Source organism: Bacteroidales bacterium (assembly GCA_016709865.1).
Lineage (GTDB): Bacteria > Bacteroidota > Bacteroidia > Bacteroidales > VadinHA17 > LD21.
In genome coordinates this window covers 57672-519044 of the sequence record JADJLX010000003.1, presented here as the reverse complement: position 1 = coordinate 519044, position 461373 = coordinate 57672, and the positions used below count along the sequence as shown (strand labels likewise).

336 protein-coding genes, 3 tRNA genes, 2 pseudogenes and 1 riboswitch (2 of these 342 running past the window's edge) are annotated in these 461373 nt (G+C 40.4%); of the genes and pseudogenes, 172 read left to right on the top strand and 169 right to left on the bottom strand.

The features are described from left to right. The 18 genes from IPJ16_07720 to hpt all read right to left on the bottom strand — a co-directional run. Positions 1-6887: the 5' portion of a T9SS type A sorting domain-containing protein gene (locus IPJ16_07720; GenBank protein ID MBK7627079.1), read on the bottom strand. 1789 nt of this gene lie to the left of the window's left edge; 6887 of the gene's 8676 nt are visible here — the first part of the coding sequence; its start codon is at positions 6885-6887; the stop codon falls past the left edge of the window. Between the two features lie 49 nt (positions 6888-6936). After that, a complete protein-coding gene (locus IPJ16_07715) occupies positions 6937-8178 on the bottom strand; it encodes a hypothetical protein (protein MBK7627078.1) in 1242 nt (413 codons plus the stop codon). Positions 8179-8187: 9 nt separating this feature from the next. Then, entirely contained in the window at positions 8188-9261 is a 1074-nt protein-coding gene (locus IPJ16_07710; GenBank protein MBK7627077.1) for a hypothetical protein, read from the bottom strand. Between the two features lie 13 nt (positions 9262-9274). Then, positions 9275-12376: a High-affnity carbon uptake protein Hat/HatR gene (locus IPJ16_07705; protein ID MBK7627076.1), complete on the bottom strand. Its 3102-nt coding sequence runs from the start codon at positions 12374-12376 to the stop codon at positions 9275-9277. Positions 12377-12393: 17 nt separating this feature from the next. Then, a complete protein-coding gene (locus IPJ16_07700) occupies positions 12394-14373 on the bottom strand; it encodes a SpoIIE family protein phosphatase (protein ID MBK7627075.1) in 1980 nt (659 codons plus the stop codon). Between the two features lie 11 nt (positions 14374-14384). Then, positions 14385-17429: a hypothetical protein gene (locus IPJ16_07695; GenBank protein MBK7627074.1), complete on the bottom strand. Its 3045-nt coding sequence runs from the start codon at positions 17427-17429 to the stop codon at positions 14385-14387. A gap of 122 nt (positions 17430-17551) precedes the next feature. Beyond that, complete coding sequence (locus IPJ16_07690) at positions 17552-18046, bottom strand: shikimate kinase (GenBank protein MBK7627073.1); 495 nt, start codon at positions 18044-18046, stop codon at positions 17552-17554. A 35-nt stretch (positions 18047-18081) separates the two neighbouring features. Continuing rightward, a complete protein-coding gene (locus IPJ16_07685) occupies positions 18082-20703 on the bottom strand; it encodes a DNA gyrase/topoisomerase IV subunit A (protein MBK7627072.1) in 2622 nt (873 codons plus the stop codon). A gap of 18 nt (positions 20704-20721) precedes the next feature. Further along, on the bottom strand, positions 20722-22575 hold the full coding sequence (locus IPJ16_07680; GenBank protein ID MBK7627071.1) for a type IIA DNA topoisomerase subunit B: 1854 nt from the start codon (positions 22573-22575) through the stop codon (positions 20722-20724). A 401-nt stretch (positions 22576-22976) separates the two neighbouring features. Beyond that, positions 22977-25394 (bottom strand): TonB-dependent receptor, encoded by a 2418-nt coding sequence (locus IPJ16_07675; protein MBK7627070.1) that lies wholly within the window; start codon positions 25392-25394, stop codon positions 22977-22979. A 69-nt stretch (positions 25395-25463) separates the two neighbouring features. Continuing rightward, positions 25464-27263 (bottom strand): DNA mismatch repair protein MutS, encoded by a 1800-nt coding sequence (locus tag IPJ16_07670; protein MBK7627069.1) that lies wholly within the window; start codon positions 27261-27263, stop codon positions 25464-25466. Positions 27264-27274: 11 nt separating this feature from the next. Beyond that, positions 27275-28051, bottom strand: coding sequence for a hypothetical protein (locus tag IPJ16_07665; protein ID MBK7627068.1), 777 nt, complete (start codon positions 28049-28051; stop codon positions 27275-27277). A gap of 2 nt (positions 28052-28053) precedes the next feature. Next, the gene (locus IPJ16_07660; protein ID MBK7627067.1) at positions 28054-28794 is read right to left on the bottom strand and encodes a 1-acyl-sn-glycerol-3-phosphate acyltransferase; all 741 of its coding nucleotides are present in this window, start codon (positions 28792-28794) and stop codon (positions 28054-28056) included. Between the two features lie 117 nt (positions 28795-28911). Beyond that, the gene (locus tag IPJ16_07655) at positions 28912-29862 is read right to left on the bottom strand and encodes a lipoate--protein ligase (GenBank protein ID MBK7627066.1); all 951 of its coding nucleotides are present in this window, start codon (positions 29860-29862) and stop codon (positions 28912-28914) included. Between the two features lie 9 nt (positions 29863-29871). After that, positions 29872-30456: a phosphatase PAP2 family protein gene (locus IPJ16_07650; GenBank protein MBK7627065.1), complete on the bottom strand. Its 585-nt coding sequence runs from the start codon at positions 30454-30456 to the stop codon at positions 29872-29874. Between the two features lie 8 nt (positions 30457-30464). Next, a complete protein-coding gene (obgE, locus tag IPJ16_07645; GenBank protein MBK7627064.1) occupies positions 30465-31457 on the bottom strand; it encodes a GTPase ObgE in 993 nt (330 codons plus the stop codon). Between the two features lie 160 nt (positions 31458-31617). Further along, positions 31618-32193 (bottom strand): adenylate kinase, encoded by a 576-nt coding sequence (locus IPJ16_07640; protein MBK7627063.1) that lies wholly within the window; start codon positions 32191-32193, stop codon positions 31618-31620. 33 nt (positions 32194-32226) lie between these two features. After that, the gene (gene hpt / locus IPJ16_07635; protein ID MBK7627062.1) at positions 32227-32763 is read right to left on the bottom strand and encodes a hypoxanthine phosphoribosyltransferase; all 537 of its coding nucleotides are present in this window, start codon (positions 32761-32763) and stop codon (positions 32227-32229) included. Between the two features lie 93 nt (positions 32764-32856). Here hpt and purE point away from each other — a divergent pair, with 93 nt between their 5' ends. The 4 genes from purE to IPJ16_07615 all read left to right on the top strand — a co-directional run bounded on the left by purE (position 32857) and on the right by IPJ16_07615 (position 36914). Beyond that, positions 32857-33363, top strand: coding sequence for a 5-(carboxyamino)imidazole ribonucleotide mutase (gene purE / locus IPJ16_07630; GenBank protein ID MBK7627061.1), 507 nt, complete (start codon positions 32857-32859; stop codon positions 33361-33363). Positions 33364-33528: 165 nt separating this feature from the next. Next, entirely contained in the window at positions 33529-34356 is an 828-nt protein-coding gene (locus tag IPJ16_07625; GenBank protein MBK7627060.1) for a hypothetical protein, read from the top strand. 120 nt (positions 34357-34476) lie between these two features. Next, positions 34477-34848 (top strand): GxxExxY protein, encoded by a 372-nt coding sequence (locus tag IPJ16_07620; protein ID MBK7627059.1) that lies wholly within the window; start codon positions 34477-34479, stop codon positions 34846-34848. Between the two features lie 95 nt (positions 34849-34943). After that, positions 34944-36914: a hypothetical protein gene (locus tag IPJ16_07615; protein ID MBK7627058.1), complete on the top strand. Its 1971-nt coding sequence runs from the start codon at positions 34944-34946 to the stop codon at positions 36912-36914. A 147-nt stretch (positions 36915-37061) separates the two neighbouring features. Here IPJ16_07615 and recJ read toward each other — a convergent pair whose 3' ends face one another. The 4 genes from recJ to IPJ16_07595 form a co-directional block, all read right to left on the bottom strand. Continuing rightward, positions 37062-38783 (bottom strand): single-stranded-DNA-specific exonuclease RecJ, encoded by a 1722-nt coding sequence (recJ, locus tag IPJ16_07610; protein MBK7627057.1) that lies wholly within the window; start codon positions 38781-38783, stop codon positions 37062-37064. A 3-nt stretch (positions 38784-38786) separates the two neighbouring features. Then, entirely contained in the window at positions 38787-39497 is a 711-nt protein-coding gene (gene lipB, locus IPJ16_07605) for a lipoyl(octanoyl) transferase LipB (protein ID MBK7627056.1), read from the bottom strand. A 38-nt stretch (positions 39498-39535) separates the two neighbouring features. Further along, the gene (gene lipA / locus IPJ16_07600) at positions 39536-40390 is read right to left on the bottom strand and encodes a lipoyl synthase (protein MBK7627055.1); all 855 of its coding nucleotides are present in this window, start codon (positions 40388-40390) and stop codon (positions 39536-39538) included. Between the two features lie 86 nt (positions 40391-40476). Next, positions 40477-41559 carry a hypothetical protein gene (locus IPJ16_07595; protein MBK7627054.1) on the bottom strand — a complete coding sequence of 361 codons (1083 nt, stop codon included), beginning with the start codon at positions 41557-41559 and terminating at the stop codon, positions 40477-40479. A 232-nt stretch (positions 41560-41791) separates the two neighbouring features. Here IPJ16_07595 and IPJ16_07590 point away from each other — a divergent pair, with 232 nt between their 5' ends. The 5 genes from IPJ16_07590 to lysS all read left to right on the top strand — a co-directional run bounded on the left by IPJ16_07590 (position 41792) and on the right by lysS (position 48362). Next, on the top strand, positions 41792-43594 hold the full coding sequence (locus tag IPJ16_07590) for an L-fucose isomerase (GenBank protein ID MBK7627053.1): 1803 nt from the start codon (positions 41792-41794) through the stop codon (positions 43592-43594). 109 nt (positions 43595-43703) lie between these two features. After that, the gene (locus IPJ16_07585; protein MBK7627052.1) at positions 43704-44144 is read left to right on the top strand and encodes a hypothetical protein; all 441 of its coding nucleotides are present in this window, start codon (positions 43704-43706) and stop codon (positions 44142-44144) included. Between the two features lie 8 nt (positions 44145-44152). Beyond that, on the top strand, positions 44153-45604 hold the full coding sequence (gene fucK, locus IPJ16_07580; protein MBK7627051.1) for an L-fuculokinase: 1452 nt from the start codon (positions 44153-44155) through the stop codon (positions 45602-45604). Positions 45605-45714: 110 nt separating this feature from the next. After that, a complete protein-coding gene (locus tag IPJ16_07575) occupies positions 45715-46566 on the top strand; it encodes an aminotransferase class IV (GenBank protein MBK7627050.1) in 852 nt (283 codons plus the stop codon). A 59-nt stretch (positions 46567-46625) separates the two neighbouring features. Continuing rightward, entirely contained in the window at positions 46626-48362 is a 1737-nt protein-coding gene (gene lysS / locus IPJ16_07570) for a lysine--tRNA ligase (GenBank protein MBK7627049.1), read from the top strand. Positions 48363-48388: 26 nt separating this feature from the next. On the opposite strand, the gene IPJ16_07565 is transcribed toward lysS, so the two are convergent. After that, positions 48389-51469 (bottom strand): ATP-binding cassette domain-containing protein, encoded by a 3081-nt coding sequence (locus IPJ16_07565; protein ID MBK7627048.1) that lies wholly within the window; start codon positions 51467-51469, stop codon positions 48389-48391. Between the two features lie 203 nt (positions 51470-51672). Here IPJ16_07565 and IPJ16_07560 point away from each other — a divergent pair, with 203 nt between their 5' ends. The 7 genes from IPJ16_07560 (at position 51673) to IPJ16_07530 (ending at position 59345) form a co-directional block, all read left to right on the top strand. Further along, complete coding sequence (locus IPJ16_07560) at positions 51673-52077, top strand: DUF1987 domain-containing protein (protein MBK7627047.1); 405 nt, start codon at positions 51673-51675, stop codon at positions 52075-52077. A 47-nt stretch (positions 52078-52124) separates the two neighbouring features. After that, complete coding sequence (gene upp, locus IPJ16_07555; GenBank protein ID MBK7627046.1) at positions 52125-52745, top strand: uracil phosphoribosyltransferase; 621 nt, start codon at positions 52125-52127, stop codon at positions 52743-52745. Between the two features lie 99 nt (positions 52746-52844). After that, the gene (locus IPJ16_07550) at positions 52845-53606 is read left to right on the top strand and encodes an ABC transporter ATP-binding protein (protein ID MBK7627045.1); all 762 of its coding nucleotides are present in this window, start codon (positions 52845-52847) and stop codon (positions 53604-53606) included. Beyond that, positions 53563-54738 (top strand): ABC transporter permease, encoded by a 1176-nt coding sequence (locus IPJ16_07545; GenBank protein MBK7627044.1) that lies wholly within the window; start codon positions 53563-53565, stop codon positions 54736-54738. Before IPJ16_07550 ends, IPJ16_07545 begins: the two co-directional genes overlap by 44 nt. Before the next feature lie 80 nt (positions 54739-54818). Continuing rightward, a complete protein-coding gene (locus IPJ16_07540; protein MBK7627043.1) occupies positions 54819-55538 on the top strand; it encodes a DUF2807 domain-containing protein in 720 nt (239 codons plus the stop codon). Between the two features lie 131 nt (positions 55539-55669). Next, a complete protein-coding gene (locus tag IPJ16_07535; protein MBK7627042.1) occupies positions 55670-57010 on the top strand; it encodes a glucose-6-phosphate isomerase in 1341 nt (446 codons plus the stop codon). Between the two features lie 10 nt (positions 57011-57020). Continuing rightward, positions 57021-59345, top strand: coding sequence for a glycoside hydrolase family 3 C-terminal domain-containing protein (locus IPJ16_07530; protein ID MBK7627041.1), 2325 nt, complete (start codon positions 57021-57023; stop codon positions 59343-59345). A gap of 36 nt (positions 59346-59381) precedes the next feature. On the opposite strand, the gene IPJ16_07525 is transcribed toward IPJ16_07530, so the two are convergent. Continuing rightward, positions 59382-60734, bottom strand: a complete 1353-nt coding sequence (locus IPJ16_07525; protein ID MBK7627040.1) for a GTPase — start codon at positions 60732-60734, stop codon at positions 59382-59384. 253 nt (positions 60735-60987) lie between these two features. Here IPJ16_07525 and IPJ16_07520 point away from each other — a divergent pair, with 253 nt between their 5' ends. Next, on the top strand, positions 60988-61599 hold the full coding sequence (locus tag IPJ16_07520; protein MBK7627039.1) for a DUF479 domain-containing protein: 612 nt from the start codon (positions 60988-60990) through the stop codon (positions 61597-61599). Here IPJ16_07520 and IPJ16_07515 read toward each other — a convergent pair whose 3' ends face one another. The 6 genes from IPJ16_07515 to purH are packed head-to-tail and all read right to left on the bottom strand — an operon-like array spanning position 61600 to position 68766. Next, the gene (locus tag IPJ16_07515) at positions 61600-63024 is read right to left on the bottom strand and encodes a rod shape-determining protein RodA (protein ID MBK7627038.1); all 1425 of its coding nucleotides are present in this window, start codon (positions 63022-63024) and stop codon (positions 61600-61602) included. After that, positions 63008-64849, bottom strand: coding sequence for a penicillin-binding protein 2 (gene mrdA, locus IPJ16_07510; GenBank protein ID MBK7627037.1), 1842 nt, complete (start codon positions 64847-64849; stop codon positions 63008-63010). Before mrdA ends, IPJ16_07515 begins: the two co-directional genes overlap by 17 nt. A gap of 11 nt (positions 64850-64860) precedes the next feature. After that, positions 64861-65367, bottom strand: coding sequence for a rod shape-determining protein MreD (gene mreD / locus IPJ16_07505; protein MBK7627036.1), 507 nt, complete (start codon positions 65365-65367; stop codon positions 64861-64863). Then, positions 65364-66185, bottom strand: a complete 822-nt coding sequence (gene mreC, locus IPJ16_07500) for a rod shape-determining protein MreC (protein MBK7627035.1) — start codon at positions 66183-66185, stop codon at positions 65364-65366. The genes mreD and mreC overlap by 4 nt, the downstream gene beginning before the upstream one ends. A gap of 12 nt (positions 66186-66197) precedes the next feature. Continuing rightward, positions 66198-67220 carry a rod shape-determining protein gene (locus IPJ16_07495; protein MBK7627034.1) on the bottom strand — a complete coding sequence of 341 codons (1023 nt, stop codon included), beginning with the start codon at positions 67218-67220 and terminating at the stop codon, positions 66198-66200. 22 nt (positions 67221-67242) lie between these two features. Then, positions 67243-68766 carry a bifunctional phosphoribosylaminoimidazolecarboxamide formyltransferase/IMP cyclohydrolase gene (gene purH, locus IPJ16_07490; protein MBK7627033.1) on the bottom strand — a complete coding sequence of 508 codons (1524 nt, stop codon included), beginning with the start codon at positions 68764-68766 and terminating at the stop codon, positions 67243-67245. Between the two features lie 201 nt (positions 68767-68967). Here purH and IPJ16_07485 point away from each other — a divergent pair, with 201 nt between their 5' ends. Beyond that, the gene (locus IPJ16_07485; GenBank protein ID MBK7627032.1) at positions 68968-70215 is read left to right on the top strand and encodes an ABC transporter permease; all 1248 of its coding nucleotides are present in this window, start codon (positions 68968-68970) and stop codon (positions 70213-70215) included. Here IPJ16_07485 and rsmA read toward each other — a convergent pair. The 3 genes from rsmA to IPJ16_07470 form a co-directional block, all read right to left on the bottom strand. Then, complete coding sequence (rsmA, locus tag IPJ16_07480; protein ID MBK7627031.1) at positions 70207-70989, bottom strand: 16S rRNA (adenine(1518)-N(6)/adenine(1519)-N(6))-dimethyltransferase RsmA; 783 nt, start codon at positions 70987-70989, stop codon at positions 70207-70209. The genes IPJ16_07485 and rsmA overlap by 9 nt on opposite strands. Positions 70990-71116: 127 nt before the next feature. After that, on the bottom strand, positions 71117-74230 hold the full coding sequence (locus IPJ16_07475; GenBank protein ID MBK7627030.1) for an ATP-binding cassette domain-containing protein: 3114 nt from the start codon (positions 74228-74230) through the stop codon (positions 71117-71119). A 65-nt stretch (positions 74231-74295) separates the two neighbouring features. Next, a complete protein-coding gene (locus tag IPJ16_07470) occupies positions 74296-75117 on the bottom strand; it encodes a hypothetical protein (GenBank protein MBK7627029.1) in 822 nt (273 codons plus the stop codon). Between the two features lie 189 nt (positions 75118-75306). Between IPJ16_07470 and IPJ16_07465 the strand changes: the two genes are divergently transcribed. Further along, positions 75307-76482: a putative C-S lyase gene (locus IPJ16_07465; protein MBK7627028.1), complete on the top strand. Its 1176-nt coding sequence runs from the start codon at positions 75307-75309 to the stop codon at positions 76480-76482. 20 nt (positions 76483-76502) lie between these two features. Then, positions 76503-77582: a glutamine-hydrolyzing carbamoyl-phosphate synthase small subunit gene (carA, locus tag IPJ16_07460; GenBank protein MBK7627027.1), complete on the top strand. Its 1080-nt coding sequence runs from the start codon at positions 76503-76505 to the stop codon at positions 77580-77582. A 100-nt stretch (positions 77583-77682) separates the two neighbouring features. Here the strand turns inward: carA and argH are convergent, their stop codons facing one another. The 3 genes from argH to argR all read right to left on the bottom strand — a co-directional run bounded on the left by argH (position 77683) and on the right by argR (position 80960). Beyond that, positions 77683-79026, bottom strand: coding sequence for an argininosuccinate lyase (argH, locus tag IPJ16_07455; protein MBK7627026.1), 1344 nt, complete (start codon positions 79024-79026; stop codon positions 77683-77685). Positions 79027-79125: 99 nt separating this feature from the next. Then, complete coding sequence (locus tag IPJ16_07450) at positions 79126-80358, bottom strand: argininosuccinate synthase (protein MBK7627025.1); 1233 nt, start codon at positions 80356-80358, stop codon at positions 79126-79128. A 119-nt stretch (positions 80359-80477) separates the two neighbouring features. Continuing rightward, positions 80478-80960 carry an arginine repressor gene (argR, locus tag IPJ16_07445; protein ID MBK7627024.1) on the bottom strand — a complete coding sequence of 161 codons (483 nt, stop codon included), beginning with the start codon at positions 80958-80960 and terminating at the stop codon, positions 80478-80480. A gap of 93 nt (positions 80961-81053) precedes the next feature. Here argR and carB point away from each other — a divergent pair, with 93 nt between their 5' ends. The 3 genes from carB to IPJ16_07430 all read left to right on the top strand — a co-directional run bounded on the left by carB (position 81054) and on the right by IPJ16_07430 (position 85939). After that, complete coding sequence (carB, locus tag IPJ16_07440) at positions 81054-84275, top strand: carbamoyl-phosphate synthase (glutamine-hydrolyzing) large subunit (protein ID MBK7627023.1); 3222 nt, start codon at positions 81054-81056, stop codon at positions 84273-84275. Between the two features lie 92 nt (positions 84276-84367). Beyond that, the gene (locus tag IPJ16_07435) at positions 84368-84817 is read left to right on the top strand and encodes a GNAT family N-acetyltransferase (protein ID MBK7627022.1); all 450 of its coding nucleotides are present in this window, start codon (positions 84368-84370) and stop codon (positions 84815-84817) included. 3 nt (positions 84818-84820) lie between these two features. Continuing rightward, entirely contained in the window at positions 84821-85939 is a 1119-nt protein-coding gene (locus tag IPJ16_07430) for a glycosyltransferase (GenBank protein MBK7627021.1), read from the top strand. 396 nt (positions 85940-86335) lie between these two features. Here IPJ16_07430 and recQ read toward each other — a convergent pair whose 3' ends face one another. After that, the gene (recQ, locus tag IPJ16_07425; GenBank protein ID MBK7627020.1) at positions 86336-88516 is read right to left on the bottom strand and encodes a DNA helicase RecQ; all 2181 of its coding nucleotides are present in this window, start codon (positions 88514-88516) and stop codon (positions 86336-86338) included. A 354-nt stretch (positions 88517-88870) separates the two neighbouring features. On the opposite strand from recQ, the gene tatC reads away from it, so the two are divergent. From tatC to clpX, 6 genes are all read left to right on the top strand, one after another. Further along, on the top strand, positions 88871-89740 hold the full coding sequence (tatC, locus tag IPJ16_07420) for a twin-arginine translocase subunit TatC (GenBank protein ID MBK7627019.1): 870 nt from the start codon (positions 88871-88873) through the stop codon (positions 89738-89740). An 8-nt stretch (positions 89741-89748) separates the two neighbouring features. Continuing rightward, entirely contained in the window at positions 89749-90474 is a 726-nt protein-coding gene (gene lptB / locus IPJ16_07415; GenBank protein MBK7627018.1) for an LPS export ABC transporter ATP-binding protein, read from the top strand. 57 nt (positions 90475-90531) lie between these two features. Then, positions 90532-90614 (top strand) — tRNA-Leu (locus IPJ16_07410). A gap of 79 nt (positions 90615-90693) precedes the next feature. Continuing rightward, positions 90694-92043: a trigger factor gene (gene tig, locus IPJ16_07405; protein MBK7627017.1), complete on the top strand. Its 1350-nt coding sequence runs from the start codon at positions 90694-90696 to the stop codon at positions 92041-92043. A gap of 69 nt (positions 92044-92112) precedes the next feature. Continuing rightward, the gene (gene clpP, locus IPJ16_07400) at positions 92113-92790 is read left to right on the top strand and encodes an ATP-dependent Clp endopeptidase proteolytic subunit ClpP (GenBank protein MBK7627016.1); all 678 of its coding nucleotides are present in this window, start codon (positions 92113-92115) and stop codon (positions 92788-92790) included. 9 nt (positions 92791-92799) lie between these two features. After that, a complete protein-coding gene (clpX, locus tag IPJ16_07395; protein MBK7627015.1) occupies positions 92800-94014 on the top strand; it encodes an ATP-dependent Clp protease ATP-binding subunit ClpX in 1215 nt (404 codons plus the stop codon). A 47-nt stretch (positions 94015-94061) separates the two neighbouring features. Here the strand turns inward: clpX and IPJ16_07390 are convergent, their stop codons facing one another. The 5 genes from IPJ16_07390 to IPJ16_07370 form a co-directional block, all read right to left on the bottom strand. Then, positions 94062-94922 (bottom strand): hypothetical protein, encoded by an 861-nt coding sequence (locus tag IPJ16_07390; protein ID MBK7627014.1) that lies wholly within the window; start codon positions 94920-94922, stop codon positions 94062-94064. Positions 94923-95418: 496 nt separating this feature from the next. Further along, complete coding sequence (locus tag IPJ16_07385; GenBank protein MBK7627013.1) at positions 95419-95907, bottom strand: dihydrofolate reductase; 489 nt, start codon at positions 95905-95907, stop codon at positions 95419-95421. 10 nt (positions 95908-95917) lie between these two features. Then, positions 95918-96712 (bottom strand): thymidylate synthase, encoded by a 795-nt coding sequence (locus IPJ16_07380; protein ID MBK7627012.1) that lies wholly within the window; start codon positions 96710-96712, stop codon positions 95918-95920. Positions 96713-96726: 14 nt separating this feature from the next. Further along, entirely contained in the window at positions 96727-98676 is a 1950-nt protein-coding gene (locus IPJ16_07375) for a glycoside hydrolase family 97 protein (protein ID MBK7627011.1), read from the bottom strand. Between the two features lie 42 nt (positions 98677-98718). Continuing rightward, entirely contained in the window at positions 98719-99318 is a 600-nt protein-coding gene (locus tag IPJ16_07370) for a bifunctional nuclease family protein (protein MBK7627010.1), read from the bottom strand. A gap of 327 nt (positions 99319-99645) precedes the next feature. Here IPJ16_07370 and rplU point away from each other — a divergent pair, with 327 nt between their 5' ends. From rplU to ruvC, 6 genes are all read left to right on the top strand, one after another. Next, positions 99646-100155, top strand: a complete 510-nt coding sequence (gene rplU / locus IPJ16_07365; GenBank protein MBK7627009.1) for a 50S ribosomal protein L21 — start codon at positions 99646-99648, stop codon at positions 100153-100155. Between the two features lie 32 nt (positions 100156-100187). Further along, positions 100188-100448 (top strand): 50S ribosomal protein L27, encoded by a 261-nt coding sequence (rpmA, locus tag IPJ16_07360; GenBank protein MBK7627008.1) that lies wholly within the window; start codon positions 100188-100190, stop codon positions 100446-100448. 125 nt (positions 100449-100573) lie between these two features. Then, entirely contained in the window at positions 100574-101848 is a 1275-nt protein-coding gene (serS, locus tag IPJ16_07355; protein MBK7627007.1) for a serine--tRNA ligase, read from the top strand. A 124-nt stretch (positions 101849-101972) separates the two neighbouring features. Next, positions 101973-102860, top strand: a complete 888-nt coding sequence (locus IPJ16_07350; GenBank protein ID MBK7627006.1) for a DMT family transporter — start codon at positions 101973-101975, stop codon at positions 102858-102860. Between the two features lie 47 nt (positions 102861-102907). Further along, the gene (locus IPJ16_07345) at positions 102908-104218 is read left to right on the top strand and encodes a hypothetical protein (GenBank protein MBK7627005.1); all 1311 of its coding nucleotides are present in this window, start codon (positions 102908-102910) and stop codon (positions 104216-104218) included. A gap of 23 nt (positions 104219-104241) precedes the next feature. Next, on the top strand, positions 104242-104811 hold the full coding sequence (gene ruvC / locus IPJ16_07340) for a crossover junction endodeoxyribonuclease RuvC (protein MBK7627004.1): 570 nt from the start codon (positions 104242-104244) through the stop codon (positions 104809-104811). Between the two features lie 7 nt (positions 104812-104818). Here the strand turns inward: ruvC and IPJ16_07335 are convergent, their stop codons facing one another. The 4 genes from IPJ16_07335 to IPJ16_07320 all read right to left on the bottom strand — a co-directional run bounded on the left by IPJ16_07335 (position 104819) and on the right by IPJ16_07320 (position 106979). Then, positions 104819-105520, bottom strand: coding sequence for a ComF family protein (locus IPJ16_07335; protein MBK7627003.1), 702 nt, complete (start codon positions 105518-105520; stop codon positions 104819-104821). A 37-nt stretch (positions 105521-105557) separates the two neighbouring features. Then, positions 105558-105962, bottom strand: a complete 405-nt coding sequence (locus IPJ16_07330; protein ID MBK7627002.1) for an HIT family protein — start codon at positions 105960-105962, stop codon at positions 105558-105560. Between the two features lie 21 nt (positions 105963-105983). Next, on the bottom strand, positions 105984-106457 hold the full coding sequence (gene greA, locus IPJ16_07325; GenBank protein MBK7627001.1) for a transcription elongation factor GreA: 474 nt from the start codon (positions 106455-106457) through the stop codon (positions 105984-105986). Between the two features lie 144 nt (positions 106458-106601). Further along, the gene (locus tag IPJ16_07320; GenBank protein ID MBK7627000.1) at positions 106602-106979 is read right to left on the bottom strand and encodes a hypothetical protein; all 378 of its coding nucleotides are present in this window, start codon (positions 106977-106979) and stop codon (positions 106602-106604) included. Positions 106980-107114: 135 nt separating this feature from the next. On the opposite strand from IPJ16_07320, the gene IPJ16_07315 reads away from it, so the two are divergent. Further along, positions 107115-107561 carry a hypothetical protein gene (locus tag IPJ16_07315; GenBank protein MBK7626999.1) on the top strand — a complete coding sequence of 149 codons (447 nt, stop codon included), beginning with the start codon at positions 107115-107117 and terminating at the stop codon, positions 107559-107561. Positions 107562-107707: 146 nt separating this feature from the next. Here IPJ16_07315 and IPJ16_07310 read toward each other — a convergent pair whose 3' ends face one another. Then, on the bottom strand, positions 107708-109123 hold the full coding sequence (locus tag IPJ16_07310) for an adenosylhomocysteinase (GenBank protein ID MBK7626998.1): 1416 nt from the start codon (positions 109121-109123) through the stop codon (positions 107708-107710). A 43-nt stretch (positions 109124-109166) separates the two neighbouring features. Then, a complete protein-coding gene (locus IPJ16_07305) occupies positions 109167-110102 on the bottom strand; it encodes a bifunctional riboflavin kinase/FAD synthetase (GenBank protein MBK7626997.1) in 936 nt (311 codons plus the stop codon). 104 nt (positions 110103-110206) lie between these two features. Here IPJ16_07305 and IPJ16_07300 point away from each other — a divergent pair, with 104 nt between their 5' ends. After that, positions 110207-112234 carry an alpha amylase C-terminal domain-containing protein gene (locus IPJ16_07300; protein MBK7626996.1) on the top strand — a complete coding sequence of 676 codons (2028 nt, stop codon included), beginning with the start codon at positions 110207-110209 and terminating at the stop codon, positions 112232-112234. On the opposite strand, the gene glgP is transcribed toward IPJ16_07300, so the two are convergent. Genes glgP through IPJ16_07280 form a run of 4 tightly spaced genes read right to left on the bottom strand, consistent with a single transcriptional unit; the run spans position 112231 to position 121331 of the window. Next, a complete protein-coding gene (gene glgP, locus IPJ16_07295) occupies positions 112231-116454 on the bottom strand; it encodes an alpha-glucan family phosphorylase (protein ID MBK7626995.1) in 4224 nt (1407 codons plus the stop codon). The genes IPJ16_07300 and glgP overlap by 4 nt on opposite strands. A gap of 26 nt (positions 116455-116480) precedes the next feature. Beyond that, complete coding sequence (locus tag IPJ16_07290; GenBank protein ID MBK7626994.1) at positions 116481-118067, bottom strand: polysaccharide deacetylase family protein; 1587 nt, start codon at positions 118065-118067, stop codon at positions 116481-116483. Between the two features lie 3 nt (positions 118068-118070). Continuing rightward, positions 118071-119369: a glycosyltransferase gene (locus tag IPJ16_07285; protein MBK7626993.1), complete on the bottom strand. Its 1299-nt coding sequence runs from the start codon at positions 119367-119369 to the stop codon at positions 118071-118073. Between the two features lie 15 nt (positions 119370-119384). Next, positions 119385-121331: a glycogen debranching enzyme family protein gene (locus IPJ16_07280; protein MBK7626992.1), complete on the bottom strand. Its 1947-nt coding sequence runs from the start codon at positions 121329-121331 to the stop codon at positions 119385-119387. A 182-nt stretch (positions 121332-121513) separates the two neighbouring features. On the opposite strand from IPJ16_07280, the gene IPJ16_07275 reads away from it, so the two are divergent. From IPJ16_07275 to IPJ16_07265, 3 genes are read left to right on the top strand one after another with little or no spacing between them, the layout of a single operon-like run. After that, a complete protein-coding gene (locus IPJ16_07275; protein MBK7626991.1) occupies positions 121514-122680 on the top strand; it encodes an AhpC/TSA family protein in 1167 nt (388 codons plus the stop codon). Positions 122681-122713: 33 nt separating this feature from the next. After that, positions 122714-123871 (top strand): redoxin domain-containing protein, encoded by a 1158-nt coding sequence (locus tag IPJ16_07270; GenBank protein MBK7626990.1) that lies wholly within the window; start codon positions 122714-122716, stop codon positions 123869-123871. Positions 123872-123882: 11 nt separating this feature from the next. Beyond that, positions 123883-124629 carry a UDP-2,3-diacylglucosamine diphosphatase gene (locus tag IPJ16_07265; GenBank protein MBK7626989.1) on the top strand — a complete coding sequence of 249 codons (747 nt, stop codon included), beginning with the start codon at positions 123883-123885 and terminating at the stop codon, positions 124627-124629. Here IPJ16_07265 and IPJ16_07260 read toward each other — a convergent pair. The 16 genes from IPJ16_07260 to IPJ16_07185 form a co-directional block, all read right to left on the bottom strand. Then, the gene (locus tag IPJ16_07260; GenBank protein ID MBK7626988.1) at positions 124626-125711 is read right to left on the bottom strand and encodes a hypothetical protein; all 1086 of its coding nucleotides are present in this window, start codon (positions 125709-125711) and stop codon (positions 124626-124628) included. The two genes, IPJ16_07265 and IPJ16_07260, sit on opposite strands and share 4 nt — an antisense overlap. 97 nt (positions 125712-125808) lie before the next feature. Beyond that, the gene (locus IPJ16_07255; protein MBK7626987.1) at positions 125809-126351 is read right to left on the bottom strand and encodes an archaemetzincin family Zn-dependent metalloprotease; all 543 of its coding nucleotides are present in this window, start codon (positions 126349-126351) and stop codon (positions 125809-125811) included. Between the two features lie 26 nt (positions 126352-126377). Continuing rightward, positions 126378-127718, bottom strand: coding sequence for a sigma-54-dependent Fis family transcriptional regulator (locus tag IPJ16_07250; GenBank protein ID MBK7626986.1), 1341 nt, complete (start codon positions 127716-127718; stop codon positions 126378-126380). A 12-nt stretch (positions 127719-127730) separates the two neighbouring features. Further along, positions 127731-129401 carry a HAMP domain-containing protein gene (locus IPJ16_07245; protein ID MBK7626985.1) on the bottom strand — a complete coding sequence of 557 codons (1671 nt, stop codon included), beginning with the start codon at positions 129399-129401 and terminating at the stop codon, positions 127731-127733. A 34-nt stretch (positions 129402-129435) separates the two neighbouring features. Further along, the gene (locus IPJ16_07240) at positions 129436-130146 is read right to left on the bottom strand and encodes a hypothetical protein (GenBank protein MBK7626984.1); all 711 of its coding nucleotides are present in this window, start codon (positions 130144-130146) and stop codon (positions 129436-129438) included. A gap of 50 nt (positions 130147-130196) precedes the next feature. Beyond that, the gene (gene nrfD / locus IPJ16_07235) at positions 130197-131426 is read right to left on the bottom strand and encodes a polysulfide reductase NrfD (GenBank protein MBK7626983.1); all 1230 of its coding nucleotides are present in this window, start codon (positions 131424-131426) and stop codon (positions 130197-130199) included. Next, a complete protein-coding gene (locus IPJ16_07230; protein ID MBK7626982.1) occupies positions 131419-132282 on the bottom strand; it encodes a 4Fe-4S dicluster domain-containing protein in 864 nt (287 codons plus the stop codon). Before IPJ16_07230 ends, nrfD begins: the two co-directional genes overlap by 8 nt. A gap of 21 nt (positions 132283-132303) precedes the next feature. Then, positions 132304-134019 (bottom strand): hypothetical protein, encoded by a 1716-nt coding sequence (locus IPJ16_07225; GenBank protein ID MBK7626981.1) that lies wholly within the window; start codon positions 134017-134019, stop codon positions 132304-132306. A gap of 820 nt (positions 134020-134839) precedes the next feature. Next, the gene (locus IPJ16_07220) at positions 134840-135376 is read right to left on the bottom strand and encodes a hypothetical protein (GenBank protein MBK7626980.1); all 537 of its coding nucleotides are present in this window, start codon (positions 135374-135376) and stop codon (positions 134840-134842) included. Between the two features lie 115 nt (positions 135377-135491). Further along, entirely contained in the window at positions 135492-136688 is a 1197-nt protein-coding gene (locus IPJ16_07215) for a Gfo/Idh/MocA family oxidoreductase (protein ID MBK7626979.1), read from the bottom strand. 122 nt (positions 136689-136810) lie between these two features. After that, the gene (locus tag IPJ16_07210) at positions 136811-138349 is read right to left on the bottom strand and encodes a YifB family Mg chelatase-like AAA ATPase (GenBank protein MBK7626978.1); all 1539 of its coding nucleotides are present in this window, start codon (positions 138347-138349) and stop codon (positions 136811-136813) included. A 161-nt stretch (positions 138350-138510) separates the two neighbouring features. Next, entirely contained in the window at positions 138511-139761 is a 1251-nt protein-coding gene (locus IPJ16_07205; GenBank protein MBK7626977.1) for a DUF4249 domain-containing protein, read from the bottom strand. A gap of 85 nt (positions 139762-139846) precedes the next feature. Beyond that, on the bottom strand, positions 139847-140941 hold the full coding sequence (locus IPJ16_07200; GenBank protein ID MBK7626976.1) for a sugar phosphate isomerase/epimerase: 1095 nt from the start codon (positions 140939-140941) through the stop codon (positions 139847-139849). Positions 140942-140980: 39 nt separating this feature from the next. Further along, positions 140981-142525 carry a Gfo/Idh/MocA family oxidoreductase gene (locus tag IPJ16_07195; protein MBK7626975.1) on the bottom strand — a complete coding sequence of 515 codons (1545 nt, stop codon included), beginning with the start codon at positions 142523-142525 and terminating at the stop codon, positions 140981-140983. A 177-nt stretch (positions 142526-142702) separates the two neighbouring features. Continuing rightward, positions 142703-143047 carry a P-II family nitrogen regulator gene (locus IPJ16_07190; protein ID MBK7626974.1) on the bottom strand — a complete coding sequence of 115 codons (345 nt, stop codon included), beginning with the start codon at positions 143045-143047 and terminating at the stop codon, positions 142703-142705. A 26-nt stretch (positions 143048-143073) separates the two neighbouring features. Continuing rightward, entirely contained in the window at positions 143074-144405 is a 1332-nt protein-coding gene (locus tag IPJ16_07185) for an ammonium transporter (protein MBK7626973.1), read from the bottom strand. 289 nt (positions 144406-144694) lie between these two features. Between IPJ16_07185 and IPJ16_07180 the strand changes: the two genes are divergently transcribed. Then, positions 144695-146599, top strand: a complete 1905-nt coding sequence (locus IPJ16_07180) for a glycoside hydrolase family 97 N-terminal domain-containing protein (GenBank protein MBK7626972.1) — start codon at positions 144695-144697, stop codon at positions 146597-146599. Here IPJ16_07180 and IPJ16_07175 read toward each other — a convergent pair whose 3' ends face one another. The 6 genes from IPJ16_07175 to IPJ16_07150 form a co-directional block, all read right to left on the bottom strand. Beyond that, positions 146600-147313, bottom strand: a complete 714-nt coding sequence (locus IPJ16_07175; GenBank protein ID MBK7626971.1) for a response regulator transcription factor — start codon at positions 147311-147313, stop codon at positions 146600-146602. Next, positions 147313-148416, bottom strand: coding sequence for a histidine kinase (locus tag IPJ16_07170; GenBank protein ID MBK7626970.1), 1104 nt, complete (start codon positions 148414-148416; stop codon positions 147313-147315). Before IPJ16_07170 ends, IPJ16_07175 begins: the two co-directional genes overlap by 1 nt. A 95-nt stretch (positions 148417-148511) precedes the next feature. Further along, entirely contained in the window at positions 148512-149732 is a 1221-nt protein-coding gene (locus tag IPJ16_07165) for an ABC transporter permease (GenBank protein ID MBK7626969.1), read from the bottom strand. 11 nt (positions 149733-149743) lie between these two features. Then, positions 149744-150490 carry an ABC transporter ATP-binding protein gene (locus IPJ16_07160; protein MBK7626968.1) on the bottom strand — a complete coding sequence of 249 codons (747 nt, stop codon included), beginning with the start codon at positions 150488-150490 and terminating at the stop codon, positions 149744-149746. 45 nt (positions 150491-150535) lie between these two features. After that, positions 150536-151825, bottom strand: a complete 1290-nt coding sequence (locus IPJ16_07155) for an efflux RND transporter periplasmic adaptor subunit (GenBank protein ID MBK7626967.1) — start codon at positions 151823-151825, stop codon at positions 150536-150538. Between the two features lie 22 nt (positions 151826-151847). Next, positions 151848-153167 (bottom strand): TolC family protein, encoded by a 1320-nt coding sequence (locus IPJ16_07150; GenBank protein MBK7626966.1) that lies wholly within the window; start codon positions 153165-153167, stop codon positions 151848-151850. A gap of 345 nt (positions 153168-153512) precedes the next feature. Between IPJ16_07150 and IPJ16_07145 the strand changes: the two genes are divergently transcribed. The 7 genes from IPJ16_07145 to IPJ16_07115 all read left to right on the top strand — a co-directional run bounded on the left by IPJ16_07145 (position 153513) and on the right by IPJ16_07115 (position 160523). Further along, positions 153513-154124, top strand: a complete 612-nt coding sequence (locus IPJ16_07145) for a TetR/AcrR family transcriptional regulator (GenBank protein MBK7626965.1) — start codon at positions 153513-153515, stop codon at positions 154122-154124. A gap of 31 nt (positions 154125-154155) precedes the next feature. Beyond that, the gene (locus tag IPJ16_07140; GenBank protein ID MBK7626964.1) at positions 154156-155451 is read left to right on the top strand and encodes a TolC family protein; all 1296 of its coding nucleotides are present in this window, start codon (positions 154156-154158) and stop codon (positions 155449-155451) included. A gap of 67 nt (positions 155452-155518) precedes the next feature. Beyond that, on the top strand, positions 155519-156397 hold the full coding sequence (locus IPJ16_07135; protein MBK7626963.1) for an HlyD family efflux transporter periplasmic adaptor subunit: 879 nt from the start codon (positions 155519-155521) through the stop codon (positions 156395-156397). An 11-nt stretch (positions 156398-156408) separates the two neighbouring features. Then, positions 156409-157335 (top strand): ABC transporter ATP-binding protein, encoded by a 927-nt coding sequence (locus tag IPJ16_07130; protein ID MBK7626962.1) that lies wholly within the window; start codon positions 156409-156411, stop codon positions 157333-157335. A gap of 84 nt (positions 157336-157419) precedes the next feature. Beyond that, complete coding sequence (locus tag IPJ16_07125) at positions 157420-158178, top strand: ABC transporter ATP-binding protein (protein ID MBK7626961.1); 759 nt, start codon at positions 157420-157422, stop codon at positions 158176-158178. A 64-nt stretch (positions 158179-158242) separates the two neighbouring features. Next, the gene (locus tag IPJ16_07120; GenBank protein ID MBK7626960.1) at positions 158243-159352 is read left to right on the top strand and encodes an ABC transporter permease; all 1110 of its coding nucleotides are present in this window, start codon (positions 158243-158245) and stop codon (positions 159350-159352) included. 52 nt (positions 159353-159404) lie between these two features. Further along, positions 159405-160523 carry an ABC transporter permease gene (locus IPJ16_07115; GenBank protein ID MBK7626959.1) on the top strand — a complete coding sequence of 373 codons (1119 nt, stop codon included), beginning with the start codon at positions 159405-159407 and terminating at the stop codon, positions 160521-160523. On the opposite strand, the gene IPJ16_07110 is transcribed toward IPJ16_07115, so the two are convergent. From IPJ16_07110 to IPJ16_07100, 3 genes are all read right to left on the bottom strand, one after another. Then, positions 160520-163789, bottom strand: a complete 3270-nt coding sequence (locus tag IPJ16_07110) for a SpoIIE family protein phosphatase (protein MBK7626958.1) — start codon at positions 163787-163789, stop codon at positions 160520-160522. The genes IPJ16_07115 and IPJ16_07110 overlap by 4 nt on opposite strands. Before the next feature lie 87 nt (positions 163790-163876). Beyond that, positions 163877-164287 carry a GxxExxY protein gene (locus IPJ16_07105; protein MBK7626957.1) on the bottom strand — a complete coding sequence of 137 codons (411 nt, stop codon included), beginning with the start codon at positions 164285-164287 and terminating at the stop codon, positions 163877-163879. A gap of 89 nt (positions 164288-164376) precedes the next feature. Further along, positions 164377-166209, bottom strand: a complete 1833-nt coding sequence (locus IPJ16_07100; protein MBK7626956.1) for a caspase family protein — start codon at positions 166207-166209, stop codon at positions 164377-164379. 383 nt (positions 166210-166592) lie between these two features. Between IPJ16_07100 and IPJ16_07095 the strand changes: the two genes are divergently transcribed. The 8 genes from IPJ16_07095 to IPJ16_07060 all read left to right on the top strand — a co-directional run bounded on the left by IPJ16_07095 (position 166593) and on the right by IPJ16_07060 (position 197830). Next, positions 166593-172058 (top strand): hypothetical protein, encoded by a 5466-nt coding sequence (locus IPJ16_07095; GenBank protein ID MBK7626955.1) that lies wholly within the window; start codon positions 166593-166595, stop codon positions 172056-172058. Positions 172059-172107: 49 nt separating this feature from the next. Further along, positions 172108-176988 carry a VCBS repeat-containing protein gene (locus IPJ16_07090; protein MBK7626954.1) on the top strand — a complete coding sequence of 1627 codons (4881 nt, stop codon included), beginning with the start codon at positions 172108-172110 and terminating at the stop codon, positions 176986-176988. Positions 176989-177094: 106 nt separating this feature from the next. After that, positions 177095-185098 (top strand): VCBS repeat-containing protein, encoded by an 8004-nt coding sequence (locus tag IPJ16_07085; protein ID MBK7626953.1) that lies wholly within the window; start codon positions 177095-177097, stop codon positions 185096-185098. Positions 185099-185104: 6 nt separating this feature from the next. Next, positions 185105-187033 (top strand): outer membrane beta-barrel protein, encoded by a 1929-nt coding sequence (locus IPJ16_07080; GenBank protein MBK7626952.1) that lies wholly within the window; start codon positions 185105-185107, stop codon positions 187031-187033. 6 nt (positions 187034-187039) lie between these two features. Then, positions 187040-187687 carry a hypothetical protein gene (locus tag IPJ16_07075; GenBank protein MBK7626951.1) on the top strand — a complete coding sequence of 216 codons (648 nt, stop codon included), beginning with the start codon at positions 187040-187042 and terminating at the stop codon, positions 187685-187687. Next, complete coding sequence (locus tag IPJ16_07070; GenBank protein MBK7626950.1) at positions 187687-188544, top strand: hypothetical protein; 858 nt, start codon at positions 187687-187689, stop codon at positions 188542-188544. Before IPJ16_07075 ends, IPJ16_07070 begins: the two co-directional genes overlap by 1 nt. 228 nt (positions 188545-188772) lie before the next feature. Further along, positions 188773-195894 (top strand): VCBS repeat-containing protein, encoded by a 7122-nt coding sequence (locus IPJ16_07065; protein ID MBK7626949.1) that lies wholly within the window; start codon positions 188773-188775, stop codon positions 195892-195894. A 10-nt stretch (positions 195895-195904) separates the two neighbouring features. Then, positions 195905-197830 (top strand): hypothetical protein, encoded by a 1926-nt coding sequence (locus tag IPJ16_07060; GenBank protein MBK7626948.1) that lies wholly within the window; start codon positions 195905-195907, stop codon positions 197828-197830. A 15-nt stretch (positions 197831-197845) separates the two neighbouring features. Here IPJ16_07060 and IPJ16_07055 read toward each other — a convergent pair whose 3' ends face one another. Further along, positions 197846-198712, bottom strand: a complete 867-nt coding sequence (locus IPJ16_07055; protein MBK7626947.1) for an endonuclease/exonuclease/phosphatase family protein — start codon at positions 198710-198712, stop codon at positions 197846-197848. 182 nt (positions 198713-198894) lie between these two features. On the opposite strand from IPJ16_07055, the gene mutL reads away from it, so the two are divergent. The 4 genes from mutL to IPJ16_07035 all read left to right on the top strand — a co-directional run bounded on the left by mutL (position 198895) and on the right by IPJ16_07035 (position 203615). After that, positions 198895-200700 carry a DNA mismatch repair endonuclease MutL gene (gene mutL, locus IPJ16_07050; GenBank protein ID MBK7626946.1) on the top strand — a complete coding sequence of 602 codons (1806 nt, stop codon included), beginning with the start codon at positions 198895-198897 and terminating at the stop codon, positions 200698-200700. Positions 200701-200902: 202 nt separating this feature from the next. Continuing rightward, positions 200903-201646 (top strand): rhomboid family intramembrane serine protease, encoded by a 744-nt coding sequence (locus tag IPJ16_07045; protein MBK7626945.1) that lies wholly within the window; start codon positions 200903-200905, stop codon positions 201644-201646. Further along, positions 201646-202533, top strand: coding sequence for a rhomboid family intramembrane serine protease (locus IPJ16_07040; GenBank protein MBK7626944.1), 888 nt, complete (start codon positions 201646-201648; stop codon positions 202531-202533). Before IPJ16_07045 ends, IPJ16_07040 begins: the two co-directional genes overlap by 1 nt. Positions 202534-202535: 2 nt before the next feature. After that, positions 202536-203615 (top strand): endonuclease/exonuclease/phosphatase family protein, encoded by a 1080-nt coding sequence (locus IPJ16_07035; protein MBK7626943.1) that lies wholly within the window; start codon positions 202536-202538, stop codon positions 203613-203615. Here the strand turns inward: IPJ16_07035 and IPJ16_07030 are convergent. Next, a complete protein-coding gene (locus IPJ16_07030) occupies positions 203612-204556 on the bottom strand; it encodes a pyridoxal-phosphate dependent enzyme (GenBank protein MBK7626942.1) in 945 nt (314 codons plus the stop codon). The genes IPJ16_07035 and IPJ16_07030 overlap by 4 nt on opposite strands. A gap of 166 nt (positions 204557-204722) precedes the next feature. Between IPJ16_07030 and IPJ16_07025 the strand changes: the two genes are divergently transcribed. Beyond that, on the top strand, positions 204723-205334 hold the full coding sequence (locus tag IPJ16_07025) for a hypothetical protein (GenBank protein MBK7626941.1): 612 nt from the start codon (positions 204723-204725) through the stop codon (positions 205332-205334). A gap of 160 nt (positions 205335-205494) precedes the next feature. Here the strand turns inward: IPJ16_07025 and IPJ16_07020 are convergent, their stop codons facing one another. Beyond that, positions 205495-206727 (bottom strand): LL-diaminopimelate aminotransferase, encoded by a 1233-nt coding sequence (locus IPJ16_07020; protein ID MBK7626940.1) that lies wholly within the window; start codon positions 206725-206727, stop codon positions 205495-205497. Between the two features lie 51 nt (positions 206728-206778). Here IPJ16_07020 and lysA point away from each other — a divergent pair, with 51 nt between their 5' ends. The 8 genes from lysA (at position 206779) to IPJ16_06980 (ending at position 214763) form a co-directional block, all read left to right on the top strand. After that, positions 206779-208035, top strand: coding sequence for a diaminopimelate decarboxylase (lysA, locus tag IPJ16_07015; protein MBK7626939.1), 1257 nt, complete (start codon positions 206779-206781; stop codon positions 208033-208035). Positions 208036-208056: 21 nt separating this feature from the next. Beyond that, positions 208057-208929 carry a diaminopimelate epimerase gene (locus IPJ16_07010; protein ID MBK7626938.1) on the top strand — a complete coding sequence of 291 codons (873 nt, stop codon included), beginning with the start codon at positions 208057-208059 and terminating at the stop codon, positions 208927-208929. 151 nt (positions 208930-209080) lie between these two features. Next, positions 209081-209668 (top strand): TetR/AcrR family transcriptional regulator, encoded by a 588-nt coding sequence (locus IPJ16_07005; protein MBK7626937.1) that lies wholly within the window; start codon positions 209081-209083, stop codon positions 209666-209668. A gap of 166 nt (positions 209669-209834) precedes the next feature. Beyond that, entirely contained in the window at positions 209835-210812 is a 978-nt protein-coding gene (locus IPJ16_07000; GenBank protein MBK7626936.1) for a hypothetical protein, read from the top strand. A 10-nt stretch (positions 210813-210822) separates the two neighbouring features. After that, the gene (locus tag IPJ16_06995; protein ID MBK7626935.1) at positions 210823-211530 is read left to right on the top strand and encodes an ABC transporter ATP-binding protein; all 708 of its coding nucleotides are present in this window, start codon (positions 210823-210825) and stop codon (positions 211528-211530) included. Positions 211531-211534: 4 nt separating this feature from the next. Continuing rightward, complete coding sequence (locus tag IPJ16_06990; protein ID MBK7626934.1) at positions 211535-212701, top strand: ABC transporter permease; 1167 nt, start codon at positions 211535-211537, stop codon at positions 212699-212701. Further along, complete coding sequence (locus IPJ16_06985; protein MBK7626933.1) at positions 212698-213972, top strand: FtsX-like permease family protein; 1275 nt, start codon at positions 212698-212700, stop codon at positions 213970-213972. The genes IPJ16_06990 and IPJ16_06985 overlap by 4 nt, the downstream gene beginning before the upstream one ends. A gap of 56 nt (positions 213973-214028) precedes the next feature. Continuing rightward, positions 214029-214763 (top strand): outer membrane lipoprotein-sorting protein, encoded by a 735-nt coding sequence (locus IPJ16_06980; protein MBK7626932.1) that lies wholly within the window; start codon positions 214029-214031, stop codon positions 214761-214763. A gap of 26 nt (positions 214764-214789) precedes the next feature. Here the strand turns inward: IPJ16_06980 and nhaA are convergent, their stop codons facing one another. After that, entirely contained in the window at positions 214790-215941 is a 1152-nt protein-coding gene (nhaA, locus tag IPJ16_06975) for a Na+/H+ antiporter NhaA (protein MBK7626931.1), read from the bottom strand. A 155-nt stretch (positions 215942-216096) separates the two neighbouring features. Next, positions 216097-217470 carry an HAD-IB family phosphatase gene (locus IPJ16_06970; protein MBK7626930.1) on the bottom strand — a complete coding sequence of 458 codons (1374 nt, stop codon included), beginning with the start codon at positions 217468-217470 and terminating at the stop codon, positions 216097-216099. 429 nt (positions 217471-217899) lie between these two features. On the opposite strand from IPJ16_06970, the gene IPJ16_06965 reads away from it, so the two are divergent. Then, entirely contained in the window at positions 217900-218592 is a 693-nt protein-coding gene (locus IPJ16_06965) for a response regulator transcription factor (protein MBK7626929.1), read from the top strand. A gap of 2 nt (positions 218593-218594) precedes the next feature. Continuing rightward, a complete protein-coding gene (locus IPJ16_06960; protein ID MBK7626928.1) occupies positions 218595-219947 on the top strand; it encodes a HAMP domain-containing histidine kinase in 1353 nt (450 codons plus the stop codon). Between the two features lie 56 nt (positions 219948-220003). Here IPJ16_06960 and IPJ16_06955 read toward each other — a convergent pair whose 3' ends face one another. After that, on the bottom strand, positions 220004-222292 hold the full coding sequence (locus IPJ16_06955) for a sodium-translocating pyrophosphatase (protein MBK7626927.1): 2289 nt from the start codon (positions 222290-222292) through the stop codon (positions 220004-220006). 160 nt (positions 222293-222452) lie between these two features. Next, the gene (locus IPJ16_06950) at positions 222453-224867 is read right to left on the bottom strand and encodes a S9 family peptidase (protein ID MBK7626926.1); all 2415 of its coding nucleotides are present in this window, start codon (positions 224865-224867) and stop codon (positions 222453-222455) included. Between the two features lie 283 nt (positions 224868-225150). On the opposite strand from IPJ16_06950, the gene IPJ16_06945 reads away from it, so the two are divergent. Then, on the top strand, positions 225151-225915 hold the full coding sequence (locus IPJ16_06945) for a glycosyltransferase family 2 protein (protein ID MBK7626925.1): 765 nt from the start codon (positions 225151-225153) through the stop codon (positions 225913-225915). A gap of 10 nt (positions 225916-225925) precedes the next feature. Next, positions 225926-226495 carry a threonylcarbamoyl-AMP synthase gene (locus IPJ16_06940; GenBank protein ID MBK7626924.1) on the top strand — a complete coding sequence of 190 codons (570 nt, stop codon included), beginning with the start codon at positions 225926-225928 and terminating at the stop codon, positions 226493-226495. Between the two features lies 1 nt (position 226496). Here the strand turns inward: IPJ16_06940 and IPJ16_06935 are convergent, their stop codons facing one another. From IPJ16_06935 to IPJ16_06905, 7 genes are all read right to left on the bottom strand, one after another. Continuing rightward, positions 226497-227198, bottom strand: a complete 702-nt coding sequence (locus IPJ16_06935) for a DUF2807 domain-containing protein (protein MBK7626923.1) — start codon at positions 227196-227198, stop codon at positions 226497-226499. A gap of 84 nt (positions 227199-227282) precedes the next feature. Further along, complete coding sequence (gene rimM / locus IPJ16_06930) at positions 227283-227801, bottom strand: 16S rRNA processing protein RimM (protein ID MBK7626922.1); 519 nt, start codon at positions 227799-227801, stop codon at positions 227283-227285. Between the two features lie 28 nt (positions 227802-227829). Beyond that, on the bottom strand, positions 227830-228435 hold the full coding sequence (locus IPJ16_06925) for a 30S ribosomal protein S16 (protein ID MBK7626921.1): 606 nt from the start codon (positions 228433-228435) through the stop codon (positions 227830-227832). A gap of 140 nt (positions 228436-228575) precedes the next feature. Further along, on the bottom strand, positions 228576-229922 hold the full coding sequence (locus IPJ16_06920; protein ID MBK7626920.1) for a RagB/SusD family nutrient uptake outer membrane protein: 1347 nt from the start codon (positions 229920-229922) through the stop codon (positions 228576-228578). Between the two features lie 19 nt (positions 229923-229941). Beyond that, positions 229942-233037: a TonB-dependent receptor gene (locus IPJ16_06915; GenBank protein ID MBK7626919.1), complete on the bottom strand. Its 3096-nt coding sequence runs from the start codon at positions 233035-233037 to the stop codon at positions 229942-229944. Positions 233038-233267: 230 nt separating this feature from the next. Next, complete coding sequence (locus tag IPJ16_06910; GenBank protein MBK7626918.1) at positions 233268-234635, bottom strand: SusD/RagB family nutrient-binding outer membrane lipoprotein; 1368 nt, start codon at positions 234633-234635, stop codon at positions 233268-233270. 19 nt (positions 234636-234654) lie between these two features. Next, positions 234655-237879: a SusC/RagA family TonB-linked outer membrane protein gene (locus IPJ16_06905; protein MBK7626917.1), complete on the bottom strand. Its 3225-nt coding sequence runs from the start codon at positions 237877-237879 to the stop codon at positions 234655-234657. A gap of 266 nt (positions 237880-238145) precedes the next feature. Between IPJ16_06905 and dnaE the strand changes: the two genes are divergently transcribed. From dnaE to IPJ16_06890, 3 genes are all read left to right on the top strand, one after another. Then, the gene (gene dnaE, locus IPJ16_06900) at positions 238146-241631 is read left to right on the top strand and encodes a DNA polymerase III subunit alpha (GenBank protein MBK7626916.1); all 3486 of its coding nucleotides are present in this window, start codon (positions 238146-238148) and stop codon (positions 241629-241631) included. Between the two features lie 49 nt (positions 241632-241680). Further along, entirely contained in the window at positions 241681-241998 is a 318-nt protein-coding gene (trxA, locus tag IPJ16_06895) for a thioredoxin (GenBank protein ID MBK7626915.1), read from the top strand. Between the two features lie 62 nt (positions 241999-242060). Further along, a complete protein-coding gene (locus tag IPJ16_06890) occupies positions 242061-242636 on the top strand; it encodes a TIGR00730 family Rossman fold protein (protein MBK7626914.1) in 576 nt (191 codons plus the stop codon). A gap of 2 nt (positions 242637-242638) precedes the next feature. Here the strand turns inward: IPJ16_06890 and IPJ16_06885 are convergent, their stop codons facing one another. From IPJ16_06885 to ribD, 3 genes are read right to left on the bottom strand one after another with little or no spacing between them, the layout of a single operon-like run. Beyond that, on the bottom strand, positions 242639-245821 hold the full coding sequence (locus IPJ16_06885; protein ID MBK7626913.1) for a SpoIIE family protein phosphatase: 3183 nt from the start codon (positions 245819-245821) through the stop codon (positions 242639-242641). 7 nt (positions 245822-245828) lie between these two features. Continuing rightward, a complete protein-coding gene (locus tag IPJ16_06880) occupies positions 245829-248165 on the bottom strand; it encodes a caspase family protein (protein ID MBK7626912.1) in 2337 nt (778 codons plus the stop codon). 51 nt (positions 248166-248216) lie between these two features. Continuing rightward, a complete protein-coding gene (gene ribD, locus IPJ16_06875; protein MBK7626911.1) occupies positions 248217-249302 on the bottom strand; it encodes a bifunctional diaminohydroxyphosphoribosylaminopyrimidine deaminase/5-amino-6-(5-phosphoribosylamino)uracil reductase RibD in 1086 nt (361 codons plus the stop codon). Between the two features lie 26 nt (positions 249303-249328). Between ribD and prmC the strand changes: the two genes are divergently transcribed. Continuing rightward, on the top strand, positions 249329-250195 hold the full coding sequence (gene prmC / locus IPJ16_06870) for a peptide chain release factor N(5)-glutamine methyltransferase (GenBank protein MBK7626910.1): 867 nt from the start codon (positions 249329-249331) through the stop codon (positions 250193-250195). After that, complete coding sequence (locus tag IPJ16_06865; GenBank protein ID MBK7626909.1) at positions 250188-250655, top strand: RecX family transcriptional regulator; 468 nt, start codon at positions 250188-250190, stop codon at positions 250653-250655. The genes prmC and IPJ16_06865 overlap by 8 nt, the downstream gene beginning before the upstream one ends. A 163-nt stretch (positions 250656-250818) precedes the next feature. On the opposite strand, the gene IPJ16_06860 is transcribed toward IPJ16_06865, so the two are convergent. The 6 genes from IPJ16_06860 to prfB form a co-directional block, all read right to left on the bottom strand. Continuing rightward, positions 250819-251268, bottom strand: a complete 450-nt coding sequence (locus IPJ16_06860) for a DUF2752 domain-containing protein (protein ID MBK7626908.1) — start codon at positions 251266-251268, stop codon at positions 250819-250821. After that, positions 251252-251743, bottom strand: coding sequence for a hypothetical protein (locus IPJ16_06855; protein MBK7626907.1), 492 nt, complete (start codon positions 251741-251743; stop codon positions 251252-251254). The genes IPJ16_06860 and IPJ16_06855 overlap by 17 nt, the downstream gene beginning before the upstream one ends. 19 nt (positions 251744-251762) lie before the next feature. Continuing rightward, complete coding sequence (locus IPJ16_06850) at positions 251763-252317, bottom strand: thioredoxin family protein (GenBank protein MBK7626906.1); 555 nt, start codon at positions 252315-252317, stop codon at positions 251763-251765. A gap of 38 nt (positions 252318-252355) precedes the next feature. Next, on the bottom strand, positions 252356-254509 hold the full coding sequence (gene scpA / locus IPJ16_06845) for a methylmalonyl-CoA mutase (GenBank protein ID MBK7626905.1): 2154 nt from the start codon (positions 254507-254509) through the stop codon (positions 252356-252358). 2 nt (positions 254510-254511) lie between these two features. Then, positions 254512-256008, bottom strand: a complete 1497-nt coding sequence (locus tag IPJ16_06840; protein ID MBK7626904.1) for an acyl-CoA mutase large subunit family protein — start codon at positions 256006-256008, stop codon at positions 254512-254514. 66 nt (positions 256009-256074) lie between these two features. Continuing rightward, a protein-coding gene (gene prfB, locus IPJ16_06835; protein MBK7626903.1) for a peptide chain release factor 2 occupies positions 256075-257164 on the bottom strand; the annotation gives its coding sequence in 2 pieces (ribosomal slippage) (positions 256075-257100 and positions 257102-257164; 1089 coding nt in all). Between the two features lie 97 nt (positions 257165-257261). On the opposite strand from prfB, the gene vanZ reads away from it, so the two are divergent. After that, positions 257262-257669 carry a VanZ family protein gene (gene vanZ / locus IPJ16_06830; protein MBK7626902.1) on the top strand — a complete coding sequence of 136 codons (408 nt, stop codon included), beginning with the start codon at positions 257262-257264 and terminating at the stop codon, positions 257667-257669. Between the two features lie 190 nt (positions 257670-257859). Here vanZ and IPJ16_06825 read toward each other — a convergent pair whose 3' ends face one another. From IPJ16_06825 to IPJ16_06815, 3 genes are all read right to left on the bottom strand, one after another. Then, positions 257860-258297 (bottom strand): hypothetical protein, encoded by a 438-nt coding sequence (locus IPJ16_06825; protein MBK7626901.1) that lies wholly within the window; start codon positions 258295-258297, stop codon positions 257860-257862. A gap of 427 nt (positions 258298-258724) precedes the next feature. Then, on the bottom strand, positions 258725-259894 hold the full coding sequence (locus tag IPJ16_06820; GenBank protein MBK7626900.1) for a hypothetical protein: 1170 nt from the start codon (positions 259892-259894) through the stop codon (positions 258725-258727). 383 nt (positions 259895-260277) lie between these two features. Beyond that, positions 260278-260709, bottom strand: coding sequence for a T9SS type A sorting domain-containing protein (locus tag IPJ16_06815; GenBank protein ID MBK7626899.1), 432 nt, complete (start codon positions 260707-260709; stop codon positions 260278-260280). 252 nt (positions 260710-260961) lie between these two features. Here IPJ16_06815 and IPJ16_06810 point away from each other — a divergent pair, with 252 nt between their 5' ends. From IPJ16_06810 to IPJ16_06770, 9 genes are all read left to right on the top strand, one after another. Then, entirely contained in the window at positions 260962-261561 is a 600-nt protein-coding gene (locus IPJ16_06810) for a ribonuclease HII (protein MBK7626898.1), read from the top strand. Positions 261562-261630: 69 nt separating this feature from the next. Beyond that, entirely contained in the window at positions 261631-263781 is a 2151-nt protein-coding gene (locus IPJ16_06805; GenBank protein ID MBK7626897.1) for a S46 family peptidase, read from the top strand. 177 nt (positions 263782-263958) lie between these two features. Beyond that, the gene (locus IPJ16_06800; protein MBK7626896.1) at positions 263959-264543 is read left to right on the top strand and encodes a MarC family protein; all 585 of its coding nucleotides are present in this window, start codon (positions 263959-263961) and stop codon (positions 264541-264543) included. Next, positions 264533-265012: a ribonuclease HI gene (locus IPJ16_06795; protein MBK7626895.1), complete on the top strand. Its 480-nt coding sequence runs from the start codon at positions 264533-264535 to the stop codon at positions 265010-265012. Before IPJ16_06800 ends, IPJ16_06795 begins: the two co-directional genes overlap by 11 nt. Positions 265013-265082: 70 nt before the next feature. Next, entirely contained in the window at positions 265083-265487 is a 405-nt protein-coding gene (locus IPJ16_06790) for a DUF1987 domain-containing protein (GenBank protein MBK7626894.1), read from the top strand. An 11-nt stretch (positions 265488-265498) separates the two neighbouring features. After that, positions 265499-265993, top strand: a complete 495-nt coding sequence (locus tag IPJ16_06785; GenBank protein MBK7626893.1) for a prolyl-tRNA synthetase associated domain-containing protein — start codon at positions 265499-265501, stop codon at positions 265991-265993. 140 nt (positions 265994-266133) lie between these two features. Then, a complete protein-coding gene (locus IPJ16_06780; GenBank protein ID MBK7626892.1) occupies positions 266134-268770 on the top strand; it encodes a carbohydrate binding family 9 domain-containing protein in 2637 nt (878 codons plus the stop codon). Between the two features lie 209 nt (positions 268771-268979). Further along, positions 268980-269858, top strand: coding sequence for a ChaN family lipoprotein (locus IPJ16_06775; protein MBK7626891.1), 879 nt, complete (start codon positions 268980-268982; stop codon positions 269856-269858). 75 nt (positions 269859-269933) lie between these two features. Then, positions 269934-270401, top strand: coding sequence for a hypothetical protein (locus IPJ16_06770; protein MBK7626890.1), 468 nt, complete (start codon positions 269934-269936; stop codon positions 270399-270401). A gap of 9 nt (positions 270402-270410) precedes the next feature. Here the strand turns inward: IPJ16_06770 and IPJ16_06765 are convergent, their stop codons facing one another. Then, entirely contained in the window at positions 270411-271511 is a 1101-nt protein-coding gene (locus IPJ16_06765; protein ID MBK7626889.1) for a family 20 glycosylhydrolase, read from the bottom strand. Between the two features lie 196 nt (positions 271512-271707). On the opposite strand from IPJ16_06765, the gene IPJ16_06760 reads away from it, so the two are divergent. The 3 genes from IPJ16_06760 to IPJ16_06750 all read left to right on the top strand — a co-directional run bounded on the left by IPJ16_06760 (position 271708) and on the right by IPJ16_06750 (position 273163). Then, positions 271708-272124 (top strand): endonuclease domain-containing protein, encoded by a 417-nt coding sequence (locus IPJ16_06760; GenBank protein ID MBK7626888.1) that lies wholly within the window; start codon positions 271708-271710, stop codon positions 272122-272124. A 128-nt stretch (positions 272125-272252) separates the two neighbouring features. Continuing rightward, positions 272253-272323, top strand: a tRNA-Cys gene (locus IPJ16_06755). Between the two features lie 72 nt (positions 272324-272395). Further along, entirely contained in the window at positions 272396-273163 is a 768-nt protein-coding gene (locus IPJ16_06750; protein ID MBK7626887.1) for a sulfite exporter TauE/SafE family protein, read from the top strand. Positions 273164-273169: 6 nt separating this feature from the next. Here the strand turns inward: IPJ16_06750 and folB are convergent, their stop codons facing one another. Further along, positions 273170-273520 carry a dihydroneopterin aldolase gene (gene folB / locus IPJ16_06745; GenBank protein MBK7626886.1) on the bottom strand — a complete coding sequence of 117 codons (351 nt, stop codon included), beginning with the start codon at positions 273518-273520 and terminating at the stop codon, positions 273170-273172. Positions 273521-273624: 104 nt separating this feature from the next. On the opposite strand from folB, the gene IPJ16_06740 reads away from it, so the two are divergent. From IPJ16_06740 to IPJ16_06730, 3 genes are all read left to right on the top strand, one after another. Next, positions 273625-274212, top strand: a complete 588-nt coding sequence (locus IPJ16_06740) for a hypothetical protein (GenBank protein ID MBK7626885.1) — start codon at positions 273625-273627, stop codon at positions 274210-274212. Beyond that, the gene (locus IPJ16_06735) at positions 274199-274501 is read left to right on the top strand and encodes a transcriptional regulator (GenBank protein MBK7626884.1); all 303 of its coding nucleotides are present in this window, start codon (positions 274199-274201) and stop codon (positions 274499-274501) included. The genes IPJ16_06740 and IPJ16_06735 overlap by 14 nt, the downstream gene beginning before the upstream one ends. A gap of 215 nt (positions 274502-274716) precedes the next feature. After that, positions 274717-276420, top strand: a complete 1704-nt coding sequence (locus tag IPJ16_06730; GenBank protein MBK7626883.1) for a glutamine--tRNA ligase/YqeY domain fusion protein — start codon at positions 274717-274719, stop codon at positions 276418-276420. 54 nt (positions 276421-276474) lie between these two features. On the opposite strand, the gene IPJ16_06725 is transcribed toward IPJ16_06730, so the two are convergent. Beyond that, positions 276475-276840, bottom strand: a complete 366-nt coding sequence (locus IPJ16_06725; GenBank protein ID MBK7626882.1) for a four helix bundle protein — start codon at positions 276838-276840, stop codon at positions 276475-276477. A gap of 145 nt (positions 276841-276985) precedes the next feature. Here IPJ16_06725 and IPJ16_06720 point away from each other — a divergent pair. Together IPJ16_06720 and IPJ16_06715 are read left to right on the top strand one after the other, a co-directional pair. After that, positions 276986-277058 (top strand) — tRNA-Gln (locus IPJ16_06720). Positions 277059-277280: 222 nt separating this feature from the next. After that, complete coding sequence (locus tag IPJ16_06715; protein ID MBK7626881.1) at positions 277281-279812, top strand: glycoside hydrolase family 9 protein; 2532 nt, start codon at positions 277281-277283, stop codon at positions 279810-279812. Positions 279813-279835: 23 nt separating this feature from the next. On the opposite strand, the gene IPJ16_06710 is transcribed toward IPJ16_06715, so the two are convergent. After that, a complete protein-coding gene (locus IPJ16_06710) occupies positions 279836-280417 on the bottom strand; it encodes a hypothetical protein (GenBank protein MBK7626880.1) in 582 nt (193 codons plus the stop codon). 179 nt (positions 280418-280596) lie between these two features. On the opposite strand from IPJ16_06710, the gene IPJ16_06705 reads away from it, so the two are divergent. The 3 genes from IPJ16_06705 to IPJ16_06695 are packed head-to-tail and all read left to right on the top strand — an operon-like array spanning position 280597 to position 285266. Beyond that, positions 280597-281730, top strand: coding sequence for an esterase (locus IPJ16_06705; GenBank protein MBK7626879.1), 1134 nt, complete (start codon positions 280597-280599; stop codon positions 281728-281730). A 48-nt stretch (positions 281731-281778) separates the two neighbouring features. Next, a complete protein-coding gene (locus tag IPJ16_06700) occupies positions 281779-282924 on the top strand; it encodes an esterase (GenBank protein MBK7626878.1) in 1146 nt (381 codons plus the stop codon). Between the two features lie 44 nt (positions 282925-282968). Then, the gene (locus IPJ16_06695; GenBank protein ID MBK7626877.1) at positions 282969-285266 is read left to right on the top strand and encodes a glycoside hydrolase family 3 C-terminal domain-containing protein; all 2298 of its coding nucleotides are present in this window, start codon (positions 282969-282971) and stop codon (positions 285264-285266) included. A gap of 14 nt (positions 285267-285280) precedes the next feature. Here the strand turns inward: IPJ16_06695 and IPJ16_06690 are convergent, their stop codons facing one another. Together IPJ16_06690 and IPJ16_06685 are read right to left on the bottom strand one after the other, a co-directional pair. Next, positions 285281-286573, bottom strand: a complete 1293-nt coding sequence (locus IPJ16_06690; protein ID MBK7626876.1) for an acetylxylan esterase — start codon at positions 286571-286573, stop codon at positions 285281-285283. Between the two features lie 31 nt (positions 286574-286604). Then, positions 286605-289928, bottom strand: a complete 3324-nt coding sequence (locus IPJ16_06685; protein ID MBK7626875.1) for a glycoside hydrolase — start codon at positions 289926-289928, stop codon at positions 286605-286607. Between the two features lie 235 nt (positions 289929-290163). On the opposite strand from IPJ16_06685, the gene IPJ16_06680 reads away from it, so the two are divergent. The 3 genes from IPJ16_06680 to IPJ16_06670 all read left to right on the top strand — a co-directional run bounded on the left by IPJ16_06680 (position 290164) and on the right by IPJ16_06670 (position 292285). Then, complete coding sequence (locus IPJ16_06680; protein MBK7626874.1) at positions 290164-290346, top strand: hypothetical protein; 183 nt, start codon at positions 290164-290166, stop codon at positions 290344-290346. Between the two features lie 40 nt (positions 290347-290386). Continuing rightward, the gene (locus IPJ16_06675; protein ID MBK7626873.1) at positions 290387-290905 is read left to right on the top strand and encodes a nitroreductase family protein; all 519 of its coding nucleotides are present in this window, start codon (positions 290387-290389) and stop codon (positions 290903-290905) included. Positions 290906-291043: 138 nt separating this feature from the next. Next, positions 291044-292285 carry a hypothetical protein gene (locus IPJ16_06670; GenBank protein MBK7626872.1) on the top strand — a complete coding sequence of 414 codons (1242 nt, stop codon included), beginning with the start codon at positions 291044-291046 and terminating at the stop codon, positions 292283-292285. Between the two features lie 65 nt (positions 292286-292350). On the opposite strand, the gene IPJ16_06665 is transcribed toward IPJ16_06670, so the two are convergent. The 3 genes from IPJ16_06665 to IPJ16_06655 form a co-directional block, all read right to left on the bottom strand. Then, complete coding sequence (locus IPJ16_06665) at positions 292351-293034, bottom strand: hypothetical protein (protein MBK7626871.1); 684 nt, start codon at positions 293032-293034, stop codon at positions 292351-292353. A gap of 36 nt (positions 293035-293070) precedes the next feature. Then, complete coding sequence (locus IPJ16_06660; GenBank protein ID MBK7626870.1) at positions 293071-293769, bottom strand: hypothetical protein; 699 nt, start codon at positions 293767-293769, stop codon at positions 293071-293073. A gap of 180 nt (positions 293770-293949) precedes the next feature. Beyond that, positions 293950-295488, bottom strand: coding sequence for an OmpA family protein (locus IPJ16_06655; GenBank protein MBK7626869.1), 1539 nt, complete (start codon positions 295486-295488; stop codon positions 293950-293952). A 154-nt stretch (positions 295489-295642) separates the two neighbouring features. On the opposite strand from IPJ16_06655, the gene IPJ16_06650 reads away from it, so the two are divergent. Further along, positions 295643-296515, top strand: coding sequence for a sugar phosphate isomerase/epimerase (locus IPJ16_06650; GenBank protein ID MBK7626868.1), 873 nt, complete (start codon positions 295643-295645; stop codon positions 296513-296515). Positions 296516-296586: 71 nt separating this feature from the next. Here the strand turns inward: IPJ16_06650 and IPJ16_06645 are convergent, their stop codons facing one another. Further along, positions 296587-297981, bottom strand: coding sequence for a Gfo/Idh/MocA family oxidoreductase (locus IPJ16_06645; protein ID MBK7626867.1), 1395 nt, complete (start codon positions 297979-297981; stop codon positions 296587-296589). 153 nt (positions 297982-298134) lie between these two features. Between IPJ16_06645 and IPJ16_06640 the strand changes: the two genes are divergently transcribed. Beyond that, the gene (locus IPJ16_06640; protein ID MBK7626866.1) at positions 298135-300042 is read left to right on the top strand and encodes a hypothetical protein; all 1908 of its coding nucleotides are present in this window, start codon (positions 298135-298137) and stop codon (positions 300040-300042) included. Between the two features lie 65 nt (positions 300043-300107). After that, positions 300108-301667, top strand: a complete 1560-nt coding sequence (locus tag IPJ16_06635; protein MBK7626865.1) for a DoxX family membrane protein — start codon at positions 300108-300110, stop codon at positions 301665-301667. 39 nt (positions 301668-301706) lie between these two features. Here IPJ16_06635 and IPJ16_06630 read toward each other — a convergent pair whose 3' ends face one another. The 6 genes from IPJ16_06630 to IPJ16_06605 form a co-directional block, all read right to left on the bottom strand. Continuing rightward, entirely contained in the window at positions 301707-303803 is a 2097-nt protein-coding gene (locus IPJ16_06630) for a T9SS type A sorting domain-containing protein (GenBank protein MBK7626864.1), read from the bottom strand. A 10-nt stretch (positions 303804-303813) separates the two neighbouring features. Continuing rightward, on the bottom strand, positions 303814-304785 hold the full coding sequence (locus tag IPJ16_06625) for a fibrobacter succinogenes major paralogous domain-containing protein (protein MBK7626863.1): 972 nt from the start codon (positions 304783-304785) through the stop codon (positions 303814-303816). A 178-nt stretch (positions 304786-304963) separates the two neighbouring features. After that, entirely contained in the window at positions 304964-306865 is a 1902-nt protein-coding gene (locus IPJ16_06620) for a CocE/NonD family hydrolase (protein MBK7626862.1), read from the bottom strand. Between the two features lie 40 nt (positions 306866-306905). Further along, positions 306906-309311: a bifunctional SulP family inorganic anion transporter/carbonic anhydrase gene (locus IPJ16_06615; protein MBK7626861.1), complete on the bottom strand. Its 2406-nt coding sequence runs from the start codon at positions 309309-309311 to the stop codon at positions 306906-306908. 53 nt (positions 309312-309364) lie between these two features. Then, entirely contained in the window at positions 309365-310567 is a 1203-nt protein-coding gene (locus tag IPJ16_06610) for a hypothetical protein (GenBank protein ID MBK7626860.1), read from the bottom strand. A gap of 12 nt (positions 310568-310579) precedes the next feature. Beyond that, entirely contained in the window at positions 310580-311692 is a 1113-nt protein-coding gene (locus IPJ16_06605) for a family 16 glycosylhydrolase (protein ID MBK7626859.1), read from the bottom strand. A 189-nt stretch (positions 311693-311881) separates the two neighbouring features. Between IPJ16_06605 and IPJ16_06600 the strand changes: the two genes are divergently transcribed. After that, entirely contained in the window at positions 311882-313912 is a 2031-nt protein-coding gene (locus tag IPJ16_06600; protein MBK7626858.1) for a CotH kinase family protein, read from the top strand. A 27-nt stretch (positions 313913-313939) separates the two neighbouring features. Here the strand turns inward: IPJ16_06600 and IPJ16_06595 are convergent, their stop codons facing one another. Beyond that, a complete protein-coding gene (locus tag IPJ16_06595) occupies positions 313940-315190 on the bottom strand; it encodes a PQQ-binding-like beta-propeller repeat protein (GenBank protein ID MBK7626857.1) in 1251 nt (416 codons plus the stop codon). A gap of 177 nt (positions 315191-315367) precedes the next feature. Continuing rightward, positions 315368-316276 carry a sugar phosphate isomerase/epimerase gene (locus tag IPJ16_06590; GenBank protein MBK7626856.1) on the bottom strand — a complete coding sequence of 303 codons (909 nt, stop codon included), beginning with the start codon at positions 316274-316276 and terminating at the stop codon, positions 315368-315370. Between the two features lie 163 nt (positions 316277-316439). Here IPJ16_06590 and IPJ16_06585 point away from each other — a divergent pair, with 163 nt between their 5' ends. Next, the gene (locus IPJ16_06585) at positions 316440-317339 is read left to right on the top strand and encodes a DUF1080 domain-containing protein (protein ID MBK7626855.1); all 900 of its coding nucleotides are present in this window, start codon (positions 316440-316442) and stop codon (positions 317337-317339) included. A 157-nt stretch (positions 317340-317496) separates the two neighbouring features. Here the strand turns inward: IPJ16_06585 and IPJ16_06580 are convergent, their stop codons facing one another. The 13 genes from IPJ16_06580 to IPJ16_06520 all read right to left on the bottom strand — a co-directional run bounded on the left by IPJ16_06580 (position 317497) and on the right by IPJ16_06520 (position 333768). Continuing rightward, a complete protein-coding gene (locus IPJ16_06580; protein MBK7626854.1) occupies positions 317497-320379 on the bottom strand; it encodes a beta-glycosidase in 2883 nt (960 codons plus the stop codon). 21 nt (positions 320380-320400) lie between these two features. Further along, positions 320401-321162: a creatininase family protein gene (locus IPJ16_06575; GenBank protein ID MBK7626853.1), complete on the bottom strand. Its 762-nt coding sequence runs from the start codon at positions 321160-321162 to the stop codon at positions 320401-320403. 246 nt (positions 321163-321408) lie between these two features. Next, positions 321409-321720 (bottom strand): hypothetical protein, encoded by a 312-nt coding sequence (locus tag IPJ16_06570; protein MBK7626852.1) that lies wholly within the window; start codon positions 321718-321720, stop codon positions 321409-321411. A 1-nt stretch (position 321721) separates the two neighbouring features. Further along, positions 321722-322234 (bottom strand): OmpA family protein, encoded by a 513-nt coding sequence (locus tag IPJ16_06565; GenBank protein MBK7626851.1) that lies wholly within the window; start codon positions 322232-322234, stop codon positions 321722-321724. Positions 322235-322446: 212 nt separating this feature from the next. Next, the gene (locus IPJ16_06560) at positions 322447-323388 is read right to left on the bottom strand and encodes a hypothetical protein (GenBank protein ID MBK7626850.1); all 942 of its coding nucleotides are present in this window, start codon (positions 323386-323388) and stop codon (positions 322447-322449) included. 24 nt (positions 323389-323412) lie between these two features. Continuing rightward, entirely contained in the window at positions 323413-324846 is a 1434-nt protein-coding gene (locus IPJ16_06555; GenBank protein MBK7626849.1) for a hypothetical protein, read from the bottom strand. Further along, complete coding sequence (locus IPJ16_06550) at positions 324839-325183, bottom strand: helix-turn-helix transcriptional regulator (protein MBK7626848.1); 345 nt, start codon at positions 325181-325183, stop codon at positions 324839-324841. The genes IPJ16_06555 and IPJ16_06550 overlap by 8 nt, the downstream gene beginning before the upstream one ends. A gap of 241 nt (positions 325184-325424) precedes the next feature. Further along, entirely contained in the window at positions 325425-326993 is a 1569-nt protein-coding gene (locus tag IPJ16_06545; GenBank protein ID MBK7626847.1) for a M20/M25/M40 family metallo-hydrolase, read from the bottom strand. 139 nt (positions 326994-327132) lie between these two features. Further along, complete coding sequence (locus IPJ16_06540) at positions 327133-330174, bottom strand: efflux RND transporter permease subunit (protein ID MBK7626846.1); 3042 nt, start codon at positions 330172-330174, stop codon at positions 327133-327135. A 115-nt stretch (positions 330175-330289) separates the two neighbouring features. Further along, positions 330290-331321: an efflux RND transporter periplasmic adaptor subunit gene (locus tag IPJ16_06535; protein ID MBK7626845.1), complete on the bottom strand. Its 1032-nt coding sequence runs from the start codon at positions 331319-331321 to the stop codon at positions 330290-330292. Between the two features lie 12 nt (positions 331322-331333). Continuing rightward, positions 331334-332683: a TolC family protein gene (locus tag IPJ16_06530; protein MBK7626844.1), complete on the bottom strand. Its 1350-nt coding sequence runs from the start codon at positions 332681-332683 to the stop codon at positions 331334-331336. Between the two features lie 16 nt (positions 332684-332699). After that, positions 332700-333155 carry a MarR family transcriptional regulator gene (locus IPJ16_06525; GenBank protein MBK7626843.1) on the bottom strand — a complete coding sequence of 152 codons (456 nt, stop codon included), beginning with the start codon at positions 333153-333155 and terminating at the stop codon, positions 332700-332702. Positions 333156-333333: 178 nt separating this feature from the next. Continuing rightward, positions 333334-333768, bottom strand: a complete 435-nt coding sequence (locus IPJ16_06520) for a TerB family tellurite resistance protein (GenBank protein MBK7626842.1) — start codon at positions 333766-333768, stop codon at positions 333334-333336. Between the two features lie 197 nt (positions 333769-333965). Here IPJ16_06520 and IPJ16_06515 point away from each other — a divergent pair, with 197 nt between their 5' ends. Together IPJ16_06515 and IPJ16_06510 are read left to right on the top strand one after the other, a co-directional pair. Further along, positions 333966-334649, top strand: coding sequence for a class I SAM-dependent methyltransferase (locus tag IPJ16_06515; GenBank protein ID MBK7626841.1), 684 nt, complete (start codon positions 333966-333968; stop codon positions 334647-334649). Positions 334650-334658: 9 nt separating this feature from the next. Beyond that, positions 334659-336020, top strand: a complete 1362-nt coding sequence (locus IPJ16_06510; protein MBK7626840.1) for an amino acid permease — start codon at positions 334659-334661, stop codon at positions 336018-336020. On the opposite strand, the gene IPJ16_06505 is transcribed toward IPJ16_06510, so the two are convergent. The 3 genes from IPJ16_06505 to IPJ16_06495 form a co-directional block, all read right to left on the bottom strand. Then, the gene (locus IPJ16_06505; protein ID MBK7626839.1) at positions 336004-336732 is read right to left on the bottom strand and encodes a tRNA threonylcarbamoyladenosine dehydratase; all 729 of its coding nucleotides are present in this window, start codon (positions 336730-336732) and stop codon (positions 336004-336006) included. The two genes, IPJ16_06510 and IPJ16_06505, sit on opposite strands and share 17 nt — an antisense overlap. A gap of 101 nt (positions 336733-336833) precedes the next feature. After that, a complete protein-coding gene (locus IPJ16_06500) occupies positions 336834-337514 on the bottom strand; it encodes a TatD family hydrolase (protein MBK7626838.1) in 681 nt (226 codons plus the stop codon). 4 nt (positions 337515-337518) lie between these two features. Then, a complete protein-coding gene (locus tag IPJ16_06495) occupies positions 337519-339027 on the bottom strand; it encodes a glutamate--tRNA ligase (protein ID MBK7626837.1) in 1509 nt (502 codons plus the stop codon). A gap of 140 nt (positions 339028-339167) precedes the next feature. Here IPJ16_06495 and tdh point away from each other — a divergent pair, with 140 nt between their 5' ends. The 3 genes from tdh (at position 339168) to IPJ16_06480 (ending at position 342387) form a co-directional block, all read left to right on the top strand. Further along, positions 339168-340193, top strand: coding sequence for an L-threonine 3-dehydrogenase (gene tdh, locus IPJ16_06490; protein MBK7626836.1), 1026 nt, complete (start codon positions 339168-339170; stop codon positions 340191-340193). 113 nt (positions 340194-340306) lie between these two features. Further along, positions 340307-341497 (top strand): glycine C-acetyltransferase, encoded by a 1191-nt coding sequence (kbl, locus tag IPJ16_06485; protein MBK7626835.1) that lies wholly within the window; start codon positions 340307-340309, stop codon positions 341495-341497. Positions 341498-341499: 2 nt separating this feature from the next. After that, on the top strand, positions 341500-342387 hold the full coding sequence (locus IPJ16_06480; GenBank protein MBK7626834.1) for an FkbM family methyltransferase: 888 nt from the start codon (positions 341500-341502) through the stop codon (positions 342385-342387). A 32-nt stretch (positions 342388-342419) separates the two neighbouring features. Here the strand turns inward: IPJ16_06480 and IPJ16_06475 are convergent, their stop codons facing one another. The 3 genes from IPJ16_06475 to IPJ16_06465 all read right to left on the bottom strand — a co-directional run bounded on the left by IPJ16_06475 (position 342420) and on the right by IPJ16_06465 (position 350087). Continuing rightward, positions 342420-344957: an adenosylcobalamin-dependent ribonucleoside-diphosphate reductase gene (locus IPJ16_06475; GenBank protein MBK7626833.1), complete on the bottom strand. Its 2538-nt coding sequence runs from the start codon at positions 344955-344957 to the stop codon at positions 342420-342422. Positions 344958-345391: 434 nt separating this feature from the next. Continuing rightward, on the bottom strand, positions 345392-348679 hold the full coding sequence (locus IPJ16_06470) for a TonB-dependent receptor (protein ID MBK7626832.1): 3288 nt from the start codon (positions 348677-348679) through the stop codon (positions 345392-345394). Between the two features lie 157 nt (positions 348680-348836). Continuing rightward, positions 348837-350087 (bottom strand): 3-deoxy-D-manno-octulosonic acid transferase, encoded by a 1251-nt coding sequence (locus tag IPJ16_06465; protein ID MBK7626831.1) that lies wholly within the window; start codon positions 350085-350087, stop codon positions 348837-348839. Positions 350088-350282: 195 nt separating this feature from the next. Here IPJ16_06465 and IPJ16_06460 point away from each other — a divergent pair, with 195 nt between their 5' ends. The 5 genes from IPJ16_06460 to IPJ16_06440 all read left to right on the top strand — a co-directional run bounded on the left by IPJ16_06460 (position 350283) and on the right by IPJ16_06440 (position 353454). After that, positions 350283-351230 carry a sensor histidine kinase gene (locus tag IPJ16_06460; protein MBK7626830.1) on the top strand — a complete coding sequence of 316 codons (948 nt, stop codon included), beginning with the start codon at positions 350283-350285 and terminating at the stop codon, positions 351228-351230. A 25-nt stretch (positions 351231-351255) separates the two neighbouring features. Then, positions 351256-351897 carry a response regulator transcription factor gene (locus IPJ16_06455; protein MBK7626829.1) on the top strand — a complete coding sequence of 214 codons (642 nt, stop codon included), beginning with the start codon at positions 351256-351258 and terminating at the stop codon, positions 351895-351897. A 51-nt stretch (positions 351898-351948) separates the two neighbouring features. Continuing rightward, positions 351949-352314: a YraN family protein gene (locus IPJ16_06450; protein ID MBK7626828.1), complete on the top strand. Its 366-nt coding sequence runs from the start codon at positions 351949-351951 to the stop codon at positions 352312-352314. An 8-nt stretch (positions 352315-352322) separates the two neighbouring features. Beyond that, a complete protein-coding gene (locus tag IPJ16_06445; GenBank protein ID MBK7626827.1) occupies positions 352323-352643 on the top strand; it encodes an MmcQ/YjbR family DNA-binding protein in 321 nt (106 codons plus the stop codon). Positions 352644-352755: 112 nt separating this feature from the next. After that, positions 352756-353454 carry a TonB-dependent receptor plug domain-containing protein gene (locus IPJ16_06440; GenBank protein ID MBK7626826.1) on the top strand — a complete coding sequence of 233 codons (699 nt, stop codon included), beginning with the start codon at positions 352756-352758 and terminating at the stop codon, positions 353452-353454. A gap of 11 nt (positions 353455-353465) precedes the next feature. Here the strand turns inward: IPJ16_06440 and IPJ16_06435 are convergent, their stop codons facing one another. The 3 genes from IPJ16_06435 to IPJ16_06425 all read right to left on the bottom strand — a co-directional run bounded on the left by IPJ16_06435 (position 353466) and on the right by IPJ16_06425 (position 358901). After that, complete coding sequence (locus IPJ16_06435) at positions 353466-354179, bottom strand: DUF1080 domain-containing protein (protein ID MBK7626825.1); 714 nt, start codon at positions 354177-354179, stop codon at positions 353466-353468. A 270-nt stretch (positions 354180-354449) separates the two neighbouring features. After that, complete coding sequence (locus IPJ16_06430; GenBank protein ID MBK7626824.1) at positions 354450-355976, bottom strand: RagB/SusD family nutrient uptake outer membrane protein; 1527 nt, start codon at positions 355974-355976, stop codon at positions 354450-354452. An 18-nt stretch (positions 355977-355994) separates the two neighbouring features. Further along, positions 355995-358901 (bottom strand): TonB-dependent receptor, encoded by a 2907-nt coding sequence (locus IPJ16_06425; GenBank protein MBK7626823.1) that lies wholly within the window; start codon positions 358899-358901, stop codon positions 355995-355997. A 471-nt stretch (positions 358902-359372) separates the two neighbouring features. On the opposite strand from IPJ16_06425, the gene IPJ16_06420 reads away from it, so the two are divergent. Both IPJ16_06420 and IPJ16_06415 read left to right on the top strand, forming a co-directional pair. Further along, positions 359373-362690 carry a VCBS repeat-containing protein gene (locus IPJ16_06420; GenBank protein ID MBK7626822.1) on the top strand — a complete coding sequence of 1106 codons (3318 nt, stop codon included), beginning with the start codon at positions 359373-359375 and terminating at the stop codon, positions 362688-362690. Positions 362691-362824: 134 nt separating this feature from the next. After that, positions 362825-364024 (top strand): aminopeptidase, encoded by a 1200-nt coding sequence (locus IPJ16_06415; protein MBK7626821.1) that lies wholly within the window; start codon positions 362825-362827, stop codon positions 364022-364024. A 133-nt stretch (positions 364025-364157) separates the two neighbouring features. Here IPJ16_06415 and IPJ16_06410 read toward each other — a convergent pair whose 3' ends face one another. The 3 genes from IPJ16_06410 to IPJ16_06400 all read right to left on the bottom strand — a co-directional run bounded on the left by IPJ16_06410 (position 364158) and on the right by IPJ16_06400 (position 367124). Continuing rightward, positions 364158-365147, bottom strand: a complete 990-nt coding sequence (locus IPJ16_06410) for an acyl transferase (protein ID MBK7626820.1) — start codon at positions 365145-365147, stop codon at positions 364158-364160. Beyond that, complete coding sequence (locus tag IPJ16_06405) at positions 365144-365674, bottom strand: hypothetical protein (GenBank protein ID MBK7626819.1); 531 nt, start codon at positions 365672-365674, stop codon at positions 365144-365146. The genes IPJ16_06410 and IPJ16_06405 overlap by 4 nt, the downstream gene beginning before the upstream one ends. Positions 365675-365861: 187 nt before the next feature. Next, the gene (locus IPJ16_06400; protein MBK7626818.1) at positions 365862-367124 is read right to left on the bottom strand and encodes a phosphoglycerate kinase; all 1263 of its coding nucleotides are present in this window, start codon (positions 367122-367124) and stop codon (positions 365862-365864) included. Positions 367125-367438: 314 nt separating this feature from the next. Here IPJ16_06400 and tpx point away from each other — a divergent pair, with 314 nt between their 5' ends. The 12 genes from tpx to IPJ16_06340 all read left to right on the top strand — a co-directional run bounded on the left by tpx (position 367439) and on the right by IPJ16_06340 (position 379409). Beyond that, complete coding sequence (gene tpx, locus IPJ16_06395; GenBank protein ID MBK7626817.1) at positions 367439-367936, top strand: thiol peroxidase; 498 nt, start codon at positions 367439-367441, stop codon at positions 367934-367936. Positions 367937-367972: 36 nt separating this feature from the next. Continuing rightward, positions 367973-369100, top strand: a complete 1128-nt coding sequence (locus IPJ16_06390) for a DNA polymerase III subunit delta' (protein ID MBK7626816.1) — start codon at positions 367973-367975, stop codon at positions 369098-369100. Between the two features lie 120 nt (positions 369101-369220). Beyond that, positions 369221-370324: a hypothetical protein gene (locus IPJ16_06385; GenBank protein ID MBK7626815.1), complete on the top strand. Its 1104-nt coding sequence runs from the start codon at positions 369221-369223 to the stop codon at positions 370322-370324. Then, positions 370305-370787 (top strand): gliding motility lipoprotein GldH, encoded by a 483-nt coding sequence (locus IPJ16_06380; GenBank protein ID MBK7626814.1) that lies wholly within the window; start codon positions 370305-370307, stop codon positions 370785-370787. Before IPJ16_06385 ends, IPJ16_06380 begins: the two co-directional genes overlap by 20 nt. A gap of 8 nt (positions 370788-370795) precedes the next feature. Beyond that, on the top strand, positions 370796-371509 hold the full coding sequence (gene trmB / locus IPJ16_06375) for a tRNA (guanosine(46)-N7)-methyltransferase TrmB (GenBank protein ID MBK7626813.1): 714 nt from the start codon (positions 370796-370798) through the stop codon (positions 371507-371509). After that, positions 371481-371831, top strand: coding sequence for an MGMT family protein (locus IPJ16_06370; GenBank protein MBK7626812.1), 351 nt, complete (start codon positions 371481-371483; stop codon positions 371829-371831). The genes trmB and IPJ16_06370 overlap by 29 nt, the downstream gene beginning before the upstream one ends. Before the next feature lie 233 nt (positions 371832-372064). Then, the gene (locus tag IPJ16_06365; GenBank protein MBK7626811.1) at positions 372065-373168 is read left to right on the top strand and encodes an Mrp/NBP35 family ATP-binding protein; all 1104 of its coding nucleotides are present in this window, start codon (positions 372065-372067) and stop codon (positions 373166-373168) included. An 11-nt stretch (positions 373169-373179) separates the two neighbouring features. After that, positions 373180-373419 carry a NifU family protein gene (locus IPJ16_06360; GenBank protein MBK7626810.1) on the top strand — a complete coding sequence of 80 codons (240 nt, stop codon included), beginning with the start codon at positions 373180-373182 and terminating at the stop codon, positions 373417-373419. A gap of 80 nt (positions 373420-373499) precedes the next feature. Further along, on the top strand, positions 373500-376154 hold the full coding sequence (locus tag IPJ16_06355; GenBank protein ID MBK7626809.1) for a tetratricopeptide repeat protein: 2655 nt from the start codon (positions 373500-373502) through the stop codon (positions 376152-376154). Further along, positions 376151-377704 carry a PglZ domain-containing protein gene (locus IPJ16_06350; protein MBK7626808.1) on the top strand — a complete coding sequence of 518 codons (1554 nt, stop codon included), beginning with the start codon at positions 376151-376153 and terminating at the stop codon, positions 377702-377704. The genes IPJ16_06355 and IPJ16_06350 overlap by 4 nt, the downstream gene beginning before the upstream one ends. A gap of 6 nt (positions 377705-377710) precedes the next feature. Beyond that, positions 377711-378124 (top strand): tRNA (adenosine(37)-N6)-threonylcarbamoyltransferase complex ATPase subunit type 1 TsaE, encoded by a 414-nt coding sequence (gene tsaE / locus IPJ16_06345; protein ID MBK7626807.1) that lies wholly within the window; start codon positions 377711-377713, stop codon positions 378122-378124. Positions 378125-378188: 64 nt separating this feature from the next. After that, positions 378189-379409, top strand: a complete 1221-nt coding sequence (locus tag IPJ16_06340) for an alanine dehydrogenase (GenBank protein MBK7626806.1) — start codon at positions 378189-378191, stop codon at positions 379407-379409. Between the two features lie 2 nt (positions 379410-379411). Here IPJ16_06340 and IPJ16_06335 read toward each other — a convergent pair whose 3' ends face one another. Then, on the bottom strand, positions 379412-380326 hold the full coding sequence (locus IPJ16_06335; protein ID MBK7626805.1) for an LD-carboxypeptidase: 915 nt from the start codon (positions 380324-380326) through the stop codon (positions 379412-379414). A 119-nt stretch (positions 380327-380445) separates the two neighbouring features. On the opposite strand from IPJ16_06335, the gene metG reads away from it, so the two are divergent. After that, complete coding sequence (gene metG, locus IPJ16_06330) at positions 380446-382479, top strand: methionine--tRNA ligase (protein ID MBK7626804.1); 2034 nt, start codon at positions 380446-380448, stop codon at positions 382477-382479. 2 nt (positions 382480-382481) lie between these two features. Here the strand turns inward: metG and IPJ16_06325 are convergent, their stop codons facing one another. Then, positions 382482-383438: an SPOR domain-containing protein gene (locus tag IPJ16_06325; protein ID MBK7626803.1), complete on the bottom strand. Its 957-nt coding sequence runs from the start codon at positions 383436-383438 to the stop codon at positions 382482-382484. A gap of 198 nt (positions 383439-383636) precedes the next feature. On the opposite strand from IPJ16_06325, the gene IPJ16_06320 reads away from it, so the two are divergent. The 6 genes from IPJ16_06320 to rfbB are packed head-to-tail and all read left to right on the top strand — an operon-like array spanning position 383637 to position 389718. After that, the gene (locus IPJ16_06320) at positions 383637-384764 is read left to right on the top strand and encodes a DegT/DnrJ/EryC1/StrS family aminotransferase (protein MBK7626802.1); all 1128 of its coding nucleotides are present in this window, start codon (positions 383637-383639) and stop codon (positions 384762-384764) included. 8 nt (positions 384765-384772) lie between these two features. Then, positions 384773-385351, top strand: coding sequence for an N-acetyltransferase (locus IPJ16_06315; protein ID MBK7626801.1), 579 nt, complete (start codon positions 384773-384775; stop codon positions 385349-385351). Between the two features lie 30 nt (positions 385352-385381). Beyond that, entirely contained in the window at positions 385382-386338 is a 957-nt protein-coding gene (locus IPJ16_06310; protein ID MBK7626800.1) for a Gfo/Idh/MocA family oxidoreductase, read from the top strand. Between the two features lies 1 nt (position 386339). Further along, positions 386340-387629 (top strand): nucleotide sugar dehydrogenase, encoded by a 1290-nt coding sequence (locus tag IPJ16_06305; GenBank protein MBK7626799.1) that lies wholly within the window; start codon positions 386340-386342, stop codon positions 387627-387629. Beyond that, positions 387629-388657, top strand: coding sequence for a UDP-glucose 4-epimerase GalE (gene galE / locus IPJ16_06300; GenBank protein ID MBK7626798.1), 1029 nt, complete (start codon positions 387629-387631; stop codon positions 388655-388657). The genes IPJ16_06305 and galE overlap by 1 nt, the downstream gene beginning before the upstream one ends. 5 nt (positions 388658-388662) lie before the next feature. Beyond that, positions 388663-389718 carry a dTDP-glucose 4,6-dehydratase gene (gene rfbB, locus IPJ16_06295; protein ID MBK7626797.1) on the top strand — a complete coding sequence of 352 codons (1056 nt, stop codon included), beginning with the start codon at positions 388663-388665 and terminating at the stop codon, positions 389716-389718. A gap of 9 nt (positions 389719-389727) precedes the next feature. Here the strand turns inward: rfbB and IPJ16_06290 are convergent, their stop codons facing one another. The 4 genes from IPJ16_06290 to IPJ16_06275 are packed head-to-tail and all read right to left on the bottom strand — an operon-like array spanning position 389728 to position 395778. Beyond that, positions 389728-391725, bottom strand: a complete 1998-nt coding sequence (locus IPJ16_06290) for a DUF4954 family protein (protein ID MBK7626796.1) — start codon at positions 391723-391725, stop codon at positions 389728-389730. Between the two features lie 19 nt (positions 391726-391744). Next, a complete protein-coding gene (gene glmS, locus IPJ16_06285) occupies positions 391745-393580 on the bottom strand; it encodes a glutamine--fructose-6-phosphate transaminase (isomerizing) (GenBank protein ID MBK7626795.1) in 1836 nt (611 codons plus the stop codon). A gap of 55 nt (positions 393581-393635) precedes the next feature. After that, positions 393636-394991 carry a DUF4270 family protein gene (locus IPJ16_06280; protein MBK7626794.1) on the bottom strand — a complete coding sequence of 452 codons (1356 nt, stop codon included), beginning with the start codon at positions 394989-394991 and terminating at the stop codon, positions 393636-393638. Further along, positions 394975-395778, bottom strand: a complete 804-nt coding sequence (locus IPJ16_06275) for a glycogen/starch synthase (GenBank protein ID MBK7626793.1) — start codon at positions 395776-395778, stop codon at positions 394975-394977. The genes IPJ16_06280 and IPJ16_06275 overlap by 17 nt, the downstream gene beginning before the upstream one ends. 153 nt (positions 395779-395931) lie before the next feature. Here IPJ16_06275 and IPJ16_06270 point away from each other — a divergent pair, with 153 nt between their 5' ends. The 4 genes from IPJ16_06270 to radA all read left to right on the top strand — a co-directional run bounded on the left by IPJ16_06270 (position 395932) and on the right by radA (position 399842). After that, on the top strand, positions 395932-396789 hold the full coding sequence (locus IPJ16_06270; protein MBK7626792.1) for a pantoate--beta-alanine ligase: 858 nt from the start codon (positions 395932-395934) through the stop codon (positions 396787-396789). Positions 396790-396843: 54 nt separating this feature from the next. Then, positions 396844-397194 carry an aspartate 1-decarboxylase gene (locus tag IPJ16_06265; protein ID MBK7626791.1) on the top strand — a complete coding sequence of 117 codons (351 nt, stop codon included), beginning with the start codon at positions 396844-396846 and terminating at the stop codon, positions 397192-397194. A 2-nt stretch (positions 397195-397196) separates the two neighbouring features. Beyond that, on the top strand, positions 397197-398210 hold the full coding sequence (locus IPJ16_06260; GenBank protein MBK7626790.1) for a flippase-like domain-containing protein: 1014 nt from the start codon (positions 397197-397199) through the stop codon (positions 398208-398210). Between the two features lie 270 nt (positions 398211-398480). After that, positions 398481-399842, top strand: a complete 1362-nt coding sequence (gene radA, locus IPJ16_06255; GenBank protein MBK7626789.1) for a DNA repair protein RadA — start codon at positions 398481-398483, stop codon at positions 399840-399842. Between the two features lie 88 nt (positions 399843-399930). Here the strand turns inward: radA and IPJ16_06250 are convergent, their stop codons facing one another. Beyond that, positions 399931-402279 (bottom strand): transglycosylase domain-containing protein, encoded by a 2349-nt coding sequence (locus tag IPJ16_06250; GenBank protein ID MBK7626788.1) that lies wholly within the window; start codon positions 402277-402279, stop codon positions 399931-399933. Between the two features lie 119 nt (positions 402280-402398). On the opposite strand from IPJ16_06250, the gene topA reads away from it, so the two are divergent. The 7 genes from topA to gldN all read left to right on the top strand — a co-directional run bounded on the left by topA (position 402399) and on the right by gldN (position 411805). Continuing rightward, complete coding sequence (topA, locus tag IPJ16_06245; GenBank protein ID MBK7626787.1) at positions 402399-404702, top strand: type I DNA topoisomerase; 2304 nt, start codon at positions 402399-402401, stop codon at positions 404700-404702. Between the two features lie 6 nt (positions 404703-404708). Next, complete coding sequence (locus IPJ16_06240) at positions 404709-405878, top strand: arginase family protein (protein ID MBK7626786.1); 1170 nt, start codon at positions 404709-404711, stop codon at positions 405876-405878. Between the two features lie 186 nt (positions 405879-406064). Then, a complete protein-coding gene (locus IPJ16_06235; protein MBK7626785.1) occupies positions 406065-407009 on the top strand; it encodes a type IX secretion system membrane protein PorP/SprF in 945 nt (314 codons plus the stop codon). 47 nt (positions 407010-407056) lie between these two features. Next, positions 407057-408403, top strand: a complete 1347-nt coding sequence (locus IPJ16_06230; GenBank protein ID MBK7626784.1) for an SUMF1/EgtB/PvdO family nonheme iron enzyme — start codon at positions 407057-407059, stop codon at positions 408401-408403. A 32-nt stretch (positions 408404-408435) separates the two neighbouring features. After that, a complete protein-coding gene (gene gldL, locus IPJ16_06225) occupies positions 408436-409323 on the top strand; it encodes a gliding motility protein GldL (protein ID MBK7626783.1) in 888 nt (295 codons plus the stop codon). Between the two features lie 37 nt (positions 409324-409360). Next, complete coding sequence (gldM, locus tag IPJ16_06220; protein ID MBK7626782.1) at positions 409361-410959, top strand: gliding motility protein GldM; 1599 nt, start codon at positions 409361-409363, stop codon at positions 410957-410959. 21 nt (positions 410960-410980) lie between these two features. Continuing rightward, on the top strand, positions 410981-411805 hold the full coding sequence (gldN, locus tag IPJ16_06215) for a gliding motility protein GldN (GenBank protein MBK7626781.1): 825 nt from the start codon (positions 410981-410983) through the stop codon (positions 411803-411805). 144 nt (positions 411806-411949) lie between these two features. On the opposite strand, the gene IPJ16_06210 is transcribed toward gldN, so the two are convergent. Next, on the bottom strand, positions 411950-413035 hold the full coding sequence (locus IPJ16_06210) for an NTP transferase domain-containing protein (protein ID MBK7626780.1): 1086 nt from the start codon (positions 413033-413035) through the stop codon (positions 411950-411952). Positions 413036-413159: 124 nt separating this feature from the next. Here IPJ16_06210 and IPJ16_06205 point away from each other — a divergent pair, with 124 nt between their 5' ends. Beyond that, a complete protein-coding gene (locus tag IPJ16_06205; GenBank protein ID MBK7626779.1) occupies positions 413160-413903 on the top strand; it encodes an ABC transporter permease in 744 nt (247 codons plus the stop codon). Continuing rightward, positions 413900-414655, top strand: a complete 756-nt coding sequence (locus tag IPJ16_06200; protein MBK7626778.1) for an ATP-binding cassette domain-containing protein — start codon at positions 413900-413902, stop codon at positions 414653-414655. Before IPJ16_06205 ends, IPJ16_06200 begins: the two co-directional genes overlap by 4 nt. Before the next feature lie 2 nt (positions 414656-414657). Here IPJ16_06200 and IPJ16_06195 read toward each other — a convergent pair whose 3' ends face one another. Genes IPJ16_06195 through IPJ16_06180 form a run of 4 tightly spaced genes read right to left on the bottom strand, consistent with a single transcriptional unit; the run spans position 414658 to position 420212 of the window. Then, a complete protein-coding gene (locus tag IPJ16_06195) occupies positions 414658-414810 on the bottom strand; it encodes a hypothetical protein (protein MBK7626777.1) in 153 nt (50 codons plus the stop codon). A gap of 41 nt (positions 414811-414851) precedes the next feature. Continuing rightward, complete coding sequence (locus IPJ16_06190) at positions 414852-416339, bottom strand: hypothetical protein (GenBank protein ID MBK7626776.1); 1488 nt, start codon at positions 416337-416339, stop codon at positions 414852-414854. A gap of 20 nt (positions 416340-416359) precedes the next feature. Next, entirely contained in the window at positions 416360-417520 is a 1161-nt protein-coding gene (locus tag IPJ16_06185; protein ID MBK7626775.1) for a hypothetical protein, read from the bottom strand. A 7-nt stretch (positions 417521-417527) separates the two neighbouring features. Continuing rightward, positions 417528-420212 (bottom strand): WD40 repeat domain-containing protein, encoded by a 2685-nt coding sequence (locus tag IPJ16_06180; GenBank protein MBK7626774.1) that lies wholly within the window; start codon positions 420210-420212, stop codon positions 417528-417530. Positions 420213-420427: 215 nt separating this feature from the next. Between IPJ16_06180 and IPJ16_06175 the strand changes: the two genes are divergently transcribed. Further along, positions 420428-422839: a TonB-dependent receptor gene (locus IPJ16_06175; GenBank protein MBK7626773.1), complete on the top strand. Its 2412-nt coding sequence runs from the start codon at positions 420428-420430 to the stop codon at positions 422837-422839. A 206-nt stretch (positions 422840-423045) separates the two neighbouring features. On the opposite strand, the gene trpS is transcribed toward IPJ16_06175, so the two are convergent. After that, entirely contained in the window at positions 423046-424035 is a 990-nt protein-coding gene (trpS, locus tag IPJ16_06170; protein ID MBK7626772.1) for a tryptophan--tRNA ligase, read from the bottom strand. Positions 424036-424328: 293 nt separating this feature from the next. Between trpS and rbfA the strand changes: the two genes are divergently transcribed. From rbfA to IPJ16_06135, 7 genes are all read left to right on the top strand, one after another. After that, positions 424329-424667 (top strand): 30S ribosome-binding factor RbfA, encoded by a 339-nt coding sequence (gene rbfA / locus IPJ16_06165; protein ID MBK7626771.1) that lies wholly within the window; start codon positions 424329-424331, stop codon positions 424665-424667. A 7-nt stretch (positions 424668-424674) separates the two neighbouring features. After that, on the top strand, positions 424675-425484 hold the full coding sequence (locus IPJ16_06160) for a class I SAM-dependent methyltransferase (protein ID MBK7626770.1): 810 nt from the start codon (positions 424675-424677) through the stop codon (positions 425482-425484). A 5-nt stretch (positions 425485-425489) separates the two neighbouring features. Next, a complete protein-coding gene (locus IPJ16_06155) occupies positions 425490-426710 on the top strand; it encodes an ABC transporter permease (GenBank protein ID MBK7626769.1) in 1221 nt (406 codons plus the stop codon). A gap of 5 nt (positions 426711-426715) precedes the next feature. Continuing rightward, positions 426716-427489 (top strand): DUF4296 domain-containing protein, encoded by a 774-nt coding sequence (locus IPJ16_06150; protein ID MBK7626768.1) that lies wholly within the window; start codon positions 426716-426718, stop codon positions 427487-427489. Then, on the top strand, positions 427486-428661 hold the full coding sequence (locus tag IPJ16_06145; GenBank protein MBK7626767.1) for an amidohydrolase family protein: 1176 nt from the start codon (positions 427486-427488) through the stop codon (positions 428659-428661). The genes IPJ16_06150 and IPJ16_06145 overlap by 4 nt, the downstream gene beginning before the upstream one ends. Before the next feature lie 207 nt (positions 428662-428868). Further along, positions 428869-429651 (top strand): radical SAM protein, encoded by a 783-nt coding sequence (locus IPJ16_06140; GenBank protein MBK7626766.1) that lies wholly within the window; start codon positions 428869-428871, stop codon positions 429649-429651. 95 nt (positions 429652-429746) lie between these two features. After that, a complete protein-coding gene (locus IPJ16_06135) occupies positions 429747-430763 on the top strand; it encodes a hypothetical protein (GenBank protein ID MBK7626765.1) in 1017 nt (338 codons plus the stop codon). Here the strand turns inward: IPJ16_06135 and IPJ16_06130 are convergent. The 3 genes and pseudogenes from IPJ16_06130 to asnS all read right to left on the bottom strand — a co-directional run bounded on the left by IPJ16_06130 (position 430734) and on the right by asnS (position 434247). Beyond that, positions 430734-431369, bottom strand: a complete 636-nt coding sequence (locus IPJ16_06130) for a hypothetical protein (protein ID MBK7626764.1) — start codon at positions 431367-431369, stop codon at positions 430734-430736. The genes IPJ16_06135 and IPJ16_06130 overlap by 30 nt on opposite strands. Continuing rightward, positions 431369-432823, bottom strand: coding sequence for an RNA polymerase factor sigma-54 (rpoN, locus tag IPJ16_06125; protein MBK7626763.1), 1455 nt, complete (start codon positions 432821-432823; stop codon positions 431369-431371). Before rpoN ends, IPJ16_06130 begins: the two co-directional genes overlap by 1 nt. 36 nt (positions 432824-432859) lie before the next feature. Further along, positions 432860-434247 (bottom strand): annotated as a pseudogene (gene asnS, locus IPJ16_06120) (asparagine--tRNA ligase). Positions 434248-434457: 210 nt separating this feature from the next. Between asnS and IPJ16_06115 the strand changes: the two are divergent. The 5 genes from IPJ16_06115 (at position 434458) to IPJ16_06095 (ending at position 440198) form a co-directional block, all read left to right on the top strand. Further along, positions 434458-435306 carry a universal stress protein gene (locus IPJ16_06115; GenBank protein ID MBK7626762.1) on the top strand — a complete coding sequence of 283 codons (849 nt, stop codon included), beginning with the start codon at positions 434458-434460 and terminating at the stop codon, positions 435304-435306. Between the two features lie 284 nt (positions 435307-435590). After that, positions 435591-436025, top strand: coding sequence for an IS200/IS605 family transposase (gene tnpA, locus IPJ16_06110; protein ID MBK7626761.1), 435 nt, complete (start codon positions 435591-435593; stop codon positions 436023-436025). 667 nt (positions 436026-436692) lie between these two features. Further along, entirely contained in the window at positions 436693-437604 is a 912-nt protein-coding gene (gene gldA / locus IPJ16_06105; protein MBK7626760.1) for a gliding motility-associated ABC transporter ATP-binding subunit GldA, read from the top strand. Between the two features lie 215 nt (positions 437605-437819). Next, entirely contained in the window at positions 437820-439163 is a 1344-nt protein-coding gene (locus tag IPJ16_06100; protein MBK7626759.1) for a methionine adenosyltransferase, read from the top strand. A gap of 156 nt (positions 439164-439319) precedes the next feature. Then, on the top strand, positions 439320-440198 hold the full coding sequence (locus IPJ16_06095) for a homocysteine S-methyltransferase family protein (GenBank protein ID MBK7626758.1): 879 nt from the start codon (positions 439320-439322) through the stop codon (positions 440196-440198). A gap of 231 nt (positions 440199-440429) precedes the next feature. On the opposite strand, the gene metF is transcribed toward IPJ16_06095, so the two are convergent. The 4 genes and pseudogenes from metF to IPJ16_06075 all read right to left on the bottom strand — a co-directional run bounded on the left by metF (position 440430) and on the right by IPJ16_06075 (position 447559). Further along, entirely contained in the window at positions 440430-441383 is a 954-nt protein-coding gene (gene metF / locus IPJ16_06090; protein MBK7626757.1) for a methylenetetrahydrofolate reductase [NAD(P)H], read from the bottom strand. Positions 441384-441389: 6 nt separating this feature from the next. After that, positions 441390-445041, bottom strand: a pseudogene (metH, locus tag IPJ16_06085) (methionine synthase). Between the two features lies 1 nt (position 445042). Further along, a complete protein-coding gene (locus tag IPJ16_06080; GenBank protein ID MBK7626756.1) occupies positions 445043-446242 on the bottom strand; it encodes a homoserine dehydrogenase in 1200 nt (399 codons plus the stop codon). A 12-nt stretch (positions 446243-446254) separates the two neighbouring features. After that, positions 446255-447559: an O-acetylhomoserine aminocarboxypropyltransferase/cysteine synthase gene (locus IPJ16_06075; protein MBK7626755.1), complete on the bottom strand. Its 1305-nt coding sequence runs from the start codon at positions 447557-447559 to the stop codon at positions 446255-446257. 190 nt (positions 447560-447749) lie between these two features. After that, a riboswitch (SAM riboswitch) is annotated at positions 447750-447862 on the bottom strand. Positions 447863-448488: 626 nt separating this feature from the next. Here IPJ16_06075 and IPJ16_06070 point away from each other — a divergent pair. Further along, positions 448489-449955, top strand: coding sequence for a cysteine--tRNA ligase (locus IPJ16_06070; protein MBK7626754.1), 1467 nt, complete (start codon positions 448489-448491; stop codon positions 449953-449955). Then, positions 449933-451789: a (E)-4-hydroxy-3-methylbut-2-enyl-diphosphate synthase gene (gene ispG, locus IPJ16_06065; GenBank protein MBK7626753.1), complete on the top strand. Its 1857-nt coding sequence runs from the start codon at positions 449933-449935 to the stop codon at positions 451787-451789. The genes IPJ16_06070 and ispG overlap by 23 nt, the downstream gene beginning before the upstream one ends. Before the next feature lie 242 nt (positions 451790-452031). Here the strand turns inward: ispG and rnr are convergent, their stop codons facing one another. Next, positions 452032-454161 (bottom strand): ribonuclease R, encoded by a 2130-nt coding sequence (rnr, locus tag IPJ16_06060; GenBank protein ID MBK7626752.1) that lies wholly within the window; start codon positions 454159-454161, stop codon positions 452032-452034. Positions 454162-454230: 69 nt separating this feature from the next. Between rnr and IPJ16_06055 the strand changes: the two genes are divergently transcribed. From IPJ16_06055 to IPJ16_06030, 6 genes are all read left to right on the top strand, one after another. Next, a complete protein-coding gene (locus tag IPJ16_06055) occupies positions 454231-454515 on the top strand; it encodes a PqqD family protein (protein ID MBK7626751.1) in 285 nt (94 codons plus the stop codon). Positions 454516-454652: 137 nt separating this feature from the next. Beyond that, complete coding sequence (locus IPJ16_06050; GenBank protein MBK7626750.1) at positions 454653-455540, top strand: hypothetical protein; 888 nt, start codon at positions 454653-454655, stop codon at positions 455538-455540. Further along, the gene (locus IPJ16_06045) at positions 455533-455982 is read left to right on the top strand and encodes a S24/S26 family peptidase (GenBank protein MBK7626749.1); all 450 of its coding nucleotides are present in this window, start codon (positions 455533-455535) and stop codon (positions 455980-455982) included. The genes IPJ16_06050 and IPJ16_06045 overlap by 8 nt, the downstream gene beginning before the upstream one ends. A 97-nt stretch (positions 455983-456079) precedes the next feature. Next, entirely contained in the window at positions 456080-457867 is a 1788-nt protein-coding gene (locus tag IPJ16_06040) for an ABC transporter ATP-binding protein (protein MBK7626748.1), read from the top strand. Further along, positions 457864-459036 carry a nucleotidyltransferase family protein gene (locus tag IPJ16_06035; GenBank protein ID MBK7626747.1) on the top strand — a complete coding sequence of 391 codons (1173 nt, stop codon included), beginning with the start codon at positions 457864-457866 and terminating at the stop codon, positions 459034-459036. The genes IPJ16_06040 and IPJ16_06035 overlap by 4 nt, the downstream gene beginning before the upstream one ends. A gap of 695 nt (positions 459037-459731) precedes the next feature. Further along, on the top strand, positions 459732-459962 hold the full coding sequence (locus IPJ16_06030; GenBank protein MBK7626746.1) for a hypothetical protein: 231 nt from the start codon (positions 459732-459734) through the stop codon (positions 459960-459962). Positions 459963-460442: 480 nt separating this feature from the next. Here IPJ16_06030 and IPJ16_06025 read toward each other — a convergent pair whose 3' ends face one another. Both IPJ16_06025 and tnpA (IPJ16_06020) read right to left on the bottom strand, forming a co-directional pair. After that, entirely contained in the window at positions 460443-461039 is a 597-nt protein-coding gene (locus tag IPJ16_06025; protein MBK7626745.1) for a hypothetical protein, read from the bottom strand. Between the two features lie 279 nt (positions 461040-461318). Beyond that, a protein-coding gene (gene tnpA, locus IPJ16_06020) for an IS200/IS605 family transposase (protein ID MBK7626744.1) crosses the window boundary here: on the bottom strand, positions 461319-461373 show its 3' end. The gene runs 383 nt beyond the window's last position; the window shows 55 of its 438 coding nt (coding positions 384-438); its start codon lies beyond the right edge, outside the window — the gene reads right to left on this strand; the stop codon is at positions 461319-461321.

Here is a 461373-nt window from a genome sequence, read left to right as displayed (position 1 = left end):
GTTGCATCAGTAAGACTCAGTTTCGCATCTGCAGCAAAGCAATCATTTTTCCATGTGAAATCAGCTATTGGCCTTATTCCCAGGTCGACATTTGAAGTCTTTGTTACATTACAGCCACTCACAGTTCTTACATTCAGTGAAACCGCATGGATTCCTCCGGTTTTATAGAGGAATGCCGGCTCCTTCCTGTTAGATGGCGCTGCTCCCACCTCAGCAAATGTCCATGTCCATTCAAATACCGGATCGGAAGAAACTGTAGTGTTCAAAAAGTAAGTACTGTCTCTGTTAGATTCAATACATACATCCTTTGGCACGAATGCAACCTGTGGAGCAGGAATTATTGAGAATGGCACCGTTGTTGAAGTTGAACAACCTGTCCTGCTGTTTGTGTATTTGTATAAAACAGATGTTGCCCCGGTAGCCTTTGTCGGATCAAGGTAGTTACCTGCAACCGGACCAGTGAATACTCCGCCGGGCATAGATGTAAATAGTTCAAAAGGAGCTCTGTTATCACAAACCTTATCACCTGCAAACAAATTCTGTATCTGCACTACTCCAAGTGAATCGATATTGACAACTTTGGATATCCAGTAATCAACATTATCGAGTTTATATGAAAATGTAAGTGTATCAAGACCCTGGCCAGCCGCTTTGACGCTGTAATTTGCATCTGTGGCACCAACAATATGATCAATTGAATTTCTGGTGTTTACAAAGCTGTTGACAGTCATCCCGGCTGGCAATCCTGTAACTTTAACATTAAAAGTTGTATCTCTGTAACAAATGATTGCAGGAATGTCGGTGAATGTACCCTGGGCTGTTTTTACAGTAGTTTTAATATTCAGGTCATCGACACATCCTTTTGTATCAGTAATACGGTAATTTATGGTATGCTCACCGAGTCCGGCTATATCAGGATAAAGTTTATCACCTGAGACACCATTTCCGGAGAAAGTTCCCGGTGACTGTACCGGAACAAGAGTGGCAGCTCCTCCGTCAATATTATAGAAAGGAGCAATTGTAAATGACGGATCAGGCAATGGGTTAACAGTAACGCTTTTGTTTATTACAATACTCTTGCATCCGAGAGGAGAAGTGTACTGGTAACTCAGGGGATAGGTAGGACCGGCTGGTACAAGTGCAACATTAACAGAAGCAGATGTGGCAGCAAGATCTGAAAGCAGGCTGCTTGTCCATGCCCCTGTTCCTCCCGAAGGATAAGTACCTGTAACCGAAATATTTACCTTAGGTGTTTCTGCGCAATACTCATTACCAAGATTGATTATCTGAAGACCTGTACCCACTGAATCGACAACAAATGATTTGCTTATCTGATATACAATTCCTCTGGAATCTTTATATCTGAAATTCAAATAGTCTTTATTGTTTCCCGGCCTCATCTTACGTGGATCAACAGTAACAGTCCATGCAGTTGAACCAACAATAGCATCGGCATCTGTATGTGTAAAGCCCAGACTTGTTAATCCGGTAAGTAATCCAGTAATAACTATCTCATCAGGATCATCAGTCTGGCAATATACATCCTTGAAACTGCTGAATTCTGTTGTATTTGTCACAACATTTACGGCTTTCCATACAGACTGAGAGCAGGATGTGGAAGAATTTACAATATTGAGCAGATACTGAATTGAATATGGACTGCCGCCAATTCCAACTGTGCTGGGAGAGAATATTCCATTTGTAACACCCGGACCTGAGAAGATTCCTCCGGTTGGAGATGCAGTCAAAGGAACCGTGCTAACAGCAACGCTATAATCGGTTGGCACAAGCGGCATTTTTGCCATCGGATTGCTTGTAGCCGGTGTACCTGTTACAGGCACAACATTAGATGAAACCGGAGTTACCTCAAATGTAATGTCTTCATCATTATCGATGTCTGATGCAAGTAACGTATATTGTGTACCTGTTGCTGAAGGAATTACAACGCCGTCTTTGTACCACTTATAAGTTGAAGTGCCTTCGGGTTTGGAGTGGGTGTATCTGTACTTCCCTTTAAGTATGTTCCCTGCAGTTCTTACTCCTTCTATACATACCTGATCAGCAACGGGTATCTCTGACAGATTCTCGACAGGAATAGTTGGAGAGCTGACAACCGGGGTACCGGTATTTGGAAATCCTGCTGAAGTTTTAGGCGTCACTTCGAAAGTAATAGATTTGTTCTGATCGGCACCAGTAAGTAAATAGGTATTCAGTACTTCTCCGGAAATCTCGGTTCCGTCTCTGAACCATTTGAATGTGCTTATGCTTGAACCGCCACCACCGCCATCTGAATAGGAATATCCTCCTGTCAGAGTATTCCCTATTGCCGGAGTCCCTGAAATAGTTACACTGCTTACAGATGGAAGCGGATTTACGGTAACACTTGCGGGTGTCGGAGCTAATGCGGTGCAATTATTTGTGTTGGTATATTTTACGCTAACATTCTGTGTCCCGGTAGTATTCCATGATACTGTGACTGTATTACTACCCGATGTCCCACCTGCAGTAACTAAACCACCTGACGAAACAGACCAGATATAAGTGTTCATACCGGCCTCTGTAGAGTACAGGTTGCCGGTGGATGTGACTCGGGCAGTCAGAGGACCAGCCAGTCCCGGAAGCGGCAGCGGATTTACAGTTACTATTATACTGTATGGAGCACCTGTGCATGAACCTGTTATGGAAACGGGAGTAACCAGATACTCTACTGTTCCTGCAACAGTATTGCTTGGATTGGTGAGAACCTGGCTGATTGTGCTTCCTGATCCAGCAGATGAGCCACTTATGCTTCCTGTTACAGAGCCAACAGTCCATGAGAATGTGCTCTGAGTACTGGCAGTTAATAAAATATTCGGTGCTGTGCCGCTGCAGGTACTTTTAGTTGCTGCAGTGGTCACTACCGGAGTCGGATTAACAGTAACTACTATACTGTATGTATTCCCCACGCATGTTCCTGTGGTGGAGGTTGGTACAATAAGATATTGCAGGGTTCCGGCTGTTGAATTGCCAGGATTTGTAAGAACCTGGTTAATAGTATTGCCAAACCCGGCAGATGCACCGGTAATACCTCCGGAATTTGCACCTACTGTCCATGTAAAGCTACCCGGAACACTGGATGTAAGTGAAATATTTGGTCCTGTACCGCTACATATTGTTGCTGCGGCTGAATTTGTTACTACCGGTGAAGGGTAGACGGTAACAACAATACTATATGGACTGCCTGCGCAGGAACCAGTTGTTGATGTAGGTGTAACAAGATACTCCACTGTACCAGCTGCTGAATTGCTGGCATTGCCTAGAACCTGGTTTATTGTACTTCCCGATCCTGATGTAGCGCCGCTTATACTTCCTGAGATTGCTCCAACAGTCCAGGTAAAACTACTTGCCACACTGGCTGTCAATGCGATATTAGGACTGGTGCCACTGCAGGTACTGGCTGTATTTGCTGTTGTAACAACCGGCAACGGGTGAACAGTAACATTATAAACAGTAGATGAAGTTGCAGCACAACCGCTTGAGTTGGTATAATTAACTGTAATACTCCCTGGATCGGCAGTCCATGTTACAACTGCAACACTGCTGTTATCCCCACCCGAGGTTATTGTACCGCCTGTAATTTCCCAGTCATAGCCTGACATACCTGCCAGGGTTGAATAAACATTACCTGCAGAGTTTATACAGACTGATGCCGGACCACTTATAGCCGGTGTCGGAAGTGCGCTGACAACAGGACTTATTGTAGTAGCCGATGCTGCAGTACATCCACTGGAGTTGGTAAAATTTACGCTTATTGTTTTTGTACTTATAGATGTCCAGGTTACTGTAATAGTATTATCATTAATACCTCCACCGGAAGGTGTTTCACCTCCTGAGAATGTCCATACATAACTATTGGTATTCATCCCTGGTTGTGTCGTATAAACTTCAGTAGAATTTATACAGGGTGTTAGATCACCGGAAAGTGTAGGTATTGTAGCTGTATTGACAATCAGGAGAGTGCTTTGTGTAAAAGTAGCAGAACAGCCGGTATTTTCGTTTGTAATGCCGGTAACTGTAAATGTTTTTCCGTTATTAACAGCATCCAGGTTGTCTGTCTGGAAAGTTGCATTTCCTCCTGTAACGGTAATCCCGGTTTTTGTAACCGGAGTATTTGTACCTATCTGATATGTCACTGCTGAGCTCGTGCCTATTAATCCCGTTAAATTAATCGTTGCTTTTGCGCCAGAACAGATTTGGGATACCTGAGAAACACTTGATAATGTTAACTGAGGGTGAACAGTAATCGTCTGATGTGGAGTTGTTATGGGTCCGCATGAGCTGGTAATATCACACCAGAAATCTGTATTCGCAGTCAGATTACCAGGTGTATATGTAGAGTTAGTCCCAAGAACAGTGCTTCCGGTTGCACTGCTTTTCCATGCATATGAATAAGTTCCGTCTCCGCCGGTTGCTGATGCAGTAATTGCTATAGGAGCAGAATTATAGCAGATTGGGAGGGTTCCTGAATACGAAATACCTGATGTTAAAACATGATGAACATTAATCTTTATATCATTTGATCTGACAGCACTACAGGATCCACTTTTTATTACAGCCCTATACCACATATCTACAGTGTGTACTCCCAATGTAAGTGTAGCGGAAGTAACTCCTAACGAAACCGGAACAGAAAAGCCCTGATCAACAGAACTTTCCCAATCAATGACTGATCCTGTATAACCTGAAACTGTTATTGGCAGAGGTGTAGTGTTATGACAGATAGTCTGAGCAGAGGCAAGTGTTCCACCATCTGAGGCGGGATCAACAATGAATGCTCCGGAAATGGCACTGGTTACATCCGCACCACAACTACTGTGAATTATACAATAATAATAAAGAGTGCCTGCTACTGAAGCTTGAGGTGTATATGTGCTTGTTTGAGCTCCATTTGATGATCCAAGAGAGGTTCCTCCAGTGGTACTGGCACTAGAGTTCTTATACCATTGATATGTTATTGGAGCGGTGCCACTGGCTGTTACTGATATTGAACTAAAGGTTCCGCCTATACACTTTGTCTGAGTAGCTGTAGACTGACCTGATAAGGATGTAGCAGGATTGACTATAAATGCTCCGGATACTGAACTGGTTACATCGGTTCCACAACTACTGTGTACTATACAGTAATAATACAGAGTTCCTGCTACAGTAGTTTGAGGAGTATATGTATCTGTCTGTGCTCCATTGGATGAACCGAGTCCGGTTCCTCCTGTGTTGCTTGCTGTTGTATTAGAGTACCATTGATATGTTACTGGAGCAGTACCGCTGGCTGTTACAGATATTGCACTAAAAGTGCCTCCAATACACTGTGTTTGGGTACCTGTTGATTGACCAGATATTGAGGTACCCGGATTAACAATGAATGCACCGGATACTGTGCTCGTTACATCACTTCCACAATCACTATGAACTACACAATAATAATAAAGGGTGCCAACAGTTGATGCAGACGGAGTATAACTGGCTGAGGTTGCCGGTACAATTAGTGTTCCGCCTGAGTTACTGGATGTGGTATTAGAATACCATTTATAGGTTAGAGTAGCACCAGAGGCTGTAACTGAAATAGAACTAAAAGTTCCTCCGACACACTGTGTTTGTGTACCTGTTGATTGACTGTCTATTGAAGTTACCGGATTGACTATAAATGCACCTGACACCGAGCTTGTTACGTCGGCACCACAACTACTGTGTACTATACAGTAATAATAAAGTGTTCCTGCTGCAGAAGCCTGTGGAGTATATGTATCTGTCTGCGCTCCATTGGATGACCCGAGTCCGGTTCCTCCTGTGTTGCTTGCTGTTGTATTAGAGTACCATTGATATGTTACCGGAGCAGTACCGCTGGCTGTTACTGATATGGAACTAAAAGTGCCTCCTATACACTGTGTTTGCGTACCTGTTGATTGACCAGATATTGAGGTTGACGGATTGACAATAAATGCACCGGATACTGCGCTCGTTACATCACTTCCACAAATACTGTGAACAACACAGTAATAATATAGGGTGCCTGCTGCTGAGGCCTGAGGAGTATAACTGGATGTTTGTGCCCCATTTGAAGCATTGAGCGAAGTACCACCTGAGTTGCTGGCAGTGCTATTGGAATACCATTGATATGTTAAACCACTACCACTGGCAGTAACTGTTATCGGACTGAAGCTTCCTCCGACACACTGTGTTTGTGTACCTGTTGATTGACTGTCTATTGAAGTTACCGGATTTACAATGAATGCTCCGGATACCGCGCTGGTAACATCACTTCCGCAATCACTATGAACCACACAATAGTAATAAAGGGTGCCAGCTGTCGATGCAGATGGAGTATAGCTGGATGAAGTTGCCGGAGCAATTAGTGTTCCGCCTGAGTTACTGGATGTGGTATTAGAGTACCATTGATATGTTAGAGTTCCTGTACCAGAGGCTGTAACTGAAATAGAAGTAAAAGTTCCTCCTGTACACTGTGTTTGTGTGCCTGTTGATTGACCAGAAATTGAGGTAGCCGGATTGACAGTCACTGTTGCAACATTTGATGGGGTTGGTCCACAAGTTGAAGCTCCTGTACCGGTAGCTTCACAATAGTAGTAGTATATACCTGCAGTTGCTGTTGGCACTGAATATGTTGCATTTGTTTCCGTCGGTATCGATGTTCCACCAGTATTTGAAGCTGATGTATTTGAGAACCACTGATAGGTCATGGTAGTTCCTCCTGTAGCAGCAACCGTCAAATTTACTGATACTCCAACACAAACCTGTGTAGAGGTAGCAGGCTGAGTGGTGAAAGTACATTGACCCGCAGCTTTCCCAGCAATCAGCAACAGTGTAAATATTATTACTATCGATTTTGTTTTCATTTTCCTGGTTTTTCAGTTTATCCGCTTACATCACATACTTTCCGGTTTCTCAGAACCTGACCTTAAACAGACTTATCATGGAGTTATTCTCAAAACTGTTTTTGCCAACGACTACTATATCATTATTTTCATCCGTAACAACATCGTAGGCTATCTGAACGCCGGTGGCAGTTGTAATCATATCCTTACCGGCAACCTGATTGCCCTCGGCATCGGTAACAAAAATCAGCATCTTTGCAGAAGAGCCGGTACCCGCCTGTCCTGCCATAACGAACGAATCGGTACCATATTTATTAATTGCCCTCACAGCAAAAGAGGTGGCAGTTGAGGATGTGGTAGTAACTTTGAACTTTTTCGTATAAACAATCGGACTAAATATGTTAACAGGTATTTTGAGAAGGTAGACTGACTGATCTGATCCATCTGCACCAACCATCCCTGAAATCAGATATCCGTCATCTAAAATTTCAATGTCGGTAGCATACTCATCATCCGTGCTTCCTATAATTCTTGGGCCGTAACTGGGTTCACCATAAATATTTGTCTTTAGAACAAGTATGTTGTTCAGCTTCTGCTTCGGCCAGTTATTTTCCGTGGTCCCCAGGATTATATAACCTCCCTTATCATTTTTAACATCACTTCTGATAGCCACAGCAGCATCATTGCCGGGATATCCGAATGCTTTCGGAGCACCAATAAGCTCCAGGTTGTTATTAAGCCGCACCAGATAAAGATCCCGCTTTCCTGAAATGTTGCCGATGGAATCAGCTGTACCTGCACGTGCAACGTCAGTTGATCCGAGTACCATAAACCCTTCATCAGTCTGAATTAAATCAACACCGAACTGATTACCGGTTCCTCCAAAACTGTTTTGGGTGAAAGTCGATCCATCTGCCGATACCTTAACTACAAAAACATCTTTCAGGTTATTCGCAGTATTTTCGATATAACCTGTTGCTGCAAATGACCCGTCACTCAGGGTAATTACTTTTGAACCAACAGCAACTTTTTTGCCGCCAAAACTTTTCTTCCAGATAATCTTTCCATCCACATCTGTTCTGATAATTCCCAGCTTCTTACCTGAACTATCAACATTTATGCGGTTCCCCTCCCTTACTATTTCAGTAAACTGACCTCCAATGACATATCCATCATCTGTTTTTGAGACACTATACCCTATATTCTCCATTGCATCACCATATAATCTGAGAATAGAAGTATCCTCATCTGCATTAGGCTCGCAGGAAGAAAGGAACAAAAACAATAGCCATATTGAATATTTTCTGATCATATCCTGTAATTATCTTTTTGAAGGTTTGTAAAAGATCTGCGTATATCCTACCGTGAAATTCAATGTGTTCAGATGAAAATCATCATCGGTATAATGATATGTTAAACTCAACTCCTGATCTTCAGCTGATGATCCATCCCCGATTGCCTGATATATAAATCCAAAATTTGATCTGAGTTCTGTAAAAAGATATCCTCCGCGGGTCTTATACTTTACCCCGGCTCCTGTCTGGGTAAATACGTCAAGCGAAATCCTTGATGTCTTCCTGTTGATTTCAGGTCCGCTGACCGCATCATCAGATGTTGGTTTATAAATCGCTGTTGCTGATGATTTTAGAGTAATTGCAGGGCCAACTCCAAATCGCCCGTAGGGTGTGAACTTGCCAAAACGTTTAAAGTTATATGTTACACTTACCGGCATCTCAATCCTCTTCTGGCTCTCAGTGTATGTAGTTTCGCCTACTTTAATAACCTTATCATTCACGATATCATTATAATCATCTGAATTTGTAAAAGCAAGGTTAGAATAACCAGGCTCAAAATTTATCTCCAATTTCTTATTAAGCTCAAATTTTGTCTCAAAGGATGCAAAGAGGTTTATAATGTTCGAAGTATGTATACTTGCTCCGGGTACTCCTGATACATACCGATCGGTAATGAATGTAAGAAATGGAATATTTGTCCCGAAATGAAATGACACCTGAACAACAGGTTTGACCACAAAGTTTCCGAAAAGATGCACAAAACTGGAGTGGTCAGTCGGACTAAGCTCATATTCTGGATTTTTCTTCAGGAATTCAAGCATTGCCGAATCAGCCTTTTCCAGTTTATCTTCAAACAGATAAGACTGAATAAGAAGCTTGTAAGCATCAAGATACTCTTCACGCGAGAAACCCGATTTCATGCATTCGCTAAGCATCGAAGGGACCTGTTCTACCTGACCGCGGGCGAAAAGTGCCTGTGCATTTTTAAGATTTTCTGCACAGCTTCCTGCCTCCTGGGAATAGACCCTGAAAGGAATGACAAACATCAGGCCGGTTAGTATGACATGCAGGATAACCTTTACAGGGAATTGCATTTTCATTTGTATGATATCTTTATTTAATTGCATTTACCTTTATATTATAGTTCTTATCCGGACATGTCTTTTGCAGGTCAATGTCTTTACCTACATAAGTATTCCATTCATCCTGTGTCATGTTCCTTGAAACAATATTGCATATATCGTTCACAAAGCTGTCAACATGGGTTGGTCTGCTGATAAGGTTAGGTGTGCCGTCATATGCACCGGAAATAATAAGCTGACCATCAGAACTGAACTGAAGAACAAGCACAAATCCCAGATTTTCATGATCCTTAATCGTAATAGGCGGTTCGGTAAGGTCGGCCGGATCGGTGATATTGAATATTTTAAAAGAGTAATCGTTGCTCGCAGTCGCCATCTGCTTGAGCTTGGTATTAAACTTAATATCATTTATGGCAGCAGTATGAGCTTTTACAAATGAAACTCTGGTCTTCTTATTAATATCCCACAATTCAAGGGTACCATTTATATCGCCGAGGGCAATAAGATTGCTTTCAGGATTGAACTTCACTACCTTGATATTCTTTAAAGTTGTTGGAGGCTGAAAAGTATCTGAACTGTTCTGGGGATTCCAGACAAGTACACTTCCGTCGCTGCTTATTCCTGCGAGATAATTACCGTTGGAAGAAAGATCAATTGATATTATCGACATTGTACCATTCGTCACATTTGTATTGGTTCGTGCCGCAAGATCCCATTTAAGTACTCTTCCATCGAGCGAAGCAGAATAGAGATATTTTCCATCGTATGAGAAAATAAGCGACTTGATTTTCCCCTTGCTCCCGGTCAGTTCGTATCCTGGAATATTCGGTTTCAATGGTATCATTTTAATTGTTGAATTACTGCTGCCGCAGGCAAGCCATGAGGCATCCGGACTGACAGCAAGTACCTCAATTATATCGGTGCCGGAATAAACAATCTGAAGTGTCTGCTCTTTGGCATTAATATCCCATTTAAGGATCTGGCCGTCTTCACCTGAGGTATAGAATTCATTTTTACCGGGAACAAGAGCTACACTCTTTATACCTCCTTTATGACCGTTGTAGGTTTTATAATTTACACTGCCGTAAAGCTTGGAAACATTGTATAATCCGGCATATATATCAGCATCATTCTCAGCACCGCCATTATCCTTGTTAAATAAATACGCCTGATAGGCAAGAAGTGTCTGAAGATCCTGTTGCCCCGATGCCTGTAACGACTTAATTGACATTGCCTTACCAATGGAAAGCATTCTGCGTTTTGTAGCCAGGGCACTTGCAATTCTTGCTTCTTCTGCATTTTTATCTGCACGTTCCTTGGCTAAAGTTGCTGAATCTTTCTGCTCATTTGCATAAATTTCATTTTTCTTTGCTAGATTTTCATTAAGCACAGCTATCTGCCTTTGTCTCTCTGCATTTTCTTTTTCTATTCTGGCATTTTCTGCTTCCTGTTCGGCAAGTGTGGCATTAGCTACAGCCAATAACCGTTGCTTCGTAGCAATGTTTGTAGCAGTATTCGCCAGAACTTTCTGGCTATCAGCAATCGCTTTCTGTTCAATTGCAATCTGTGTCTGACGGTCTGCAGCAATTTTCTGAACGAAAGCAAAAAGCATGAATCCAACAGAGATGATGGCAGCCACACCGAGTATCCCTGCCACAATTTTCGTTCTCTTCATCTGCCTCTTCTGCAGCCTTATCTTATTCTCTTCCTCCTCAACATACGTTTTCTCACTGGTACGCAGATAAACCATCGCGCGTTCAAAGGCAGGATTATATCGCTGGGCCCAGGTGAGTGTCGGTTTATGCTGATCGCGCCAGTTGATAGCAAGCTGAAGGTCAGGCGGTCTCCAGAGACTGGTCTTGCCCTGCTGGTACATTGCAGAGGCATCAGAAAGTCTGGTATACATCTGAACAGATGATGCCTCATCGTCAACCCATTCCCGGAGCCTGTCCCATAATCTCATAAGGCTCTCATGCGAGAGATCAATAATTGATTCATCACTAAGCGGAACATTTTCTCTTGGTGTGATAAATGATCTGGCTGTGACTCTGAATTTCTCAACTACATCAAACAACTCCTCACTGGTACAGGCTGCTATTGATTTAATTGTCGGCACACTTGAGGGATGACGGATCCCCTTGTTATCGGAACCCTTTTCGGTAATAGTCTTGAACATCATCTCGCAGATCTCTTTACCGCGTAAACTCAGCTCTTCATATGCCTCATTGGCATGCAGCGACATAGCGTCGCTCATAGTACCAACAGAATCATAATCAACTTTACTGATAGGTTTATCGGGCTCATCAAGTTCGCGCCAGTGGTTCCAGGTCCTCATCATAGCATGCTGCAGAACCGGCAGCTGGTCGGTTCTGTCGCCGATATCACTCAGAAGAAGATCAACAAGTTTAGGATCAATCTTAGCACCTGCATATTTTACCGGTCCTTCTATTGCTTCCCTGTAGTTATCTGTTCCCATGTGGGGAACAAGGTAATTACTGTTATTTATAAGCTGTGTAAGTCCCTGATAATGTGCGCATTCTCCGATGAAGTCGGAACGCATTGTAACAATAGTGTAAACCTCAACATCCGATTGTGTAACGGCATCAACCATATAATCAACGAACCTTGCAGCCGGAGAAATAACTGCATCAGCTTTCCCAAGGGCACTATATCTGAATATCTCTTCAAACTGGTCAACAACTATAAGTACCTTCTCATTGGAAGTTATCATGAACTTCTTTACGGCAGCAGCAATACCCCCAGCATTATCACGTAGCTCGGTGAGGATTGTGTTTCTGTCGGCAGGCTTCAGTGAGTCTTCAGATATCTTTTCAGAAATTACATCAGCAAGATTTCCAAACGGATCATTCCCGGGCCGGAAAGAGATGATTCTCCATCCTGAGGTACTCTTTTCTTTATGGTTCCTCACTTTCGGTAAAACACCGCAATAAATGAGTGAGGATTTACCGCTTCCGGAAGCACCAATAACAGTTACGAACCTGTTCTTAATCAACTTGCCAACGACCTCTTCGCTCTCACCTTCCCGGCCGAAGAACAGATCGCTGTCTTCCGGGGCAAATGGCCTTAGTCCGGGAAAAGGATTGAATTTTTTGTTGTCTATATGAGCTGCCATAATTAAAATTTACCTTTCTAAACTCTTATTCCAATTACCAGTATATCATCAACCTGTTCATTTTCGCCCTTCCAGTCAGATAACCTTTTCTGTAACATCTCCTTCTGATCTGTCATTGAAAGGTTATTTATTTCCAACAGAAGGTCCTCAAAACGTTTTGACATAAATTTCTTGTTTTCAGGTCCGCCAAACTGATCAACATAACCATCAGATGAAATATAGATACAGTCCCCGTCAATAAGTTCTATTTCAGTATTTTTAAAAAGCTGCGGATTATCTCCTTCAAAGGCACCAATTGGGAAACGATCACCTTTAAACTTCACAATAGTATTATTTCTTACCATTACAAGCGGATTATTTGCTCCAGCAAATTCGACTTTTTTTGCTGCAAAGTCGAAAACACAAAGGGCCATATCCATTCCGTCTTTAATTGAACTATCACTCTTATTTTCATTAAGGGTTGTAACAACACCTTTATTCAGCTCATCAAGGATATTAGCGGCTGTGCGTGCCTTCTTAACATTGACAGCGAAGTTCAGCTGGTTATATCCGACTATTGACATGAATGCCCCGGGTACACCATGGCCTGTACAATCAACAGCCGAGACCATAAACAGTCCATCGGCTTCATGCATCCAGTAAAAATCGCCGCTGACTATGTCTTTTGGCATATATAGGACAAAATAGTTTTTAAGGTGTTTGTCAATCATGTTAAAAGATGGAAGGATTGCATTCTGAATACGTCTTGCATAATAAATGCTATCCATAATATGCTTCTTCTGCTCCTCAATCTCCTCTTTCTGCTTTTCTATTTTGATTGTCCTGTCTTTTACTTTCTGTTCAAGCTCATAATAATAACTTTCGAGCTGGGCGATCATCAGATTGAATTTCTCTGAAAGTCTTGTGATCTCATTATTCCCTATTACCTCTGCCCTTTCCCTGAGATCACCATTCATGATCCTGTCAACATTCTCCACAAGTTTTTTAATCGGAAGCGTAATAACCTTGGTTTTCCTGTATATTACCACACTGAGCACAATCATTGTAATCACAAAAACAAATATGAATCTGACAGCCTCTTTCCTGAAAAGATCCATCTGTTCTGTCCGGTCTGAGATAATCCTGATGACAGATCCCTGGTAAAAGCTTGCCCCCACAACTTCCTCAGCTGCGAACCTTTCCATATAGATGTAGTTGTAATGATACCATCTGTCCTCTACCCTGTTCATGAATTCTATTGTGTCCTTATCATGGAACACTTTAGGAAGAATAGTATCCTGATCAACGTTCATTACATTCTTGTTCATACTGAATGCAAAATCGGCCCACAGAAATAATTCGACATCAATGATCCCCTGGGTTTCGCTTTTCAGTTCCGACTTGGTAACTTCAATTGCTTCTACGATATCATCGACCTGCTTTGAGTAGGCCCCCAGCTCGATGATATATTTCTTGTCCTTTGTAGCCTGATAGGTATATTTTTTTGGTCTCTTTGTGGCATCCTCTATGGCAAATCGTTCACCAAAAAACTCTCCTGATTTTTGCATGTCCTGAAGATACTTCTTCATATTTTCTCCAAGACTGTAAAGATCAAATCCAAGGTCGCGTCTGAAAGTTGTATTTATTATTATTCCGTCTGATGAGATAATATAGATGGCCTCATTAATGGTATCCATGCCAATCTCATTTGCTATAGCGAAAAGATCAACTTTGTCAAGGTTTGAAGTATTTGCAAAATATTTATTTACAAGAAGTGAATTCAATTCTTTTAACCTGTTGTTCAACTGAACATCAATGAGATTAGTGGCGATATCCTGGAACTTCAGGATTTTTGTCACTTCATTTGCCAAAAGCTTGTTCTTCTCAGCAGTACCTGAGGATAATATTGATCTTGTTCTCTGGAAATTAATTGCAGAAAAAACCAACAGAGCCAGCAATGTAGGTAAGGCTATATTGAAAATAAGCTGCCTGAAGATTGTTGTTTTTCTAGAAGCCATTATAAAACAGGTTATACTTCGTTACTATCGATATATTTTAAAATTTCAAGTTCTTTCTCAGGGTAATGATCCTGATATTCCTCAACAGCTTCTAACAACAGACAGTAATAAGAATCTGTTTCCGGTAACTGGACAATTTCTTTTAAATTATTTTTTCCGGTATTAAAAGAGATGAATGGTTTTTTCAATTCCTCATTACCGGTTAATGTCCAAATGATACAACCCTCTTTAAGCATTGCTGTGGCGGCTTCTTTCTCCTTCAAATGCTTTACAGATACAGATAAAGGCAGAAGATCTTCTTCAGGAATTCCTTTAAAACAACCTGACAAAAATCTCACCTTTTCAAGTAACAGTTCTTTTTTATCCTTTTCTCCGTTTACAATATCGTCGAGCCGCCTTTTTGTTGACTGCGGTAACCGGGTGGAAACAGACCTGTAAAGCTCTTTACTAGACCTTGATATCAAAAGTGCTGATTCTTCCTGTAAGATTGTTTCCGGACTGAAAAGAAGTGCTGCTACCGTTTCAGCCATGTCATCGCCATCAATCTCCTTAAGACTTCTCAGAACAGATGCCTTGGTCCATAAGCTGAGCAGATTGTAATCGCGATTCAGAATATCCTCTACAAGTTTACTGTGACTCGGTACATCGCCAGGGAAGAAGTGATAGAGGTTTTTAAGTTTGTCTTCATCAGGAACAACATCGAGCAGCGAAATTAATTTTGGCTTAATAGACTCATCTATTACAATATCCATCATTTCAAGGGCATAATTGACGCTTTCAACCGTATCCCTCTCGAGGTTTTCCTTGATTTTAGCAATTGATCCCGGATCGTATGTGACTGAAAGAAGGTTAAACAGGAATGTTCTCCACCTGTCAATCTCTTTTTTTAGAATTTCAAGGAGGAATGTATCATTAGCTCTTACGAGGCAGGTCTTTGCGGAGAGGTTCCAGGTCATTAAACCCACAGTGTCGGATATTAATTGATGTAACCTGTCCCTGTCATCATTATTTGGTTTGAACTCACATTCAACAAGGCAACTGACTGCTACTTCCTTAAGCATTCTTGAATTTGACCAGAGCCGTGAAAAGAGAAATGACTGGCTCTCCTGTGTTGGCATTTTCCCAAGAAGAGTAAGGATTATCCTGCTGGTATTCATATTGCCTGAAGAAACAAGATAGAACCTTGTAAGCTCAGGAACAGCATCATTCCCGAATGAATTCAAAACATTAATTGCATCTGGTTCAAGGCCCGGGATACTGAGGCATTCGCATACCTCAGGAATAAGATCGGTAAGCCTGAACTTCCCGATAATATAAACTGCATGTCTTTTCAGTTCAATCGAATTGTCCCTTAGCAGACGCAATATTTCTGTTGTCTGTGGCTGCCTGATACCCGACAGCATTCTCTTCGCATTTGCAATCTTTTCCCCGTCAGCTTTTAATCCGCTTTCACCTTTCTCCAGTCTGCCGGCTGCTTCATTTGATAGTTTTCTGATATTTTCATCAACAGATGTATTGGCTGAGATCTTTCTGAGCAGGGGTACCAGGTTCAGGTCATTTAATGAGGAAGAATGATCGATTATTTTTTCAAGATACAATCTGTTACTATAAGTCTCGGGGCCAGGATCGTTTCCGGAAATAAGTCTGAAATAATCTCTTCTGAAAGTGCGGTGAACTGAAAAACTGCTTCTGAGAACTTCCTTGATTCCTGAAACGGACTCAGATAAGTCAGATGTGCCAACAGCCTCGAGTGCTTTCCTGATTGACTTCCGGTACTCAGCATACAGTCTGAAAGCAAACCATGTCCACAAGAGGATAATAAAAAGAAGAACCCATGAGAAGTGGATCAGCTTTATGAAACTCAGAACACCAAGTCCTGCTAGCAGAAGCCCCGATGAAAGGGCAGCAATCTCATTTACAGTGCCATCCATTCCAGACTGCACTTCATATCTGATCTTCTCATCAATTGTCTGATAAATAACCTTGAAAGAAGGTGATTCAATTGAGTCTTTAAGCGCTTTTGAGAATAGTCTGCTGAGGGCCAGTAATAGAAAGAATATAAGAAACCCGCTCATTGATTCCGGGGTATATCCCATGAACATTCCAATCAGTATTGCAAAAACTGTAAAACCCGCAACAAGAATAGGGGATAGAGCAAGACAGGTACGTAAGCCATAGTTGCGGATGAGATATGAGAATACAAACAGTTTTACAAGGAGCGTGAATATCATCATGCTGCCGGTGAAAATGCCGAGGAATCTGGCCATATCCTCTTCCGCCGGATATTGCTCCCTTGTAACAGCCATGAATGAATACTGGACAAAAAATGCTGTCATAACAGAAAGTGCAATGAAAATCCCCATTATCCTGGTATACTTATCTTCACGAAAAACAGACAATACAGATTTCTTTTCTTTCGATTTTTCACTTTTCTGCTCAGTGCTTCCGCTCACAAGCTTGAAACGGATCCCAATAACCATCTGGATAACTGTTGCTACCAATACTGAAAAAGCACTGACAAGCAATATATTATGAGATTCAAATTTGAATGACAGAAGTACCGGGATTGTATAACAGCTTATTATAACACCAATTATCAGTCCGGCATCAACCAACCCGAACAATCTTTTTCCCTGCCTGAGTGTAAAAAGCCTTCCGGTAGTTCCCCAAAACCCAAGCATTGCGAGTATGTTTAACGGCCCAAGCATTAAGAAAACAATAAATACCACTACTTTGGAAGAAAACAAAATCAGGGCCAGCCACAAAACGACAGTCAGAGATGTTACAGAGATAAGGTTCAGAATGGCAAAATTCTTAAATTTCATCCTGGCTTGTAACCATGTGTAAATTGAAGTAAGGATGATACCGGCTATACCGGATACAACATATCCCTTTGCCATCATTTTTTCATCGAATATCGACAGAAACAGAGAGTGAGCACTTATATCGAAGGCACCGAAGAAAATACCGAGAAAGACAGATTGCATCAGAAGCATAGATACCATTGATTCCTCCCCTGACTCAACACCCAGAAGAGCAAAAAGCTTGTCTCTCATAATTTTCCCCGTTACAAATTAAAACACACTAAATTAATAATTTAAAATTAATAGTAAAGTGCACTATTCATTTTTTTAGAATAGAATTTGACGGAATTCAGGAAATGCACGACGAAAGAGGCTTACTTTCGGTTACTGAAGGCAGTTTTAACTATTGAACTTAAGGTCTTTATATCTATGTCGATACCCTCAATAATTATTTCAGCCCTGTTATACCAGGGCTCACGGAAATTTAGTTTTTCTTCAATAAAAACCAGTAATTCTTCTCTGTTGAAATTCTTTATAAGTGGCCTTTCACCCTTCGACCCTGATAATCTGCTAAGAAGCTGAAGGGGATTAAGTTTGAGATAAACAGTCAGCCCTGTTTTTAGCATGAAATCCATATTATCAGAAAAGCAGGGAGTGCCGCCACCTGTCGATACTACTACATCTGTCTCATAATCAATTGTTTTCAGCGCTTCTGATTCAATCAGGCGGAAATAATTCTCTCCATCCTGTGAGAAGATATCAGGGATACTCTTCCCTGCTTTTTCTTCTATCTTTTTATCGAGATCGAAAAATGGCCAACCCATAACTGCCGCAAGCTTTTTACCTGCGGTAGTTTTTCCGCTACCCATAAAACCAATGATATATACTTTCCGTCCGCCGGGCATCACAGTTCCAGCTTCATTTGTGCGGGATCCTCATGAACAGGAGAATGCAGAGGCTCTTCAGGTGATTCCTGTTCAGGCTCTTCAACACGGGGCACTACTGCCTCTTTGATCACTTTAGGCTCTATCTCCTGAATGTTGTCAACTACATAACTTGTTAACCTTTTGCCTTTGGCCTTATAGCTTTTCACACCAATGAACTCAGCTACCTCAACTATCTCATTTTCTCTTTCCTTATGCTTGCCCCCAAAGCGGATCTCAAATCGCGGATATTCGACTTCAGTAAGACTAATCAGTTTTGAATCAGGATCTTCATTAATGAAACACTGAGGCTTCTCCGACTCCTCAACTGTGAACCGTTTCAAATAATAAAATTTCTGTTCTGCATCCCAGTAGATAACCGAATATACTTTACCGGGACGGAATTTTTCAATTATGAGTATATTATCTTCAAAATGATTCGAGAGGTCAAAGCCGGCAATCCTGAAAAACCCGTTTTTGGTTATTACCAGGATCTTATCGTCGGAACTGAATTCCCCCAGGAACGTACCTCTTCCGTCAACGTTAAGTCTGAATACAGCATCGTCAAACCAGATCTTCCTTCCTCCCAGTGTAGAGAGTCCCTTTTCCTTAAGTGTTACTTTATGAACAGCATTCTTGGTAAGTATGTTGCCCATAGAAGATTTACCCTTAATAGCCATCTGACCAAAGTCAAATTCAAATACAAGCTTCTTAAGGCGTGCTTTAGGTTTATGATGGACCTTAATAACCTCGGCTTCACCGTTTGGATTTACACTTAAATAGACAATTTTAGACCCCGGGGTTCCTCTTGTAAGGGAATACTCCTTATCGCGGGTAAGACCAGAAATAGCGCACCTTTTTGCAAGTAAAGGGCCGTCCTTACCATCCTGATAGACAATGTTATAGATGGTTCTCTCGTCGTTTTTGAGAAATACCTGGGCATATAAAATATCACTTCCAACAAAGACCTTATCAGAAACTTTTGTTATCTGGTAGACACCATCTCTACGGATAGCTATAACATCGTCGATATCAGAGCAGTCGCATATAAACTCATCCTTCTTAAGCCCTGTTCCGATAAAGCCCTCTTTGTAATTGACATACAATTTTGCATTGTTGGCTACCACTTTTGTAGCCTCTATCGTATCGAAACTCCTGATCTCAGTCCTTCTCTCCCTGCCCTTCCCGTATTTCTTTTTTATCTGCTTGAAATAATTTATGGCGAAAGGTATAATATTGTTCAGGTGATTCTTAACTTCCTCAAGTTCAGTCTCAATGCCTCTGATATGCTCATCTGCCTTCTTTACATCAAATTTCGAAATCCTTTTGATTTTTATTTCAGTAAGCGAAATGATATCTTCCCTGGTTACCTCTCTGAGTAACAGTTTTTTAAACGGCTTTAATCCCTTATCAATATCAGATATAACCGCCTCCCATGTCTCGCTCTCTTCAATATCCCTGTATATTTTCTCCTCAATAAAGATCTTTTCAAGCGACGACATGTGCCACTCTTCCTGAAGTTCCGCTTTTCTTATTTCCAGTTCAGACTTTAAAAGCTGAACTGTTCTGTCAGCAGAGTTTTTCAGAATTGAACTAACCCCCATAAAGGAGGGCTTATCATCAACAATTACACAGGTATTCGGTGATATTGAGTATTCACAATCTGTTAAAGCGTAAAGGGCATCAATTGTCTTGTCGGGCGAAACACCGGGGATAAGATGTACGACAATCTCCACATTTGCAGAGGTGTTATCATCGATCTTCCTGATCTTTATTTTGCCTTTTTCGTTGGCCTTTATGATTGAATCAATAAGTGTTGTTGTTGTTTTCCCGAAAGGGATCTCGGTTATTACGAGAGCTTTCTTGTCGATTTTCTCAATTTTTGCCCTGACTTTAATTGCTCCGCCTCTCTGACCGTCGTTATATTTTGAGATGTCCACCATTCCTCCAGTCGGGAAATCGGGATATAACACAAAATCCTTACCCATCAGGTAGTCAATAGAAGCATCGATAAGTTCGTTGAAGTTATGAGGAAGGATCTTTGATGCCAGACCAACAGCAATACCTTCAACACCCTGAGCCAGAAGAAGCGGAAACTTAACAGGCAGAGTGACAGGCTCCTTGTTACGGCCGTCGTAAGATAATTTCCATTCAGTTGTTTTATGGTTAAAGACAACCTCCAGGGCAAATTTAGAAAGGCGTGCTTCAATGTACCTCGGTGCAGCTGCGCCATCGCCTGTCAGAAGGTTACCCCAGTTTCCCTGGGCATCGATAAGAAGTTCTTTCTGACCGAGTTGAACGAGAGCATCGCCAATAGATGCATCACCATGAGGGTGAAACTGCATTGTATGACCGATAATGTTCGCAACTTTGTTGTAACGGCCATCATCCATCCTCTTCATAGAGTGCAGGATACGTCGCTGAACCGGTTTCAGTCCGTCGTGAAGATGGGGAACTGCCCTCTCGAGAATAACATATGAAGCATAGTCCAGAAACCAGTTCTGGTACATGCCCGACAAAGCTGTAACGGAATGAAGAGCTATCGGACCAGCCGGAGCCTCTTTCTTCCCTTCCTCTTTGCTTATATCAAGTTCTTCTTCCATATGAAATCCGGCACCTGGTTAATATGCCTTTTTTTCCTCATCAACAATATCTTCTTCGATCCTTAGGTTCTCAATAATAAAATCCTGCCTGTCAGGAGTATTCTTTCCCATATAGAATTCGAGGAATCCATTTATGGAGTCTGTCTTTGTCATCCTTACCGGTTCGAGCCTCATATCTTTTCCGATGAAGTGCTTGAATTCATCAGGGGATATCTCACCAAGACCTTTAAACCTTGTCATCTCAGGATTTGGTCCGAGTGCAGCTATGGCTTTTGCCTTTTCATCGGGGGAATAACAGTATCTTGTTTCTTTCTTATTTCTCACCCTGAATAACGGGGTCTGAAGAATATAAACATGTCCTTTCCTTACAAGATCAGGAAAGAACTGCAGAAAAAAGGTGAGAAGGAGTAACCGGATATGCATTCCATCGACATCAGCATCGGTAGCAACAACAACGTTATTATACCTGAGGTTTTCAATACCGTCTTCAATATTAAGTGCCGCCTGAAGCAGGTTGAACTCTTCGTTTTCATAAACGATCTTCTTGGTAAGACCATAAGAGTTTAATGGTTTTCCCCGGAGGCTGAATACTGCCTGAGTCTCGACATTTCTTGATTTTGTAATAGAACCGCTGGCAGAGTCTCCCTCGGTAATAAACAATGTCGAATCAAGCTTATTGGTATCATTTGAGTTATAATGCACCCTGCAATCGCGAAGCTTCTTATTATGCAGACTTACTTTCTTTGCCCTGTCACGTGCCAGCTTCTGAATTGAGGAAATTGCTTTTCGTTCTTTTTCGGAATCCTGTATCTTTTTCAGAATAATTCTTGCTGTTTCAGGATTCTTATGCAGATAATCATCTAACTGCTTCTTGATAAACTCGCTGATGAAATTCCTTACTGAAGGACCCTCTGGTCCCATATCTTTGGATCCCAGCTTCGTCTTGGTCTGCGATTCAAAAATCGGTTCCTCTACCTTTATGCTGATTGCCGCAATAATTGACGATCTGATATCGGCCGGATCAAAATCCTTCTTATAGAAATCACGGATTGTTTTCACGATCGCCTCACGGAAAGCCAGAAGATGTGTTCCGCCCTGAGTGGTATTCTGACCGTTTACAAAGCTGTAATAATCTTCTCCGTATGTATACCCATGAGTGAAGGCTATTTCAATGTCCTCACCGGTAAGGTGAATGATAGGATAAAGGCCCTCCTTGCTCATATTCTCATTCAACAGGTCAACAAGGCCGTTTTTTGAGAAGAACTTGTTACCATTGAAGTTAATTACAAGTCCGGAATTAAGATACACATAGTTTTTAAGCATGGTATCGACGTACTCCGAAATGAAGAAGTAATTGCCGAACATACCCTCATCGGGTTTGAAGATCACCTCAACACCGTTCTCTTCATTAGTTGAGACAACAGGATACTCTTTGATAGTTACTCCATGCTCAAACTCAGCAGCTTTAGCCTGACCTTCACGTATAGATCTGATTACAAAATTGCTCGATAATGCATTCACCGCCTTCACACCAACACCGTTAAGACCTACTGATTTCTTAAACGCTTTGGAATCGTACTTAGCCCCTGTGTTCATTTTGGAAACGACATCAAGAACCTTTCCGAGAGGTATACCACGGCCGAAATCACGTACTCTTACCTCTTTTCCATTTATTGAGACATCGATCTTCTTGCCATTGCCCATCATGAATTCGTCAATGGCGTTGTCCATAACCTCTTTAAGCAGGACGTACACACCATCATCCTGCGAAGAACCGTCGCCGAGCTTGCCAATGTACATACCCGGCCTCAGCCTGATATGCTCACGCCACTCAAGGGTTTTTATATGTTCTTCTGAATAGCCAACTGACATTTTGCAGAATTTTGCGCAAATATAAGCAATTAGGTGACCCTTTTTTTGTCAATTTTTCAACAATTAGTGTGAATTTTAACACTCTTTAAGGGCTAAAAAGTTGAGGGCTAAAATATTTAGCTGATTAATTGACAATTACAAATACATTGAAACTGTTGATAAATGTCACTTTCCCATTCCTGCTATGCGCCGGTATAAGAAAAGATTAGAAATTCCGGGCACTGCTCCGGCGCCATTTCACTGGAAAATTTCTTTGCTACCAATATGTCGCTGCTCTGCAGCTAAAATCACTTGAAAACTTTGCTTTGCTCAGTGCCCTTCATGCTGAGCGAAGCCGAAGCATGCCCTGTACTCTGCGCTTTATTCTTCGGTCTTCCGTCTTCTTTCCTTCCGTCTTCTTCCTAAAACTTATACTTAAACCCCACACTGAGAATCTGCGTTTCAAAATAATTCTCATAAACAGCTGTGAAACCTTCTCCTTTAATATCCTGTCTGATACCAAAGTCATTAAAAATATCACTAAATGAACAGGTGAGTTCTCCTTTGCCTTTAAGGATTTTCTGTTTTACACCAATATCAACAGATGATCTGGCGGCCTGCACTCCCTGTGGGATATTTTTGGGAGTATAGTAAAGTGCTGTTAACTGTAATTGAGTTTCTTTTAAAATTGTGAACTGATTATTAATCTTTATATCTGCAGAATTGTCACTTGTTAACTCAATGGCGAATGGTCTTTCATAAGGGAATAGCAGCATCCCGTTGTATGCGTGTATAATATTTGAATACCAGTTGATACTGCCGGTAAGTTTCCAGTATTTTGTAATGCTCTGATTTAAAATCAATTCCACGCCAGAATTTGTTGCGCTTCCTACATTACTGTAGATCTTATTTACAATATTGTAGGTAGTATTTGTTGTATCCACACTATAAATTCTGGTGAAAGGATCTGTAATCGACCGGTAATATCCGGCCAGTGATAAAGTGCCATTATTCCAGCGCAACTTATAAGCTAGCTCAACAGTGTTTGTAAACTGGGGACGAAGATATGGATTACCAACTTTCAGCAATTCAGGATCATCATACTTTGGAAAGACTCTGAGCTCAGGTTCCCCGGGCCTGTCCACTCTCTTGTTAAAATAGGCTGACAAGCTGTTGTTCTGATTAATTTTATAAGTTAACCTGATGTTAGGGTAGAAGTTAAAATAATCATACGAATCGTTTCTAGGATAGTAAATATTAGCTGGTGACAGATCGTAAAAAACTTTCGTGTACTCAGCCCTGAGGCCAGCTTCCACTTCTGTCTTTCTTGATTCGTATACCCAGTTCACATAGCCTGCATATGTATCTTCTCCCCAGTCGGATCTGTCTCCCAGTCCTGGATAAATAATCGACTGAGCTCCGTTTCTTACAGTATAAGTTACAGGTAATCGCCTGGCCTGCAATTTTGTACCTGCCTCGAGCCTTCCACTCTTCATGGGTTTCACATAATCAACGATAAGGTTTGTTGTATTTTCAATTGCCAGGATGTGTGTATAATCATCGGAGATCCTTATTGCGGAACTGTCATTAAGATGATATGCCTCATCCTCCCATCCTTTTGTATACTGAGCGCTTGCATTCAATTCATGGCCGGGTTCTTCAAATTTATGCTTATAGGCAAGCGAGTAATTCATGAATCCGGTGATTTCATATTCAAGCCATGTCCAATATCTGTATCTTACTGAATTTAAAGTATTTATATAAGGCACCTGGGCAGAATCGTGGTGACTTTCATAATCATAGATCATTGAAAAAGTCATGGAGTTTTTATCATCCATATTCAGATCGGCCCCGGCTTTTACAATATAATGTGTTTGCTTTCTGTTTTCAGGTACCTGTGAAGCTGTGATATCACCATTGCTGTATGTCCTGGTAGTAAATTCATTATTTGGAAGTCTTCTCTGATTCAATACTTCTGACTGCAGGAAAAGATTAAGTTTTCCTTTTCTGTAATTAAGATTTAAACTGGGAATAATCTTATGATTGAATGCATAACTTCCAAGGTCTGTCGGAAGGTCACTCTTTCTTCTGGAGAGAGCCCCCAGTCCAAGAGCCATACCGGCTTCGCCGTTCAATCCGGCTTTGTTCTCCTTCTTGTAAATTATATTAATAATACCTGCCATGCCTGCAGCATCATATTTTGCTGAAGGGTTATTTACAATTTCAATTTTATCGATGTTTGATGCAGGTATTGAGGAGAGTCCCTTCTGGTTTCCATATCCTGTGAGACTTGATTGCTTTCCATCAATCAGAATTGTTACTTTATCGCTGCCACGGAGCTCCATTTTCCCTTCCTGATCGACAGTTATTCCCGGAAGGTTACGCATAACATCAAGCACTGATCCTCCTGTTTGTGAAATGTTTCCGGCAATATCAAAACTTTTCTTATCGAGTCCAGCAGAAACAAGGTTTTTATTCTCCGAAATCACAACCTCAGCAAGTGCAGCGGCAGAAGTTTCCAGTTCTATTCTGCCAAGATCAAAGTTCTTATTTAACCGGCCAACCAGAACAGGAATCTGCTTTGGGGTGTAGCCTAAATATGAGCAATTTATGAAGTATTCTCCCTGTGGAATGGCTGCTATTGTAAAGTGGCCCGACTCATCGGTGATAGCACCTGTAAGAAGTTTCCCATCTGAGCTGTTTGTGATAGAGACAGAAGCAAAAGACAATGGCTCTGATGAATTTTTGTCTAATATTCTGCCCGAAATCACAGCATCTGACTGACTGAATAACTGAAAAGAAAATAGAAAGAATAAAACCAATATTGATAGTTTCTTCATGTCGTAAACAGATTATAGACACATGAAAGACAACATTGGCAGCCAAAATATTCCATTTTCAAATTATTCTCAGTCCAGTATTCCCATCTGCTTCATCAACAGGGCTGCATTCATCTTTGTAGTTATCCCTTTTTGTAGCTTGTACTCAAACCGGATTGATTCTCCTTCAATTTCAATCTCAAAGCACATGTTGAATACAGACTGTGGAAATTCCTTCTCCATTTCGCCTACTGAGGTATCGTGAGTTGCAATCAGGCCTGTTCCTCCAAGCTCAATCATCCTTTTCAGGAACATTTTTGAACCCAGACTCTTGTCAGCTGAATTTGTACCCTTCAATATTTCATCAAGAATAAAGAATACAGGTTCTTTGTTCTCAAACCTTGTTTTAAGACTTTTTATTCTTTTAAGTTCAGCGTAAAAGTATGATTCATTATCCGACAGCGAATCAGTTGTTCTCATACTTGTGAAAAGTTTGAAAGGAGTAAATTCCAGTTTTGATGCGCAAACAGGAGCTCCGGCCATCGCCAGGATGTAATTCACAGCAATTGTCCTGAGAAAAGTGCTCTTCCCGGCCATATTTGCCCCGGTTATAATGCAAACTGTTCCCTTATTTTCAAGAATAAAATCATTGCAAACCCTTATCTCTTCATCTATAAGCGGATGTCCGGCCATTGAGGCAGAGAAGACTATATTATTTTCTGAAATCACCGGATAGGTGAACTCCGGATTATTGCAGGCAAAATTCCCAAGCGAAATGAAAGCATCAACTTTGCCAATCATTTCGAGCCAGCCGGGGAAATAATTCTTATAATCTGATTTCCAGTTCTCGAGCTTATAAATACAATGATAATCCCATAGCAGCAATCCATTCATAAAGAGACCAACAAGCACATTCATCCTGCTGTCGAACGACTGAATCAGGCGACTCAGCTTCTTAACCGAGACAGCTGCAGACATTTTGCTGCCCGACTCATTCAGCTTTATTTCTTTCATCCCTGCAGATTCAAAATCCTCCTTTTCAAACATTTTAAGCAATGCCGTCATGGAGGAGAGATATGAATACTTCTTTGACAGAGAAGAATGGACCCTGTTTGTGCTTTTCAAGCCGATTGAGATCCAGAACAGATTGCCAAGAAAAAAGAGCATAAATATCGAATAATGGAGTAAGCCGGCAGCTACCAAAAGCAAAGACAATATAGCTGCCGCAGGAAGGATCCAAATCAGAATTTTTGCAACTAAAGAGGATCTTATTGCCGGTTTTTCATACATCCATCCCAGCAGCCCGGCAATCTGTGCTTTCTCAAGAGGAGTCTTCATTCCTGATGCCAGAAACTCCTGCCTCCATCTCTCCTTCCCTGCCAGTTCCTTTATCGTATCCTGCCGTAATACGAGTGTGTCAGAAATAGAATAGGGATCCTGAAGCCAATTTGCAAGTATGTCCCGTCCGTATCCGGTGACTGTACGGTTCAGATATTGAAATACTGATGATTTGCCAAAAAGATCAACGTCGAAAGAGAAATCATGATGTATATTAATGTACTCATTGCCTGCTTCAAAATGAGCATAATCACCTGATATTGCATCTGCTTCATCACGGTTTATTTTTGCCAGGTTTCCAAAAAATTCCTTTTTCAGCAGGTGCTCAGAATATAATTTCAACAAATAAAGAAAAATGATTACAACTAATGCAATTAGCAGATATCCAGCCGTTTTACTCTGCAGAAAAACAAACCATGTTAATGCCAGACCACCTGTAAATGAAAAAAATCTGGCAAGTGAAAGCCTTAAAAGAAGCTTCTCTTCTTTTGCCTCCTTTAGGCTAAAGTCTTTTGCTGCAGCCAGGTATTTTTCTTTTAAAGCATGTTTCATTCAGAACCTGTTCAAATTACTATTGCCAAAACTTTCATCACACTTGTGCTATTATAAAAATCGGTGCTTTTGGAGTCAAAATTCCAGGTCCATTCTTCCCTTAATATACTGTCGGGAATGTCTGAAACCATAGTCTGCACTGTATTTGAATTCCCAGACCGGTCGGTACTGATTTCAGCTACATCGGATATAAGCACTGACTGGTGTTTTTTAAGAAACTCTATATGTCTGTCTTGTATCTTTTTTCGGAACAAGAGGTACTCTTCTTCTTGCACATTTGACCTCTTTTTAAGAAAATCAACAGGCAAAGATTCAAGCTGGGTAAGAATATTTAGCGATATAACCATTCCCGGGTCAGATTCCGGGACATATTCAGGAACAGAGATATCTTCTAGCGTTTTCATCTTCTTAAGGAAAGAGTACTTTGATGTTTTAAGCCATACCTCACTTATTAGTCCGCCCGACACATCTGCCTCAACCAGTTCCACATTCTTTAGCTGCCCAGCCTGTGCGATTACTTCAGGAGGATGAACAATATCGATCAGAGTTACTCTAATATCTCTTTCAACAGTCTCTGCAAGAGGCAGTTCCATAAGCCATCCGCTGCCCAGAACACTTATTTTTGCAGGAGAATAATAGTCAAGAGCCTTCAGAATAAAAGTCCGGCAGCGTTCCATATGTTCATCCCAGCCGCCTTCCTGGTTCATATGCCGGTAAATCAAACCACTCTGGTAGTTATAATAACCCATCTTATGGAGGATCCTTCTGTATTCAGTTGTATGACTCATCTTTATTCAGATTCTTCTCTTATCTCTGATAACCATTTTTTCATCATATTACTGAATTTCAGTGCCAGCTCGTCAGGATTTGTCGTTCCAAATGATTCCGGCATTACCGGATCAAATACCCTGACCTTAATATGATGACCGGACCCGAAAATCAGTCCATGCTTTGGCAGAATTCCGCCTGTCCCATCAAGAACAATCGGAAGAATCGGAACTCCTGCCTGAATGGCAAGCTGGAATGCTCCTCTTTTGAAAAATCCGATCTCATTGTCAGCTGAGCGTGTTCCCTCGGGAAACAACATTATTGAAGTACCACCTTTAAGACAGGCTAATGAACGCTCAAGCATCTCAACCTTACTCTCCTCATTACCCCGGTTAACAGTAATATAATCAGCCATTTTCAGGTACCAGCCCAGAAAAGGAACTTTTTCATTTTCAATTTTTGAGATCCATTTATAATTATACCTGAGACTGTTGATTATTAAGATATCAAGCATCGACTGGTGATTTGAAATTAAAACATATGTGGTTCCCGGTATTGCTTTTTCTCTTCCCTGTGTTTTAATTCCCCATACTGGCATGATCCGGGTTAGGATAAAGCTCTGATTAACCAGAAGCCGGTGGACGATTACACGCTTTTTATCGAATGGCAGTACTAATAACCAGATCAGAAAGGTTAACGGGAAAAGTATCACCATGAAGCAAATACCTATAATCCAGACTAATATCGACTTAAATACATCCATAAATTAAACCTATTCTTCTCTGTGGATCTCTGTGGTTCTCAGTGTCTCTCTGTGTAATTTTTTTAAGAACTGTCACAGAGTTACACAGAGGAATCACAGAGATACACAGAGAAAAAATTAAAAAAAATTATATAATTCTTCCTTTGATAACATAATACTTTCTTCTTTAAAAACTTCAATAAGGTCTTCAACCATGTGTCTCCGACCTTTAAGCTTTTCTTCAATTTTTGCCAGAACTGAAGAACCCTCCAGTACAATGTCGCGGATAATACCTTCCCGCACATACAACCTGCATCTTACTTTATCACCTGAAAAATCGAACTCATTAAAAAACTGATATTCCGGGCCGTATGCCCAGTTCCACTCCCATGTTTTGTATTTTGTTCCGGCAATTTTTTCAGCTTCAAATATATCCTGTTCAGAAAGTTTGTATTCTATGGCCTCAGGCAGGTTCCCAATGAAATAATCCATCATACCCAGCCTGAACTCAAATATATCTTTAAATCGCGAAAGTCTTGCATTAAGATTTGTAACAGACGATGGATTTGATTCAACAGCCCTTGAGGTATAGTGTGAAGTATCTTTACGCAGTGTGTTCCTCAGGATATCTAGTGATGTGCTGAAAAGAAGTGTCCCGTGGTGAAGCACTCTGTTGTGATGTACATGTTCAGCATTGCCTGAAATCTTCAAACCATCTACTTTCAGGTCATTTTTTCCCTCAAACCTTGCTTCTACCCCCTCAGATGCCAGGAAATCAATTACCGGTTGAGTATACTTCCGGAAGTCAATCTGCTTGCCTGGTTCTGATTGTTTAATAAATGTGAAATTAAGATTACCGGCATCGTGATATACGGTTCCTCCTCCGGTAATCCTTCTGAGGAGAGGGATTTTATGATCTGTTATAAAACGTGTATTTATCTCTCTGTGAGGCGTCTGATGTTTCCCGATTATTACAGAAGAGCTGTTTATACCCAGAATGAGGTAATCCTCCTTTTTATTTCTAAGCAGATGTTCTTCAATTGCCAGATTAAAGTACGGGTCGTTTGATTCCAGGGTTATGCAGAACATAACGTTGGGTTACTTTGAGGTAGTTGGATTAAAGTACTTTCTGTGAACAAGTATTCTGTTATCAGTCAGAATATATAGTTTGTAATTTAACCATCCGATAGATGCTCCCAGTAATGAACCGCAAAGCACATCCCCCGGATAGTGAACTCCGAGATATATCCTTGTATATCCAATTACAGCAGCCCATATTACAATGGTAATTGTGTACCATCTTTTTCTTATGAAGAGAAGGCTTAATACAGCAACATTAAATGAGTTTGTGGCATGTGACGAAACGAATCCGAATGCCCCTCCGCACTCTCCGTTGAAGGTATGAACGAGTCCCTCAAGTAACGGCTCGTGACAAGGTCTGGGTCTTTCGACAGCATTTTTAATAAATACCGAGATCTGGTCAGCCATCGTAGCTGCCAGAATAATAAAAAGAAGAATTATCAGGAATTTTCTTTTGTATTTTATACCAAGATAAATAAGGATTGCAAGGTATAGTGGTACCCAAATTATTTTTCCTGTGAGTATGTGCATTATCTGATCCCAGAATGGAGAATTCAGCGAGTTCAGAAACAGGAAAAACTGCTGATCAAGTCTTTCTAGCATAATAAAAATCAGTCAAAGTTAAGTACTTTCCAAATCATGTCTTTCAGTGTGGTAATACCCAGTCCTGTGAGTGATGATATGAATACCCTCGGCAGGTCAGGCAGGTCTTTTCTGATCTCGTCCATCAGTTCCTTATCGAGCATATCGGACTTTGATATTGCCAGAACACGCTTTTTATCAAGCAGTTCCGGGTTATACATCTTCAGTTCATTAACAAGGATATCATATTCGCCTCTAATGTTTTTGCTATCAGCAGGTACAATGAAGAGCAGCATTGAGTTTCTTTCAATATGTCTCAGAAACCTGATACCCAGGCCTTTTCCTTCATGAGCTCCCTCAATTATCCCGGGAATATCAGCCATAACGAATGATTTATCATCCCTGTAACTTACTATTCCAAGGTTTGGAACAAGTGTTGTGAAGGCATAATCTGCAATTTTTGGTTTTGCTGCAGAAACAACAGAAAGGAGTGTCGATTTTCCTGCATTCGGGAATCCGACCAGACCAACATCGGCAAGTATCTTAAGTTCGAGAATGAACTCCTCTTCTACGCCGGGTTCCCCGGGTTGTGCAAATCGGGGAGTCTGGTGTGTAGCTGATTTAAAATGGACATTCCCCTGACCGCCTCTTCCTCCTTTTGCAAGGATCTTCTCTTCACCATTAACAGTTATCTCAAAGATCACTTCTCCGGTGGCTGCGTTTTTTGCAATTGTCCCAAGCGGAACCTGTACGATAATATCCTTCCCGTCGGCTCCCGTTGAAGTCTGTTTACTTCCTCCAACACCATTTTCTGCAAAAATATGACGCTGGTATTTCAGGTGAAGAAGAGTCCACATCTGATCGTTTCCTCTCAGAATGATATGTCCGCCCCTGCCTCCGTCACCGCCATCGGGGCCACCCTTGGGTTCGAATTTTTCTCTGCGGAAATGTGCAGAACCCGGGCCACCATTACCGGCACGGCAGTAAACTTTTATATAATCAACAAAATTTGATCCTGACATTTCCTGTTATTTAAAGAACTAAAAAATTAATTATCAAGCTAGTAATATCTGTGTTCTAAAATACGTCTTCAAAATCTCAGAGATCGTTCAGGGGTTTTCTCTGTGGAACTTGATGCCTCTGTAACTCCCTCTTAAAAAATTCGGGCACAGGGAGACTTGGCTAAACAAATTTCTTCATAAAACCATCGAGTCTTTTGAAGATATCATCAATTGACCCCATACCATTAACAGGCTGATATATACCCCTGTCGCTGCAGTATTTTATAATTGGTTCTGTTTTTTCCTTATAAACATCAATTCTGTTTTCGATTACAGCAGGATCTTTATCATCAGGTCTTCCTGATAATTCTGCCCTTGCAATTAATCTCTTCACCAGTTCATCATGATCTACATCAAGAACAAGCATCTGGTCAATCTTCATTCCCCTGTCGTTCAGCATCTTCTCCAGAGACACAGTCTGTGCAACAGTACGCGGAAAACCATCAAAAAGGAATCCGGCATTACCTTTACTGCCATCAATCTTATTGGCAATCATTTCAATAACAACCTCATCAGGAACCAGCTCGCCTTTCGACATGATAAGACTCATTTTCTTACCAAGTTCCGTTCCTGCTGCTATCTCAGCACGAAGCATATCGCCTGTTGAAAGATGTAATAAATTGAATTTTTCAGCCAACCTTACTGACTGTGTTCCCTTACCTGATCCGGGAGGTCCGAAAATTAAAAAATTAACCATATTATACCTGAATTACGAATTATGAATTATGAATTATTTAATTAACGTATAAACCGATGGAAGGTTTCGTCCGTAGCCATCATAGTCGAGACCATAACCAACTACAAAATTATTTGGAATCTCAAACCCTATGTAATGAAGAGGGATCTCCTTTTTATAGGCTTCTGGTTTGTAAAGCAATGCTGCAATTCTTATCTCTGCTGCCTTTCTGATAACAAGCTCATCTACAATTCTTTCCAGAGTATTTCCAGTGTCAACAATATCTTCAATTACTACAATGGTCTTATTATTAATATCTTCATTCCAACCTATCAGCTCTTTTATCAGCCCCTGTGAAGTTGTGCCCTGATAAGATGCAAGTTTGATAAACGAAATTCGTGCTTCAAGGTTAATTTGTCTGAAAAGATCTGCGGCAAAAAGAAATGCACCGTTAAGGATTCCCAGAAAGACAACATCTTTCCCGGCGAGTTCTGAATTAATCTGCATCGCGAGCTCTTTAACCCTATTATGGATCTGCTCTTCGGTAATGAATTCCCTGAATGTCTTGTCGAGTAGATTGATTTCTTTCATGACGGCAAAATTAGAGCTGTTAGCCGGTGCGAAAATATGAAAATAATACCTTATTTTTGTCCTTATCAGCAGGTTAAATTAAAAAAAAGTTAAATGGAACCGATTGTAAGCATCATAATGGGCAGCACATCTGACCTGCCTGTAATGGAAAAAACAGCAGATATTCTGAACAGTTTTCAGATCCCATTTGAGATGAATGCCCTATCAGCTCACCGGACCCCGGATGAGGTTGAAAAATTTGCAAAGAATGCAGAAGGAAGGGGGATTAAAGTCATCATAGCTGCAGCCGGTATGGCAGCCCATCTTCCCGGTGTAATTGCTGCAATGACTCCGCTTCCGGTTATCGGAGTGCCAATTAAAGCCTCACTTGAAGGTCTTGATTCTATTTTTTCAATACTTCAGATGCCTCCCGGAATTCCTGTAGCAACTGTCGGGGTTAATGCAGCACAGAATGCAGGTATACTCGCAGCACAAATTATAGCCACAGGCGACAAAAAAGTTATGAAAGAGGTTATAAAGTACAAGGAATCACTTAAAAAAAAGATCGTTCAGGCCAACGAAGAGCTGAAGGCTGTAAAATATCAGTACAAGACAAACTAGGATTTGCTCTGTGGATCTCTGTGGATCCTCAGTGTCTCTCTGTGTAACAAAAAAATGAAGAACTGACACAGAGTTACACAGAGAAGTCACAGAGGAACACAGAGTTATTGAAAATCATTATTTCTGTTTCCAGAATTGATTTTTTTTGTATCTTAGGGTACAATTTTGAAACAGTTGAGCTCGCTGCTGAAAATATCTGTTTCTCTCTGTTTTATTTTTCTCTCTTTAACCGCCTCAGGCGATGATCCTTATCGTCAGTATGCCGGAGCCGGTGAAGCAGGAATGGGATACTCATGTGTCATGAAAAGATCGTTCTGGTCCTCTTTTCACAACCAGGCTTCTCTTGCTTACAGTAAATCATTTTCGGCAGGATTCAATTATGAGAACAGGTTCGGGATCAGAGAACTCGGAACAAGCAGTGCCGGAATTATAGTACCGGCCGGGAAAGCTTCTATTGGAGCAATTTACTCTCATTTCGGATATACAGACTTTAAAAGGGACCTGGCAGGATTAGCCTGCGGATTGAAACTTGCAGACAAACTCTCAGCGGGAATCCAGGTTGACTATTTCTCTGAAAGAACTCCAGGAGAATACAGTAATAATCAGTTTTTAACATGTGAAGCCGGATTACTTCTGACGCCTTCTGATAATATAAGCATTGGCATTCATCTCTTTAATCCTGTCCCAAACTCAATTAGAAAAACTTCAGTGCCTTCAATACTCAGAACTGGCCTGGGAACAAACCTTAGTGAGACACTTTTTGCAGGTATTGAGGCCGAGATGAGTACCGGGAGAAATCTAATTATAAGGACAGGCCTTGACTATGAGGCTTCAAAAAACATATGGATCAGAGGCGGGTTCTGCACTGAAAACAACTCATTCAGTTTCGGATTGGGATACCTTACTAAAATCGTCATGATCGATCTTGGCTTCAGAACACATGATAAACTTGGAGTTACATCATCAGCTTCATTAATCTTCAAAATCCATTAAAATGAAATCCGTTAACCACAAAGAATGTATGGGAGATTTAAAAAAGGAAGAACTGACACAGAGAGACACAGAGGATTCACAGAGTTACACTGAGAAGAAATCTAAAAACAAAGTAAGTATATGGAAATAAATGAAATAACAAAAGAGGTAATAGGTTGTGCAATTGAAGTGCATAGAAACCTGGGACCCGGATTACTTGAATCTGCGTATGAAGAATGTCTTGCTTATGAGCTATCAAAGAAAGACTTAGTAATCAAAAGACAACAGCCTGCACCTGTTGTCTATAAAGAAATAAAACTAGAGTGTGGTTATCGTATAGATTTGCTTATTGAGAATTCAGTAGTTGTAGAGTTAAAAGCTGTTGATGCAATAAATCCGGTTCATGAAGCACAGATTCTTACCTATATGAAATTTGCAGGTAAATCAGTTGGATTACTAATAAATTTCAATGTGACTGTCCTAAGAAATGGAATCAGGAGATACCGAATCTAATCTCTGTGCAACTCTGTGTTAAACTGAGCTTGTCGAAGGCCTCTGTGTAACTCTGTGTAACAAAAAGAATCAATGAGTTAGGATCTAGTACAATAATGAAACGCTTTTTACTGATATTAAATCTTTTACTATTTTCTCATTACGGCTTCAGTCAGGAAGTAAATCTTTCGCAGATTATAACTTCTATTGCAGAGGAGCTTGCCGCCGATGAAAATGATCCTGAGGCTGTTGCAACATATGTCGAACGGCTACAGGAGCTTGCAGATGAACCGGTAAGGATTAATTCTTCAGGAGAAGAAGAGCTTTCCAGACTATTCTTCCTCTCTGATTTCCAGGTTAAAGCACTCGCCGATTATATCCATTCCTCAGGTAAGGTCCTCTCTTTGTTTGAGCTTGCCAATATCCCCGGGTTCGATAAAGAAACTGTTGAGCTCTTATCTTCTTTCATAATCCTCGACGACAAGCTTAAGATAAACTCCGACTCTGCCCGCTTCAGAAATACACTTATTACAAATATTTCTGATAAACCATCAGATAAAGACACAACATATCCCGGTTCATCTGTCAGAATACTAACCAAATACAAATTTATTTCAGGAAGAATAAGTGGTGGATTAACTTTAGAGAAAGATCCCGGAGAAAAACTATTATCAGGATCCCCTCCGCTCCCTGATTTCATGTCAGCCCATATTGCTTTTACCGGGAAAGGAATAATCCGGCGGATAATAATCGGTGACTTCTCTGCCAGCTTCGGACAGGGTACAAATATCAATACCGGCATAAGAAGAGGCCTCTCCCTCTCTGCCCCGGGGTATATGTCTGCCAGAAATGAGATAAGGCCCTATACCTCTGCCGATGAGAATAACTTTTTCAGGGGTACTGCTGCCGAATTAGCTTATAAAAATTTGTCATTCTCCGCCATCTGGTCAGGGAACCGCATCGATGCTTCATCTTATTCATCAAATGGGTCATCGGTTGACAGGATTGAGAACTTTTACACGTCAGGACTGCACACATCCAACTCTTCATTATTAAAGAAAGATGCCGTCACCGATCTGGCTTACGGAATAAATCTGACTTGTAATTTCTCTAATCTCAGGGTTGGGTTCTCCTGGTCAGAGGACAGGCTGTCATTACCGCTGATTCAAAAAGACAAGATCCCTGAAGATCTTTTTGATTACAGGGGAGACAGAAATTCACTGTATACAATTTATTATAACAGTCTCATTAAAAGAATACTGCTGTTTGGCGAAGTGTCTGTAAATGAGTCGTTTAAACATGCTGTTATTCAAGGCGTTACAATGAGACCTTCAGACAGGCTGAGTGTAAATTTCCTTTTCCGTGACTATCATTCCGGATTTACCAGTCTGCATGGGAAAGGTCCATCAGCCGGTTCAGCAAATGGCAGCGAACGCGGAATTACAGGAAATTTCACATTCGAAGCAGCAAAACATCTGTTCATTTCCGGAGGTGTCGATTTGCATAATATCGCCTGGCTGAAATACAGAACAAGCTCTCCGTCGCATGGTATAAAACAGGAGCTGAGAGTCAGATTCCTTCCAACCGAAAAGCTTACAATTGAGGGATTGTATAATTACAGATTAACAATAACAGATCTGAATGAGACCGGAGGGATCCCTCCGCAACAGGAAAACATTTCAAGATCTGTAAGAGGTTCAGTAAGATACACCCTTTATGATTATCTGACAACCGGGACGAGAATTGAGTATAAAATTGCTGATCCGTCGGGCAGCAGGGGAATGCTTTTAGCACAGGATATAATTTGCAGGTTTAAAAGAATCCCTCTCTCCCTTTGGCTGAGATACTGCATGTTTAAAACCGATACCTGGGACTCAAGAATCTATGCCTATGAGAATGATCTGCTATACAGCTTCAGTATTCCTGCGCTATCGGGTGAAGGCAGCCGGAGTTATATTATGATTAAATGGGATTTTAGCGATTCAGCAGAAATCAGGTTTAAATATGGGATTACCTCCCGGACCAACAGTGATTTAAAAAATGAAAATAAGGAGGAATTAAAATTTCAGATAAAAATCCTGTTCTAAGCTCTATTCTATACGCTATACGCTATACGCTTTTCACAATGCTCTGATCTCTATGCCCTGTGCATTTATTCTACCACGGAGACACAGAGAGCATGGAGTTTCACGGAGTTACCCTCCTCTCACACCTCACTCCTCTTACCTCACTCCTTACTTTTCACCTGGCGTCTTAATGTCCCTGACATTCAGCTGCAGATTCCTGTTCCCTCTGAACTCATTCATCTCCAGAGAATAACAAATATCAAACGGGTTTCCTCCCTTAATATATTCAAAGTGGTTAGCCTGTCCGAAAGCAATTGCAGAAAAACTTTTCTGTCCGGTTGATTCCTGGCAGAGATCAAGTTTAAGATGTTCGCCGCTCGATCCGACCATACGCCCCGAGCCTGTGTCAAAAACATTTCTCGAAATAAAAACTGGCGACATATTTTCCGGACCGAAAGGCTGGAACTGGCTCATAGTCTTGAAGAAATCTTCATTTATCTCCGAGAATGATAATTCAGTATCGATAAAGATCCTGGGAACAAGCTGTTCATCAAGGATTGTACTGTTTACATATTGTTCGAACCTCTCCATGAAAGGTCTGATATTTTCTTTTTTCAGCGTTAATCCTGCTGCAAACATATGTCCTCCGAAACTCTCAAGCAGATCGCTGCAGGCTTCAATTGCAGCATAGAGATCATACCCCTGCACAGATCTGGCTGAGCCGGTTGCAAAACCATTTGATTCGGTGAGGATTACGGTTGGCCGGTAATATGTTTCTATCAACCTTGATGCCACAATACCGATAACTCCTTTTTTCCAATGCGGATTATACAGAACAGTAGTTCTTGAATTAACAGTACGCTGGTCATCAGAAATCATCCGCATCGCTTCGGTTGTTATGCTTCTGTCGACAGTTCGCCTTTCGATATTGAAATTATTGATCTCTTTACTAATTCCTGTCGCCAGTCCGATGTCGCTTGAAACAAGAAGGTCAACAGCCTTACTGCCTGTTTCCATTCTACCGGCAGCATTTATACGCGGTCCGATTTTAAAGACAACATCCTCGATTGTAAGTGCTCTTGTAACTTCAGCCTCACGTATCAGCTCTTTGAGACCTGTCCGGGGCGATTCATTCAGCCTTTTCAGTCCAAAATAGGCCATCACCCTGTTTTCGCCTGTAATTGGTACTATATCAGATGCTATGCTTACAGCAACAAGATCGAGGTAATGAGCTATAGCACTGAATGGGATGCCATGCACTCTTGCGTATGCCTGAATAAGTTTGAATCCTACACCGCACCCTGACAATTCTTTATACGGATAATTGCATGATGGCTGTTTAGGGTCAAGTACAGCTAGTGCCTTGGGAATCTCATCTCCCGGCAGGTGATGATCGCAAATAATAACATCAAGTCCTTTAGTGCGTGCATATTTTACTTTTTCGACAGCTTTAATACCACAGTCAAGGGTGATTACAACCTTGCAGTTATTCTGATATGCAAAATCAAGACCCTGGAATGAGACGCCATAACCCTCTTTATATCTGTCCGGTATATAGTATTCAACATTGGAGTACTGGTCCTTCAGAAACGAATACATAAGAGCAACAGCTGTTGTTCCGTCTACGTCATAATCGCCATAAACCAGGATCCTCTCATTTTTCTTTATTGCAGTGGATATTCTGTCGACCGCAATATTCATATCCTTCATCTGGAAGGGATCGTGCAGGTAATCGAGGCTTGGATTAAAAAAAGCTTTTGCCTCGTCTGCAGAGGTGATACTTCTCTGAACCATAAGGTTAGCAAGAGAATCCGACACACCAAGGGCTCCGGCAAGCTGTTTTACAACTGCCGTCTCTCCTCTTTCCTTAACCACCCATCTCTTTTCCATCCTTTACTGATTCTCCCATTCAAGTTTAAAAACTTCCTGCAGGTTTTTCCTGACTATCTTTTTAATCAGATCAATATCCTGCTTTACTCCCAGCTCCTTTTCAAGTGAAGTGACCCCTTTATCTGTAAACCCGCATGGATTTATATTATTAAAGTACGTCAGATCTGTATTAACATTGAATGCGAAACCATGCATTGTAATATACCGGCTGGCTTTGACTCCTATTGCACATATTTTTCTTGCTTTTCCGGGTATATCCGGTTCAAGCCACACGCCTGTTCCCCCTTCAAGCCTCGATGCAATAATCCCAAGCTCGCCAACTGTTTTAATAATAGCCTCTTCGAGCCCGAAAATATACTCTTTCAATCCAACTTTTATGACTTCAAGATCAAAAATCGGGTAACCTACTATCTGACCGGGACCGTGATAAGTAATATCACCTCCCCTGTCAATCTTATAAAATGAAGCATCCTTTGCCCTGAGCTGAATATAGTCAAGAAGAAGGTTATTTTCAGAACCGCTTTTGCCAAGTGTATAAACATGAGGATGTTCGACGAATATTAAAGTCCCGGGCAATGACTTCCCCCCGGAATCTGATTCCCGGTTACCCTGTTTTTTGCTTTCGACCAGTCTGTTAAAGATTTCTGTCTGAAAATCCCAGGTTTCTTTATAATCCTTTAATCCAATATCCTTATATACAACGCTATAGCTCAATTCGAATTCTCCTGTTAAGTTGTGCTAATATAATCAATTTATCTGGCCTTTACATGATTTTCGGCATGAAAAGAAGACCTAACCAGTGGACTGCTTTCAACAAATTCGAATCCTGTCTTCAGGGCTTCAATCCGGTATTCTTCAAATTTTTCAGGAGCTATATATTCAACCACTTCCATATAATCCTTTCCTGGCTGAAGATATTGTCCGATAGTCAGGATCTTACATCCGGTATCATAAATATCTTTTATTGTACGAATTACCTCCTCTTCACTTTCACCCAGACCAAGCATAAAACCTGATTTGGCTACTTTCCCATTTTGGGAGATATATCTGAGAACACCAAGGCTTTTGTCGTATTTTGCCCTGGTACGGATAACCGGAGTTAATCGCTCTACTGTTTCGACATTATGGGATATTACATCAGGACCGGCGTCGATTATTTTCTGAATATTTTCAGCCTTCCCGTCAAAATCAGGTATGAGTGTCTCCATTGTAATATGAGGATTAACCTCTTTGACACGTCTTATTGTCTCAGCCCATACAGAAGCACCTCCATCGGGAAGATCGTCACGATCGACTGAGGTAATGACGCAATGTTTAAGTTTCATGCTTTTTATGGAACCGGCGAGTCTGTCGGGCTCATTAGGCTCTGGAGGAAGAGGTTTTCCGGTCTTTGTTGCGCAGAATTTGCATGCCCTTGTACAGATATCACCAAGTATCATGAATGTGGCTGTACCTGCATTCCAGCATTCGCCAATATTGGGGCAATTTCCGCTGGTGCAAATTGTATGCAAGTGATTCTCAATCACAATATGCTTCACCATTGAGTAGTTTTCTCCACTGGCTCTCTGCATCTTAAGCCACGACGGCAAGCGTCTTCCTTTCTGCATAAGATTTTTTTGATTTTACAGGCAGTAAAGGTATAAAAAAGGAGAGTGAAAAAAGTAAAATGAGGATTATTCACTTCCCGGTATTGCTAAAGCTCCTTACATGAACTTTTCAGGTAATCAATCAGGAACTCCAGACTCCTGTCATTCTCCAGCTGGGAATAGAATGAGTTAAGAAGACTGATAATATCCTTTTTTGCCCTGGGGCTTATATATGGGAAATCATTTACTGTCTTATACATTTCATTTTTCCTGGACAGAAAGAACTGAAGATCCTTTTTAAATACTTCGCGTGTCCGGCACATTCCCAGAAATATCCTGTCGCGGGAGGATCTTAAACCATATTCCTCAGGAAGAACCACATAATCGGGGCTGACTATGCCACTGAGGTCAAAATCATAAGGAACAACAATTCCGGAACCTGCACTTGCAACATAATAAGGTTTAAATACTGTAACATTCTGAAGATTAGGTATGTTCCAGTCCCAGTTTGAAACCATGTAATTGAAAATTGATACTTTATCCATTATGTCCGGCCTGATATACCTTTGAGTAAGATTCTTTACATCCACCTCATTTGCTTTTATCCTTTGCGAAAGAATATTATTTGGCTCAATAAATATCCCATATTGGGTTATTGGCTTTTTCTTGTTCTCTGTATCTATATATTTTATTCTGAGCAATCTTACATTATAACTGGTATCTGATATTATGTTATATAATTTATATACAAGGTATTCTCTCAGAACGTATTCATCGCTGGAGTTTCCTGCATCACAGTGAGGAACAAGCTTTACCTTCTTAACCCGGTCTGTGTCGGAATAAGCATGTAAGTGGTTTTTGAAACTGATCTCCATTGGAGGGAATCCACAATTATCAAAGCGGAATTTACCTCGGTATTTGACCCTGACATTCTTATTAAGAGAATCTTTATCGTTAAAATGAAAAGTAAGAACGGCATCCTGGCTTGGCTCTTTTGTGTTTTTCCTGATGTACTTTGTTATGTTAAGCCTCATTGTCACTTCAAGCAATTCATCACTCCCAAAAAGCAGAAAGTTTTTATTGAGTGAATCTGCTTTGCTTCTGGAAGTAGCTGTCGTGTCATTTTGCCCTACCGCAGGAATAACAGACATCATTAAGAAAAAATAGAGAAATATAGAAAGCCTTCTCATAAATTGATTTTTCATCTTTTTGTCCGGTGATTCTTCTTAGTAATTCATTATGATAAAGTTATGAAAACCATTATAAGTACCAAACAAAAATTAAGACCCATGGTTCAGTATACTCTTTAAAAAAAATCTATATTTGTTAACGTTCAATACCCTTGCAGAATGCAAAGCTTCCCGCTTAAGCGGGACGGGAAAGGGGGTATTTTACAATAAAATTTATTAAAATATTTCACATATGGCAAATACTGAGTTAAAGGTAAGTAATAACTATCAGACAGTTATAGGTGACTATCCTAAAGTAGGGATCCGTCCAACAATTGATGGCAGGATGATGGGTGTAAGGGAATCTCTTGAGGACCAGACAATGAATATGGCAAAGAGTGCCGCTAAACTTATCTCTTCTAACCTTAAGTATCCAAACGGAAAGCCGGTAGAATGTGTTATCTCCGACACTTGTATAGGAGGTGTGGCAGAGGCTGCCATGTGTGCTGAAAAATTCAGTAAAACTGGTGTCGGTGTCAGTCTTACTGTAACCCCATGCTGGTGTTATGGAAGTGAAACTATCGATATGAAAGCCGATATACCAAAAGCCATCTGGGGCTTCAACGGCACAGAACGCCCGGGGGCAGTCTATCTTGCAGCTGCACTGGCAGGACACACAATGAAGGGAATACCTGCATTTGGCATTTACGGACATGAAGTACAGGATTCAGGTGATCAGTCCATTCCGGACGATGTAAGCGAAAAGATATTAAGGTTTGTAAAAGCCGGACTGGCAACTGCATTCATGAAGGGAAAATCATATCTGTCAATGGGCTCTGTGTCAATGGGTATAGCAGGGTCAATTGTCCGTGAGGATTTCTTCCAGGAATATCTCGGAATGAGAAATGAATATATCGACATGAGCGAATTCAACAGGCGTCTGAACGAGGAGATATTCGACAAAGCTGAATATAAGAAAGCGCTTGAATGGACTAAGCAGCACTGCAAAGAGGGAAAAGATACCAATAAGACACCCAAATCGCGAAAACAAAAAGATCAGGAATGGGAGACAGTTGTAAAAATGACCATTATTGCCCGCGACCTGATGGTTGGAAATCCAAAGCTTAAAAAGCTCGGATTCGGAGAAGAGGCACTCGGACATAATGCTATACTCTCCGGTTTCCAGGGACAACGTCAGTGGACCGACCATATGCCAAACGGCGACTTCCTGGAAGCTATACTCTGTTCATCATTCGACTGGAATGGCATCAGACCTCCATATCTTGTTGCAACAGAGAATGATGCAATGAACGGTGTGCCGATGCTGTTCGGATATCTGCTTACTAATACGGCTCAGATGTTTTCTGATATCCGTACCTACTGGAGCCCGGAAGCAATAAAGAGAGTTACAAAGATTAAACCCGAAGGACTTGCTGCCAACGGAGTGATACATCTTATAAACTCAGGTGCCTCAGCACTCGATTTTTCCGGAAGACAAACTAAGAAAGGCGAATCGTGCATCAAACCATTCTGGGATATTACAGCAAAAGATGCTGAAGCCTGTCTGGCCGCAACAACCTGGGAACCTGCCGACATCGGGTATTTCAGAGGCGGAGGATTCTCCTCGCAATTCGATACAAAAGGCACAATGCCAATAACAATATCCAGAGTAAACCTTGTAAAAGGACTCGGTCCGGTTCTGCAGCTTGCTGAAGGATGGACAGTTGAGCTTCCCGACAAAATGAATAATATCCTTACAGCCAGAACTAATCCGACATGGCCGACAACATGGTTTGCTCCAAGGCTTACAGGCAAAGGACCATTCAAGGACGTATACTCAGTAATGGCTAACTGGGGTGCAAACCACAGTGCTTCCAGCTATGGTCACATAGGTGCCGATCTGATAACACTGGCTTCAATCCTAAGAATACCTGTATGCATGCACAATGTCGATGAGGAAAAAGTATTCCGTCCAAGTTCATGGAATGCTTTTGGCATGGATAAAGAAGGTTCCGATTACAGGGCCTGCCAGACTTACGGAGCAATATATAAGTAGCACGGAGCATAGGGCACGGAGCACGGAGCACTGAGCTCGGGGCTAAGTGCCATATTAACGATTGAATAATTAATATACTCACAGAACATAAAAATTTTAATGCTGATCTATGGAACAAAATACCGAAAACAAATCGATTGAGATCGGACAGGATACCCTTAAATATCTTGATACAACAAGAAAATGGACAATGTTCTTTGCAATTATTGGCTTTATATTCCTTGGATTAATACTGATATTCGGAATTCTGGCAGGAACATTCCTTTCTGTATTTAAATCGTCAGAAATGGGCTCAGGAATACCTCAGGTTCTGGTGTTTGTAATAATTATCTTAATGGCAGTGTTGTATTATTTTCCTGTCATGTTCCTTTTCAGGTTCTCCAAACATACTGCGAATGCAGTCCAGACATTAAGCAAGGAAGAGTTACACAAGGCATTCAGATACCTGAAATCCTATTTTGTTTATATCGGGATATTATTAATAGTGGTGCTGCTGATTTATTTCATCGGATTGGTTGTTGCCGGAGCATCTATGGCATTTCTGAAATAAATGGGATAATGAAAAATGGCGACATCGTAATTGTATTTGACTGCGGAGCAACAAACGTCAGGGTGATAGCTATTAACAGCAAGGGTGATATCCTTGCTTCTGAGTCGTTACCCAATAATACCCGGCCCGATCCGTCATATCCTAATTACAGAATTTGGGATGTAAAGGAGATCTGGGATAAAATGTGCCTTGCTTCAAAAAAAGTTATCAGCCGGATTAATGCTGACCGGATTGCCGGGGTAACTGTAACTACATTCGGTGTCGACGGTGCGCTGTTTGATAAAACCGGAAAAATGCTTTACCCTGTTATTTCCTGGCAGTGCGAGAGAACCAATCCAATAATGGCAGGTATTGACAAATATATCTCTCTCAGCGAGTTATATCGTGAGAGCGGAGTGCTGCCTTTTACTTTCAATACAATAAACAAACTCATCTGGCTTGTCGAACAAAAGCCTGAAATAGTCGAAAAAAGCCACAGGTTCTTATTCATGCCTTCTATTTTCTCCCTGTTTCTTACAGGTGAAATGATGAATGACACAACAATGGCAGGGACCTCAATGCTTACAAATATCAGAACCCGGGGATTTTCTGAAAACATACTTGGTAAAATAAATTTTCCTGTTGAAAAACTTGGAACAAATGCTGAACCGGGAAGTATTACAGGAAAGGTTAATGAAAAAGCTTCAAATGAAACATCTATTCCGAAGGGAACACCTGTTGTTGCCACAGGACATGATACTCAATTCGCAATCTTCGGCTCGGGGGCAGAAAAAAACCAGCCTGTTTTAAGTTCAGGAACATGGGAAATACTTATGGTAAGAGCTGAATCATCAAGGTCAGAGAAAGAGCAGCTTGAACTTGGAATAACAACCGAACTGGATTCCCGGCCAGGACTTTATAATATCGGAAACCAATGGATCGCATCAGGTATTCTGGAATGGGCTAAAAGAAATCTTTACGGCGACATAAAAGACGATGTTTATGAAGCCATGATATCCGGAGCTGAAAAAGTACCGGCAGGATCAAATGGTGTCAGGGTAATACCGAAATTCTATGAAGAACTCAAGGGCAAACCGGCCGGGCAGATCCTTGGACTTACAATGGAATCGACACGAGACGAAATTTATCGTGCAATGCTCGAAGCTCTCTCCGAAAGACTCCTGGAAGGCAAAAGGGCTCTTGAAAGTGCCGGCGGATTTAAAACAGAAAGTATTCTTTGCGTGGGTGGTGGTTCTAAAAACAGGCTTTGGAATCAGCTGAGAGCCAATTATACAGGTGTCCCGATAAAAATTATCGATCATAAAGAAACTACTGTCCTAGGTGCTTCACTCTTCGTACAGGCAGCATGCGGCAATGCCTCATCACCTGAAGATGCCAGGGAAGCAATAGAATATAAAACTGAGATAATAATGCCTGATTTTCGCCCCCCTGATTCCGGATTTTTGCCCCCCGCCCCCTAAAGGGGGAGTAACTATCACTCTGAATCAGATTCGAGATTATGCAAGAAATTAATTATCAAACAAATAGTAAATTAGCCCCCCTTCAGGGGGGGGGGCGTTAAAATAAAATTATGGAAACAGTATATTTCAATGGCAAATTTCTTCCAAAAGATGAAGTAAAAATCAGTCCCGACGACCGCGGATTCCTTCTTGCTGACGGGGTTTATGAAGTTGTAAGATGGTATGGAGGATTCTTCTACGACATGGAAAGCCATGTAACAAGGTTGAAAAGAAGTCTGGGAGAGCTGAGGATAAACTTCAAAGGATCAGATGGATTCCCTTCATTTGCAAATGAATTAATAAGGTTAAACAAACTTGAGAATGAACCGGCAATGGTCTACCTTCAGGTAACAAGGGGAGCTGCCAGGCGTACCCATTCTTTCCCTTCCCCTGAAGCTGAGCCTACAGTATACGCATATGCATGGGGATTTACACCTGATACTTTATCAAAAGAGAAGGGAATAAAGGCTATGCTCAAAGATGATATCAGATGGTCGAGATGCGATATCAAATCGGTCGCTCTTCTTGCCAACACAATCAGTTTCCAGGAAGCATACGAAAGCGGTTCGAAGGAGTGCATTTTTGTACGCAACGGATTAATCACGGAAGGATCAAGGTCGAACATTTTCTTTGTGCAGGATGGGACACTCATTACTCATCCGGAGTCAAACCACATTCTTTCAGGGGTAACCCGCAAAAATATTCTGAGAATTGCAAAGGAATCAGGTATAGGAATAAGGGAGGAAGCCCTGCCGGTTAACAGTATCGGATTCGTTCAGGAAGCTTTCATTGCAAATACGTCTGCAGAGGTAACACCAGTAATTGATCTCAGCGGCAACACAATAGGAAATGGTCTTCCCGGGCCGGTAACAAGACTTATCAGCGAAAAATTCGATGCTGAGATAAAAGCTAAAAAGGGTTGATATTCTTAATAATCCCTGAAACACGAATTTTTCTATCTTTGCACAAATTTTGAAATCAGATGAGTAATATGAATTTAAGTGAACAGGAGCAGATAAGAAGGGAATCTCTCGTTGAATTAAGAAAACTTGGTATCGATCCGTACCCTGCTGCTGAATATAAAACAAACACCTTTGCACACGACATCCTTACAAGCTACTCCCCTGAAAAAAATAATTTTCAGGAGGTATGTCTTGCCGGCCGCATCATGAGCAGGCGAATAATGGGCAATGCTTCATTTGCAGAGTTAATGGACTCTTCAGGAAGGATTCAGATCTATATCCGTCGCGATGATGTCTGCAAGGGAGAAGACAAGACCATGTATAATACCGTTTTTAAACACCTTCTCGATATCGGGGATATCATTGGCGTAAAAGGACATGTATTCGTTACACAGATGGGCGAAACAACAGTTCACGTGGATGAGTTTACCGTGCTCTGTAAATCTGTGCGTCCGCTTCCTGTTGTAAAAGAGAAAGATGGTATTCTGTTTGACGCTGTCACCGATCCGGAAATGCGCTATCGTCAGCGATATGTCGACCTTATTGTAAATCCGCAGGTACGGGATGTCTTCAGAAAAAGAACTCAGATAATACAATCGATGCGCGAGCTCTTCAACTCAAGGGGTTACCTCGAAGTTGAGACACCTATTCTTCAGCCAATCCCCGGGGGAGCAACAGCACGTCCATTCATTACACACCATAATGCACTCGATATTCCTCTCTATTTACGAATAGCTAACGAGCTGTATCTGAAGCGCTTAATTGTAGGAGGATTCGAAGGTGTTTATGAGTTCGCGAAAGACTTCCGTAATGAAGGAATGGACCGGACACATAATCCCGAATTCACTGTTATGGAGATCTACATAGCCTACAAGGATTATGAATGGATGATGAGTTTCACTGAAGAGATTATCCAGAAAGCTGCACTTGATCTTCATGGGAAAACTGATATAGTATTTGGTGACAAAACAATCAGTCTCAAGACTCCGTTTAAAAGAATTACAATGCTCGATTCAATAAAGGAGAATACAGGCATTGACATATCAGGAATGAATGAAGAGGAACTTGTAAAAGTATGTGACAAACTTGGCGTTGCCCATGATAAAACTATGGGTAAAGGAAAACTGATTGACGCTATTTTTGGTGAAAAATGTGAACACAGTCTTATCCAGCCTACATTCATAATTGACTATCCCACTGAAACTTCCCCGCTTACAAAGAAGCACAGAAGCAAGCCTGGAGTGACAGAACGATTCGAATTGTTTATCAATTCAAAAGAGATAGCAAATGCATATTCTGAGCTAAACGATCCAATCGATCAGATGGACAGGTTTCAGGATCAGCTCAAACTTTCAGAAAAAGGAGATGATGAAGCAATGTTTATCGACATGGATTTTGTAAGGGCTCTTGAGTACGGAATGCCTCCAACATCAGGAATGGGAATGGGAATCGACCGGCTTACTATGCTGCTTACAAACCAGTCATCTATACAGGATGTTCTGTTCTTCCCTCAGATGAAACCTGAGATCCAGAAGGTTAAAGCTGAAAGTCAGAAAGAAGAATATGCAGAACTTGGAATTCCCGAAGCGTGGATTGAACCTCTAAAAAAGCTGGGATTCACAACTGTTGCCAAGCTTATGGAAGTTGAAAAGCATACAAAGCTTCATCAGGATCTTTGCGGATACAACAAGAAGAATAAGCTCGGCTTGCAGAATCCGACCCAGGAAGAAGTAAAATCCTGGCTGGGAAAGGAATAGAGAAATTAAGCACCTCTTATTCAGTACTATTTTTTTAATCTGAGGTACTCAAAGAGTCCCAGTGCTTTCCGCATTCCATTAAAATAGAGTACAATATAGAGGAATAAAGTAGCAAACCAGAGAATAAAAATATTAAACCAGAAAGTATCTATTTTCAAATTCCCAATCATTTTATACGGCGCATAGAAATGAGTCCTGCCATATTTTGAATATGGTTTCATATAGGCAGGTTCAAATTTCTGAAATATTCGGTTGTCAGTTTCAAATGTTTTATCGAGTATTGTAGTACGGCCAAGAAGAAGGTCCTCCAGACTTGTATTAACATTATCTTCTTTGAGCTTAATAAACTCATCCTTACCTGTCTGCGCTACAATAGAGACTGAAACAGAATCCAGTTTAGCAAGATATTTTTTCCGGAGGGCTCTGAAATGAGCGGCTAAGCTGTCGAGGTAGATTGCAGTTTGCTTTGCCACTCCAGGATTAAAGTCATCTTTATTCAGAGAAGACTTCCATTCACCTGAAACTGCATTAAATCCTGCCAACAGGGTCAGTCTGTCAATATAAAAATTAAGCTTGCCAAAATTATTGTTTACCCGCTCCTGGTATCCGCTACTATCTTTTAAATGCTCACATTCCCAGAGGTCCTTTTTTAATGCAGGTATAAGGTAATTGGAATACCAGTCATTCTGACTCTTTTCAATATTGTTATCGATGAAATTCCTTTCATACTTATTGTTTTTAAACTGTTCAACGGCAAGTGCTTCAAATGCCCAGCGGGCAGCCATTACATCGCCGAGGACAGGCACAAATTCACTTTGTGTGAGGCTGCTCTGATGAAGCTTATCAAACTTAACCAGCACACCGCTGAACAACAACTGCGGAATAATGAAGAAAGGGATAAGAATATAGATTGTAACCACAGAATTGAATGCTGATGAGATGTTTAATCCCATCATATTTGCGAAACAGGATGTAGTGAAAAATATAAGCCAGTAAGAGAAATTCATTCCCTCTATTCCCAGAATATAATTGCCTATAATAACAAAGGAGATTGTCTGAATAGCCGATATCAAAAACATTATCATGATTTTGGAATTAAGATAACTGAACCAGCTAAGATTAAGGAATGACTCGCGTTTCAGTATTTTCCTGTCTCTGATAATCTCCTCAGCACTTATTATAAGTCCGAGAAACAGTGAAGTTATGACACTCATAAAAAGATAGGCAGGGAGATTCTCATTTTCGCTGAATAAGAATTCATCACTTGAAGCATATTTTGTAAAATAAGCCAGCAGGAAAGCCAGTAATGGTGAACCAAGGAGACTGATAAGGATATACTGCCTGTTAGCCAGCTTTGACAGAATGTCGCGGATAAAGTAAACTCCTGATTGCTTCAGCAAGCCGGGGATCCTGTTGCTCGTTTCAGGAAGAATCCGGTTTACCGGCACTCCGTGCAGTTCTTTTTTCAGACTCCTCTCATTAAATCTGTCAGCCCACTCCTGAGGAGTCACTTTCCTTATATTGGTATGCTTCCCGTTCTCGTTAACTACCTTTGCCTCAATAATCTTAAGCAGTTGGTCGGAGTCTATATTTCCACAGGTAATACATTGATCTTCACATGCATTGGCATGGCTCGATTTTATCTTAAAATAGACAACGGCTTCTGAAGGGTTTCCATAGAAAATCTTATACCCCCCTTTGTCGATGATCATAATCTTATCGAACATCTTATAAAGGTCAGAGCCCGGCTGATGAATATTTGTGATTACAAGCTTTCCGTTAAAAGCCTGTTCCTTTAGCAGAGTCATAACAGTATCTGAATCGACAGAAGATAGACCTGATGTAGGCTCATCAACAAAAAGTATGGTTGGTTCTCTTATCAGTTCAAGAGCAATATTCAACCTTTTCCTTTGTCCTCCGCTTATTACCTTATCAAGGCTGCTGCCAACACGCAGATTTCTTATTTCATTGAGATCCAGCTCTTTTAAGGTTTTATCCAATGTGTCGCGAAGCCCCTCTTCAGTAAGGTTATCCAGACACATTTTTGCACTGTAATAGAGGTTCTGATATACTGTCAGCTCTTCAATAAGAAGATCGTCCTGCGGTACAAATCCGACAATACCGTTAAGATGGCTTCTGTCTCTTTCCGAATAAAGATTATAACCATTAATAAGGACTTCTCCGCTGTTAGGCTTTGTGATCCCGCTCAGTACACTCATTAAAGTTGATTTGCCAACACCGCTTCCACCAAGGATTCCAACCAGGTTACCTGATTCTTCATGAAAATTAAACCTCTGGATTCCGTATTCACTGTTCCTGAACCTCAGGCACACGTCCTTCGCATCAAGAGAGACTTTAAGTTTTATTTTTTCACCACTGAAAATATTAGTTATATCATTATAGTAGATTGCCTCCATCCCTGAACCTCTGATAGTTGAACCATGATCGAAGGTATATGTCTGACCGGGAAAAATATTCTGACCGTTAAGAAATAGATCCACACTCCCTTTATATCTCAGGATATAGGTATTTGTTCCGGATAAATAAAGCAGATATAGTGAATCCTTTAAGTGCTTCTTGTTCAGATGCTTCACACCTTCCTCATCGGATTTGTCTCTATCGTCAATTACAAGCACCTTATTCTTCTCCGGCACTTCACTTGCATCCTTCAGAATAAAATTCCTGATATTTTTAAATTCAGAATCAGAAATATTAAGAGCCACAGATACAGTCTCGATGAACTCATTCTCGTTTTCGGTTATTTCGGCACCGAATAAGATGAAGTCAAGCAGCTGTACAATTACGTAGAGTTTCTGTTTAAGATCAAGCTCATCATTAATCTTTTCACATATGCCCAGGATTCTCACAGAAATAAGTGATGTTCGTTTCTTGTCCCTAAGGCTCCCCCTGTCGATCTGCTGCGAATAGTACTCAACAAGAAATGCATCGAACATTTCCATATACTTATCAACCAGGTCGCTGCTCAACTGACGCTGAAGAAACAATTTTACTATATCTCTCTCCTTGCTGGAAATTTCTGAAATTGAGCGTACATCGCTTATTAAAACAAAAAGTTTTATCAGCGCTTTCAAAATTGGTTCACTCATTCATCCTGAATTAATAAGTATTATAAATGAATTTATTATATCTTAGCCTGAAACCGTTATGAATTAAAGTTTTAGGAATATCTGTTTTTATTTCCGGGGAATGCTTAATTTTGAATAACTTTGAGCTTTTTGTATAAATAATTGTTATCAACTATAGACAATCCAGTATTATAAAATGTTCAAATCATTTCAATTTAAACTATATGATCAGTAAGCTTATAATTGATAAAACAAACACCACACCTGAGGTGGTACTTGATCCTGAAAAGAAAATCTACAGGATTTCAGGAGAATCGCGGCCTTCTGATGTAAGGGAATTTTATGACCAGATCATTTCATGGCTTATTGATTTCCGCTGGGAGTTCACTAACGCGAAAGATTATAAGGAACCTCTTAATTTCAGCTTTCATCTGGCATACTTTAATTCTTCATCTGCAAAACTTATTCTCGATATCTGCAAAATTTTGTCAAGTTTAAAGCTTAACGGATTCAATGTTACAATAAGCTGGTGCTATGATCCTGATGACACAGATATGCTTGAAGTTGGAAAAGAGATCTCAAATATTGTCAAGGTTCCTTTTGAATATATTGAGTCGGGGAACAGCTGATTTCCCGCTATATTTGTGGATCTTCCGATATATAAATCAGAAACCTGATGCTAAACTTACTTAAACATCCCCTGTTAACACATAAACTTACACTTCTTCGCCGTAAGGAGACTACAACAAAGGATTTTCGTGAGACTCTCGAAGAGATTGCCGGTCTGATGGCATACGAGATAACCCGCGATCTTCCGGTACGAAATATCACAATTGAGACTCCGCTTGGAAAATGCACCACCCAGGAACTTGCTATGGATGTTGTTCTTGTCCCGGTGCTGAGAGCAGGTCTTGGAATGGTCGATGGAATATCAAAGATGCTGCCAACAGCCAGAATAGGTCACATAGGCATGTACCGCGATCACGAAACGCTAAAGCCAATGACCTATTATTCTAAATTTCCCGATAACCTGCCAAATGCAGTTGTCATGGTACTCGATCCGATGCTGGCAACAGGAGGAAGTTCAACAGATGCAATTCAGGTACTTAAAGACCATGGTGCAAAAACAATAAAACTTGTTTGCGTGGTAGGTGCCCCCGAGGGAGTGGAAAGAATTAAAAAGGATCATCCTGATGTTCAGATCTACCTGGCCGGATTGGATGAGAAACTTAATGAAAACGGCTATATTGTCCCCGGTCTGGGAGACGCCGGCGACAGACTTTTCGGAACAAAATAGCTCCTATTCTGTTTAATGTATCAGATATTCTCTGAAATTTATTTGATTTCTTTGTGATCCTTTGTGTAACCCTTTGTGTCCTTTGTGGTAAAATTTTTCATGAATAATGAATTAGTCATAGAAGTTAGAGGTGTTTGGAAATCCTTTAAAACAGTCCAGGCGGTAAAAGGTATTAACCTTAAAATCCCGAAAGGGCAATTTGTGGGACTTCTCGGACCCAATGGTGCCGGCAAAACTACTCTTGTTGAGATGATTGAAGGTATTCAGAAACCCGACAAAGGTGAGATTACTATAATGGGCAGGGGATGGAAGGGAAATGAAGAGGAACTCAGGAATATAATCGGCCTTTCGCTCCAGGAAACAAGATTCATTGATAAGCTGAGAGTAACGGAAACATTACAGCTGTTTGCAAGTTTCTTTAATCTTGGAAAAGAAAGAATAAATGAGATAATAGACATAGTCGGACTGGAAGAGAAGAGAAAATCATATGTTGTTAACCTCTCAGGCGGTCAGAGGCAACGTCTTGCAATAGGAATTGCTCTCATTAATAAACCTGCAATTTTACTGCTTGATGAACCTACAACAGGACTTGATCCAAATGCCAGACGTGAAATATGGGAGATACTCAGGAGTCTGAAAGAGAAATCTGAAACATCGATGATCCTAACCACTCATTATATGGAGGAAGCAGAAAACCTCTGCGACTACATAGTAATAATGGATAACGGTGTAATATTAAAGGAGGGTACTTTGCAGCAACTGCTTGAATCAGTTACCATCGCACCTAAACCTCCTGAAGTTCCCCGCACAACGCTTGATGATCTTTTTGTCTCACTCACCGGGAGGAAAATCAATGAATAAGTTGCTTAAATTCAACCAGCTCTGGCAACTGATAATTGCATTGTTCCGTGAGATAATACGTGAACCGGGGGTGCTTTTCTGGGGAATACTCTTCCCTATTCTTATGTCGGCCGGTCTCGGACTGGCATTCACAAAAAAAGCTGATGTAACCAGGAAGATTGCAGTTATCTCCTCATCTGAAAAACCCGGATCTCTTTCTGAAAGCCAAATAGTTAATGATTTCCTGACTGGTTGTGAGAAAAATCCGGAAGCAAAATCAGGTGATTGGCTCTGGAAATATACAATCGCTGATAAAAAACTGGGAAATTCGATATTTCTTTTTTATAGTTTACCATGGGACGAAGCAATGATGTTGCTTAAGAGAGGGACTATCAATGTGCTTCTGTCGGGGAAAAATGATTCTGTTGAATACCATTTCGACCCTATGAACTCAGATGCTGAACTTACTTATCTCAAAATAAGCAGTAAAATCGGAAGAGGGAATATAGAAGAGATTAAGACTAATTCAGAGATCAGACCACTTACTGTTACCGGAACCAGGTATATTGATTTTCTTGTTCCGGGACTTATAACAATGGGTGTTATGATGTCGTGCATGTGGGGCATTAGTTATGGCATTATCGAAAAAAGGTCAAAAAAACTTCTTCGCCGGCTTGTAGCAACACCAATGAAAAAATCACATTTTCTTATTGCTCTTATAACAGTAAGAATAATAATGAATCTTATCGAATCAGCTGTGCTTCTGATATTTGCTCTTTTTGCTTTTAAGATGACAGTGCAGGGCGATCTAACAGCGCTTATACTGCTATATCTTGCAGGAAATATTGCATTTGCAGGATTGGCTGTACTTATATCATCGCATACCTCCAACACAGAAGTTGGTAACGGCCTCATCAATTTTGTTGTAATGCCTATGATGGTTTTATCCGGAATATTCTTCAGCTACCAGAATTTTCCCGACTGGAGTCTCGGGGTTATCAGAAACCTTCCGCTTACGATGCTTACTGATGGTGTCAGAAGCATTTTCAATGAGGGAGCAGGTTATCCTCAGGTTGCCTTGCCGATTGTAATCCTTACATCTATCGGTGTTATCTTTTTCGCCGTCGGTCTTAAAATTTTCAAGTGGCATTAATTTTTTCCTGATTAATGCATCAATTCACTTTTCTTCCTGTCTTTTATTCGGAAAGAGTTCAAATTAATAACAGAAGAAATATGAAAAGTCTGAGAGTTTTAACACTGACAATCGCAGCCCTTAGCATTGTAGCATGCAGCCAGGCACAAATGAGACCTAATGTACGCGGAAACGGGGATGTAGTTACAAAAGAAAGAAAAACTGAATCATTTACAGGAGTAAAAGTAAGTTCAGGAATAGATGTTTATCTGAAACAGGGAGATAATGAATCAATGTCCGTTGAAGCAGATGAAAATCTTCATGAGTATATTATTACTGAAGTGAGAGGCGGGGTATTAAATGTTTATACAGATGCCAATATTCGCGAAGCAGAGAGGAAAAGAGTCTATGTAACAATGAAAGAGGTGAATTCCCTCAGGACAACTAGTGCAGGTGATGTTGTAGGGCAGACTCCGGTTAAAACTGACAGGCTTGAGCTATCGGCCAGCAGTGCAGGAGATATTAAACTTGAGGTATATGCCAGAGAGATTGATGTCAATATCAGCAGTTCGGGAGATATAACCCTTACCGGGGAAGCTGAGAAACTTAGCGGTGATCTCAGCAGCGCGGGAGATCTGAATGCCTATGATCTGCTTGTAAAAGAGGCTGACCTGTCAGCATCCAGTGCAGGAAATGCCGACATCAATGTATCAGAGAGAATCAGGGCAAGAGCTTCAAGTGCAGGGGATATCAATTACTCGGGCAATCCAAAATATGTAGATGCCCACTCATCAAGTGCAGGCAGTATCAGAAAAAGATAATTTCTACTCTATATATATAATACTTTATAACAGGCCGCCGGTTTACTACCGACGGCTTTTTTTTTAACTTTGTATTTATATACTTTAACTGAACCAGGTTTAAATCTGAACCAAACAACAATTTTTTAACAATGGAAAATATAAACATCAATCTTAAGAACACCGCCAATTTTATCTCTATGGAAGAGATTGTTGCGCATGCACAACTGTCAGTAAGGCACCTCGATACACTTAATGCCGGTACTGGGCCAGGAAATGACTTCCTGGGATGGCTTACCCTTCCTGATGATATTGTACCGCAACTTGATAAAATAGAAAAAACTGTAAAACACCTCAAATCCGTTTCCGATACTACAATAGTTATCGGCATTGGCGGATCATACCTTGGTTCAAGGGCAGTAATCGAAGCTCTCTCACACAGCTTCGCTCCTCTTGTCAAATCAAAACATCATGATGTGATTTTTGCAGGGCAGAACATATGCGAGGATTATCTGTCAGACCTGCTTGAGATCCTTGACGGAAGAAATTACTCAATTGTAGTAATCTCAAAATCAGGTACCACAACAGAACCTGCAATAGCCTTCAGAATTCTCAAGGATCACCTCGAGAAGAAAATCGGAAAGCTGGAAGCATCACTCAGAATAATCGCAATAACTGATGCAAAGAAAGGTGCACTCAGATCACTTGCTGAAACAAACGGTTATGAGACTTTTGTAATTCCCGATAATATCGGCGGCAGGTATTCTGTTCTTACTCCTGTCGGACTTATTCCTATCGGGCTTGCCGGCTTTGATATCCGGAAACTGGTTGCCGGAGCTAAATCAATGGAGCAGATAACAAGAAACAATAAACATGCAGAATCTAATCCTGCACTGCTCTATGCGTCGGCAAGAAATCTTCTTCTTCAGACAGGTAAATCGATAGAGATAATGGTTGGATTTACACCAAAGCTTCATTTCATGTCGGAATGGTGGAAACAATTATATGGTGAGAGCGAAGGAAAAGACGGAAAAGGAATATTCCCTGCTTCAGTAGATCTGACTACCGACCTGCACTCTATGGGACAATACATTCAGGATGGCCAAAGGATACTTTTTGAAACAATATTATCTGTAAAAACTCCTTCTAAAAAATTGACAGTTCCACAGGAAAAAGATGACTCCGATCAGCTGAATTACCTTGCCGGGAAAAGGCTTTCTGAAGTTAACCACAATGCTGAAATCGGAACTACCATGGCACATAACGACGGAAATGTTCCGATAATCACAATCATTATTCCTGCCCTGAATGAACATTACCTGGGCCAGACAATGTATTTCTTTGAAATTGCCTGTGCGATAAGTGGTTATATTCTTGATGTCAATCCATTCGACCAGCCTGGCGTTGAAGCCTATAAATCAAATATGTTTGCTCTGCTCAATAAGCCGGGGTTCGAGGAAGCCGGAAAAAAACTAAAAGAAAGACTATCCTAAACAACCAAATATGAAAAACAAATTCTCTTTATTTCTTATTGCAACTCTTATTAGCATTTTTACATTAAGCAGTTGTAAAAAATGGAGTGAAACCGGTGCCGGATCACTCAGAATTGTAACCAACGAGGGAGGACAAACTCTTGGTTATGACACAACTTCCGGTGTTAAAATATTAACAGTAAGCGGTTTGGCTTTTAAAGACCTCAATAAGGACGGAAAGCTTGATATCTATGAAGACTGGCGTACGAGTGCCGATGACCGTGCAAAAGACTTAGCATCAAAACTGAGTATTGAACAGATCGCTGGCCTTATGCTTTACAGTGCCCACCAGGCAATTCCTGCGGGAGGCACACGATTCGGAGCCAGTACATATAATGGGAAACCATTTGCTGAGAGTGGTGCAAAACCTTCTGATCTCAGCGACCAGCAGAAAAAATTTCTTACTAATGATAATCTGCGGCATGTCCTTGTTACAACTTTTCAGAGTCCGGAGGTTGCAGCTACTTGGAATAATAATGTCCAGGCACTTTGTGAAGGTATAGGCTACGGCATACCGGCAAATAACAGTTCTGATCCCAGACATAGGTCAGTTTCAGATGCTGAATATAATATCGGATCAGCAGGGCAGATATCAATGTGGCCTGGTTCACTTGGTATGGCAGCCACATTCGATGCTTCAGTTGTAAAAAGGTTCGGACAGGTTGCCGCTATTGAATACCGTGCACTTGGGATCTCAACAGCACTCTCTCCTCAGATCGACCTGGCTACTGAACCAAGATGGAGCAGGGTGAGCGGTACTTTTGGTGAAAATCCGCAGCTTTCGGCTGATATGGCACGTGCATATGTTGACGGATTCCAGACTTCACTTAATGAGAAAGCAATATCAGGTGGATGGGGATATACAAGTGTTAATACAATGGTTAAGCACTGGCCGGGAGGCGGACCAGAAGAAGGCGGCAGAGACGCTCACTTCTCATATGGGAAATATGCTGTTTACCCTGGGAATAACCTGGCTGATCATCTGATTCCTTTTACAGAAGGTGCTTTTAAGCTTGAGGGAGAAACTAAAATGGCTTCAGCTGTAATGCCATACTATACAATTTCCACAGGGATTGATAATGTAAACAATGAGAATGTAGGAAACAGCTACAATAAATATATCATAAACGATCTTCTCAGAGGAAAGTACAACTTTGACGGAGTTGTATGTACTGATTGGGGTGTAACGAAAGATGTTACAGCAATCGACGGATTCGGAACCACTCCATGGGGTGCAGAATTGCTCAGTGTTGCAGAAAGACATTATAAGATCATAATGGCTGGTGTTGACCAGTTTGGCGGGAACAACGATGCCGGTCCTGTAATTGAGGCTTATCAGATGGGCGTTAAGGAGCATGGTGAACAGTTTATGAGAGCCCGCATGGAGCAATCAGCTGTTCGTCTGCTTAAGAATATCTTCAGGGTCGGACTTTTTGAAAATCCTTATCTCAATGTGGAGGAGACAAAAAAGATAGTTGGCAATCAGGATTTTATGAAGGATGGCTATGATGCTCAGATTAAATCTGTTGTGATGGTCAAAAACCAGAATAAAACACTCCCTGTAGCAAAACAGAAAACAGTTTATATTCCAAAGAGACTTACAGCCGCTAGCAGAAGCATGTTCGGGGAACCGACACCGGCTTCATTAGACTATCCGATCAACATCGAGATTGTTAAGAAGTATTATAATGTAACTGATAATCCGGCTGAAGCCGACTTCGCACTTGTTGTTATTAGAAGTCCTAATGCAGGTACCGGATATGATCCTGCTGATGTGAAGAAAGGCGGAACCGGTTATGTTCCTGTAAGCCTTCAGTATAAACCTTACAAAGCTAATGAAGCCCGAGATCCAAGTCTTGCCGGAGGTGATCCCCTCGAAAAATTCACAAACAGGACCTACAAAGGAAAGTCCGTTGTAACATCTAACGAAGCAGATCTTAACCTTGTTCTCGATGCAAAAAAAGCAATGAAGGGAAAACCTGTAGTTGTTTCTGTTGCAGTTTCAAAGCCAATGATCTTCAGTGAATTTGAAAAAGAGGCAAATGCTATTATTCTTTCATTTGAAGTACAGGATCAGGCTCTTCTTGATATCATTTCAGGTGTTGCTGAACCAAATGGTTTGCTTCCGTTACAGATGCCGGCCGATATGAAAACTGTGGAGCTTCAGAAAGAAGATGTTCCTTATGATATGACCTGCCACACCGACTCGGAAGGTAATGTATATGATTTCGCATTCGGACTGAACTGGAGCGGGGTTATAAAAGATGCCAGAACAGAAAAGTATAAAAGAAAATAGAAAATAAAAAAGGAGGCATTCACCTCCTTTTTTGTTTTATTTCTTACCGCCTTTCAGCTTATGCTTTTTGATGAACTCATCAAGTACCTCTGTTAGGTTTGGATCACCAATCTCCTGAAGATCATAATACACCCTGGTATTGGGTTTCTTGATTTTAATAATCCTGTTTAGGTCGATAGGTGTGGCAATTATTACACTGTCACAATCTGTATTGTTGATTGTAGTCTCAAGGTCTTTCAGCTGCTGTTTTCCATATCCCATAGCAGGAAGAAGAGTTCCGATATTCGGATATTGTGCGAATGTATCACTCAGTCTTCCGACTGTATAGGGACGGGGATCAACCATTTCGGCTGCACCGAATTTCCGGGCGGCTACAACACCTGCGCCTATTTTCATCTCGCCGTGAGTAAGTGTAGGACCATCTTCGACTACCAGAACCCGTTTGCCTCTTATTAAGGAAGGATCATCCACCTTGATTGGGGATGCTCCGTCGACAACGATTGCTTTTGGATTTACTTTTTCAATGCTTTCTCTTACAATCTGAATCGCTTCAGGCGAAGCACTGTCCATTTTGTTTATTACAACAACATCTGCGATTCGTAGGGTAACCTCGCCGGGATAATATTTTAATTCATGACCTGCACGATGTGGATCAGCAACTGTAATCATAAGATCAGGCTTATAGAATGGGAAATCGTTGTTTCCTCCATCCCACAACACCACATCACAACCTGAAGGATCTTTTTCAGCTGCACGCAGAATTGCTTCATAATCAACACCTGCATATATGACATTACCTCTTACAACATGAGGTTCATATTCCTCCATCTCCTCAACAGTACACTTGTGTTTCTCAAGATCTTTGACAACAGCAAAACGCTGAACTTTCTGAGCATTCAGATCGCCATATGGCATCGGGTGCCTTACCGCTACCACCTTCAATCCTTTTGCCATAAGGAGTTCAATAACTTTCCTCGATGTCTGACTTTTTCCGCATCCGGTTCTAACTGCACCAACAGCAATAACCGGTTTTGTACTTTTTACCATTGTATCAACTGGTCCGAGCAATACAAAATTCGCTCCTGCAGCATTAACAATTGCGCTCACTGACATCACTTTCTGATAAGTAACATCGGAGTATGAAAATACACAATCACTTACGTTATATTTTTTTATGAGATCAGGAAGATTTTCCTCTGCAAAAATAGGAATCCCCGCAGGGTATAATTTGCCTGCAAGTTCCTTCGGATATTTTCTTCCGTCAATATCAGGTATCTGAGCTGCTGTAAAAGCAACCACATTATAATACTCATTGTCCCTGTAGCAGGTATTAAAATTATGGAAATCGCGCCCTGCAGCACCAATTATAATGACATTTTTCCTCGTCATAAATCCTCCTTGTTTTTTAGAAATTTATCTGAATTGTTAGAATTTTCATTTCGTAATGACTCAACAAATTTATAATTTGCATACTGAAATTCCGAGCATTTCGTTTTATTTTTTAAAACGTCTATTTATTGCCTTAATTTCATGATTTACAGTAATTTAATACCTGTTTTGGCATGTGCAAAAAACATGTTAAAGAAAATGTTTTCTATATGGTTAGGTATATGGCAAATTCTTTGTACTATTATGTCATGTTATGAACGTGCTGGCGCACATATATCTTTCCGGTGATTCTGATAAAATAATCATTGGCAATTACATAGGTGATTATGTAAAAGGGAAGGACTATCTGAAGTATCCTGAGCCCATACGCAAAGGCATTATATTGCATCGTCATATTGACGGATTTACAGATAGGCATCCGGTTGTTCACCGCAGCAAGATATTTTTTACCAGGAAATATCATAAATATGCTGGTGTAATCACCGACATACTATATGATCATTTTCTGTGTAAGGAGTGGGATTTATATTCTAGAAGACCTTTGGAGAGTGTTACATATAACTTCTACAGGGCTCTTGTAAATAATTATGAAATAATGCCTGAAAACGTAAGGCAGATGATGCCTTTTTTTATAATTAATAACTGGATTGAATCCTATCAGACAACAAGTGGGATCCGCCATGTTTTGAATACACTCAGCAAGCGTTCCACTCTACCTAATGAAACATCCTTTGCAATGAGGGCGCTTAAGAAGAATTACTATTCTCTCCAGGATGACTTTATGGAGTTTTTTCCCCAGTTAATTGACTATGTTGAAAAGGATTTCGGGATAGAGATCTCCCACCGCATCACAATTCCATTCTGATTATACCAGATATTCCGTACGGCTGGCATCGAGCCTGAGAAAGATAAACAGGAGTATTGTAAAGCCCCACAGGGAACTGCCTCCGTAACTGAAGAAAGGTAGCGGGATTCCTATCACAGGGACGATTCCAATAGCCATTCCTATATTAATAAAGACATGTGTAAACAGAATTGATACAACACCATATCCGTAAATCCTCGAAAAAACACTTCGCTGCCTTTCAGCAAGAAAGATTAGCCGCAGAAAAAGAAAGAGATACAAACCAATAACGACAATTGATCCAACAAATCCCCACTCCTCACCGATTGTACAAAATATAAAATCAGAACTTTGCTTTGGTACAAATTTGAACTTGGTCTGTGTTCCCTGCAGAAATCCCTTGCCTCTGAATCCGCCCGATCCAATCGATATTATAGACTGATTTACATTGTAACCCGTACCATGCGGATCCGATTTAATTCCCAGCATAATGTTTATCCGGTCTTTCTGGTGTTCAGGTAAAACTTTATTAAATGTATAGTCGACAGAATTAATAAATAATACACTCCCGAGAAGAAACAGGTATATAACCAGTATCGCTCCCGCTTTTTTGTTATAGATATAATAAGCTATTGATAGTCCGGAAACTATAAGGGAGATAACAATAATCGTCTCATTACCAATGCTTTTAAACAGGTAATGATCAAGCAGATACAGGATTCCAGAAATAAAAACAAAAATTCCTGTTCCAGCTAAACAGATTTTCCACTTCCTGGTAGCGAACCACACCAGAAGAATAGCAATAATTATAAGGGCAATAGCCAGATATAGGTTATTCACCAATAATGTGAGAAAGAATAGAATTACCATAAGTAATCCGGATACAAAAATGTACGGACTCATCCCCTCTCTGAAGAGAACAAGAAAGAGTGAAAAATAGATTACCGTCGAACCCATATCAGGCTGTAGAGCTGTAAGGAGTGCCGGAAGTATAATTATTCCTGCCGCCGGAATCAGATCATTAAACTTTGTAAGATCCTGCCGCCTGGTATTTAGATAACTGGCAAGAGCCAGTGCCGTAGCAAACTTTGCAAACTCTGAGGGCTGAAGTGTAAGGCTTCCAAATTCAAACCACGAACGGGCACCGTTTATCTTTGCTCCGAATATGAGGACAGCAATAAGCAATATCATAACAACCCCATAGATGAACCACGAGAAAAAAAAGTAAAACCGGTTATCGATAATTACAACAAAGATTGCAATCACCAGTGCTGCAGCTATCCAGATAAACTGTTTGCCGTAACGCTGTGTCAGGTCAAGCATACCCGAACGCTCTTCATTATATACGGCAGCATAAATATTAAACCATCCCAGTATCACAAGAACCAGGAACAGAAGTATTGTGATCTTATCCAGACCATTCCAAAGATTAATGCTGCGCTTCACTTTTTAGTATTTTTTCTTCAAGGTTTAGTTCCAGCATCCGCTGCTCAAGCAGTTTATTTGTAATCTCACCTTTAATGTACTTCTCTATCATCAGGCTGGCTACCGGTGCAGCATATGTAGAGCCGAAGCCTGCATTTTCTACATATACAGCTATTGCAATTTTCGGATCATCCTTTGGGGCAAATGCCACAAATACAGAATGATCGTCACCATGAGGATTCTGAGCTGTTCCGGTTTTGCCACAAACTATAATGTCCTTAAGTACAGCCACTCCTGCCGTTGCTCCCGCACCTCCATTAACAGCTAATGCCATGCCGCGGACAATAGTCTCGAAATTAGCTGTGTCAATACTGATAATATGCTTTGTTGTGAATTTCTGATCAATTGTCTGGGCAGGCCCAACATATTTTACAATATGAGGAGTAAAATAATAACCCCTGTTTGCAATTGCTGCTGTCATGTTTGCCATTTGCAGAGGTGTTGTGCCAACCTCTCCCTGGCCAATAGCCATTGATATAACCGTAAGTGCTTTCCATCTGTTAACACCATGATATCTGTCATAGTAGGCAGGTGTTGGAATGAATCCTGAAAGCTCGTTTACAAAATCAGTCCCGAGTTTGCCGCCAAAGCCGAATTCCGTCAGATAGCTTTTCCATTTATTAAAGGCTTCTGAAATTGAACTATAACGATTGTTTTCAAGAACTCTTCTGAAAGTCTGGCAGAAATATGAATTGCATGAATTCATTACCGCTCCTTCAAGGTCGAGAGGAGAAGAATGAGAATGGCAGCCGACAAAGAGGTAACCGTTTTCACATCCGAAATGTGTATCCGGGGTAATAACACCTTCCTGCAGCCCAATTAAACCGTTAATGGGCTTAAATGTTGATCCCGGAGGATATGATGCCATTAATGCCCTGTTAAACAATGGCTTTACTAAAGTGTCGCCAAGAAGCTTTGCATAATTTTCAGAACGGACCCTCCCAACCAGTAGGGAAGGATCGTAATTTGGTGCGGATACAAGTGCCAGAACTTCTCCTGTTTTAGGTTCAATAGCAACTATACTCCCCCTCTTATTTTTCATCAGGAGTTCACCATATGCCTGCAGATCAATATCAATTGAAGATGTTATATCTGATCCCTGAACTGCCAGGGTATCAAGTTTCCCTTCTGCATACGATCCTTTTATCCTGCTGAAGACATCAACCAGGTAAATTTTCACCCCACGTCTTCCGCGCAGTTCCTTCTCATATGCCTCTTCAATTCCTGTTTTGCCGATATAATCACCAGGCTTATAATATGGTTCCCTTCTGATTATTCCGTCATCCACCTCACTTACATATCCAAGAACATGAGCTGCTACAGGCAATGAATATTTTCTTAATGTCCTGGGCTGTACATAAAAGCCCGGATACAGAAACATTTTTTCCTGAAACCTGGCGTAAGTTTCATCTGAGATCTGTTTAAGAAAAACCGAAGGTGCTTTTCTCGAGTAATTAACAGCGGTTCTCATTTGTCTGCGGAATAAATCATTTGAGATCCCCAGCAGACTGCAGAAACCTGTTGTGTCAATTATTTTAGATGTCTGGGCAGGAACAACCATAAGATCATATGCAGCCATATTGGTCACAATCTCCTTTCCGTTCCGGTCGTAGATCAATCCGCGGGCAGGATACTGTGTTACGTACCTGAGCACATTATTATCGGCTGATAACCTGTAGGAGTCTTTTACCACCTGAATGACAAACAACCTTATAATCAATGCAAGAGATGCCAGCACCATAAGTGCCATTATAACATATTTCCTGTTAATGAATGCATCTTTCATGATTCTGAAAATTACTTCCCTTTCCTGTAGAACTCAAACAGGAGTATGAAAGTTATAGAAAAAGCGGAACTTAAAAGTACTCTCCCTAATGTCCTGAAGAAATCAGTAAACCTGAATACCTCTAGGTAAAAAAGAGCTGTATGATGTACAAGAACAATAAATACTGTATAGATCAGGAACCATCTGAAACCGTAAATAATCATTGAGGGATCTGAGTTAGGTTCATATCCGTCACGGGGTGAAATAAGCCTCAGAACATATGGTCTGACAAATCCTGCAAGCACTGTTGCAGAGGAGTGCATCCCGGGCGAGCCTGAGAAGTAGTCAATTATTCCTCCTGTTATAAAAGACAGGAGAAGGAGCAGCCAGGCTGGTATCTCAACCGGCAGCAGCATGATAAACATCAGATAGATATACGGATTTACATACCCGCTGAACTGTATATTATTAAATAACAGAACCTGCAGCAGGATCAGCAGGATAAAGATCAATCCGAATCTGAAGATTGAGTTTATCATTGAAATGAATTTTGAAGTTCAATTTGCTCCGACTTCTTCATGTTGCCGATTATATCCACAAAATGTAATTTTTTAAAATCAGTTGCGAGAGTGATTGTTATCTTATAAAAGTCTCCTCCCATCTTTTCAAAATCACTTACTGTTCCTACCATGATACCTTCTGGAAAAATAGCCGAGTATCCTGTCGTCTCAACAGTATCGCCTACATTAACAGGCACATGCTGGGGAATCTCACTTAATACAGCCTTGCGGTAATTTACCCCGTCCCAGTTAAGTGATCCATAATAACCATTCGATTTAAGCCGTGCACTTAATCTGAAATCAAGATTCAGTACCGACATAGCCAGGGAGTAGTTATCCGAGCAGCCCACTATTACACCTGATACCCCGTCGCCAGATGTGACAGCCATATCAACAGCGACTCCCTGCTGCCTCCCTTTATTTACAGTAAAAAAGTTCTTCTGCTTGTTTATCGAATTATCAATTACAGTAGCTGAAGTGTGAATGTACTGCTGTTTATAAACTGAATCTGAAACTGAGAAGAATGGAGAGTTCTCGGCTTTCCTAAGCCGCTCAATACTATTTTTAAGTGCAATATTTTCTGCTGCAAGAGACTGGTTCACATCCCTGAGATTCAGGTATGCACGGGTATTGCTGACCTTCATCTCAACTGAATGAGTCAATCCCCTGATCCCGAACATAACACGTGTATTATGATAGCTGTTCCTTGTGGCAAGAAAATATACCGACAATCCTTCAAGAATCAGAAAGATGATCAGATTATTATATCTGGCCAGAAAATTCAGCAGATTCCTCATTCACCATGCAGATTATCTCATCAGGAACGGAAACTTATCGACATTCTTCAGTGCAACACCTGTTCCGCGTGCAACAGCATGCAAAGGATCTTCAACAACATTAAAGTTTATATTTATCTTATCGGCCAGTCTCTTATCAAGACCTCTCAGCAATGCTCCGCCTCCGGCCAGATAAATACCTTTGTTAACTATATCAGCATATAGCTCAGGCGGAGTCTGCTCAAGAACACTTAATAAGGCAGCCTCAACTTTGGATAATGATTTATCAAGACAGTATGCTATCTCCTGGTAAGAAATAGGAATTTCAATAGGAAGAGCAGTCATGATATTAGGACCACGGACTATAAAGTCAGCAGGCGGATTGTCAATATCAGGAAGTGCAGCACCTACACCTATTTTAATATCTTCAGCTGTTCTCTCTCCGATTTTGATATTATGCTGATGACGCATATATGCCTGAATATCAGCAGTAAATCCATCCCCTGCAATTCTTATAGATTTATTGCAGACAATACCTCCCAGGGCAATTACAGCTATCTCAGTTGTACCACCTCCGATATCTACAACCATGCAGCCTTCAGGGGCCTCTACATCGAGTCCTATACCTATTGCGGCAGCCATTGGTTCATAGATCATGTAAACATCGCGACCGCCGGCATGCTCTGAAGAATCACGTACAGCACGGATTTCAACCTCAGTACTTCCGGAGGGTATACAGACAACCATTTTCAGTGAGGGAGAAAAGAGCCTGGGGCCTTTATTGATCATTTTGATCATACCCCTTATCATCAGTTCAGCTGCATTAAAATCGGCTATCACTCCATCGCGTAATGGCCTGATTGTCTTGATGTTTTCGTGAGTCTTCCCATGCATCTGCCTTGCCTGTTCCCCGATCGCAATAAGTTTCCCTGTATTTTTATCAATTGCTACTATCGATGGTTCGTCCACAACAACTTTATCATTGTGAATAATGATTGTGTTTGCGGTACCAAGATCGATTGCAATCTCCTGTGTTAAAAATGAAAATAAGCCCATATATATAATAATTAAATATTTATCAGTGTTTAAAGTGTCTTACTCCTGTAACTACCATTGCCACTCCGTTGGCAGTACAATAATCAATTGACTCCTGATCCCTTACGGAACCGCCCGGCTGAACTATGGCTGTAATGCCCGCCTTGTGAGCAATTTCAACGCTGTCGGCAAACGGGAAATAGGCATCTGAGGCAAGTACAGAACCTTTAAGATCGAATCCAAATGTTTTAGCCTTTTCAATAGATTGTTTAAGAGCATCCACCCTCGAAGTCTGTCCTATTCCGCTGGCGCAAAGCTGCTTGTTCTTTGCCAGCACAATAGCATTCGACTTGCTGTGTTTACATATTATGTTAGCAAACACCAGATCATCAATCTCAGAAGGAAGTGGAATTCTTTTTGTAACAGGTTTCATCTGTTCCCCCGATTCAGTGCTGTTGTCTTTTTCCTGCCACAATACCCCGTTAAGCATAGACCTGAATCCATCCCTTTGTTTCTCTTTCTCCTTTCTGTGAAGTATTATCCGGTTTTTCTTCTGTTTGAGTATTTCCAGGGCTCCCTCAGTAAAGGCCGGAGCTATTATAATTTCGAAAAAGATCTTGTCGACCTCCGCTGCAGTCTTATCATCAATTGTAACATTTGTTACAATTACACCGCCATATGCAGATACCGGATCGCATGCCAGAGCATCTTTCCACGCCTCTGTAGCACTGCTGCGTGTGGCCACACCACAGGCATTGTTATGTTTTATTATTACGAAAGTCGTATCTCTGAACTCGTCAATCAGACCAAGAGCTGCCTCAAGGTCGAGAAGGTTGTTATATGAAAGCTCTTTACCATGAAGCTTATTGAAAAACTCATCCGGATCTCCGTAGAAGATTCCTTTCTGATGAGGATTCTCTCCATAACGTAATGGGTAAGACTTGTTTATGCTTTCCCTGAAAACAGGAATGGCAGCCTGTCTGTTGAAATATTTAAAGATTGCAGTATCATAATGCGAAGAGGTCATGAATGCTTTGGCTGCAAATAACCGTCTGTCCTCCAGCGATGTAGTTCCATCTTTGGAATCCAGAAGAGACTGAAGCTCAGGGTATTGTTCCCTTCCGGATACAATTACCACGTCATTATAGTTTTTTGCGGCAGCCCTTATGAGAGAGATTCCCCCAATATCAATCTTTTCAATAATATCTTCCTCAACATCCGTAGATCTTAAAGTCTCCTCAAACGGGTAAAGATCAACAATTACGAGGTCTATTTCAGGAATTTTATATTTAGCAAGCTGCGCCAGATCATCATTGTTTTCACGCCGGGCAAGAATACCTCCGAAAACCGAAGGATGCAGTGTTTTTACCCTTCCCCCGAGAATTGAAGGATAAGTAGTGAGATCCTCCACCTTTTCAGCAGGGATCCCAAGTTCATTAATAAAACTAAAAGTACCTCCTGTAGAATATAACTTTACGCCAAGTTTATGAAGCGTTCTGACTATTTCGTCCAATCCCTCCTTGTAAAAAACAGAGATAAGAGCACTTTTTATTCGTTTGTTACTCATTTGATGATAATTACGATCGACTTTGGATACCTTATTTGAGGTGTTTAAAAATAGATATTTTTTTATTATCCTCAACACATTATATAATATATGATTTCCCGTAATCATTTAATTAATAATATTTCAGGAATAGTCATTACTGCAGCAAGAAACATTTTTCGTATATTTGACCCTCAATTTATAAAATCTCATTACTGCAAGATGTTTCTCAGGTTATTCAAAGAAGGGGTTATTTTCGCGGTTAACTCTGTTATAGTAAACAAGTTAAGGACATTCCTGTCACTTTTCGGGATAACTATCGGGATCTTTTCTATCATTTCTGTATTTACAGTTCTTGACTGGATGGAGAAATCGATCAAAGACAGTATTTCTACTCTTGGCGATAACGTAATTTATGTTCAGAAATTCCCCTGGTCTTTCGATCCGAATCTCGCATGGTGGGACATAATTAAATGGCCATCAATCGATGAACGCGATTTTCAGGCGATACAGAAAAAATCAACCAAGACTGACGCTGCATGTCTGGCAGTATTTCAGCCTGAGAAAATCAAATACAAGAAAAACATAGCCAACGATGTAACTGTAGGTGCTGTAACAATGGAGTTTGAGGAAGTAAGGTCATTCGAGATGGCTAACGGAAGGTACTTCTCTCCTTTTGAAGCCTCAACGGGAAAAAATGTGGCGATCATCGGGGCTACTATTGCAGATCGTCTTTTTGAGAAAACTGATCCTGTCGGGAAAGAGATTACAATTGCGGGGTTCAGAACCACTGTTATTGGAGTATTCAAGAAGGAAGGAAAAGGCGGGATAAGCGACAGCGGAATGGATGAGTTAACAATCATACCTTTCAGCTTCGGAAAGACTTTCATAAATATGCGTAACAGGTTTATCGAGTCACAGCTTATGATTAAAGCTAAACCCGGGGTGCAGATCCAGGAACTTGATGACGAAACAACTATGATCCTCAGAGCTGCAAGACGTCTTCAGCCCGATGAGATTAATAATTTCTCTGTCAACAGGGCAAGCCTTTTATCGCAGGGCTTCGATGCGGTATTCGTCGGAATAAATATTGGCGGCTGGGTTATAGGTGGCTTCTCAATACTCGTTGGTGGTTTCGGAATAGCGAACATCATGTTTGTATCAGTCAGGGAAAGAACAAACATCATAGGTATTCAGAAAGCTCTGGGAGCTAAAAGGTTTTTCATCCTTCAGCAATTTCTTGTTGAGTCGGTACTTCTTTCTGTTATCGGAGGATTGCTGGGAGTCTTGATGATCTTCGTAAGTACCCTTGTTATCAACTATCTGTACGAATTGAACATGCACCTTACTATGGCCAACATGTTTCTTGCTATATTCATTTCCGGAATAATAGGCGTAGTTGCAGGATATGCCCCTGCTTATTCTGCTGCTAAAATGAATCCTGTGGAAGCTATTGGTTTCTCATTCTGATTTTACCCTGTTCTCATCAATCCATCTCGTAAGCTGAACGAATTGTTCAACAGACAACTGTTCCGGCCTTAAACCGAATTCATGGTAATCATCTCTTTTAAGTTCAAAAGCAGACCTTACAGAGTTTCTTAATGTCTTGCGCCGCTGATTAAAGCTTGCCTTGACAACTCTCAGAAACAAAGCTTCATCACAATCCAGTCCCCGGACATCATTTCTTATAAGCCTTATCACGCCTGATTTCACCTTTGGAGGCGGAGAGAAAACATGCTCCGACACAGTAAAAAGATACTCGGTTTTATAAAAAGCCTGAAGCAGGACACTTAAAATACCATAAGTTTTTGATCCCGGTCCGGCACAGATCCTTTCAGCTACTTCCTTCTGTAACATTCCGGCTATCTCAACAACCTTGTCCCGGTGTTTCAAAACCTTGAAAAATATCTGCGTTGAAATGTTGTATGGAAAATTTCCGATAATTGCCAGTTTATCAGGATAATAAGCATCTAAATCCATTGAAAGGAAATCACCTGTCAGTATAGTTTTAAGCGTAGGGAAGTTGGCATGCAGATAGTGAACTGATTCATTATCTATTTCGATTACCCTGAAATCGGGAAAGCCCCTTTCAATAAGATATCCGGTAAGTACACCCATACCCGGACCAATTTCCAGAACAGAACTATATCCCTCCCCTGTCAGAGAATCCGAAATTCTTCTGGCAATGGCAGTATCTTTCAAAAAATGCTGACCTAAATTCTTTTTTGGATAAACCCTATTCATCTCACCATTTTGTCTCTTAATCCAAATGCCTCACCCCAACCCCTCTCCCGGGGGAGAGGGGCTAAGATCCTGATTATGATGTCATTTCTTCCCTTCTCTTTCAGGAGAAGGGGTCGGGGGAAGAGGTCTAAAATTGCAACAACTCCCTGCCGAACTTTCTTAAGATAGGAAGCTTCAGCGACTCAAGGAATCTGATAAACTTCTTAAGAATATTATAATAAAGTGTGACAAACAGGAAGAAGACCATTAACCAGATTACAATCAAATCAAATATAAGAGTGGAGATCTTCAGGCTTCCGATCTGTTTATAGGGAGCAAAAAAATGAGCACGCCCCCACCTCGATCCGGGCTTCATCAATACAGGATCTGCCTTTTGTATCAGTTTGTCTTCTGAATCATATATTTTACTGGTGGAAAGCCTGTTAAGAACAACATTTGCCAGGTTTTCATTATAGTCTTTTTGCCTCATCGCAATGAACTTTTCCTCTCCCATCTTGCCCGATATTTGTTTATAGAGAGAATCCCTGGCATTTGATATAGCCCTGCTTTTTACCCTGAAGGCTGTCCTGAGACTGTCGAGAAAGTGTTTTGTCTCGTCACCAACATATTCATTAAATCCGTCATAATTCAGTTTATCAACCCACTTACCGGGTAGAATACCTGACAATGAAGAGAGTTCATTTACATGATATCTTATTTTGCCCAGATTTGCCTGAGAATATTCACTGTATTCAGGAGCCTTGCCGGCGACAAGGCATTCATTTATCTTTACTTTAAGAGTGGGGATCAGAAAAGAAGCATACCAGTCATTTTCACTAATCTCCATATCATACTTGAAGAAAGGCTTTTCAAATCCGTTGCTTTTATACTGCTCTACACATAATGCTTCATAAGCCCATCTGGTAACCATAATATCTCCCACAACTGGTACATAAATCTTTTTGCTCATAGATTTATGGAGTTCATCATATTTTATCATAGCCCCGCCAAGCAGTAACATTGGAACAAGAATAAGGGGAATCAGGATATAAATGCTTACTGCTGTTCGCATACCGGCGGAAATATTTAGCCCGAGCATGTTCCCGAAACATGCTGTTGAGAAGAGAATTATCCATTGTTGTAATAACATACCTCTCACTTCAAGTATAGAGTTCGCAACCAATACAAAAGACAAAGACTGAATTGCTGAAAGTGCAAAAAGGAAGTTTATCTTCGACAGAAAGTAACTCAGCCTGCTAAGGTTAAGAAACTTCTCCCTTTCAAGAATCTTTCTGTCTCTGAAGATCTCCTCGGCACTAACGGTGAGCCCTATAAACAGCGCAACAATAACTGCCATAAAAAGGAAAACCGGATAATTCTTATTGGCTGCAAAACTATATGCACCGTTTTCACTGTATTTTGAAATATAACCCAGAATAAAAGCAAGCAGGGGTGCTTCAACTAAATTAATAGTCATATACTGCCGGTCGGCAAGCTTTCTCGTTATATTCCTTCTGATAAATGTTTGTATCTGATCAATTTTTCGGGGAACTCTGAAATTACTGGGTGGAATAGCAGATTTCTCAGGCTTATCCCCAAGAACCGGCATCATCTTCTTCTTGTACTTCTCATTCCATTCTTTAGGACTAACCTGCCTCTCTTTTCCCGGATGTCCTGAATTATCAATCACTTTTACTTCAACAATATGTAAAATATTGTCAGTCTCAACGTTACCGCAATTCGGACATTCACTCTCGGCAGCATTTGCCTGTGAAGTTTCAGTTTTAAAATAAACAAGTGCCTCAACAGGGTCTCCATCGTAAATCATGTAACCGCCCTTGTCGAGCAGCCAGAGCCTGTCGAACATTTTTATTATGTCGGAAGAGGGCTGATGGATAATTGCAAAAACAAGCTTACCCTGAAGGGCCTGATTTCTCAGCAGGCTCATTACCTTCTCAGAATCAAAGGATGACAAGCCTGATGTTGGTTCATCAATAAATAAAACGACCGGTTCGCGCATCAGTTCAAGACCGATATTAAGACGCTTGCGCTGACCACCGCTGACCTTCTTATTCATCAGGTCTCCAACCTGAAGATCCTTTATCTCATAGAGGTCAAGATCCTGAAGGACCTTCTCGACGGTATTTTTTAATTGCTCTTCATTATAATCACCAAAGCATAGCCGGGCGTTGAAATAAAGGTTCTGATAAACGGTAAGTTCCTCAATAAGCATATCGTCCTGGGGAACAAATCCGATCAGACCCATCAGTTCTTCTGAGTCTGAGTTTATATCATACCCGTTTATATACAGGTTCCCGCAGGTAGGCCTCACCTTGCCATGAAGCAAATTCAGCAATGTTGTTTTACCAACACCGCTTCCTCCCATAATTCCGATAAGGTTTCCGGATTCTACTCTGAAATTCATCTTCTGTAGTCCGTTATCGGAGTTTTTGAACAGGAATTCAAGGTCATGCCCCTCAAAGACAATCTTTTCGGGGAATTTGCGGGAAACAAATTTCTTGTAGATTTTTGAATAATAGATAGGATCTATTCCCTGACCCTTTATATTTACACCCCTCTCCAGCAAGTATGGTCTGCAGGCAATTATATCACGTCCTTTAAAGTAGAGTACCTGTGGTCCGTCGTATGTGAACAGGAGCGTTCCGGTACTCTCAATATGCAGTACAACAAGATGTCCCTTAAAACCTTTTAACCTTATATGGCGCCATTTATTATAATTCTGGTACAATCCGGCTCCCGAATTATCAGGATTATCATTTTCTATTATCAGAAGGCAATCGGCTGATACTTCATCATACGACCGTCCGATCATAAATGCCGTAGCATTGTCATACTCCTTCTTGGAAATGTTAAATGTCCGGGAAACAATATCGATAATTGTTTTTTCCTGTTCGGAGATCATGCCATCCTCAAATGCAAACTCTATGAGCTGAAGAAAGACGATCATTCTTTCTTCCAGGAAAAGTCCTTTTTTTATCTGCCTGCAGATATTTGTTATCTGAAATGATATAAGTGACTCATCATCAGACAGTTCCGCTTTGTCTACACTTTTTAGCTCATTGGAATAGAACTCCAGATTATTCTCGAACAGGGCATAATACTCTTCTTCAAGTTCACGGTTAAGATATCGCCTCAGGTAACTGCGAAGGATCTTCTTGCCCCTGGAAGATATACCGGCCGGATTAATGGTCGAGACAATGGCAAAAATGTGAATTAACGCAAGAAGTACTGATTCCCTCATATCAACAACAAGTAAAAAAAAGACCGCAAAGTCAGCTACTTTGCGGCCCAGTATTTATATTAAAATTATTGTACTATTTTTTCCCTTACATCAGTAATGACTTTAGTAATGTCAACAATATTCTGTTCTGTAAGACTGGTGCCAAAACCTTCATATACCTTTTTAACCGGCTCAAGTACCTTCAGAAAGTCACCAACACTTGGGTCGCTGGCATATGGTTCAGTAATATCAAGAAACAGTTCGAATGACTTTTTCTGCTCTAGCAGGTTCTTTGAGATTCCGGCTACCTGATAAGCTGCTTCTGAAACGTGTGTGGTCAGATACATTCCTTCTACCCATGCACCTCCAACAACAAGAAGAGCAAGAGCCTGCTGATCATTTTCACTCAGATAAGTATAAGAATCGTTAAATGCACCGGTAAGTATCTTAACCAGTTCATCCCTGTTATCAAAGTTGGCTTTGATCTTATCATACAACTCCTCGTTGTAGATTTTTGACATGTTTAATTCATTCGAAAGTGACCTGATTGCATTCAGATAGTTAATTACCTCCTGCTGAATATTATAAAGAGTAGCATAACTGAGATCTGCTCCATAGACTCCTAGATTTATTGCACGGGTGGTGCTGCTGAAATATTTTTTTGTATTCTCAACCGGATTGGAAATGCCAATTATATAACCAACCTCAAGATCTGTGAGCATTTTAATAACCTCGGCAGAAGTTGGTAATGGATATACATTCGATTCAATTTCATTCTTAATTGTCTGAACCTGCTCAAGTTCTACTTTTTTCTGTTCCTTACCTGCTGCTTTGTCCTTGCATGAAGTAAGTCCGGTGAAACTCAGGATCAGCAATGGAAGTATAACACCTGCAAAAATCTTTTTCATCGTAAGTTTAGTTTAATATTAAAAGTCTATTCAAATTCCGCCCATAAAAGTAAACAAAAAAATTAAATATAATTCACCTCCGCATTCTAATTTGAATAATCATCAGATTTAATGCCTGTTGAAACAAAATCTCTCCTACATCTGCATTTTTTATATATCTTTAAGCCCCTGAATTTATATCATTTTTTAATGATCTGGAACTTTGATGAGCCTGTTGCAAGAGAGGGGACAAACTGCATAAAGTATGACCTCCGGGAAGATACTTTCGGTGAGAAGGATGTAATCCCGATGTGGGTTGCAGACATGGATTTCAAAACTCCTGACTTTATTATTTCTGCCCTCAGGAAAAGACTTGACCATGAAATTTGCGGATATTCCTACAGGCCTCCGGAATACTATACCTCAATTATTGACTGGATTAAACTCAGGCATAACTGGCCATTAGAAAAAGAGTGGATCTGTTTCAGTCCAGGAATAGTACCTGCGCTTAATCTGTGCACTCTGGCATATACACAGCCGGGAGACAAGATAATTGTTCAGCCTCCTGTTTATTTCCCTTTCTTTTCAGCTGTTGAGGCACACGGTCGCAAACTTGTGTATAATAAACTGAAAGAGTCTGACGGGAAATGGGAAATGGATTTTGATTCGCTTCTCGCTTCTATTGATGAAAAGACAAAGATGATTATCATCTCCAATCCTCATAATCCTGTTGGACGTGTATGGTCACCCGAGGAACTTTTACAACTGGCTGAAATATGCCTTGCCAAAAACATACTTGTCCTTTCAGACGAAATTCATTCAGACCTGGTTTTGCCTGGTTATAAGCATACTCCTTTTGCATTGCTTTCAGAAGAAATAGCAGCCATAACCATCACATTTATAGCCCCCAGCAAGACATTCAATCTTGCAGGTCTTTCAACTTCTTCCGTAATTATTTCGAATCCCGAATTAAGAAAATCTTTTACAAGGATTGTTGATAATCTGCATATAGGAAACGGAAATATATTCGGAACAATTGCCTCAATATCAGCCTATACATATGGACATCAATGGCTCGACAACCTTCTCGATTACATAGATCATAATATTGATTTTGTAGGAGATTACTGCAAAAAAATGATCCCCGAGATTATACCTGTTATGCCCGAAGCAACATACATGATCTGGCTCGATTGCCGTAAATTTGGCATGTCGGGAAAAGAACTTCAGAGCTTCTTTATAAAATCAGCCGGAATCGGTATGAACGAAGGGTCGACATTCGGACCAGGGGGTGAGGGATTCATGAGAATGAATGTTGCAACAACACACCAGACAGTTATGAAAGCTCTGGAACAGATAGAAAAGGCTGTTTCAGGGCTCCGATAAATATGTTATAAATTACAGGAATGAAAAACAGTATAAAAGTTAAACTTACTCTTGAAGACGGCACAATCTACCACGGTCGCTCCTTTGGATCACCGGTTGCAGCTGCAGGCGAGGTGGTATTCAATACGGCTATGACAGGTTATCCCGAAAGTCTTACAGATCCTTCATACCGCGGACAAATACTTTGTCTTACATACCCCCTCGTAGGTAACTACGGGGCCCCCGGAAAGACAGAAGAAAATGATCTGTACCGGTTCTATGAATCATCTTCAATTCATATCTCGGGATTAATAGTATCCGATTATTCTTTTGAATACAGTCACTGGAATGCAACTGAAAGCCTCGGTGATTGGTTAGGAAGAAATAAAGTCCCTGGGATTTACGGTATTGACACAAGAGCTCTTACAAAAAGAATCCGTGAAAAGGGGGCAATGCTAGGTAAAGTGGAACCTGAAGGTACAGAAATCGATTACTACGACCCTAATAAAGTAAATCTTGTTGCCGAAGTAAGCACACACGAGAAGAAAATATATGGAACGGGAAAATACAAAATCCTTCTTGTTGATTGCGGAGTAAAATATAACATTATACGGAATCTGCTTAAAAGGGACACTACAATAATCAGGGTACCATGGGATTATGATTTCCACAAAGAGGAATTTGACGGACTCTTCCTCTCAAACGGTCCGGGCGATCCGAAAATGTGCGTGGCAACGATAAATAATATTAAAAAATCTTTCTCCGGAAATAAGCCCATAATGGGAATTTGTCTGGGAAACCAGCTGATGGCACTTGCTGCTGATGCAGATACCTATAAACTTAAGTATGGCCACAGAAGTCATAACCAGCCTGTTCTCCAGGTTGGAACAGATAAGGCATATATAACATCGCAGAACCATGGTTTTGCAGTCGACAATAAAACACTTGGTAACGACTGGGACCCGCTTTTTATCAATATCAACGACCTGACTAACGAGGGAATGAAACATAAGAGCAAACCCTTCTTCTCTACCCAGTTCCATCCCGAAGCATCAGGAGGTCCGACTGATACGGATTACCTGTTTGATGTGTTTATTGAGAATATTGAGAAATCAAAATAAACTTGCCCCCCTGCCCCCCTAAAGGGGGGTTAATCTCAGCAATGTTGTAATTTGCTTATTAATACTGCATTAGCCCCCCTTTAGGGGGGTTGGGGGGCGTTTAATCAGTTACATATTTCATCATCTTCTCAGCAAACTCATCCGAGGTAGTGTTTTTAAATGATACCATCCTCTTCTCGAAAATTTCAGCAATCTCCTTATTGCAAAGGTTACCAATACTTCCCTCATGCACATAATCTGCAAGTGTTGTTTTTGAGAATGAGGAGTTCTTAACCATTTCTGATACTGCTTTGTATGCATCTCTGAACGGAATCCCCTGTTTAACCAGCCGGTTTACTTCTTCTGTACTGAATATATTATTATACAGCGGGTTATCTGTAATATTCTTCTTGACCTTAATATTATTAAGCATTAATAACATTATCTCAATACATTCCCTCAATTCCCTGAATGCATCAAATATCAGTTGCTTAAGCAGTTGCAGATCGCGATTATAACCCGATGGAAGATTGCTCGTCAGGATTGCGACCTGGTTCGGAAGAGTCTGAAGGACATTTGATCGCGCTCTTATCAGCTCAAAAACATCCGGATTTCTTTTCTGGGGCATTATGCTCGATCCTGTTATATACTCATCAGGGAAATCGATAAATCTGAATTCGGAAGTCATGAATAAACATACGTCCATTGAAAACCTTGAGAGTGACTGGGCTACAGATGCAAGGGCTGAAGCAATAGCCATCTCAATCTTACCCCTGCTAAGGCTGGCATAAGCTGAATTGTAAAGAAGGTCGTCAAATTCAAGAAGTTCAGATGTAAGCTTTCTGTTTATAGGAAGAGTAGTCCCATAGCCTGCTGCTGTTCCTAGCGGATTCTGGTTATTGAGAGCCCTGGCTCCTGACAAAAGCAGCACATCATCAGCCAGACATTCGGCATAAGCGCCGAACCATAGTCCGAATGAAGAAACCATGGCCGGCTGCATATGTGTATAACCAGGTAAAAGAACCCCTTTATACTGCTCACTCAATGACTGCAACCTCGTAAAAAGGCGGCGAATCAGAACTGATAGTTTATCAATTTCCTCTCTGGTGTACAGACGGATATCAACAAGAACCTGATCGTTACGAGACCTTCCGGTGTGAATTTTTTTACCGGTGGTCCCCAGAATTGATGACATCTCCTTTTCTATCTGAGAATGGATATCTTCCACATCTTTTTCTATAACCAGGCTTCCTTCCTCATCCCATACGAAGAGAGAATGGAGCGCCTTCAGCATTCCATTTTTCTCATCAGCTGAAATCAGACCTACATCCTCCAGCATTATTACATGCGCCATCGATCCGATAATATCCCATTTGGTAAGAGCCAGATCGGTTTTCCTGTCTTTACCGGCTGTGAATTCAATTATTGCAGGTTCGGGATTTATCCCTTTTTCCCAGAGTTTCATAATATCTATTTTTTCTTTGATGTTTTACCCCTTTCCCAACCTTCCCCAGGGGGGAAGGAGTGTACTTTTCCCCCCTGGGGGAAATAAGAAAGGGGGTTTTTATTTCTTCTGATTCGCTTCAATAATTGCTCTGTGAGCCATTAATCTGATTGCGTTAATCCTTATAAATCCCTTACTGTCAGTCTGATCAAATCCGCCTTCAATATCCATACTTGACAGTTTCTTGTCGTAAAGTGAGGATGGTGATTCACGTCCTTCAATAAGTACATTACCTTTATAAAGGCAGAGATGGACACTTCCATCTATAAGTTCCTGGCTCTTTTCAATTGCTGCCATCAGAAAGTCCATCTCCGGACTGAACCAGAATCCGTTGTAGATAATCTCAGCAAATTTTGGAGTAAGCATATTAACCAGCCTCATCACCTCTCTGTCCATTGCAATTCCTTCAATATCCTTATGAGCTATATGAAGCACAGTTGCTGCAGGAGTTTCATAAACTCCTCTTGACTTAATTCCTACAAACCTGTTCTCAACCATGTCGAGCAGACCGATACCATTTTTCCCTGCAAGTTCATTCAGGTAGACAAACATATCATATGTATCCTCTTTAATTGTTCCGTCTTCCTTATTAATAAGTTTCACAGGCAGACCGTTCTTAAAGTGAATAACAATACGTGTCTCCTTGTCGGGAGCATCCTGCGGCATAACCATTTTTTCGAGCATGCTCTTATGAAGAGTGTACATTGGATCTTCAAGAATGCCGGCTTCATGACTGATATGCATCAGGTTGTCATCCTCACTGTATGGTTTGGCAATACTTGCCTTCACCGGAATGTTTTTTTCTGAGGCGTATTTTAACAGGTCGGTCCTTCCTTTAAACTGAGCAAGAAACTCTTTATCCTTCCAAGGAGCTATTACTTTAACTCCCGGCATCAGTGCATAATAGCATAGTTCAAACCTCACCTGATCATTCCCTTTTCCTGTAGCTCCGTGAGCAACCGCTGTAGCACCTTCTGCCTTAGCAACTTCTATCTGTTTTTTCGCAATAAGAGGTCGGGCAAGAGCGGTACCAAGAAGATACCTGTCTTCATATATTGCATTAGCCATAATGGCCTTTAGGACGTAACTATCAATAAATTCCCTCTTCAGGTCAGCAATAATTACCTTTGATGCCCCAAGAAGAATAGCCTTTTCCCTGCAGGCCTCAAAATCTTCAGCCTGGCCGACATCTGCCACAAACGCTATTACTTCAAAATCCTTATCAATTAACCACTTCAGTATTACCGATGTATCCAGCCCGCCACTATATGCGAGAACTACTTTTTCTTTCATTAGTCTAATTATTATTTAATATTAAATCCATTTTACTACCAATATGTCGCCACTCTGTGGCTGAAAAAACCAGATTACCTGTACCGTCATTGCGAGGAGGCACGACGAAGCAATCTTTCCTACTTCCTGCTCTTCACCTGCTCATGTATCCCCGGAAGTATTATTTCGAGACATGTATGTACCGACTGAAGGGTTACCCCATCGCGCGGTATGACCAGAATTGTATCATCACCTGCTATTGTCCCGGCAATTTCATACCTGCCTGCTCCGTCGATGAAAAATGCAGTGTTGCTTGCATTTCCGGGTATTGTTCGTATCACCATTAATCCTTTTGCCTCGACAATGTCCTGGATAACAGGAACAATATTCAGTTTAAGGGGTGACGCTCCTGCAGGTCTGAGATTTTCAGACAGAGAATATCTGTACCCTCCCGATCCGTCAGGAAGTCTGCCGACTCCAAGCTGCCTTAAGTTGCGGGATAGTGTAGCCTGAGTACAACTTATCCCTTTCCCTTTCAGTTTCTTTAAAAGTTCCTCTTGTGTTGATATTGTCTCTTCTGAAATTATCTTTTCAATTGCCAGAAGTCTTTTTGTTTTTTGCATATTTATGCATTTATTTTGCAAATATATTCATTTTTTCAATAAAACCAATCTTAATTAAAAATTTGTGTTATTTTTGAGCCTCAAATTCAGACGATGAAAGATGTAGTTAAAAAAGTGATTATCCTGGGATCGGGAGCACTGAAAATAGGTGAAGCGGGTGAGTTTGATTACTCCGGCTCTCAGGCACTGAAGGCATTGAAAGAGGAAGATGTCAGCACTGTTTTGATAAACCCCAATATTGCAACGGTACAGACCTCTGAAGATCTGGCCGACAAGATCTATTTTCTTCCTGTAACTCCATATTTTGTTGAGAAAGTAATAGCCAGGGAAAAACCTGATGGTATACTTTTATCGTTCGGAGGACAGACAGCACTAAACTGCGGGACTGAATTATACAAATCAGGTATTTTTGAAAAATATAATGTAAGGGTTCTGGGCACACCTGTCAGGGCCATAATGGATACAGAAGACCGCGAACTATTTGTAAAAAAACTCGATGAAATAGATGTTAAGACGCCCAGCAGCATAGCTACACTAAGTGTTGAGGACTCAATAGCTGCAGCTGGAAAACTTGGATATCCGGTTATTATAAGAGCAGCATATACCCTCGGAGGTCAGGGAAGCGGATTCGCAGCTAACCCTGAAGAACTCAGAATACTTTCATCAAAAGCTTTCTCATACTCACCCCAGATTCTTGTTGAAGAATCATTAAAGGGATGGAAAGAGGTTGAATATGAGGTTGTAAGAGACAAATACGATAATTGCATCACTGTATGTAACATGGAGAATTTTGATCCGCTCGGCATACATACAGGAGAAAGCATAGTTGTAGCACCTTCACAGACTCTCACAAACAGTGAATACCATAAATTAAGGGAATTATCCATACGTATAATAAGGCATATCGGAATCGTAGGTGAGTGTAATGTTCAATATGCACTTTCACCCGATTCAGAAGATTACAGAGTTATTGAAGTCAACGCCCGTCTGTCGCGTTCAAGCGCACTTGCTTCTAAAGCCACAGGATACCCGCTTGCTTTTGTTGCGGCTAAACTGGGAATGGGATACGGTCTGCACGAACTTAAAAACTCTGTCACCAAAAACACCACTGCATGTTTTGAGCCTGCGCTTGACTATATAGTATGTAAGATCCCCAGATGGGACCTTAATAAATTCGAGGGGGTCTCACACCTCATCGGAAGCAGCATGAAAAGTGTTGGTGAGGTGATGGCAATAGGCCGGACATTTGAGGAGGTCATTCAGAAAGGATTAAGAATGATCGGACAGGGAATGCACGGATTTACAGGTAACCGTAATCTAGGTTTCGAAGATATCGAAATAGAACTCTCAGAACCAACTGACATGAGGATATTTTCGATAGCTGATGCACTTGAAGCAGGGATGTCAGTCGACAGGATATATGAGCTCACGAAAATAGACAAGTGGTTTCTTCATAAACTGAAAAATATAATCAGCATAAAGGATGAGCTTTGCAAATACAAGTCCCTTGAGTCTATACCTATCGATCTCCTCGCTCATTCCAAGATTAACGGTTTCAGCGATTTCCAGATAGCACGTCATGTCTTTAATTCAGGTCCTTCGGTAATAAACGATGATCTCATGAAAGTGAGAAGTCACCGTAAATCAGTAGGGATCGTACCATATATTAAACAGATCGACACCCTTGCTGCTGAATACCCTGCGGTAACTAATTACCTTTACCTCACATACAGTGGCTCCGAACACGACATAATTTGCGAAACAGATAAAAAATCAATTATTGTGCTTGGCTCCGGCGCTTACAGAATAGGCTCCAGTGTTGAATTTGACTGGTGTTCTGTAAATGCAATAACTACTATAAAGAAAGAAGGTTTCAGATCAATAATGATCAATTATAATCCTGAAACAGTCAGCACCGATTATGATATCTGCGACAGGCTTTACTTTGATGAACTGACATTTGAACGTGTACTCGATATAATAGATCTTGAAAATCCGGGCGGTGTCATTGTATCAGTGGGCGGACAGATCCCGAATAACCTCGCAATGAGGCTGTATAAAGAGAAGGTACCTGTCCTCGGCACTTCACCTGTATCAATTGACCGTGCAGAAAACAGGCATAAGTTTTCAGAAATGCTTGACAATCTAGATGTTGACCAGCCAGCCTGGAAGGAACTTTCCTCAATTGACGATATTAATGATTTTGTTGATCGTATCGGATTCCCGGTCCTTATCAGGCCCTCATATGTGCTTTCCGGAGCTGCCATGAACGTTGTTTCGAACAAGAGTGAGTTATCACATTATCTTGAACTAGCAGCACAGGTATCGAAGCAATATCCGGTTGTTGTTTCTGAATTTATCGAAAATGCCAAAGAGATCGAACTCGATGCAGTCGCCCGTGACGGAGAGATGCTGGCATATGCTATAAGTGAACATGTTGAATTCGCAGGAGTCCATTCAGGAGATGCAACAATGGTATTCCCTGCCCAGAAGATATATTTTGAAACAGCCAGAAGGATCAAACGCATATCAAAACAGATAGCAAAAGAACTGAATATTTCAGGCCCGTTTAATATACAATTCCTTGCTAAAGACAATGATATTAAGGTCATTGAGTGCAACCTAAGGGCCAGCCGCAGTATGCCTTTTGTTTCTAAGGTTCTTAAGTATAACCTTATCGAACTTGCCACAAAAGTGATGCTCGGGGTTCCTGCAGAAAAGCTTAATAAGGCTGTCTTTGACCTCGATTATGTTGGGGTAAAAGCTCCGCAGTTCAGCTTCTCACGACTGGCAAAAGCCGATCCTGTTCTGGGTGTAGACATGTCGTCTACAGGTGAAGTGGGATGTATTGGCGAAGGATTTTATGAGGCTATTCTGAAGGCTATGTTCTCAGTAGGATACAGGGTTCCAAAAAAGAGTATCCTGCTGTCTACCGGTCCGGCCCGGTCAAAGGTAGAGCTGCTCAACAGTGCCAGGGCCCTGCGCGAAAAAGGACATAAGCTTTATGCAACAAGGGGAACACAGCAGTTTCTTGAGAATGCAGGTGTAGAAGCACATGTAGCCTACTGGCCCGATGAGAACAAGTCGCCTAATACTATTGATCTTATCAAAACAAGAGAGGTCGACCTTGTGGTCAATATTCCCAAAGACCTGAGTGCTTCTGAACTTAACAACGACTATTCAATACGAAGAAGTGCAGTTGATTTTAATGTTCCTCTGATTACAAATGCCCGCCTTGCAAGCGCATTCATCCTTGCATACTGCAAGCTCAGCATCGATGATCTGGAGATTAAGAGCTGGGATGAGTACAAATAGTGAAACGGAGAAGAGGGGAAGGGGAGAAAGGGAGATTTTGAATTCCGGATACCGCATGCCGCATACCACATACCTTAAAAATAGATGACCTAATGATTAAAATCCGAAAAGCAACCCCCGAAGATGCATCTGTTATTATCGACTTCCAGCAGAAAATGGCATGGGAAACTGAACAGATGACCCTGAAGAATGAATTAGTAACAAATGGGGTGAATGCAGTTTTCGAAAATGATTCCCGCGGACAATACTGGGTTGCAGAGGATAATGGTCAGGTTGTGGCTTCCCTTCTCATTACTTATGAATGGAGCGACTGGAGAAATGCAAACGTCTGGTGGTTCCAGTCAGTATATGTCCTGCCCGACTGGAGAAGGACCGGCATCTTCAGATCGATGTACAATCACATTAAAGATGAGGCTGATAAGATTGGGATTGCAGGACTTCGTCTCTATGTGGAAACAAATAATAAAAGAGCTCAGAAAACTTATGAAGCTCTCGGTATGCAAAGTGAGCATTATACAATGTATGAATGGCTTAAGGAGTAACCGATGCAATGGCTTCCGGCTATATTGATCGTTCCCTATCTGATCCTTCTTCTCGGTATTTACAGAGGCCTCCGGAAAATTAATCCTTACAATATCTCATCTGAACCGCTTGAATTTGTCTCGGTGATTGTGGCTTGCCGGAATGAAGAGCTGCACTTGCCCGGGCTGCTTGGCAGTCTTTCAGATCAGGACTATCCCTCTCATCTTTATGAAGTTATTGTTGTAAATGATAATTCAACAGATAAGACATTTGAAACAGCCAGCTCATTCTCAGGAAAAAATAATATCAATACTATTAATAATACTGGTACTGGTAAGAAGAAAGCTATTGAGACCGGAATCAATGCTGCCTCCGGCAAACTTATCATAACCACTGATGCTGATTGCACACCCGGAAAAAACTGGATCAGGACAATTGCTTCCTTTTATGAGGACCATAAGCCTGATCTGATCATATGTCCCGTTCAGCTTAGTCCGATGCCGGGATTTTTCGGAAAGTTCCAGGAGCTTGAATTTCTTAGTTTACAGGGAATTACAGCCGGTACTGCAAGTAATGGCAAACCGGTCATTTGTAACGGTGCAAACCTGGCATTTACAAAGGAATCATATCTTAAGCACTCTGAAAATCTGCATCACGAGATTGCCTCAGGTGATGATGTCTTCCTGCTTCACAGCATTAAAAAAGCACCGCAATCGAAGATCTTATGGCTCGAATCGGCTAATGCACTTATTACTGCAGCCTCATCGCCAACTATAAAATCATTTATAAAACAGAGAAACCGGTGGATCTCAAAAAGTGGCTCAATTAAAGATTTTTACACTATCGTCCTGGGAATTGTAACATTTGTTACAATTTTGCTTCAGCCTGTTCTGCTAATTGCCGGAATTTTTGATCCGGTCTTTCTGATTGTGTTTCTTGTGGTATTTGCTTTAAAATCAATCCCGGATTTTCTTATACTTCAAAACACAACTAGACGGTACGGGAAGGAAAGTCTCATGAAATGGTTTCTGATATCACAGATTATTTATCCGTATTATGTATTGATTGTTGTTCTCAAAGCAATACATCCGGGAAAACCTGGAATTGACTCGAATGTACGTGCTTGTCAAAATTGGTTATAAGTATTGGAGATCCCTCGCAGGCGCTTTTCTGATTGGCAAAACATGTTATAATATTCCTGCTCATACCCGGGGATCCCTCGCTGGCGCTTCGGGATGACAGGACTTTACGGGATCAATGAGGGGAAAGAAGTGGCGATTCGTGCCGCTATTGCCACATGATGAATTTTTAACGAATCGCCACTTCTTTCCCCTCCACATACCAAGATTCTTCTGTCATCCCGAATTCCGAAAAACCGGAGCTTGCGGAGGTTTGAAGGAATGAGGGATCTCCTTCTCACAGCAGGAACTAAACAAAAAAGTTGTGCGTAAAGATTAGCTTTTAAAGGAGGGGAGGGCTCTCCTTATTTCCTTATGTTCAATACTAAGTTTAAGTTGACAATTATGGGGCTTCCGGCTTTAGTTCCCCATTTCAGAAAGGAACTTGATTCTTACCAGTCTTATCTCCTCCTCTTCAAACTCATTCCCGAGTTCTTTGATAGCTGCCTCAAGTGAATCTGATTCAGCTTCCTCCCTGAAATAGGAATAGATATCGTGCTGCCGTTCCTCGTCGATTGAATTATCGATATAATAATCGAGGTTTATTCTTGTGCCTGAGTTTACAATAGCCTCAATTTCCGAAATCAACTCACCCATCTCAAGTCCTTTTGCCTCAGCAATATCCTCGAGAGGCCTCTTCATATCGATGCTCTGTATGATGTAAACTTTTATACCGGATTTGTTGACAACAGATTTGACAACCATATCGAGAGGCCGGATTATCTCTTTCTCCTCGACATATTTTTTAATGATCTCCACAAATTCCCGACCATATCGCTGTGCTTTTCCGGCTCCAACACCCGAGATATTCTGAAGCTCATCCAGGTTTACCGGGTATTGAATTGCCATATCTTCGAGAGAAGGATCCTGAAAGATCACAAAGGGAGGTACATCTTTCTGCTTTGAGATCTTCTTTCTGAGATCTTTCAGAATGCTAAAGAGCTCCTCATCCACTGCTGCTGTCCTTGCTCCAAAGGCATTTTCCTCATCCGTTGTGTCGGCATAATCGTGATCCTCCGCCAGCATAAATGAAGTAGGGTTCTCAAGAAAATCCAAACCTTTCTGGGTTATCTTCAAAAGCCCATAGTTCTCAATATCTTTTGTAAGGAATTTGGCAATAAGGGCTTGTCTGATAACCATATTCCAGAATTTCTCATCCTTATCCTCTCCTATTCCGAAGAATTCAATCTTATGATGCTTGTAGGATTTAATTGCAGAGGTAACCTTCCCTGAGAGGATATTTGCAATATGATCGGCCTTAAACTTCTCTTTTACTGCAAGAATTGTCTCAAGAACGCTTACAACAGCCTCATTACCCTCAAATTGTGATTTAGGATGCAGACAATTATCACAGGCCTCACAGTTTTCTTTATGGTATTCTTCCCCGAAATAATGCAATAATAACTTCCTTCTGCAAACCGATGATTCTGCGTATGACACTGTTTCGAGAAGCAGCTGTTTACCAATCTCCTGTTCGGCTATCGGTTTTCCCTGCATAAATTTCTCGAGCTTAAGGATATCATTGTAGCTGTAGTATGCAATGCAATTGCCCTCTCCGCCATCGCGTCCTGCCCTCCCTGTTTCCTGATAATATCCTTCAAGACTCTTGGGAATATCGTAGTGGATGACAAATCTGACATCAGGTTTATCGATTCCCATCCCGAAAGCTATTGTTGCAACAATAACATCAGCCTCCTCCATCAGAAATTTGTCCTGGTTAAGAGTCCTTGTTGCAGAATCCATACCTGCATGATAAGGCAATGCCTTGATGCCATTTACCTTAAGCACCTCTGCCATCTCCTCAACTTTCTTGCGGCTCAGGCAGTAAATTATTCCTGATTTGCCTGTATTATTCTTTATATATTTAATAATCTCCTTGGTGACATCCTGTTTTGATTTCACCTCATAATAGAGATTAGGTCTGTTAAAAGATGATTTATAGACATCCGCTTCCAGGATACCCAGGTTCTTCTGTATATCATGCTGAACTTTCGGAGTCGCAGTTGCGGTGAGCGCAATAATAGGAGATCTGCCTATTGTATCAATGATTGGTCTTATTCTCCTGTATTCAGGCCTGAAATCGTGTCCCCACTCCGAAATACAATGAGCTTCATCAATCGCATAGAATGAGATCTCAATATTCTTGAGGAACTCTATATTTTCTTCTTTGGTAAGCGATTCAGGTGCAACATAGAGAAGTTTTGCCTTCCCCGACATTACATCTTTCTTTACGCGTGTAATCTCTGCTTTAGTGAGAGAAGAGTTCAGAAAATGAGCAACATCGTCGTCGGTACTGAAGTTCCTCATTGCATCAACCTGGTTTTTCATCAGAGCAATAAGAGGCGAGATAACTATTGCTGTACCTTTTTTCATAACAGCCGGCAGCTGATAACAAAGAGACTTGCCTCCTCCTGTAGGCATAAGCACAAAAGTATCCCTCCCAGCCAGAACATTCCTTATTATAGGTTCCTGATTGCCCTTAAAAGTATCAAATCCAAAATACTTTTTTAAGTAATCATGTATAGTTTCGTCATTCAACATATTCTTACCCCAGATGATAAAACGGTTAAAAACCCAAAAGGATTTTTTCCAGTTTATATAAAGTTAATAAATTTCTCAATTATACGGCAGGAAATTTTAATAATTAAAAAAGTTTCCCTTTGAATAATTAATGAAACATATCTAAAAGCACACTTGTATTTCCCTTCTCTAAGCTAATATACGAATTTCAAATATAACTTTCAATACACTATGCTGATTTTCACAATATTTAACATACAATTAACCAGCAATGATGAAATATGATAACAGAAAAATATTAATATTGTTTTGCAAAAGAAGATTTATCATCTTTACAGGCTCTATTTAAACGATTTTAATAAGGTGCTCATGGCAATGTTATGGAATAAAGGGAAGAAGGGTGAAAAGGAGATGTCATTTCTGGAACATCTTGAAGAATTAAGATGGCACATAATACGATCAGTACTGGCTGTAGTCATCTTAATGATCGTTGCATTCATTTTCAAAAATATAATTTTCGACAAGATTATACTTGCTCCGCAGAATTCTCAGTTTATAACAAACCGACTCTTCTGCCAGCTTGGAGAATACTTCGATACAGATGCTCTTTGTATAAATACCAAGCCCCTGAACCTGATAAACATAAAAATGTCGGGACAGCTTACAACACACATCACAGTTTCGCTTATTGCAGGATTGATACTTGCTTTCCCTGTAATTCTGTGGGAGTTCTGGCAGTTTTTCAAACCTGCCCTCAAGCCAAGCGAAGCAAGATATGCACAGGGAGCTGTTTTTGCAGCATCAATGCTGTTTTTTGTTGGTGTATGCTTCGGATTCTTCATACTTGCTCCATTATCAATACACTTCCTCAGTACATATGAAATCAGTGCTGATGTTGTTAACCAGATAAATGTCAGATCATATATTGGCACTCTTACATCACTCTGTCTTGCTACCGGATTGGTATTTGAACTTCCGATCATAGCTTTCTTCCTTACAAAAATCGGGATCGTAACACCTGCATTTATGCGAAAATACAGGAAGCATGCAATCGTCATTATTTTCATTCTTGCCGCAATCATTACTCCTCCGGATGTCTTTTCACAGACACTGGTGGCAATACCACTCCTTATATTATATGAGGTAAGTATTTTAATCTCTGGTAGAGTGATGAGGCAAAAAGAAAAAAGCAGGAGTGAATTCTTTAAGGATGACGAAGAAAAAACAGAAACTGCAAATTCATAATAACCTGAATGAAACTATATACTGAAAATCTGGTAAAGAAGTATCGCAGCAGAACAGTTGTAGATCATGTTTCGATTGAGGTTGAACAGGGAGAAATCGTTGGTCTTCTGGGACCTAACGGAGCAGGAAAAACTACATCTTTCTATATGATTGTAGGGCTCATAAGGCCAAGAGAAGGCAAGATTTTTCTTGATGAAGAGGAGATCACTTCCCTTCCTGTATACAAAAGAGCCAGAAGAGGAATAGGATATCTTGCCCAGGAAGCTTCAGTATTCAGGAACATGTCGGTTGAAGATAATATTAAGGCAGTACTTGAAATGTCAGGATTCCCAAAACAAGAACAGGAAGAGAGACTTGAAACATTGCTTACAGAATTCGGACTTCATAAGATAAGAAGAAGCAAAGGCATTCAACTCTCCGGCGGGGAAAGAAGACGGACCGAGATTGCCAGAGCACTGGCCCTAAAGCCTAAATTCATCTTGCTCGACGAACCATTTGCTGGTGTTGACCCTATCGCAGTTGAAGATATACAGGAAATTGTATCAAAACTAAGAGAGAAAAATATCGGTATTCTCATTACCGATCACAATGTCCATGAGACCCTTACCATTACCGACAGGGCTTACCTTCTTTTTGAAGGGAAAATTCTCAAATCAGGCACTTCTGTCCAACTTGCAGACGATGAGCTTGTAAGAAAAGTGTACCTCGGAAAGAACTTTGAATTGCGCCGGTAACAGAATCAATTTGTTTTCACAATAAATTATTATACTTTTGCGGGGAATTTTTTACACGCGGATGTGTCGTAATTGGTAGCCGAGCAAGACTTAGGATCTTGTGTCTTCGTGACGTGGGGGTTCGAGTCCCTTCATCCGCACAAAAGTAACAAACCGCCCGTAACCTCTTTAATAGTGCGTTTTGGCGGTTTTTTTAACTATGCAAAAACAATAATAAAAATGAATATCACCAGAGAAAACATTGATGAGCTGAATGCTGTTCTGAAAGTAAAGATCGAAAAAGCCGATTACGAAGAAAAAGTTGAGACTGTTTTAAAAGATTACAGGAAAAAAGCAAACATTAAAGGATTCCGTCCTGGTATGGTTCCGATCGGACTTGTAAAAAAGATGTACGGAAGAGCAGTTGAGATCGATGAAATAAACAAAATTGTTACAGAGAATATTCAGAAGTACCTCGTTGACGAAAAACTTGAGATCCTGGGCGATCCGCTTCCAAAAACTGATGAACAGGAGTCGATTGACTTCGATACACAGCAGGAATTCACCTTCTCATTCGAGGTTGGACTTTCACCGGTGATTGATTTGAAACTCTCGAAAAAAAATAAGATAACACAGTATGAGATCATCATCGATGATAAAATGAAGAATGATTATCTCGAAAACTATACTCGCCGTTACGGAGAACTCAGAAAAGCTGATTCCACAGAAGAAAAGGATGTTATCAAGGGAAAGATAGAGGCTGTTGATAAGAATGGCAACGTTATTGCTGAAGGCCCTTCCGTTGAGGAAACATCCCTTGGAATAGATATCATAAAAGACAAAAAAATAAAAAAACAGTTCATTGGCAAAGGACTTAACGATACTGTTGATTTTGACATTAAGAAGGCGTACCCTAATGATACAGAAATTGCTGGTATCCTGAGAATTAAGAAGGAAGAAGTTGAAGGTATCAATCCTGACTACCGGTTTACAATTACCGACATAAGCCGTTTCTTTCCTGCTGAACTGGGAACCGATCTGTACGACAGAATATATGGTGAAGGAGTTGTTAAAACGGAAGAAGAATTCAGAAGCAGACTCGAGACCGAAATCGCAGGAAACCTTAAAAAAGAAAGCGATTTCAAACTTATGATGGACATCAAAGCACTTGCACTCGAGAAATCAGATTTCGACCTCCCTGAAGCATTTCTTAAGAAATGGCTGCTCAGAGTCAATGAAAACACCACTGAAGAGCAGATTGAGAAAGAATTTGACAGCTTTAAAAAAGACCTCAAATGGCAGCTTCTAAGAAATAAGATCGCCAAGGATAATGAGGTGAAGATTACCGAAGAGGAGTTATTGCAGGAAGCTGCAAATATTACAAGATATCAGTTTCAGCAGTACGGACTGTTCTATGCAACTGACGATCAGATAAATAACTACGCAAAAGAGACTCTGAAAAGAGAGGAAGATGCAAAACGGATTGCCGATAAGGTACTTGAAGAGAAAGTAATACTTCTGATGAAAGAACTTGTAAAACTTGAAAACAAGAGTGTGGCTGTTGATGAGTTCAATAAGCTTTTCGAATAGTAATCAGCACATTGCAGCAGATATTTATTATTTTACTATCTTTGTTAGTTAATTATTAATCCTGATAAAATGAGCATTCTTGACGACTTTGGAAAATATGCAAAAAGCAAACGCGGGATAAGCAGTCTAAACCTGCACCGCTATACATCAGTATATGGTAGCTATATATCACCAACAATTATTGAAGAAAGACAGCTAAACGTGGCATCAATGGATGTCTTTTCCCGTCTGATGATGGACAGGATAATCTTCCTTGGTCTTCCAATCGATGATTATGTAGCTAATATTATACAGGCACAGTTACTTTATCTCGACTCTTCCGATCCGGGAAAAGATATTCAGATATATTTCAATACTCCCGGAGGATCAGTAAATGCAGGTCTTGGAATTTATGATACAATGCAGTATATATCAGCTGATATTGCTACAATCTGCACTGGTATGGCAGCTTCGATGGGAGCAGTTCTTTTAACTGCCGGTAAAAAAGGTAAAAGATCAGCCCTCAAACACTCCAGAATAATGATTCACCAGCCAATGGGCGGCGCTGAAGGACAAGCTTCCGATATAGAAATTACTGTTCGTGAAATTGTTAAGCTTAAGAGAGAACTTTACGAAATAATAGCTCTTCACTCAGGGAATACCGTTGAAAAAGTTGAAAAGGATTCAGACAGGGATTACTGGATGACATCACAGGAAGCAAAAGATTACGGTATGATTGACGAGATTCTTCAGAAAAACAATAAATAGAACTATCTGATGGATAAGTGTTCATTTTGCGGTAGATCCAAGAAAGAGGCCAATATGCTCATAGCCGGTCTTGAAGGTCACATCTGTGATACTTGCATTGAACAGGCTCACAGCATTATGAAGGAAGAACTTGGCAGCAAAAAGAATATAAAGCTCGATAATGTCAAACTTCTGAAACCACAGGAGATCAAAAATTTCCTCGACCAGTATGTTATCGGTCAGGATATGGCTAAAAAAGTAATATCAGTAGCCGTATACAATCATTATAAGAGGCTGATGCAAAAAGCTGATGCTGAAGATATTGAAATTGAGAAATCAAATATTATCCTTGTCGGAGAAACCGGAACAGGGAAAACACTTCTTGCAAGAACAGTTGCAAAAATGCTTCATGTTCCGTTTACTATAGTTGATGCAACAGTGCTAACTGAAGCTGGATATGTAGGTGAAGATATAGAGAGCCTGCTCACCCGATTGCTGCAAAACGCTGATTATGATGTAAAGGCAGCTGAAAAAGGTATTGTATTTATTGATGAGATTGATAAGATCGCAAGAAAAGGTGATAATCCTTCTATAACCCGTGATGTTTCAGGTGAGGGTGTTCAGCAGGGATTGCTTAAACTGCTTGAAGGCTCAATAGTTAACGTTCCGCCTCAGGGTGGACGTAAACATCCTGAACAAAAGATGATACCTGTCGATACTAAGAACATCCTTTTTATATGCGGCGGTGCATTTGATGGAATAGAGAAGAAGATCGCACAAAGACTGAATACCAAGATTGTAGGCTACGGCGCTTCCAAAAACAGGGATAGGGTTGATGCTAAGAACCTTCTGCAATATATTGCCCCTCAGGATCTTAGATCATTTGGACTTATTCCTGAGATAATAGGCAGACTGCCGGTTATTTCCCATCTGAACCCTCTCGACAGGGAAGCACTCAGAGCAATATTAACAGAACCTAAAAATGCACTTGTAAAACAGTATTTCAAACTGTTTAAAATGGATGGTATTGAACTCACTTTTGCTGACGGAGTTCTTGATTATATTGTAGACAAAGCAATTGAATTTAAACTTGGGGCACGTGGACTAAGATCAATCTGTGAGACAATTATGCTCGATGCAATGTTTGAAACACCATCGGTTGATACCAGCGAACTTGAAATAACAATCGATTACGCCGCACGAAAACTTGAAAGAATTGACCTTGCGGTACTTAAAGCATCATAAAAAAAGGGATCCAAATCAGGATCCCTTTTTAGTTTCAATTAATGGTATCAGGGATTCATATTCCTGTGTTTGTTTCTCAGAAGTATCTCTTTAGATTCTCCACCTCTCGATACAACAGCTTTTGCATCACACTCGCCAGTGCCGTAATTCAATTCAACCGGCTCTTTACCAGCTCTTTCCATCTTTATAACACCTGCAACAATAAAATAGCAGGCACGTTTCCACTGTAATGCAGTCATGATCGTATTTGTGTATGCCACACCGTTTATATTTTTTCCTGTCGCAGTACCGGTTACCAGACACTCATCATCCCAGATATTACGTGTCAGGAAGCCTGCAGTCCATTCTCTCTGATGCTGAAATGACCTTTCAATAGTTTTGCCGTCGGGCAGGGTAAGCTTACCCCCTGTCAGAGTTATTGAAACAAGCGGATTCTGACTGCTGCTGAATCCTTTGTTCTCAAGTACTTTAGTTCCTTCAACTTTAATGTCATTGAAGTAGTAGTTAACAAAAGTAACTGTCCGTTTTGCGCCAGCTGTGGCACGGGGAGCGGTCACTTCAATTACGATCTTACCCTTTCTGACATTATTGTTTAAGCCTTCACAACCTGTACCGAAATCGACAGTTACAGTTTTTGGCCATAGTCCATCGCCCGTACGGGTTACTGTTATCACCGGACATGTATCAGCAACAACAACTGATTTTGCATCATCTCCCTTTGCCATCTGATCAAGGATTATTGTTGCATTGTCTGCTGTGCTGAATACATCCTCAAAGATTGCATCTGTTACTGCCTCATCATCAGCCAGATCAACACTTGTCTGATCAATCAGTGTATTGTCTTTTTGACATGAAGTAAAAATTAACACGGCAAATGCTGCCATCATCAGAAAAAATTTTGTTTTCATAAGTTCTATCTTTTTAAATGAATAATTCCGATTAACAAACTTATAGATGGTAACAAAATGAAAAGGTTTAATGTTCTGAGAAAAAAAATGTAAAGATTATGGACTAAAGTCCATAATCTACTCAATATCAAGCAACCACGGACTTAAGTCCGTGATTACTTGATTAGGACCAAAAGGGTTTTAGCCCAAAAAGGCTCCTGCTAATTCCCTGGGATCCCTCGCTGACGCTTCGGGATGACATGTATGTAGATGATAAATAGAGGGAAAGAAGCGGCGAGCCGCAGTTAGATACATGATAAATGGAAGATTATTACGTTTGCGGCTCGCCACTTCTTTCCCTCTTATTTACCCAAGAGTCCTGTCATCCTGAGCGTTAGCGAAGGATCTCCAAACAATTTAACTAAGCATTATAAATGGACTTTTTCAGGTGCGTAGCACCAGAATATTTGTAGTAATTAGGATGGGTGATGTATAAAAGGTGCAGAGCACCGTAATATTAAACCTTCCTCTCGTATATTACATAGGTATACGGAATGGTAACAGTTTCGCTGGCAGGAAACTCTTCCTTTTCAACTACTTTCCAGATATTCATATCAATCTCAGGGAAATAAATATCTGCCGGGGCCTTTTTATGCACATGTGTAATATAAAGTCTGTCGGCAAGCGGCATAAACTGCCTGTAAACGCTTCCCCCGCCAATAATAAAAATCTCTTCATTCTTGTCGCATTTGCTCAGGGCATCTTCAATTGAATAGGCTGTTACAGAGCAATCAACACACTCATTAGGAACATCTGTCAGAACAATATTCTTTCTTCCCGGAAGTGGGCGTTTGGGTAATGACTCCCATGTTTTTTTGCCCATTATTATGGTATTGCCCATTGTCAGACGCTTAAACCTCTTCAGGTCTTCAGAAATATTCCACAAGAGCTCATTATTCTTGCCTATACCCCAATCGTCGGAAACAGCTACAATTATTGATATCATAATTTAAGTATTATACTGCAATTTCACCTTTAATATGCGGATGAGACACATAGTCTGTCAATTCAAAATCCTCAAAACGGAATTTGAAAATATCATTTACCGCCGGATTGATAACCATCTTTGGCAGTTTATAAGGCTCCCTGGTAAGCTGAAGTTTAACCTGATCAATATGATTAAGATATATATGTGCATCACCGAAAGTGTGAACAAAATCACCCGGTTTTAATCCGGTTACCTGCGCAACCATATGTGTTAATAGGGCATATGATGCTATGTTAAACGGGACACCAATAAATATATCGGCACTTCGCTGGTAAAGCTGACATGAAAGTTTTCCGTCAGCAACATAAAACTGAAAAAGTATATGACACGGAGGAAGTGCCATCCGGTCGAGGTCACCAACATTCCATGCACAAACAATATGACGGCGTGAGTCGGGTGATTTCTTAAGTGAGTTTATCACATTTGTAAGCTGGTCAATTTTCCTCCCGCCCTCTGCAGTCCACGACCTCCACTGGGATCCGTATATCGGACCAAGATTTCCGTCTTTATCGGCCCACTCATTCCAGATCTTTACTCCGTTTTCAGTAAGGTATTTTATGTTAGTATCACCTGCAATAAACCAGAGTAATTCATGAATTATTGATTTCAGATGAAGCTTTTTTGTTGTCAGAACCGGAAATCCTTCCTCAAGGTTAAATCTCATCTGGTAACCAAACACACTTCTCGTCCCGGTTCCTGTACGGTCGGACTTCTCATTGCCATTCTTTAAAACATGATCGAGTAGATCTAAATACTGCTTCATCCTCTCCTCTTCAATTATTTTACAGGAGTAATTCTTGCTGCCCATCCGCCACCGGGAGCAAGATGGATATTCATTTTATCGCCTGATTTTACACCTTTTTTCAAATGTTTATAATCACCGGCATATTTATCTGCGTTTATTCCATCCTGAAATACTTCCATCACATATTCTCCTGCCGGCAGAAATGACAGGTTGAGTTCCATATCACGGCTGGTCCAGTCAGTCAATGCTCCAACAAACCACTCTTTACCCGAGCGTCTGGCAAGCAGAAGATAATCCCCTACTTTACCGTCGAGTCCGATAATATCATCCCAGACAACAGGAATATTCACAATGAAATCAGTTGTTTCCTGTTCCTTCATGTAGTTCGAGGGGCTATCTGACAGCATCTGAAGAGGGCTTTCATAAATTACATATAATGCAACCTGGTGTGCCCTTGTTCCCTGGCTCTCAGGTCTTGTAAACTGAGGACTGAAGTTGGTTTTGTCCATGTTGATCATTGCTCCCGGAGTATAATCCATCGGACCGGCAACCATCCTGGTAAATGGTAATGTTACATCATGATCTGGGTTTATGTCCTTACTCCACTTGTTATTTTCCATTCCTTTTACACCTTCGCGGGTAAGGGCATTTGGCCATGTACGTCCCAGACCATCAGGCTTATATGCGCCGTGAAAATCTATCAAAAGATGATGCTCTGCTGTTTTCCTTGTTGCTTCAAGGTAAAAATTGACAATCTTCTGATCGTCCCGCTGCATAAAATCAACCTTTACACCCTTCACACCCCACTTTTCATAAAGTGCAATTGATTCATCAAGCTTATCCCAGAATGATTTCCATACAACCCACAGGATGATGCTGACATTTTTACTTTCAGCATACCTGCATAACTCAGCTACATCAATGCCCGGCACCTGCTCTGTAACATTACCCAACTTGTACCATCCCTCATCAAGAATTACATATTCAATCCCGTTTTTAGCAGCAAAATCAATATAGTACTTATAGGTGTCATTATTTATTCCTGCTACAAAATCAACTCCGAATATATTATTTGCGTTCCACCAGTCCCATGCAACCTGGCCTGGTTTTATCCATCCCGGATCTTTAATCTGATTCGGCTTTGCAAGTTTATAAACCAGGTCGCTCTCTATAAGGTTAACATCTGTTCGCGCAATTACGAATGCTCTCCAGGGGAATGTCCTTGTACCTTTTGTTTTTGCAATATAATCCTTACTCCCGGTGATATGAAGGTCCCGGTCTCTCGAAAGTCTTTCAGTATCAGGATATTTTGACCATGTACCTGTAATTTTTCCGGCTCCTTCGCCTGTAATCCACATCCCAGGGTAATCCTCAATATCAGATTCGGTAATAAGAACATTTATGTCATTTACTTTAAACAGGGTTGGCAGACTTGCCAGGTGTTTCTTCCCTATTGTGTCGAGCGAAGAGTAGAGGAATGTTCTCTCATTGTGCGACATGAAACTCTCCTCAAGAGGATACCATGAATGTGATCCTGCCGGGAAAGTATAATCAGAGATCTCATTTTTTACTGTAATCTCTTCTTTGAAGAAAGTCTCAAACCTATATGCAACTCCATCATCATAAGCTCTGAACTGAAGAGCGAATCCTGAATTAAAAGCTATTGTGAGTATATTACAGTGCTCTAAAATTTCCGATCTCTTGCTGGCAACAACCGGTTTGGAGGTTTCATTCTGAACAGTCACTTTTGCACTCTTCACCTTCTCAGCTTTGCCAAGTACCCGGCCATCGTCGAGCATCATTGCAACTTTTGTGGAATTGATTACTTCTTTTCCGTCAATTGATGCTGACCATTTTATCTCCTCCGTCACATTTACTGTAACAGCGATCTTTCCGTCGGGAGAATTTACTTTGTATTCCTTTGCTGAAAGGAAAGAACCGGAAAACAACAATAGAGAAACAAATAATAATGAATTTTTCATTTTAATAACTGATTAATTTTTGATTGCAGAAGGGAACGGTATCTATTTTTTCTTCTTCTTTTTCCTTTTTTCGATCTCATCCCTGATCGAGGCAGCCCGCTCATAATCTTCGGTCTTCACTGAATCGTCAATCATTTTATAAAGCTCTTCATCAGTGTATGAGGAATATTTACCGCTTTCAGTTGCAAATACATTATCGGGTTCAGCGGAAGGAGAAGTGTCAGATTCAGACTGACTAACTGTTATTCCGGCTTTTTCGAGGATCTCTTCGGTGATAAAGATCGGACAGTCGAAGCGAAGGGCAAGCGCAACTGCGTCAGATGTTCTGCTGTCGATAGAGTATTCCTTTACTCCATTATTGCAGACAAGTTTTGAGAAGAAGACACCCTCTTCCAGCTTGTAGATCATTACTTCAGAAACCGCAATACTGAATTCATCTGCGAATTTCTTGAACAGATCATGGGTTAGCGGCCTGGGAGGATCGAGATTTTCAAGCTTTATTACTATTGCCTGCGCTTCAAAACCTCCAATTATAATAGGTATTCTTCTGTCTCCATTTTCTTCATTAAGAATCAATGCATAAGCTCCCGATTGAGTCTGGCTGTAAGAAATGCCCGTAACCTTAAGCTTTACTCTCTTCATATCAATTAATTATGCATCAGATGAATAACAGGTTTTAGATTGTCTCTGACAAATATATGGATATTAGCAGTAACAGCTGGTTTAACATTAATCTTTTTTATCAACAGGTTCTTTACTATTAAAAGAAATATATAAACCACGGAGTTGCACAGAGTAACACGGAGTCATTCACGGAGTAAATATTAAAAAATACATGACAAAGGTTTGTAAATAACCTAATTTGTATATCTTTGCAGTCCGAATTTGAATAAATCCGACGGGGCAACTGAAAGTTATATAATCACATGATCATATACGCCTCACGGAGTAACGTAAAAAATTATTAAGATGTACGCAATCGTAGAAATTGCAGGCCAGCAGTTTAAAGTAGAGAATGGCAAGAAGATTTTTGTTCACCGTCTGGAAGCAGAGGAAGGTACTCAGGTTAGTTTCGACCAGGTTCTTTTAATTGAGGATGAAGGTAAAATTACAATCGGGGAACCTGTTATTAAAGATGCTGTTGTTGAAGGTGTTGTTGTTGACGACAAGGTCAGAGGCGACAAAGTAATTGTCTTCAAAAAGAAAAGAAAAAAAGGTTACAGGATTAAAAACGGTCACCGTCAGAACTTTTCTCAGGTTGAAATTGTAAGCATTAACGGTGTTGGCGCACCAAAGAAGGCAGCTCCGAAAAAAGAAGCAAAAAAAGTTGAAGAAGCTGAAGCTCCTGTAAAAGAGAAGAAAGCTCCCGCAAAAAAAACAGCCGCTAAAAAAGAAGAGGCCCCGGTGAAAAAAGCTGCAGCAAAAAAACCAGCTGAGAAGAAACCGGCAGCAAAAAAACCAGCAAAAGGAAAAGAATAATAAAAAGTTAAAGCAAATAAAAATATAAAGTTATGGCACATAAGAAAGGAGCAGGTAGTTCACGTAACGGTCGCGATTCAGAAAGCAAACGACTGGGTGTGAAACTCTTCGGAGGCCAGGTAGCCAAAGCAGGCAACATAATCGTTCGCCAGAGAGGAACTAAACACAATCCGGGTCTCAATGTAGGCCTTGGAAAAGACCACACTCTCTTTGCACTCAAAGACGGAGAGATTGAGTTCAAAAGAAAAAAAGATAATAAGACTTATGTATCGGTTAAACCGGTAACTGAATAGTCCATTATCCAAAAGATACTGACTCCCGAAATTCTTTTCATTTACCGGAAAGCATTATCGGGAGTTTTTAATATTTTTACGGCAGGCATTTTTAAGCCTGCTTTTTTATTTAATCAACAGACAGTATGCTAACATTAAACCTCATCCGCGAAAAGAAAGAATTCATTACCGAACGTCTGAAAGTCAAAAACTTTGACGCGGCTGCAATCATCGACAAAATAATCGCCCTTGATTCCTCGAGACGTGAAATACAGGTTAAAACAGATTCGATGCAGGCTGAAATGAACCTCATCTCAAAAGAGATCGGGAACATGATGAAAGACGGGAGAAAAGCAGAAGCAGAAGCCGCAAAGCAAAAGACATACTCTCTTAAAGAAGAAATCAAAACACTTACAGACAGACTGTTACCGATAGATACAGAACTAAAGAACGAAATTGTAAGGCTTCCGAACCTTCCCCATGAATCGGTGTCAACCGGACATGGTGCAGATGATAATGTAAAGGTAAGGGAAGGCGGCGCTATGCCAACGATAGCAGAAAATGCATTGCCTCACTGGGACCTTATTAAGAAATATGATATTATTGATTTCGATCTCGGAATCAAACTTACCGGTGCAGGATTCCCCGTTTATAAAGGAAAAGGTGCCAAACTCCAGAGAGCTCTTATTAACTTTTTCCTCGACGAGGGCGAAAAAGCCGGTTATAACGAGGTAATGCCGCCCATTATGGTAAATGAAGATTCCGGATTCGGTACGGGTCAGCTGCCAGATAAAGAGGGACAGATGTACCATGCTACCGCCGATAATTTTTATCTTATCCCTACAGCAGAAGTCCCGGTTACAAATATCTACAGGGATGTGATACTTAATGCCGAAGTTCTTCCTGTAAAAAATATTGCCTACACGCCATGCTTCCGCAGAGAAGCCGGATCGTGGGGAGCACATGTCAGAGGACTTAACCGTCTTCATCAGTTCGATAAAGTTGAGATAGTGCAGATAGCTCATCCCGACAATTCCTACAAATCTCTTGAAGAGATGGTAACCCATGTTGAGGGATTGGTTTCAAAGCTTGGACTTCCTTACCGGATCCTGAGACTTTGTGGCGGCGATATGTCTTTTACTTCAGCACTTACCTACGACTTTGAGGTCTGGTCTGCTGCACAGAAGAGATGGCTCGAGGTAAGTTCTGTCTCCAACTTCGAATCTTTCCAGGCCAACAGGCTGAAATGCAGATTCAAGGAGAAGGGAGACAAACAAACCCGCCTGGTTCATACCCTCAACGGAAGCGCTTTGGCTCTACCCAGAATCGTTGCTGCTCTTCTTGAGAATAATCAGACAGAGGCAGGAATCAAAATACCACCTGTTCTGATACCGTATACCGGATTTGAATTGATTAGCTAGCCCCCCTTCCCCCCTAAAGGGGGGTTAACTGTCGTAATGAACGTAATTATCTTAATGTGAAGAAATTAGCCCCCCTTTAGGGGGGTTGGGGGGCAAAATTTAAGGATTAAAAACAAACTCACCCATGGACCAGATCAAAAAATCATACCTGTATGCCTTATTGGCTATCCTATTCTGGTCAACGGTCCCGACTGCCTTTAAGATCAGCCTTGGAGAACTTGAGGTTCTTCCAATGCTTACAATCGCAACCTATACCTCAACACTGGTTCTTTTAATAGTCGTTCTGGCAGGGAATAAAACGGACCTGATAAAAAAAACATCTCCCCGCGAACTGGCGGGCTCTGCTATACTTGGGTTCATTAACCCTTTTATTTATTATCTCATTCTTCTTAAAGCCTACCAGCTGCTGCCCGCACAGGTTGCACAGCCTCTTAACATGATCTGGCCTATTATCCTGGTTTTCTTATCAGTTCCAATACTGGGACAAAAAATAGAGAAAAAGAGCTTTATAGCTCTCTTAATCAGTTTTGCCGGCGTGTATATAATTTCATCGCAGGGGAAGATTTTTAGTCCGGGACAGGCCAACCTGACCGGAGTATTGTTAGCAACAGGAAGTTCTGTTTTCTGGGCATTTTACTTTATACTAAATGTAAAAGATAAAAGGGATGAAGCAGTAAAACTATTTCTGAATTTTCTATTCGGATCTATCTATCTAACTGCTGCAATGTTCATTACAGGTAAATGGCAAACAGATTTCGGTATGAAGGGTATAGCTGCATCAGTTTATGTAGGCATATTTGAAATGGGCATAACATTTCTCTTCTGGCTTAAGGCCCTGCAGCTGGCCTCAACTACTGACAAGGTCAGCAATCTTGTATACCTGGCTCCATTTCTTTCCCTGGTATTTGTACACTTTATTCTTCACGAACCCGTTTATTATACAACTCCGGCCGGTTTGCTTCTGATCATCTCAGGAATATTGATCCAGAACCGTAAATCTGCCAGCGTTTAAATAATTATCTTTGAACACTTATTCTTTCAATTTTGTTAATGAATAATATGAAGAAGCTTATTTTCTTACCAATATTATTTCTTGCACTCTTTACATCATGCAAGAAAGATCCTGTACTGCCCGACAATACGCTGACTCCTGCCATGGCACGCGACAGTCTTTACGATATAATGAAAGATGTCTATTTCTGGTACAATATGCCGGAAGCAAGCAGTGTTACTACAGCTAATAAGGATAACTATAAAGATCCTTATGAACTTCTTGAGGCAATGCGCTACAGGAAGCTCGACAGATGGAGCTTTGTTGCCGATTATGATAAGTTCATGGCTGAATTGCAGGGGGAATTTGTAGGTCATGGTTTCAGGATAGGAGTTGACAATTCGGGAAAAGCCCGTATTGCCATGATCTATAAAAACTCAAATCTTTATACTAATGGTGTTCGAAGAGGATGGATAATAAAAACAATAAACGGAGTTGACCCGGCCCCTATTCTTATATCAGGAGATGGTGCAGCATACACTAATCTGATTGGCGCAAGCACTGCCGGGATTACAAACGTCTTTGTCTTTACTAAACCCGATGGGACTGATGTAACAATACCAACAACAAAATCCACTTTTAGTGTAAATACTGTTTTGTTATATGACACTATTCATCTAAAATCAGGAGTAGTTGCCGGGCATCTTGTATTCGAATCGTTCTATAACCCTGCTCCGCAAGAGCTAATAACTGCATTTTCATTTTTTCAGGCAAATGGCATCAAGGATTTAATACTCGATCTGAGGTATAATTCAGGTGGTGACCTGAATATTGCGCAAACACTTGCAAGCTATATTGCAGGAAATGCATATAAAGGAATAGTATTTGCCAAGCTTTCGCATAATGACAAGCTTCAGAACTATAACACATCCCTGGCTTTCAAAACAACAGATTATTCAGTAGCTCTCCCAAGACTAATGGTAATAACCTCACGTACAACTGCTTCTGCAAGCGAGGATGTTATGAATGGTCTCAAACCGATTGTAAATGTTGTCAGTTTTGGCGATACAACAAATGGAAAACCTACCGGCATGTATCCCTGGTATGTTGGTAAGAAATATGCAATGCTGCCTATCGCATTTAAAATAGTCAATTCACAAAACCTGGGTGAATTCTTTGATGGCATCTTCCCTGCGAAAATCGCGACCGACGATATTACCCGTGATTTCGACGACCGTAATGAAGCTTGTCTGAAAGAGGCAATTTATTATCTTGAAAACGGTACTGTTTCCGGAAAAGGTTCTCAGGAATTCAGCCGTTATCCACAGTTTTCAGAAAAACCGGCATGGATGAATAATGCCTTTGTAATGGATAAGTAGATTAGTCCTCATTAACAGATATCTTGAAAGCAAAACCAAAAGAACGAATAATTCTGGGTATCGACCCTGGCACCAGTATCACTGGATATGGAGTTATCAGAACCGTGGGCACAATTCCCGAGCTCATAACTATCGGACAGATCGACCTCTCAAAATTTGATGACCACTATGTTAAGCTGAAACATATTTTCGACCGTACAACAGGCATAATTGATGAGTATCATCCTGACGAACTGGCTATTGAAGCGCCGTTTTTCGGGAAGAACGTTCAGTCGATGCTTAAACTAGGAAGGGCTCAGGGTGCTGCAATAGCTGCGGCTCTTTCGAGATCGCTGCCTATTTTCGAGTATGCTCCCAGAAAAATTAAGATGTCGATAACCGGTCAGGGTGCAGCCTCAAAGGAGCAGGTGGCTGCGATGCTTATGAATATCCTGAAATTCAGCCTTACAGATATCAAACTTGATGCAACCGACGGTCTGGCAGCTGCATTGTGCCATTTCTATCAGACCAACAATCCCACACAGGAAAAAGCCTATAACAGCTGGAAAGATTTTATGAATAAAAATCCAAAAAGGGTTAAGACGAAAGAGTAAGGGATTGTTACATAACAGCATAGGCAAGTGCCACAACACTTACCTTAACACCTTCCACCTTCAGTAACTCGCTGGCACACGATTCGATTGTAGAGCCAGTTGTTATTACATCATCCACAAGCAGAATATGTTTCCCCGTCAGGGGTGCAGGATCAGTAAGGCAAAAGATGCCTTCCACATTAGTCCATCTTTCATAACGCGATCTTTTTGTCTGTGTTTCCGACCGGGTTGATCTGATCAGAGAATTGATGTCAACAGGAATGTCTGAAACAGCAGCTATTCCGTCACAGATTAATTCACTTTGATTAAATCCCCGCTTTCTCTGCTTAAACGGATGAAGAGGAACAGGAATAATCAGATCAACGTCATCAACAAAGCCTGAAGATTTGAGTGTTTTTCCGTATATGGAACCAAGTTCAGGTCCTATTTCCTTTATCCCTTTGTATTTAAGATTATGAATAAGTGTTCTGATCCTGCTGCCTTTATTATAATATGAGAATGCTGCGGCTTTCTCCAGGTGGCATCGTCCCCAGAAGAGCTGAGCCACAGGATTTTCAGGTATATTATGATAGTCTGTTCTTGGAATAACTACATAACACTCTGTGCAGATGAGGTATTCATTTCTCATCAGGTGGTTTCCGCAACCATAGCAAAGCCGCGGAAAGAGAAGACTTATAAAGTCATCCCACAGATCATACAGGTAATTCATGCAGCGGGCAGAATTATACCTGTAAGATACAAATTTTCTAAAATGGTAAAATGATTTTGCTGTTGATTCTGGCAGCTATCTCCTTAAATTCTTCAGGTGAGAACTTAAGCTTTGGATTTTTGAAGTTAACATCTTCCATGCTATCCATCGGAACAAGATGAATGTGTGCATGAGGTACTTCCAGCCCAAGAATTGCAACACCAATGCGGTTGCATGGATATGCTTCCTTGATGGCTGCAGCAACCTTTTTCGAAAAAAGAATTATCCCGGCGAGCTGATCATCACCCAGATCAAAAATATAATCAGTCTCTTTCTTCGGGACAACGAGCGTATGACCTGCTCTTAAAGGATTTATGTCGAGAAATGCAAAATAGTTTTCGTCCTCAGCTACCTTATAACAAGGAATTTCCCCATTAATGATTTTTGTAAAAATGGTTGCCATGATGAACTAAGAATAAAATTATTACATCGAAATAGAAATAATTTCAAAAGGAATTACTCCTGAAGGGACTTTTATATTCACAACATCTCCCACCTTCTTACCTATTAGTCCCTGTGCAATCGGAGAACTGACAGCTATCTTGCCCAGCTTGAAATTTGCTTCACTTTCCGGGACAAGCTGGTACTCCATAACTGAATTATTTGTCTTGTTCTTAATCTTTACTTTATTAAGTATCTGAACTGTAAATATATCGATTTTGGATTCGTCAATAATCCTGGCTCTGGCAACGAGATCCTCAAGCTTGTTTATTTTCATCTCAAGCATTCCCTGTGCCTCCTTGGCAGCAGCATATTCTGCATTTTCAGAAAGGTCACCCTTGTCTCTTGCCTCTGCTATCTGCCTTGATATAGAAGGACGCTCAACATTTCTAAGCTGTTCGAGCTCTTCTTTAAGTTTTTGCAAACCTTCCCCAGTTACATAAATAACCTCTGACATTTTTCTCTCTTGTATTTAAAAAATAAGAAGAATTCCGGGGTTGCCGGAACTCTTCAAAAACAAATATACAAATTTTTTAATAAATTACAAATTAAAAATCCTGTGAACAGGTGTTTTACAAGTATTTAAAGTAAAATTTTCATTCTAATTATATTTTTTTCCGGCTTTCTTGCTGCTTGTGCGGGTTTTCTTCTTTTTTGCTTTGTCCCTTAGCTCCATATTCTTTTGATTCTGTTTCATACGCTCCTGTACTTCAGGCGTTTGTATGTCAACAGTTCTCTTTTGCGATTTCTTAACATGTGCAGCATAATCCTTCTTGATCTTGTTCTCATTAGCCTCCTGCTTCTTTTTTGCTTTCAGTACGCTGCGGGGCTCCTTCACCTTGACTTGCTTTTTCTTACTGAGTGACTTACCAAACAATCCTTTCTCAGCACTCCGTGCTGCATTTCTATGAAAAAGCTGGGCATTCGCCGATCCGATAGCAAGTGTTGAAATAAATAGTAAAATATAAAGTTTCTTCATAGATATATTATTCATTTTCAGTCATTACAATAAAAATATCATCGTGACGTTAAATTCCCGGGGTTATACTAATTTTGCAGTACTAAAATATACCGGGTGACATCAGTTCCAAAAATAAGATTTTTTTTAATCACATTGATCTTTGCAGTAATCACAAGTTCCTGCAATAAGAAAAACGATGTGATACCTGATGTATATGTTGATTTCACACTCGATCTATTAGACCCTGAATTCGTTAATCTGAATTCAATATTCGGCTCTGATACAGTTGATTATCGCACCAATAACTGGGGAAGGAGATCAGCAGGATACAACAGCAACGGAATAATCGTAACAAGCGGGGTAAATGAGTTTTATGCTTACGACCGCACCTGTCCGCACGATTATGCAGTGAATAATCTGAACGTACAGGTGAGGATAGATAAAGTCAACTTCGCCAAAGCTGTCTGCCCCAAATGCGGAACTGTTTATGAACTTGCATCTTACGGTACACCCTCTCCCGGGGGCGTTGGCAGATATCCTCTCAAGAACTACAAGACCAGCTTCGACGGAAGATATGTAAGGGTATGGAATAACTATTGAGAATTTTCAATGTTATTTATAGAAATATTTTAACCACAAAGGGCACAAAGGTTTTTTCACGAAGGACACAAAGGATAAAGAATTAAGAATTAATTTTTCCCTTTGTGTGCTTTGAGTTTCCTTAGTGTCCTTCGTGGTTAATTGATTTAGTATCTGTAATGATCAGGTTTGTAAGGTCCTGATTGACTAACTCCAATATAATCTGATTGATCTTTAGTAAGGATAGTCAGTTTAGCACCCAGCTGACCAAGATGCAGACGGGCAACCTCTTCATCGAGATCTTTCGGAAGCCTGTAAACACCAACTTCGTATTTCTTGGTCCAGAGTTCAATCTGTGCAAGAGTCTGATTACTGAATGAGTTACTCATTACAAATGAAGGATGTCCGGTTGCACAACCTAGATTCACAAGTCTTCCCTCTGCCAGCATGAAAATTGAATGACCGTCAGGAAACACATATTTATCAACCTGAGGCTTGATATTTATCATTTTTACATCTTTCAATGCATTCAGTTTGTCAACCTGGATCTCATTATCAAAATGGCCGATATTACAAACTATTGACTGATCCTTCATCTTCTTCATATGTTCTACAGTAACAATATCTTTGTTTCCTGTTGCAGTAACATATATATTACCTTCATCCAGAGAATCTTCAATTGTCTTTACTTCAAAGCCTTCCATCAGAGCCTGAAGTGCGCATATAGGATCGATTTCGGTAACTATTACCCTAGCGCCGTACGACTTCATCGATTTTGCGCATCCCTTACCAACATCTCCGTATCCGCAAACTACAACAACTTTTCCTGCAAGCATCACATCTGTTGCCCTCTTGATACCATCGGCAAGCGATTCGCGGCAACCATAAAGATTGTCGAATTTTGATTTGGTAACAGAATCGTTAACATTGATAGCAGGAACAAGTAATTCACCTGCTTCCATCATCTGATAAAGCCTGTGAACGCCTGTTGTAGTCTCCTCTGAAATGCCCTTAAGATCTTTCACTGCACGTGTCCATTTACCCGGCTCTTTCACAAGCAGATCTTTCAGTGTCGCAAGAATTATTGATTCTTCCCTGTTCTCAGCTTTTTTATCGAGTATTGAAGGATTTTTCTCTGCCTTATATCCTAGATGAACCATTAGTGAAGCATCACCTCCATCGTCAACAAGCAGATGTGGTCCTTTCCCGCCGGGGAAAGTCAGAGCCTGAGCGGTACACCACCAGTACTCCTCAAGAGTTTCGCCTTTCCAGGCAAATACAGGAATACCCTTCGCAGCTATAGCAGCTGCTGCATGATCCTGTGTTGAGAAAATATTACAGCTAGCCCAGCGTACATCTGCTCCGAGTTCAGCAAGTGTCTCAATAAGAACAGCTGTCTGTATTGTCATGTGCAGAGAACCTGTTATACGGGCACCTTTTAAAGGCTTCTCCTTTGAATATTTTTTTCTGATAGCCAGAAGTCCCGGCATCTCTTTCTCAGCAATCTCAATCTCTTTTCTTCCAAAATCTGCAAGCGATATATCTTTAACCTGGTAATGCATTGGATCAACTTTTACGTTCATATATTTATCTGTTTTTAAGTCTGCAAAGATAATAAAACTATTGTTATTTATGTGACAGCAACCTGATTGTATCCTGTTTATCTATCTCCATCTGTCTCGTAAGTTCAGATACATTGTTGAATCTGATTTCATCTCGTAGCCATTTCTTAAATGTTATTGTAATATTCTCTCCGTAAATATCCTTCTCAAAATTTAAAATATTTACCTCAATACTCCTGTCCGCAGAACTGTCATTTACTGTAGGATTTGTACCTATACTCAGCATCCCCTTATATTCTGTTCCTTTTATCATGACCTCCACAGCATAAACACCATTTGCGGGAATAAGTTTATGTTTATCATCGGGTTTTATATTGGCAGTAGGAAATCCGAGTGAGCGGCCAAGCTGCTTTCCCGGTACAACCTCTCCGCTGAGAGAATATGGGTAACCCAGCATGGAGTTCGCCGCATCAAGCCTTCCTTCAGTCAGTGCTTTCCGGATAATTGATGAGCTGATTGCTCCCTCCTCTGATTGAAAACCCTGCACCTGTTCTACTTTAAAGTTAAATGATTCCGAGCATTGGACTATTGTATTGAAATCACCCTCTCCCCTTCTTCCAAAGTGATGATTATACCCAACCAGCAGATGTTTTGTTCCGATTTTGTCAACAAGAACTTCACTCACAAAATCACATGCATTCATTCTGCTGAACTCCTCGCTGAAATCAAGTACTATCAGATGGTCAATCCCTGCACCTTCAAGAAGTACCTGTTTTTCCTTCATAGTTGTAAGAAACATGAGATCAGCCTGGTCTTTCGACAGAACTAGTCGCGGATGTGGCGAGAAAGTAATAACAACCGATTCCCCGTTTGCCTCTTTCGCCCTTAAAACGAGACTTGACAAAAGAGTCATGTGTCCGCGGTGAACTCCGTCAAAAATCCCAAGAGTCACGACGGGTGAACCCAGATTAAGACTCTCACATCCATAATGAATTATCATAGAAGAATATTAAGTTGCAAAAATAGCAAAGCCCATTGAAATTGAACAATATAATGATTTAGTTTTTGTACTTTTATAGAAAGATATCTTTTAATCTGATCCGAATGAATCCGGCACCTTTCTATAATACCGACTCATGGCTGAAGCCTTATACTGATACTATTGAAAAACGTATAGAGAAATGCCTTCTTAAGGAGAAACATCTGACAGGAACCGGTTCATTGTCGGATTTTGCCATGGGACACTACTATTACGGTTTACACCGCAGTAGCGATTCGTGGGTTTTCAGGGAATGGGCTCCAAATGCAAAAAGTATATTCCTTATAGGAGTCTTTAACGGATGGAAAGAGAAGGAAGAATTCCGCATGAAAAGGTTAAATGCCAATGGCGACTGGGAATTAAAATTGCCGGTCAGCTCCCTTAAGCATGGCGATCTGTTCAAACTGTCTGTTCTCTGGGAAGGCGGAAAAGGAGAACGTATTCCATCTTATGCCACAAGACTTGTTCAGGATGATAAGACCAAGATCTTCAGTGCCCAGGTATGGCATCCCGAAGCAGAGTATAAATGGATAAAGAAGAACTTTACCCCGGAAAAGAGTGCACCTGTTATATATGAGGCACATGTCGGAATGGCTACGATGGAGGAAAAAACCGGGACATTCCGTGAATTCATCGATAACATTATTCCGCGTATTAAAAAATCGGGGTATAACACAATTCAGCTTATGGCAATCCAGGAGCACCCGTTCTATGGCTCTTTCGGATACCATGTTTCCAGTTTTTTTGCTGCCTCATCAAGGTTTGGTACACCTGAGGAATTAAAGGAACTTGTAGATAAAGCACATGCTGAAGGATTACGGGTAATTATGGACCTTGTTCATTCCCACTCTGTTAAAAATATTAATGAAGGACTCGGACTCTTCGATGGTAATCCCGGACAATATTTTCATTCCAATGAAAGGAGATATCACAAAGCCTGGGACTCACTCTGTTTCGATTACGGAAAAGATAATGTGATTCATTTTCTCCTCTCCAACTGCCGGTACTGGATTGAAGAATATAAGTTTGACGGATTTCGTTTCGACGGGATCACAAGTATGATCTATTTTGATCATGGCCTCGAGAAGAATTTTACCTCATATGATGAATATTTCGATGGTAATCAGGATGAAGATGCACTTATCTACCTCTACCTGGCCAATAAACTGATACATAATTATAAACCCGGTGCCCTTACAATTGCTGAGGAGATGAGCGGAATGCCGGGCATAGCATCAGAGACAGAGAAGAAAGGCTTTGGTTTTGATTACCGGTTATCTATGGGAGTGCCTGATTACTGGATAAAACTGGTAAAAGAGACTGTTGATGAGAACTGGGATATGGGCAAGCTGATGTATGAATTAACCCAACACCGTCCGGAGGAAAAGATAATCTCATACTGCGAGTCTCACGACCAGGCACTTGTTGGCGATAAAACGCTTATATTCAGAATGCTCGATGCAGAGATGTATTCATGCATGGAGAAGTCAGTTCATACTTTTACAACCGATAGGGGCATTGCTCTCCATAAAATGATCAGGCTTATAACCTTCGCCACATCAGGAGGCGGTTACCTGAACTTTATGGGTAATGAATTCGGACATCCGGAATGGATTGATTTTCCGAGGGAAGGAAATAACTGGAGTTATAAATTTGCCCGCAGGCAATGGAATCTGGCTGAAAATAAATTGCTTAAGTACTACAACCTAGGAAAGTTTGACCGCGAAATGGTCAAGCTTAATCAGGTTCATAATTTACTAAATCATCCGGTGGTTGAAAGAATTTATGAGAATAACAGCGACAAGGTAATTGCATTCATCAGAGGAGATCTGCTATTTGTATTTAATTTCCACCCTACACTGTCATTCACTGATTACGGGATACCGGTTCATGGACGTTTCAGGATTGTTCTTGATACAGACGATCAGTTGTTTGGCGGATTTAACAGGATTGACAGAAAACCATTATACCTGTCTATTAAAAAAGCAGAAAGGAACATTATAAATGCTCCTTTATACCTTTATTTATATCTGCCGTCAAGAACAGGACTCGTTTTCAAACGCGAGCCTGTAAGAAAGGCAACTGATCTTTAATCAATCCAGCGCAACAGGGCAAAATCCTGTTTGTGAGGAAGATCGGGATGCTTTGGATAAATTCTGATTCCGTAGAAGAAAGAACCTGCCTTTTCCGGAACAAGGTTTGCACGGTAAAGACACTTGCCACTTTTGCAGCTTACAAGCTGAAACTCTTCACTCGCGACAAACTCATGCTCTCCATGTTTGCCCATATGTGTAATAATGAACTCAACACCAACATTTTCCTTTGGAATGTTTTTAACATTAAGAGCAATCTCTGCTGTATAATCGTGACCTGACCTGTAAACATTTTCACCGGCCTTTTCAAAGCTATAGTTGATAACCTCAATATTATCCCATTCTTCCCTCATTGTCTGCTTCCAGGCAGCAAGCTCTTTTGACTTTTCAAAATCATTGCTGATCAGGTATTTGTTTCTCTGGTACAGCTTTGAGTAATACTTCTCATAATAATCGTCAATCTGCCTCTTCATTGTAAACTCCGGAGCGATCTTAACCATTGTATTCTTGACCAGACTTACCCACTCAACAGGGACTCCCTGGTCGTTGAATGCATAATAAGCCGGTACTATCTCATATTCAAGCATATTATAAATGGTCTCAGCATCAATATCATCCTGAAGATCCTGATTTTCAAAGGTCCTCTTCTTTGGTAAAGCCCATCCTGCAAACGCCCTGTATCCCTCAACCCACCAGCCATCAAGGACACTAAAATGTATTGTACCATTCATAACGGCTTTTTCACCGCTTGTACCCGAGGCCTCAAGAGGTCTTGTTGGTGTATTAAGCCAGATGTCGACACCTCTTACAAGATACTTGGCAAGTTCAATATCATAGTTTTCAAGGAAGATTACCTTACCGGTAAACCGGGGCATCTGAGATATTTCAAAGATCCTCTTGATCAGATCCTGTCCGCCTCCGTCGTTCGGATGAGCCTTACCCGCATAAATGAACTGAACCGGTTTTTCAGGATTATTAACTATCCTGTCAAGCCTGTCGAGATCTCTGAAGAGCAAAGATGCTCTTTTATAGGTTGCGAACCTTCTTGCGAATCCTATTGTCAGCGCTTTTTCATCGAGATGATTGCTGATATTCAATAATGTACGCGGACTCACATGCTTATCTATCATATCCGACTGAAGACGCTTTCTTATATTTGAGAAGAGCTTCTTCTTGAGATGGGTTTTAACCTCATAGATCTTTTTGTCTTCTACTGTATAGAGCTTTTCCCAGAGATTCCTGTCGGTCTGGTCAAAGTTTATGTTACCGGTAAGCTCTGTATAAATCTCTCTCCATTCAGGTGCAGTCCAGGTAGGGTGATGAACACCATTTGTAACATGCCCTATAAACAACTCTTCCTTAAGGAATCCGGGCCACAGTTTATTGAACATCCCACGGCTCACCTCCCCATGAAGTTTACTTACACCGTTCACTTCCTGAGACATCCGGGTAGCCAGATAACTCATATTGAATTTCTTATCATTATCGCCTTCACACTGACCAAGGGCCATAAGTTCTTCCCAGGAGATAGACAAACGGCTATGATAATGCGAAATATATTTACGAAGCAGATCTTCATCAAATGCATCATGTCCTGCCGGTACCGGAGTATGTGTGGTAAAAAGTGTTGATGATCTGATAGCCTCAAGTGCCTGATTAAATGTCAGATGGTGATCGATTATCAGCAACCGCATTCTTTCGAGACTAATAAATGCTGAATGACCCTCGTTGCTATGATAGACATCGGGATGTATTCCCATAGCCTCAAGAGCTCTTATTCCTCCGATGCCAAGAATAAGCTCCTGCCTCAGCCTGTTTTCGTTATCCCCACCATAGAGGTAATGAGTAACAGTGCGATCCTCCGGCAAATTATCATCGAAATCAGTATCAAGGAGAACAAGCCTTACTTTTCCAACCATCGCTTCCCAAACCCTTATTTTTACAGGTCTTCCGGGCCAAACCAGGCTGACTACCATATGATTGCCATCGGCATCCTTTACAGGGTTGATAGGTAGTCTTGAAAACTCCTCCGCGTCATAAACAGGTAACTGTTCACCCCGTGGTCCGAGCTTCTGCTTGAAATAGCCATATCTGTAAAGTAAGCCTATTCCTGTGATATTCAGATTTGAATCGCTTGCCTCCTTCAGATAGTCTCCTGCCAGAATTCCTAATCCTCCCGAATAAGTCTTAAGGCATGGGTGAATACCAAATTCCATGCTAAAATAGGCAACGGATGGATTTGTAGTATCATCCGGACGATCCCTGTAAACACAGAAAAGATCATATATCCTCTTTAGTTCTGCAGTAAACTCATCATCGTCCTCAAGAACCATAAGTCTCTTGTAATCAATCTTCTCAAGCAAAAGCTTAGGATTATGCTTCACCTGTTCCCAGAGAGACGGGTCCATATTATTAAAAAGTAATTCAGCTTCAAAGTTCCACGACCACCACAGGTTATCTGCCAGTTCCTTGAGTGTTGCCAGTTTCTCCGGAACATCGCTCTGAACATAAATGTCTTTCCAGACAGGTACCTGATGAGGTTTGCGCGAAAGTAAACCCGGGGCTTCAACAAATTGTGCAAATTCTCTTGGCTCATCTCTTCTTTCACTGCTTTTCTCAAGAGCCATTTTATATGCATAGAAATAGTGATCAACCAGGGTATCCCACATTGCAATTCTCGAAACTTCGTGAGCTTTTTTTCTGGCTTCCAGTATTTCTTTATCGCTGAGACTGATAAACATCGACATGAAGGCCCTGATCTTATCAATTACCTCAGCTTCGTTGTCGTCGGTCCTTTCAATTACAGCAATACCATTTCCCGGATCTGTAAAGTATGTTTTAACCCATAATCCGAATCCGGAGAGTGAAGTGGTTACAGTGGGTATAGAAAACATTAGGCTCTCAAGTGGAGTATATCCCCAGGGCTCGTAATATGAAGGAAATACAGACAGGTCAAATCCGATCAAAAGATCAAAATACGGGATATTAAAAATTCCGTCATTACCATTCAGGTAAGATGGAACAAAGATGATCTTTACCTTTGAATCCTGACCATTGTGTATATTGTTTGTTACAATTCTTTGCAAAACAGGATCGGTATGCGGATAATGCAGGCTATGAGTCAGATATCTGTCACCATTATGTGTTGTTCCGTTATTATTAAGTATATCAACTATTTCCTGACGTGGTCCCTTATGATATGCGGGAATCAGGAAGAAGGCAACGCACTCTTTCTTAATCTTATTCTCCTTTTGAAGTTCTCCGAGCGAATCAATAAAAATATCGATCCCCTTATTTCTGAATTCATACCTTCCGCTGTTAACAACAAACAGGCAATCGTCTGATAGTGTGTATCCAAGAACGGCTTCAGCAACATTCTTCAGAGCCGACCTTGCTTTAGTTCTTACCCCGTCAAACCTGTCACTTGCTGGGACAAATGAATCCTCAAAACCATTAGGTGTTACAATGTCAACATTCTTACCCAGAAAATGACTGCACTCTCTTGATGTTATTTCACTTACCGTTGTAAAAACATCAGCGGTTGCAGCGGAGATCTTTTCGAGCGACTGCTTTGCAATAACATTAAATTCACGGGAAATCTGTATCGGATTATAACTCTCCATTTTGCCATACAGCGGGCGGTTATTTCCGGCAACACACCTGCCCAGTACTGTAGCATGTGATGTAAATGAGGTTGCAATCCAAGGAGCAAATTTTTCGAGATAAAGGACCCCGGTACCAGTCATCCACTCGTGAAACTGAGCGATTATATTGTGATGTCCATGGTGAAATGAAGTGAAGCTCTCAATAAGTTTACCGGCAGCATAGCCGAAAAGTGCAGGTTCTACATAATCCCACTGACCAGAGATGCTGTCAAGTTTATATGTTTCCCAGAATCCGGCAAATATCTCATTCTGTTGTCCAAAATATGGTGTGAAATCCAAAAGGATGACAATAGGTTTGCCTGCAATGTTCCATCTTCCTGTCTTAACTCTTAATCCTTCTGCTGCTGCACTGCATTTCCAGTCGGCAAACAGTGTCTCATCAGGGATGAACTCAGGATTAGTAACATCTTCCCTCCAGACATCTGGTCCGATAAGTATATAGTTATCACCTATTTCATTTACAATTTTGAGCGCTTTTGTAGATATAACTGTGTGTATTCCGCCTACTTTATTACATACTTCCCAACTGGTTTCAAATATAAAATCAACCTTCATCTTATGTCTTTATTTGTTTCAGATAATTACTTAGTTTTTGTACTTTTTTTCTTTTTTAAAGTAGTCGCTGCAGACGAATTTTTCTTAGCTTTTGATGCTGTAATTTTCTTTACAGGAGTTTTAGTTTTCTTCACCACTTTTTTGGTAACAGTTTTTTTGACAGGACTCTTAACAGTTTTCTCTTCAGTTGATTTTACTGTTAATGGTTTCACAGCAGCCTTGCTTTTTTCCTTTTTATTTGCTTTTGCAGCTGTTTTCACAACCGGCTTTTTTGCAGCTTTAGCTTCCGGTTTGACCTTTCCTATCTTTTTTTCAAGTTTTTTTACCTGAACAGTAAGCTCCTCAATAATCATATCCTTTTCAATAACCTGGGCACCAAGTTTGAATATCTGATCCTGCTCAGCTGTATCGGGGAACCATTTTTTCAGCCTGATTTCAAAATCGCTCAGTACGTTCATATAATTCATAAATGCATCATATGGCGTTTCATATGGGTTGAAGTAAGCATGTACTGCTCCATCGGAAAAGAACTTTGTTGCCATGTAGTAAAAATGATCACTGGACTGAAGATAGTCCCAATCCTTTCTTATAGTCTCATCCTCGCAACGGTTTACTTTTCCGGCAAGACTGTAGAGTTTATCAAGGGCTGCTACCTGAAGCTCATTTCCATGCCAGGCAGTGATGTCTCTTTCTTCGTCAGCCCATGATATAGGAGAAGGAATGCTTATAGCGGAAACAGGCTGAAGTGTATCAGCTATTTCCGTAGGTGTCATGAAACGGAATGGTGTTTTCTTCAGTACTGCACCAGGCATGTGATAAAGAAAATCGAATATTCCTGACTCTTTCCAGTTATGTTCACCGAAAGTTTCGTAGTCGAGGAATATATTCAAAAGTTCGCTCTTTGAAGCAAGCTTGTTAACCCATGAAGCGTATTTATCTGCGGTTAAAGGCCATTCTATCCAATCTCTGTTTGAGAACCTGAATGCAATATCATCACTTAAAACAAAATTTCTGAGAAGTACTTTAAGCCTTGGATTAAGTGCGTTACAATACAGGTAATTGGGACTCTTCCAGCCCAGAACATGTTTGGCACCTTCTGTCATTATAGATTTGAATCCCATATCTGCAACCCACGATCCTATTGAATCTGAATATATTAATTCGGTATTACGGAAAGATGTTGCCTCATATCCAAGGAATTCCCTGAGCATCTCTTTATGTTTATTGACCTGACGTTCAAATTCGCTCCTGCTTTTTATTGACGAGAGGGAATGAGAGTTGGTCTCGGCCAGGAACTCAACCATGCCTGTTTGGGCAAGCTCTCTGAAGGATTCGAGAACCTCGGGAGCATATAATCTGAACTGGTTAATAGCCAGCCCGGAAAGTGAGAAAGTAACTTTGAACTTCCCCTTATGTTTCTGGATAAGTTCCAGAATTATCTTATTTGCCGGGATATAGCATTTATCTGCCACTTTTCTCATGATTGATTCATTCGAGTAATCATCATAGTAATAGTGGTCATGTCCAAGGTCAAAAAATCTGTACCTTTTTAGCCTGAAAGGTTGATGAACCTGAAAATAGAGGCAAATTGCTTTTTTGGTAGAAACACTCATATCTTAATTCTTATTATTCTCGGTAACCCTGTAATATATATCACGAACATGTCGTGCTGAATTATCCCACTTTAACCTTATAACCTCCTCTTTCCCGTTCTTTATGAACATGTTGGAGAGAGCCGGATAGTTAAGGATACCATAGATTGCATCGGCCATTGCATCAATGTCCCAGAAATCTGTTTTAACTGCATGAGTAAGGATTTCCGCTACACCCGATTGTTTGCTTATGATTACCGGCACATTCGACTGCATTGCTTCCAGAGGAGATATTCCGAACGGCTCTGAAACTGATGGCATAATATATACATCGCTCATATCGAGCATTCTGAAAACATCGGAACCACGCAGAAATCCGGTAAAGTGAAATCTGTCAGTGATTTTTAAAGCTGCAGCCCTCCTCATCATTCTTTCCATCATGTCGCCTGAACCAGCCATAACAAACCTCACGTTATCCATAACTTTCAGCACTTTATATGCTGCTTCAATGAAGTATTCGGGTCCTTTTTGCATTGTTATCCTGCCGAGGAATGTAACCACTTTTTCATCAAAACCTTTATGAATAGTAAGGTTTTCCGAGATCTTAACAGGTTCAACAGCATTATAAACCGTCTCTACTTTATCGGGATGAATATTGTATTTGTTTATAACTATATCGCGGGTTAAGTTGCTTACCGTGATAATTTTGGAAGCGGCATCCATCCCGCTTTTCTCAATCCGGTAAACATCAGGATTAACATTTCCGCCGCTGCGGTCAAAGTCGGTGGCATGCACATGTATAACCAAAGGTTTACCTGAAACCTCCATTGCTGCCATACCGGCAGGATAAGCAAGCCAGTCGTGAGCGTGTATCACATCAAACTCATTCTCCTCGGCTATAACAGAGGCAACAACAGCATATTTATTGATCTCATCCATTAGTGAACCGTCATACCGTCCGGAGAAGTCGACTGTTCCCTTGCTGTTTGTCTGAATAAAAAGGCTATATCCGGAAACCTCCGACCTCGCTACTTTCCAGAAATCTTCAGGATCTGTATAGGGTACAATTTTTGAGGAGACTTCAATTTTTTCCAGCGGGTATCTGAATCCTTTGTAAAAGACCTTTCTGAAAGCTACCGGCACTTTATTTGCCCCGACAAGCCTCACCATACTCTGATCCTCGTCTCCCCATGCCTTTGGAACCACAAAGATCACCTCGAGGTCATCGAGCGTAGCCATGCCTTTGGTCAGACCATAGCTGGCAGTACCTAATCCCCCGGAGATATGTGGAGGAAATTCCCATCCAAACATTAACACTCGCATATGCTACCTCAGTTATTAGTTCGAATACTTTGTTTCAAGAAGATCCATAATTCTCAATACCTCACCAACACTCCATGCCTGGGAAATTGATCCCTGGGGTGCATGAGGAGGATCTCCGTCATATATCTCAGAAATTGTACTTATTCCATGCTCATTCATCACAGCCTCAAGTCCGAATATAAGGTTCTTTACCTTCTGAACGCCCTGCTTCCCATAGACTTTCAGCCATCCTTCACAGAATGGTCCAAAGAGCCATGGCCATACAGTTCCCTGGTGGTAAGCATTATCCCGTTCCTCCTGACTTCCCTTATAGACTCCCTTGTACATTTTATTCCTGGGAGACAATGTTCTGAGCCCTCTTATTGTAACAAGCTCTTTATCAGCCACATCAAGAATGCTTTTCATCTGATCCTTATCAAGCATTGAATAGGGCATTGATACTGCAATGACCATATTGGGCCTTACGAACAGGTTGACACCTTCAGTATCATTTACATAATCAGCTAATGTGTTAAGTCTGGGATCCCAGAAAATCTCAAGAAATGATTTCTTAATTAGTTCAGGCAATTTTTCGTATTCCTTAATGAACTTTTTGTCATTATTTAAGCGGGCCATTTCAAGTGAGAAACATACAGCATTATACCAGAGTGCATTAATCTCTACATCATAGCCTCTTCTTGGAGTAACAGGCACTCCGTGAACAACTGCGTCCATCCATGTCAGAGATTTGCCCGGAGCATCAGCATAAATAAGTCCGTTATCTCTCATATGGATATTATATGACGTGCCGCTTTTATAAGCATTAAGTACTGATTTTGCGGCTTCGCCATACAGTTCCCATGCATCTGTGCCACCCTGCTCAACATACTGCTGTATTGCCCAGAAAAACCAAAGTGCAGCGTCTACTGTATTGAATGCCGGATTACTTTCTTCACCCATATTTGGGAAGAGACCGTTTTTCATCCGTTCAACCTGTGTATTCAATACCTCCTTATAAAGAGCCAGTTTATGTCGTGCGAGAGCAATTCCCGGTAAAGAAATAAAGGTGTCTCTTCCCCAGGCTCCGAACCAGGGATATCCTGCAATGATAAGAGTTTTACCGCCTCTTTTTTCAACGAACTGCTGTGCTGCATTCCTTAAACAATTCTTGAAACTGTCTCTTTGTATCTTTCCGGTAACAGTCTTTGCAAACTTCTGCTTTAGTCCGGCTGTTTTTTCTTCCTTTGTTGAAGCAGAAAAGATTATCTCGTCCCCCTCTTTGGCTTTGATCTCAAAGAATCCGGGAGTAAAAAGGTCTTCGGAGAAATCATATCCGCGTTTTTGTTCTTCAGGATATTCAACACCAAGATACCAGTCAGGAACAGGTATAAACTCAGCCTTTGCGGAAAACTGCATATTCAGATAAGGGAATCCTTCATACATTTTCGATCTGATACCGTTTTCAATAAAGTCTACTTTTGTATTAGCAGCCAGGTTTGCATGAGTAAGCTGATGGATATTCCTGAATGCAAGAAAAGGACGTAACTGAAGGACCATGGGCTCAGAGGCTTCCAGAACAGTTATTCTGAGAAGGAACTGCTCCTCATAATGAACAAGAAGCCTTTCCTGTTTAATCATAACCCCTCCCACCCTGTATACCCTCGACGGGATATTATCTGCATTGAAGTCCTCAATGTACTTATGCCCTTTAGGGTTAAAATAATCACCTTTGTACTTTCTTATTCCTGTATTAAAGCTTTTATCATTATTTACAACAGTAATATCAAGTGCGGACAGGAGGACAAATCTCTCACCTCCAAACTCATCTACAGGACAAATCAGCAATCCGTGATACTTGCGTGTATTGCAGCCAACAATGGTAGTAGAGGAATATGAGCCGGCTCTGTTAGTCCTGATCACTTCCCTGGCTAAAGAATATTCAAGATTTACTACCTGACTTTTCTCGAACTTAATATAACTCATATAGTTACAATTTGTTTTTTTCAAAAATTCTATGTAAGATAACAATTATTCCTGAAGATTGCAAACTGCAGGAAAAGTGGCAAAGAAAAGTAATAAAATTTCATAAAAGTAGTGCCGGATAAAAAAAAGAATAACTTTGCACTTCAAATTATTAAAATAATTATCAATTAACACTTTAATTAATGTACAGAAAGCTATTTCTTTTACTATTTGCGATCATCTTATTTGCCGGATGTAAAAACAATTCGGTTCAGATCTCGGGGACTCTTACTAACCCGGTTAAAGGTGCGTATGTATTTCTTGATGAGTTGAAAGCAAATAATCTTGCAACTGTTGATTCAGTGGTGATTTCAGACAAAGGTACTTTTGATTTTAAGATAGATATTAAAAACCCTGCATTTTATCTCATAAAAGTCAGCGATGAAAACTTCCTGACCATGCTTGTTGAACCAGGGGAAAAAGTGTCTGTCGAGGCAAAATATGATTCATTGAACTTTCCCGGGTCAGTAACCGGTTCAAAGGGGACGGAACTAATGGCTGAGTATAATGTAAATCTCAGAAAGACGATTAATAAACTGACCAGCCTCAATAACATCTATATGCAGAATGCGGAAAATCCGCAGCTGCCAAAAATTATTGAATCACTCGACAGTCTCGCCAACATTTACCTTACTGAGATCAACGGTTACACTAAAAACTATATCGACCAGAACATCTCATCATTGGTTTGCCTTATTGCATTATACCAGCAGGTAGCACCAAATGTATATGTGCTCAATCCTACTGAGGACATGAAATATTTTATGAAAGTTGATTCATCTCTTTTCAGCACGTATCCTGAATATGAGCCAGTTACTATGCTCCACACTCAGGTAAAAGAATTCATAGCAGGTATGCCTGCCAATATGAAAGTTCCTCCGGTTACAGGTGGCGGTGCCGAAGCTCCTGAGATAACTCTTCCCTCGCCAAACGGAGATACAATTAAACTTTCGTCAACAAGAGGATCAATAGTCCTTCTTGATTTCTGGGCAGCATGGTGCGGTCCTTGCAGAATGGAAAACCCTAATCTCGTGAAAGCGTACGATCTCTATCATAAAAAGGGATTTGAGATTTACCAGGTATCTCTCGACAAAACCAAAGAAGCCTGGATGAAAGGTATAAAAGATGACAAACTGGAAAGATGGATCCATGTCAGCGATATTCAATACTGGAATTCGGTAGTTGTTCCTCTTTATAAAATTGAATCCATCCCTACAAATCTTCTTCTCGATAAGGATGGTAAGATTATAGCATCAAACCTCAGAGGAGAGAAATTACAGGAAAAGCTTGCAGAAATCTTCAAACAATAATATTTGAAAGAAAAAACGGTAAAACTAACTTTAATGAAAAGGATTCTATTTCTCCTGACCTTAATTATTATTGTGGCATCATGTCAGGATAAGTCAAAATTTTCTGTAACAGGAGTAATAAAAGGAGAAACCAAAAAGCAGATCTATTTAAACAGGCTGGAAGTTGACAACCTTGTTTTTATTGACTCGGCAAAGGTAAACAGTAAGGGAGAATTCAGGTTCAGTGTTAAAGCGACTGACGCTGATTTTTACCAGATTGGCTTCTCTGAATCAGACTTTATTACGATTCTTGCTGAACCAGGTGAAAAGATAAAACTCCTGTTTGAAGGAAAAACCCTGTTTGAAAAATACAGTGTCGAAGGATCGGAAGGATCGGAAAAACTTCAGTATCTCGACAACACCCTAGCAGATACAAAGAGAAAACTTGACTCGCTTAGTACTGTCTATGCTAAAGCATCAAAGGAACCAGGATTCGATGTTGCCGGACCTCTCCTTGAGGAGAAGTATAATAAAGTTTTGATGGAACAAAGGATGAAAAATATTGATTTCATCATTAAAAATACAGGTTCCCTTGCTTCTATTAAGGCAGTTTACCAGAGGTTCAGCCCTGAAGCCTATGTTCTTTACGATCCTAAGGATCTGCAATTTATGAAAATTGTAACTGACTCTCTTTCATTGCATTATCCTAAGTCCAAACATGTTCAGGCACTGTCAAGGGACTTTTCCAAGGAGATGAATAATATGTATGTCAGCAAACTCGAAGAGATTGCAAAAGATCTCCCTCCTACCAAGCTCGACCCTGATCTGAAAAACACTGATGGAAAAAGGATAGCTCTCTCCTCTCTGAAAGGCAAATATGTCCTTTTAACTTTCTGGTCAATAAGATCGCAGGAATGTGTAAATGAAAACCTTCAGCTGAAACAATACTATAAAATTTATAAAAATAAAGGCTTTGAGATCTACCAGATAAACATTGATGAAGATGAAAATGCCTGGAAATCAGCCGTCAAATTCGATGAGTTGCCCTGGATAAGCACCAGGGAGGATGACCCGGCAAATCCGGTAAATGTGGTTCTGTTTAATGTAAAAGCCGTACCTACAAACTATCTCTTCGACAAAGAAGGAAAGATAATCGGAACGAATCTTCACGGTAAATCATTGCAGATAAAACTTGATCAGTTGTTAAATTAACAGCGTGTAATTTGGCCGATAACGGAAAAATATATTTCGCCTCAGACTTTCACCTGGGATTACCCGCAGGAGCACCTCCCATTGAGAGAGAAAAGCGGGTTGTAAAGTGGTTAAATACAATCACACCCGATGCTAAAGAAATCTACCTTCTTGGTGATATTTTTGACTTCTGGTGGGAATATAAACTAGTTGTCCCAAAAGGATTTACAAGGTTTCTGGGTACGATCTCAGCTATAACAGATTCTGGTATCCCTGTTCATTTTTTTACAGGGAATCACGATATGTGGGTCGGTGATTATCTTGTAAATGAGTGCGGTGTAATAGTGCATACTTCACCGGTTACAAAAATCTTCGATGGCAAGAAGATCCACCTCGCACACGGAGAGGGTCTTGGAACAAAAGACCAGGGATATAAAATACTTCTTTCCATATTCCGAAATAAACCCCTCCAGGCTATGTACTCTGCCTTGCACCCTTCAATAGGAATGGGTATCGGACACAGCTGGTCGCTAAGTTCAAGGCTGGGAAAAGGAATTACAAAAGAGTTCCTTGGCGAAGATAAAGAGGATCTTATCAGGTATGCAAAAAGTGTCCTTCAGACTGAGAAAGTCGATTATTTCATATTCGGTCACAGGCACCTGGCAATGAGCTATAAACTTCAGGAAGGAGTTGAAATAGTGTTCCTGGGCGACTGGATACGAAACGGAAGTTTTGCAGAATGGGATAAAAACAAGCTCTCCTTCAGGCTTCTCGACTAATCTCCCCTGTCCTCAACCTTTACAGTAAGAGTATAATAAGAATAGGTGTCGTTCACCTTTTCAAACTGATATACCAGTTTGCTGCCCGATTTCCGGGCCATATCGATAAGCCCCATATTACCTGTGCTATCAGTGGTTATAGTCTGACCAGAGAGGGATTTTCTGAAGAGTTCTTTCAGTCCAATCTTATCGTATTTATTAATAGTGTCAAGTTTTTCCTTAAGATGTTCAACCTTATCATTAAGGATCAGGTTACCTGTTGTGAGAGAGAATACCTTATCAATCAGCCTGATCATTGCCACCGGCATTCCAAATTCTTCTTCAGGCTCCCTTCCCGGACTATACTTGGCTACATTCTCGAGTATTTCGACAAGAATGCTGAACACTCTTTTCTTCAGATTTGACTCAACATCATCTTCAGATAGTTTTGTCTCAGTAAATGAGAGAACCTCTTTTCCCACATCCGGGGAGATATGTCCCGACCAGATGAGGTAAACACTGTTCTCGGCCATCAGTCTTTCAAGCTGTGAGACTGATTTACCATGAAATGGTTTTTCATTTGTACCGAAATGCGATCCGACACCACCTGAATCGACAGTTTTGCTAAGAATAAAATATGAGTAATCGTTGTCAAGTTTAACAAAGTCGTAGTCAAGCTTATTGCCTGTCTTTTTAGCCATCTCTATCAGGCCCAGACCGGCCCCCCCCTTGCTGCTGAATTCAGAGGTGCTGAGCATCTGCCTGTAAACATTTCTTATCTCTTTGGTTTCCAGACTATTGATCTCATCGAGCTTTAATTTGAGGTCCTTGATGGCTGATGTTGGGAGCACATTTCCGGTGGTAACCGTATATCCATTCCCTGATTTTGAATAGACAACAAGTGACATATCGGCGTGCTGGTTCTGAGTGCTGTGTCTGGTAACATTCTGCAGACTTTCAAGTACAAACATGAAAAGCCGTTTTCTGCCCACGAATCCAAATTCCGAATTCTCCATCTCTTTCTCCAGAAGCATAAGCAGAGGGACCGAGTTTTCAGTTGTAACAACGCCCCTGTATACAAACATAAGGCGTTCTTTCATCATTTTGTCTCGAATACGGCGGGTCAGATCCATGCAAAGAAGATCAGATATTTTTAGAGAAGTTAAAATTAGTACAAATTGATTATTTTACCAACAAAAATCAGGATAATCGGTTATTGCTCACATCACTCCTGCATTTATTGCACAGGCTGACACTTTTAAGGTCTATGTCTTCAACATATGTGCTGGATCGCATAACACAGGTTGAAACATGACAATGTATTAATCCTAAGGTATGGCCCAGTTCATGGATAATCTCTTTTCTGAAGCGTTCAGCAGCCAGCTTATCATCAGCACCCATTCCATAACGCTCATTGCTAAACCTGTACAATGAGGCTATACCAGTCCTGCCCGAGAGAAATGCCTGTCCAAAAATATATGTAAGAATAGGAATAAAAAGATCGACGTTAAATAGGCCAATAGTCTTACATGAATCGGAAGCATACATAGAATCAACCTCCTTAAGCAGCTTGTTTCCATTATACTGACGACGTCCGGGATCGTAAAATTCAGTGATATCAATATGGCCCTCCTTAATAATTACGGGGTAATGTAATTCGTGGGTCACTGTAGCGGCGATATTCTCAAGAAAACCATCCTCGAAATAGCCGAATGAGATCAATGTTATATTTTGCAGATCCATTTAAGAATTAAGAGTATCGGCTATTACTATTCTTTAGGCTTTAATCCGTACCTGCTGATTTTATTATAGAGAGTTACCCGGTCAACCTTGAGGGCTTTTGCTGCCCTGGAGATGTTCCAGCTGTATTTATTCAATATCATATAAATATGTGATTTCTCAAGGTCATCAAGGCTCTCAACAGAGCTGGTTATCATTGTTTTTTCCAATGGAAGGTCTTTCAGTGTGATCTTCTTTCCATTACCAACAACAATAGCACGTTCGATCATATTCTCAAGCTCTCTGACATTGCCCGGGAAATTAAACTCCTCCAGCCGTTTTAATGCGGAGGAATCGATTGTTAACGGAGGCTTATTCATCGACAGGCAATACTTCCTGATAAAATAATCAACAAGTAAAGGGATGTCTTCAATTCTCTCGCGCAAAGGGGGCACAAAAATATTTACAACATTAAGACGGTAAAAAAGGTCCTCTCTGAATAATCCTTTTTCAACCAGACTTTTAAGATCTCTGTTTGTTGCGCAAATTACCCTGAAATCTGAGGAGATCTCTTTGTTGCCACCAACCCTGGTGAATTTCTTAGTCTCGAGAACGCGCAGAAGATCTATCTGCATTTTCATCGATATCGTTGCAATCTCATCAAGAAATATTGTTCCGTTATCGGCCATTTCAAACCGGCCTTTCCGGTTATACATAGCTCCAGTAAATGCCCCTTTTTCATGTCCGAACAGTTCGCTCTCAAGCAGACTTTCAGTTAATGCACCGCAATGGACACTCACAAGGGGAAAGAACTTACGTGATGAATTAGAATGTATAGCCTTCGCTACCAGCTCTTTGCCAGTTCCGCTCTCACCAGTAATAACAACCGAGGAATTAGATTGTGCCACATTTTCAATATCCTTCAGTACCCTCTTCATTGGCTCACTTTCTCCAATCAGATCTTCAACATTCTCGAGTGTAAGGACTTTTGTACGAAGGCTCTCATTCTCTTCAGAAAGAGTTATCTGTTTTGAAGCATTTCTGATCAGATGAGACAGGTCGTCAGGATCGAATGGTTTTGTTACATAATCAAATGCTCCGTCTTTAAGTGCCTGAACAGCAGTATCAACAGTTGCAAAAGCAGTCATAACAATGACTATTGACTCTGATTTTAGTATTTTGATCCTCCGGAGCATCTCCAGTCCATCCATTCCGGGCATCTTGATGTCGGCAAGAATGATATCAAAACTCTCAGATTCAAGCATCGACAGGGCCTTGTTTGCATTTTCTGCAACTGCCACATGATATCCGTCCTCTATGAACCAGTTGAACAATGAATCTCGTACTGATTCTTCATCGTCAACAATTAATATCGAAATCTTTTTTGTCATAGTTTAATCTTCTTAAGTCCTTATAACAGGGAGTGTTATGGATATTGTGGTTCCCCTTGCAAGTTCCGATTTAACCCCAATAGTGCCATTATGGCTCTTAACAATGCCATGAACAATTGCAAGACCCAGTCCTATTCCGGAGGTATCCTGCTTTGTTGAAAAGAATGGTTCAAAGATGTGTGGAAGATCATCCTCCGGAATACCGATTCCGTTATCTGAAATATCTATTTTAATAGTATCACTATCCGGATTACTTGTTGAAATTATTATCTCGCCATTTTCAAGAACCGCCTCAGAGGCATTAACAAGGATAGCTACACACGCCTGTTTTATCTGGTTTGGACTGCAGAAAATAAGGTCAGATTTTGCTGTGAAGTTTGTTAAGAAGTTTATGTTGGCGATTTTTATCGGATGTGTCATCAGCTCATATGTCTCCTGAAGGATTTTATGCAGATGCTTTGACTCAAAATCTTCCTGCTCTTTTCTCGAAAAATCAAGAAGTCCCTTTACAATTTCACCACATCTTTTTGTCTCATTTTCAATGAGTTTAAGATGCTTTAACATCGAATCTCTTTTGGAAGCATAAAGCTCAGGGTCGCTCAATTGCTTGTATATAAGCTTAGTATATACTAGTATGCCGGAAAGAGGATTATTTATCTCGTGAGCTACCGACGATGATAACTTGCCAAGCGAGGCAATCCGTTCAATGTGTATCAATTCATTCTGGGCAGCTCCCAATTCTTCAGATTTCTTCTGGACTTTATATTCAAGCTGCTGTGACCAGTTCTGCAACTCTTCGGTAGCTGACTGAAGATTATCGAGCATATTATTAAATGCCTGAGAAACCATCCTCATATCGTTAAGCTGGTTCGGTTTGATTTCCAGTCGGGTGTTTTTATTACCATTGGAAACGGCAACACTGGCTTTAATAATCTCATTTAAAGGATCTTTTATATTTTTCCTTGTAAACAAAATCAGTGAGAAGACGAGAAGGATGGTTATAATTGTTGCAAGCAAATAAAATTTTGCAGAAGATCTGGCTACTGCTTCATCCAGGTCGGAAAGCGGAAGTTTGATAATTAGTGATCCAAGAACAACATCGCTCTCCGGATGGGCGTGACATGAAGCGGTATAACAGGATTTTTCATTCAGAATAGGAGATCTTATCAACAGATGCCGCTGACTATTATCATTCTTGTTCATGCTGCATTCACTGTCGAGGTCGATAATCCTGTAGGATTTTTCATTCCTCGGAAACATCGACTGGATATCGGGATGACAGCTTTTACAGTTCGGATCGGTATGTGTTGTTATATCTGATGAGAACGAGGAATAAACAAGGCTGTCTTTTGCATCATACATATTCACATCGTCGATCCCCGACATTGTATTAATTATGTCAAGGGTACTCTGAAGTGTGCTCTTATCATTCTGCAGCATGGAATGATATAAAGATCCCTCAACAATAGAGCCCACGTTGTTCCCGTTTTGCCGGATAACAGTATTAAGATTCTGTTCGTATACCGATCTGAATATTATACCGAAAGAGACAAACAGAATAACAGATGATACAGTTATGATATAGACTACCCTGCTGTATATTGAAGAACGAAAACTAAAATACTTTACAAGTATTGATTTTAACTTATTATCATTGGGTGTTCTGTTACCTGACAAACCCATTTTATGCCTGTGATTAGTTCATATTTCCAAAGTTCTAATTTAAAAAAGATTTTTGAAAATCCTGCCATACCGGTTCAGGTAGTTCTGAAAGTGGCCGGTCACATAATTCGCCGCCATCCTGCAGGATTACCATCGATGTTTCAGGGCTGTATTTTTTCACAGAATGTGCCATGAAATCTTTAAATCTTAACAGTTCCTTTTTAGACCAGTCAACAGCCTCATCAGCCAGAAAGTAAGTACTGGTTTCCTTTTTCCAGTCATCCGGTTTTATACTGTACACCCAGCCGTTGCCGTATGGATCTTCATTCAGAATACCGGGATTCTCATCAAGCAATGAATTCAGATCAACAATTTCGCCTGATAAGGGAGATGCAATTTTAAGAGTCTTACCATTTTGAATGACTTCTGCCATTATCTCTCCTTTTTGAATATAGTCGCCGCGGTCTCTCAGGTTTCTGAACCTGACCTCGCCGGTGATATGCATCAGGAAATCATCGAGACCAACCAGGGCATTGCCAGATTTCTGCAAATGCGCCCATGTATGGTTGCTGCTGTAAAAGAGTCCCTTAGGTATCCTCAGGATACCTGCTGTAAGTGCTCCAATTGCTTTCTTTATATTCACCTTAACTCCGGACTGTTTGTTTATAACCATCCAGAAAGGTATTATTAAAATAAGGAATGCGATTATAATCAGATATTCAATTCCTTTTGTCTCAAAAATGTTATTGTAGCTGAATCCGTCCATTGTATTATGTTTTGTGTATGAGCATTAATGCTTGCCCAAACCTGTTAATATTAATGTTTATCATTTACCCACGAAGGTGATTCCCTCAGTACCGGCATACGGTTGACTACCCATCTGAATATCCAAATCTCAGTAAATATAACTGCCAGGGTAACAACCAGTTCCATCCATGTAGGAATGTATCTTATCGCTGCGTCCCATTTGAAACCAATAACAGTTACATTGAGTCTGTTAAGTATTACTCCAAGCATTGTCAGTATTGCTGCTACCTTAACTAGGTTAATGTTTTTCCTCCGGTAACTGTAGAAAAACAACAGCATCGGAAACATTACAAAACCAAACATCTCAAGCAGATACCAATAACCCATTGGTGTAAAAAGAAGGTCCCAGCGCTTACCATGCACGAATACGAGAACCTGAAGAAAGAAATAGGCAAACATCGCAACTGCGCAGATCTTTGACAAACCTATTATAATACTGTTGTGAGATTTATGGTTTTCTTCGCTTATCTGATTGAAAAAGACCCTGTGACTTATTGATCCTTCGAAGATTACCATGGAGAGACCGGCAAAGATACTGGAAACAAAAAACATAATCGGAATGAATTCATTGTACCAGAGAGGATGAATTTTGTCTTTAGCCATCAGGTATAAAGCTCCCAGACCAGATTGGTGCAGAGTTGAAAGCGTGATACCGAAAATGACAGCTGCAACAGTCATTCCCGAGAGAATTTTTCTTGCTTTCCTGGCACCAAGCCATTCTGCAACAGCCGGTGAAAACTCAATGAGCTGGGCAATCATGTAGAGCAGGAAGTGCCATGCTACCAGAAACAATACTGAGCTTGTTCCGAAACTGTTGCCAATTATCGGGTTTATGACATTCCATGGTCTTCCCAGGTCGAGAAGCAGGGCTCCCGCATAGAATACATATGCCAGAAATCCGTTAAGCACTGTGATCCTGACAATTGAGTGATATTTCTGCATGTTGAGAATATACACCATGAATGTCAGTACATAAGCGCCCCCTGCAAATGCAACACCGGTAACAACATCAAATCCAATCCACAAGCCCCAGGGTACCTCCTGTGTCAGGTTTGTAACAGAGCCTAGTCCTTTCCAGAAGCGGATTACAATCAACACCAGTCCCAGAATCATTATGGGAATGGATATTATATTAAAAGGTGTGAGGAAACTCCCTCTGGGTTTCATTTCGCCTGCAAGGAATTTCCAGATGGATTTACCATCGTTGTCTTTTGCTATTGTGTAGTTTAGACTATTCATTCTCATCAGATTTGAGGTGATTATTTTTGGTTGATTCACGGATACCCAGCAAAATGGCCGGCCACAGAACAAATATTGTCGGGACGCTGTACAGGAACCCTTTCGATAAGGATGGATATGACTCCTTCTGAATGGAAGTATTCAGCCCAAGCTCTTCAAAAGGGACACCTGCGATATAAAGAAAACCTGTTCCCCCTGCTTCATGTTCGCCGTAAATATGATCGACATACTGATCGGGATTTTCGACAATTCTTTTCCTCGCCTCCTTAATCAGGTCGCGCCTTGGCCCATACATCAAAGCTTCAGCAGGACAATTCTCAACACATGCCGGTATTTTACCTTCACCCAGCCTGCTGTAACACATATTGCATTTTTCTATCTTCGGATTTGCACTATGATATTCGAATTTCGGAACATCAAACGGGCAGGAAACCATGCAATAGCGGCAACCCATGCATTTATCTCCTCTCCAGATCACAGCTCCCTCCTTTGTTTTATACATGGCCTGTGTAAGGCAGGCAGCAGTACAGGCTGGTTCGTTGCAATGCATACACTGCTTTTTCAAATAGGTTTCACCCTTACTTGAATTGAATGCATTAACTACCGTCCGGTGAACTTCATCAGTATTTCTGATAACACCTGCTTCAATAGCTGCAGTGGGTGAAGGCAAGCCGTTTGCCTCAGCACATGCTGACTCACAGGTCTGGCAGCCAGCGCATCTTGTTGAGTCGTAAAGAATTCCTTTGAATTCAATACTTTCTTCCTTTTTTGGTACTGCCCCGGCCTCTTTCCCGATAGCCAGTGTAACTCCTGTTACGCCCAGTACTTTAAAAAAGTCTTTTCTGTTCAGAGCCATAATATTTATATTTTATTGATTCTAAAATAATTCATGAAACCATATCTGTCTTGACGGGTCGATAAATTTCGACTGAAAGTCTTCCCATACTTCAGGTCCGAGATTCGACAGAGTGTTATCGACAAGCTCACCTCCATCCTGAAGTATAACCTGGGCATACATTTCCTTATCTGTTCCAAGGGCTGTGGCTAAGAAATCTTTCAGCCTGATGAATTCATTTTTAATATACTCCTTCTGCTTTTCAGCCATGAACAGCAGCTGGTTTTCCCTGTGCCAGTTTGAGGGCTCCATTCTATATACCCATCCTTCGTTATATGGTGAAGTATTAACTACTGATCCGTTTGTGTCAAGCATGGTGTTTATCTCTCTTATAGTTCCTGAGACCGGAGCATAGAGGTTCAGCTGTTTCCCGTTCTGAATGATTGAAAGAATCTGATCACCCTTCTTGACTTTGTCCCCTTCCTTTTTCATTTTGATCCTTGTTATAGTTCCTGTGATATGCTGAAGGAAATCATCAATTCCGACTTTAACATATCCGTTTTGTTCCATAAATGCCCAAGTATGAGTCTTATCAAAAAGGATTCCTCCGGGGACACTCAGCCCGTTGGTATTTAGTACAGGATTAGGTATCGGTGATGAGGTAGTCTGCAGTGTTTTATCCCTCCTGAAATACCTGATTGCGGAATCAGCCAAGAAGCCTGCCAGCACCAGGCAGAGAGTAAATATCAGAATAGTACCAAATACAGATTTATTCTCAGCATCTGCTCCTGCATAAACCTGTGCTTCATACAATTTATCGGTATTAGTGGCCCTTTCACTGATCAACAGATCAGAGTATCCGTTTGAATAAAGAAACTGTTGCCCTTCGTTAAGGACCCATTTCAGAAATGCTGACTCATTTTCACTTATTGGCTGTTTTAAAGTGACCGAATAAATATTACTGAATAATGATCTGGGATATTTTCCTATCCATACGCCTCTTGAAAAATTGTTTAAATCGGTATAGATATTCTCATTGTAATCCAGCACTCCGTTATTATTCCTGTCGATAGGCATCAGACTAATGTTTTCAATTAGTGCCTGATTCTGAAAATCTATAACATTTACCATTTTGCAGAATCCAATGCCGTACGGATCTTTTTGAATGGCAGCCAGCAATTCACTGCTGTTTTCTTTTTTAATACCAGCAATCTGCAATTCCGGTTTCCCTAAAAAGCCTGCTATTCCATCGGAGATTGTTTTATCATCGACAAAATAGAAATTTGCAGGAGTACTTTGTGAACCACTTAACAGTGTTCCCCAGTTTCTTCCTTCGCTGCGATTAAGGTATAAAAGCAGGTTCTCCGGAGAGATCCCTTTAAGATCTATTTCTTTAAGAAGGGGGTTATTTGAGTTTATTACAGGAATCAGAACATCTCTGCCAACAACAAGCTTTGAAAATGGTTCCTCATTCAGGAAAGAGGGGACATCACCTGATATGAACCCGATTTTTCCTTTTGTGGAAAGGGTTTCTTCCATACCGGCATCAGTAACTGAAAAAACACTGATTTTTGTCCCGGTATTTAATTTATTGTATTCCGCAGCCCACTTTGTTGAGATATTATACAAATCAGGGGTACTGAGGACCATAATTGAGTCAGACGAAAGGGATCTGCTCTCACTTAACGGTGCGTTTCCAGCGATACAGCTGTAACCTACTATTAATAAGCATGTTAAAAATGTGATTGCTCGTTTCATTGCTTTAGTTATTTGTTGTCTTTGTTAAAAATCTCTGTGTTCTGGCCATATTTTAATATCTGAATTTGAGGTTTTCAACAATGGTGCCAAATAATTTTCAACCCTCTATATATCTGTATTTCTGTTTGTTAGTCAATTTATTTCAATATATTAATTTTACAATAGTGTTGAATTAATATACAGTGTATATTTTCTATACTCTCAATGTTGTGATTATTAAGGGGGTTAAACCATGTGTGTATTTATTCAACACTTGATGATTTATACAACACTTTTCGTGTTTTTTAGATTTAATTGAAAGAAGAAGGAAATAATTTATTCAAATTATTTCTGAAGGAACAGGTAAATAATTTAATGGAGAATCCTGGCAGATTTCTATGCCACGAAGTGGCTAAATATGAAAAATCCGTGGTTGCCATCACATTTCTTTTTTAATCAATTGCTTAAAGAGATAAGGAGATCCCTCACTACCGCTCAGGGATGACAGGTAACTTGGTGACACATAGCAGGAACTTAACAAAAAAGATGTGTATAAAGATTAGGGTTACACCGGGGGTTATTCATATTGGGCTCTTTCAGAGCCGTTTGTCATAATACTTGATGTACAATATAATTTTATGGAGACTCGGAATAACACAGGTATTGTTATAAAGGTGGGGAGAAAGTCTTGCATATACCTTACAACACTTCCGTATTTCTTACCACAAGTCATGGCGCCTCCGAATATTACAGGGATTTTGAGTTATAAGGGATTATAAAAAAGAAAGCCTTTGCTCTAATCAGAGCAAAGGCCTTATAATTTGATTCTCTGCGAATATCCTTAGCTTTTCTTTGCAGCAGGATTAGGATGAGCGATTTTTGCGGAGAAAGTCTCGAAATTAAATTCTTTGTGGAAAGGATTCTCCTTATTATGGCATTTCACGCATAATTCTTTTGTAGGAAGAACCAGTCCCATCTTCATTGACTGCTCTCTGCTTTTCATTACAGCAGGAGATTTATATGCACTGCCTGGTCCGTGACATGATTCGCATCCAACACCTTCGGCCTGAGTTATGGTGCTTCTCATCTTGGGATCAACACTGTCAAAAGTAGAATGGCACTTCAGACATTTGGCGTCTTTTGCAGGGTCAGCTATACCGTTTTTCTTAGCATAATCAAGTGAAGCCTGACTGCTAAGTGATTTCATAGCCTGTGAGTGTGGATCTTTAAGCCATTTACCATACTGGTCGCCTGTAGCTGGCTTATTATGGCAGAGTTTACACTTATCAGAACCAATATACTTGAAATTCTGAGCTGAAGCAACGCTTCCCAGAAGCAATGCAACACAAATCATTAAAAGTCCTTTCTTTAATATCATAATCCTTAGTTTTAAGTAAATATTCTTTTAACAATCAACTGTTAATATTTTAACAGCTGCAACAAATATATAGAAAATATCATGCCAAAAATCTTTTATGATATTTATGCTCTTTTCAATTTTCAATAATCTTCTGTACAATCTGGCCCGATGATTTATCTTTAAGCATAATTTTTACCTTTCCATCCGGCATCTTCTCCTTTTTAATCAGAAAGAATTTTTCGTCATAATCCACAAGATCAACGTGAGAAGAGAGTCCTACTTTCCCTCTCCAGTCTGAAATCTCAACAGGCTCCCACTTTTTTGTTGAAGCAGATTTATAGCAGGCATCCATAATAGCATTAACTATATAGCCATCGTAAAATGTCTCCAGGGGGTCCCTTCCCGACTCCATAGATTCAAACATATCTGTAAACATATCGGAATAACCGAGCTCATTTACCTCATCTCCTACAGGAAAAAGCCAGCCGGTATCACTCTCGGTCTTTTCTGAAACATATTTATTTGTACTTCCTGATGTGAATACCTCAAATCCGGTTCTCAGCCAGTGATCTAGCCTTATTGTACCCTCAGTACCGGACACCTCATCTCTCAGGTCCATTCCTCCTCTGAAATTCCAGCTGACTTCTATCTGGGATATTGCACCTGTTTCATATTTAATCAGAGCTATAGCATGGTCCTCTGCTTCTATAGGTTTTACCTGAGTCTCTGCCCAGCACATTACCTCAACAGGCCTGATATCTTTTCCTATGAAATTCCTTCCTATCTCTATGCAATGGCAACCCAGATCGACCAGGGCGCCGCCTCCTGATTTGGATTTATCCCAGAACCATGCGCTGTGAGGACCGGAATGTGCTTCACGTGATCTGGTCCAGAGTATCCTGCCGCACGATCCGTTTTTAACCATCTCAACTGCCTTTAACGTTTTTGGCGTATATACAAGGTCTTCAAGATACCCCGTAAAGACTCCTGACTTTTCTGCAGCATCCAGGATCTCTTTTGCTTCAACTGCATTCATGGCAAATGGTTTTGTAACCAGTACATTCTTTTTTGCCCTGCATGCCATCAGTATAGTCTCTTTATGAAGGTAATTCGGAAGAGCCACAATAACTGTATCAATATCAGGATCTTCGATCGCTTCTTTCAGGTTTGTAGTATGTTTAGGAATATTAAATCTTTTGGAGAAATCCCTGGCAGATTCCTCATGAGCAGAACAGACATTAAGAATAACATCTTTTCTTCTGTGCGAATGCAACGACATTGCATAGAAGGCCCCTATAAGTCCGGTACCGAGTAATGATATCTTTTTCATTTGACAGGTTTTGAGAATTAAATTGAAAGAACTTGAGTCTAACAAATTTAATAAAAAACTTTTCCTGCCACTCCTCTGGGGTATGATTATTAGTCAGAGTGAGAGAAGCCGAACTCTGACCCTCATCCTGCCCACCCTTCCCTGTCGAGATTCCGGTAGTTAATTGCTTCTGAAATATGTTCGGCTGTGATATTATCAGAATCAGCCAGATCTGCAATCGTCCTGGCCACTTTTAATATGCGATCATAAGCTCTGGCCGATAATCCCCTGATCTCCATAGCTGTCTTAAGTAATCTGCCGCCATTCTCATCGAGCTGGCAATACTTCCTTTGCATCGACGACGACATCTGTGAATTAGAATAAACACCTTTCACCGATTCAAAACGCTTTGCCTGTATAGCCCTCGCTTTTACAACCCTCTCGCGAACAGTCGATGAGTGTTCCACTTTTCCGGAATCTGAAAGCTTATCATAATTTACCGGGACAACCTCAATATGAATGTCGATCCTGTCGAGCAGCGGTCCTGATATACGATTGAGATATTTCTGAACCATCCCCGGTGAGCACATACACTCTTTTTCAGGGTGATTATGAAACCCGCACGGACATGGATTCATTGAGGCCACCAGCATGAAGCTTGCGGGGTAATCGCATGTTGATTTTGCTCTCGAAATTGTAATTACCCTGTCTTCAAGAGGCTGTCGCATGACCTCAAGTACAGTTCTCTTGAACTCCGGCAGCTCATCAAGGAATAAAACGCCATTATGTCCCAGGGAAATTTCTCCGGGCTGTGGAAATGTACCACCGCCTACCAAAGCGACATCTGATATTGTATGGTGTGGCGATCTGAATGGCCTCTTGGTCATGAGAGCAGTATGGTCATCTATTTTGCCTGCAACCGAATGTATTTTGGTAGTTTCAAGCGCTTCCTCAAGGGTAAGAGGCGGAATTATTGTCGGAATTCTTTTTGCCAGCATAGTCTTGCCGGCACCGGGAGGTCCTACCATTATAATATTATGCATTCCGGCAGCCGCTACCTCCAGGGCCCTTTTAACATTCTCCTGGCCCCGGACATCAGAAAAATCAATATCATATTTATTCGCCTCACATGCAAATAGTTCCTTCAGGTCTACCCTTACCGGACTAAACTGACGTGAACCGTTGAAAAAATCAACAACATCTTTGAGATTCTCCATCCCATATACATCAAGTCCCTCAACTACAGCAGCTTCCCTGGCATTTTTTGAAGGAACAATAATTCCTTTGAATCCTTCCTCCCTCGCTCTCAGTGCAATAGGCAAAACACCTTTTACAGGCTGCAGGGTTCCGTCGAGCGACAGTTCCCCCATCATTACAAAAGATTCAATGGCACCTTTTGTTACTTCCTCATCGGCAACAAGTATGCCCATCGCCAGAGGCAGGTCGTAAGATGATCCCTCCTTGCGGATATCAGCTGGAGCCATGTTTATGACAACCTGTTTTCCGGGCCACTTAAAACCCAGCGAACGGAGGGCAGATGCAATCCTGTGCTGACTCTCCTTCACAGCTGAATCAGGCAATCCAACAAGAAAAAACTGAATACCACGTGAGACATTAACTTCAATAGTTACAGTGGCGGCATCAATACCATTTACGGCACTGGCAAATGTTCTTATTAACATAGTGATAAGTTTTTAGCACGAAACGAAACACTTATTCAAATATAGGAAGAATAAGATAAAAGACAAAAACCTGATCTGATTTTTAAAAGGCAGAAGAATTATACACATAAGAAAATGAATGCCCTGCGTGAGTCGATATAGAAATTTTTGTAACAGGTCAATTATTCCAGATCAATCCAAAAATCCGGTTTTGTTGTAAGTCCGGAAGTTTCGCATACGACACATGCAGTTGGAGCAAAAACTAATTCAAGTAGATTCCTGACATATACATGACCCGCAACAAGAGTATTGGGGGTGACTTCAGGTCTTACAAAAACATACTTGCCCTTATCAGTATACATGTGGTAAACATCGTCCCATGTAAAGTTTGCAGTACCAAAATCATCAGGTGATTTAGGGATCTCGTCGCAAGCTGATCTGTAATGAGGGAGATTTAGTGCCTCAAGCTCATGTGACGTTACAAAGAGTCTTTTCCGGGTAACCGATGATACTTCAAAGAAACCCAAAACCTGTTCCTCCCTGTTATTCACATTATGAATATTACTTATTACAGGAAATGGTTGTGAAGCGAAAATATCTCCTCCGGCTTCCCCGGCTTTCTTCAGATTATTCCAAAAGTTGAATTCCATCTCGGAAATTGAGTACTGTTTTACTAGTATGCTATATTGAATTGTCAGTCTGTCAGATTTAACCGGAGCAATAAAGCTGATCTCCTTTTTTAACATCTGATTATCTTCACCCGGGAGGATTGAACCTGTTATTATTTCACCCGGTTGATACTTCTTCCAGCAAAATGATTTTATAACAGGTACATACTCAAAATTTATTGTTGTATCATTAACGTACTCGTATGTGTACACCTGTGGGTTTGGCATCCTGATCTTCCAATCCTCTTCATAGGACCAGCGGAAGAATTTATTCATTTCAGGTGCAACTGATGAATTAACAAATATCTTAAGACCTGTAAATAACTCTCCCAATATTCCGGAAATCTCTTCACCTTTCTCAAAATAAATTTTATCAATTGGGGCAACAGGCAACATAACTGACTCTTCGGATTTATAATCTTTTCCGTCACTTGTAATAATTTGGAGAGTGTACTTCTGGCCGATTACACCTGTAAATGAAGTGCTGTCAGTTTTATAGTATCCGTCACCACAATGCTGAAGAGTGACCTTTCTTCCATTTCCATCAATGATGCTGACATTGGCATCATTAACCATCTCAGGTATAGACTCTTCGTGGCTTGTTGTCCTTCCAAGCTTGATCTTATAAGGTTTATTTTCATTAGTAATTAGACCCTCCACCACAAGAAGTGAACTATAGTTATTGAGGACCGGAATATATGGATCGATACATGATGCGAATGCAACCAAAAGTAAAAATGAAACAATTTTTTTTATGGCTCCCATTCAAAGAAATTCTAAGGAGGTAAACGTAAAGAAAAACCCGGGTAATCATTGCAGACCACCCGGGCTTTGAAGGTGTTATGTTATTCTAAATAAGAATATTACGTGCATACTGAACACAGGTTGCAGTTTCCTTCACCTGATTAGACCATGGTTTAATTTCATATTCAAGTTCAATATCTGCGTGTATCGGCCACTTTGATTTTTTAAGAAGAAGCAGAATGTCAGAAATTGGAGATTCGCCTTGTCCCCAGACCTGGTTTGTATTTGCCGGATCTGTTTTCGGACCGGTTTTATCTTTCATATGAACACTTATAATCCGATCGTGGTATTTTTCAATAATTGTATTAGGGTGAATTCCTGTTGAACCGAAGAAATGACCCGTATCAAAATTCATCATAACTGATTTTGAAACTGCGAGGAAAGGATCATAACTAAATCCGGGAGTTGCAAATTGCATATGATTATGAAAAATGGCATACATCCCATGCTTCTCAGCAAATGGAGCCATTTTTTTAACAGCTTCCTCACCTATTTCATCGCAAACTCCTTTAGCACCCATAGCTTTTGCAACTTTGAAAGCATAGTCAATCTCCTCATCCGACCAGCGCGATGGAGAGAATTTTACAATATGAGCACTGATACCAGCATCAGTTAGAAGTTTTTTGGCAGCTTCAACTTTTGACATTGGAAGAGATATCCTCCAGTCTTTTAGATCAGCAGCATACTTTTCAGCTGCAGCTATCTGTTCGGGAGTCCTCTGGGGACGTTGCTGAGCTCCGCCAGCCTGTGCTCCGGGTGCTCCGGGTGCCCCTGCCGGCATTCCGCCTGCGGGAGGTGCAGCAGGCCTGGGTGCGCCACCCATTCCCTGCATTGGATTCTTTGGTGCTCCAAGGAATGTCTCCAGATCACCGCTCATAAGTTCAATATTGCTTATACCTGATTCTTTGCAATATTTTACAATGTTTTCAAGTCCGCCGGGCATGCTCCTCCAGCTATAGGTTATTGCGCCAAATTTAACGCCACCGAAATTTGAACCACTTTCCTTTTTGGATGCAGGAATTGATAATCCGCCAACATTACCAAATGCAGAAACAGGAACAACTGATAATGCGGCTAAAGCAGCACCATTACCAAGGAATTTACGCCTTGAAATAGCCTTTTTTGATTTATTACTTTCCATAAATTTAATTATTAAGTAGATTGATTAGATAGTCTGAAATTATAATGCCCATCCGTTGCGGTACTCATAATGAAACATGCTGTTTGCCTCAGGCAGATTGGTAATTTTCATATTGGCTGCATCATACTCAAGAGTCACGTTAGCACGCTGATGTTTAACAGCTATGTTTGTCAAAAGCATAATTTCAGTTAGTTTCGATGCAATTGCAAAATCATTGCATGATTTTTTGCCATTTTTAATAGCACCAATCCAGTCTTCAAAAATATTACCTGTGCGGGGGATAGTTGCAGCAGGACCAGTGAATCCGGGATCAGCAGGAATAAGTTCCGGAACTGCTCCGTGACTTGCATGAGTGATTATACCTTTTGATCCATAGTATGTTGCATCTTTCATTGCACGGCCGGCTTCAAGTTTCTCAGGACGCGGAGGCCTTAATCCGCCATCTGTCCAGGTTACTTTTACTGAAGGCATATTGCCCCTTGCAGGAAATTCATATGTAACAAGCTCACAAAGAGGCATATAATCAGTGCTATATGGAGAACTTGTAGCCTGAATTTTTGTTGGCATACCAAGGTTCAGAGCCCATATTGCAGCATCAAAGATATGAGCACCCATATCTCCCATTGCACCTGTACCATAATCCCATAAACCTCTCCAGAAGAAGTGAAGTGTATCGGGATGATAAGGTTTTTCAGGAGCCGGTCCGAGCCATACATCATAATTTAGTCCGGCAGGAGTTGGCATTCCTGCAGGTCTTTTCATGTCGCCCTGAGGCCAGAATCCCATCGGACGGTTAGTTGATAACTGAACCTCCCTTACATCGCCTATTACGCCTCCCTGAATCCATTCAACAGTTTTGCGTGTCCCTTCAGTTGCATGCCCCTGGTTTCCCATTTGGGTAACAACTCCTGTCTCTTTTGCGAGTTCTGCAAGTTTACGGCATTCAACAATAGTTTTCGCCATTGGTTTCTCAAGATAGACGTGCTTTTTAGCCTTCATAAAGGCAGAAGCTATTATTGCATGGTTATGATCGGGAGTGCCTATGACAACTGCATCGATAGATTTTTCCTTTTCAAGCATTTCGCGCCAGTCGGTATATTTTTTTGCTTTAGGATATCCAGCGAGAATATGTCCGGCATAAGTATGATCAACATCGCAGAGTGCATAGATATTTGCCAGGGCGATTTTCTGTCCGCTTCCTGCGGCTCCCATTTGAACTGTTGCGTTTGTATTCATGCCTCCCGGAGCTCCTGCTGCACCGGCAGGACGTTGTCTTGCAGCCATTCTTGCCTGCTGCTCAGCAATCTGTTCAGCAGTCATTGGAGTACCGTTGGAGTTTCTCTGTGGTCTTGCAATCGGAACATCAGGTGAACAAATCTGCTGAATGTCACCACCTCCCTGGCTTCCAACCCCAATTCCGGCAACATTAATCATATCGCTGGCAGCTGTATATCCGGTTCCTCCCATTACATGACGGGGAATTATTGTAAATGCTGCTGTTGCTGCAGCTGTTGTACCCAGAAAGTTCCGCCTTGAAATGCTTTTACTTTCCGACGATTTCCTGTTTAGTTTTTTATTACTCATAGTAGGTAGATAATTGGTAGGTAATTAGTAAGAGATGATAAATTTACAAAAACAGTTTAATCTTAGTTAATAACCTGAGTATAAATGCAACTAATTATATTTTTTTAACATTTGGTAATAAAAAACCCGGAGCGTTAAACTCCGGGTTTCAAAACTAACTAACCAACCTAACAAACCCTATATTGCAGTACCGCCTCTTTCTCCGGTACGTATTCTTATGCACTCTTCAAGAGGTGTGATGAATATCTTGCCATCGCCAACTGAACCGGCTCCGTTTGTTCTCGCAGATTTAAGAATTGCATTTACGGTAATATCAACAAATGCCTCATTTACTGCTATTTCAATTTTTATTTTGGGTATGAGATCCGGGACGATTCTCTGTCCCCTGTACATCTCTTCAATCCTCTGCTGACCATGTCCGGATACCCTGCTAACTGTTATTCTTGTAATCTCAGCTTCGATCAGAGTCTCTCTGACTTTGTCAAGCTGTACCTCTCTTATTATTGCTGTTATTAATTTCATTTTATGATGTTTATAAGATTAGTCAATTAACTTGGATTTAACATACCATAACCTCTCTCCCCATGATAGGCTCTGTCGAGACCAGCCATTTCATCATCTTCCTTAGATCGTATCTTCATAATCTTATCAAGGCTGTAGAGAATTATGAAAGTCATTACACCTGCGAATACTATTGCAATTCCAACTGCCAGTGCCTGTACTCCGAGCTGATTCCATACGGTCCATTTTCCTCCGGCTGCAACAGCAGCTTCAGCCATCCATGATTTACGGATAAAGAAAACAAGGAACAGAGCACCAACGATTCCGCCAACTCCATGTATCCCGAAAGCATCAAGGCTGTCATCATATCCGAGTTTATTTTTCAACTGAATTGCCATATAACAAATAACTGAGGCCAGAATTCCAAGGGCCATTGCTCCATAAGGCTGAACAACACCGGCTGCAGGGGTAACTGCTACAAGTCCGGCAAGGATACCGCTGGCAAATCCAAGTGCTGTTGCCTTACCCTGATGGTAACTTTCAATAAGTACCCATGTAAGTGCACCGGCAGCGGCAGCAACCTGAGTGGCTGTGAGAGCCTGAGCTGTGCTTAATCCGGAAGATATACTGCTACCTGCATTGAATCCAAACCAACCCACCCACAATAGTCCTGCACCAAGCATTGTTATTACGAGGTTGTTCGGCCGAATGACCTGGTAAGGATATCCGCGGCGTGCACCCAGATATAATGCTGCAACCAGGCCACTAATCCCGGCTGATATATGCACTACTGTACCTCCTGCGAAATCTATGGCACCTTTTGCTCCAAGATTGAAAAGGAAACCATCAGAAGCCCAAACCCAGTGACAAAGCGGATTATAGACAAGCAATCCCCAAAGAGCAATGAAGAAACAATATGCTTTGAAAGCTATCCTTTCAGCAAAAGCTCCTGCGATAAGCGCAGGTGTAATAATTGCAAATTTTCCCTGGAACATTGAAAAAACGTACTCCGGAACCCCGGCATCCATGACGTTGGTATCAATTCCTTTGAGGAAGAAGTAATCAGGATTCCACCCGAACCATCCGCCAAAAACATTTGTACCAAAACTCATGCTATAGCCCACAATTACCCATAAAACGCTGATGATTCCCATAGCCACATAACTATGCATAATCGTTCCCAGAACGTTTTTTGACCTTACCAATCCTCCGTAGAACATTGCAAGTCCGGGTATCATTAATAAAACAAGAGCAGTGGAAGTTAACATCCACGCCGTTGCCCCTGTGTCAATCGGTGTTCCGTCTGCAGCAAACAGACCCGTGCTGCTTATCATCAGCAGCACTACCATTAGCAGTTTTCTTTTTCCTGACATCTTCATCACATTTTTATTGTTACCAATAGGCAATTAATTTTTCGTGACAAACATAATAAATTTAGGGGGTCAGATCAAATATTTTACTATTTATTTTATTTTACATATCTTTTTTAGGGGGTACATACGTCTTTTTTATTCTTTTTTGATTTATATTCCCCTTTTTTATAGGGGTGTTTGGAATTTATTTATATTTTTTCTAAATTATAAGAGATGCATCTTCTCCTTGTGTTTTTAAAAGATTTTGATTCAAAGAATTAAAATATACCTTTGAATACCCTAAGCTTAAAATCAAATGAAAAAAGAAATCCTGACCATATTTATAGCGGTAATAATTGCCAGTGGCTGTTCATTTCAGAAAAAAGTAGATGTATATTCTCCTGATGGAACAATAAAGATTCAAATCAAACAATCAGACAATAATACGGTGAATTCTCTGGTTGGATTTTCAGTAAGCTCAGGTGGCAGAACTATTTTGCTTCCCTCTAACCTTGATATAGTACTGAAGAACCATGATGACATTTCAGGATTCCGGATTACAGGCACATCAACAATGAAATCTGATACTATCTGGATCAATCCTTTTGGAGAGAGAAGAGAAGTACCGGATAGTTATAATCAGACTACTATTTACCTCGAGAGTTCCTCATTGAAACTAAATCTGATCTGCAGGGCTTATAATGAGGGCGTTGCAATTGCGTATGTGTTTCCTGAACAACCGGGTATTGATTCCATCGAAATAGCTGATGAGAGATTTACCTTCAGATTCCCTGAAGATTACAAAGCCTGGTCTGCCGCCAGGGCACAGGCTATGTATAAACATGTACCACTTAGTCAGATTGAGAAAGGTTGTGAGAGGCCTCTGGTAATTGAATATGATACGACACTGACAATAGCACTTGGTGAAGCTAAACTGATAGATTATGCCAGAATGAAGTTCGAACCAGATTCATCGGGCGGAATATCAATAAGAAGCCGGCTTGACGGAGAAGTTAAAATGGCTCTGCCTTTCCAATCGCCCTGGAGATATGTTATGATAGGGAAAAATGCTGGCGACCTTCTTGAGAAAAACTATTTTGTTCTTAACCTTAATGATCCTTCTGCAATTGAGGATATGTCGTGGATTAAACCGGGAAAGGTGCTTCGTGAGGTTACCCTTACAACAAAAGGTGCCATAGCAGCCATTGACTTCACATCATCTCATAATATGCAGTATGTGGAATTTGATGCCGGATGGTACGGACCGGAAAACAAGGATGAATCTGATGCGAAGGCTGTGAATCTCGATCCTGCAAGATCGAAAGGGCCGCTTGATATGAGGGAGGTTATCAGCTATGCCAATTCAAAAAATATTGGCATCCTTTTATATGTAAACAGAAGAGCACTTGAAAGACAGATAGACACTCTTTTACCTATATATAAAGAGTGGGGAATAAAAGGAATTAAATTCGGTTTTGTTCAGGTAGGAAACCAGAAGGTCACAGGCTGGCTGCATGAATCAATTAAGAAAGCTGCTCAATACCAAATGGTTGCTGATGTTCATGATGAATACAGGACAACAGGATTTTCGCGTACATACCCCAACTTCCTGACAATGGAAGGAATCAGGGGAGACGAGGAGAGTCCAACAAATTCACACACTCTCACTACCATGTTCACAAGGATGATTGCCGGACAGGGTGATAATACGATATGCTATTATAATGAGAGAGTTGACAAGAAAATGGGATCACATGCATCCCAGCTTGCTAAAGCGGTTTGTATCTTCAGTCCTTTACAGTTCATTTACTGGTATGATAAAGCATCTCCATCTCTTAAGAAAGATGATGGATTATGGGGCACCACTAATTATATAGGAGATGAACCTGAACTTGAATTTTTTAACAATGTTCCGACAGTGTGGGATAATACAAAGGTTCTTTATGCTAAACCCGGTGAGATAGGTGTAATTGCGAGAGAAAAAGATAAGGAATGGTTTGTCGGGGGTATTAATGGTGAAACCGCAAGGAAATTAGATATCAGACTGGAATTCCTTTCACCCGGTGTAAAATACTCAGTAAAAATTTATTCAGACGATCCCGCAATTGAAACAAGAACACGTGTTAGGGTTGATAGTACTGAAGTAAATAATAAAACTGTCCTTCCTGTAAGCCTTGCGGCAAATAATGGCTTTGCAATGCACATCAGACCGCTAAAATAATTACAGGAAGTTTTTGTCAAGGTACTCCTGGAATATGTCTTTGTACTGATCGCTGACGGGGATATACTCCTTGCCGAAAACAATTCTGCTTCTTTCAATAGTATCAATCTTCTCAAGGTTCACAATAAATGATCGGTGGACCCTCATGAACTTACTATCAGGCAGTTTTGATTCAAGTAATTTAAGTGAGGTGAGCGATAATAAAGGCTTGCTGGCATTTTGAGTAAATACCTTTACATAGTCTTTAAGACCTTCAATATAAAGGATATCATTGAAATTTATCCTCTTAATCTTATAATCAGATTTAAGAAAAAGGAATTCATTATTGGCATCAACCTTAATGGCAGCTCTCTTTTCAAGGCTCATCAACCTCTGGACTTTTTGAATTGAGACAAGAAACTCTTCATAACTGAAAGGCTTCAGAAGATAATCAACAATCTCCAGTTTGTACCCCTCAAGGGCATATTTCTCAAATGCCGTAGTGAAGATAACTTTCGGTCCTTTTTCCAGTAGGCGGGTAAATTCGATTCCTGAGAGATCCGGCATTTGTATGTCTACAAAGATGAGATCAACAGTCTTATCAGCCAGAAATTCAGCTGCATCGATCGGATTGTCGAATTTGCCCAGCAGCGTTAATCCGGGCGTCTTTTCGATATAACCTGTTACAAGCTGAAGCGCAAGAGGTTCATCATCGATGGCAATAGTTGTAATCATTATGCAATTTTAATCTGAAGAAGTATCTCAAATTCTGCATCGGATTTGTTTATTTTCAGGTCGTGGCTGCCGGGGAACAGAAGGTTCAGTCTTTTACTTACATTTTCCAGTCCTATTCCAGAATGTCCGCTTTCAGAGTCTTCCCTTGATTTAGTAATGCTATTGATGCATCTGAATGAAATGGAATCATGATTTGTTGTCATGCTAATATCAATGAATGATTTCTCCCTGTAGCTTATCCCATGCTTAAATGCATTTTCAATAAACGGAATAAAGAGAAGCGGGGGGATACTTTTGTCCTCATAGCCCTCAGGAAATGAAATTGAAAGATTGATCTTTTCACTCATTCTGAGCTTCATAAGGTCAATATAATTATTCATAAATTCTATTTCATTACTCAGCTTTGTGTTACCCTGTTCAGATTCATATAGCAGGTATCTCATTAATTTTGAAAGCTTTAATACTGCTTTTTGTGAGTCGTCCTGGTTAATGCTTATAAGAGAGTAGATATTATTCAGTGTATTAAAAAAGAAGTGAGGGCTGATCTGATTTTTAAGGAAAGCGAGTTCTGAATTAAGTTTTTCCTTCTCGAGCTCTTTCTGCCATTTCTCAATATCGGAGTGCCGTTCCAGCACTCTTAATCCAACTGAAAAGAAAACAAGGAACATACTGGTAAAAACATAATTGAAAAGATGCATCTGACGAAAAGGGGGACGCCCTAAAAACTTGTCGGGAGCCGGAGGGCCTGGTTTACGCATTTCATTTTGCTGACTGCCTGCAATAACTGATTTTGCCTGTCCGGGCACATATTTAAAAACCAGCTCATTCAATCCGTTGGATGCAAAAAAGAAAAAAACAAGCATCCCCAGCACAGTAAGATAGTACCTGAGCTTCTTCTTATTAAAAAAGAACCTTGGTACAAGAACAAGATAATTAAGATAGAATATTATCCCGCTAACTACATTACTTATATAATAGAGCCAGATAAAGTCATTCCCAACATCAAATCTCTGAACAAAGTAGAGTGGCAGGCCCAGAAGAATTGCCCATGCCAGAACATGAAGAAATATCTTAATCTTGTTACCTGTGAAAAAGTTTTTCATAATATTACTTCCCCTGTTAAAAGCTGTGATGTTAAAAGTAAAACAAATAACAATTACTTCAATAAGAATTCTCCGATTTGCTCATAATGAAGGTGCTATTCATATCTGAGTGCATCAATCGGATTAAGGTTTGCAGCTTTCCTTGCCGGGTACCATCCGAAGAAAACGCCAATGGCGAAACAGACTGTAAAAGCAAGAACAACGGTTTGAACCTTTATTACAGGAGGGATATCCATTAACGAACCGGCTCCTTTGGCAATAAGATAACCAAATACAACTCCAAGAGCACCTCCAAGAATACTCAGAAGAATAGATTCAACCAGAAACTGTTTCAGAATATCATTACCTCTTCCGCCGATTGACATTCTGAGTCCAATCTCACGGGTTCTCTCAGTAACAGATACAAACATTATGTTCATGATTCCTATGCCTCCTACCAGAAGGGAAATTCCGGCTATTGCTCCTAGAAGTATTGTCAGTATATCAGTAATTGATGATACAGTTTCAATCAGCTCCGACTGCGACATCACCCTGAAGTCGTTCTCATCAGTCTCTTTTAGTTTATGCGTTCTGCGGAGGATCTCTTCTACTTCGGAAATAGCCAGGGCACTTTTATCCTCAGAAATTGCCGATGCATAGATTCCGTTTATGTAATCAATAGCAGCCAACCGGCGCTGAACAGTAGTATAAGGTGCCAGAATAAGATCATCCTGGTCCTGTCCCATCCCGCTCTCTCCTTTATCTTTTAGGACACCGATGATCAGGAATGGCAGATTCTTTACCCTTATTGTAAGTCCCACAGGGTCAGCATCTTCTCCAAAAAGATTTTCTACTACTGTCTGACCAAGAATGCATACTTTCGCCATACTTTTTAGTTCAGAAGTATTAAAAATCCTTCCGCTCTGGATCTCAAGCTTTCTGATTGTCAGATATTCCTCACTCACGCCATAAATAGTTGTCTGGGTGTTCTCATTACTATAGATGACCTGTCCGTTTGCTCTCACCTCGGGCGAAACAGCAGCTACGGAGGCTGCTTCGTTACGAATTGCCTCAACGTCACTGTATTTCAATGCCATGGAGCTTGAGGCGCCAAGGCTTACACCGCCTCTTCTCTGCATGTTTGGCATCACCATCACCATATTGGTCCCCATGCTTGACATCTCATTTGTGATATTCACTTTGGATCCCTCGCCTATGGCTAACATGGCAATAACTGAAGCAACACCTATAATAATTCCGAGCATTGTAAGAAAAGCTCTAAGCTTGTTTCTTATCAAAGCTCTAATGGCAATTCTGAATAAATTTGAGTAATTCATGATACTAAATATTATAATTCAATTTCATCTAAGATTTCAACAGGCAGGTTCTTAATCATCTCTGTAGCCGACAGTCTTTCAGACACCATCAATTCACGCTGAATCTTTCCGTCACGGAAGATCACATTTCTGGTTGCAAATTTTGCAATATCCGGTTCATGAGTTACAAAAACAATTGTTCTGCCTTTAACATTCAGATCCTGAAATAATTCCATTATTTCAAAGGAGGTTCTTGTATCGAGGTTACCTGTTGGTTCATCAGCAAGAATAAGAACAGGATTATTTACGAGTGACCGTGCTATTGCAACCCTCTGCTGCTGTCCGCCCGACAACTGGTTAGGCATATGATGCATCCTGTCAGCAAGACCGACTGCTTCAAGAGCATTTATTGCACGCTCTTTTCTTTCTTTTGATCTGACTTTAGAGTTGTAGAACAGCGGCAATTCGACGTTTTCAAGAGCTGTTGTTCGAGAAAGCAGGTTATATGACTGGAAGACAAAACCAAGCTTCATATTCCGGAGTCTTGCGAGTGCATCCCTGTTGAGTGTATTTATCCCGACACCATCGAGCAGATAGTCGCCGGCACTTGGTTTATCAAGACAGCCAAGGATGTTCAGCATTGTTGACTTGCCTGATCCGCTTGCACCCATTATTGCGACAAATTCCCCCTCTTCGATTTTCAGATCCACCCCCCTGAGGGCGTGAACTGTGACTTCTCCCACAATATAATCCTTGCGAAGATTCCTGATTTCTATAATTGTATTTTTCATGGCTCTGATTCTTAAGTTTTCAATTCCTGCTTCCTAGAAAGGAAAAGGTCCCGGAGGGCCATCATTTGTTTTTGCTGCTGTGGCCTTTACTTCCCCTGTATTCATTGAAATAATAACTTCATCACCTTCTTTCAGACCTGAGATTACCTCTACTGAAGAACCATTGTCAATCCCGGTTAGTAATGGTACCGGACGTAAACCTGCTTTTGCATCCTTCACCCATACTATTTTAGAACCTTCAGGGGCTGACAGAGCAGATGGCATTCCGCCTGTTGGCGGCGGACCTGCCGGGATCTCGCCATCGATAATCTCTGATGCAGGATTTCCCTGAGGAGAAGGAGCACCCATTGCAGTATTACGTCCCGGCATGTTTTTTTGCATGTCAGCAAACATCTTCTTCATGTATGCAGCGTCAGGAGTGAAACGCAGTGCTTTACCCGTTAGAGTGAGAGTATTCTCCTTCTCCTCAACATATATAATTGCACTGGCGGTCATACCCGGCATAAGCTTCTTTTCAGGATTAGGAGCGCTGAGTATTACCACGTAAGTAACAACATTATTGGTTGTTACAGGCTGAAGCCTTACCTGTGAGACTGTTCCTTCAAATTTCATATCGGAATAAGCATCAACTGTAAACTCAACCCTTTGTCCCTGCTGTACCTTGCCAATGTCGGCCTCATCAACGCTGGTCTGAACCTCCATCTGTGTAAGATCGTTGACTATTGTAAACAGAGTCGGTGTATTAAAACTTGCAGCTACTGTCTGTCCTTCTTCTACTGCACGATTCAGGACCACCCCGTCAATTGGCGATGTAATAGTGGCATACTCAAGGTTTACCTGTGTTCGTGCAAGCGCAGACTTTGCATTGCTCAGAGCTGCCTTTGAGTTTTCATAATTATATAATGCCTGGTCATAATCTGTCTGGGCAATAAGTTCTTTCTCATAAAGGGCTTTCAGTCTTTTATAAGTAGCCTCCTGGAAATTGAGCTGCGCCTGTGCCTGATCGACCTGCGACTGGCTCTGTTCAAGCTGCGCTTTGAGCGAGGTTTCATCAAGTCTGGCTAGCAGCTGCCCTTTTTTAACGACGTCATTGAAATCAACATAAACATGCTGGAGGATTCCTGAAACCTGGGTTCCTACATTTACTGTTGTGATTGCCTCAATTGTCCCGGTTGCTGTTACCGTATTGGTTATATTGCCGCGTTCAACCTTAACAGTGTTGAACGAAACTTCTGCCTCTTTCCTGCCAAATGGCTTAACAATAAGTAGTACAACTACTGCTGCCACAAGGACTCCGGCGATTATTAAAACTTTCTTTTTCATGATGTTTAATATATTTGATATGTTATAATGATAATGGAATACCTGTATAAAAATCGAGTACCTTATAGCTGAAGATCAGGTTGTACTTCGACTGAAGAAGCTGACTTTCGGATACAATAAGATTGGTTTTTGAAACAAGGTAATCGACCGAATTTATGATTCCCTGTTTGAATTTCTCATCAGACAGTGAGGATGCTTCCTGTGTTGCCTGGAACTTCTCGAGACTTGCTTCATATTCGATCTGGGCTGATGTCACATCGAGACAAGCCTGTTCAATATTTTTTCTGAGCTGGTTTTTTGTGTCAGTCTCTGAAAGTATCGCATCTTCATATCCTATTTTAGCGACTGCGATATTTGTTTTTACCTGTTTCTTCTGATAAATGGGGATAGATAGTGAAAGTCCGACTGACGGATGAATCCCATTATTTATCTGGTCAAAATAAGGGTCAGTTACCTGTGATGTAAAAGCAGAACTTATTCCACCGCTTGCAGAGAGCACAGGAAAGTAACCGGCTCTGGCTATTTTTTCATCAATAGCTGCAATATCTTTATTTATAGCTGCATACTTTATCTGTGGCTTTATAGATAATGATGTTTCATAAACTGATTTTACGTTTGCTGTCCGGTTCTGATTTATGTTTTCACCGAGGTTCGGGTGAGCAATATTAAAATCAGCAGTTACCGGCAGTTCCATTAACTGCATCAGGTTTACCTTGGCTATTGACAGCTGGCTTTCAGCATTTGCCATTGTAAGTTTTTCGCTTGCAAGCTGCGACTTAACCTGTGCATAATCGGCCTGGGAGATAATTTTCAATGTCAGTCTCTCTTTGGCAAGATTCAGCTGCTCATTTGTGGATTCGATCTGTTTTGCAGTATTTTTAACCTGCTCCTCAGCATATAATACCTGGAGAAAAGCATTAAGAATATTGAGGCTGATCGATTCCTTAGTAGTTTCAAGTGAGAGCTTTCCTCCTTCAATATCAAGTTCTGCCTGTTTAATTGAATTGCTGATCCTCGATCCGTTATAGATCGTCACACCTGAATTAACGGAATAGTTTGAACCGTTTGATCCTGTTAATCCCGATGCCCCGGTTGCTGTGCTTTTGCTCCAGTTAAAATTCTGATTTACTGAGGCATTTACAGATGGGAATCTCTGGGCTTTAGCCTGGTCAGCATAATACTGCAGTCTGTCGTTTGAGAGAACGCTTTTCCTTACCTGGATATTCTGTGTCAGAGCGTATTCAATACATTCCTCCAGTTTCCAGGGCTTAACCTCCTGTGCTCTTAAAAGTGCAGGAGCAGTGAGAAGCGTAAAAATTAATATTAAAACTGTCCTTTTCATTGCTATCTGATTTATTTTGAAGTAAAAGTATATTGAGAGGCACCTCAATAAAAATCAAATAGAAGAACGGGGGTATTTTACCGACAGATTGGTTGATTTCAGGGATTGGATTATGCAGGGATGGGTCGCGACACATCCTTACATAACGAATCCATTATGATTCTAAAAACCTAATATTAAATAATTGGTCAGCGAGACCATATCATCCTAAATTTAAACAATTTAACCTTACAGACAAAAATATTCTTACCGGAATATTTGCACATTTCAAAAAACTGTAATACTTTTGACCAATTGGTTAAACCTTATAGTTAATCCAGTCAGTTAAATCAATCGGTTAAGGCCATGACAGAAAACGATAAGCAAACAGAAGAGAAGATATTCGAAGCAGCAACAGATGTATTCGTCGAAAAAGGTATGGATGGTGCCAGGATGCAGGATATTGCCTCACTGGCAGGGATAAATAAAGCGCTGCTTCATTATTATTTCAGGACAAAAGACCAGCTGTTCAACAAGGTGTTTGAAATGATTGCCGGCAAAATGATTGCTAAATTCTCGCCTGTCTTTGATGAAAAACTCACACTTGAAGAAAAAATACGATTCTTTTATAAGGCACATATTCAGTTCCTGCAGGATAATCCGAGGCTGCCCGGGTTTATCCTTAATGAGATAAACAGAAATCCCGCAAGGATAAAGAAACTTCTTAAGAATATTGAATTTAAAAAGTTGTGGACAACTCTATATGCACAACATAAAGATGAATTAGACAAGTACAATATCAATGAGAAAAACTTACCACAGATAATGACGTCAATAGCAGCTATCAGTGTTTTTCCATTCGCAGCCAGAGGTATCCTTGAAGGTATATTCGAAAACATGAATATCGATTTCGAAACATATATGGAAGAGAGAAAGGAATTTGCTGCTGAGTTTGTTATAAGAGCTATCAAAAGATAAAAGACAAAAGGAAAAAGACAAAAGGAAAGACATGAAAAGGATTCTATTACTATTAGTTATCATAAGCACAGGTTTATCTTCTGCTGAGGCACAGAAGATACTGACTCTGAAAGAGTGCTATGAGATGGCTATGGCTGTTAATGCACTTGCCGCAGAGAAATCTGCATATGCCGGGATATCACAGCTTAAAGATGAAAACCTGTCGAAAGGATGGCTGCCTACCCTCGATGCAAACGGAAGCATTCTCTACAACTCATCTGTGGTAGATATGAGTAGCGCTCTCAGCGCCATACCGATACCCGGGATTGCCAGCGCAATTAAACCTCTGCCCCATGAACAGTATAAGATCACTCTTGATATTAACCAGGTAATTTACGATGGGGGTGCCATAAAGAATGCCCGGGAAGTTGAAAAAGCCGATCTTCGCTTAAATGAAAAACAGACTGAAACAGACCTTTATAAACTGCGTTCACAGATTAACAGTTACTATTTCAGCCTCATGCTGCTTGACCGCCAGAAAGAATTGCTGAATAACTACCTTGAATTAATCAAGAAAAGGATTTCCTCAATGCAATCTGCTCTCAGCAACGGAGTAATAATAAAATCGGATATTGACATCCTTTCCTCCGAGAAAATAAAGATAGAACAACAGCAGGTCGAAAACGAGATAAGAAAGAATTCCCTACTGAAGATACTCTCAGGATTAACAGGTACAGTTATTGACGAGTCTGTAATGTTCGTAACTCCGGCTTCTAAAGATGAAACCGGAGATAATCTGTTACGTCCCGAACTTCAGCTTTTTGATCTGAGGAAGGATCAGCTGGATGCAGGAATCAGACTGATTGAAAGTAAACGTATGCCTAAAGCATTTGGCTTTGCCACACTTGGATATGGAAATCCTCCGGGCTCAAATTTTTTCAAGGATGAATTTGCACCATATTATATACTGGGAGCCGGTATCAAATGGAACATATTCGACTGGAATAAATCTAAAAACGAGAAACAGATCATTTCCTTTCAGAAAGGAATCATTGAGAGCCGGAAAAAAGATTTGTCGGATAATCTCAACAGGCTTCTAGAAGCTAAAAATGCCGAAATACTCAGTCTTATAAAGATGCTTGAGTCAGATAATGAACTCATTACACTCCGGAAAAGGATAACAGCCTCGGCAGAATCGCAATATGAAAACGGAACAATCACCGCCACAGAGTACCTAAATGAACTTAACTCTGAAAGGCAGGCACTTATCAACTTTGAAATTCATAAAATCAATCTTGCACTGGCGAAAGTGGAGTATTTAAACATTAGCGGGAAAGAAATTGAATAACCCCCCATCTCCTCCGAGGGGGGCTAATTATACTTGGAGTAAATAATAATAAAACACCAATAACAATATGAAAACCAGGCTTTTAATATTTATTGCAGCAGTTATGATCTCAGGCTGTAAAAGTGAGACAGATCAGGCAGATGCTTACGGAAACTTTGAAGCTACTGAGGTTATAGTATCAGCAGAAACCAGCGGACGGATTTTAAAATTTGATGCTACGGAAGGTATGGAAATACAAAAAGGGCAAGAGATTGTTATAACAGACACAACCCTGCTCATTCTTCAGAGAGCTGAGATCAACGCCGGTATGAAAAGTGTGAGTACCCGCATAGGCTCTGTAAATGCACAGAATGATATTCTAAACCAGCAGATTGCCAACATTAACATAAATATTGCCAGAATTGAGAACATGCTCAGGGATGATGCTGCATCGAAGAAGCAGTATGACGATCTTTCAGGCCAGGTGGCAGTACTTCAGAAACAGATAGCTGCCAACAACACCCAGAAAGCATCTATTGCTGCTGAACTGGAGGTTCTCTCAACGAAAAAAGCAACCCTCAATGAGCAGCTTACAAGATGCAGTATCAGAAGTCCACTGGATGGTACAATAATTGAAAAATACTCCGAAGCCGGCGAAATTACCGCAGCAGGAAAACCACTTTTCAAAATGGCCGACCTCTCACTTATGCGATTAAAAGTTTATGTAAGCGGGGCTCAACTGGGAGGCATTAAGACAGGGCAGCAATGTACTGTCAGAATTGATGATGGCAAAGAGGGTTATGTTTCTTTCAGCGGCACAATAAGCTATATTTCAGGGAAAGCAGAATTTACTCCAAAGATCATTCAGACGAAGGAAGAGAGGGTTACTCTTGTGTATGCCGTTTTGATAGACGTTAAAAACGACGGTACAATGAAATCGGGGATGCCGGGCGAAGCAATATTCTGATCGATACCAGGATGCAAAAGATCATAGAATCATCGGGGGTTAGTAAAAAGTTCGGAGAGACTCAGGCTCTGAAAAGCATCTCGTTTTCTGTAATTGAGGGGGATATATTCGGGTTTATTGGTCCTGACGGAGCAGGCAAAACAACTCTTTTCAGAATTATAACAACACTTCTGGTTCAGGATGAAGGGGAATTGAAAGTTCTTGGTCTGGATGCCATAAAAGATTATAAAGAACTCCGTAAAAACATAGGTTATATGCCCGGGAGGTTCAGTCTGTATCAGGACCTTTCAGTAGAGGAGAATCTTAATTTCTATGCCACTGTTTTCGGTACCACGGTAAAAGAGAACTATGAACTTATTGCTGATATCTATTCGCATATTGAACCATTTAAAAACCGGCTTGCAGGAAAACTTTCAGGCGGAATGAAGCAGAAACTTGCACTTTCATGTGCACTGATTCACAAACCCCGGCTTCTGGTGCTTGATGAACCCACCACAGGAGTTGATGCAGTATCCCGTTCTGAATTCTGGACAATGCTCAGCAAACTCAGAGCACATAATATTACGATACTGGTATCAACACCATATATGGATGAAGCTATGCGATGTGATAATATTGCCCTCATCCAGAATGGCAATATCCTTTCAATTGACACTCCCATGAAGGTTAAGGAAGGGTTCTCCAGAAAGCTTTTCAGTGTCAGGGCAAATGAAAAGTACAAACTTATAACTACACTCAGGAAGTATCCTCAGACACTTTCAGCTTATCCCTTTGGAGATTCGGTTCATGTTACTTTCACTGATGATCAGATAGATGAATCGCTTTATCTGTTTTTAAATGAGGCCGGACTGAAAGAGGTTACAGTTGAGGAATCAATGGCGGGCATTGAGGACAGGTTTCTGGAACTGATGGAGAAAGGCGGGAGAGGTAAGGTGTGAGGGACTCCGTGGACATCTGTGATCTCCGTATCTCCGTGGTAAAAAGTAGTTGATATAAAGAGTTATTTCTAGGATTACATGAAGATGAATAATACAGTAATATCTGTTAAAAACCTGGTAAAGAAGTTCGGGAACTTTACTGCAAATGATAACCTCAATTTTGAGGTTTACAGGGGTGAAATATTCGGATTTCTTGGTGCAAACGGGGCCGGAAAAACAACAGCTATAAGAATCCTGTCAGGCTTGTCAGAGCCAACTTCAGGAGAGGTGATTGTTGCCGGTTTCAATGCCAAGCGTCAGGCAGAAAAGATTAAAAAGAATATCGGATATATGTGTCAGAAGTTTTCTCTTTATGAAGATCTGACAGTAAAAGAGAACATTACACTTTATGGCGGAATCTACGGAATGCCCAGGGAACTGATCAGAAGGAGAACAAATGAACTGCTTGAAAAACTTAAGTTCCACGAATACGAAAACAGGATCATTGCCGATCTCCCGTTGGGACTGAAGCAGAAACTGGCATTTTCGGTAGCTGTTTTACATGAACCAAAAATCGTGTTTCTCGATGAGCCAACCGGCGGAGTGGATCCTATTACACGCCGGCAGTTCTGGGAGATGATTTATGAAACAGCTGAGATGGGTATAACAGTATTTGTGACAACACATTATATGGATGAAGCAGAATATTGCGACAGGATTTCAATTATGAGTGAAGGGAAAATAGTAGCGCTCGATACTCCTGCAAACCTTAAGAAGCAGTATAATGCGGGATCGGTTGAGGATGTATTTATAAAAATAGCTAGGCCAACTGTTAGCCCCCCATCCCCCCTGAAGGGGGGCTAACAACAGAACAAGATTAAGCCCCCTTTAGGGGGTTTGGGGGCAAGAAAGCAGTAAATACTATTATATGAAACGATTCATTGGGTTTGTAAAGAAAGAGTTCCTGCATATTTTCAGGGATTACAGGACACTCTTTATACTGTTTGGGATCCCTGCTGCCCAGATCCTCATCTTCGGATACGCTGTGAGCATGGATATCAGAAATGCAGGTATTGCCATCCTCGACCTCTCACATGATGAAATAACACAAAAACTGACTGATAAGTTAATCTCCTCCGATTTCTTCCGAGAAACAGAAAACCTTCTCAATTACAATGACATAGACAAGGTCTTCAAAAAGGGAGAGACAAAAGCTGTGATTATTTTTGAGGAAGGATTCGGCAAGCGGCTAACCAGTGAGGGGAGAGCCTCTCTCAGCATTATTGCAGACGGTTCAGAACCCAATGCTGCCACCCTGGTAACCAACTACACAATGGCTATTGTTAATAATTTCACAGCTGAAATGGCCGGACCGGGAGCAGCTCCTTCAATAACAATCCTACCCGAAGTTAAAATGTTCTATAATCCGGAACTAAAAAGTCATTTCATGTTTGTTCCGGGAGTTATAACGCTGATCCTGATACTCATATGCGCTCTTATGACCTCGGTGACAATAACCCGGGAGAAGGAGTTCGGGACTATGGAGGTTCTGCTGGTATCTCCTCTCCGTCCCATCCAGATAATTCTGGGAAAAGTAATGCCCTACTTCATCTTATCAATTGTTAATGTTATCCTTATACTGATATTATCGTGGCTTGTATTCGGACTTCCGGTAAAAGGCAGTATCGTTCTGCTTCTAGCTGAGAGCATGCTATACATTATGATGAGCCTCACCCTTGGGATCCTTATCTCAACTGTATCATCAAATATGCAACAGGCAATATTCATATCACTGATAGGATTGATGCTTCCAACGATACTTCTGTCAGGCTTTATATTTCCTATTGAAAACATGCCGGTTATTTATGATTATGTAAGTGCAGTACTTCCTCCGAGATACTTTATAACTATAATAAAAAATATAATGATTAAGGGTACCGGATTGGCATTTGTCTGGAAGGAGACTCTTATTCTGACAGTTATGACATTAGTATTTATTGGATTGAGTGTGAGGAAGTTTAAGATCAGATTGGAGTAAAAAAGACGAACGACACAAGACGCACGACGCATGGAAGAAAGAAAGTAAATATATGAGAACGATACTATACCTGATAAGAAAGGAATTCATTCAGATCTTCCGGAATAAATTTATTTCGAAAGCGATTTTTGCAGTTCCGATAGTACAGATGCTTATTCTGGTGCCTGCAATTACTTTTGAGATCAAGAATATTAATCTTGCGATTATTGATCAGGACATGACACTAGAATCGAGGGGACTGATCAGCAAACTTGAAGGTTCTACTTTCTTTAATATCACTTATTCAACATTTTCTGAGGAAAAGGCTAATGACCTACTTCATCGCAATAAATGCAACCTTATTCTTAGTATCCCTTCAGGTTTCGGGGAAGATATAATAAACGGAAAGCCGGCCCGTATACTTGCCTCAATTGACGCAATCAATGCCTCAACCGCCCAGCTCTCATGGGCTTATCTAAATGGTGTGATACGCGATTATAACATTGATCTCTTAAATGAGAACATAAGCATCTCAAAGATAGTTCCTCAGCCACGAATTGAGATCACAAACAGGTACTGGTATAATGAATCTCTGAATTACAAGTACTATATGCTTCCGGGCATCCTTGTGATACTTGTGACCGCTATTGGTTTTCTGCTCGCAGGATTGAACATGGTAAGGGAAAAAGAGATTGGCACAATTGAACAGATCAACGTAACACCTGTCAGAAAATATCATTTCATCATTGCCAAAATGGTTCCGTTTCTACTGATCGGACTCATAGACCTGGCATTAGGTCTGCTAATCGGGAAGCTTGCATTTAACATTCCTTTCGAGGGTAGTATTGCCCTTATGTTTATGGGAGCAACAATATTTCTTATAGCTGTTCTGGGTCTTGCACTGTTCATATCAACTTTCTCGGGAACCCAGCAGCAATATATGTTTGTAGCCTTTTTCTGTATGATCGTTTTTATCCTTATGAGCGGGATCTTCACCCCTTACGAAAGCATGCCGCAGTGGGCCCAGGACTTCAATCTTATAAATCCTGTTACCTATCTTATTCGTATCAACAGGATGGTAATGCTGAAGGGATCAACCATTTATGATATCAGTACAGAACTTTACTCACTTGCTGTAATTGCAATCCTTTTTACAGCACTGGCAGTAAGACGCTACAGGAAAACGGCTTAGATCCTTACACCTATTAAAATTACGTCATCTATCTGTGCGCCGGGGGCGTTTTCAGAGGGATGGTTAATCCACTCATCAAGTGTTTTTACAAAGACCTCTTTCTGTTTTATCAGGGGAAGCTCCTGGTTGCTGAGCAGCATCTCATTAAACCTCTTTTTCATGAATTTTCTCCCATCAGGGCCTCCAAACTGGTCTAGAAATCCATCTGAATGGAGATATATTGTATCACCTTTCCTTAGTTCCAGTTCATGATTTGTGAAATCATCCATACGCATATAGAATGCCACTGGCATCTTATCGGCCTTTGTCTCATTAACAACATATTCTCCGTTCTCCTTTCTTATAAGTAATAGCGGATTATTAGCTCCGGCAAATTGAAGAGTCATCTTTTTAATGTCGATAGAACACAGGGCAATATCCATTCCATCCTTGTTTGTCTCAAAGGTTCCTTCCTGTTTAAGGGAAACAACAATCTCTTCCCTCAGGGAATTAAGAATCTGTGATGGCTTTACAATACCTTCCTCGTTAACGATCTTGTTAAGGAAGCTGACTCCAAGCATGCTCATAAATGCACCGGGAACACCATGCCCTGTACAATCTGCGGCTGTAAAAACTACATGCCCGTTCTTTTCCGACATCCAGTAGAAATCGCCGCTCACTATATCTTTAGGACGGAAAAGAATGAAGTAATCGGAAAAGTTATTTTTAAGTATGTTTTCCACAGGAAGAACAGCTCTCTGTATCCTCTCCGCATAATGAATACTGTCGGTTATCTCTTTCTTCTGATATGTTACAACATCTCTCTGTTTGGCTATCTCATCTTTCTGCTCTACAACCTCCCTTGTCCTTTCCTCAACAATTTTTTCAAGTTTTATCTTTTCATTTATCAGTTTCCTTTCCCTCATCCTCATAATAACAATTAACAGGATGATAAACAGAACAGCTGAAGGAATCAGGAACCATGGGGTCTGCCAGAAAGGGGGTTTAATATTGAATCTGTATTCTGCAGTGTTTCCGACAATCCCGAATTTATTTCTTGCTTTAACTTTAAAAACATAGGACCCGGGGTTCAATCCTGAAAACAGCATATCCCTGTTCCTGCTAAATGGGGACCATTCTTTACTCTGACCCTCAAGGAAATATGAAAACTCTAGCTCGTCAGGATTATCATATGACAAACCTGTGAACAAGAATGTAAGATGATTATCATTATGCGAGAGTACAAGGTTTTCAGGAAGGTTGGAGAACCTTCGGGTTTTAAAGTCTCTTGAAGCCCAGTCGACATCTTCGAAGAACAGTTTGATGCCGGTAATGACGGCTTCAGGAGTTTGTGAATAATTAAGGTCAAATGACGGATCATACCTCACCAGTCCTTTCTTTGTTCCAAACCAGACCAATCCTTCATTATCCATTGATAGCGAGTTGGAAATATTCTCTCCGCCAAGAAAGCCATCCTTCAGAGTATTGTGAATTACTCTTCTGATTTTCTGATCCTTATCAAAAACAATCAAATCAAATCCCTTATCGTTACCTGCCACCAGCAGAGTATCATTAAGAAATTGAAGTGAATTGATTGTATTCGAAGAGAGTACTCCTTTTGATGCGAAAACTGAGATCGGCATAGAATCCTTCGCTAAATCAAATTTATACACCCCTCCTCCAAGAGTACCTATCAGAATGTTTCCATCGGGACTTTGAGCAAGGGAACTGATCTTTATTTCTGTAAGACCCTCCTGATCATTATAATCGGTATAGGTTTTTCCTTCCAGCCGAACCAGGCCACCCAGAGTACCTAACCATATTCGTTTTTTATTATCCTCAATTATTGTTTGAATTTCATCATTTATAAGACCGTCCGCATTGTCCATGAAAAAAAGACTGTCGCCAAATATTCTTCCATATCCACCGGCTGTTCCTACCCAGACGTCTTCATTACTGCCCAGAACGAGAGAGCTTATATCCTTATTCCCCAAACTTGCATTTCCGCTGAAAACTCCAAGGACACTGCCACTCAGAATATTAATGCCATTTTTGGTGCCAATCAAAATATTATCATTATCATATTTCTCAATAGTATTGGCTCCCTGATAGTTTAAACCATTTGCAGAGGTATAAAAATTAAGTCTTCTTATTTTTTCTCCATCTTTAACAAATTTCATTAATCCTTCTTCAGTTGCCAGATAGAAATAATTACCTGAAGAGAATAAAACATCAAGCACCTGACTCCCTTTTATTCCATTGGTTTCGTTATAACTTATAAATTTCTCCTTCCCGTACATCATTACACCCTGACCGAATGAAGAAAACCATGCATTTCCCTCCCTGTCTTTAATAATATTCATTATCTGGTTTGACTGAAGGCCACTCTCTTTGTTAAACTGTCCTGCTATTGCCTCATTAAAATGTCTCACCACTCCATTCTTATCGGTAGCTAACCATAACTCCCCGTTTTTCATGACTGACAAGTCCCAGATAATCATATCGGGAATAATGGCATTTATTGCAGATGGATTAAGGACAAGTTTGTCTTTGTCCCCTGAAACAACAGTACTGAAAAGTCCGTTCCCGTAACTTCCAAACCAGATTTTACCATTGCCGGAGGCTTCTAATGACAGAATGGTAGTTGCATCGTCAGAGTTTATTTCAGGTTTATAGATGTTTTTTATTTTTTGAGATGTGGAATCCTCAAATTCAAGAATATTCACACCGCCGATCATTCCCAGCCAGATATTCTTCTCAGAGTCCTCATAAATATCAAATATGAAATCACTTATGAGCCCATCTTCTGTTGTAAAACTGAATACCGATAATGAATCACCCCGGCTGATCCCTGATAATCCGGCATCGTTTGTTGCAGCCCAGATAATACCATTGCTGCCTTCAATCAATTTTAATACTGAGCTTCCGTTGAATCCTTCCGGCTTGCCGATTACATTAAAGTGATACCCGTCATAAACTGTTATTCCTGCATCGGTCCCGATCCAGATATCACCCTTGCTATCCTCGATAAGGCTTCTCACAACATTACCGGATAATCCGTCAGCCTTGCTGTAAGTTTCAAAGCTTTGTCCGTCGAAACGCGTAACACCTGCTCCGTCGGTTCCCATCCATATGAATCCCCGCGAGTCCTGAAGCATACAGTAAACCGAAGATTGCGGCAGACCCTGTTCAACAGAATAGTTCCTGAAAAAATATTGCTGGGAAAATAATTCTGTCTTTATCAGCAGGAAAAGGAGAACCAGGGGAAGTAATCTTTTTAGCATCATAACCTTAAATAATTAAAAAGTCAAAGATGATTATCAAATAAAGAGTTTAAACCACGGAGACACGAAGAACACAGAGAGACACAGAGACTAATTTTTGGGTAATTTTGCAAATTCTTCAGTGACAAGTGATACCAATTGCTCCTTAATATTTTCGCTATTAAAATTAATCAATAATCCTTTGGGTTTACCCGAAAGTTTCAAATATGACAATAGTTGAGCTTTATAAAGAGGAATCATAACCTCAACAGCTTTCTCTTCAACTATAATTAAATCATTAACAAGCAAATCAAGCTTTAGATTACCCCCTAAATCCCTCCCTTTGTATTGAACAGGAACGTATAATTGCGACTTGACATCTAATCCCGAATTCCTCATTTCATCAATGAAGCATGCCTCATAAACCGACTCAAGTAACCCGGGACCAAGATGTTTATGGACTTCAATCGCGCATCCAATAATCTTATATGAAATTTCATTGATATAAGCCTGCGTAATCATTTAATCTTCCAAAATTTTCTCCGTGCTTCTCCGTGTAATCCGTGTCTCCGTGGTTGCTTTTTTCTCCTCAATATCTTCGTGGTTTTTTTCTACTTCATAATAAAAATAAACTGTCCGCCTTCATCACCTGCATTACGAATGGGGCTATAGGCCGGAGTCTGGTAGGAATTGTTTACCACAGGTATTTTAATGAAATCGAACACCTGACCGGCGTCAAAATATTTTTCAGTATTGTTTTTAAGAGCCTGAAGGAAGTAATATGCAAATATTGAGTGGTTTTCCTTTCCTTTATCCATAACCGGTTCAACACCGCCTGATGTTATTGCTTTTCTGCTGCTAAGAGAATACATTTTTGAGTAGTACTTTGTTGAATTCTCGTATGGGATTGTCATTGTTTTTCCCCTGAAGATATCGCCGCTGAAACAGGCGTCAGTTACCAGAAGAGTATGTTTTGATTTTATACCGGTAAGGAAAGCCCTGATATCCTCGTTTGAGATATATTTAGAAATAGACTTGGCAGCAGCATCAACCGGAACCCAGAAACCCTTATCCATGTTCTCAATATATTCACCATGGCCTGAATAGTATATCAGCACATTATCATTGGCTTTTACGCTACTAAGGAGGTATTCAAACTCTTTGAGGATATTATCACGTGTGGCATCCTTGTCATATAATGTCTTCATATAATGGAAGGTATACTTTGATGACAGTAGTTCAGCAACACCCTTTGCATCATTCACAGCATTTTTCAGCATTGGCCATTCACCACTGTACTGATCAATACCAATAACAAGTCCATAGTACTCCCCTACCTCGACAGATTTCATAGCCTGAGCCACATTTAATCCTTTGAGAGGATCATTTCCTCCACGGAACTCACTGTAATTCTGGGCCATTGTTTTATCAACGCTTTCCTTTACAGGTTTATCAAGTCCGACTGTAAGGTCAATGTCGTTTACATTTGTGATATCGGCGCCGGCAATTTCAAACTTCACCGGTATTATAGAATCGGTATAGTTCTTTGTAGCGAAAAACTGAAGAGAAAGTAACTGTTCTTCACCTTTCTTAAGAGCGGTTACATTCTTAAAATCCACAACTTCGATATTAGCAGGCAGTTTGTAATTAATTGTCAGATCGGAAGCATCCTTATCTCCCACATTCGAAACATTCAAAGTAAGTGTGACAGGCTTACCTACTGATACTTTATTGTTATTGGAATCGAACTTATAATCCATAATCAGGACCTTGGATTTACCCTCTGCTGCTTTATCGAGATAAGCGATTTCTATATTATCGACCCTGATAGTTGAGTTCTCTGCTACCTGAAAACCAAGAAGGTTTCCGAAGAATGGTTCAAAAGGCATTGAATGGACAAGTTTTTCATTAAGAAAGAAGTAGTAGGTATCAGCTACCTTCCTGACAGTAAGCTTATTAAAGGCATATCTGTTTACCTTGTCTGATAATGTAAAAGGTACATAATCCTTGAAATCGCCGGTATACTTATCAATTGTAAAGTGGCCGCTGCCGGTTAAAAGAAAGTCGAACTGCTTCAGGGGATTAATAGCTTTTCCCCACTGCAGACCATAACCCTTATCCATCTTCCCTTCAACAAATCTTATTGAAGTTTCGATCTCGAAGTTACGTTTCTGATCAATTATAACAGGAAGAAGATCCTCCTTGGCCTTATCTGTCAGCGACTGAAAAACAAGATGTCCGTCCTCAATACTTTCAGACCAGCTGTTTTCTTCAATTCCAAGAAGCCAGTAATTATTGAACTTGGAGAAATCATCATTAAGCACTATTTGAGATTTCAGTCCCTTACTGAAAGTATAATCTGAAGGGGATACTTTATCCTGAGCCATAGCAATCAGTGCGGCGAAGGATACAACAGTTACAAAAAATAATCTCTTTACAAACATGGCTATATAAATTAATGATAATCAACACATATTATTTCAAAAAGACATAGACATCAATCAGTCATTTGAATCAGATTCAATATCTCAAAAACAGTGCCTTTATTCAAACCTAAAGGTATTAAATATACAAATATGAACAAAACTGAACAGTTTTTGTTAAAAAACAGAGCAGAAAATTGAACTTGGTACAAACCGCGGAAATATTCGAAATTCATTCATCACAACATTCTGGCGGTTAGTCAAATATGTTAGAATTTACTTGTTTCGAAAAGTAAAACATAATATCTTTTCAGATTATTTTTTAATATTACTAACCCTGATTTGAATAAGCCCTCAATAACCTGTTAATATGTGTTTTACAAGACTCTAAACTGACGTAGAAAATGAAAACAAAAGCGCTAAGGTTTATTTCTCTGGCTCTGATTTGCGCCTTTATTATTACAACGTGCAAGAAGGATGAAAAGGTAACAGATCTGGAAATTACTGATGTAACAGTTGTTGACAATACAGTAAAAGTCAGCGGAAAGATCATTTCCCTCAGCGGAAATAAAAACAGTGATTACGGAGTAGCTTATTCCATAAAAAACAATAGTCCGGTAATTACCGATACTGTTGTAAGGCTGGGAACACCAACGGTCGGGACTTTTTCAGCTGATATTAAGGATCTTAAGAGGAATAAAACTTACTTTTTCCGTGGTTTCATTAAAGAAGGTGATACCTATTTATATGACAATGTAAGATCTGCACTTATAACTGCCATTCCGCCGGTAGCGACTTCTAAAGCAGCTGCCTCAGTGGCAGAGACTACTGTTACCCTGAACGGAAGTGTAAATCCAAACGGTACCTCAACTTCTGTATCATTTGAATATGGAACAAGTACAGCATATGGAAGCACTGTGGCTGCCTCGACAAACATATTAACAGGAAATTCGCTCACAGACGTTAGTGCATCACTTACCGGACTAACACCTAACACTGAATATCATTTCAGAGTAAAAGCCACCAATGCAGCAGGAACCGTAACTGGCGAAGATCTTACTTTTACAACCCTGGCAAGTGTGGTTGCACCTACAGCAACATCTTCTGCTGCCACTTTAATTACAAATACAACTGCAACTATAAACGGATCTGTTAATGCTAACTTAAGCAGTACAACAGTAACATTTGAATACGGGACAACTTCATTTTACGGCTCAACGGCAAACGCTACTCCTGCTACAGTTACCGGAATTACACCATCAAACGTAAGCGCTGCGCTTACCGGGCTGATCCCCGGTCAGATGTACCATTTCAGAGTAAAGGCTGTAAGTGCCGGAGGCACAACCTACGGTGAAGACCTTACCTTTACTACGACTCAGCCACCCTCAGTAACAACGCAGGATGCAACAAACCTTACTCAGACAACAGCAACTCTTAACGGGCAGGTTAATGCCAACGGACTGGCTACAACAATTACTTTTGAATATGGCACAACGACCTCCTACGGAACTATTGCCAACGGAGTTCCGGATAATGCAACAGGGACAACAAATACAACAACAAAAGCTGATCTTACCGGATTAACTCAAAATACTACTTACCATTTTCGTATAAAAGCAGTTAGTTCTGCAGGAACTGTGTCCGGAGATGATCGTACATTTAGCACAAACGTTACTACACCATCAATTACAACTACTCCTGCATCCTCAGTCACTTCAGCTGCAGCAACCACAGGTGGTGAGATTACCAGTGTGGGAAGCTCGCCTGTTACAGCAAGGGGGGTATGCTGGAGTACCTCTGCAAACCCAACAACCTCTGATAATTCAACTTCTGATGGAACCGGACCAGGTATTTTTACGAGTACAATTACCGGACTTTCAGCTAACACAGTTTATTATATACGTGCTTATGCTATAAATTCTGTGGGTACTGCCTATGGAAATGAATATTCTTTTACTACCTCACCTCCTCCACCGGTAGTTCCAACGCTGACTACTCTTGCAGGATCATCAGTAATATCAACATCTGCTACATCAGGAGGCAATATTACAAGTGATGGAGGAGCATCTGTTACAGAACACGGAGTTTGCTGGAGCACAACTGAAAATCCGACTATTGCAAATGCCAAAACTTCCAATGGCTCGGGAATTGGATTTTACACAAGCCAGCTTACAGGACTAATTCCCAGTACACAATACTATATAAGGGCTTATGCAACAAACTCAGCCGGGACCGGTTATGGAAATCAGGTATCGATTACAACATCTGCTACTGATCCAGTTAAACCAACGCTTACAACTACGTCAGTATCAGCTATTACCCAAACTACGGCAACGTCAGGGGGAAATATAACAAGTGATGGTGGAGGAGAAGTCCTGGCAAGAGGAATATGCTACGGGACATCTCTGAATCCGACTCTTGACGATTCAAAAACAATTAATGGAACAGGTACCGGAATATTCATCAGTCCATTCACAGGTCTTACACCTAACACTCTTTATCATGTGAGGGCATATGCAACCAATATTGCAGGGACATCTTACGGAAACGATGTGACATTCACATCCGCAGCTCCTGATCCTGTCTTAGCCACTGTAACAACAGAATTAATTTCAACAATAACTTCTACCAGTGCTTCAGGAGGGGGAAACGTGTCAGATGATGGTGGAGGTACAGTTACGGCTAAAGGAATTTGCTGGAGTACTACAGAAAGTCCGACAACAGCTGATGCAAAGTCAACAGATGGCTCAGGGACAGGGAGTTTTGTCAGTTCATTGACAAGTCTTAGTTCAAGTACCATTTATTACGTCAGAGCTTATGCAACAAATTCTGCAGGAACTGCTTATGGAGAACAGGTGTCATTTGCAACTCTGGAACCTGAAGGAGTATTGCCAACATTGACAACTACTACAGCTTCTGGCATAACTTCGTCTACTGCCTCAACCGGAGGGAATATAATTAATGACGGAGGGGTTGCAGTTACAGCACGTGGAGTATGTTACAGTACCTCTTCAAGTCCGACAGTTGCCAACTCAATTACAAATGACGGACCAGGTACAGGAGCATTCTCAAGTTCATTATCAGGATTAAATGCCAATACAACATATTATGTAAGGGCATATGCGACAAATGCTGCAGGTACTGCTTACGGGAACCAGATAACATTTACAACTGCCCTTCCTGACCCGGTACTTCCAACCGTTACTACTGCCTCCATTAATACAATTACACATGTATCTGCATCAGGAGGAGGAAATGTGACAGCTGACGGATACACTTCTGTAACTGAAAGGGGCATATGCTGGAGCACAGTATCAAATCCAACTACTGCCGATTCAAAAACTTCTGACGGAACAGGAACAGGTGCTTTCTCAAGCTCCATTACAGGAATTACTGCCAGTACCTTATACTATGTAAGAGCTTATGCCGTAAACTCTGTAGGAACAGCTTATGGCAATGAAGTTCAATTCACATCAGATGCAATTCCTTATGTTTTACCAACATTAACAACTACTACTGCAACTTCAATTACTTTCTCATCAGCTTCCACCGGAGGAAATATTACTGATGACGGTGGTGCAACAGTAACAGTAAAAGGTGTTTGTTATAGTACCAGTCCGAATCCTACATTGGCAGATAACTTCACATCTGACGGTAATGGAATCGGAGTATTCATAAGCAATCTAACAGGTTTAAGTGCAAGTACTTTATATTATGTAAGAGCATATGCAACAAATGCCGCCGGCACTGCATACGGGAACCAGATATCACTTACCACCCTTGTGCAGGTAGGCTTCCCGTTAGTATCAACAACCGCAATTACAGCAATAGGTACAACAACTGCAACTTCAGGTGGATACAATCTGGATGCCGCAGGCGGATCGATAACAGCTCGGGGAGTGTGCTGGAGTACAACTGTAAATCCGACTACCGCCAATTCAAAAACCGACGATGGCACAGGAACAGTTTCTTTCTCAAGCAGCTTAACCGGACTAATACCCTGCACGACTTATCATGTCAGGGCATATGCCACTAATGCAACCGGTACTTCATATGGCGCTGATATGCCTTTCACTACAGGAACCGTAGTGCCTTCAGCTTCAACAACTACTATAACTTCAATTACTTCAACAACTGCATCTTCGGGAGGAAATATAACCGGTGACTGCAGTTCCGGAGTTACTGCCCGCGGAATATGCTGGAGTACAAGTACTAATCCGACTACTGCAAACTCAAAAACAACAAATGGAACTGGCGGAGGAGCATACACCAGCAGCATGACAGGATTAATCCCCTGTACACTCTATTATGTTCGTTCCTATGCCACCAATTCGGCAGGAACAGTATATGGCAATCAACTCACATTCACTACAGCTACAGTTTTGCCTACAATAACCACTACGGTTATATCTGCAATAACTACAACATCTGCTTCATCAGGAGGTAATATTACCGGCAATTGTATAACCGGTGTAACTGCCAGGGGTGTTTGCTGGAGTACATCCACTAATCCGACTGTTGCGCTGGCGACAAAAACTACCAACGGTACAGGCGGAGGTTCTTTTGCAAGCAGCATAACAGGATTAACTCCCTGTACAGTTTATTATGTAAGGGCTTATGCGACTAACTCAGCCGGAACTGTGTATGGAAATGAAATTTCATTTACGGCCGCAACTGCTCTGCCTACAGTAACAACCACTGCCATCTCTTCAATTACATCCTCAACTGCATCATCAGGGGGAAATGTTTCAGGCAACTGTCTTACAGGAGTGACTGCACGCGGAGTTTGCTGGAGCACATCAACAAATCCGACCGTGGCACTGGCCACCAAGACGACCAATGGAACCGGCGGCGGATCGTTTACTAGTAGTATTACAGGGTTAACAAGAGCAACAACATATTATGTGAGAGCTTATGCAACCAATGCAGCCGGCACAGCTTACGGATCTGAGGTATCATTTACTACATTAGCGAATCTCCCAACAGTTACAACTTCTTCAATATCAATAATAAGTGCCGGAAACACAACTGCAGGAGGAAATATTACTTCAGATGGCGGTGCAGCAATCTCAGCAAAAGGTGTCTGCTGGAGCACGTCAATTAACCCAACTATTTCTAATTCACTTACCTCAGACGGAACAGGGACTGGTGTATTCACAAGTTATATTACAGGGTTATCCCCCGGAACTACATATTATGTGAGGGCATACGCAACCAACACTATTGGAACTGCTTATGGTTCAAATGTGACTATAACAGCTCCTGCAAATCTTACCGATGTTGATGGCAATGTTTACAGTACAGTTTCAATCTATGGACAAACATGGATGCAGTCCAACCTAAAAGTAACCAGGTATGAAGATGGGACTAACCTTACACAGTATACTGATACAATGTCTTATGGATGGTCCTATTATCACTCGTATAATGAAAGTGCGACTAATCTGAATAACTATGGATATCTTTATAATGGGTATGTGGTTGCAGCCGCAAAAGACCTTTGTCCTCTTGGCTGGCACTTACCTACAATAACCGACTGGACTACTCTTGCAAACAATTTAGGAGGGTACTCTGCAGCAGGTGGAAAAATGAAAGATGTCACAAGAACTCTGGTCAGCATTAGTCCGTTGATATTTTCATATACTTACTGGACATCAATGACAGGTGATAACAGCAGCAGGTTTTATGGACGTGGTGGCGGATATTATTTTACAACTTATGCTGATATTAAAAATGCAACAATATGGTGGGTAAGTACAAGCAAACGATACGTAAGGCTGGATTACAATAGCACTACTTTGTCAGGTATCTCTGGTGCCCTTTATGGAAATAACGATAACTCATTCTACATCAGGTGTAAAAAAGATTAAGAAATATTTATAACTTTCCGAAAAGGCTAAAGTTTAAAAACACACGGACATGAAAAAACTTTATCTCAGTTTAATTATTACTCTATCCGTTTTGCTGTTCCCAAATTTGATGTATTCTCAACAGTTTACTGAGGAGACAGGGATTGCACTTTCAGGGATAGGGCAGGGTTCTGTAGATTGGGGAGATTATGACAACAATGGTTATCCAGATATACTAATGACCGGATCGCTTGCAACATACAATGCTACAGTTATTTATAGCAATAATGGAAATAGTACATTCACTGAGCAGACCGGAATATTCCTGCCTGGTGTAATTATTAGTTCACTTAAATGGGCAGACTTCGATAATGATGAGGATCTTGATATTCTGCTTACGGGCAGCACAAGCGGAAGTACCCTTGATGCACTTTCGAAGATTTACAGGAATGATGGTGGGGTATTTACGGAAGTTGCATCGGGATTGCCTGGAATATACTTAAGCTCTGTAACTATAGGAGACCAGGACAGAGATGGTGATCTTGATATTTTTATGACAGGTATGCAGACAACCGGAGAAAGAATTTCTGCCATCTACAATAACAACGGAAACTTAACATTCTCTCTGCAGACTGGTAATAACTTCATAAAGGTTTGTTATGGTTCAACCTCCTTCGGTGATTATGACAATGACGGATATCTCGATCTTTTCATAAGCGGTCAAACGGCCACAATAAACAGAATATCAAAAATTTATCACAATAACGGGAATGGCAGTTTCACTGAACTCACCGGCACTCCGCTGCTTGGAGTTATATATAGTTCAGGTGCCTGGGCTGATTTTAACAATGATGGATTCCTCGACCTTCTGATTTCGGGTGAAGATGCAGGATTTACACAGATTGCCAGGATTTACTTAAATAATACAAATGGCAATTTTACTGCAGTTCCTGGTACAACACTAACAGGTACAAAGAAAGGTTCAGTTGCTTGTGCTGACTATGATAATGATGGCGATATAGACATTTTTATTACCGGTGACAGAAATAATACTCCGATTTCAAAAGTGTTTACAAATAATGGAAACGGATCGTTCAGTGAAAACACCTCCATTTCTCTGATTGGTCTTAAAGAAAGTTCTTTCGGTTTAAGTGATTATGACCGTGATGGTGATATTGATCTGCTTTTAACAGGTTTTGATAAACCAGGTAACGTATATTCCAAAATATACAAAAACAACTCCATTGTTGCAAATAATCTGCCGGCTAAACCAATTAATCTTCACTATACAATTAATAAAACAACAGCCAACCTTGAATGGGATAAAGTGGCCGGAGATGAGACAGCTTCCAATTCGCTTTCATATAACGTCAGAGTTGGGCTTTCTGCTACAGGCTCTGAATTAGTGACACCCCATGCAGACAACACTGGGAAAAGAAAAATAACTTCCTTCGGAAATGCTCAGTTGACTAACAAATTTATATTTAAGAATTTGCGCTGGAACACTACCTATTTTTCCAGTGTTCAGGCGCTGGATAACTCATTCTCAGGAGGTGAATTTTCATCAGCCATTAGTTTCAGCATTACTCCTGCTCAGCCTACAAAACTTACAGGAAGTAATTTAAGCACTACCTCTATTCTCTTAAAATGGAAAAGAGGCAATGGCGACAGATGTATACTTTTTGCGAAGGAAGGAAACTCAGGCCCTTCGGTTCCCGTAAATAATACTACATATTTTGCCAATTCAAATTTTGGAGATGGTTCCACTATTGGAGCCACAGGATGGTACTGTATTTACAAAGGTGATGCTGACTCTGTCCAGTTGACAGGACTTACACCAGAAAAAGATTATACTATTCATGCTATCGAATTTCAGGGAACAACAGGTAATGAGACATATGCAACAGCAATTAATCCAAACAATGATAACATAGGCGTTTTCAGTCCGGGGATATTCACTATTCTTTCAGGTAATACAATGCCCGGCCTGCGGTATAGTTTTGTTGCCTGGGGTGACTATGACAATGATGGTTTCCTTGACATTTTGCTAACAGGAAGGGATATAAGCGGGACAGGAATTTCGAAAGTATTCCATAATAACGGAGATAATACCTTTACAGATCAGGCCGGAATTATACTACCCGGAGTTGAAAATGGTTCCTCAGCCTGGGGTGATTACAATAATGACAATCTTCTTGATATTATTCTGACAGGTTATAATCCTGCATTGGGAAACATATCGAGGGTTTATAAGAATAATGGAAATAATACTTTCTCAGAACAGACAAACATTGTACTGCCGGGAGTAACTTACAGCTCTGTAACCTGGACTGACTATGATAATGACAGCGACCTTGACCTCCTGATTACAGGTGAAAATCAAAGTTCTGTTTTTATCTCGAAAATATACAGGAACGAAGGAAGCAACAGTTTTAGTGAGCAGTCCGGTATTCAACTCCCAGGAGTTAAACAGAGCTCGGTTGCTATGGGCGATTATGACAATGACGGATTCCTTGATATATTGTTATCCGGTCTGAATTCTTCCAACCAGAATATCTCAAAAATCTACAGAAATAACGGAAACAACACCTTTTCCGAATTAACAGGGATATCGCTTCAGGGCGTAAGTTTCAGTTCAGTCGCTTGGGGCGATTTTGATAACGATAATAACCTGGATATATTAATAACAGGGGCAACCGGTTACAATCCCAATTACTATCCGGTAACGAAGATTTATCGGAATAATGGCAACAGCACATTTAGCGAATTATCAACCCCTTCTGTTATTGGTATTAATAATGGATCTGCAGAATGGGGAGACTATAATAATGACGGATTACTTGACATCCTGCTTATTGGCGATTCGGGATTAAATTTTGATTTCAAAATCTACCTAAATAACGGGAATAACGGATTTCAGGAACTTACTTCGCTTAATCTACCTGGTGGTATTGCATGCAGCTCCTCATCAGCCGACTACGACAATGATGGAGATCTTGATATTTTGTTTTCAGGTTATTCCGGTGCATTATTGTCGCAGATCTACAGAAACAACTTGTATATGATGGCAGGACAGGTAAAGCCAAATATGCGCCCTGAGGCTCCAACAGGCTTGAAAAGTGAAGTAGCTCCCCGTATACTCAAACTGACATGGGCCGGGATTAACACCGATGAGACATTCTATGTCAATATGAGCTATAACATCAGATGCCGGTTACAGGATGATCCAATCTGGAAAGTGGCACCACAATCCACTTCTGCAGGATACAGGAGCCTGAATGATCTGGGTAATGCACAATTAAACAGGAGTTTTACTATCAAAGATCCGGTTTCAGGAAAATATTACTGGCAGGTTCAGGCAGTAGATCAGAGTTACTCCGGCAGTGAATGGTCAAAGATTGACTCGGTAATTATTAAAAACACCCAGGCGTACTTTAAAACTGATACAGTTTGCCTCGGACTCACCACAAAATTCACTGATCAGTCAATAGTTACAGATGGAATTGCATCATGGAAGTGGGATTTCAGGGATGGGACAACATCTGTCGTGCAAAACCCGGTTCACACCTATGCCTCGGCAGGTACTTACAGCGTAAAACTACTTGTTACAAGCACTGCAGGTGATAAAGATTCACTTATTCAGAATGTTATTGTTAAAGCCAAACCTGCTGCAGCTTTCACAGCACCAAATGTATGTATCGGAACTGCAACACCACTTACTAACACAACAGCTCTGAACGGACTTACTGCTTCAGCCTGGACATGGACCTTCGGGGATGGTCAGACGGCAGCAGCTCAGAATCCGGGAACGCATACCTATGCTCTGAGCGGAACATACAAGGCAAAACTTAAAACAGTTACCTCAAATGGTTGTTCCGACAGCATAATAAAAGATGTGATCGTAGCGAAATATCCCGAAAGCTCAATATCCGTACTGGGAGATTTCCAGACGACAGTTGACGGTAAGCTGACTTTCTGCGATGGACTAAGCCTTCAGCTTGATGCAAAAGCTGACCCGTTATATGTTTACCAGTGGAGAAAAGATGATACTGACCTGTCCGGTGCTGAAAGCAAAAGTTATGTTGTAAACAGGAATTCAGGCATTTATAACGCAAGAGTTACCAACACACTGGCAAATTGCGTAACCATTACAGAGGCAAAAGCCATAGATATTAAACCTTCTCCATCAAAGCCGTCAATTACCTCCGACAACTATAAAACAGGCGATTGTATCGGGATAGCCCCAATCAAACTTAAAGTAAGTCAGCCTGTTAATGACTATAAATACGGATGGTCGAGATACGGCACCCCTATTGATAACTCTTCTTCATCATTTATTGAGAATTTCCTTGAAGAGGGAGATTATACCGTTAGTGCAGAACTCAGCGGCTGCAAAGCGAGCTCCGAGAAATTCAGTGTCATCTATCAGGGTGCTCCCGAGAAACCAAAGATCTTTGCCCAGGGTCCGAACAAGTGGTACCTCGCAACAAACACACTCGACGCGAAAGAGTACCGGTGGTATTTTAATGAAAGACTCCTGGACGGAGCCCTCAAATATTATTATGTAGCTGATCAGAAACTTGGAGTTTACAGGGTAAGTGTCGGTAACGAAAATGGCTGTTTTACAAGAAGTGATTCTCTCAGAATTCCTACACTTAAATATTCACCGGAAACAAAATCGATTACAACCGGCGATCCGTTTGCAGATATTAAGATCTATCCTAATCCAACTTCTGGTATGTTTAATATTGAGATGGATAATAAAGTATTCGGTGAACTTGTAATTGATATCTTCACACAAAAAGGGAAAAAGAGCTTAAATATTATCTTCGAAAAGAGTACTGATCACTTCTCAAGCCAAATAGATCTGAGCGGGCAATCACAGGGGATTTATATTATTAATCTGCAACTGGATAAGTATTCCACCAGCAGAAAAATAGTAGTTGAATAAATATTGAATTGTTGAAATATATATGCCGGTGAAGGCAATTATCATTTGGGGATTTATAGAATTTTTGCATCTTTAGATTCGAAAATTTTACCTGATCTGATAAAAGATGTCTCAACAAAATCTCACACACCCTGTCGGAAGTACTCAGGGTTATTGTCTATTTACAAAAAGCATAATAAAATGGGCTTCAACTCTTGCTTTCCTGTTTCTGTTTACAAACGGATTACAAAGTCAGAATAACGCTATCTCGTTTGATGGTACAAATGATAATATTGCCGTTCCTGCTCTTGGGAGCGGGTTTACCCAATTCACAATCGAAACCTGGTTTAATGCTACATCAATTGCAAATTCACCGGGGTTAAACGGAATTTTCAATACAAACAGCTGGGTGTCGGGAGATGTCCATTTTCAGATTAACAGTACCCGGATACAGCTAGCTGTAAACGGCAGTACCCCCGTTGAAGTGGCTTACAATTCAATAACCCTTAATACGTGGCATCATCTGGCGGTAACATATAATTCTGTTTCAAAGAAAATAAACTTTTATTTAAATGGCACTCTTCTTCAGTCGGTTACAATTGCGGCTGCTGTTCCTGCCAATTTTACTGCTGCAGAAATAGGGGCATGGACAACTCAACGTTATTTTGCAGGTGCCATGGACGAATACAGAATCTGGAATACTGAGCGTATGCAGTCTGATATTAAGAATAACATGTTCTCAAGCATGACAGGAACTGAAACCGGGCTGCTGGCTTCATTCAATTTTAATCAGGGTACTGCCGGGGGAACAAATACCTTGATTTATACTCTGCTTAATGCAAAAGGAAGTAATAATGGAACACTTAATAATTTTGCATTATCAGGCACTTCTTCGAACTGGATTACAAGTACAACCCCATCAATTATTGCAGATAATTGCCTGAACTTCAATGGATCAACCAACTACGTGAATTGCGGATCGGTTAATCCGGCAAAATTTACAATTGAAGCCTGGGCTTTGCCAAATGGTGTATCAAATGATCAGGCTGTTGTTTCTACACTCAATACAGGAACAAATACGGGAGCTGAATTGCATATCGGAGCCGACAGCTATCCGTATGTAACTATTCGGAACGGGGCAGCATGGCTTGATATAAAAGCTCCCTCAAAAGCAGTAGCCGGCGCGTGGATACATCTGGCAGCCACATTTGACGGTTCAAGCTGCAAGCTGTTCGTTAACGGTATAAATGTCGCATCACAAACTTCAATATCATATAATGCGGGTCCAAGCGCTCTTTTACTTGGAGTCAGAGCCGGGCCCTCAATATATTTTACAGGGAAAATTGACGAGGTCAGAATCTGGAACCGCGTGGTATCAGAAGTCAATCTGCTTGACAGTTTGAATAAACCATTGAACGGGACTGAAAAAGGATTACTTGCTCATTACAGTTTCAATCAGGGTACTGCCAATGCTACAAACACTGGATTAACTACTCTCTTAAGTTCAACAGGGACAAATCACGGGGCAATTGTAAACTTTACATTATCAGGAGGATCCTCAAACTGGACAACAGCATTTCTGCCCCCTCCTGCCAGCCAAGTTACTAATTTTTCCGGATCGCTTGTAAGCAATAAAATGACCTTAACCTGGACAGATGCCACAGGTTCCGTAATACCCGACGGATATTTAATTTATGCTTCAAAAACAAACTCATTTATTAACCCTGTTGATGGAGTTCTTCCTGCTGATGACAATGATCTGGGGGATGGCACGGGGATTATCAGAGTTGCAAAAGGAATTCAGTCTTATAATGGATGGATTAATGAAGACTTCAATACTACATATTATTTTAAAATAATTCCATTTTCGAATCCAGGGATTAATGTAAAGTACTATACAGGTGGAACCGTTCCTCTGATACAGGTCCTCTCAAAACAAATTTTGGTACCTTCTACATCAAATTTTCCACAATTCGGAGGACCCCGATGGGCCGATTATGATAATGACGGGTATCTTGACCTTATTGTCAGGGTTGGAGACGGTGAAAGAACGATACTTTACAGAAACAACCATAACAATACATTTTCCTTCGTATCATATTTCTCTTCAACCTTTGAATATTACACTGGCTGGGTTGATTTCGATATGAACGGATATCTTGATATGACTGGCGCACTTACCCTGTACTACAACAATTCAGGGTCATTTTCATCATCTGCACCCTCAACTAATTTTGGTTTGCCAGCCTTAGCAGGGGAATGGGCTGATATGGACAATGACTCTGATAATGACTTTCTTACAACTGCTGCTAATGGATACGACATAAAAATCTACCGTAAGAACTCAACTATTTACAACGAATTGTTTGGAAATACTTTCCTCCCATGTGAAGGGATCCTTAAATGGATTGACTTTAATAATGACGGTTACTATGATGTTTTTGCAACAGGGAAAAATCCACTTGATGGTAAGCAATACAGTACCCTGTACAAAAATGAAGGAAACGGGAAATTTACGAAGCAAAACCAAATCAACCTTCCTGCCCTGACAGATGGTTCTGTTGACATCGCAGATATAAATTCTGACGGGAGAATGGATATTTTGCTAAATGGAAATAATTCTGAGAATTCAGGTAAACTGATCCTTTGTACAAATAACGATGGAAATAATTTTACCTCAGACACTATCGCAGGGTTTTATAATTGCAGTTACAGGCAGAAAGGAGTTGCTGATTTAGATAATGATGGGTTGTATGATATACTGATATCTGTGGAAAATAACGAAACAGATGGCATTGTTAAAGTATTACGGAATAACGGAGATGGAACATTCTCTGAACTTTTTGTTCATAATCTTCCTAATTCAGGAGCAAGTCCTGACCTTTTCGATGTAAATAATGATGGGAATCTTGATCTGGTTGAATCCTATAGGGATGTATTTCAGAATACAGTAACTGCTTCAAACCTGAATCCGAATAAGATTACAACTGCAACATCAGTACTTGAAGGAAATGGAGTACGCTTTCAATGGAGTGGCACAGACGATAGAACACCTGCAGCCGGATTAACTTATGAACTGCGCATAGGTACAGCCCCGGGGGCATCAAATATCATAGCCGCAAGTTCAATCGGGTCGGGAGCCAGAAAGCTTCTCAAAACCGGGAATATGGGAACAAGTACTTCAAAATTTCTGCAGCTGCCCAAAGGGACTTATTACTGGAGTGTACAGGCAATAGATAACAGTTTCAAAGGAGGCGCCTTTTCTGATGAAAAATCTTTTACAATAGTGGATGTCCCTTCTTCAGGTTTAACAGCCAAAATCCTGAATGAATACTCATTAAATCTTAAATGGACTAAAGGAAACGGAACTAAGAGAGCAGTGTTCTGCAAAATAGGAACAGCCGGAACTGCTTCGCCGGTAAATAACAAAACTTACGTGGCGTCGAATATCTACGGTGATGGAGACCAGATTGGTACATCAGGTTGGTATTGCATTTACAATGGAACTGGAGATAGTGTTGTTATAAATAATCTCAGCAGCTCATATTCATATGTATTTCATGTATTTGAGTATTTTGGAAATTCCGGATCAGAGAACTATATGACTGTATCAGGAAATGGTAATCCGGGTGTATTCAGCACAAGCACTTTTAGTGTACAGCCTGAAATTCCATTGACTGAAGCAGGTGAAAAACCAAAAGCCAGCTATTTTGATTATAATAATGATGGCTTTCTTGATATATCAGTTTATGATGAATATCCCTATGTATATGATGCATCTACCAACCCTCAGAAGATGTACAATCATATAAGGATTTTTAAAAATAAAGGCAATAATACTTTTGAAGAACAGGTTACTACCCTTCCTAAAAACTATTTCGGCAGTGTTGCCTGGGCTGACTATGACAACGATGGTAATGCAGAACTTGTAACGTGCGGTTACTATCCCGGACAGTATTCAGGCCAGTATAATTCAACGGACCTCTGGGAGGTAAATAATGGTATTGCTGAGTTCAAACAATCCCTGACTGCCATGCATAATGGCTTTTTAACCTGGGGCGATTATAACAACGACGGAAATATTGACCTTGTAATTGGGGGCCAGCAGGGAAGCATTGATGCTATTACAACACTTTATATGAATAGCGGAGCCCCAGATTATACCCTCATCGAACAAACCGGTATCTCACTAATCGGCGTTCATAACGGGGCAGCAAAATGGACTGATTACAACCTGGATGGCTGGCCTGATCTTATAATTGCCGGGTCAGCCAACGACGGATCATATACAATTAAGCTGTATGAAAACGATAAAAACAGTGGCTTCCTCCCTGTGCAAAGCATATTGCAATTCAGCGGATCTTATACTCAAACAAGTCTTGAAAGTTCTGATTTGAATAAGGATGGCTTTCCAGACCTTGTATGGGCAGCCGGAAACAGCTCTTATAGTATCGGTGGAAAAACCGCGATTTTTTATAACAATGGCAACAAAGCTTTCACAAGTGATAATATTTCGTTTTCATTACAGGATGCATGGAATTCATTTGATATTGGTGATTATAACAACGACTTTGCACCTGATGTCATATTTTCGGGAGGAGAAGTATTTAGTCATCCATATAAAAGGTTATATCAGAATCAATACCCGGAAAAAATATTTGAAATAAAACCTGATTTTAATCCGGCATTTTCAGAGGAAGGATCAGTACTCTGGGGGGATTATGACAACGATGGTGATATGGATCTGTTAACATCGGCACAAAGGAAAGAAACTGATTATGCTTTTTTTGTAAATATTATAAGGAACAATATTATTATGAAGGCAGGTTCATTTATTGCAAACAGAGCACCATCTGCACCTGTCAATATCCAGACAACACTTAAGCCCGGGCAATTGGTTATTACCTGGGATAAGGTTACAAGTGATGAGACTCCCAATTTAAGTTACAATGTTATTCTTAGAAGGGGTAGTCAGATTCTGAATGCTCCTAACAGTGATCTTACAACAGGGAGAAGATTTTTTACCGGAAATGGAAATGCCGGATTAAATAATTTTACAATCTTCAAAGAATTGCCTGTTGGAACTTATTCAATTAGCGTTCAGGCTGTTGATGGTGCATTTGCAGGAGGTGCATGGTCAACACCGGTAACTGTTGAGCTTAAAAATACAAAGGCATTTTTCACATTCGATACTGTTTGTTATAAGGTTGCAACTAAATTATCTGACCTTTCTACTTCCACAAAGAATATAGCAAGCCGAAAATGGAAATATAATAATTCAGTATTCTCAACCGACTCCGTTGCTCATTTTGTTTTCCCAAATGCCGGAACTGGCAACATTACCCTTGTTATAACTGACGGTGAAGGGACAAGAGATTCAGTAACACATGCTATTAAGGTTATGCCCAGACCAACTGCTTCATATTCAGCAACGACAGTATGCCTTGGAACAACTACAACATTTGTAAATAATTCATCGCGTAATGGTGCCGGTTCAGTAACCTGGAACTGGAACTATGATAATGGGGATCCTGCATCTTCTGACTCTATTCCGATAAACAAAGTGTATGGTTTAGCTAAAACCTATAAAACAAAACTTATTGTAACTGCATCAAACGGTTGTGCCGATACTCTGGCAAAAGACGTGATCGTCGGAGCAATTCCAAATGCAATTACTTCTGTAACAGGCAAGACAGTTTTTTGTCAGGGAGACAGCGTTCAGCTTATTGCAGAGAATAATCCATTATACAATTATCAGTGGAAACTCGATAATAATGACCTTACAAATACAAATCTAAGCACATACAAAGTTAAGTTGAATTCAGGAGCCTATTCTGTTAAAATAACAAATCCGCTGGCTAATTGCATCGCAACCTCAGCTATTACTAATGTGACTGTCCTGCCGGCTCCTGCCTCGCCATATATCTCAGAATCAGGACTAAGACAATTCTGCCAGGGAGACTCCGTTGTCCTGAGCATCGCTAATACAGCCGGGTATGATTTCCAGTGGAGACTTAACGGAGGTGCAGTCGGAATTAATAAAAGCTCATATGCTGCCAAAGCAAGTGGTAATTATTCAGTGACCGTCTCCAACTCTTCAGGGTGCGCAGCAAACTCTTCCAACTTAATTTCTGTCACTGTATTTCCAAAACCTTCAGTTTCAACAATCAGCCGAAGTGGAGTAACAACATTCTGTCAGGGAGGCAGCGTGGAACTAAGTGTCCCTGCAAATGCCAGCTATACATATCAGTGGCAAAACACAGGTGCAGATATTCAGGGTGCCACAACAAATACATTAACAGCAATGACCTCAGGAGTATACTCCCTTAATGCTTCAAATTCAGATGGTTGTGTAAGCAAAACAGAACTTGTAACAGTAAATACTTTAACAGCACCAGCAGCGCCCACAATATCATATAACAAACCCTTACCGCTTCAATTCTGCGAAGGTGACTCAGTTGTATTAAGCGTTACAAATACAACAGGTTATAATTATCAATGGAAGATTAACGGAGGCTTAACAGGTTCGAACCTAAGCTCCGTTACAGCCAAAACCTCAGGAACATGGTCGGTAGTAATAACTAATCAGGCGGAGTGCTCTGTCACTTCAGCCAATGCCCCGGCAATTGAAGTATTCCCAAAACCAGTATCATCAACGATAAGTAAAAGCGGGCCTACAACATTCTGCCAGGGAGGCAGTGTAGAACTAAGCGTTCCTGCCAATGCAACCTATTTATACCGGTGGCAAAATTCAGGTTCAGATATACAGGGTGCAACAACCAATAAATTTACAGCACTAAACTCGGGTGTATACTCTTTGAACGTATCAAATTCCGACGGATGCATCATCAAAACAGAACAGGTTACTGTTAATTCCTTAACAGCTCCTGCCCCTCCATCAATATTATACAGCAAACCATTACCTATTCAATTCTGCGAAGGTGACTCGGTTATATTAAGTGCATCAAATATCGCGGGCTATTCATATCAGTGGAAGTTGAATGGCGGTGCAGCAGGTAATAATCTGAATTCAATAGTAGTAAGGACAGGGGGCATCTGGTCACTGGCAGTTACAAATTCATTCGGATGTTTTGCTGAATCAACTAACTCACCCACAGTTGTGGTCTATCCAAAACCAGTTGTCTCTGCAATAAGTAAAAACGGACCTGCAACTATCTGCACCGGTGAAAGTGTGGAACTAAGTGTCCCGTCGATTACCGGTTATAAATACCAATGGTCAAGATCGGGAGATGATCTTGGAGGGGCTAATTCAAGTTATTATACCGCATTCAGTTCAGGCGTATACTCTCTTCTGATTTCAAATTCGGATAACTGTTCTGCGAAAACTGACGCAATTACAGTTGTGGTAAACAAAAAGCCTGAGAAACCTGTTATAGATAAAGGAAATTATTCTGAAGGTAAATGCCTCGGAGAAACCCCTGTAAAGCTGAGCGTGGAAAATATGGCAGGCTATAGTTATAAGTGGTACAGAAACGGCGCTGCCGTGAGTTCAAAAAATTTCGTTGAAGGTCTGCTTGAACAGGGTTACTACTTTGTTGAGACCTCGGTTAATAACTGTTCTAACAAATCTGATTCCATTAATGTATTTTTTGCCCCGGCTGCAGAAAAACCTAAAATCTTTGCACAGGGACCAAATTCATGGTATCTTGCATCAAGCATTATCGGTCCGGACATTAAGTACAGGTGGTTTTATAACGGTACTCTGATTCCAGGTGCTGATAAATACTACTATGCTGCCTTCCGGCAACTGGGAAAATATAATCTTAGTATCTCCAGGTCTAACAGCTGCTATACTCTGAGCGATACAATCAAAATTCCCCTGATATCAACGATCCTCGGTATTGATGACACTGATCCTTTTAACGGAATGAAGATCTATCCTAATCCTACTTCAGGTCTCTTCACAATTGAGATGGATAACGAGCTGTTCGGAGAGATTACAGTTGACATATTATCGCAGGATGGGAGAAAGATCCTCTCTCTTAAATTTGACAAGTCAACTACTCATTTTTTCAGTAAGATAGACGTCTCGGGACAAGGAAAAGGATTATATTTGATGCATATAAAACTTGATAAGTATTCCAAAGTTGAGAAATTAATTCTTGAATAGTAAAAGATGAACCGTAAATTACTATTATTTCTGCTGGCAGTATTAATTCAGCTGTCCGTCCTTAAAGGAGTTGACTTTTCTCAAAAGGAGAAAGCAATAATTTATTCCAATGCAATTGAGCTGCTTAAAACCTATCAGAGTGTTCTTAACCAGATGGGAGAGTCTGTCATTACAGACATTGATAAAGCTAAAAGCGGATCAGAGAGCTTCCTTGAACTCTTTGTAAACAGACAGGTTCTTCTTTTCAATGACCTTGATCCTACTCATAAACTGAGCGAGTTCTATGAGGCTGAAACTTATGCCTCAAATATTATCCTCTGGTACCCCGATGGTGTGACAATTAACATGGACTTCGCCAATGCCCTTGTAGGGGAGATCTTACAGCACGAGGAGACTGTGTACTCCATAGATCTGATGGTTAAGAAATCAATAAATGGCAACTACCTCAACGAGACATTAAATAAGAATCAGGAAGAGCTTACTTTCAGGATAGCTTTCGGTCTGGAGAATAAAAACTATACAAATTTCAGGATTGTAGGTATCAGAAATGCTTCATCAAATGTTGTCGTGGATTATTCACAGGCCCTTAAAGAAGTAAACAGTGAAGATCTTAGTGTTGAAGAACTTGAAAAGATTTATACAGAAATAAAAATCATTCTACAGGATTACACAAACTTCCTGTCATTACTGGGTGATCCTCAGGAAGCTGCAGAAGACAAAGAATTCTATAAAACGAGTTTTGAGAAACTGTTTCAGAGTGCCGAGACAAAGCTTTATAATGATATTATGCCTCAACCTGAAGTAAAACTGATATCTGTTCAGGATTACCTGAAGAACTACGTGGCAGATTTTCCTGACGGTATTAAAAACCTGAAGATCAATTCAGATTCCGCAAAATTCGGAAAGGTAATGAAGGCTGAGGATGATAGCTATTATACCTATGTTGATGCCAATAAATTTTTCTCGGGAAACTATAAGGGTAAAGAGATTTACAGGGAGATGTTCCCACTGATATTCAAGATCTCATTTAATATTTCAGGGAAAACATATATTAATTTCAAAATTAACAGTGTCGATATTTCCTCTGTTAACTTTTACGAAGATACGCCTCAGGGGATGCTCGAAAAGAAACCTTCAATGGTTATAAGTCCGGTTACCAGAAAAGGCTGGGGACTGACAGTAACCGGTTCATTCGGGGTTACAAGTATTAAGAATGAAAATATATCTTCGCTGACACTGGATGATAATTCTGTTGCATGGAATACCAATACCAGTTATGGTTATATAGGAGCTATAGGATTGAGTTACTTCTTTAATGATAACATGGCAATAAGGTCAGGTTTAGAGTTAAACAAATACTCCGGGAAATACAGCCTCTCAGGCTTCTTTACTGATAATACCCTTTCTGAGGAAGTAGATAATCCGGGTATTATGTTCTTCAGAGTTATTGAAGCTGAATATGATTCCCTGGTAACAATTAACTATTTAACAATTCCCGTTCTTTTTAACTATACAAGCGGGGAACCGGGTAAGATAGGTTTCTATGGTGAGGCCGGAGCTAAGATTTCAATCCCGGCATTTGCAACATACAGTAATAATGGCACTTATAATTATATCGGAGATTATCCATCAGAACCTTTGGGTTACAGGTATGAAAGGATCTCAGACAAGGGATTCTATGAAAGAACTTATAATAATCAGGCTGAAAAGGTAAAAGTAAAGGGTATGAATATTTCTTTTTATGCTTCAGCCGGAATAAATATCCCGCTTGGATACTTTACATCTGTAATGATCGGACCTGAAGTCTCTTTGGGATTATCCGACATAATGAGCGGCAATAAATCCTATACAGATGTGTTTGGGAAAACGCATGAACATTTACCAACAAAAATAAATAACTTTGGCGTCAGAATAAGTTTAGCATACAAATTGTAGTAGCATATGAAAAAACTTAGCAAAATGGTTAGAAAGGTTTTATTTATAGTATTGGGTTTGGTGACAGGCTTATATGCAGAAGCGCAAACAAAAACAGCAGTCACCAGCAAGCAGGCTGCAATGGTTGAAGAAATTAACCTGAGTGCCGCTGACATTGAAGTTTTCAAGGAACAGACAAAACAGAAAATTGAGGAATTTCAGCAATACATAGTTACTCTTGGAAGCAAGGACCAACCTGCTGAAAAACGTAATATGGCTGAGAAAGAGGCACTTAAACTGTTCTACGAAGGTGCCCAGATGGAAATATCAGTTATTATGCCTGATGGCACAACACAGAAGGTGAACAGACCAATGGAAAAATACCTGGCCAGGTTAAAGTCACTCCCATATACAAGAGTGGTAATTAAATTTTACGACATAGCTTACGTAAGCGAATTTACAAAAGGTCCCGACGGCAAATACTACTCTACAGCAACAATTATTCAGGAGTTTACAGGGTATACTGCCGATGAGGTTGTTTACAAGGATATTACCAAAAAAGAGGTTGAGATAATTATCGACCTTGTGGAAGATAAGTTTTTCAAGGAGAAGAGATGGAAGATCTTCCTTGGCGACATAAAAGCATCTGAGACAAAAACAACTACCACACCCTGATGATTCGTCTTTCAAACATATTGCGAAGGAGTCTTTCCTTCTGTTTGTTATTTCTGTATGCTGCAGCAGCTGATACCTTATCTGCACAGAATTTAGTCAGTCCGCAGAAAACAGGTGAAGAGATCTTTACTGCCCGCACAAAACAGTTCAGCGAATTTACCGGGCGGTTTAATTACAAAAATGATTTTAATGGCAATCCTGTTGATCAGGCATTTATGACAAAGATGCCGCGTGATAAGATGGTCTCTCTTCTCTTCGATATGAAAGATCCGAGGATGGTTACCGGAAATCAGAATTACAGTGAAGAATACACAAAAACCAGGACTGCTTTCATCACCGAAATTACTGAAAAACAGCTGTTAATTAATTCACACTCCCCGGGGATAATAGCTGAAGCCAGAGCAAGGGTAACCTATAACGGCAAACCTCAGATTATCAGCCTTTTTCTTAATCAGGAGCAGGTTGGAAAAACAAGTATTAAGTGGGTTCTTTTATCAGCAAAAGGAGATCTGTTCGATATTTTTAAGGAAGATACCTCGATGGTACGCTTCATCCCTCCGACAAGTCATGAAACAGACTTTATAAACCTTAAACGGGCTCTTGAGGACACTGATCATCTTCAGGATTATGCATCAAATAGTTATAATCCCGACTTCCTTACACTTTTCTTCTATTCTGTAAAGACAGGAGCAATTAAATATGAATATGTTGAAGATGTTACCTACCACATAATTGACATACCGGGCTGGTATTTCAAAGTAAAGGATTTCAACAGGAATGAACTTAATTCTGGATGGCTGATAACTGATGTTAAGAAAAACAGTCTGAGCCTAACTGAATTTCTGAAATCCCTATAGCTTATCCGTCCTGCACTCTTGCGGTCTTGCTGTCACTTCTTCTCCCAATCTCCCTTTCTCCCCTTCTTTCTTCCACATCATCTATCTTCTATAATACATAATACATTCCCCTCTTCTTTCGCATCCAGCCACATCAACTGTTTGTCTCAAAACATGATATGAACAATGTTAATTAGACATTTCATAAGAATTAATTATCTTTAAATCTTATACAAATACCTGCCTGAGATGAAAATACTTTCAATAAGAAAGGTGTCACTGATAGTGATGTTTTCAGTTTTAGCTTCCGGACTAATAGCACAGACATTTACAGAACAAACAGGAATCGTACTGCCAGGAATCAGTTTTGGTATGGCCTCATGGGGGGACTATGATAATGATGGAGATATGGATATTCTTCTCGCCGGATCAGGGTCTGACAATATAATCATTGCAAAAATTTACAATAATAACGGAAGCAATGTATTTACTGATCAGACAGGTGCTTTTCTGACTCCGGTTCCTACCGTTTACGATAACTACACCAAAACAACAATACTGTGGACAGATTTTGACAATGATGGATATCTTGATATCATTTTTAATGGTTTCTCTGCTACTCTTGGAAACACAGTCATGGTTTACAGAAACCAGACCAACAATACATTTCTGCTCAAAACAACAATTGATTATCTGACAACTGAAAATGGTATTCTTGAACCAGGAGATTATGACAATGATGGTGATAATGACTTTTTACTTGCGACTAATTCCTCAATAAGAATCTACCAGAATCAGGGAAATTTTGTTTTTGAGGATAAGTCAACAATTTCTTCACAGGGATTATCAGGGGGTTCTGCAAAATGGGGTGATTACGATAATGATAATGACCTTGATCTTCTTATTTCCGGAGGAATATATTGGAATGCAAAATCATATATTTACCAAAATCAGGGGAGTAACAATTTTGTAAGACAAGATCAGATAGACCTGACCTGGGTCAAATCAGGCACTTCAGAATGGGGCGATTACAATAATGACGGGTATCTCGATATCCTTCTTTCCGGAAACAGCAATTACGGTGTATTTTTAAATAATGGAAATGGTACTTTCTCATATCAGTCTTCAATAGCTCTGGACCCTGTAACATATTCTGCAGGGAAATGGGGAGATCTGGACAATGACGGGGATCTTGATATTATTCATACAGGAGAAAATCTGGGGACTCCGATAACCAGAATATATTCCAATAATGGAAATAATACTTTCACACAAGCTCCCGGAGTAACAATTGATGCAGTTAAGGAAGGATCTATTGATCTAATTGATATTGACAATGATGGTGATCTGGATCTGCTGATCACAGGAAATAAAGGGACATCAAAAATTACAAAAGTGTTTCTTAATTCTACTCCGGCAATAAATACAGTACCGGTTTCTCCGACAGGCTTAATTTCATCTGTAGTTGGATCGGAGGTTATTCTCAAATGGAATAAGGTAACTACTGATAATACTTCAAAAAAGAGTCTTTCTTACAGTGTTATGGCAGGAACCTCGCCCGGATTTATTAATCTGGTAAGCCCCGGTTCATCAACAACAACAGGTGCTAGACGGACTTCAGGAATGGGAAACGGCCAGCTTGATACCATGTTTGTATTACGTAATATTCCAAAAGGCACTTACTACTGGAAAGTGCAGGCCATTGACAACAGTTTTAAAGGAAGTCCTTTCTCAATCCAGGGAAGCTTCATTTATAATGTTAATATTCAAGCATATGCACTGAAGACAACTAATATAGGTGGAACAACAGCATCACTAAGCTGGGCCAGAGGAAATGGTACAAATTGTATTGTTTTTCTTAAAGAGGGAAACTCGGGCTCTGCATTGCCCATAAATAGTACAACTTACACAGCATCACCTGTGTTTAAATCCGGCACCCAAATTGGATCAGGCTGGTATTGTATCTACAAAGGAACACAGAGTTCGGTTAATGTAAGTGGTTTGAAAACTGCAACAGAATACATATTTCAGGTTTTCGAATTTGAGGGTAATCCGGGTGCTGAAGTATATAATAATCAGGTAGTTTCAGGAAATCCTGTTACTTTCGGCACCGGAACCTTCTCTGAAATAACTGCTTCCAGCCTGCTTCCGGTTAACGACCCGAGTTTTGGTTTTGAAAGGTCAACATCAAACAATTGGTTTGATTTTGACAATGACAATGACCTCGATCTTCTTATTGTTGGCACAAAAACAACACTCCTTTACAGAAATGATGGTAATGACATTTTTGTACTTACTTCAGTAGCCCCGGGAACAGGATATGCAGCTGCTACATCTGATATAAACAATGATGGTAATACTGATTTTATAATTGACAGTAATCCAGTTAAACTATTTCTTAATAATGGTAATAGTACCTTCTCAGAAGTTACCGGAACCGGATTTATTGGTACAAATTACGGCGGCGTCAGCTGGGGCGATTATGATAATGATGGTGATCAGGATCTTGTATTGCAGGGAGAAACGATTAGTGAGGGGAGAATCTCAAAAGTGTACCGTAATAATGGAAATAATACCTTTACCGAGCAAACCGGAATTTCTCTGGAAGGAGTTCATGGAATTGGTGCTGCTGCAAAGTGGGGGGATTATGATAATGATGGATTCCTAGATTTAATTATATCTGGATTCAACAATAGTGCAGATCCAATAGCAAAGATTTACCGCAATAATACTGCAGGTAATTTTGTTGAACAAACCAATATCTCAATTCCTACTTATTATGGAAGCGCCTTAGATTGGGGCGATTATGACAATGATGGTGATCTTGATATAGTTATGGCCAAAGCATCTGGTTCCTGTGTTTACCAGAATGCGGGAAACAATAATTTTACCATCCTGCCTGATATCCCTCTTGTGGCAGCTCAACACGGATCTGCCTCATGGGGTGATTATGACAATGACGGGGATCTTGACATTCTGTTATCGGGTTTTACAAGCGACTATTTACCTCAAACCAAAGTATACAGGAACAATGGGGATAATACTTTTACCGAAGATGTCTCTTGCAAAATTCCAGGTATTGGATGGGGTTCATCAAACTGGGGTGATTATGACAAAGATGGTGATCTTGATATTATAATTTCAGGAGTAACTACCGAAACTTCTGTCTCAAAAATCTTCAGGAACGACATTGTTACAGCAAATGTTAACCCGGTAGCACCCACAGGCCTGATTGCAGATGTAGTAAATTCTGATGTTACACTTAAATGGAGAAGTGTACGTACCGATAATACTCCGTACAAAGCTATGTCATATAATTTGAAAGTCGGAACATCAACAGGAGGGGTTAACGTTGTCTCCCCTCATTCAGCAGCCGATGGATTCAGGAAACAGACAGGAATGGGAAATGCCAATCTGGATACCACATTTATCCTGAAGAAGCTGCCAATGGGCAATTACTATTGGAGTGTCCAGGCCATTGATAACGGATATGCCTCAAGTCCCTTCGCAACTGAAGGTACATTCTCAATAATTCCTGTACAGGCAAAAAAACTTTCAGCAAAGATTATTGATCCGACAAGCCTTTCTCTGAAATGGGAAAGAGGAAATGGAGACAGATGTGTTGTATTCTGCAAGCAAACTTCTACCGGTGTTGCTGTACCGGTTAACAATACCGGTTATATTGCTGATCCGGAGTATTCGTTCGGAGGACAGATAGGTACATCAGGATGGTATTGTGTTTATAATGGAAGAGCAGACAGTGTGATTGTTACAGGTCTCGTTTCAAGCAAGCAGTATAGTTTCCATATCTTCGAGTATTTGGGAACATTTGGAAGTGAACAATACTTCACTCAAACCTCTGATGGTAATCCCGGAGTATTCAGCACAAGCCTGTTTACTGAACAAGCTGGTATTGCTATTAACCCGGGATGGAATAATAATATAGCATGGGGCGATTACGATAACGATGGTTTTATAGATGTCCTGGTACCCGGATTCCCAACAAGAATTTACCGGAATAAAGGAGATAATTCTTTCGAAGAGAAGACCGCAATTGCTCTGACAAACATAAATTGGGGAACAGCAGCGTGGGGTGATTATGACAGTGATGGTGACCTTGATATTATCATTACAGGTGCAACAGTAACTTATCCTACAGGTTCTCCTGTAACAAAAATATACAGGAATGACGGTGCTGATACTTTCACAGAACAGTCTTCAATCTCAATTGCACCACTGTTATTCAGTTCCGTTGCCTGGGGGGACTATGACAATGACGGAGATCTTGATATCATTATAAACGGAGCCACCGGTACTGATCCAAATTATGTTCCTTCTTCGAAGATCTACAATAATAATGGGGATAACACATTTACTGAACAGACACAATTAATACTTACCGGACTATACCGAGGATCAGTAAGATGGGTTGATTATGATAATGACGGAGATCTGGATATAGCCATGACAGGTTCCCTGGCAGGACAATTATATCAACAGGGTGTTTTTGAAATATACAAAAATAACGGAGATAAAACCTTCAGTCTTCAGACAGATATTGCTCTGACCGGTTTCGGGTATTCTGCAACATCATGGGGTGATTATGATAACGATCAGGATCTTGATTTTATGATTACCACAATGGGCAGTATGACACTATATCAGAATAATGGTAATAATTCATTTGTTCAACACATGCTTATCGGATTAGCCTATCAGGGAGCATGTTATGCCGCGTGGGGGGATTATGATAATGACGGTTGGCTGGATATAATCCTTACAAATCCGGGACTTGACACAAGAATCTATAGAAACACGCATGGATTAACCGTTCCCGGAGCTATTACTCAATGGTTTAATCCACAGGATAACGAGGCTGTCAAATCGATAGGCTATAGTTTTGTAAACTGGATTGACTATGACAATGACGGGGATCTAGACTTCTTATTTACAAAAGATAACGGTACTCCGACAAAAATTTTCAAGAATAACCTTATAATGAAATCCGGTAAATTTAATTCCAACACAAGTCCTGCTGCTCCAATGGGTCTGAAAGCTTCTAACTCACCAACCGGAGTTGTATTGTCATGGAAGCCTGTTTTCAATGATGAGACCCCCTCAAAGACAATGACATACAATGTCAGAATAGGAACTTCTAAAGCCGCCTTCAATACATGCCCTCCCGAATCATCTGCCACTGGTTACAGAAAGATAGCATCTGTCGGTAATGCACAGGTTGATACTACATTCCTTCTTGTTAATATGCCGGCAGTCAGATACTATTGGAGTGTTCAGGCTGTTGACCAGGGACTGAAAGGGGGCTCATGGTCGGTAACAGATTCAGTAGATGTTAAAAATGTACTATCTTTCTTTACAGCCGATACAATCTGCGAAGGACTTTCAACTCAATTTACAAACCAGTCTGTAGCATTCGGAGATGTAATCCAAGGCTATAAATGGCTGTTTGGAGATGGGACGTCATCAACACTGGCTAGTCCTTCACACCTGTTCAGTTCAGCTGGTGTGAAAAATGTAACTCTGATTGCCTATTCGGTAACAACAAGTGATACACTTACAAAACAGGTTCTGGTTAAAGCCAAACCCGGTGCGAATTTCAACGCTTCAGTTGTTTGTCAGGGCTCCGAAACAGTTCTGACTAACATTTCAAATGTTACAGGATTAACAATTACATCATGGTCGTGGGACTATGGCGATGGAAAGGGTTCAACGGTACAGAATCCGGGAACGCATGGTTATCTCACTGCTGGAGATTACCAGCTTACCCTGACAGCCGTTGCGGATAATCTGTGCTCTTCATTCATCACCAAAACTGTTTCAGTAGGAGCTTATCCGGTAGCAGCAATATCGGCCAGTACACCTTTGTCATTCTGCTCCGGCGACAGTGTTTCACTTTCTGTGGCTAAAAATGCAACCTACATATATAAATGGCAATCAGGAGGTGTGTATTTACCAGGCCAGGATTCCTCAAAATATGTGGCAAAAAGCACAGGTACATATACAGCAGAGGTTGTTAACCCAACAGGAAACTGTAAAACGACTTCCACTGCAGCGTCTGTAACAGTTCTCAATGCTCCTTCAGCACCTGGTATAATCTCAGCTAAAACACCTGCTGTATTCTGTCAGGGAGATTCGGTTAGCCTTTCTGTTACAAACACTTCCGGGTATTCATACAGCTGGAAACTTAACGGCGGAGCTGTCGGTTCAAATAAGAATGAGTATTTTGCAAAAAACTCCGGCAGATACACTCTCACAGTTGCAAATAATACAGGCTGTATTGTTTCGTCATCAAACTTTATTGATGTTACTGTTAACCCGTTGCCATCTGTTAGTGCCGTTACCCCAGGAGGGGCAACAACTTTCTGTGATGGAGGAAATGTTACTTTAAGCGTGCCATTTAACGCTGGTTATTCATATTCCTGGAGCAATGAATCAGTGCCCGTACCAAACGCCCTAACCAACTCTTACACAGCAAATACAACCGGAAAATATGAACTTGTTGTCACTAACTCATCAGGTTGTGTTACAAAAACTACCGCTGTAAATGTTACTGTAAAACCGATGCCATTAAAACCATCTGTTACTTCGTCGGACTATGTAACCGGACAGTGCCCTCCAACGGAAATTAAAGTAAAACTGGCTGCCCAGGAAGTTTCAGGATATACCTATCAATGGCTAAGAAATGGTGTTGTATCTCCTGACAAAACTCTTTCATTCATCGAAGAGTATCTTCCTGAGGGAGTTTACGCAGTTGAGGCTACCCTAAATGGCTGTAAAGCAGTATCAGATAATTTTAGTATCAGTTATGCAACAGCTCCCGAAATACCTAAAGTTTATGCAAAGGGCCCTGCAGTCTGGTATCTGGCCTCACAGTTCAAGTCATACAAATATTACAAATGGTATTATAACGATCAGTTAATTTCAGGGGCGAATAAATACATATATGTAGCCAACAAGAAGCTTGGATCTTACAGAGTGGCAGTGGCGAATGATAATCTTTGCTTCACTTCAAGTACTGCTATTACAATACCCACCACAAAATCAGGAATGACTGATTTCAATATACCTTCAGAATATCTTGTAGCAGAGGAAACTGAACAATTTGCTGAGGTGAAGGTGTATCCTAATCCCGGGAACGGATTATTCAATATCGAAACAGACAATGAACAACGAGGTGAAGTAAAGATCAGTGTATTCAGGTTCGATGGTAAAGAGATACACAACTTCAAATCAGTAAAGGATTCTGAGCACTATCTCTATCAGATTGACCTGACAGGACAACCCAGAGGTAATTATCTGATTTATTTTGATTTTGATAAAATTACAACTGTAAAAAAGATAATAATTGAATAATAATTAGCCTATGAAAAGGTATCTGTTGCTTTTTATCTCATTGATTTATTTAATTCCCGGTGCCGGAGCAATTGAATTTTCTACCAAGGAGAAGGCTGTAATCTATACAAATTCAATTAAATTACTTACTGATTACCAAAGAGTTATTAATCAGATAGGTGAATCGGTTGTTACAGATGTAGAGAAAGCCGGCAGCGAATCTGAAAGTCTACTTGAGCTTTTTGTAAACAGACAGGTTCTGGTTTACAACGATCTCGACCCGGCACATAAACTGAGCGAATTTTATGAAGCAGAAACATATTCAAATAATCTTGTTCTATGGTATCCCGATGGCATATCTATAAGTCTTGACCTGATTAATGCCAGAGTAAGTGAAATCATTTCACACCAGGAGAATGTTTATTCAATTGATATCCTAGTAAAAAAATCAATAAGCGGGAACTATCTTAACCAGACCATCAATAAAAATACAGAAGAACTGACTTTCCGGATCGCATTCAATCTTGAGAACAAATCACCTGAAAAATTCAGGATAGTTGGTATAAGAAGGTCTGATTCAAATGCCGTTATAGACTATTCCAAAGTGCTTAAAGAAGTATCAGGTGAAACCTTCAATCCCGAAGATCTTGTTAAAGTTCATAATGCAGTCAGAACAATGATTCAGGATTATGCAAATTTTCTTTCACTCATCGGAGATCCCCAGGAGTCAGCTGAAGACAAATCATTCTATAAAGAGAGTTTCATGAAACTATTTCCTGAAACAGAGACCCGTGTCTACAACGACATAATGCCAGAAGCTGAAACAAAGCTGATTCCTGTTACAGATTACCTTACTGCATATATTACAGATTACCCTAATGGAATTAAAAATTTATCTGTAAATGCTGATTCTGCAAAATTTGGACGGATAATGAAATCGGAAGATGGAAATTATTTTGTCTATACCGATGTCTCTAAATTTTTCTCCGGCAGTTACAAAGGGAAAGACATCTTCAGAGAAATGTTTCCCTTGATTTTTAAAATAGTATTTTCTGCAGCAGACAACACATTTTCAGGTTTCAGGATAACCGGCATCGATATCTCATCATCTGTTAACTTTTATGAATCAACATCCGGAAATGCCAGTATCAGTAAACCAGAAATTGTAATTAAACCTGTTTCCAGAAAGGGCCTGAGTGTTTCTTTGTCCGGATCATTCGGGCAAACAAGCATCAACGACAAAAACATTGAAGCCATGTCGGTGGAAAAAAATTTCCACACCTGGAATGTTTCTCCTGCATATGGTTTTTTAAGCGGGATTGGTGTTCAATACAATTTCACTGATAACATTTATGCCAGAAGTGGACTTGAATTAAACAAATTTTCGGAAAAATTTAATCTTACCGGCACTTTTACTGATAAGGTCGCATCTACCGACCTTAACGGGGATTCTTACTTCAGGATTGTGGAAGCTGATTATGATTCTGTTGTTAATATTAATCTTTTTACCCTTCCACTACTAGCAGGGTATACAAGCGGTAAACCCGGTGAGTTTGGATTTTATGCTGAAGGGGGATTCAAAATATCGATACCTCAGAAAGCAATATACAGGGATTCAGGGTACTATCAATTCTATGCCAGTCCGTATTCATTATTTATTGAACCAAAAGATGCTCTGACAGTTCCTGAACTTGGTTTCTTTAGCAGGGAAAATATTGATATTACCGGAACCACTAAGTATAAAGGCCTTTACCTTTCATTATATGCATCCGCAGGCGCAAATATACCTTTGGGATATTATTCAAATATCACAGTAGGCCCCGAAATGAATATCGGATTATCCGACCTCTTAAGGCAAGAGGAATCATATAAAGATATCTTTGAAAAATCTTACACACATCAACCGGTTAAAATCAGATACTTCGGATTAAGAGTAAGCTTTGTGTATAAACTATAATATACAAAACCGGTTTTATTTAAGCAGAATAGTTGCCTCTACAGGCCAGTGATCTGAGATGAATACTCCGCCTTCTTTCTTAATCATTGTCCTGTGCTCCAGTGCTCTCATCCCATTTTTCACGAATATATAATCTATTCTTCCTGTCCCTGGCTTGTCAGAGAAACCGTTGAAAGTATAGACAGGGCCCCAGGGTCTCTTCTCTGAAATAGTATATGAATCCTTAAGTGCAGGTACACTCTCTGCGGGTCCGGTCAGAATTGAGTAGCCAAGACTTGTCGGAAGCATATTGAAATCTCCGGTAATAATAAATGGAGAACCATCTGATATTTTAGCTACCTGATCAAGAAGGATTCTTGAACTCATTATTCTTGCGGAATCTGAATCATGTGCGAAATGAGTATTAAAATAGAAAAAATGTTCATGAGTATTCTTGTCTGCAAGTTCCATCCAGGTAACAATTCTTGGAAGTGAGGCACCCCATCCTTTTGACCCGGGAACATCAGGTGTAGAAGAGAGCCAGAAGGTTATTGTCCTGATCATGTCAAATCGTTCCTTCCTGAAGAATACCGGATTCATCTCGCCTCCTTTGGCTCCATCATCACGGCCAACACCAACAGATGTATAATCGGTAAGTGCTGAATCAAGAATAACATACTGCCTCAGAAGAACCTCCTGCATACCAATAAGATCAGGTTTTTCATTCTTAATAAATTCGCAAACCTGCGCAGCCCTTTTGGGCCATGCATTTATACTGTCACGCGGATTATCGTACCTGATGTTGAAAGTCATTACCTTAACGACATCCTGGTCAGCTTTTTTTGAGCAACCAGCAAAAATAATACTGAAGAACACAATAGAAAATATAGTCAGCTTTCTCATAATAATTATTGTTTAAACCTTGTCCGAGAACCGGGTCATGGTTTTATCCCCATTTTTTTACAAATATAATCATCCCTGAATTAATAACCACCATCCTGTGGATAATGGGATACGGATTGCTGCCAGAAGGGTGTTGTAGCAATTATTTATATATTTGCAGAGTTGAAACAAATACCTTTTTAATGCCTGATATTATTAAGCTTTTACCAGACTCCGTTGCAAATCAGATTGCAGCCGGAGAGGTCATCCAACGACCCGCTTCGGTGGTAAAAGAGCTGGTGGAAAACTCAGTGGATGCTGGTGCAAAAAATATCCGGGTAATAATAAAGGATTCAGGTAAAACTCTTATTCAGATAGTCGATGACGGAAGCGGAATGTCCGAGACAGATGCCCGCCTTTCATTTGAGCGCCATGCCACATCGAAAATCACTTCAGCACAGGATCTTTTTGCCATTACAACCAAGGGTTTCAGGGGAGAAGCACTCGCTTCCATTGCTGCTGTTGCTATGGTCGAATTAAAGACAAGAAGAGAAGAAAATGAAACCGGGATCCTTATTGAAATAAGCGGTTCAAAAGTTATAACTCATGAGCCCTGCAGCTGTCCTGTCGGATCGAGCTTTGCCGTAAAGAACCTTTTCTTTAATATCCCGGCACGACGCAAATTTCTGAAGTCAGATAACACTGAGATCAGACATATTGTAAATGAGTTTCAAAAGATAGTAATAGCTCATCCCGATATCAGGTTTTCACTATATCATAATGATACTGAGATCTATAATCTTTCTTCGGGAAATACCCGCCAACGAATCATAGGTGTATTCGGTAAACAAATCAACCAGGATCTGATTACACTTGAAACAGAGACCAGTCTGATAACAATTAAAGGGTATATCGGGAAGCCTGAAAACGCAAGAAGAACTTACGGTGAACAATTTTTCTTTGTAAACAACCGCTTTATGAAGCACCCCTACTTCCATAAAGCAGTAGTTGAAGCTTATCAGAATATTCTCCCGGTTGAAGCAATACCCTCATACTTTATCTTTTTGGAAGCCGATCCTGCTTCAATAGATATAAATATTCATCCGACAAAAACAGAGATAAAATTTGAGGATGAAAGAGCTATCTGGCAGATTCTTATGGCATCTGTGAGAGAAGCGCTGGGAAGGTTTAATATTGTCCCGTCGCTCGACTTTGAAAATGAGGCTCTTATCGACATCCCTGTAATGAGTGCAACAAACAGGATGCCGGAACAACCTGGTATTGAGATAAATACCAGCTACAATCCTTTTGATAAAGATGACAATATTCCTGACAGATCAGGGTCGATTGACCGGTTCGAAAAGGAAAATGTGGCAAACTGGGAAAAGCTCTATTCAGCTCTGGAAAAGGAGAATGAGAATCCAGGATTCGAAAAGATAAGGGAATCTCAACGGAAGTTTTTCCAGATAAAAAATAAATATATTGTTTGTCCTGTTAAATCGGGACTAATGCTGATAGACCAGAAGAGGGCTCATGAAAGGGTCCTTTACGAAAGATTCATCGATTGCCTCAGCAATAACAGGGCTGTCAGCCAGGTTGATATGTTTCCGGTAACTGCAGAAGTTAATCCATCCGATTTCTATATTATTAAAGAAATCGAGGCAGAACTTGAGTTGCTCGGTTTCAGGATTAAGCATTCCGGGAAGAATAAAATCACGATAAACGGAAAACCGGCGGGAAGTGAATCATTAAACCCGCTTGAGATGCTTGAAATAATTCTTGAAGATTACAAAACAACTCAGGAAGCACCGACTTCGGGTGCAAAAGAGAAAGTAGCTTCAGCTATGGCGGGAGCCTCTTCTATTCAATATGGGAAAGTGCTGAGCCAGAATGAAATGGAAAATCTTTTCGATACACTTTTTGCATGCCAGTCACCAAACTACTCTCCGAAAGGGAAACCGGTGATCAGCATTTTAACACTTGAAGATATTGATAAGAGATTTAAGTAGAACTTTCTTTTAACCACCAAGGACACAAAGTATGCTCAAAGGACACAAAGTTATAAAATTGATTTTCCCTTCTTCGTGTCCTTCGTGTAATAACTTGGTGACCTTTGTGGTTAATGGATTTAAAATGACAATATGTCGGATAAAAATGTAGAATGAACTTTGGCCCGACAATTGAAGTGAAAATGTTTTTAAAAAATATTAGATGAACGGATACAGCAGAGGTTTTTTTGATTTACCCCCGGTGGTAAAAAACATAATAATGCTCAATATACTGATGCTTCTGGCAACCTTTGCTGCCAAACAGGTATTGGGAATTGATCTTAACGGTGTCCTCGGTATCTATTTCCCGAAATCAGAACAGTTCATGCCAATTCAGATTATTACCCACATGTTCATGCATGGAGGATTCTGGCATCTGTTCTTCAATATGTATGCACTGTATATATTCGGGCAGGTACTTGAAAATGTCTGGGGACCAAAACGGTTTTTTATCTATTATATAATCACAGGCCTTGGTGCTGCACTTATTCATGAATCAGTTATAGCTTATCAGTATGCTCAGCTTGCTCAAAATCTTAGTCCTGAGAGTCTTCAAACCGTTTTGGAAGAAGGAACAAAACTGTTCAAACAGGGTCAGGGATTTGCAGATGCTGATATGCTTGACCTTCAGATGCTGCTGAATACACCAACTGTAGGTGCATCAGGGGCTATATTCGGGGTTCTTCTGGCTTTTGGAGTACTCTTCCCGAATACCCAGCTGATGCTGCTTTTCCCGCCAATTCCAGTCAGAGCAAAGTACCTTGTTGCTTTCTACGGTGCACTTGAGCTTTATCTGGCATTCTCTCAGCCTGGCAGTAACATTGCACATTTTGCCCATCTCGGGGGAATGTTGTTTGGCTACCTGCTGATAAGGTACTGGAGAAAAACAACTAACACTTTATATTAATGGGGATCTGGGACGATATTAAGAAAACTTTCAGGAACGGGAGTAACCTGACAAAATTGATATATATCAATATTGCCGTTTTTATTCTTATCACAATTGTTGCAATAATTGGATTCCTGCTTAATAATGAGACAATTGCAGAATCGGCCCTGAACATTTTCTCTGTACCTTCTTCTTTGAAAAGTCTTTTGCTGAGGCCTTGGTCATTAGTCACATACATGTTCCTCCACAAAGATATCTGGCATATCCTTTTCAACATGCTCTGGTTATACTGGTTCGGCAAAATCTTCCTCGAATACCTCGACCAGCGAAAACTTGTTGCTGTATATCTTCTTGGAGGTCTGAGTGGTGCAGTGCTGTATATCCTATCATTTAATGTTTTTCCTGCATTCGAAGGAGTAGTTGCCGAATCGGTTGCAATAGGAGCTTCAGCATCGGTAATGGCAATCGTAATTGCAATAGCTGCCTATGTACCTGATTATACTGTACAATTGTTCTTATTTGGCAGAGTAAAAATCAAATATATGGCTCTTGCTATCTTTGTTTTTACTTCAATAATGGATTTCTCAGTTAATTCCGGAGGAAAACTGGCACATATCGGAGGAGCATTTTTTGGTTACTTTTATACTCTGAACCTGAGGCAGGGGAAAGATATGGGACGTGGCTTCAATAAAATACTCGATTTTTTCGTGACACTTTTCAAACCACGAAAAAAGATGAAAGTCACACATAAGAAGGCAGCAAATGAATACGAATACAACAAGACGAAGGCTGAACATCAGGCCAGAATAAATACAATACTCGACAAAATTTCAAAAGGCGGTTACGATAGCCTGACAAAAGAAGAGAAAGAGACTCTTTTTAAGGAGAGTCAGAAAAAAAACTGAATTTGAGAAAAATCCTTTATAAGATCCTCCTGGTTGTAAATGCTTTTTTTGCTTTTACACTCCTGTTGTCGTATCTGGCAGTTCATATAAACCCTGATGATTTTGTACTGCCGGCTTTCTTTGGACTATCATACCCCTATCTGCTTCTCATAAACATAATCCTTGTAATAATATGGGCTATGCTTTTGAGATTTGAGGCTCTTATTTCATTATTTATAATAATACTTGGATTTAATCATTTTCTGAACTACATACAACTATTTAAACCCAAGGGTGACAAGGCAGCTACCATTAAGGTGATGAGTTATAATGTTCACCTCTTTAACTACTTCGAAAGTAAAAAGACCTCCGGTTCCGATAAGCGGTTTCTTGAATTTTTCACATCACAGAAACCTGATATCCTGTGTCTGCAGGAGTTTTTTGTAATGGGCAGTCCCGCCCAGGCAGAGGCAGCTGTAAGGAATTCCCTCGGAGGGAAATACTATTCTCATGTAAAAGTTCTTGGAAGCGGTAAAAACAAATACTATGGAATTGCTACTTTCAGCCGGTATCCAATCATTAAAAAGGGTGAGATCATTCATCCGGCATCTTCAAGTCTGACAATATATACCGATATAGTAATTCAAAAAGATACTTTCAGAATATATAATAACCATCTTCAATCGTTCAGGCTGAAACAAATGGAACGATCTCTTATTGAGGAGATAACCGCCGAAAACAAAGAAACACTTGGTGAAGTTAAGAGTTTATCTGTCAGCCTTAAAAAAGGATTTGTGAGAAGGGCGCTGCAGGCACAGGTGGTTAAAGATCACATTAATCAGTCAAAGTACCCGGTTATCGTTACCGGTGACTTTAACGACACGCCGGTTTCATATGCTTACAGGAAGATCAGGAACGGACTGAATGATTCATTTGTAAATTCAGGCTATGGGGCAGGATTTACTTATAAAGGGAACTATCCCCCAAACAGAATCGACTATATTCTTTACGATAATGCACTCACGAATAGCGTTTTTGAGATCAAGAAAGTTAAGTATTCCGATCATTATCCGATAGTTGCCTACTTCAGGAAAAAGATCTAGAACGGCAGCTTCCTGAAATCGACATTACCTCCTGAAATTATAAGTCCGGCTCTCTTCCCCCTGAACTTTTCAGGATTCTCTTTAATTATTGCCAGCACTGTTGCCGATGATGGTTCAATAATTATCTTCATCCTCTCCCATACAAGAAGCATGCATTGAATTATTGTTTCTTCTTTCGCAGTAAGAATCTCATCAACATTTTTTCTGATAACGGAAAATGTAAGTTCGCTGAGGGAGGTAAGCAGCCCGTCAGCTACTGTTAAAGGATTAACAGAAGGTGCTATCTTACCCGTTGTAAATGAGATATATGCATCATTCGCATTTAAAGGCTCTGCGGCTACCACATGAATGCTTGTATTTATTCCCTTAACACATGTTGATGTACCGCTAAGGAGTCCTCCTCCGCCAACCGGTGCAACAACAATATTGAGATTTTTTATATCCTCCAATAGCTCCAGAGCCGCAGTTCCCTGACCACAGATCACATTGAAGTTATCATAAGGGTGTACCAGTGTTGCCCCTGTTCTTTCGATTATGATGCGGGTATTCTCCTCCCTGGCCTGCTGTGTCGGTTTACAAAATGTGATCTCTGCACCATACCCGGCAACTGCATTCTTCTTTACAACAGGTGCATTTTCAGGCATTACAATATTTGCCTTTACTCCGTTCATCCTGGCTGCAAGGGCAAGAGCAGCAGCATGATTACCGGATGAATGCGTAACAACTCCCCTGCGCTTCTCTTCAGCGGATAATGACAATACTGCATTGGTTGCTCCTCTGAATTTGAATGCCCCCACCTTCTGAAAGTTCTCACACTTAAAAAAAAGCTCACAGTTAAAATGTTCATTCAATAAGTTAGAGGTTAGTACCGGGGTCCTGTGTATAAAGGGTCTGATCCTTTCATGTGCAGCTTTGATATCGGCAAGGGTGGGAAGTGTCATAACGGTTTTTTATTGCTGTATAAAAGTAAAAATTAATTATCTTAAAAAAGATTATGCAGAGTATAAGAAAGAATAACAAAATGTAAATAAATTTGGGACGTGTAGAATCTGCTTAATTATTATACTGTATCATTGTAAAGAAACATTTAAACTAAAATAACTAATCATGAAAGAATTAGTAAGATGTAAGCCCTGTGGCTACGTTATGGAAGCCGATAAACTTAAAGATGTCTGCCCTGCCTGCGGAATGCCAAGAAAAGCCTTTGAGCCTTACAGGGAGAGGGTTGCGCTGAACAGATTATTCATTCTGAGCCTCGATCTTCACCCCATTGCTATTCACCTTTCGCAGACTTTCGTATTTCTTATTCCTGCACTGATATTTTTTATTAAGCTATTCCCTGGAGTTCAGACTGAGCTCTTTACACATGTACTGGTGTTCTCTCTCTATGCATTCCCTTTAACACTTATTTCTGCTATACTTACCGGAATTCTGGATGGATTATTCCGTTTTAAAACTCTTACTCCTCCTTTGCTCAGACTGAAAATTATATTCAGCTCTATTATTATTGTACTTGCTTCGGCCATGTTTTTTGTTGCGAAGGATGGCGATTATGGAATCGTGACTATAATTCTCAGCCTGGGCTGTCTGTTCTGTGCTGTGAGACTCGGTTTGCTTGGAAAACATCTTATTGATGTCATTCTTCCTGGTTCATATCCTGTTAAAAAACCCAAACCGGGTGCCAAACCAGAAGCAGCTGCAGCTGAAGCTACTGTATAAAACTTAAATCCATTAACCACAAAGGGCTCAAAGGTTTTTCACAAAGTGCACAAAGGTGATATTGACACTGATTTAGCTTTGTGTCCTTCGTGTATCCCGATAGCTATCGGGACCTTTGTGTTCTTTGTGGTAAAAAAAAATTCCTCCTGTCAATTATTATTTACCACTTCAATTTTCCTAATCTTTTCATTGCCTCAACAACATTTTCATGTGTGGCGAATGATGAGAACCTGAAGTAACCTTCACCCGAAGGGCCAAAGCCCGATCCGGGAGTTCCAACCACATGGGCTTCATTAAGAAGTTTATCGAAAAGGTCCCACGATTTTATTCCCCTGCCTGAATTTACCCAGACATATGGTGCATTTACTCCGCCGAATACCTGGAATCCAAGTTTTGCAAGACTCTCGCGAAGTGTTTTGGCATTGTTCATGTAATAATTAATCGTAGCCCTGACTTCTTTCTTCCCTTCTGGAGTAAATATAGCTGCAGCTGCTTTCTGAACAGGGTAAGATACTCCGTTGAATTTTGTTGTATGTCTTCTGAACCAGAGCTGGTAAAGTGATTTTTCAGTGCCATCTGATGTTGTTGCAACAAGGTTCTTAGGTATAACTGTATAGGCGCAACGGGTTCCGGTGAAACCGGCAGTCTTTGAAAAACTGCGGAATTCAATTGCTACCTCCCTGGCTCCTTCAATCTCATAAATTGAATGAGGAATCTCTGGATCGGAGATATAAGCCTCATATGCTGAGTCATAGAGAATAACAGCTTTATTCTTAATAGCATAATCTACCCATTTCTTTAACTCAGTCCTGCCGGCTGTTGTTCCGGTTGGATTATTTGGATAACATAGGAATATAATGTCAACTTTCTTCGCGGGAATCTCGGGAATAAAACCATTTTCAGCATTGCAGGGCATGTAAACTATTCCGTCGTAATAGCCATTCCCAAGATACAGGCCGGTTCTTCCGGCCATAACTGTGGTATCAACATATACAGGGTAAACCGGATCCTGCACAGCAATTACATTATTGTGCCCGAAGATCTCAAGGATATTACCTGTATCACATTTTGAACCATCCGAAACAAAAATCTCATCAGCCTGTATATCAGCTCCACGGTCGTGGTAGTCATTTTTTGCTATTGCTTCACGCAGAAAATCATATCCCTGCTCTGGACCATACCCTTTAAAAGTCTCCGTCCTGGCCATTTCTTCAACTCCTTCATGAAAAGCACGTATAATTGCAGGTGTTAGAGGTTGTGTAACGTCTCCGATACCCATCTTAATGATGTTTGCCTGAGGATGTTCCTTCTGAAATTCACGGACGCGGCGTCCGATTTCTGGGAACAGGTAACCAGCCTGAAGTTTGAAATAATTTTCGTTTATCTGCGCCATTTTTATACTTTTGTCGCAAATATATTAAAAGTTATTAGTCTGATTAAGCCAATGAATTACATTTATTCAAAAGTAAGCACCGAAAAGAACTTTTTTGGTAATACCAATCCGGTTGAATTAACTGAAAATTACGGAACTCCGCTATATGTTTACAACGAAAATATTCTGCGCAGCCGCTGCCGCGATCTGAAAGGCCTCATCTCCTATTCCAATTTCACAGTGAATTATTCACCCAAGGCAAACGGGAACCTGGAACTACTGAAGATTGTAAGGAGTGAAGGATTACGTGTTGATGCAATGTCGCCGGGCGAGATTTATGTAAACATGCTTGCCGGATATAAACCTGAGGAAATTCTTTTCATAAGCAATAATATCGGTGAGGATGAATTTAAATATGCTATTAATGCAGGTGTAAAGATCTCAGTCGACTCAGTTTCCCAGCTCGAGATGTTTGGCAGGATAAATCCGGGAGGAAATGTCGCATTCAGGGTCAATCCGGGGTTCGGGGCCGGACATCATGAAAAGGTGACTACCGCCGGACAGAATACCAAGTTCGGAATAGAGATGAGCCAGATTCCGGAAGTGAAAAAGATAATCGAAAAATATAAACTGAAACTGATAGGCATTAATCAGCACATCGGATCTCTTTTCATGGAAGGTGAAGCCTACCTTCAGAGTACCGGCAACATATTGTCGATAGCAAAGCAATTCAATGATATTGAGTTTATTGACCTTGGAGGAGGATTCGGGATCCCCTATAAAAAACAATCAGGTCAGTCGCGACTCGATCTGAAAGTGCTTGGAGGTAAGCTTACTGATCTGATAAACTCATTTGTAAAAGAGTACGGAAAAAATATAGAATTTAAGATTGAACCGGGACGTTATATTGTAGCTGAATCATCTGTTCTGCTTGGTAAGGTACATGCAACCAAAATCAACTATGACGTTAAATATATCGGTACCGATCTGGGATTCAATGTGCTGGTTCGTCCAGTAATGTACGATTCCCATCACGATATCGAGATCTACAGGGAAAGCAACAACCCTTCACTGAAAGAGGAAACAGTCAGAATTGTAGGCAATATTTGCGAAACAGGCGATATAATAGCAAAAGACAGGAAGCTGCCGGAAATATTTGAAAATGATATTCTTGGTGTTCTCGACAGCGGTGCTTACGGATATTCAATGAGTTCCAATTACAATAACCGCTTACGCCCGGCTGAGGTACTGATTGATTTTAATGGTAATCCAAGGTTAATCAGAAGAAGAGACACTCTCGATGACCTTGTTAGAAATTTTATACTTTAAACACCCTTTTATAACCCGATAATGGAAAGAAACAGTTTTGTCAAGATGCACGGACTGGGCAATGAATATATTGTTCTGGACAGCTCCAACATAGATTTTCAACTCACCAAACAGGCTATAATCCGCCTTTGTAATATACATTTCGGCATCGGTTCAGACGGTATTGTGATGAAAGTACCTTCATCAAAAGCTGATTTTGGCTTCAGGGTTTACAATCCCGATGGTTCTGAAGCTGAAAAGAGCGGTAACGGATTACGCATTTTTTGCAAGTATTTATATGATTATGGGTTTGCAACAAAACGTAAATTCTCTGTAGAGACTTTGACTGATATAGTTTATGCAGATATAATTGAAGAAAAAGCCGGTAAAGCAATGCTTATCCGTGTCGATATGGGGAAGGCAAAGTTTACATCGCGTGAAATCCCTGTTAACTCAGATCATCCTGAATTTCTAGGACAAAAAATTATGGCCGGGGACAAGGAATATGAAGTGAATTGTGTTTCGGTTGGGAATCCTCATTGTGTTGTTATAAAAGATGTTCTCGACGAGATGGAAATAAGAAAATATGGTCCGTTACTTGAAAATCATTCCATGTTTCCAAATCGGATCAATGTGCAATTTGCAAAGGTGTTATCTGATCACGATGCCCAGATCCTTATCTGGGAAAGAGGTGCAGGGTTTACCCTGGCATCAGGCAGCTCATCGTGTGCAGCATCATCTGTGCTTGTTAAAAAAGGCCTTATTAAAGGTGATCTTACTATGCATATGCAGGGAGGAACCCTTAAAATTGAAATTGATAAGGACTTTAATATCCGTATGACCGGAGAAGTGAGGGAGATAGCCAAAGGAGTTCTTGGCAGTGAGCTGCTTGAAGACCTGCTTATATCTTTTTGAAATAACATAACTTTTTCATCTACCTTATATAAGGGATATGCTGCTGCATGTCCCTTTTTTTTAAAGCAATAAATAAATATTACTATTATTAGTATATTATACTTTTTTCGTATATTTGTTTTATTTTCGTATACTTATTTTTTTGCATAAAATGGCGAAACAGGTTAAAAGCATAAAATACTCAGCAATAATCAGTGCAGCTAAAGTGTTATTCTGGAAATATGGTTTCCGGCGGGTTACAATTGACGAGATATGCAAGGAAGCTAAAACAAGTAAAATGACCTTTTATAAGTACTTTCCGAATAAACTTGAAGTGGCCAGAGCAGTTTTTGATAAGGTGGCAGATGAAGGTCTGTTAAGATTCAGGGAGATATTTACAGAGAACTCTACACCCTCCATTAAGATGAAGAAGATCCTTCAGTTGAAATTTGAAGGGACAGATAGCATAAGCAGTGAATTTTTGAATGACTTTTATAATAACCCGGAACTTGGTCTCACACCGCATATTGAAGCAAAAACAAGTATTTTATGGAAGGAAACTCTTGAGATCTTTAAATCAGGACAGAAAGAGGGCTGGATAAGAGCTGATATGAACGTGGAATTCATGTTCCGTTTCATGCAAAAGGCAACGCCATTACTAACAGATACTGAGGTACTTAAACTTTTTAATTCACCTCAGGAGCTTATAATGGAGCTGGCAAATATGTTTGTTTATGGTATATCCCCGGCTGATAGATAAAATGCAAAAAACTGCATCCCTTATATTAATTTTTTTACTAAGGTCGTTAGCTTTTAACTCACTTGCGCAGGACAGTCTGAGCTTTAAAGGGCAGGTCTCCGCATGGTTACTATATAACGGGAGTAATGAACTGCCAGTATACACAGGTGCCAGGTATATCCCACAAATGAATTATGAAATAGCACTGAAGAACAATCATAAAATTGACTTTGAGGCATCACTTAATATAAACGGTAGTGCAGGTATTCATCCATTCGACTCGCTGTATACTTCAGGACAATTGAAACCATACAGGGCGTGGGTACGGTATTCAACACAACAATTTGAACTGCGTGCCGGCCTTCAGAAATTAAATTTCGGTTCAGCCTCACTGATGCGCCCCCTTATGTGGTTCGATGAAGTTGACCCACGCGATCCGCTAAAACTTACTGATGGTGTGTGGGGAATTCTGGGAAGGTATTACTTTCTCAACAATACAAATATATGGCTCTGGGGCTTATACGGAAACAATGATCCAAGAGGCTGGGAGTTTGCAGGGACTAACAGGCATTTTCCTGAGCTTGGGGGAAGAATTCAGGTGCCTGTTCCAAAAGGTGAAGCAGCCATCTCTTATCATCACCGAATAGCGGATACAAGAAATTCCGGACTAGTCATGCCTGAGTACAATGAGGTAGTTGAAAACAGGATCGGCTTTGATATTAAACTCGATCTGGTAACGGGCTTATGGTTCGAGGGATCATGGGTAAATAAGAATCAAGAACTTGGTCCTTTCACAAATCATGAGATACTAAATGCCGGAATAGATTATACATTTGACTTAGGTAACGGGCTGTATATGGCTTATGAGCAACTACTTTCAGCATATGATGAAAGCGCTTTCCGGTTTCAGAATACAAATTCATTTTCTCTGTTTACCTTATCATATCCTATCGGGCTTTTTGACAATCTGAGCGGAATTTTATATTATGACTGGAAAAACAACCGAACATATAACTTTATAAACTGGCAAAAACAGTTCAATAACCTCTCTCTCTTTCTGATTGGATTCTGGAATCCAGGGATCTATAAAATACCTCTTCAGGGAGAAGGACAGAACCTGTTTGCCGGAAAAGGAATTCAGATAATGCTGGTAATGAATCACTAATTGATAAAATATGGAAAATTCTTCTATAATTAAAATTGAAAATCTTACAAAACGGTTCCCTGTTGGTAAGGCTGATTTTACGGCACTTAAGGGAATAAATTTAAGTTTGGGAACTGGTGAATTTGCCGGTCTTGTGGGACCCAGCGGATCAGGAAAAACAACTCTTCTGAATATTATTGGCTCACTCGATACCCCTTCTGAAGGAGCAGTATATGTACTTGGAAAATCTGTCTCGTTGCTTACACATAAACAGTCAGCAAAACTCAGAAACCATCATATCGGCTTTATATTTCAAACTTATAACCTCCTTCCGGTATATACTGTTTACGAAAATGTAGAGTTCGCTTTACTCCTTCAGAAAATGACAGGTTCAGACAGGAAGAAGGCAGTAATGGATGCTCTTGAATGGGTTGGACTAACAGAAAAGATTCACTCAAAACCTGCAATGTTGTCCGGAGGTGAATGCCAGCGTGTTGCGATAGCCCGCTCTATGGTAAAGAGACCTGAGATTGTTCTTGCAGACGAACCGACTGCCAACCTCGATTCAAATAACTCTCATCATATTCTCCAGACAATGAAAAAACTTAACAGAGAGCTTAAGACAACCTTTATTTTTGCCACACATGATGAAAAAGTAATGAATTATCTCAACCGCATCATCTCCCTGGATGATGGAAAGGTAGTAAAAGATGAAATTATAACTGCTTCAAAATCTTAGTACAATGTTAGCATTCAAATTAGCATTAAAAAATCTTATGGGTGCCGGGTTGAGAACATGGCTTAATGTTTCGGTTCTCTCATTTGCCTTCGTGATTATAATATTCTACAATGGCATGCTCGACGGATGGAACCGTCAGGGGAGGAATGACACAATTGCCTGGGTTACAGGTGCAGGCCAATTATGGCATCCCGGTTTTGATCGTTTTGATCCATATACTTTTCAGGATTCGCACAATGTCTTATCGCCGGAGATTGTTGCAGAAGTGGAGAAAAAAAATCTTGTTCCCGTACTGGTCGCCCAGGCTACTGCTTTCCCGCAGGGCAGATCCTTAGGTGTAATACTGAAAGGGATAGATCCTGAACAAACAATTCTCTCTCTTCCCTCTCAGTCCTTAATAACTGAAATTAGTCAGGATAATGCGATTATAGGAAAAAGATTTGCTGAATCAGCAAACCTGAAAAAAGGAGATAAACTGTTGATACGATGGCGTGACAAAAACGGGACTTTTGATGCCCGTGAAGTGAATATATCTGAGATTTTCAATTGTGATGTTCCTGAAGCCGACAACGGACAAGTATACCTGCCTATTGGGGTTCTTCAAAAAATGATGGGGATGCAAAATGAGGCAACCTACCTTGTAACAGGAGAAAACTATATAAATAAAAATCCGGAAAACTGGATATTCAGGGATCTCAGTTTTCTATTAGCTGATTTTGATAAACTAATCCTTTCAAAAAGGGTTGGTGCAAGCATTATGCAGATATTCCTCCTGTTAATTGCACTGATTGCAATATTTGATACTCAGGTTCTCTCTATCTTCCGCCGGCAAAAAGAAATTGGAACCTACATAGCACTCGGAATGACTCGTTATCAGGTTGTTGGAATTTTTACAGTTGAAGGAGGGACTCACAGCATCCTGGCAACTCTGCTCGGTGCACTGTATGGTATTCCTCTCCTGCTTGTAATAAACAAGACCGGAATCAGCTTTGGTATTGGACAGGATATGAACATCACACTTGCTGAGACAATATACCCTTACTATAGTCTGAAACTTATTGCCTCAACTATAATCCTTGTAGTTATGTCAGCGACTGTTGTAAGTTACCTGCCTTCTCGAAAAATATCTAAGATGAAACCAACTGATGCATTAAAAGGGAAACTGCAATGATAAAATTTATATTAAAAGGTATTATCCGCGATAAGAGCAGGAGCCTGCTACCGGTAATAGTAGTTGCTGCAGGTGTATTTCTGACTGTATTTCTGAGTGGCTACCTGAGCGGAGTATTCAGCGATATGATCGATTTAAGTGCCAGATTCACCACCGGACATGTAAAAATTATGACCAGAGCATACGCTGAAAACCAGGACCAGATGCCTAACGATCTTGCGTTAATTAATGTAAGCTCTCTAAAAAGTGAATTGAAATCAGAATTCCCTGATATGGAATGGGTTGAAAGAATCCATTTCGGAGGACTCCTTGATGTTCCTGACGAAAATGGTGAAACAAGAGGTCAGGGACCAGCCGCCGGAACGGCAATTGATCTTCTCTCCTCCGGCTCATCTGAACCTGAGAGAATGAATGTAGGAAAATCATTGGTCAAGGGTTCTATGCCTGCTAAAAGAGGAGAAGCACTTATAAGCGACGATTTTGCTGAGAAGTTTGACGTATCTGTTGGCAATGAGATCACACTTTTTGGTTCGACGATGAATGGCAGCATGATGTTTAAGACATTCGTTGTGTCGGGGACTCTGAGGTTTGGAAATGCATTTCTCGACAGGGGAGCTGTCTTCATTGATATTCTCGATGCACAGGAAGCACTGGATATGAATGATGCATCAGGTGAAATTCTTGGATATTTCAATGATAGAGAATATAATGATCTGAAAGCTCTTTCTGTTAAGGAGAAATTCAATGCACAGTACAGTTCAATAAATGATGAATTTTCTCCGGAGATGTTACGTCTGGTTGATCAGAATGATATGGGTCAGTACCTAATGATGTCAGAAAATGTTGGGTCAATAATGATTATTATTTTTGTTCTGGCCATGTCGGTAGTTTTGTGGAACACAGGCTTGCTTGGCGGATTGAGAAGATACAGCGAATACGGCATCAGGCTCGCCCTTGGCGAGGAGAAAAAGCATATTTATAGCACTACAATACTTGAGGCTGTTCTTATCGGAATAATTGGTTCGCTTTTGGGTACTGCTCTCGGGTTGGTAGCTGCCTGGTATCTCCAGACCTATGGATTAAATCTTGGAAGTGTGACACAGAATATGGGTATGATGATTCCGACTGTATTGAAGGCTAAAATATCCCCTGCACTGTTTTATATAGGGTTTTTCCCCGGAGTTATTGCAACTGTCTTGGGAAATGCACTGGCCGGACTGGCAATTTATAAGCGAAAAACCTCAAGACTGTTTAAAGAACTTGAAGTTTAATCTTAGAATATATCTGATATATATTCGAATCTTCTATTAATAAATAATCAACCAAAATGAAAAAACAAATAATATTACTATCAATACCTGTTTTTCTCTTTGCATTCGCTCCACAGGATGCTCAGGAGATTCTAGACAAAGTTGACAGAAACATGTCATCTAATAATAGAATTTTCGAATCTGAAATGATTATTCATGGTCGCCGGACAAGCAGAAACATTACATCTGTAACTTATTCAGCCGGGAATAAACAATCATTTACAGAATATCTTTCACCCGCCAGGGAAATGGGTACTAAAATGCTGAAACTGGGTAATCAGCTTTGGATTTACTCTCCTTCAACCGACAGGATAATTCAGATTTCAGGACATATGTTAAGGCAATCTGTAATGGGTTCAGATTTATCCTATGAAGATATGATGGATGACCGAAAACTGACAGAGATCTACTCTTCAAGAGTAACCGGGAATGAAACAATTGACGACAGGAAAACTTATGTTCTTGAATTAACTGCAAAAGTCGAAGATGCTACTTATTTTAAACAGAAAATCTGGGTTGACGCTGAACGGTTTGTACCATTGAAACAGGAAATGTTCGCAAAAAGCGGCCAGTTACTTAAGAGAACAACACTTTCTGAGGTGAAACAGATCCAGGGCAGATGGTTTCCAACGAAGATAATTTACAAAGACGCTCTAAAAGAAGGTGATGGAACAGAATTTACTATGACCAGTATAAAATTTAACCAGAATATTCCGGAACACATATTCACAAAAGCAGCACTGAAAAAATAAAAGCAAGACTCAGAATAAGGCTTTTTTTACTCATAATTACTTGCCGGGGATTTAAGTGTAAGTTTCAAAATGATCAGACCAAATATACCTGCAAGTAATGATCCGGCAAGTATTGCAATTTTAGCAGTGTCGATCATTCGCTGATTATCGAATGCAAGAAGACAAATGAAAATAGACATGGTAAATCCTATACCACCCAGGAAACCAATTCCCAGAATATTCGTCCATTTGACATCAGAAGGTAATGAACATAGACCGAGACTAACACCAATAACTGAAAAGAGCCAGATTCCCAAAGGTTTACCTACAATAAGGCCAGCAATAATACCTAAACTGTAATCATTCCCTAACCCGGCAATAAGGTCGCTACCGATAGTGATTCCTGTATTTGCGAGTGCAAACAAGGGGATAATAAGAAAAGCAACCGGCTTATGGAGCATATGCTGAAGAATATAGGAAGGAGATTTCTCCAGCCCGTCACCAAAAGGAATTGTAAAGGCCAGCAATACACCAGTTATTGTTGGATGGACACCGGAGCGTGACATAAAAAACCACATTAAAATACCTCCAATTAAATACAAAACCAGATTATTAATTTTCAGTTTATTAAAGCCTAACAGAACAACAAACACAGTCAGAGCCAGAATTAGATATATAAATGAAACACTGGCTGTATAAAATAAGGCAATTATAATAATAGCACCTAAATCATCAATAACGGCAAGAGCTGTAAGGAATATCTTTAGTGTTGCAGGTACACGATTTCCTAAAAGTGATATTATCCCGATTGCGAAAGCTATATCGGTTGCAGTTGGTATACCTGCCCCGGACTGAGTATCTTTACCATAATTAAATAACAGAAAAATTGCAGCTGGAATCAACATTCCGCCTATTGCTCCAAAAATTGGTAATGAGGCATTCTTAAAGCTTGAGAGCTCTCCTTTATAAATTTCACGTTCTAATTCCAAACCAATCAATAAAAAAAATATGGTCATCAGACCATCATTAATCCAATGTACCATACTATGCCCGGAAAATTCATATTTCCAGAGACTTACATAAGAATCCTGTAAAGAAGAATTGGCCAGCAGAAGTGAGATCACTGTTGCCAAAATCAGCATCAGTCCTCCTGCTTTTTCACTGCTAAAGAACTCTTTATAGAGTTTTGTCAGTCTCACTTATCTTAATCTATGCTTAAAATATTTTCAGCAGAGTTTACTTTAAATTCTCTCTGCGGTTTTTAATCAGTTCATTAATCATTATTATTACCGCAATCATTACAATTGCCAGATAAGACAGTATGCCAATAATAGCTCTCATTTAAAATATAATTTTATTGAATGAATTCTGTAAGTGAAGTAAATGTTCTATCAGTAATTGTCTTGCTGGCTACCATGTTAAGTGTTTCATTCGATGAACAAAATGAGATACCAATTCCACAATCCTTTATCATACAAATATCACTTTCACTGTCGCCGATCGCGATTATGTTTTTTAAGTCAATCTTGTATCGGCTGGCTATTTCTCTCATTGCATTCGATTTACAAAAATCATGATTACAGTCACTTTCCCTTGTTTTAATAAAAACTGATGGAATTTTAACTTCGCCTGTGGCTATGCTATTTGAAAACTCCAGTTCATTAGCAATGGAAAAATCAAGACCAAACTTATTAACTATATGATTTGTAATACAATCGTAGCTATCGCTTATTATTCCACAGACGTATCCGTTGTTTTTAAATATTTTAATAATATTTTCAAAATCGTGAGTAACCGGAATGCCATCAACAACTTCTAACAACTGTTTTATATTCAGCCCTTTAATAAGTCTGGCAATTAATTTTGTTCTTGTATAGGGATTACTGTTCTCAGATACAATTGAAATAAGCTTATCCTTAAACTTAAATTCTGTTGCCACCGTTGTAATAAAGCTGTGATGCAGGATTGTATTATCCATGTCAAAAATCAGCATTTTCTTCAAGCCGGACACACTCTCTTTTATTGCAAAATCCATCTGATCTCTTATAATTGAAATATTTCCAAGTGTTTGAAGATTAGACTGTTTAATTAATTCAGCGCGTGTTAAGATTGCTCTTGATACTTCGTTTGACATTTTTGCCAACTGCTCCCACGACTGCATCCGGTTTTCAATATACCCGATATCAACTTCCGATATTCTTGCATTAAGATGCGACATATCAATCAGAAGTCCGATATCAACTCCATAATCATTTTCGAAAGTCACCTTCTCGAAAAACGACTTTCTTCCGGCTATCATACCGCTTAATGGTTGCGAGAAGTGGGCAAGTTCGGGGAAAAGAATGCTCAGTAAAGGCTTTGCAACCAATTCAGTTACTCTGCCAGCCTGACGATTGAAGAATGATTTTACAAAATCAGCTTCTCCCGAAATGATAGGCCCTGTGAGTAATTCAATTATATTCTGCGGATATGAAACAATATCTGCATCTAAGTAGGCTATTATTTCATTACTTGCGAGAAGCATCCCATCTCGCATGGATGCTCCTTTACCCAGTTTGGTACTTGTGAATATTTTGACCTTGTCACTCTTCGCATTTTTTATAGTATCATCAAGTGATTTATCATCAATAACAAGGATTTCAGTAACTAATTCAGTTCTCTTAATAAGACCTACTACCTGCGAAATAGTATTCTGCTCATTCAGGGTTGGTATAATTACTGTAATCATTTTGATTCTAATTTTATTTCAATATTTTAATAAAAAGAAAAGCAGCTGTCTGAAGAACATAGCGACAACTGCTTTTCAAAATCAAACAAAGTATAATTTACACCATGTAGCTTCACATTATATAGACCAGATAAGTTTTACTTTTCATATGCAATATCTAATTCTATCCGGGAAAGAAAAAAATCTTAAGAACGGCCAATACTGCAAACATTGCCAGCCAGAAAAGAAAGACTTTAAAACCATTTGACACTTTAGGCAACTTCATTAACTATTAAATTGGACATTTAAATGTTAACGCAAAGGTACTAATGGGTACAGGTAAGGACACTTAGAAAATTATTAGAAATAAATTAGAATTTCATTAGAAACCACTTCGATTATAGTAATTTGCTTTTCATAACCTAAATTTGTACAAAAGGAATCATAACCATGGAGAACATCTCGATATTAATAGTTGAAGACGAACAAAGACTGGCCGGCATATTAAAAAAGCAGTTGGAGGAGGCAGGATTCAGGACAGAAGTTGCATATGACGGATATGTGGGAAAACAATTAGTTGAAAAAAACGTATACAATCTCATAATCCTTGATATTAGTCTTCCATTAATGAACGGTTATGATTTATGCCGGGAGATAAGAAAAAGAGACAGTAAGATTCCAATAATAATGCTTACCGCATTCAGTACTTCAGAAAATAAATTAGCCGGATTTGATGTAGGTGCTGACGATTACATAGTGAAACCTTTCGATTTCAGGGAATTATTGGCGCGTATCAACGTTTTCCTCAGACGATCAGATTCGAATAACAATCAATATGAAAAATTAAGTATTGCCAATCTCGAAATGGATATGAAAACCAAATCAGTTACCAGAGATGGAACGAAAATAGATCTTACAGCAAAGGAGTCATTATTATTGGAGACATTTCTGAAAAATAAAGGGAAACTGCTTACAAGGGATTTTATTATTGAACAGGTCTGGGGTATAGAATTTGATCCAAGCACAAATATTATAGATGTCTATGTTAACTATTTAAGAAAGAAAATTGATAAAGATTTCGAACCCAGACTCATTCATACAAAATTTGGTTTTGGTTTTTATTGTAATGATAAAGAAATATAGTCATGAACATAAAAATCAGATTATCATTTCAATTTACTCTCATCGTCACAGGAATATTATTGTTTTTCTCAATTCTCGCGTATTATTTTTCATTTACAAGTCAGCTTAATAAATTCAGGGAAAATCTTCTTGATAATGCAAAGAACACTGCAATTCTATTGATTAATGTTGCAGAGGTTGATTCCTTTTTATTAAAAAAGATTCATCAATCCACAATTTCCAAGGAACGGGAAGAGATAGCTGTGACTGATTCTGCTATTAATATCGTCTATAGTAATAATATTCAATATCTTTCTGGTGATGGATTGCGATCAAATATTCCTTCCGGAAATATAATTTATTTCTCAATCGACGATAAAGACGGAGTCTGTTATAAACACACATTTAATAACAAATCCTACTATGTGTTCGTTATGGCTGTTGACAAAACACGTCCGGAAAACTTAAAGGAGCTTCGTAAAATACTTTTATGGAGCATACTCTTCAGTATCTGGTTGTCAGTGCTTCTTTCCTATTTATTCTCCCAAAAGGCAATCAGACCTATCTCGCAGATTATTAAAAGTGTAAAAGAAATTAATTCATTAAGACTAAATACAAGGCTTAATGAAGGTGATAAAAAAGATGAGCTTGATCAGTTATCAATAACATTTAATGAAATGTTGTCAAATCTGGAAATTGCGTTCAGGAACCAGGAAGATTTTGTCTCAAATGCATCTCATGAATTGCGTACACCTTTAACAGTCATGATTAGTGAAAGCGACTATTTCCTTACTCATAATCACTCAAAGGAAGATTACATTAACCACATAAATGGTTTGGTAAAAGACCTGAAGGATCTTAATGCACTTCTAAATAGCCTGCTTGAGTTGGCACACATTAACAGAGATAGGAACATTACATTATCAACTGTCCGGATAGATGAAATAATTTTCAGTGCTATCCGCCAGGTAAAAGAAAAGTATCAGGAACGTAAAATCATACCAAGGATACAATATCCAGAAAATGGCAATGAGCTTCTGATAAAAGGCAATTCCGGATTACTTGAAATTGCAGTTAAAAACCTTCTGGATAATGCCTGCAAATTTTCCACTGAAGATGTAAATGTGGAATTCATTTTAACAGATAAACTAATTAATATTATCATATCAGATAAGGGTATAGGAATTCCTCCCGATGAAATTAATACTATATATAGTCCATTTAAAAGAGCCTCAAATGTAAAATTTATAGGGGGCTATGGGATCGGACTTTCACTTGTTGAAAAAATTATGAAACTGCACAATGCAGAATTAAATATTTTTAGTTCTGAAAACATAGGAACTCAAATTGATATGCAGTTTAGGAGAATATCCTAAGAAAAAAGCTGCCCCCGGAAAGAGGCAGCTTTTATAAAAATATTTATTTCCGTAGCTTAAAAGATACTGAATGCAACAGTAAGACCAGCAAGTACAACTGATACCATCGACATAAGCTTGATGAGGATGTTAAGAGCAGGACCTGATGTATCCTTGAATGGGTCACCTACTGTATCACCAACAACTGTAGCTTTATGGCAATCACTTTTCTTGCCGCCATAGTTTCCTCTTTCAACATATTTTTTAGCGTTATCCCAGGCACCACCCGCATTGTTAAGCATACTTGCAAGAACAAAACCTGCACTGAGACTTCCTGCCAAAAGACCTACAACACCGGCAACTCCGAACACAAGGCCTACCATAAGAGGAGTGGCAATAGCTATAAGTGAAGGAACAAGCATTTCACTCTGAGCACCTGCTGTTGAAATTTCAACGCATTTTGCATACTCAGGTTTTCCTGTACCGTCCATGATTCCGGGAATTTCGCGGAACTGACGTCTCACTTCTTCAACCATTTTACCTGCAGCACGTCCTACAGCTTTCATACTCATTGCACTGAAAAGGAACGCCATCATCGCACCGATGAAAATACCTCCAAGAAGGATCGGATTGAATACTGAAAGATCATAAGCAGTAACAAAATCTTTTATTGTTGATGTAGTGAGTGATACTGCAACCTGACCATCATGAACTTCAGGAACTTTAGTATTATAGAATAAGGTGTCGCCAATCTGCTTGAAACCTTCAGGTGTTTTGTCAACCATCCTTCCAAGCCAGAGTTTGATCTCTTCCATATAGGCTGCAAGAAGTGCAAGACCTGTGAGAGCAGCAGAACCAATGGCAAATCCTTTACCTGTAGCTGCAGTTGTGTTGCCAAGGCCGTCAAGGGCATCAGTTCTTTCTCTTACTTCTTTTGGAAGTTCTGCCATCTCAGCGTTTCCGCCTGCGTTATCAGCAATCGGACCGAAAGCATCAGTTGCCAGAGTAACTCCAAGTGTGGAGAGCATACCTACTGAAGCAAAACCTATACCGTAAACACCCATTGAAAAGTTTTCGAAACCACCGGCAAAACCATAAGCAGCAATGATACCTGCAACAATTGTTAAAACCGGAATCCATGTTGAGAACATACCAACTGCCATACCTTCTATTATTACAGTGGCAGGTCCCTGCTGTGACTGTTTTGCAATACCCTGTGTGGGTTTATTAGCGTCAGATGTGAAATACTCAGTCGACTGACCGATAATTACACCTGCAATCAGACCTGAAACAGCTGATCCGAATACACCCCATGTGATCCAGTCAAAACCTGCCATTACAGCAAGAACAACCAGAATAAGAGCTGAACTACCGCCTGTTCCCAGAAGAAGGGCACGGAGGAGAGCTTTTGGAGTAGCTGATTCTTTTGTTCTAACCATGTAAACACCTGCTATTGAAAGAAGTATACCAATTGCTGAAACAAGCATCGGTGCTACAACGGCTTTCATCTGTGTATCTCCTGTTATTGCAGGCAATGCAGCTCCAAGAGCGGCTGTAGCAAGAATAGAACCAGCATATGATTCGTAAAGGTCAGCTCCCATACCGGCAACATCACCTACGTTGTCACCAACGTTATCAGCAATAGTTGCAGGGTTACGTGGATCGTCCTCAGGAATGCCTGCCTCAACTTTTCCAACAAGGTCAGCACCTACGTCAGCAGCTTTTGTGAAGATACCGCCACCAACACGTGCAAAGAGAGCCTGTGTTGAAGCACCCATACCGAAGGTAAGCATAACTGCAGTGATCTCTATAAGTTTCTCATGTTCAGTAGTTCCGGGATGTACGAATGAGAGTCCTAGGAATTTAAGACCAGTATCCATATGCTCCGGGGTAAACACCCAGCCATTAAGGACCAGAAACCATAATGCGATGTCAAGAAGACCAAATCCTACAACTACCAGGCCCATAACGGCACCGCTCCTGAGAGCAACCTGAAGACCTTTGTTGAGCGACTTTGAAGCTGCCCATGCTGTTCTGTTTGAAGCAAAAGTAGCTGTCTTCATTCCAAGGTAGCCGCATAAACCTGAAAAGAAACCTCCGGTAAGGAAGGCAACAGGTACAAACGGGTTCTGAATTCCAAAATAAGCCAGTATTGAAAGAAGCACAACAAGGATAATAAATACCTTGATAACAACTGTATACTGACGTCTCAGGTAGGCCATAGCACCTTCCCTGACATACTCTGCAATCTCTTTCATCCTGTCGGTTCCTTCTTCCTGAGCTTTCATTTCTCTGTAGAAGATCCAGGCAAATAACAGGGCGATGAGCGCTGAAATCGGCACAATCCAAAAAATACTACTAATCATGATATTTGTTTTTTAAATTAGAAATTATAGGTCTATTAATGAAAAAAATTTCACCGGTACAAAACTATAGGAGTTTTTTTATAATTCAAATGAAAAAATTACATTCTTAAACCAGAATGTAGTTTATACCGAATCTAAACAAGATAAAAGTCTAAAAACACTATTTCTTATCTTTTACGTATTTATCCATCCAGTTCAATACCTCCCAGTGCTTGTGAAGGATTGTTTCACGGGCGGCATAGCCATGACTTTCATTCGGGAGAAAGACAAGTCTGACGGTAGCTCCGAATCCCTTCAGAGCAGCATAGAACCTTTCGCTCTGTATCGGAAATGTTCCGCTGTTATTATCGGCCATTCCATGAATCAGCATAATCGGATCTTTAACTTTATCTGCATTCATGAAAGGTGACATACCATTATATATATGTGGGGCATCCCAGTAAGTACGTCTCTCATTCTGAAAACCAAACGGCGTAAGTGTCCTGTTATATGCTCCGCTCTCTGCAATGCCGGCAGCAAAAAGACGGGTATTTGCAAGAAGGTTAGCAGTCATGAAAGCACCATAAGAATGTCCGCTCACAGCCACACGCTTAGGATCAGTAACGCCCATTTCAACTGCTTTATTTATTGCAGCCTCAGCATCAGCAACAAGCTGTTCAATAAAGGTATCGTTCGGCTCACTCCCTTTTACACCTACAATCGGAAAAGCTGCATCCATCAATACAGCATAGCCCTGAGTAACATAAACCAATGCGGAGGCAGGACTTATCCTTGTAAACATATATGGCGAGCCGCTAACCTGTCCTGCTGCACCTGCGTCGTTAAACTCACGCGGATAAGCCCATAACAGCGTTGGTAATGGCCCATTTTTCTGCTTATCATAGCCTGCTGGCAGGTATAATGTAAATGAGAGATCAATTCCGTCTTTCCTTTTATATGTTACCAGCTCCTTTTTAACATCTGCAAGTTGCGGATAAGGATTTTTAAAAGCTGTCACCTGTGTCAGCTTCCCGTTTTTAATATTCCTGATGAAATAATTCGGTACATCTGAAACAGATTGTCTGTTAGTAAGTAAAAGACCCTTAGTTATATCCAGTAACTCCACAACTGTCTCATAGTAAGGTGCTTCAGATCTCCATAACCTTGAGGTCTTTCCTGTGCTGATTTCATATTTGTCGAGAAATGGCCTGTCTCCCTCCGGAGATGCTCCTTCTCCTGAAAGAAACAATGACTTACTCTTGTCGGCAAACAATAAAACATTTCTGCCGTATGCATTTGGTGAAGTTAAGAACCGGCCGGGATTGCCATACCGGTCATCACTGTTAAGTTCGAAAAGCTTCTTTTTTGTTTTGAGAGGATCTGATGGATTAAATGAACTGATAACTCTTACTCTGGTCTTACTTAATCCCTCATTAATTAATGCAAAGTCTTCCTTCCCCCATGTAATCCCCATAAATCTCTTTTCAGTAGCAATAAACTTTACAGGTTCACCATTAAATGGAGACTCAAGCATATATACCTGATCGTGGTACTGCATCTCTTTCTTATAGTCTCCTCCGTCCAATGCCTCAACCCAGTATACTGTTGACGGCTTGTCAGACCTCCAGTTATACGATCTGGGGCCTGGCAGAACAGCATCATAATCTCTTGGGTAGTTTTCTATTAGTGGCTCATTTATAAGAACTTTAACAAGATTGCCTTTTAAATCCCAGATCTGTGTGGTTGAAGGGAAACTGTTATAAGGTACGATGTATGAGAATGGTCTGCTAATGAGGGTTATCATAAAAAAGAGTCCGTCAGGCGATGGTGAGATATCAGTTATCATTCCCGGACTTCCGAGTTTAACAGATTTCGTACCATCAAAGAGCATTAGTTGTGATTTAGCATAGTATTCAAACAACATCTCATCGACAGGATCTTTGATCATATCCTGATAAGTTGCCACCTGTCCTTTTTTTCCGAGATTTTCCTGAATAACCGGACCGGAAGGAACCAGACTTCTTTCAGGTCTCTCTCCTCTGCCGGGATCAGTCACATAATACAAATAACTCTTATTATCAGAAAGCCAGGTAACTGCATTTCCGAATACCATATTTATTCCATCATTTACTTTGCTGGCGGTAAGAGCTGTTACATCACAATGCCACAACTCTATTGATGAACCTCTTACATTTGTGAAAAGGAATTTTTTTCCGTCTGGCGACCAGAGCGGAAATCCCATAGCAGGATTTTCGGGAAGCCCTGTGATCTTCCTGACATTAGTCCCGTCAATATTCATGATCGTGAAACCCTTATTATATGTTTGCCTGCTTGGCCCGCTTATTGCAGGATTAATTCTTAGGCCAGCCAGCTTAAGTTCCTCAGCAGACAGCTCTTCAATTGTTATCAAAGGAGATCTTTCTATAAGTATTATGTTGGTATTGTCGGGACTCACTGAAACAGAAGGAGTCAGGGGTGCATCTACAATTTTAACTATTTCCGCCGGAGGTAATTGGTATTGCTGAGCCACCTGAGCGTATGAGCACAAATAAAATGACATTAGTGCTATCACAAAGAATGATTGTTTCCGTTTCATCGTTAGTAGTTTTTTAAATTGATTAAAGTTTTTCAAAGTTATTAAAATGCACATAATGAATTATGTTATATAATAGTAATACAAATAATCTGAAGACAAGATGGCATCTGAGCATGACGTAACAGGTGAATTTGGAATAGCGGTATGATTTTTGCGTATTCATACAATAAATAGCCCTGTTTATACTTTTATCAGTGGAATAAGTGAAAATACTTATCTGTGATAACTTATATTTGCGGAAATTTTATATAAATTTGAATAAGTTCATAACGAAAGACAATGTATGCCTAAGATAAGTGCAGTAATTATTACATATAATGAGGAACAATTCATTGACAAGTGTCTTGCTTCACTTGAGGGTATTGCGGATGAGATTGTTGTGGTTGATTCATTTTCGACTGACCGTACAGAAGAGATTTGTAAGAAATATAATGTAAGGTTTATTAAACATCCTTTTGAAGGTTTTCGCGACCAGAAAAACTATGCCATAAAGCAGGCCACCCATAAGAAAATACTATCACTTGATGCCGATGAAGCTCTGAGCGACAAACTCAGGGAATCTATCCTCTCAATAAAGGATAATTGGGATTATGATGCATATCGTGTAAACAGACGAAATAATTATTGCGGAACCTGGATCAGGTTTTCCGAGTGGTACCCCGACAGGCAGTTAAGGCTGTTCCATGTTGATCATGGCAAATGGGGTGTATTGAATCTCCATGAGAAATTTATGATGTCGAATGGTGCTACTATAGGTAAACTGCAGGGTGATTTGCTCCACTGGCCGTTTATTTCGTATCAGGACCATACCTCCAAAATGGAAAAATACTCTGAAATAGGAGCCAAAGAGTTTTACAAAGCCGGAAAAAAAGCGTACTTCTTTACACCATATGTTCATCTGATCTGGGGATTCTTCAGATCATACATCATCAGAGGCGGATTCATGGATGGCCGTAACGGGTACCTTATCTGTTCACTTTATGCCAAATCTACTTTCAATAAGTACAGAAGGTTAAGAGAACTCATTAAAAGCGGAGCCCCCCGGTAACAAAAACTGAATGATTTTCGAAGAAGATATAAAGGAATCTCTGAATACACTCAGAAATGGCGGTGTCATTCTGTACCCTACCGACACTGTATGGGGTCTTGGCTGTGATCCCACAAACCAGTCGGCAGTTGATAAGATCTTCAGTATAAAATCAAGGGATGAAGGTAAAAGTCTGCTGCTGCTTGTTAACAGCGAAAATATGATTGACAGATATATTAATGAGATCCCTGAAATAGCTAATCAGCTTATTGAAGTAACTGATACCCCTCTTACAATTGTATATCCCGGCGGAAGAAACCTTGCCCATGGCGTATGTGCCGGCGACATGTCAGTGGGCATAAGGATATGTGATGATGATTTCTGTAAGGAACTGATCAATCGTTTCCGCAAACCAATTGTATCAACATCAGCCAATTTCAGTGGTAAACCATCTCCCGCGAATTTTAGTGAGATAGATGAATCGCTTATTGAAAAAGTCGATTATGTTGTGAAATACCGTCAGGATGACCGGCAGAAGCATACTGCTTCCCCGGTCATAAAAATCGGATTAAACGGTACTATTCAAATTATCAGGAAATAGTCTACCTGGATCTTACCTTGCCCGAACCTGAAACCCTTGCATCTACTTTGGGATTACCAATGTAGGTAACATCTCCGCTTCCTGATACACCAGCCTTTAATGACCCGGTAACATTGACTAGACAATTACCGCTTCCTGAGATTGAAATATCAACAGATTCAAGTTTTGCTGACTCACCTGAATAATTTCCAGATCCGCTGATTGAGATATCTGCATTAGAAGCAGACCCGCCGCCAACCATAATGTTTCCTGAACCTGATATACTGCAATTCAGATCAGATACAGCAACCTCTGTAGCATATAGTTTGCCACTTCCGCTTACACTTAGGCTAAGATTATCCGTTTTTACTGCATCTTTAATTTCTGCCTTTCCTGAGCCTGATACACCCAGTCCTTCCAACTCAGGCATAGTAATATTAACAGTAACTTTCTCCCTGAATCTCATATTCCAGTTGTCCATCTTAACAACAAGCCTGCCACCTGATACCTCTGTTATAATATCCTCCAGGTCGTTTTTATCCCCCTCGAGTGTAACCTTAAATTCATTTCCGATATTGATATACATATCACCGGAAATACCAAAACCTACCTTGGTGAATCCTGATACGTTTCTGTTCTCTTTAACAGACGACTGACCAATAGCAAAATCAGAAACCAGTGCCAGTACAAGAACGAATGAAATAAATAATATGTTCCTTTTCATAATGTTGGATTTAAGTAAAATTATCTGATACTTACCAAAGACGTGGTTTTTATGAAAAGGCTGCATAAACTGAAATCTATTAATTCAGTTTAAATCGAGAAGGCCATCGGGGATATCCATTACAAGTATTTTTCTGTTATGATCTATACTTGCAATAAAGTCATCATGAAGAGGTATAAGTATCTCCTTTTTTGATTCGGATTTAATTGCCAGGAGCCATTGTCCCGGATTACTGATAAGCTCAGAAACAATGCCTATAAGTGTATTGTCTACACTTAATACCCTGTAGCCTGTAAGGTCATCAGGATTATCAGCAAAAGTATTACCGGTTGGTGGGGATGTAAGGAAAACGAGACAGTTTACAAATTCTTCAACTTTTTCAATAGTCTCATAATCTTCGAATCTGAGTTTAAGAATATCTGCTCCCGGGTACTCATATTCAGATATAAAAAAAGGAACCGGTTTTCCGTCTACTTCGAGAAAAACCGATTCCAACCGGGGTATATTTTCAGTGAATGTTTTTTCTAACTTTACTGCAACGGCACCCTCATAGCCGCTGATTTTTGTGATTCGTCCCAGTAATATGTTACTGTTGTAAGCCATTGGATCGCTGATCCCTATGACCACTCAGTTATTCCTGAGGCTTATCTTCTGCAACAGGCTCTGATGCAGTCTCTTCAGCTGAAGGTGATTCAACTGTTTCCTCTGCAGATACCTCTTCTTCACCCATTACTTCAGCAACAAGAGCTTTATCGCCGGCTGCTGCTTTAGCTGCAAGGTCAGCAGTTTTCTTGGCAAGTTTTGCTGCTCTTGCCTCGTTAATCCGCTTCTCTTCTTTCAGTCTCTTACCAAGTTCATCATCCTGAGATTTCTCAAGACCTGATTTTTTGGCTTCGATTTTTGCTTCGTTCTGCTTAGCCCACTCTTCAAACCTTCTGAGTGCTTCAGCTTCATCGAATGCACCTTTCTTAACACCATCAAGAAGATGTTTTTTCATTAGAACACCTTTATAAGACAGGATAGCTCTACATGTATCTGTAGGTAATGCGCCATTTTGCAGCCAACCCAACGCTTTATCGAAATCGAGTTCGATAGTTGCCGGATTAGTAATCGGATTGTACGATCCGATTTTTTCAATGTATCTGCCATCACGTGGCGATCTGCTATCTGCAACCACAATGTGGTAGAAGGCCAGCTTCTTGCGACCTTTTCTAGCTAATCTGATTTTAACTGCCATTAATTCTTACGCTTAATTATTTAACCTGTTTTTAAAAATGTGGCTGCAAAGATATAATATTAATAATTAATTCAGGAACAAATAATAAAAAAAAGACGGCAGAATTGATTCTGCCGTCTAATCACTAACTACACTATTTACTAATATCCTGGGTTCTGTTGTGTTTTCAGAGTCGGATTAGCTTCAAGTTCCCTTTCCGGAATCGGGAAGAGAAGTTTTGCATCGTTATAGGGCAATGATCCTACATTTAATTGTAATCTTCTAACATCATGTATCTTATGACCTTCAAATGAGAGTTCAAGTCTTCTCTCCAGAAGCACATCGGCCAGGTTTACAGATGCTGCTGCTGACAAACCAGCCCTTGTATGAATTCTGTTGTAATCAGAAAGAGGTGTGGCTCCAACTGCAGTTGACAATCTGATGTTACATTCTGCCCTTATCAGATACATCTCTGCTAGACGGATTAAGTTAATAACGCCATATTGATTGTTCCACTTACCTGACCTCCAGGCACCATTGCCGACAAAGAACAGGTCCTTTCTCTCATCACCGGCAGGATAAAGATTGAGATGTGCATCAAGGATATCAATGTCACCATCACGCCCGCCATAATCAGGGATTGAGAAAAACTCTGTCATGGAACTGAACCTGTCCTGTGGAGTGATCTGTGTTGCAAATATGTCTTCAGCTGTGTTATTATCATTATTAAAGACATCTGCATATGATGATTCAAGAGCATATTCTCCTGAAGCTATAACTGTACTTGCAGCATCACGTGCATTTGCATAATCGCCTTTTTGCAGATAAGCACGTGCAAGCAATGCATTTGCAGCACCTTTGGACGCATAAATATCATTATCTGAAGGGAGTTTGCCTGCAGCAGCAATAAGATCGCTAATTACCTGATTATATACCTCATCGACTGTATTACGGCCAACGAAACTGCTGTTGTTTATGCCTTTGGTTGGTGTAAGAACAAGCGGAACACCTGACTGTGTATTTGCAACACCAAACTGATACTGCTGTGCAAAGAATCTTACGAGGTCAAAATACATAAGACTGCGAAGGAAAAGAGCCTCTCCTTCAACCCTGTCTTTATCTGCGGCTTTTACCACATCAAGGGCAGAGAGTATATTGTTCACAGAATTAATTACTTCATAAGCATCTCTCCAATGAACATATGCCTCAGAATTTGAAGCGATCATAGTTTTGTTAAAGATCTGCCTGGGATCAATGTATGTTCCGACCCACTGGATCTCACCAGTACCTCCAAGAAGCTCGGCATTTCTGAGAAGGTTCCCGCCATATATACCCGGATCGTCAAACTGGGAATATGCTCCGAGAAGTACACTTTTTACGTTTGCATCTGATGTCAGGGCCAGATTCTCACTTATACTCTGAGAAGGCTCAAGATCAAGATATTTGTCGCATCCTGTAAATATTCCAAGAAGTGCAACTATCGCTATTATTGAAAATTTTCTATTCATCGTTTCTGATATTAAAGATTTATAAACCGATATTTATACCGAAGACAATCGATCTGGGTTGAGGTGCAGAATAAAAGTCGCATCCCGATGTAATGTTGTCATTAAGAAAGTCGGTTGATACTTCCGGGTCCCATCCCTCATACTTTGTGAAAGTAAGAAGGTTCTGTCCCTGTATAAATATCCTGATCCTATCGAGACCGGTTTTGCTTACTATGTTTTCAGGCATTTCATAGCTAAGCGACAGGCTGCGCAGTTTCATGTAAGCTCCGTCAGAAAGATACCGGCTGTTACGGCTCTGATCTCCATTGTCCCAACCAAGTCTGGCCTGCGGAACATTTGTAATATCACCAGGTTTCTTCCAGCTTGCAAGCTGCGATTTGAGCTGGTTATCGTACCAGACTCCGTTGGCAGCCATCCACTGGTCACCAATAAGATGAATCTTGTTTCCTGTTACTCCCTGGAAAGTAAATGCCAGTTCTACTCCCTTGAAGCCAAGAGTATTTGTTACCGCACCCAGAAGGTTTGGTGTTGGTGTTCCCAGAACAATAAAGTTTGCATCAGTAAAGTCATTTGTAGTTGTAGTGTGATCTGTAACATTACCTTCAGCATCCTGTGTATTTACATACCATAAGGCATCGCCGTTTGCAGGATCAACTCCTGCATATTCTGCGCCGTAGAAGACACCAATCGGCTGACCGACTTTTACGATATTCATGTAACGTGCACTCCCGTTGTCGATCGATTTCTGGCCGCCAAGGTCAGTAACTTCATTTTTGTTATAAGAGAAGTTGAGACTGGTATTCCATGTAAATTTACCGGTAAGATTATTTGTATTTAAAACAAACTCAAATCCTTTATTCGATACCGATCCTATGTTCTGAATCTGGGTATTATATCCGCTTGTGGCAGGAACCGGAACATTAAGCAAAAGGTCTTCTGTCTCTTTTACATAATAATCGATCTCTCCTGATATGCGGTTTTTGAAAAATCCATAGTCAATTCCAAAATCGAGCTGATGTGTTGATTCCCATCCCAGATCAGGGTTTGGAATCTGAGTCGGATAGAGCCCTGAAAGGCTGTTGTAGCTTCCTACTCCATAGAGTCCGAGGTGTCCGAAGTTTCCGATTCCGGCATTACCTGTAAGACCATAGCTTGTTCTGAGTTTAAGGAAACTAATTAAACTACTGCTTGAGAGAAAGTCCTCCTTGGTCAGAACCCAGCCTACTGATGCGGCAGGGAAAACTCCATACCTGTTGTTCTTTCCAAACCTTGAGGAACCGTCGATACGACCGGACACTGTAAAGAGATATTTAGCCTTATAGTCAAAGTTAACCCTTGAGAAGTATGAGAGGAAACTGTATTTTGTAAGTGTTGAGGTACCTGAAGTAATTAAACCCGCACTTGCCAGTGTTTTCAGGTCATCAAGCGGGAACTGCTCGCCCTCTGCGCGGGCATTATCAACTGTTGTATACTGGAACTCGGTACCAAGAACAGCACTCAAACCAAAATCACCAAACGATTTAAGCAGATCGAGGTACGATTTGGTAGTTACGTTCTGGTTTTGTCCGTAATTGAAAAATCCATAACCATTTCTTCCTGTTCCTGATTCCGTACGGGTTCCATATCTTCCATTTTCCTTAATGTTATACAGATCAAACCCGAATTCATTTCTCCACTTCAGGCCATCCATCAGATTTACTGTAAGATATCCGTTAGCAACAGTTCTGTATTCAATAATATCTCTTGTTGCATATTCCACATCGAGTAACCCGTTATAATAGGTTGTAGTCGGAGTATTGTACAGGAGACCATCGAGATCGCGGGGAGGGGTTATTGGCGATAAAGCCACAAGCTGCATTGGTGTTGAGAAAGCATTATCAGCTGAAACCTGATCGATATTGGTACGGTTCAGACTTAATGCGAATCCCATATCGAGGTATTTATTAACCTTATTGTCAACGTTTAATCTTGCAGAGACCTTCTCAATACCATTTGATACAAGTATTCCTTCAGAATTATTATATGAAAGACTTGTAAAGTATTTTAGCTTATCATTACCTCCCTGGGCAGACATGTCGGCAGAAAAGATCTTACCCTTCTGAAAAGCCAGATCCTGCCAGTCGGTGTCAACTTTTGAGCCAAGGTATTTACCTGTACCATCGAGATTTGCAGCCCAGCCCGAATACCTCTTAAGACGGGTCTCAACATGGTTCCTCCAGTAGTTATTTGTTCCAACCGGATCGCCATAGTATGCATCATCTGTAAGGTCACCGTTAACTGCTGATTCCCTGAAGTAGGAAATATATTCTTCAGCATTCATAAAATCCCTTCTTCTGGAAGCTTCGTTAAAACCTGACTGTATTGTGAAATTAAGTTTTGTATTTCCGCTGATACCTTTTTTGGTTGTTATGAGCACAACGCCATTGGCACCTCTAGAGCCATAAATTGCAGAAGAGGCAGCATCTTTGAGAATATCTATTGACTCAACATCGTTGAAGTTTATCGAAGTAAGAGGATTTATAACAGCACCCGAAAAGTTAAGAGCCTCTGTTGTTAATGGAATCCCGTCAACAACAAAAAGGGGCTGGTTGGTAGCTGTAATGGAAGAGGATCCGCGGATTCTCATATTTGTTGTACCTGTCGACTTGCCATTAACTGATTCGATGAATACCCCGGCTGTCTTTCCCTGCAGTGCCTGCTCAACTGTAACTACCGGAACGTTTTTAAGAATATCACCATCTACTTTTGAAATACTTCCGGTAACTTTCGATTTAATCTGGGTTCCGTAACCAACAACGACAACTTCATTGATCATAACCAGATCCTGCTCAAGGATGATATCAATTTTTGTTTTGCCATCGATTGCAACCTCCTGGCTCTTATAACCGATAAAACTGAATGAAAGGGTTTTTGCATCTGCAGTTGCCTGAATGGAGTATTTCCCATCAACTCCTGTAATTGCACCCAGGGTAGTCCCTTTTACCGTAACAGAAACACCGGCTATTGGTTGACCATCATCGGCACCGGTAACTGTACCTGAAAGTTGCACTGTCTGCGCTATAACAAGAGAACCTGTTAACAGCCACAGTGCCAAAAAAATAAAAATTTTTCTCATAACTCTTAGTTTAGGTTTTAAAAATTTAACTGCGTTTTCTTTTATTTACTGTTCCAAACTCGGACAGGAGTCATTAAACAAATTTATTCATATTATTTTGTTTTTATAAAAAAAACACCAAAATAACCGAATTTATATTTAAATCTGAAATCAAATTGATTAAAAAACAAAATAAAAAAAAATAGCCGGAGAAATCTCCCCGGCTATTGATAAATTAAAATTAGTATTCTTTAGTTAGCGTCCCACCAGACCCGTGTTGTAATAGTCACTCCGGTAGGATAATTTACAGAGTTATACAATCTCTCATCGTCTGAATAAGGCAATCTGCGGGGGATCTCATTGGTTACTGCTCCTGTTGCTAAAGCAAGTACAGGATATCCGGTACGGCGCCAGTCGGTCCATGTTTCGATCTGCATGAAGGCACTCAGGTATTTTTGATTCATTATCTTCTCGAGTGAGATATTGCCGGCAGTCACTTTATTGGCATTGAACCAGGTACCGTCGCCATAAACTCCTTCCCTTTCAAGTGAAGCTTTTATCCCTTCATTGCACGCTGTAACTGCTAATGGATCGGCCGGATTAAGTTTGAATCTTGCCTCTGCCTCAATGAATTTCAACTCAGCATATGACATTAAATAAACCGGTGACTCTGCAGAGGCGTATGCAGCTCCGAATGTTGAAGCATTTGCATCAGGTTCTCCCGGCATGGAGCCCACTGTTCCATCAAAATATACCGATAAACGGGGATCGTTGTTTGCTAAAAGCATATTTACATATGTTGCACTTGCTGAATAGTATCCGCCACGCTCCTGTTCAGACTGATATATTGGATTAGAGTTGTTATATGCCGACCCGAAAACAAACTTAAAATCATCATCATTGCTTGTATATGAATTCGCAACAGCAGCCAGAGCATTTGTATATGCAGATGATCCATTCCTCTTAGCAAGGTGAATGCTATATCTGGCTTTCAAAGCGTAAGCTGTCTTGGTCCATTTTTCAAGATCTCCGTTATAAATGAGATCCTCAACATCAGGACTGAAAACACTTGCAGCCGCACCAAGGTCTGTTATAGCTTCATCCAGCAGCGTAAAGATTGTATTATATATTTCCTGCTGGGAATCAAACTTAGGTTTAAAATTATTAGCTGCTCCTTTTAAAGCCTCTGAATAGGGGACATCACCCCAGTTATCAGTTACCACACCGAGTTGATAAGCCATGAGTATTTTACCAACACCTGCATAATGAGGTGAATTGGTAGCAATTGCCTTATCCATAATAATCTTGGTGTCAATCATTCCCGGAGAATACAGGTTCCAGCTCCAGGCATTGGTAACATCAGACTCACTGATTATATAGATGTCATTATTGGCTGCCTGACTCTGTAATCCGGCAATCTGCTGCATCCATACACAGTCCCATCTGGCCAGCTCCCCTCCAACGATATATGCAAGGTTGGCTTCGACAGGGGCAATCAGTTGCGCCAGGGCAACATCTTTGGGATTATTGGGATCCACATTCATTTCCGGATCAATCCATTTATCGCATGAACTAAACAGCCCTGCTAATAAAAATATAGAAATAAAAATCTTTTTCATTTTCTGGTACTTTATAGAATTAAAAATCTAGTTTTAAACCAAATACATATGACTTTGTATTAGGCATATTAAAATAATCAAGTCCCTGTGCGTTAAATGCACCCATCAGGTTAGTTTCAGGATCAATGCCCTTATAAGGTGTTGATAACCAGAGGTTACGACCTGTAAAATACACATTCATCTGTTTCAGGAAGGAATTCTTTATAATCTTGCCAAAATCATAGGAAAGAGTTACTTCACGCAGTCTTACCCAATCGGTTTTTTCTACAAATTGTTCCTGAGCCGGGCCTGCTCCTCCTCCGATATTTACATAATAATATTGCGAGTAAGTAGTCTGGATATCATTTGTCACACCTGATGTAACCACAACTCCATCAGTAACATGGCCTTTTACTCCCTCGAAGGTAACAGCCTCTCCCCTGTTTTCAGTGACTTTTGCAACCCCAAAACCAACAAGTCTTGATCTTGTGCCATCCCACATGATTCCGCCATTCTTAATATCCCACAGGAAAGAAAAGCCTAATCCCTTGTATGAGAGGTCACTGCTGATACCCAACAGCCAGTTGGGAGAGATTGCTCCCAGCGATTTCATTGTCGGATCAAGAATCGGATAACCATACCCTGCATTTGTAGCATCATCATTAATTATTACTCGTCCCTGGTCATCCTTGTAAAAACTTGTACTGAACATACTTCCATAGGGCTCACCTGCCACTACATTTATTGTACTGCCGGTAAAACCGCCTAGGCTGATATCAGTAACTCCCGGAGCAAGCGATAGTACTTTGTTTTTGTTCTGTGAAAAGTTGAAAGTTACACCCCAGCTAAAATCATTTGTTGAAACAGGAACCACATTGGCCATTATCTCAATACCTTTGTTTTCCATTGTTGCAGCATTCATATACTGGGCATTATATCCTGTACTTCCTGTAACCGGAACACTAATCAGCAAATCGCTGTTTTGATTGTTGTAGTAAGAAATATCAAAATTCATCCTGTTATTAAGAAGTTTCACCTCCAGCCCTAACTCTCTGGATAAAAGAATCTCAGGTCTTATTGTTGGGTTTGCCAGTGTATTAAACGGTGCAAATCCGGCAATCCCATTGAACGGGAAAGATCCTCCGGTAGCCCATCCGTCAGTAATCTGAGCTGAAGTAAATGTGTTTTCTATATTATAAGGTGTAGCATGGTTTGCTATTTTAGCATACGATGCCCGTAATTTACCATAGGAAAGAATATCATTCCCCTTCAGTCCGGGTAACTCACTGAAAATAAAACCAAGGCTGGCAGAGGGGAAGAAAAAGCTGTTATCATCTACCGGCAATGTAGTCGACCACTCATTCCTTCCTGTTAAACCCAGATAGAGCATATTTTTGAATGAGAATTGAAGATCAGCAAAAAGGGCAGCAGTGCGGTATTTTGTAGTATTCTCACGCACAAGCTGTGATGAAGTATTGGACATGTGATAGAAATCAGGAACTACAAATCCATTACCCTGTGTATATATCTGCTGGGTTTGACTCTGGAACATGTTCTGGCCTGCGGTCAGACTGGTTGAAAATCCAGGGAGGAGCTCCTTTGTATAATTAACAGTAAGGTCAGAGTTAATACTGTTATTGTAATGGAAATCCTCTTCCTGCTGTCCATCGGGAATATTTGCCGACATAAGAGCTGTGTGGCCTTTCCTTTTATCCGAGTATACATCCTCTCCGATTCTGTAGGTCACTGTCATGTTTGAAAGCGGATTGTAAACCAGCATTGCATATCCTATTAACCGGTCGACCTGGTCTATCATATTATTTTTGTTAACAGTCCAGTATGGATTATCATATCCGGCATATCTGCGGGGAAGGCCTGAACCATCTGTAAGCATATAAGCGTCTTCATATTTATAGCCGTCTTTCCCATGTCCGTTACTATTGTCAAATGTCGGAGTACACCGAAACAGACCAAGCATAACACCTGAAGTGTTAGATCCCTGCTGCACTCTTTCTCCGCCGGAACGGATGTAGTTTGCACTGGCTGATACTCTGAGTTTATCTCCCAGTTTTGTCTCCCCGATCATCTTAACAGATGTTTTTCCGAATGTGTTTCTCGGGATAATACCCTTTGATGAGTTGTTCCCGATTGAGATAAAGAAGTTTGCATCTTTATTTCCTCCGGATAGGGAAACGTTATTATTATATGTAAGTCCTGTCTGGAAGAAATTTCCCGGGTTATCATAAGCGTTGGCGTATAAATCGGCTTTGGCTGCCGGATTAGTTGCCAGTACAAGTCTGCCATTGCGGTCGCGTGGATAATCAGTTGCACCATCGTAGCGCAAATCTGAAATTTTAGGCCCCCAGGAATAAGGAGTATTTGTTGCATAAACTCCGTTATATCCCTGAGCATACATCATTTGTATTTCAGGAAGTCTGTTAACTTTGTCAAAAGCAACTGAAGAAGAAATACTGATACCTATCTTACCTCCGGTATCACTGCCCTTCTTGGTTGTGATTAATATGGCTCCGTTGCCTGCCCTCATCCCGTAAAGAGCTGTTGCAGCACCTCCTTTTAATACAGAGATTGTTTGGATATCATCGGGATTCAAATCAATAGCCCTGTTTGAATAATTATAACCCTGAGTAAGGTTATTCTGCAAATCGTCAGGATTACCTGAATAATCCATCGAGTTGTCTATCGGAACCCCGTCGACAACGAAAAGAGGCTGGTTACTTCCGGTAATTGAGTTCTGTCCGCGGATGTTAATAAATGAAGCAGCGCCTGCAGTTCCGGCTGAACTGGTAATATTTACACCAGCTACCTTTCCGGTTATTGCCGAAAGAACATTACCCGTTTTTGCCCTGTTGATATTCTCACCGCTCACATCCTGAACAGCATACCCGAGAGATTTTTTCTCCCTTGAGATCCCGATTGCCGTTACAACAACCTCATCTAATCCCAACAGGTCAGGTTCAAGTACTACATCAATCACCGTTTTGTTGTCAATCGGAACCTCCTGCTTCTTCATTCCAATATAGGAAAAGACCAACGCAGTTGCATTCCCAGGTACCTGGAGCGAATATTTGCCGTTCAAATCGGTGATGATACCTGTTGTTGTTCCTTTTACAGAAACAGAAACCCCCGGCAATGCACCTTCCTCCTTAACAGAGGAGATTACAGTGCCGGTAATTGTTTTTTGCTGGGCTATCACCGATAGTGATACCGAGAAAAAAACTAAAAATAACAAGAGAAGTTTTCTCATAGCTTTTAGGTTAGTTTAATAATTAAAAAATTCAGGAATTCATGGATTCCTTTTTACTGTCTCAAATAGTGACTAAGTCACAGTTAACAAAATAATCTATATGATTCCGGATATTTTCGATCAACCAACACTATGCAGATTTGACCTAACAAAAGGCAATTTTTGTCCAACAGAATATTTATTCACACTTGCCGTTTCCACCATTTTCTTATTTCTATTTTAGCTATTTTTGTGAACTGGACTCACCGATATTTAATGTTCGACCAATGGCAGGATTTGCTCACTTACATCTTCATACTCAATACTCTATCCTCGATGGGGCCTCAAATATAAGTTTGCTGATGGAAAGGGTTAAAACCCTTGGTATGGATGCAGTTGCGATAACCGATCATGGTAACATGTTCGGGGTAAAAGAGTTTCATAATCATGCTTCTAAAAAAGGAATTAAACCAATTATCGGTTGTGAGATCTATGTCGCCAAGAGATCTATTGGTGAGGTAAATGTTAAAGAGGACCGGTCGGGCGACCATCTTATATTGCTCGCTAAAAATCTTACAGGATATAAAAACCTGATTAAACTTGTTTCAATTGCCTGGATAAAAGGTTTTTATTACAAACCCCGTGTTGATAAAGAGCTTCTTAAAAAATACAGCCAAGGCATTATAGCCTCTTCTGCGTGCCTGGCAGGCGAGATACAGGATGAGATTCTCAACGGGACAATGCAGGGAGCAGAAGCTGCCCTTAAAACCTATCAGGATATATTCGGAGATGATTTCTACCTCGAGATCCAGAGACATGAAACTTACGATCCCGAAGCAGACAGATCTGCATTCCCGCTTCAGCAGAAAGTAATTGAGGCATTCAGGAAGCTTTCTGCCAAACATAATGTTAAGATCCTTGCATCAAATGATGTCCATTTCATCAATGCCGAAGATGCGGAAGCACACGACAGACTTATATGTATTAATACAGCTAAGGATATTGATGATCCTAACAGGTTAAGGTATTCAAAACAGGAATACCTCAAGAGTGAAGAAGAGATGCGTGTAATCTTCAGCGATATTCCAGAAGCTGTTGACAATGTTGCCGGACTGGTTGAGAAAATTGAAAAATACAAACTCGATCATGATCCTATAATGCCCGAGTTCGAATTACCTCAGGGATTTACAGACAAAGATGAGTATCTGAAATTTCTTACATATAAAGGAGCTGAAAAAAGGTGGGGTACTCTTACAAACGAACAGACTGAAAGACTTGACTTTGAGCTTGCCATGATCGCCAAAATGGGATTTCCCGGGTATTTCCTTATTGTCCAGGACTTTCTTCGGGCAGCCAGGGAGATGGGTGTCTCAGTCGGACCCGGAAGAGGGTCAGCAGCAGGGTCTGCAGTAGCTTTTTGCCTCAGGATAACTGATATAGATCCAATAAAGTATGGACTTCTCTTCGAGAGGTTTCTTAACCTTGACCGTATTTCAATGCCTGATATTGATATTGATTTTGATGAAGACGGAAGAGATTCGGTTTTGAAATATGTTGTTAATAAATACGGTCACGATAAAGTTGCCCATATTATAACATTTGGTTCAATGGCAGCAAAAATGGCAATCAGGGATGTTGCCAGGGTACAGAAGCTGCCTCTGCCTGATGCCGACAGACTGGCCAAACTTGTTCCTGAACGTCCCGGAATAACACTTAAAGCTGCTTATGAAGAGGTTCCTGAGCTTGCTAAAGAAAGAGACTCCTCAAATAAACTGATTGCCCAGACACTCAAATATGCGGAAGTACTCGAAGGCTCTGTGAGACAAACAGGAGTTCATGCCTGCGGTATTATAATAGGTAAAGACTCCCTTGATAATTATATCCCCCTCTGTACTGCAAAAGACACTGATCTGTATGCAACACAATATGACGGAAGCCATGTAGAGTCTGTTGGGCTTCTTAAAATGGACTTTTTAGGGCTCAAAACCCTATCCATAATCAAAGATGCTATCGACAATATAAAGAAATCGAAAGGTATAGAGATTGATATTGATGATCTCCCCCTGGATGATAAGAAAACATTTGAGCTTTTCAGCAACGGTGAAACTACTGCAATATTCCAGTTTGAATCAACCGGTATGAAAAGGTACCTGAGGGATCTTGAGCCAAACAGACTGGAGGACCTTATAGCGATGAATGCTCTGTACAGACCGGGACCAATGGAGTATATCCCCAAGTTCATCCGAAGGAAACACGGCACAGAGAAAATAGACTATCCTATTCCCGAAATGGAGAAGTATCTTAATGATACTTATGGCATTACGGTATATCAGGAACAGGTGATGTTACTATCGCAGGAGCTCGCCGGTTTCACAAAGGGCGAAGCTGACTCCCTCAGGAAAGCAATGGGGAAAAAGAAGCGCTCTATAATGGATGAGATGAAAATCAAATTTCAGGAAGGCTGTACAAAGAAAGGCTATGATGTATCTATTGTAAATAAAATATGGTCCGACTGGGAAGCCTTTGCCCAGTATGCCTTCAACAAATCTCATTCAACATGTTATGCTCTGGTTGCATTTCAGACTGGATATCTGAAAGCAAACCACCCTGCAGAGTATATGGCTGCTGTTCTAAGCCGTAACATCAGCGATATAAAGAAGATCACAACCTTTATGGACGAGACACGCAGGATGGGCATGGAAGTTCTCGGTCCGGATGTTAATGAAAGTAATCTCAAGTTCACTGTAAATAAGGACGGAAATATAAGATTCGGCCTCGGAGCGATAAAAGGAGTCGGGGAAAGCGCTGTTTTACAGCTAATTGAGGAGAGAGAAAAGAATGGACTTTTCAGGGATATTTATGATCTCGTTGAGAGGGTTAACCTTAACTCCCTTAACAAAAAGAACCTCGAGGCAATGGCCGTTGCAGGTGCATTCGACTGTTTCGGAAGTGTAATAAGAGCACAATATTTTTCACTTGATACAAAAGGTACAAGCTTTATCGAAAGTCTTATCAGATACGGCAATAACGCCAGAATGTTAAAGAACTCGAGCCAGCAGTCACTTTTTGGTGAATCAGGCGGATTTGACATGGTGAAACCTGAACCTTCACCATGTCCCGACTGGCCAAAACTTGAAAAACTCAACAGAGAGAAGGAAGTAATAGGAATTTATCTCTCATCTCACCCATTAGATGATTTTAAACTTGAGATAAATACTTTTACTACAGCCACACTTGCTGATCTGCAAAATATGCGTGATTATCTCGACCGTGACGTTACTGTGGCAGGAATGGTGACAGAAACAAGAAACGGCATCGGGAAAAACGGAAAGCCATATGGTTCATTTACAATTCAGGATTATACTGACTCTTTCAGGTTTATGATGTTCGATAAGGAATTCATTGATAACAGTAAGTTTTTCACAATGGGGTACTATCTTCTTATTAAAGGAAGAGTACAGAAACGAAAATATAAGGAAGATGAACTTGAGTTCAAGATCAAAACAATTAATCTTCTGTCAAGTGTAAAGGATGAACTTATTAAATCTGTAACACTAAAGGTCGATCCTGAAAACATAAATGCAGAGATGATAAATGAACTGAAGGAGCTGGTTCATGAGAATAAGGGCGAGACTGAATTGAAGTTTCTCTTTCTTGACTCCGAGGATAAAATTTCTCTTCCGATGTTTTCAAGAACAATAAGGGTAAGGCTCAACAACAGTTTTATATCATATCTTGAAGATCATCCCGGCATAGAATTTAAAGTTAATTAGCTATCTTTGCCGCTGGTAAATATGGTAAACTACTAAACAATTTATAATTATGGCACAAGAGGTAACCGACAGCAATTTTGATGAACTGGTAATGAAATCAGATAAACCTGTTCTAGTTGATTTCTGGGCAGAATGGTGCGGACCATGCAGAATGGTAGGCCCGATTATTGAAGAGATCTCAAATGAATATTCAGGGAAAGCTCTGGTATTAAAATGCGATGTTGACAGCAATCCCGGCGTTGCTGCAAAATTTGGCATCAGGAACATTCCTACTGTTCTTTACTTTAAAGGAGGAAAGATTGCTGACAAGCAGGTTGGTGCTGTCCCTAAGAACACATTTGTAGCAAAACTTACCGCCCTTCTTTAGTATATTTTCTTTTAAAATATGGCCGTTCGGTTTATCTGTAACGGCCTTTTTAATTCTTCTTTATGAAAGTTTGTGTGTTTGCCTCATCAAGCAGCCGTATTAACAATGAATACAACAGTGCCGCTTCAAAGCTTGGAGAGATTCTTGCTGTCTCGGATATTGAAGTGGTATATGGCGGCGGCGGAATAGGTCTCATGGGAATACTTGCCGATGCTGTACTTAAGAACGGAGGAAAGGTTACCGGTGTTATTCCCTCTTTTATGCAGGACGAAGGCTGGGGGCATAACGGTATTGAGGATATGATAGTAACCTTTGATATGGGGGAGCGAAAAAAGAAGATGTTCGATCTTTCCGATGGTGTCATTGCATTACCCGGAGGCGTTGGGACGCTCGAAGAACTTACAGAGGCGATAACACTTAAACAACTGAGCCTTTTTGACGGACCTATTATTATTCTTAATACCCTGGGGTTCTATGATCATCTTATTGATTTTCTTGAAAATATGGTTGAGAACCATTTTCTAAGATCTGAACATAAAGGTATCTGGCAGGTAGTTAGCACACCTGAAGAGGCTCTGAATGCCCTGGTAAACAGGGAAAAAGGAAGTGAAGAATGGAGGAAAATAGCTAAAATCTGACTCTAGGGTATTTTTGTCCCGATGAAGAGTATATCATCAACCTGCTGAAGTTCACCCCTCCATTCAATAATTTCATTTTTAAGTCTTTCACGCTGCTCATCTACCGGAAGATGATAAATCTCCGATAGTAATTTCTTAACATTTCCCGACTTATATTTCTTTACATCAGCCGATCCGAACTGGTCCGCATAACCGTCGGAACACATATATATCATATCGCCCGACTGAATATCAATACTTTGATTTGTAAAGCTCTTTTTATCGCCAATCGCGGTCATACCTATCGGGAATCTGTCGCCCTTGTAAGCAAAGACTTCTCCGTTTCTGACAACATATAATGGGTTATAAGCTCCGGCAAAATCGAGTTTATGATTCTTCTTATCATAGGAGATAATAGCCATGTCCATCCCGTCATTTATTGTCTCTTCATTTCTCTGCATCAAAGCTTTAAGAACTTCAGTATTAAGCTGATCCATAATAGCCGATGGCCTGGTTATTCCATACTCTCTTACAACTTTATTAAGCGAGTTATGTCCGATGATCGACATAAATGCACCCGGAACACCATGTCCGGTACAGTCGCATGCTGCTATAAACTGCTGATCTCCATTATCATACATCCAGTAAAAATCACCACTCACAATGTCTTTAGGCATAAACAGGACGAATGTTTCAAGAAAAGTGTCTTCACGCGGAAGCATAGCCCTCTGAATACGCTCTGCATAACGGATACTTGCAGTAATATCCCTGTTCTTCTCTTCGATCTCCATACTTTTCTGTACAACCTCTGCTGTTCTCTCCCTAACCTTTTCTTCAAGAATTATTTTTTCTTTAATAAGACTCTGTTCTCTCATATGGATGTAAAGAACCACGATGACAACAGTCAGAATAACAGCTGTCAGAATAAACCACCATGAAAGGTAGAATGGTGGTTTAATTATAAAACTGTATGTTACCGGATTGTTATTCCATATTCCCTGACTGTTACTGGCAATAACCATGAACGTATATTTTCCGGCAGGTAGTCCCGAATAAATTGCTCTAGTCTGATCTGTAACCGGCCTCCAGTCAACATCTGCTCCCTCAAGTTTGACCTTATATCTTACAACATCAGGATTTGTAAGGCAGATACTGTAATAGTCGAAAAGTACAGATCTTTCACTATAGCTAAGTTTCATACCCGGAACCATTTCAACTGTTTCATAGTTAACTCTCATTCCCATAATGTGAGTAAGAGGTTCCAGTTCCCTTGTAGATGTCTTTTCCGGAGTCAGTTTTGTTGCTCCGTTAGCTGTTCCGAACCACAATTCCCCGACACGACTTTCGTAAACTGCATTAGGTTTGGTTTCTATTCCCGTGAAGCCGTTTCTCTCAGTATATGAAAAGATCCTTTTGCTCGCAGGAAAATACCTGTTTAAACCATTATTTGTCCCTATATATATACTACCGTCTTTCCCAACAGTCAGCAGATTTATATTATCTGATAATAAACCGTCATCCTTGGTGACAGTAAACAGAACAGAATCATTTCTTAAAGCAAGCAATCCCTGGCCTGTACCTATCCATAATACACCTGTCTGATCCATAATCAGGGTCTTTGGGATTATCCCGGTAAGTGCAGTAACTGACTGGAAATCTTTTGTTTTTCTGTTATACCTGATAAGTCCTGGTTTTACGCCCCGCGGTTCTGTCCCAACCCACATATCCCCGTTAGGATCACAGTACAAAGCTGTAATCGTGGAAACTGTAAGGCTATCGAGGATGGTATAACGCTGAAAATTCTGCTCATTGATTGTACCGACCGCAACTCCGTCGACGGTTCCTATCCAAAGATTATTTTCTTTGTCGATCTCAAGGGCTTTCACCTGACCACCTCTATAAAGAATTGAGTTTATATATGGCTGTGCCTCAAACTTTGAGGTCTTCATATTGTACACGATAACTCCGCCTTCATTTGATCCGATCCATAAATTGCCATCCCTGTCCTCTCTGAAGAATCTGATGTCCTGATAGATTGAATTACTGGCTTCATTATATATGATAGCTTTTTTATCCGATCCCGGCAAATAACGAGATATTCCGGCATTTGTTCCAAACCATAATGACCCTGACTTGTCCTGGTAAATCGCATTAACGTTCGGATCGGGTAGTATCTCTTTTTCATTAATTGTTAAGAAAGCATCACCTTTGAAGATTGTCAATCCGTTGGTTTGGTCAGAAATGAGAATATTTCCTTCAACATCCTCAACAATATCATAGATCTTTGAGGCCTTCAAACCATTATCAGTGTCAAACTTCCGTATAACCGAACCTTCAATCAACGCTATTCCGCCTCCGAAAGTTCCAACCCAGATACGTCCCTTACTATCTTCACTAATGCATGAGACCCAGTTACTCTTTAATCCGGCTTTGGGAAGATCTATCATATCCATCCGGCTTTCTGACTTCACATACTTATATAGACCACCATTGTAAGTTCCAAACCATAAATTCCCATCTTTATCTTCAAGCATACTTGTAGAAGTAAAATAGGTGGTCATATGTGGCATCCTGTAATTTTCAAATTTTTCAACTTCAGGATTATACTTTCTAAGTCCGACATCAGCGATACAGATAAAGGATCCGTCACGGATAACAGCGGCACCAAAAACCTGATCGCTTAATCCGTTTTTACCCCTGAACTGTTTTACCTTAATGTTATCAATATTCTTAACAGGAAAATCTGCAAGAATTGCCCCTTCGGCAGAAGTTGTGAACCAGATCCTGTTTTTAATCTGGGTTATACTGGTGACATCTCCTGCAATCATCAGAGAATCAAATGTAGCATGCTCAAATTGCCTGCCATTATACCTTGAGACTCCTCCGTTTAAATGACCAAACCATATATATCCCAGGGAATCTTCTGTGATGCTCCATACGCCTCCTGTTGCCAGGGAGTCGCGCGATGTGAAGTTCTCAAACTTTTTACCGTCAAACCGTGAAACACCATTCGCCGTTCCAAGCCATATATAGTCTTTTGAATCCTGCAGCAGGCTATAAACTTTCTGTTCACTTAAACCCTGTTTTATACTGTAGTTATCAAAAAAATATTGCTGTGCTTTTACACTGGTTACCATTACAGGTAAAAACAGCATAAGCCAGACAAATATTTTTGTCTGGCTCTTAATGGCTTTTATGACTGACATACTTTATCTATTTTGCTATAAAGAAGAAAGTTCCGTTCATATCTTCCAGGCCCTGTATCTTACCGAACTTTGGCTTCTGACCAGTCTCTGTTGCAACCGCTGATGTTACAGACTGAACAATAGTTTCAATAGGTATACAGGCATTCTTATTATTCATTAGAGTGTTGGCAAATGTTGCAGTAAATTTTGAATTATCTGAAGCAAGCTGATATCCGGCAGATGAGAATACCTGTGCCGATTTTGCTCCGGCAACAAGCGTGTTGTCGCAGGTAGGAGATTCATTTGAAGAACGCATTGCAGTAAAAAATCCGGGACCCGATTCACATGCGTCAGTAACAACGAGAGTATGAACCACTACGCTTTCGTAGCCCTGCAAACCTGCCTTAAGTCCATTGATGTTAAAATAAGTAAACTCATCATCTCTTTTTGCATCAACAGGAATCCAGTAACCTATGTCGTTTATGAATTTACCATGGCCTGCATACCAAACCAGAAGAGATTTTACCTGGTTTTTCTTAACCAGATCACGAAGTTCGATATTAAAATACTTTTCCATATCGGCTTTCGTCATATCCTTCTTATGAATGATATTATGTATCTGATAGTTGGCAAGCGCCCTGTTTATTGTACTAACGTCTTTAACCGGCCCGTCGAGTGCAGCAAAATTCTCATAGCTGGAGTTTTCAATAAATACAACCCAGGTCCTGCCCATAGGGTTATTTTCAGCAATCTGAGCGCCTTCACGGTTAATTGTAAATTCAGATTCCTTCTTATTACCGTAAATATCTTCAACTACAACTGTAAATTTATTGATATTGGATACATCGAGTGTTGCGGTAAATGAAGGATTATACTCTCTGCTGCTGTAGCTGGCGGAAACATCACCTATAAGAATAGATTTGATCTTACTTGCATCTGTTATCTTTCCCTGAATAGCAATGTTCGGAGTTGAAGAATCGAGATAGACCTGTCCTTCTTCTGATGTGTAAGGTGCAACAAGTGCGATTGAAGGCGGATCTATTTCGGTACGCTTAATCGGAAAACTTATTGACTTTTCATTATCATAATCATCGCGGGCCACCAGTGTTACTGCATTCATGCCTGTGATGTCGATATTTGATAAAAATTCATATTCTCCGTTCTTCTCGGCAATATTAACCGGTCCGTTGTTAACAAGAAAAGACTTGATCTTGCTTTTATCTTTAATTTTCCCTGTAATAAGGATCGCAGCTTTATCACCTCTGATCTCTATAGTATCCTTAACAGGTAGCGGGCTCACAATAGCAATTTCAGGAGAATCTTTTTCCCTGTTAAGTTCATAAAGTCTTACCTGTGCTTCTTTAAGAGACTTACGTGCTCTCATGTCAAACTCTGAAAGAATTGTTATCTTGTTATAGTCAGCTATTGCCTTATCATAATTCATGATCTCTTCATAAGACCTTGCTCTTTTAAAGTATCCAACTGATGAATCAGGTCTCAGAGAAATATATTTTGAATAGTCATTTATCGCATTGGGATGCTGGTTAAATTCCTGATAGAATGTACCTCTTTCAAGATAAAAATCCGGATTGGAAGGATCTATCAGAATATTTTTAGAGATATCATTTATTGCACTTGGATAGTCAAGATTCTTCTTATAGATCTTTGCCCTTACCATATATGCTTTTGTATTCCGGTCATCATTTTTAAGAACTTCATTACACTGCACCATTGCCTCCTGAGGATTGGAAGCAATCAGCAGATCAGCAAGTTCCAGACGCGGATCTGCCAGCTTCTTGTCTTTTGATATTGCTTTTTCAAGTTCTCTTTTAGCAAGAATATCATTATTAAGGCTCCTGTATATCACACCACGGTAATAATAATCCATCGGAGTATCTTTTATAATTATAGCGGTGTCCGAAGCTTTCAAAGCCTGATCAAACCTTTTGAGTCCCATCAGAGTAATTACTTTCTCCTTATAAACATTGGGATCACGCTTATCTAACTTTGTTGCTCTGTTTAAAACAATCAGGGCTTCCTCATAAGACTTCATAGAATTGTTAACCTTCCCGAGATGGACAAGGGCATCAACATTTTTAGGAGCAAAAACGAGTAGTTTTTCAAAATCTGCCTTTGCCTCTGTATATTTTAATACACTTTCATATGCCTCTCCCCTGGCAAAATAATAATCCGGATTAGAAGGTTCAATGCCTATTGCACTGGTAAACTGCACTATAGCATCTTCAAACTTCAACCCTTCAGCAAATTCTACTCCTGCCTTGTAATACTTCTTGCCATTCTGAGCAAAAGTACTCACTGAAACCAGGACAATAATTACTGTAATCAAAAATACCTGCTTTTTCATATCTGTAGTGCTTAACTTATTAATCCATTCCAACTATCAAAATTAAATATTTTAATTTATATTATCAATTGTAATCAAAGCCTTATTGCATTCATTTAAAAATACTTCTAATAAACTCCCTTCAAAATTTGTACTAGAAATATTGATACCTTTCACTACCGGAGCTTTCAAACCACCGTTAAAATGTCTTTTGCCTGTAAAAATCCGTGCCTCATCCCATAACCCTTCTGATAAAAAATGGTTAAGTACTTCAGCTCCCCCTTCAATAAACAACGACTGAATTCCTTCCCTGTTCAGATACCCCATAATCTGTTCCGAAGAAGGAATACCTTCTTCAAGTTTAACCTTAACTGTTTTCCCGTTTTCTGACCCGGTATTATGACTAAACACAACAACTGTGCCATTTGTTTCATTCACAGCTATATCATTTCTTAAAACACCTGACTTACTGAGAATTAGCCTAACCGGATCATTACCTTTCCATTCTCTTACATTCAGTCTCGGATTATCAGCACGTATAGTGCCGGCACCTACCAGAATTGACTGTTCTGATGCCCTCCACTTATGTACAAGAATCCTTTCAGGTTTGCCTGAGATCCATGTAGGCTTCTTAGCATTATTTTCCGGCCTTAAAATATCAATATAACCATCAGCGCTTTGTGCCCACTTTAGAACAATCCATGGTCTTTGCTTCTCATTTGATGTAAAAAACCTTCTGTTCAACCATCTGCATTCGGCTTCCAGTATGCCGGAAATGACTTCGCATCCGGCATCCTTTAGCTTTTTTACTCCCTTTCCTGAAACTTTTTTACTTGTGTCGACTGTTCCGATTACTACCCTTGGAATTTTATTCGCAATGATGAAATCAGCACATGGAGGGGTTTTACCAAAATGAGAACAAGGCTCAAGGTTTACATATAATGTTGAGCCTTTAAGTAGTGATTTGTCTGAAACAGAACTAATTGCAACAACTTCAGCATGAGGCCCTCCGGCCCTGAGATGATATCCTTCTCCTATAATTTTCCCATCATAAACCACAACTGAACCCACGAGTGGATTAGGGTAAGTCATACCCTCAGCAGCGGAAGCAAGTTCCAGGCATCTTCTCATGAATTTGTTATGTCCGCTCTCTTCCATTTCACTTAAAAGACTAAATTTGAGTCATGGGTGTTAAGATACAAACAATAAAAGATATCAGGATTTATCTGTTTCAGGAACTTGATGCAATCTACCAGGAACCTGAATTAACTGCCCTCACCAATATTATTATCAAGACTATCCTTGGAGTAACAAAGTTGCATCAGGTCTATCTGTCTGACCAGACAGTTACCGGCATTCAGACTGAAAGGTGCATTAAGATTTGCAGAGAGCTAAAATCGGGGAAACCAATCCAGTATGTTCTGGGAGAAACATTTTTTTACGATTGCAGGATAAGAGTCACTGAAGCAACTCTTATTCCCCGGCCTGAAACTGAAGAGCTCGTTCATTATCTGTTAAAACAAAATGACGGATTTAAAGGAAATATTATCGATTTCGGCACCGGATCGGGATGTATTGCAATTGCACTTGCCAGGAATTTACCCGGTTCAGAAGTATTTGGGATTGATCTGGCAGAGGATGCTCTTACGGTTGCCAGGGAAAATGCCATTCTCAATAATACTAAGGTTTCCTTCCTGAAAAGAGACATCCTTAACTTTGATTATAGTCTCATTCCTATGGCAGGAATTATTGTTAGTAATCCGCCTTATGTCAGAGACTCTGAGAAAAAACTGATGAACAGGAATGTACTGGACTTTGAGCCCCATCAGGCACTTTTCGTAAGTGATAGTGATCCCTTGGTATTCTACAGATCAATCCTGGAAATAGCCGGGAAAATCCTTTTACCCGACGGGGAAGTATGGTTCGAAATCAACGAGGCTCTTGGTATTCAAATGTATGACCTCCTCATTTCATTTGGTTATATCAAAATTGAAGAATTTAAAGATATCAATGGCCGGGACAGGATTATTAAAGGATTGAAAAATGCCTGAAAGCACGCTCTATAAAACTGCTCTTAACAAGGCTATGGCTCTTTGCTCGAGGAGGGAATACTGCTGCGATGATATCAGGAATAAACTGATATCATGGGGAGTATCCGGCAGCGATTCAGAAAAAGTAATAGAAAATCTTATTAAAGAGAACTTTATTAATGAGAAACGGTTTGCCACAGCTTTTGTAAAAGATAAATTCAATTATAACAAGTGGGGTAAAATAAAAATTGCCGCCCACCTCCGACACAGAAATATAGCGGGAGACATTATCAGAGAGGCCCTTGATTCGATTGACTATGATATATATACAAGGGTACTTAAGGACCTGATAACAAGTCACCGGAGATCAGTTAAATCCAAAAATCAGTACGATCTTAAGGCAAAACTTCTAAGGTACGGATTATCAAAAGGATTCGAGAGCAGTCTGTTGTATGAGGTGTTAAATGAATCTGAAGATTAATTTTTTTTACCGAAGCTGAATATTTTAATCAATTGCCGTCGGTTTTAACCGACGGATAAGGAATTTTCACTTCCTCAGGACTTTAGTCCTATAGGATTTGATGGGCTAAAGCCCATTCATGCTTAGTTTCTCATACCGTTGGCTGAAGCCAACGGCAATTAATTCAAAAAATATCAGAAACTATTTTAGCAATATAAGGCCAGAATGCAATCAGGAATATTAATACCGATCCAAGGCAATCAGTAATTATCAGCTCTTTCTGTGTAGCCTTATTGTTGATATAGGAAAGTGAGAAACGGATCCTCAGGATCAACTGAGCAGCGAAGAACAGGAATACCCTCATCCCGTACATATTCCACTGATAAGCCTCTGCTATCCTTCCTCTTACAATAAGTGAAAAACTATGCGATAATCCACAGGAAATACATTGTTCCCCTGTGATTTGTTCATGTATACAAGCAACAGGATAGTTGTTTTTTTCAGGCGAAAAAATGCCGGAGTATGCAAAGATCAATGCAATAACTCCGGCAAAGAAAATATTTATAATAAGGTAAGGCTCATTTCTGACCCTTACCTTAAGAAATTCAGTTATAGGATTATTTTTTAACGGCAACAGAGTCATCTTTCTGAGTGCTTCCGGCTTCAAGATCTTCAAGCTTCTGCTCCTTATCTTTCTTCAGGGTAGAGGCATTTATCTCTACTGTCTCACCATTACTCTCAATCTTAATATTGACATTGTTGTCCTCGAGTTCCTTGATGACATTATCCTGAACATCGTTAATGACATTCTGGATTTCATTAGGCCATTTATCAGCGTTTTTAGCAATCTTACCTGCCACAAACACCTGCGAAATTGAGATCATCGATGCAAGGATCGCAATAATCAGACCTGCAATTAAAACTCCTTTTGGTGCATTATTTCTTGATGCCTGCGACAGACCAACAGATGCCAGTATAATTGCTATAATCCCGGGGATTATAGCTATCAGCCCGACACAGGGAATAACTGCAAGTACAAAAGTTATTATCGCTGTAATAAGTGCCGCAATCCCTAGATTCTGAGCACTGTTGTTTCTTACCTCTTCCATGATATTAAATTATTTGTTATTATTCATTCCTTGTCAGAATATTAACCATATCCTGTTCTAAAGACGTCTTAGGATTTTCAATGATGCGTCCGGCTTCAATATTATTTTTGTAAACAATAAATGTTGGTACCCGTTCAATGCCAAGACCAGTATATTCGCCAACCGGCGACAGTTTGGCATTATCCACACCAATGAATGTCACTTTTGCGATTGGAAACTGCCATTTATCGAGTATCCTCATAAACCTTGGAACTTCACGCCGGCTGTCGGGACACCAGCTTCCCATCACAATTTTTATTGTAATAGCATCTTTTGGAATTTCAAGCAATTTTTCAAGTGGCTCAGTATTCAGCTGATACTCATCAAATCCTTTCATGAACCATACAGAATGAGGTTCCCTGGTCATTTGGCCATAGGTAAAATAGCCAAGAAGCCATGTGGCCTGGTCTGAAAAGTTAACTGCAGGAGCAGGTAACTCCTGAGGAACTACAGGTTCTGAGGGTATTGACTTCTTTGCAGCGCATCCGGCTGAAAGTAAAATGATGCAAACAGAAATGGCAGTTAAGTACTTCATAAATAATCAGGTTGACTGCCGCAATTTACTATTTTTTTCTATTCATATGCATGCATCAATATTTCAAGAATTTGTTTGGCTGCTTTGGAAACAGAAGTTCCCGGACCAAATATTGCAGAGACACCTGCATCGTAAAGATACTGGTAATCCTGAGGAGGAATTACCCCTCCTGCAATAACCAGAATATCTTCTCTCCCCAGTCTTTTAAGCTCTTCAATGACCTGTGGGACAAGCGTTTTGTGACCTGCTGCCAGACTTGATACTCCAAGCACATGTACATCATTCTCAACGGCCTGTTTCGCCGCCTCGGCAGGTGTCTGAAACAGAGGCCCGATATCAACATCAAAGCCAATGTCGGCATAGCCTGTTGAGATTACTTTAGCTCCGCGGTCATGTCCATCCTGACCCATCTTTGCTACCATTATTCTTGGCTGACGGCCTTCCTTTTCAGCGAATTTTACAGCCAGCGCCCTTGCGTCTTTAAAGTCATCATCTGACTTATATTCAGATGAATAAACACCCGATATTGTACGTATCACAGCTTTGTACCTCCCGACAATTTTTTCACATGCAAAAGATATTTCACCAAGACTGGCCCGTTTTGAGGCAGCATCTACAGCGAATTCAAGCAGATTACCCTCTCCGGTCTGAACACATCTGGTCAGAGCTTCAAGTGAAGCCTGACACTCTTTTTCGTTTCTTTCAGCCCTGAGCCTGGCAAGCCTTATAATCTGAGAGTCCCTCACCGCTGAATTATCAACCTCGAGGGTCTCGAGCGGATCTTCCTTTTCAAGTCTGTATTTATTTGTCCCGACAATTGTCTGAACACCTGAGTCAATTTTTGCCTGAGCCCTTGCAGCCGCCTCCTCAATCCTCATCTTCGGAACACCCGATTCAACAGCTTTAGCCATTCCTCCCAACCGTTCCACCTCCATAATATGTTCCCAGGCGCGATGAGCTATTTCATGTGTTAGTGTTTCAACATAATAAGAGCCGGCCCACGGATCAACAGCCCTGCAGATCTGGGTCTCCTCCTGTATGTAAATCTGGGTGTTTCTTGCAATACGGGCTGAAAAATCTGTAGGTAAAGCAATTGCCTCATCAAGTGCATTTGTATGAAGGCTCTGGGTATGACCCAACGCTGCAGCCATAGCTTCGATGCAGGTACGGCCAACATTATTGTACGGATCCTGTTCGGTCAGACTCCATCCTGATGTTTGGCAATGTGTCCTGAGAGCAAGGGATTTTGGATTTTTCGGATTAAACCCACTTACAATTTTCGACCATAACATTCGGGCTGCTCTCATCTTGGCAATCTCCATAAAATGGTTCATCCCTATGGCCCAGAAAAATGATAATCTCGGAGCAAAAGAATCTATATCCATACCTGCATTAACGCCGGTTCGAAGATATTCCAAGCCGTCGGCGAGTGTATAGGCAAGTTCAATATCGCATGTTGCACCGGCCTCCTGCATATGATAACCTGAGATACTTATAGAATTGAATTTTGGCATCTTCTCAGAGGTATACCTGAATATATCCGCAATGATCCTCATCGAAAATCCAGGCGGATATATATATGTATTCCTGACCATGAATTCTTTCAGAATATCATTCTGTATTGTGCCATTTAGCTCTTCCAGCTTTGCTCCCTGTTCAAGGGCAGTAACAATATAAAATGCCATTATTGGTAATACAGCACCATTCATTGTCATCGAAACTGACATTTTATTAAGAGGTATACTGTCGAAGAGCAGTTTCATATCAAGTATTGAGTCAATAGCAACCCCGGCCTTTCCGACGTCTCCGGTAACTCTTTCATGATCAGAATCATAACCTCTGTGAGTCGCCAGGTCGAAAGCTACGGAGAGACCTTTTTGTCCTGCAGCAAGGTTACGGCGATAAAAGGCATTTGACTCTTCAGCAGTTGAAAAACCTGCGTACTGCCTGATTGTCCAGGGTAGCATTGTATACATTCCTGAATACGGGCCTTGCAGGAATGGCGGAATACCTGCTGCATAGTTCAGGTGTTCCATACCTTCAAGATCTTCTCTGGTATAAACACTCTTAATTGGAATCATTTCAGGAGTTATCCACTCTTTCTTTATTCCTTTCTCACTCTCCCACTTATGAAACTCCTTCTTTGTAACCGGAAGTTCTTTCAGGTCTTTGATATTAAATTTTGGTCTCATAATCAATTCTTTGCTCCTTTTTCCTGTTCAATTCTCACTGCTTCATATCCGGCTGAGATTCTGAAAAGCCTTATTGGTTCAATCATGAGGTCACTTTCATACTCAACATTTTTAAAGACACTTTCAGTCTCTATCTGTGAAAGTACTTTTTCATTCAAATCAGGGAAAAGGTTTGATCCCAGCAGTTTGACTTTTCCTCCTGCAAAATCCTCCTGCCTTTTAGCAGCCGATTCAGATAACATTTTTTGAATAAACCCTTCCTTTAATGAAGAGAGAAATCCGCCATGTTCTTCTATTTCAACAAAAAGTTTCCAGGCATTCTCTGCAATAAGGTTTGTCAGGTTTTCAATATAATATGATCCGGCTGCAGGATCTGCAACCTTGTCAAAGTAAGCTTCTTCCTTCAATATCAGCTGCTGGTTCCGTGCAATCCTTTCTGAAAATTCATCAGGTTTTCTGAAAGCAATATCGAATGGTTCAACAGTAAGTGAGTCAGTTCCTCCAAGAATTGCCGACATGGCTTCTGTCTGTGTCCTGAGCATGTTTACAAAGGGATCATATACTGTTTTATTCCATTCGCTTGTCACACAATGGATCTCCATTTTAACAGCGTCTGATTCCGGAATATTGAACCCTCTCTGTACAGCTGACCACAACAGACGCGCTGCCCGGAGTTTTGCAATCTCTGAAAAATAGGTTGATCCTATCCCATAGCTGAATCTGATTTTTGAGGCTGCCAGTGTGGCTTCCAGCCCCCTGTCAGTAAGCTGTGAGATGTATTCGCCTGCCATTGACATACTGAATGCCAGTTCCTGAACGATATCTGCACCTGCATTATTGAAATGTGATGCATTCAGGTGAATTGTACGAAGATTTGGCATTTTTAATGCGGCTTTAGTATATGCTGCCAGGTAGTTGAATCCCTCTTCAATCGAAACACAGAGTTTCCCGTTTACCATAAGCCGGCCAATCGGATCAGCCTCAACAGCACCCCGGATATCGACAGGATCAAGTCCTCTTTCAGCTGCTATCGACGAAATATGTTCCAGAATCTCCCTTGCCTTACCGTTACAGAAAACATTTATCTCAATTACTTCAAGGTGAATATCCTTCAGCAGAATCTCAAAATTACTTTTACATACCGATTCTGGATCAGATATAATAAATCCCAGAGAATCAATACCTTTCATCAGTATTGTCAGGGCCTTACTGTTAGCTTCAGCATAATCAGTTACTTCTATATTCTGCCTGACATACCAGTTGTTGTTTCTGATCTTTGTCCCCCTTAAGAAAGGATATTCGCCCGGGAGAGTATCTGTATACGCAAGATTTTCAACATCTTCAATGCGGTAGAAAGGCATAACATCGAACCCTTCATTTGTCTTCCATACCAGTTTTGTGTTGAAATCAGCCCCTTTCAGATCTGAGTGGATTTTATCCATCCACTCTTTGGTTGTTACAGGCGGAAACTGTTCAAATAGTTTTTCCTTTTTCACCATTATTTAACTATTGTTATTACCGGTACAAATAAAACAAATAAACTACCACAGTTTTTATGAATTTTGTCATTTCCCGGCAAACTCCATCAGATATGATTTTATGAAGGCAGTCAGGTCTCCATCAAGCACTGCCTGAACGTTTCCGGTCTCGTGATCTGTGCGATGGTCTTTGATCATCTTGTAGGGATGTAAAGTATATGATCTGATCTGCGAACCCCACTCAATTTTTTTCTTGGCACCTTCAATCAGCGCCTGGGCTTCCTGCTGCTTTCTCAGCTCCAGTTCATAGAGCTGTGATTTTAAAATCTTCAGGGCATTTTCTTTATTATTAAGCTGAGAGCGGGTCTCCTGGTTCTCAATAATTATTCCTGTAGGATGATGCCTGAGCCTGACTGCGGTCTCAACCTTGTTAACATTCTGTCCGCCTGCACCGCTCGACCTGAATGTATCCCAGGTTATGTCGGAAGGATTTATTTCAATCTCTATATTATTATCAACCAGAGGTGATATGAACACTGAAGCAAAAGTTGTCTGCCTCTTTCCCTGGGCATTAAACGGTGAGATCCTTACCAGACGGTGTACTCCGTTTTCACTTTTAAGGTAGCCGTAGGCTCGTTCGCCCTCGATCTCAAGTGTAACCGACTTAATTCCCACTTCATCGCCCGACTGGTAATCAAGTTCTTTTACTTTGTAGTTATTCCTTTCGGCCCAGCGAAGGTACATCCTCATTAGCATTGCTGCCCAGTCGTTGCTCTCTGTTCCTCCTGCTCCGGAATTGATCTTCAATATTGCCCCGAGCTGGTCTTCCTCTTTCTGGAGCATATTGCGGACTTCAAGGTCTTCGATAAGCGAGACACAGTTACTGTACTGGCTATCAACATCTTCTTCAGATGCTTCGCCTTCTTTATAGAAATCGTAGATTACAACCAGATCGTCAAGGGCAGCATTTATCTTTTCAAAATCAGTTGTCCAGTTCTTAAGCTGAGCGATGCCCTTCATCAGCTCTTCAGCCTTTTTCGGATCGTTCCATAAGCCAGGTTGCTGCGACAGACTCTCTTTCTCTGCTATTGTCTCAAGTTTGCCTTCGATGTCAAAGATACCTCCTTAACGCATCGCGGCGTCCCGATAAATCCCTTATCTGTTCGTTAGTTATCATTCTTTAAATTTTTGACAAATTTAGTCTTTTAATAGTTAACTGGTAACACTTTGTTTGGTGGCATGATTTTAGTAATTTTCGGACCTTAAATAATAAGATGTTCCGACTGATTCAATTCCTCCGTCCCTATGCCAGATACTTTCTCATTACCTGGCTACTGATAATAATTACAGTATCATCCATTCCTTCAATTCCGACTCTAAAGATCCATACTGCAAAATCTGAGATAAGGCTTGACTATCTTATCCATTTCTGTGAATATGGTTTACTGGCAGGCATGGCATTTCTTGCATTTGTAAGCAGTGAATTCAAAATGACGAATAAGAGGTTTTTCCTGATTACATCCTGTTTGATCCTGTTCGCAGTTCTTGATGAATATCATCAGAAATTAATTCCGGGCAGGGCCTTCAACCTAAAAGATATCTACAGCAATATAGCAGGAATATTAGCGGCTCTGGTGTTTTGTGTTGTGGTGTTCAGGATGATATCCAGAAGAAATCCGTAGAGACGCAATGCATTGCGTCTCTTATTACATTCATCTATATCCCAGTTTTGGGGATTAGTAATAATGTAATTTTTAATTTTCTCATATGAGCGGTAATCCCGAATAATGCTATCATGATACCTTGGTTGCCATGCGAAATAAGGATCAATCTTACGAGCATTTATTGTAACGACCGATTTGAAACCACGGATTACAGATGACAGGTTTTTAATCTGCGGCCCAAATTTGTTTTTGATGTTGAGGTTGGTATGGTTGATCCTGTAGAGACCAACGCAGCTCTACAAACATTATGATTTTCGACATTCATCAACCGATTATTGAATTCATTATTCCCGATTAATATTATTCCATGAAAATGATTTGGCATTAACACAAATTCATCAAGGTAAATATTCATGTCAGGTCTTATGACTGGGGTTTTTAACCATTCATTAAGTACAATTTCACCTATCTCTGAAAAATGCATTTCCCCATTCCTTATTGTCCCGAAAAAGAATTCCCTGTTTGCTGCACAAATGGTAACATAATACGGTGCATTTGATCCATAATCCCAATTTTGCAGCCGGGCTGACGAAATACGGTATTTGTTTAGAAATTTTCCAACACTAATAGAAAATACAGCAACCAAATTTACAAAAACTTTTAATTTGAGAATGATTCAGGATGTTAAAAAGAGTTGGTTTAATTCCGTAGAGACGCCGCCTCCGTATGGTTGATTCCATTGTAGAGACGCAATGCTTTGCGTCTCTTATTCAATTAGGGCAATGTTTTTATTCAGATGACCGTTGATTTTATCAGGTGCCTGTTATTTATATTCCAGAGACTGTTATTTATATTCCAGAGATTGTTGTTATATTCCAGAGATTGTTGTTATATACCAGAGATTGTTGTTATATACCAGAGACTGTTATCTATATTTCAGATATTGTTGTTTATATGCCAGAGACGCAAAGCATTGCGTCTCTACAGAATATTATCTAAGAACATATCAGCCCGAATAATTAAAATATCAACAGGGCCATTAAATCCAGATTATGTAAATATCTTTTGTCAGATTAATAAACCCGATAACCAGAGAAGGAGCCTGAGAAACTAAAAGGGATAAGAAAACCATTAGTTTGCTGAACAACAACATTTACATCAGCACCGCTGACAATTTTCATAGTAAGACTTCCTCTGAAAATTCCACCGGAAGTGGAGGGTAAAATAATTGTTTCATCAGGCACTCCAGATACTTTTAAGAAAACTGTACAATTTGAGGGTAAATTCAATGAAACATTGAATGTGTATATCCCTGTATGAGGAGCTTTGAATGTCCCACTAGAAGCTGTATAGTAAGCCCCATCGGAATAATAGCCACCTGTAACTAAATTGAAAATCAAAGGTACTGGAGTATTATCAGGTAAGTTAACAGATGATGATATCCCCGCTTTATAAGCAATTATCTGTCCAATTGTAGCAGAACCACCTCCATTATTAAGTACTAATTGATAATTATTGGCATCATAGGAAAGTGTCTGTATTTCATTAGTCGGACTAGCATCAGCATCATTCTTTAGAGCTGTCAGGTCTACAGGATCTGTTATTCCGGATATATAAAGCTTACTATCTGCCGGAGTAAAAGTCAGAGTCTGGATCTCATTTAGCGGATTTGCATCCGCATCATCTTTTAATGATGCAAGACTGATTGTGTTCCCCCCGGAGATATTAAGTGTATTATCTACACTACTAAAAGTCAGGGTTTGCTTGTCATCAAGAAACCTGGTGAAATCAATTTCTGTGGCTGTGGTATTTTTTGTTATTTTAAGCTTATTATTCGGATCAAGCTGAAGATCCTGGATCTGGTTTGGCAGCACTACCTTATTTCCATACATGATTGAAAGGGTATCTCCGAGCAGAAAAAGCTGATGGGGAAGCATAAGTGTTGAAAGATTAACTGTATTCCCGCCTGAGATTGACATATTGGTTCCGTCAAACGAAAGAGTCTGGTCATCTGTAGCCGGATCTCCCGGATCACCTTTCAGTCCCTGAACTCCCTGCTGTCCCTGCGGACCAGTGTCGCCTTTTAAGCCCTGTGGACCGGGATCTCCTTTTAGTCCGACCGGACCTTGCAGACCAGGGACTCCCTGGAGACCCATTTCTCCTCTTGGTCCCTGCGGACCGGGTTCAAGTGATTTCTGAGCATAAAGAGCATATGGAACAGCCAGAAACTGCATTGTTCCCATATCGATAAAACTGCTTTCAAACTTAACCTCTACTTTGAGGAAATGAGGAGCAGAGGACCACGATATCTGAGAAAGAGCTGATGAAGTACCTCCGGTCGGAGTACCCTGACCGATTACTATTGAAAACACTCCATATTTTGAAGTGACTATTTTTGAATGAAGTTCCTGATATACAAGTGCTCCAAGAGGATTATCAGAGATTATTGAGAACCTGATATCAATCTCCCTGTTGGAAAGCTCCTTTCCATAAATATCCCTTGCAACCGCCTGATAATGTATCCCCAACGGGACAGTTTGCTGTCCGGCCAGAGGGCAGCTAACCGCAATTAGTAATATGATTAAAACGTAACTTTTCAAATTATTAAAAGTCATAACTCTGCTGATTAGATTTTATCAATCTTAAAAATTCTGCTTATTACACCATCATCACTTAAGATTCTGACAAAGTAGAGACCTGTACTTAGTTTTTCAACCGCGATCTGATGCGTATTCCAGTACATATCAGTAAATTCAATCCTTTCAGAAATTACAACAGTACCGGAGATGTTAATAATCTCAACCCTGAAGTTTCTTGAAATATCACCGAACAGTTCAACATTTACATAATCACTTACCGGATTAGGATAGACTTTAACACCATTGCCCGGCGGTGGATTTTCCTTTGTGAATTTTATACATGGCTGCTGAAACCCCTGAGTAAATCCACCATCAGACGATTGAAATATTTCTATCGCAGTCTCACCTATAGTCTGGGAATACGCCAATGATCCGGTATTTGTTACCCCTGCGAGAGGCACAAGGACCTGATGGGACAATTGTTGGGAATAGGCATTAGATGAGCATCCCAGCAAAGATAATAGTATTAAAAACCTGGCGCTATTTAACATATTATTAGTTCCCCGTCAGGTCAAAAATAATAAAACATTTGACAAATCGTCATTTTTTGGTGACAAACATGTAAATTTCAGGCTTAAACCACCTGTTCTGCATTTTTTATTAAATTCAGATTCTGTAACCTGTGGGTGGAATATTTCTTTAAATTACGTGACATTATTACTCGAATGAATATGCTCAAATCATACCTGTATAAGAACCTTACTGAAGCCGGCTGCGATGAAGCCGGGAGAGGTTGCCTTGCCGGTCCCGTGGTAGCTGCAGCAGTAATTCTTCCAAAGAATTTCAAACATCCTTTCCTGAATGATTCAAAAAAATTATCGTCAAAACAAAGATTTATTCTTAAAGATGAAATAATAAATACGGCAATATCCTGGAAAGTGGCATTTGTGAATAACGAAGAAATAGATCAGATGAATATTCTCCGGGCTTCAATAAAAGCAATGCATATTGCAATAGAAGGTCTTGATAAAGAACCTCAGTTCCTACTCATCGACGGTAACAGGTTTTATCCTTATAAAGATCTCAGATACAAGACAATTATTAAAGGAGACAGTCTATATTTTTCCATTGCTGCAGCCTCTGTTCTGGCAAAAACCTTCAGGGATGAGTATATGGACAAAATCAATGAAGAGTATCCTCAATATGGATGGATTAAGAATAAAGGTTATCCAACATCCGCTCACAGGGCCGCCATTATTGAGTATGGGATTACTCCTTATCACAGAAAATCCTTTTCGCTCTTCAATACACAGTTGAAAATTGATTTTTAACCTTTCTTTTCTTGGTTTATAAAATTATATTTGTCTGCACTTTTAAACCCACTTGATAAATATATTCCAATGAGAAAATTGTTTGCAGTTTTAGTAATCCTTATTATCAGTTTCGGATTTAAGGCCAGGGCTGATGAAGGTATGTGGTTGCTGCCACTTATAGAAAAATTAAATATCGGCAAGATGACCGAACTGGGGCTTAAGCTTTCAGCTGAGGATATTTACAGTCTTAACAAAGCCAGCCTCAAAGATGCAATTGTAATTTTTGGAGGCGGCTGTACAGGAGAAATAGTTTCCTCCCAGGGACTAATCCTGACTAACCACCACTGCGGCTATGGGTCAATCCAGGCACACAGTTCGGTAGAACATGATTATCTGGCCAATGGTTTTTGGGCAATGACGAAAGAGGAAGAGCTGCCAAATCCTAACCTCGCAGTAACGTTTCTTGTCAGAATCGAAGATGTTTCAGCTCAGATCCTCGCAAATGTAAAACCCGGAATGAGTGAATCAGAACGTTCAGCATCTGTAAATGAAGCAAGAACAGCGATTGAGAAAAAAGCCCAGGAAGGAAATAACTACAGGGTACAGGTAGGGAGTTTCTATGGTGGAAATTATTTCTACCTGCTTGTCTATGAAAGATATAATGATGTCCGCCTGGTCGGAACACCTCCTCAGTCTATTGGTAAATTTGGATCAGATACCGACAACTGGGAATGGCCTCGTCATACAGGCGATTTCAGTGTGTTCAGAGTTTATTCAGGACCCGACGGAAAACCGGCAGCCTATTCAAAAGCAAACGTTCCTCTTAAACCTAAACACTATCTTTCAGTATCACTAAAGGAAAGAAATATTGGCGACTTTGCCATGATACTTGGTTATCCGGGAAGAACAAACAGGTATATGACTTCTTATGAAGTAAGCGAGCAGCTTCAGATTGTACATCCTGACAGAATCAAGATACGTGGTATCAAACAGGATATATGGATGGCGGATATGAAAGCAGACCAGAAAGTTAACATTCAATACTCTTCAAAATATTTTGGTTCTTCTAACTATTGGAAATACTCAATAGGTCAGAAAGCCGGTCTTGAAAGACTTAATGTAAAAGCAAAAAAAGAAGAGATTGAAAATCAGTATAATAAATGGGTTGTTGAAAATCCTGAACGGAAAGCAAAATATGGTGAAGCTCTCAATATGATAAAAACATCTATTGAAGGCAGGGCTGAATATTATAATGCTCTACAGTATCTAAATGAATGTATCCAGGGATGCGAAATCTTTGGCATGAACCAGGTAGCTACAATGCTTATCACAGCAATTAAATCCGGCGACAATCAGAAGATTTCTGATGCAGTATCGCGCATTAAATCAAATGTTTCCGGATTCTATAAGGATTATAATGGTCCAACAGACAAAAAATCAACAAAGGCCATGCTTAAACTTTACAGGGCTGATGTTCCTGCAAAATTTCATCCTGATTTTTATGTAAATGTTGTAGACAAAAAATACAAAGGCGATATCGACAAATTTGTAGATGATATGTTTGCTAAAACTATCTTCTCAAGTGAAGCAAAACTAATGGCATTTCTGGATAAACCTGTACTGAAAACAATTGAAAATGACCCTGTTTATCTCACTTCAGCTTCTGTTTATAAAAGTGCTGGTGATATTTCAAAAGGATCAAGCCAGTTCGACGCTGGTCTGGCTACAGGAAAAAGAGTCTGGGTGGCAGCCCTCATGGAGATGGCTCCTGAAAAGACACAGTATCCTGATGCCAATTCAACTATGAGGCTCTCCTATGGAACAGTACAGAATTATGATCCAAAAGATGGTGTAACATACAAGTATTATACAACATTACAGGGTGTTGCAGATAAATATAAACCAGGCGATTATGAATTCGATCTGCCGAAACGCCTTCTTGAGCTTAATCAGAAGAAAGAATTCGGAAGATACGGTTCTTCAAAAGGATATATGCCCGTGTGCTTCCTCACAACAAATGATATTACAGGAGGTAATTCAGGTAGTCCGGTTTTGAATGGTAACGGCGAACTTATCGGGCTGGCATTCGATGGTAACTGGGAATCAATGAGCGGTGATATTGCTTATGAGCCTGAATTACAGAGAACTATTGTTGTTGATATCCGTTATGTCTTGTGGACAATGGATATTTTCTCAGGTGCAAAACACCTCGTTGATGAGATGACAATAGTACAATAGGATTATAGTAAAATTTTAATCCCTCTTAACCACAAAGAACACAAAGTAGACACAAAGAAAACAAAGGCAAAGTACCCTTTGTGACCTCTGTGAATCCCTATAGCTATCGGGACCTTTGTGACCTTTGTGGTTAATGAATTTTATTATTTGTTCTATCTTTGTAAAAACATTTAAATAATGCATTTTAGTCTTATAGAAATTCTTGCCGCTTTTATGGTTCTCTTTGCCATAATCGACATCCCCGGTTCAATCCCGATTATAATTGATCTGAAGTCCAAATCGGGAGATGTTAAGTCAGCAAAAGTCACTCTGGTTTCCTTCCTGATTCTGCTGGCATTTCTTTTGATCGGCAGCCCTTTGCTCGGAATCTTCGGGATAGATGTTAAATCATTTGCCATTGCCGGATCTTTCATCATCTTTCTTATTGCAATGGAAATGATCCTTGGCATCGAGCTTTTTAAACATGAATCTGCCGGAGCAGGTTCAATCTTTCCGATTGCATTCCCGCTTATTGCAGGTGCAGGATCAATAACTACTATCCTTTCTCTGAAAGCTGAATATGAGACAATTAATATATTCATAGCCCTTGTTCTGAATATGGGCATAATTTATATAGTACTAAGATTAACCTCCCTTTTCGAAAAGGTACTCGGAGTAGGAGGACTACAGATTCTTAAAAAAGTATTTGGTGTTATTCTTCTGTCTATAGCAATTAAACTTTTCATCACCAACTCAGGTGTAGTCCTGCCAAATGCAAGGTGAAATAACTATATATACCGACGGGGCTGCAAGTGGTAATCCGGGTCCCGGAGGTTATGGCGTGGTTCTTATTTCAGGAAAGCACCGGCTTGAGAAATCAGAAGGTTTCAGACTAACCACAAACAACAGAATGGAACTCCTGGCAGTTATAACAGGACTCGAGGCTTTAAAAATTGCCGGCAGTATAGTTGTCATTTATACCGACTCAAAATATGTCGCTGATTCTGTAGAAAAAGGGTGGGTATTTCAGTGGGAATCAAAAGGATTCAAAAAGAGGAAAAATCCTGACTTATGGATAAGATTCCTGAAAATCTACAGGAAACACTCTGTCAGGTTTGTATGGATAAAAGGCCATTCCAATAATACAGAAAATGAAGTATGCGACCGCCTTGCTGTAAACGCCTATACGTCGGGCAACCTTACCGAAGATACCGGTTATAAGCCTGAAGGAGAAGACGATAAATTACTCTGAAATTCCCGATCGCCTAAAATAAATTTGTGATATAGCAAAATTTTAATGAATTTTGTAAAAAGGTCTGTTAATGAAAAAGTTATATATCAGTCCGACCTCAACAACCCCCGAAGTAAGTTTTTCCCCTGAGGAGGATGTTTATTTTATCAGGGGCAATTCATCCCCGGAGGATGTTCGTTCATTATATTATCCTGTTATTGAATGGGTTAAAGCACTTGCTTCTGCCATTATCAATGGGAAATCAATAAAATATTCCGCTGAGAAACCTCTTGTATTAGTTATTGATCTTGAGTATTTCAATTCTTCATCGGCTAAATTCCTTTTCGATATTTTCAATGAGCTTAAGCAGCTTAAACCGGCAGGAATTCCTGTCAAAATTGAATGGCACCACGATAAGGAAGATCTCGATATGAGAGATGCCGGAAATGATATTTCGTCGCTGGTAGGTATGGAATTTCAGTATATTCAGAAATAGTCTGCTTTACGATGCGCGGACAAAAAGAGCTCTACGAACTTCTGGAAAACCTTGACATCAGGTTTGATTATCACGAACACCCGCCTCTCGCTACAATTGAAGACGCTAAAATCCACTGGAAAGATTATAATTCAGGAAGATGTAAGAACATTTTCTTCCGAAACCACAAAGGCAACAGGCATTATCTTGTGATCCTTGAGCATCTCCGTCAGCTCGATATCCACGATCTGGAGAAACGGCTAAAACAAGGAAAACTATCTTTTGCTTCTGATCAGCGGTTAAAAAAATACCTGGGAGTAGAACCGGGATCTGTCTCTCCTTTCGGCCTTATAAACGATAAAGAAAAACATGTCCATCTGTTTATTGATGAGAAACTTAACGAATCAGAACGGCTTGCATTTCATCCTAATGTAAATACTGCATCTCTGGTTGTTTCTAAAAATGACCTTCTGAAATTCCTTGCTTATACCGGGAATACATTCGAATTTATCAAGCTTTACGACTAGGGTATCATACCAGTTTAAGTGTTTTAATTTTATGTTCTTCAGCGTATTTCACTGAGAACACAAAAATAATATCATTTTTTTGCATCAATTCCTGTGTTCATCCGTCATTATCAGTAAAACCACTATTAATCAAGCCGCAGATGAAAAGAATTCTTATTACCGGATTTATGCTCTTACTGCTTGTTGCGGGTGTAACTGGACAGACCCCTGAAAAGAAGCAGTTTAAAGCAACCCGGATTACAGTTGCGCCTGTTATCAACGGACTACTTGATGAAGCCGAATGGAAGACAGGCAATTGGGTTGATGATTTTACCCAACATGAACCCTACAATGGCAGAAAAGCCTCGCAGAGAACGGAATTCACCGTTCTGTTCGATGAAGATAATCTTTATGTTGCCATTAAAGCTTTCGATACTGCTCCCGACAGTATTGTGAATAGATTAACAAGACGTGACCAGGTTGATGGTGACCTGGTTGGAATAATTCTGGACAGTTTTCATGATCTCCGGACCGGGTTTCTTTTCGGAGTTAGTTCATCTGGTGTAAAATTCGACCAGATGTTTACAGATGATGGTCAGAACGAAGACTCATCGTGGGATCCAAACTGGTGGGTAAAAACATCTATTAACGGTGAAGGCTGGATTGCGGAAATGAAAATTCCATTCAGTCAGGTCCGGTTTGAAAAGAATTCCGGTGATACCTGGGGCCTTGAAATAGCCAGAATATTTTACAGAAAAAATGAGACATCATTCTGGCAGCATATACCAAAAGATGCACCCGGACTTGTACATCTCTTTGGCGAGCTGACTGGTCTGGAACAGATAAAACCAAGAAAGATATTTGATATTACTCCATATGGAGTTGCAAAAACAGAAACCTTTAAAACTGTTCCTGAGAATCCATTTCTTGCAAAAGGTAAGCTTTCTGCTTTAAATGGCGGTATAGATGCAAAAATCGGCGTGACTAATAATATGACTATGGACCTGACTATTAACCCCGATTTCGGTCAGGTTGAAGCTGACCCTTCAGAAGTGAACCTGTCAGCATATGAAACATTTTTCAGGGAAAAACGTCCGTTTTTTATTGAAGGCAATAACATAACAAATTTTGGATTAGGAATCGGCGACGGAGGTGTTGGCAATGATAATCTATTCTATTCCAGAAGAATAGGACGCCAGCCTCAGGGTTATCCAAATCTTAATGATGGATGGAATGCCGATGTCCCAACAAATACAACAATTCTTGGAGCCGCTAAACTGACCGGAAAAACAAAAAACGGATTATCTATCGGTTTTGTTGAGGCAATGACTGCGGAAGAGAAAGCTGAGATAGACACTGTTGGAGGAAGGACTTACCAGACTGTTGAGCCTCTCACCAATTATATGGTCGGTCGCATTCAGAAGGATATAAAAGAGGGTAACACAATAATCGGTGGAATTTTTACAAGCACAAACAGAGATCTTGATGCAAACCTAAGCGATTACATGCACAAGGCTGCATACACAGGCGGAGTTGACTTTACCCAGTATTTTAAGGAGAAAAGCTGGATGGTAAATCTGAATACAGCCTTCAGCCTTGTTGAAGGATCAAAAAATGTTATCCTGAACACTCAAAGATCTTCAGCACGTTACTTTCAGAGACCCGACAATAACCATACTTTGCTTGATACTAACCGCACATCACTGGCAGGGTCAGGAGGAAGGTTGCAGATAATGAAACTAAATGGCCACTGGAACTTCATGAGTGCCACTATCTGGAAAACTCCGGGTTTTGAGACAAACGACCTTGGCTACATCCGAGAAGCCGATCAGGTACTCTCTGTTCTTTGGGCCGGTTACAGCCAATGGGAGCCTAAAGGTATTTACAGGAGGTATAACCTTAATGCAGATTTTTATTCTGTAAATAACTTTGGCGGAGACTGGACCGGAGGAGGATTCGAGTGGAATGCTTCAATGGGACTGAAGAATTACTGGAACATATGGACAGGTGGAAACTTCAATACATCATCTCTGTCAACTGGCATGCTTCGCGGTGGTCCGATGATGAGAATGCCGGGCAGTACCAATGCCAGGTTAGGTTTCTCAACTGATAACCGCAAGAAACTTGTTCTTGAGGTCTATACTAACGGTTCAAGAGGAAGGGAAAATAGTTCCAGAAACTTCAATACAGGTGTCGATATTTCCTATAAACCAACTAATTATCTCGTGCTGACAGTAAGCCCCGGGTACAGTAAATCATATTCCGATCTGCAGTATGTATCAAGAGTATCTGTAAATGGAAGAGATAAATATATTTTTGCCAGCATAGACAGGAAGACAATAAATACATCATTCAGGGTAAATCTTAACCTGAGTCCCAATTTAACTTTTCAGTACTGGGGCCAGCCATTTGTTGCCACAGGGAGCTATTACGATCACAAATTTATAATTCAGCCAATGGCCGAAAAATATACTGATCGTTTCTGGACATACTCTCCCGGTCAGATTAAGCTGAATGGAGACTCATACGACATAGATGAAAATATTGATGGCACAAAAGAATACAGTTTTGGCAAAAGGGATTTTAATGTTCAGGAATTCCTCTCTAACCTTGTGGTAAGGTGGGAATATAACCCCGGATCATCTGTTTATCTTGTATGGAGCCAGACCAGAAGCAGCTACAACAGTTCAGGGAACCTCGATCTGATGAACGATCTGGGCGATCTCTTCGATGGCGATGATAATAAACCACATAATGTATTTCTAATAAAATTCAGTTACCGGTTTGGATTGAAATAGATTCTTCAAATTAGTATAGAGGTTTATTTAACCACAAAGAACACTAAGGAACCTCAAAGGACACGAAGGAAGAATAATGGAAAATTCCTTTGTGACCTTTGTGTTAATACTTAGTGACCTTTGTGGTTATTGGTTTTTAACTGAATGAACATTGCAATTAGGAATATTGTTACTTTCTTTGACATCCTTATAAAGTAATAATATTATCTATGAAATTATCTGCAATACTGCTATTTACTTTTATTTCAGTACAATCATTTTCACAGGAAAAACCTGCGTATAAAATATTCACCGGAGAAGGAAAAGAGTCTGACTACGGTGATATGTTAAAAGAGATTTCAAGGGCTGATATAGTCTTTTTCGGAGAACTACATGATGATCCAATCGCACATTGGCTGGAACTTGAGGTTACAAAGAGTCTTTTTGATAAAAAAGGAAATAATCTTGTTCTTGGTGCTGAAATGTTCGAAGCAGACAATCAGTTACTTCTTGATGAATATCTGAAAGATGTTTATGATGGTGCAAAATTTGAAGCTGAAGTAAAATTATGGAGGAATTACAAGACTGATTATAAGCCTCTTGTTGATCTGTCAAAATCAAATAAGCTTCCATTTATAGCAACCAATGTGCCACGCAGGTACGCCTCTGTTGTAAATAAAAGCGGATTTGAAGGACTTGAGACACTTTCACCGGAAGCAAAAAAGTATATAGCTCCAATGCCTTTCCCGTATGATCCTGAAGTGAAATGTTATAAAGATATGCTTTCCATGGGCGGAATGGGAGCCGGTGCAGCTGCACATGCCAATACAAATCTGCCTAAAGCACAGGCTGTTAAAGATGCAACAATGGCACATTTCATTCTTGCAAACTGGTCAAAAGGCAAACTTTTTATCCATTATAACGGATCATATCATTCAAGCAACTTCGAGGGCATAATCTGGTATATCAATAAGTTCAGTCCCGGATTAAAGATTGCCACCCTGGAGACTGTGCAGCAGGATGATATTGAGAAGATGGATAAGGAAAACAATAACATTGCAAACTTTGTCATTGCTATTCCTTCTTCAATGACACGTACGTACAAATAGTGATATACATGATCTCTTTGAGTGAAACTCAAAATACTGTTATCTTTGACATTCAAATATTTTAAATTTATAATCGTGAAAAAAATACTATTTATTACAGGCGTATTAGTCTTATTATCAGCTGCATGCAGAGGACCTCTTGCTAAACCGGAAACATCGGAACAACAGACAGCATCACCTGCTGCGACAGGAGCGGCCCACATGGAAGTGGCAAAAGCAGGCAGGGAAGAACTGACAATTGAGAAAGCAGATGGAGGTATTACAATTGCCGAACTATTTTCAAACAGGAAAGATTACTCCGGAAAAACGGTTAAAATAAAAGGGAAAGTAACAAAAGTGAATCCGGAAATAATGGGCAAAAACTGGATACACCTCCAGGACGGAACCATATTTGAAGAGGAATTCGATCTTACTGTTACATCAGATGTAATACCTGAAACAGGAAGTATAGTAACAATCGAAGGCAAGGTAGCTCTGGATAAAGATTTTGGCTACGGATACACATATCCGATAATGCTGGAAGAGGCTAAGATTATTCAGTAAAAATCACTTCTATTTTGAATCTGCAAGATTCTGAATTTCGAAAAACAGGGCTTTGAAGCATTTTACCGGGGAGTTTACATCACTATCCGGTTTTTTTCCATAGTAGCTATCCATGAACTGGCCTGCACCCGACCATACAGTCTGTACCATTCCCATGTAACGGTCTTTCATTTCCGGAGTTGCATACTTGCGCCAGCTCACCATATCCTGAGCCTGCAGAACGGCATTCCCCGGCATGCGCCACGGACAGGTAACAACACTTAATCCCTTCATTGCAAAATATACAGGAGTCTGATCGGGACGTTCATAATGCCAGTCACATATTATTACATCTTTAGGAATCATATCTACGGCCCTGTGAGTGTTATTATAGCTTGCTTCCCATTCCCCCAGCCCTGTTGTCTTACCATCGAGGAGCCTGTCGCCCCAGATCCATAGCTTACGTTTTTTTAAAGCCAGATGGTCCCTTATTGTTCTTACTTCTCCTGCAAAAAGCTCAGCTTTATCTCTTCCCGAGCAACGCGGACACTGCGCCTCTCCAATATAAAATACCTCGTCCATGCCTGCGTGAAAAGCATCAGTTTCAAACACATCGCATACCTCATCAACCAGGTCAAATACGATAGCATGCACATCGGGATGTAAAGGGCAATAGCTTTTGCAGTATAATCCGTCGGCATTGGGCCAAACATATTTATCAGGCATCTTTACGTTTGGAGTCTCATCAAACTGCGGATAGACCCTCAAAAGATTCCCAATCCTGCCTGCCCACGACTGATGACCTAACAGGTTAACCTGCGGTATGATATGAATGCTGTTTTTCTTACACACATCCACAATTTTCTTCACTTCCGCTTTAGAAAGAGCTATCGAATCCTTCAATTCAGGGTGACTAGTGTACTGGTAGTTGAAATCGACCCTGAGAATAAGAGTATTTACAGTACGCGGAGCAAGTTCCTCATCAATAAACTTCACAAAAGCATCAACCTCTCCGGGTTGAGGGGCCGCAATGCAGAAGCCTCTGACTGGCATAATGTCTGCTGCCTGATTATTAGAATAAGGAAGGATAGTCATTATCGAAAGATGCAGAAGAATAATGAAAGCTTTCATAGTTATGATTTATCTGTTTTACACTGAATCAAATGTAAATAAAAAATCCCTGTTGCTAAAAGCATCAGGGATTTATTGAGGTCGGTGGCGGATTACCTGAAGACTTAACCCATCCCCGGCCCTTCCCTTAAACAATAAGGGAAGGGAGTGGTTTATCTCCGTCAAAAAGCTTACTTTTATTATTGGAATTAAGAATATGCCTCGCAACAATTATAAAAGCTATAAGTGGATTACCTTATTAGCCAGAAATCTAAGAAAGAATCAAACACCTTCAGAAAAATTACTATGGGAAAAACTCAGAAGGAAAAGGTTCTCTGGCTTTAAGTTCTTAAGACAGCATCCTGTTTTTTATCATATAGGAAGTGGAAAGGTTGAATTTTATATTCCTGATTTTTATTGTTCCAAACTTAAACTTGTTATTGAGGTAGATGGTCCTATTCATGACTTTCATGAAGAATATGATAATGAAAGAGATACAAAACTGTTAAAGAAGGGAATTAAAGTAATAAGGTTTAGAAATGAAGAGTTAGCTAACCTTGATGGGATAATTAAGAGGGTTGAGGAAATAGTGGCACAACGTGAAATTCAAATCATTGATTCAGATGAGGATTAAGGGCACCCCTTCCCTTACTGTTTAAGGGAAGGGGGCGGGGGTAGGGTTAAGAAAAATACAGGATGAAGAAGGAGTAATGAAGATATTTAACAAAATTTATTATTTTTGCAGTCCAAACTTAAACACATGGTCGGTTAACCGAGTGGCTAGGTAGCGGTCTGCAAAACCGTTTACGGCGGTTCGAATCCGCCACCGACCTCAACAAAATCCCTGAGCACGTTGTGCCGGGGATTTTTTGTTTTTATATATTTGCTCACTCTTAAATATCAGAATGAATTTATTATTACTTTCAATCCATCCTAATCTGTCTCCCGGTTTCCTGATACTCTTTCTGCTGGTGGCAGTGCTTCTGGGTATGGCTAAAGCTGGACTGAGCGGACTGGGACTGGCCATCATCCCGATAATGGCGCTTATATTCGGTGCTAAAGAATCAACAGGTGTAATCCTTCCAATGCTTATTGCTGCTGATATTATGGCAGTGACCTACTGGCACAGACATGCTGTATGGAAACATATCATTAAAATCCTGCCTTGGGTGGCAATAGGAATAGGCATTGCCCTGTTTGTCGGAAACAGCATTAATGATGATCAATTCAGGATTGTGATGCTATCTGTTGTCTGGTTAATGCTTATCCTGATGATTGTAAATGACTTGTGGAAAAAAGAATCAGAGGTTATTCCTCATAATATGGTTTTTGGCTCTGGGATGGGACTTGCGGGTGGATTTGCTACAATGATCGGCAATTCGGCAGGACCGGTTTTTACACTCTATTTTCTTGCCATGAGGCTCCCGAAAAAAGAGTTCATAGGAACCAGTGCCTGGTTATACTTCATTATGAATACAGGGAAACTGCCTCTGCAGGCAATTGTCTGGAAAAATATTTCAATCGTTTCCCTGATTCCGGGATTAATCTCTATTCCATTTATTGCTCTCGGGATCTTTCTTGGAATAAAAATAGTAAATCTGTTTTCTGAAAGTGTCTACAGGTATTTTGTAATTATCACAACACTTGTCTCTTCAGTATTGTTATTTCTTTAACAGTACTTATCTTGTTATAACTACGCTTACTGATCCTATCTTCCCTCCCATGGGAGGATTCATCTTTGAGACTTTTACAGTAGCTTTTTTAATCCCCTCCATTTCAGAATAAACTGCATCGAGAATTCTTCCGGCAATATGTTCAAGGAGATGAGATTTCATTTCCATCTGCTGCTTTACCAATTCATAAACACGCTGGTAGTTAACTGCATCTTTTAGATTGTCGCTTTCTGCAGGTATCTTCATATCAGTTTCAATTGTGAGGTCAACAATGAATTTGTTCCCTACTATCCTCTCCTCCTTGAAGTGACCATGAAAAGAGTAAAACTCCATATTTTCGATCTGAATTAAACCCATAACAAAAAATAATTCATTATTTATTTGGTTTATATTATAAACTACTTTATATTTGCAATATATTTACATTAATTATCACACTAACTATAAAAGTAAACATTATTATGGAAAACGAAGAAAAATTGATGACAGGCGAAGAGAGCCTGAGGATAATATCAGAAATGATAAATAAAACAAAAGGGGACATTCAGCAGGGAAGTTTTCATCTTCTCTTCTGGGGTTGGCTAATTCTGGTGTGTAGTCTTGCAGATCCGCTGCTGAGATTATTTACAGATTTTGAACATCCCTATTATGTGTGGTTTCTGACCATACCCGGAGGATTTGTTTCTATGATCTATGGATTTGTAAAGGGAAGAAAAGCAAAAGTCCACACATATGCCGAAAGAATATACATGTGGGTCTGGATCGGATTTCTAATCTCCTTCCTGGTATTGTTTGCAATTCAGTCAAAGAGTCTGGGAAATGTAGCACCCTATATTCTTACTCTTGTTGGATTCGCAACATTTGTTTCAGGCTCTATAATTAAATTTAAACCTCTAATTATCGGAGCTATCCTCTTTTGGACAATTGCTGTATTTGTTAGTTTTGCGGATCCATCAATCGCACCCTTCGGAATGCCGGTAGCAGTGATAACAGGATATCTTATCCCGGGTTATATGTTAAAATACAAAGGAAACAATGACAAGGTTTAAGGAACTCGATCCGATACTGCACTCGCAGCTGCGTCTGGCTGTAGTATCTCTGCTTATTAGCACTGAAGCCGCTGAATTCACTTATATAAAGGAACAGACGGGAGCTACTGCCGGTAACCTGAGCATACAGATTACCAAACTAAAGGAAGCCGGATATATTGAGGTTGAGAAAAAATTCATGAACAATTATCCGCAGACACTATGCAGGATAACACTATTCGGACGACGGAAGTTTACAGAATATGTTGCTTCACTTAAAGATTATTTAAGCCCTGAAGGCAAGTCCTGATAATTACCATAATCTGTAACTGTATTAAAAATTTTAACCACAAAGGACACCAAGGTTAACACTAAGGGCCACAAAGGAATCTCAGTTTTAATGGATAACCCTTTGTGTGCCTTTGTGCTCCCTTTGAGTCCTTTGTGGTAAAAAAAGTATGCCAAAAAATGCCCTTGTTAATAACTCAAATTCATCCTATTTTTGTAATCCTAATATAAAAACGGATGAGTAACGAGAACATCAGGGAAAAAGAAGAATCAAAACCCTCAATAAGTTTCATAGAACAGTTTATTATTGAAGATATTAAGGCCGGTAAAAACAACGGGAATATTGTGACTCGTTTTCCACCTGAGCCAAATGGCTATCTTCATATTGGTCATGCAAAGGCAATCTGCCTCGATTTTGGTATGGCACAAAAATACGGCGGAAAATGTAACCTAAGGTTCGACGATACCAATCCGGTGAAAGAAGAAGTTGAATATATCGATTCAATAAAGGAAGATATTCACTGGTTGGGCTTTGACTGGGAAAACAGGGAATTCTATGCCTCTGACTATTTCGGGAAATTATACGACTTCGCAAACGAGCTCATAAACAGAGGACTGGCTTATGTTGACGATCAGCCTGCCGATCTGATCTCTTCACAGAAAGGTACTCCTACCCAACCAGGTATTGAAAGTCCCTACCGGAACAGGCCGGTTAATGAAAACCTCAACCTCTTCTCCGGAATGAATAAAGGGGATTTTGAAGAAGGAAGTCGTGTGTTAAGGGCAAAAGTCGATATGACATCCCCAAACATGCATATGCGCGACCCGATAATTTACAGGATAATTAAATCACCGCATCATCGCACAGGAAACACCTGGAATGTATACCCTATGTACGACTTTGCACATGGGCAGAGTGATTACTTTGAAGGTATAACACACTCATTATGCACACTTGAGTTTGAGGTACACCGTCCTTTATATGACTGGTTTGTTGATCAGCTAAAAACATCTGATTACAGACCAAGGCAGATAGAATTCAACAGGCTAAATCTTACCTATACAATGATGAGTAAGAGGAAGTTACTTGAACTTGTAAAGGAAGGAAAAGTGAGGGGTTGGGATGATCCCAGGATGCCTACTCTGTGCGGACTTCGCAGAAGGGGTTATACCCCTGAATCAATAAAGCGTTTTGTTGATCTTATCGGCTACACTAAAGTAGAGGCAATAAATGATGTCTCCCTTCTTGAACATGCAGTACGTGAGGATCTGAACATGAGGACACCGAGAGTCTTTGGAGTACTTAATCCATTGAAAGTCATTATAACGAACTATCCTGAAGGAAAGGTTGAGAATGTTGAGCTAATTAATAACCCTGAAGATGAAAGTATGGGAAAAAGAATGGTTCCTTTCTCCCGTGAGGTATATATTGAACAGGATGACTTTATGGAGGTTCCCCCGAATAAATTCTTCCGGATGGCCCCTGGTATGGAAGTCAGACTGAAGGGTGCCTATATTGTAAAGTGCGAAGGGTTTAAGAAAAATGATAATACAGGAGTTGTAGAAGAGGTCTATTGCACGTACGATGCAGATACCAGAAGTGGTGGTGCCTTATCAGACAAGAAAGTAAAAGGTACGCTTCACTGGGTCTCGGCTCAGCATGCCGTTGATGCAGAGGTCAGACTCTATGACAGGCTTTTCAATCATGAAGATCCTGCCGGACAAAAAGATGAAGACTACAGAAAATTCCTTAATCCTGATTCATTAAAAATCCTGACCGGATGCAAAGTAGAGCCATCGCTGGCTACTTCGAAGCCATTGGATAAGTTTCAGTTTCAGCGACTTGGGTATTTTTGTGTGGATTACGATTCAAAAGAGGGGACACTGGTCTTTAACCGCACGGTATCGTTGAAGGACACGTGGGCGAAGGTGAACAGGTAGTTGTCTTGCAGGTCGTGCAGGTCTTATGTCTTGCAGGTCACTCACATTGTGAGATTATTCTAAGTTCTTAGTATTCAGATATTTCATAAGAGCACTTATACTATTGATCAGTTGTTGCGATTTGTTTCTTCTGTCAACTGATATAGGATTGTCAACAAACTTCTGATCTTCTGCGATGTAATACATGTTTTTTACTTCACCTGCAGATCCTTTTGAGATATTAAGAAAATGGCGGAATTCAGCATCGCTACTTCTGCAGAATCCTTCGCTGATATTATTCATAATTGACACTCCTGCTCTTGTAATCTGATCCCTGAAACTATAATCACGGCACTCTCTGAAATCGCTGTAGATACCATTGACTAATTTCCTGGACATCTTCCAAATCTCAAGGTCTTCAAAATCTTTAACAGTTCCCATTTTAGCACGATTTAAGGTTTGATCATAAAATTAATAAAAATCCACAAACCGACTTGCAGGACTTGCATGACCTGCACGACTTGCAAGACAATTAAAAACTCTTTTTGATTTTTCAGTATTTAATATATCTTTGCACCCTGAAAACTGTCCCGTGGTGTAATTGGCAACACGTCTGATTCTGGATCAGAAGAGTTCAGGTTCGAGACCTGACGGGACAACAAGAAGTCACCCTGAGCGAAGCCGAAGGGTGACTTTTTTGTTCTCGCTCTCACACCCAAACTTTCCTGCAGGTTTTAATAATACCACTCCTCCATTCACTCCTCCCCCAAAGCACGAATGGAGGAAAAAAGATTTTGCAGGCCATGGTATCTTAGACCCTTTTTTTTACATTTACAATATTGTGCTGTTCCATCAGTAGATTAAACCTTATTTCGATTATGATGAAAAAACTTGCGATTTTATCACTTATAGTGTTGCAATCAGCTGCATTAAGTATTGCTTCGGGACAGAGTCTGATACTAAATGATCTTGAGTATTTTGAGACCCAGGGCGTCAATGTACTTGTGTACAGTAATCTTTTTACAGGAGGTTTTAACGATGAGAAAACAGCCGGTATAGAATTGATTCATCATGGCGTCAGAACAGCACAGGGAGGAGCTGTCAGGCTCTCCAGTACGCCTGAGCAGTGGGATCTTGTTCCTGCGATACCAACCCGGAAAGTTGACCGTGCCTCCAAAACAATTGAGTCTTTGCTAAGATATGAAGATTACAATTTTGAGTCACGGGTTGTTGTCACTGCAAGAGGTAAGGGTGTTGAGATTTCTGTTTACCTCGATAAACCGGTTCCGAAAGCACTTGAAGGAAGCGCCGGATTTAATCTTGAGTTTCTGCCGTCGCAATACTGGGGTAAGACCTATCTGATGGATGGGAGATATAACCGATTCCCCCGTTATGTGGTGGGTAACACAATTGCAAGGCCTAACTCTGAAAAACTCAGGCAATTCAAAGGATATGTAACTTCCGACGACAGGGGTACCGGAAAATTTATTGATCCTCTTCCTCTTGAAACCGGACATATAATTCTCCTTGCACCTGATGATCCCGAACGTCTTGTAAAAATAACCTCTCAGGATGCCGATATTATGCTTTTCGACGGTCGTATACTGGCTCAAAACGGCTGGTTCGTTGTCCGCAGCATACTTCCGGCAGGAAAAGCAGGCAAGGTTTTAACCTGGACAGTTGAACCGAATGCCATTAAAGGCTGGATTAGAGAACCAAATATCGGTTTTTCTCAGGTTGGTTACCTCCCTTCACAACAGAAAGTCTCTGTAATTGAACTCGACAAGAAAGACAAACCACTTGCAAAAGCATCGATAATGAAATTAGGCGACGACGGCGTAGCTACCGAAGTATTCAGTGGCAAAATCGTTCCCTGGGGAGACTATTATAAATACCACTATGTAAAATTCGACTTTTCTTCAGTTAACATTCCCGGGATCTATTATATTCAGTATGGTAGTTTTAAAACAAATAACTTTTTAATAGAAAATAGTGTTTACGACAATATCACTGACGCCACAAGTGATATATGGATCCCGATACATATGAACCACATGTTCGTAAACGAAGCTTACAGAGTTTGGCACGGCGAACCTTTTAAGGACGGTTATCTTCAGGCTCCGGCACCCACCGATCATTTCGACATGCACAGGCAGGGACCATCAACAGATACCAGATATAAGGCTCTGGAATTGATTCCCGGATTGAATACCGGCGGCTTTTTCGACGCAGGAGATTTTGATATCGAGACAGGAGCGAACATTGGAGTGGTGCAGAACTTTGTCCAGACATGGGAGTCTTTCAAACCTTTGCGTGATCAGACTTTTGTTGATCAGAAGCAACGTTATGTTGATCTGCATCGTCCCGATGGAACACCAGACGTACTACAGTTTATCGAGCATGGAACTATGAACCTTGTAGCCCAGGCAGAGAATATCGGACACATGGCACAAACTCTTTCCAACTCTGTTTTGGATAATTACCATCACCTTGGTGACGCCGCCGCAATAACTGATGGCCTTCCCTATAATCCGGATCTTGGTCCGTACGAAGTAGCCCCTGATGGCCGCTCAAGCGGAGTTAAAGACGGTATGTGGGCTTTTACAAGCCGTAATCCCGGCCTCGATCTCAGGGCAGCAACAATGTTTGCCGCAGCCAGCCGGGCGCTGAAGGGGTATAACGACGATCTCTCGGCAAGAGCTCTGGAACAGTCAAAAAGGCTTCTAAAGGAAGCAACTGAATTACTTGCCAAACAACCTCAGGGTCGCCCCGGGATGGGCGGCGGATCAGCAGATATGGCTACCAATCTTCAGCTTTACATTTCCACCGGAGAGAAACAATATCTCGATAAGTTTCAGGAGCTCTTGTGGCCTGCCCTTGACCGTAACGTAAGTTTCACCATACTTACTGCATTAAATGCTATACCGCACATGGATGCATCCTTCAAAGAAAAGCTCAGTACGTATGTTGTGAAGTACAAAGAATATATCGACAAGCTTGAAAAGGATAATCCGTACGGAGTTCCAATAGGACTTGGCAACTGGGCAGGAAGCGGAGATGTCGTGAACTTTGGTACCACAATCTGCTTTGCAAACAAATATTTCCCTGATATTATAGATGCAAGCCATGCTTTCAAGGCCACCAACTGGCTGTTTGGCTGCCATCCGTATCACAATTACTCGTTAGTGGCAACAGTGGGCGCCGCTCGTCCCAAAGCAGTCTTTTATGGAAATAACAGGGCCGATTTCTCCTTTATTCCGGGTAATGTTGCTCCGGGTATATTATTCAGAAAACCCGATCACTTTGAAAACTATGATGACTGGCCATTTATATGGGGACAAAATGAAGGCACCATTGGGGGAAATACAAGTTATTTAATATTCGGATCAGCTTTTAAAAATATGGTTAAATAAAAAGAAAAGATGCATCAGCGGGGTCACACCCCGCCCGACTCCATTTCATGTTTCTGAATTTCACTATTTAGTTTATCGGTGAGGGTTATTGAAATGGACCCGGAATGGACTTCCAAAATTATAATTCCTGAAGCTTTAGTATATCTTGTAAAGTCTCCGGCATTTAACTGCCTGATTCGCCTCGGTTCATTAAAATGAAACCTGTCAGAATTTCTATACTGCTTGTATTCACTTCTTCCAATCCCATATTTTGATGAGCACAACTTTTGGATTCTGATAAAGGCACCATTAAGTGAATCACGATTTTCTGTTGGCACGTTGACTTTTACTTCATATACTGCATGGCTTTTAGAGGTTCCATATAGATCAATCTCACATTGCTTATCAATAAACATCCCACTTAGTTTAACCTGATTTTCCATTGTTGGGGGTAACTCAGTATATCCCAGCTTAACCAGTTCATTTGCAAATTGATCAATACTGCCATTTACCGGAATATTAAGAAATTTTATGTGCTCTTCGGAAAAACATCCATTTAATAAAATAACCAGAAGGAAATTAATTAATAACATCCTGATTGGCTTTCGTGTCAATAATCTGTTCATTTTAAATTGTGCTAAAACTGATTTAATGATATCACTAAATTTTGATTTATAAAATGGCATCAAAAAAAGTCAATGTGAAGCTAGCTAAAAAAGCATAAATAAGAACGTGTCCAACAGCATAATTTACTCATATAATAATAACTAAATTAGCAATGTTTTAAACTCTTTAATAACCTTATATGAGACACAAAGTTCTATTATCAGTTTTATGCCTCTTCTCTTTTCTGGGCTTACAGGCTCAGGAATTATCAAACTTCAGAAGAGCTGCAATTGTTTCTCCCGAGATCGGTGAGAAAACCATAGTATTCAGAATTCTGGCACCGGAGGCTAAACTTGTAAGGCTCTATGGTTCCTGGATGAGAAGTCCTGATTCATCTGTAAACATGACGAAGGATTCTTTAAATGTTTGGAGTGTTAGTATCCCCAGACCGGCAACAGAACTTTATACATACAACTTTATTGTTGACGGACTGGTAGTTAACGATGCCAGCAACATTTTTCTTCAGAGAGATGGTACCCGTTATCTGAGTGTACTGCTTGTCCCGGGAGATCTTACCGCAAACTACTTTGAGGCAAATAAACATGGAAACCTTATAAAAGTATGGTACGATTCACCTGTAATCGGAAAAACCCGTCGTATGTATGTTTATACACCATATGGTTATGAAACTAGTAAAGAGAGTTATCCTGTCCTCTACCTTTTACATGGAGGTGGTGGAGATGAAGACGCATGGAGCACTATGGGCCGTGCAGTTCAGATACTCGATAACCTTATTGAAAAGAAACTTGCAGTACCAATGATTTGCGTTATGCCTAACGGCAATCCGGGTCAGGAAGCAGCAAAAACTCTTATGCTCGAGGAAACGACTTTTGACCGTACTGATCCAAAATTTGCCAATATGTATATTAATAGCATCGTGAAAGATATTATTCCTTACGTCGAAAAGAACTATAGGGCGATTCCAAAACCCGATGCAAGGGCAATATCAGGCCTTTCAATGGGCGGCGGACACACAACTGCTGTAACAGCAGCATATCCTGGTACATTCAGTTATATCTGCCCTTTAAGTGCCGGTATAAGAGAGGATACACCTGAAGTCGATGCGCAACTGCAGGGAATTAAAAAAGCCGGTTATAAACTCTATTGGATTGGTTGTGGTAGCGACGATTTCACGTTTGCTAATAACAAAACGCTGGATGCTGCCCTTACAAAGAACGGGATGGAGCATACTTTTTTCATAACAGGTGGTGGCCATACCTGGGCCAACTGGAGAGTTTACCTTAATACTTTTGGACAATTATTATTTAAATAGGAAAACCGGTTCCTAAGACTTTATTAAACTGATTTAAAAAAACATATTATGAAAATAAAAGTTTCATTTTCAATATTAGTCCTGTTCCTTTTTATGAATTCATATGCCCAGGAACTAGCTAACTTTCCAAGAACTCAACCTATTGTTTCACCCAGTATTGGAGAAACAGAGGTTGTTTTCAAAATCTCTGCACCCTATGCCGCGAGTGTTAAACTTGCAGGCTCGTGGTCTGCTACCCCTGGATTGTCAACCGATATGAAAAAAGATAAAAACGGTGTCTGGTCAGTCAGTATCCGAAAACCTGCACCTGAATTGTACACATATAGCTTTATTGTTGACGGCTTAAGTGTAAATGATCCAATCAATATCTTTACTCAGAGAGACGGGACAAGATACCTTAGTGTTCTGCTTATTCCAGGTGACCTTACTGCCAACTATTTTGAAGCAAAACAGAGGGGTAACTTGTCGCAGGTTTGGTACGAATCACCAACACTCGGCATGACGCGTCGCATGTTCATCTATACTCCTTACGGTTATGAAACCGGCACGGCAAAATACCCTGTATTATATCTTCTTCATGGTGCAGGTGGCGATGAAGATGCGTGGAGTACAATGGGCCGTACATGTCAGATCCTGGATAACCTGATTGAGAAGAAACTGGCTTTACCCATGCTTGTGGTAATGCCTAACGGAAATCCTACACAGGCTGCAGCAAGAACATTAATGATACCCGAAAAAGTCATAGACAGAACCAACCCGGCTTTTGCAAACTCATACGTAAACAGTATTGTAAAAGACATAGTCCCATACGTTGAGAAAAACTATAGGGTTATTGCGAAGCCGGCATCAAGAGCTTTAGCAGGACTGTCGATGGGCGCCGGTCATACAATTTCATGTACCAACCTTTATCCCGGTTTCTTTAGCTACATATGCCCTCTTAGTAATGGTATCCGAGTTAATGATGAAAATAAAGCTAAATACGATGCTGACTTTAAAGCTCTGAAAAAAGCCGGATACAAGTTATACTTTCTGGCCTGCGGAGGTGCTGATGGTCTTCTGACTTCTGCTCAGACACTCGATGCTACTCTTACGAAAAACGGACTTGAGCATACATTTTTCATTACACCCGGAGGTCATACATGGGCAAACTGGAGAATTTACCTGAACACCTTCGCCCCAAAATTATTTAAGTAATTAAAATTCTAATTAACAATCCTATACCTTACAATTAAACTGAGATGTTTAACAATCTTGAAAAAGGAAAAACCGGCCTTCCGACAAATTCCCGGAAGCTGATTATAACTCTGTTGTTAATTTCAATATCTATTATTATTGGTTCACATTCAGTAATAGCCCAGAGTTCACGTGCCCCACTTAAATCAAAACTGGTTGAAAACGATGCAAAAATCGATAAGATCATTTCACAAATGACTGTCGAGGAAAAGGTAGCCATGTTACATGGTAAAAACATGTTTACTTCAGAAGGCATTGAACGTCTTGGTATTGCCGATATGGTATATACTGATGGTCCGTTTGGGATCAGGGAAGAAATGGAACCTCACTCATGGAACCCGTTAAAACTAGCAAACGATTCCTCAACATTTTTCCCGACTGGTTCAGCACTGGCAGCTACATGGAGCAAGGATCTAGCATACTCATATGGCGTAGGAATGGGAAGAGAAGCCAGGTTGCGCGGAAAAGACATGCTCCTCGGACCTGCTATCAATATCCAGCGAATTCCAACCGGGGGTCGTACATATGAATACCTTAGCGAAGATCCCTTTTTAAGCTCCCGCCTTTCGGTCGGCTATACAAAAGGAGTACAGGATCAGGGGGTTGCTGTTTGTCTTAAGCATTATGCCCTGAATAATCAGGAAATGAACAGAGGCAGAGTTAATGTAATTGTCAGTCCGAGAGCATTGCGTGAAATATATCTTCCTCCATTTGAAGCCGCTGTTAAAGAGGCTGATGCATACGGAGTCATGGCTGCCTACAATAAGGTTTCCGGCTTATGGTGTTCCGAGAATGACATATTACAAAACAAAATTCTTCGTGATGAATGGGGTTTTAGAGGATTGATAATCTCCGACTGGGGCGGAGTCCACAGCACAGTTGCAGCAGCTATGAACGGTTTGGATGTGGAAATGCCAAACTCCCGGTTCTTTGGTAAACCACTGCTCGATTCCATAAAAGCCGGTATCGTACCCATTTCAGTTATCGATGCAAAAGTTAAGAATATTCTAAGGGTACGTTTTGCGATTACACCAATTCCTGCAGATAAAGCTACTGTTGTAATGACAGCACAACCAGAACAGTCACGTATTGTTTATGATATTGCCGCAAAATCGATTGTATTGCTTAAAAATACTAATTCACTGCTTCCCCTCAACCTCGATAAATATAAAAAGATTGTTGTTATTGGCGATAACGCAATCCGCAAGATGGCCAGCGGAGGTGTAGGAGCCGGTGTAAAGGCACGTTATGAAGTGACCCCACTTCAGGGATTACTGGCAAAAGCTGGGAACCGCGCACAAATAACCTTCGTCAAAGGATATGTTATGCCTGTTCGTGTCTGGGGACAACGGCCGGCTGCAATTACTTATCCTGATGCTGAGTTATTAAAGGAAGCTGTTAACGCAGCCAGAGGGGCAGATCTTGTTCTGTTCATGGCCGGCAACAACAGGGAGGTCGAAACGGAAGGCAGCGATCGTACAACAATTCATCTGCCTTACGGTCAGGATTCAATAATTAAAGCTGTTTACAATGTGAATCCTAATATTGTGACAGTTGTTGTGGCAGGTGCCCCGGTCGATCTGAGAGTTGTAAATGAAAAATCATCTTCACTGATAATTTCCTGGTTCAATGGTACCGAAGGAGGAAATGCTCTAGCAGATGTGCTCCTGGGGAATATAAGCCCATCAGGTAAGCTTCCGTTTACTCTTCCTATAAAACTGGAAGACTCTCCGGCATACGTTTTGGGCAACTATCCGCAGACTGACAGTCCCATTTCGGAAGACATTTTTGTAGCACTTGTGGGAGAGAAGAAACCTGAAAGCATTCAGCAAAATACTTCAAATAAGGATATTGCAGTATACTCAGAAGGACTGTTTGTCGGATATAGATGGTTCGATACCAGGAAATTACCAGTTATGTATCCTTTTGGGTACGGTCTTTCATATACTACTTTTGAATATAAAAAACTAAAAACATCGAAAGAAAAATACGGAAGCGACGAATCGATAGAAGTAACTTTTCAGCTGAAGAACACTGGTAAGAAAGATGCTGATGAAGTAGCGCAGCTTTATGTACACCGTGTTGATGCAAAAGTAGAATGGCCATTTAAAGAACTTAAAGCCTTTGAACGAGTTTCACTAAAAGCAGGTGAGTCTAAAACAATTAAGATGAAAGTTCCTGTTGATCAACTTAAATATTGGGATGAGAAAGCTTACGACTGGAAACTTGAAAACGGAGAGATAGAGTTGATGCTGGGAACCTCATCGTCTGATATCCGGCTGACAAAGAGAATAAAAATCTGAAAATACAATATTTTTTACATAAAATGCATTTTCATAAACTTTATAAATACCTCATAATCTGCGGGTAATGCTCCATGTCCTCCTGCATGCATGAAATAACCAAGATCGTGGAGAATGGGTACTCCCGGAGCAGGAAATATATCTGTTCCAAGTGATTTTTTACCAAGCATTTCATAAACAGGAGCAGCAGCTACAGCAGCCAGGAACTCACCTTTAGGATCGGACCAGTTATCTGTATCTCCTGTCTGAAGTAAAAGTGGTCGGGGAGCCATAAGTGCCACGAGCATGTTTGCCTCAACAGGTGATTTTGAGGGATCGTCCTTGTAATTACGCCAGTTGCCTGCGAACTGGTAGAAATATCTTGATGGATGAGTCATATGGTCAATTGTTTCTCCATACAAACGTCGTGATATTGCAGCGCCACCCTCACCGCCACAACTTGCAATTACCATTCCATACCTGGTATCGTGGCAACCTGTCCATAATACAGTTTTCCCTAGCCTGGATACCCCGAATAATGCGACCTTTTTTGAGTCAACCTGCGGGTCTGTTTCAAAAAAGTCCATAGCACGGCTTAGTCCCCACGACCAGGCCGAGATTGCTCCCCATTCGTCGGGAGCCGGATAATTCTGGCCATCCTTCAGATAATAGCCTCTTATACCATACTTGATACCCTCAGCAAAATCGGGTTCAATATCTCCGTAACAAACAGTGGCAAACCCGATTCCATGCGAAAGGAACATATCAGGATCGATTCTCCCAAACCTTCCGTTCCTGGGAGCGAGAACCTTTTTTCCGTCTTTACCCAGTATATAAACATCCTTAATCCCCGGATCGTCAACAACACCCGTGTTGGCAGAAAAACTGACATTGAAAAACAGAGGAACTGGCTTCTTTACTCCGGCAGGCAGATAAATCAGTAACTCCATCTTATGATCAGAAGTGTCATTTGTTAAATAAACTGTAACCTGCTTTCTTATCGCCTTGCCGTTAAGTGCCGGAGTACCTTTATCAGAAATTACAAATTTCACATCCTTTGGGGCAGGCGGCATTTTTCCATATTCAAATTCCTCAAAGAGGGCTACAATCTGAGGCCTCCTCTTCTGATACCATTCTTTGGCATTCTTCACTTTTTTGCCATTCGGAAAAACGAGCGGGTCAGGAAGGGTATATGTTCCTGATAACGACTCATCGTAGTTAACAGGTATTCCTGCCACAACATCCTGCTTAGCCTGACCAGGGCAGACAGTAGAACCCAAAAGTGCTGTTAATAAAATAACAACATGCTGGAAAGTGTATCTATTCATGACTTAAATATTAAAAAAAGTTACAACACAATTAGTATTTCAGAATTTTAACCGGGCCTATCAATCCTGATTCATTCAACTTATTCCCAAACACAAAAAGAGGTGAATTAAGAATTTTCTTATCCGGAGCAGCCTTAAGATCCCCGATAATACGGTTTGTCCACTCATTTGTCACCTTAATTTCGATTTTGTTCACCCCTTTTCTAATATGTCCTGTAATATCTGCAGTGAAGGGATCTTTCCAAACCAACCCTGCATTGTACCCATTAATGATTACTTCAGCTATATCGCCTACTCTGCCAAGATCAAGAAGGTACCTGGTTCCCTTATCCATGAATAATCCGGAAGCCACAAATGAACACCTGTATGATGCTGTACCGGAAAAAAATTTAATCCCTTCATCCGAATTCTCTGTCCATGATTTCAGTGTATCTGTTGTTATCTTTTCCGGAGCTCCCAGTCCGGAAGGAAAATATATTTCCCAAGGACCTTTGATCTCAGCAGTTGAAACAGGATTTGACAGAACTTTTGTCCCTGAAGAAAAAGAAGTGGTATTACTGAAAACAAAAAAAGCAGACTGACGTTCAGTTAATTTAACCGGAACAACCGTCTTGTTTGCTGAGAATGAATAAGAAGATGGGGATACCTCCCCTGTTGCCGGATCCCAAATTTCAGCTTCCCGGCCTGTAACGCGAAATCTCAACTCTGTTTCAATCGGGCGGTCAGTTGAATTCACAACAAAATAGATATCTGCATCATCAGTTTTCCTGTGTATCCAATCGATCTTTGAGTCAAGACCTTTGCCATATTCAAAATCGGGTTGAATTCCGGAAGCCTCAAGAACTGTTTTCAAAGGTGTTCCCCAGAATACTTTTCCTTTCCCAACGGTTCTTCTGGTTCGGCTAACACCATCAAGATCAGCCCATACTTCTGAAACTATTTCTGAAAGATTCTTCTCAGAACCCGGATATCCCGTATAGCCTTGTGTTCTTTCAGGCTTGCAACCGACAACTGTTGCGCCGGCATTTACAAGATCTCTGATTTTTTTTGCTACAGGTAGAGTCATCCGGGTGGTATTTGGAAGTACCAGAACAGCATAACTCATTCCATCGGGCAGTAATAGTTTTCCATCGGAGCCAACACTCATTCTGTTGATAAGTACATCTGCATTAATATAGTCATAGTCATATCCTTCGGGAGGGGCTGGATTTAGACCTGTACCCCAAACCGGCATTGTTGAAGGAGCACCTTCATCGAGCAGAAATGCCAGATCTGCAACAAATCTTCCCTGCTGAAGCATAAATGAATTCCTGGCCAGATAGGTCATGAATGGAGATGCCTGCTCAGCCCAGGTTATATTGCGGTTGATATGAGTACCAACCATAGTGTTGCCTGGTTTTGTGTCAAGAGGCTGATGGGCCGAAGTATGAAAAACAAATCGGTTTATTCCCTGTGCAAACCAGTAGTCGCCGATCTTCTTCAATGTATTCGGCGACTCAAATCCTCCTCCTGTAAAAGACTCTGCGGCAGTGATTTTCTTTCCGTAGATATGTGAAGCAGAAGCAGCCCCTCTTACATCCTGATAATACATTAGTTCAGGATGAAGAGCTCTGTACCAAAATTCACCCATGGGATAATCAACATACTTTTTACAAAGGAGGGCATCTTCAAGAATTTCAAGAGAAACACCCGAAGCTTCACCATATGTCTTAATCCCTTGTTTATTAAGAAATTCTGTAAGTACAGCATAATGATTCTCAGCAAACATATCTGCAAGTGTCCTCCTGAAATCCCATAATACCCTGTCGCTGATATCGCTGTTTCCCACCACATAACCTGAAAGAGCCGGAAGGAAAGGAGTAAGATCATAACCCCTCCTGTTTCTAAATTCATACAGCATGCTGTCAGTCCAGTTCTGCATACCAGCCTCCCAGCTGTCGAGCATTACTGACTGAAGGCTTTTACCATAAAGTGTACCCAGAACACCTGCGATGGGAGCAGTATATTCCTTAATATATGCTAAAGTATGCTCTTTGCTGAGTTTGTCAACCTCATATCCTGAGCCGGCAGGAACAGCCGGACGGTTTTTTGATCCGGTGAGTGAGTACCCGAATCGCATTATTGTCCAGTTTCCGGCTGGAACTTTCCATTCAATTGAACCATTAGGCAGCATTTTTGAAGTTAGGTCAATAACAGATGCAGGATCAATAACGGACGAAGCAGATACTTCACCGGATTCAACCGGCTCATAATTAAACAGATGATAGAACCCTGCCTTATCTTCCCATCTGTTAATTCTTGCTCCGGTATGTAGTTTTAGCTCACTGAATGTATACAGAGAGTCAGGAAGGGTTGTAGTCTCAGCCATAACCTCACCTGGTTTCATGGGAGCCCCAGTGAACTCAAGTCTGAAGTATCTTGCCGACGTTTCAGGAAATGAGAATGTTGCAACCTTGCCGGAGCGATAGAGCTGTGCTCCGGGCAATGAAACAATGGTTCTGTAAGTATTACCGTCATTACTGGCTGCCAGGTTTCCGACAGGAATACCGGCACGGTTCGCCATAGTTATTGCACGTGCAGTGAATTCTTTTTCAAAACTAAACTTTATCCAGACCTGCTTTTTGTCTTTTCCTGACCGGATAACCATTGAAGTTGAAAGATCATCATCGATTAATACGGCAGGATCAACCGTACCGGCCCCTGTTGAAGCAACGGGTACCGGCTGTGTGTCAACTATCTCATCCTGAGGTGTCGGGAATGCGAGCACAATACAGTCTTTGTAGAATTTTGGATCTGATTCGGATACCCTGGCAGCCCTTGAGAGATTTCTGACTGGTCCTTCAACCGACGGAGGAGAAGGGAGTTTGCCATTATAATTCAGGGGACCTTTTAGATTAGTCGCACTCCATACAAGCTTCTTCATAGCCTGTTCAGGTTTCACCCACGGGCCTCCGGTAAGGCTCCACCCTGCCGAACTGAAAATTGTCATCTCAAGGTTAAGTCTGTCAGCTTCTGATGCGGCATGATGAACGGCATCGAGCCATTCAGGTGATCGGAAAAATAACTTCTTCTCAACTATCTGTCCCTGACCCGAAGCAACATCGGCAAGCTGCATTCCTCCGATTCCAATACGCTTCATCCATTCAAGATCTTTCGTTATGCCTTCTTTTGTAACATTGCTGTTTGTCCAGTGCCACCATGTTCTTGGTTTTGCCGATTCAGGAGGATCTTTAAAGCCATTTATTAGTGAGTTTCCCGGAACCTGTGCCGATGTCAGCCATGAAACTGCTATCATCCCCATTATAAATCCAATCCTTATTGTTCTGATTGGGTTTCCTGCAAATATTTTCTTCATATTGAATTGTTATATCTGATTGATAGTTAAGCCTATATCTAAAATGATAACCTGATAATGTCTCAAAGCAATTGTGAAGCTAGATAAAAAAATAGTACAATGTTATGTCAGCTTTAATATCAATAGTAAATTATTACTCACTAAGGTCTTTCATATTCTGTTAACTGACATTTTTTTACTAAATTAATTCTCCGAAATAAGAATTAGTATTATATCTTTAATACAAAACAGGATTATGGGCTTAAGACAACTTAAACAGACAATACAGGAAATCGCTCCCTCTGTCTGGTCTGATCGGATCATAAAAGCTGTAATGAAAGGTGTTAAAAGAACCAAGCCCGACTGGACAAACTTCAATAAGATTATTCATTTAACTCCTGTCGAGCAGCAACTAATTGATAACCTGCTTCATTCATAAAGTATTTTATTTTTATAATATAATCAAATTAACAAACACAATGGAGTTTAATGATCTTATCCGCTCGCGTGAAAGTATCCGTAATTATGAACCTTCCAGACCAATACCAAAAGAGATCCTGGAAAAGATCCTCGATGCCGGAAGAGTAGCGCCCTCAGCCTGCAACTTTCAGCCATGGAAATTTCTTGTTATCTCATCATCCGAAATGCTCGAAAAGGTAAGGTCCTGTTATGAACGTGACTGGTTTAGGGAGGCACCACATATTCTGGTAATAGTCGGACAAAAGAATAAAGCCTGGAACCGGAGTTATGATGGTTATAATTCCATTGAGACAGATTTAGCAATTGCATTAACACATATAATACTTGCTGCAGAAAACGAAGGCGTCGGAACATGCTGGATCGAGGCTTATAATCCTGCAATTCTCAGAGAAGCTCTTAATCTTAAAGATAATGAGGTGGTTTATGGAATAACACCTCTGGGGTATCAGAAACCCGGATTTAAAAAATCGTTAAGCAAGAAAAGAAAGCCTCTGGGCGATATAGCCGAGTTTCTGTAATCGAACAATCATAAAGAATATTTGAATTTTTATTTGACTTGAGATCAGGTCTTTCATAACTTTATATGAAAATAATCCTGTTATCAGTCTTGGCATATATTGTCTGACATATTGCCGTCCAAACTAATCTTACTAAAAATGAAGAAGTTAATTTTCATTCTTGTGCTGGTACTGCTTTTTGGTAACGCATTTTCACAACAAGGTGTAACTGAATCAGATACAGTCCGCAAACATGCTCTTAATGTTTATTTCCCTGATGTCCCTGACTTTATCAAAAAGGAAATTACATTCATCAACTATGTTCGCGACCTGAAAGAAGCCGATGTCTGCCTTATAATCTCTTTTGAAGAAACCGGATCAGGAGGAGAAACAATTACTGTCTATTATGTCGGACAGAATAAATTCTCGGACATGAAGGATACGGTTAAAATTACTACATCACCCGATGATACTGAGGATGTTTTAAGGAAAAAAGCTGTTTCATTATTAAAGATGGCATTTATGAGGTTTATGCTCAAGACTCCTTTGTCGGAATTTTTTGATATTAATTTTACACAACCTGTCCGGGAGATAGTAGAAACTGACAAGTGGAATAGCTGGGTGTTTCGGGCAAACCTGAATGGATCATTAAATGGTGAAAAAAGGTACGAGTCAATCAGACTCAGCGAAAGTCTTTCGGCTAACAGAATAACAGAAAAATCGAAGTTCCAGTCTTATGTTAGTGCTTCATGGCAAAAACAGAAATATGAGATGGCAGATAGTTCCTTTCAATATGACTATACGAGATCATATGGCTTGAATGTCTATTATGCAAAATCATTGACTGATCATTGGTCTGCCGGGATTTCATCCGGACTGAGTGCTTCAAGTTATGGGTACCTTGATCTGCAATATAGGATTACACCGGCAATTGAATATGACATTTACCCTTATTCTGAATCCACAAGACGCCAGTTAAGGATAATGTATGAAATTGGTTATCTGTATAATAATTATTCTGACACAACAATTTATAATAAGTTAACGGAACAGCTTGGATTGCACAGGTTATCAGCTTCATGGGAAGTTATACAAAAATGGGGTTCTGTGGATTTCACAATAAGGTGGAACAATTACTTTCATGACTGGTCAAAAAACAATCTGAATGCGGATCTTTACATGTCTGTGAGGATATTCAAAGGTTTGAATATTAACTTTTCAGGTTCAGCATCCGTGGTTAACGACCAGCTGTCGCTGCCTAAAGCAGGCGTGTCAGATTTTGATATTTTAACAAGAAGAAGAATGACGGAAACAAAATTCGAATACTACGGCTATTTTGGCTTCTCCTATACCTTCGGTTCAATCTACAATAATGCTGTAAACCCGAGGTTTGGATGGTAGCCTTATATAAATGCGGTTAAGAAACCCCTCGATACAAAAGTTTCACAGGCTATTGGATACATTAACTAATGCTTTTTCCAAAAGTATTCTTTCTGGAAATTGAATATTATTCCTGCCTGTATCTGATTTGTCTGAGTTGAATATTCATATCTGACATCAAACTTAAACCGTTTGGCAAATTGTAATTCTGTGCCGATTATTCCTCCGTAACCAAAATCATTTACCAGGTTTATTGTTGGTCCGAGATAAATTTTTTGCCAGGAGGGTGTTTTGTTATAAAAGATCTGATGAACAAAATTAATATGTATTCCGGGCCTTTTGTCAGCATAGTACTGAGCCCAGGTATTTGTCCCGTCAGTCATATAATACCTGTCTGAGAATGTTGTAATACTCATTCCATATTCTAAAGCTGAACGCTTGAAGGTTTTTCTGAGTCCATAAACAAATCCTGTACCTCTTACATAGTCATGATACTCATTAAATCCTTTTAGAAATGAGAATGAGGGGTAGAGATATAAATCATTGGATAACAACACAAGTTCTCCAGCAAGTATCCCAATGCCGATGATCATAAAAGGATGACTTTCATCGGGTGATGTGCCGTTGCCTCCTATATTTGTAACAGCAGAGTTGGGAACTACAAGGAACCGGCTTTTTGCGTATCCGTCAGGAATTGATGATATTTCAGATGAATCACCAAACGCATCCAAGCAAAATAAACCAATCAGGATGATCAGAATCTTTTTCATATTAACTATTTCAATATGCATACCCTGAAATTAATTTCATTGCCTGACCTTTACTCCGAACAAATAGGACAGACCCAATGCTATGGAGGCTTCTTTTATAGGCAGTGGAGTTGAAATTATGCTACTAATATCTGTTGCTGCTCTGAGATCAATACATACAAAATCTGATTTTACAGGTACATCAAATCTCAAACCCAGGATAGTTCCAATTCCTCCCTGTATTTTATTCTGTCTGGACATTGCCCAGTTATCTCCTGAGGCAACAGGAATCCGGATAAACGGGCCGGCAAGAATTTTCACTTCTGATTTGTCCCCAATTATCAACTTTGGAAGCAGGCATAATTGTAATACTGAACAAGTTAATTCATAGTCGGTAATTGTTATGCTCCCAACTGGGTAGCCGGATCTCCATTCAGAATAATATATACTATGCCTGACCCTGGTGTAATTTATTTCAGGCTGAAATGAAAAATGGTTCCTGCTCCTGAAATCGAGATAAAAACCAAAGTGATAACCAGCCATTAGCTCGTTATTATTGGTGTAAGTCAAGCTGTAACCATGGGGTCCGCCATAAGAATTGGATGCATTAAAACTAGAAAGGTACAATCCCGTTCTTAATCCCACAGAACACTTTGAAACTGCTACTGTACTGTCTGACACTCCGCCGTTAAGCAGAAAATCAGGCATCAGAATTACGATAAATAGTATCAGAATTAATATTTTCTGAAGTTTCATTCTTTTATCATATAAGACATCCAATTTGTATTCAGATGTTTATCTAAGTCAAATTTAGACATAGTTTCAATAGAAGTCAAAAAAATGTTATGGTGCGTCTTCAATGAAAAAAGGGATTGTTGATATCAACAATCCCTCACCGTACTCAAAAATTACCAACCTGTTCTCTTCTAAAACTGATTAGTAAGATGTCCTTAATTCAACCCTTCTGTTTTTTGCTCTTCCAAGCGATGTGTTGTTGTCAGCAATTGGTTTTGATTCACCAAAACCTATGGCAGTTAATCGAGATTCCATAATTCCCTTACTCATAAGATATGTTTTTACCGACTCAGTACGTTTCTGTGACAGAGTAAGATTAAATGCATCTTCACCCTGGCTGTCTGCATGCCCTTCGATAATTAAGTTGGCTGCTTCATATCTTTTAAGTATTTCGGATAATTCATCCAGCTGAGCCAATGATGCTACTTTCAGAACATCACTATTTGTTTCGAAAAATATTTTGCTTGCTATCTGTGTTATCTTTTTAACATCTGCCACTGCAATTTCAGGGCAACCCTTGTTTGCAATGTTTCCTTTAACTAAAGGACAACGGTCTTCGTTATCAGCTACACCATCGCCATCTGTATCAGGGCAACCTTTCATTGCGACATTACCTGCTTTATCAGGACATGAATCCTCTTCATTTAAGATCCCGTCTTTATCATTATCCATTGGACAGCCTGTTGCATCTACTTTATAACCGGCAATTGTGTTGAGACATTTATCATCAAGGTCAGCCACCCCGTCGTTATCTGAATCTGGACAGCCCTTTAACTCTGCAGATCCTTTAATGTCAGGGCATCTGTCATCACTATCCATAATTCCGTCACCATCCTTATCAGGACAACCTTTAAAAGCTGCCAGACCTGCGATATCGGGACAACTGTCATCTTTGTCAGCAATACCGTCACCGTCTTTATCAGGACAACCATTTAATGATTTGCTTCCTGTTTGATCAGGACAATTATCAAGATAATCTGCTATTCCGTCACCGTCTTTATCAAGAGGACAGCCTGCTTTATCTACAGGAGTTGCCAGAGGGGTATCAGGACATTTATCACGATAGTCAGAAATTCCGTCTTTATCTGCATCTTTTTTCTTTCCGAAGTTAAAGGTGAGTCCGGCAGTGTGAAACAGGAACATGTCATTTGCTCCGCCTTCCATCCCGTCTTTATCATCCGCTGTAGAGTAGAGAAATGTTTCCTGCAGATTAAGCATTACTGACGGACCCAGTTTTACATTTACTCCTCCACCGAATGAAGGAGCAACATAATCAACCTTATCTTTAGTAATGTCAATATTGGTATCAAATAGCATTGCTCCTGTACCTACCAATAGATAAGGCCTCACAAATGACTTTGGTCCTAAAATATTGAACCTGAAATTTAGAAGAGCTGAAGTAAAACCACTGTTAAAATTTCCGATTCCACCCTCTTTATTAAATCCTACCGTTCCTTTATTTAAAAGCAGATTCAAATCGAAGTGACCGCCAATATATCTCGATACTGATAGTCCGCCCAGGGCATACGACATGTTTGAGGAATAAATTGCACCACCAAGATCGCCTTTATACTGGCTTATTCCGGCATGCAGACCAATATTCCATTTTTTGTCAATGGTTTGTGCATTAATAATTAATGTAAGCGCCAGGCACGTACATATCAATAATAATTTTTTCATAATTTATGTGTTAATTTTATCAGAGACAAAGTTCAATAACATCTGATCTGCACATGTTACAGAATTTTTGAAATGATTTATATAATTTACAGATTACACTTAAAAGTCCTACCTTAGAAACCTGAATTAACCACTAACCAAAAATATTACTGACATGAAAATCAAACTATTCTCATTTGCTATTCTGCTGGCAGGACTATCCACTCTGACTTCTTCCGGGCAGGAACCTCGTTTTAAGATCTCACTGGCTGAATGGTCGCTTCACCGCGCTTTGGGTAAAAAGGAAATAACAAATATGGATTTCCCAAGGATTACTAAAACAGTATACGGACTTGATGCTGTGGAATACGTTTCTACTTTTTTCAAAGATAAAGCAGAAGATACCGAGTATCTTACACAGCTTAAAAATGAATGTACAAAATATGGTGTTAAAAGCCTTATGATAATGGTTGACGGAGAAGGTAACCTTGCTGATACCTCTGCTGCAGCCCGACAAAAAGCTGTTGAGAATCACTATAAATGGGTCAGAGCTGCCCAGTTCCTGGGATGCCATTCAATAAGAGTAAATGCCGGAGGCAGAGGAACAATGGGACAAATGCAGGCTGCTGCAATTGATGCACTCACAAAACTTTCAGATTATGCAGCAAAATATAACATCAATGTTATCGTCGAAAATCACGGTGGGAATTCTTCAATAGGAAAATGGCTGGCAGAAATAATGAAAACAGTAAACAGGCCTAATTGCGGAACATTGCCTGATCTGGGAAATTTCTACGAGTACGACCGTTATGCCGGAACAAAAGAATTGATGCCTTATGCTAAGGGTGTAAGCGGTAAAACTCTTGATTTTGATGCAGAAGGAAATGAAACAAGAGTTGATTTTGTCAAGATGATGCAGATTATTTCCGACTCAAAATACACCGGCTATATTGACGTTGAATATGAAGGAAATAAGTTAAGCGAAGATGAAGGCATAAAAGCAACCATCGCCCTTTTAAACAAGGTCTTTATTCCTTACAATAAATAATTGTCTGAACCCTCCCAACCCCTTCCCTTATTGTTTAAGGGAAGGGGCCAGGGGAAGGGTTAAGAAAATAATCAGAGAACCTTCATATTCACCGGATCCCAATTGATGATCTTCTTCTGGAAGTAACTGTCGTTACATGCCAGACAAGGTGCACAAGCCCTGAATCCGAATACCGGATCTTCAACAACAGGTTTACCTGTTCTAACACCTTCGAAGAAATTTTTGAAATGCTCAAAATGCTCATCATGTCCTTCCGGAGCTGAATATTTGGTTCCGGCCTTCACAGGTCTTGTCTGTTGTTCTTTTGTATATTTCTCATTATACCTTTTCAACAGTTCCTGCTGCATAGCCTTCGGATAAGTATCCAGTGCATCCCATCCGCCAATCCCGGGTGCTTTCGACATTATGCTGTTCGTTATATTAAACCCGTTATCAGTCATTTCAATTACCCCTTCACTGCCTATAAATCTTGTTAAGCCCTTATCGCCGTTTCCGCTTACAAAATTTACTCTCAGCATAACCTCAAAAGCAGGATGCTCTTTAGATTCAGGATAATGCATAATGGCAACCATTATATCCGGAACATCACGCCCGTCTTTCCAGTAAGCAATCTGACCTGAAGCAAAAATCTTCTCAGGACCCTTTGAATCGGTCATTACATGAATACCTGATAACAGGTGGACAAAAAGGTCTCCGGAGACTCCGGTTCCAAAATCTCTGTAATTTCTCCACCAGAAAAACTTTTTGGCATCGTAAGGAGTCTTTGGTGTTCCTGCAATATACCTGTCCCAGTCAACTGTCTGTGGCGAGCCGTCGGTAGGCATCGTGTACTCCCATGCACCAAGAGCATCCTGCCTGTCAAAAGATGCTTCAATACAGTTTAGCTGTCCAATGATCCCTGACTTGTAAAGTTCTTTGGCTTTCTGGTAAATTATACCGCTTACTCTCTGGCTGCCAACCTGCATTATCTTTTTTGTTTTATCATGGGTTGCAATAACCTCGAGCCCTTCACTGAGTTTATGCACCATGGGTTTCTCACAATAGACTGATTTCCCTGCATTCATCGCATCTATTGCAATCCTTGCATGCCAGTTATCGCTGGTAGAGATAATTACAGCATCAATATCCTTTCTGTTGAGTATTTCCCTGTAGTCTTTTGTTGTATAAATATCCTTTCCGTATTTCTCTTTTACCCTTTCAAGTCTTCCTGAATAGAGGTCACAGGCTGCAACTAACTCAGTTCCCGGAACTTTTAACGCGGTATCAACATCCTGATTACCCATAATTCCCATACCTATTCCGGCGATCCTTATCTTATCGCTGGAAGAGACCTTCTGATTATAACTGAGAACACGTTCCTCATTTTTTCTGTCCGATCCAAAACCCGACAATGGTCCTGCTGATAACAGTACTGCAGTCCCTCCCAGATTCCGGATGAATTTTCTCCGTGATGATTTTAATTTCATATTAGCAAGATTAAGTTTGTGAATAATAAATGCAACCGGCTTTTTTGAATGAAGGTTGTTTGAACCATACTTTCAAATTTAATAAATTCTTTTGTCAGGATAATATTGTAAGAGATAAAACAATAAATTGCATATGATTAATCCTTTCCTGACATGAAAAAAAATCTCCTTATTATCCAGTTCCTGTCAATTTTGCTGCTAACAGGCTGCAGCTCAAAGCAGGAATCTTTTACAGTAAATTTCACAGGCAAAACATCAGAAACAAAATGGTCAGTCAGCCAATTAAATCAGGAGATCCCTGCTGACTGGTCCTCATCTGAATTCCTGACTTTCGAATTAAAGTCTTCCACTACCCAGCGGTTTGATCTTAAGGTATACGACACATCAGGTGTAAGGAGAGTTACTATTCAGCCTTTTCAGGGTGCATGGGTCAGGGCTTCAATACCATTGATTCATTTTCAGAAAAGGAACACCAAAGGGATGGATATGGCCGCAATCGGAAAGACAGCCCGCCCCGGCTACTGGATCGGTTTCTCGAGCCAGGTTGGGTCAATAAATAATGTCGATTCAATAGGTGTCTCGATGCGACTCCCTATAGGCAATCCAAATCTTGAAATCAGAAACGTGCAGCTGACAATGAGTGCCATGGATACTGTCTTCGGGCCATATCCGCTGGTTGACGAATTCGGACAATGGATCCCTGCCGAATGGGATGGCAAAGCAAAATCCGTAGAAGAGCTGCAAGAAGCATGGAATGAAGAGGCCAAAACACTAAAAACAGGAAATTTTAATCTTTCTGTTTATGGTGGTTTCAAAGCTCAAAAGTTAAAAGGAACAGGATTCTTCCGGGTGGAAAAAATTGATAGTATCTGGTGGTTTGTTGATCCGGATGGTTATCTTTTCTATTCAACCGGAACAACAGGAATTGGTCCGCGTTCAGAATTTTCGCGTATAAAGGGAAGAGAATATATCTTCAGGTCATTTCCCCCGGCTGCTGAGCTTACGATGCCAACCCAGACAGCAAATCAGCCTGCTAACCGACCTGCAAATCAACCCACAGCAACCAACTATTCTTTCTACAGCTGGAACCTTTACCGTCGTTTCGGCTCAGAGTGGTATCAGAAGTGGATGAACTTTACATTTCGGCGAATGGATGACTGGGGACTAAACACAATTGCAAACTGGTCGGATGCTAACCTGGGTAACCAGCAGAAAAAAGCTTATGTGGCCACACTTCGCGGATGGGGAATAGAGACAGGCCTTATGGGTATGCCAGATGTGTATGATCCGGCCTGGGTAAAGAGTGTAGACGAAGCCGCTCAGAGGCAATGTGCTCCAAAAAAGGATGATCCATGGCTGCTCGGATATTTTATCGGCAATGAACCCCCTTGGCCAAACAGGGAACTTGAACTTGTGAATGTTATTCTTACGGGTGAGTCAACTCCGATGCAGACAGAACTTAAGAAGTTTCTTGAAAAAGAAGATACACCTGAGCGACGTAAAGAATTCATTTATAATACTTATGCAAAGTTTATAAGCACAATAAATGCAGCACTGAAAAAACACGACCCCAACCATTTGAATCTGGGCCTTCGGTTTGGCGGTTCTGCACCCGATGCAATAATTATAGCCTCTAAGGGATTTGACGTATTCAGCTTCAATAGTTACGGCTATTCTGTTAATCCGGCTATGATCAAAAGAATCTATGAAATAACCGGACTCCCGATGGTAATCGGAGAATTTCATTTCGGAGTTCCCGGCAGGGGACTGGCACCCGGACTGGCACAAACAATCAGTCAGGAAGAAAGAGGAGTTGCTTACAGATATTATGTTGAGAATGCTGCAGCCAACCATGCCATTATAGGAACACATTGGTTTCAGTGGATGGACCAGCCTGCTACAGGACGCAATGACGGGGAAAACTATAATATTGGTTTCGTTGATGTTACAGATCGTCCTTATACTGAGTTGATCAATGCAGCAAAGGATACCTTTGGCAGGATCCTGTCTGTTCATTCCGGTAAGGAACCTCCTGTAACACGTCAGGCACTGACACAATAAAGTGTAACAGGTACACTTATTTTTAAGTAAAAAATAGAAAGTTTTTTATACTTCGAATTTACCTGATGAATAACAAAAAGGGAATAACTGTCTGGATTTTAACAATAGTAAGGATTTTTGCCGGATGGCATTTTCTTTATGAAGGAATTGTTAAACTATTTAATCCAAACTGGTCCTCAGCCTCCTACCTTATGGAATCAAAGTGGCTGTTCTCAGGCTTTTTCCATTGGCTGATAAGTAATCCGGGAAGATTGGGAGTAATCGATTTTCTGAACACCTGGGGTTTGATAATAATCGGAATTTGTCTATTTGTCGGACTCTTTACAAGAATAGCTGCTTTGCTTGGTGCCGGGTTGCTGCTGATGTATTATATTGCCAGCCCTCCGTTCGTATATTCATCTCTGCCCTCTACAAGCCATTTCTACATTATAAACTATAATCTTATTGAAGCATTTGTTTTAATTGGCCTGGCTTCCCTGCCCCAAAACTATCTCTGGGGATTGCAGAGGTTATTAAGATATTATCATTTAAAACGCAAGGAACTCAAATTCCCTTCAGCTGATAACCATGAGAGACTGGAAAATTTCGACACTTCACGGCGTGAGCTGATAAAAAACCTGGCAGTACTTCCGGTTTTTGGAGCAGTATTTTTCGGAATGGCCAAGAAAAGAGGCTGGATAAGCTTTGAGGAGAAAAACCTGACTGCAAAAGTTGACGGGATTTCCAGTGCTTCGATGATGACAGCCAAAAATATTGATATCAGAGAACTTAAGGGGAAGGTCCCGACAGGAAAAATAAAAGATGTAACTCTCAGCAGGGTCATGGCCGGTGGTAATCTTATAAGCGGATTTGCCCATGCCCGCGATCTTATATATGTCTCATCATGGCTTAAATCCTATTTTACTGATGAAAAAGTAATTGAGACATTATGGCTATGCGAGGCATGCGGGATAAATACAGCCGTTTTACGCACTGACGAAAACACCATAAGAATCCTTGATAAGTACTGGAAACGGGGAGGAAAAATACAATGGCTGGCACAGACCTATCCAAAAGGACAGGATATCACAAATATAAAATCAGCAATTGACAACGGTGCTATCGGGGCTTTTGTAATGGGGAATATTGCTGATCTGATTATCCAGGAAAACAGGATTGATGATCTAATAAAACCTGTCGAGTTTATTAAAAGTCAGGGATTGATTGCAGGTGTTGCCGGACATTCCATTACTGTTCCGATGACTTGTGTGGAGAAGGGAATTAATGTCGATTTCTTCATGAAAACCTTTCATCATAATAAATACTGGTCAGCAACCCCCACCGATCCGGCAAATCCGTACCTTCCAAAAGATGGAAAGGACCACAATCAGTCGCACGACAATATCTGGTGCATGGATGATAAAGCGGTAACTGATTTCTTCAGTAAAAACACTACCCCCTGGATAGCATATAAAGTTCTGGCTGCAGGGGCTATTAAACCCGAAGATGGCCTGAGGCATGCCTTTAACAGCGGAGCTGATTTTGCATGTGTCGGGATGTTCGATTTCCAGGTTATTGAAAATGCAAATATTGCTTACAATATTTTCAGTTCTCCTATGAACCGGGAAAGAAAATGGTATACTTAGGAACTACCTTTTATTATATCAGAATAACGACAAACCTGTTTAGAATTTCACAATTTTCTTAATCCGGTAAAAGCTGTCAGTCTGTATCCTGATGAAGTAACTTCCTTTTGGCAGATGAGCCAAATTAATATCAAAGAGCCTTTCTCTTGTGAAATCCTGATATAACAGATCTCCATTAAAATTAATTATCTCTATCCTGCTGAGTCCGGCATACTCATCCTTAAAATCGATATTCAGTCTATCACCAAACGGATTAGGATAGATACCAATTTCAGAAACCCGTTCTTCAGATACTGTGAGGTTAACCGGCCTTGAGTAAATAGTAAGTCCGGGGGCATCCGGATTGGTTACAGCCCAGTAATATGACCCTGAAAGTGATGGCTCAAGATCAGATAAAGTAAAACTGCCATTGTCCTTTTCTGCAATTGGGGTTCCGTTTTTATATAGAGTAAAAATATTATTTACACCACCTGTGTTGTTAATAAACCGGAAAGTTGCCCCGGTCTTGCATATAGTATCAATTCTTGATCCGGTGCTGTCCTGTGGGGAATAGGTGAATAACTTTTTTGCAATGTCTTTATTGGGTGCAATATCTTCGAATGTGAACTTATTATCCTGTATAAATATACTATCAGAATACTGAAGGGTCAGTTTTGGAAGTCCATCCAGGTCATTATTATTTAGTTTAATAATCCTGGTGTAGTTGAGTTTGTTGATTTCAGCCGGAACAGATCCGGAAAAATGATTATTGTCTAATCGAAGTTTCCATAAACTGACAAGATTGCCTATCGAAACAGGAATCAAACCTGTGAAATTGTTATGGTCAAGAGTGAGTGACATAAGGCCCGACAGGATGCCAATCTCGGGAGGTAGGTTTCCGCTTAACTGATTATTATCCAGATACAATCCGCTTAGTTTTGACAACTTACCTATCTCCGGAGGGATCGTGCCGGTAAGATTATTATTTGACAAAATCAACGATCCCAGCCGGGCAGTAAGGTTTCCGATCTCAGGCGGAATCGTTCCGCTGAACTGATTATGTGATAAATCGATTGATTCAATTATTTGAAACTTCCCAATGTCGGATGGGATTGACCCACTTAGCTTATTACCGCCTAAATCAAGATATCGAAGTTTTTTCAAATCAAATATTTCGGCCGGGAGAGGACTTGTAAAGTTATTATCACTTACCATCAAAGAATATAGATTGCTCAAATTGCCAATTTCTTTAGGGATAGTACCGGTAAGATTATTACGGGATAATCCAATCGAAATAAGATTTGTCATATTACCTATCCCAGATGGAATTGGTCCACTCAGATAATTGCTGAAGAGACTTAAGCTTTCCAGGTTGCTTAGGTTGGTTATTTCATCAGGAATTGACCCTTCAAGTTTATTGTATGAAAGATACAATACCTTAAGTTTAGTCATGTTACCCATGGTTGAAGGAATATTTCCACTCAGTTGATTACTATCCAGCCATAAATCAACCAGGTTTGTTAGCTCTCCTATCTCATTGGGAATGGAGCCACTAAGCTGGTTACTGTACAAAAGGAGCCTGGCAAGTTTTGTGAGACTACCGACTGTTAAAGGAATGCTTCCATCTATTCCTGTATTATAAATAATCAGTTCTGTCAGATTCGACAGATTACCTATTGAAGCCGGTAATGGACCGGTAAGTGCCTTGCTGGTTAAAGTCAAGGAAGATAAATTTAACAGGTTTCCAATTTCTGACGGAATCTGACCTCCGAGGTTAGAAGAGGACAAATAGAGACTAGTCAGCTTTGTGAGATTACCTATTTCAGGTGGTATGGTGCCGGAGTAAGAGCCGGACAGGTACAATGATGTGAGTTCAGATAAATTACCTATTTCTTTTGGAAGGATCCCTGATATTCCTGCCAGTGACAGATTTAACTTTGTAACACGGTTGTTCTCAACAGTAATTCCATACCATTTTGATATCGGCTGTGTACTATTCCATTTTGTTACATTTCCAAGGTTCGGATAAAAAGTCCAGTTTGGTCCGTTTGTTGAATTATAGATGGCAACAAGGGCAAGAGAATCCTGACTTCTCTGACCTTTAGTAGGCAGGTATACTGAAAGAAGAAACAAAATAATGCAATAATGTCTTATCATAGAGGTAATATCAGGGATCCTTTAAACAGCGGACAGAATACCCATAATTATCAGGATAAATACTGCTGTTTATATATGGGGCATCAAAAGTAATTGTCTGATGCCATTTTCTGTCGGTTAATGTTTCATATGAGCACCACCAGTTCCCGCTGGCATTTATAAGTCCGAAACTGCCGTCTCCGCCTCTCTGACCTCCCGGAAGGGCTGTGAATCCGCTTTCGTTGGTTGCACCTGAATTTGGCATTTGCCAGTGTAAAATACCCATTTCCTTCAGCTTGCCTCCTGCACCCGGACCTCCTAAATAGACAATCAATGTGTTCCATTCTTCTACAGAAGGAACATGCCAGCCTGCAGGACACAGGTTGCCGGTTTCCACAACATAGGAATTATAAAGTGCTCCATATACTTTTTTATAACTATATGTTTCAGGATCATTATTATACCATGAATAGGCCGGGGTTGTTAGTGCTGCCCATTTTGCATTGTCGGTTACAAGTGTAATAGACTTACCGTTATTATACTTTGTTGATCTGAGGTTTTCTGCCATCCAGGTCTGACCTCCAATCTGCAGAGTCCTGTAAATATTTCCTTCTCTGTCAGTCATTGATCCATACTTAATATTTGTATTGAACAGGACCTCCCCTGAAAGCGTGGTAACAAATGTTATATCCTTTCCCCGGGTTGTACCCATGAGGCTTTCCAGTTTTACGCGATAATGATATTTGGTTTCTGATGATAGTCCCGATATAGTCGCAGAAACTTCAGTATCTAAATTACCACCTATCTTTTCCGGCAATCCGTCAACTGACTGACCATAATTATCTGTTAATCCATATTCAAACACAACTGATGTAACCTGATTATTTGCATTAACTAAAGAGACAACATCAACTTCAGACTGACTTACAATAGTTGCATTGTTTGATATAACTAAGGGAGACAAATCATTTACTGAGCAGGCAGCCAGCAGAATTGTTATCATCAAAAGGGCTGTTTTCTTCATCGACTAACAACTATGATTCTGACTAAATAAAACTTATCAATATCAAAATTATACCAATTTGGTATTGAAAGCAAATTTTATTTTTTCGTATACATTGATAATCTGATGATTAACAGACTGTGTACCCTTCCCGATAAAAAAAGACATTAGCTGATAGCTACCTCTTTAAAACCGGCAGTCTAACACTGCTCGGGTATTTGTCAGTATGCATAACTTTTATGGTCGCTTTTTGAAAATCTGCTTCCGTTGCTTCATATATATTGACAAACTTCTGAGGATTACGGTCAGCAAGCGGAAACCAGCTGCTCTGGATCTGGACCATTATCCGATGACCTTTTTTAAAGGTATGAGCCACATCACTTATGTCAAATCTTACCTGTTCAACCTTACCCGGGGTAAATGCTTCTGGTTTTTCAAAGCTCATCCTGTATCTTCCTCTGAAAATCTCGCCGTGTACCAGCATCTCATAACCTCCCATCGGATATATATTCTCAGGATCAGAATCAGCATATATATCAGGTTTATTATAAGAAAGATTATCGGGGAATACATCAATCAGCTTCACTACAAAATCGGCATCAGTCGTTGAAACGGAGGCATAGAGATCAGCTGTTACTACACCGGTAACAGTAACATCCTCAGTTAAAACGGGAGTTTTAAACGCAATAACATCAGGTCTGCGTTCTGCAAAGCGCTGGTCGTCAGTCATATATTCCCTTGTCCTGACATAATGAACATCTTCCGTATAAGGAACCGGCTTAGCCGGATCGCTCAGGTATTCTGTATAGCCGGAACCTGATTGTGGCAGTTTCCAGTCTAGGTCTCCTCCCTTTTGAAGATAGAGCAGTCTATCTTCCTTTGCATTTGGTGGCCACTGATCAAATTCCCTCCAGGCATTTTCCCCGGTAATAAAAATTGTTGCTTCAGCGAGTTTAGGTGCACCTCCTTTTCCTTTCAGATAGAAATTGAAAAAGGGAATCTCTACTCTCTGCTGATACCATAACGAAGTGTTGCTGCCAAAATTGATATTTCCGAGATGGGTACCGTCACTATTTGCCCATTGTACATGATACCACGGACCCATTACAAGTTTATTAAATTCTTTCCCTGGATTATTCAATTCAGCTGCCTTGTATGAATTCCAGGCTCCCCAGGTATCTTCCGCATCGAATAATCCGCCTACCCAAAGCATTGCCGGTTTTAGATTTTTTGTTGCATTTCGTGCATCGCGGGCTTTCCACCACGCATCATAGTCGGGATGTGCAAACAGGTCTTTCCAGAAGTCATTGTTGTAACCAAGTATCTTTGAGAATGAAGACAGAGGACCTGTCTCAAGATAAAATTTATAATTGTCGAACACTGGGGGATTAATAGTCTTGGCTGCAACCGATGTTGGTACGGGATGAGGAGCGCCAAAACCAGACCCCATAACAGAGTAGAAACTAAAAGCATCAAGAATAAAAAATACCCCGTTATGATGAAAATCATCGCCAATGAACCAGTTAGTCACCGGAGCCTGCGGACTAACAGCAACTAATGCGGGATGATTGCTGGCAGCCGCCATGGTTGAGTAAAATCCGGGGTATGAGATCCCGAATACACCAACTTTACCATTATTATTAGGTATATTTTTGATAAGCCAGTCAATTGCATCGTAGGTGTCACTTGCCTCATCGATATCATTAACCGACTTCTTGTCGGGATTAAAGGGCCTGATATTTACAAACTCTCCTTCGCTCATCCATCTTCCCCTTACATCCTGGGTTACCATAATATAGCCTTCCCGCAGGTAATACTTTAAATACGAATTCCAATAACTCTTCCAGTTACTCTCTCCGTAAGGGGCACAGGAATAAGGTGTCCGTTCAATTAAAACAGGATGACTTTCGGACATATCCTTTGGCATATAAATCGATGTGAATAAGTTAATACCATCTCTCATCGGAATCTGCCTCTCGATCTTTGTATAGTTATTTACAATCCATATACTATCTGCATTCTGGGCGTATGACATTATGAACCAGAAGCTTAAAATGACAATAAGGCAGATTTTTTTCATTTTACAAAAGTTATAATTCTAAAATACGGCGAGCTCACCATCAAACAGGCAGCCTGCCGATATGTAATTCTTTCTGAGCTGTTGAAAGCATTTCAAACAATGGATGACTATGTAATTCTTCAACCGACTTATGCTTGTTTACATTTACAATTACGATGTCGCCCATTCCTTTACCAAATTCACCCTTGAAATCATAGTATCCGGCCATAACAGTAAGCTGCCCGGACTGTACCAGATCCTTATATTTCTTACAGGCTATATTAACCTGGTAATCAAGGTTTTTTTCGACAATATGAGAATGGAGCTTCCCAAAATCCTTATTTGTCTCCAGTTCCTTTATACTCGGCTGAAGGAAGTCAAGCTCGTGTTTTATATTATAAGTCTCCTGTTCAAATCCTTTTAAGTAAGCCTTTATTGCTCCGCAGTCTGAATGTCCCAGAAAGAATAGCAGCGGTGTTTTCAGATGATATATGCCATAATCAACAGAGCCTTCTGTTGATAAAATCTGGTTTCCAATATTCTGTATTGAAAAAACCTTATTAGACGTGTCGGGCAACAGCGAGTTAAGCGGAACTCTTGAATCACAACATGTTACAAGCGTAATGTAGGGTTTTTGCTCATACCCGAAACTTTCAAAATACTCCTTGGGATGGGTCTGTGTAAAATAGTTATTTCCCAATACAATCTGAGCAACAATCTCAGGTGTATTCAATGATTTTGGTTTTACAGCAGGCTTTTTGATATCGGGTTCCCTCTCTCCTATTGAAGTAACTATAATATCATGAAGTGTATCGCGCCGGCTTACATGACCGAGCAAATGCTCAATCTCTTCAATCCTCAGAGTATCACGCACTTCTGAGTGTGCTTCGGCAACTTTGAATTCAATATTTCTGGCTTTCAGATTTTCATATAAACGTTTAATAAGCCTGGCTCCGCTTGAGTCTATTGTTGCAGATGTGCTAAGATCGAAGATTACAACTTTCAAAGATGAATCCATCGACTTAACTTTGGCCCATACAGTATTGTAAATTGTTGCTACATTGAAGTAAACCAGGGTTGATTCCACACGGAATATCAGAGCACCCGGAATCAGTTCATTATCAGGATGCCGCTTTATGTCGGTGTACCTGTTGGTTCCCGGAATCCGGCCAAGAAATGCCACATGAGGACTAGATACATTCCTGATAATCAGGATCAGAGAGAACAATGCTGCAATAAGTACACCATGTAAAATACCGAAAATTATAACACTGACTAAAGCAATAAGTGCTATAGCAAGATCGAAGCGGTTAACTTTATATAACCTCTTCATTGCCTTTAGATCGAATAATCCTTTTATAGCTACCAGGACAATTGCAGCAAGTATTACTGTTGGAAGGTTTTTAAGTAATCCTGTCAGAAACAGGAGGCAGACAGCGATGCTTAATGAAGCAACTACAAGAGAAACAGGGGTTTTTGCACCAGCCTTCTCATTCACGGCTGACTGTGATAAACCTCCGCTTACAGGATATCCATGTCCAATTGAAGTTGCCAGATTAGCGACTCCCAGAGCAAGCAGTTCCTGACGTGTGTCAATCTCGTATCCGTTTTTCTGTGCCAGTGTTTTAGCTGCCGATACACTCTCAATATAAGCTAAAAGAAAACATGCAAATGCCAGAGGAATAATTTCCCCTATATCAACCAGGTTTAAAGATGGCATCTTTAATTCAGGCAACCCGCTTGGTATAACTCCAACTGTTTTAAACCCCATTGAGCCAAGCGGGGTAAACGTAATAATCAGAACCGATATTGCCACAATAACAATTGCAACCGGTTTGCCTGGTAAAAGTTTTTCCCCGGCTATCAATAAGATAATCGCTGAAATACCAAATATTAAAACTGCAATATTTGTTGCCGACAATTGTCCTGCAAGAATAGTAACGCGCTCTATTGATCCCTCGCCTCCTCCCGGTACTCCAAATAATTTCGGAAGCTGTGAAAGTCCGATAGCAATTGCTGCACCGGCTTTAAAACCCACTAATACAATTTCGCTGATGAAATTTATTATACTGCTTAGTCTGAGAATATATGCCAGAATACTCATTCCGGAAAATATGAGGGCCGATAATGAGGCTAAATCGACCCAGCGCTGGATATCTCCTCCTGAGAGATTGGCAAGCGTAACTCCAATTAGCATGGAAATGGCAGATGTCGGGCCAACTGCCAGTTGCTTACCTGTACCAAGCAAAGCATAAAAAATACCTCCAATAAGATATCCATAGATTCCATATTGGGGTGGCAGGCCTGCCAGGGTGGCATAAGCCAGAGACACCGGAATAGCATAAGCAGCAAGAGTAACACCGGAGACCGCATCGCTGCCAAATACAGTAAGAGAATAATCCTTAAGCCATTGCGTTGACGGGATATGCTTGTTCAGTTCCCTTTTGAATCGTTCTGAAGTACTCATAAAAAAAGCGTTGGAAAGATTTTTTGAAATTTACGGATCAGATTTTTGCCCGGCTAATATTTTGCTGAGAATTTTCTGGCATACCCGATAACAGGGAATGCAACAAACTTTGTTTCGTTGTAAGCATTTGTATACCAGTAGTTCCCCTTATATACCCATGGAATTTCCCCATATGAACGGAAAATATATGAAAGGCCAAACTGCCAGCTCCTTACATCTTTGTTCCTGTTAATAAACCGGAACCCTGCCATCCCGTAAAAAAAGAACATATTCTGCTCATACTGTTCGCTGTAATATGTATAATCATAGGGGGGATTATTATTATAGTAACTATAATTAGCAGTCTGTTTGGTCTTTACAACCGAGGTATAGTTTTCGGTGATGAAGTAGATGTGGTCTGAGATCTGCAGAAGAGCGGCAAAGTTTAGGACAGGCGAATTAGTTTTATTAGTGATTTCACCGTCGCCCAGATAAAGATAACCTCCTCCAATAGTGAAGTTATTATAAGAATTCCCCCTTGTGTAAGTTGCATACAAAAGGTTACCCGAGAAATTGGTTCCCCAGGTTCCTATAATCAGCATATCACCAACAGCAACCGCCGACTTTTCATTTACAGGTATAGTAACCTTCGGTGTAAGGTAAAATGGGAATCCCATAATTGTGGTTCCCATTCCAATCGAGAATTTATCACTTATTCCATATTGTACATCGTGTACAAAAAAGTACAATGTATTATAGTATAGTTCCCCCTTCTCAAGATTATATGAAGAAGGAGAAAAGAAGTACCGCGACTTATGCTGGCCGGGATCTGTCAGGGGTTTATCCTGAACACTTTGTTCTTCAGAAACCTCTTTTAAGGATTCGGGTGTGAGATCACCGGTACTTTTATAAGGATTCTTAATTATTTCTGAAAAAGCATAATAGAGAAGAAGAGCTTTTTCTGAATCATTGGCTGTCACAATCTTAGATCCTATATTCTTCGATCCGGCGGCTTTGTCATTGCAATCTGATACAGACATAAATAATTCATTGTCCTGCGTCGATAGTGTAACAAACCAGTAGTCGCATCTCCTCCTGGTATCAATCATTGAAGTGAGTTCATATGAATCAGCACGTAACCGCTCTGAAAGCATTGTCTCAGTCTCACCTGTCAATATTCCGGCCTTATCAGTAAGAGCAACTTTGCTCTGTGTATAAACCGGGGAAACAGCAATGAGATTTATTGCTGTAATAAGGAGAAAAAGGTTCTTCTTCATTGTAATTCAATTTTATTGATAAACCCTTATATAATCAACGATCAGATGCTGAGGAAATTTTGTAGTCTGGTCAGGCGAACCGGGCCAGTTTCCTCCTACAGCAACATTAAAGATAAAGAACTCCGGGAGATCAAAAGGAAAACCACTGATCTCGGCTCTGCTCAGACTATAATATTCTTTATTGTCAACTAACCATTTAAACCGGCCGGGTGTCCAGATAAGGCTAAAAACATGAAATCCGCTACTGAATTTACCTGAAGTAAGTGAATAACTGCTTCCTTTCATCTGATGCCCATTTGCATCCCAGTGCACTGTTCCATAAGTAGTTGCCGGCGCATGACCTAAAAGTTCCATTATATCAATTTCTCCGCATTTTGGCCAGTTAACAGTTGAAATATTGCCACCGAGAGCCCACAGAGCAGGCCACACTCCCTGTCCTTCAGGCACTTTGGCACGTATATCAACCCTGAAATAAGTAAATTCCTTCTTCCCCTTTGTTGTTATCCTGCCTGACGTATATGAGGAGGGAATCGGACTAAGGGCTGAAATATGCAGATAACCACTATCGATGTGCACATTTTCGATTGAATTGGTATATACCTGAAGCTCTTTGTTGCCCCAGCCGCCTCCACCAAGTTCATAATTCCAGAATGTTGTATTCAGCTGACCTGTATTGAATTCATCACTCCAGACAAGCCTGGAATAATCGACATTCATTAACTTAATTTGCAGATCTCTGCCGGTAAGATTGCAGTTAACAGGATTTCTGAACACCAGCTTGAAGATCACATCCTTCTTCTGTGCAGTATCCGGAATAATACTGATTTTAATGGTCTTCAATACTTCACCCGGCTGAAATATCAGTTGTCCTGAACTTACTCCAACATAATCCTTTCCTGCGACAGCAGTACTGTCTGATGTGAAATAGTCAAGGCTTACCTCTTTTTCGTATGAAGCTGAAAGATACACGCTTACATCTGCTGTCGATCCGGTTATATCCTCTGCAACCTCAACCACACCATTTATAGTTACAGAAGGCTTAAGATCATCAGAGTTCTTTTTACAGGAGACATTAATGAAGGTATTTATAATCAGTGTACTTAAAAGAATGTAACTCTTTATCATTGGAACAGTGATATTTATTATCAGTTTATTTGCAAAAAGAGTACCTGTAAGTAAGTAACCTTCTTATACAAAGATAATAAAGATGGGAAAATATCTTCCCAATTCAGATAACTGATTACCTTCAACCAAACTATTGAAAACAATTGACGGGAACTAAAGATATGCTACTTTTATAAGCCGGAAAAGGCAATGATGAAACACACCGCAATCATATCGTTTCTCCTGATTTTTATAAACATGTTTTCCCGTGCCCAGGAGTTTACTGACAGCAACCTTCCTATTGTGATAATTACAACACCAGGTGTTACACAGATCGTTGATAATCCCAGGATAATAGCTTCAATGAAGATAATTGACAGGGGAAACGGAGAAAGAAACTACCTCACAGATGTAAATAATCCGGCATTTCTCAATTATAACGGGAAAATAGAGATTGAGATAAGAGGCTCCTCGACCCAGACACGCCCGAAGAAACAATACGGATTTTCAACACTCCTCGACGACAACAAAACAAATAATAATGTAAGTCTTCTTGGTATGCCGCCTGAAAATGACTGGATCCTCAACGGAATGGTCTTCGATCCATCATTAATGCGCGATTACCTTTCCTACAATCTCTCCCGGATGATTGGGGAATATGCATCACGCACTGCCTACTGTGAATTGGTAATAAATGGCACCTACAAAGGATTATACCTGCTTCAGGAGAAGATCAAAGCTGATGATAACAGAGTGGATATAAGCGATATCAGCAAGACAGACAATACCCTGCCGAACCTTACAGGCGGCTATATTATTAAAGCAGATAAAACTACGGGCGGTGACCCTATAGCCTGGACTATGTACAGCTCTTTCGGTGCAGCAATTGGTTACATTCACGAGCAGCCTGAGCCGGATGAGATTACATCAGTGCAGAGCAACTACATTAAAACCCAGTTCCAGGTGTTCGAAACATCTGCCTTTTATTCCCTAAATTCTGATCTCAGCGAAATATCTGAATATATCGATATCCCTTCATTTATTGACTATATGCTGATCAATGAGCTGGCCTCCAATGCAGATGCCTATATGTTCAGCACCTTTTTTCATAAAGACAGAAACGGCAAGCTCAGGGCCGGACCCGTCTGGGACTGCGATCTGACCTATGGTAACGATATTTTCATATGGGGTTTTAACAGGAGCAAAACAAATGTCTGGCAGTTCTCAAACGGTGATAATGAAGGATCAAGATTCTGGAGGGACCTCTTCCGCAACAAGCAGTTCAATTGCTATATGTCGAAAAGATGGAGTGAACTGACAAAACCCGGACAGCCATTGAATACTTCCGTCATTGAATCATTTCTGGATCAGACCAGGAATAAAATAAACGAAGCAGCAATAAGAGATAATGCACTTTGGTCATCTGTAGGGAATCTTCAGGAAGAGGTCAGTAAAATCAAGACTTTCCTCAATGTCAGAACCGAATGGATAAACGGTAATATTGGCTCTTCTGCAGATTGTGAAAATATACCTGTTCCTCCTCTTGTTATCTCGGGTATTATGTATCATCCTCCGTCGTCTGTATCACTCACCGAAAGCGATGATCATGAATTCATAGAGATCACAAATAACGGAGATAAGGATATTAATATGGACGGGATCTATTTCAGCGGAACAGGTTTTGTGTACCAGTTCCCGTTTTACTCAACAATGAAATCAAACTCTTCAATAATTCTTGCAGGTAATATAATGGCATTCAGGACAAAGTACGGAAGTGATCCGTTCGGTCAGTTTACAAGGCATTTATCAAATAAAGGACAGAAAATTGTCCTGGCCGACCGTTACGGAAATGTAATCGACGAAGTTCATTACTCCGATACCATACCCTGGCCTGATGCCGACGGAAACGGAAAATATCTTAAACTGAAAGATCCTGGTCTTGACAACACTATTCCGGGAAACTGGTCAGCATCAGATGACATAGTTGTTTCTGACCGAAGTGTTGCAGGCGATGATGACCTGACGCTTTATCCAAATCCAGTAGAAGATCTGCTTAGAGTTGCCGCCCCGTCTGAAATTAAACAAGTCAGCTTTTACAGTATTCAGGGCCAGTTGCTCAAAGAAGAATATGTCAATAGCCTCTCTTACGAATCAGATCTTCATTCATTACGGGCGGGAATCTATATCCTTAAGATCCGGACATCAGATAAAGTGTACACTAGGAAAATTGTCAAATATTAAAATCCTCAACAGATCCTTTTGTTGTGCCTATTTTATCTGGTAAACCATCAGATAGTCACCGTGCCTCATATAAAGCCTGCCTTTTCTTATGACAGGATGAGCCCAGAAAGGTCCTTCCCCTTTTGTGATCTGAAATTCGCTTACTATATCAAGCTTTGCGGGATCCGGTTTAACAAGGGCTACATGACCTGATTTCTCTTCAAAAAGGTATAGCATTCCATCTGCTGAAATAATTGATCCTCTTACATACCATTTCTCTGTCCAGAGGGTTTTGCCTGTATTCCAGTCTACACAGATCCAGTTATCAACCGGTTGTGCCTGGTGTGTTGATCCGTAAATCTTATCGCCCAGAAGAACCACACCACCATGCTGGGGATCAAAATTCCGGTTCTCCCATACTTTTTCAACTGAATTACCATCGGCTGAAAGCTTCAGCTTCAATGCCACCCAGTTGTATCCATTAGCTATTAAGATATGTCCATCCTTATAAATTGGTGTAATGGCATGATTTTTCATAACCCTTCCCGTTCCAGCATTTTCAGCAGCATAATCAACTTTCCACAATATTTTGCCGTCTTTTGCATTAACTGCAAAAATATTTGTAGCCATAACAGTTACAATCATCTTCTTACCTGCATATTCTATAAGCTTAGGGTTTATATACTGTGGACTCACATCGATAGGCTCAGTCTCCCACATTACTTTACCATCATTAACATTGAATGCAACAACTGATGCTTTCTTCCCCCCCGGCGAAGCAATAACCATATTGTCAACAATAAGTGGTGATTCTGAGATCCCGAACATTATTGGCGTTCCTTCATAAAGTGCATAATGATTCTTCGACCATTTGATCTTTCCGTTCGAATCGACACAAACAATATCGCCACTGCCACTGATAAGGAAAATATTCCCATTGTAATATGTTGGAGTAGATCTCGATCCGGTATGATTTTTAGTCCATGCTTTGCCGTAAACAGTCTCCCATTTTACCTTTCCGTCAAGGGTAAGTGCAAAGAGAATGTCTGAATCATCTTTTCTGCCTGTAACATAAATGGCATCATCTGTAACCGTTGCAGAAGAATAACCATCGCCCATGCCAGATACCTCCCAGATAAGTTTTGGACCGCCATCGGGCCACTTCTTCAATAATCCTGTTTCATTATAAATACCCGACCTGTCTGGCCCTCTCCATTCAATAAGCTGACTGTTTACAATGCCTGCTGTTATAACAGTAAGAGTAAGGGACAAGAATACTTTAGAAAGAAATGATTTCATTGGTTTCTATGGGTTTATAATTAATACTTCAAAAAAATTTTCGGGGAACTTTCTTTATTTATTCTGCAATTAAAATAAAAAAAGAATATCAAATCGATTTCAAATGATTTTTAACTTTTTTTTAAGAAAATAAAAAACCGGCATGTCAGCCGGTTTTTTATTTCATAAGATAACGTATTAAACGTAACCCCAGCTCTTCATAATATCAAGGTCCATTTTTACACATTCCATCGGTGTCTTGCCCTGGTATGATTCCTGCTCAATAATGTAACAGGTAGTTCCGCCTATTTTTGTAAGCTGGTCGACAACTTCCCTGGCATTCACAATTCCCTGTCCCAAAATAGTACTTTCATACATCTCAGTGCCCTCGGTTGCTTTGATCTCATCCTTTACATGGACATTTTCAAATCTTCCGGGATATTGATTCACCACATCAAGTGCAATTGCTCCTCCATTATATAAATTACCGATATCCAGCTGTATTACAACAAGTTCAGGATTAATGCTCTTCATCATTATATCAAATATCTTCTCGTCGTTCAGCTTTTCGGTGAACTCAAAAGAATGATTATGATACGCAAATTTCATACCCTGCTTCTGACACAGTTCACCGCATTTATTATAAACTTCCATATACTGTTTGAAACCGTCGTATGTGGCTCTCATGCTTTCATCCATCCACGGACTGGTAACATATTTCTGGCCAAGGATGCCGGCATCTTCAATTGTCTGTTTCCAGCTGTCTGAGAAATCCTTCTTTGCAGCATCCCAGTGCTCACTGCCCATAACGGTATGACCGCTTATCATCTTCAAACCAAGATCATCAAGAACCTTTTTAAACTCAGTCGCATTATATCCATAGAACTTGCGATCTACATAGTTAGCATGTTCAACATAAACATAACCCATTTTTGCCAGCTGTGTCAGCGAGCCTAACGGATCCTTTGCCATATCGTCGCGTATTGAATACAACTGAACACCGACATATCTCTTCTTGTCTGAAGAACAGGCAGAAGCCGGCAAAAGAGCTGCTCCCAGTGCTACCAGAGCACTGGTTTTAACAAAGTCTCTCCTTGATGTTTTCATTATTTTAGTTATTAGGTTGAGTTAATTAATAAACTACTCTGGTTTATAGGTTTATAAAGTTATAAAATCAAATATATAAAACAAATTTTCATTTACTATCTTCATCCTCAGATTCATGTTTACAGATTTATAGTTGTTTTATAAATAATTAAGACCTTTCCATATGAAAAAACTGCTTATTTTCCCTGTCCTTTTTTCACTCCTTGCACTAACAAACGCTGATGCACAGGATAAATCCGAGGAGTGGATTCCCCTGTTTAACGGAAAAGATCTTACCGGCTGGGACATAAAGATTACCGGGCATCCTGTAAATTATAACTACAATGAGACTTTCAGGGTTGAGGATGGAATGATAAGGATTATGTATGACAAGTATACCGAATTCAATAATTCTTTCGGACATATGTACTATAAGAATCCGTATTCATATTATAAACTTCGGTATGATTACCGATTCACCGGAGAACAGTTAAAAGGCGGAGCTACCTGGAATGTACGTAACAGCGGCATTATGCTGCATTCCCAATCGGCTGCGAGCAATAATCCAAACCAGACTTTCCCAGTGTCGATTGAGCTGCAGCTTCTGGGCGGACTGGGTAAAGGACCAAGGACTACAGCTAATGTTTGTACTCCGGGAACTGCAGTTGAACTGAAGGGAAAAACCGATTATACACATTGCATCAATTCGACTTCTAAAACATATGATGGCGACCAGTGGGTACATGGGGAGGCTATTGTTATGGGCGATGAATCAATGACATTCCTTATAAACGGAGACACTGTACTTACTTTTCAAAAACCACAGATAGGCGGCGGTTTCATTACCAAAGCCCGCGAAGCAACAGAATGGGACAGTAACGGAATTACCGATAAACAGATCTGGATCTCAAAAGAGGGTTCAACTCTAACTGAAGGTTATATTGCACTACAGGCAGAAAGCCATCCGGTTGATTTTAAGAATATTGAATTGCTTAATCTGGTTGGCTGTATGGATAAAAAAGCTAAAAACTACAAGCCTTACTTTATAAAGGCTGATAATTCAACCTGTATCTACAAAAAATAACACTCTGTGGTTCTCTGTGCATAAATGCCCCCTGTCCCGCTAAGGCGGGACATCCCCCTAAAGGGGGAACAATTTCGTAATATATTGTAATTCTGATATGTGTATTGACATTAGCCCCCCTTTAGGGGGGTTGGGGGGCAAAAAAGGGGAGAAAAACTTAATTATATGAAATATTCTTTACTCCAGTAATATTCTTAGCTGTGACTTTCGTGCTGAATAATGAAGTAAGTTCCTGTTGAGTAAGCTTCTGAGCCGGATTGAATTTATCAGATGTCATGTATTTTACGATGCTGTGATACAGTTGCCGGCCTTCAGGTTTATCCTGAATCTTTTTGAGATCCGACATACAAACTAGCAGTTTCCCCTTACCAACAGCAAATTCGAAGATCAGACCCAGTTTATGATTCCTTTCAACATTATCAACCACCTGTACCAGAGGACGATAATTTTTTGGAGTATTATCGAGAATGAACGGGCGACTGTTTTTCACTATCGGCCACCATTGCCAGTTAGTATAAAATTCAGTTGGAAAGTCGCTTAATAATGGATGCAGAGGATCTGTTAAGATAGACATTGTCCCGGGAGAAACCGGCTTCTTATTCGATTCCGAGATCCCTTTAAACATCCTCCAGTTCCAGTAATCCGGAATATACAAACCGCCAACAGTAAGGTCGGTAACATCATCAAAATCAGGAAACAACAATACTGTCTCGCCTGCAACCAGACTGGCGAGTGTTGCCTTATCAAGCTTCTCGGAAACGAGTATACTTTCAGGAATTTTCCTGTCGAGATCTGCAGGATAAACCCATACAGGATAGCTGTTTTTATAATTTGTTCCTTCAAGTGATACATTAAGTGTAAGTTTCTCCGCTTTTTCAACTTTTGAAAGGTCAGAATTCAGAGTTATAACATCAGTCAGTCCTCCCTTTTCAAAGTCAGCTTCTGCAAGTCCCTCATCAACTTTTTCTCCGGAGGCCTTCAGGAGTTCCCATCTAACTTTCTGATTTTTCAAAGTTGCTTCCGAATAGTTGGCAACCCTTATCTTCCCATTGTACTTTTCGTTGTTTGTCCAGCAATACTTATCCATTATAACAAGAGGTACAACCTTGTTACAAAACTGGCTGAACTGCTCGGCGGTAATTATCCCTTTACTATCCATGAACGCATCAAGAAGCCCTATCAGGGCAGTCCCCTGTCCGGGAAAATCCTGAAGATCGAGCAGGTGGAAACCCCCGAAGCCCGGTGTCCTCAGAGCCATCTCAATATCCGCTTTGTAGCATATAGCACTTGAGGCTCCTGAAGCCCTGAAAAAAGACATAGCCTGATCTGTAAGGTTATTTTCTTTCAGACGCTCTCTGAAAACTTCAAAGTTCCAGGGTTTCATTACACCGGTGTATTTATTAATCTCATCATAATTCGGATAAATCTGGTACTGGCCGACTTCTGTTCCCAGAACAGGAATAGTACATTTTGATATTGCACCGGAATAATCAAGACTGGTTGAAGGATATCTTCCATTCAGATAGCCTCCGTCGTAAGCATCTGCAAATGAAAATGATGCACGTGTATGTGTACTGTAAGTTGTATCTGTGTCAGCTCCGACACGGCAGCCGGCGAAAAAATCCTCACCATCAACCTGTCCTCTGAAACCAAGATAATTATTTGTACCGAAAGACATCAAAGGACGGTTATCAACCGACCTGTAGTGCGCCACAAAATCCCTCATCACATCAATGTCACCGTTAAGTTCGTTTCCAAGTGCAAACATCACAAATGAGGCGTGGTTACCATATTCTTCAAGGATATTCTCACCCTCTTTAAGAAGAAATTCGTTAAGATCAGTATTTCTGGTCTTGCTGAATGAGCCCCAGAATGGTAATTCGGGCTGCATATAGATCCCCTCGATATCTGCAGCCTGAAATGCTGCAAGAGGGGGTGTCCAGGAGTGGAACCTGTAGAAATTGATGTTGTATGACTTAGCGATCCTGAAGACTTTTATCCAGCTGTCTACATCCATCGGGGGATGACCTGTGAGAGGAAAGACGCAGCCATCGTGTTTTCCGCGGAGGAATGTTTTGGTACCATTAATTGCAAACTGGGTACCCACCGTTGAAAACTTACGCATTCCAAAATCAGCAGTATCGCTGTCAAGCACATTTTCAGACTTCAGAGATACTGACAGTTTATATAGTACCGGATTAAACTCACTCCATAACTGGAACTTATTCCCCATTTTATAAGTCAATTCAACAGAATTTTCTCCCTCTTTAAGGGTAACCGGGAATGATCTGGAACGGACAGTGTGTTTTTTACGGGTATTCCAGGCTTCCGCATTAAGCACCAATTTCATACCGTCAGCTGTTCCGTCCGGGTTATTAATCTTCAGCCTGACAAGAATATTCCTGTTCTCAACGTCGGGATAAATCTTAATATTCTCAATATGAGCCGGATTTTTAGCTTCGAGGCAGAATCTGCCTATTATACCATTCCAGTTGCTCTGTGTATGTTCAGTCCATGCATGCGATCCCGTAATTCCCCGCGGAACGGCATTATTGCTGTTGTTTACCAGAACTGTAATTATATGATTCCCGGGAGTAAGGAGTTTTGTAAGGTCATAATTATGAGGAGTGAGAAGGTTCTGACAGGAACCGGCTTTTACTGTGTCAATCCATACTGTGGAGGGTTTGGTTCTCTCCATTATCAGGCTGATATATTGACCATTCCAGTTATCAGGAATTGTAACTTCCTTCTGGTACCAGGCCATTCCTGCATACATCAGCTCACGCGAAAGTCTCATAGTTTCCTGCCTGTTTTTATTCGGGATCCCTTTGGCGTTTTCGTCGAGGGTTCCCGGAAGAGTTACCAGGTCGGACAGGGTCTGTGTATACCATTTTTCTGAGATCCCTGCTCCGGCAGAGTCGAGGGCAAACTTCCAGTCTCCTTCAAGGGAAATTGTTTCCCTGGTTGTTACAAACGGTTCTTCCTTGCAAGCAAAAAGAGCTGTTAATATAATAACAATGAAAAGTATGGACTTCCTCATTATAATAATTGATTAAGAATATTATTCGTACAAATTATTTATGTCGGTTTTTGACAGATCGAGTATCAGAGTGCCTATTTTGTTGATCACCTCATTGTAACACTTCTCCCCTTTTTCAGGAGTTGCACTGAAAGGATTGCCGATACCTGTATCAGATGTAACCTGGGTCCATCTGCGTTCAGCCCATGCCCAATTCTCATTCAATGCTTTAATTCTGAATTTCTTACCCTTCCCTTCTCCGGCTTCACTAAGTGGGAGCACAAGTTCAGGAACAAGATATTGCATCATGCTTGTCTCCATCTCATCGGCATGACCGCCGCTATTCTCAAAAAAATCGGCGGTTTTAAATGACTGGAACCAGTTGCAGCCACAGATAAACATTTTGGGATATCTCAATCCAAGTTCCCTTATCATCTGCTTAAAATCATTTCCTCCATGACCGTTCAGGATCAGAAATTTATAAACACCATGACGATTCAGGACATCTGTAATGTCATTAAGTATAGCCATCTGTGTTGACGGGTTCAGGTTGATATTGATCCTGATATCCATCTGTCCTGTATTAACACCAAATGGAATAGCTGGTAATACAACGGGTCTGGCGCCCTTCTCCCATGCAATCCGGGCTGATTCAGCTGCGATTTTCTCAACCATTATGTTGTCAGTAGCGAAAGGCAGGTGGTAATTATGGGCTTCAGTAGCTCCCCATGGAAGGATAGCAAGGTCAATCTTCTGATCTTTAACCGTTTTCCAGGTTGATTCAGCCAATATATATGGTCTCATTTTTTACAAGTGTTGATTCAATTGTAAAAATGGGAAAAAAATCCTTTAACAACAAAGGGAAATCCATTAACCACTAAGGTCACAAAGGTCTCGATAGCTATCGGGATACACAAAGGTCACAAAGAACATTAATGTATTGGGTTACTTTGTGTTCTTTGAGGAGGGTGTATTGTATTTAAACGCATTACTCCCCTTCCCTTACTGCTTAAGGGAAGGGAATGGGGGAAGGGTTAAGAAAACTGAAATTTATTTTTTGGGCTTGGTCAGCTCTTTAATCTCCTTGTCTTTTGCAGCAAGATCTTTTTCGAGGCCCGCTATCTTTTCATTTAATTTAACAGCCTCCCCTTTCAGTTTTGACACATCATCTTTCAAGTCTGCCACTTCCTTTTGCAATGCCGCTTTGTCTGCTTCCAGTCCTTTGATGATTGGAGTATATTTTGATTTGGCAAACAGCCATGCTGTAAAATATCCTATTATAGCTGCAACAAGAAGCAATCCAACGATTGTCATAACTGCTCCTGTTACAGATTGTGCGAGTTGTATAAATAGTTGTGTCATTTTATTTCATTTTAATTGATATTACTGTATTTCTGTTTTTTGCCCTTCCCTCGGGAGTGATATAATCATCTGCAGATTCTGTCTCTCCTTTTGATAAGGTAGTTATTCTGTCTGTTAACACACCCTGTTCTTCAAGGTATTTGACAACAGCCTGAGCTCTCTGGAAAGCAAGATCCTGATTATATTCAGAAGTGCCTACAATATCTGCATGTCCGGTTACAGATAAGAGGGAGCCCGGATACTTTCCGAGCCATTCTTTGAACTCAGAAATTCTGCTTTCGATTTGCGGATCTGTTTTGAATTTCGTCTTGTCAAATTCAAAATAGATCATGATTGGTTTGGGCATTGATGCAATGATCTTTGCCAGGGAATCAGCCACCGGATCGGGTGGCACAGGAATAGTTTGTACTGCAACAGGCTTGTTAATCACGGGCAACAGAACATCATTATACAGCCATGCTGAAAAGAAGGCCCAGATCACAAACAGGACAGTTCCGGTAATCAGGATTCTCATTTTCTAACTTGTTTGGTTAATAATCAGGTTATTGTCACTACAAGTTAGTAAATATTCCGGAAACTGGGTACAAGTAGTTCAAAAAAATGAAATCCATTAACCACAAAGGGCACAAAGGAAATCGCAAAGGTCACAAAGAGCTGTAATACATGTATTTATCCTTGTAGTTTCTGATTATGCTCTGCATGTTTTGAGGTAGATATGCCCTTTTATTACTTATTCAGAATACCACTCTGAATAACCCTTACAACATTTTCCATTGCATCGAGGTTCACAATAATCCAGGAAAGGTAGTCATCTGCAAACATCATCTCTGCCCAGGTGCTCTCTTCCTCAACTTCATTCAGATAAAACAGATTGCCTGCCTGTTCAGACAAATCCTTGCATCCCGGGATCTTATTAATTTCACTTATGTAATTCCTGACTGATTTTTCAAGCTTTGTACCCGGAGATGGCTCCCCCGGGAGGAGAAGAGTTTGTAATGCAATGTTCCGTGAATCCATGAATATGTCAACTCCTGTACCTGTCTGCAGTCCCTCCCTTGTAATTCCAGTTCTGGAGTATAGCAACTGTCTGCACTCTTCAATGTTTTTTATCACCTCATCAGCCGAGATATCAACAGATGATTTGCCTTCGCTGGCCCGGCTCTTTTCAATGTTGTAGTTTAATGAGTACAGGCTTTTTGAAAACTCGAGACTGTTATTGATCTTCTCCCTTGTTACATTAAGTGAAAGAAGAGCTGAGAAAACTGCCTGCAGGGCAAGAAGGAAGAGTACGAAAACAGTGTTATTTATATCGAAGTTTTTAATTCCGGATGTTACATAGAGCCAGACAGGCAGGAATACTACAAAAGGAAAGGGAATAGCAATAAAAAGAATATACCCTGCATATGGCCAGTGCATTATTTTAAAAAGCATTGATGTGAATACTATTAATAAAGTTGCATATGTTACTATATACAAAAGTCTGTTTTGAGGTGTCCCGTGTGCTTCAAAGTGATTAATTAGTGCAGACGGAAGAAACAGAAACGCCAGAAGAAATGTACCAATCGTAATCAGAATGCCTGCAGCTGGCCAGTGGTTTACTTTGAACATTGCTCCTGCTACAAGAATCATTGCTGAGATGAGTCCGAGAATATATATTTTTTGTTTCATAACAAATTGATTTAATTATTCTTACTATTTTACTGAGATCTCTTTAAGAGCCGCGGCTTCGGTGAGAAGTATCCCGCTTTCCAGAATGGATAACCGGTTAAGATCGGGCGCTAAAGCCAGATTCCTGAATTCAGCGACTCCTTCAGGCAGGAAGGAAGAGACATTCAATAGAGTAGATTGTTTTTTGGTCCAATCGTTACCTAGCAGATCTGTGAGTATTTTCTCATAACCTGAAACTTCATTTTCAAGTATTGTCCTCGCCGGGCAGCCTGGCAGGAGCATGAATGATGATGGTGATGGATGAAACGGCTTTTTAAGATCACCATAATTAACAGTTGTGTTAATTTTCGGTCCTTTCAGAGAAAGCAGAGCCTGGTCAGGTGTACCTGCAGATACTTCTGAAACGGTTACCATATTATGCTGAATAAGGTTTATGGTCCCCAACAGGTTCTCTGCTGCAGTATGAACTGCCTGCATCTTTTGAAAATCCACTGAGTCTTCGTATAACGACAGGATCTTTAAATTACCCGCTTTCTGCAGATTGATCAGAGCTTCCTGTTTTTCCAGACGTAAATAAAATCCTCCTTCATAGTTACGCTCAAGATTAAGGTTTACCAGGGCGCCGGGAAGGATGAACAGCAGAGGCGCAACAACCATGAAAATAAATCTTGCATTAACATGCTTCTCTTCTTTCCACTGTATCCATGTAAATATAGGCAGGACAATGCAAATAAGTGCAAATGAGCCGGTTACTATAAACAATCCTGCCATTGGCCAGTGCATTAAACGGAACCAGAAACCTGCGCCATAGAGCACCAGAGAGAAAGCACCCGCCAAATACAATGGCCTTTTATGCTTTTTCTCTTTATCGGCAAACAACTGGCTGAGAAGAGACGGTATGAATATAAAAATCCCTGTCACTAAACCCAGTGTAACCATTATAGCTGCCCCGGGCCAATGCTGTATTTTTAAAAGCATACCAATAATGAAAGCTACTCCTGCGATAAATGCAGCAATAAACAGGATCAGTTTCTTCTGGTTTTTTGTTTCTTTCCATAGAACTGTCAGAGCTGATGGAAGAAATAAGAAAGACAGAATTATTGCCCCGAGAGTCAGAAACATTCCTGCCAAAGGCCAGTGAGAAATCTTAAAGATTACTGCAATACCTAACATAACAGTTCCGGCAACACCGGAGATTTTCATAAGTTTTTTCATATATCTGTATTTAGAATCAACAACATATAATGTATCCTCCTGAATCCTTTTTAGTCCCCTGAATCCTATTTTTGACTTTACCATATTATATGCCTCATCGAAGCTCATCCCCTGCTGCATGTGATATTCGACATCGCAACAGATATGATCTACCAGGTCGTGAAAGAGATGGGAAAACCCAATCTCCTGCATCTTTACATCGCTGGTAATCTGATCAATATGATAAAGATTAAGTTCAGCCATTTTTCAGTTTGGGTTGTGGTTCGACTATCTTTCTTAAAGTCTCCAGAAACTCACTCATCTCTTCAATTTTCTCAGCCACAACCGATTTCCCTGAGGGTGTCAGCTTATAGTAGATGCGGATCCGGTTATTGAAATTTTCCGATTCTGTTACCAGAACCCCCTCGTCTTCAAGTTTATGAAGTACGGGATAAAGTGCTCCGTAGGTAAGAATTATCTTTCCGCCGGTGATCTCTTCAACCTTGCGGGTTATTTCGTAACCGTACATGCGCCCGTTCTCTTCAAGTACTTTAAGTACTATTGTCTTTAAAGATCCTTTTAATAATTCTGTTGATATCATGATTCTTATATATTTAATTGTCTTATATATTGCAAATATAAAACATTCTTAAATTAAAATGCAATTTTTTTTGAAATATTTTTCTGGAAGGGGGGCGAATAATATCGAAAAGATCTTGCTCAGCCCCGGAGATCCCTCGCATGCCACCTTCGCTGAAGCTTCGGTGGCTTAAACGCTCGGGATTGAACGATAGTGAGGGATCTTATGGAATGAGCAGGATCCTAATAGTCTCTCTGTAGGTCTATTTTGCAGATTTGGACTCATCAACATAGAGTCCCTCTCTTGATAATAAATGATCGAGATTTGCCAGTCCGTATACAACAACAGCAGTAACAACCGATGTATGGTTCTGGTATTCAGGAATACTTTTATTATATGTATCACGCTCAGTGTGCCAGATCTCCTGATAGTTGAAGTCATATCCCTTTGAATCAGGAGCTCCGAAACTCAAGGTCGGTACTCCGTTCATAGCAAAATATGCATGGTCAGATCCTCCCGCACTTGTCGGCTTTGGTCCGGCCGGAGTGGTTCTCTTAGTTAAGGTAAAAGGGAAGTCAGGATTAATTGTGTTCAGCGGCTCGCAGATCTTTTCGAAATCCTCATACATTGCTTCAGGAACAGTAAGGCTGCTGGCAACTGTCGGACCCCCGTCGCGGTTGAAATAGTTTGAGATCTTACCGAGTTTCATTTTGTTATCCTCGACCCAGTTTTTTGAGCCCCAGAGTCCAAACTCTTCACCAGCCCAGAGGCAAACCAGGATTGTTCTTTTTGGCTTTCCTCCGGCAGCCATAATGAGCCGGGCAGCTTCCATTGCAGGTGTAATTCCGGAACCATCGTCAACGCCCCCGGTAGCAACATCAAAAGCATCGAGGTGACCACCCATCATTACATATTCATCGGGATATTTTGTCCCTCTGATTATACCAATTATGTTATGATATTTCACCGGACCCATCTTGAAATGGTTACGGATGTCAAACTCAAGCAGAAAATATCTTCTCTCCTTAACCATCTGTTCTATAATCGCATACTGGTGTTCATCAAGTTTTATATCGGGTGTTGAGGGAAGTGTTTCGAATGTCATCTTCTCAACATTTTTCCTGTCGTATAAAGCACGTATTGGAACTGTTGAAGACTGAATGATTCCAAGAATCCCTGCCTCGCGCATCTGCTTATAAAACAATGCCGGTTCATCTTTTACCGGAAGCATCGGCTTCTGTTCCTTGTCAGGATTCCTTCTGTTTTCAGCAGCTATTTCACGGTTTGTCTTTGCAATCTCTTCATTTTCAGCTATTATTTTAGCTCTAAGGGAATCGCCTTTTACAGAATAGTCAACAGGCCATCCGTTATTTGTCCCCGAAATAAGAACCCATGCTCCCTTCAGTACTCCTTTCATGCGGTCAAATTCGGCTTGTGTTTTTGGTTCAATCAAAACATGACCTCTCTGAACTCCTTTAGTGCCTGATGTATAAGAGGGTGTTGCGAAATGAAGGTCCATACCGTTCTCACTGAGCATCCTGCCAAACCATGGGCCGCGGTTAAAACCAACAGGTAATGTGCCTGCCTCATCCATCTCAACTTCCATTCCCCACTTCTTAAACTGGGAAGCACACCACAATCCTGCATTTTCATAAGCATCCGACCCGATAAGCCTCCCTCCAAAACGGTTCGAAATAACATCGAGATGATTCATGGTCTGATTATCGGTCTGACCAAGTTGTATAATTGACTTAATTACTTTGTCCTGTGCAAATAAGGAAATACCTGAAATAACCAGAATAGCAAAAGTGAGAAGGAGTGATTTTTTCATATGATTTAAAAATGGATTAGGATTATGTACTCTGTTCCAAAAAGTTTTTTTTCATTTTTTGAACTTACGGAGTGGAATTAACTATTATAATGGCAAGCTAATAATTTTCAAATAAAAACAAAGTTGAATAAATGTGTTCTTAAACCTGTTTTATTTCCGGTGGTATTATCTTGTACATCACCGGAGTTACAAGTCTTGCCAGAAGAGTAGAAGTGATCAGTCCGCCTATAATAACATATGCCAGGGGAGAATAAAGATTGGAATTACTAAGTGCAATTGGCATCAATCCTCCTATCGCAGTAAGTGTTGTGAGCAACACCGGAAGAAATCTTATTTCACCTGCCTTTATAATTGCTTCATCGAGCGAGGTGCCCTGCTGCCGGAGCTGATTGGTAAAATCGACAAGCAAAATCGAATTCTTTATCTCGATACCAATCAGTGCTACAAAACCGATCGCAGCAGCAAAGGAAAGGGTATAGCCGGTAGCCCAGAGCATTAATAATCCGCCTATAATGCCGAGAGGTATAACAGAAAGTACAATGAGTGTACTTTTAAATGTCTTAAACTCTAATATAAGAATTGCGAAAATCCCGAAAACGGCAACAAGTATCGCCGTTCCGATCCCTTCAAAACTACTCTTCCTGCTCTCAAGTTCACCGGCCGGAATAACTGAAAATCCATCGGGAAGTTCAAGTTCTTCAACTTTTGCAAGTATTTCCTTTGTAACCTTATCGGTATTGTAACCCGATCTGACAGAAGCCGATACAGTAATAGAACGTTCACTGTTGTAATGCTGAATGAGAGTTGGTGAATTCTCAAACTCCGTAGAGGCAAGCTGTGATAACGGGATCTGTTCTCCTGAGAGTGATGCAATATATATATCATCAAAGGCTTCAGGGGTATTAGCTTCATCCTTTGGCAGTCTGACATTTATAGAATACTCTTCACCACTTTCATCCCTGAATTTTCCGGCAGTGATTCCTGACAGGCCTAACCTGATTGTCCTGTCAATTTCTGCTGTAGGAATACCAAACATCCCCGCCTTTTCGGTGTTAATGTTTACCTTCAGGTCAGTAAGTGACTGGCTTAGAGGATTTTTAACGTAAACCGAGGCCTCATTATCTCTTATAACATCTTCAATTTTTGCTGACCAACGTTTAATGGAATCAAGATTATTTCCTACAAGTCTAAGCTCTATCGGTGCACCAATCGGTTTTCCGTTCTCAAACTCATTCACATAAATCCTGGCATTAACATAATTGCTTAATGTATCCCGCAGCTCATCAACAATTTTCTCAATTCCCTTCAGATACTCAGGCTTCAGTTCACAAAGCACCTCACCAATAGTAGCCTGTTCACTTTTCTGGAAAGAGTTGTAGTATATCATAGGGTTCCCCTTCCCGATATTCGACATATAGAATTTTATATCAGGCCTCGATGCGAGAACTGATTCAACATATCTTACAGCTTTATCAGTCTCACGAATATTACTTCCGCGGGGTGTCTCAACAGATATCAGGAACTGAGGTATGCCGGCTTTGGGAAAAAGACTGAATCCGATCACGTTGATGAGAAGGAGAGATGAAAAGAAAAGTATTGCGGCTATTGAGACTGTCATTACCGGCCTTTTCAGCGACCATTGCAGTGCCCGGCCGTATGTGAAATCAATTCCTTTATTCATGCCTCTCAGAACTGCATTGCCCCTTGGATCAACTTCTTTTTTAAAGACAAGGCTTGTTATAAACGGAATAATAGTCAATGCAACAAGCAGTGAACCAATAACAATGAAAGTAACAGCTGTAGGTAAAACCCTCATATACATACCTGCCATCCCAGGCAGAAACATAAGAGGAAGAAATGCGAGTATAAGCGTCGCTGTACATCCAATAACAGCTGGTCCTATCTGACTTGTGGCTTTAATAGCTGCCTGAAAAGGAGGAGTGCCTCCCCTGACCCATCGCGAGATATTCTCAACAACTACTATTGAATCATCAACAAGAAGTCCAAGGGCAATTACAGCACCCACTATGCTTAACTGATTGATGCTGAATCCTACAAGATATAACCCGGTTAGTCCGAAAAGAAGGGAGAGTGGTATTGAAATCATGACTGTTCCCGATGCCCTTAAACCCAGGGGCAATAGAGTAATAAGTACCAGAAGAAAGGCAAAAAGAAAGTCCTTTCCCAGCCTGCCCAGCTTATTCTTAACATTCTGCGACTGATCGAATCCTCGTTCGAGTCGTATGCCTGAGGGTAATTTCTTTTCAAATGAATCGTAGATCTCATAAATGCTGTTCCGTACCATATGAATATTCTGGTTCTTCTTGAGGTTTGCCAGGATGAAAACCGCAGGTGTGCCATTATAACGACCTGTATATCTTGTATCTGCATCTTTCCAGCTCACCTCAGCCACATCTTTAAGATAGATAACCTGCCCCATTGCTGCTCCAACGATAGTCCTTCGAATCTCTTCAATCGACTTATAATTGCCGCTTGTAACAACATTGAATTTTTTCGGTCCGGCCTCTATGCTGCCACCCGGAATATTCATGTTTTCACTTTGTATTGCCCCTATAACCTGACTAACTGTTAATTTAAGATGTGATAATCTCGGAAGATCGATTGCGACCCTCACCTCCTGATCGGGATAGGCCATAGCGTCGGCTTTCCTTACACCCGGAACAGCTGAGATTTTATCCCTGAGTTCTTCAGAGTATTTTCTGAGCTCAGACCACGATGCTGATTCTGATACCAGGGCGCTCTGAATTATATTGGTATTTCCTGCCTGGATTTTTAATGTCTCCAGACTATAAAGATCTGTTGGAAGCGAAGATCTTATTGAATTGATCTGTCTGAGAATCTCATCATACTTCTTGTCAGGATCAGTATCAGATGTGAACTCAATAACAATAATTGCAACTCCATCCTTAATCTCCGACTTTATTGACAGGATATCCTCAAGTTCATTGAGGCTCTCTTCAATTTTATCAACAACAAGCTGCTCAATATCTGACGGAGATGCTCCCGGATATATTGCAATTACCGGGAAAATCGAGATTGGAAACTCCGGATCCTCAGCCTGGGGTATCTTTAGAAATGAGTAAACTCCCAAAGCAATCAGAAGAAGAAATACAACTATTGTAAACTGATAATTCTTTACTGCTAATTCTGTAATTTTCATCATTCCAGATTTTTAAAAGGGTGCACGACGAACGACACTCGACACACGGAAGAATTAACCGGTGTTCTTCCCTGTGCCCTGCGTCGTGAGCCGTGCGTCGATTTATGTTCGTGTGTCAATCTATAACTTTTACTTTTACTCCGTCTTTCAGATAGGCTGCCCCTTCAGATACAACCTCTGTTACACCTTCAGGAATACCCTTTACAGCAGCCTGTGAACCAGAAAGAGTTTCAATTTCAATTTTGATTTTAGTTACTGACATTGAGTCTGTTACGTAGTAAATATTACCATATTTTCCATCTGCCTCAACAACTGATCCTATTGGAATTAAGGTATAAGATTTGCCCGAAAAAGGATAAATATCAACAGCTGCAACAAATCCCGAAGCAAGTCTGTAGCCGGTAGAATTAAGCAGCAATTCGGTTTTATAAGTTCCGGTGTAAGGATTAGAGATTTCACCTGCCTGATCAACAACTGCAGGGAATTTCACACCCGGCCATGCATCAAATGAAACAGATGCTGAATCGCCGGGATTCACCTTAACTATATCCTTATCGGAGATGCCCGATTCCACTTTCCATTGTTTACCAGAACTGCCAAAAACAAATACCGGGTATCCGGCTGCTATCAGTTCATTCTGCTTTGCTAATTTCCTGAGAATAATTCCGTTATCAGGTGCAAAAATTTTTGAGTGGGCAAGATTGAATTTCACTATCTCATAGGCAGATTGTGCAACATTAAGTGCTGTAAGAGCGTTTTGTTTCTGCTCCAGGGTAACTACAGTATCGCGGTACAGATTTTCAGCTCTTTTATAGTCTCTCAAAGCCTTTTCGTAACCATTTTTTACCTGTTCAGCTGTTGCACTTATCTCAGAGAGGTTGAGTGAAGCTAGCAGATCACCATTTTTGACATGTTCTCCTTCCTTTACATAGATCCCGGCAATAATTCCTCCCGTTTTAAAAGAGAGTTTAAGCTCATCACTCGAAACAAGTGTCCCTGTTGAATGAACAGGAATAGTGATATGCCCTGTTGTTACCGGGGCAACCCTGACAAGAACAGCCTCATCAGGAGGAACTTTAGTCTCGCGGGTTTTACAGCCTGCAGAGACAGCTATCAATATTGTAAAAAGTAAAATCCTGGTTCTCATTTTTGGAGAGTATTATTCTGGTTTATTAATTACAGTTACTTTTTCAAATTCGGCAAACGAAGAGAGGTATCTGAACTTTGATATTATAAGGTTCTCCTCTGCCTGAGTAAATGTGGTACGGGCATCTATGAATTCTATCAGGCTTGAATTGCCTTCTTCATATTTTCTTTTAACAAGGCGGAAACCTTCTCGTGCATTTTTCAGCTGCTGCTCTGCGGCCAGGATCCCTTTTTCAGCAGTGAGCAATTCATTCATTGTATTAATAACCTGCAATTCTATCTGCCGTGATACTTCTTCAAGTTTCGTGGAAATCATTTCCTTTTCATAGACAGACTGACTGATTTTGGCTTTGTTCTGAAAACCGGAGAAGAGGTTCCATGTCAGAATCGCTGAGGCCTGCAGATAATCATTGTCCATGTTAAACCTGTATTTCGTCCCCTGAAATCCGTAATCAACAGCGATAAACATATCGGGAAGCTTCCCTGATACATTCATTTGGTACTGGAGATCAGAAATGTTGCTGTAGCTTTTAAGCTTACTGAGCTCCTCCCTGTTAGCCGCTGCAGATTCTGCATAATCAACAGTAAAATCTGCAAGGGAAGGGTATTTATCAGGCTGAAGAATTATTATGCTGTCAGTAAGAGGTTTATTAAGAAGAAAGTTGAAGTATGCAAAAGATATTTTTTTGTTATTATCAGCATTCTGCAACTCCTGATCAAACTTACTTAACTCAGTCTCTGAGCGATAGAGATAATCAGGAGTTACTTTATCATTTTCAATAAGCCTCTTATTCACTCTAACATTTTCAGTCAGGAGCTTTCTTGTTTCAGTGAGCATATCAAATACCCCCTGTGCCATAGAAGCATTATAATATGCTTTTTTTATCTCGGCAATCAGTTCCCTTTTATACTGATTCACATCCTGTTCTTCGAATAGCGTAAGTTCCTTTTTGATTTTTGAATTGTAATAGATATCCGGATTAATCACAGGCTGGATCAGCCGAAGTTTTGTTTCATGCTCATATGGTCGGAGAAACTGTATCTGCTGATTTTCGACCAGAGGAAACATAGTTGAGGCTGTAAGTGTATTCAGAGTTGAATAGACAGGGTTAAGAAGATCGCCGATAGGGAAGTCTATAACCCGGCCACCTTCTGATACTGAGTACCTGGCATTGAATGATATATTGGGATAGAACAGGCCCTTTGCTTCCTTCAGTGCTTCAATGCTTTTCTGATAACCAGCCTGTTTCTGTTGCAGGGCAAGGTTATTCTCAATTCCATACTTTATATACTCATTCAGTACCTCCTGACCGCTCATTAAAGAAGATACCATAAGTAATAACAAAATGAATTTCAATTTCATGGCAAAAATGGTTTGTTTAAAGTGCTTTTACCCTCTCCTCCATATTACTGCTTATAGCAATAAATAACCTGCGTACAAGATCTCTGTCTTCCGCACTGGCCTGCTCATAAAGAGATCCTGCGAAGGTGAATATCTCCTTCTGAAATGACTCCTGAGCTTTATAGACAATCATTCCTTTTTCAGAGAGCTTTAGGTTGATCTCCTTCCTGTTTGTCAGATTTGATTTAATAATGAGGTTCTTACTTACCAGTTTTCTTATTGTCTGGGATATTGCACCTCTGGTCACTCCCATAATATCCGCGAGTTTGGTCATATTAATTTCATGATTATTGCCGACCATTGTAATCGTGTGTAATTCTGCTATATACAACAAATCACCAGTCCCGTAATTTTTCGGTTTTCTTCCTATTACAGAATAAAGGTGGAGGATTTTGAGAAAGAGGTCTATTAATGTCTGAAGTTCACTTTTCATAGATTTTTGTTTAGATACTAAACAAAAGTATAAATAGTTTAGATGCTAAACAAATAAAAATGATGAAAATCTCATAATCAGGGATGAGAGGGATTTCTCGTATAGAAGCTGATCGACCCGTCGAGGGTTGTTTATGATATGGATTTGAATGATAACTAAAAGAAAAGCAGGTCTATCTCTACCCGAACATATTCTTCCTGAATTTATTAAGCAATACTTCTTCTGATTCATCCTTCCTGATTCCATCAAAAAGAATGTCAAGCAGATTGTCAATTGCTTTATCGCTGAATCCTGCTTCAATAGCAAACCTTTTCAGGATCTTCTTCTCCCCTTCGGTAACGACATCATCTGCAAGGATCATCTCAGCAACACTATAGAGATGTTCAAATTTTTCATCAAGGCTGTACGGGGCATGATAATGATGATGACCTTCATTCTCAATCAGTTTATCAATCTCAGGATCGGTAAGTCCGAATCTTTTCCCTTCCTTATGCAGGATAGCAAGTTCCTCCGGGTCAATTTTACCGTCACTTTTTGAAACCTGAATAAGGTGAATATAATGCTCCTTATTTACCCTTTTACCATGATGAGTTATAAAGTCTGAAAAATTCATATTTTTATATGTATTTAATATTCTGTTATTTAATTAACACCTGAACCTTCTGTTTCACAGTCTTAATTCAAGAACAAGTTACAAAATAAATTGTTTTTCTGAAAGGCAAAAAATCATTTCCTGTCCTCAGGGAATAAAACTTAAACAAAACTTGTCATATAATTAAACAGATAATTTCATTTAAAACAAAAAGTAAAATGAAGCAATCAAAAAACTCCGTTCTTATTCTGGTTTTAATGACTCTATTATTGATACCCGGATACCTTTCTTCCCAATCTTTAAAGGAGAATCCTGCCCTTGATGCTAAAGTAAAAAAGTTTCTTGCTGATCATGCCGGACAATGGCACGATTTGAATATTCCAACATCAGATGGCCAGTTACTTTATGATTTAATTACAAAAGGTAACTACAAAAGTGCTCTTGAAATTGGCACCTCAACAGGTCACTCAGGTATATATATTGCCTGGGCTCTCGCTAAAACAGGCGGCAAACTAATTACTATTGAGCTCGATGAGGGCAGACATAAAACCGCACTTGAAAACTTTAAACAGGCTGGATTATCTGAGTATATTGATGCCCGTAATGGAGATGCTCATACAATTGTTAAAGAACTAAAGGGACCATTTGATTTTGTATTCAGTGATGCCGATAAAGACTGGTACAAAAACTACTTTATTGATCTCGATCCCAAGCTAAAGACCGGAGGTTGTTTTACCTCACACAATGTATATGACAGAAGTGCCGGAGGACGCGGGGGCAGAGGTGGCGATCAGGGTCAGGGCAGCTATCTTGAATATGTAAAGAGCCTGAAAAACTACGAAACTACTGTTAATTCAACAGGTGGGGGTTTGGCAATAAGCTATAAGAGAGCTGACAAATAAATCCTGATCATGGCGGAAGAAAATCTCCAGAGGAAGCTGGGTCTCTTCCCTGCTACCAATATTGTTGTTGCCAACATGATTGGCGCAGGGATCTTTACTACATCAGGCTTACTTATGGCGGGATTGAATGATCCCATTCTCATGCTTGCACTCTGGGTGGTGGGAGGCATAATCTCACTGTGCGGAGCTCTTTCATACGGAGAACTTGGAGCTGCAATGCCAGGTGCCGGAGGGGAATACCTGTTTCTCTCGAGACTTTATAACCCCTTATTTGGATTCTTAAGCGGTTGGGTTTCATTTATAGTTGGTTTTTCAGCGCCAATTGCTGCTTCGGCCATGGGATTCAGCGAATATTTCTGTCGCGCATTCCCTGCCATTCCCGGATGGCTTCAGGTTAACGGGATAATGGAACCGGGATATACTAAAACCGCTATTTCAGTTGCCGTAATCCTGATCTTCACCATGATTCATTACAGGGGAATGAAAACCGGTGCTTTAGTGCAGAACATACTTACTTTGCTTAAAATTACTCTTATTGTATTCCTCTTACTTGCCGGGTTCCTCTCCGGGAAAGGAGATTTTACTAACTTCAATTCTGTACCTGGTGCATCTTCCGGCATAGCAGGATGGAAAACAATTGGTCTTTCCCTGATGTGGATAATGTTTGCCTACAGCGGCTGGAATGCTTCAACATACCTTGGTGCAGAAATCAAAAATCCTTTAAAAACACTCCCGAGGTCACTTATGCTTGGCACAGGTATCGTAATTTTTCTTTATCTGGCGCTCAACATTCTTTATATATATGGTATAAAACCCGAAGAGATGAAAGGTGTAATCTCAGTTGGCGGACTGGCTATGGGCAACCTTTTTGGTCCGGCTGCTGATACACTCTTTTCACTTTTAATTGCTTTTGCCCTCTTCTCCTCACTAAGTGCATTTATCATTATCGGACCAAGGGTTTATTATTCAATGGCTAAAGACGGATTATTTTTCAAATCAGTTGCAAAGATTCATCCAAAGTTCCAGGTGCCATCAAATTCAATTGTCCTTCAGGCACTTATTGCAGTGATACTGACTCTGTCGGGTACTTTTGAACAGGTTCTGACATATATGGGATTTGCACTTGGAATATTTCCGATACTGACAGTATCAGGAGTATTTCTTCAAAGAAAGAATAATCCTGCCGCTATTAAATTGCCAGGCTTCCCGTTTGTTCAGATAATCTACGTCTCGACAGGAGTATTAATACTTTTTCTCTCATACCTGGAACGTCCGGTTGAATCGTCAATAGCCTCTGTAACAGTTATTGCCGGAATACCCGCTTATTACCTGTTTAAAAAATATTCAGGGGGAACTAAGATATCCGTGTAATTCCTGTCAAATCTCTGATTACCACTGATGCACAAGCAATTCCGAATGAAGCCGGCATGTATGAGATTGTCCCGACAACGGAGGCTTTATTTAACTCTCCGGGAGTCGGTACGACTTTTTTCTTATCAATAGGTTCTGTAGAATATACAGCAGTGAAGCCATCACGAATACCAAGCCTGTGCAGCCTTTTTCTAAGTATGCGGGCAAGTGAACAATCTGTGGTTTCGGAAATATCTGAAATGGCTATCCGGGTAGGATCGTATTTGCCCCCTGCACCCATTGAACTAACGAGAGGCATTTTTTTATTCAGGGTGTGAAGTATCAGGAATATTTTTGGTGAAAGAGTGTCAATTGCATCAACCACATAATCAAATCCCATATCAAGGACTTCAATCATACGGTCATCTTTAAGATACTCCTGAATTATTGTAAGATTAACTTCAGGATTTATGTCTTTCAGCCTCTGACCCATCACGTCGGCTTTTGGCAATCCCTCTGTACTTTTCAGAGCAGGCAATTGCCTGTTCCTGTTAGTGGGATGAACGGCATCACCATCAACAATTGTCATCGATCCTACTCCGGCCCTGCATATCATCTCAGCAGCATATGCCCCCACTCCTCCCAGTCCAACTACAAGGACATTCGACTCTTTTAGCTTTTTAAGTCCGTCACTTCCCAAAATTATTTCAGTACGCGTTAGCCAGTCTGTCATTTAATTATTATTTAAAAAATTTCACCACAGAGACACAGAGAGCACGAAGGAACACAGAGCGCAATCTCCGTGCCTTCTCCGTGAAATCCGTGTCTCCGTGGTTATTGTTTCAGGGCAAAAAATTTAACATAATTTTCAAAAATCAACAATTTCAATTCTTCTACATTCATATTAAGATCAGTTGATACCTTATTATATATATCCCTTATATCGACATCGGCTCCGTCAGTTTCCAGGAACAACCTGTCCCGCGGTATAAACCTCAGAAGTTCAGCTGATTCGGGGATCAATGCGAAACTATACCATATGGAAAGATATATTCCTCTTGTAAGAAGCTGAGCAGCCACCTCTTTTTTCCCATGAAAACCATGAATAAGCCATGGCATTGAGGGTTTATATTTTTTATGGGAAGCAAGTAATTCATCCCATGCCTTAACACAATGAATTATCAGTGGCTTATTGAATTCCTCTGCTATTTCCACCTGCTCCTCAAATGTACTGATCTGAAGTTTCATCTCCGGACCCTTAATCTTATCAAACCCGGCTTCGCCAATAGCTGAAAGCAATGGATTTCCTGCAACCGTTCTGACTGAACTGATCAGAAGACTATGATTATTTTCATTCAGAAACCACGGATGAATGCCAAATGACCAGGCAACTCCTTTATCAGAAGGGAAGACACCTTCATGTGCCATCAGGTTTTCAACGGTGAATATCCCAAAGGCAGGAGTATCTCCATGGGTATGGATATTTATATAGTCTCCCGGAACAGGAAAGTTCATCTTATTATTTCCTTATAACAGAAACTCCCTTATCAATGCGCTTTATTGTCTCCTCTCTCCCTATCCAGCTGATGATATCAAACATATGAGGTCCTCTCGAAGCACCAACAATAACGAGTCTTAAAGAATTCATTATTGCACCGGTGTTGTATCCTTTCCCTTCAATCCAGGCCTTTATTGCCGGTTCAAGATATCCGGCTGAGAAGTCTTCAGCTTTCTCGAGCTCGGCTTTTAGTTCCATCAGTTGAGCCGCGGAGTTCTCATTCCATCTTTTTTTAATGACCTCCTGATCATATGCCTCAGGAGCCTTAAAGAAGAAATCGGTCTGGTCCCAGATATCCTTTACAAAATCAACTCTCTCCTTTACCATTCCGACGAGCACTTCCAGATCAACAATATCGTACTGATAACCCTGAGCCCTCAGGAATTCCCTGAATTCCAATGCAAGCTGATTGTTTGATCTTGCCTGAAGATACTGGTGATTAAACCATTTTGCTTTTTCAGGATCAAATTTTGAACCCGACTTTCCGACTCTTTCAATTGAAAAAGAATCAATAAGTTCATCCATTGAAAATATCTCCTGCTCTGTTCCCGGATTCCATCCCAGCAGGGCAATCATATTTACAAACGCATCGGGATAATACCCGGCCTCGCGATATCCTTTTGCAGTTTCGCCGTATGGCCAGAAAAGAGGGAATACCGGGAATCCCATCTTATCTCCGTCACGCTTGCTTAACTTCCCTTTACCATCGGGCTTAAGCAATAAAGGAAGGTGTGCAAACAGAGGAGGATTCCAGCCAAAAGAACGATATAGCATAATATGAAGAGGAAGTGAAGGAAGCCACTCTTCTCCCCTTATTACATGGCTTATCTTCATCAGATGATCATCAACAAAGTGTGCCAGATGATAAGTAGGCATACCGTCAGATTTGAACAGGACCTTGTCGTCGAGAGTACTGGTATTCACAACAATATGTCCCCTGATAATATCTTCAAAATGAATCTCTTCATTAAGTGGCATCATATACCTTATAACAAATGGCTCACCTCTCTGAAGTTTTGCCTTCCATTCGCTTTCATTCAGCGACAGTGAATTCGAAAGCTCATTACGGTTTGATGCATTATAAATAAAAGTATTCCCAGCTTTTTCAGCCTCTTTTCTCATCGATTCCAGTTCCTCGGCAGTATCGAAGGCATAATATGCATCACCCTTATTAATAAGTGAATCAGCATATTCCCTGTATATTGCTTTTCTGTCGCTCTGACGATACGGGCCAAAAGGACCACCTTCTTTTATTCCTTCATCAACAATAATACCGCACCATCTGAGTGACTCCATTATGTATTCTTCGGCTCCCTCAACAAAACGGGTCTGATCAGTATCCTCAATTCTCAGAATAAAGGTTCCTCCGTTCTTCTTTGCAAAAAGGTAATTATAAAGAGCTGTCCTAACACCGCCGATATGCAAAGGGCCTGTGGGACTTGGAGCAAATCGTACTCTTACTGGTTCCATATAATGGTTGAATCGGTTAAAATTTAAATGCAAAGATAGACAAACCCGATTACATATGATAGTATTACATAAATCAGGTTTTGTACAACAGAAATGTGTTAATTTAGCGGAGTAAAAGAAAAACACACCCAATGAAAAAAATGAAAGCTCTGGTCAAAGCCAGACCTGAAAAAGGATTATGGATGCAGGAGGTTCCGATACCGGAACCCGGACTCAACGATGTTATTATCAAAATAAAAAAATCTGCTATCTGCGGAACTGACCTGCATATTTATATGTGGGATGCCTGGTCGCAGAAAACTATAAAAACCCCTATGACTATTGGCCACGAGTATATGGGCTATATTGATAAAGTGGGAGCCGGGGTAAGAAACCTTAAGGTTGGAGACCGAGTTACCGGTGAGGGCCATCTGGCTTGCGGTCATTGCCGTAACTGCCGGCGCAGCAAAGAACATGTTTGCGAAAATACGGTAGGTATTGGTGTTCATCTCGATGGATCATTTGCCGAATATTTAAAACTGCCTGCATCAAATGTTATTCCACTCGATAGCAGAATTCCTGATGAATGGGCAGCCATAATGGACCCGTTCGGAAACGCAACCCATACAGCACTCTCTTTTCCACTGCTCGGAGAAGATGTTTTAATAACCGGATCAGGTTTGATCGGCAGTATGGCTGTTGCAATCGCAAAGTTCTCAGGGGCAAGGTTTATTGTCGCCAGCGACCTGAGCGATTACCGTTTGGATATAGCAAAGAAAATGGGTGCAACGCTAACAGTAAATCCATCCAAGGGGGAAAAAATATCTGACGCTGTTAAGAAGCTGGGAATGAGGGGATTTGACATAGGCCTTGAAATGTCTGGTTCTCCAAAAGCTTTCGTGGAGATGATCAATAATATGTATAACGGATCGAGTATCTCGCTTCTTGGGATTCTTCCCTCAAATTTTGAAGTTCCATGGAGCGACATTATCTTCAAAGCTATCACCCTTAAAGGAATATATGGCCGGGAAATGTGGGAAACATGGTATAAAATGGAGCAGATGATAATAGGAGGAATAGATCTTAATCCGGTTATCACACATCGTTTTTCGATCGACGATTTCCAGAAGGGTTTCGATGCAATGGAAAAAGGTGACTGCGGAAAAGTAATACTAAACTGGGATTAATTCCTTTGTGTCACTTTGTGATTTCCTTTGTGCCCTTTGTGGTAAAATAAAAAAATAACCACTAAGGACACTAAGGGTTACACAAAGGTTCACAAAGAATAAAAAATAAAACTATGTACAAGAGTTATAAGGAGCATCTGGATAAGACTCTTAATGAAATAAGAGAAGCTGGTTTATACAAGAACGAGCGGATAATTGTATCCCCTCAGGGAGCTGAAATTGAGCTTAATACAGGACAGAAAGTGCTTAATTTCTGTGCCAACAATTACCTTGGATTATCTAATGATGCCTCCCTTAGAGAGGCTGCAAAAAAAGCGCTGGATGATCATGGTTATGGTATGTCATCCGTCAGGTTTATATGCGGCACAACAGACCTCCATAAGGAGCTTGAGAAGAAGATAGCCGGATTCTTCAATACAGAGGATACTATTCTTTATGCTGCCTGTTTTGATGCAAACGGAGGTATGTTTGAACCTCTTCTCACCGAAGAAGATGCAATAATATCAGATGCGTTAAATCATGCATCTATTATCGATGGCGTCCGCCTTTGTAAAGCTGTCCGCTACAGGTATGAAAATGCTGATATGGCTGACCTTGAAAAACAGCTCCAACTTGCCCAGGCACAGCGATTCAGACTGATCGTTACAGATGGTGTTTTCTCAATGGATGGCAATGTTGCCCCGCTTGATAAAATAGTAGCACTGGCAGACAAATACAACGCTATGGTTATGGTTGATGAATCACATTCAGCAGGGGTTGTGGGCAGAACAGGAAGGGGTGTTACAGAACTTTATAATATAACGGGTAAAGTCGAAATTATAACCGGAACACTAGGAAAAGCCTTTGGAGGTGCAATCGGTGGATTCACTACAGGGAAAAAAGAGATAATTGATATTCTGCGTCAGAGATCACGCCCTTATCTCTTTTCAAATTCAATCCCCCCGATGGTTGCTGCAGCCGGAATAAGGATGGTTGACATGATGACCGAGACGAATGTATTGCAGGATAAGCTTCACTGGAACTCTGAATATTTTATTGCTGGCATGAAGAAGCTTGGATTCGATATCAAGCCAACCAAATCTGCAATATGTGCAGTTATGCTCTATGATGCAAAACTATCCCAGGATTTTGCCGCAAAGCTCCTGAATGAAGGAATTTATGTCATCGGTTTTTATTATCCTGTGGTTCCGAAAGGACAGGCACGAATAAGGGTGCAGCTTTCAGCCGGACATGAGAAAGAGCATCTTGACAAGGCTATGACAGCTTTTGAAAAAGTCGGGAAAGAACTTGGTGTAATAAATTAATCATGAATAAATTTCTCTTTCCTGTTTACCGGATTCTGGTTCCAAAACCGGTAAGAACAGCCATTCTTAAAAAGACTCTCAGGAAAGATATTCTGAGACACTTCTCATCTCTTCCAGGAAGCGAGGTAAATGAAGAACAGCGCGAAGTACTTAAGTTTCTTGAAAATAATGAACTAAGGATTTTCCCTTACCCATTTAATGATAGCTATTCTGCTGATTCAATAGATGTGTTTCATGATACTGAAAGAGGACTGAAGTATGTGATGCAGGAAGGGAAAAGACTCTATTTTAAAAGAAGATGGAACGAAGCCCGGATCAAAAGGGCATATTCTGATCTCTTGAGGGAGCAGGATCTGAACAGTCCTCACAGGTATCTCACCGACACATTTACAATAGGTAATGAGGATGTGCTGGCAGATATTGGTGCGGCAGAAGCCAATTTTTCTCTTGCTGTCATTGAAAAAGTAAAAAAGGTCTATCTCTTTGAATATGACCGGGAATGGGCCGAGGCATTAAATGCAACTTTTGCACCCTGGGCAGAAAAGGTTGTCATAATAAATAAATATGTCTCCGACAGGGACGACGAAAAGCATGTGAGATTTGACACATTTTATAATCAGCACAACGATATAACTTTTCTTAAGATAGATGTTGACGGAGCCGAATCAATTGTGCTGGACAGCTGTGATAAAATATTCAGGTCAGCGGCTCCTTTTAAAGTTGCACTATGCACTTATCATAAGAACAATGATGAAAAGGATTTCACTTCATTGCTTAAGAATCATGGTTTTACTGTAAACCCTTCAAGGGGATATATGATTCATTATTATGATAAAAAAATGAAAGCCCCCTATCTCAGAAGAGGTTTAATACGGGCTGTAAAACAGTAGGGACGTTGCATGCAACGACCCTACATTTAGATCTATCCGCATTTTGAGGAACCGCAATCTTTGCAGATCAGGCATCCTTCCTCGTAAACAAGGTTATCAGATCCGCATTCACCGCATTTGCCTTTAGCCTTTGTTCCGTTCGGTATATATTTCTTCAAGGCCCTTTCTACACCGTTTTTCCAGTTGTTGATTGACTCACTGTCGAGACGTAATGACTGAATAAGGTTCACAACATCCTGGATTGGCATCTCATGTCGCAATACTCCTGAGATAAGCTTGGCATAATTCCAGAATTCTGGATTGAAGGTGTGCGACAGGCCACCCATAGTCTTCTTATATCCGTACTTGTCGGTATACTGGAAATCGTATCTGGTATTACCTTCTTCGTCGGCGACTTTTATTATTTTACCTTTAACAATACTTTTCGGAATCGGGAAGATCTCTTCATCTGCCATACCTGTGAAGATCTCGTAAGGCTTACTTTCTTTAAGACCAACAAATGCAACCCATTTTTCTTCATTTATATTGAACCTGATCACATCACAGTCGAGTACTTTTGGACGCTTGGGTCTTTCCGGGCGGATATCAGCTTTACCGGCAATCAGGACTCCGCTTCTTGATCCGTCGCGGTAAACTGTAGCTCCTTTGCAACCCGATTTCCACGCTGTGAGATATAGTTCGCTTACGAGCTCCTCTTTAGCTTCTGCAGGAAGATTTATTGTGACGCTGATAGAATGATCAACCCATTTCTGAATTGCTCCCTGCATTTTAACCTTAGCAATCCAGTCAACATCGTTGGCGGTAGCTTTATAATATGGTGATTTTGCTATTATTGCCTCTATCTCCTCATCTCCCATCCTTGTAACTTCGTCGGTATCGTAGCCGTTCAGTTTGAGCCAGTCGACAAACTTATGGTGGAAAACAATAAATTCTTCCCATGAATCGCCTACTTCATCCTTAAAGGTAACCTTCACGTCCTTATCATTAGGATTAACTTTTCTTCTCCTCTTATAAAAAACAGAAAATATAGGTTCGATCCCGGATGTTGTTTGTGTCATAAGACTGGTTGTTCCGGTGGGAGCAATTGTGAGAAGAGCTATGTTTCTGCGGCCGAATTTCACCATGTTATTATACATAACAGGATCGGCCTCTTTCATTCTCAGGATGAATGGGTTATTCTTTTCACGTTCTGCATCATATATGGCAAAAGGGCCTCTTTCTTTTGCGAGGTATGTAGATGATTTGTATGCTTCAAGGGCAAGTGTCTTATGAACATCCACTGAAAATGAAGTTGCCTCATCGCTGCCATATCTCATACCAAGTGCAGCAAGCATGTCGCCTTCGGCAGTTATACCAATACCTGTTCTTCTTCCTTCATTTGCCTTTGTCCTGATGTTTGTCCAGAGGTTTCTCTCAACATGCTTAAGTTCTTCTATCTCGGGATCCGCATCAATTTTTGCGAGGATGGCATCGATCTTCTCTAGCTCAAGATCAATTATATCATCCATCATTCTCTGAGCGAGTCCGACATGTTCTTTATAAAGCTCTGTGTCAAACTCAGCTTCCTTGGTAAATGGTTTATTTACATAGCTGAAGAGATTAATCGCCAGAAGCCTGCAGCTGTCGTAGGGGCATAATGGAATCTCACCGCATGGGTTTGTTGAAACAGTAGCATAACCTAAATCTCCATAGCAATCAGGAACACTCTCCTTAATGATAGTATCCCAAAAAAGTACACCTGGTTCTGCTGATTTCCAGGCATTATGAATAATCTTTGACCACAGCTGAACTGCATCAATATCTTTCGCAAATTTCGGATCATCAGAATTTATGGGGTATTGCTGTCTGAATAATGTTTTATCCTCAACCGCCTTCATGAAGTCGTCGGTGAGCTTAACCGAGACGTTTGCACCGGTTACTTTGCCGCTTTCAAGCTTTGCATCAATAAACTTACCGGAGTCGGGATGTTTTATTGATATTGAAAGCATAAGAGCTCCCCTTCTGCCGTCCTGTGCCACCTCGCGTGTTGAGTTGGAGTACCTCTCCATAAACGGAACAACTCCTGTTGATGTCAGCGCGCTGTTAAGAACCGGTGTTCCTTTTGGTCTGATATGAGACAGGTCATGGCCAACACCTCCGCGACGTTTCATCAATTGTACCTGCTCCTGATCGATCTTCATAATACCACCGTAAGAGTCTGATGATCCGTCGTTACCAATAACAAAACAATTTGATAATGAAGCGATCTGGTAGTCGTTTCCGATACCGGTCATTGGCCCGCCCTGCGGAACAATGTATTTGAAATCCTTCAAAACACTATAAATCAACTCTTCTGAAAGCGGATTTTTATATTTCAGTTCTACTCTGTGAATCTCACGGGCCAGCCTGCGGTGCATATCGTCCGGTGTCTTTTCAAAAAGATTACCGAATGAATCTTTTAAGGCATATTTATTCGCCCATACTCTTGCAGCAAGTTCATCTCCCTTGAAGTACTGAATGCTTGCATCAACTGCCTCCTCATGTGAATAAACAGGTTTTTCAGTATCTTTTGCTTTACCTGTTTTTTCCATAGCGGGTACTTTTTGTTCCTTCGTTGCCTTTTCAGTTGCAATAGCCGGTTCCTGGACAAATAATTCTTCCATATATTTTTGTTATTCTCTGATTTTGTTGAGATTATACGACCACCGTTTTCTCAGGCGGGTAATTGCTAAATTAAACAAGCGCACATCTCAATGCAATAGTAAATTTTTAAGTTTATTAACATTTGATAACATAGTTATTAACTATTTGATAAGTGCCTCATTATATGATTATTAGCCAGTTTTGGTAAAAAAATGTAACAAAAATTATTCAAAGATGTTCATACAGAATAAACATATTTATTCCGGAATTATTTGATAGCTAATGTTACAGGTAAACCGGTCCGGAGTTGTTAAATAATTCACAATCTAAAAAAAGAGGCTGCCAGAATCTGGCAGCCTCTTTAAAATTGTCAGGCTAATTTCTAGTTAAAAATATAGCGAATACCAAGTTGCATTGAATAAGTAGATGCATAACTGATATTATTGCTGAAAGTTTTGGTCAGCATTGTATTGTTATACGGATTCAATCTGAAAGTTGGTCTTACTGTGCCGCCGGGAACAATACTTGAAGTATTTGTCTGTGCAAGAATGTTGCCCTGGTTGTATGACTGAGCGATGCCCCACTTATTATTTAAGAGGTTGGCAAAGTTCAGGATATCAAGACTGATCTGAATGGTGTTTCTCTTTCCGGCTACATCAATATAGAAATCCTGCATAAGTTTCAGGTCTATGCTGTTTCTCCAGGGCATTACTGCTCCGTTACGTTCAGCATACTGACCTTTGTGGGAACTCAGATATTTGTCCTGATTGATGTAATTAAACAATGCATCCATCTGTGCATCAGCTGTCCAGACAAAACCATTAACCGTCTGATTAACAAGAGTGATCTCTGAATTATCCCTTGGAATATAGATCAGGTTATTTGATCCGGCACCATCGCGAAGGATGTTATTTGAATATGTATAAGAGAAACGGCCTGATGAAGCTCCTTCATAGAAAAATGAAATTGAAGTAGCCATATGCTCAAGATAATCAAACCTGTAAGATAAATTTGCAATTATCTTGTTAGGGTTAATATAACTTGTATAGCTTAATTCAGCGCTGTTTGCACCATTTACGTTTGCGTTTCCTGTCCATGCTGAAGATGGCTGATCACCGCTGCCATCAACAAGGTTTCTGGCTTCACTGTGTGTATAAGCAATCATTCCGGCAAAACCGTTACTGAAAGCTTTTTCAAGTTTTGCAGTTGCTGACCAGTAATAACCGCCTTTTTTGTTTACAAGAAGAATAGGATTTACACCTGAAGTACCTGTTGGACTAGGAACACCGGCTGTGTGAAGAACATAGTATCTATCAACGTTTGCATTAGGATAAATAAGCCTGTTATCAGGATAGCCTGCAATATTAAGGTTAGAGGGATCTTTAAGTCCCGGATTTTCAAAGAAGGCAGTATTAATATCTTTATTGAAGATACCTTCAACTGTTCCTTTCAATCCCCATGGGAGTTTTGCATCAAGTGCAGCGCTGGTCTTCCAGGTCTGAGGCATCTTGAAGTTTTCTGACAGGATTGTGAAAGTACCAGGTATTATTGTACCAGCTGCCGGCTGTGGATCGGGCAGATAAGCACGCGGATCAGGATTAAATCCTGTAACGTAAGCTGGAACTGCAGCTCCTGAATAGTTCTGTGTAGTCTGAATCATACCTGCATCTCCGGCCTGTGAAACGATCCATACAAAAGGAATACGTCCGGTGAAAATTCCTGTTCCTCCGCGAAGAACGAGTGAACGGTCTTCTGATATGTCATAGTTAAATCCCAAACGTGGAGAAACCATAACCGATGTTTTTGGCAGCTGTGATGAATTGAAAGTCTGACCATTAAAGTCGAGAGTTGAGATAATAGGATGTTCAGGAAGTGGCTCCGGATATGAAGGCAGGTCTAAACGTATACCTGCAACTATCTTTAACTTTGAACTTACAATTATCTCATCCTGCAGATAACCTGAGATCTGTGCATATTTGAATGTTGGGAAAGCCTGAGCATAACCTGGTGAGTTAGAGAAAGTAATTCCAAAATCCTTAGGTCTTGCACCAGATACAAAATCATTCCATGAATTAAATACATAGAAGCTTGTTCCGAAACGCTGGAATCCATTTCTGGTATTATCGTGCTCATACTCTAGTCCGGCAGTAAAATTATTGATCCCCATCGACCATGTAACATCATCAGTAATTGTTATTGTTCCTACTTCTCTCAGGTTACCATATGAGAAAAGTTCTGTTCCGAATGAAGTATATGGACGTCCGGCATCTAGTATATCAACAAACGGGAATGTTTTTCCCACTGTACTGCGGGGCTCATCCTGGAAAGAATAAGTTGTACGCAGTGTATTCATGAATTTTCCGCCCAATAATGATGAGTTTAACTCAGCAGAAAGTGAAGTGAAGTTTCTCTCCTGGAAATAACCTGAGTTTTTAAACCACATAGCATCCATGCTCTGTCTGTTTCCGGTATAAAGTGATCCAAATGGTGAAACAGAGGTACTTGGATTACTTGGCACCTTACTTTCGTGGTAGCTGTAACGAACATTTAATTTATGGTTTTTATTAATGTTCCAGTCTACTCTGGCAAGGAATTTCAAACCAGGACTCTCGAATGAGTAACCCTGATACGGACCGGTTTCATAACCATAATTATCGCGAAGATAATCACTAATCATCTGCAGGTTAGCAGCTGTCGGACGTGCAATATTTTTGAAATCTGCAGGTGCTTCAGGAGTTGCAGCAACTCTTGAAGGACCGGGAACTGTTGTTTTTTCCTGCTCATAGTTCAGGAAGAAAAATAGTTTATTTTTAATGATTGGTCCGCCGAGACGTACACCCATCATACTATAATCAGACTGTGTACGGGTAAATTTATCACCTGCAACAAAATTGCCTTTGTATTTTTCATTCTGCATGTAAGTATAAACAGATCCTGAGAATTCGTTGCTGCCTGAACGTGTAACTGCGTTAACGGAAGCTCCGATAAAACCGCTCTGACGAACATCATAAGGAGTGATATTAACAGAAATCTGATCAATAGCATCAAGAGAAATTGGAGCACCGTTACCGGGGAGGTTTGTTCCGATACCGAATGCGTTATTAAACTGTGCACCGTCAACTGTTATGAAGTTCTGACGATAGTTACCGCCACCGATCTGGTTTCCGTTAGACTGTGGAGTTAAACGGGTAAGATCATTAATACTTCTGTTAATTGTTGGCATAGCAGTCAACTGACGGTTGCTGATATTTATTGATGTTCCATTCTTTTCTGAATTGAATACTGGAGCTTTTGCACCAACAACAACAACTTCACTAAGCTGTGTGCTTGATTCTTCAAGGCCTGTATTCAAAACAAATGATTCACCCAACAATAATGAGATGTCATTAATTGTCTTCTTTGAGTAGCCGATAAATGAAATCTCAATGGTATAAGGTCCGCCCGGACGCATACCCTGGATAGAGAAAAAGCCTTCGCCATTTGCAAGAGCTCCGTACTGAGATCCTGAGGGAACATGAACAGCAAGAACAGTTGCTCCGGCAAGTGCTTTACCCGCAGGATCAACTATTTTACCATTTATTCCGGATGTAGTTGATGCCTGCCCGAACACCATAACTGAGATGCACAGGAAGATCAACATTGTAAACATTCGCTTGAAATGATTCATCATAAGATTAGGATTAAGGATTAATAATTCTTCGACAAGGTTATCGTAATTACTTGATAATATGATTAAAAAATAATTAAATATTTGTTATTTGTGGCGCAACAATTTACGCCTCTTTAAATGAACCTTCTTAATTTCGAATGGATTAGTTTTTAACAAATTATGAGTGGTGTTTGTTAATATCTTTTCGGATGATTTCTTTGATAATTACATCCGTCGCACCTGTGTTATTGTTAACATACTCTCCGGCCGTTTTTGCTGATTTTAAGTAAAATAGCTCATCAGACAACCAGTTATCAAGTATATCTGAGAATTTTTCAAATGAATCAAAAGTCATTGCCCCCTTCGCATTAATTAAATCAACCGCCTCTTTGAATTTTTTGTACTTCGGTCCGAATAAAACAGGTATTCCCCAGCAGGCAGGTTCCAGTATATTGTGGATTCCTTTTCCGAACCCTCCTCCAATAGCAGCTATACTGGCATATTTATACGCTGATGATAGCATTCCGATATTATCAATTATCAGAACTCTTGCATCTGCAGATTTCTCACTGAACTGCGAGAACCTGGCTACCTTTACTGAAAATAACTTTTCAAGGCGATCAATGTGTGCTGAATCTATTTCATGTGGCGCAAATACCCATTTCATTTTGTCCGGCGAATTGTTAATATACTGCGCAATTATCTCTTCATCAGGCTTCCAGCTGCTTCCGGCAAGAAACATTTTCTCTTTACCCCTGAAGTGTTCAAGCTGTGGGATTTCCCGTGCAGTCCCTGTAAGTTGTTTTACTCTGTCGAAACGGGTATCGCCAGCCACTTCTGAATTTGTCAGGCCGATTCCCTTTAACAGTCCCTGCGACCTCTCATCCTGAACATAGATTTTCTCAAATTTCCTTAACATCTTTCTGAAAAAAGAACCATACCATTTAAAAAAAGATTGTCCGGGACGGAATATCCCTGAAACAAGATACAATGGAATATCTTTCTCATAAACAGCTGATATATAATTGTTCCAGAACTCATATTTGACAAATATCACAAATTCGGGATTTACCAGTTTTATGAATTTTGATGAGTTTCCTGGGGTATCTGAAGGGAGGTAAATGATGCAATCAGCACCGGCATAGTTTTTTCTGATCTCATATCCTGAGGGTGAAAAAAAAGTAAGAACAATTTTTAACGACGGAATCTCTTCCCTTAATGCTTCAATAACCGGTCTACCCTGCTCAAACTCTCCAAGTGAAGCACAATGAATCCACATTGTCCTCTCTCCCGGCTTTATTTTATCCGTTATTTTTTTCTCCCAGTTTTTCCTTCCTTCAGCCCATAACTTTGCCTTGGAATTGAAAGGTGCAATAATATGAGCTAAAATATTAAAAATCAATATCCCCAAATTGTATAAAACTATCATAGAAGTATTTTCGAATCGACAAAGTTAACAAAAGCAGACTTTAAAACTAACTGGCACAAAGGAAGGCAAAGGTTCACCCAGATTTTAACTTTAAGGCCTTTGTGCCTTAGTGTCTTGGTAACATAAACCTATGTTATATAATCGTCCCTATATCTTAAATTAACTTATAATTTTGTAGGATCATTCATTATAATCATGGTAAGACTAATTGCCTTAATAATTTCAATTGTACTGCAGATAATTGCCGCAGCGACAGCATTAAGGTTTATGAAGCTTACCAAATACCGTCTATCCTGGATACTGCTTTCATTATCTTTTGCTTTTATGGCAGTCAGGAGTGTTATCCAGCTATTCGAATTCTTCAGGGGTACACCTTCATACACATGGAAGATGATAGACGAATGGATGGGTGTTCTTGTATCAATTATGATTATTGGCGGGGTAATTCTTATACGTGAATTATTCTATTCTCTTAAGAAGGCAGATACTGACAGGGTGCGTACTGAAAAACGTGTTATTAACGCAATAATAAATACAGAGGAGAACGAGAGGAAAAGGTTTGCAAAAGATCTTCACGACGGCCTGGGACCTATACTATCAACAGTCAAGATGTCACTCTCTGCCCTCACCGACAGAATTAAAGATCAGTCAGGAACAATAATTTTAAACAACACCAATCATCTTGTTAATGAAGCCATAAACACCATAAAAGACATTTCAAATAACCTTAGTCCTCATGTTCTTACCAACTTTGGACTCTCAAGTGCAATAGGAGCTTTTACGACAAAAATAAATCAGACCAAAGCTGTTGAGATCATTTTCAAATCGAATATGGAAAATCAGCGTCTCGAAAACGAAAAGGAAGTAGTTATCTATAGGGCTGCCTGTGAATTAATTAACAATTCTATTCTTCATTCAGGGGCGTCAAAAATTGAGATAGAATTAAACAAACACGAAAAATTTGTTACCTTGCAGTTCTATGATAATGGTCGCGGATTCGATACCTCGACACTAAGTAAAGAGGATACAAAAGGTATGGGATTATCTAATATTGAAACACGTGTAAAAACTGTTGAAGGTGTATTTATTCTTGAAAGCACACCCGGAAAAGGAACAAGCGCTCTTATTAAAATGATTGAATAGCCCCTCCTGGAAAGAATTAAAAACAATGGGAAAAATTAAGATAATAATAGCAGACGATCACCAGCTTTTTCGCAACGGATTGAAAATTCTTCTTAATGCTTTCCCCGAATTTGAGGTTGTAGGGGAAGCATCCAACGGTGAGGAGTTTCTTAAACTTCTCAGAAATACTGCTGCTGATGTCGCTCTTATGGATATTAATATGCCTGAAATGGATGGTATAGAGGCTACCAGAAAAGGCCTGAAACTCTGTCCCGAAATTGATATTATTGCCCTCTCAATGTACGGTGAAGAGGAATACTACTATAAAATGGTTGATGCCGGGGCTAAAGGATTCCTTGTTAAGGATTCTGATATCTCGGAAGTCAAAGAAGCAATTCTCACAGTTAGAAAGGGTGGCAGCTACTTCTCACAGGAACTTCTCTATCATGTTATTCAGAAGATCAAGCACCGCGAACACGAAAGCAAATCAGCCAACCTCTCCAAGAGGGAAAAGGAAATACTCTTTAAGATCTGCGAGGGACTTTCAAACCAGGAGATTGCTGAGACTCTTTTTATAAGCAAAAGAACCGTCGATAAACACAGAGCCAATCTTCTGGGAAAAACTAACTCGAAGAATACAGCTAGCCTTATTCTTTTTGCTATCAGAAACAAACTTATTGAAATCTAAATCTAAGTACTTTAAGCACTCTAGTCACTCCAAACTCTAGGCACTTTTATTATGGCAGAATCACACGATCTGGGTCAAAAAGGAGAAGAAGTGGCTACTGAACATCTTAAAAAGTCAGGCTATAAAATCCTCTTCAGAAACTGGAAGTACGGAAAGCATGAAATAGATATCATTGCTGAGAAGAAAGATGTTGTTGTATTCGCTGAAGTTAAAACACGGACTGATGATTTTCAGATGGATCCGAGAACTGCAATAAACAGGGAAAAACAAAAATCAATAATTCTGGCGGCTGACGGTTATATTAAAAGGTATAGTGTTGATAAGGATAGCCGGTTTGATGTGATTATAGTAATTAAAAAGAATGACCAATTTGAAGTTGATCACATTGAGGATGCATTTTATCCAACCTTAAGATAATCAGCAAAATGGACATTGAATCATTAAGAGATCATTGCATTGCACTTAAGGGAGTTGAGGAGTGTTTTCCTTTCGGAGACGATACTCTTGTGTTTAAAACCGGCGGAAAGATTTTTGCCCTTGTAAACCTCGATGGGGACCTGAGCATTAATCTGAAGTGTGACCCGGCTTTCGCTATCGAATTAAGAGAAAGGTATTCTTCAGTAATACCGGGATACCATATGAATAAAAAGCACTGGAATACGATATATATTGATGGTACAATTCCGGATAAGGAAATTCTAGAATGGATAGATCATTCTTATGGTCTGATTAAAGTCAATACCTGAATTCAGGTTGTTATTGTTTTCAGCCTGATAAAAATCTGAAATAAAGTTGGCTTCCGGCGATGTTTTAATCTTTACTTAAAAATCATTAACTTGTGAAAAAAATAACATTACCATGAAAAGCAGTATTCTTTTTGTTTTGTTACTTTCTCTTCTTTCAATTCAGATTTCTTATGCTCAGAAATCTAATAAAAAAATTAAAATTACCGGTACTGTAGTTGATGCAGCCAGCAGGCCGGTTGAAGGAGCAATAATTTTAATTGACGGAGTAAAGACCGACGTGTCAACAAACCCAAATGGTCAGTTCAGCATTAAAACCCAATCTACTGCCAAATCAATAACCGTAATATCTCTTTTTACCAATACTGTAAAAACTACTGATATAGATGGGCGTACCGTAGTCAATATTACTCTTGACAAAGCAGGCACAAATACAAATGCCCAGGGACCAAAAGAAAAAGAGACTGTTGATATCGGTTATGGCACATCGGGTAAGGACCAGTCCTCAACTTCTGGTACCAAAACTAACTTAAACAAAGCCTCCTCAAAAACATATCTTAATATTTATGACATGATCAAAAGTGAGGTTCCGGGGGTACAGGTATCTGGCACATCAATTCGATTGCAGCAAGGCACGACATCTCTTTCCTCTCCCACAGAAGTTCTCTTTGTAGTTGACGGTACCATTGTTAACCAGATAGATGGTCTTATTCCATCTCAGGTCCGATCTATATCATTGTTAAAGGGCTCTGCCGCCTCTATATATGGTGCAAGAGGGGCTAACGGAGTCCTTGTATTCACTACTATTAAGTAGAAGACAAATATTTACAATTCCCGTATCCAAATATTACGGAAGGCAACCGGATTACCATGCTGCTGTAACTGTATACTCCCTGCACCATGTTTTTTTATTAGATATTCCGGAATTCCAACATAAGTAGTGGGGCCTCTTAAGGCAACATTGTTCTGTATTAACATTCCATTATGAAATACGGTTGCTCTCGGAGGAGTAAAATAGGTTGTACTGTCATCGTCAAATCGGGGAGCCGTATATACAATATCGTAAACCTGCCATTCTCCTGGTTTTCTGCTAGCATTTACCAGAGGGGGATATTGTTTATAGAAAGAACCTGCCTGACCGTTACGGTATGTTCGATTGTGCCAGCTATCCAAAATCTGCAGTTCATAAAGATCCTGTAAATATACTCCGCTATTCCCCCTCCCCTGACTTTTCCCTGTTATTTCAGAAGGCGTTTTCCATTCGATATGTAACTGAAAATCATTAAAAACACGCTTTGTTTTCAATGATCCTGATCCCTGCACTGAAACCATAGCACCATCCTTAATTACCCAGGTTGCAGGACGGATTCCGCCGCGGGATACTTCTTCCCATTCTTTATTTATATCAGTACCGTTAAATAAAATAATAGCATCTGCGGGTGGATCACCAATTTGTGCAGCCGGTTGAATCATTGGAATTTCAGGATCCCATATTTCTGTCTGAAAATGAGTCATCCTTATAGTCGAATCTTCCGGCATCCGCTGACGCTGTGCGTTTGGGATAGCCTGCTGATTACTAACCGGAGGTTGTTGCTGCTGTTGCTGTCCGGAACAAAAAAGGCCTGGCAACAGAATTAATCCAAAAATCAATTGCTTTTTCATTTGAATAAAATTTGGTTTTGTGTACTAAAGATGATTAACAATAAGACTTATCTATATAAAATAATTAAGAGGGTGCTTTTTAAACACCCTCTCAATATTAATTACATTTTAAATAAAGATACTATCCAAAGACAGTTTTAACTTTTTTTAATATCCGGGGTTTTGTGTTAAATTCGGATTTGCATCTATTGCAGTTTGAGGTATTGGAAACAACAAGCGAAATGCAGGAAGTGCCTTAGGTCTGAAGACAGGGATCGGATTTAAAAACGTACCAAATCTGATCATATCCTGTCTTCCCCAGTTTTCCCATGCCAACTCAAACCGGCGCTCCATGTAAATATCATTCAATGTAACACTGGCTTTAAGTTTTGCAGGATCGGTGAAAGCTCTTTTTCTGAGTTCATTTACAAGACGGGTAGCCTCAGTATTATCTGTCCCAAGCCTTACAAGACATTCCGCTTTCATAAGATAAACATCTGCGAGTCTGTATATTGCACAGTCATTTTCCATTGCGGTAGCACCTTTCTTAAACTCCCATTTATTGCAACGGGCACCATCTTCCTGTTCAACCTGACCCCATCCGTCTGCATCAACAGAGTATTTCATTGTAACATCAACAGTATGAATAAGTGGTCTTCCGTGAGCTGTAATAATTTGTTTTCCGGTAGAAGCACTTATCATCGGACCAATCATGAAACTTCCAAGATAACGCTTGTCATCAGGGTCAAATGATTTAACATAATCAGGCATGGCACATATTCCATTATTTGCGCTTCCCGGAATTCCCAGAGCCTGAGGATCAAGATAATGAAGAGTGTAACCACGGGCCGGAAATGAACTGGATATGCTGTTTACAGCTACAAGTATCGCCTCCTTGGAATTATCATTGGCAGCACTAAACTGCTCTTTCCAGTTAGGTTCAAGAGAATAGGGAAGCGACATAATAACATTACATGCGTCAATACACTCCTGCCATTTCGGACCACCTGCCGGATTCCATACCTCGGCGTTCAGATACATTTTAGCAAGCATGAAGTACACTGACCCCTTAGTAAACTTTCCATAACTCGATGCACTAACATCTGATCTTATTTTATCTTTTATATCGTTTAACTCAGATAAAACCCATGCATAAACCTCTGCACGTGGTTTTGTGCTTGGTTTGGTAAGGTCAGTAAAATCAGTCACGAGTGGTACGTTTCCGTAAAAGTCAATCAATTCTATATACCTCTGCGCCCTTGCAGCTCTTACCTGGCTCAGATATGGCTCTTTATTGCTAATGGCCGGACTATTTTCTATCAGATAAATAATCTGATTGAAGTTTGTAATACGTGAATAACTTGTATTATATGTACCAATGGCAGGACTTGTCTGTGGCCTCCATGTACCCTGTGTCATTTCTTTATAAGCGCCTCCATCCCACCAGTCTCCACCTCTTCTGGTCGGAGTAATCGACATATCAGAACTGTTTTCTTTCGGAGCGGGACTGCCAACGCAGTTAAAATCCCTCAGACGCGTATATATAGGAGCAACTAATGAATTTACCTCCGCTTCTGTTGCCCCGTATGAATCCATAGGCAGCTGAGAATAAACCTCTTCCTCCAGATCAGTACATCCCACAGTAAATAATCCTAAGAGCATTATTAATGATAAGTATAGTGTTAACTTTTTCATAGTCATTCAATTTTATAGTTAAAAAGTTACATTTATGCCCAAAATATAAGTCCTGGTTTTTGGATAATATTCCCTTCCCTCTACACCGGGATCAAGTCCGGACATTGGAACTTCAGGATCAACTCCCTTATATTTGGTAATTGTCATCAGATTATGGACTGTTCCATAAAACCTAATCCTGCTTACTCCCAGCATGTCTTTTGGTGATAATAAATAAGCAAAAGTCAGGTTATCCAATCTTGCAAAAGATCCTTTTTCAATATAATAGCTGTTATAAAATGGACTCTGTTTTAATCCCATTGTTAAAGCTGAACTAAGTACATTTGCTCCGGGCAGCCACTGTAAATTTGCATATGACATTTTCGAAAAATTCAATACATCATTGCCATATACTCCCCTGAGAAATAAAGACAACTCGAAATTTTTGTATGTAGTTGTACTGTTTACTCCGTAGGTTAATTTGGGTTGCGCTTGTCCGATGTATGTGTAGTCAGTTATAGTAAATCCAGGTATCCCATCAACCATGTCGTTTATAATATACTTTCCGGTCTCATCGATTCCAAGACATTCCGGTCCATAGAACTGACCTACCTGATAGCCCTCCTGAATAATATGAGTTGTATTGGTAGATCCTCCTCTAACCCATGCACTACCTGTTTTGATTGATGAAGTAGTAAATTCTGCATTTGAAAGCGAAGTTATTTTGTTTTCATTATGCGCTGCATTCACAGACAGAGTCCACCTGAAATCGTTACTCCGGATGACATCTCCCGACAGAGTGAGTTCAAGTCCCTTGTTTTCCATTGATCCAACATTTGCCATCATTGTTGAATACATATATGGTGGCACAGGAACTGAATAGTTATATAGTAGATCATCGGTAACTTTGTTATAATATTCAATAGTTCCATTAAGTCTGGCATTGAAAATACTGAAATCAACTCCTACGTTGAACATTGATGTAGTCTCCCATCTCAGATCCGGATTTGGGTTCTGGCTAACGCCATATGCTGTGTGCCATGCTCCGTTATCAAAATATAATCCGGAAGAACCATACAATGATAATGACTGGTAAGGATTGAGTCCGCTCTGATTACCTGAAGAGCCATACCCCACACGTAATTTTAACTCATCAAAAACACCCTTTAAGCCTTCCATAAATGGCTCGTCAATCAATCTCCAGGCTGCAGATACAGATGGGAATGTACCCCATTTATTGTCAGCACCAAATTTTGATGAACCGTCACGACGAACAGTGGCAGAAATAATATAACGGTCAGCAAATGAATAGTTCATCCTTCCAAAAAATGAGATTAATTTATTCATTGATGCATCTGAGCCTACGTCGCCGGTTAGTAGCTGTTCACCTGAACCAAGGTTGTTTGGACCGAAGAGGTTTGTAACAAAATAACGGTTTTGTGCAAAAGAGGACTGGTAATAGTAATCTTCATAAGAATAACCACCCAGAAGCCCAACATCATGCTTGCCAAACTTCTTTGCATAATTTAAAGTAGTTTCAATAAGAGTTTTATCACTGGTGGAGGAAGAACGCGATGCAAATCCGGTAGATGCTCTTCCCTGACGTGTCCTTGAATCAGAGTAATTGCTGGCATCGTATGAGTTGCGTTCCTTGTAAAAGTTGATTCCTGCTGTCAGGCTCTTTGTAATTTTCAGATCTGCTTTTCCATTTACAAAGATCAGACTTGTTTTCCGGGGAGCCGAATTATATGTCATATTTCTTACCGGGTTGCCCTGGTCATATTCATCAGAATCCCACCATGTTCCGTCTGCGTTTTTTACCGGGATTGTAGGCACCACGTTATAAGCCAGAACGAAATTATATGTTGTAGTAGCCTGATAGTCCCTCTGGTTGAGGCCTCCTGATATATTAATATCCAACCTGTCTTTCAGGGCCTTTTGATTTATTGAAAACCTGGTATTTATTCTCTCCTGGTAGTTGTCCATCATAACACCCTCTTGATCGAGATAAGAAACGGATACCCTATAACTATTATTTGTTCCTGCTCCTGAAAGTGAAAAATCGTGATTTTGACTTATTCCTGTTCTTGAGATTTCTTTAAACCAATCGGTATTGGCTCCCTTATCAAAAACACTGATGTCAACACTATTATCTGCAGCCCATTGCCTGTATTCGCCAGCTGTCAGTACATCCGGCTTGTTGCTTAAAACGTCAAATGCCAAATATCCATTATAATCTACAGTGGTTTTATTCTGAACTCCCCTTTTAGTAGTTATAAGTATTACCCCGCTGGCAGATCGCGAACCATAAATTGCTGAAGCTGAAGCATCTTTAAGGACACTGATTGATTCAATATCCTGAGGAGCAACTGAGTTCAGGCTCAATCCCGGGACTCCATCTATTACAACAAATGGTTCACTGCTTCCGGTTAATGATGAAGTACCTCTTAACCTCATGGACTGTTGTGAGGTTACATCTCCGCTGGAAGTTGTTATTGTTAATCCGGCAACCTTACCCTGAATAAAATCAGCGGCGGTCCTTGTAATACCCGCATTAAAGTCTTTTTCTGCAACCTTGGTAACTGAGCCGGATATAGCTCTTTTTTGCTGTGTTCCATAGCCGACAACAATGATCTCGTCAAGGCCGGTCAGAGCCAATTTAAGTGACACATCGACAACTGATCTTGATCCGATTGTCGCTTCCTGTGTTTCGTATCCAATAAAAGAAAAAACAAGAATAGAATTCGTAGATGCAACTGAAATGGAATACTTTCCATCGGCATTCGCTATTACTCCGTTTGTCGTATTCTTTTCAAGAACATTTACACCTGCGAGGGGGGCTCCGGTTTCGTCAGTAATCTGGCCTTTTATTGTTTTTTGCTGATCATCTGGAAATGATGCAGCCTGGACCGATCCTGACAATAACAGAACAGTCGTTACTCCCATCACTATACACATTCTTTTAAAATGCAAGAGTAATGAGATAAAATTTGATAGTCTTTTTGTCATAATGTTAGGGTTTAGTGTTAAAAATACTTTTAGGTTAGTACCCAGTTGATTGAAACCGGGCAAGTAAAGAAGGTTCTCCCAACCTTCCGGGGTTAGAGTTTTTTCATAGGCATTAAAGTTGGGTTAAAAGGTTTATTATTAAAAGAACTAAGTTTATTATCCGTCCCTAAGTTATTAATAAAAATAAAAATAAAAAATAAAAACTCGTGTTCTCATCACAGTTTGGAACATAATAGGTTTTTCCTAATGAGTGGGTTTTAGAAAAAATCCTGACATCAGAGAAATTCTTCAAAGCATATTTATCAACTAAAAAGATTATTTTTGAAAGCATGTATTTGTAACATTATCATATGCCCCTCATCAATGATTCTATCAATTTTATTCCTGTGTTATCAATAATGTTTTAAAATGAAAATATTTGTTCTCATTCTGACTATACTTTTATTGATTTTTTCCTGTAACCGTGAGGAGAATGGGACAAAAGAATTGTTTACGTTGTTAACCCCTGCAGTTACGAATGTTGATTATATTAATCAGTTGACAGAATCCGAGCAGTTTAATATGATCCAATATCTATATTTCAACAACGGTGCTGGGGTAGCTGCCGGAGATATAAATAATGATGGTCTAACTGACTTATATTTCACTTCAAACCAAAACCCCAACAAACTCTACTTAAACAAAGGAAATTTAAAATTTGAGGATATTACCCTAAAAGCAGGAGTGGCAGGTGAGGGTGACTGGAAGACCGGGGTAACAATGGCCGACGTTAATGGTGATGGCCTCCTGGATATTTATGTTTGCCAGGTCGGAAATTATAAGGTTGTTCATGGGAAAAACCAGCTGTTCATAAATCAGGGGGATCTTACATTCAGGGAAGAAGCACAGAAATATGGACTGGACTTTAAGGGATTTTCAACACAGGCAGCTTTTTTTGATTACGATATGGATGGGGACCTTGATATGTATCTGCTTAATCATTCAGTACATACTTCACGCAGTTATGGTCCATCATCTTTACGCTTTGATCATGATTCACTGGCAGGAGACAGATTATACAGAAATGATAATGTAAATGGGAAACAGTTTTTTAATGATGTAACAACTCAGGCAAGGATTTACAATAGCCAGATTGGTTATGGACTAGGAGTGAGTATTAGCGATATCAACAACGATGGTTTTCCTGATATATACATATCAAATGATTTTCATGAAAATGATTATTTATATTTTAATAACGGTAATGGTACTTTTTCAGAACGATTGAGTGAATCGATTCAACATACAAGCAGATCCTCAATGGGTAATGATATTGGAGACATAAACAATGACGGCCTTCTTGATATAATTGTCCTGGATATGCTGCCCGAAGAGGAAAAAATCCGGAAACAATCAGGTGGTGAAGATGACTATGAGCTGTTTATGTTAAAACTTAAAGATGGATATGGTAACCAATTTGTCCGTAATACATTGCAATTAAATTTAGGCAATGAAATGTTCAGTGAAATCGGCAGATTATCAGGTGTTTATGCAACTGATTGGAGTTGGTCTCCTTTATTTTGTGATGTGGATAATGACGGATGGAAAGATCTTTTTATTACGAACGGAATATATCGAAGAGCAAATGATCTGGACTATGTCAGCTTTCTAACAAGGAATAGTTACTTTACTTTAGAAGAAAATAAGAATGCTGCCGATAAAGTATTGTATGACAAGATGCCTCTTTATCCTAACTACAACTATATCTACAGAAACAATGGAGATCTAACATTCTCAAATAAGGCAAAAGAATGGGGATTTAACACCCGTACATATTCCAATGGCTCTGCTTATGCTGATCTGGATAATGATGGTGATCTTGATCTGATTACAAACAACATTAATGCGCAGGCTTCAATATATATGAATAATTCTGATAAACTTTTGGCTAACAATTTTTTATCGGTAAGAATACTTGGAGAAGGAATGAATACACATGGTATCGGAGCCCGTGTTACTGTATACTGCGATAATCAGATACAGGTTTCTGAACAATTTCCTACAAGAGGATTTATGTCTGCATCATCAGATGTTCTACATTTTGGGATTGGAGCATCAGGGAAAGTGGACTCGGTTCGTGTACGGTGGCCTGATCTGACAGAACAACTGATTAAAAATATTACTGTAAATACGGTTCTTACGCTGGAAAAGAAGAATGCTTCTTCAAAGTCTGATAAAGGGAATGCAAAGGAAAATAAACTTGTAAAGTTATTCTCTCAAACAGCCTTGCCAGGCCTTGAATATAAACACCAGGAAAACCAATATGCTGAATTTACTCTTGAACACCTTATCCCACATAGTCTGTTAAATGAAGGACCAGCCCTCACTGTTGGTGATTTAAACGGCGACAAGCTTGATGATTTGTTTATAGGTGGCGCCAAAGGACAGACGTCAAAGATCTTTTTTCAACAAATTGACGGATCGTTCAAACCATACGAAGCCCCTGCATTTATTAAAGACATCAACTCCGAAGACGTTGATGCGTCGGCATTTGACGCAGATGGAGATGATGATTTGGATCTCTATATTGTACGGGGAGGTAATGCGGTAGTGGTTGGAAATCCCCTGCTGGAAGACAGGTTGCTTATTAACAACGGAAAAGGTGAGTTTTTTGAGGCCGAAGAAGGATCTTTACCTTTTACAGCTAATAACGGCTCATGTGTTCGTCCGGGCGACTTTGATAATGATGGTGATTTGGATTTGTTTATTGGCTCACGTTCAATACCCGGAATATATGGTTTATCTCCCAACCAGTTGCTTCTTGAAAACGATGGGAAAGGTCATTTTAAAGATGTTACAGATACCAGAATGAAACGGATGAAAAAGATCGGTATGGTTACTGATGCCTGCTGGATGGATTACGACGGGGATGGGGACCAGGACCTCTGTGTTACTGGTGAATGGATGAAGGTATGTCTTCTAAACAATGACAATGGCTATTTTTCAGATGTAACGGATAAATCTGGTCTTGGGGATACCTCCGGATGGTGGAATTGTATACATGCTGCTGATTTAGACGGAGATGGAGATATGGATTTAATAGGCGGAAATTTAGGACTCAATTCCCTGCTTAAAGCATCTGTTAAGGAACCTGTAGAAATGTACCTGAATGATTTTGACAATAATGGATCTCTTGATCAGGTGATCTGTTCCTACCAAAATGGAATAAGTTATCCAGTGGCATCTTTTGATGAGCTGAAAAGTCAAATTCCATTTTTGGAAAAGAAGTTCACAAGTTATTCTGAATTTGGAGGCAAAACAATAAAGGAATTATTGGGTATTAATGCAATTAGTCAATCTGAACTTAAAAAAGCCGTACTGCTTGAAAGCTGCGTGTTCCTTAATAACGGTAATGGCTCCTTCGAAATAGAAAAACTTCCTGTTTTAGCCCAGGTCTCGCCAGTTCGCGATATTCTGACCGGTGACTTTGATCAGGATGGAAATTCAGACCTTATACTTGTCGGAAACGACTATTCCGTAAGACCCTCAATGGGAAGATATGATGCGAGTTATGGATTGTGTCTATTGAAAGATTCCGTAGTTGGGTTTAAACCACTTATGCCTGCAACAAGTGGCCTTATGATAAAAGGAGATACGAGGAAAATCCTCCCGCTAAATGTATCGGGAAAACAATACCTCGTAGCTGGTGTAAATGACTCAAATCTGCAAATATTCGAAATCAAATAAATGTAATGAACTAATACATCTTCCGTCTCCGGTCTTCGGACTTCAGACTTTATAAATAACATTTGTCACTTTTTATTCTCCTGATTTTTTATAGTTTAGCATTTTGATTCTTATTCAATTAAATTTCTGAAAATATGAAAACCCGTATTCTCTTCCTGTCTCTTCTGACCCTGATTTTCCTGGAGGCCTCTGCTCAAAAGAAAAATACAGCCAAACCTGATGAAGGTTATAAATTCTCCCCGGTTACAGAACTGAAGGTAACACCGGTAAAAAATCAGGCCAGTACAGGCACCTGCTGGAGTTTCGCAACAACCTCTTTTATTGAGGCTGAGCTTCTGAGAATGGGAAAAGGTGAATATGACCTCTCTGAGATGTATATTGTTAGAAACAACTACTATGACAGGCTCAGGGATAATTTTGTACAGGAGGGGAAAGGAAATCTTGGACAGGGAAGTGTTGGTCATGACTGGATTGTTGAATTCACTAAAAACGGAATTGTACCCGATGAGGCATATACCGGATTAAATTATGGATTACCAAACCATAATCACAGTGAACTAAATGCCTTTGTCAATGCAATTGCAACTGTTCCTGTTCAGAGAAAAAAGGAGAGTGATCAGTATCTGGCTATTATTGATGCGGTTCTTGACACTTACCTTGGAAAATCACCATCATCATTTACATATAAGGGCGTCGGATATACTCCAAAATCATTTTCTGCCTCACTTGGTCTGAATGTGGATGATTATGTTGAGATTACTTCTTTTACCCTTTTCCCGTTCTATACTCAGGGTGTTGTTCCTATTCCCGACAACTGGAGAAAGATGAATTATTATAATGTCACTCTCGATGAACTGATGCAGGTAATGGATTACTCGCTGAATAACGGATACACAGTTGCATGGGATGGTGATGTAAGTGAAAAAGGATTTTCACATCCCAAAGGAGTTGCAATAATTCCCGAACTTGAAAATACTGATTCCTATTCTCCTGCTGATAAAGCCAGACTGGGTAAAATGACAAAGGAGGAACTTACAGCCGAAGCATATAAGTTCAGCTCCCCTTTTCCCGAAGTGAAAGTAACACAGGAATCACGCCAGGAGGGTTTTGATTCAAAAAAGACAACCGACGACCATCTGATGCATCTTACCGGAATCGTAAAAGACCAGAATGGGACCAAATACTATATTACAAAGAATTCATGGGGTACTACAAGAAATCCATTCGGGGGGTATCTCAACATGTCGGAGAATTATGTAAGGGCCAAGACTATAGCAGTTATGGTGCATAAAAATGCCATTCCTGCTGAAATCAAAACAAAACTTGGTTTATAATTTTTTTTTACCACAAAGTACACAAAGGAGGCACTAAGGAACACAAAGTAATACAATGTATTATAACACTTTGTGACCTTTGTGAAGTTCCTTTGTGACCTTTGTGGTTAATGGATTTTTTTATTGTGGATTACTATTCCACCAACAGATTACATCCCCGGATATCGCTGTTATCGAAACGCCCCAGTACTTCAAAACCGCCGTCATCATGAAGTTTGCCAAGGTCGCCTGTGGAGATAAATGAACAGGAATTGATATTCGCCAGATCTATAATATTTATACCTCCTGTCCTACCTGTTTCAGTTTGAACTGTAAGAGGGTCCTGCGGATCTCTCAGCATAATTTTCATCCAGGGCGGAGTATAAAATATTCCTTCCCCCTTTGAATAAGCCTGACTCATTAATTCAGTCATTCCATATTCTGAATGAATTGAAGTAACATTAAACTTATTCATGAGTATAGAATGAAGTTCCGGCCTTGTAAGTTCCTTCCTTCTTCCCTTCATTCCACCTGTTTCCATTACGATCGAATCTTTCAAATCTGGTGAAACATTCTCAGCGAGATCGAGAAGGGCAAAGCTTACTCCTAAAAGAAAGAACTTTCGGTTCTCTCCTTTAGATTGTGAAACAGTCTTTATAAGACTTTCGGTATCGTTCCGGTAAAACCCGCTGAGTTTATGATTGCTCCTTTTAATCAGATTATCAGCCATATATACAAGTGAAGATCCTTCTCTCTCGGTATATGAAGGAAGCAGGGCAGCTATGATATAATCCTCAGGATCACCATAAAACTGATTGAAAGTGTTAAGGAAACTCCTCTCATATAAATTGAGGTCGCATACAAAATGTTTACCTGGTGTTACACCTGTTGTTCCGCTGCTCTCAAATATCATCTCAACAGGATAATTTCCTGTTATGATTTTATGGTTTCTGAAAAATTCCACGGGAAGGAACGGGATGTCTGACAGAGATTTGACAGAAGATATACTTTTCCCGAGGCTGTCTATAAACCATTGATATACAGCATTTTTATCGTATTGATAATGAAATACTTCCAGCGCAACTTCTGAAAATTCTGATTCACTTTTGATGTTGAAGATTCTATCCTTCAGATCATTGATCATTTATCAGAAAAGGTTAATGAACCATCAGGCTGGTAAACCCACTGGAATTTACACTCTCCATAAGGAACAGTCTGCCTTATCTCATTAACGACACTGATAATCCTGATTTTTGCATATTTATCGGTACCTGTTCTGTAGATCCATATCTGATTAGGAGCAATCGGATCTGCCATATCTTCCCACCGGGTAATAGCTGCTTCATGAAGATTATCAAATGCCGAAATAGCTTCTGCTTCAGATGTATAATCACCTATTTTACAAAACGATGGCTTGAGATTATCTGCCTGCAGAGTAAGTCTGTAGGGGGCAACGTCGGTATTAACAAATATTAAAATATCCGGTCCGGGGGTTTTATTGTTTGCAACAATCTCCGCGGTTGAGAATGAGAATCCTAAAATGTATGGATTATCAGGCCTGTATATCGTGTTCTCAATAGTATTAATGCCTGAAGTTGGTGTCTTTTCAACCTTGGTGCAGGCTGATATCACAACTATGATTGTTAACAAAAGATTGAATGTCTTTTTCATAATACAAAGATAATAGATTTAGATCATCTACTAAAATTTATGATATGTATCAGAATTCTAAACGAAATCCTTTAACCACGGAGTTACACAGAGTTACACTGAATAAATACTCCGTGATACTCCATGACCTCCGTGGTAAAAAAAAGGTTGCCCGCTCAGACAACCTCTTCAATTAAAATCTTATAATTTATTCTCCGCGAATTGCAGTGATGCCCGGGAGTTTTTTTCCTTCCATATACTCGAGCATTGCACCTCCGCCTGTAGAAACGTAACTTACTTTATCGGCTAGTCCGTTTTTGTTAATTGCGGCTACAGAATCACCTCCTCCTATAAGGCTGTATGCTCCCTTGGCAGTTGCAGCTGCAATCGCTTTCGCAACAGCGGTTGTTCCTTTTGAGAATTTCTCCATCTCAAATACTCCCATTGGACCATTCCAGAGAATGGTCCTGGAGTTTTCAATTACTGATGAGAATTCCTTAATTGTTTTCTCTGCAATATCAAGTCCAAGCCAGCCATCTTCAACAGCATCAACAGCAGATACTTTCGTATTTGCTTCATTATCAAATTTATCTGCATTTAAACTATCAACAGGAAGAATCAGTTTCACACCCTTTTCTTTAGCCTTGGCTATTAGCGACAAAGCCAGATCAAGCTTATCCTCTTCACAGAGTGATTTACCAATCTTGCCTCCCATAGCTTTAACAAAAGTATAAGTCATACCACCACCTATTATTATATTATCAACCCTGTTAAGCAGGTTTTCAATAAGCATGATTTTATCTGAAACTTTTGCACCGCCCATAATTGCAGTAAATGGTCTTTGCGGCTCTTTTAGAACTTTATCCATTGCAGCAAGTTCGCTGTTTATAAGAAACCCGAACATTCTCTTGTCAGTCTCGAAATGATCGGCCATAACGGCTGTGGATGCATGGGCACGATGTGCTGTGCCGAAGGCATCATTAACATAGATCTCACCATAGCTTGCAAGTTTTTTAGCCATCTCCTTCTGCTTAACCTTCATCTCAGCTTTTGCAGCTTTCTTAACATCTTCTGATACTCCTTCAGGAAGAATTGGTTTTCCCTCTTCTTCAGGGTAGAAGCGGACATTCTCAAGGAGAAGGATCTCTCCGGGTTTCAAAGCTGCTGACATTTTTACGGCAGATTCACCAAGGCAATCATCGGCAAAAAGCACTTTTTTACCCAAAAGTTTTTCCAGTACAGGAAGTACCGGTTTGAGAGAATACTTTTCCATTCGTCCCTCTGGTCGTCCAAGATGCGACATGAGGATCAGGCATCCGCCATCATTAAGTATCTTATTGATGGTGAGTAATGCTCCCCTGATACGGGTATCATCGGTAACTGTAAAAGTTTTTTTGTCGAGGGGTACATTAAAATCTACCCTGACTATCGCCTTCTTTCCCTTGAAATTAAAGTCCTGAATCATTTTCATAGATCGTATATTTAAAATTAACTGTAGAATATCTTTACTACAAACCTACATTTTTTTTGGAAATATTTAAATGACTATAATCAACATATTGTCTTTATTTTTGAATAACCTGAATTGCTTCCTCTGTGTAACTCTGTGGCACCTCTGTGTAACTCTGTGTCAGTTCTTGTTTCTTCGTTACACAGAGAAACACTGAGTACACACAGAGAGCCACAGAGAAGAGCCATCCTAAAAAAGCAATGTGGAAACTGAACCATTGATCTGATTTAAATGTTTCCACATGGAAAAGTTTAATTAAATTTGAAAAAAAAGTTATGGCAAAAATCACATTAAAAGGAAATCCTGTTAATACATCAGGAAACCTACCGTCAAAAGGAAGCAAAGCCCCGGAATTTACACTTGTAAAATCTGACCTTTCAAACCTTTCTCTATCAGAGCTTAAGGGCAAGAAACTTATTCTGAACATATTTCCGAGTCTTGATACTTCAGTTTGTGCTACCTCGGTAAGGAAGTTTAACCAGCTAGCTGCAGGAAAAGCCAATACTACTGTTCTTGCAATATCAAAGGACCTGCCTTTTGCACACGGCCGATTCTGTTCAACAGAAGGGATTACAAATGTAACTACTCTCTCAGGGTTCCGCGATACCGCTTTTGGGAAAGCTTACGGAATTGATATTGTTGACGGACCCCTGGCAGGCGTTTATGGCCGCAGCGTTGTTGTGGTTGATGAAACAGGTAAGGTAACCTATACTGAACTGGTTCCCGAAATAACACAGGAACCCGATTATGATAAGGCTCTTGCAGCTTTATAAAAGCTATTAAGAATATTTTTTGAAGGATAGTTATCAATGAATTTTTCTCAGATACCCGGTCAGAAAGAAATCATATCAAAACTGATCAGGTCAGTTCAGGAAGAAAGAGTAAGCCATGCACAGCTGTTTGCCGGTCCGGAAGGATGCGGCAGCATGGCTCTGGCTCTTGCTTATGCAAGGTTTATCAGCTGTGAAAACCGTACTGCAACCGACTCTTGCGGTACCTGCAAATCCTGCGTTAAATATGAGAAAATGATTCACCCCGACCTGCACTTTGTTTTCCCTGTCATAAAAGGGAAGAAAGCAACAGATCCGGTAAGTGATAATTACCTTGAAGAGTGGAGGGAATTTGTCAAGAAATCAACATTTTTTACTCTCAATGAATGGCTCGACTCAATTGAGGTAGGTAATGCCCAGGGGCTTATTTTTGCATCGGAAGCTTCAGAGATAATAAAAAAACTGAGTCTAAAAACATTCGAATCGGACTTTAAGATAATGATCATATGGCTGCCTGAGAAAATGCATCCATCGGCAGCTAATAAGCTTCTTAAAATGATTGAGGAGCCACCAGAGAAAACTCTTTTTCTTCTTGTTTCAGAAGAACCCGACAAAGTTATACCTACTATACTATCGCGATGTCAGCTTGTTAAAATTCCTGCTTTCAGCGAAACGGATATTGAAAAATATCTTATAAAGAGGTTTGGCATTTCTCATGAAAAAGCCGCCGATATCTCACATGTATCTACAGGCAATATCTCAAGGGCAATTGCACTCTGCGAAGATGAAGAATCATCACTTGCCAACCTTGACAAGTTCAGAACCTTAATGAGATTTGCGTGGAAACGCGATGTACTCTCAGTCATCAACTGGTCGGAAGAGATCGCCACCACAGGAAGAGAAGCCCAAAAGAACTTCGTCTCATATTCGTTAAGAATACTAAGAGAAAATCTGATGCTTACTCTCGATCAGAAAAAAAACAAACTTGTTTTTCTTGCCGGGGAGGAAGCGACTTTTTCAGGGAACTTTCATCCTTTTATTAATCAGAAGAATATATACCCTCTTTATGACGAGTTTAATCTTGTCTACTCACATATTGAGGCAAACGGAAATGCAAAAATAATCTTTCTCGATCTGGCATTAAAAGTTACAAAGCTCATTCGCTGATATTTACCATTTGTTGAAATAATGCTTTTATTCACTATTTTTGCAGAGTAATTTCGATAGCATTAATGTTTTATGACAGATAATGAAGATATTCAGGGACAGACCGGTGAGGAACCGCGTATGCCCGACATAACATATAAACCCGGATATAACAAACTGGATTCTTTCAACTGGCTCAAAGATATTCCGGATGTGCCGGATGAGAATGACATAGTTGAGATCCGTTTTAAAAATACCCGGAAAGGGTTTTTCAAAAATGTTAACGGTCTGAGGCTTGAGATCGGGGATGTTGTTGCTGTGGAAGCATCTCCCGGACATGATATAGGTCGTGTTTCAATGGTAGGTCCTCTCGTGGATGAACAGCTTAAGAAACTGAAGGCACAGCCTTCTTCTGAAGACATGAAAAAAGTCTACAGGAAAGCAAAGGCTGTGGATATTCAAAAATGGGAGGAAGCAAAGAAACTTGAAACTATTACGATGCTTCGGTCCCGCAAGATCTCCGAGGAACTAAAACTCAACATGAAGATCGGTGATGTTGAATACCAGGGTGATAAAACAAAAGCTATTTTTTATTACATAGCTGATGAACGGGTTGACTTCCGTCAGCTTATTAAAGTCCTTGCCGATGAATTCAGGGTAAGGATTGAGATGCGCCAGATTGGTGCCCGTCAGGAAGCGGGAAGAATTGGAGGAATTGGCTCATGCGGCAGGGAACTCTGTTGCGCAACGCATATCACCAATTTCATCTCTGTTACAACAACTCATGCAAAATATCAGGAGTTATCACTTAACCCTCAGAAACTTGCCGGACAATGCAGTAAACTGAAATGCTGCCTAAACTTTGAACTCGACTGTTATCTTGATGCACAGAGATCATTCCCGCCAAGAGATGTTCCGCTTGAAGCTCTCGACTGTACTGCTTACTTCTTTAAAATGGAAGTACATAAAGGAATCTACTGGTACTCAACCGATCAGCACTCATCTGCAAACCTTATTGCACTGCCTGTTCAGCGTGTAAAAGAGATTCAGGCTTTAAACCGGAAAGGCAAAAAAGTGGATAAGCTGAAACTTGTGGATGAATCGTGGGAGGTAACTCCGGTATCACAGGACTTGTTAAAAAACAACAGTTTAACAAGGTTCGATCCTCCTGACAATAAAAAACAGCAAAGCAGGAATCCCAACAGGAAAAAAAACAGAAGGTTCAATGATAAGAGGGACAAATAGAAATCTGATTATTTTACTTTTAACATCTCTCATACTGATCTGTTCCTGCAACAGCAACATAGTTTATACCGGTTCGGAATCAATGAAAGATAAAACATGGGGCCTTCAGAACGTCCCTGCATTTAATGTTCCGGTGACTGATACAATAAATAGTAATAATGTATTTTTTACAATCCGGACAGGAACCTCCTACCCTTTCAGGAATATCTACCTTTTTGTTACAACAACATCGCCCGACGGGAGGAGCTTAACTGATACACTTCAGTATAATCTGGCTGATGAAAAAGGGAACTGGTTCGGCAAAGGATTTGGAGATATCCACGAGCTGGACCTTAAGTATAAAACGAATGTCTATTTCCCGGTTAAAGGAGAATACGTGTTTAGCATCCGCCATGGTATGCGCGTTGAAGATCTTAAGGGAGTTTATGATATCGGCATCAGAATAGAAAAATTCAGCAAATAATTTAATAAGTGGGAAAGAATAAACTGGCCAGGTGGAATGAACTGGATTCTTTTGATAATGTAATACAGCCAGAAATCGGAGAGGTTGCAGGAAAAGATCATCCCATAAAAGGGAAATGGAATAAAGAATTGTTTAAAAACAGTAACCCGGTGGTTCTTGAACTTGGCTGCGGAAAAGGGGAATATACAGTAGGCCTTGCAACAAGATTTCCCGGGAAAAACTATATCGGAGTCGATATAAAAGGTGCCAGGATGTGGAGAGGAGCTAAAACATCAAATGAAAATAAGCTTGGCAATGTAGCATTCCTTCGCACAAGAATTGAATTTATCACTTCCTTCTTCACAACTGATGAAGTTGATGAGATCTGGGTAACATTTCCCGATCCTCATCCGGGCGGAAAAAACTCAAATAAACGACTGATATCCCCATGGTTCCTTAATTTATATCGCCAATTCCTGAAAGACAAAGGGATTGTTCATCTTAAAACCGATAATAAAGAACTTTATGCTTATACAAAAAGTGTAGTTGAATATAATGAACAGGAAATCCTCTTTTCCACAAATGATCTGTATTCCGAGGAGTTGCCTGATGATATTTTGTCAATTAGAACCCATTATGAAAATATCTTTCTGAAGGCGGGACTAAAAATAAACTACATTACCTTCAGGCTCGATAAAGAAAAGACTTTTAGAGATGGCAAGGGTAAAACCAAAAACGGATAACGACTTCTTTTCCAGGGTATACGATGTCACCAGATTAATTCCTTTCGGCAGAATAACATCTTATGGTGCGATAGCCCGTTTTTTGGGATCAGGACGATCGGCAAGGATGGTTGGCTGGGCCCTTAATGCCTGTCACAAAAATCCTGATTACATCCCTGCACACAGAGTAGTTAACAGAAACGGATTACTTACAGGAAAACGTCATTTCGGAAACTCTTCTACAATGGAGCAGCTTCTTGCAAATGAGGGAATTATAGTCGAAGATGACAAAATCATAAACTTCAGGGAAAAGTTCTGGGACCCAATGAAGGAACTAGGTTAAATAATCAATCCAGTTTTTAAACCACGGAGGACACGGAGTTACACAGAGTAAGTCACGGAGTAAATCTTTTAAAAGCAGTGTGACTCCGTGATAACTCCGTGAAACTCCGTGGTTAGTTTCTTTGAAAAAACCTGTGAGTACTTATCTCTCAGATTATTTTGCTGAATGCCGATAATTTCGTAAAATTGCACCTTGTTTATATTTAAATCAAATAAAAATAACATATCTTAATCATGTCTTCAAAAGAAAAAATCTTAGAGGCACTTTCAAAAATCATTCACCCGGATAAAGGAAAAGATATTGTATCCCTGGGTATGGTTTCAGAAGTTCTTACAGGTGAAAACGGAATCTCAATTACTCTCACACCTGAGAAATCAAATGACCCATTCATTACTTCTATAAAAAGTACAATCACACGAACATTAAAAGATGTTCTTGGACCAGATACAGTAATCAGCGAAATAAAGGTAGAACCAAAAGTTATTGTCGGGAAAAAACAGGAAAAGCAGAGGGAAATACTTCCAGGTGTAACAAATATAATTGCAGTATCATCAGGAAAAGGAGGAGTTGGAAAAACAACTGTAGCTGTTAACCTGGCAATTGCGCTTGCGAGAAAAGGATATGAGGTTGGGCTTCTCGATGCTGATGTTTTTGGTCCATCTGTTCCGAAAATGTTCCATGAGGAAAAATACAGACCGGAGGTGAAAAGAGAAAACAACTCGGACCTCATAATCCCTTTAAAAAAGTATGGAGTGAAAGTACTCTCTACAGGTTTTTTTGTTGATCCTGCAGATGCCGTGATCTGGAGAGGACCAATGGCCTCCAATTTCCTGAAACAACTGATAACACAGGGGGAATGGGGAACACTTGACTACCTTCTTGTAGATCTTCCTCCGGGCACAAGTGATATACATCTTACTCTGGTACAGGAAGTTCCTGTAACAGGAGCAATAGTAATAACTACTCCACAGGAAGTGGCTCTCGCAGACGCTGTAAAAGGCATTTCAATGTTCAGAAGTGAAAAAATAGATGTCCCGGTTCTCGGGCTGGTAGAAAACATGTCGTGGTTTACACCTGCTGAACTGCCGGCAAATAAATATTTCATTTTCGGGAAGGACGGAGGCAAAAAACTTGCTGAGAAGATGGATGTACCGCTGCTTGGACAGATTCCGCTCGTTCAGAGTATATGTGAAGGAAGTGATAACGGAGAACCTGTTGCTTTGAAAGATTCAGTTACAGGAAATGCTTTTATGGAATTAGCCAACGAACTTGTTGCAAGAGTTGAGCAAAGGAATAAAGACCAGAGACCAACAATTAAACTTCAGATAACTAAGTAATTATCAAGGATATGACAGACTTAAAAAGCGTTCATGACCGCGTTATTAAAGCACTTGAAAGAGTAAGGCCCTACCTTCAGTCTGATGGCGGGGATATTGATCTTGTTGACGTTTCCGACGATATGACAGTTAAGGTGAGACTCACAGGTGCCTGTCACGGTTGTCCCTACAGTATGCAGACTCTTAAAGCAGGAGTTGAACAGGCAATAATGAAGGAGGTTCCGGAAATAAAGAGAGTTATTTCCGCCTGAAAAGGTTCAGCAACCCAATTTTATTTAACTTTGAAATACTATACTTTAAGTTGAACAGTTATAGTATTAAAGGTTACTTATTGGCTTCAGGGAAAACATCATATAAATATCTGTTGATTACCGGATTGTCATTTATCATGACAACCTGTTCGGTTGAAAAAAACACGGACACTACCCGCTTTTATCATAGCATGACCGCCAGGTATAACATCTATTTTAATGGCTATGAGAGCTTTAAGTCCGGACTATTGAAAATCTCAAAAGGGTACCGTGATGATTATGCCGAGATGCTCAAAGTGTTTGAATTCAGCGATCCGGCAACCACATCAATGTGCTCCTCAGATATGGAGACAGCCATTCAGAAAGCCTCAAAACTTATCTCCCTTAAATCCATTACAGCAAAACCTGAGCTTAAAGATAATAGTCCAGTTACTGATAAAGAGAGGGAATTACTTGAAAAAAAAGAGTATAATGAATGGGTGGACGACAGTTACCTACTCATTGGCAAGGCCAGGTTTTACAAGCATGAGTATGCGGAGGCAATATCATTGTTAAATTTCACAATTACAGATGCAAATGATCCTGATCTTAAAACTGAGGCATCTATCTGGCTGGCGAGAATCTACAATGAGACAAAGAACTATAATGAATCATCCAGACTGCTTAATGATCTAGGGCTGCGTGACGATCATCCGAAAGTGCTTAAATCAATGTACTACACAACACTTGCCGACCTGTATATTAAGCAAAAGAGATATCCGGAGGCTATAGATCCTCTCAGCAAATCCTTAAAACTGGTCTCAGGTAAAAGAACAAAATACAGACTCACCTACCTCCTCGCCCAGCTTTTTGAACAGACTGGCGACGGGGCAAAGGCGACATCATTATACAGGGAAGTTGTAAAGATGAATCCTCCGTATGATGTTGAGTTTAATGCACGAATTAACATTGCAGGAGTATTTGATGTCAATTCCGGTAATCCCCAGGAAATCAGAAAAGAACTAGGGAAGATGCTGAGAGACACAAAGAATAAGGATTTCCACGATCAGATATATTTTGCACTGGGTAATTTATCGATGAAGGAAGGCAATGAGACCGAGGCTCTTGAATTTTTCAGAAAATCAGCATCAGCCAACTCACAGAATCAGAATCAGAAAGGCAGGTCATATCTCGCTCTTGCAAATTATTTCTATGAAAAGCCTGATTATATGAAAGCGGGTAAGTATTACGATAGCACTGTCTTCTTTCTCGACCAAAAACACCCCGATTACCAGATCCTGAAAACGAAATCACAGAGTCTGAATTTGCTTGTTTCCCAGCTGACAATTATACAGAGAGAGGATAGCCTGCAAAGAGTTGCCAGTTTGCCTGAAGCGGAAAGAAATGCCATAATTTCCACAATCATCGATAAAATAAATAAAGACGAAAGCGAAGGAAAAACTTCTACTTATACCGACCAGTACAATATCGGCCAGTATTATGAAAATGAAAGACGTTTTCAGGGCAATATAGAACAGGAAGGCAAGTGGTATTTTTACAATCAGGCAGCTTTGACATTCGGGCGTACTGAATTCAGGAGACGGTGGGGAGATAGAAAACCGGAAGACAACTGGAGAAGAGCAAACAAAGCAAGGGTTACTTCTGCGCAATCGACTGCGAACCAGGCTGATGAAACTGAAGCAAGACCAGATACCACAGGACCGGTTCTCGACTACAAAAAACCGGAGTTCTATCTCAAAGATCTGCCCCTCACTGACTCTCTCAAAAAGATCTCAGATGAGAAGATCTCTTTCGCCCTTCTCAATGCCGGGAAAGCCTATTCAGAACAAATTTCTGACCTGGTTAAGGCAACTGAAACATTTGAATCACTGATCAGCCGCTTCCCTTCGAGTGAACTTATTCCTGAGGCATTGTATAATCTTTATAAAATAAACAGAGAAATAAATAGCGCCAGGGCTGAATCGTACAGACAAAAACTTCTTGAAAAATATCCGGAAAGCGAGTTTGCCAGAATCCTTTCTGACCCAGCTTATTATGAAAAAAAGCTGGCTGATCAGAAAATAATTGAGAAGCTTTACGAAACTGCTTACATGGCTTATTCAGGTGAAAAGTATAATGAAGCACTGGCACTTTGCGACGATGCATTGAAGAAATATCCCAAAAGCGATCTTGCACCAAAATTTATGCTGCTCCGAAGTTATATAACTGCCAGAATTAGTGATGAAAGAGGTTTCAAGGAAGAACTCAATAAGGTTATCAAAACATGGCCGGGCACAACAGAGAGTAAGAAAGCAGAAGAGCTGATAACATACCTGAATAATAAGATGCCTGAACTTAAAGTTGAGGAAGATAAGCAGATTGCTGCAGAGCTGTTTTTTGCCGATACAACAGCCACACATGTTTATGCACTTATAATTCCAGATCCGGCATTCAACATTAATCTGGCCACATTTGATGTTATAAGTTACAATATTGATAATTTCACAAATAAAAATTACCGGACAGAAGGTACGCTGGTGGATAATAAATATATTATGATTACTGTTTCGGGATTTGCAGATTATGCTCAGGCCTTAAGCTACTACAATCTCTTTAAACCTGACACTTATATAAGAAATGCCAAGGGAGCAAAGATTATGTCATTCATTATAAGCAATGAGAATCTGAAAATCCTGAATACAGACAAGAATCCTCAGCGGTATCAGCTTTTCTTCATGGAGAAATACTTGAAATGAGAACTATAAAAATCCTATGGACCGACGATGAGATTGAGGCCCTGAAACCACACATTATATTTCTTCAGGAAAAGGGTTATGATATCGATACCTGCTCCAATGGCAATGATACTATTGACCTGATTAAACAAAATCGTTACGACCTTATATTTCTTGACGAGAACATGCCGGGCCTGAGTGGTATTGAAACACTCAGACTGATCAGGGAAGTCAGGACCGATATACCCGTGGTGATGATTACCAAAAGTGAGGAAGAGGATCTGATGGAGACTGCAATTGGCTCGGAGATTGCCGATTACCTCATTAAACCGGTGAAACCTAAACAGGTACTTCTGGCAATAAAGAAGATCCTTGACCAGCGAAGACTGGTAACCGAAAAGACCACAACAGATTACCGGCTGGAATTCAGTCGTATCTCCGAAATGATATCAACTGCATCGTCATATGGAGAGTGGGCCGAATTATACAGGAAGATAGTCTACTGGGAGGCCGAACTTGAGAAGTCAACTGACTCAGGAATGGATGAGATCCTTAAAACACAGGAGAACGAAGCGAATAACTCTTTCTCAAAGTTCATGGTGAATAATTATCTCCCCTGGCTAAAACCTGAAAATCGCGATAAACCTCTAATGTCGCCGGCCCTCTTTTCTGAAAAAATATTCCCGCTGGTACAGGAAAACAAGCCGCTTTTTTTCATTCTTATAGACAATTTGAGATATGACCAGTGGAAGACAATATCCTCTGAGCTTTCGGGCATGTACAGGATTATCGAGGAAGATGTCTATTACAGCATTTTACCAACTGCGACTCAATTCAGCAGAAATTCTATTTTTGCCGGATTGATGCCGGCTCAGATTGCTGAGACAATGCCTGGTCTCTGGATAAATGATGATGAAGAAGAGGGAAAAAACACTTTTGAGGAAACCCTTTTCGCCAATCAGCTTAAGCGCAAAGGCTTGAAATATAAATGGTCGTACAATAAAATAAGCAGCAGCTTTGAGGGGAAGAAGGTAAATGAAAAGATAAGGACAATGCTCGAAAACGATATCAATATTCTTGTTTTCAATTTTGTCGACATGCTGTCGCATGCAAGAACTGATATAGATGTGATACGCGATCTTGCAAACGATGAACGTGCATACAGAAGTCTTACACGCTCGTGGTTTGTGCATTCCTCCCTATTCGAGCTGCTTAAAATACTTGCTTCGCATTCTGTAAGGGTTGTATTCAGTACCGACCACGGTACAATAAGAGTGCAGAATCCGGTTAAAATAATCGGCGACAGGAAAACATCTTCCAATCTGAGATATAAAATGGGAAGGAATCTGGATTATGATCCCAGAAAAGTATTTGAGATAATTAATCCGGAAAAAGCAATGCTTCCAAAAACAAATATAAGTTCTAGATATATCTTTGCGCTTAACAAGGATTATCTGGTTTATCAGAATAACTATAACCATTATGCAGGCTACTACAAAGACACCTTTCAGCATGGGGGCATATCAATGCAGGAGGTCTTACTGCCGGTTGCAACTCTTGAACCTGTTTAGCAAAAAATGAAAATTATAATTAAAGATAAAAAGCATTTACACTCTGCCGCCAAAGAGCTTTTAAAGTATTTTGGGAAGAATAAAATATTTGCATTTTACGGAGGTATGGGTGCCGGCAAGACCACAATAATAAAAGCTATCTGTGAAGAACTTGGAGCTTTGGATATTATCAGCAGTCCTACTTTTACACTTGTAAATGAATATAAAACAGAAGCGGGTGAAACTATCTATCATATTGATTTCTATAGGATTAAGAAACAGGAAGAAGTATTTGACTTTGGTATTGAAGAGTATCTTACCGGTGATTCATGGTGTTTTATGGAGTGGCCCGGACTTGTTGAAGAAATTCTACCTCCTGAAACAGTAAAGGTCAGTATCACAGTCGACGATCAAGAACAACGAATCCTTTCAATATCATAGTATTATCTGATTTTGCTCTCTGTTCCAAATTATTTACCTTTGATGAAATAACTACATCCTGATTATGAATAATAAAGGTAAAAGCGGAAAAGTAACTTTTGGCAATACAGCCTTCATGCCAAAAGAAGAACAACTGGAAACTGCTGTCAGGAATAAAAAAATCACTATCGGTATACCTTCTGATAAAAAGGATGACGAAAAGAGAGTAGCTCTTTCTCCTGAAGCTGTCAGCCTCCTGGTTGACAGTGGGAATGAGGTAATCGTACAGAAAGGTGCCGGAACAGGCGCCAACTATACCGATAAGGATTACAGCGAAAACGGTGCTGTCATAAGCGACTCTCCGGCAAGAGTTTATGGTGCCGATGCAGTTATCAAAGTTGCTCCTTTTACGGAGAAAGATGCAGAATATCTCAAAGGGGATCAGGTAATTTTGTCGTATCTCAATGTACTTAAGCTCAGCGAGGAGACTCTTGGCAGACTTATACGAAAGAAGGTAACAGCACTTGCATTTGAGAAGATTCAGGATAATAACGGGGAGATGCCTGTAGTAGAATCGATGAGTGAGATTTCAGGTATTACTTCCCTTCTCGTGGCTTCAGAATATCTCAGCAATATGCACGGAGGAAAAGGAGTAATGCTTGGCGGAATTACCGGAGTTACTCCAACCGAAGTTGTTATTCTTGGTGCAAATACTGCAGGTGAATATGCGGCCAGAGCGGCAATAGGACTCGGATCGACAGTAAAAATCTTCGACAGTTCCCTTCCCCGGTTAAGAAGATTTCAGAATCTACTGGGGCAGCGTCTTCAGACATCAGTATTTCATCCCCAGGTATTAAAAAAAGCCCTCAAATCGGCTGACGTTTTAATAGGGGCCATTGAACTTGAAGATCTTCGACCATGGTATTATATCACTGAAGACATGGTGCGCAGCATGAAAAAAGGAGCAGTAGTGATTGACCTTAGTATCGACCGTGGCGGATGCATAGAAACAACCGAATGCCGTGCCCTGAAGGATCCGGTATATGAAAAATATGGTGTCACCCATTTTTCAGCATGGAACCTCCCATCGAGGGTAGCCCGCACTGCTTCAATAGCTCTCAGCAATATTTTTACACCTCTGCTTCAGAGTATGGCAGATTCAGGAGGGATTACCCAACTGCTTAAGAACGAACAGGGACTGCGCAACGGAGCTTATTTGTACAACGGGATGCTCACCAATGAAACACTCGGTCAGAAATTCGGGATTATTTCAAAAGATCTGGATTTACTTATATCGGCTTTCTAGAATCAGAGAAAGGTAAGAACAGCTTTATTTCCTTTTATATCTATTCTGGTTTGCCGGCCAATATATAGTGCACGGTTATCCTTAATATGTCCGGCAGGAAAATTAAAAAACACCGGGAAATCATACTCTTTTACGATATCATAAATAGTCTCTTTAATGCTTTTGCCCCAGGGCAGTTTTGCCTCTTCAATCTTATTCATGCCACCAACCAGCAATCCTGATAATCCCCTAAGCTTTCCGGCTAGCTTAAGCGAGGTAAGCATCCTGTCGATATGATAGAAGTACTCTCCCACTTCCTCAATAAACAGTATTTTTCCTTCAGTTGAAAGTTCGGCTTCTGTGCCATTCATGCTGTAAATCAAGGAAAGGTTTCCTCCGGTAAGCTCGCCGCTTATGTTTGAATTCCTTAAAGTCTCTCCTTCCCATTCAATTGAATAATGATTCCCGAACAGTGCATTTCTCAGGGAAATGAATGCATGTTCAGTTTTATCAGGATTGGAGTAATTAAGCGGCATTTCCCCATGTAATGAAATGATACCGCATACTTCACTTAACCACATATGAAGTACTGTAATATCGCTGAATCCTACATACCACTTCGGATTTTTCCTAAGGGAAGAGAAGTCTGTATGACTGATGATTTTCGAAATTCCATAACCCCCTCTTGAACAGATTACGGCCTTTACATCAGCGTCATCAGTCATCTCCTGCAGATCAGAGAGTCTCTCCTTATCAGTTCCTGCAAATGGGCCTGACTGTTTCGAGGCATTTTTCCCGACTCTAACTTTTAGTCCCCAGTTCTCAAGATATGAGACAGCATCAATAATCTTACTTTCATCTATATAAAATGACGGGGATATAATTGCAACCTCGTCGCCGGGTTTAAGATATTCAGGCAGAGTTTTATTCGAAGGCATAATAAATATTTAAAGCAAAAATAGCCAAAAAGAGACAAAGCCACCAGGCAGAACAAAGTATATAAATTTATTATCTTTGTTCGGTTTTTGAAAATTACTTATCATTCAGCATCAGTTTCATGAAGAATTTTAAAAGATATCTCATCACCTCTGCTCTTCCCTATGCTAACGGACCAATACATATTGGTCACCTCGCAGGGGTATACGTACCTTCCGATATTTACACCAGATACCTGAGGATGAAGGGCGTGGATGTTATATCTGTTTGCGGTTCTGATGAACATGGTGTGCCTATTACCCTGAAGGCCCGCAAAGAAGGAGTTACTCCCCAGGAGATTGTAGACCGGTATCATACAATAAATAAAAAGGCATTTGAAGATTTTGGAATAGCTTTCGATATTTATTCCAGAACTTCAAATAAGGTACATTATGAGACTGCTTCAGGATTCTTCAAAACGCTTTATGATAAAGGAGAATTTATTGAAAAAACATCTGAACAGTATTATGATGAGGAAGCAGGCTGCTTCCTTGCCGACAGATATATAATGGGCACTTGTCCTCATTGCGGTAATGAGAACGCCTATGGAGATCAGTGTGAAAAATGCGGGACTTCACTCAGTCCGAATGAACTCATTAATCCACATTCAACAGTAAGCGGAAGCAAACCTGTTCTGCGCGAGACCCTGCATTGGTTTCTGCCGCTTGACAAGTACGAACCATGGCTTAAAAAGTGGATCCTTGAAGATCATAAGGAGTGGAAAACAAATGTTTATGGTCAGTGTAAATCGTGGATAGATCAGGGACTACAGCCAAGAGCTGTGAGCCGCGACCTCGACTGGGGAGTACCTGTCCCGGTGGAAGGAGCAACCGGGAAAGTGCTTTATGTCTGGTTCGATGCTCCCATAGGCTATATCTCTGCTACAAAAGAACTTACTGCGGACTGGGAAAAATACTGGAAAGACAAGGAGACAAAAATGGTGCACTTTATCGGGAAAGATAATATTGTTTTCCATTGTATAATTTTCCCTGCAATGCTAAAGGCAGAAGGGAGTTATATTCTGCCCGAGAATGTTCCCGCAAATGAATTTCTGAACCTCGAAAATGATAAGATCTCTACTTCCAGGAACTGGGCTGTATGGCTGCATGAGTATCTTGAGGATTTCCCCGGGAAACAGGATGTGTTAAGATATGCGCTTTGTGCCAATGCTCCTGAGACCAAGGATAATGATTTCACATGGAAAGATTTTCAGGCCCGCAATAATAACGAATTGGTTGCCATCCTTGGCAATTTTGTCAACCGTACCCTTGTTCTGACAAATAATTATTATGATGGGAAAGTTCCAGAAAGAGGGAAAACTGATGACAATGATATTAATGTACTGAAGGAAATCTCCAGATTCAAAGAGAATGTCGAGATAAGTCTTGAAGCATACAGGTTCAGGGAAGCTCTAAAAGAAGCAATGAACCTAGCGCGTCTCGGAAATAAATACCTGGCTGATGCAGAACCATGGAAGGTGATAAAAACTGACCCTGAACGTGTAAAAACAATAATGAATATTGCCCTGCAGATAACTGCAAACCTCACTATTGTCTGCGAACCATTTCTACCGTTTTCGATGGAGACACTTCGTAACTGGATCAATTTCAATGAATTGAAATGGAGTATGGCTGGTAATACTGACCTTTTGCCTGCCGGACATCAGATAAACAAACCGGGATTACTCTTTGAAAAAATTGAAGATGAGGCTATTACAAAACAAATAGAGAAGCTGAATGCTACAAAAAAAGCAAATGCAACTTCTGATGCAAAAACTGTACCCGGAAAAGGAGCTGTTACATTTGATGATTTCTCAAAGATTGACATAAGAACTGCAACAATACTTGAAGCTGAAAAAGTTCCTAAAACAACCAAACTTCTTAAACTTAAGATTGATACCGGACTGGATATCAGAACAATAGTATCAGGGATTGCTGAATATTATGAACCTGAAGCAATTATAGGAAAACAGATCTCTATTGTGGCCAACCTGGAACCAAGAAAAATAAAAGGAATTGAATCACAGGGAATGATACTTATGGCGGAGGATAAAGACGGGAAACTGGTTATGGTAACCCCTTCTTTAAAAGTCTCAAACGGTAGTATGATTAAATAGGATCACCTTCTTCTGGAAACCCAGGAGCCCGGAAATTTTTTAGCTATGCTGTCTTTCTTTGTCATAGCTGTATTAAGGTTGTTACATGCAACGGCACATACCCTGTAGAATCCATTTGATGCAGGTACTATCTCAGGAGAAAATCCTTCTTCGCTAAGCATTTTGGCCTGACTAAGAGCATTGGCTTCAGATTTAAAACTTCCTGTAATTATAAAATATGAATTATTTTCAACCGGAAGGGGAGCAATAACAGCAACATCCTCTTTAACAGGAAGTGAAGTATTAGCTGATGCACTCAGTGTTTCATTGCTAATACCCTGATCTACAGCTTTTTTGTTGTGCTCAAATTCAGCAGAGACAAGTGGATTAAGAGTAGTGGATTCCACTTTTGATTTGAAAAAATCTGTTTTTAACGGAACGGCAACTATAGCTACTAAAAGAGGTATTATAACAGCAGCTCTCCAGAGAATTTTTCGCATGGATGCCTGTCTTACCGGATCTTTTCCAGTGTGTCTTACTATCCTCTTTCTAACATCATATCCTTCAAGAGGCAGGCACTGAAAAGACTCAAGACCATATGAATCAAGATGATAGTTTGCATTTCTGTCAGGCTCAAACTGGACATTCCCTTCGGAGTTGTTTAAGAAGCTTCCTATATTATCAAATACTACTTTTTCTCCTTTAGAAAGTTTCCTTCTGAGCTCAAGAACAAATTCCTCAACAATGTTTCTGGCATCGCCATAGTTAATATTTGCTGACCCTGAGATTCTGCCAACTAGAAGACCATCATTATGATTGAGATTTCTGTTAAAGGATATCTGTTTTACCGGAGGAAAGAATGTTCCGGTAACCTTATCAATCCTTGCCGGAGTGTAATTTCCTATAAAACCACCAAATCCGGGTACAATTACACAATCGTGTCCGAACAATAATTCTCTGATGAAAGCCGTAATATCCACTTTGTAAATAATTCTAATTATTACAAAAATAAGAAAATTCTGTTTATCAATGTCAATATACAACTTCTATTTGAATTCTGATATGCGAAAATCTGCGCGATCAACGGGAGAAAAAGATTTCCCGCAGATTCCGCTGATTATCGCAGATAGTCGAAAAAATAAAATCATTATCTTCGTAATTCTAAATTTTTACAGGAGATGAGAGAAATCCAGATGGTGGATCTGAAGGCTCAGTATGAAAAAATCGGTACTGAAGTTGATATGGCAATAAAATCAGTACTTGAATCAACTGCTTTTATTAAAGGTCCTGATGTTAAGCTTTTTGAGGAAGAATTGCAGGAATATATGGGTGTAAAGCATGTGGTTTCATGTGCTAACGGGACAGATGCATTATATCTTGCCATGATGGTTCTCGGACTTAAACCAGGGGATGAGGTTATAACAACAAATTTTACTTTCATCGCAACTGTTGAGGTTGTGGCTCTGCTGGGTCTGAAACTGGTTATAGTTGAGCCCGATCCGGGTACATTCAATATCTCTGTCGAAGCAGTAAAAAAAGCTATAACCCCTAAAACAAAAGCTATTGTTCCGGTACATCTGTTTGGCCAGTGTGCTGATATGGAGAGCCTTATGGAGCTAGCACAAAAGCACAATCTCTTTATAATAGAAGATGCAGCGCAGGCGACAGGATCTGACTATATATTCAGAAACGGAACAATTAAAAAAGCCGGAACCATTGGTCATATAGGAACAACTTCTTTCTTCCCGTCCAAAAATCTCGGGTGTTATGGTGACGGTGGAGCACTTTTTACAAATGATGATGCTTTTGCAAAAAAACTGAGAAGCATTGCCAACCATGGGATGAAAGTGCGTTATCACTATGATGATATAGGCGTAAACTCAAGGCTCGACACTATTCAGGCAGCAATACTGAGAATAAAACTTAAATATCTTAATGAATTCAATGCTGCGAGAAGGGTTGTTGCAGCACATTATGATGAAGCTTTTACAGGGTGCCATCAGATTACTATTCCTGAAAGAGCAGCATACTCATCTCACATATTTCATCAGTACACAATTAAAGTAGACGGAGGAAGAAGAGATGATCTGAAAAAACATCTTGAATCTAATAATGTACCCTCAATGGTATATTATCCCGGACCACTGCATTTACAGGAAGCCTACAGGCACCTGGGCTATAAAGAAACAGATTTCCCTGTTACAACTGCTCTTTGCAGGGAAGTGCTGTCTTTGCCAATGCATCCCGATATGGAGCAGGAACAACTTGATTATATTATACTAAAAGTTTTGGAATTCTTTAATTAGAAGTAAATATGGATAAAGAATATTTTGCACACCCGACAGCTGTAATCGATGAAGGCAGCAAAATCGGGAAGGGAACAAAAATATGGCATTTCACACATATTATGAACGGTGCTGAGATAGGCGAAAACTGTAATCTTGGACAGAATGTGGTTGTCTTATCAGGAGTAAAACTGGGAAACAATGTCAAGGTGCAGAATAATGTATCTATTTATACAGGAGTTATTTGCGATGACGATGTATTTCTGGGTCCATCAATGGTATTTACAAATGTAATCAATCCGAGGAGCGCAATTGTCCGCAAAGACCAGTACCGGGAAACTATCGTGGAGAGAGGTGCATCGATAGGTGCCAATGCAACAATTGTTTGTGGTAATATAATCGGAAGATATGCATTCATTGGTGCAGGTGCTGTAGTAACAAAAGATGTAAAGCCATATGCACTTGTGGTCGGTAATCCAGCGCGTCAGACCGGGTGGATTAGTGAATTCGGACACAAGCTGTTCTTTGACGACAAAGGCTTTGCTTTCTGCACTGAAAGCGGTGACAGATACCAGCTTGTGAACGGCGTTGTTTCTAAAATTATTTAGTACTTTTATGCGCCTTTAAAGTATTTGTGTATGATTGAGACTCCAAAAAATTTCGGAATCATTGGTGTTGCAGGATATATAGCTGTAAGGCATCTACATGCGATAAAGGAAACCGGAAATAATCTTCTCGCCAGCCTCGATAAATTCGATAGTGTCGGAAGAATTGACAGTTATTTTCCTGAAAGTGATTTCTTTGTTGAGTTTGAGAGATTTGACAGGCATTTCGATAAACTTAAACGAACAGGAACAAAAATAGACTACGTAAGTATTTGTTCCCCGAATTATCTCCACGATTCACATATCAGGTTTGCACTCCGCCACCACGCTGAAGCAATCTGCGAAAAACCTATCGTCCTGAATCCATGGAATATTGATGCCCTTCAGGAGATTGAAAATGAAACCGGTCATAATATCTATACCGTTCTTCAGCTTCGTCTTCATCCTAAACTACAGGAGCTGAAGGAAAAAATCAAAAACGGGCCAAAGGGCAAAGTATATGATGTTGATCTGTCGTATGTCACCAGCAGGGGCAACTGGTATTCAATATCCTGGAAAGGGGATATACAGAAATCGGGAGGTGTGGCGACAAATATTGGCATCCACTTTTTCGATATGCTGAGCTGGATCTTCGGTAGTTCAAAGAAGAATATTGTTCATCTTTCGGAACCACATAAAGCAGCAGGATTTCTGGAGCTTGAAAACGCCAGAGTCAGATGGTTTCTAAGTCTGGATTATGATGATATACCTGATAAAATCAAGACAACAGGTAAGAGAACTTTCAGATCAATAACAGTTAACGGAGAAGAAATAGAATTCAGTGAGGGATTTACAGATCTGCATACGCTAACTTACAAAGAGATACTTGCCGGAAGAGGATTCGGGCTTAAAGAGGCTCGCCAATCAGTTGAAACAGCTTATATTATAAGAAATGCCTCACCTGTGGGACTGAAAGGTGATTACCATCCAATACTTAAATCATTATCATAAAATGTATAATAAGCTTCTTAAAAAGAACACAAAACTATCAGTCATAGGCCTTGGTTATGTTGGCCTTCCAATTGCACTTGAGTTTGCAAAACAAATAAAAGTAATCGGGTTTGATATTAAACCCGACAGGGTTGAACTGATGAAAAAAGGGATAGACCCAAGTAATGAATTAACATCGGAAGCTTTTAAAGGCACCGATATTCTTTTTACGAGCAATCCGGCCGATCTGAAAGAGGCTTCTTTTCATATTATTGCAGTTCCTACTCCGACAGACAGATACAACCTTCCCGATCTGACTCCTGTAATTCGGGCTTCAGAGACAGTTGGCAGAATTCTGAAAAAAGGAGACTATGTTGTCTACGAATCAACTGTCTACCCCGGTTGTACAGAGGAAGACTGCATTCCTGTTCTTGAAAGATTCTCCGAGTTAAAATGTGGCACAGACTTTAAAGTAGGGTTTTCACCAGAGCGAATTAATCCGGGTGATACAAACCATACACTTACCAAGATTGTGAAGGTAACAAGCGGCTGCGATGCGGAATCTGCAGAGAATATTGCCAAAATCTATGAAATGATAATCAAGGCTGGTGTACACAGAGCGAGCTCAATTAAAGTTGCCGAAGCTGCCAAGATTATTGAGAATACCCAGCGCGATATCAATATTGCCTTTATGAATGAGCTTTCTATCATCTTCAACCGAATGGGCATTAATACATTTGAAGTGCTTGAAGCTGCCGGTACTAAATGGAACTTCCTTAAGTTCTTTCCTGGCCTTGTCGGAGGACATTGCATAGGTGTTGATCCGTATTATCTTTCATATAAAGCCAAAGCACTTGGTTATCATCCCCAGATGATAGACTCCGGAAGATTTATTAACGACAGTATGGGCGGATACATCGGTAAGCAGACTGTTAAAAAAATTATCGCTTCAGGTAAAAACCTTAAAGATGGCCGGGTACTGATTATGGGAATTACATTCAAGGAAGATGTTACTGACATCCGTAATTCCAAAGTAGTTGATGTAATTAAAGAACTTGCCGATTTCGGCTTGAAAGTTGACGTAATCGACCCCGGAGCAAGTAACCATGAAGTAAAGGAAGAATATGGAGTTGAATTAAAAGCTCAGCCTTCGGGAAAATATGATGCTGTTATACTTGCTGTAAGCCACAAAGAATACCTTAGCCTTGACGAATCTTATTTTGCGCCTCTTCTTAATAAAGACGGAATTATAGTTGATGTTAAAGGGGTACTTCGAGGAAAAATTAAAAATCATCCATACTGGAGCCTTTAATGAAAAAGAAAATACTTGTTACCGGCGGTACCGGATACATTGGATCACACACAGCTGTTGAGCTGATAAATGAAGGGTTCGATGTAGTGATTGTTGACAATCTCTATAATTCTGAAGCTGAAGTTGTTGACCGTATTCAAAAAATTACCGGGGTTAAACCGCTTCTTGAAGTCTTTGACCTTTGTGAGAAAGACAAAGTCGATGCTTTCTTCTCAAAAAACAAGGATATTGCAGCAGTCATTCATTTCGCTGCCTATAAGGCTGTAGGTGAATCTGTTAACAAACCTCTTGAATACTACAGAAACAACCTGCTTTCCCTTGTCAATCTTTTAGATGCAATGAAACAAAATGGCATTCCCGATTTTGTTTTTTCATCTTCCTGTACTGTTTACGGACAGCCTGAGAAACTTCCGGTAACCGAGACTGCTCCTTTGCAGCCTGCCACTTCACCTTACGGAAATACAAAGCAGATAGGCGAGACAATTATAAGAGATACAACAGTTTCTGATAAGAATATAAAAGCTATTTCATTAAGGTATTTCAATCCGATAGGCGCACATCCGTCAGCACTTATCGGGGAACTTCCAAGAGGAGTACCTGAAAACCTTGTTCCGTATATTACACAGACTGCCTATGGGTTAAGGGACGAACTAAGGGTATTTGGTGATGATTATAACACTCCCGACGGCTCATGTGTCAGAGACTATCTTCATGTTGTTGATCTCGCAAAAGCTCATGTTGTTGCTGTAAAAAGACTTGTTGAAGTTAAAAACAAGGCAAATTATGAGGTCTTTAACCTCGGAACCGGAACAGGAGTTTCTGTCCTTGAGGCAATCAGGTCGTTCGAAAGGGTCTCCGGAATCAAACTTAAATACAGAATAGTTGGAAGAAGAGCAGGCGACATTGAAAAAATCTGGGCTGATCCTTCATATGCAAATAAAGAGCTGGGATGGAAAACACTAAGCTCACTTGACGAGGCAATGAAGACAGCCTGGGACTGGGAGAAAATGATAAGAAGTAAAAAATAATTCTCATGAAAAAAACAATTCTTGTTACTGGAGGAGCCGGATTTATTGGTTCGCACGTTGTAAGACGATTCGTTACCAAATATCCAGAATATCTTATTGTGAATGCAGATAAGCTAACCTATGCCGGAAACCTGGAAAACCTGACTGATATTGATAAAAGCAAGAATTATAAGTTTGAAAAGATTGACATTGTTAATAAACAGGCTGTACTCGGTCTGTTTAAAAAATACAACTTCGACGGAGTTATACATCTGGCTGCAGAATCTCATGTAGACAGGTCAATAACAGGTCCTGATGAATTTGTTTTCACAAACATCGTCGGCACAGTTAATCTTCTTAATGCAGCCCTGAACAGTTGGAAGGAAGATTTCTCAGGAAAACTATTCTATCATGTATCTACCGATGAGGTTTTTGGATCTCTCGGAAAAGAGGGCCTCTTTACAGAAGAAACTGCATATGATCCCAAAAGCCCCTACTCTGCTTCAAAAGCCAGCTCTGATCATATGGTAAGAGCTTACAACCACACTTTTGGCGTTCCGGCTATAGTTTCAAACTGCTCAAATAATTACGGGCCTAATCATTTCCCTGAAAAGCTTATCCCGCTTGCTATTAACAATATAAAGAATAACAAACCTATACCTGTTTACGGTAAGGGAGAGAATGTCCGCGACTGGCTATATGTTGAGGATCATGCAGCCGCAATTGATATTATCTTCCACAAAGGGAAAGTTGGTGACACTTATAACATCGGGGGAAACAATGAATGGAAGAATATTGACCTGATTTTGCTTCTTTGCAGAATAATGGACAAAAAACTTAATCGCCCGGCAGGTACCTCAGAAAAGCTAATAACTTATGTTAAGGATAGGCCCGGACATGATCTCAGGTACGCAATAGATTCATCCAAATTACAGAAAGAACTGGGATGGTCTCCTATTCCTGATTTTGCTTTTGGACTTGAAAAAACAGTTGACTGGTATCTCTCAAACTCAAAATGGCTTGAAAATGTCATTTCGGGAGATTACGGAAAATATTATGAAAATATGTATTCAGGCAGATAGAGCCTGGGGTCAGCTAATATTTTTTAAACGGGCTATCAACTCCTCACCGAGAGCCCGTTTTTGATTTATGTGCTCACGTATTGCAGTAACTACTTTGTTAGATTCAAATTCTCCCCTCACATATTCAAAGTCGAGCCTCTTGACATCATCACCACCGTCAATTCCGAAGCCGGTCATCGACGACAGTGTAAACTCTTTTCGTGCATCCTCATAAAGAAGATTATCGAGGTCAATAACACTCCTGCTCCATTTTTCCACTATTTCAATAACATCGGCAGCTGTTAATTTATTAACAGTAATTCCTGCTTCCTCTTCAATCTTTTCACAAGCCCATGTCCATTCCCAGTCATAGTATGAATTCTGCATATTCAGGAACGACTCTGTTAACCCTTCGATGGACTTAATTGCACCTGACTCTATTCGGTCGAGAAGGGAATCAATCTCTGTTTTTGGAGCTATAAGTCCTGCAAGGTCAACCCATTCACCTCTTCCAATCTGATGTGCCGGAATAAGCTTCTTTCTCAGCTGATCATTGTTACTGAGTTCAGTGTTCTCTAATCTCTTGATAATAGAGTTCCCGAGAAATTTATTAATACCTGTCTGATAAAGATCAATTCCGCGTTCGAGTGAATTACGCGAAATCTTCATCTCATTATAGTAAAAAAACGATTCACCATAAGGGGCTTCTGCTTTTATCTTTATAAGAAGATTCCTGCCGTCTATCATTTTCCTGATAGTATAGGGACTCAACAGGTTAAAGTTAACCTGATCTATCTTCTGAGAGTCTTTTCTGGTATCCCTGAGAGGCCATTTCTGGGCATCCCTGATTGTTCCTACACTTCGAAGGTTAATTCCCGGGACAAGAATACTTTCATCGTTGCTTTCAATAAGATATGAGAAAGGAAGAGAAGATGTGTCGAGGTTTTTATAATGTCTTCCCATTACCAGAGTGTAGGGTCCGATACGGGCCGGCCAGAGCAGATACGAGTCGCTTGTTGTCTTTGATCCCCGCTCCATAATTCCCTGATGTATCGGTCCAAGCTTATACATATGGTTACTCTGGTTCGATCCGCTGCCGGCATTCATAAATGAGAAAATACCTGCAATAAGCAGTGTGGATTTATGATGAGTCACTGTATATGGTCCTGCAAACACCGAACAGGCTTCACCATGATAACCGCCGCAGTTAGCAAAGAACAAGGAGTTTTCAGCCGAATAGTGTTTGGCCAAAGTGCAGCCTTGCCCAATAAAGCATTTATCAATAAGAGTCGATTCTGTTACGGTAGACCCCGAGCAAAGAATAAAATGTTCCATTATTACTCCGGGACCTATAAAAACAGGATCTTCTGCACAGCTGTTTACTGAACCCTCATTCAGAGTCATTGCTCCGTCAACATGGGTGAATGGGGCAAACTTAACATTCCTGATCCTGCTGCAATTAAAAATTCTGGTACCAAATCCGATTGTACCCCTGTTTGAAGAATGAGACAGGGAATACTCATCCACCATTTTCTCAATAATATTTACAGCCTCATTTCTGTGTCTGTAAAGAGCTATTATGTATGCCTCATGAGCAGAGAGTTTGTCCCATATTTTGACTGCCCTTCCGCCTGTTTCGTTAAGCACCTTGACTGAGATCCCGTTCCCGAATGAGGAGATCCCTTCAGTATGTATTTTACCGCAGTTCTTTATAACGACCTTATCTTCAATTATATAATTGGCTATATAATCTCCAATATTATTTATTATAACATTCGAACCAATTGTACAGTTATGCAGTCTGGCATTCAAAATACCTCCGGGAAGAGTAACACCCGATTCATCAATAAATGGTTCATTGAATACTCCCAGGGTAATATCACCCGAAAAGATTACATTATTGCACGATGAAGGATTAAAACCTTCCTGCACCTTTACCCTGTTCCAGTCTTCACAGCTGCAGCCGTTCCTTACAAGGGCTTCAGTTTCTGCGCTTGTGAGTTTACGAAATGTATCACTGAGGCTCATCCGTAATGTTTTATTTATTTTATTCAACAGTTACCGACTTGGCCAGATTCCTTGGCTGGTCAACATTGCATCCTCTTAAAACAGCAATATGATACGAAAGAAGCTGAAGAGGTATAACTGCAAGAAGCCCTGAAAATGCTGGAATAGTATCAGGTACCTCAAGGACATAATCAGCCATTTTTCTGATTATCTCATCGCCCTCGGTTACTATAGCAATCACATTACCTTTTCTTGCTTTAATCTCCTGGATATTGCTTATGATTTTTTCATAGGTATCGTCTTTTGTAGCAACTACTACTACAGGCATATTTTCGTCAATAAGTGCAATCGGTCCATGTTTCATCTCGGCGGCAGGATAACCCTCAGCATGGATATAGGAGATCTCCTTGAGCTTGAGTGCCCCTTCGAGAGCTACCGGAAAAAGGTATCCCCTTCCGAGGTAAAGTGCGTTGGTGCTATTCTGAAATACTTTGGCCAGCTCGAGGGCTTTTTCATTTACGGCAAGCGCTTTTTCAATCTTTGCAGGTATTGCAACCAGTTCGGTAATCAGATCTTTGTATGCCTCATCAGAAATTATGCCCTTCTTATGACCTATTGCAAATGCCATCATGGCAAGTACTGTAACCTGCGATGTAAAGGCTTTTGTTGATGCAACACCTATCTCAGGACCCGCATGGGTGTAGACCCCTGCATCAGTTTCGCGCGGGATACTGCTCCCAACAACATTACAAATCCCTATTACCTTGGCTCCTTTTGACTTTGCAAGTTTTATGGCGGCAAGAGTGTCGGCTGTTTCACCGCTCTGACTTATAGCAATAACAATGTCACTTTTCTTAATTATAGGATTCCTGTAACGGAATTCGGAAGCATATTCAACCTCAACAGGTATTCTTGTATACTCTTCAAAAATATACTCCCCAACCAATCCTGCATGCCACGATGTGCCACAGGCAATTATAATAATTCTCTCCGATTGCGACATCGTTTCGATAACGCTGTGAAGTCCTCCGAGCATTATACCTGAATGGTCTGGCAGTACCCTTCCTCTGAAAGTATCGTGTATTGCTCTTGGCTGTTCAAAAATCTCCTTAAGCATGAAATGGTCAAAACCCTCCTTATCGATTTCACCAATCTTTAGGTCGAGCTCTTTTACTTCAGGTTGTATCTTTTCATTCCTGATAGTCTTAAGTATCAGTTCGTCTTTCTTGATAATCGCCAGATCATCATCATTCAAATAGATTACCCGCTGTGTATATTCGACTATCGGCGTTGCATCGGAAGCAATAAAATTTTCACCTTCGCCGACTCCGATAACCAGCGGACTCCCCTTTCTTGCAGCAAATAGTCTGTCGGGTTCATTAGTACAGATTATTACCAGTCCATAAGCACCTTCAACCCTGTTAAGTGCAAGGGTGATTGCCAGCTCGGCAGTGAGGTCGCCCTCGAGGTACATATGTTCAATAAGGTTTGCAAGTACTTCAGTATCTGTCTGGCTGGTGAACTTAATTCCTCTTCCTTCAAGATGTTTTTTCAGAGTTGAATAGTTCTCAATTATCCCGTTATGTACGACGATAAAGTTTCCCTTATAAGATATCTGTGGATGCGCATTTAGTTCATTTGGCTCACCATGAGTAGCCCACCTGGTGTGACCCATTCCAATGGTGCCGTTAAAATTCGATTTGTTAACCATCTCCTCGAGATCTTTAACTCTTCCTGCACATTTAAAGATTTTAGTCTCACCGTTAACAAGAGCAATACCTGCAGAGTCGTATCCGCGGTATTCAAGCCTTTTAAGCCCGTTTATTACAATATCTTTTGCTGGTTTAGAACCAATATAGCCTACTATTCCACACATAATGAACCGTTATTAAATCATCAGGTGCGAAGGTAATGATTTTGGTTCACAAAATCTAGAACTTAGTATAGGTTAGTTCGAATTTAACAGGAGACTTGCTATTATTAGCCTTAAGAATAACGTTTTTCGTTCCGCCAGATTGGAATACTTCGAGTTCAGGCTTTATTTCGCCTGTATTATCTTCAAGGTACTTTTGCACAAAACCAGGTATGTTAAAAGTATACTTTCCGGCTGTCGTGTCAATCTTTCCGTCAAAGAAACCCGAATATGATGAATTGTAATCAGAAACAAGGTATTTAGTCCCGCTTGTGGTTCTGTATCTAAGATACAATTGTTTAGGTGCAGTGGAGGCACTGTAAAGATCTCCGTCGAAATGTACCGGAACAATAATCCTCGCCTTGTTTACTCCGATATTATCAAAAGCAGGATTGTTTTTTAATGATTCCAGTCCAGGCAGAGTTATTCTTGTATAAACACCATTAAGATGCTGCAGGTAAGAAAGTGTGTCCAGATAACCATCATTTATATGCATGATCTTTTTACCCGGCTGTGCGGTAGTAAAATCATGTGAGAACTTGTTAAATGAAGCGTTTGTATTCTTCGCATCCATAATGAAATAGTATTCTTTTGTAACACCTGCATTGTCGTGCATGAAAAGAACTATATAGTTATTATAATATCCCTGGTTTTCGTATGTCAGGCTCAATGTAAGAAGAAGCGGATCTGAAGCAGGAATCAGCTCGAAGTATAAGCCTTTAAAGAAGGCTCTGAAATCAGGCCTGACATTATTGTGAAAAAGTTTCGTAGTATCCCTTGTAAGATATTCTCCGAAAGCGACCGGCAAATTAATCTCCAGTTCATTTATTGTATCAGGCTGCAGAGCCGGAAGAAGAATATTATCCACAGTATAACCTGTAAGAGGAACTTCCCTGTTTGAATAGTATTCTTTGTCAGTATAGATCTGCTCCGAAATCTCAGAGATTTTCAGGGTATGAAGAACATCTTCTACAGATCCGCCTTTTACATCGAGAATATGAAGAACCAGTTTTACGGAATCTATTGTAAAAGAGAGGTCATCCCACTCTGGTTTAAGCCTTATCTGTGTTACAAATCCTGAAGTTGTGGTTCCGAAGTACGGATCATAAATCTGACCGATGTAAGATACAGACGGATTATCCGAACGAATTGAATCATCATACATTGTAAATGATCGTGCACTCAGAGTGTCGATCGATCTGGTAAGAACAAAATCGCTGCCGGGAAGCAGTCCGGAACCAATAGTAGTCGGTTTCTCCTCACATGATACAATGAATAATGCTGCAAAGATTGTCAGACTGAGAAATTTGTAAAAACGGGGAATTACAGAATCGATTCTGCTGATATTTTGGAATATATTATAAAATCTTGTCATAAAAATCATTATAGGCATCAATGTATTCAGTCTCATCCTTAAATTCAAGAACCGGTTTATTAATAGTAGTTAAATACTTTTTCAGCTCTTCATTTATATCTTCGCTTCCGATAATGATTCCGTCAGAGTATTTGATAGCCAGTTTAGAAACACTAACAAAATCGGGTTTCTTAACCATTTTAAGACTTTCCCCGTCTATTCCGTCAAATCTCAGTTTGTCAGCGAATGTTGATCTAAACGGATTTTTAAAATCATTATTGTAAACGGAATAGATAATTTTGTAGTTGTGGAACAGGGGGTCATCATTGTAAATGCTTCTCAGATAAACCGGAACCAGTGCAGACATCCATCCATGGCAATGCACAATATCCGGTGCCCAACGCAATTTCTTTACTGTTTCAATAACACCGCGGGCAAAGAAAAGAGCCCGCTCATCATTATCTTCAAATTCTTTACCTGAAGCGTCACTTATAATATGTTTTCTCTGAAAATAATCATCATTATCAATAAAATAGACCTGCATGCGGGCCGATTGAATTGAAGCAACTTTAATTATGAGGGGGTGGTCTGTATCATCAATAATGAGGTTCATTCCAGATAACCTGATAACCTCATGAAGCTGATTGCGTCGCTCATTTATACAGCCATACCTTGGCATAAAAGTCCTGATCTCCTTGCCCCTTTCCTGAATTCCCTGCGGCAGATATCTTCCGATCTTCGACAGTTTTGTCTCACCCAGGTATGGAGTGATCTCTTGTGAAATGAATAAAACCTTCCTGCTTTCCATTTATTTTTCCCGCTGGATATACCATTTCGATATAAGGTGCAAAGATAATAATAAAAATTTACATAATAATATATAGTGAAGCCGTAGTGTTTTTAAAGAATCTATTTCTGTATTGAAATTATTAAATTTACGTTTGTATTATATTTTAAACGAATGAAAGTAATCAGTACCGTTTCCGGAATCAGAAAGCAGATTAAAGGATCAGGACTTACTCCTCTTGGATTTGTTCCTACAATGGGGGCTCTTCATGATGGTCATCTCTCTCTGGTAAGATCAGCAGCAGGAAAATGCCCGCTTGTAGTTGTAAGTATCTTTGTAAATCCGACCCAGTTTAACGATAAAAACGACCTGAAGAACTATCCCCGTGATGTTGATAAGGATCTCCGGCTTCTTGATAAGATCCTTCGTGAGAACGATATAGTCTTCACTCCGACTGTCGATGAAATTTATCCTGAAGAGGATAAAAGAATCTTCAATTTTGGCAACCTCGACAAGGTTATGGAGGCAAAGCACAGGCCCGGCCATTTCAACGGAGTAGGTCAGGTAGTGAGCAGATTATTTGAAATAGTCAGTCCCGACATCGCTGTTTTCGGACAAAAAGATTTCCAGCAGCTGGCAGTTATAAAAGAACTGGTAAGACAGACTGGCGACAAAGTAAAAATAATTGGTCACCCGATAGTGAGAGAAGACGACGGACTTGCAATGAGCAGCCGGAACATGCTCCTGGAACCTGCAATCAGAAAAAACGCACCTATAATATACAGAACTATTTCAGCCGCTTCAGAAATGATCGGCTATCATGATATCCCTGAAATAAAAACATTTGTTAAAAAAATGATAAATAGTGTCCCGGACTTTGAGGTCGAATACTTTGATATTGCGGACGATACAGAGTTGTCGCCGGTGAATTTTAAAAGTGAGATGCAAAAAGACAAAAGATACTTCGGTTGTATAGCTGTGAGAGCAGGAAAGATAAGGCTTATAGATAATATCGAATTTGGGTTGGTCTGAACCAAAAGGTTAATTACCTTTGCATTCTGATTTGTATTATGAAGACTTTGCATTATGTTAATTGAAGTATTAAAATCAAAAATTCACAAGGTTACAATTACCGGTGCTAACCTGAATTATATAGGAAGTATCACAATTGATGAGGATCTTATTGATGCTGCAAATCTGATAGAAAACGAAAAAGTGCAGGTTATGGATCTGAACAACGGTGAAAGGTTTGAGACGTACGTAATCAAAGGGGAAAGAGGCTCTGGCGATATCTGCCTTAATGGTGCTGCTGCAAGAAAAGTACTTCCCGGAGATGTAATTATAATAATGTCTTTTGCCACAATGGATTTTCAGGAAGCCAAATCATTCAGGCCAACAATTATTTTCCCCGATACAAATACAAATAAACTGATCTGACTTTGAAAAAAGGTATCCTTCAATCGTTAAAGTTTCTTGCTTTCTTCGTTGTCGGATTGGCACTGATGTGGCTCGCATTCAGGTCTGTGGATTTTAACAAGCTTTCTGCAGAACTCAGAAAAGCCGACTATTCCTGGTTATTTTTATCCGTTTTCTTTGGTTTTGTTGCTTTCCTGAGCAGGGCCAGAAGATGGGTTCTTCTTATTAATCCCCTCGGATACCATCCCTCCTTCATGAATTCCTTTTATGCCCTGATGACCGGGTACCTTGCAAACATAGCACTTCCAAGGGTAGGAGAAATAACAAGGTGTGTGGCTCTTGGCAAAAAAGAAAAAATCCCTGTAGATCAGCTAATAGGTACTGTTGTTATTGAAAGAACTGTCGACTTTATCTCTCTCCTGACGATAATGATTGTTCTGCTTATTACGAGCGGCGACCAGATTGGTTTGTTTATGAAAGAAAGCATTCTGATTCCAATAGAACAAAATGTAACTGCAGTATTTGGATCAACGTGGATATTGTGGGCTGCACTTTTTACAATAGGAGCAGTTTCTTTTGGATTCATGATCGGTTACAGACACAGCCTGAGTAAAATAAGGTTCTTTGCAAAGATGTTCGATATTGCCAGAGGAATAGTAAACGGACTTAAAACAATAACAAACCTGAAAAGAAAATGGGAGTTTATCTTTCATTCTGTCTTTATCTGGGTCAACTATGCCCTTATGACCTGGGTTGTTGTTTTTTCGCTGGAAGTTACATCGCACCTTACCTTTGGAGACAGTATCTTCCTGCTTGTAATCGGGGGACTGGCAATGTCTGCTCCAGTGCAGAGCGGCCTCGGAGCATTTCATTATATTATCTCCAGAGGACTGCTTATTGTTGAAGGAATACCTCTCGAAGACGGACTCGTTTATGCCCTTCTCACACATGAATCTCAGCTGATCTTTGTTGTTATTGTGGGAGCAATATCATTCTTTATGATATTTAAAAAAGATAAAAAGGAAGAAGTCGTCTGAACTGTTAAACTAAGTCCCTTTTGCCTTATTTTTGCCCCCCTGCCCCTTGTTGTTCTCTCATTTTTTGCCCCCCTGCCCCCCTGAAGGGGGGTTAAATCGTAGTCTTTAGAGAATATTTCATATATTTAACCTTATTAAATTCATAATAGTGGTTGGTATTGTATTTTACTGATTATTAATGATATATATTAATAAATATAACAACCAAAACCCTAATTAGCCCCCCTTCAGGGGGGTTGGGGGGCGAAAAATGTGGGGGGCAAAAAGACTATGGCAAAAAACAAAACAATCTTCGTCTGTCAGAACTGTGGTGTTGAATCTGCAAAATGGATCGGCAGATGCCCTTCGTGCAAGGAATGGAATACTTATCATGAAGAGATAATAGCCCCTGCCTCATCAAAAGACACAGCTTTTGTAATCAGTCAGGAGAAAAGGAAACCTGAACTCCTCGATTCTATTAAGCCTGACGAACATGGAAGGCAGAAAACCGGAATTTCAGAACTCGACAGAATACTTGGAGGAGGAATTGTAGGCGGATCGCTTATTCTTCTGGGCGGTGAACCGGGAGTGGGAAAATCAACTCTTGCCCTTCAGCTTGCCCTGGCTCTGAAAGGAAAAAACATACTCTATGTCTCCGGAGAGGAGAGCGAAGAACAGATCAGTCTGCGGGCACACCGCATGAAACATACAAATCCTCAATGCTATATCCTGAGTGAAACAGAACTGGAAAGCATACTTACACATGCAGAGAATATTAAACCGGGATTGATCATAATTGATTCCATACAGACAATGAGCACAGGCATGCTGGAATCATCAGCAGGTTCTGTATCTCAGGTCAGAGAGTGTGCCGCACAGTTGCTGAAATATTCCAAAATTACCGGAATACCAATATTTCTTATCGGACACATTACAAAAGACGGAACACTGGCAGGACCAAAAGTTCTTGAACATATTGTAGATGTTGTTCTTTATTTCGAAGGAGATAACAACTACGTTTACAGAATACTCCGCTCGGTGAAAAACCGGTTTGGTTCAACTTCTGAAATAGGGATCTTCGAGATGGTTGAAACAGGCCTGCGGGAAGTTGACAACCCTTCGGAAATGTTTATCAATCAGCATGAAGAGGCTCTCAGCGGAATCTCTATTGCAGCCACTGTTGACGGGCTCCGCCCCTTTCTGATTGAGACACAGGCCCTCGTAAGCAGCGCTGTTTACGGAACACCCCAAAGAAGTGCTACAGGATTTGATATAAGGAGATTAAACATGCTTCTCGCGGTTCTCGAAAAAAGGGCCGGGTTCAAACTTGGGGTTAAAGACGTTTTCCTGAATCTTGCCGGAGGAATCAAAGTAACAGACCCCGCAATTGATCTTGCAATACTAAGCTCCGTCCTGTCATCGAATCTTGACATTCCTATCGGAAGAGAAATATGCTTTACAGGAGAAGCAGGCTTATCGGGTGAAATCAGACCTGTATCCAGAATCGAACAGCGTATCCGCGAGGCTTCCAAGATGGGCTTTACAAAAATATATATATCAAAATACCACAGAAACCTTAGTATAAAAGGACTTAATATTGAGGTGATTCAGGTTGCTAAGATTGAGAATCTGGTAAGGTCGCTTTTTAGCTAAGGCTTACGGAACACGACACACGACGCAAGGAAGAATTGTTCCGGGAATGGTTTTTCCGTGAGCCGTGAGTCGTGCGTCGTGAGTCCTTTTAATACCGTACCCTCCGGGAACTCTCCCCTCTCGAAGTATTTCTCTTTACCTTGTCGCAATCGAGTTCCATTGTGAAGTTACCTGGACGCTCAAATTCGTCAGCTTCCATAATACCAAACTCAGGATCGGCGTATACCTTTTTAAGGAATATAGCAAAAACGGGCAGAGCCATGTTTGCACCCTGACCTTCTGTAAGAGTCTCGAAGTGGATTGACTGATCCTCCCAGCCGCTCCATACTCCTCCGACAAGGTTCGGTGTCACACCCATGAACCAGCCGTTTGAGTTGTTCTGGGTTGTACCTGTTTTACCGCCTATCTGGTTCATCAGGTTGTATGGTTCAACCCTCATTCTTCTCCCCGATCCGTTTCTTACTACTCCCTGAAGGAGATTAAGCATCAGGTAAGATTGCTCTTCATTTAATACCTCTTCAATCTTTCGGGTGAAAGTAGAGATTGTGTTCCCGTTTTTATCCTCTATCCTGGTAACGTACATTGGTCTGGTATAAACACCTTTGTTTGCATATGTACAATATGCACCGACCATCTCCTCCAGTTTGATATCTGATGTACCTAAGAATATTGAAGGAACAGGATCTATAAAACTTCTTACTCCCATTTTACGCATCAGATCTGTTACTGCCGAGGGTTTGAACTGCTGCATAAGCCATGCTGAAATATAGTTCTCAGATTGAGCAAGTCCCCATGCCAGTGTAACCATCTTCCCATGATACGCTTTTGGCCCTGATGATCTTGGTGTCCATGGAATTGAATCACCTACATCAAACGATCGCGGAATATTTTCAACCTCATAACAGGGTGAATAACCGTTCTGCATTGCAATTGTATAGAGAAAAGGTTTAATTGTACTTCCTACCTGTTTTCTCTGTTGTGTTATTGCATCATATTTGAAATATCTGAAATCCGGTCCTCCAACATAAGCCCGTACATAACCTGTATGCGGATCCTCAACCATAAAAGCAGACCTTACAAAATATTTATAGTATCTTATCGAATCGAGCGGAGTCATAATTGTATCCCTGTCTCCTTTCCATGAAAATACTTTCATTTTCACCGGAGTATTGAAGGCAAGCATAATACTGTCTTCAGAATAACCTCTCGCACGCATTATATAATACCTGTCGCTCTGTTGAAGAGATTTAAGTAATAATTCATCAATTTCCTTTTTCGTCAGATCATCAGAATACGGAGGATTTTTGAAGCCTTTAGCCCTTTTATAGAAATCAGGCTGCACTTCTGTTGAGAGATGTTCGGCCAATGCTTCCTCTGCATATTTTTGCATCCTGGAATTTATTGTGGTATAAATTTTCAGTCCGTCCTTATAAACATCATAATTTGAACCATCAGGCTTCTTATTCTTGTTGCACCAGCCATAGAGAGGATTGTTCTCCCACTCCCATAATGCGTCGTCGTAAGAGGCCTGCTGAACATATTTCTTTCGGTCCGGTTCAGGCCGTCTCATTATATTGGTCAGGTATTGCCTCAGATATGTGGCAAGCCCTGTATTATGATCTTCAATATTTAGTTTAACCTCTATCGGGATTTTCTTAACAGAATCTGCTACAGCGGGTGTAATGTAGCCATACTTGGCCATCTGCGACAGAACAACATTCCTCCTTACAAGCATGCGTTCAGGGTTCCTCACGGGATTGTAACGGGTTGACGCTTTAAGCATACCTATCAGAACAGCTGATTGCTCAAGATTAAGAGAGTCGGGGGTAGTATTGAAATAAACTTTAGCAGCAGACCTGATTCCTATTGCATTATAACTATAGTCGAATTTATTCAGATACATTGCAATTATCTCTTCCTTGGTATAGCTGCGTTCGAGCTTAACTGCCGTCTGCCACTCCTTGAATTTTGAAACACCAAGTTTGATTTTTCTTACAATTGCGGAGCTTCTTGCCGTGTCTCTCGGATAAAGCTGTTTTGCCAGCTGTTGGGTTATTGTACTTCCACCGCCGGTATTCTGATTAAGAATAACTGTCAGGATTGCAGCTCTTCCCAGTCCACGGATATCAATGCCCGAATGTCGCCGGTATCTGATATCCTCAGTTGCAATAAGAGCTTCCACAAGATATGGAGAGAGTTCATCGTATTCAGTCCAGGTTAGATTTTCAATGCTGATCTTTCCGAGAAGAACACCATCTTCAGAAATAACCTCTGCAGCAAGGTAGTATTCAGGATTCTCAAGGTCGGTGAAAGTAGGCATTGGTCCCAGTTTTTCCTTTGATATAAGAATGAACAAAGTAATAACCAGTGCAAAGGGGAAAATGAATAAAGCCCAGAACCAAATGAGATATTTTTTGTTGTTTGTATTGCCTTTCATTTACTTAAGATGTTTGGCCCAAAAATAGTAAATAATAAAGAATCTTAACGGTTTATTTTGAAGTTTGGTACCTAATTGATTTACTTTGTCGTCTGATAAAAGAACAAAAATTTCTGCTGATGATCGAAAATCTTGTAATTGTTGAGTCGCCTGCCAAAGCGAAAACTATTGAAAAGTTTCTGGGAAAAGATTTCCGTGTTGTCTCCAGTTTCGGGCACATCAGGGACCTTGCAAAAAAGAATCTGGGAATAGATGTTGATAATAAATTTACCCCTGATTATGAAGTCCCGAAGGAAAAAGCAAAAGTTGTAAGCGAACTGCGAAAAGCTGCTTCATCATCTAAAAATGTATGGATTGCATCTGACGAGGACCGGGAAGGGGAAGCAATTGCATGGCATCTTGCAAGCGTTTTGAATCTTGATCTTTCCACTACAAAACGAATTGTATTTCACGAGATAACCAAGGAAGCAATTTCAAATGCCATTGAGAATCCGAGGCAGGTTGATATGAACCTTGTTAACTCGCAGCAGGCCCGGCGTATTCTTGACAGGCTTGTCGGATTTGAAATATCTCCGGTATTATGGAAAAAAGTTCAGCCTTCTCTCTCTGCCGGCAGAGTACAGTCCGTAGCAGTCCGTCTGCTCGTTGAAAGAGAAAGGGAGATAATCGCATTCGAATCTGAATCGGCATTCAGGGTAACAGCAGTTTTCAGAATCGATTCAACGAAAGGAGAGAATGCAATTCTGAAAGCAGAGGCATCGAAGAGGTTCCCTGAAGAAAAAGAGGCGCTGAAATTCCTTGAGTTATGCAACGATTCTAAATATTCAATTGGCAGTATAAGTATAAAACCAGGTACACGGTCCCCGGCTCCTCCATTCACAACTTCAACACTTCAGCAGGAAGCTTACCGCAAACTGGGATTTTCAGTTGCTCAGACAATGGCTGTTGCTCAGAAGCTTTATGAAGCAGGTAAGATAACATACATGAGAACCGATTCAACAAACCTCTCTTCTCTTGCGCTCACCAAGGCACATGAGATGATAGTTTCGGAGTATGGTACAAAATATTCAAAGACAAGGCAGTTTAAAACAAAATCAAAAGGGGCCCAGGAGGCACATGAGGCTATAAGGCCAGCATATCTCGACCAGCCAACAACAGCCGGCAGCCAGAATGAGAAGAAGCTATACGAACTTATCTGGAAGAGAACTGTGGCATCGCAGATGGCTGATGCTCAAATAGAAAAAACATCTATATCAATTGATATGAATAATTCGCCGGTTACTTTTCAGGCTACCGGAGAAGTGATCAAATTTGATGGTTTTCTCACAGTATATTCCGAATCGAGCGATCAGGAAAACAGTGATGAGGAGAGATATGTAATTCCTCCTGTTGTAAAAGGAATGCCATTAACTTATGATACAATTACAGCAACACAAAAATATACAACCCCGCCGCCAAGGTATACTGAAGCAAGTCTTGTTAAAAAGCTTGAAGAACTTGGAATAGGAAGGCCATCGACATATGCTCCGACAATTTCAACAATACAGAACCGGGGATATGTTGCACGCGAAGACAGGCCCGGCGAGAAAAGACAGATCAAAGTTATTTCCCTGCTTAAGGGAAAAGTAACTTCAACAGAAAAAACAGAGATTGCAGGAAAAGAAAAATCAAAACTTTTTCCTCAGGATATCGGCATGATAGTAAATGATTTCCTGATGGAGAATTTTTCTGAGATAGTTGACTATCACTTCACTGCAGAAATTGAAGAGCAGTTTGATGAGATCGCCCTTGGTAATCTTGTATGGACAAAGATGCTTGATAAATTCTATGGTCCTTTTCATAAGACCGTTACAAACACTCTGGAAAAAAAGGAACGCAAGACCGGGGTAAGACTTCTTGGAAAACATCCTGAGACTGGAGAACCTGTTACAGTCAGAATGGGAAGATTCGGACCGGTTGCACAGATAGGCGAGACAGGAAATGATGAAAAACCAAGGTTTGCCAGTTTATCAAAAAGTCAGCTCCTCGAAACAATAACATTGGAAGAGGCACTGAACCTATTCCGGCTTCCCCGCTCACTTGGAGAATATGATGGTGCTGAAATGGTTATTGGGATAGGTAAGTTTGGACCCTATATCAGGCATAAAAGCAAGTTCTATTCCCTTAAAAAGGGAGTGGACGATCCGTATGAAGTTAACTTTGACAGGGCAGTTGAGGTTATTCTTGAAAAGAATGACAGTGACAGCAAAAAGGTATTGAAAGATTTTGATGACATAAAACTTCTTAATGGAAGGTACGGTCCGTATATTGTTAAGGAAAAGGTAAACTACAGACTTCCGAAAGGAACTGAGGCAGATAAGCTGACAAAGGAGGATTGTATCAAAATTATCGAAAACAGTGATAAAACGAAAAAGAGTTCCTGATAAACCATGGTAGATCTTAACGACTATTTCAATCCCGTAAGTATTGAACCTCCTGTTTTTGAGCATCTTAATGCACAGGCAGGCTTTCCTCATAACATTACTATCCATACTGATAATGCTCCGATAAAAGACATTAGCAAATACAGGATTGCAGTTTTGGGAGTGCCTGAAGGCCGCAACTCCCCGAATGCGGGATCAATGAAAAGTCCGGATGCAGTAAGAACCGAACTCTACAAACTTGCCAAGATCCCGGGGAAACCCAAAATCATCGATCTGGGTAATATGAAGCAGGGAGTGACTTTTAATGATACTATTGCAGGGCTGACCGATATACTGACAATCCTGCTGAATGAAAATATTTTTCCTTTGATTATAGGAGGAAGCAGTGCGCTTGTACCAGCAATTGATAAGGCTCTTTCCGGTCAGAAAATCAGGTATACACTTACAGCAGTGGACCCAAGGATTGATTTTAACAGTGAACATAAAGAACCAGGATCGTTTAATTACCTGAATACAATAATAAACAATCACAAAAGTACCTTCTCCCATTATATTAATATAGGTTACCAGACCTATCTTAATGACCAGCAGGTAATAAACCGTTTCCTGAAAAAGAGATCTGAGCTGGTAAGGATTGGAGATGTGAGACAGGCGATATATCTGACTGAACCACTGTTCAGGGATTCTGATGCAGCTATCTTCGACATTTCGGCAGTTAGGCAGTCAGATGCCCAGGGAACAATGAGCCCGTCGCCCAATGGATTTTATGGAGAGGAAATATGTCTTCTTTCAAGATATGCCGGAATCTCCGACAAACTAAAAGTATTCGGACTGTTTGATGTAAATCCTGAATTTGATATTCGTAATCAGACAACAGGTCTTGCAGCCCAGATTCTGTGGTTTTTCCTTGAAGGCTTTTCACAAAAGCAATATGAAACGCCTGCTCTGAGCATTAGCAATTCAGGCCGGTTCATAAAATATCATGTACGGGTTACTGATCTTGAAGATGATCTGATCTTTATAAAGAGTAATCTCACCGACAGATGGTGGATTGTAATTTCTCAGGAAAAAGAACAGGACCAGTATATAGCCTGTTCCCATGAGGATTATCTGAAAGCCAATAGAAATGAAGTCCCCGACAGATGGGTTAAAGCTGTCGACAGGCTTAAATCATGAATTTTAAGGTATAATTTTTGTTGTAAGCTTTATCATGCATTTTGAGGTGTTTGCCATGTTGTTTGGCAGACTCATCAAAAGAGCTGTTTAATTAATTTAAATTAATTCAGGGAAATTTGTATTGCATGCAGATTTTTATTTATTTTACTCGTTCAACCTATGTGCATTGCACGGTGTGATAAAGAAATGAAAAAACTAAATATTGCATTTCTTTTTTTAGTTATATTTTTTCAGCCGGTTTTGTCTCAGCAAGATCCGCTGTCGAGTCATTATATGTTTAATACTCTGACATATAACCCCGGCGTTGCAGGCACCTCCGGATTGATTTGTGCTACTGCACTTAACCGTCAGCAATGGGTTGGATTTAAGGGAGCACCTTCAACTACTCTTTTCAATATTAGCGCACCTGTTTCTCCATTCAGGATAAAAAGTGGCGTTGGATTATTAATTGAAAGTGATAATGTGGGTTTTGATAAAGATATTAATCTCTCTTTATCATATTCATATCTGATGGATGTTGGTACCGGGAAGCTGGGTATTGGAATCAGTCTTGGAATGCTCAACAAAACCCTCTCTCCAACATGGCAGATCCCTGCCGGAGACGTTCACACACCGGCCACCGGAGATCCCTTGATTCCTGAAAATAAAGAGAGCTTTGTTGCTTTTGATGCCGGGTTAGGGATGTACTATAAAGCAGATAAATACTATGCAGGATTTTCCGTTACCCATCTGAATCAGCCTAAAATTAAATTCTCTAAAGGAACACCATACGTAAGCAGGCACTACTACCTCACTGCCGGATATACATTACAGCTTCCAAACCCATCATTGGAGCTTCTTCCTTCTTTGTTTGCATTCAGTGATGGAAAGGTGACACAATTTACAATAACATCTCTGGTAAGATACAATAAAAAGGTCTGGGGCGGCGTTTCTTACAGAGCCGGAGATGCCCTGACAGGATTGGTGGGTTTTGAACTTTATAATGGCATCAGATTGGGATATGCGTATGATTTTACCTTATCGGATATAAGAAAAAACAGTAGCGGATCACATGAGTTTCTGGTTAATTATTGCTTCGACCTGAGCCTGGGCAAAAGCCCGATGAAATATAAAAGTATCAGATTTTTATGAATATTAAAAAAAAATAACTTACTTGCATTACAAAATTCTATAGTATTATGAAAAAGGTAACACTATCTGCTCTAATATTGATATTCCTGTTAACTGGTTGTGGGTCTTCTAATAGTGGAGAGCTAACCGGAGTGCTGGGGCGGAAAAAATTCTTTGAACCTGAACCATTTGAGATGGCTTTTATTCCCGCAGGGAATTTTATGATGGGGCCAAGTGAACAGGATGCGATATTTGCCAATAACGCTGTTTCAAAGTCTGTTACTGTTGATGCATTCTGGATGGACCAGACAGAAATCACCAATAATAAGTATCGTCAGTTTGTATACTATGTACGCGATTCTATTTTAAGAACCAAACTTGGAAACGCAAGTATTGCAGACCGCGAGTATTTCCTTGTTGATGATGAAGGAAACGTAATTGAACCTAATGTTATTAACTGGGAAGAAAAAATAGATCCTGAAGAAGAGACAACAAAGGCTACTATAGAGGAGATGTTTTATCCACCTGAAGAAAGATTCAATGGTAAAAAACAGGTTGACGTAAGGAAACTTAATTATTCTTACTACTGGGTAGATTATCTTCAGGCTGCAAAATCAACCTATAAATATGATGACTTCGAAAAGACTTCAGGTAAATATGAAGGACAGGTAACAAATCTTGATGGCACACGTACCGATATCAAAGACCGCTCATCATTCATCAAACACAATATTATTAATGTTTACCCTGATACACTTTGCTGGATCAGAGACTTTACATATTCATTTAACGATCCCCAGGCATCACTTTATTTCTGGCACCCATCATTTGATGATTATCCGGTTGTCGGAGTATCATGGGTACAGGCCCGTGCTTTCAGCATCTGGAGAACAGATTATATGAATACAGCTCTCAGGAAACAGGGAATTCCTGATGTTCAGGCTTATGAACTGCCTCTCGAATCACAGTGGGAGTATGCAGCCAGGGGCGGTCTCGACCTTTCGATGTACCCATGGGGCGGACCTTACACACGTAATAACAAAGGATGCTTCCTTGCTAACTTTAAACCACTCCGTGGAAATTATATCGACGACGGTAATGTTTATGCCGGAAAAGTAGGATCATACGAACCAAATGAATTTGGTCTCTATGATATGTCGGGAAACGTAGCTGAATGGACTCGCGGAGCTTTCCATCCGTCAGCATATATTTTCCAGCATGACCTTCAGCCCGATTACCAGTATGATGCGAAACCACAGGATGATGTTGTAATGAAGAGAAAAGTAATCCGTGGCGGATCATGGAAAGATATCGCATATTTTCTTCAGACCGGTTCCAGAGATTATGAATATCAGGATTCTACCAAACCATATGTAGGATTCAGAAATGTAAGAGCATATATTGGAGTAAACTAAATATTTGAAATAACCCTAAAATAATCAGGTATATGAGCCTAGCAGAATTAGTACAAAGCAGCGGATGGAAGAATTTCATCGCAAAACTCTATGGTTTAGGTGCTTCCGTCGTTATTATTGGTGCATTGTTTAAAATACAGCACTGGCCATTAGCATCGGAAATGCTTACCCTTGGTCTTCTAACTGAGGCAATAATCTTCTTCTTTTCAGCCTTTGAGCCTCTTCATGAGGAGATTGACTGGACTCTGGTATATCCTGAACTTGCTGGAATTCCGGAAGACGGTGCTCAGGAACTGGCTTCACACACAGGGAAACATTACGGTGCAGCTCCCGGTGGTGGTAGCGGAGGAGGCGGTGGTGCCGGATCAGCTGCTATGGCTAAGTTTGATGAGATGCTTGAAAAAGCAGAAATCACTCCGGACCTGTTTATGAAACTGGGTGTCGGAATGAAGAAACTTGGTGACGCTACATCAAATATAAATGCGATGAACGACATCTCAGCTGCTACAAACAAGTATGCAGGCACTATTAATACTGCTACTGAATCACTTGGCAAGCTATCTGATTCTTACCAGTCAACAGCAAAATTAATAAATGAAACCAGCTCTACATATCGTAATATGGCTGATTCATTCTCGGTTATAGAAGTAGGTGGAAAATCATATCAACAGCAACTTGAATCGCTGAACAAAAATCTTTCTGCTCTTAATGCTGTATATGAACTACAGCGTAAGGGTGCAGATGACCATATTAAAGAATCAGATAACCTTTACAAAGGGGTTCAGGGTTTAATGAAAGATCTTACAGAATCAGCTGGTGATACTAAAAAGTACCGCGAACAGATAACAAAACTCAACGACAATCTATCAGCACTCAACAATGTTTATGGAAATATGCTTGCTGCTATGAATGTTAAATAACGTGGCATTTTTTTAACGAAACTAAACTACCTACAAAATGGCTCACGAAAAGCTATCTCCACGGCAAAAGATGATCGGTATGATGTACCTGGTGCTTACCGCCATGCTAGCACTTAACGTATCAAAAGAGGCCGTTGAAGCATTCAAAAAAGTTGACAAGGGTCTTACCCAGACTATTGCAAATTATGTCCTTAAAAATAATATGATCTATCAGGAGTTCGACAGAGCCGCAGCTGAAAACCCTGCAAAAGCAGGTAAATATAAAACTGCTGCTTATGCTGTAAAAGAACGGGCTGATGAGGCATACACTTTTATTCAGGGACTGAAAATAGAAATTATTAATGAAGCTGAAGGTCCTGAAAACCTGGCAATTGTCGGCGATGAGGTTGTAATTGAAGCTGTTAAAAGAATCGACCAGGTTGACATTCCTACACAAATACTTATTGGAGATGACAACAACGGTAAAGCAAATGACCTTAAAGCAATCCTTAGTGAGTACAGGGAATTCTTAATCACCACACTCGAGGGTAAAAACAAATCAGCAGAAGATGCTCTAAGATCAAGTCTTAATACCGAAGACGGAAAAAATAAGGATGGGAAAATTGAAAAATGGGAAAACCTGAACTTCCAAACACTGCCGCTTGTAGCAGTTATCTGTATTCTATCTGAAATGCAGCTCGCTGTACGTAACGGTGAAACTGAAGTTCTGAACTATCTTTATTCCCAGATCGATGCTTCTTCATTCAAATTTAATAAACTCTCTCCTATTGTTATTCCTAATTCTAATTATGTTACTCAGGGAGGCAGTTATGAGGCCCAGGTTTTTATCTCGGCAACCGATACAACTCAAAAGCCAGAGATTACTATCAATGGTGGCTCAAAACTGGAAATAGATGAAACAGGTAAAGGAATCTATAAAGTTGCAGCCTCTTCTATAGGAACAAAAAAATGGGGTGGTGTAATTTCTCTTAAAGCACCCGATGGCTCAACGAAAAGCTACGATTTTAACTCAGAATATGTTGTTGGAGAACCTAATGTTATTGTTTCCCCAACGGCTATGAATGTCATGTATTTTGGTATTCCCAACCCAATCGATGTTTCGGTACCGGGTATCAGCCCTGATAAAATATCTATCAGAGTTGTAAATGGCACGTTCACTACAGAAAAGGTTAAAAACTCCAAAGGAGAGCCCTTCAAAGGAGCGTGGGCTGTTAAACCCTCTGCACTCGATCAGAAAGTACAGGTTATTGCTTCAGCTAACATAAATGGTAAAGTTGTTCAGTATCCTCCATATGAATTCAGGGTAAAAAGAATACCTCCTCCAATTGCTGTTTTCGGTGGAAAAAATGAGGGATCAATATCAAGAGCTACTGCAGCTGCACAGCAGGGTGTGTTTGCCCAGATGCCTGATTTCGATTTTGATCTTCAGTACAATATTACAGCTTTTACAATCCTCTTCTCCGACAGCAGAGGTGACTTTGAGCAGAGGAGTACAAGCAGCACGCTTACTGCGCAACAGAAAGACCTTATCAACAGACTTACAAGGGGCAAATACTTAACTATAAAAGACATTACCGCTCTTGGGCCAGATGGGAAAACAGTTCCCCTGTCGCCAGTGATTTTAAAGATAGACTAATACTATATTAACTATAACACCATGAATAAGAAAATTCTTTTGGGAATTATCGCTCTCTCTCTTTCAGGTATAATTAATGCCCAGAATTTTGGCGATATTTACCAGAAATCGATTCCTCAGGCAAAGAAAATTGAGTATCCCTATCTCAGGGAGGGTGATGTTGTCTGGTCAAAATACGTTTACCGTACTATCGATTTGCGTGAAAAATCAAATCAGTCCTTATATTATCCTATTAAAGCTACTCCCGACGGAAGACAGAGTTTTATTAGTATAGTTCTAAAGGAGATCAAAGATGGTCGCGTAAATGCATATGAGCCAATGGTTGGAGCTGCTCCTACCACATACTCTGAGATCGAAGTTTTACTTGGTGCAGTAGTCAAGATTGAAACTGTTCAGATAAATGCCCAGGGTGCAACACGGGAAGACTCGGTTAAACAGGATGCAAAACCAGAAGATGTAAAACAGTTGCTTCTTTACGAAGAGTGGTTCTTTGATAAGAAGCATTCCAAAATGGATGTAAGAATAATTGCTGTTCAGCCAATCTTTATGGGACTTGATCCTCAGGCTGGTAGAGTACTTAAAAAGCCGTTATTCTGGGTTAAATTCGACGACCTGCGTGATGTACTTGCAACAAAAGAGGTTTACATGACAAATAATGATGCTCAGAGGATCTCATTTGATGACTTGTTCATGCAGCGGAGATTTACAAGTGTTATAGTCGGCGAATCAAACGTTTACAACGACAGAAGGATTGCAGAATACCAGACCGGGAAATATACCCTGTTTGAAGCTGAACGAATTAAAAATGAAATGTTCAACTTCGAACACGATCTCTGGGAATACTAGGATATTGATAATAAAAAAAGGCTGTTTTCAACAGCCTTTTTTTTTGTGTTTTTGCCCCCCTGCCCCCTAAAGGGGGGTTAATTCGGACATTGCATATATTTCTAATTATGAGAAATATAGCCCCCCTTTAGGGGGGTTGGGGGGCTAAAGGTATTTTTCGTTAGTCGCCTTCTTTACGTCTTCCAGATATTGCTTTATTTTCTGCTCATCTTCCTTTTTAACTATCAGCAGGACATCATCGGAGTCAACAATAATAAAATCTTTTAATCCCTGCAATACAGCAACTTTACCTGGTGCAATATTCAGAATATTTCCCTTGCTCTCATACGTGAACACCTCTCCTCTAACAAGTGAATTGCCCTTCTTATCCACAGCAGAATGTTCATATAACGAACTCCATGTTCCAAGATCGGACCATCCGATGTCTGTGCACATTACGTATACATTATCAGCCTTTTCCATAATACCATAATCAATAGATATATTACGGCATTCAGCATATGTCTTTCCTATAAAGTTTTCTTCCTGTTTAGTTCCGAAAAAACTCCTTCCGTCATTAAACACATGATAGGTATCGGGCATATGTCTTTCAAAAGCTGACATAATTGATTTAATGTTCCATATAAAAATTCCGGAGTTCCAGAAAAAATCTCCGCTCTCAATAAATACTCTGGCAAGATCAATATCAGGTTTCTCTGTGAATGTCTTTACTTTAAGCAGGTTTTCATAGCCCTTGACAGGCTTTTTCTGATCGGCCTGGATATATCCATAACCTGTCTCCGGTCTGTCGGGCTTTATCCCTAATGTTATGAGACCATCATTCTTCTCTGCAAAATCGAAGCAATTCTTAATAACCTCATTAAACTTCTCTTCCTTAACAATAAGATGATCGGCCGGAGTAACAGCAATAACAGCATCAGGATTCTCCTTCAGGATCCTGAAAGTACCATAAGCAAGACATGGAGCAGTATTTCGTCTGAAAGGCTCTCCAAGTACATGAGAAGGTTCTATTCCAAGCTGCTCAACAACAAGTGCTTTGTGATCCTGACTCGTTACAACAAAAATATTCGTTTCCGGACATACAGACTTAAACCGCCTGTATGTCTGCTGAATAAGAGTCTCTCCTGTACCAATAATATCAAGAAACTGCTTCGGCTTATCTTTTCGACTCAAAGGCCAGAAACGGCTTCCGACTCCTCCTGCCATAATTATTACGTACCTGTTATTCATAGGGGAATTAATTTTTCAGAAACAATTATGCAAATATATAATTAATTATGCATTCAGGTTTCAAAAATGCATGTAACGGAAATACGGTAAATATTAGTAATTTTGGGGGTACTAACTTTATGAAATGATCAGATTTTTTTCACAGGTCGGTCTCTATTTCCTGTTGCTCAAGAAAGTTTTTTCAAAACCGGAAAAACCTATCGTATACTACAAACAGACCATGAGAGAGTTTGTATACCTCGGACTTACCTCTGTAGGCATAATAACTATAATCTCTTTCTTTATGGGAGCTGTGATTACACTGCAGACAGCTTACAATACTGAAAACCCCATATATCCTAAATACCTGATTGGACTCGGATGCCGCGATTCGATGATACTTGAGTTCTCATCTACGATTGCAGCTCTCATTCTGGCAGGAAAAGTCGGGTCTAATATCGCATCAGAGCTCGGAACAATGAGAGTCTCTGAGCAGATTGATGCTTTGGAGATCATGGGAGTAAACTCAGCTTCTTATCTTATCTTACCAAAAATAATCGCTACAGTTCTGTTTAATCCGGTTCTTAATCTTATCAGTATAATCGTGGGAATTTTTGGAGGTGGAATAGCAGGTACTCTTGCCGGGGTACTTACGCCTGAAAATTTTATATACGGCATACAATATGCCTTCATACCATATTATATAGTATACTCCCTTATCAAAACAGTGTTTTTTGCATTTATTATAACCAGTGTCTCTTCCTTTCAGGGATATTATGTTGAAGGCGGTTCGCTCGAAGTGGGTCGTGCCAGTACTAAGGCAGTTGTATACAGCAGTGTTCTTATTCTGCTGTTCAATGTTATTCTAACTCAACTCCTGCTGTCATGATAAGAGTACAGAACCTACATAAATCATTCAATGGCAAGATTGTCCTTGAAGATATCTCAGTGACATTTGAAACGGGTAAAACCAATCTTATCATAGGAAGAAGCGGTTCGGGCAAAACCGTGCTACTGAAATCTATTGTCGGCCTGCTTGAAATAAACAGCGGGGAGATCTGGTTCGAAGACGTACTTTTCAATAAGCTCGATTTCAAAGACAAGAAAATAATACGAAGTGAAATGGGAATGCTGTTCCAGGGGAGTGCACTGTTTGACTCTCTTACAGTTGAACAGAATGTGCGTTTCCCTCTTGATATGTTTACCGACAAAACTCTTGAGGAGAAAAATGAAAGGGTAAATACCTGTCTCAATCGTGTTAATATCATTAATTCCAACAAACTGTATCCCGCAGAACTTTCAGGAGGAATGAAGAAGAGGGTGGCAATAGCAAGGGCGATTTCTCTTAATCCAAAATATCTGTTCTGCGATGAACCCAATTCAGGCCTCGATCCAATTACCGCTATTTTAATTGACGAACTAATTAAAGAGCTCACAGAGGAGTATGCAATGACTACTATTGTAAATACTCACGACATGAATTCAGTAATGGAAATCGGAGAAAAAATCGTCTTTATCAGCGACGGTAAAAAATGCTGGGAAGGAAATAAGAACGAAATCCTTATTTCAGATTGTGAACCGCTTAATGATTTTGTTTTTGCCAATTCACTCGCCAAGAAAATAAGATTTCCCGACAAATAATCTCAGGTCTTCTTCTTGTCTACTTCCTCATAATCTACATACTCCCCTATCTTTTTGGAGACTTTTTTGACTGTGAGATTATCCTTATTTCCATGGTTCTGATTTGATGAAGATTGTGAACCCTCCGAACCGTCTTTCATAAATGATCTTACCAAAAGATATACAATTAGCCCAATTAAGGCGAAACGGATCAATATCATTTCTTTTCAGCGTTTTCTTCAATTATTACCATCGGTTTATCATCCTTCTTCTTGATCTTGTTGCCAAAAACAAGATTCATTCCAAACCTCAGATGAATTGTATTCCAGCTAACAGGAAGAGGGATTGTACCACCATCTGTCTTGATTTTATTCCACATAACCGGTATTCTGTCGGATAGTATATAAAACTGAAATATCCCCGGACGGAATGCCAGGCCTAAACCAAGATTATCGAACCTTTTATTTGCCGCAGTATAGCTGACACTAGTTGAAAAAGCATTCCCGAAATTCACATTTGCAGAAAGAGTCAGCGACTCACGTATCTGTTTGCCAATGAACCGGCTATATGACAATACACCCAGTGAGACACTCTTTGTAAGATTATAACTTCCTCCAAGGGTAAGACCCGCGGGGAGATAAGTTGTGAATGGATTTTTAGAGTCTGACAATTTAAAGGAATTTTTAAGTGAGTCCATAATCTCCTGTCCGAGCTCATCGAATGTTTTTGTACCATTTACCGCATCCGTAATATTTAATCCACTGAAGGTGAACTGACTCTCTGCATTCAGATTTGTCAGATCTTTCTTCCATTTAATGTATCCCAGATCGGTTATTGCTGCTGAAACAACAAGTTTTTCAGTAACATCAAATGTAGCACCAATGTCTATACCAAATCCTGTGTTCTGCCTGCCCATAGCAAAGTCGATAATACTGCTGGTTTCGTCAAAACGTTTATCATCAAAAACAAGACTGTCAATATTATGGTCAGCATCCATATAGACCCGCATAGGCGCACTGATATTGACCGTCATGTCGGCATCGAGAATATGTGAATAATCGTCATTTACAGCAATTGCCAATGACCTGTTAACTATCGATGCAGTAGCAATTCCTTTAAGCACTTTTGCTTTCACCCCTATTCTCAGTCTGCTTGTAATATCTCTTGAAAACCCTACTCCCAGCTCGCGGTAATATTTAACATCTCCTCTTAAGGAAGAAAGATCTATTCTATCGCCAACAAAGCTTTCATTCCCAAGTAAAGCCAGCTTAAAGATGTCTCCAGGGATAACCAGATTCCCCTCTATTCTGTCATTTATATCAAGAAAAACATAATTTTTCCCTGCTGAAAAACCAAGTCCAAAAAGCTGAACTGCTGCCTGAGGCTGAATTGAATTCTTGTCGCTAATCTTATCAATGAAATCATTTATATCATTGTCGGGATGAAGAAATGTAATTACTGAATCGCCAGTTTTTCCTGGCATAAATACATCCGAGAAATTGATGAAGTTATTGTTGATATTCAGGTTAATACCTGATAATGCAGGCAATCCTATATAGACTTTATTTGATGGCCTCATCGCAGGATTAAGAAGATGGTTCTGAGGCAGGTTCATATAATACATAACCTGACTGTTCTGAGCCGCAAGATCAGTAATAACCATTGCCAGAAGCAGTGTCAGTATATATTTTATTTTTCGGGTCATATTGCTTTTGTATAATATGTTCACTTCAGGTTTATATCTGGTTTTACTATCAGAGCGGCATTGAAATCGATACTATAGTCAGAGTAAATCTTAACATCCTTTGTTCCGTTATCTGAAGTATTCAGGGTAAAGCTGAATATGATTTTGTCAGCCTTATTTACCGACTTGAAAAAATCCGGCGTCAGCTCAATACTTGTATTGGAATCGGTCACTCCGTTTGCTTTACCTGTATTATCAACGGGAGCTGGTTTAAGCAAATCGGTGCCATCGATAGTTGCTTTTATTGATTTTGTCACAGAATCATAAAGACTCATTTTTACTCCTATCCCCAACGGGAAACCGTTACTGGCGTTTAGAATGACCTTCAGCAAACCAAAATTACCAAAGTCAAAGGGACTGTCGCCACTCTCATCCTTCATAAAATTATCTAGTGTATCAGCAAACTGGAGATTATTGAATCTTAACTCCATTGGAATGACTATTTCAAGTGAAGCAAGAAATCTTGCATCTCCCGGCAGAGGAATGGTACCTGAAGAATTAATCGAAGCACTGCCTGAAAATGTTATCGTTTCAGGCGGCAGTGATATAAGAGCAGGCAGGGCAGAATTACTCTTGTCAATTTTAAGGCTCGATGTAACTTCAGTAACACCAGGACCCGGATATGCTATTGTAAAGGGGGCAAGACCGAGATCAACTGTCTGGGCATTTCTCTTTCCCGATGCATTAAAAGTAACCTGAATCGGATCTCTGAATGAATTGGTATATGATAGTGTTATAGACGGATTTGAGATAAGGAAGGTTCCGGTTAAGTGATCGAGAAGCTCATCAATACCCAGATCAATTGTCTGAGGATCAATTGTTGCATTCATTGGGCCTTTGACACCGTAAACTTCATTTAAGCTAACCGGCCCTTTAAAAGGACTAAAGTCGGCAAAATGTAAATCAATTACATCATCCTCTTTAAAAATGACTTTTACAAAATTGTTCTGGTCAAAAACAACGGTATCATTTGATTTTACCATATCACTCAGTGCGATCTCTCCTTTGATAGCGGCAAGAACCATAGAAGGCGTAAGATGAACCTTCGATGAGAGCTTATTCATGTCGTAGGTTTCCTTCACACACGCTGCCATCAGAAATAGCAGCACGAGAAAAATCAAACCTTGTAATTTCGTCTTCATAATATTTTCAATTATCTGTGTCAATTTTATAGTTATAAAGAAATCTGTCAGTACCTCCGACAATCAGATGCCATCCGCTCTTATCCGACAGTTTCCCTATTGAGAACATCGACGCCCCCCTGAGAGGGAATCCCTTCATTGTTTCCCCGTTTTTATCAATCAGATAGATCAGTTTTTTATTTATATCAAACATCCCGATTCTGCGTTCTGATGAAGAAAAAATAAAATTGATCGGTCCTCCCAGCTGGTCTGATCCAAATTCCCGGGAGAACATCTCTGATTTTCTATTGTCATAAAGATATAATATCCCCTTGTCAATAAAAATATATTCACCAAAACCATTGCCATCTACGTCAAAAATGTCAAATGAATGGTCAACTGAAAATTGTTTTATTGTTATTTTCTTAACAGTTCCGTCGAAATAAATATTTTGAATTGTGCCATCCGGTGAAGTACATACCAGGTATGGTTCATTTCCCGGATTAAGCTTCAATGATGATCCCTTCGATCTGCTTACAGCATCCTGCAGAGTTACCCTCTTATTACCGGTCCGGTCGAGAAAGTAAAGTGATACATCATCTGAAGCGACCAGATAATCTTTCCCTGATACCTTGAAATAACTTATCTCCGAATTTACAAAACCGCTTGTCCGGAATGGCTTCCATCCTTTCACAACACTTCCATACTTGTCGTATGAATAAACCAGCTTATCTTCTCCCGCAATAAAAAGTCTGTAATTCAGATTATTATCATAGTCAAAAAGTGCGAGTGAATTGGTTGCCGGTGATCTAAGCTTAACCGGATAGCGCTCAACATAATTACCATTTCTATCGAGAAGGTGCAAATAGTTTCTGCCTGAAAAGAGTAACTGGTACTTTCCGTTACGAAAATAATCTATCATATAAATACTGCCTGCAATTCTCTCATTAAGCGGTACTTTCCAGAGTACTCGTCCTGCCGCATTTATGAGATAAGCATTGTTTTTCATATCCTGTATGAAGATCTCCTTTGCCCCTGTTATGTGATTTGTAAAAAAGAATGGTTTGATACCCGCAGTGGTATCAAGAAGTGTCTCCCATTCTGTTGTCGATTCTTCCCTTACCTCTTCTTTAAACCTGACAGATAAACTATTGTATATCATCCCGTTACTTGAAGCAAACTGGTATCCCGCTGCCTGAATTTTATTGAGTGATTCCCTGTTTGATTTAAGTGCCTTTATTATATCCTCGTTCAGGAATTCTGCAAGATATTCGGTTATACGCGACGGTACGCAAAAGAAATAGTAACCAGCCCTGCTTGGCAAAGTGGTTTCAAAATCCCTGTAAACAAGGTCGTTGGCAAGTGTTTTATTCAGCAGATTGTCATACAGCATTCTGGAAATTGTGGCAAATGAACTGCCTGTGATCAGAAAATTATCATAGAAAGTAAAATATGAGTCATCGGTTCCACCTGCGAAACCCGGTAGCAGAACCTCAGAAAGACCCTTAAAAGGGGTCATAAAAACGGGGATCTTTATCTGATCATCGGGTTGAAAATAAAGTATCTCAATCTCTGAACCGGATTCATCGGTGAAAAGCTTTTCTGCCTGCTCCCTGTTATTCAGCTCATAGATTATCAGAGTATTGTCGGCTACCGGTCTCTCTTTTATGTCAATAATTACCCTGGTTATCTCCTCACTGATGAATGGTTTGAGCTTTGCTGCAAAGTCAGAAGTTCTTCCTATGAGCGGATCCTCCTTCGCTGAAGCTACGGAGGACGAAGGGATGAGGGGGAGAATTAGGGTTTCGAAAAGAGCTGTGGCCGAAGGCAGAATCTTATAAGTATGAAACTCTTTCGGGGGTATGGATTTATATTTGTACAGTAACTCTGATGAATCAATGGTTTCTGTGTAACCGCTCAGCACCAGCCCATCCTCATTAATATAAATATCTCCTCCCGCAGTACCTGCCAGCTTCACTATTTTGCCGGAAAGAAGTGTTCCTCTTTCGTCCAGGACAGATTTTAACAGTTTTTGCAGATTAGCAAATACAACAAACAGTTTGTCTTCATTCTTCCCCGATGCCAGCATAACTTTTTGAAAACCGGGGATCATCCTCACGTCAGTTTCCTTTTCAATCTGTAAAATGGCATTATCAATTACCTCTGCCGAACTGCTGCAGAGCAACAGTCCCGAATTAATAGCTATGAATAAAGTGTCTGATAATGTGTTTATTGAATACGGTATTCGGAGAACAGAATTTTTACCTTTTCCTGCTAACGACACATCTGTAATACCTGTACTATTGAGGATCTCCCTGACCTGTCTTATCCTGATTTCAGAAGGGACAGTCATTGAAAGAAGTGCTTGAGGGTTTCCTGTTTCTGAAACCGAGAAGGATATTATTGCAGATCCGTCGGGCTGCAGCTTCTTGTACTCTTTCCTGTTAAGCTGATCTGCAACAAATTTTACTTTTCTGTTGAAGTTCTCAAATTGCTTCACCCGTCCTGCTTCTCCAAATAGTCCCTTTCCGGTTGTTACTGAATTAAGAAAACTCTGAAGGTCAATGGTCTCAATTACTAAACAGGCATCAGGTGTTATTGCTTTAAAAGGATCGGTAAACAATGTTTTTTTGCCCTGCTGAAAGAGATAACCCACAACTGCAATTAATAAAATAAGAAGTACCGGCAAAATGATAGCAATCCTTTTTCCCACGTCCTTTGGATAAGTAATACTCTTTTCAAAATTAACAAATTATGTGTTACCCATATCTTTCTTTCACCACAAAGGGCACCAAGGCTTTACACAAAGGGCACAAAGGACTGAATTTCAATGTTTTAACTTTGCGTCCTTAGTGATACCTTTGTGTTCTTTGTGGTTAAAAAAACTCCAACTTTTTGCTATTTTTACAACATATTTAGACCTTATTCATGAAAAAGTCTTTGATCCTTATATGCTTATTACCTTTCATTTTACTGGTAAACTCTTATTCACAAATAGTTACTGTTGTTGACAGTGAGGACCTTAAGCCTGTTGCTGATGTTGCACTTACTAATGAGTCGGGATCAAAATTTATCTATACAAACAGATCGGGGAAAGCAGATATTTCTGCGTTTGGAGAGAAGGATGTAATTTGCTTTCATCACTTTACTTTTGAACGGCTTTGCCTTAGTATTGAAGAGATCAATAAGAGCAATTTTAATATTAAACTGAACAGGAAGCTTTTCGCTATGGAAGAGTTTGTGATCTCCGCAAACCGATGGGAGCAGAATAAAACTGAGGTGCCGAATAAGATTACATCTGTTCTTAAACCACTTGCTGAACTTCAGAATCCCCAGACAGCTGCCGATCTCCTTGCAATATCTGATGAGGTTTTTATTCAGAAAAGCCAGCTTGGAGGAGGAAGTCCGATGATAAGGGGATTTGCTACCAACAGAGTACTTATAGTAGTTGACGGCGTTCGAATGAACAATGCAATTTACCGCGAGGGGAATATACAGAACGTTATCTCACTCGATCCTTCTGCAATTGAGGCCACCGAGATAATTTTCGGTCCGGGTGCAACCATCTATGGCAGTGATGCTATAGGCGGGGTGATGGATTTTCATACAAAAAAAGCACTCTTTACCACAGGAAACAAGCTCTACATAAAAGCTGATGCTTTCACCCGTTTTGCTACGGCTAACAAAGAAAAAACGAACCATTTTGACTTAAATATCGGAAGCAGAAAAATTGCTTTTCTTACAAGTATCTCATATTCTGACTTCAGTAATTTAAAAATGGGTTCAAGAAAACATGAGGAATATACCCGTCCCGAATATGTCGTTAACAACGGTGCTAAAGATTCGGTTATGTTAAATTCAAATCGCGATATTCAGTATTTTTCAGGCTATAGCCAGCTGAACACGATGAATAAGCTGAGGGTTAAGCTATCTGAGAATCTCGATGTCGTGTTTGCAAATCACTATTCCAGACTCTCTGATGTTCCAAGGTATGACAGATTAATCCAATACAGGTCGGGAAAACTACGGTATGGCGAATGGTATTACGGTCCGCAGATCTGGATGATGAATAGTCTTCAGCTGACCCTTAAAAAAGGTAACAGGCTTTTCGACGAACTTAAAGTAACCGCAGCTCAGCAAAATTACCGCGAGAGCCGGCACGACAGGAGTTTTGGAAAGAGTACTATCAATGAGCAATTTGATGAAGTGGGTATTTTAAGTGCCAATTTTGATTTTGACAAGAGCCTTTCGACGGATGATCAGCTGATTTATTATGGCATTGAATATGTGAATAACGATGTTGTATCTAATGCTCATACCCGTAATATTACAAACGGTGCCCTAACTCCTGCGGCATCGAGATACCCGGACGGTAAAAACAGGTACAACAGCATTGCAGCATATGCAGGGTTCAAGAATAACCTTACTGAAAAGATAACTTTCAATACAGGATTGAGATATAACTATGTGACACTTAACTCCTCAATAATTGACAACTCTTTTTTCAATGTACCTTTCACTGAAATATCGATGTCAAATGGTGCGCTTACCGGAGCAGCAGGTCTGGTCTTCAGGCCTGATGAAAAGATGCAGATCAATTTAAATGCCTCAACAGGATTCAGAGCTCCCAACCTTGATGATACAGGTAAAATATTCGATCCGGTTGCAGGGGTTGTTGTGGTTCCAAACAGTGATCTTAAATCTGAGTATGCATATAATATCGATCTGGGTCTTTCAAAAGATTTCGCCGGATTTCTTCACATCGATGTTACCGGATTTTATACAATGCTCAACAATGCAATGGTGAGGCACGATTTTCTTTTTAACGGCGAGGATTCAATAGTATACAAGGGGGTTTTAAGCAAGGTGCAGGCCATTACTAACGCAAACTATGCAAGGGTTTATGGTACTCATATTAATGTTCAGGTTAATGCCTCCGAACATCTTTCGATAAGATCATCTCTGACATTAACAAAGGGATATGAAGAGGGAGGAATTCCTTTACGCCATGCTGCTCCTGCTTTTGGCTCAACACATCTGGTTTATTCCACTGCAAAAATCACTGCCGACCTCTATTCATCATATAACGGAGCCAGGAGAAATAAGGACATGCCACCTTCGGAATCTGAAAAGCCCTACATATATGCAGCTGATGAAAATGGCAATCCCTGGTCACCGGGATGGTTTACCCTTAACTGCAAGGCTACCTGTAATTTTACAAAATGGCTTGTTGTTAATGCAGGAGTTGAAAATATTCTCGATTTAAGGTACAGGCCCTATTCATCGGGTATTGTGGCTCCCGGAAGGAATTTTATCTTGTCGCTTAGAGTGATTGTTTAGGTGCCTCATCCCACTGCCCCCTTCTCCCAGGAGAGAAAAGGGTAAGAATAATACTATCAACTAGTTAGCCCCTATCCCCCGGGAGAGGGGTTGGGATGAGGTAATATTGGCATGGAATTTGATTTATACTATATAACAAAGGCAATCTCAATCATATCCCTGAGCAATCGGGGCAGCCAGGCCAAAACCCTGGCTTTTATTTTTCCCTAAAATGATCTGTAGCCTATAATCTCGCGAACCTCTCTCACTGTCTTTGAAGCGCTCGCCCGTGCTTTCTCCGCACCTGCAGCCACCACCTTTGAAAGATATTTATTGTCAGTTAATATATCATTGATCCTTAGACGAATCGGTTCAGTGAATTTTATAATATCCTCTGCAAGCTGCTTCTTCATGTCGCCGTATCTGATTTCGCATGAAGCATATTTTTCTGTGAAATATTTAACAGTAGATTCCTCTGAAACCACATTCATAATCGTAAAAAGATTCTGAACAGCTTCGGTTGGTTTCTGATTTGGTTCAGTTGGTCCGGTATCGGTTACTGCCCTCATAACTTTCTTCCTGATATCCTCCGGTTTATCAGCCAGAAATATTCCGTTACCTTCGCTTTTGCCCATCTTCCCTGTACCATCAAGTCCGGGTATCTTTACCAGCTGCTGACCGAAATTGTATGCATCAGGCTCAGGGAAATAATTCACTTCATACATCATGTTAAACCTTCTGGCAAACCTGCGGGTCATTTCGAGGTGCTGCTCCTGATCTTTTCCAACCGGTACCTTATGGGCTTTATGAATTATAATGTCAGCAGCCATCAATACCGGATATGTCAGCAGTCCAGCATTTATGTTATCCGGCTGCTTTCTTACGGTATCCTTGAATGAAGCTGTTCTCTCAAGCTCTCCGACGTATGCGTTCATGTTGAGCAACAGGTATAATTCCGAGACTTCAGGGACATCGCTCTGGATAAAAACTGTTGCAACTTCAGGATCGATTCCACAGGCAAGGTATTCTGCAAGTATCTGCTTTATATTTCCATGTAGATCCTCAGGCTTGGGATGGGTTGTAAGTGCATGGTAATCAGCAATAAAAAAATAGCAGTTATTCTCCTTCTGCATTTTGAGAAAGTTCTTAACCGCTCCGAAATAATTTCCGAGATGCAGGTTCCCTGTCGACCTGATGCCACTCACAACTGTGTCCATTTTTCCTTCTATAAAAATTTCACAAATGTAATAAAATGGCGCAAAGGCACAAAGGCAATAAGGCGTAAAGGCGTTATGGCATTATGCTGTTGCACATTACGCCCCCCTGCCCCCCTGAAGGGGGGTTAATTTCGTAAAATAGGTGATTTTCTTTAACTTACTATCCTAAAATTGATAATTTGTGAGAGGAAAGCAAATTTTTCTCATAAGCAGAAATAAGCCCCCCTTCAGGGGGGTTGGGGGGCAAAAATCGTCATTTTTTATTACCTTTGTCTCTCTAAATATTACAGGCCATGGAATCGACAAGACAGAAAAAAGTATCAAGGTTAATTCAGAAAGAACTGGCCGACATATTTCTTAAGAGGGGTAATGAATTTGCACATGGAAAACTGGTCTCAATAACCAGGGTAAGGATTAGTCCCGACCTGTCATTTGCAAAAGTCTACATAAGTATTTTCCCGGCCACAAATCAGGATGAGGTGCTTAAATCCTTACAGGAGCACAGTTCCAAGATCAGGTTCGATCTTGGTCACAAGGTAAGAACACAGTTAAGAATTGTCCCCGATATAGCCTTCCATATTGACGACAGTCTCGATTATATCGACAAAATAGACAAGCTGCTGAAATCCTGATATCTATATGCAGTACGAACCAATAAAAAAATCGCTGGGCAGATTCTTTGCAGGATCGCAGCTGATGAGAAAGACTCTCTACTTTTTACTTGATCTCCTTTTACTCCGCACCTGGCATGTGAAAAAGTCACTGCGGAAAATTTCAGCCGAATTTACCGGAGAAGCTTCAGTGCTTGACGCCGGTTCAGGTTTTGGTCAGTATACCTGGCGGATGAGCCGGATGAATAAGCAATGGAGAATAAAGGCTGTTGACATCAACAGTGAGCAGATTACAGATTGCAACAATTTCTTTGCCAGGGCAGGATTATCGGATAGGATTATATTTGAAACCGGTGATCTCACAAAACTTCACGAGTCGGATAAATATAATATCATCCTTTCGGTAGATGTGATGGAACATATCGAGGAAGATGTACTTGTTTTCAGCAACTTCTGCAGGGCACTCAAAAACAACGGGATCCTTATAATCTCCACTCCTTCCGATCAGGGAGGTTCCGATGTGCATGATGATGATGATAAGTCATTTATTGATGAGCATGTGAGAGACGGTTACGGGATAAAAGAAATAACCGAAAAACTTACAAAGGCCGGTTTCAGCAAAGTTGAAGCGCGATATACTTACGGTAAGCCCGGAGGTATCTCATGGAGACTCTCTATGAAATATCCGGTGAAGATGCTGAATGTCTCGTACCTCTTTTTCATAATTCTCCCGTTTTATTATCTTATTTTCTTTCCGGTATCAATAATTCTTAACATTTTTGATCTGAATATTACACATAAGACAGGGACTGGACTGCTTGTAACTGCCAGAAAATAAATACAGTGAAGCTCTCATTATACATAGCAAAGAGATATCTGTTCGCAAAAAAATCGCGGAACGCCATAAATGTTATCTCAGCTGTTTCAGTAGCCGGTGTTGCTGTCGGAACAATGGCACTGATAATCATTCTTTCGGTCTTTAACGGACTGGAGACAATGGTAAGTAAGATCTTCAACACTTTTGATCCGGATTTAAAAATTACTGTTACTGAAGGAAAAACATTTATACCTGACACTGCAAGACTTAAGCTTCTGGCGAATGTGGAAGGATTGTCGTGCTATTCTCTCAGCCTGGAAGAAAATGCCCTGCTTAAATATGGCGACAGGCAATACATAGCCACAATTAAAGGTGTGGATGACAACTATGCAATGGTGACCAATATCGACAGTGCCATGTGGGAAGGCGATTTTATCCTTAATGATGATAAAGGACGCTCCTTTGCAATCCCGGGAATGGGAGTAGCGGTAAACCTTGGGATGAGAATCAACTTTGTGCAACAATTGAGTATTATTGTTCCCAGGAAAGATGCAAGCACAAATCTTGATCCGGAAAATGCACTGAAACGTCAGTATGTCTTCCCTTCAGGGATTTTTGAGGTTGAGAAAGAGTATGATTCAAAATATGTTTACCTGCCTATTGATTTTGTGAGGAACCTTATTGAAACGTATGAGGGAGTATCATCAATCGAGATCAGGTTTAAAGAAGGCGCCGATCCTAAATCAGTTCAAAAAAGAGTAACAGAAATTTTCGCAAAAGGATTTGTTGTACAAAATCAGTATGAGCAGCAGGAGTTGTTTTATAAGGTTATGCGCTCAGAAAGACTGGCAATTTTCTTCATTCTCACACTAATACTTATAATTGCTTCGTTCAACATAATAGGATCACTTACAATGCTTATTATCGAAAAGGAACGCGATATTGAAATACTGAAGAGCCTGGGAGCTGATAACAGCCTTATTCAGAAGATTTTCATCTTTGAAGGCTGGCTGATATCGATAATCGGAGCCATGGCAGGTGTCTTCCTTGGTTTCGCTATCTGCTGGCTGCAACAGACTTTCGGGCTGGTCAAACTACAGAGCGAATCGCTGATTATGGATGCATATCCTGTAGTTATAAAACTCAAAGATTTTATTATTGTCCCGGTTACGGTGCTGCTGATAGGTTACTGGGCAGCATGGTACCCTGTAAGGTTTCTTACAAAAAAGTTTCTTAAAAACACTTAAATAAAATGACGCGGTTAATAACCATCAGTCTTCTGATCTTCTTACTAATTGCAGGTTCCTGTTCAACCAGGAAGAGCAGGGTTGAGCATAGCAACATGATTCCTGAAAAGGAACTTGTGAAACTGATCACAGAGCTTTACCTTACAGATGGTTTGCTTTCTATTCCGAAAACTTCACAGCTATATTCACTTTCCGATACATTTAAGGCACATCTGGATGTGTTTAAAATGCATGGTTATACAAAGGAGGCAATGGATATGACGCTCAAGTATTATTATGTTAAAAAGCCAAAGGAACTTATTAAAATTTATGATCAGGTACTTGGAATACTGAGTGAGATGCAATCGAGATATGAAGCTGAAGTAGCCCAGATACAATCAAGGATGGCGAATATATGGGAAGGTGAGAATTCATATTTATTGCCTGATGGTTCCGGTATCGATTCTGCCAATTTTATTCTTAAGGCAAACAGTCAGGGTATATATTATCTGTCATATACTGTTACCCTGTCTCCTTCTGACCAGTCTTATAACCCGCGGCCAACCGTGTATATGTGTCATCCCGACAGTATAGAAACAGGAAAGAGACACTATATAAAGACTATTGAATACCTGAAAGATGGCCAGCCGCATACTTATAACCTGCAGATCAATGTACAGGAAAAATCAGAATACTTTGTTAAAGGCTGGTTCTTTAATTCAGGGAGTTGCCCCGACGAATCACCGGGAAACCTCAGAATAGAGAAAATCTACTTAACATTTAAGCCGGGGCTCTTATGAGACGCTTCTCAGCACAATTCATAATAACAAACTCAGGATCAAAAGTTAAAAGAGGAGTAATTACCACCGGTGATGACGGCACAATAATAAGTGTTGACGATACACTTATCGATGTAAAAGAGCAGCATTCAGTTGAATACCATAACGGCATAATTGTTCCGGGATTCGTAAATTGTCACTGCCATCTCGAATTGTCGCACATGAAGGGGACTATAAAACCGGGGGGAAGCCTGGGAGAGTTTCTTGCTCAGATAAACAACACAAGAGCTGCTGAATTTGATACAATAATTTCCTCTGCAGCAACAGAAGATAGTTATATGTATAAGGAAGGTGTTTCGTTATGCGGGGATATTTGCAACACAACCAATACATTCAATACCAAAAAGGAGAGTGCAATAAAATACATTAACCTTATTGAAGTATTCGGAATTAATCCGGAAAAAGCAGAAATAAGAATGAATGAGGGCGTGAAGGTCTCTGAGGCAGCAGAAGAAATGAAGCTCCCCTGGTCGTTTGTGCCGCATTCATGCTACTCGATGTCGCAGACACTCTTCAGCCTTCTCCGTCAAAAAAGCAAAAAAAACAGAGTTACTTCAATCCATTTCATGGAGAGTACCGGAGAGAAAAATTTCATCGAAAAGCATTCAGGAGAGTTAATGGAGACTTACAGAAAATCAGGCTTCATTCCTCCCCGTCTGGAAATGGTTAAGGACCATGTTGATACTGTTCTCAACGAAGTAACTCCTTCCGGAAATCTTATACTTGTACATAATACTTTTGCAGATTCCTCAACAATAAAGGCTGTACAGAAAAGAGACAACCTATACTGGTGCCTTTGCCCCAATTCAAACATATATATAGAAAATACATTCCCGCCTGTTGATCTTCTTGTTGATGAGGGCTGCGAGATCGTAATTGGGACCGACAGCCTTGCTTCAAATACAAAACTCAGTATACTAAGTGAACTGATCTCGCTTCAGATGCATTTCCCGGCACTTTCACTTGAAGATCTTGTAAAATGGGCGACGATTAACGGGGCCAGAGCACTTGGTGAGGATGATAATTTCGGAAAGATCGAACCCGGCAAAAAACCCGGACTCCTTCTCCTCCAAAATGTTGATCTGATAAATATGAAGTTTCTACGCGACAGTTACGTAACCCGCCTGATCTGATCTGTTCTCTGCATTTTTCTTATTTTCTCTGTGTAACTCTGTGCTCCTCAGTGTAACTCTGTGTTAGTTCTTTTTTGTTACACAGAGAGACACAGAGGCCTTCGCCAAGCTCAGTTTGTCACAGAGAGACACAGAGAAAATCCATTGAGCACTTTGCAGTTATTGGATTTTATTATGGTATTTTTGAGTCCTGTAATAGCTTAAAAAATGGCCACATTTCTTTTTGATGAGATAATATTCGGACCTGTAAAAAGCAGAAGACTTGGCGTTTCGCTGGGGATAAACCTCCTGCCAACCAAACGGAAAGTCTGTAATTTCGATTGTATTTACTGCGAATGCGGCTGGACAACTGATATTGAGAAAATTAAGGACAAACTACCGGGCAGGAAAGAAGTATATAAGGCTCTTGAAAAGAAACTCTCAGAAATGAAGGCAGCTAATGAGTCTCCAGATGTAATAACCTATGCAGGAAACGGAGAGCCTACTCTGCACCCTGAGTTTTCTGGAATAATCGACGATAGCATTACTCTGAGGAATAAGTATTTCCCAAAGGCTAAAATTGCAGTGCTATCAAATGCCACAAATATTACAAAACCCGGAATCAGGAGCGCTCTTTTGAAGGTCGACCAGAACATTCTGAAGCTTGATTCGGCTTTTAATTCCACCGTTCAGATCCATAATCAGCCAAAGGGCTCTTTCAATGTTGAAGAGCTGATAAATAACCTGAAGGATTTCGATGGCAATCTTGTTGTTCAGACACTCTTCCTCAGGGGTGAATATAAAGGCACAGTGATCGACAACACAACACCCGCTGAAATAGAGGCCTGGCTGAATGCCATTGAAACGATAAAGCCTTCAGAGGTAATGATATACACTATATCGAGGGATACTCCTGTTGGTGATAAACTAAAAAAAGTTCCGCTTAAGGAACTCAAGGAGATTGCGGCAAAGGTTGAAAAACTTGGTTTTAAAACACAGGTTTCAGGATAATATTGAATGATAAAAAAAACATATTAATCTGTCCCCTCGAATGGGGATTAGGTCATGCTGCACGCATGATACCTGTGGCAAAAAAGCTGCAGGAAATGAATAACAATATCTTCATAGGATCGGGCGATGAACACCTTGCACTTTTCAGGGCCGAAATGAAGGGTGTGCGATATATTAATTTTTCAGGATTCAGGCCTGGCTATTCCAGACATTTCCCTCAGTACTTCATAATGCTGCTCAAAACCCCGCTCCTTCTTTATCATATAATTCTGGAGCATCAACGGTTAAAGAGGATCATCCGCGAAAATAAAATAGATATTGTGATCAGCGATAACAGGTTTGGCTTATGGAACAAAAATGTTACTTCGGTATATGTCACACATCTTCCGCTGATCCCTCTGCCTAAAGCATTTAAACTTCTTGAATTTATTGGAGTGCTTCTGCACAGGGCGGTAATCAGGCAATATTCGCTCTGTCTCATTCCTGATCTGCCGGGGGAACAGAATGTTTCAGGCAGGTTATCACATGGTGTAAGGCTGCCGGATAATGTCAGATTTACAGGAATTATTTCACGGTTTATTAATTCCGGAGAACCTAATAAAGATCAGATGCCCGATTTCAGACACAATACTGTAATCTTATCCGGACCGGAACCTCAAAGAGGAATGCTAAAGCAAAGACTTGTTAATATTCTCTGTAAAAAAGAACCGGTTACTGTGATACTTGAAGGGCGGCCTGATAAAGAGAAGAGCATAATAAGATCAGAAAATATTGCTTTTTATAACCATTTGTCAGCTCCGGAGATGATGATGATGATAAAAAGCAGTGAGAGTGTGATTAGCCGTTCTGGTTACACAACAATAATGGATCTTATAGCCCTTAATTGCAGTGCATTGCTTATTCCGACTCCCGGTCAGACAGAACAGGAGTACCTGGCTGAATATTTATCAGCAAAGGGCTGGTTTACGACGACGACTCAGGAAGATCTGGATGATTCAATTTCACTGCCCCCTTTAAAAGCTACATGGTCTGAAGAAGTTGTTGAGAAGAGTAAAATCCTGCTGGATTTTGCTCTTAAAGAATTAATGGAACAAGAACATAAAAAGGGATAATCCGGCAAATCCTGTAAAAAGCCCAAACCATACCTGCTGAGGATTATGGTAGTTGAGCCTTAACCTTGATGAGAGCACAATACCGCTTCCAACTGCTACAGCGATGAAGTGCCAGACCAGCGGAGTATACATCCTGAATGAGAGTATCAAAACCATTGCAAGTAAGGCCCCTGCGCCAACTGAATGGACAGAGATCTTCCATTTCAGATTGATTATAGTAACAAGAATTGATAAAAACAGGGCACCGAAAATAAAAGATTTCAGGAAAAGCGGAAGAGGGAACTTGAAGAATATAAATGAGGTTGCACCGTAAAGGACTGTTGTCAGCACAAACGGAACCAGCCGCTCCTTTCTGTCATCGATAGTCCAGGTAGTTATGATACCCCTGTGATATAAGAAAGGCATTAACGATACTGGCAGGAATACATTGTTTATCAGTATAATAAGCAACAACAACTTCTTAACTCCAAAGGGAAGGTATCCAAAAAGTGTTGGTCCCGAGAAAATAATTGCCAGTCCGTACACCGGCATCAAAAGCGGATGAAAAATTATCGAAACTGTTTTTGCAAGGGTATCCCTTAAGTCTTTTTTTCCTTCGGTCTGCATTATATCTCCCTCCTCAGCCTTGCGACCGGAATATTAAGTTGCTCCCGGTATTTTGCTACTGTCCGGCGTGCAATCTGGTAACCCTTTTCCTGTAATATTTCTGTCAGCCTCTCATCGGTAAGAGGCCTTCTTTTCTGTTCATTTTCGATACAATCCTGCAGAATTCTTTTAATCTCACGGGTTGACACCTCTTCTCCGCTATCGGTCTGCAGTCCTTCCGAGAAGAAAAACTTCAGCGGAAATATCCCGAAATGCGTCTGAATGAATTTACTGTTTGCCACCCTTGATACGGTGGATATATCGAGACCGGTCATTTCAGCAACATCCTTAAGGATCATTGGTTTTAGTTTGGTCTCATCACCATCGATAAAGTATTCCTGCTGATATTCAAGTATTGCATTCATTGTAAGCAGGAGAGTATTTTGCCTCTGTTTTATGGCATCAATGAACCACCTGGCTGAGTCAATTTTCTGCTTGACAAACTGAACCGCATCCTTCATTTCTTTCTTCTGACTCTTATCCTGGCTGTACGACTGAAGCATCTCCCTGTATGCCCCGCTAAGCCTGAGTTCAGGCAGGTTTCGGGAATTAAGATGAAGGTCGAACCCGTCTTCGGAGAGTTCAAGAATGAAATCAGGAATAATTGGCTGTGATGTCTTATTAAAAGGATCGCTGTAGACGCCTCCGGGTTTTGGATTTAGTTTAAGCACCTCATCAATAGCTGCTTTCAGTTCGTTTTCCGTAATCCCTAACCGTGCTACTATTTTATCATAATGTCTTTTTGTAAACTCTTCAAAATGAAGATCAAGGATTTTATGAGCCAGAATCATTGAAGGCTGTGTCTTATCCCGTTTTTCAATCTGAAGCAGCAGGCATTCTCTCAGGGTACGGGCACCCACGCCAGAGGGTTCAAGATCCTGAATAATACTGAGAACCTCTTCCAGTTCGCTTTCAGTTGTTTCAATATTCTGGAGAAAAGCAAGATCATCGACTATATTAATCAGTTCTCTTCTGAGATAGCCATCCTCATCAATATTTCCGAGAATATATTCCCCGAGAATTTTCTGTTTTTCTGTAAGGTCGCGGAGTCCGAGCTGCGATTCGAGATGCTCCTGGAATGAAAATCCTACTGAAAAAGGTATTTCGCTCCTTTTCTCTTCATCCTTGCTATAATTCTTAGTCTGCAGACGGTAATCGGGGATATCATCGTCGTCGATATAATCATCGAGGGTGAATTCCTCCTGGTCCTTATCTTTCTCATCAAACTGATCCTCTTCTGCTTCCGGCTGGACATCCTCATCATCCGGTCCCTCTTCAAGGGCAGGGTTTTCCTCCAGTTCTTTCTTGATCCTCTCCTCTATCTGAAGGGTAGGGACTTCCAGCAGCTTGATCATCTGGATCTGCTGCGGTGAAAGCTTCTGAAGCAACTTCTGCTGTAACCTCTGATTTAACATCCCCTTTTTCTCAACAAAAGTTATTCTGCCAATCTGTTAAAATTCTGCATTTTTTGGTGTCCTGGGGAATGGAATAACATCCCTGATGTTTGCCATTCCGGTAACAAATAGTATAAGTCTTTCAAAGCCAAGACCAAATCCGCTGTGAGGTGCTGATCCGAATTTTCTGGTATCGAGGTACCACCACAGTTCTTTCTCGGGCATTTTCATTTCTCTTATACGTGAAAGAAGAGCATCATATTGTTCTTCTCTCTGTGATCCTCCGATTATCTCTCCAATACCCGGGAACAACACATCCATAGCCCTCACTGTTTTGCCATCGCTGTTCTGCTTCATGTAGAAAGCCTTTATCTCTTTCGGGTAATCAGTAAGAATCACCGGTCTCTTAAAGTGCTCTTCAACTAAATATCTTTCATGCTCAGCCTGCAGGTCGCGTCCCCAGCCCACCATATACTCCCATTTCTTTCCGGAAGCAAGCAGAATTGAAACCGCTTCAGTGTAAGTAATTCTGACAAACTGATTATCAAGTACAAATTTAAGTCTTTCAAGAAGTCCCTTGTTGATCATGCTGTCGAGGAATTCAAGATCCTCCCTGCAGTTATCAAGGGCATATTTTATCAGATATTTCACGAACTCTTCAGCCAGGTCCATATTGTCGTTGAGATCATAGAAAGCCATCTCCGGTTCTATCATCCAGAATTCGGCCAGGTGGCGCGGAGTATTTGAGTTCTCAGCCCTGAAAGTCGGACCGAAGGTGTAAATATCTCCGAGTGAAAGTGCACCAAGTTCTCCTTCAAGCTGACCCGAAACGGTGAGGTTTGTTTGTTTGCCAAAAAATCGTTCCTGTAATCTACAGAGCCATCTTCGTTACGTGGCATGTTTTTAAGATCCATTGTTGTAACATGGAACATCTCACCGGCACCTTCACAGTCACTTCCGGTTATAATTGGAGTATGAAGATAGAAGAATCCCTTATCGTTGAAATACTTATGAATGGCAAAGGCCATTGCATGTCTGATTCTGAAAACGGCGCCGAAAGTATTTGTTCTGAACCTCAGGTGAGCGTTTTCCCTGAGGAATTCCATAGAGTGTCCCTTTTTCTGAAGAGCATATGTCTCGGCATCACTTTTACCATAGATCTCAATTGTGGCGGCATTAATTTCAACACTCTGTCCCTGTCCCTGTGATTCAACGAGCTTTCCGGTTACAGCTATACATGCACCTGTAGTGATGTCTTTAATGATGTTTTCGTCGAATGAAGCAGCTTCCGCAACAACCTGAATATTATTGATAGTAGATCCGTCATTAAGTGCAATGAAGACTATGTTCTTATTTCCCCTCTTTGTGCGTACCCAACCTTTCACGAGAACATCTGAGCCCACAACCGGGTTCAACAGCAATTGCTTTACTTTGATTCTTTTCATTGTTACATGTTATAAAAATAGTAGCGCAAAAATAATAAAATGTTGGTCGCTAAGCTCAATTTTGAGTCTTCTTATTCAGATTATTTGATAGTTAATGATAATATTTCCCCGGTTGCAAAGTTAATAACTGTATAGTAACCATTTGGATATTGGTTTGAAAATTGGCAAATTCTGAATAACTTTGAGTTTAAATTGAAACTGTTAAGAGCTATGGAAGAAAATGAACATAAGAATTTAATAGTTGTGCCCTGGGATTTCACTAATGTTGCCGGACATGCATTGGCACATGCAGCAAAGATAAGCCGGATGGTCGGGAACAACATCTGCCTCCTGCACATTGCTGAACCTTCAATAAATGCAAAAGATGAGGCTGCAAAAAAAGCCCAGTTGCAGCAGATAACTGAAGAAAACACAAAGAAGTACAATATTCCTATATCCTTCCATATTTCCAAGGGAAGCATATTCACTGCAATTGCTGATTATGCACATGAAGCTGATGCCAGCCTTGTAGTTATGGGCACACATGGGATGAAAGGTATGCAAAAGCTTACCGGGAGCTGGGCACTTAAGGTTATTGTAAAATCTAAAATACCATTTATTGTGGTTCAGGATCCTCCTGTTGATCAGGAAAGATATCACAATATAGTATTCCCGATTGATTTCAGGGGAGAGAATAAGGAGAAGATGAAGATGGCCATTTTCATGGGAAAATATTTTGAATCCAAAATTCATATGCTTGTTTCAGTAAGCTCTGATAAGAACCTGCTTAAGAAAACTAATATCAACCTGAATTTTGCAGTCAAATATCTGATTCAGAATAATATTGAGTATGAGATCCATGAAGTGCCTAAAGGTAATTTCCCGCAACAGACAATCGACTTTGCCCAGAAGATAAATGCCGATCTTCTTCTTATAATGACAACTAAGAATATCACTGTTGCCGATTATGTGGTAGGTGCTTCTGAACAATATATGATTGCCAACAGCTCTAAAATACCGGTCTGTTGTGTCAACCCGAAATCCTCATTTGCCAAGGTTGGGCAATTCATGTATGGTTGATCTTGTCTGGCAATTGAGACACAGAAGCCTTTGATCCGTTGGCTGAAGCCAACGGTAATTGGGACACAGAATTATAATTGATGTATTATTTGTCAAACAAATCTAGAAAAGATTTTTCTCTCTTTTTATCTCCAATTTCTATTTAATGTCCAAATTGCCGTTGGCTTCGGATCATAGATCATCAACTATACGGGGCTTTAGCCCCACATGATTTAATATTTTTTGGATTTTATAGACAAAGCCCTTATCTTTAGTCTATTGCTCGCTGCTAAAATTTAAATATTATGTCATTTATCAGAATCTGGCTCCATTGTGTATGGACCACTAAAAACAGAATCCCATTTCTTCAGGATGATGTAAGAACCCATATTATTAAGCATATCGTTGAGAATGCTAAAACAAAAAACATCTTTATTGATTCAATTAATGGACATTATCAACATCTTCATGCTCTGATCTCATTAGGAAGTACTCAAAATATTTCCGATGTCATGCAGAAAATTAAAGGTGAAAGCTCCTTCTGGATCAATAAAAACAATTTGACAAAACAGAGGTTTGAATGGCAGGATGATTTTTATTGTGTATCAATTGGAGTTCCCCAGCTCGTAGGTATTAGAAAGTACATTCAGAATCAGGAAGGGCATCATGCAATTGTTAAATGGGAGGATGAGCTTGATGAATTAATCAGGGAAAATCAAATGGAAATCATGAGGGGCTAAAGCCCGGAACATATTCCATATTCTTATCCGTTGGCTGAAGCCAACGGCAATTGAGACACAGAATCATAATTGATGTTTTATTGGTCAAACATACTTAGAAAAGATTTTTCTCTCTTTTTTATCTCCGATTTCTATTTAATGTCCAAATTGCTTTTCATGAATCAGTTGGCGAGCCCCAATTGAGACACAGAATTATTATTGATGTATTATTTGTCAAACAAACCTAGAAAAGATTTTTCTCTCTTTTTATCTCCGATTTCTATTTAATGTCCAAATTGCTTTTCACATGAATCAGTTGGCTGAAGCCAACGGCAATTGAGACACAGAATCATAATTGATGTATTATTTGTCAAACAAACCTAGAAAAGATTTTTCTCTCTTTTTATCTCCGATTTCTATTTAATGTCCAAATTGCTTTTCACATGAATCAGTTGGCTGAAGCCAACGGCAATTGAGACACAGAATTATTATTGATATATTATTTGTCAGACAAATCTGGAAAAGAATTTTTTCTCTCTTCTTGTCTCAGATTACTATTAATTGTCCCAATTGCCGTCGGCTTAAGCCGACGGATCATAGATAAAAAATGATTTTAATAATTAATTTTACATCCAATAAATTAACAAGCTATCTTAGCATTTGATTCATTATTAAGAAATTTTTTAATATGTCTATTATAGTTCAGGGGGTTACAAAGCTTTATGGTGAGCAGAGAGCCCTCGATAATGTCTCATTTGAAATAAAGACAGGGGAGATTGTTGGTTTTCTGGGGCCTAATGGCGCCGGGAAATCTACTATGATGAAGATTATTACCGGATTTATTCCGGCATCATCCGGGAAGGTAATTGTAAATGATCTTGAGGTGGGAACTGAAAATATTGAAGTCCGGAAACAGATTGGCTACTTACCTGAAAACAATCCGCTCTATCCTGAAATGTACATCAGGGAATACCTGGGATTTGTTGCTTCAATATATAAAACAGGGGCATCAAAGAAAAAGCAAATAGATGATATAATTGAATTGACCGGACTTCTTCCTGAACAGAAGAAAAAGATCGGAGCGCTCTCAAAGGGCTACAGACAGAGGGTCGGACTGGCACAGGCCCTTATCCACAACCCTGCTGTGCTGATTCTCGACGAAGCAACAACAGGACTCGACCCGAATCAGATAGTTGAGATCAGAAACCTGATCAAAGAGGCTGGAAAGAAAAAAACAGTAATGCTGTCAACTCATATAATGCAGGAGGTTGAAGCGATTTGTGACAGGGTTATAATAATCGATAAAGGAGTAATAGTAGCAAATGAAGAAAAGAGTAAAATATACTCTGTGATTAAGAAACCCAGACAGATAATACAGGTAGAATTTGACAGGGAGATAACAGAAACCCTGATTTCTAAATTTGCTTCAGGCGGAACTGTGAAACAAATAACAAAGAATATCTGGAATATAGAAGCTGAAGGTGAAAAAGATATCCGTCCTGATATTTTTAATTTCGCAGTAAGGAATAACCTCACAGTCCTTTCACTTCAGAAACAGGAGAGCAATCTCGAGGAAGTATTCAGACATCTGACCAGCTGATACTTTTTTGGTTATTCGGATTTTTTTTGTTTGCTTTGTGCCGTAATATTTTGGTGGAAAAATTTGTGCTGATTGCAACCACAGGAAAAAAATGCTAAACCGCTTCTAATATCCTCTATCAACAATCACCAATCTTCTCACTGAAAAATTACTTCGGTCTTCTGTCTCCGGACTTCGGACTCTTAATTGTTAGTAATAATTTAAAATAGTTTAAGATGGGTTATTTATTTACTTCAGAATCAGTTTCAGAAGGGCACCCCGATAAGGTAGCCGATCAGATATCAGATGCATTACTTGATGAGTTCCTTCGCTGGGACCCGGAATCAAAAGTTGCATGCGAGACATTCGTAACTACCGGTCTTGTTGTTTGCGGCGGGGAAGTCCGTACAAACGGATGGGTCGATAACCAGGAGGTAGCACGCGGCGTTATCCGTAACATTGGTTATACAAAAGCTGAATACCGTTTCGACAGCGATTCATGCGGTGTTATTTCAACCATACATGAACAATCGGGCGATATCAACCAGGGTGTCGTTCGCGAAAAACCTGAAGAACAGGGAGCAGGCGACCAGGGTATGATGTTCGGCTATGCTTGTCGCGAAATGGACAATTACATGCCACTGACTATAGAGTTGTCTCACAGGCTTCTTGAGGAGCTTGCTGCAATAAGGAAAGAGGGCAAACAGATGAAATACCTTCGTCCCGACAGTAAATCACAGGTGACTCTTGAATATGACGATAACAGTAATCCTTTGAGAATAGACACTATAGTAATCAGTACCCAGCACGATGAGTTTGTCCTCCCGAAAGACAAATCACATAAAGCTGAACTGGCTGCTGAAAAAGCCATGCAGCAGAAGATTAAGGAAGATCTTGAGAAATTCTTGATACCGAGAGTTAAGAAAAGCCTTCCTGCAAGAATCCAGAAACTGTTTGGAAAAGATTTCAAACTGCTTGTTAACCCGACAGGTAAGTTTGTTATCGGTGGTCCTCATGGTGATACAGGTCTTACCGGACGCAAGATCATTGTTGATACTTACGGCGGACACGGTGCTCATGGCGGAGGTGCATTCTCAGGAAAAGATTCTTCAAAAGTTGACAGATCAGCTGCTTATGCTGCACGTCATATAGCTAAAAACCTTGTAGCTGCAGGTGTTTGCGACCAGGCACTTATTCAGGTTGCTTATGCAATCGGTGTTGCTCAGCCTGTTGGTTTATATGTTAATACATACGGAACAGCTAAAATAAAAGACAAGAAAGGTAATGTTCTTCACGACGGGGAGATTGCCCTGACAATCAACAAACTGTTCGACATGCGTCCTTACTCTATTGTACAGCGCTTCGGACTTAAAAATCCGGTGTTCCTTCCAACAGCATCATATGGCCACTTCGGACGTGAGAGCTATTCTCAGAATATTGAAGTGTATTATGATGTGCCGGGCAGCAAAGCAAAAGCTGTTAACGGTAACGGCAAAAAAGTCTCTCTCAAGAAAGTTGAATTCTTCGCATGGGAGAAACTTGATTATGTAGAGAAGATTAAGAAGGCGTTCAAACTTTAATACGGTAACAGATAAAGTTCTTTTTTACCACGAAGGACACAAAGGAAATCACCAAGGTACACAAAGTAAAATCATGTATATCAAAACTTTGTGTCCTTTGTGTAGACCTTAGTGCCCTTTGTGGTTAAAGGATTTGGATTGGAGAATTAAGATCTAATGAGTATCCTTGATAAAATAAAACAGAATAAAATCCTGCTATGCGATGGTGCATGGGGTACATTTCTGCAGGCTAAAGGAATGCAGCCCGGAGAGTGCCCTGAGCTTTGGAATATCACACACAAATCTGAAGTAAAAGACATTGCAGAATCCTATTTACTTGCAGGCTCTGATATCATTGAAACCAACAGTTTCGGAGGAAGCCGGTTCAAACTTTCAATGTACCAGCTTGAAGAGAGAGTTGCTGAATTAAACCGTGCTGCAGCAGAAATATCCCGCGAAGCTGCAGGCAGGGAAAAACATGTTGCCGGATCAATAGGCCCTACCGGTAAAATGCTGATAATGGGCGATGTAACAGAAGAGGAACTCTATAATGCCTTCCGCGAACAGGCAGTTGCTCTTGAAGCCGGCGGAGCCGATATCATCATTATTGAAACAATGTCGGCTATAGATGAGGCCGCATTGGCTGTAAGAGCTGCCAGGGAAAATACCAAATGCACAGTTATCATTACAATGACCTTCTCAAAGGATCCTGATGGGGGATTTCATACAATGATGGGAGTATCGCCCGAGGAGATGGTTACATCAATGAAAGATGCAGGAGCTCATATTGTAGGATCTAATTGCGGTAATGGCATTGAAGATATGATAGGTATATTAAAGGCAATCAGGGCTACAGACAGCGAAATACCAGTCATTATTCAGGCAAATGCCGGAATACCAGAATTTATAGACGGGGCAACAGTTTTTCGTGAATCTCCCGAAATGATGGCTTCATATGTTCCTGAGCTTATAAAAGCAGGTGCAAACATAATTGGCGGTTGTTGCGGTACCACACCGGAGCATATCAGGGCAATTTGCAGGGCTATAGGAAGATAAGTTGATTTCCCCTCCTTTTGAAGGAGGGGTGGCTGGGATAGCTGATTATCTGATGTATACAATTTTTATTTCCCAGCCGGGGTGGTTGATTTTAGGAAATATTACAAAATACAAAAAGATGAAAACAGGGATAATAATCAACCACCCCGGCCGCAAATCAGGTTTACAGAAACAAACAAACATTTTACTGCGGCCACCCCTCCTTCAAAAGGAGGGGAAATTTTTGGGGGCCTAAAATGACGCCTTCACAATTCTTGCGACATTATCCGATCTTCCCAGAGTATAATAGTGAATACCCGGCACTCCTTCTTTAATAAGCTCCTTCGACTGTGCTGTAGCCCATTCTATACCAACCTCACGTGCTTCTTTATCTGTTTTGCATTTCTGCACTGCCGAAACAAGATCGTTCGGAAGATCAATATGAAATGCCTGTGGTAACAGCTTAATATCATTCATAGCCGAGATAGGCTTTATTCCGGCAATAATAGGAACTGTAATACCTGCTTTCCTGCACTCATCCCTGAACCTGCAGAATTTCCGGTTATCAAAAAACATCTGGGTAACTATGTAGCTGGCCCCTGCCTCAACCTTATGCTTAAGGTTCTCAATATCTACCTGCCTGTTTGGGGCTTCAAAATGTTTTTCAGGATAAGCAGCAACACCAATACAGAAATTTGTGGGAGTAGTATCTTCGAGTGACGATTCAAGATACTTTCCATTGTTCATATTTGTGATCTGATTTACAAGTTCATAGGTATGTGTATGACCATCTTTCTCAGCAACAAACCTTCTTGATCCTTTCTGGGGATCGCCCCTGAGCGCCAGTACATCATCAATACCCAGAAAATTCATTTCGATAAGCACATTCTCAGTCTCCTCTTTTGAAAAACCGCCACACAGAATATGCGGAACTACAGTAATATTATATTTATATTTTACTGCAGCTGCCAGAGCAATTGTCCCGGGCCTGATACGCACGATTTTTTTCTCAAGAAGCCCGTCGGGTCTCTCATAATAGGTTGTCTCGTTGCGATGCGATGTAAAATTTATGTAAGCAGGATTAAATTCGACCAGTCTGTCAATTGCTGTATAGATCCTTTCAATGCTATGCCCCTTAAGCGGGGGAAGCAGTTCAAACGTGAATAGTGGTCCTTTTGCGCTGTTAATCTTATCAATAACACTCATTTCCGATTATAAATTAGGGGCAAGCCACCTGGCAGCCTCGTTAATACTCATATTTTTCCTTTCTGCATAGTCTTTCAGCTGGTCGGGACCTATTTTCCCTATATTGAAATAGGTCGATCCGGGATGTGAAAAAACATACGCACTCACAGTAGCCGGCGGCACCATTGCGAAGTTCTCCGTAAGCTCTGCTCCTATAGCTTTTTCTGCTTCAAGAAGGTCGAACAGTACCCTCTTTTCAGTATGGTCGGGACAGGCTGGGTATCCGGGGGCCGGTCTGATACCTTTATATTTCAGTTTCAGTAATCCGTCAATATCAAGATTTTCCTTAGTTGAATAACCCCAGTACTCACGTCTGATCTTTTCATGCAGCCATTCTGCAGCGGCTTCTGCAAGCCTGTCGCTAAGTATCCTGATCATTATCGTTGCATAATCATCGTCCTTATATCTTCCAAAGGCATCTTTGTCAATATCCGCTGTAACAACAAATGCTCCGATTGTATCTGTTAGTCCTGTCGATTCCGGTGCAATATAATCTGAAAGACAAAGATTGGGTACCCCTTTCTCTTTTGTCTCCTGATTCCTTAAGAACCGGAGAACTGATTTCAGTTCCTTTTTGTCTTTTATCTGTGAAAAGTTTCACATCATCACCATCCGAAACAGCAGGATATAAGCCAAATACAGCCCTGGCAGTCAAAAGTTTATGGTCAACTATTTCTTTCAGATAGAACTGGGCATCATCAAAAAGTTTCTTCGCCTCAACACCTTTTACAGGATCATTAAAAATTGCAGGATACTTTCCCGAGATCTTCCATGAAAAGAAAAAGAATGTCCAGTCGATATAACCAATAAGCTCTTTGATGTCTATCTCACTAAGAATATGATGTCCGGGCTTTGATGGCTCCTTAAGATTTTCAGCTTTCCAGTCAGTAACAAACCTGTTTTTCCTTGCCTCTTCCAGCGAAAGCAGATTCTTTTCTACCTGACGTGAACTGTGATCATCGCGCAGCTTCTTATACTTATCTTTTATCGACTTCACATAAATCTTATTGTCAGTCTGCAGCAAAGCAGAAACAACACCGGCTGCCTTTGATGCATCTTTAACGTGAATGACAGAACCTGAATATGCAGGTGCCACTTTTACGGCTCCGTGAATTTCAGATGTAGTTGCACCGCCGATAAGAAGTGGTGTTGTGAGTTTTCTTCGCTCCATTTCAGAAGCAACATGTACCATCTCCTCAAGTGAAGGTGTAATTAATCCGCTGAGCCCGATAATATCCACATTTTCTTTTATTGCAGTATCTATTATTTTATCAGCAGGCACCATTACGCCAAGGTCAATGATCTCATAATTATTACATGAGAGCACCACCCCTACAATATTCTTACCTATATCATGGACATCGCCCTTGACAGTTGCAAGAAGCACCTTACCGGCTGTTTTTTTCTCTTCCCCTTCACTTTCCAGTTCTATGTAAGGTGCAAGTTTTGAAACTGCCTTTTTCATCACCCTGGCGCTTTTAACCACCTGCGGCAGGAACATTTTTCCTGATCCGAAAAGATCGCCTACCACATTCATACCACCCATCAGCGGACCTTCAATCAGTTCAATGGAACGCCTGTAAAGCGAACGTGCTTCTTCAACATCCTGTTCTATAAATTCATCTAGTCCCCGCACAAGAGAATGCTTTATCCTTTCAACAACATCGAGCTGACGCCAGGCATCTTCCTTCTCTACTTTTTTGCCTTCATTCTTAATCCCCTCTGCAAATTTTACGAGTCTTTCGGTCCCATCTTTCCTGCGGTTCATCACAACATCTTCAGTAAGCTCAAGCAGAACAGGGTCTATTTCTGTGTATACCTGCAACATACCCGGATTTACAATACCCATGTCAAGTCCTGACTTTATAGCATGATAAAGGAAGACAGAGTGAATAGCTTCGCGGATTTTATCTGTCCCCCGGAATGAGAATGAGAGATTGCTGATTCCTCCGCTGACCTTTACATGAGGAAGGTTTGCCTTAATCCATTCTGTTGCCCTGAGGAAATTAACTGCATAATTGTTATGTTCCTCTATGCCTGTGGCAATTGCCAGAACATTCGGGTCAAATATTATATCTTCAGGAGGGAAGTTTAATTTATCAACAAGCAGCCTGTAGCATCTTTCTGCAACAGCAATCCTGCGTTCGTATGTATCGGCCTGACCATCCTCATCAAAAAGCATTACAACTGCTGCAGCTCCATATTTTCTGATTTTGCGTGCATGTGAAAGGAATACTTCTTCACCTTCTTTCAGGCTTATAGAGTTTACCACCGATTTTCCCTGAATGCATTTAAGTGCAGATTCAATTGTGTTCCAGCGCGATGAATCGATCATCAGCGGAAGCTTTGAGATATCGGGCTCAGCCATGATAAGGTTTACAAACTTAACCATCGCCTTTTCCGAATCGAGCATAGCCTCATCCATGCAAATGTCGATCACCTGTGCCCCGCCTTCTACCTGGTTTCTGGCAATAGCCAGGGCCTCATCATATTTCTCTTCTTTTATAAGTCTTGCGAACTTGATTGACCCGGAAACGTTTGTCCGTTCACCTATGTTAACAAAGTTTGTCTCCGGAGTAATTGTCAGGACCTCAAGTCCGCTAAGCCTGGTAAATTTCTTTATCTCAGGTTTTACTCTTGGTTTATAATGTTTAGAGGCTTCAGCAATCTTTTGTATATGAAGAGGTGTGGTACCGCAACAGCCGCCAATAATATTCACCCAACCCTCCTTCATAAAGTCCTCAGCTATTGAGGCCATGAATGCTGCCGACTGGTCATATTCCCCGAACTGGTTAGGCAGTCCGGCGTTAGGATGAACAGATACATAGAATCCGGATTTCAGTGACAGCTCTTCAATGAAAGGACGAAGTTGTTCAGCTCCGAGGGCACAGTTGAGACCGATGCTTAAAAGCGGAAAATGTGAAACTGAAACCATGAAGGCTTCAAGGGTCTGACCCGTAAGTGTCCTGCCGCTGGCATCGGTAATAGTACCTGAGACCATCACTGGCAAACGCACTCCTTTTTCCTCAAATACCGAATCTATGGCAAAGAGAGCTGCCTTGCAGTTAAGAACATCAAAAATTGTTTCAACAAGAAGAACATGGACTCCTCCATCAATTAATCCGCGGGTTTGCTCGGAATATGCCTCAACAAGCTGGTCAAAAGTAACAGCCCTGGCGCCCGGATCATTTACATCGGATGACATTGATGCGGTGCGGTTGGTAGGTCCCAGAGTACCTGCAATATAATGTGACTCAGGCTCTTTTGAACCTTCAAACTCCCTGATTGCCTCAGCCACCAGATGAGCCGACTGAACATTCATTTCATAAACAAGAGACTCCATGCCATAGTCAGCCATTGAGACCCTGTTCGAATTAAAGGTATTTGTTGTGATAATATCGGCTCCTGCTTCCAGATACTGCCTGTGAATTGCCTTAATGACGGCAGGTTGTGTTATTGAAAGCAGGTCATTATTTCCCTTCTGCAGCATTTTGTCATCCTTAAACCTCTCGCCACGGTAATCAATCTCCTGAAGCTTGTGTTTCTGGATCATGGTGCCCATTGCACCATCAAGGATCAGTATCTTTTGATGGATAATTTGTTCTAAAGCTTGCTTCATTTTATTTTACCTTTCTTCCCGTATTCACTATGAAAACGTCCAGAGTGCGAAGTTGTTCTCGTAAAGCATAAAGATTTTCAAGATTTACGACTCCGATCACGTACTTATAAAATCTTCCGCTAAAGTATTCCGAGACTTCCTCAAATCCAAATAATTCCCTGTCCTTTTCATCTTTATACCTTAGATAGACCTCAAGTTTATGGTTTCGGGTATAATTTGACACTGTTCCCTGCTGAAACTTCTTATACTCATATCTGTAACCGTAAGAGTTGGCAGATATATCAGAAAGAACAGCACTTCCGGTGGCATGTCCGCCTGCACCCTTTCCGCTGAAGAATTGCTTGTCGGCAAAAGCTGCTTCGGTTATCACTCCATTGTACTCATTATCTACATTATAGAGATATTTATCTGAGGAGATGAAGCGCGGCAATACAAAACTTGTAATAGTATTCTCGTTTGTCTTGCCTACATATGGAACAAGCTTGATCTTAAAGCCTTTCTCCTTGGCATATTGTATATCAAATTCTGATATTTTATTTATTCCGTAATGGAAGACCTCCTCCGGTTTAAGGAAAAGTCCGTAGGCATGTCCGGTTATTATGCAAAGCTTGTACTTTGGATCCCACCCTTCCACATCGAGGGTAGGATCAGACTCGGCAAAGCCCTTTTCCTGGGCTTCTTTTAGTGCTTTGGAATAAGCAATACCCTCATTATGCATTTTTGTGAGGATATAATTTGTTGTACCATTTAAGATCCCGCGCAAAGAGTATAGAAGCTCATTATCATAATATTCCTCCAGGTTTCGTATTATTGGAATACTTGCTCCGGCTGACGCTTCATACAGAAGAGATACTTTGTTTTTAGCCTGAAGATCAACAAGCTCCTTAAAGTGTTTTGCTATCATCATCTTGTTCGCAGAAACAACATTCTTGCCGCTGTTCATAGCGGTGGTCACAATGTTAAATGCCTCATCTGCATCGTCAATAAGTTCAACAACAAGGTTTATTGAAGGATCATTCAGAATTTCATCCTTATCAAAAGTGAAATTCTCCATCGGGATCCTTCGCTTCTTTGTACGGTCCTTAACGCAGATCTTCACTATATCTGCCTTGAAACCTTTGCTGCTGTTCAGTACATCGTGGAGACCCTGTCCCACACAACCGTAACCAAACATCCCTATTCTTAACTTTTCTCTTGTCATTTCACTAAACAATTAAACAACCTTACTGATAGCCTGTTCGAAATCGTAAATAATATCATCAATATGCTCTATGCCAACTGATACCCTGAAGAGTCCGGGATCAATTCCGATAGCCAGCTGCTCTGCTGATGACATCTGTGAATGCGTTGTTGCTGATGGCTGAATAATAAGTGTTTTTGCGTCTCCGACATTTGCCAGATGACTCACAAGCTTAAGGTGTTCAACAAGCTTTACAGCCTTTGATTTTTCTGCTTTAAGAACAAAGCTTAATACTCCGCCTGCTCCTTTTGGAAGATATTTTTTGGCAAGTGCATTATAAGGGTTCCCTGGTAACCCGGGATAATTCACTTTTTCAACTGCCGGATGTTTCTCAAGCCATTTAGCCAGGGCCAGAGTATTCTGAATATGACGTTCCATTCTCAGGGAGAGGGTTTCGAGTCCCTGCAGCAGAAGGAAGGAATTAAACGGACTTATCGACGGGCCCAAATCTCTTAATCCTTCAACACGTGCTTTTATAATAAATGCGATATTACCCGCCGCTGATGTCTGCGAAAAAATATCGCCGAACACCAATCCATGGTAACCCTCCGCAGGCTCTGTAAACACAGGGAAATTGCCGTTATTCCAGTTAAAGTTTCCGGCATCGGTTATTACTCCGCCTATGCTTGTTCCGTGTCCGCCAATCCATTTGGTTGCTGATTCCACAACAATATTTGCACCGTGCTCAATGGGACGGCACAGGTAACCGCATGCCCCGAATGTATTGTCAACTACCAGTGGCAGACCATGTTTCACTGCGAGTTTCGAAAAAGCATCAAAATCGGGAATATTGAATCCCGGATTTCCTATCGACTCAACATAAATGGCCTTGGTATTTTTATCTATAAGCTTTTCGAATGAATCAGGATTAAGGTCTTTCGAAAACCTAGCTTCAATGCCAAAGTTGGCAAGCGTCACTTTGAACTGATTATGGCTTCCGCCGTAAAGGAACGGGGATGTAACGAAGTTCTCGCCTTTCTTCATAATTGTTGTCAGTGCGATGAACTGTGCAGCATGTCCCGATGAGACAGCCAATGATGCAACACCACCTTCAAGAGCAGCGACCCTTTTCTCAAAGACGTCTGTTGTTGGATTCATTATACGGGTATAGATATTCCCAGGAACAGCAAGATCAAAGAGGTCTGCTGCATGTTTTGCACTTTTAAATACATAGGAGGATGTCTGGTAAAGAGGCACCGCTCTGGATAAGGTATCGTTATCGGGCTGATGACCTGCATGTACCTGAAGTGTTTCAAAATTTATTTTTCTTGTTTCCATTTTTTTAGTTTTTAGAATTTGCAAATTACCGGACAGGCTTATACAGCTATCGCTTCATGACCTCCGGTTGTTAATTAGAAAATAGACGGATTACAAATCAAAGCTTTACCAGCACATGCACATAGGCATGAGCGGCATAATAAAGTTGTTGTGTGACAGATGAATGTAAATCATTTTTTTAGTGTTAAAATTTTTATCATCTCCCGGCTTTCCGGGATTAGGTTTTGGCACCGTTCTCCAAATGTTCAGGATTGGTTGCCAGGGTTTCGCAGAGCCTAATCTCTTCACCCTTCTTAATAAAAACCAAACACCCTTTTTAAGGAAGGAATATTTGATTTGTGGCGTCAAAGATAGGAATGTTTTTTTAAAATGCAAAAAATAGCACCCTACCCCCTGTTTTTTGCCCCCAAACCCCCTAAAGCTTTGTGGAAGAATGAGAAACTGGATATTAAAGTTTCCCCTCCTTTTGAAGGAGGGGTGGCTGGGAGTGCTGATTATATGATTTTTACGAAAGCATATTTCCCGGCCGGGGTGGTTAATTCATTGCTTTCTTACGTTATAAATAGTGAGGTTTGCAAACAGATTAGTATCCCATGAACCTGAATTTGTAAAGAATGAGATTAGAAAACCCTGAAGAAAATGATCCGGAGCTTGAATAAACAATCAACCACCCCGGCCGGTATCAGCATTTGTTTCATAATCAAAAAGCAGTCCGGCCACCCCTCCTTCAAAAGGAGGGGAAATCTATTAGACATATATTCAATACTTTACATTCTGTTTTGTACTAAACTTTTTCACTATTTTACTATATTTTACACCATAGGTTTAGGGTTTGGGGGCAAAAACAAGTGGCTAAAGTGAGATTCATTTAATCTAACAACATTAAAATTTATTATTTACCCTATTTTTGCATATCAAATAAATACATAATGCAAAACAACTTAGTTATCTATAACAGCCTGTCGAAAAAGAAGGAACAATTCAAACCGCTTCATGCACCATTTGTCGGATTATATGTTTGCGGACCCACCGTTTACAGCGATACACACCTGGGACATGCCCGTCCTTTTATAACTTTCGACCTGCTGTTCCGCTATCTGATGCACCTTGATTATAAAGTAAGGTATGTCAGGAATATAACTGATGTAGGTCATCTCGAAAATGATGCTGATGAAGGTGAGGATAAAATTGAAAAGAAGGCAAGGCTCGAACACCTCGAGCCAATGGAGGTGGTACAGAAGTATGTCAATCTTTTCGAAAAAAACATGGAGCAGCTCAACACTTTGCCTCCTTCAATTGAGCCAAGGGCATCGGGACATATTATTGAACAGCAGGAGCTTATAAAGGAGATACTTGATAAAGGCTACGCATATGAAGTGAATGGCTCAGTCTATTTTGATGTTCTTAAATACAACGAAAAATATAAATACGGAAAACTTTCCGGACGAATACTGGAAGATCTCCAGAGTAATACCCGTTCCCTTGAAGGGCAGGATGAGAAAAGAAACTCTTTCGATTTTGCCCTCTGGAAAAAAGCATCTCCTGAACACATTATGAAATGGCCTTCACCATGGAGTATAGGCTTTCCTGGATGGCACCTCGAGTGCTCTGCAATGAGTGTCAAGTACCTGGGTGATGTATTCGATATTCACGGCGGCGGAATGGACCTCCAGTTCCCACACCACGAATGCGAGATAGCCCAGTCGACAGCTGCTCATGGAAAGGAATCGGTCAACTACTGGATGCATAATAATATGATCACTATAAACGGACAGAAGATGGCCCGTTCACTTGGTAATTTCATTACCCTCGATAAGCTTTTCAGCGGTGATCATCCTGTTTTACAGCAGGCTTACAGCCCCATGACAATACGGTTCTTCATTCTTCAGGCTCACTACCGCAGTACTGTGGACTTCTCAAATGAGGCTCTTCAGGCTGCTGAAAAAGGGATGCAGAAGCTGATGAAAGCTATCGAAACTCTGAATAAGCTTAAACCATCTGCCACCTCAACTGTTGATATTGATAAGCTTAAGAAAAAATGCTACGAGGCTCTCGATGATGATCTTAACAGTCCAATTCTTCTCTCACACTTGTTTGATGGCGTCAGGATCATAAATCTTTTAGCCGAAGGAAACGAGAAGATCGATACAGCAGGACTAGATTCGATGAAGTGGCTATTCAACACTTTTGTGTTTGAAATTCTGGGACTGAAAGATGAATCAACAGGGAAAGGCAACGAGAAAATTACTGATGATCTGATGAAGATAATCATTAACCTTCGTCAGGCTGCGAAGAACAACAAAGACTTCGGGACTTCAGATAAAATAAGGGAAGAACTTGGAAAGATCGGAGTTACACTCAAGGACAGAAAAGATGGGGTCGACTGGGAAATTTAGGGCGCATGTAATCCTCATCGGGTCAATTCCTTTGGGCGGAGAGAACCCCATTCGTCTCCAGTCGATGACCAACACAGATACGCTCGATACCAAAGCCTCTGTTGCACAGTGCATCCGGATTATTGAAGCAGGTGCCGATTATGTGAGACTGACTGCCCAGGGAATTAAAGAGGCTGAAAATCTGGCGAATATAAAGAAGGAGCTCCGAAAAGCCGGATTCTCAACTCCGCTCATAGCAGATATTCATTTCAATCCAATAGCAGCCGAAACAGCAGCCCGGCTTGTTGAAAAGGTAAGGATCAATCCGGGTAATTATGCCGATAAACGTGCTTCTTTTGAGAAGCAGGAACTCACAGAAAAAGAGTACAATGAAGAGCTTGAAAGGACCCATGTCAAACTTCTTCCTCTGATAAATATATGCCGTGAAAATAAGACTGTGATACGTCTGGGCATCAACCACGGTTCATTATCTGACCGCATCATGACACGTTTCGGGAACACTCCTGCCGGTATGGTTGCCTCAGCGATGGAGTTTATACAGATCTTCAGGTCTGAGAATTTCAACGACCTTGTTCTCTCAATGAAATCATCAGACACAGCAATAATGATCGAGTCGACTCGCATGCTTGTTAACCGGATGCAGGATGAAGGATTGTCATACCCTCTCCATCTGGGAGTTACAGAGGCCGGAGAAGGTGAAGACGGCAGGATCAGATCTGCTGCTGGAATCGGAGCGTTGCTCTCTGAAGGCATCGGCGATACTATCAGGGTGTCATTATCTGAAGATCCTGAAAAGGAGATTCCTGTTGCAAAGAAACTTGCAGAATACTATCCCAGAGGTGTTGCCTCTGCCATGCCGGAAAAGCCTGTGACATACAAAACACCTTCTGTAAAACCTGACATTCTTAAAAGGATAAACGGACCTGTGGTACTTGCAAACATGACTGCTTTTCCAAAAATTGAAGCAGAAGAATACATGCAGGCAGGTTTTAGTGTGAATAAATTAACAGGAGAGGTGAAAAGAACTGATGGTTCTGCTGACCTGATAATTGCCAAAGAGCCGCCCGATTCTATACCGGAAGATGTCTTGCTTGTCCTTCCGTATAAAAAATGGTTTGAGATAAAGGAAAAAGAAAACGTCTTTCCCCTCTTCTCGCCTGAAACATATCATGAAAGAAGATACCGCTCGGAAAACATAAATATCCTGCTGACGGGATCACATTACGACATCAGATATCTTATTCAGCCCGATCCTGATAAGATCCTTATCATGTTCACATTTCATCCTGATAATGAACAGTATGCCCCTCACAAATTTCTGAATGATCTTTCTGAGAACAATCTGAAACATAATGTAATCCTTAATCCAGTTTTCAGGGAAGATAATTTAGAAGATTTACAGATAAAAGCAGCCGCTCTTCTCGGCCGCTACGTTACTGACAAAAGAGTCGCAGGCATTTCTGTTACAAATATCGGAGATGTTCCTTACAGAGATGTTACTGCTCTGGCATTTTCAATTCTTCAGTGTACTGAAACAAGAATTACCCGCACAATGTACCTCTCATGCCCTACCTGCGGCAGGACAAAATTCAATCTCCAGGATGCAGTTAAAAAGGTGAAAGAGGCAACAGGACATCTGAAGGGACTGAAAATAGCTGTTATGGGATGTATTGTAAATGGTCCGGGTGAGATGGCCGGATCGGATTACGGATATGTAGGTGCTGCCGCCGGAAAAGTCCATATCTACAGGGGAACCGTTCCGGTTCTCAAAAACATTCCCGAGGAAGACGCAGTAGCGGAATTGCTTCAGCTGATAGAAAAAGATAGATTGTAGTATCTATAGTTTCCCCTCCTTTTGAAGGAGGGGTGGCCGCAGTAAAATGCTGATTTTTTTGTTGTAAGGCTAATTTGCGGCCGGGGTGGTTGATTATTTATCCCTGTTTATATCCTTTTGAATTTTATCATTTCCCAATAAAATCAACCACCCCGGCCGGGAAATAAAATTTTTAAACGTTAGATAATAAATCATCCCGTCCACCCCTCCTTCAAAAGGAGGGGAAACTTGAATATTGCTAATTACACCAATCTGTAATCCAGCTGCTTCTTCTGCAAGTCAGCCTTCACAACAACAATATTAACCCTGTCGCCAAGAGTATAGACTTTACCTGTTGAACGTCCTTTTATGCAGTAGTTCTCCTCATCATATTCATAGAAATCATCTGCCAGTTCCCTGATGTGGATCATTCCTTCGCACTGATTCTCAATAATCTCAACATAGATCCCCCATTCGGTAACCCCGGAAATAACTCCTTCGAACACTTTCCCTGTCTTATCGCTCATGTACTCCACCTGTTTGTATTTCACAGATGCTCTTTCTGCCTCAGCTGCAAGTCTTTCCATCTTTGAAGAGTGGTCGCACATCTTCTGGTATTTATCTGTGGCATTCGGATGCTCATCGGCCAGGTAAGCTGTGAGAAGACGGTGTACCATCATATCAGGATAGCGGCGGATAGGTGACGTAAAATGTGTATAGTGTTTAAATGACAAGCCGTAGTGACCAATATTATCTGTCGAATAGATTGCTTTTGCCATCGACCTGAGAGCAAGAGTTTCAATTATATTCTGCTCCTTTTTACCGGCTACAGAATGCAACAGTTTATTCATTGCCTTGGGAAGTGAGGTCTTGTCATCTTCAATCAGTTTATACCCGAAACGGGTAATAAAATGACTGAAGTTGCTGATCTTTTCCGGGTTGGGTTTATCGTGAATACGGTAAACGAAGGTCTTGCCTTTCAGCTTTTTCCCTACATACTCCGCTACTCGTTTATTTGCCAGAAGCATGAATTCCTCAATAAGCTGGTTGGCGGTCCCCATCTCGCGGAATTTGATTCCGAGCGGTTTTCCTGCCTCATCGAGATCGAACCGTACTTCTATCTTCTCAAAAGCAAATGCACCGGAATCAAATCGCTTTTTACGCAGCTGCTGAGCCAGCCTGTGAAGAACCAGAACATCTTCCTTCATGTCACCCTCGCCGGTATCAATTACCTGCTGGGCCTCTCCGTATGAGAATCGTTTGTCGGAATTTATAATTGTTCTCCCGAACCACTCCTCAATAACCTCCGATTTATCGTTCAGTTCAAAAACAGCTGAATAAGTAAGCTTGTCCTCATTGGGTTTAAGAGAACATATATTATTCGAAAGTCTTTCGGGAAGCATCGCCACCACCCTGTCGACAAGATATATTGAAGTTGCTCTCTGTTTTGCTTCCTCTTCTACCAGTGATCCTATTTTAACATAGTGAGTAACGTCAGCAATATGAACTCCTACCTCCCAGTTCCCGTTATCGAGCTTCCTGAGTGAGAGAGCATCATCAAAGTCTTTTGCATCGGCCGGGTCGATTGTGAAAGTTGGTATCTGTCGGAAATCGCGGCGTTCCTTAATATCCTTCTCTGTGATCACCTCAGATATCTTCTCTGCATCGTCCTCCACCTCTTCAGTGAAATGATATGGAAGCTCAAACTCAGCAAGGATGGCATGCATCTCTGTTTCGTGCAGTCCGGGATAACCGAGAACATTTATTATCTCGGCAACAGGATTCTTCGATTTAGGATCCCAGTCAGTCACTTTTGCCACAGCCTTTTGTCCCTGAAGCGCTCCGTTCAGCTTAGCTGTCGGAATGAACAGGTCGAAAGGCATGTTCTTGTTATCGGGAATGAGGAAAGCAAAATTCGGCATTATCTCCACTGTACCGACAAAGGTCGTTTTCCATCTTTCTATGATCTCGACAACTTCTCCTTCCGGACGTGCCCCTTTCCTCTTTGCATACAGCCACACCTTCACTTTATCGCCATGAAGTGCCGTTTTCAGATTCTTTGCGGTTACAAAGACATCATCATCAAGATCTTCTGTTGATATAAAGCCATAGCCCATACGGGTCATATCAACAGTACCTGTTATATAACCCCTGGTCTGTTTCAACCTGTATTTTCCATGATAGAGCTCCTGAACGCTTCCCTGTTTTGTAAGCTCTTTCAGTATATCCGATACCATCTGCTTGGCAGGAGTATCCGTTACGTTAATCCGCTTGGCGATCTGTTTATAGTTGAATCCCAGGTCGGGATTTTTAGACAATGCTGCAAGTACCTGTGCTGTTAATGTTTCCTTTGAAACGGAGGCTTTCTGATTCCCTCTTCCTTTTTTGCCCATAAATCTGTTTTTGCGAAGGTACAAAAAGGAAGCAAAAATTTAATACATTTGGTTTATAATTAGATTGTAATGACAGGTCTGAAATCGATACTTTCTCATTCTCCATCAGTAGTTACCAGGAAAACCGGAAATGAATATGTTCTTGTTCCTGTTACAAATAACATTGCTGACATGAACAGCGTTTATACTCTTAATGAAACTGGTGCATTTATCTGGGAGCAGATTAACGGCACAAGAAACATAGAGGAGATAATTTCTTTATTAACAGATGAATATGAAATAGATAACAAAAAAGCTGAAGAAGATGTATTATTATTTGTTGATAATCTCAGTAAGTACTTGATTATTATATAATTCTATTCCCCCAAATTTGCCCCCCATCCCCCCTAAAGGGGGGCTAAAAAGGACACGAAATAATACCCCCTTTAGGGGGAAGGGGGGAAGGGGGCGAAAATGGGAAGGGGCGAAAAACAGGAGAAGATGGCGAAAATATGCGGAACTACAAATTAAATATTGCAGGGTATTGCATCGGATTTGAAGTAGCAGCTTCCGGTCCGGAGCTGGTGCCGTCGCAAAGGTTCCTCAGAAATATTTGTACAAAGACAGAAAGCGATTTGAAAATTAGTGTTCACTCCGGACCATTTATTCTCCCATACGGGGCTGAAAGGGTTTTTCACGCTCCTTTTGTTGAAGAAGTGAACGGTGTGCAGATCCGTCACAAAGCTAATTTCTGGAGCATATGGAAACACAGGTCTGATCTGTTCATCAGGACAATCTTTCCAATGTCGGCTGAAGAGAAGAATGCCGTTTTGAAATTCTCGCTGACATCCTCCCATTGGGAGCTCTGGATCGAAGGGGCTGAAGGTGAGATTGATCCGTTTGAGTATCCACTTGACGGATTAATCCTGTATTACCTTACAGTAATAAATGGTGATATAATGATCCATGCATCAGGAGTTAATAATCTCGGACATGGTTATATTTTCAGCGGTGTTTCGGGCAAAGGCAAATCTACAATGGCCGGATTATGGGATAAAACAGGGGGCAAGGTGATTCACGATGACAGACTTATAGTGAGAAACAGCGGAATGGGTTATGTAATGCATAACACCCCTGTTTATAATAATGATGAGCCTCATGAGTCGCCTCTTCACAAAATATTTATTATTGAGCATGGTATTGAAAACAGGATTGTCCCTGTAAAAGGAGCCCAGGCAGTTAGTCTTGTTATGGCAAACTGCATCCAGCATAACTGGGGTCACGATCTTGTTGCCAGACTTCTGGGATCAGTATCGATAATGTGCGGGACAATTCCGGTTGTGAAGCTCTCATTCAAACCCGACAGAAGTGTAATTGATTATATCCTGGAAAATGAATAAGTATCTTAATAAACAGACACTGGTCAAGGATATGAGCCTTACACTGTTATCGGAAGGGAAAACTATCAGGATAAAAGCACACGGCTACAGCATGTATCCATGTATCAAACCAGGATCAATGCTTCTTATTGAACCAATTAAACTGAAGGGATTTCCTGTGCCGGGTGAAATAATTGCTGTGAAAAGAGAGAACGGACTTGTTGTGCACAGGCTGACTAAAATTATTAATCAGGATGGGGTTTCTAAATATGTTGCACGGGGAGATAGTAATGCGTATGCAGATAAACCTGTGAATATTGGAATGATTGTGGGACGGATTGTGAGAGCTGAGACAAGCGGGGAGAATCAGGTGCTGGCGGATATCAGGATTAATAAAAGACCGAATTATATATTGAATCGATTTAGGGTGATATTTATAATGTTGAAGAAGAAAATATTTTGATCCGCCGCCCCCCAACCCCCCTAAAGAGGGGCTAAATTGTATACTAGATTATACACCCTTTAGGGGGAAGGGGGCAAAAAATTGAAGAAGCGCTAAAATGAGAGAGAAACTTAAACTATTCAGAGAATCCCTTAAACTTGTCTGGCGAAGTGCCCCTGGCTGGGCACTGGCCAACACTCTTCTTTCTGTAATAAGAAGCATCTTTCCTTTGTTACTTGTGTGGCTTCTGAAAGGTGTGATTGATGCAATAACAGAAGCTGCATCTGCCCATCAGGTGACCCCGCTGGAGATTATTCTCTGGCCGGTTGTAGCAGTAGTTATCGTATGGTTTCTCGATGAAGCCACATCCGATCTCAGCAATTTTGTCAGGAAGAAACAGTCGTTGAAGCTTGAGGTCTATATGTATGATCTTCTCCATTCCAAAGCCATAAAACTTGACCTTATCAGCTTTGAACAGCCTGAGTATTTCGACTGTCTCACAAGGGCTTCAAGGGAAGCCCCGTGGCGGCCAAACAGTATCCTTAATAACATCGTCTCTGTTTTCAGGGCATTTATCTCGCTACTGCTTATGGCCGGACTGATACTTACTCTTCACTGGAGCCTGGCTGTTCTTCTTATTGTTGCCAATATCCCCGGAATTTGGCTCAGACTTCATTATGCTGAAGTGCTGTATAATTTCCAGAGGAAGCAGACACCGGAATCAAGAAAATCGGCTTATTTCAACTGGCTTCTTACAGGCGACAGGCCATCGAGGGAGCTGAGACTTTTCGGATTGGGAAATTACTTTAAGGACCTTTTCAAAACATCTTTCCTGAAACAGAAAGATGAGGAAGTTAACATTATAAGGAAAAGAACAACAATAGAACTTGTCTCAAATCTTTTTAAAGCCTCGGCTCTGCTTGTTACATTATTGTTTATCGCACGTCAAACAATAAACAAAACGATTTCTTTGGGAGAGATGGCAATGTTCCTCCTGGCTTTCAGGCAGGGAATGCTATATATAAAAGATCTCTTCAGTTCGCTGGCCGGATTATATGAAGACGGACTGTTTATTGGCGACACATTCGAATTCCTGAACCTTAAAGAGGGTATCACTGCAAAAGAACCGGTTGCCATTATACACCCTCTTGTTAATGAGATCGCTGCAGAGAACCTCTCCTTCACCTATCCGGGAAACAACAGCAGTACTATCAATAACATTTCTTTCAAAATAAAGAAAGGGGAAGTTGTTGCACTCGTTGGTCCGAATGGTGCCGGGAAAAGTACGCTTGTGAGATTGCTGTGCAGACTTTATGATCCCGATTCAGGCACAGTAAAATATGACGATACTGACATAAAACATATTGAGCCTGCAGAGTACAGGAAGCAGTTCTCGGTTGTATTCCAGGACTTTATGCTCTACAATCTCTCGGCAGGAGAAAACATACGATTGGGAAACATAAATTCTCCTGCAGATGCAGTGAAGATAAAGAGCGCAGCCTCGGTAACAGGGGTCGATAATCTGATTAGTAATCTTCCAAACAGCTACGACACAATCATAGGAAATCTTTTCGATGACAGCCGCGAACTAAGCTGGGGAGAGTGGCAGAAGTTGGCACTTGCGCGTGCACTTTATCGTGATTCTCCGGTGCTGATACTTGACGAGCCCTCCAGTTCACTCGATGCCGATACAGAGCATGAGATTTTCAGCAGGTTCAGGGAGATAGTAAAAGACCGTACATCGATTCTTATAAGTCACCGGTTCACAAATGTAACCCTTGCCGACAGGATAATTGTACTTGATAAGGGAGCGATAACCGAGACGGGTACCCACGATGAACTGATGAAAAAAGGAGGAATGTACTACACAATGTTTACCAGGCAGAGCAGCAGGTTTAACAGATGAGCAGTGAACTGAATATACGCGACGAGGAGAGGCTTCTGATTGAACTGTGCCGTCTTGATTTCAGTGAGGAGCATTTGAAAAAGATCAGGCTGCTTGTACCTGAAATAAAAGACTGGGATTATTTCAGGAAGCTGGCAAATGCTCATGGAGTTACAGCCCTGGCATGGAATAATCTTGAAAAACACAACCTGAATTCTTCAATCCCCAATGATGTTGCTGTTATACTTAGGGGATCACTTCTGCAAAGTCTTAGCCGGAACACTTTTAATACAGAATCTCTTGCCAATGCTCTTCGGTTGCTGAATGCAGAAAAGATAAAGACAGTACTGCTGAAAGGGATGGCGCTAGAAAACAGTATCTATGGTAATGCCGGACTACGCCAGATGTCAGATGTAGATGTTCTTATCTCACGGGCTGATTGCATCAGGGCACGGAATATTTTGATTCAGGACGGGTATGAATCGCTTCCTGTTAAATCATTTTTTCATAAGCTGATTTTAGCCGACACCGGTAAGCACCTCCCCTCACTCTTAAAGAACGGGACCTCGCTTGAGATCCACCACGAACTATTCGGGGGGAAGAACAGGACTCTGACAAGCCTGTTTTATGATACAGGTTTTGAGATTAAGATCAAAGATGAAACAGCATGGATTCCGCAGCCGCAGATCTTTTTCCTCTATCTGGTTAAGCATCTGTATCTGCATGAGTTGAACAATGAATCGCAGCTACGGCTTTATACCGATCTTGTTGTTCTTCTGGAAAAACACAGAGAAGAAATATTAAATGCTGATCTTATAAAACTGGCATCAGAATCAGGAATGCAGGAGATGCTTGCAAATCATCTTGAGCCGCTTCGCATATTCTGGGAGATCCCTTTTCCGGCCCTGATTAATGATTTTATCTCTAAAAATCTAAATCCTTCATATCTGAATAAATTTCTGTTTTTCCTAAAGAGTCCTAAAGATAATCCCCCGGCAGATAAATCACATTTCTACCATCACGTCCTCTCAGATATTCCGGGACTGCACCGAAAGATCCTGTTTGTTCTGGGAGACATATTCCCTTCTGTAAGGTTTATGAAGAACAGGTATAAATGTACAAGTACCCTGAAGGTGTTGATGTATTATCCGCACCGGATTGGGAAATTGTGGTGGCTGATAAAAAGATGAGAGGGAGAAGGCAAGGCCGAATACTTAAGGTATTAAATGCTGCAAAATAGTGAGAGAGTTTTATACGAAACATTTTGTAAAGCACGGAATATATACTTGATACATTTCCCCTCCTTTTGAAGGAGGGGTGGCCGGACCACTATTGAATTATGAGACAAATTCTGATACCGGCCGGGGTGGTTGATTGTATATTCAAATTCTGGATCTATTCTTACAATGGTTATTCTCATATCATTTCTTACAATTCAGGTCTATCCAACAAATATAGGTGAGAAGAAATCAAGGAATCAACCACCCCGGTTGGGATATAAAATATGGTAAATATGTGATAACCAGTCCTCCCAACCACCCCTCCTTCAAAAGGAGGGGAAACTTTCTTATGCGGTTTCTCATTCATCCCCAATGCTTAGGTTGACGTCTTTGGGACAAAACGGGATAAAGAGAGAAGTGGGGTAAAAAGCTGGCGCCGAATTGGCTTCGCCAAACTTGCCTTTTGTTCAGATTCCGGCACCCTCTTTGGCTCCATTCTTTTGGATGAACAAAAGAAAAGAATAATAATTGCCAGGGAAGAAATGAGAAATGAAAAATAATTCAACCAAAACCGAAAATAATTCGATATTTATTTGGATAATAAACTGAATTATTTTTAAATTTATAACCAATGAGATAATTTTATTAATGTTAATTCTGCAATAATGACTAATTTGGATAAAAAGAATTTCAAGATCCGGTTACTTAAGCTTGCATTGTTAAAATGCACCGGAACACCGGCAGATCTGGCTTTCAGATTTGGAATCAGCGACAGAAGCGTTAAAAGATTTGTCAGGGAGTTAAAAGACGAAGGCGTCAATCTAAACTTCTGCCATCTGACAGTTTCGTATCTGACAGATGAGACAGCAGAAAATTATTTAAAACATGTTGTATAACATACGCTTCCCCCATTTTTCTGTCCCTGGCCATTTTTAATATTGTATAGTGAAGTTGGTGTAGCAGGAAAAATCCGGGTTTTGATTTATCACTTTTCAGGTTACAGGATGTGGAATAAAGTAATATTCTTATGGAGTAGATTTTAGGAATACTATTAGACATCTCTCGCTGCGTTCCGTGCTAGTAGTTACATTCCTATGGCAACTGTGGTCATCCTGACTACAGACCCCCCCTAGCCCTGGCTGCATTTGTTGGCCGGGGCTCTCCTTTTTTTGCCTTCGGCCGTCATTCAGTTGTCATTTGCTTTCGGCGTCATTTGCCTTTTGCGTCATTTACTTCGTGTTACTTGCTTCGCGTCATTTGCTGCGCTGTCATTTGTGGTCATTGATTGTTTTACAATTGAATGACTATCGGTTCTTCGTTCGCCCCTTACCCTAAAGGGTGCGAAGAACCGATTCCAGATTTCCTACCTGAAATGACTATTGAATGACTATTGAATGACCTTCAAATGGGTAGTTTCTTTCTATTCTTTTCACCATAAATAAAATATAGAATATTGATGCAGTTATTGTTAGTAAGTGCACAGCCGGGAAAAATAATTTACCACACATGATCTCAATACCTATATAATAATCAGAAATTCCACTAAAAATGTTTTCTATTTTGTTTATGTAAAGATGACTGAGGTAATTGCTGAATGTAATGTAAACTGAAAAGAACAGATGGTTGTAAAAATACCCGATTGCAATTAAACTGAATACAAGTTTTTTGTTTTTGAAAATCCTTCTGATTAATCCGGAACCGGAGCCTGCCCTGTTATTCAGATAGTAATAATGAGTAAAACTTAATCCCAGATACAAAAGCAGAATTTCCAGAAGAGAATTAACCGGAACAAGAATTAAGATTTGTGTCCAGCCCAGATTAAAGTACCTGACAATCCAGTTACCTTCATACTTCAGATCAGGCGATGCCAGGTATGTTGTAAACAGATCCAGACTGACAAAGAGGATGTATACCAGAATTAGTGAAACGGGCACTAACCTGGAGCCGGCTTTGATGTGGTGGAGGATTTTCATAAATAGTCACTTTTATTATACTTAGATTGATTGAGGTATTGTTATAATGCGTGTTATGTATGTTTTGGGCTAAAGCCCGGGTCTTGTAGGTTCTGCAAACCACGGCTTAAAAGCCGTGGTTACTCAGGTTGGTCTCCTCCATGGCTTAGAAGCCGTGGTTAGTTAATAACCTGATGCTGTAATCATGCAATGCATCAGTTAACCACGGACTTCAGTCCGTGGTTGGTGATCAGTCTCTGAGAAAGGGCTTTAGCCCAAAACCTATAAAATGTAAATAGATTACTTATCATAAAAAATGTTAAATCCGTACTTCTCAATAAATTCATCATACTCC

Coding starts and splice junctions, on each gene's coding strand:
- IPJ16_07070 (MBK7626950.1), top strand. CDS start 187,687: ATGATTCGTCTTTCAAACATATTGCGAAGGAGTCTTTCCTTCTGTTTG.
- IPJ16_06415 (MBK7626821.1), top strand. CDS start 362,825: ATGAAAACCCGTATTCTCTTCCTGTCTCTTCTGACCCTGATTTTCCTG.
- argR (MBK7627024.1), bottom strand. CDS start 80,960: ATGCAAAAAACAAAAAGACTTCTGGCAATTGAAAAGATAATTTCAGAA.
- IPJ16_07110 (MBK7626958.1), bottom strand. CDS start 163,789: ATGATGCTAAAAAGATTACTTCCCCTGGTTCTCCTTTTCCTGCTGATA.
- rbfA (MBK7626771.1), top strand. CDS start 424,329: ATGGAATCGACAAGACAGAAAAAAGTATCAAGGTTAATTCAGAAAGAA.
- IPJ16_07130 (MBK7626962.1), top strand. CDS start 156,409: ATGCAAAAGATCATAGAATCATCGGGGGTTAGTAAAAAGTTCGGAGAG.
- IPJ16_06050 (MBK7626750.1), top strand. CDS start 454,653: ATGCGGAACTACAAATTAAATATTGCAGGGTATTGCATCGGATTTGAA.
- IPJ16_07465 (MBK7627028.1), top strand. CDS start 75,307: ATGATCTGGAACTTTGATGAGCCTGTTGCAAGAGAGGGGACAAACTGC.
- IPJ16_07195 (MBK7626975.1), bottom strand. CDS start 142,525: ATGAGTAATAAAAAACTAAACAGGAAATCGTCGGAAAGTAAAAGCATT.
- gldA (MBK7626760.1), top strand. CDS start 436,693: ATGTCTATTATAGTTCAGGGGGTTACAAAGCTTTATGGTGAGCAGAGA.
- IPJ16_07230 (MBK7626982.1), bottom strand. CDS start 132,282: ATGGCTCTGAACAGAAAAGACTTTTTTAAAGTACTGGGCGTAACAGGA.
- IPJ16_07695 (MBK7627074.1), bottom strand. CDS start 17,429: ATGAGAGACAAGCTTTTTGCTCTTCTGGGTGTTGAGTCAGGGGAGGAA.
- IPJ16_06625 (MBK7626863.1), bottom strand. CDS start 304,785: ATGATAACAATTCTGCTGGCTGCCTGCTCAGTAAATGATTTGTCTCCC.
- IPJ16_06635 (MBK7626865.1), top strand. CDS start 300,108: ATGAATAACAAAAAGGGAATAACTGTCTGGATTTTAACAATAGTAAGG.
- IPJ16_06250 (MBK7626788.1), bottom strand. CDS start 402,279: ATGAAAGGCAATACAAACAACAAAAAATATCTCATTTGGTTCTGGGCT.
- IPJ16_06210 (MBK7626780.1), bottom strand. CDS start 413,035: ATGAATAACAGGTACGTAATAATTATGGCAGGAGGAGTCGGAAGCCGT.
- IPJ16_07220 (MBK7626980.1), bottom strand. CDS start 135,376: ATGATATTAAAGAAAGGACTTTTAATGATTTGTGTTGCATTGCTTCTG.
- IPJ16_06080 (MBK7626756.1), bottom strand. CDS start 446,242: ATGACAAGAGAAAAGTTAAGAATAGGGATGTTTGGTTACGGTTGTGTG.
- IPJ16_06550 (MBK7626848.1), bottom strand. CDS start 325,183: ATGATATCAACAGAATTATTAAAAGGATCTTTAAAGACAATAGTACTT.
- IPJ16_07700 (MBK7627075.1), bottom strand. CDS start 14,373: ATGGCTTCTAGAAAAACAACAATCTTCAGGCAGCTTATTTTCAATATA.
- glmS (MBK7626795.1), bottom strand. CDS start 393,580: ATGTGTGGAATAGTAGGCTATATTGGTTCTAAACCAGCAAAAGATATT.
- argH (MBK7627026.1), bottom strand. CDS start 79,026: ATGAAACTCTGGGAAAAAGGGATAAATCCCGAACCTGCAATAATTGAA.
- IPJ16_06935 (MBK7626923.1), bottom strand. CDS start 227,198: ATGAAAAGGAACATATTATTTATTTCATTCGTTCTTGTACTGGCACTG.
- IPJ16_06390 (MBK7626816.1), top strand. CDS start 367,973: ATGAATTTTTCTCAGATACCCGGTCAGAAAGAAATCATATCAAAACTG.
- IPJ16_07260 (MBK7626988.1), bottom strand. CDS start 125,711: ATGATGAAAGAACGCCTTATGTTTGTATACAGGGGCGTTGTTACAACT.
- IPJ16_07090 (MBK7626954.1), top strand. CDS start 172,108: ATGAAAAAACTTTATCTCAGTTTAATTATTACTCTATCCGTTTTGCTG.
- IPJ16_07565 (MBK7627048.1), bottom strand. CDS start 51,469: ATGAGTGAACCAATTTTGAAAGCGCTGATAAAACTTTTTGTTTTAATA.
- IPJ16_07710 (MBK7627077.1), bottom strand. CDS start 9,261: ATGAAAATGCAATTCCCTGTAAAGGTTATCCTGCATGTCATACTAACC.
- IPJ16_06885 (MBK7626913.1), bottom strand. CDS start 245,821: ATGTCAGTCATAAAAGCCATTAAGAGCCAGACAAAAATATTTGTCTGG.
- IPJ16_07350 (MBK7627006.1), top strand. CDS start 101,973: ATGGACCAGATCAAAAAATCATACCTGTATGCCTTATTGGCTATCCTA.
- folB (MBK7626886.1), bottom strand. CDS start 273,520: ATGGGTTTAATTCAGATCGAAAATATGGAGTTTTACTCTTTTCATGGT.
- IPJ16_06185 (MBK7626775.1), bottom strand. CDS start 417,520: ATGAAGACGAAATTACAAGGTTTGATTTTTCTCGTGCTGCTATTTCTG.
- IPJ16_07140 (MBK7626964.1), top strand. CDS start 154,156: ATGAAAAGGATTCTATTACTATTAGTTATCATAAGCACAGGTTTATCT.
- IPJ16_07680 (MBK7627071.1), bottom strand. CDS start 22,575: ATGTCAGTTGGCTATTCAGAAGAACATATAAAAACCCTTGAGTGGCGT.
- IPJ16_06905 (MBK7626917.1), bottom strand. CDS start 237,879: ATGAGAAAACTTCTCTTGTTATTTTTAGTTTTTTTCTCGGTATCACTA.
- IPJ16_06205 (MBK7626779.1), top strand. CDS start 413,160: ATGATCAGATTTTTTTCACAGGTCGGTCTCTATTTCCTGTTGCTCAAG.
- IPJ16_07185 (MBK7626973.1), bottom strand. CDS start 144,405: ATGAAGATGTCAGGAAAAAGAAAACTGCTAATGGTAGTGCTGCTGATG.
- lptB (MBK7627018.1), top strand. CDS start 89,749: ATGAAACTATATACTGAAAATCTGGTAAAGAAGTATCGCAGCAGAACA.
- mrdA (MBK7627037.1), bottom strand. CDS start 64,849: ATGAAAGATGCATTCATTAACAGGAAATATGTTATAATGGCACTTATG.
- IPJ16_07300 (MBK7626996.1), top strand. CDS start 110,207: ATGAATCCGGCACCTTTCTATAATACCGACTCATGGCTGAAGCCTTAT.
- IPJ16_07475 (MBK7627030.1), bottom strand. CDS start 74,230: ATGAGGGAATCAGTACTTCTTGCGTTAATTCACATTTTTGCCATTGTC.
- IPJ16_06140 (MBK7626766.1), top strand. CDS start 428,869: ATGGCCACATTTCTTTTTGATGAGATAATATTCGGACCTGTAAAAAGC.
- IPJ16_07120 (MBK7626960.1), top strand. CDS start 158,243: ATGAAACGATTCATTGGGTTTGTAAAGAAAGAGTTCCTGCATATTTTC.
- IPJ16_07080 (MBK7626952.1), top strand. CDS start 185,105: ATGAACCGTAAATTACTATTATTTCTGCTGGCAGTATTAATTCAGCTG.
- IPJ16_06560 (MBK7626850.1), bottom strand. CDS start 323,388: ATGAAACAAAAAATATATATTCTCGGACTCATCTCAGCAATGATTCTT.
- IPJ16_07470 (MBK7627029.1), bottom strand. CDS start 75,117: ATGAAAAAGATTTTTGCAGGTGTTATACTTCCATTGCTGATCCTGAGT.
- IPJ16_06315 (MBK7626801.1), top strand. CDS start 384,773: ATGGATAAAGAATATTTTGCACACCCGACAGCTGTAATCGATGAAGGC.
- IPJ16_07000 (MBK7626936.1), top strand. CDS start 209,835: ATGAATTATGAAATAGCACTGAAGAACAATCATAAAATTGACTTTGAG.
- ribD (MBK7626911.1), bottom strand. CDS start 249,302: ATGGAAGAGAGCGGACATAACAAATTCATGAGAAGATGCCTGGAACTT.
- IPJ16_06360 (MBK7626810.1), top strand. CDS start 373,180: ATGACAGACTTAAAAAGCGTTCATGACCGCGTTATTAAAGCACTTGAA.
- IPJ16_07615 (MBK7627058.1), top strand. CDS start 34,944: ATGAAACGCTTTTTACTGATATTAAATCTTTTACTATTTTCTCATTAC.
- IPJ16_06695 (MBK7626877.1), top strand. CDS start 282,969: ATGTTTAACAATCTTGAAAAAGGAAAAACCGGCCTTCCGACAAATTCC.
- IPJ16_07660 (MBK7627067.1), bottom strand. CDS start 28,794: ATGGATGTATTTAAGTCGATATTAGTCTGGATTATAGGTATTTGCTTC.
- IPJ16_06850 (MBK7626906.1), bottom strand. CDS start 252,317: ATGAAGTACTTAACTGCCATTTCTGTTTGCATCATTTTACTTTCAGCC.
- IPJ16_07075 (MBK7626951.1), top strand. CDS start 187,040: ATGAAAAAACTTAGCAAAATGGTTAGAAAGGTTTTATTTATAGTATTG.
- IPJ16_06425 (MBK7626823.1), bottom strand. CDS start 358,901: ATGGGAGTAACGACTGTTCTGTTATTGTCAGGATCGGTCCAGGCTGCA.
- IPJ16_06540 (MBK7626846.1), bottom strand. CDS start 330,174: ATGAAAATTACAGAATTAGCAGTAAAGAATTATCAGTTTACAATAGTT.
- IPJ16_06470 (MBK7626832.1), bottom strand. CDS start 348,679: ATGATGAATCATTTCAAGCGAATGTTTACAATGTTGATCTTCCTGTGC.
- IPJ16_07010 (MBK7626938.1), top strand. CDS start 208,057: ATGGAAAGAAACAGTTTTGTCAAGATGCACGGACTGGGCAATGAATAT.
- IPJ16_06765 (MBK7626889.1), bottom strand. CDS start 271,511: ATGAAAGCTTTCATTATTCTTCTGCATCTTTCGATAATGACTATCCTT.
- IPJ16_06475 (MBK7626833.1), bottom strand. CDS start 344,957: ATGGAAAAAACAGGTAAAGCAAAAGATACTGAAAAACCTGTTTATTCA.
- IPJ16_07665 (MBK7627068.1), bottom strand. CDS start 28,051: ATGAGTCATACAACTGAATACAGAAGGATCCTCCATAAGATGGGTTAT.
- rnr (MBK7626752.1), bottom strand. CDS start 454,161: ATGGGCAAAAAAGGAAGAGGGAATCAGAAAGCCTCCGTTTCAAAGGAA.
- vanZ (MBK7626902.1), top strand. CDS start 257,262: ATGTTCCGACTGATTCAATTCCTCCGTCCCTATGCCAGATACTTTCTC.
- IPJ16_06685 (MBK7626875.1), bottom strand. CDS start 289,928: ATGAAGAAAATATTTGCAGGAAACCCAATCAGAACAATAAGGATTGGA.
- IPJ16_07640 (MBK7627063.1), bottom strand. CDS start 32,193: ATGGTTAATTTTTTAATTTTCGGACCTCCCGGATCAGGTAAGGGAACA.
- IPJ16_07310 (MBK7626998.1), bottom strand. CDS start 109,123: ATGAACGTAAAAGTTGATCCAATGCATTACCAGGTTAAAGATATATCG.
- tnpA (MBK7626761.1), top strand. CDS start 435,591: ATGTCATTTATCAGAATCTGGCTCCATTGTGTATGGACCACTAAAAAC.
- IPJ16_07005 (MBK7626937.1), top strand. CDS start 209,081: ATGGCGAAACAGGTTAAAAGCATAAAATACTCAGCAATAATCAGTGCA.
- IPJ16_06880 (MBK7626912.1), bottom strand. CDS start 248,165: ATGAAAAAGCAGGTATTTTTGATTACAGTAATTATTGTCCTGGTTTCA.
- carA (MBK7627027.1), top strand. CDS start 76,503: ATGAAAAACAGTATAAAAGTTAAACTTACTCTTGAAGACGGCACAATC.
- IPJ16_06590 (MBK7626856.1), bottom strand. CDS start 316,276: ATGAAAACATCAAGGAGAGACTTTGTTAAAACCAGTGCTCTGGTAGCA.
- IPJ16_06965 (MBK7626929.1), top strand. CDS start 217,900: ATGGAGAACATCTCGATATTAATAGTTGAAGACGAACAAAGACTGGCC.
- IPJ16_06575 (MBK7626853.1), bottom strand. CDS start 321,162: ATGAGACCATATATATTGGCTGAATCAACCTGGAAAACGGTTAAAGAT.
- IPJ16_07100 (MBK7626956.1), bottom strand. CDS start 166,209: ATGTTTGTAAAGAGATTATTTTTTGTAACTGTTGTATCCTTCGCCGCA.
- IPJ16_06310 (MBK7626800.1), top strand. CDS start 385,382: ATGATTGAGACTCCAAAAAATTTCGGAATCATTGGTGTTGCAGGATAT.
- IPJ16_06520 (MBK7626842.1), bottom strand. CDS start 333,768: ATGAATTTTTCAGACTTTATAACTCATCATGGTAAAAGGGTAAATAAG.
- ispG (MBK7626753.1), top strand. CDS start 449,933: ATGGGGTCGACTGGGAAATTTAGGGCGCATGTAATCCTCATCGGGTCA.
- IPJ16_07025 (MBK7626941.1), top strand. CDS start 204,723: ATGAAAGAATTAGTAAGATGTAAGCCCTGTGGCTACGTTATGGAAGCC.
- IPJ16_06620 (MBK7626862.1), bottom strand. CDS start 306,865: ATGAAAAAAATCTGCCTTATTGTCATTTTAAGCTTCTGGTTCATAATG.
- IPJ16_07095 (MBK7626955.1), top strand. CDS start 166,593: ATGAAAACAAAAGCGCTAAGGTTTATTTCTCTGGCTCTGATTTGCGCC.
- IPJ16_06640 (MBK7626866.1), top strand. CDS start 298,135: ATGAAAAAAAATCTCCTTATTATCCAGTTCCTGTCAATTTTGCTGCTA.
- IPJ16_06095 (MBK7626758.1), top strand. CDS start 439,320: ATGAGTATCCTTGATAAAATAAAACAGAATAAAATCCTGCTATGCGAT.
- IPJ16_06925 (MBK7626921.1), bottom strand. CDS start 228,435: ATGGCAGTTAAAATCAGATTAGCTAGAAAAGGTCGCAAGAAGCTGGCC.
- metF (MBK7626757.1), bottom strand. CDS start 441,383: ATGAGTGTTATTGATAAGATTAACAGCGCAAAAGGACCACTATTCACG.
- IPJ16_07335 (MBK7627003.1), bottom strand. CDS start 105,520: ATGAATTACCTGTATGATCTGTGGGATGACTTTATAAGTCTTCTCTTT.
- IPJ16_06400 (MBK7626818.1), bottom strand. CDS start 367,124: ATGAAAATGATTCAGGACTTTAATTTCAAGGGAAAGAAGGCGATAGTC.
- IPJ16_06730 (MBK7626883.1), top strand. CDS start 274,717: ATGAGTAACGAGAACATCAGGGAAAAAGAAGAATCAAAACCCTCAATA.
- recQ (MBK7627020.1), bottom strand. CDS start 88,516: ATGTTGAATGACGAAACTATACATGATTACTTAAAAAAGTATTTTGGA.
- IPJ16_06910 (MBK7626918.1), bottom strand. CDS start 234,635: ATGAAAAAGATTTTTATTTCTATATTTTTATTAGCAGGGCTGTTTAGT.
- mreC (MBK7627035.1), bottom strand. CDS start 66,185: ATGAGGAATCTGCTGAATTTTCTGGCCAGATATAATAATCTGATCATC.
- IPJ16_06450 (MBK7626828.1), top strand. CDS start 351,949: ATGGCAGAATCACACGATCTGGGTCAAAAAGGAGAAGAAGTGGCTACT.
- IPJ16_06430 (MBK7626824.1), bottom strand. CDS start 355,976: ATGAAAAAGTTAACACTATACTTATCATTAATAATGCTCTTAGGATTA.
- IPJ16_07205 (MBK7626977.1), bottom strand. CDS start 139,761: ATGGGAGCCATAAAAAAAATTGTTTCATTTTTACTTTTGGTTGCATTC.
- IPJ16_06555 (MBK7626849.1), bottom strand. CDS start 324,846: ATGGCTGAACTTAATCTTTATCATATTGATCAGATTACCAGCGATGTA.
- gldM (MBK7626782.1), top strand. CDS start 409,361: ATGGCTCACGAAAAGCTATCTCCACGGCAAAAGATGATCGGTATGATG.
- IPJ16_06405 (MBK7626819.1), bottom strand. CDS start 365,674: ATGAAAAAGACATTCAATCTTTTGTTAACAATCATAGTTGTGATATCA.
- IPJ16_06710 (MBK7626880.1), bottom strand. CDS start 280,417: ATGAACAGATTATTGACACGAAAGCCAATCAGGATGTTATTAATTAAT.
- IPJ16_07670 (MBK7627069.1), bottom strand. CDS start 27,263: ATGAAACATGCTTTAAAAGAAAAATACCTGGCTGCAGCAAAAGACTTT.
- IPJ16_07595 (MBK7627054.1), bottom strand. CDS start 41,559: ATGAGAAGGCTTTCTATATTTCTCTATTTTTTCTTAATGATGTCTGTT.
- IPJ16_06025 (MBK7626745.1), bottom strand. CDS start 461,039: ATGAAAATCCTCCACCACATCAAAGCCGGCTCCAGGTTAGTGCCCGTT.
- IPJ16_07115 (MBK7626959.1), top strand. CDS start 159,405: ATGAGAACGATACTATACCTGATAAGAAAGGAATTCATTCAGATCTTC.
- IPJ16_06615 (MBK7626861.1), bottom strand. CDS start 309,311: ATGAGTACTTCAGAACGATTCAAAAGGGAACTGAACAAGCATATCCCG.
- IPJ16_06715 (MBK7626881.1), top strand. CDS start 277,281: ATGAAAAAACTTGCGATTTTATCACTTATAGTGTTGCAATCAGCTGCA.
- IPJ16_06305 (MBK7626799.1), top strand. CDS start 386,340: ATGTATAATAAGCTTCTTAAAAAGAACACAAAACTATCAGTCATAGGC.
- serS (MBK7627007.1), top strand. CDS start 100,574: ATGCTAACATTAAACCTCATCCGCGAAAAGAAAGAATTCATTACCGAA.
- IPJ16_07085 (MBK7626953.1), top strand. CDS start 177,095: ATGTCTCAACAAAATCTCACACACCCTGTCGGAAGTACTCAGGGTTAT.
- IPJ16_06365 (MBK7626811.1), top strand. CDS start 372,065: ATGTCTTCAAAAGAAAAAATCTTAGAGGCACTTTCAAAAATCATTCAC.
- scpA (MBK7626905.1), bottom strand. CDS start 254,509: ATGAGACCAAAATTTAATATCAAAGACCTGAAAGAACTTCCGGTTACA.
- purE (MBK7627061.1), top strand. CDS start 32,857: ATGGAACCGATTGTAAGCATCATAATGGGCAGCACATCTGACCTGCCT.
- IPJ16_07520 (MBK7627039.1), top strand. CDS start 60,988: ATGAACGTGCTGGCGCACATATATCTTTCCGGTGATTCTGATAAAATA.
- IPJ16_07270 (MBK7626990.1), top strand. CDS start 122,714: ATGAAAAGGATTCTATTTCTCCTGACCTTAATTATTATTGTGGCATCA.
- IPJ16_07170 (MBK7626970.1), bottom strand. CDS start 148,416: ATGAAAAACTTTTTCACAGGTAACAAGATTAAGATATTTCTTCATGTT.
- tatC (MBK7627019.1), top strand. CDS start 88,871: ATGTTATGGAATAAAGGGAAGAAGGGTGAAAAGGAGATGTCATTTCTG.
- IPJ16_07385 (MBK7627013.1), bottom strand. CDS start 95,907: ATGATATCAATAATTGTAGCTGTTTCCGACGATTGGGGTATAGGCAAG.
- IPJ16_06955 (MBK7626927.1), bottom strand. CDS start 222,292: ATGATTAGTAGTATTTTTTGGATTGTGCCGATTTCAGCGCTCATCGCC.
- IPJ16_06070 (MBK7626754.1), top strand. CDS start 448,489: ATGCAAAACAACTTAGTTATCTATAACAGCCTGTCGAAAAAGAAGGAA.
- IPJ16_07450 (MBK7627025.1), bottom strand. CDS start 80,358: ATGAAAGAAAAAGTAGTTCTCGCATATAGTGGCGGGCTGGATACATCG.
- IPJ16_06735 (MBK7626884.1), top strand. CDS start 274,199: ATGACAAGGTTTAAGGAACTCGATCCGATACTGCACTCGCAGCTGCGT.
- IPJ16_06630 (MBK7626864.1), bottom strand. CDS start 303,803: ATGATAAGACATTATTGCATTATTTTGTTTCTTCTTTCAGTATACCTG.
- IPJ16_07620 (MBK7627059.1), top strand. CDS start 34,477: ATGGAAATAAATGAAATAACAAAAGAGGTAATAGGTTGTGCAATTGAA.
- IPJ16_06100 (MBK7626759.1), top strand. CDS start 437,820: ATGGGTTATTTATTTACTTCAGAATCAGTTTCAGAAGGGCACCCCGAT.
- IPJ16_07155 (MBK7626967.1), bottom strand. CDS start 151,825: ATGAAAAAGAAAGTTTTAATAATCGCCGGAGTCCTTGTGGCAGCAGTA.
- IPJ16_06700 (MBK7626878.1), top strand. CDS start 281,779: ATGAAAATAAAAGTTTCATTTTCAATATTAGTCCTGTTCCTTTTTATG.
- galE (MBK7626798.1), top strand. CDS start 387,629: ATGAAAAAGAAAATACTTGTTACCGGCGGTACCGGATACATTGGATCA.
- IPJ16_07320 (MBK7627000.1), bottom strand. CDS start 106,979: ATGAAGAAACTTTATATTTTACTATTTATTTCAACACTTGCTATCGGA.
- IPJ16_06280 (MBK7626794.1), bottom strand. CDS start 394,991: ATGACAAGATTTTATAATATATTCCAAAATATCAGCAGAATCGATTCT.
- rplU (MBK7627009.1), top strand. CDS start 99,646: ATGTACGCAATCGTAGAAATTGCAGGCCAGCAGTTTAAAGTAGAGAAT.
- IPJ16_07305 (MBK7626997.1), bottom strand. CDS start 110,102: ATGATAATTCATTATGGATGTGAGAGTCTTAATCTGGGTTCACCCGTC.
- IPJ16_06370 (MBK7626812.1), top strand. CDS start 371,481: ATGGCAAGGGTAAAACCAAAAACGGATAACGACTTCTTTTCCAGGGTA.
- glgP (MBK7626995.1), bottom strand. CDS start 116,454: ATGAAGGTTGATTTTATATTTGAAACCAGTTGGGAAGTATGTAATAAA.
- gldN (MBK7626781.1), top strand. CDS start 410,981: ATGAATAAGAAAATTCTTTTGGGAATTATCGCTCTCTCTCTTTCAGGT.
- IPJ16_07525 (MBK7627040.1), bottom strand. CDS start 60,734: ATGACGAGGAAAAATGTCATTATAATTGGTGCTGCAGGGCGCGATTTC.
- IPJ16_06420 (MBK7626822.1), top strand. CDS start 359,373: ATGAAAATATTTGTTCTCATTCTGACTATACTTTTATTGATTTTTTCC.
- IPJ16_07715 (MBK7627078.1), bottom strand. CDS start 8,178: ATGATCAGAAAATATTCAATATGGCTATTGTTTTTGTTCCTTTCTTCC.
- IPJ16_07545 (MBK7627044.1), top strand. CDS start 53,563: ATGATCTTTTTGTCTCACTCACCGGGAGGAAAATCAATGAATAAGTTG.
- upp (MBK7627046.1), top strand. CDS start 52,125: ATGCTAAACTTACTTAAACATCCCCTGTTAACACATAAACTTACACTT.
- IPJ16_07255 (MBK7626987.1), bottom strand. CDS start 126,351: ATGGATCTGCAAAATATAACATTGATCTCATTCGGCTATTTCGAGGAT.
- IPJ16_07435 (MBK7627022.1), top strand. CDS start 84,368: ATGATTAAAATCCGAAAAGCAACCCCCGAAGATGCATCTGTTATTATC.
- IPJ16_06040 (MBK7626748.1), top strand. CDS start 456,080: ATGAGAGAGAAACTTAAACTATTCAGAGAATCCCTTAAACTTGTCTGG.
- IPJ16_07145 (MBK7626965.1), top strand. CDS start 153,513: ATGACAGAAAACGATAAGCAAACAGAAGAGAAGATATTCGAAGCAGCA.
- IPJ16_06515 (MBK7626841.1), top strand. CDS start 333,966: ATGAAGCAATCAAAAAACTCCGTTCTTATTCTGGTTTTAATGACTCTA.
- tdh (MBK7626836.1), top strand. CDS start 339,168: ATGAAAGCTCTGGTCAAAGCCAGACCTGAAAAAGGATTATGGATGCAG.
- carB (MBK7627023.1), top strand. CDS start 81,054: ATGAAAGATGTAGTTAAAAAAGTGATTATCCTGGGATCGGGAGCACTG.
- IPJ16_06950 (MBK7626926.1), bottom strand. CDS start 224,867: ATGAAACGGAAACAATCATTCTTTGTGATAGCACTAATGTCATTTTAT.
- clpP (MBK7627016.1), top strand. CDS start 92,113: ATGAGCATTCTTGACGACTTTGGAAAATATGCAAAAAGCAAACGCGGG.
- IPJ16_06200 (MBK7626778.1), top strand. CDS start 413,900: ATGATAAGAGTACAGAACCTACATAAATCATTCAATGGCAAGATTGTC.
- IPJ16_07105 (MBK7626957.1), bottom strand. CDS start 164,287: ATGATTACGCAGGCTTATATCAATGAAATTTCATATAAGATTATTGGA.
- IPJ16_07045 (MBK7626945.1), top strand. CDS start 200,903: ATGAACGGATACAGCAGAGGTTTTTTTGATTTACCCCCGGTGGTAAAA.
- greA (MBK7627001.1), bottom strand. CDS start 106,457: ATGTCAGAGGTTATTTATGTAACTGGGGAAGGTTTGCAAAAACTTAAA.
- IPJ16_06035 (MBK7626747.1), top strand. CDS start 457,864: ATGAGCAGTGAACTGAATATACGCGACGAGGAGAGGCTTCTGATTGAA.
- IPJ16_07345 (MBK7627005.1), top strand. CDS start 102,908: ATGAAGAAGCTTATTTTCTTACCAATATTATTTCTTGCACTCTTTACA.
- IPJ16_06920 (MBK7626920.1), bottom strand. CDS start 229,922: ATGAATAGAAAATTTTCAATAATAGCGATAGTTGCACTTCTTGGAATA.
- IPJ16_06605 (MBK7626859.1), bottom strand. CDS start 311,692: ATGATAAAGAGTTACATTCTTTTAAGTACACTGATTATAAATACCTTC.
- IPJ16_06705 (MBK7626879.1), top strand. CDS start 280,597: ATGAGACACAAAGTTCTATTATCAGTTTTATGCCTCTTCTCTTTTCTG.
- IPJ16_06785 (MBK7626893.1), top strand. CDS start 265,499: ATGCGCGGACAAAAAGAGCTCTACGAACTTCTGGAAAACCTTGACATC.
- IPJ16_06790 (MBK7626894.1), top strand. CDS start 265,083: ATGAAAAAGTTATATATCAGTCCGACCTCAACAACCCCCGAAGTAAGT.
- IPJ16_06530 (MBK7626844.1), bottom strand. CDS start 332,683: ATGAAATTGAAATTCATTTTGTTATTACTTATGGTATCTTCTTTAATG.
- IPJ16_06945 (MBK7626925.1), top strand. CDS start 225,151: ATGCCTAAGATAAGTGCAGTAATTATTACATATAATGAGGAACAATTC.
- IPJ16_06240 (MBK7626786.1), top strand. CDS start 404,709: ATGGTAGATCTTAACGACTATTTCAATCCCGTAAGTATTGAACCTCCT.
- IPJ16_06940 (MBK7626924.1), top strand. CDS start 225,926: ATGATTTTCGAAGAAGATATAAAGGAATCTCTGAATACACTCAGAAAT.
- IPJ16_06980 (MBK7626932.1), top strand. CDS start 214,029: ATGAAAAAACAAATAATATTACTATCAATACCTGTTTTTCTCTTTGCA.
- IPJ16_07065 (MBK7626949.1), top strand. CDS start 188,773: ATGAAAATACTTTCAATAAGAAAGGTGTCACTGATAGTGATGTTTTCA.
- IPJ16_07030 (MBK7626942.1), bottom strand. CDS start 204,556: ATGACACTTCCCACCCTTGCCGATATCAAAGCTGCACATGAAAGGATC.
- IPJ16_06465 (MBK7626831.1), bottom strand. CDS start 350,087: ATGATAGTTTTATACAATTTGGGGATATTGATTTTTAATATTTTAGCT.
- lipA (MBK7627055.1), bottom strand. CDS start 40,390: ATGCAGAAAGGAAGACGCTTGCCGTCGTGGCTTAAGATGCAGAGAGCC.
- IPJ16_07245 (MBK7626985.1), bottom strand. CDS start 129,401: ATGGGTTTGTCAGGTAACAGAACACCCAATGATAATAAGTTAAAATCA.
- IPJ16_06500 (MBK7626838.1), bottom strand. CDS start 337,514: ATGAACTTTCCTGTTCCGGGAGACTATATAAATATCCATACCCATGGA.
- IPJ16_06335 (MBK7626805.1), bottom strand. CDS start 380,326: ATGCCTTCGAATAAAACTCTGCCTGAATATCTTAAACCCGGCGACGAG.
- clpX (MBK7627015.1), top strand. CDS start 92,800: ATGGATAAGTGTTCATTTTGCGGTAGATCCAAGAAAGAGGCCAATATG.
- IPJ16_07190 (MBK7626974.1), bottom strand. CDS start 143,047: ATGAAATTAATAACAGCAATAATAAGAGAGGTACAGCTTGACAAAGTC.
- IPJ16_06380 (MBK7626814.1), top strand. CDS start 370,305: ATGATAAGAGGGACAAATAGAAATCTGATTATTTTACTTTTAACATCT.
- IPJ16_07240 (MBK7626984.1), bottom strand. CDS start 130,146: ATGGACGGATTCAGCTACAATAACATTTTTGAGACAAAAGGAATTGAA.
- hpt (MBK7627062.1), bottom strand. CDS start 32,763: ATGAAAGAAATCAATCTACTCGACAAGACATTCAGGGAATTCATTACC.
- rsmA (MBK7627031.1), bottom strand. CDS start 70,989: ATGAATAGGGTTTATCCAAAAAAGAATTTAGGTCAGCATTTTTTGAAA.
- obgE (MBK7627064.1), bottom strand. CDS start 31,457: ATGTCAGGATCAAATTTTGTTGATTATATAAAAGTTTACTGCCGTGCC.
- IPJ16_06460 (MBK7626830.1), top strand. CDS start 350,283: ATGGTAAGACTAATTGCCTTAATAATTTCAATTGTACTGCAGATAATT.
- IPJ16_06670 (MBK7626872.1), top strand. CDS start 291,044: ATGAAGAAGTTAATTTTCATTCTTGTGCTGGTACTGCTTTTTGGTAAC.
- IPJ16_06655 (MBK7626869.1), bottom strand. CDS start 295,488: ATGAAAAAATTATTATTGATATGTACGTGCCTGGCGCTTACATTAATT.
- IPJ16_06055 (MBK7626751.1), top strand. CDS start 454,231: ATGACAGGTCTGAAATCGATACTTTCTCATTCTCCATCAGTAGTTACC.
- IPJ16_07690 (MBK7627073.1), bottom strand. CDS start 18,046: ATGGGTAGCGGAAAAACTACCGCAGGTAAAAAGCTTGCGGCAGTTATG.
- IPJ16_06665 (MBK7626871.1), bottom strand. CDS start 293,034: ATGAAAAAGATTCTGATCATCCTGATTGGTTTATTTTGCTTGGATGCG.
- IPJ16_06990 (MBK7626934.1), top strand. CDS start 211,535: ATGTTAGCATTCAAATTAGCATTAAAAAATCTTATGGGTGCCGGGTTG.
- IPJ16_06995 (MBK7626935.1), top strand. CDS start 210,823: ATGGAAAATTCTTCTATAATTAAAATTGAAAATCTTACAAAACGGTTC.
- IPJ16_07135 (MBK7626963.1), top strand. CDS start 155,519: ATGAAAACCAGGCTTTTAATATTTATTGCAGCAGTTATGATCTCAGGC.
- IPJ16_07370 (MBK7627010.1), bottom strand. CDS start 99,318: ATGAAGAGAGTAAAGCTTAAGGTTACGGGCATTTCTTACAGCCAGACT.
- IPJ16_06275 (MBK7626793.1), bottom strand. CDS start 395,778: ATGGAAAGCAGGAAGGTTTTATTCATTTCACAAGAGATCACTCCATAC.
- IPJ16_06740 (MBK7626885.1), top strand. CDS start 273,625: ATGGAAAACGAAGAAAAATTGATGACAGGCGAAGAGAGCCTGAGGATA.
- IPJ16_07540 (MBK7627043.1), top strand. CDS start 54,819: ATGAAAAGTCTGAGAGTTTTAACACTGACAATCGCAGCCCTTAGCATT.
- trxA (MBK7626915.1), top strand. CDS start 241,681: ATGGCACAAGAGGTAACCGACAGCAATTTTGATGAACTGGTAATGAAA.
- IPJ16_06650 (MBK7626868.1), top strand. CDS start 295,643: ATGAAAATCAAACTATTCTCATTTGCTATTCTGCTGGCAGGACTATCC.
- IPJ16_07290 (MBK7626994.1), bottom strand. CDS start 118,067: ATGAGTGTTTCTACCAAAAAAGCAATTTGCCTCTATTTTCAGGTTCAT.
- IPJ16_06915 (MBK7626919.1), bottom strand. CDS start 233,037: ATGAGAAAAATTTTTATTTTTTTGGCACTGTGGCTGTTAACAGGTTCT.
- IPJ16_07560 (MBK7627047.1), top strand. CDS start 51,673: ATGATCAGTAAGCTTATAATTGATAAAACAAACACCACACCTGAGGTG.
- IPJ16_07125 (MBK7626961.1), top strand. CDS start 157,420: ATGAATAATACAGTAATATCTGTTAAAAACCTGGTAAAGAAGTTCGGG.
- rfbB (MBK7626797.1), top strand. CDS start 388,663: ATGAAAAAAACAATTCTTGTTACTGGAGGAGCCGGATTTATTGGTTCG.
- IPJ16_06175 (MBK7626773.1), top strand. CDS start 420,428: ATGAAAAAGTCTTTGATCCTTATATGCTTATTACCTTTCATTTTACTG.
- IPJ16_06820 (MBK7626900.1), bottom strand. CDS start 259,894: ATGGGAACAATGCAGTTTCTGGCTGTTCCATATGCTCTTTATGCTCAG.
- IPJ16_06805 (MBK7626897.1), top strand. CDS start 261,631: ATGAGAAAATTGTTTGCAGTTTTAGTAATCCTTATTATCAGTTTCGGA.
- IPJ16_07495 (MBK7627034.1), bottom strand. CDS start 67,220: ATGGGCTTATTTTCATTTTTAACACAGGAGATTGCAATCGATCTTGGT.
- tsaE (MBK7626807.1), top strand. CDS start 377,711: ATGAAAATTATAATTAAAGATAAAAAGCATTTACACTCTGCCGCCAAA.
- IPJ16_06565 (MBK7626851.1), bottom strand. CDS start 322,234: ATGAGAATCCTGATTACCGGAACTGTCCTGTTTGTGATCTGGGCCTTC.
- IPJ16_06440 (MBK7626826.1), top strand. CDS start 352,756: ATGAAAAGCAGTATTCTTTTTGTTTTGTTACTTTCTCTTCTTTCAATT.
- recJ (MBK7627057.1), bottom strand. CDS start 38,783: ATGGAAAAGAGATGGGTGGTTAAGGAAAGAGGAGAGACGGCAGTTGTA.
- IPJ16_07200 (MBK7626976.1), bottom strand. CDS start 140,941: ATGGAAAGTAATAAATCAAAAAAGGCTATTTCAAGGCGTAAATTCCTT.
- IPJ16_07250 (MBK7626986.1), bottom strand. CDS start 127,718: ATGACAAAAAAGATTTCGATATTAATTGTTGACGATGAAGAATCAGTA.
- IPJ16_07055 (MBK7626947.1), bottom strand. CDS start 198,712: ATGAGAAAGCTGACTATATTTTCTATTGTGTTCTTCAGTATTATTTTT.
- IPJ16_06160 (MBK7626770.1), top strand. CDS start 424,675: ATGCAGTACGAACCAATAAAAAAATCGCTGGGCAGATTCTTTGCAGGA.
- IPJ16_06150 (MBK7626768.1), top strand. CDS start 426,716: ATGACGCGGTTAATAACCATCAGTCTTCTGATCTTCTTACTAATTGCA.
- IPJ16_06045 (MBK7626749.1), top strand. CDS start 455,533: ATGAATAAGTATCTTAATAAACAGACACTGGTCAAGGATATGAGCCTT.
- IPJ16_07685 (MBK7627072.1), bottom strand. CDS start 20,703: ATGGAAGAAGAACTTGATATAAGCAAAGAGGAAGGGAAGAAAGAGGCT.
- IPJ16_06795 (MBK7626895.1), top strand. CDS start 264,533: ATGCAAGGTGAAATAACTATATATACCGACGGGGCTGCAAGTGGTAAT.
- rpoN (MBK7626763.1), bottom strand. CDS start 432,823: ATGTTAAATCAGAGGTTACAGCAGAAGTTGCTTCAGAAGCTTTCACCG.
- IPJ16_06985 (MBK7626933.1), top strand. CDS start 212,698: ATGATAAAATTTATATTAAAAGGTATTATCCGCGATAAGAGCAGGAGC.
- IPJ16_06115 (MBK7626762.1), top strand. CDS start 434,458: ATGGAAGAAAATGAACATAAGAATTTAATAGTTGTGCCCTGGGATTTC.
- IPJ16_06190 (MBK7626776.1), bottom strand. CDS start 416,339: ATGACCCGAAAAATAAAATATATACTGACACTGCTTCTGGCAATGGTT.
- IPJ16_06535 (MBK7626845.1), bottom strand. CDS start 331,321: ATGAGAACCAGGATTTTACTTTTTACAATATTGATAGCTGTCTCTGCA.
- topA (MBK7626787.1), top strand. CDS start 402,399: ATGATCGAAAATCTTGTAATTGTTGAGTCGCCTGCCAAAGCGAAAACT.
- IPJ16_06505 (MBK7626839.1), bottom strand. CDS start 336,732: ATGACAGACTGGCTAACGCGTACTGAAATAATTTTGGGAAGTGACGGA.
- IPJ16_06235 (MBK7626785.1), top strand. CDS start 406,065: ATGAAAAAACTAAATATTGCATTTCTTTTTTTAGTTATATTTTTTCAG.
- IPJ16_07285 (MBK7626993.1), bottom strand. CDS start 119,369: ATGCGAGTGTTAATGTTTGGATGGGAATTTCCTCCACATATCTCCGGG.
- fucK (MBK7627051.1), top strand. CDS start 44,153: ATGAAAAATGGCGACATCGTAATTGTATTTGACTGCGGAGCAACAAAC.
- IPJ16_06435 (MBK7626825.1), bottom strand. CDS start 354,179: ATGCCGGAAGATTCGACTATAAGGATGACTCATTTTCAGACAGAAATA.
- radA (MBK7626789.1), top strand. CDS start 398,481: ATGGCAAAAAACAAAACAATCTTCGTCTGTCAGAACTGTGGTGTTGAA.
- IPJ16_06230 (MBK7626784.1), top strand. CDS start 407,057: ATGAAAAAGGTAACACTATCTGCTCTAATATTGATATTCCTGTTAACT.
- IPJ16_06075 (MBK7626755.1), bottom strand. CDS start 447,559: ATGGAAACAAGAAAAATAAATTTTGAAACACTTCAGGTACATGCAGGT.
- IPJ16_07485 (MBK7627032.1), top strand. CDS start 68,968: ATGTTTCTCAGGTTATTCAAAGAAGGGGTTATTTTCGCGGTTAACTCT.
- IPJ16_07040 (MBK7626944.1), top strand. CDS start 201,646: ATGGGGATCTGGGACGATATTAAGAAAACTTTCAGGAACGGGAGTAAC.
- IPJ16_07280 (MBK7626992.1), bottom strand. CDS start 121,331: ATGAGTTATATTAAGTTCGAGAAAAGTCAGGTAGTAAATCTTGAATAT.
- IPJ16_06135 (MBK7626765.1), top strand. CDS start 429,747: ATGAATAACAATATCTTCATAGGATCGGGCGATGAACACCTTGCACTT.
- IPJ16_06480 (MBK7626834.1), top strand. CDS start 341,500: ATGAATAAATTTCTCTTTCCTGTTTACCGGATTCTGGTTCCAAAACCG.
- IPJ16_07165 (MBK7626969.1), bottom strand. CDS start 149,732: ATGAATTACTCAAATTTATTCAGAATTGCCATTAGAGCTTTGATAAGA.
- IPJ16_06320 (MBK7626802.1), top strand. CDS start 383,637: ATGAGAGAAATCCAGATGGTGGATCTGAAGGCTCAGTATGAAAAAATC.
- IPJ16_06340 (MBK7626806.1), top strand. CDS start 378,189: ATGAATAATAAAGGTAAAAGCGGAAAAGTAACTTTTGGCAATACAGCC.
- IPJ16_06690 (MBK7626876.1), bottom strand. CDS start 286,573: ATGAATAGATACACTTTCCAGCATGTTGTTATTTTATTAACAGCACTT.
- metG (MBK7626804.1), top strand. CDS start 380,446: ATGAAGAATTTTAAAAGATATCTCATCACCTCTGCTCTTCCCTATGCT.
- lysS (MBK7627049.1), top strand. CDS start 46,626: ATGAGTAATATGAATTTAAGTGAACAGGAGCAGATAAGAAGGGAATCT.
- IPJ16_06445 (MBK7626827.1), top strand. CDS start 352,323: ATGGACATTGAATCATTAAGAGATCATTGCATTGCACTTAAGGGAGTT.
- IPJ16_07275 (MBK7626991.1), top strand. CDS start 121,514: ATGTACAGAAAGCTATTTCTTTTACTATTTGCGATCATCTTATTTGCC.
- mreD (MBK7627036.1), bottom strand. CDS start 65,367: ATGATAAACTCAATCTTCAGATTCGGATTGATCTTTATCCTGCTGATC.
- IPJ16_06385 (MBK7626815.1), top strand. CDS start 369,221: ATGCCCGACATAACATATAAACCCGGATATAACAAACTGGATTCTTTC.
- IPJ16_06855 (MBK7626907.1), bottom strand. CDS start 251,743: ATGGAAGAGGTAAGAAACAACAGTGCTCAGAATCTAGGGATTGCGGCA.
- IPJ16_06840 (MBK7626904.1), bottom strand. CDS start 256,008: ATGGTGAAAAAGGAAAAACTATTTGAACAGTTTCCGCCTGTAACAACC.
- IPJ16_07215 (MBK7626979.1), bottom strand. CDS start 136,688: ATGAAAAAGATATCATTACTCGGTACCGGACTTATAGGGGCCTTCTAT.
- IPJ16_07550 (MBK7627045.1), top strand. CDS start 52,845: ATGAATAATGAATTAGTCATAGAAGTTAGAGGTGTTTGGAAATCCTTT.
- IPJ16_06265 (MBK7626791.1), top strand. CDS start 396,844: ATGTTAATTGAAGTATTAAAATCAAAAATTCACAAGGTTACAATTACC.
- IPJ16_06750 (MBK7626887.1), top strand. CDS start 272,396: ATGAATTTATTATTACTTTCAATCCATCCTAATCTGTCTCCCGGTTTC.
- IPJ16_06760 (MBK7626888.1), top strand. CDS start 271,708: ATGCCTCGCAACAATTATAAAAGCTATAAGTGGATTACCTTATTAGCC.
- IPJ16_07390 (MBK7627014.1), bottom strand. CDS start 94,922: ATGAAAACAAAATTTTTTCTGATGATGGCAGCATTTGCCGTGTTAATT.
- IPJ16_07225 (MBK7626981.1), bottom strand. CDS start 134,019: ATGAAACGAGCAATCACATTTTTAACATGCTTATTAATAGTAGGTTAC.
- IPJ16_06510 (MBK7626840.1), top strand. CDS start 334,659: ATGGCGGAAGAAAATCTCCAGAGGAAGCTGGGTCTCTTCCCTGCTACC.
- IPJ16_07060 (MBK7626948.1), top strand. CDS start 195,905: ATGAAAAGGTATCTGTTGCTTTTTATCTCATTGATTTATTTAATTCCC.
- IPJ16_06660 (MBK7626870.1), bottom strand. CDS start 293,769: ATGAAACTTCAGAAAATATTAATTCTGATACTATTTATCGTAATTCTG.
- IPJ16_07590 (MBK7627053.1), top strand. CDS start 41,792: ATGGCAAATACTGAGTTAAAGGTAAGTAATAACTATCAGACAGTTATA.
- IPJ16_06680 (MBK7626874.1), top strand. CDS start 290,164: ATGGGCTTAAGACAACTTAAACAGACAATACAGGAAATCGCTCCCTCT.
- IPJ16_06970 (MBK7626930.1), bottom strand. CDS start 217,470: ATGATTACAGTAATTATACCAACCCTGAATGAGCAGAATACTATTTCG.
- IPJ16_06775 (MBK7626891.1), top strand. CDS start 268,980: ATGAAATTATCTGCAATACTGCTATTTACTTTTATTTCAGTACAATCA.
- IPJ16_06145 (MBK7626767.1), top strand. CDS start 427,486: ATGAGACGCTTCTCAGCACAATTCATAATAACAAACTCAGGATCAAAA.
- IPJ16_06030 (MBK7626746.1), top strand. CDS start 459,732: ATGACTAATTTGGATAAAAAGAATTTCAAGATCCGGTTACTTAAGCTT.
- IPJ16_06525 (MBK7626843.1), bottom strand. CDS start 333,155: ATGAAAAGTGAACTTCAGACATTAATAGACCTCTTTCTCAAAATCCTC.
- IPJ16_06495 (MBK7626837.1), bottom strand. CDS start 339,027: ATGGAACCAGTAAGAGTACGATTTGCTCCAAGTCCCACAGGCCCTTTG.
- nrfD (MBK7626983.1), bottom strand. CDS start 131,426: ATGAATAGTCTAAACTACACAATAGCAAAAGACAACGATGGTAAATCC.
- IPJ16_06725 (MBK7626882.1), bottom strand. CDS start 276,840: ATGGGAACTGTTAAAGATTTTGAAGACCTTGAGATTTGGAAGATGTCC.
- IPJ16_06800 (MBK7626896.1), top strand. CDS start 263,959: ATGCATTTTAGTCTTATAGAAATTCTTGCCGCTTTTATGGTTCTCTTT.
- IPJ16_06270 (MBK7626792.1), top strand. CDS start 395,932: ATGAAAGTAATCAGTACCGTTTCCGGAATCAGAAAGCAGATTAAAGGA.
- IPJ16_07575 (MBK7627050.1), top strand. CDS start 45,715: ATGGAAACAGTATATTTCAATGGCAAATTTCTTCCAAAAGATGAAGTA.
- IPJ16_07150 (MBK7626966.1), bottom strand. CDS start 153,167: ATGAAAAGGACAGTTTTAATATTAATTTTTACGCTTCTCACTGCTCCT.
- IPJ16_06570 (MBK7626852.1), bottom strand. CDS start 321,720: ATGACACAACTATTTATACAACTCGCACAATCTGTAACAGGAGCAGTT.
- IPJ16_07210 (MBK7626978.1), bottom strand. CDS start 138,349: ATGTTAATAAGAACATTTGCCAGTGCCGTAAATGGTATTGATGCCGCC.
- IPJ16_06645 (MBK7626867.1), bottom strand. CDS start 297,981: ATGAAATTAAAATCATCACGGAGAAAATTCATCCGGAATCTGGGAGGG.
- IPJ16_06130 (MBK7626764.1), bottom strand. CDS start 431,369: ATGCAGACCGAAGGAAAAAAAGACTTAAGGGATACCCTTGCAAAAACA.
- tig (MBK7627017.1), top strand. CDS start 90,694: ATGAATATCACCAGAGAAAACATTGATGAGCTGAATGCTGTTCTGAAA.
- IPJ16_07175 (MBK7626971.1), bottom strand. CDS start 147,313: ATGATTACAACTATTGCCATCGATGATGAACCTCTTGCGCTTCAGCTT.
- IPJ16_07380 (MBK7627012.1), bottom strand. CDS start 96,712: ATGAAGCAGTATTTAGATCTACTCGATCATGTTTTAAAGAATGGCAAT.
- IPJ16_06585 (MBK7626855.1), top strand. CDS start 316,440: ATGAAAAAACTGCTTATTTTCCCTGTCCTTTTTTCACTCCTTGCACTA.
- IPJ16_07430 (MBK7627021.1), top strand. CDS start 84,821: ATGCAATGGCTTCCGGCTATATTGATCGTTCCCTATCTGATCCTTCTT.
- IPJ16_07180 (MBK7626972.1), top strand. CDS start 144,695: ATGAAAAAAGAAATCCTGACCATATTTATAGCGGTAATAATTGCCAGT.
- IPJ16_06290 (MBK7626796.1), bottom strand. CDS start 391,725: ATGAGCCTCAGTGATACATTTCGTAAACTCACAAGCGCAGAAACTGAA.
- lysA (MBK7626939.1), top strand. CDS start 206,779: ATGAATTACATTTATTCAAAAGTAAGCACCGAAAAGAACTTTTTTGGT.
- purH (MBK7627033.1), bottom strand. CDS start 68,766: ATGAGTAACAAACGAATAAAAAGTGCTCTTATCTCTGTTTTTTACAAG.
- IPJ16_06890 (MBK7626914.1), top strand. CDS start 242,061: ATGAAAGTTTGTGTGTTTGCCTCATCAAGCAGCCGTATTAACAATGAA.
- rimM (MBK7626922.1), bottom strand. CDS start 227,801: ATGGCTTACAACAGTAACATATTACTGGGACGAATCACAAAAATCAGC.
- IPJ16_06600 (MBK7626858.1), top strand. CDS start 311,882: ATGATGAAACACACCGCAATCATATCGTTTCTCCTGATTTTTATAAAC.
- mutL (MBK7626946.1), top strand. CDS start 198,895: ATGCCTGATATTATTAAGCTTTTACCAGACTCCGTTGCAAATCAGATT.
- IPJ16_06960 (MBK7626928.1), top strand. CDS start 218,595: ATGAACATAAAAATCAGATTATCATTTCAATTTACTCTCATCGTCACA.
- dnaE (MBK7626916.1), top strand. CDS start 238,146: ATGGCAGGATTTGCTCACTTACATCTTCATACTCAATACTCTATCCTC.
- IPJ16_07585 (MBK7627052.1), top strand. CDS start 43,704: ATGGAACAAAATACCGAAAACAAATCGATTGAGATCGGACAGGATACC.
- IPJ16_06780 (MBK7626892.1), top strand. CDS start 266,134: ATGAAAAGAATTCTTATTACCGGATTTATGCTCTTACTGCTTGTTGCG.
- IPJ16_07330 (MBK7627002.1), bottom strand. CDS start 105,962: ATGGCAACCATTTTTACAAAAATCATTAATGGGGAAATTCCTTGTTAT.
- IPJ16_07675 (MBK7627070.1), bottom strand. CDS start 25,394: ATGAAGAAACTATCAATATTGGTTTTATTCTTTCTATTTTCTTTTCAG.
- IPJ16_06350 (MBK7626808.1), top strand. CDS start 376,151: ATGAGAACTATAAAAATCCTATGGACCGACGATGAGATTGAGGCCCTG.
- IPJ16_06455 (MBK7626829.1), top strand. CDS start 351,256: ATGGGAAAAATTAAGATAATAATAGCAGACGATCACCAGCTTTTTCGC.
- IPJ16_07705 (MBK7627076.1), bottom strand. CDS start 12,376: ATGGCAGCTCATATAGACAACAAAAAATTCAATCCTTTTCCCGGACTA.
- IPJ16_07375 (MBK7627011.1), bottom strand. CDS start 98,676: ATGAAAAATTCATTATTATTTGTTTCTCTATTGTTGTTTTCCGGTTCT.
- IPJ16_06865 (MBK7626909.1), top strand. CDS start 250,188: ATGCCTGAAAGCACGCTCTATAAAACTGCTCTTAACAAGGCTATGGCT.
- IPJ16_06595 (MBK7626857.1), bottom strand. CDS start 315,190: ATGAAATCATTTCTTTCTAAAGTATTCTTGTCCCTTACTCTTACTGTT.
- IPJ16_07650 (MBK7627065.1), bottom strand. CDS start 30,456: ATGCTAGAAAGACTTGATCAGCAGTTTTTCCTGTTTCTGAACTCGCTG.
- trpS (MBK7626772.1), bottom strand. CDS start 424,035: ATGGACACAGTTGTGAGTGGCATCAGGTCGACAGGGAACCTGCATCTC.
- IPJ16_06610 (MBK7626860.1), bottom strand. CDS start 310,567: ATGAAGAAGAACCTTTTTCTCCTTATTACAGCAATAAATCTCATTGCT.
- IPJ16_06810 (MBK7626898.1), top strand. CDS start 260,962: ATGCTCAAATCATACCTGTATAAGAACCTTACTGAAGCCGGCTGCGAT.
- prmC (MBK7626910.1), top strand. CDS start 249,329: ATGGGTGTTAAGATACAAACAATAAAAGATATCAGGATTTATCTGTTT.
- IPJ16_06410 (MBK7626820.1), bottom strand. CDS start 365,147: ATGATCAATGATCTGAAGGATAGAATCTTCAACATCAAAAGTGAATCA.
- IPJ16_07535 (MBK7627042.1), top strand. CDS start 55,670: ATGGAAAATATAAACATCAATCTTAAGAACACCGCCAATTTTATCTCT.
- IPJ16_07020 (MBK7626940.1), bottom strand. CDS start 206,727: ATGGCGCAGATAAACGAAAATTATTTCAAACTTCAGGCTGGTTACCTG.
- IPJ16_07530 (MBK7627041.1), top strand. CDS start 57,021: ATGAAAAACAAATTCTCTTTATTTCTTATTGCAACTCTTATTAGCATT.
- IPJ16_06675 (MBK7626873.1), top strand. CDS start 290,387: ATGGAGTTTAATGATCTTATCCGCTCGCGTGAAAGTATCCGTAATTAT.
- IPJ16_07655 (MBK7627066.1), bottom strand. CDS start 29,862: ATGTTCTGCATAACCCTGGAATCAAACGACCCGTACTTTAATCTGGCA.
- tpx (MBK7626817.1), top strand. CDS start 367,439: ATGGCAAAAATCACATTAAAAGGAAATCCTGTTAATACATCAGGAAAC.
- IPJ16_06580 (MBK7626854.1), bottom strand. CDS start 320,379: ATGAGGAAGTCCATACTTTTCATTGTTATTATATTAACAGCTCTTTTT.
- kbl (MBK7626835.1), top strand. CDS start 340,307: ATGTACAAGAGTTATAAGGAGCATCTGGATAAGACTCTTAATGAAATA.
- IPJ16_06545 (MBK7626847.1), bottom strand. CDS start 326,993: ATGAAAAAATCACTCCTTCTCACTTTTGCTATTCTGGTTATTTCAGGT.
- gldL (MBK7626783.1), top strand. CDS start 408,436: ATGAGCCTAGCAGAATTAGTACAAAGCAGCGGATGGAAGAATTTCATC.
- rpmA (MBK7627008.1), top strand. CDS start 100,188: ATGGCACATAAGAAAGGAGCAGGTAGTTCACGTAACGGTCGCGATTCA.